This is a genomic window from Ruegeria sp. B11, assembly GCF_056539785.1.
This window is the reverse complement of the sequence record NZ_JBQFVO010000003.1, coordinates 1-454,717: the sequence shown is the minus strand read 5'-3', so window position 1 is coordinate 454,717 and position 454,717 is coordinate 1. Positions and strand designations below refer to the sequence as shown.

Sequence of the window (454,717 nt, the reverse complement as noted above, 5' to 3'; positions counted from 1 at the left end):
GGTCGGTTGATCACCAACAAGCCAGTCGCGACCGTCCAGCCCAAATTCCAGTTTTTGCATTGCTTTCGCCGCGGTTGCAGCTGCAAAGTCCTCGTCCAGAGGTGCGCCAAACACCGTAATCAACCTTGCAGCACATGAGCCAAATGCAATTTCACCTGCAGCGAGTGTCAGCCATTGCTGAACGTTCGCTTCTCCTACGGCATCACTTGGTATCCAGTCGGGTGCGTATTTGCGGGCTAAGTAAACTAATATTGCGTTTGAGTCAGAAATGACGGCGTCGCCATCTTCCAGCACGGGCACCTGTCCATTCGGGTTCATGGCAAGGAAGTCAGGCGTTTTGTGCTCACCAGCGGCGAGATCTACAAAGACAGCTTCATGGGCAATCCCTGCGAGCTTAGCAAAAACCAAAGCGCGATGCGCGTGACCTGATTTGGGGAAGTGATGAATACGAACCGGGTTTGACATTTAAGGGCTCCTGCTGGGTTGGTCATTTACCAAAACAGATACGACTTGCACAATTGCGCGATAATCGTCAATTTTGGAGAAAGTTTAGGCCCTGAGGGGGCTGAATAAGCTATGGATAAGATTGACCGCATGCGAGCCTTTGCGCTTGTCGCAAAGAACGCCTCTTTCACACTTGCCGCACAGCGTATGGGACGATCCGCGCGGCAGGTCAGCAAATACGTCGCGGATCTGGAAGAAGCGCTAGGCGTTCAGCTTCTGAACAGAACCACACGCAGTGTATCCCTGACGGATGTCGGCGCCACGTATCTGGCGATGTGTGAACCACTTCTTGACGGGTTCGACGAGTTGGAAGAAACCGTCAGGAACCAACAAACGGCTTTACGCGGTGTCATCCATATCTCGGCTCCGACGGGATTTGGATCGGTGCGGCTCGCGCCTTCTCTTGCGGTATTCGCCGCACAGCATCCGGAAGTTGAAATCGACCTTCGTCTCTCGGATCGAAGGGTGTCAATTATTGACGAAGGTCTGGATCTCGCGATCCGCATCGGACCGATGAGAGACAGTTCACTTAGAGTACGCCAGCTTGGCCCAATGCCTTTGCTAGTCTGTGCATCTCCAGACTATTTGAAGCGCACAGGTATACCGGCGCATCCACGTGCACTGGAGACGTATGAGTGCATTTTAGACGGCAACATGACGGATCCTACGATCTGGCGCTTCGATTTAGAAGGTCGGGAAATTGCGGTCCATGTTAACGGTCGGCTTCGCGCCAATGCACCAGCAGCATCAGCACGGCTGGCAGCCACGGGAATAGGGGTTGCCCGTTGTCCGGCCTACACAGTTTCAGAAGCTCTAAAGACAGGAGAATTGGTCGAGCTCTTCGCCGAGAATCGCGTTACACCCTATGTGGTCGCCGCACTTTTTCCGCAGAATCGCCGACTAACGACCCGCGTGCGCGCCCTTATTGATCATCTTACAAGCGACACGTCGCTTTGCACTGACTTAAAGGGGTGATGAAGCAAAAACGGTTAATAAAAGCCGTTACGATGTGCAGCTTCCTTTGAAGCTCCTGCTTCTCAATATAACTTAATGAGCTCCGCCTGGACTGAAACCCGCCAATTGCAGCTTAAAGCTGCGTTCAGGATCACCGCGGAGAATGACTGCAGTGGAGAACCGGTTGATTGCCATCATGATCGAACGGCCAGACAATTTGGTCGCGGCGGCTATCGTCGGATTGCAGTTTTGCTCGAACCAGTCTTCCATTTGAACGCGGTCGGATTGTACCTCGCATCCAGCCTGAACCGGATCGTTCGTCGATGGGTAACGGCACCTAGCGTCATTTTCCTGGGATTGCGCCGCGAAGCACCAACCTGAGCCGAGCGTTCAGATGCGTCAACCCGCTTTTAGTTCAGGTTGCCATTTGTGCCAAAATCCCTATCGACGGAAAGTCTTTCGTACAGCTCCAACAACCGTTTCGCCTGCGCGTTCCAGCTATACTCTTTGTTAAGTATCTCGAGGGAGTTATCCGTGAGTTTATAGGCTTCGCGGTTCTCAGCAACTTTCTTTATGGCTACGGCGATAGCAAGTGGGTCGGTTTGATCCATAGCGACGCCATGACCCAATACTCTGACAAATTCCCTTTGATCAGGGCGATCTGGAACGCAAACCGGCAGCCTAGCAAATGTGGCCTCAAACAGTTTGTTCGGCATCGAATGTAGATAGCTTAACCCGATGTTTTGTGAAGCGCTCGCTGCAAGCGTAGCATCTGATACAACGTAGGGTACTGCTTCGGCAGGAACGGGCGCCAGCAAGTGAATTCGGTCAGCAACGCCCAGTTCCTCGGCGATACCCATAATCCAAGCGTCGTTGGGTTCCTTGCGTGGCCCAAGATTTGCAATATGAAAACCAGGTAAGTGGACTAATGCTGCAGCGAGTTTGTCCACGCCACGGTTTTCTCGTTGGATCCCACCAATGTAAGCGATCAATGGAACGTCTTCTGGCAGATCTAGCAGATCACGTAGCCGGTTTCCGCCTCGGTTAGTTTCACTTCGAGCAATGTCGGGTGAGTTATAGATTAAAGTAGGCTTACTCTTTGTGAAGCGCTTAGAGTAGAGTTCAGCAATTCCCTTAGAAACTGTGATCACATGATCTGTTTGCTTCAGGCAATCGTCTTCCAGTTTCTTCGTTAGTTCCTGCACATCTGTATGGAGTCCGGCACGTTCGGCTTCATACTCATGAGCGTCATAAATAAGTTTACCATTGCCTCGCTTTGCGAGCGCGACACCTGCGGGCAAAGTTAGCAAATCGTGAGCATGAACTATGTCGAAAGTACTGTCGTCCAGCACGGGTAACAGGTTTTGCATGAATACCAGCCCCCGAATTGCGCCGAGGCTCTCCCAACTTGCGGCAAGTTCTTTTTTTTCGCGGTCAAGTTGGGCGATAAGTTCATATTGCCTTGCAACACCGGGCGCGCCGATGCCTATTTTGCTTAAGCTTCTTATAACCTTGTGATGCAGTTTGCGCCGCATTCGAGCGGTACCACGCGCAGATTTATAATAGTATTTGTTTAACGGAGATTGTGCGCAGCAAAACTGAAGGCGTTCTAGCTGACGCTTCTTCTCAAGATAGTCGTCAAACCGTTTTGTTACTTCTGCTCCCGAGTACTCTAAAAATGGAAGTTTGTTGACAATTTCTCTGTCCAGAGTGGAGCGTTCGAAACAGCGGAAACGCTTAATCTTGATGTTCGAGATCGTTTCGTTTTTCTCTCGGTTTCCAAGCTGGTTGCAAAAGACATGAACATTATGCCCTGCATCAGCAAGAACGCGAGCTTGTTTAAAAACACGCGCATCTTGCGTTACTTCGCTGTAATTCAAGATTGCGATGCGCTTCCGATTGACAATATTCATCGCTGTTTTTGCTCGCTTTAATGTGGTGAGGTCAATTGCTGAATTTTGGATTTGTTTGTCTGATTGGCCAATCTTTTTACTGTCGTCAAACTATCTGAAGTTATGATTTGGATCTAGAGATCACCCTAATATGGTCAGAAAAACTTCTCTTCGCCTAATCCGAATAGACCCATTGGTGTGCACACCGCAGCCTAGCAGAATCGGTAACATCCCAGCCATGTTACTTCTCATTTCCGATGGGCGAATGCATAAGATGGAATATCTTGGGAAGAGAAAAATATAATCCCCATCCCAATCAAACGGGGTCAAACTGCGGATCATAGACGGTTCCGAACGCTTCGTCAGGGCTTGGCATTTCCTTTTCGTAAGTCTCTACTAGCACAGTTTTATTAACAAAATGCTTGATCGAAAGGTTCTCTGATATGGAATTTTTGCCCCAAGTCCCACACCCCATGGTAAGCGTGAATGGTAGTGCATTATTCATTCCGCCGCCATTTCCGAATGTGTGAGCCTGGTTCACGAGAACACGCGCAACGTCAACTTTCTCAGCGAGCGCCACCGAGCGTTCTTTTCTAGCGGTATGAATGCCTACGGAATGTCCGGCACCCTCGTAGTCAAGAATATCGTTGCAAATATCGATGGCGCCGTCAAAGTCTTTCGCTTTGTACACCGAAAGTACAAGTGCAAGCTTTTCTCCGGAAAGAGGAGCTTCTTTTCCGATTTGAGACTGAGGAACCAATATGAAGCGCTTCGAATTCGGGAGCTTCATTTCAAACAGTTTCTGAAGGGTAGAGATGTCTTTCCCTACAGCTTGACGGTTTACGGCACCATTTGTAAACAACTTTTCCTCAATCCTGCCTACTTCTGTAGGAGTCGCGAGGTAACCCCCAGCAGTCTCTAACTCTGAAATCATTGTTTCGTAAACACTTTCGAGCAAAATGACCGAGTTTTCCGAACTGCAGGATGTGGCGTTGTCGAAAGTCTTTGACGCCACAATTTTCGCGGCCGCGTCTTTAATATCCGCGGTCTCATCGACAATTACAGGAACATTGCCTTTGCCGACGCCTATACAGGGTGTGCCACTGCTGTAACCTCTCCGAACGTTTGTCTGGTCACCAGTGACCAGGAGAAGGTCGACATTTCGTGCAAGGTAGTCAGCCTTGTCGAATGATATAGGTGCATGTAGCACTTGGAACAATTCAGTCGGGGCGCCGATAGCTCGCAATGCGTCATCGAAATATGATTTCAGTTTTTGAGCAGTGCGCAAACCGGCAGGGGAAGGGCTGATTATGATTGAGTTTCCACCCTTGACCGCCATGAGTGCCTGATTTGCCGGAGTTGCTGCAGGGTTAGTCGAGGGTGTTAGGCTACCGATGACGCCAACAGGCTTTGCCCATTCCGTTATGCCGCGCTCTGGATCTTCAAAGATCTTTCCAACTGTTGGAGTCGCGAGTAAGTCGCAAAGTGTTCCAAATGTTTTCCGACGGTTCTTTAGTATTTTATCCTCAATGTTTCCAAGGCCAGTATCGGCAACTGCCATTTCCGCCAGGGTGCGCGCATGGTCCTGTCGATAGATCGCCCAAGCTAGTGCTCGCACAACGTTGTCGATCTGGTTCTGACTATATTTTGCAATTTCCTGCTGCGCGTCATGAGCTGCGGCCAGCTGTTTATCTATCTCTGAAAATGCCAAACGATTTGTCCTGAGTTTGTCGGGTTACTTCTTATTGAGAGGAGTTCAACATTGACACTATATCGTCAAATTTACGAGGCTGTTAGAGCTATCCTAATCTTAAGCACCGCTATCCATAATTTATTTCGAGTCACGAAGGCCTGCGTATATTTCGAGATTTCTCTGATGAGAGATTGCAAAGTTCCCCGATACCACTGTGTTATCAGGGAGATGCGAAATGACGATGCTGCCGATCTTGATATTGCAATTGCGTCCAATCCGCCGATTGTTCGATATCGTCGATCCAGCCCAGATTTCAGTTCCGCTACCGATCTTCGTGCCACCGGCGACCTGGCACCTAGTTCCTATCAAGCAGTCTTCGTCAATTTCGACATTATGTGCGATCTGAGTAAGGTTTCCGATGCGAACACCATTGCCAATCATTGTGGGCGACAGGCCTCCACTATCAACACAGGTGTTTGACCCAATAGAGACATCGTTCCCGATTACGACACCACCGAGGTGTGGAAACGGCTTAAGGGCACCATTTGGCTGACGTACATGTCCGAAGCCAGGCGCCCCGATGACGCAACCAGAACAAATCTCAACGTTGTCGCCTATGCTTACGCCTGGGTAGACAGTCACATTCGGATGAATAATCACATCTGCACCAATTGCTGCTTCTTTTGAGACAGATGCAGTATGAGCAATCCAGGTATTCTCGGACGTTTGGGCAAACATAGTTTCGTCGTGGAGGCCCTTTGAGAAAGCTATTTCATCGCTGTAGAGCCCAACCAGGATCATTCTAAAGGTGTCACGTGGATTATCCACCAAAATTAGTGTTTTATCGCTCTGAGCTGCTATGTCTTTTGCTTTAGCTTCGGGTAAAATCAAAATACTTGCCGGAACAGAGATTACGTCGGCGGATACCTCGCGCGACCATGTAAGATTTATTGATTCACTTTTTCCAATCGGAGCAGGGCCTATAAAGTCGCGATGGTCTCCAACGATCCTATGGGCTACCCGCATTTTTGTAAGAAACGAGCAAAGAGCTTCGGAGTTTATTGATTGGAACAGCACGGATCAAACCTTTAGAGTAATTAATTCAAACGCTTCTGAGTATTTGACACCCTGCTGGATGCCACGAACTGCAGCAAGCCCCCGAATAAATTCAGATTCAAAATAGTTGCGGTTCTTCAGAATCTGAGACTCATACGACTGTAGTGCTCTTTGCTTCGCCGCTAGATGCTCTTCAGTAACCCGGACAAAAACCCGGCTCTCAAAGCGGAAGTTGTTCCAAGGTAGCTCGTAGCCCAGCATAGTGGTCGTTTTGAATGCGCGCAGTGACTCATTGTGAACAACTTGATGATCCTGATGAACGTCACCACCGGAAGGCGTAAAAATTATGTTTGGTTTGATTTTGCTTCTTAGTTGCACCAGATCTTCGAGAACATCTTGGCGCGAATAATTCAAGCGCCTTACTTGATAATCAAATACGTGCAGCCGCTCTTTGGGAATATCATAAGTTTCCATAGCAGCAAAAAACTCACGTTTTAGGTGGTCCTTGTCGAGGCCACTAGGCAGGGATTGCGCGGCCGTGGAAAACACTGCGACATCAACGGTTTCGCACTCCTCCATGCATCGAGCAAGCGTTGCTCCACACCCAAGCTCTACGTCGTCAGTATGTGGGGCGAGAAACAATACTCTCGCACCGCTGAAAAGACTCATGTTGCCCTCCGGTACAACGCTCTGGTTTCGATCAAAAAAGTGTTATCGGCGTTCTGGCTAGAAATCATAGGGCATTAAATATGTCTAGCAGAAAACCTCTGACTTTGTTGGAGAGATGCCAGCAACCATTTCCGATCAATAAGGTTGGGTCGTTGAGAGTCGCGCGCATACAGTTCATCAAGGGCTACGAACCTGAATTTGCGCGAACAGTTGACAGCGCTCTTCAGGTTGCCTTCGGCAATTGGTGAGTCAGTTGAATGTTGTGGCAAGGCTTGTTTCAAATGCCGCTTAGCCTTGCGCTGGAAAAGCCCATTGGCCTGCCAACCAAAGGTCGCTTAGGCGAGAAATCAGAACGGCAACAATTCGTGACAGGTCCACAATTGCCAGATAGATGACAAGTAACGAGCCAAATCATTGCGATGGTTTTACTAGGTTGCATGCCACGCTGAGATTAACGTAAATGCGATTGCATCTGAATTTCTAGGCAGGAAACCATCTAATCTGGTTTGGACGAAGATGCGATTTTTAAGGGCTTGTCAATGAAAAGAACTATCGCTGTCGGTCACCGTCTCCCTTTCGTCAAGATTCCCCTCTTCGGTGATCGCGACCGCTTCGGTTTGATTTCGGACCGTAAAGATCCAATGTGGGACGAATGGGAGAAAGCGTGCGCGGATTTTTATCGGGCCAACCAGCGATCAGGGTTCGGAAAGTCTATCAACGACGCGGGTTACCGTGTTCTAAGTACATTTGATTTCACCGGAAAAACTGTGATCGAGATCGGGCCCGGTTATGCGCCACATTTGCCGTTCTTTAAGACGAAACCTTCGCATTACATTCTGATTGATATACGCGAAGAGTTTCTACTGAGCGCCGCTGAACAATTGAGCAAGATGGGAATTTCCTACGAAACTCATCTGATCGATCCACAAAATCCGCATAAGCTACCTCTAGAGGCTGGTGTGGCAGATGTTCTGCTGACATTCTATTCTCTCGAGCACCTCTATCCATTGCAGAGTTTCGTTGAGGAATACCGACGTGTTTTGCGGCCCGACGGCCATGTTGTTGGTGCGATTCCAGCTGAAGGCGGGCTTGCCTGGGGCCTTGGAAGATACTTTACCTCGCGTCGTTGGTTGAAACGCAATACTACGATCGATCCCGACAAGCTGATCTGCTGGGAACACCCAAACTTCGCTGACCATATTCTTGATGTTCTTGGCGGGTCGTTCCACTTCAAAAAATTGACATATTGGCCGCTTGGTATTCCATTGATCGATACAAATTTGATAGTTTCCTTCGTCGCAAAAACTCGACATGACGAATGATTGCAAGACAGCATCCGCTATGAGTAGGTCGGTTCTCGTCATCACGGGGAACGGATCGCCGGCCCGAGCAGCTGCAAATATCTATGCAAAAGCTTTCTCTGAGGCAGGCTACACTATTCATTTCATTGAGAATACGATAGGTCCAAGGCGCATCGCGAGTTTCTTCTGGAAACGGTTCAGACGTTATGGATTACGCGATGTATCAAGCATGTTCTGGCTACGTCTAACTGGTCCGGGGCCTGCGTCGGTCGAAAAAACCTATACACTGCATAAGACCGTTAGTGACCTGGATCACATCGACACCGATTATCTGGAGAGTATCGCTCCGTCTGTGGTCATTACCAATGCCTGCGCCCTTCTGAGTGGTGCTTTGATTGATCGTCTTCATTCGTTTGGATGTGAGATTATCAATGTACACAATGGCATAAATCCCCGTTACCGAGGAACCGGAAACATCTGGGCTGCATACGAGCGCAACTTCAAGATGACCGGCGTGACGCTTCATCATATTGATGCGGGTATAGATACAGGCGAGACCATTGCTACCCGCTATATTGATTTCATCGCACAGGAGACGTGTTTCAGGCAGATTGATGTTGTCGCCTTTGAGGAAGGCGCAAGAATGGCTGTCGAGTATGTTTTGGAGGGATCCGTAACCGGAACGAAAGGAGTTGCTGCACGCAGCCGCGCTTACACCTTTCCACGGCAGGGCCAGTATATCGCTGCGAAGGCACGATATAGTGCGGCACTGAGCGCCGATGCAGTTTGTCAGACATCTGAAATCTGGCAGAAATCGTTTAAGGATTTGGCATCCGAAGAAGACAAGGATGTTTATCAGCGTCAGCACTGGGGGGACTCTGGTACTATCGCTTCGCGGGATCAGCTTGTACGACAGATCGTTGATGAATGCGGACCAGGCCCCAAAATCCTGGACATCGGTTGTGGTGACGGGCGGTATCGTAGCTTTTGGACCGGTAGCGATTATTGGGGCTGCGATTTTTCATTGGAAACAATGAGCTTAGGTGGCAAGCTGGTGCCTTCATCTACCCACTTACAGTGCCCAGTCCGACCAGGTGCAGAAGTCCTTAGCGATGGTGACGGAAATCATTTTGTAGAGGCGGCCGTCGATGCGATGCCTATCGGGGACGCTCAGATGTCTACTGTACTTTGCGTGGGTTTGTTCCAACATCTTGATAACACGGGCGAGGCGGCGGATGAAATTTTGAGGGTGCTGGCGCCGGGTGGCCAGTTAATTGTCAACACATTGAGACAACCATCGTGGTTTGAGCTCTTTCCGCTGCGACTGCTTGGCTTGATGAAGAGGGATCTTGGTGCCCTTGTGTCGGCGATTAGCCGACAAGACTACTTTTGCAATATCGAAATTGCTGGCACAAAACTCGCACGCCGCTATTCAGTCGCCGAGTTGTCTTTGCTTTTCGCTCCGCAAGCTGTGGTGAAAGCCGTCCATTATGGTGGACTCGGGAGAACTCGCTTTTTGTCGCGTGAAATCACGATTGTATTTGAGAAAAAGCACCGCTAGGCATATTTTATGTTAAATGAGGCACTAGGACAGGCGGTGCGGCTTTCAAAAGCCATATTGGGCTATGCGCAATTACTTGGCGGGCCAGAGAAAAGCTAGAATTCAAGTCTATCGGCTTAGGCGTATGTTGCCAATAATAGGCATAGGCGGGGCTTTCGGTACAGCCCCAACGTTGTTTGAAAAACAGAAGTGGTGCATCACTAGGTGCTGAGGAACCAAAGCCGAATGTTTGCGCTTCAGCTTCAATGGCCAGAGAAATCGCATGATCCAGTATGAGTGATGCTAAATCACGCTGGTCAAAGTCTGCCCGCATTGCTCCCCAGCAATAATCCCATCGCTGGCTGTCATGTAGCAAGAACACCCCGCCGACCACTCGCGAATTTTCTCGCGCCAATAACAGTGTACTATGACTCTCAATCTCAAGAAGACGCTGATACAGCGAAAGAGGCTGGCAAATCATCCGGTGCTTATTCCGGTATAACTGTAACATCAGATCGTACCATTCGTTCAGATCATTCGGATCTCGACTGGTACCGATCTCTAACTCGGCTAGTTCTCTCCGAGCTTTGTTCACCTTCGTACGATGACGTTTTTTGTAGCTTTGCCGCTGTTTTTCAATCGTGGAAGACAGCGGCACTTCGCTGACAATTGAAAAGATGGTTTCCGCTAGCTCATGCTGATTGACTACATCTCCATCCAACCGATCTAGCGTCTTGTATTCAGCATAACAGCGCGGGCCTTGGGTTTTGGCCAAAGAAATCAAGTGTTTCACTGCGGCCTGTTGTGAACCTTCCCCTGTGAGCGGTGGATAGAAATTGAAAGGTGCACTTGTAATTTTATGACCGGAAAAAAACGAATGGCTTGCAAAGGCCGGAACCCCGGTGATACCGGTTTCGCTCATTACCGATTGATGGAGCGGTTTGATTTTGTAAACGTGCTCCAGCACCGACACAAATTCGCGGGCATTCATATAGGAGCCGGCTTGTGCTTCTGTGAAGAATTCAACCAGACTCATTGGGTGTCTTCCGTTTTATGCCGTTTGCCGTGAATCTGCCAAATTCTGTGATAGAGATCCCGGAAGTTGAACCCATCAAATACCAGAATGTACAGAAGCAATAAGATATTTGGCACTAGCACGATCAATCTCAGCATCAAGCCGTGCACCAAACCCTCGACGAGGGGGATTCCGTATGTGCTCAAGGCGAGAGCAATAGCAAACTCATAAGTTCCGATTCCACCAGGAGTCACCGTTACAAATAGACCCAGTGCTCCGGCTATGAAAACCAACAGTACCGCCAATGCGCCGATCTGAGCAGTTGTTCCTTCAGTGTTCAAATGCACGAGGTAAACATAGAAAATAAGGTAGGAATTGGCCCAGACGATGACAGATAAAACGCCCGCCTTCGTAAGAACAGGGGTAGAGTTTGTCAAAGCGTACAGGAACTGAATGGTCATCCGTTTCAATCCGTCAAAGGGCAAATTTTGAACGGCGCGAACCAATGCGTTTGGCGCAAATATCAGTAGTGAAAACACAAGCACAAGGATCACGGCCAGCGCGGAAAGCAAGGTGGTGCTCCCGATCAGTGCCTCGTCTCGGGCGGCTCCTTGAGCAAAGATCAGTATAGCCAGCATTCCAAGAAGGACAAAAACGTCGAGAGCGCGCTCATAAAATAGGATAGAGAATCCCTTGGATAGCTCAAGAGAGGCACGCTCAAGCAGATACACGGGCTTGACGAGGTCGGATAATCTGCTTGGAAAGACAATTAGAAGTGAGGCAACAAGCGCTATGGATTTGCTCCCGGTGGCAAGGCTTACGCGCCCTTCGCTAAGCACTTGCATTCGCCACGCAGCGCTTATAAGCGACACCCCGCTGACGAGGACCGCTAAGATAAAACCTCTGATCGGAACAATGGTGTAGTCTTCCTGCCAGAGTGTCCGAGCTGCCCAGATGATCAACAAACCAAGCAGCAATAGTGCGATGCTAATGCGAAGGACTGGCCGGTTTTTGGGTGCTTTCGTTGCGAATCTATTGTGAGGCATCGCGCTTTGTCAGACGAGCGTAAATCATGAAGCCTGCGTGCTTATCGAGAAACTTGTGTAAACCAAGAGGTATCGGGAAAGGTAGCGCCCGAGCCGGAAAGAAGTGATAGAAGATCTGGTCAATTTCAAAATATGGAGACAGCAAATCGACAAATTGCTGTTTCGAATAGGATTTTCCTATGGGGTTCTCGGCGCCGTCATAAAGCCGGACAATTTCGTCAACATCAGAGTTGTTCATTATGTCTTCGCGCCCACGTCCTTTGAGACCACCGCCCAGCTTACTGACGATCCAACCGCCATATCGCAAAATCGGCCACATCCGGATAAACAGATTTCGGTAGTAGACCGAGATCATCGCGGTGCCGCCAGGTTCAAGGACACGAGCGATCTCTCGCACGCAAGATTCTGTATCGGGCGTGTGATGGATTACTCCCTGACAATTCACATGGGTAAAACTCGCGTCGGGGTATGTAAGCTTTTCCGCGTTTTGCTGGCTCGCCTCGACTGTCAAACCATAAATTTCAGCGCGTTTTTTTACCAATTGTACCGCCTGTTCGGTCAAATCCGCCGAACTGACGTGTTTGGCACCCCTATTTTGCAGTTCTACAGACCACATGCCGGGACCACAGCCTAGGTCCAGAACGTGCTCATTCGTCTGCGGGCTTGGGAATAAATGATCGGGCAAAGCACCGGCAAAGCAATCATCAATCACGACCTGACGATGGTGATCAAAAAAAGCCTTCGTCGCAGGCTCATGTTCGGATTCACCGGTGAACAAGGGATTTGCTTCCCAAAAATCGCGGACGTCATCGATGGTTTTATTCTGACTCATTTCCATGATGCCTCCAATTGAACCATTGAATATTGGTTTTGGTTCCGGACTTACTTGATATCAAGGCGCATATGCCACGTCTCTTCCACCTGGCGCAACCATGCTTCAAGGCTAAGTAGCATCCAAATTCGGTGGCTGGGCAACTCGTCCAGCGGGCGAAATTTCCGCTTCAGACTTCTTTGGTAATCATGAACCACAGCCTCAAGGTACTCTGGCCTGAATAGCCGTTGCAGAGGGCTGTCTTTTGCAGTTAGGCGCTTGGTCATCCAAGATTGCATCGGCCCTCGCAGCCAATTGCGCAATGGTGTTGGGAATCCACGCTTGGGCAATTGGTATAGCTCACTGGGTAAAAGGTCGCGGGCACCACCTTTGATGATTGCCTTCAATTCTCCGCCTGTCAATTTGACGTCGGATGGAATCGAAAGCGAAAGAGCAATCATCTTATTGTCGAGCATTGGAGTTCGAGACTCGAGCGCATGCGCCATCGAAATCTTATCTTCCACCACCAATAAACCCGGCAGGTATATCTTGAAATAGGTGTAAATTAGCTGTTCGTACAAACTTTGTGCTTTGGCGTTGACCTCCTTCAACTTGGACGCCGGGTCATGGGGCTCCAAGGCGTTCCAGGCATTGGGCTGCAAAACGCGAGCCTGATGTTTGCGTGAAAACAAAACCGGAAGCAAATAGCGCCCTTCTCCTCCGCGCAGCATCGAAAGCGTAAAGTAGCCAATGTGTGGGAGCTCGGACATACGGATCGAGCGCAGCGCAAACCAAGTCTTCCTTAAGCTGCGGCGGAAACCGGATAGCACCGCGGCAAACTTGAAGACAGGGTAGCCGGAAAAGAGTTCGTCACCTCCATGTCCGGTAAGGATCACCTTGCATTTTTGCGCAGCAGCTTGTGCAACCAAATACTGCGGAAGTGCACCCATACCCATTTGGGGAGCGTCAAGTGCATAAGCCAGATTATCCATCTCTGCCATCGCACAATCTGGAGTGATATCCACACCTTGATGCGGGGCGTTAATACTGGCAGCAACAAGCGCGGCCCCTGACATCTCATCGTACCATCCACCCTCGGGGAAACGCCCGGTAAAAGTCAGTGGTGGGGTCGGCAATAGCGCGGCTGCGGAACTGGCTACTGCCGAACTGTCAAACCCTGCACTGAGATAACTGGCAACCCCCACGTCGCTCATCAGGTGTCGCTGTACACTTCCCTTTAAGGTATTTTGAAAGCCCATGGTAGCTTGCACGAAGTCAATTTCGTTGTTTGGAGTAACGCAGAGCTCCCAATAGTGTGTCTGCGTTACGTGATCTTCAGAGACTTCGAGGAAACAGCCAGGCTCAAGAAGCTTGACATCCTGAAAAAGCGTCGTTGAACCGAACTGGTTCTGGTAGGTCAGGTATTGAGAAAGTCCTGTTGGATCAATTGGCCATTCTCGGGCATCGATAGCGCCAAAGAGGGCCTTGATTTCAGATGCGAACAGAAACTCGCCCAACCGGGTGCTGGAATAGTATACCGGTTTGATACCCATCCGGTCACGAGCAAGGATGAGACGTTTTCGGGCAGGCTCCCAGATGGCGATCGCGAACATTCCGTTTAACTTAGAGAAGGCATCCGTTCCATACTGTTTGAATAGGGGCAGAATAACTTCGCTATCGCAATCGGAGTGAAACACATGACCAAGCGCTTGCAATTCGCGACGTAATTCAGGGTAGTTGTAAATCTCTCCATTGACGACACTGCTCAAGGTGCCATCGGTGCTGTGCATTGGTTGGCTTCCCGCATCGGTCAGATCGACTATCGCAAGGCGCGTATGTCCGAGAGTAATATCGTTATCCGACCACTTTGCCTGTCCATCGGGTCCACGATGCCGCAGGCGTGTCATCATTCCATCAACCCGAGTTTCACGGTTCTCGGGTGTCCCACGAGCAAAATCTAGAATACCACAAATCCCGCACATATCCTGTTACTTATCTTCCAGGTCTTTGAGACGAGCGCTGATCCGGGATAGCAGGACATAGTTCTCTTCAAAATTCTTCCGATTTTGTTGAGAAATGAAATAAAACACCATGAAGATAAAAAGTATCACCGATGAAATGAATACTAAGAACAAGGTAAGGTACCCGTTGATCAACGTTTCGCGGAGCGATTCGTAGAAGGAAAATGCCTCAACTCCCATTCCGCCCCAGATGTAGATAGTTAGAAAGTTTTTGAGAAGGATCACCAAGCCAACAAAGATGACGCTTGAAAGGAGCACCGTGGGTACAAGCAAAATCAGTCCCGGTCGCAGCAGCCAGTTATAGACCAAGTGTGACGCCATCGTGCTGGACATCGAAACAAAAGGTAACGATGCAATAAAGCCTTTTTTAGCGGCTTTTCCACGATCCCGATCGCGCCATTTCAGCAAGGCGGGAACCTCGACAATCTTCAGGTTGCCTAATCGCGCTTTTTGTAGGATCTCTAGGTGTAAGTCTTTGCCATCATTAATTAACTCCATAGCATTGATGGCCTCGCGCGTATAGCCGCGTACGACGCAGGTCACGGTTGCAAATTGCCCATTGAGGCTGGCCGACAGAATTTTGTTTCCCCATTTTGACATCAATGCGCGCGAAGTTGGCACGTTCTCGACACCACCACCGGGCGCATACGCCGAGGCCAAAGAGATATCTGCAGTGCCATTCTGCAATGGCTCAAGTAATGCAGGAATGTGTGACGGGGCGTAAGAAAGGTCGGCATCAAGACAGATCACAACCTTCCCTAAAGATTCATCAAAACCGGTCCGAATAGCTTTTCCGCGCCCCATGTTGCGTTTGTGATGTGTGACCCGAACTCGAGCGTGCTCTTGTGCATAGCTATCAACAAGATCACCCATGCCATCAGTTGACCCGTCGTCGACGACCAGAATCTCGTAGTCGAGATCTGGCATATTCTTCTTAAGCCAGTCCCGAAGTTCTGTTAGATTTCGAAGGATGATCTCGCTCTCGTTAAATGCGGGGACAAGAAGTGACAACTCAGGAGTAGCAAAGTCCTGCGGCATATCTGCGTATGTCATATGGGGTCTTTCAGCAAGTCGGAATTAGGATGCATTTAGGCTGGCCACGTCGAGAACGAAAAAGGTATCATTCTCGAATACTGGTGTATAGCGCGGACCATCCACGGCGTGTTCTTTTAGGTATACAAAATAATCGATTTCATAGTCACGGACCATGTTGGTCATCCAGTCTAGGTCCTGCGCGTAGTATATCCTGCGTGCAATACTACAGACATTTCGAAAGTTCCGTCGGATACTTGATGGATCCTCCTGCAACATTTTGCGACTATCGATACCGATCCTTTTAGCACGCGCCAACCCTTCGTCGAAATTGTTCAAATTCCCTGAGTAGAGCCATCCATTCTTGAGGAATTCTTGAATGCTACCCCAAGAGCTGCGCTGCGAGAAATCACGCCAACCATATGAAATACAGGGATCGGTCATGAATAGATCGGTTGGGTCAGAGTTGCTCTGCGCCCATAGTTGTACTTCTTTGTATTCCGATGCCGTGGTGCGACGATTTTCTGTTAGTGTGTAGCGTTCAGTGATCCATAGAAAAGACAGAATCATGCTGATTAGCAGAATGCTGAGCGCGGTCAGCCGCGCCAGCCAATTCGGTAAATGCCACAGCTTAATTGAGGTAGCTGATTGAATGAGGATTAATGCAACCCCAACTAAGGATAAAGCAAAGAGCCATGGCGTACCGAAATATCTAGCAAACGACAATTGATATCCAGCATGAAAGTGAAGGGCCAGCAGTAAGGCTGGGGGTAAGGCAAACAGGACAACCGCCGTTTCGTAGGACCACAACTTAGGTCGGTGCACAATGGCACCGATGACCGGACTGGCATAGAGAAGCGCAAGCACGATTGAATATGGATATTTCTGAAACAGCGCTGTCGCGAGAAAAGCAATGCCAATCAAAACAAACCCATAATTGCCGCCCAGCAAATCGCGAAACAGACGATGAACTATGATCGGTAGTAAAAGCAGCGCACCAAATGCACTTAGTCGCTGAGGTGATATCTTTAGTAGTGTTACACTCCACTTATGTTCGGCTGCCAGCAAGCCAAACAAACTAACGATACAAATTACGGAAATCATCACCAGGATCTGCTTGCGGCGCAGATCACCCAGTTCGGGCGTGCGCCTCAATGCCTCGACACCCACCAAAACAAGCCCCATGAAGGGCAGAAGCACCCTGTCCGGGTTTGGTAGAATCATGCCTAAATCGGACAGATACCAATGAAAGTTGAAGAGGCGACTAAACTCGATATACTCAATTTTAGGTATTTCTGGCCCCGTCAGTGATTGTGACGCGACGAATTCAAAAAACCAGATCGCAGAAAATGTGACGGATACAACAGCCGCGATCCACGGTGTCGGCCGTTTCAACTCGGACTTGTCAATCAGGAAAGCAAAAAACAGAACCGGAAGGGTCAGCGCTGTCATGGACGGATGGATGGTAAAGCCGGCCATCAGAAGGACCGCCATCAACACATATCTATGGGTCAAAAGCGCGCAAAGCGCCGCTAGTCGCAGCATGTCGGCAAAAACGTAGAATTGTCCGACCAAGAATGGTGTGCCAAATCTTGCAAGATCAATCTGGCGGGCGCTACTTGCTAAAAAAAGGATGGCAAGCAGAACAAAACTGTACGGAAGCGTTTGCGGTAAAAGTGTTCTCAGGATCAAAACAGCGCCAGCGATCAATACCACGACTTCGCAAGCGATCATCATGTACATAGCGACGATAGGCTGAATGCCTAGATAGCTAGCGACAAAGGGATAAATCCAAACAAGCAGTGAATTGCCGATAAAGGCGGCACCACCAGGGTAGTCCTTAGGGAAGTTCTCAGGGTAAAGTACCGAATTCGCGAAATCCACGGCCGAGAACCCACCCCAAGCTACAACGAGGTCTAGTTCAAGGAAATAGGTGTGCCCAAGGTAAGCGAATACCGCCAGAGCGGTCATACACAGCCATATAACCGCGAACTCATGACGTTGCATTAGGATGTGCCAAATTTCATAGAGACCCGCAAAGGGTTGCCAGCGCAGGTTTTTTCATGGAGGTCTTTCACGGTGTCGGAACTGCGATCAGCAAGGGTGTGCTTCCGTTCTATATCTGCTAACTGGGTGCTGTTCTAGTCCTTTTTGTGAGACCCCTCATGTCTAATAATGTGGTTGTCCAGTTCGTCTTGCAAAGTGCTGAGCGCTATTGTGCCGAGGCGACGAAGGATGCCCTGATTGACCTTCCAATACCGACTACTTCAAAGCCATTCGATTGGCCGCTTGTCCGCATTTGCCTGCCGGACTGGGCCGCGGATATTGGTGTCGGCCAGCCCTCGCACCTGATGGTGCCAGCCTTTTGTGTAACAGGTGAAGGTGCGGACTGGGAGTGCTGCGATTGGTGGCGCGCTTGTTTTTCATTTCTGACTTGCGAAGCTGAACGCCATTACGAACAGAGAATGGGCCCCTGTCATTCCTATGCCTATCGGCTACCTAAGACACTTACATCACTCTGGGACCATGCTTGGGTAAACCGTATTCTACTTTTTCTGCGGCGCTGGGCTGCCCGGAAGGCAGGGCGAAACGAAGCTGATATGTTTGGTGCGTTACGTGGGGCGGAAATTTTGCTCACGCATGATGTTGATGCATTACAAAAAACCTTGCCAATAAGGATCAAAGCGCTGGCCTTTGACGGGTTCAACGCCCTCAAACTTGCACGGCAAGGTGCGCTTCGTGACGCTGTAAAGCGATTGGTCAAAGGGACTGGTTTTTTCTTGCGTCCGGCCGATTATAATTACTTGGCGCATATTGCTGCCCTTGAGCAAAGTTTCGGACAGGTCAGCACATTCAACTTCCACGGTGGAAAATCGCGACGGATACGCGGGCCAAAACGCTATCTGATGGATCCCGGCTATGATGTGACATCTCCGTCAATTGCACATGAGTTGCGCAAATTGGCCGCGAACGGCTTTACGATCGGAGTCCATCCATCCTTCGACGTGTTTGCCGATGCAGGACAATTGCGCGCCGAAATGGATCGCATACGCTCAGCAACAGGTTTGTCGGTCGTAGAAATCCGCCAGCATTGGCTGCGCTTCAGTTGGGCAGACACCTGGCGGGCGCAAGAAAAGGCGGGGCTATTGCGTGATACCACATTAGGTTTCAATGATCGCCCAGGATTTCGCAATGGTGCAGCAATGTGCATACCGGCGTGGATAGCACCAGAAAAGCGCGCCTCAGATCACTTGCGTAGTATACCCATGATCCTTATGGATTCACATTTGTTCGATTATCATGTTTCAGACGAGCAAACGCGACGTGCCACAATCGATCGGTGGTTGGACGAGGTGAAAGCCGTGCACGGGATCGCCACGGTGGTCTGGCATCAGAGAGTGTTTCACCCTAAGGACTACGGCTGGGGGGACGACTACACCTATCTCCTGTCTCGCCTGCCTGGCTCCAAGGAAGATCTTTAATGATAGACAAGGTCCATTGCCCATATCTTCAACAGGTGCACAGGGCATTGCCACGACTTCTGGCACTCTTTGACACAGACTCGCTTTCGCCAACGCTTGGTATGGGTGATCGAACTTATTGGGCGTGGAAACTCAAGGACTTTCCCAATGCCACACAACAAGGTGCGGTTAACGGGCTCGCGCGGCTTGTCTGCGCGGATCTCCTGCCGGATGGGATTAGCGCGAGATCGGTGATCGAACGGATCATACAGATCATCCACGGAGCGAATGAAGCTACCGATCGTAACGGATCACTATCTGAAGCGCTTCCAAATGAAGGGTCATTTTGCGTCACCGCTCTTGTTGCTGCGGACGTCCTGACTGCGCTGGATCTGCTCGGCGACCGACTGACGGCACAAGAGCAGCAAGCGGTCGAGGCCGTCGTGGCGCCGTGGATTGCATTTCTGCATCGCCAAGACGAGTTTCACGGGATCATATCAAACCATCTCGCCGTTGCGGTCCTTGCGCTGGTAATGTGGGAAGACCGCACAGGCGAAGACCAAAGCGTACGTGCGAAGGAGTTTATGAACCGAATTCTGCAGCATCGTTCGACCGAAGGCTGGTTCCGTGAGTATAATGGGGCTGATCCGGGCTATCAAAGTTGGCTTATGAGTGCGCTTGCCGAGGTGCATAAGCGGCGCCCTGATTGGGCACTTGGTGATGCGTTGGAACAAGGATGTACTTTTTTGATGCATTTTGCACATCCCGACGGGTCATACGGCGGAGTTTATGGCAGTCGTATGACCCGGTTCTGCTTTCCTGCCGGATTTGAGGCGCTTGCCCACGAAATGCCGTCAGCACACAGCATGGCGATTTTTGTTCGCAACTCGATCTCTCGTCATGCACTGGTTACGCTGGATACTATGGATGCCCATAATTTGGTTCCGCTATTCAATGATTACGTCTGGGCAGCTGTTGAGCGGCGCGCCAACAGCTGCCGCCCAACCCCCTTGGGCCTTCCCGCCACGCAAGCCGGCCTTCGGGTTCATTTTGAAGATGCTGGATTGTTGATCGACGTAGGGGAGACACACTACACCGTCATCGCCACAAAGAAAGGTGGCGCCTTGCTTCATTTCCAAAACGGCATAGCTGTCCGCGAAGACGAGGGCACAGTTTGTACCAAACGTGGGTCTGCGCCTTTGACTTCGCAATTCCTGGATCAGAATTCCGAACTTCAAGTTCTGGATACTACGGTGCAGATTTCATCAGATCTGCGGCCAGCACGTGCACAGTTACCAACTCCTTTCCGCTTTATCATTCTTCGAATACTGTCACTTACCTTTTTCCGCACTGTCGCATTGGGAAATACGATCAAAAAAGCGCTCGCTGCCTTCCTTGTCACCAAAGTGCCTAAGGCGAAGGGTAGAGTTACACGGTTGATAACCCTTGGTCACGATCTGAACCTGCAAGATACGGTTCAAGCACCTGCCGGTTACAAGCAAACCAAAGCCTCTAAATTCAGGGCGATACACATGGCCAGCCAAGGATATTGGCAAAGATCGGACGATACCCGATGATACCGCGTTTCAAGGCGGATTTTGGTGCCGCGGAGCTTCGTGCTGCATTCAGCCCATTACTTGGGCGTGAAAAGGAAATCGCAAAGTTCGAATTAGATTTTGCTGGGCTCTTTGACCAGCGGTATGCCATTGCAATGCCTTATGGGCGCACTGGCCTGATCATGCTGCTGAAAGCGTTTGGTTTTGAAGGAGACGAAGTGCTGTGCCCATCTTACACCTGCCTTGTCGTTCCCGAAGCGATCGAAAAAAGTGGCAACCAAACTGTATTCGTCGATTGCTCGGCTGCTGACTACAACGTGGATTTTGATCTGCTGGAAGAAGCAGTCGGCCCACGTACAAGCGCCTTTGTCGCAACCTCGATTTTTGGACATCCCATAAATGCTAAGAAACTAGCGTCATTTCGTGCGCGTCATCCGCAGATCAAAGTAATCCAGGACTGCGCCCACAGCTTTGCAGCCGAGTGGGACGGGGAATCGGTGGTAGCAATGGGTGATGCGGCCTTCTTCGGACTCAACATATCCAAGACGATGTCCTCGATCTTTGGTGGCATGGTTACAACAAACGACGTGGCGCTTGCCGAACGCCTGCGAGTGCTTTGTGGCGAGCAGATACGCGCCCCGGGAGTAAAGAAAAACCTTGCACGCAGAGCTTATGTGCTGGCGGCTTGGACCGCATTCACCCGTCCGGTATATGGTGCAGTAAACTGGCTTGAGCGTATTGGCGCCTTAAGTAAGTTCACAACCTACTATTCTGAAGAAACCGTTATGATGCCTTCAGACTATCTCGACGGGATGACAGCTATAGAAGCGCGGGTCGGGCAACTGCAATGCGGCAAGTACAAAGACATTGTCGCGCATCGGCGTGCGGTCGCGAAGATATATTTTGACGCATTGTCTGCGACTGAAGCAGAGGATTTTATCCTGCCACCCAACCTTGCTGGCGCCAGTTACTCGCATTTTGCCGTTCGGACCAAATTCGCACCCGTCCTCATTGAGGACTTGCGTAAGAATGGTGTCCAATTGGGGCATCTCATCGAATATCATTGCCCTGATCACCAAGCATTTAATGCAAGGCGCTGCATCGGCCCACGTCATGCTGCAGAATGGCCAGGAACCATGATTAATTTGCCATTGCAGCGTGATCTCAAGCCAGCTGAGGCGTTAGAAATCGCAGAATTGATCACGGGTAGTTTGCTGAGATTACGTGCGGAAGCCCCGAGAACCTGCGTGTTAAAGTAAGTTCGATCCAGAAGTTCTTGAAGATTCAATAAAGCAACCAGCATGGGACGATTGACGCTGAGCGTCTTGCTCGCTTTGCGCAGTTTGTACGAGAGGTGACCGCAGAGCGCATTCGAGACAAGATTGCTGCTTCCAAACGCAATGAGTTGTGGATGGGTTGAGATGCAGCCTGCGGATACCTCGCAGATGGAAGATCGCTGCTAAAGATGGATGAAAAAGAGGCAGAAAGGCACTTCTGATGATGGCATTCCATCCGTGATTTGTGCAGTCAGGGCTGATAGAAGGCGAACTTTATTGGAACAGCGCTGAGAAGTTCGCGGGTTTCTGAGTAGAAGCTGCTTCGCATCCCAAGGGTTCAGCCCCGACAGGCAAATCAAATCATCGAATGTTTCCGGCGCAACTGCGGGCGCGGTTGTCCACGATCAATTGGGACAACGAAGGTTTACAACACACTCACTATGCTGAATGACAAAGTACGCTGGCAGATCGTCTTCGGGGCGTTTCAATGGCTCACATAGCGGATAAGAAGGCGTGGTAAGGGCTCTCTGCCAAACTTGGAACGTTCACAGCACCGAAGTATAACCAGACCTTCATTTAGAAATGGCGATGCTGTGTTGTAGCAGGTTGGAATGGCATAAATTGCTATCGAATCGTTCTCGGTCGATCAAAATCGAGCAACGCGGACGCCAGCGCTAAAGCCGCTGACAGCGATACCTTAAAACCAGACTTATTGAAAATCAGCAGCACTTTAGCGCAGAATCTGCGACTAACTTGCTAGCAGTAACCGCAAGTGTAACCCCCCAGCCCGCATTGGACATAAACTACCGCCAGTTAATTCCCCTGATTACGAGCTTCCAGCCGTTCAAGGTTTACAACCGTCGAAAGCATAAGACGATCATGGCTCCAATCCTGAGTTTGACGAACCGAGGCCGAACCAATTGCAAGCACAACAACAAGGGAAAGCGTCGACCCAAGGAAAATGGCCGACAACTGGGTCGTCGTCACTGGTGCATCGGTCAGGGCGATCACACGCTGTCGCAGAACGCGCTTTGCTTTCGGCCCGTTAACCAAGGCCACATGAAGAATGCGAGGGCTTTTTAGCTTAACCGATCGTGTGCAGTATTCCAGTAAACAGGCGGTATAGTCGGTCGCGTCAATCCCTTTACGCGAGACGACAGACTGATCGCAGGCCAATTCGCGAAGCCGGTCAAACTGATGCTTGATAGCCAGATAGGCCGGGTTCCAAAACAGCAACGGGCGCAAAAGCTCGAAACCCAGTTCCCATTCCACGTCCAATGCGCGGATGTGCTGAAACTCGTGCGCCAGAGCAAAGCGCAGATCGCGTGGCGAGTTCAGTAGATGGCTGGGCAAAACAACGTGGCGGCGACGAAGGCCGCGTACTGCAAAGGGTACGGTCACGCGATCCGAAAGACGAATGTCCACTTTGGCCGATTGTCGCCATAGAAAGCTGGAGCTTACAGCGTTGCGAATTGCAAGCGCGTTGAGGGCAACCCGAATTGCCAGAACAGCCGCCACCAAAACCAGTGTAATCAACGCACAAGTCACAAAAACAGAGCCGCCTGACATGACATGATCAACCCAGCGTTCGCGCGTGTTCAGAAGGGTTTCGAACTGCGCAGCCGGCATTGCGATTTCGCCGCGCAAATAGGCTGCCACTGCGATATCCCCCAGCGCAACAACCCGTCCGGGCCATACCTGAGCAACAAAACCCGAAACACCCATCGCCAGAACCGGGCTGAGCATAACGCCGATGCAGAGTATCTTGAGCGAACGAAGCTGAGCAACAAAGCCGTACCGCATGGGCGTCAGCGCAAGGCCTCCGCGCACGGCCAGCCAGATCAGCGCCGACAATCCAAGCACTATGTTGAACTCGAGAAACGCATCGAGAACCGGTTTAACCGCTGTCATTTTGCAGTCTCCTCTCTACCAGTGCTCGAATCTCCTCTAGATCATCTTCTGTCAGCCCCTCATCATCGACCAGCCTTGCCACCAGAGTTGCGGGCGTGTCGTCAAACAGGGTCCGGGACAAATTCTGCAACGACCGCGACTGATACCTGTCCTTCTCCAGAAGGGGTCTGTAGATCAGCGACTTGCCGTTCTTCTCGCTTTCGACAAAGCCCTTTTCATCAAGAATACGCAAAATTGTGGCTCCGGAAGTGTAGGCCAGATTGCGATCAGGTGGCAGGCGATCAAGGACTTCACGGACCGAGCCCTGACCAAGCGCCCAGAGTTCGTTCATGAACTCAAGTTCCACGTCGGTCAGAAGATTTGTTGTCTTTTTCTTTCGCATCGATCTCGGTGTCGCCATTATTTAGTATGCCTGACAGACAAGCATCCTTTCGCTGTTTCTCAAAGCTTAAACTTTCCAGAAGACGAAGACGCCCCAACCGATGGACAGGAAAAGAGGCGTCCATACAGGTTGGCCTACCAGCCCAAGCCAGGCCAGGAAGATATAGGTCGAGCCGAGCAGTGTTATGAACAACCGATCGCCCAACGTGGTTGTCAGACCAAGTACACCGCGACGTTCAAGGCCGTCGCGGAACTTGAACCCTTCCAATAGTCCAATTAGTGCGATGGCCGCGAAGATACCCACGAATACCGCCAACGTCGCCGGGGTCCAGGCCATCCAGAAATCAGGCCAAAGAGGGGCGATCCACGAGAATCCCTTTTCCTCTTGCTGGCCAACATTGCCCCATCCGGCTTGCTGGGCGAATGCCATCGAAGGCAGGAAGGGGAGGGTGAGAAGAAGTCTACGCATATCGAACCTCACACACGGCCCATCGCGAAACCGCGCGCGATGTAGTTGCGGACAAACCAGATGACAATGGCACCAGGGATAATGGTCAGTGTTCCGGCTGCTGCCAGCAGACCCAACTCATACCCCGCGCTGGAGGCGGTGCGGGTCATCACGGCGGCGATGGGCTTGGCCTCGACCGCGGTGAGGGTCTTGGCCAGCAACATCTCGACCCATGAAAACATGAAGCAGAAGAAGGCCGCGACGCCGACACCCGCTTTGATGTTGGGCAGGAAGATCGTCACGAAGAAGCGCGGGAAAGAATAGCCGTCGACATAGGCTGTCTCATCCAATTCTTTCGGGATGCCGCGCATGAAGCCTTCGAGAATCCAGACCGCCAGCGGCACGTTGAACAGCGTGTGCGCGAGCGCCACGGCCAGATAGGTGTCGAACAGGTGGATTGACGAATAGAGCTGGAAGAAGGGCAGCGCGAACACCGCCGCTGGCGCCATCCGGTTGGTCAGCAGCCAGAAGAATAACTGCTTGTCGCCCAGAAACCGATAGCGCGAGAACGCATAGGCCGCTGGCAGCGCTACACAGACCGACAGCACCGTGTTGATCGTCACGTAGATTATCGAGTTGATATAGCCCCAATACCACGTCGGATCGGTGAAGATGGTAATGTAGTTCTCCAGCGTGAAGGTCTGGGGGAACAGGGAAAAGCCCGACAGGATCTCGTTCGTGGTCTTGAAGGACATCGCCACCAGCCAATAGATCGGCAGCATCAGGAACGCGATATAGAGGATCGGGATAAGGGACCGCTTTTTCATTGCGCGTCATCCTTTGTCATCAGAGTGTAGAAGACCCAGCTGACCAGCAGCGTGATGGCGAAGTAGATCAGGCTCATCGCGGCCGCAGGGCCAAGGTCGAACTGTCCCAGCGCGATCTTCACAAGGTCGATCGACAGTAAGGTGGTTGAGTTGCCGGGACCGCCGCCCGTCAGAACGAAAGGCTCGGTATAGATGTTGAAACTGTCCATAAACCGCAGCAGAACGGCGATGGTTAGGACGGTTTTCATCTTGGGCAGCTGAATATAACGGAATACTGACCAAGGGCTCGCTCCGTCGATCTTAGCAGCCTGATAATAGGCATCCGGGATCGACACGAGGCCGGCATAGCACAGCAGCACGACCAATGAGGTCCAGTGCCAGACATCCATCACGATGACCGTGATCCAGGCCGACAAAGGTTGCTGCGTCATGTCATAGTTGATGCCCAGGACGTCATTCAGGAAGTACCCCAGCAAGCCGATCTTGGGCAGAGTAAAGATATTCCACATCGAGCCGACCACGTTCCACGGGATCAGCATCGGCAGGGCCATCAGGACCAGACAGACCGGCACCCAGAACCCTTTGCGCGGCATGGAAAGCGCCACGATGATACCAAGCGGCACCTCGATCAGCAGGATCAGAAAGGTGAACAGGAACTGCCGTCCCAGAGCTGCCTGAAACCGGTCGGAACGCAGGATCTGTTCGAACCAGCCCAGTCCTTCCCAGAAGAACTGGTTGTTACCGAAGGTCTCCTGCACCGAATAGTTGACCACCGTCATCATCGGCACCAGCGCATTAAACGCGACCAGCGCCAGCACCGGCAGGACAAAGAACCATGCTTTTTGGTTTTCCGTTCTCATTGCGTCCGCTCCTCGGTTGCGATCCAGCCGTCGCGGTAGACGCGAGATTGTTCGGGTTTGAATTGCAGGTACACATGTGAGCCAGGGTTGGGCGCATTGTGTTCTGCTACGGCTTTCACCGGCGTATCACCGACCATGGCACTGACCACATAGTGTCGCCCGATATCTGCGACCTTGGTGACATGGGCAGGGATGCCGGTTTCGCCAAAGCTTATATATTCAGGCCGGATACCCAGATCGGTGCGGCCTCCGTCACCGTGGGTCTGGCCTTCCAGCATCACTTCATGGCCTTCGAACAGGGCCCGATCGCCCTTCGCTTCGCATGGCAGCACATTCATGCCGGGTGAGCCGATGAAATGGCCGACAAATGTGTGCTGAGGGCGTTCGAACAGTTCCACAGGGGTGCCGATCTGCACGACTTCGCCTTCCTGCATCACGACTACTTCGTCCGCGAAGGTCAGCGCCTCGGTCTGGTCGTGCGTGACGTAGATCATCGTGGCTTTGACGCGCTGGTGCAGCTCTTTCAGCTTGGACCGCAGTTTCCATTTCAGATGTGGGTCGATAACAGTCAGCGGCTCATCGAACATCACCGCGTTCACGTCGTCGCGCACCAACCCACGACCCATCGAGATTTTCTGTTTGTTGTCCGGGCTCAGACCTGAGGCCCGGGTATTCAACATATCCGTAACATCCAGCATCTCTGCAATCTCATCGACGCGACGTTTGATCGTTGCAGGGTCGACTCCCCGGTTTTTCAACGGGAAGGCCAGATTTTCGCCCACAGTCATCGTGTCGTAGATCACCGGGAATTGGAACACCTGCGCAATGTTGCGTTGATCTGGGGGCAAGGCAGTAACGTTCTGACCATCGAACAGAATTTGTCCCTCGGAAGGCGTCAGCAACCCCGAGATGATGTTCAGCAGCGTTGACTTGCCGCATCCTGATGGTCCCAGCAGCGCATAGGCCCCGCCGTCGCGCCAGGTGACGTCGATTTCCTTCAGGGCGTAATCCTGTGGCCCCTTGGGATTGGGGAAATAGCTGTGTCGCAGGTTTGCAAGCTTGATCTGTGCCATGTCAGGCTATCCTTTTGCCGTCTTGGCCGAAATACCGGCAATGGGCCGGGTTCATGTAGAAGCTGTGGTCTTCACCCACCTGATAGGGATGGACACCCGAGGCCAGGGATACCCACGCCTCATCCCCATGTTGGAAGTGCGCGCTGGAATCCGAGCCCGAAAGCTCGGTCACGATGACACGCCCGGTCAGCTCCACGTCGGCGTCGGAAGAGCGGAACGGGGTCACCCGGTGCGGACGCACGGCGACCAAGTAGTCACCATCGGCTATATCGGTGACTTTCCAGCCACCACCGCCGACCAATTGCGCCTGCGCTTCAGACACAGTGATGCGCGCCACATTGATGGGCGGGTCAGAGAACACACGAGCTGCAGAGATGTTCTCGGGGTTGCGATAGATATCTGAGGTGGGGCCAAATTGGGTGACGCGCCCGTTCTCCATCAAGGCGGTGTAGCCGCCAAGCATCAACGCCTCTTCCGGTTCCGACGTAGCATAGACGACCACTGCCCCGCGCCCAGCGAACAGGTCGGGCAATTGTTCACGCAGTTCTTCACGCAGCTTGTAATCTAGGTTGGCCAGTGGTTCGTCAAGAAACACCGCGCGGCTTTCCTTTGCAATCGCGCGGGCCAGTGCTGTACGCTGCTGTTGGCCGCCTGACAACTCATGCGGACGGCGCTGCAGCATTGGGCGTAACTGCAGCAAGTCGGCGGCCTCTTCGACACGGCCTTCGATTTCGGATTTTGCCATCCCCGCCACGCGTAAGGGCGAGGCGATGTTGTCGAAAACGGTCATATGCGGGTAGTTCACGAAGAACTGGTGTACCAAACTGATCTGCCGCTTTTGCGTGTTCAGCTTGGTGACGTCCTGCCCGTCCATCAGAACTTTGCCCGAGGCGATCGGGTCCAGCCCGGCCATCATCTTGATCAGCGAGGTTTTGCCCGACCCCGTAGCGCCCAACAGCACATTGAAATGGCCAGTCTTGAGCGTCAGGTTCGTAGGCTTGATATGGATGACATTGCCAACCCGTTTGGTGGCGTCTTTAAGTTCGATCATGTCCGTGGGTTCCGGTCCTTCAGTGCGTCGCACTGGCCTTGGGGTGGGGATGCCGCACACGGCACCCCCGGTTTCGTTTGCTTACTGAGACTGCCAGCGCTGAACCAGTTCGTCATAGTTGACGGTCTGGCCCTGCGGCTTTTCGTTCTCAAGCTTGGCCTTGGGCGAGCCCGGCTTTTCCAACCAGAAGGCGGCATCCTGCGGCTCGTTCAGACGCGGGCCACAGCCACCGTAGACACCGGCGCTTTCGTCAGCGGCCTGCATCCGGGCCATAGTGATGTCCATCTCTTCTGCCAGACGGTCCATCGCCTCTTGCGGGGTGAAGGCGCCCGAGTTCACGTCACCGATCTGCTGCCACCAGATCTGGGCCAGCTTCGGATAGTCCGGCACGTTGATGCCGGTCGGTGACCATGCCACACGGTCGGGTGAGCGGTAGAACTCGACCAGACCACCCAGCTTGGGTGCGCGCTCGGTGAACGACTCGTGGTTGACCGAGCTGTCGCGGATGAAGGTTAGGCCCACATGGGATTTCTTCACGTCGACAGTCTTGGACGTCACGAATTGGGCATAGAGCCAAGCCGCCTGAGCACGATCCGCAGGCGTCGACTTCAGGAAGGTCCACGACCCCACGTCCTGATAACCAACCTTCTGGCCTTCTTCCCAATAGGGGCCGTGCGGGCTGGGCGCCATCCGCCACAGCGGCGTGCCTTCGTCATCCACGGTGTTGTTGCCTTCGGATTTCGGCTTCACCATGTCTGCGGTGAAGGCGGTGTACCAGAAGATCTGCTGAGCCACGTTGCCTTGGCTAAGCGCTGGCAACGACTGGTAGAAGTCATACGACGCCGCACCCGGAGGCGCATAAGCCCGCAGCCATTCATCCCACTTGCGGATCGCATAGACCGCAGCCGGGCCGTTCGCAGCACCACCACGCGAAACGGATGCGCCAACAGGGTTACAAGTGCCCGCTTCCATGCGGATGCCCCATTCGTCGACGGGAACGCCGTTCGGTTCACCCACGTCACCGGCGCCGGCCATCGACAGCCAGGCGTCAGTCATGCGCCAGCCGAGGTCAGGCGCGCGCTTACCATAATCCATGTGGCCATAGATCGTGGTGCCATCGACTTCTTTTACGTCATTGGTGAAAAACTCGGCGATGTCTTCGTAGGCCGACCAGTTGACCGGAACGCCTAGATCATAGCCGTATTTCTCTTTGAACGCGGCCTTGTTGGCTTCGTCATCGAACCAGTCCTTGCGGAACCAATATAGGTTCGCAAACTGCTGGTCAGGCAATTGATACAGCTTGCCATCAGGGCCGGTGGTGAACTGAATGCCCATGAAGTCATCCAGATCCAGCGTTGGCGAGGTTGTCGCCGCCCAATCACCTTCCATCATATCGGTCAGCGGATAGGCCAACTGCAGGCGCGAATGTGTCCCGATCAGGTCGCTGTCGTTGACATAGCCATCATACAGGTTCCGTCCGGTTTGCAGCTGAGTCTGAACAGCCTGAACCACTTCACCTTCGCCGAGAATCTGGTGATTGACCTTGATCCCGGTTATTTCCTCGAACGCCTTGGTCAGAACTTCGGATTCATAGGAATGCGTCGGGATACCCTCGGACAGGACATTGATTTCCATTCCCGAGTACGGTTGTGCAGCATCGATGAACCACTTCATTTCGGACAACTGTTCGCCCTTCGACAAGGTCGATGGCTGGAATTCGTCGTCGATCCAACGTTGTGCTGCGGCTTCGTCGGCCCAAGCAGGACCATGCCCCGCAATGACGGCCGCTGCCGCCACGGCGGAAAGTAGATGTCTCCGCATCTGTCTCCTCCCAAAGATTATGTGATCCGGTGCAGACCGGATGGCAAACAGCATCGGTTATATTCGGCGCTGCTGTCAAACTAAAATTTTAGTAATAAGAGTTATCAAATTTAAGTATCTGATAAATAATAATAATCCCTGATTGCGGCGTGTTGGAAGTAGAAGATACGTTCAAACAAATGGTGTCCGTAGGTGCTGAAAGCATCGCGAAACACCCAATTCTGAAGTGAGCTTAGCGCTTGCTGTTCCAATGCAAATTGGGTGGAACCCAACGCTGAACCAACCATAGCAGCGCTATACCGGATGCACCGGAAAGGCGTGGAAATGAAACTGCATCTTGGCGATGAGCCGCCCCAGATTGATCAAATACCTGTTCACAGTGTCATCAAAGTGCGTCAGTGGCTGGTGATGATCGTCGATGGCTAACGTTTTCTAAGATTGCAGAAGAAAAAGGCACCTCCAAACGCCGGGTGCGGCATCGTCGACGCCGTCATTGTCAGTCATCACAAACGCCTCGCTTAAAGGCAGGATGGCCAGACCTTCGATCTTGTTCAGAACTACCTCTCGTCGAGGCCAAGTCGGGCAGCATGTCGAGGATCTCTTGCTTGCTGACAACGGGCAGGGGACCGTCCAGCGGGGCCGAAGTTAATTCCGACAGCGGGATGCGGCAAATCTTCCTGGTCACTGTACTGTGATCGTGCTGGTAGTCGCGCTTGATCAAATAGACTTAATCGTCAACCTGCGCGTAGCTCAGCTCTTGCTCAGTCATACAAAGGTGGATAACACCTTTCGGTTTCTTGGAGTTGAGCCCGAGGAAGCCTTAGCCGTAGTGGAGGCAATTGAAATCTGACGCCTCTGGGTCGCCCTTACAGACGGCCCAAACCTGCCATTGAACGCAGCACTCTCGTTACAGTGCGGAATTTCATAAAGCTGACATAGGTCAAACGTTTGATTGAATCGTCAATGGAAAAGCTCATTGAGCAGTTGGGTAGTTTGACAGCGACAGTTAGGACTTGGTTTGAATTCTGCTCACCTGTAGCGAGGCGAGATCGGATTAGGCGGTAAGCCGCCTCGAAAAAGGCCTGAAAAGCATAATAGTAAATGATTGTGCTGCTGCCTCCGTTGAGCGAATAAGTATCATCTGGTACTATGCCCCATTGTTTTATTTTTTTTGACCGCAGCTGCGCGGGTGAAGTGAAGCTGATTTTCGAAGGTGTATGTCATTTCAAATGCACCGGGCCATCTGTGGATTTTGAGTATCAGAGACTTCTTCAGTCCTGCCGCGGCGGCGAAAGCTGACGGAGGACAATATGACTCATGACCTTGGCCGCGTTGTGCCTGTATCCCAGATCGTAACGGATGCATCCCCCCTCAATCTTGTGCTTGATCCAAGCCCGATCGGCAGTCCGCGGTTTGCAATGCTGCATTTCGACAATGTCTCGCTCTCTGGCGGCGCCCGGCTCGAGGTGAACCTTGGCTATACGACGGATGTATTCTCGTCCGGCGCGCCCAGCGATTTCTGGACACGCCCTGCCGATGCGGCGACGGCTCCGATCGAAATCAGGATCGTCGGTGGCAGCGGTTCGGCGCGCCTGTTGGAATACGGCAGCGGCGAACCGACCCAAACAGCCAATCCGCCGGGAACCTTCACCGGCAGCCTGTCGAACCCCGATCCGTTTCTACACACAAATCCCTACGATGAACCGATCTATGAGACGCGGCTGATGTGCACGCCCGGGTTCGCCTGGCAGAATGCCGACTGCGCACCGCCTGCGGGCATTTCCCCAGCCATCAAAGCGCAGGTCGAGAACGCCAGCGGCATCATTTTCTTGGTGCACGCTGGGCATGTCAGCAGTTGCTCGGGCACGTTGATCGTCGGCGATCTTTTTCTGACCTCGCGCCATTGCCTGACCGACGCCAGCGGCGAGGACGTTCGTAGCGCATCGGTGACTTTCGATTATGCGCCCAATTGCGACGGCTCGCGTCCAGGCGGCCATGCTCCGCGTTTCTTCAAGGTTATCGAAGAGGTGGCGTCCGGCACCGCACCGGGCCCTTCGACGGTCAACTCCGATTGGGTCGTCGTACGGCTCGACGCTGCACCCGGCAGCTTACCCGCGCCAATCCCCATCAGGACCAGCAACCTGATGGCCGGCGAAACGCTGTTGTCGATGCACCACCCAGGCGGCTCGGTGAAGAAAACACAGTCGGTTGTCTATGATGGCGACACCTCGACCATCAACGGGTTCGATTTCGCCGGCGGCAGTTCGGGCTCGGGTCTGTTCGACGCCGCCGGGCAACTTGTCGGCGGGCCGCTCAGCCAGGGGCCTATACCGGGTCCGTGCAATGTGAGGTTTACACCGGTCGCGGGCATTATCAATACACTCGAGAACCCGTCGCCGCCTCCGAACCCGCTCGATGTCATGCTGGTCTTCGACAAATCCGGCAGCATGAACAGCAACGCGCCGCCAGCAGGCCGCTCGAAACTGGAAGAGGCACAGGATGCGGCCAGCCTCTTTGTGCAATTGGTGCAAAACGGCGGTGGTAACCGGCTTGGACTGGTGACTTTTAACCATAGCCCTAACCTGGAACTCGGCCCCACAGCGACGGCCGCTGCCAAGAACACACTCGTCGGCAACACTCCACCGTTTGACGAGGGGCTGGTCGGAGACATCGCCGCAGGCGGCAACACCTCGATCGGTGGTGGCCTCAGCGAAGCGCTGTCGGCGATGTCCGGCACCAGCAACGATAGGACGATCCTGCTGCTGTCCGACGGTTTGCAGAACACCGATCCAATGGTCGAGGCGGTTGAGGGCAGTTTGGGAGACACCCGCCTGTGCATCATCGGGTTCGGCTCCGATGCACAGATTGACGGCTCGCTTCTGGGTCGTTTGGCCGCCGAACATGGCGGACAATTCACCCGGGCTGTCGACGGTCTGGCGCTACGCAAATTCTTCGGCGTCTGCTTCGGCGACATCTTCCAGAGCGGTGCTCTGAACGACCCCGAACACGTGTTGCGTGCCAGTCAGACCGTTTCCACGCCGCACACTTTCAAAGTCTGCGGCGAAGAGGAAATCACCGTGGCCATCGGCTGGGACGAGGTTTCGACGCCGCTGCGGCTGCACGTGAAAACACCAAAAGGCAAGTCCGTCGGTGGCAAAGGCTTCACCGAAGTGCGAGGTCGCACCTGGGCATTCATCCGCATTCCGCTGCCGTTCCGTGGCGAACGCGACGGTACCTGGAGCTTCACCGTAGACCGGGTGCCAACCGGGGGCGAATTCCCGCCGCCACCAACCGACGTCCAGTATTTCTCGCTGGTCGTGTGCGAAGGTGGGCCAAAGATGCGCTACCTTGGAAACCAGCAGCGCATTTATACCGGCGACCGGATCGATCCGCTGGTCGGTTTGCACTACCCGAACGGAACCGTGCCCCACGGGACAACTGTGCACGTGACGGCGACCTCTCCCACCCGCTCGCTTGGGGCCTTGGTCCAAGAGCGCGGCATCTCCAAACCGGTCATCACCGGTGACGCGCTCGGTGGATTCCGCGCAACGTTGCAAACCATCGAACGCGAGGAAGGCGCACTGCCGGTTGTTGCCGACAGCATGACATTCGCACTCCACGACGATGGGGCACATGACGATGGTGCCATGGCCCCGGACGGCGTCTTCAACTTGCCGCTGAAGGACTTTTCGGTTGTCGAAGGCACCTATGATTTCCGCGCGACGGCCCGCTATGGCGACGATTGCCAGTCCACCCGCGAGGTCATGTGGTCGGTCCATGTCGAGATAGGCATCGACCCCGAGAAGACCGATGTAGTGATTGAAGGTTCCGATGGCAAAGGCACGCTGGTCCTGACGCCGCGTGACAAATACGGCAATCCCCTCGGACCCGGACGTCCGGGCAGTTTCGAGGTTCACCCCATTCCGGGTGTCTCGATCGACGGGCGCGTCAAGGACAGGGGCAACGGCAGCTATGGTGTCGACATCTCTTGGGACGCAGACATCGATCGCCCCGGCATCGTGGTGCAGCAACCCGACCGGGCCCCTGGCGTCTATCAGCCGCCCGCAGGTGCGGTGCCTTGCGACGACAATGAAGACAAGGATTGCTTCGACAAGGCCGAGAAACTGCTGGATTGCATCGGCTTGCCCGACTCCGATGTACGCAAGATCCGCATCAAAAGCGTCTGCGTCGAGTTCTTGATCGACAATGACAAAGAGTGCTAGGTCTAGCGCCTAAAGGTCAATCTCCGAAGCAGAGTAACATCCGCATGATCCGGGGTGCTTGGCGAGGCAAGGTGGGCCCATTGCTGCCGTTTGACCCTGGTCACCTTCTCGCGGTGCGGACCGTCAAAGCTGTCGTTCGCTGCAATCGCGAAGCTGGAAAGTAGACGATGGTCTGGGGAACGGCTCTGAGCGGAGATGTAACTTTAACGGACGATGTTGCAGCTTAACCCAACAGACCTGCCATCTATGGATTGTGGTTTCGTCAGGACCCAAGGGCGGGTGCTGATTTGGATGGCCTTTGTGTACTTCGAAGATCTCAAGTGCAAACTATCATCCCAGCTCGAACATCTGATCAGTCGGACTTGGCGATCTCCAATGCTTGTTCCCTTAGCCAATTGATCGCTGGATTGAAGCGGCTGCGCTCGTGGCGGACAAGAAAATAAGGGAAGCCACAACTCGGCCGAAACGGAGCTGAACAAAGAGAGGTCAATTTCTGGACTTGCTTTGCCAGCCGCTTGGGGACAGCTGCAACTGCATCCGTCTGTCCTACCAAAAAAGGTAATGTGGTGAAGTAAGGCTGCTGGAACACAGCATTCGAACCATCTCCCTTTTCTCTCATGATCGTATCGGGTTTCAGACCCGAAGTGCCCGGAAAACTGAACTCGATTAACCGGTAAGCTGAAACGTCTTGCGGAGTAAGTGCCCGTTTTGATGACGCATGTTCTTCAAGCGGATGGCCTTGTCGGAACAGGATTTCGTAGGTTTCATCAAATAGCTTCTGAACAAGTAAATCGTTCCTGGCATCCAAATCCGCGTATAGCAGCAGATCAATTGCTCCTTTTTCCAAATCGGTAAAGCTTCGCGGCACCAGTGGCGAGACATCGAACCTTATTGCTGGTGCGGTAACGGCAAAGACCTCCATCATGGGTCCCAGGACAGCCGCAACGCCGTAATCTGTCGAAGCGATGCGGTAGCAATAGTTGGACTGTGCTGGATCAAAGGCGGAAGGCTGGAAGACGTCAGCTATCGCTGACAGGGCAGCATCGACCGGTTCATTCAAGCCCAGAGCATGATCCGTTAATTGGTATCCGGACTGCGTTCGGATCAGCACCGGATCTCCAATAAGGTCGCGTACCCGGGCGAGTATTCGACTGGCGGCGGGCTGGCTGATCCCCAGATGTATTGCCGTGCGTGTCACGCTGCTTGTGCGAAGCAGGAGCTGTAGGAACCGTAGAGTCCTAACATCCAGAGAAGTTAAAATGTCATTCATTTTTTGCATGCTCATCATGCTATTTGCGTCATCCCAATTATGCCCTTCGCGAGTTAACTGACAAGTGAAGCCTAACCGGGCGCCCCCCAAGATCGGGGCGCTCGATCCAAGATCGTTTGGTTGTCGAGACCATCAAACTGTATACGAAAGGGCAGCAGCAGTGATTACACGACGCATGTTCAACTCAATCGCGATTGCAACATCCTTGAGCGGAGCTTTCGCCGCCCGCGCTAGTACAGCGGAGGCATCCGGTGACCTAGAGCAATCGGCATTTGGCTCTTATGATGTTGAAACGGTGTCCTTTGACAGCTCTGGGGAAACCCTTGTTGGAAAGTTGTTGAGACCTGCTTCGGAAGGACTTCACCCGGCAGTTGTGATCATCGGCCCTGTTGCATTCGTCAAGGAACAGTCACCGGTGCAATATGCAACCCGCCTGGCATCGCGCGGGCTGGCCGTTCTGATATTCGATCCACGCTATCACGGAGAAAGCTCGGGCACACCCCGACGCTACGAGTCTGGTGAAGCCAAGGTTGAAGACTGCCAAGCCGCCCTCGGTTTTCTCGCAAACCAAGAAGGCATCGACGCAAACCGGCTTCATCTTCTCGGGATCTGTCAGGGTGTCAACTGGGCGATTGAAACAGCGGTGACAGACGGTCGCGTGGCCTCTCTCGGGGTTGTCGCGGGCCACTATCTAACTGAGGAAACCGCCAGAATGTACCTTGGCAGTGATGCCGAGGTTGAAGCACGCATAGATCGCGCGGCCAAAGCAGCCACCGAATTCGAAAAAACGGGGGAAGCAAGCTACATCCCGATCGTCGGCTCTGAGGATGCCCTTCTGACCGCAACTGCCATCGCAGACTGGTACCTACCATGGGATAACAGGGCCCCTTGGCTGACATTCAAAGGGGGTTGGGAAAACCGCATCACCGCGATGAGCGAAGCTGGCATTTGGGGCTGGCGGATCGACGAAACAGCCCCTCAACTGAACCTGCCTGTATTGATGATCCATGGCGACAGAGCGGCAAGCGGTCAGGTCATTCCCCGCCGCATTTTTGAAGAAATCGCGTCAGAAAAGAAGACGCTGTATTGGATCGACGGCGCCAACCAGCTTCAGTTTTACGAAGACCCGTTGATCATTGATGCCGCCGTCAATGCTCTGGCTCCGCACTTTCTTGCCTCCAATCGAACCCTTTGATGCAAACCGCTCGGTTCATTGACGCCGCCCCGGAACAATCATTGCCGAAAAAACGGGCGGCAACATCAAGGCACAGATACACCGGAGAAATATTTGAGATGAGAGTTCTTTCGCTATTGTTCACTTGCACCACGTCCTTACCTGTTGTCGCCGAACCGGAGCTGCCGCCCTTTACCGAAGCCGTTTTGCCGATGGGAAATGATGTCTATACCGTATCGATTGGACCGGGTGGGCCAGATGAAGAGTTCAGCTCAGACGCCACTAACGGCGGGCTCTACAAGCTCACTCCTGATGGCGCGACCGAAGAAATCAAACTCTCGGATGGGCAAGGTCTGCGCAACCCAACAGGGATGGTGCGTTCCGGCAACCAGATTGTCATTGTGGATGGCAATGAGGTCATTTCTACCGCTTCGGATGGCACGGTAAACTGGCGTCAGGCTCTCGATGACGATGGTGTTTTTCTCTACGATATCGAAGCCCTCGACGACGACACCCTTCTTGTGAGTGATTTTGGGCGCGGCGCATTCCTATCGGTCGCAGCCCAAACCGGACAAATTCAACCTCACCTCGGCGATTTGCGCATCAGTGGTCTCGCCCGCTTTGCAATCGCATAGACAGGTATTTACGCTGTGTCCTGGGGCAGCGACGACGCCTGGGACAGCGCTTTGTATTGGGTTCCGCATTCAGGCAACGGAGATACTGCTGTAGCTGTTTCAACCGGCTTTGGTAACTTGGAATCCGTTGAAGTCGTGAACGGCACAATTGTTGTCGGGGGTTACCGGGGTCACGAGAAGTACCCGAATGCGAGGCTCTTGCGCGTTGAAACTGATGGGTCCGTAGATCCGCTGAGCGTCGGGTCTCATTCGCGTGGGATTTCCGATATACTCTTCGATGGGTGGTCGATTTGGCTGACCTATTTCTATGACGCATCCTATGCGGAGTTGCCGTCTCAGGCGATACAGAACTTTGACTAAAAGACGCGCGTACTCTCGCTTCTGTGGTGTGGGGCTTCCGCCTGTACCATATGCTCCGAGAGCTATTTTACGGCCCTAGTCCCGGTTCCCAGAAGGCATATTTAGTCGCTGTCTTCAGTGAAATCCTCAGGCTTTAGTACCATGATTTCAAGGTATCTAGCGTTCGAAATTGGATCAATCCGATTGGCCTCTTCGCTAACGAATTCCACCCAAGCAGTTGTGTGATCATTAGTTTCGTGGCCCCTTAACTTCAGCACGTCTTGGACCAATTGGCACAATATCCTCGCATCTTCGAGGTCGCGGGCATGGCCAAGCAGCATGCTGCGTTTCGCTTTCTCAAATTTTTTGTTCCTAACACGGAGCGCTTCAAGCCTTGCCGACTCGGCTTCTTTCGTTCTTCGCTCATGGTCTTGTTTGCGTTCAATTAACCACTCATGCTGGCGCTCGGCATGTTCCCGGTGAATGGTCTCGGCCAATACAACCAATTCGATTGCAAGCTCGGTAAGACGCGTTTCAAGTTTGACGTCCGGCTCATCCGCCCAAGATAACCGGACATCTTGCCCACGAAAGTGGTTTGGAACGATCAGAGTTATTAGTTCTTTAGCTGGCCTGTGGCCACCGGGGTTCCGATAGTAGTTGCTCTGCCTCAAATCCGCCGTCGCGAGAAGCTAAAGTGGTACATGCCGTTGATGAATGGAAATTGAGATTTCGATGGTCTCTTCTCCCTTAATTCTCGGTTCGCCACCGCATTTTGCGACGCCCAGGAAAGCCGCAGCAAGCCCCTATCTCGCCAAAGATCTAACCACGCTGACGGCCCGTTGCAGACATTCGACGTATATCCGAAGTTCTGCGCTAAGAGCGCTCAGCAGAAATTTGAGTGGGCACGAGTTCTAAACCCGTTTGGCATTCATGCAGACAGATGGAGGTTATTTGAATAATTCTATCATTCCACCGGATCCAAGTAGGGAGCTGCCGCTGGCCGGTTTTTTCAGAGCATGCATGTGATCAAATTGCATCATACAAAAGACCAGTCAGAAATTCGTTAATATATCGTTAATCGGAACATCAAAAAGCCATCTTTTTTTTGCTGCTAACAAATACGCGGAGGTTTTCGCGCAAAAAAGTTGCGGTGGTTTCCAGACCACTCTTAAGGGGTGAACAAGATGTTACGAGTAAGCGGTTTGAACCGCAAAGCGCGCCGTCGTACAGCGGCACTTTCCAAAGCGCAGACGAGCAAATACCATCAAGGAAAATCCGCTGCATATCGCGCTTTCGCTGCTCCAGTTGCTGCCGGTGCGATAGGTTTGGGTGCATCGATTGGAGTGGCAACTCCTTCGATCGCGCAAACGGTTGTTCCTCCATCAAACGGTCCGTGCAGTGTTGCGGGTGACCTCGCCACCTGTACGGGAGATGTTTCAACGGGTGTTCAGGCAAACGGGCCAGCAATCGAAACGCTCAATATCAATAACGTGACTGCTCCGGGAATTGCACCGGGCGGTGGAACAGACGGAGTGGCTTTCAGCACACCAACAGGTAACGTAACCCTTAACATCCAGACGAATGGAACTGACGGCATTGTCACGACGGGGAACGGCGCGGATGGGATTGTTGTGGATGCGGACGGCGACGGGGATGTTTCGATCACATCGACGGGCGAAATTGCAACCGACGGACGTCGATCCTTTGGCATTCGATCCGATCTTGAGGGTGACGGTGCCATTTCGGTTAACTCGACCGGCAATATCACGACATCTGGACGCAGCAGAAGCGCCGGTATCGGCGCTACGCAACAAGGTGGTGATGGCGATGTGTCAGTGGTTTCAGCGGGTCGTATAAGCACATCGGGCAGCCGTTCAGACGGAATCTACGCCAATCAGGACGGTGGAGACGGCACGGTATCGGTCAACTCAGCGGGCGATATCAGCACAATTCGAAATCGATCAACAGGCATCACCGCTCTTCAGAGTGGCGGCGAAGGGGATGTCTCGGTGGTGTCGAATGGCAATATCTCAACGGCTGGAAACAACTCTGGCGGTATACTTGGACAGCAACGCGATGACGATGGCGATGTCGCGATCCAATCAACCGGAAACATCACAACAGAAGGAAACAACGCGAACGCCGTCTTGGCGCGTCAAAATGGCGGCGATGGGGATATCACAGTTGAATCCGAGGGCAACCTCTCGACTTCTGGAAATAACGCCCGCGGGATCTTTGCACGGCAAGACGACGGTGACGGCGATATCACGATCCGCTCGACCGGAAATATCACGACAGAAGGAAACAACGCTGACGGCATCTTTGCCCGCCAAAGGGGCGGAGACGGAGATATCAGCGTCACTTCGTCGGGCAATATTTCGTCCGCAAGGGACGGCATCCGCGCGCTTCTGACCAATGATGGCGACATTACAATTTCGAACCGGGGCGATGTCAGCGGCGCAGAAGCGGGCGACGGTATCAACGCCACGGTGAATGGCGCTGGTGATGTCGTCGTCGACAGCATCGGGGATATTACTGGCAGAGAATACGGGATTTACGGCGTAGCAAATGGAACAGGCAACGTAACGGTCAATTCTAACGGCAACATTTCTGCTGAAGAAGAACATGCGATCTTTGCTGACGCGGAGGACGGGAATGTGACCGTCAATGTGACGGGCGACGTCCAATCCCTCGATAGCGATGCAATTGATGTGGAAACCGGCAGCCCCGGAGGCGTGATTGACGTCACTGTGGTGGGCAACATCACCGGCGATGCGATCGGCATTGACGCTGATGCCGAGGATTCCGGTGATATCAACATTCAGGTCACAGGTGATATCCGCGCCGGTTCGGATGACGGCATCGAAGCCGAAGTTGATGGTGACGGCGACATCTCGATCACGATGAACGGTGATATCGAAGCAAGCGAACACGGGATCCGCAGCTTTGTTGCTGGCGACGGAAACATCTCGGTTGAAGCGTCGGGTGAAATTGCGGCGGAAAATATTGATGGCATTAACGCTGAAATAGACGGAAACGGCGATGTTACTATTTCGGCATCCGGTACCATCGATGCCGAAGTTGATGGAATCTTCGCCCATGTGACCGAGAACGGCAACATAAGCATTACAAACGCTGCATCCATAACCGCCAGAAACGACGAGGGAATAGACGCCGAAATCTTCGGAGATGGCGATGTCTTCATTAGAAACTCTGGGCGGATAACCTCTCGCGAAGACGATGCGATCGAAGTGGATGTCGAGGGAAGCGGCGATGTCAGCATTGTGAACTCTGCCCGGCTTACCGCCGATTCCGACGCGATCGATATCGAACTAAACGGTGACGGCGATGCCCGTGTGACCAACAGCGGGGCGTTGCGTTCGCTGGACAATAACGGGATCGAAGTGGACGTGGACGGAGCCGGTTCAATCACCATTGTGAACACCGGAAATATTGATGCGTTCGAATACGGTATCGAGATCGAAGATCGCGACAACAACGCCGCTGCAATAATCACAAACTCCGCCCGCATCACCGGTCGAGAAGGCTTTTCCATCGTATATGGCGGCGACGGGAACGACACGTTGAATCTCGAGCCCGGCTCGATTCTGAACGGATCGGTCGATTTCGGCAATGGCAACGATGGCATGGGGGGCACGAATCCGAATGACATTGACACGTTGAACTTTGCGCGCGGGATGAATTCGGTAGTAAATTTTGCTGATGCATCGGGTGACGATAATGACCTCGCATCCGCCCCCGAAGTCGTCAATTTTGAAGGGGCCGGCGTTGTGGCCAACAATGGCCTCACTGCGGTTTCGGTGGATACGACGGGATTCGCGGCCCAAGGTACCTTTATCAGCGATCTCACCGACGCGGTGTTCAATACGATTGACACCGCCAGCCCCTATGCGTCCGGCTCGTCCGGTGGCCAGGTTAGCAGAAACCTGGGTCCTTTCGGGTATGTTGAACAGGATAACGGCCCATATGTCTGGGGTTCAGCCTTCGGAGGAGATCGCGATGTTGAAGAAGACGGTTCAAATCTTGGATTCAGCCATCGTATGTACGGTTTCGTAGTTGGTGCCGAGACGAATGAATTCATCGATAACAGCGATTTTGGTGTTCTTGTCGGATATGACGACAGCCATGTCTCGCTGGATCAAGACGCAGGAGATACCGATATCACGTCATATTTTGGGGGCGTCTACCTCGCAAGGGACTACGGACGATACAGCCTCAACGCAGCGCTTCTTGCTGGCGTAACCGACAATGAAGCGACCCGAAACGTTGATGGCGGCGAAGCGAAAGGCGATTTTGACGGCACGTTCGTTTCGCCATCGCTCTCGATCTCGGCACCCATCAACGCCTTGCCAATTCCTGCCTTCTTCAGTGCACGCGCAAGCTATGTCTTTCTGAAACTTGATGAATATTCCGAAACAGGAACCGCGTATCCGCTGACTGTCGAAGATCGGAACGTTTCGCTGTTCAACACGCGGGCTCAATTGAACTTGCCCCGCCTCTACGAGGCCGCAAATGGATCGAGTACCTACCTGAACTGGGCCGTTGGAGTAGATGCAACTTTTGATGCAGGATCCGACGATGTGGACGCAATCGTAGCAGCGACACCCTTTTCTTTCGTAGCTTCAACAGAAGATGCAGCTGCAGGGTTTCTTGGCTTTACGCTTGAACATACCTCTGCAGATGGAAACCGATCGATAGGCTTCAGCGGCGAGTTTCAATCAACCTTTGGTGGTGGATCCAGTGTTGTCGGAGAACTCACGGCTTCCATAAGGTTCTAAACCAACGAATTGCCGTATTGTTTGGTCAAATGTTGGTTCTTAACAGCCTCTTCAAACTGACTGCCTTAACATGGGAGCGTCTGTTTAGTTTCGTCACGCACGTCCAAGCCATCTACGCCTACGAAATCACAGGGGCTTTTTTGTATTTTCGAATCTAGCCGTAGGCGTCGACCGCGAAGGTCGGATTTCGCCTCCGCTACCGGATAGGTTTGCAACCGCAGAGAATGTCAGCTTCCCGCCCATTTTAATGTTAACAACTGGACTTTAGGCTGTTCGCAAGCGGTACTAACGACGGTCAAGACTCGCCCGAGGTGCCCGGGCTCCGCTCTGTTCAGGGCGCGGACTTAGCCTGTGCCCAAAGAGTGGAGAATAAAATGTCAAATGCATCCAACCTGGAAATAAAATCACCACCTGCCAAAAAGCCCGGAGCAGCCGACGCGTCAACAAAGTCTACAGATACTGCTGTCCCTTAAGGCCGGTGCAACGATTGTGCAGATTCAAAACGTCTTTGGCTGGCAGCCGCATTCTGCGCTCGCAGCGATTTCGATGATGCGCAAGGCGGGACATACCGTTGAGCGATCAGGGTCTGAAAAAAGTACTGTCTATCGGATTGTGAAGGAGGCGTCAGCATTACGGATGCAAGCTTCAAATTTTGCGACCTTACGCACGTACTCGCTGACATCGAAAATCTGGACCGCTCTAGCTGCCTTGATCAGTGGCAGAAAATGTTCGGTCGGCCGCCGCCGAAGTAACTGTCCCCGCAGTTCATGAAGCCGGTGTTGATTTGGGAACACAGATACAAGAACTAGGCGGGTTGTCTGTAAAGACAGAACTCCGACTGTAACAAATCGCGTTGGGAAAAGCGCTGCCACCTAGTCTGAAACCAGGATCACATCTGGTGCGGGAGTGGAACGGACGCACCTATCAGATTGAAGTAATCGCGGGCGGATTCTTCTTGGACGGCAAAACGTGGCGCTCCCTGTCGGCCATCGCAAAGCACACCACCGGACCGCACTGGTCAGGCCCGCGCTTCTTCGGGGATCAGTAATGCGACGTATCCGCTGCGCCATCTACACTCGAAAAAGTTCGGAGGAGAGGCTAGTGCAGGATTTCAATTCGCTGGATACCCAGCGGGAAGCCTGCGAAGCATACATTGCGAGCCAGAAACACGAGGGCTGGGAATTGTTGCCGGATCATTATGATGATGGCGGTATCTCGGGCGGTCATCTTGACCGCCCTGCTCTGCAGCGGTTGATGCAGGCTGTAGATGATAATCACGTAGATCAGATTGTTGTTTGCAAGGTCGACCGGTTGACACGATCGCTGACTCACTTGGCAAAGCTGATCGACCATCTCGACGCAGCCGACGTATCGTTTGTGTCCGTTACCCAGTCCTTTATTATGTCCACAGCATGGGGCGCCTTACACTCAACGTGTTGCTCGGTTTCGCTCAGTTGAACGTGAAATTACCTGTGAACTTATCAGGGACAAAATAGCGGCCTCTAAACACAAGGGCCTACGGATGGGCGGGAATGTTCCGTTTGGATATCAGGCGGACAGCCTGACGCTTAGAGTCGACGAAGAGGAATAGGCAACAAATAGGGCGCTCCACGATCTCTATCTGGAGCATCAGACCATTTTTTATTTCAAAGAGCGGGCGGAGGCACTGGAGCTCCGGTGCCGGCGCCCGGAACGCCCGGGTGGGCGCGCGACGGGCGGGACTTTCTTCGTATCCATCATCATCTCAGCAACCCTATCTATGCTGGCCGCATACGACACAAGGGTCAGGTTTATGGTGGGCAGCACCCCGCTATCACTGACCCGGCGGTATAGCAGCTGGTGCAGCAGTGGTTGATAGATGGCGCGGCAAGGGAGCGTGGATTAAAGCAGAAGGCCAAGCGATCAGTGCTGGCCGGGAAGCTCTTTGATGAGACCGGAGATCGGCTGACACCTAGCCATAGCCGCAAAAACGGCAAGCGTTTGCGTTACCACATCTCTAGAAGTCTGTTGACCGATCGAATTCAGAAGCATCCGGATGCCTGGCGGCTGTCGGCAGAGCAGCTCGAAAACCTTCTGGTCGAAGTGGTCAGACAACACCTGAACCGACCGAACGCTGTGACTTCAATGGTACGGAATATGTCGGCAGCCGAAAGTGCTTCGGCAACAGAGTTTCTCAGAGATTGCCAGTCTGCCAGGAACTGCCTTGGCATGATTGCGCGGGCGGAGCTGCGACAGGGCTCTCTGAGGGTGCAACTGGATATCCAGGCGCGGGCCCAGATGATTGGTTGCAGGGTCGACCAGGTCGATGCCGGGGAACTAGCGATCGAAGCGCCATTCCGGATGCGCCGCAGAGGCTTGGAACTGAAATTGCACTTAGGCGATCAGCCTCCTGAAATCGATCAAACACTTATCCGCAACGTCGTTAAGGCGCGCCGGTGGTTGGCGATGATCAATGATGGCAGAGCTTTCTCAGAAATCGTTCAAGAAGAAGGTAGCTCCAAACGCCGGGTGCAGGATGTGGTCGATCTGGCCATGCTGGTGCCTGATGCTCTGGATGCCATCGATTCAGGCGAACAAACTGATGGCCTGACAATGGACTACCTGATCAGGTCGGGTTTCCCGGCGATCTGGTCAGATCAACACAAGCGCTTCTCTGCCCTCTGATCTGCCGCCTCTCCGAAACACACCAAACTCGTACCGTCGGAATCGCGACCTGGGACTGTGGTCGGAAATCGACTACTGTTGCGCACACGCTCGGATCTCAGTTGAAGTTGCTGGATCTTAAGCCGCTGAAAACACGCTTTAATCGGCGTGCAACTTCTCGGTATGTGATTTACGGGAAAATCATGGCTGGGGTGGTAGGATTCGAACCTACGATACACGGTACCAAAAACCGCTGCCTTACCACTTGGCTACACCCCAACGGTGAGCGGCTATCTACGACTGTTGCTTTCAGGGTTCAAGGGCTTTTTTGGACAATTTTGATGTGGATATGCAATTTAGTTTGATGGCGGTTGGATCGTCGGGATGGTCGAGTAGGGGTCAGGCGATTGTTTGAGGCGAAGCTAGATCTCTAAAACGAAAATCCAACTGGCAATCCTTGGTTTTGCGGTCGCGAGATACAATCCGCAATGCGCCACAACGCTCGTTCCTGCGACTGCGTTTCAATAGCACAAGAATTGGATTAAATTATTGATTAATAGCGATAAAAATTACCTTTATCAGTTGAATGTCTTTGGCTTCGGACCTAGCTAGATAAAGTCCGCTAACCAGCACGAAAAAGGAGCGAGCAATGAAACTGAACCCGCAAGTTGCAGAAGCATTGAATAAGCAGATCAACAATGAGCTCCACGCTTCGTACACCTACTTGGCGATGTCGGCTTATTTTGAGGCGCAGGATCTGCCTGGATTCGCCAGTTGGTTTCGGGGGCATTCTGCCGAAGAGGAAACCCATGCAATGCGTATATTCGACTTTATCGCCAAGCGGGGTGGGAGGGTAAATCTCGACGGCATCGCAAAACCGCAAACGGACTATGAATCACCCGTTGATGTACTGGAGCAGGCGCTGGCGCAGGAGCAAACCGTGACGGGCCAGATCAACGCGTTGTTTGAGCTGGCGCATGAGGTCAAAGAATACAGCACACAGAATATGCTGAACTGGTTCCTGGCCGAACAGATAGAGGAAGAAGACCTGTTCACATCGATCCTGGACAAGGCCAAGGCGGCCAGCGGGGACCGATGGAACCTGCTGTTGTTGGATCAGGAACTGGCCAAACGCGGCAGCGCTGCAGGCGCGGAGTAGCTCAGTCGGCGCTGTCGCGCACGCACGTCATTCCCGAATCTCGGCGGGGTCGACCCCCCAAAGATTGCTTTTCAGGGTCCAGCCCCGATAGCCGCCTGCCGAGATGCGGCACCAATCGGGTGAGCACTTTTCAAGCCGGGCGACGACGCCGGTTTCAAAATGCGCGTTCACCTGCGACTTGGGATCGGGCATCGCGTAAACCGGCAGCAAGTCGGCTTCGATAAGGACTGTCCGCACACCTGAAAGCAGCGCGTAATGCACCCAACCCCCGGCACCGTCGCGATCCTGAACCTTGCGCCAATTTCCATATTCGGCCGTGATCTGCAGCGGCATGCCACGCCGTTTGAACACCCAATCGATTCGGTGAGTCAGCGAAGGGCCGCGACGGACATTACCCTCGGCGGCTTTCATCGAGACATATCGCGGAAGCGGTAGATTCGTCACTGGACCGCGTTTTTCCTGCGCGGACACGGCCACTGCGCCGAGCACGAGCAGGAAAACCGATATCAACACCACAAAATGGCGGTTCACTGAAAAACTAGCACTCACTGCCTGTCTGCTCTTATGCCTGTGGATCGTATGCAAAAAAGGTTGAGACGATGCCCAAGGGGTTCTTGTGCCCCGTGTAATCCTGCGCCACGATGCCATGGCGCGCGGCAGTTTGCAAAGCGGTAGGAGGGTCAAGGTGCCAAGAGAACGTCTGAGTGTTGTCGTTACGCGACGGTTGCCCGAAGCGGTGGAAACACGGCTAAGCGAGCTTTTCGATGTAAAACTGCGTGACACCGACGATCCCATGACTCGCGAAGAGCTGGTGGCGGCAGTGAACACAGCAGATGTGCTGGTTCCGACGATAACCGATACAATTGATGGCGGTATCCTGGGGCAGGCTGGTGAGAAATTGCGACTGATCGCCAATTATGGTGCCGGTGTCGACAATATTGATGTGGCGACGGCGAGGCAGCGCGGGATCCTTGTCTCGAACACACCAGGAGTACTGACTGACGATACTGCAGATATGACTATGGCTCTGATCCTGGCGGTTACACGACGTATCCCCGAGGGGTTAGGTGTGATGCAAAAGGGCGATTGGGCCGGTTGGGCCCCGACGGCCTTGCTGGGTGGCCGGGTCGGTGGTCGCCGCTTGGGTGTTCTTGGTATGGGCCGGATAGGGCAGGCCGTTGCGCGACGTGCCAGCGCGTTTGGAATGCAGGTTCACTATCACAACCGCCGCCGGTTGCGCCCCGAGATTGAACAGGAACTGGAGGCGACCTACTGGGATAGTCTTGATCAGATGGTGGCGCGGATGGACGTCATCTCGATCAACTGCCCGTCGACCCCTTCGACCTTTCATTTGATGAATGCGCGGCGTTTGAAATTGATGAAACCCACGGCCGTGATCGTGAATACATCACGCGGTGAAGTCGTCGATGAGAACGCCCTGACACGCATGATCCGCGCCGGTGAGATCGCGGGCGCTGGTCTGGATGTTTATGAACAGGGCACGGATGTGAACCCACGCCTCCGGCAATTGCCGAATGTGGTGCTGCTGCCTCATATGGGCTCGGCTACGCTTGAGGGTCGGATCGAGATGGGTGAGAAAGTCATTATCAACATCAAGACCTTCGAAGACGGTCATCGCCCGCCAGATCAGGTTGTGCCTGCAATGCTTTAGGCTGTGGCCTGAGAAAAGGGGGACGCAATGGTGCAGGCAACCGCTTTGCCGCGAAACGAGGCCGGGATTGACACGGCGCTGGGAATTCTGAAGCAGAGGTTCGCAGACCGGCTGCAATCTGGTGCTGCGATTTGCGAGCAGCACGGGCACACGACAACGTGGATTGAGAACCAGAGTCCGGATGCGGTGGTTTTCCCGCATTCAACCGAAGAAGTGGCCGATATCGTCAGGACCTGTGCCGAGCACAAGGTGCCAGTCATCCCGTTCGGAACAGGCACCTCGCTCGAAGGTCATGTAAACGCTCCTGCTGGTGGCATATCCGTCGATCTGAGTCAGATGAACAAGATATTGGCGGTCAATGTCGGTGATCTAGATTGCGTTGTCGAACCGGGTGTCACCCGAGCCGAATTGAACACCCATCTGCGGGATCAGGGGTTGTTCTTCCCGATTGATCCGGGCGCGAATGCGTCGCTAGGTGGCATGGCCGCGACACGCGCGTCTGGCACCAATGCTGTGCGTTATGGGACAATGAAAGACAATGTGCTTAGCCTTGAGGCCGTGATGCCGGACGGGCAAGTGATCCGCACGGGGCATCGTGCGCGAAAATCTTCGGCGGGTTTTGATCTGACCCGCTTGCTAATCGGTGCCGAGGGCACGCTGGGAATAATCACCGAAATCACATTGCGATTGCAGGGTATCCCCGAGGCCATCAGTTCAGCTCGCTGTTCGTTTCCATCGGTGGATGCAGCCTGTCAGGCTGTGATGATGACTATTCAGTATGGTATCCCGGTTGCGCGGATCGAATTGCTGGACCAGATGTCGGTCAAAGCTGCAAACGCTTATTCGGGACTGGATTTGCCAGAAACGCCACTGCTGCTGCTGGAATTTCACGGTTCGGACAGCGGTGCAGCGGAACAGGCAGAGACCTTTGGCCAAATCGCGGAAGAATTTGGTGGCAGCGATATCACCACCACCACGACAACCGAAGAGCGCAACAAGCTGTGGCAGGCCCGGCACGATATGTATTGGGCCAGCCTACAACTGCGCCCAGGCGCGCGGGGCATTTCTACGGATGTATGTGTTCCGATCTCGCGTTTGGCCGAATGTGTGACCTCCGCACAGGATAAGGCCGCTGAATTGGGTTTGCTGGCCCCAATCGTGGGTCATGTTGGTGACGGTAATTTCCATACACTTCTGTTAATCGACATGGATGACGCAAAAGAGGTCGCAAGTGCAGAGGAATTCGTCGGTTGGCTAAATGATCTTGCAATTGCGATGGAGGGCACCTGTACCGGAGAACACGGAATCGGGCAGGGTAAACGCCCCTATCTGGTGAAAGAACTTGGTGCGGCGACAAATTATATGGCGGCGATCAAAGCAGCGCTGGATCCCGATAACATTATGAATCCGGGCAAGGTACTCTGACCGCAGTTGTTGGGCTCGGCCATAACAGCGCCTCAATTTTAGGTGAATGATCTAGGAAAGAGCAGTATTTGATTCCGAGGTTATTCATGGGCGCGTTGCGTTTCATTGGTTTTTTGCTGATTGCCGTCGTGGTTGTCGTAGGTCTGGATTATTATCAGCAGGATAAGAAAGTCGAAGGCAGGTTGTCCTTCAACGGATATGTCGACACGATTAATCAGCGGTTCAACTTGTATCAGGCGGAGCTAGCCGCGGAAGAAGTTGAACGAGAAAGGCAGAAGCGTTGGCGTGAGGGGGCCAAGCCGTACCTGCCGGGTTCGGGCGAAGGATGGGTGCGTCGTTCGATCGTGGATGCAGATTTTACACGCGATGCCCGAGAAGGTGTTTTGCAGGACGGAATAAGTGAAGCTGCTCGTCCAATTGCAAAAAGAGTTGCTGTGCAAGAGACTGAACAACTGGCCAGAAAACTCGATAATTCTAGTTGGGTCTACGAAAGCGGCGAGCATACGGTCTGGCTACAGGCGAAACTCAGGAAAGACGCTAAATCCAATACACTGACTGGCAACATCGTCAGGTCTGTCGAAGGGTTGGGCGCAGGATCGAGTGGCTACACTCCATTCGGCATAATTGGTGGTGCTGCGTATTTCAGGTTTGAAAACAGCCGATACAAACCCGTCACAGTGAAAGATCGAAAGTTTTGGTCAATGATCACGGCGAGCCTGACGGACCTTGAGGTCGAACCTCGGTTTGAAATCTACAAGGCTACAATCGGACTGGGCGAAGAAATTCGCTTGCAAGTCTATTCCGATGCACCAGCGCCTATGCTGCGAGCGTTTCTAGATCGATTGGATTATGACGGATTGAACGCACTGCTTCAAAAGCAAGTGCCTGGCGTCGGCAACGATACCGTTTTTGATGCTGAACGAGAAAGTGAACTGGCGACAAACATGGCCGCCTTGCGCGGCGAGTTTGTCAAGCTGCGCAGCGAGCTGGCGCGTTTGAAGCTAGAAAACATTGATGGATTGTCTCTTGTCGCAAATACTTTGGCCGCGCAATACGGTTTGCCGGCAGACACCTTCGACTTGACCGCGAACAGAATCGAATCTGCGGATGATTTGGTCCAGGTCGGATACCGCAAAGGACTGACAGATTTGCTTGAAGACGAGATGCAGCAGGCAGACAGAGATGACGAGGGTTTCTTTGGAAATTTGTTCGCCAAATTCAAAGATCAGGAAACCTCTGAAGAAGTCGCATCTGTAAACGAAAATGAAGGCTTCCTGTCCGGACTGTTGTCAGCCTTTGGTAGCTCTGACTCTGAAGCAGAAACTGCCGTGCGGGTAAACCGAGGCGGTTCCGGTACGGGCATTGATTGCGCAACCACCGGAACGTTCAAAAGGTGCAAATTGGGGGGCGGATAACACATCAGATCGACTGTTGGAAAGCGACCTGGTGCAACGCTCAGGTCGCTTTTCTTATATCACTGGTCGGATGAATGTCGCGTCGAGCCCCTCAAATGCGCCATATGGTGTCAACTGAATTCAAGGGGAGACACCCGGCTATGAAAACCCAAGTCAAAGCATTGGTCGTTGGCGGCGGCGCCGTCGGGACCTCGATTGCCTATCACCTTGCCAAAGCGGGCTGGGATGATGTGATGCTGATCGAGCGGGACGAACTGACATCCGGTTCCACCTGGCACGCAGCAGGCCTGTTGCCGTTGTTCAACATGTCGTATGCCACGACCCACATCCACAAGTACTCAGTCGATTTCTACAAGACACTAGAGGAAGAAACCGGCTTGAATGCAGGCTTCGCCGTAGTCGGAAACCTGCGTATGGCACAGACACAAGAGCGTATGGATGAATACATGCTCTATGCATCCACAGCGGAAACTTGTGATGTTGCATATGAGTGGCTGACGCCCGAGCAAATCAAGGAACGTTGGCCTCTGATCGAAACTTCGGACTTGAAGGGCGCAATCTATCACACTGAAGACGGCTACATTAACCCTGCCGACGTGACCCAGGCGATGGCCAAAGGTGCGCGTCAGCGCGGTGTCGACATCGTTCGCAAGATGCAGGCTGATGCGTTCCACTGGAACGGTACTCACTGGGAAGTCACCTGCACTAAGATGGTCGAAAAGGGCGGCAACCTCATTCCGTCAGATGAGCAGGTTGTGATCACCGCCGAACATGTCGTGACCGCGTCAGGCAACCACGCACAGCGGACCGCGAAAATGCTGGGTATCAAGATGCCCGCGATCCCGGTCGAGCATACCTTCATCGTCATGGACAAAGACCCCGAGCTGGTCAAATGGCGTGAAGCGGGCAACCCCGAGCATCCAGTTGTGCGTGATGCAGACAACGAGTCGTATGCGCGCGAAGAACGTGGCGGCTGGATTCTGGGTATCTACGAACATGGCGCTCCTGCGCAGTTCGAACACGGCGTGCCGGACAGCTTCCGCGCTGACCTATTCCCGCTGGATCTGGATCGGATCGCCGATCAGTACATGGCGATGGCCGAACGCGTGCCGTCCTGCGCTGAATCCGGCCTGAAGGACGATTTCAACGGCCCGATCTGCTATACGCCCGACGGCAACCCGCTGGTTGGTCCGGCGCCGGGCCTGCGCAACATGTGGCTGGCCGAGGGCTTTAGCTTCGGGATCACCGCCGCAGGTGGCACCGGCTATTATCTGGCGCAGATGATGGTTGATGGCGAAGCCGAGATCGACATGGCGTCGCTGGACCCCAAGCGTTACAGTAGCAACTGGATGACCACAGAATTCGCGGCGCGCAAGAACGAAGAGTGCTATGAGCACGTCTACATCTTGCACCACCCGGATGAAGAGCGTGAAGCTTGTCGTCCGTTGCGTACTGTTCCGGCCTACGACCGTCAGAAAGCGCGTGGCGCACAGTTTGGCTGGGTCAACGGCTGGGAGCGCCCGAACTATTTCGGCCCGCTGGATGCGCCTGATAACTTCGACAAAGAAAGCCGCAGCTTCCGCCGCGGTGGTTGGTGGCAGTATGCCGTCGAAGAAGCCAAAGCGATCCGAGAAGGCGTTGGCCTGATCGATGCGTCGGCCTTCACCAAGCATGTCGTCAAAGGCCCCGGTGCGACCCAGTTCCTGGATTGGTTCACCTGCAACAAGCTGCCCAAGGTCGGACGCATCAACCTGACCTACGCGTTGACCTCGCACGGCACCACCCGCACTGAATACACCATCGTCCGCAATGGCGAGAACAATTACTACATCGTCTCTGCCGGTGCCTGGACCGAGTACGACGCCGATTACCTGCGCAAGGCGGCCGAGGACAAGATGGAGGAGTTCGGCTACATCGAAATCCAGGACGCGACCACCCAGTGGGGCGTCTTCGCGATCGCTGGACCCAAGTCGCGTGACGTTCTGAAAGAGATCATCAAGGACGCCGATCCGGAAACCGCACTGTCCAACAAACGCTTCCCATGGTTGTCGGCGCGTCAGATTGAACTGGGCATGTGCCCCGTGAACGCGATCCGCGTGGCCTATACCGGTGAGCTGGGTTGGGAACTGCACCACCCGATCGAGATGCAGAACTATCTGTTCGACCTGCTGGAGAAGGCTGGTGAAAAGCACGGCATGAAACTGGTTGGTGCCCGCGCCCAAAACTGGCTGCGCCAGGAGAAATCCTATCGCGCCTTCGGCACCGAACTGGGCCGCGACGCGACCCCGCTGGAAGCTGACCTGCCGCGCTTTGTTGATCTGTCGAAAGACTTTTATGGCAAAGCCAAGCTGGAAGAGACCGGCGTGCGCGTGAAGTGCTGCACTCTGCTGATCGACGGACCGGACGATGCCGACCCCTGGGGCCGCGAGGCGCTGTACACGCCGGAAGGTGAGCGCGTGGGTCGTTTGACCTCGGGCGGGTACTCGGTGGCGTTCGAGAAATCCATCGGTATGGGCTACGTCAAGCCCGAGCTGGCGGTCGAAGGCACCAAGCTGCAGGTCAAAATTCAGGACAAGCTGTGGGATGCGGTCGTGACTTGCGACAGCCCCTACGATCCGAAGAACGAAACAATCCGCAAAGACGGCTGACGCTTCCAAGAAATAAGGCGGTACTCACGTAGCACCGCCTACTAAAAGCCCGCTCTCGGTGGGCTTTTTTCATGCGCTTAATTCATCAAAGCAGTCTAGTGCCTTGGCGGCATACATCATGGACGGCCCACCGCCCATCTGGATGGCCATTGCCAGAACGTCCGAAATTTCATCGCGGGTGGCTCCTGCCTTGGCCAACGCCTCGGAATGCAGGGTAATGCAAGGCTCACACCGTACTGCGATTGACATGCCTAACGCGATGAACTCTTTGGTTTTGTAGTCCAGCGTCCCGCCTTCCTTGACAGATTTTCCCAGCGCCCCGAAGGCACGCGCCGTATCAGGAATGGCTCCGTTAAGGTTACGCAAGCTTTTGCGCGTTTCGTTCAGTGAATCCTGCCAGCTCATTATCACGTCCTTCTTGATACATATGATAATCTGCATATGAATGGTGAAGAGCAAAGCAGACTTTGATCCTGATCAGATTCCAGTTTTTTGGGCGACAAATGCCAAGTTGTTCGCAGGCATCTTTACGATTTTGACCAGTTCGAGGGCGTTGTCCTTTAACATAGACAATATATGTGTGTCGTCTTTGTACCCGATCTCAGGGTCTTGTTGGACCAGTGCGTCGTGAAATCGCTGGTCGCCATCGCTTGTCAGGTGTCCGTCACGTTTGAAAGGGCCATAAAGCACCAAACGCCCATCCGTTTTCAGAGCGCACGCTGCTTCGGCAACGAGGGTTTCAGCCTCGGGTAAACTGATCAGGTGCAAGAGGTTGATCAGTAAAACCAAATCTTGCTGCGCCATTGATTTGTGCCAACCCTCCGCAGTTGCATCCAGATGAACGGCTGCGGCGGTGTTTGGTAAACCCTTGGTGTACGCATCGATGCTGGCGCGCCGTTCGGAGGTGACTTCGCTGGGTTGCCAATGCAACCCGGGCATCCGCTGGGCAAAGGCCGAAATGTGTTGTCCGGTTCCACTGGCCAGTTCCAGGGCCTGTCCTGATGACGGAGCGACCCGTGCCAGAAGATCGCACAGCACAACCGTGTTTCGGCTGGCGGCTGGGGCGACGAGTTTGCTGCCGTCGCCCTCGGTGGCGACGCTGGCATTTGAGGGCAGTTTGCGTTTTGTCATCGTTACAGCCTACCGGGTGTCAGCGCTTTCACAATCGCCGCATCAAGGCGCGGCGACGCGCCAGTCACAAGATCCGCCACAAGTTGCGAGGCAGCAGGAGCGGTCTGAAACCCATACCCTCCCTGTGCTGCCGACCAGATAAACGATGGATCGGTTGGATCAGGTCCGAGCACCAGCGTGCCATCGGCAACAAAACTACGTAACCCCGCCCAGTTGGCTTCTACCCGAGTTACAGTTTCAGTAACCATCGCTTCGTATCGTGCCAGTCCTTCTGCGAGAACCATGTCATCGGCGTAAGCGTCATGGGGTGTGGTTGGGTCCGCCTCGCAAGGCGAGACCAGTAGCTTGCCCGCATCAGGTTTGGCGTACCAGCTCTCGCCTGCGCCCAGCATCATTGGCCAGCTTCGCAGGTCATGTCCGCCCGGTGCGGGGATGCGCGCAATCGATCGACGGTAAGGTGTGATCCCGATGGGGGAGATTCCTGCCATCTGCGCCACCTCATCGACCCAGGCTCCGGCGGCATTTACCAGATTGCGTGCCTCAAAGGATTCTGAGGTTTCGACGGTCCAATGAACCGATTTGCGGATGCTGCTGACCCTCTGACGGGTCAGGACTGAACCGCCATTCTTACGGACGGTTCGCGCAAAGTCCTGCAGGACGCGATCTGTATCGATATCATATGCGCTATTACTTATGGCTGCATAACCGACAGTTTCAGCATTCAGGACAGGAATGTGTCCGATGGCATCTTCCGGCGAAATCTCTTGCACTCCAAGATCTTGGGCGTCTTTTTGAAACAGCGCCTGTTGATCCCTTCCGCCAATCAGCATCAGGCCGCGTGGTGTGAGGTACGCATTTGTTTCAAAGAACGCAGCACTTGCCTCGTTCATTGCCTTGACCGAGTTTGGACCGTAACCCTTTTCGAACAGGGCGGCTGAACGACCCGAAGTATGATATCCTAATCCGTCCTCGGCCTCTAACACCGTAACTGTGCCGTGCTCTGACAGGCGCGCACCTGCGCTTAGCCCGGCGACACCGCCACCGATTATCAGAAAATCAATCATGCGTTTTGTTCCGTTTCCGGCCGCCAAGTGATCGAGCCGGTGGTAAGTTGACTGGCGACATTGGCGGACCATGACACGCGTACTGCCAAACGAAAAGACACAAGCCCACCGCAATGGAAACTTGATCGTAGGCGGCCAGCCTGCTTTTAGTGCAAACAACATAAGATTCGGAGGCGGACGTGAACGCGGCAGATATTCACCCGATGGCAACGGGGCACATTCCGTCATATGTGACACAGGCAGATGGTAGCGACTTCCTCTTCACCTTCATGTTGTTTTTTACCGTCGGGATGGTCGTGCTGATCGGGGTTGCCTACTTCACGTTGCATTCGATCCCGGAAAAAATGGCGCATGAAACCAATCACCCGCAATTCCAATTGGTTGGGATTCTGGCGCTTTTGGCTTTGTTTACGCATAACGGCCTTTTCTGGGTTGCCGCCATCCTTGTGGCTGGGTTCCAGTTCCCTGATTTCGCGGCACCGCTGCGCTCGATTGCCGATGCCATCCGATCTTTGGCGCCTGGGCAGGACAAAGAACACGCTTCACCCCCTCCTGAGCTGGAAACTGAGCCCGAACAATCCAAACCCTCCGAACCGGCAGCACAGGGGCACTGAACAATGATCGAGACGATGCTGTGCGCCCTGATTACCGTGCTTCCTGACTATCTGTTTCGCCGCTTTGTGCAGGGCAAACGGATCGGACACGAGATCACGCTGTTCACCATGTGGTACGAGTTGCGCTGGGGGCTGACGACTTGCGCTATTTTGGCGCTAACCGTTATCACAACGCTGTTCTATTTTCACCCGTCCAGCAAAACAGCGGCTTCCTACTTCCGGACGGTAACGATCCTGCCGCAGCTAGGGGGGCGCGTTTCCGAAGTCTACGTGCGCAACAATGAGCAGGTGACAGCTGGACAGCCGATTTTCCGGATCGAAGACTTCACGCAAACCGCGCAGGTCGAAGCGGCGCATGCCCAGATTGCTCAGGTTCAAGCCTCGTTGAAGGTGGCGGAAACCGATCTGGCCGAGGCTGAGGCCGGGATTGCTGGCGCGCGCGCAGCTCTGGATCAGTCGCTCGAGGATCTGGAACGCAATACCACCCTACGTGACGAGGGATCCAGCGCGGTGCGCTTGGCCGAGATTGATCGGTTGGAAAATCTGGTTGCCGAGCGTGAAGCGCAGGTCAAAGCAGCCGTCTCAAAACGCGCAGCGGTTGTACAACAAATCGAAGAGCTGATCCCGGCCCAACTTGCCAGTGCCAATGCGCAGCTGGATGCGGCATTGACCGAGTTGGACAAGACTGTGGTCAACGCTGGAGTGACGGGCAGGGTTGAACAATTCGGGCTTCAGGTCGGCGACTATGTCAGCCCTTTGCTGCGCCCGGCGGGTATTCTGGTGCCATCCTCCTCCGGACATGACCGATTCCAGGCGGCGTTCAGTCAGCTTTCGGCCCAGGTGGTCAAACCGGGTATGATTGGCGAATTGGGCTGCATGACCAAGCCCTTTACCGTTATCCCGGTGGTTGTCGTCGAGGTGCAGGATGTGATCCCATCGGGGCAGATCAGGCCATCTGATGAGTTACGGGACGTGCAGAGCAACACCAATCCTGGTTCGATCCTTGTCTACCTTGAACCGCTCTACAAAAGCATGGCCGATGATGTGCCTCCAGGCAGCAACTGTCTGGCGAATATCTATACGGATAATCATGCAAAGCTGGAGGATGAGAGCCTCGGCTTCTGGGAAAAATCGTTCCTGCATGTGGTAGACACGATTGGCGTCGTTCATGCGGCAGGCCTGCGCCTGCGACTGATACTGATGCCGGTGAACACTCTGGTGCTGGGCGGACACTAATTTCACGCCCTAGAAGCTGACCATTGCGGCGATTCAATCGCTTGAAGTCCTGACTCGACGACAGCTGGGTATCGAAACGCTCGTGGTTAATATTGCCCACGGGCCGATGGTGTTGGGTCGCCAATAAGACTGGCCACCAAGTAGACCTTCGCCGCGCGTGCAGCATTTGCTTTCCTGGAATGCAGCTATGCAGACTTAGCGGCTGTCTAGCGATTTGCTCATGCTTTTGAGAACTCGTTGATAGAGTTCGGTTGGTGCATCCTCAACTGCAGGTCTTTCGACCCATTCCAAATCCAAGTTCAGTGATCCCGCAGGTACGATTTTTGTTGCGATTTCGGGCGGCGTGGTATCGTCAGTCGTTCCATTCTTCCAGTCGTGAAAGGCTGATGAGTAACGAACGACCGCTCCGCTGGTCGACAATTCGAGCAATCCGCCCTCGGCGAAGAACGTCAGCCTATCTCCCATTTCCTCACCAATAAGTTTGAGCCTGTTTCCCAATCGATGTTTGAGGATGGCTACAAACACTATCGCTGCGGAAAACGTGAATTTATCGACAAGCATAACAACCTGCTTGTTTGCACTTTTTGAGATCGCGTCGATCAAGGGCATCGTTAGAAGAAAGTCGCCACCAGTGTTTCCGCGAACATCAATTAGTAGTGTTTTGTTCGAGGATGCGCGCACGCATTCCACCGCGGCTGAGATGGCTTTAGGCAGCGCATTTTCGTTCGGATCAAAGAAGCTTGGTAACGCTATTGATAGCCCTAGCTCTTGCCAGTCCTTTATCTCTACAAATATCTCGGGTTCCCAGGCTGGATCAGCCTTGCCGTGCTCGTTTCTCGGGTAGAGCATCGATCCCGGAACTGTATGTTCATTGGCCACTTTCAGATTGGCTATCCGCCCATTTTCGTCCTGCACACGGTACTCGGTCATGCCGCCGTTTGACGAAAAACCCAAACGTGCCAAAGCGTACGGCCATGCCAGTAGAATCGGGCCGATGACCCGTTTCCTTTGGCACGTTCCCGCCAGAAATTTCTCTGCAGTGGCTTCAATCTGGCTCAAAGCTGAGCCGTTGACCGCTATCAACTCTCCTCGCGGTGCGGCTATCTCTGGCGCCGCGTCGATGAATTGAACGGAACGTCCAACGCTCACGAATCTCAGCGGTAGCACCGCGATCGCATCATTCGGGATCAGCCGTGTGTGCCCATTGCCGGGAAGTGCCAATAAACGCATCGCTGACAACAGAAAGGCTTCGACAGAGCTCTCTGAGGCATATTGCCGGGTTTCACCAATACAGTCGTCAATCACGGCCTTTTCGATCTGTCGAAAACTGGGATCGGTCGGCAGGGCAGTTTCTAAAATTTGGTTCAGGTCTTCCGTGAGCGACATGTTTCACGATGCGCATAGCCACTCGTCAATGTCCAGATTGGGCTCAGGGCGACTAAAAAGGCCCGCAAAAACATGCGGGCCTTGTTGTTAGTTTCCGGGTCAGATTCTACTGCGGAATTTCGCCTTCCAGCCCCTCAACGTAGAAATTCATGCCCGCCAGCGTACCGTCATCGGCGGTCTCGCCTTCGGCCAGCCAGTCACTGCCGTCCTGCTTTTTCAGCGGGCCAGTAAAGGGGTGGTATTCACCGGCTGCCATCGCGGCTTTCAGCGCCAGTGCTTCTTCTTTAACATCAGCCGGAACGGCGTCCGAAATCTCACCAATTGCTACCATGCCTTCCCGGATGCCATCCCATGTGTTGGCACTTTCCCATGTTCCGTCCATCACGGCCTGGGTCCGCGCGATGTAGTAGGGAGCCCAATCGTCGATGATTGAAGACACACGCGGGAAGGGTGCGTATTCGCTCATGTCGGAGGCTTGGCCAAAGGTGACAACGTTTCCTGCCTCTTGCGCGGCTGCCTGCGGTGCAGTCGAGTCAGTGTGCTGCAGGATCACGTCCGCGCCCTGTTCGATCAGAACTGTGGCGGCGTCAGCTTCTTTCGCAGGATCGAACCAAGTGTAGGCCCAGACGATCTTGAACTCGACATCCGGATTCACCTTCTTGGCGTGGATATAGGCTGAGTTGATACCACGGATCACTTCAGGGATCGGGTAGGACCCGATGTAGCCGATGATATTCGATTCCGTCATTTTACCGGCGATGTGGCCTTGGACTGCGCGACCTTCATAAAAACGGGCCGAGTAGACCGAGACGTTGTCGGCGGTCTTGTAGCCGGTTGCGTGCTCGAATTTCACATCCGGGAATTTCTTCGCGACATTGATGGTCGGATCCATGTAGCCGAACGAGGTGGTGAAGATCAGGTCCGCTCCTTCCAGCGCCATCTGGGTCATCACGCGTTCTGCATCTGGGCCCTCAGGCACCGACTCGACGAACACGGTTTCGACCTTGTCGCCAAAGTGCTCTTCCACGGCCAGACGGCCCTTGTTGTGCTCATAGGTCCAGCCGCCATCGCCCACTGGGCCGACATAGACGAAGCCGACTTTGGTCTTGTCTTGGGCCATGGCCCCCGAGGCCAGACCCAGCGCCATTGCGGCGCTTGCCAAAAGTGTAGTGAATTTCATGTGTTACTCCCCAAGTTGGTTCAGTTGGCCTCGCCTAGTGCGAGGCATGGAAGGTCCGGCCCAATGCGGCAGGTGCGCTGCTCTTGTCGGCCGAAAGGATCACAAGCACAAGGATCGTGATGATGTAGGGCGACATTGCCAGATACTCGACAGGAATGGCAACGCCCGCTGCCTGCAAATTAAGCTGCAACACAGTGATGCCGCCGAACAAATAGGCGCCCAGCAAGACACGCCATGGTTTCCAGCTGGCAAAAACCACCAGCGCCAAGGCAATCCAGCCGACACCGGCAGTCATGCCCTCGGTCCACTGCGGCACGCGGATCAGGCTGATGTAGGCGCCGCCCAAGCCAGCGCAAGCACCACCAAACAGGATCGCCATGATGCGAATCTTGATGACTTTGTAGCCCAGCGCATGCGCCGCATCGTGGTTTTCGCCAACGGCGCGCAATATCAGGCCGATGCGTGTGTATTTCAGCGTGGCCCAGACGGCGGCCGTCAGGGCAATTCCGACGTAGAGGATCGGGTCGTGCTGAAACAGGATTGGTCCAATAACAGGGATATCGCTGATCACCGGGATATGGATTTCACCCATGCTGGGCGGCTTTATTCCTACGTAGCTCTGCCCCATCAGCGCGCTGAACCCGAGGCCGAACAATGTTAGGGCCAGGCCACTAGCAACTTGATTGGCCAACGCCACCTGCGTCAGCAGTACAAACAACAGCGATAGCACCGCGCCACCGATTGCTGCCGCGATAAAGCCCAGCCAGGGCGAACCGGTCTCGACCGAGATTGCGAAGCCGCTGATTGCGCCCACGATCATCATGCCCTCGACACCGAGGTTCAGGACGCCTGCTTTTTCGACCACCAATTCTCCGATTGCGGCCAGCAAAAGTGGGGTTGCGGCCACCATTAGCGAGGCGACCAGAAGGACGGGGTTAATTTCACCAAGGTCCATATCACGCTACCTCGCTACGGGCCGCACGGATGCGGTAGTTTGTCAGAAGATCGAATGCCAGCAGGAAGAACAGAAGCATCCCCTGGAATACCTGAATGGCTGCGGCGGGCAGACCCAGCTGAGATTGGGCGATTTCACCGCCAATATAAGTCAACGCCATTAAGCCTCCGGCCAGCAGGATGCCCACCGGATGCAAACGGCCAAGGAAAGCCACGATGATCGCGGTAAAGCCGTAACCGACGTTGAAATCGATGCTGACCACGCCAGCAGGGCCCGAGACTTCGAACATCCCCGCAAGACCGGCCAGCGCGCCGGCCAGACCCAGACAGAACAAGATCAGGCGGGCAGGGTTTACACCAGCGAACTTCGCCGCACGCGGGGCCTCACCTGTCAGGCGGATGTGGAAGCCCAGCATGTGCCGGTTCAGCAAGACATATGCAAAGATAACAGCGATCAGGGCAGTGACTACGCCCCAGTGCATGCCTGAACCCGCAATCAGCTCGGCATTATACGCGCTGTCGTAGGATTGCAGATTGCGCGAACCCGGAAAGCCGAACCCTTCGGGATTCTTCAGCAGGCCTAGCGAGACCGAGGCCAGCATCTGTTCGGCCACATAGACCAACATCAGCGACACAAGGATTTCATTGGTACCGAAGCGCACTTTCAGGAAGGCTGGGATCATTGCCCATAGCCAGCCGCCAAACGCGCCTGCAATCACCATGATCGGAAAGATGTAGAATGCATCCAGCGGATAGAATGCCAGACCAGCACCCGCACCGAAAATGGCCCCCATAATGTACTGACCCTCGGCCCCGATATTCCAGATACCGGCGCGGAAGCCTAAAGACAGGCCGATGGCGATCAAAACCAGGGGCGCGCCCTTAACCAGCAATTGCGGCCGATAATAGAAGGCGAACTCGCCAAACAGGGGTTCCCAGAAAATGGTTCCAATAGCCTCGACCGGGTTTTTGCCCAGAATGGCGAACAGGATGCCACCAAAAACCATCGTCGCCAGGACTGCGACCAGAGGGGTGGCATAAGACCACGCCTTGGACGGCTGAGGCCGTTTCTCCAACACAATCATTTGCTCATACCCCCGCGTTTCTCTTTTCTTTCAAATGTTTAGACATGGGCCACCTCCATGCCATGCGCGCCGCCCATCATCAGGCCGATCTCATCGACCGTCAGACCCGTGGTTTCACGCGGGGCGCTTAGTCGCCCTTCGTTCAAGGCGGCAAAGCTGTCTGAGATTTCCATCAGTTCATCGAGGTCTTGCGAGATACAGATGACCGCAGTTCCCTTGGCCGCCAGATCCAGAATGGCCTGCCGGATCGAGGCCGCCGCCGCTGCATCCACGCCCCAAGTCGGCTGGTTCACGACCAGAACATCCGGGTTTTGCAGCACTTCGCGACCAATCACGAACTTCTGCAGGTTCCCGCCCGACAGCGACCGGGCGGCATTCTCTGGACCCGGCGTACGCACGTCAAAGGCGCTGATGATCTTTTCGGCAAAGCTCTTGGTCTCGGACCACTTCAGAAAGCCGTTGTTCTCCAGCCCCTCGCGGACCGACCCGGTGAGCAGAGCGTTTTCAGTGAGGCTCATATCAGGGGCAGCCGCGTGGCCCAGCCGTTCTTCGGGCGCGGTCAACACGCCCAGCTTACGCCGCGCGGTCGGGCCGAGTTTGCCGATGGGTTGACCGTTGAATTTGATCGCATCTGCGGTGGTCGGAATTTCGCCAGAAAGCACACCCAGCAATTCATCCTGACCGTTCCCCGCGACACCCCCGATCCCCAGAACCTCGCCCTTGCGGACGGTCATGTGGACGTTGCGAAGCGCGGTTCCGAATTCCGACGGCGACGGCACTGACAATCCGCTGACATCCAGCGCAACGTCACCGAACTCCCGGCCGGAACGTTCAGGTGTCTGCAGGGTCGAGCCCACCATCATCTCAGCCATATCGCGCGCTGAGGTTTCGGCTGGTACACATTCGCCCACATTCTTACCCAGCCGCAGAATCGTGGCGTGGTCGCATAGCGTTCGAATCTCTTCCAGCTTGTGCGAGATATACAGGATCGATGTCCCTTCCGAGCGCAATTTGTTCAGCGTTTCGAAAAGGATTTCAACCTCTTGCGGCGTCAGAACCGAGGTCGGCTCGTCCATGATCAGCAACTTTGGGTCCTGCAGCAGGCAGCGGATGATTTCGACCCGCTGACGCTCACCTGCAGACAGATCGCCAACCGTGCGGAAGGGGTCCAAGGGCAGGCCGTAGGTTTCGGATACTTCGCGGATACGCGACGCCAGATCACCCATTGGGGGCGGGTTCTCCATCCCCAGAGCGATATTCTCGGCGACGTTCAACGCATCGAACAGCGAAAAATGCTGGAACACCATCGCGATCCCGTCCGCGCGGGCGGCGCGCGGTTCAGGCGGTGCATAGGACTGCCCCCGCAGCAGCATTGAGCCGCTGTCGGGCTTCACCAGCCCATAGATCATTTTGACAAGCGTGGATTTGCCTGCGCCGTTCTCGCCCAGCAGCGCGTGAACTTCGCCTTCACCGATGTCAAAGGACACCTGATCATTGGCCACGACGCCGGGATAGGCTTTGGTCAGCCCTTGCAAGCTCAGAAGTGGAGTGGTCACGCGCTCAGGTCCTTCTTCAATTCGTTCTGTCGGGCGGGGCGTAACAGTTGCGCTGCCACGCCAACGGCGATCATCTGCGGGTGTTTGCCCAAGCCTGGATCGCCGATCGGACAGGTGATCCGGCTGATCCGCTCGGGCGGATGCCCAAGGGCTGCAAGTCGCGACCGGAATCGCGCCCATTTCGTAGCCGAGCCGATAAGCCCCGCAAAGAGGAAATTGTGCGAAAGCAGCCGGTTGCACAGTTCCAGATCCAGATTGTGCGAATAGGTCAGCACCAGATGCTCGGCATCGGTTGGCGCGTGGCGAACCAGCTCGGCGGGTTTTGCGGTCGGAACCGGGGTTACACCGGTTGGAACCACATCGGGAAACCGCTCGGGTCCGGTATCGACCCAGGTGATTGCCAGATCGGGTAGGGGGGACAAAACGTCCACCAGCGCCCGGCCTACATGGCCTGCGCCCCAGATCCACAGATTACGCGTCGGTTTGTGAACGGGTTCGACCATCCAACCTTCGATCAGTTGGGGCTCGGGCGCGACACCCTGTCCTCGCGCTGCCGCCAGCAGACGTTTGACCGATAGCGGCATCTCTCCGCCCGAGGCCGAACGCGCGATGACGGTATCGTCCAGTGCATTCAGCGTTTCATGATCAAATACTTCACTCAGCAATGAAACTGCACCGCCGCAGCATTGCCCCATGTCGGGGCCAAGAGCGTGATGCGTCAGTCGGGTGGCGGTGGTTTGGGATCGCGCAGCTTCGGCTGCCTGATACTCCAACGTGCCTCCACCGATGGTGCCACTTTGCCCGTCCTTCCAGACTAGCATCGCGGCCCCCGCTTCACGTGGAGACGACCCTTTGATGCCGGCGATGACCACCCGGACCACTGTTCCGTGGGTTTTGACCGCCTCCCTCAAAGCCTCCAAGTCAAATCCCATCAGATGCCTCCCTTCATCTTTTGGACGCCGCGCCAAACCTCTTCAGCCGTGGCTGGTGCATCAAGAGCGGGGTAGACCTCTCCACAGGCCGCGACCGCATTCGACAGGGCCAGCCATGCTGAAATACCCAGCATGAACGGCGGTTCGCCCACCGCTTTCGAACGATAGATCGTGTTCTCACGGTTTTCGGCATCCCAGAGTGCGACGTTGAATACGTCGGGTCGATCTGAGCAGGCGGGGATCTTGTAGGTCGAGGGTGCGTGTGTGCGCAGGTTGCCCGTGCCGTCCCAGACCAGTTCCTCGGTCGTTAGCCAGCCCGCGCCTTGCACATAACCTCCTTCGACCTGCCCGATATCCAACGCCGGGTTCAACGAAGCACCGGCATCATGCAGGATATCGGTGCGCAGAATGCGGTTCTCACCAGTCAGAGTGTCGACGGCCACTTCAGTGACCGACGCTCCGTAGGCGAAGTAGAAGAACGGACGGCCTCGTCCGGCGATCCGGTCCCATTCGATCTTGGGTGTCTTGTAGAAACCGGTCGCCGACAGGCTGATCCGACCCTGATAGACCAGCGCCGCAGCTTCAGCGAAGGTGTAGCGTTCTGCGCCAACCGAAACATGGCCATCAGAGAAGGTGACAGTCGACGGATCGGCCTGATGCTGCTCGGCCAGATAGTCCGCCATTCGATCGCGGATCGTATCGCAGGCCGCCTTCACTGCCATACCATTCAGGTCACTGCCCGAGGATGCTGCCGTGGCCGAAGTGTTCGGCACCTTGGCCGTGTCTGTGGCGGTAATTTTGACCATCTCCAGGGGGATGCCAAAGCGCGAAGCCGCCACCTGCGCGACCTTCTGGAACAGGCCTTGACCCATCTCGGTGCCGCCGTGGTTCAGATGGACCGAGCCATCCTGATACACATGCACCAAAGCGCCTGCCTGATTCAGGTGGGTCAGCGTGAAGGAAATCCCGAACTTGACCGGAGAGAAGGCGATGCCCTTCTTGATCACACGATTCTCGGCGTTCCATTTCGCAATGGCGGCCTTGCGCGTTTCGTAATCGCTGGATTTCAGTAGGGCCTGAGTCATCCCGTGCAATTCGAAATCGCTGACCTCCATTCCGTAGGGTGTGGTATTGCCACCAGCGGGCAGAGGGCGCACGGGGGCGTCCCCGGTTTCGACCGCGCCGCGGCTCGTCAGGTCCTCATGCGGGTCGGGATGACCCAAAGGCTGCTCGGACGGCGTGATCTCGGCAACCGCATGGGCCGGTTCGTAATAGTTTCGGCGGCGCAGTTCCACCGGGTCCAGACCCAGCTCATACGCGGCGTGGTCCATCACGCGTTCGATGCCAACCATGCCCTGCGGGCCGCCGAAGCCGCGATAGGCGGTGGCGGATTGGGTGTTGGTCTTCAGCCGGTGGCTTTCGATACGTGCATTTGGCAACAGATAGGCATTGTCAGAATGCAGCATCGCGCGGTCGGCGACGGGCAGGGACAAGTCCTGCGCCCAGCCGCAGATGGCGTAGTGGTGGAACGAGACGCCCTGAATATGGCCGTTCTCGTCAAATCCGGCCTTATAGGCGATGCGGAACGCGTGGCGTTTGCCGGTGATGGTCATATCATCGTCGCGGTCATAGCGCATCTTGCACGCCTTGCCAGTTGCGCGAGCGGCCACCGCGCAAGCAACGGCCAGCGCATTGCCCTGGCTTTCCTTGCCACCAAAACCGCCGCCCATACGGCGCGTCTCGACCCTGACGGCGTGCATCGGAACGCCCAACGCATCGGCCACCTTGTGTTGGATCTCGGTCGGGTGCTGGGTCGAGCTGTGAACCAGCATATCCGCGCCTTCATTCGGCACGGCCAAAGCGGCCTGACCTTCCAGATAGAAATGCTCCTGCCCGCCAAGCTCGAATGACCCTTCGATCACATGGGCGGATCCTGCAATAGCCGCATCAGCATTGCCTTTGGCATAGATGCGCGGGCCGTCTTCGAACCGACTGTCGGCGGCCAAAGCCTCTTCGACGGTTAGGATCGGGGTTTCCTCGGCATAGTCGATCTTGCCCAAACGGGCCGCCTTGCGGGCGGCCAGATGGCTGCTGGCGATGACCAGAAACACCGGCTGGCCGATATAGTGGACCGTTCCGTCCGACAGCAGCGGTTCATCATGGATCGAAGGCGATACGTCGTTGGCGAAGGGCAGATCATCCGCGGCCATAACCATCACGACGCCCTCGGCGGCCCTCACCGCAGACAGGTCGATTGCGGTGATCTTGCCTTTGGCAATCGGGCTGAGGCCAAAAGCCAGATGCAAACTGTCCCTAGGTGTTGGGATATCGTCCACATACCGCGCGGTTCCTGAAACGTGCAGCGGTGCTGCGTCGTGGGGGAGGGGTTTGGTCACGCTCATGCCGATACCTCCAGCACATTGGTCACTTCGCCCTGATCTTCCAGGAAGTATCTTTCGAGCATCGCTTTGGCGGATTCCAGTCGATAGGTGGCCGAGGCGCGCATGTCTGTGAGTGGTGAATAATCGTCAGCAAAGGCAGGCAGCGCGGCGTCAATCGTCTCGCGCGCCCAAGGTTTACCGACCAATGCGGCCTCGACATGAGTTGCCCGTTTCGGGATGCCGGCCATGCCGCCGAACGCGATGCGCGCCTGCGTGACGATGCCGACCGAGACGGTGATGTTGAAACACCCGCAGACGGCCGAGATGTCCTGATCGAACCGCTTGCTGAGTTTATAGACCTTCAGGCGATCCAGCTGACGGGGGAAGCTGACAGCTTCGACGAATTCACCGGGAACGCGGTCCTGTTTGCCATAGTCGATAAAGAACTCTTCCAGCGGAAGGGACCGGCGGGTGTCGCCTTTGCGCAGATGAAGGGTTGCGTCCAGAGCAATCAGCGCAGGCGGGTTGTCCCCAATGGGCGAGCCATTGGCGATGTTGCCGCCCACCGTTGCAGCATGGCGCACCTGAACACTGGCGTAGCGGCGGATCATTTCGGCGTAAGAGGGGTGAAGATCGGCCAGAGCCTCACCCATCCGATTCATGTCGACCATTGCGCCAAAGCGAATTTCATCGTCGGTGATGGTGATTTGTTTGAGATCATCGCAACGGTTGAGGAAGATTACTGGATCCAGGTCGCGCAGTTGCTTTGTCACCCACAGGCCGACATCTGTTGCTCCGGCAACCAGCGTGGCATCTGGGTTTTCAGCATAAACAGCTGCCAGTTCATCGGAAGATTCAGGCAGCATGCGCGACGCAGCAGAAGATGCGAGTGGCTTGTCTTTGACCCAGACTGGCACGGGACGGTCCTCGACCGCTTTCGCAGCGCGAATAATCGGTGCATAGCCAGTGCAGCGGCACAGGTTTCCGGCAAGCTGGGTGTCATGATCCGTGGCGCCCGTCGCATGACTGGCGACCATCGACATGACAAAACCCGGAGTGCAAAAACCGCATTGCGAGCCGTGCAGGTCAACCATTGCCTGTTGAACGGGATGTGCTTCGCCATCCGGGCCGCTTGCCCCTTCGACTGTACGAACCGCTTTGCCATGCAGTTGGGGCAAGAACAGGATGCAGGAGTTCAGAGCTTTTGCGCCGTCTTCGTCCGTCACCATGACCGTGCACGCGCCGCAATCGCCTTCGTTGCAGCCTTCTTTGGTGCCTGTCAGACCGCGATCTTCACGCAGCCAGTCCAGTAGGGTGGCCGTCGGATCGACATCCGGCAGCTCCACTGTCTCTCCGTTCAGAAGAAACGTGATGTTCATTCGAGAAACCCGTCGCGTTACCCGGTTGCGCCCGTTCGGCCCTCCTTCGATGCGACGTAGAAAGAGTGGCGGGCGGTAGCTTGCCATCAGATGTTAGAAACAGCGCACCTTATCTGGCAAGAAAAACTGCCTATATGATACACCATTGCACCCGAGCGGCCCATGATTGTAGTGTGTGTGTGAAACTTAGCAAATTGAAAATAAACACTTTTTGGGAAGGTGTGCGTTCCTGCGCCCGAAGCACCTTCTGAAAAAGCCGAATAATCACCGATGATTTTTTCGGCATTCGATGGTGCCGGTTCCCGCTTTTGCAACGTCGCTGGCTGAGATAGCTTAGCCTGTATGAGCAGTTCCCCCCGATTCATTCACCTCCGCGTTCACACTGAATATTCGTTGCTGGAAGGTGCCGTGCGGCTGAAGAAGCTGCCGGAGCTGTGCCAGAAGATGGAGATGCCCGCCGTCGCGGTCACGGATACCAATTCAATGTTCTCGGCCTTAGAGTTTTCGGTCACCGCCAGCGGGGCGGGTGTGCAACCGATCATGGGCTGTCAGGTCGATCTCAGTTACGTTCAGGCGCAGCCGGGAGAAAAGCCCAAAGCACCCGCGCCGCTGGTGCTGCTGGCACAATCCGAGGTGGGATATGAGAATCTGATGAAGCTCAGTTCCTGCCTGTATGTAGACAAAAGCGGGCAGTTGCCGCAGGTCACTTTGGACGAATTGGCGGAACGATCAGATGATTTGATCTGCTTAACCGGCGGTCCAGACGGGCCCGTAGGGTTGCTGTTACAGCAAGGTCAGCGCCCTGCTGCCGAGGCTTTGGTGGATCGTTTGTCCGCGATTTTCCCGGATCGCCTTTATGTTGAGTTGCAGCGTCACCCTGGCGAAGGAGGTCAACCTGAGGCCGAGCGCTTGACCGAGCGCGGTCATGTCGAGATGGCGTATGACAAGAACCTGCCGCTGGTGGCCACCAATGACGTCTATTTTCCGACTTCGGACATGTACGAGGCCCACGACGCGCTGATCTGTATCGCCGAGGGGGCTTATGTCGACCAGCAGGACGGTCGCCGACGTCTGACCGCGCAGCACTATTTCAAGTCGCAGCAGGAGATGGTGACGCTGTTCGCCGATCTGCCCGAAGCCGTCGAGAATACGGTTGAAATCGCGCAACGCTGCGCCTTCATGGCCTATCGCCGCGACCCGATCCTGCCGAAGTTTGCAGATGATGAGGTCGCCGAGCTGCGTCGCATCGCCAACGAGGGTCTGCAAAAACGTCTGGCCGTGATCCCGCACGCCGTGACACCTGAAGAATATCAGGAACGACTGGATTTCGAACTTGGCATCATCGAAGGGATGGGCTTCCCCGGCTATTTCCTGATCGTTGCCGACTTTATCCAGTGGGCTAAGGATCATGACATTCCGGTGGGTCCGGGGCGAGGCTCGGGTGCGGGATCACTGGTGGCTTATGCGCTGACAATTACCGACCTTGATCCGCTGCGGTATTCGCTCCTGTTTGAACGGTTTCTGAACCCCGAGCGGGTTTCTATGCCCGACTTCGATATCGACTTCTGCATGGATCGCCGCGAAGAGGTTATCCGCTACGTGCAGCAGAAATACGGGCGCGACAAAGTGGGGCAGATCATCACCTTCGGTGCCTTGCTGTCGAAGGCGGCTGTGCGCGATATTGGGCGTGTATTGCAGATGCCATACGGGCAGGTTGATCGCCTGTCCAAGATGATCCCGGTCGAAGGCGTCAAACCCGTTTCCATCGAAAAGGCGCTGAAGGATGAGCCGCGCCTGCGGGAAGAGGCACGCAATGAAGAGGTCGTGGACCGTCTGCTCACATATGGCCAGCAAGTCGAGGGGCTGCTGCGCAACGCCTCGACACACGCTGCCGGCGTGGTGATCGGAGATCGGCCGCTGGATGCACTGGTTCCAATATACCAGGACCCGCGTTCGGACATGCCTGCGACCCAATTCAACATGAAATGGGTTGAACAGGCCGGCCTTGTAAAGTTCGATTTTCTGGGTCTGAAAACACTGACCGTGATCCAGAACGCAATGGATTTGATCTTTAAGTCAGGGCGTGACCTTCACATAGCTCCAGATGGCACGGAACTCTATGAACCCGCCGAAGGGGCAATAAATCAGATCAACGCCATCCCGCTGGATGACGAGGCGACGTACAAACTCTATTCGGCGGCCAAGACGGTGGCGGTGTTCCAGGTTGAATCCTCTGGCATGATGGATGCGCTCAAGCGGATGAAGCCGGATTGTATCGAGGACATCATCGCCCTCGTCGCGCTTTATCGACCCGGCCCAATGGAGAACATCCCCAAGTTCTGCGAGGTCAAGAACAAGCTTAGCGAACGCGACACGCTGCACCCGTCCATCGACCATATCTTGGATGAGACGCAGGGCATCATCGTCTATCAGGAACAGGTGATGCAGATCGCGCAGGAAATGGCGGGTTACAGCCTTGGGGGCGCGGACTTGCTGCGCCGCGCGATGGGTAAGAAAATTCAGGAGGCGATGGATGCAGAGCGGCCCAAGTTCCTCAAAGGTGCTGCCGAAAACAATGTGGATGAGGCCAAGGCGACCGAAGTCTGGAACCTGCTGGACAAGTTCGCCAACTATGGCTTCAACAAATCCCACGCCGCCGCCTATGCGGTGGTCAGCTATCAAACCGGCTGGCTAAAGGCGAACCACCCGGTCGAGTTCATGGCAGGTGTCATGAACTGCGATATCCATCTGACCGACAAGCTCGCGATCTATTTTGAGGAAGTCCGCAAGGGGCTGCAGCTGCCCTATGTTCCGCCGTGCGTAAATCGATCCCAAGCGACCTTTGATGTGGCCGATGAGCATTTGGTCTATGCGCTGGGCGCGCTCAAGAACGTAGGCGTCGAGGCAATGAATCTTGTGGTTGAGGGGCGTGGCGAAAAGCATTTCGTAAACCTGTTCGACTTCGCCCGCCGTGTTGACCTGAAGAAGGTCGGCAAACGCCCGCTTGAGATGCTGGCGCGCGCCGGTGCCTTTGACGAGCTCGATAAAAATCGTCGCCGCGTGTTTGAAAGCCTTGATCCGTTGGTTCAGTATTCGGCGGCGATTCACGAGCAGAAGAATTCCAACCAAGTTTCCCTGTTTGGCGAGGCAGGCGATGACCTGCCCGAACCGCGTCTGTCCCCTTCGCCTGATTGGCTACCTGCCGAACGCCTGAGCGAGGAATTCAAGGCCATCGGATTCTACCTGTCCGGCCATCCGCTGGATGACTATATGCCGGCCCTGAAGCGCAAACAGGTACTGACACTGGATCAGGTGACTGAAAAGGCGCGCTCTGGCCCATTTATTGCCAAGATGGCAGGTGTCGTTGCCGGACGGCAAGAAAGGAAATCAGCGCGCGGCAATCGGTTCGCTTTTGCCCAGCTCTCTGACCCCACCGGAGCATTCGAGGTCACGTTATTCTCGGAAACACTGGAGAAATCCCGAGAGTTTCTGGAAACCGGCGCACAGGTGGTACTGACGGCCGAAGCGACCATGGAGGCCGATCAGCTGAAACTGCTGGGCCGTTCCGTTGGTCCGGTTGATACAGTTGTGGCCGATGCGGGTGCAACGGGTTTGCGTGTGTTTGTCGAGGATTCGAAGGTTTTGCCGAACATGGCCACGGTACTGGAAGGCGCAGAGGCTTCAGCTAAAAGGGTGGCCAAGGGACCTGTTTATGTTTGTCTGTTCGATCCCGGACTGCCAGGCGAGGTCGAGATGGATCTGGGCCGGGAATTTCCGATCAACCCAGAAATCAAAGGCGCGCTGAAGTCGCTCGAGGGGATATCGGAGATCGAAGAAATCTGATCCCGAACCGTAATGTTGCCACACGCGATGGACCCCGCTAGGCTGGGTGAACATCCTCAAAGGTCATTTCACAGGAGGGTACCGAAATGGCAAGTTCAGGCAATGTTTTCAGGATATTTACACTCGCTGCGGCATGTTCACTGGCATTGGCCACTGCGGTACATGCAGACGACAAAAAGAAGAAAAACACTCTTACCGGGGCCTTGGTCGGCGCGGGCGTTGGCGCGCTGGTAGGGGATGGTAAAGGGGCTGCGGTCGGTGGGGTGGCCGGTGCGATTATCGGACATAACTGGAAGTGATCATGATGTTGAAAAATCCCATCAAATCTTCCTTCTGCGCCATGCTGTTTGTTCTTCCGACGTTTGCTTTCGCGGATGAGGCTGCTGAGCAGATGGTGCAAGACGTCCTGCCTATGATGCACTATACATGCGCCTCGATCGCCGAAGAGGCCGACGGGGACGAAGCCTTTGTTGTCGAAGTCGTAGGAAAGATGACGGCCCTGTCACTCTACAACCGCCAGATTAATATCGAGGATCATGCAGCCTCTGACGAGGAAAAGGCCCAACTGCGCGAAGCCTTCATCGCCGCGCTGTCTGAAGGTTGTGCCGCAGATAAGAACGCCCTTCTGGGCGGGGTGGTCGACAATGCAGTGAAGTCGACGCTGGGGTTGTAAGCGAGCGCTTGGTCTTGCGAGCGCTAAAGCCTGCCCACTGGACAACGCACAAGGCCCCAGCCTCTGTCCATTTGGGCGTCTTTCAGGCCTGAGACGAGACGGTCGGACAAAAAGAGAAGGTTCGGAACTTTCGGGTCCAGCCAGATGTCCGGTACACCAAGCGCTTCAGGTATGACTACCAGTTTAGATTCCTGATTGCTTCTAGGAAGGTAGCAGATTCCCTTGCCGATGTTGTCCAGCGGTGAACGGATATCGCCCTCTGGCCCCAAAACATCGTAGTTGCCCATGGATCGCTTGTTGCACACGTTCAGAAAATAATACCGCTCGGACGTGGTCAGGTGGTTTTCAGTCGAATCCATCAACGTCAGCGGATGAAATACCGTGCCTCCCAGATCGAACTGTTCCAGAACGGATTTGGCCGCTTCTGAAACCAGAGGATAGCCACCGCCGCTGATAAACGGCGCAGTGTAGTATTCGGCTTTTGAGTTGTAGTACCACAGACTACCAATTTGCTCTTTGGTCAGCAGCTCACCGCGTTTCCAGCCCAAGTCAGATTCCTGAACCATTCGCTTGGACCACTCAACATCCTCGGGCGACTGCCTTTCACGCCATTGAGGGGTGTATTCCTTTCGGATTACCGCTGAGATGACGTTGATGTTGTTCACCGTCGTGGCAATCCACACGCATTGCGCGTTGCTGTCCTCACTCGCCATCAGCTTGCCCTCAGTAATGCGGCGGGCGTTCGTCTCCGAACACAACTCCGCCTGAACCTTCCTGCGCGCGTTCTGCTTCACGCTGCAGCAACATCTCGACGCGGCGGGTCAGGCGGTCGATCTCGTTCTGTTGGTTTGTGACGACCGAGTTCAGCTCTTCGACCGTGCGGGTCAGATGGGCGATCTGCTCTTCCAGATGCTGCATGGGGCTCTCCTTATAGGCGTCTCATAGCGACCCTGTGACGCCCTGGCCAGAGAAACCCCGCCTTGCTCCGATGCGGGCCATGGGATAGACCGCGCGCGGAACACTAAATCCCAAGGACGCCCCACATGGCCAAGCCCAAGAAACAGCCCCGCCCCAAGGCCGTAACGCCGAAAGGGTTCCGTGACTATTTCGGCGAGGAAGTCACGCAGCGCACCGAGATGCTGCGGACGATTGCGGGTGTGTATCATCGTTACGGGTTCGATGCCTTGGAAAGCAGCGCGGTTGAAACGGTTGAGGCGTTGGGCAAGTTCCTGCCCGACGTGGACCGCCCGAACGAGGGCGTGTTCGCATGGCAGGAGTTTGACGAAGGCGGCTCAAAAGGTTCCGGGGGCGACTGGATGGCCCTGCGCTATGACCTGACTGCGCCTTTGGCCCGTGTCTATGCGCAGCACCGCAACGATCTGCCGACGCCTTATCGCCGCTATGCGATGGGTCCGGTCTGGCGGAACGAGAAGCCGGGGCCGGGGCGGTATCGCCAGTTTTATCAGTGTGATGCGGATACGGTCGGCACGGCTTCGATGGCTGCGGATGCCGAGATTTGCGCAATGCTATCGGACACGCTGGAAACCGTCGGCATCCCGCGCGGCGATTACCTGGTGCGCGTCAACAACCGCAAGGTTCTGAATGGCGTGCTCGAAGCGATGGGTTTGGGTGAAGACGCCGCCGCCCGAGATAATGTTCTGCGCACGATCGACAAGTTCGACAAGGTGGGCGCGGCTGGTGTGCGTGAGCTTTTGACCAAAGGCCGTCTGGATGCCTCTGGCGCTTTTATCGATGGTGTTGGTCTTAGCGGTGATCAGGCCGAGCCGGTGATTGCCTTCCTGACTTCTAAAGCTGCAGATATCGCCGGAACGCTGGCCAACCTGCGCGCCGCTGTGGGTGACAGCAAGATCGGTGCGGACGGGATCGCTGAGTTGGAGCAGATTGGTGCGCTACTGGATGCAGGCGGGTATGGTTCGGACCGGATCGAGATTGATCCTTCGGTCGTGCGTGGCCTCGGCTATTACACCGGGCCGGTCTATGAGGCCGAACTGACCTTCGAAATATACGACGAGAAGGGCCGCAAGCGGCAATTCGGGTCGGTCTCGGGTGGTGGTCGCTATGATGATCTGGTCAAGCGGTTTACCGGACAGGAAGTACCTGCGACCGGCATCTCCATCGGTGTTGACCGATTGCTGGCCGCTTTGCGCGAAAAGGGGCGGATCGCGGCGCAGGCCACCGGCCCAGTGGTTGTGACCGTGATGGACCGCGATCGCATGGCGGACTACCAGGCGATGGTGGCGGAACTGCGCAATGCCGGAATCCGGGCCGAGGTCTACTTGGGCAACCCCAAGAACTTTGGCAACCAACTGAAATATGCGGACAAGCGGAACTCTCCAATTGCGGTGATCGAAGGCGGTGACGAAAAGGCAAATGGGATCGTACAGATCAAGGACCTGATCCTTGGCGCCAAGATTGCCGAAAGCGCCACGCTTGAGGAATGGAAAGAACGGCCCAGCCAGTTCGAAGTGCCCCGCGGCGATCTGGTCGCTAAGGTGCGCGAGATTCTGGACAATCAGGACTGACCCATGCCGAACCGTTCCCAAATACAGGCCCGCGCCGCCATGATGCGTGTCCGGTTCGAGGCGGCGGGCGCGCAGGTGGTTGATACGCCTCTGCTGCAGCCAGCCGGGACGCTGCTGGACCTCTATGGAGAAGACATCCGCGCCCGTGCTTACGTAACCTCGGACGCGCTGCGGGGTGAGCAGATGCTGCGCCCAGATTTCACCCTGCCGGTGGTACAGATGCACATGTCCGATGGGGCTGAACCAGCAAGATACACCTATTCCGGCGAAGTGTTCCGCCGTCAGGAACACGATCCGGATCGTGCTAATGAGTATATCCAAGTCGGCTACGAAGTATTTGATCGCGAAGACCCCGCCGGAGCCGATGCCGAGGTGTTTTCGTTATTTGCCCTGCAATTGCGCGGGCTGCCCTTGCGGGCAGCGACAGGTGATATCGGTATTCTGATCGCTGCTGTTGAGGGTCTCAAGACCACTAGCCGTCGTAAGGCTGCACTGATGCGGCATCTCTGGCGGCCTCGCCGGTTCCGCGTTTTGCTGGACCGATATGCCGGACGCAAAGCAAGTCTCGAGGGGCGCGATGCTTTGCTTGACGCGGTCGACCCATTGGCGATTGACGTGCCCATGATCGGTAAACGCCGCGCGCCGGAAATCCTCGACCGGATTGAAGCCCTGCGCGAAGACCGCGCTGCGCCGCCGATCTCGGACAATGAACTGGCCGGTTTGGAGACGCTGCTTAATGTGCGCGAAACCATGCCTTTCGCGCTGGAACAACTGCGTGACATTGCGGTTGATCTGCCACAGATCACATCTGCTTTGGATCGTTTGGAAGCTCGTATCGCAGCCCTGCAGGCGCGTGGCGTGGATGTGAATACACTGGATTTTGAGGCGTCTTATGGCAGGACCTCGATGGAGTACTACGACGGGTTTGTATTCGGCTTTTACGCCGAAGGCCGCCCTGATCTGCCACCGGTCGCGACCGGTGGGCGCTATGATGCGCTGACCAGGCAATTGGGTGGTGGAGCCGAGATTCCGGCAATTGGCGGCGTGATCCGCCCGGACCTGATGCTCGAAATCGAGGAGGCTGCACAATGAGCCTGAAACTCGGTGTGCCTTCGAAGGGCCGGTTGATGGACAAGACCTTCGCATGGTTTGAAAAGCGCGGCATTACACTGTCGCGCAGCGGATCAGACCGGGAATACGCGGGCAAGGTTGATGGGATTGGTGGCGTCTCGCTGATCCTGTTGTCTGCAGGAGAGATTCCGCGCGAGCTGGCGGCGGGACGCATTCATTTGGGCGTGACCGGCATCGATCTTGTGCATGAAAAGCTGCCGCGCTGGGAGCAGCAGGTGGAAGAGGTTGCACCTTTGGGGTTCGGCAAGGCGGACCTTATCATCGCAACCCCAGCCTGCTGGGTCGACGTGGACACTCTGGATGATTTGGATGCAGCGGCGGCAGGTTTTCGCAGGGCGCATGGCCATCGGCTGCGGATCGCTACCAAGTACCACCGTCTGGTCCGCGAATTCCTGACCGAAGCGGGAGTGGCCGATTACACGCTGGTCGACAGCCAGGGCGCAACCGAGGGGACGGTGGTGAATGAGACAGCCGAGGCGATTGCCGATATCACCTCGACCGGGGAAACACTGCGGGCGAACCACCTGAAAATCCTGTCGGATGGGTTGATCCTGCAATCGCAGGCCACGCTGTGGCGCAGCCGCGTGGCCAAATACGATGCGGCTGAAAAGACGGCTTTGAATGAGCTGCTGGACAGGTTGGCCTAAAGCACCCCAATTTCCGCTAATGCGCGGTTCAGATCGTCGGGCAGGGCATCGTCCTGCTCGCGATTTTTAGGCAAGTCGGCAGGGGTGTCCTCAGGCTTGAGATACCGCCAGCCCTGAAATGGACGCTTCAGAGCGTTCTGCGTTCTGTGTACTTCGGGGTCCAGGACGATGGCGCAGCGGCGGATGCCATCCTCACCACGGACTTCATCCAGCCGCAGGATGCGCTGGCGGCACTGGACCACACCTTTGATCACCCAATAGATCGACCCGCCATTCAGAATTTCAGCGTCGCGCTTGGGCCACATTCGGGTGACGTGGCGCGGGTATCCGTCCTCATAGAGTGGTTTGCGGCTGTCTTGCCACGCCATCAGCGTGTCGACGCTTTCTGACCCAACCGAAAGTTTGATGAGGTTTACGTACTTATCCACAGCTTTCCCACAGAGTCGTCCCAAGGGTGATCCCTATATTGTAGCCCTCATGCGCTTGTCATCAAGGTGTTGTGGTTTAGATGTGATCTGGGCTAATCTGAATGCCTCTTTCAGCACAGGGAATCACCAATGAGCCGCTTTGCCGCCCCCATCGCCGAGCAGATCTGGGATATGAAATACCGCTTTAAACAGGCGGATGGTACGCCCATCGATCAGACAGTCGAGGACAGCTGGCGGCGCATAGCTCGTGATCTGGCGCGTGTGGAAGAAGACCCGGCGCATTGGGAAGAAAAATTCTATGAGGCGCTAGAGGATTTCAAATACCTTCCTGCTGGCCGCATCACCGCCGGGGCGGGCACCGCGCGACAGGTAACCCTGTTCAACTGCTTTGTGATGGGGACGATCCCCGACAGCATGGGCGGTATCTTCGACATGCTGAAAGAGGCCGCGCTGACCATGCAGCAGGGCGGGGGGATCGGTTATGATTTCTCGACGATCCGTCCGCGTGGGGCAGATGTGAAAGGGGTTGCGGCAGATGCCTCGGGCCCGCTAAGCTTTATGGACGTCTGGGACGCCATGTGCCGCACGATCATGTCTGCAGGCTCGCGTCGTGGTGCGATGATGGCGACCATGCGCTGCGACCATCCGGATATCGAACAGTTCATCACCGCGAAATCCGACCCGGCGCGTTTGCGCATGTTCAACATGTCGGTTCTGGTCACCGATCCATTCATGGAGGCCGTCAAGGCCGATGGACCGTGGGATCTGGTATTTGACGGAAAGGTCTATCACACCGTTCAGGCGCGCGATCTTTGGAACAAGATCATGCAGGCCACCTATGATTATGCCGAGCCGGGCGTGATCTTTATCGACCGGATCAATCAGGCGAACAATCTGAATTACGTCGAGACGATCTCGGCGACCAACCCGTGCGGAGAACAACCTCTACCGCCTTATGGTGCCTGTCTGCTGGGTTCGATCAATCTGGCACGGTTGGTTGCCGAGCCGTTCGAGGATGCCGCGCATCTGGACGAGGAGGCCTTGCAAGAGCTGGTGGCCACCGCCGTTCGCATGATGGACAACGTGGTGGACGCGTCGAAATTCCCGCTGGCCGAACAAGAAGCCGAGGCGCAAGACAAGCGCCGCATCGGGCTGGGCGTGACTGGTCTGGCCGATGCGCTGTTGATGTTGGGTCTGCGCTACGGCTCGGACGAGGCGGCGCGTCAGACCGAGCGCTGGTTGCACGCAATCGCGCGCGCCGCGTATCTGGCGTCGGTCGATTTGGCGAGGGAAAAGGGCGCTTTCCCACTGTTTGACGCCGAGAAATATCTGGCCAGCGGCACCATGCAACAGATGGATGACGATGTGCGCGACGCAATCCGCGAACACGGCATCCGCAACGCGCTACTGACCTCGATCGCGCCGACGGGTACGATTTCGCTGTATGCGGGCAACGTATCTTCGGGGATCGAGCCGGTTTTTGCCTATGCCTACACGCGCAAGGTGCTGCAAAAGGACGGTTCGCGCACCGAAGAAGAGGTTGTGGACTATGCGGTGCAGATGTGGCGCGACAAGTTTAGCGACGCCGAATTGCCCGAATATTTCGTGAATGCGCAAACACTAAGCCCGTCCCATCACGTAAAAATGCAGGCGGCGGCTCAAAAGTGGATCGATAGTTCGATATCGAAGACGATCAACTGTCCCGAAGATATCAGCTTTGACGCCTTCAAAGACGTCTATATGCAGGCCTGGGATCAGGGGTGCAAAGGCTGCACGACCTATAGGCCAAACGATGTGACCGGCTCGGTTCTGAGCGTATCGGAAAGCGACGACAAAGCGCCAGGTGAAAGCGCGGATGCCCCGCATGAGGTTGACGGGGGCGAGGTCGTTTATATGTCCGAACCGCTTGATCGCCCACAATCGCTTGAAGGGTCGACTTACAAGCTGAAATGGCCGGACAGCGAGCACGCAATTTATCTGACAATCAACGATATCGTCATTGGCGGACGCCGTCGCCCCTTCGAGGTGTTCATTAACTCGAAGAATATGGAGCATTATGCTTGGACGCTGGCTTTGACCCGGATGATATCGGCCGTGTTCCGACGCGGTGGCGATGTGTCCTTTGTGGTCGAGGAACTGAAAGCTGTGTTCGACCCGCGCGGCGGGGCCTGGGTTAAAGGCAAGTACATTCCGTCCATCCTGGCCGCGATTGGCGGCGTGATCGAGCAACACATGGTCAATATCGGCTTCCTTGAGGGCGAAGGCATGGGCCTGAAATCCGACCCTCGGGCGCAGGTGGTCAACATGGACGCCCCGCGTGGCAAGGCTTGCCCATCCTGTGGTCAGTTCGACATGGTGATGATCGAAGGCTGCATGACCTGCCGCAGCTGCGGTTATTCTAAGTGTGGCTGATTTGGCGTAAAAGCTATCTGCAATCAATCAAAGTCGGCTATCTTCGCGGACTTCGGATCGAAGCGAACTTAGCGCGGTGCGCCAGACGTTCACCAACATTCGACGAAAAGTATCAATATGAGGCTGTTCTTTAGCAACATTTTCGTGATTGCTGCATTTCGGTCTCTTTTCCGCCCATTTTTTCGTTGATACACAAGCACAGTTACTTGTGGGATGAGTAAAAGTGCGGGCGGACAGATGAGAACCGGTTGTAACGGTCGGATAGCAATATTTTGGACACAGACGGAAGTTGACGGGCTTGAGGCGGCGCCTTTGGCCCACTTGCGCGTTGGTAGCTCTTGGTCCTGGAGGGGGCGAGCGGTCCAACTCGCCGCAAGTGCTGACCAAGTTGCGCTGCACGCAGGCTCCTCCGGTCTGGGATCTATATTGGCGGCCGGAGCCAGTTTCGCCAACCCCGGCGAGATCAACGAAAGTGCCAAGATCGAGTTGTCAAACGGGGCTCAGACTTTCGTTGCCGAGCTGGTGCGTGAGGTGAACGAAGCGTCTCTGGTGCTTGTGTTTGAGGATGGATACCCTGAGCCTGATCAAGATTTCTGGGTCAGTTCGGCAGCTTCGCATATTGAACCTGTTGAGATTGACAGCGGTTATGACGACAAGGTTGTCGTGTTCCCGGCGGCTCGTGCAAATGCAAGTTCAGTGCCGGTAAGTCTATCAAATACTGCCGGTTGGGCCGCTGAATAACGGATACTTCTCAGAAAGATTCCAACTCTAAGCAGAAATCCTACCCTTTGCTTGCTCTGGCGTGTTGACTCTGGCCGAAGCAGGGATATAAGCGCGACTTCATTGGTGTTGGTGGCCCCCGCGAGGGGATGCCTGTCATGGGGGAAACCTCAAGAGGACAACGCCCTTCATAGTGGCCCATCGGGGCCTCGATCTAAAGAAGGAGATCAGCCGTGACCAAACGCACGTCTGCCAAGTACAAAATCGACCGCCGGATGGGCGAAAACATCTGGGGTCGTCCGAAATCCCCGGTTAATCGTCGTGAATACGGCCCTGGCCAGCATGGCCAGCGCCGCAAGGGTAAACTGTCTGACTTCGGTCTGCAGCTGCGTGCCAAGCAGAAGCTGAAAGGCTACTACGGCGACCTGACCGAGAAGCAGTTCCGCCGCATCTATGCAGAAGCTGAGCGTGTCAAAGGCGACACCGGTGAAAACCTGATCGGTCTGCTGGAGCGTCGTCTGGACGCCGTTGTTTACCGCGCCAAGTTTGTTCCGACCGTGTTCGCCGCACGTCAGTTCGTGAACCACGGCCACGTTAAAGTGAACGGCAAGCGGGTCAACATCCCGTCCTACCGCGTCAAAGAAGGCGACGTTATCGAAGTGCGTGACAAGTCCAAGCAATTGGCGGTTGTCCTGGAAGCTGTCGGCTTGGCCGAGCGTGATGTGCCTGACTACATCGACGCCGACCACTCGAAAATGACCGCGACCTTCGTGCGTGCACCGGGCCTGAGCGATGTGCCTTACCCGGTTATGATGGAACCGAACTTGGTCGTCGAATTCTACGCGAAGAACTAATCTTCGCCGACCTGTTGAGTTTAAGGGCCGCGCTTTCAGCGCGGTCTTTTTTGTTTTGATGGGGCTCTGCCCCAGTCGCTGCGCGACTCCCCCGAGATATATTTGGCCAGATGAAGAGGCGGATCAGATAGGAAGCGGGCGACTTTCGGCAATGGCCTCCATTGCGAAATAGGAGGTGACGCTGTCCAGTTCGATCTTATCGATGAGGCGTTGATAGACTTTGTCGTAAGAGGCCATATCTTCTGTAACGACCTTGAGTTGATAGTCATAGTCGCCGCCAATGCGATGGAAATCGACCACTTCAGGAATGGTCAGGACATGACTGCGAAAGGCCTGCAACCATTGGGCAGAGTGGTGGCGCGTGCGCAGCATGACGAAAACCACCAGATTCAGCCCAAGCTTTTCACGCGCGATGCGCGCCGTAGAACCTTGCAGGACACCTGTGTCGTTCAAGGCCTTTATTCTTCGCCAGCAGGCATTTTGGGACAGGCCGACCCTATCTGCCAATTCTCGCTGGGAAAGTGTTGCGTCTTTTTGCAGTTCCTTCAGAAGACGCGTGTCAATTTGATCTAATTTTTTCTCCATATAAACTCATATGACACAAAATCCGGACATATAAAGCATAAAATTGTGAGGTTTCCACAGGATGGATCAATCATATTGGAGTTAGCAATATGGAGCCTGTGTAATGACCTTGTCCAACTTTCGCGCAGAAATTCAATCTGCTGCTCACGGAAATACTCTGCGTGATGGGCTGATCGGTGAGGGGGTACTCATCCCGGGTCTGCATGGGGACGTGCCGCTTGTGTATGCGGACTACGTTGCCTCGGGTCGCGCGTTGCGACAGGTCGAAAATTTCGTGGCCGAGCATGTGTTGCCGTTCTATGCCAACAGCCACACCGAAGCCTCCTATTGCGGTTCCTATATAACCCGTTTGCGCCGCGAGGCGCGGGCCGAGATCGCCCGCATAGTTGGCGCCAAGGAAGAGGACGCGGTGATCTTTACCGGGTCTGGCGCTACAGCGGGTCTCAACCGGCTGGTTAGTCTGCTGGGAGTGCAAGAGGCTAATCAGCCGGTCGTTTTGATCGGTCCGTATGAGCATCATTCGAACATTCTGCCGTGGCGTGAAAGCAAGGCGCGGGTGATCGAGATTCCAGAAGCCGTTGACGGCGGTCCCGATATGCGGGCGCTAAAGGCAGTGCTGATCGAACACGCAGATTCCGATCTTGTGATTGGGTCATTCTCAGCGGCGTCAAACGTCACCGGCATCATCACCGACCCTGATCCAGTGACGCGGATGCTGAAAGAGCATGGTGCGCTTGCGGTATGGGACTATGCGGGTGGTGGACCTTATTTGCCAATGGACATGGGGCCGGAAGATGCGCGGAAGGACGCGATCGTGGTCTCTCCGCATAAGTTTCCGGGTGGGCCGGGGGCGTCGGGTGTTCTGGTCGTTAACCAATGCGTTGTGAAGCGGACGTGTCCGAGTTGGCCCGGCGGTGGGACTGTCAGCTTTGTCTCGCCTTGGCGACACGACTACAGCGTCGATCTCGCGACACGAGAAGAGGCGGGTACACCAAATGTGATCGGAGACATTCGTGCGGCCTTGGCCTTCATCGTGAAAGATGCGGTTGGAACGGATGAGATCGCGCAGCGTGAAGCGCAGTGTAACCACCTGGCGTTGGATGGGTGGTCCAACAACCCACATCTGACATTGCTAGGTGCCGAGAATGCACACCGCCTGCCGATATTCTCGTTCCTCGTGTGTGATCGGAATGGGCAGCCAGTGCATCAGCAGCTGTTTACCCGGATGCTCAGCGATATCTACGGCATCCAGGCACGTGGCGGCTGTGCCTGTGCCGGGCCCTATGCGCATCGTTTGCTGGGCATTGATCGGGCAACGTCGGAAGAATTGCATGCGGCCCTGTCGGAGGGTGAGGAAATGAAGAAACCGGGTTGGGTGCGATTGAATTTCTCGTACCTCATGAGCGAAGAGACCGTTCAGTTCATCATCGACAGCGTTAACGAGCTGTCGCGCCGGACCGAGGAGTTCGTCCCATTCTACAATGCCGATCCGGCGACGGCGCGCTTCAAAGCGGCGTAAGATAATTGCCGCTTTTCTCAACCCGTTGAGAAAGGTATGAGGGGCCAAGCTAGTGGAGCCCCTCATGAACCAGATCACACCTCAACCCGGCATAATGGACATCGCGCTGTATCAGGGCGGACAGTCGCATGTTGACGGTGTTGCGGATGTCATCAAGCTGAGTTCCAACGAAAACCCGTTTGGGCCAAGTCCCAAGGCGATCGAAGCGGTGCGCGAAAGTGCCGTTTCGCTGCATCGTTATCCCAGCACCGATCATTCCAGCCTGCGCGCCGCAATTTCTGAACGGCACGGACTGGATTCCAATCGGATCATCTGCGGTGTCGGCAGTGATGAAGTGTTGCAGTTCGTGGCGCAGGCCTATGCTGGTCCGGGTGATGAGGTGATATATACCGAGCATGGATTCTCCATGTATCCGATCATCGCGCGAATGGCTGGCGCGACCCCGGTCATGGTGCCCGAGAGAGATCGCCGTGTAGACGTAGATAGCATCCTTGCCGCGGTCACTGGGCAGACACGGATTGTCTTTGTGACCAATCCGGGAAATCCTACTTCAACCATGATCTCTGACGCCGAATTGCAGAGGTTGGCGGATGCATTGCCAGCCGATTGCCTGATGGTGCTGGATGGTGCCTATGCCGAATTTGTCGATGGTTTCGATGGAGGCGCAGGGCTGGTGGACCGGTTTAGCAATGTCATCATGACCCGGACGTTTTCGAAAGTGTACGGTCTAGGTGGGATGCGCGTTGGCTGGGGCTATGCGGCGAAAGAGATTATTGATGTGCTGAACCGCGTTCGTCAGCCGTTCAACCTGTCGCTGACGGCTCTTGCGGCGGCTGAGGCCGCCGTGCGGGATGAGGAATATCTGCGGTTCTGCCTGTCTGAAAATGCACGCCTCCGGATTTGGTTGTCTGATGAACTGGCGAAGGTCGGCGTTTCATCCGATGTGTCATGCACGAATTTCATCCTCGCCCGTTTTGCTGACAGGGCCGAGGCGGAAGCCTGCGATGACTATTTGAAAACGCAGGGTTTGATCGTGCGGCGGGTCGCGGGCTACAACCTGCCAAACGCGCTGCGGATCACCGTAGGCGACGAAATCGCCTGCGGTCGCGTGGTTGCAGCGATTACTGCGTTCAAAGGGGGCGCTGTATGAGCCAGATTTACGACCGTGTTGCGCTGATCGGGTTGGGCCTGATTGCATCGTCCATGTTCTGGGCGATCAAACGGGCTGGGCTTGCGGGCGAAGTGACGGGTTATGCGCGATCCGAGGCAACCCGCGAGACGGCGCGCCAGATCGGCCTTTGTGACCGGGTTTGCGAGACCGCGGAAGAGGCGGTCGAGGGTGCTGATCTGGTGGTTCTGTGTGTTCCGGTTGGCGCAATGGGACCTGTGGCGCAGCAGATTGCACCGGTTCTGAAATCCGGTGCCACCGTTTCAGACGTGGGGTCGGTAAAGCGTCACGTGATTGACGCCGTCTCACCACACATACCTGATGGCGTTCATTTCATTCCGGCGCACCCACTGGCTGGGACCGAGCATTCCGGGCCTGATTCGGGTTTCGCCGAACTGTTCGACAACCGTTGGTGCCTGTTGGTGCCGGTCGAAGATTCCGATCCGGATGCGATCGCTCGCCTGCGGGCTTTGTGGGAGGGTCTGGGATCGAATGTCGATGAAATGGACGCCGCGCATCATGATTTGGTGCTGGCGGTCACCTCGCACGCACCTCACCTGATTGCCTATACGATGGTGGGTGTTGCGGATGATCTCCGGCGGGTTACAGACACCGAAGTCATCAAGTATTCGGCAGCTGGTTTCCGCGATTTCACCCGCATCGCGGCTTCGGACCCGACGATGTGGCGTGATGTGTTTCTGACCAACAAAGACGCAACGCTGGAGATTCTGGGCCGGTTCACGGAAGAGCTCTTTGCGCTACAGCGGGCCATCCGAACAGGTGACGGAGAGCAATTGTTCGACTACTTTACGCGCACACGGGCGATCCGCCGCGGCATCATTGATGCGGGCCAGGATACGGATGCGCCAGATTTCGGGCGGGGAAAAACATCGACATGAGAAAGATCGGTTGCAGCCATTTGATTTTCTGCGTTGCTTTGGCGGCAACGACTGCAAATGCGGCGGCGCCTGAAACTTCTATTGTGCCGTTGACGCGCCCGGAAACCACCCAAGCGATGGTGGCAATCCTCACCCCCAACATCCGGCCTGTGCTACGGCCCGCTTCGCCGCAGGTAACGGCCGCTGCAGCCCGTCCCGCTGAATTACCATTGCTCGGGCCCGAGAATTCGATCCGCCCGTTTGTGCGCCCGGAAGAATTGGAACAACGCGTCTTTCTTAAGAAACGCAAGCTGCGTAAGGGTTCAGTCTGTGGCGATATCGATATTCAGGGTAAGCCGGTTGGACGTGTGAAGGGCAAGATCAAAGCCTGCGGGATTAAGGATGCAGTGCAAATCACCTCAGTATCGGGGGTCGGGCTGAGCCGCCCAGCGACGATGGATTGCGGCACTGCACAGGCGCTGAATAATTGGGTCGACAAAACTGTAAAGCCCACGTTCAAACGCCGAGGTCCGGTGGTCGAGCTACAGGTCGCCGCGCATTACGCCTGCAGAACACGTAACAACCGTAAAGGGGCGCGGATTTCTGAGCATGGTAAAGGGCGCGCCATCGACATTTCGGGCTTCAAGATGGCCGATGGTGAGGTGGTGACGGTTCTGAATGGCTGGCGCAAAAATCCGTCCAAGAAGCAACTGACCAAGGTATGGCGCGGCGCGTGTGGGCCATTTGGCACGGTTCTCGGACCAAACTCTGATCGCTACCATCGGGATCATTTCCACCTAGACACCGCGCGCTACCGCAGCGGCACCTATTGCCGTTAACGCAGTACCAGTCTCGGGGCAGGACCAAGGGGCAACGGACCCAAGGCGACGAACCCATCTCTGAAATTCAGCTGTAAATCCAGCGCATTTGGGTTGCCACCCAGTCCAGCCATGAAGCCCAATGCACGGGTCACAGGATCGACTGCCTGATCCGGCAGCGCACCTGCGGCGTTTGCCATCGCGATCATGTCGCGCCAGTTTTCGGCTTTCATCGCAATTTCACCCGTTGGAATGCCCTGTTCGTCAACTTCCAGTTCGCCGGTGGCGAACAGACGCAGCTCACCCCATTTCATTTCTGCCAAACGCAGATCAATCGCAACGGGTTGGGGGCGACGCTGCTCAAGTGCGGTGCGGTCCCACGGTTTGTCGAAAGTGACAAACATATCCATTTCCAGCGTTTCGAACGATTGCGGCAGGGTCGATGCTGAACGCATCAGGCGTCTCAGATCATCGCCGGGGGTAAATCCGTCGATCTTCGCAGTAATCCCATAGCTTTCGGGCGCTCCAGATTGCTCCATCACAAGGCTCAGCGACTGGCCTCCGGCTTGCGGATCACCTTCGGTTGTCAGCAGCCAGCGCTTTGAGTTCAGCGCCATTTTCTCGAGCACCAGCGCGACACCGGGTTGGAGCTGCAATTCGGCTTGTAGCGCTTCGGCCTGAACGGTCGTGGTCTGGTCGAAATAGGAAAGGCGCTGCGGCGTACTGGCAAAGCGCAGCATCTGGCGGCCGGGCCAGATTGCTGGGCTTTGGAACTCGACCCAGTCCGCACTCCACGCCGTTCCGTTGACCGGATCGGCCAAAGCGGGATTATTGAGGCGTGTGATGTGCTGAAATGGATATCCTGCCGTCGACACGTCCGAGAATTCGGCCTGCCAGCCCAGTTCTTGCTGCCGGTCAAACCAACCGGTCAGGGCGTTTCGCAGACCATAACCGGCGACAAACCAGTAGGCGCTCCACGCGAGGGCGATAAATACGAAAACGCGTATCAGACGGCGCATGATGAATGGCCCTTTTTCCTGCCTCGGATTTGATGTTTATAGGGCCAAACGGGCAAGGACCAGTGCAATGACGATGTGGGTATTCGGATATGGATCGCTGCTGTGGAACCCGGGCTTTCCGGTGGCACGCAGCGAACGCGCTAAATTGCACGGATATGCGCGGTCGTTTTGCATGCGCTCTATCCACCATCGCGGCACGGAAGAAGACCCCGGTTTGGTATTGGCGCTGGACGAACAGCCAGACGCGCATTGCGCTGGATTGGCGCTTTCTGTCGAGGCGGGTCACGAAGAGCGCACTTTGGCTGAATTGCGTGAGCGTGAGCTGATCTCGTCAGCCTATCTGGAGCGGATGCTGGACGTGCAACTGGACTGCGGGCAGATCGTAAAGGCAGTGACTTACGTCATCGATGCTCACCACGTTCAGTATTGCGGCGGTCTTCCATTGGAAGAGCAGGCTCAGATCATCGCCCACGCGGTTGGCGGACGTGGGCCAAATACCGAATATCTCTACAATACTGCCTCGCACTTGACCGAGATCGGATTGCACGACCCTGATCTTGAGTGGTTGTCGCAACGGGTGCGGACAATCAGCGCATAAACTCTTGGCTTCACGGGGCGAACTTCGATAGGTTCAGCCCAGAGCAGACAATACCAGGAGCCACGCGCATGGCGCAGGCACAACAGGGCGTGAGACCACATTTCTCACAACCGATCCGTCAGATTTTGATGATGCTGATCGCAATAGGGCTGTCAGGACTTGGCGTGTTCATGGCGTTGCCATATGTGCTGCCGGTTATTCAGGCCAATCTGTATCTTAACGGGTTCATTTTGCTGGTTTTTGTCATCGGTGTCGCTGCCTGTTTTCTGCAAGTCACACAGCTGATCGGATCGGTTCGTTGGATCGAAGCCTTTGCCGGAGGGGTCGAACGTGACGATGTGGGCCCGCCGCAACTGCTTGCCCCACTGGCGTCGTTGTTGAGGGAACGCGGGGCGCGGTCTCAGATCAGCTCTAGCTCTACCCGATCGATCCTCGATTCCGTCGCCGAACGGGTCGAAGAAGAGCGCGAGATCACCCGCTACATCACCAACGTGCTGATCTACCTTGGCCTACTGGGGACATTTTTTGGTTTGGCCACCACTGTCCCCGCCATCGTTGATACGATCCGCAGCCTGAACCCGCAGGAAGGTGAAGAAGGTCTGGCCGTCTTCAACCGTCTGATGACAGGATTGGAAGCGCAGCTGCAGGGCATGGGCGTTGCTTTTGGGTCGTCATTGCTGGGTCTGGCCGGATCCTTGATCGTCGGTTTGCTGGAACTATTCGCGGGCCATGGCCAGAACCGGTTCTATCGCGAATTGGAAGAATGGTTGTCCTCAATCACCCGCGTTGGCTTTGCTGCGGGCGATGAGGGCGGCGCGGAACTGGCCGTGCTGACCCCAGTACTGGACGCCATGTCTGAACAAATGGATGCACTGCAGGACATGTTCTCGGCGCAAGAGGCTGATCGGACGGACGTATCAGCCAAGCTGGGGCAATTGGTCGATGTCATCGGGGAAATGAACCAGCGTCAGGCCCAGACCGAAGGTGTTACGGCTGCGCTTGAACGTGTGGCGCTGGGGCAGGACGCTTTGCTGGATCACATGCGCGATCACGGCGCGGGCGAGGGGATCGATGCGGAAAGCCGCATGCGCCTGCGGTCGATGGATGTTCAGTTGCTGCGTATACTCGAAGAAATCTCCGCTGGTCGTCAGGACAGCATGAACGAACTGCGCAAGGATTTTGAGCTACTGGTCAAAGCGTTGACTTTGCCACGGGGCGCCGTACGTACCCCCCCGGAAGGAGAGTAACCCATGGCGCTGTCCCGCCGCACAGGTCAACGATTTTCGGGCTCTGTCTGGCCCGGCTTCGTGGATGCGATGACGGGATTGTTGATGGTGCTGACCTTTGTGCTGACCATCTTCATGGTCGTGCAATTTGTGCTCCGCGAAACCATTTCGGGGCAAGAGGATGAACTGACGGCGCTGTCCGACGAAATCGCTGCGCTGGCCGGGGCGCTGGGGCTGGAAGAGCGGGAAAACAGCCGTCTTCAAGCGCGTCTTGGAAACTTGAATGCAACGCTTAATCAGGTCGAAGACGATCTGGAGCAGGCACAAACCCGCATAACCGACTTTGAAGCACAGGTCGCGGCTTTGCTGGCTGATCAGGCGCGTGCGCAGGGGGATATCGCCGCGCTAGAAACGCAACGCGATGAGTTGCTAAATGATCAAGATGCCTTGAATTTGGCACTTGCTCAAAGCAGACAAGAAATCGACGCACAGGCCGAAGCCGCCCGCCTTGCCGCGGCTCGACGCGAAGCACTTGAAGCTCTCGTCGCCGAACTAGAAACCAGCGAAATTGCACAGGCAGCTCAGATATCCGAGCTAGAACAGCAACTGACCGAGGAAGAGGCCGCGCGTCTGGCCGAAGCCGCCGCTGCTGAGGCGTTGCGTGATCGATTGCAGAATGCAGATGCTGAACTGACAGCGATGACCTTGGCGCTGGAAGCGCAGCGAAAGGAAGCCGAGGATACCCTGACTTTGCTAGCTGCGGCACAGGCTGCCAAGGCAGAGCTTGAGCGTCAGTTCGGTGAGATCAATGCCGAAGAACTGAGGGAACAACTGCAGGCGGCGCTGGATGCCCAAACCCAAGCACAAGCAAATGAAGCTGAACAAAGGTCGCTGGCCGAGGAGCGCGCGGCGCTGCTGGCGCTCGCCCGAGAGGCGCTTGCATCGGAACAGGAAATCTCGACCGAAGCGCAACGTCAGACCGCGCTGCTTAATCAGCAGATGGCAGCCCTGCGCAGCCAGTTGGGATCGCTGCAGGCTTTGTTAGACGATTACGAAGAACGTAATACCGCCGCCGAGATCCAGATACAGACGCTGGGCCAGGATCTGAATGCCGCTCTAGCGCGCGCAGCCTCGGAAGAACGCCGTCGCCGACTGCTGGAAGAGGCTGAACGTATTCGGCTGGAAGCCGAGGCCGAGAAACTGGCGGGCCAAAATCAGGAACTAGCCGCACAGGCCGAGGATTTGCAGCGCTATCGCTCGGAATTCTTCGGGCGGCTGCGCGATGTGCTGGGTGATCAGGATGGCGTGCGCATCGAAGGTGACCGTTTCGTGTTCTCGTCTGAGGTGTTGTTTGCCACCGGGTCCGCAAACCTGTCTGCGGAAGGTCGTCAGGAGGTTGCCAAAGTTGCCAATATCCTGCGAGGCGTTGCCGCAGAAATACCCGAAGGGTTGAACTGGGTCATCCGTGTCGATGGTCACACCGACAATGTGCCACTTGCAGGCAGCGGACGATATCGCGACAACTGGGAGCTCAGCCAGGGCCGTGCCCTTTCTGTGGTGCGCTACATGGTTGACGCGCTCGGCATTCCACCTGATCGTTTGGCCGCAAACGGGTTCGGAGAATTCCAACCCGTTAATCCCGCCGACACACCCGAGGCGCGCGCGCAAAACCGTCGGATCGAGTTGAAGCTGACAGAGCGGTAAGGCTGGTTCGAACCACCTTGGATCACCTGCCAAACAAGAAAAACGCCCACCGAAAAGGCGGGCGTTTTTCGTTATAGAGGCTGTAGGTTAGTCCGCTGTCAAGAGCGGGGGCTTGTCGCCCGGAATGCGGGGCTGATCGGGGCCCAGGATTTCCAGATTCAGCTCGCCCTTCTTCATCGAGACACGGACCACGCCGCCTTTGGCCAGTTTGCCGAATAGCAGTTCCTCGGCCAGAGGTTTCTTGATGTGTTCCTGAATAACACGACCCAGAGGTCGCGCACCCATCTTGTCATCATAGCCCTTGTCGGCCAGCCATTCGGCGGCACGCGGTGTCAGATCGATGGTCACGCCACGATCCAGCAACTGTGCTTCCAGCTGCAGGACAAACTTCTCAACGACCTGCAAAATGACCTCTTTCGGTAGTGGTGCAAATGAGATCACAGCGTCCAGGCGGTTGCGGAACTCCGGCGTGAACATACGTTCGATCGCTGCGGTATCCTCACCTTCGCGCCGGTCGCGGCCAAAGCCGATGGCGGCTTTCGCCTGCTCCTGCGCACCTGCGTTCGATGTCATGATCAGGACCACGTTGCGGAAATTCACCGTCCGGCCATTGTGGTCGGTCAATTCGCCGTGATCCATCACCTGCAACAGGATATTGAATACGTCCGGGTGCGCTTTTTCGATCTCATCAAGCAACAAGACGCAATGTGGGTGCTGGTCGACACCGTCGGTCAGCAAACCACCCTGATCAAACCCGACATAACCCGGAGGCGCACCGATCAGACGGCTGACCGCGTGCTTCTCCATGTATTCCGACATGTCGAAACGCAGCAGTTCAACACCAAGCGTGTCAGCCAACTGTTTCGCCACCTCTGTTTTGCCAACACCGGTGGGGCCAGCGAACAGATAGTTGCCGATGGGTTTTTCGGGCTCACGCAGACCGGCGCGCGCCAGTTTGATCGCACTGGACAGCGCTTCGATCGCTTCATCCTGACCAAACACCACGCGTTTCAGCGAGGTTTCGAGATCTTTCAGAACCTCGGCATCATCCTTGGTGACGTTCTTGGGTGGGATACGCGCAATCTTGGCAACCACCGCCTCGATCTCTTTGACGCCGATGGTCTTGCGACGTTTGCTTTCGGCCAGCAGGTGCTGCGCTGCCCCGGCCTCATCGATCACGTCGATGGCCTTGTCGGGCAGTTTGCGGTCGTTGATATAGCGCGCCGACAATTCGACAGCTGTCTTGATCGCGTCGGCAGTATATTTGATCGAGTGATGCTCTTCGAAATATGGTTTCAGACCGCGCAGAATTTTGACACTGTCCTCGACCGACGGCTCGTTCACGTCGATTTTCTGGAATCGGCGGCTCAGCGCGCGGTCTTTTTCGAAATGCTGACGGAACTCTTTATACGTGGTCGAGCCCATGGTGCGCAGTTTGCCACCCTGAAGCGCTGGCTTCAGCAGGTTCGACGCATCCATCGCTCCGCCCGAGGTTGCACCCGCTCCGATCACAGTGTGAATCTCGTCGATGAAGAGAACTGCATCAGGGTGCTCTTCCAATTCGGTCACAACCGCTTTCAGACGCTCTTCGAAATCGCCGCGATAGCGAGTTCCCGCAAGCAGGGCACCCATATCGAGCGAGTAGATGGTGGTTTCCGACAACACGTCCGGGGCCTCGCCCGCAACGATCTTATGCGCCAGACCTTCGGCGATGGCGGTTTTGCCGACACCGGGGTCACCTACCAGCAACGGGTTGTTCTTGCGCCGGCGACACAGCACCTGAATACAGCGTTCAACCTCGTCCGAGCGTCCGATCAGCGGATCTACATCACCGGCGCGTGATTTGGCGTTCAGATCAACGCAATATTTGCCAAGCGCACTTTCTTTTTGCTCGGCGTCACCAGATGTCGTCTGAGCCTCTTCTTCGGCTTCATCAGCACCCGTTACAGGACGATTCTCTCCATAGGCCGGGTCTTTGGCCACACCATGTGCGATGAAGTTTACCGCGTCATAACGGGTCATGTCCTGCTCTTGCAGGAAATAGGCTGCGTTGCTTTCACGTTCGGCGAAGATGGCCACCAGTACATTGGCCCCGGTCACCTCTGTGCGGCCAGAGCTTTGAACGTGGATCGCGGCGCGCTGAATGACACGCTGGAAGGCTGCCGTGGGCACGGCTTCGGACCCGTCGATATCAGTGACGAGGTTTGACAGATCTTCGTCGATGAATTCGACCAAGGTGCTGCGTAACTCGTCCAGATCGACGCTGCACGCTTTCATGACGCGCACCGCATCGGGTTCTTCCAACAGCGCCAGCAGCAGATGCTCTAGCGTTGCGAATTCATGTCGCCGCTCATTCGCCGCCGCAAGGGCCGCGTGGATGGCTTGTTCAAGTGTGCTCGAGAATGAAGGCACGCGGGTGCTCCTCTGTATTGGGCCGGAAGGGGGCGGGCTGCAGGCCGGATCCCCATCCCAACCATGTCCTCATACTATTAGAGTTTGGTTGATCCCGCCCCGGCTTCAAGGGTTTTCTTTCACTTGACAGTCACATTTGTTGTGACCGTGGCCGTGATTGGGGCTTGAAACGGGTTAAAAGCTGTCTTTTTGGGCTCGAATTTCGGCGAATACGGACACGGGATCAGAGTTTTCCATGCCCAGATGGGCCTGAATCGCCGGATCAGTGGCCCTTAGAAACGGATTTGTCGCCTTTTCCAGGCCTAAAAGCGAAGGCACAGTAGGTTCTCCAGCAGCGCGGGCGCGATTAATATCGGCCACGCGGTCAAGCAAGGCTGGGTTGTCGGGATCGATGGTCAGGGCGAACTTGGCGTTTGCCTGTGTGTATTCGTGGCCTGAGCACACGATTGTTTCATCGGGCAGGGCCGCCAACTTGCTGAGAGAGGCCCACATTTGCGCAGGCGTGCCCTCGAACAATCGTCCACATCCCAGCGCCATCAGGCTGTCAGCGGTGAATACAACGCCAGTTTGGGGCATGTAGAATGCAATGTGCCCAATTGTATGACCGGACACATCAAGAACCTCGACCGGCTCACCGCCGATATAAAATGTGTCACCTTCAACCACCGCCTGATCGAGTTTTGGCAACCGATGCTCATCTGCTTTTGCGCCGATCACACGCGCGGGCTGTTTCGCCAGAATGTCGCCCAGCCCGTCCACATGATCCCAATGATGATGGGTCAGCAACACATGGCTTAGCTGCCAGCCGCGCGAATCCAGTTCAGCCAGAATCGGAGCTGCCTCTGGCGCATCGATCAAGGCAGTCTCACCGCTGGCCGGATCATGGGCGAGAAAGGCGTAATTATCGCTGAGGCAAGGAATGGTAACGATCTCAAGAGGCATGGCCTTTTGCCCTTTCATTGCTAGACTGCGCCCAGCTAAGCCGATTGACCGGGTGTCCGCAATGCATCTTGATGTGCAGGATCTGAGGAATTTCTACTATCGCAGCACCCTGGGTCGCGCGGCCCAGGCAGCGATCCGTGGTCGGTTGGTGGATCTTTGGCCCGAAGCCAAGGGGCAAACTGTGGTCGGATTTGGTTTTGCCGTACCTTTATTGCGGCCTTACCTCAAAGATGCGCGCCGTGTGATTGGTCTTATGCCTGGTCCGCAGGGTGTAATGCCATGGCCTGCGGGGATGCCCAATGTTTCCGTTCTGACCGAAGAGACGATGTGGCCAATCGAAACAGGCCATGTGGATAAACTGGTGGTGATGCATGGTTTGGAAACTTCAAACCGACCCAGCCAATTGCTGGAAGAATGCTGGCGCGTTCTGGGGCCCGGAGGGCGTGTGCTATTTGTCGTACCGAACCGGGCCGGGCTTTGGTCGCGCTCAGACCGGACGCCGTTTGGCTTTGGGCAGCCCTATTCAACAACCCAATTGGAAAACCAATTACGCGCGCACCACTTCGTCCCTGAAAACCATTGCTCGGCGCTTTACCTACCGCCTTCGTTCCGTAGGTTCTGGCTAAAATCGGGCAGCCTGATCGAGAAGACTGGGCAACGCATCCCAACCGTCATGGCCGGAGGTGTGCTTATGGTTGAGGCCAGTAAACTCATTCGCCCGCCTAGCGGAAGCGTTACCAAAGACACAGCGAAGCGCCCGATCAAAGCGTTGGATGGTTTGTTAAAGCCTGCGTGACAGTCCGGCGCATTTTGAACGGAAAAAATGCGGGAAAAAGGTCACAGGAATCGCAAAAACCTGCATATTCGTAACATTTTTCAACTGCCCCAATCGGTCCAAAGGGTCGCAGTTGGGTTAAGTGTATGAAAAATAATAATTTGTGGATAAAACTGTTACCGCTATAGCGTATTGCTTGGTTGGAACACCTCTGCTACATCCCCGGTGATTTTGATCCCCGCCCTAAATGGACGGGGTTTCCTCACGCCCCAAGGTAGCGGCCGCTACTCAAAATCGGGGCCTCAAATATCGGAAGGGTGGACGTGTCCGAACCAGCTTCGATTTCCACTGGCATCGCCGAGCGCTATGCCACCGCGATCTTCGAGATCGCTAAAGAGAATAACGACCTTGCAGGTCTGGAAACCGGAATCAACGATCTGGCAGCAGCATTGGGTGACAGCGCTGAATTGCGCGACCTGATCGCATCGCCTTTGGTTTCGCGCGCCGAACAGGAAAGCGCAATCACCGCTGTTGCGGACAAGATGGGCCTGCATGCCATCCTGCGCAATACGCTGGGTTTGATGGCGCAGAAACGTCGTCTGTTCGTTGTACCGCAACTGGTGCAGGTTCTGCGCGACATGCTGGCTGACGAGCGTGGCGAGGTGACCGCCGATGTCGCCTCGGCCAAGGCGCTCACCAAGACCCAAATGGATAAACTGTCCAAGACGCTGTCCGAGCGTGTGGGCAAGACCGTGACAATCAATGCGACCGTGGATGAAAGCCTCATCGGCGGTCTTGTCGTTAAAGTGGGCTCGAAAATGATCGATAGCTCGATCCGTTCGAAGCTGAACTCCCTACAGAATGCAATGAAAGAGGTCGGATAAATGGGAATCCAAGCTGCAGAGATTTCTGCAATCCTGAAGGACCAGATCAAGAATTTTGGTCAGGAAGCCGAAGTGGCCGAGATCGGCCGCGTGCTGAGCGTCGGTGACGGGATTGCCCGTGTATACGGCCTGGACAACGTGCAAGCGGGCGAAATGGTCGAATTCCCCGGTGGCATCATGGGCATGGCCCTGAACCTGGAAAGCGACAACGTCGGTGTTGTTATCTTCGGTTCCGACCGTGACATCAAAGAAGGTGACACTGTTAAGCGCACCAACTCGATCGTGGACGTTCCGATCGGTGACGAGCTGCTGGGCCGCGTTGTTGACGGTCTGGGCAACCCGCTGGACGGCAAAGGCCCGATCAACGCGACCAAGCGTGGCGTTGCAGACGTTAAAGCGCCGGGCATCATTCCGCGTAAATCGGTTCACGAGCCGATGGCAACCGGCCTGAAATCGGTTGACGCAATGATCCCAATCGGCCGTGGCCAGCGTGAGCTGATCATTGGTGACCGTCAGACCGGTAAAACCGCCGTTGCTCTGGACGCGATCCTGAACCAGAAAGTTTACAACGACGCAGCAGGCGACGATGAGTCGAAGAAGCTGTACTGCGTGTACGTTGCGATCGGTCAAAAGCGTTCGACCGTTGCTCAGCTGGTGAAGAAACTGGAAGAGTCCGGTGCGATCGACTACTCGATCGTTGTGGCGGCAACCGCGTCCGACCCGGCACCGATGCAGTTCCTTGCACCTTACGCCGCAACCGCGATGGCCGAATACTTCCGCGACAACGGCCGCCACGCGCTGATCATCTATGATGACCTGTCGAAGCAGGCTGTGTCCTATCGTCAGATGTCGCTGCTGCTGCGCCGTCCGCCCGGACGTGAAGCCTATCCTGGCGACGTTTTCTACCTCCACTCGCGTCTGTTGGAACGTTCGGCAAAGCTGAACGAAGACTTCGGTGCGGGCTCGCTGACTGCTCTGCCGGTTATCGAAACTCAAGGTGGTGACGTTTCGGCGTTTATTCCGACCAACGTGATCTCGATCACCGACGGCCAGATCTTCCTAGAAACCGAACTGTTCTACCAAGGCATCCGCCCCGCCGTGAACACCGGTCTGTCGGTTTCGCGTGTGGGCTCCTCGGCTCAGACCAACTCGATGAAGTCGGTCGCCGGTCCGGTTAAACTGGAACTGGCTCAGTACCGCGAAATGGCTGCCTTTGCGCAGTTTGGTTCTGACCTCGACGCCGCGACCCAGCAGCTGCTGAACCGTGGTGCGCGTCTGACCGAGCTGATGAAACAGCCACAGTACTCGCCGCTGACCAACGCTGAAATCGTCTGCGTAATCTTCGCCGGCACCAATGGTTACCTCGACAAGATCGACGTGTCCGATGTTGGCCGTTACGAAGCTGGCCTGCTGGCGCACCTGCGCGGCAAGCACGCGGACCTGCTTCAGTGGATCACGGACGAAGATCCCAAGATCAAGGGTGACGCTTCCGACAAGATCAAGGCTGCGCTGGACGAATACGCCGCAACCTTCGCTTAAGGGAGAGGCGGGCATATGCCAAATCTTAAGGACCTTAAAAACAGGATCGAGTCGGTTAAATCGACCCGCAAGATCACCAAGGCCATGCAGATGGTCGCGGCCGCAAAACTGCGTCGCGCCCAGGAATCTGCCGAAGCCTCGCGTCCCTATGCCGAGCGGTTCAATGCCGTGATGGCGGGGCTGGCGGCTTCGGTCGGGGGCAGCGACAGCGCCCCCAAGCTGCTCCGTGGCACGGGCAGTGATGATGTCCATCTGCTGGTTGTCATGACAGCTGAACGCGGCCTGTGTGGCGGCTTCAACTCGAACATCGCCAAGCTCGCTCGCCAAAAGGCGGACGAGTTGCGCGCCAAAGGCAAGACGGTCAAGGTTTTGACCGTCGGCAAAAAAGGCCGCGACGCGCTCAAGCGTGATTTTAGCGATCTGTTCGTTGGACATATCGACCTGAGCGAGGTCAAGCGTCTGGGGTATTCCAACGCGCAAGACATCGCCAAGGACGTCCTGTCTCGTTTCGACGGGGGTGAGTTCGACGTTGCCACGATCTTCTACTCGAAGTTCGTCAACGTTGTGACCCAGATCCCGACGGCACAGCAGGTCATCCCCGCCTCGTTCGAAGACGAAGCGACGGGTGACGACAGCGGTGCGGTATTCGACTACGAGCCCAGCGAAGAGGCCATCCTGGCCGACCTGCTGCCCAAGGGGGTTGCCACCGCGATCTTCTCGGCTCTGCTCGAAAACGGAGCGTCTGAACAGGGTGCACGGATGTCCGCAATGGACAACGCGACACGCAACGCGGGTGAGATGATCGACAAGCTGACGATCCAGTTCAACCGCTCGCGTCAGGCCGTGATCACCAACGAGCTGATTGAAATTATTTCCGGCGCCGAAGCGCTGTAGAGACCTACCGGAGACGAAACATGGCGAATGCAAAAGGCAAAGTCACACAGATCATCGGGGCCGTCGTCGACGTGCACTTCGAAGATCAGCTGCCTGAAATTCTGAACGCGCTGGAAACCACCAACAACGGCAAGCGCCTGGTGTTGGAAGTTGCTCAGCACCTGGGTGAAAACACCGTCCGCACCATCGCGATGGACGCGACCGAAGGTCTGGTCCGCGGCGAAGCCGTGACCGACACTGGCGCACCGATCTCGGTTCCGGTTGGTAACGCCACTCTGGGCCGCATCCTGAACGTGGTTGGCGAGCCGATCGACGAAAAAGGCCCGGTTGAAGCAACCGAAGCCCGTGCGATCCACCAGCCTGCACCGACTTTTGACGAACAGTCGACCGAGTCGGAAGTTCTGGTCACTGGCATCAAGGTTGTTGACCTACTGGCCCCATACGCCAAAGGCGGTAAGATCGGCCTGTTCGGCGGCGCCGGCGTTGGTAAAACCGTTCTGATCATGGAACTGATCAACAACATCGCAAAAGTGCACTCGGGCTTCTCGGTGTTCGCGGGTGTTGGTGAAAGGACTCGTGAAGGGAACGACCTGTATCACGAGATGATCGAATCGAACGTTATTAAACCGGACAACCTGTCGGAATCGCAGGTGGCCCTGGTTTACGGTCAGATGAACGAACCTCCGGGTGCGCGTGCGCGTGTTGCTCTGACCGGTCTGACCCTGGCCGAGCAGTTCCGCGACCAGTCCGGTACTGACGTTCTGTTCTTCGTCGACAACATCTTCCGCTTCACGCAGGCGGGTTCCGAGGTTTCGGCTCTGCTGGGTCGTATTCCTTCGGCGGTGGGCTACCAGCCGACCCTGGCCACCGACATGGGTGCCCTGCAGGAACGCATCACCTCGACCAAGTCGGGCTCGATCACGTCCGTGCAGGCGATCTACGTGCCTGCGGACGACCTTACCGACCCTGCGCCGGCAACCTCGTTTGCGCACTTGGACGCGACCACCGTTCTTAACCGTGCGATCTCGGAAAAGGGTATCTACCCGGCGGTTGACCCGCTCGACTCGACCTCGCGTCTGCTCGACCCGGCCATCGTTGGTGAAGAGCACTACAAGGTTGCGACCGACGTTCAGCAAATCCTTCAGCGCTACAAGTCGCTGCAGGACATCATCGCCATCCTTGGCATGGACGAACTGTCGGAAGAGGACAAACTGACAGTGGCACGTGCCCGTAAGATCGAACGCTTCCTGTCGCAGCCGTTCGACGTGGCCGAAGTCTTCACCGGTTCGCCGGGCGTTCAGGTTCCTCTGGATGTGACCATCGCGTCGTTCAAAGCGGTTGTCGCTGGCGAATACGATCACCTGCCCGAAGCGGCCTTCCTGATGGTTGGCGGCATCGAAGAAGTGATCGCTAAAGCGGAGAAGATGGCCGCAGAAGCCGCCTAAGGAGTATCCCTGATGGCAAACACGATGCAATTCGACCTCGTCAGCCCTGAGCGGAGCCTTGCTTCGCTTAGCGCGACGGCGGTCCAGATTCCCGGCGCGGACGGGGACATGACGGCAATGCCCGATCATGCCCCCACAATTACAACTCTGCGCCCGGGCATCCTGAAGGTCGAAGCACCCGAAGGCTCCAGCGAATACCTGGTCACCGGTGGGTTTGCTCAGATCAATGGTGATGGCCTGTCGGTTCTGGCCGAAAAGGCCATTCCGGTTGCTGAAGTAACACGCTCGCATCTGGACGATCTGATCGCTGACGCCCGCGCTTCGCACGAGGCGGCCAAGGCCGGTGACGATCAGACCATCGTCGACGATGCTGCAAAGTTGCTGGCTGACATGGAAGCTCTAGGAACGCATATGAGCCTGTAAGGGTTCATGACATTCTGATCACTTGGAACGGCCCCGTATCCGCGGGGCCGTTTTTTTGTCGTGATTTTGCCATTCGCTGAAGTTAAGCTGCAGGAATTGAACAATAAAAGACGATAGATGAAAAAGTTTCAAACCCATCCCATCGGCATTGATCAGGGCGAGGAGGTCTTGTTTTCCGATTTCGCCGATGGTGGCGTGATGTGGACTGGTGAGGGCCCGCGTGAGCGTCGTGTAAGCGTCCGTTTTTCAGAAGTGTTCCGCTCTGTGCCAATCGTCCAGATAGGCGTGGTGCTTTGGGATGTGGATACGTCTTCCGCTTTACGGGCTGAAGTTCAGGCCGAAGATATAACGCTGGAAGGATTCAATGCGGTGTTTCGCACCTGGTCCGATACGCGTATCGCCAGAATTCGGGTGAATTGGACCGCAATTGGAGATGTTTCGCATGAAGACGATTGGGACATCTCGTGAAGCAGGCCTGTTCGTGACATAAGATTGCGCACCTTCGCGCGTCGTCCCATAAAGAAGACTGGCCACCCCAAATAGCGGCTAACGCAACCAGAGGATCTTACAGGTGTTTGCACGAGATCACATCGAATACGAAGCCTTCGACCTTCCGGATCGTATGGACTTGTCTGATGAAGAAATGCTGGCCGAAGCGCGAGCGTTCTACGACAAGATGAAACGCCGCCATACCGTGCGTGACTATTCGGACCGGCCCGTCGAGCGCACGGTCATCGAAGAGTGCATTCGCGCAGCCGGAACAGCGCCCTCAGGAGCCAATCATCAGCCCTGGCACTTTGTGGCAATCTCGAACCCTGAGATGAAGCGCCGTATTCGGGAAGAAGCGGAAGCTGAAGAGCGCAGGTTTTATGAAGGCGGTGCCGGGGATGAATGGCTGAAGGCGCTTGAACCAATCGGGACTAACGATCAGAAGCCGCATCTGGAAGACGCACCGTGGCTGATAGTGATTTTCGCCCAACGTTGGGGTCAATTCGATGATGGAGATCGGTTCAAAAACTACTACGTGCCTGAAAGCACGGGCATTGCCACGGGCTTTTTGTTGACGGCGCTGCACCATGCAGGGCTGGTATCGCTGACCCACACACCCAACCCGATGAAATTCCTGAATAAACTGCTAAACCGCCCTGATCATGAAAAACCTATTATGATCGTAGCTGTAGGCCACCCGCAAGACGACGCGAAGGTGCCAAAAGTTGCAAAGATGAAAAAACCGTTGGAAGAAATCATGACGGTCGCCGAATAGGTAGGCCGTCATGAATTCAGACATTATCTATGGTAGCCAGCAGTTTTTTCGATCAATCCATATGATAAAGTGACTCGTAGATCGGCGTCAGTGTCTTGTCTTCGAACAAAGATGACACGCTGGTGCCATTCCAAATGTTCAGGATCGCCTGCGTAAAGATCGGCGCGGTGGGCACGATGCGGATATTGGCGGCCTTGTTGATCTCAGCCGTAGGCTGGATCGTGTCCGATAGGACCAGAGATTTCATCACCGAATTGGTCACACGTTCAACCGCCGGTCCACTCATGACACCGTGGGTGATGTAAGAGTGTACTTCCTTGGCGCCGTTATCCATCAGCACCTGGGCAGCTTTGCACAGAGTGCCAGCGGTATCGCAAATGTCATCGACAATCAGGCAGATTTTGTCTTTCACGTCACCAATGACAGTCATCTCGGCCACTTCGCCTGCCTTTTCGCGGCGTTTGTCAACGATCGAAAGGGGCGCATTGATGCGTTTGGCCAATTCACGGGCACGTGCAACACCGCCGACATCCGGCGAGACCACCATCAGGTCGTCCATCTGATCCTTGAATTGTTTCTTCACATCCAGGGCAAAGATCGGAGAGGCATAAAGGTTGTCCACCGGCATGTCGAAAAAGCCCTGAATCTGGGCTGCGTGCAGATCCATGGTTAGAATCCGTTCGATACCCGCACCAGTCAGCATGTTTGCCACCAGCTTGGCGCTGATTGGTGTGCGCGCCTTGGTGCGGCGGTCCTGACGGGCGTACCCGAAATACGGAATGACAGCGGTGATCCTGGCTGCGGATGAACGGCGCAGGGCATCTGCGATGATCAGCAGCTCCATCAGATTGTCATTGGCGGGGTTCGAGGTTGGTTGAACGATAAACATATCCTCACCGCGCACATTCTCGAAAACCTCGACAAAAATCTCTCCGTCGTTGAACCGTTCGACCCGAGCATCGACCAGCCCCTGGTCAACGCCGCGATGCAGGCTCATGCGACGTGCAATGGTTTCGGCAAGCGGAAGATTGGCGTTCCCAGCGATAAGCTTGGGTTCGTGAAGTGTCGGCATCGGCTGATTTTCCCCGGGCAGCAGTGGCAATGTGACAGATTCGTGATGTTGACACCGCTTAGCATGGGTCTACCGTCCCGCAAAGATAACGCAGCGGAGAAAGTGAACATGGCCCAGATTGACTACTTTTTTGCGACACTCTCGCCCTATTCCTATCTGGCGGGAATGCGCCTTGAAGAGATCGCGGCAAAACACGGTGCGACGATCAACTATAAACCATTGGATATTGTTGCCCTGTTCGGCCGGACAGGTGGAACGCCACCAAAAGACCGACATATATCTCGCATCGAATACCGCGCGCAAGAATTGGTGCGCCAAGCGCGCAATCTGGATATGCCGTTGAACCTGCAGCCTGCGCACTGGCCGACGAACATGGCTCCGTCCTCTTACGCTGTGATCGCAGCAGTACAGGATGGATCAGGTGATGTGGGTAAACTTTGCCATTCCTTCTTGCGTGCCTGCTGGGCAGAAGAAAAGGACATCTCTGATGATGGCGTGATCCGGGATTGCTTGGAACAGGCAGGATTTAATCCAAATCTAGCTGATAGTGGCCTGTTGGTAGGTGCGGAAACCTACGCCGCAAATCTGGAAGAAGCCGTGGACCGGGGTGTTTTTGGGGCACCATTTTACATCACACCGGACGATCAGAGGTTCTGGGGACAGGACCGTCTTGATGATCTGGACAAACATCTGGCTGAGATGAAATAGCCGGGGCAGGGAGGCACGGCTACAAGAGGTTCAGAAACCGATCGATCTGCTCGGTTCCGATGGACCAGTCACAGACAAGGCGGCAGGCCAGCATCTCGTCTTCGTCCTCACCGTCCAACGTATCGCCCCACAGGTGATAGACGGCGCCGGCCTCGTGCAGGCGCTTGTGTTGGCTGCGGGGAAAGCTTGCGAAAATCATGTTTGCCTGGGGTTCATGCAGGAATTCTGCCCCGACTGCCCGCAGACCATCCGCAAGACGCGCACAATTATCGTTGGCTTTACGTGCCGACTTCAACCACAGGTCGTCCTGCAGATAGGCGGCCATCTGGGCTGACAAATAACGGTGTTTGGAGAACAGATGTGCGCCGCGCTTGCGACGTAACTCGAACTCCCAAGCCTTGCTTTCGTCAAAGAATATGACTGCTTCGACACCCATCAGACCGTTTTTGGTGCCGCCAAAGCTGACGGCGTCAATACCGGCTTTCGATGTCATTTCTGCCGGTGAGCAATTCAAAGAGACAAGAGCATTAGTGAAGCGCGCGCCGTCCATATGCACCGGCAGCCCATATTTCTTGGCAACGCCACACAAGGCATGAAGTTCGGCAAGCGAGTAAACCGAGCCACGCTCGGTCACCTGAGTGATCGAGACAGGCCCGCGCTGCGGACCATGCACGCCGCGGGTTTCTTCCCCCTCAATGGACTTGGTCAACGCTTCGGGGGTCATCTTGTCGCCACCCGGCACCAGAGTCAGTTTCGCGCCGGTGTAGAATTCGGGGGCATTGCACTCATCTTCGTGGATATGAGCGACGGGTGAACAGAACACGGTTTCCCACGGCTTGCTCAGCGTTGCCAACGCCAGTGAATTCGCTGCCGTTCCCGTAGCGACCAGATAAACTGCCGCACCCGGTGCTTCGAAAATGCCGCGGATTTGGTCGCGCACTTCGTTCATCAAGGTGTCGGCGCCATAAGCCATCTGATAGCCCTGATTGGCTTCGGCCAATGCGGCCAGAACTTCGGGATGAACAGGCCCGGAATTATCAGAGGCAAAATGCATTAATTCGGCTCCTCGATGATGTAGTCTTCCCACTCTTCCATGGGCGTTTCGAATTCAGATACGGTTCGCCGCTGCACGGAGACTCCGGCGGTGTGAACGCTTTCAGGCGTACCTGATAGCAAAGGGTGCCAGTCGTAAAGCGGTTTGCCTTCCCAGAGCAGTCGATAGGCGCAAGTCTGGGGCAGCCAATAGGCATGGTTGTCGATGTTATCGGGTGTCATGACGATGCATTCGGGCACGAATTGGTGGCGGATATCATATTGGGTGCACCGGCAAGTTTCGTCATCCAGCAGGCGACAGGCAACACAGGTCAATGCGACCTCGCCCGTATCTTCGTCTTCCAGCTTGTTAAGACAGCATTTGCCGCAACCATCACACAGGGCCTCCCACTCACGCTGGTTCATCTTGCGCAGCGGCTTGCGTTCCCAGAATCGGGGCGCGAGGCCAGCTCGATCGATTGGATCCGTAGTCATGTACTGGCCAGTATCTCTCTCGCGCGCGCGCAATCGGCATCCATCTGCGAGATCAACCCGTCAAGGCCGTCGAATGTCATTTCGGGCCGCAGATAGTCGACCAGACCAACGGACAGCGTGGCACCGTAAAGATCACCTGAGAAATTGAACAGAAATGTCTCGATGTTAGGAACCTCGCCTTGGAACATGGGCCGGGTCCCGACCGATGCCGCCCCGTGATAGCTGCCCTGATGCGGGCCATCCAGGACGTCGACCAAAACTGCATAAACGCCGAATCTCGGAGGGTGTAGTCCTTCGATCGACATATTGGCTGTCGGGTACCCCAACTCTCGTCCGCGTTGCTCGCCTCCGACGACCTCACCCTCGATCCGGTGCCAGTGCCCCAGCATTGTTGCCGCATCGCGCGGGCGCCCCTCTGACAGAGCTGTCCGGATCGCAGTCGACGAAACCACATTCTCGGTGCGCTCCAACAGGGGCGCGATTGTCACACCGAACCCCATCTCTTCGCCAAAGCGAACCAGGTCCTGAGGGTTACCGCTGCGCCCTTTGCCAAAACAAAAATCGGCACCCACGACAACATGAGAAAGCCCCAGACCATCGCATATGACATTTCTCGCAAAAGCTTCGGGCGTCATACCCGCGAGCGTTGAATTAAAAGGCAGTTCATAAAGCTTCTGCACGCCGAGTTTTTCTAGCCGGTGCGCGCGTGCATTGCCGCGCATCAGACGAAAGGGCGGTGCCTCTGGGGAAAAATACTCTCGCGGATGCGGCTCAAATGTCATGACCCCCAGCGGCGCGTTCAATTCAGCATTGCGCGCCAACTCGATGACGGATTGATGGCCAAGATGAACACCGTCAAAGTTCCCGATGGCGACACTTGCGCCTCGGTCTTCTGGTTCAACAAACTGGAAGTCCCGGATGATATGCATGCGGCTTGCCTAGCGGGACTGCCCGTCAGGTTCAAGCCGCAGTTCGGTTAAGGTGGATTATCAGTCGAACTTGCGGCTCGGAGCCAGCACCATGGCCTCACCCACCAACACTTTCTTTCCGTCAACTGCGCAGTGGCAATCCAGTTTCACCCGACGTTTGGCAAAATCGATATCGATCACCTTGACCTCGGCATAAACCATGTCGCCCGGACGCACCGGCGCCAGAAATTTAAGCGATTGTCCCATGTACACGGTTCCATGTCCGGGCAGCTGCTCTCCGATCACGGCAGAGATCAGGCCGGCGGTCAGCATGCCATGCGCAATGCGCCCTTCGAAAATCGTATCGCGGGCATAGTCATCATCCAGATGAACCGGATTCCGGTCGGTCGATACTTGAGCGAACATCTCGATATCTTCATCGGTCACGACTTTGCGCAAGTGCCGTGACATGCCCATTTCGATGTCTTCGATGCAAATCGTTCCGCGCGGAAGGTTGTCCAACATGCTGCCCTCATTCGAGATCGAAAGAGCAACAAAAGACCATCATCTGCCGCTCGTCGGCAACTTTATTACTTCGCAGTTGCAGAAAATCAAGTCTTTTTTGCTATCTCAGGCGACCAATCGAATAGGTTGGATTGATCTGTTCCTTCTCGTTATGAGCTTTCAACGCGTCTTCGTCTGGATGATGTGATGTTTTGGTTTCTGCGGCTGCCAAACCGCCGGTGATGAAGAGGGTATCAATGCCTTCCCCCATGCCTCCAGCGATATCTGTTTGCGGCCCGTCCCCTATGGCAAGTATTTCAGAATCCGACACATCAACCCCAATCGCCTGCAACCTGCGCCGGGCCAGATCGTAGATCGGCGGGTGTGGCTTACCGAAATATAGGCTTTCACCACCCATCTCGGTATAAAGTCGGGCCAAAGCACCTGCGCACCATTCGCGCGTTTCGCCTCGGTCCACCACGATGTCCGGATTTGCGCAGAGCAGTTTCATCCCTTTCTGCTTGGCATAAAGAAAGTCGGGCCGGTTCACATCTGGGTCCGCCATCGGGTCGAACGGGCCGCAACACACGATGCCTTCGGCCGCGTCCAGCGGAACGCGTTCAATGTGGATCGGATGATCCAGCAGTTTCAGGGGTTCAAAAAAACCGGCATCCCGCTGCCATTCCCCCATGAAGTAGACTTTTTCGCCAATCGCCCCGCGAAACATCGCTGAACGCGCCGAATCACCGCTGGTTGCAATCGTGTCATAGGAATCTGCCGGCACATTGAAATGTAAAAGCTGCTCGGCAACCCCGGCCCGAGGCTTGGGGGAATTGGTTACAAGAACCACCGTGCCACCACGTTGACGATAAGCTTGCAGCGCCGCTACCGCCTCTGGGTAGGCTGTGATCCCGTTGTGGACGCATCCCCACAAATCAACGAATAACGCTTTGTAGCGGTCAGAGATTTCAGCGAGTGAAGAAACGATCTGGGTCATGGCGCGCCTCGTGCAGCAGGGAATGCGAGATGTCAAAGCCTATGGCAGAGCGCGGGGGGATTGGCCAGAGGTGCAGCCCAAGGCGGAGCGGCCGAAATCAACCCCCCTTGTTCATCTGGCCAAAAATATCTCGGAGCGCGAGGCAGAGCCTCGCAAAAAAAAAGCGCCCGGTTTCGGGCGCCTTTGACAATCTAAATTCAAACCTTGAGGTTCGGAATGATCTGCTTTTTCCGGCTCATCACGCCGGGCAACACAACCGCGTCACCGTCCACGGTTGCGCCAAAGCTCTTCTCAGCGACACCTTTGACCAGATCATTTGGAACCAGCAGCGTTGCCTCTTCGTTCAGAATGTCGACCACGAACAGCAACACCTGATCAACGCCGTCTTCCTTGGCCACATCAGCCATCGAGCTTACGATGCTGTCCTTCCGATCCAGCACGACACCGGGGGCTGTGGTTTCCAGAACCGAGACCCGGAACTTGGTGCCGTCTACTTCGTATTCTTTGCTGTCCATGCGGATCAGTTCGGCGTCCGAGAATGACGATACATCCGATTTTGCTGCAAACATGTCGGCGGCGTAGGCCGAGATATCCAGACCAAGTTCAGCCGCCAGTTTCTCAGCCACGGCGCGGTCGTGTGCGGTGGTTGTGGGTGAGCGGAATTCCAGTGTGTCCGACAGGATGCAGGTCAGCGCGGCACCTTTGATCGCGTCGGGCATCTTGGCGGCGTCGTCACCCATTAGATCGACCATGATGGTTGCCGTGCAGGCCAGCGGGCGCACAGTGATGTCGATGGGGCCTTTGGTTTCAAGCCCGCCAACCAGTTTGTGGTGGTCGATTATGGCGCGGATATCTGCGCTGTTGATGCTGGCGGGCAGCTCGGCCGGATTGTTGGTGTCGACGATGACAACCGGTGCATCCTCGGCCACGTCCTCGATGATTTGCGGCTTGGGCAGGTCCCAACGCTCAAGCATAAAGGCGGCTTCGGTGTTGGGTTCGCCTAGCAAAACGGGCTGTGCCTGTTCACCTTTTACTTCGTTCAGATACCATGACCACAGGATCGGAGAGCCGGTGGAATCGGTGTCGGGAGATTTGTGGCCAAAAACTAGCGTTGTCATGTCTCGTGTCCTGAAGAATATGGATTTGCGCGCCTTATAGGGTGGTCAAACACGGTTGTCACCCGGAAGCAAACTTGCTGCGACCCTTGGTCTGAAAACCTAGAATTCAGCGCGTTCCAGTGTATATCCGGCTTGATGTAGCTGGTTCAGTAAGCCGTAGTCGTTGCTCAGATGTCCGGCCCCGACAGCGATCACCGCGGTCTGATCCTTCAGGTCCAGAATCTTCTCCATCCAGCTTGCATTGCGCTGCACCAGAAGCTGATCTTCGAAGCCTTTCCATTCGGCTTCAAACTCTTCTGGCGTCATCCCCGAGGCCTCAAGCCCTTGAAGCTTGGCAAGCTCAATGATCGCGGCGTGCTGCTCTTCGATATAGGCGTTGGCCATTGTGATCATCTGGTCGTCCCCAGCCTGCAGCGCCCCGGACAGACGGGTCAGAGAGGCCACTTGTTCTTCCAGCGGATGGCTGTCGAACATCGCGATCAAATCCTCGATCCGCTCTAGCGAGTACTGGGGTATCCCGTGTTGTTCGGCCAGTTCCGTCAGGCGCGTGTCCATGCCGCGATCAAAATCAGGGGTATTCATCAGGCAAGGCGGAATACCCAGCATCATACTGAGAAACCAGGGGCGCATCTTGGCCGCCATCCAGCCAGGAATGCCACGCTCGGCCAGAGTCGCGGACAGCGCTGTCCAATCTTCTTCCGACATCAGGTCAATCAAAGTGGGGCCAGACGTAATCAGGACCGGGCTGAAATCATCGGCCAGATCTTTTTCGAATGCGTCCATTTCGTCCTGTGTGACCTCGAAGAAAAACGCGTCGGCCTGACTCAGAACTGGCTCCAAGCGCTCGACCACGGGTGCCATGCGGGGGTCGCTGGTGTGGAGGGTGCCGATCAGGTGCAAGACGGTCCCGTCTTTTGTCGCGATCCAGTGGTTGCCCTCCGGAAACGGAATGTCACTGATTGTCTTCTCGAGATCAGCTTGACTTTCGGCCGACAGGTCAAGCCTAAGATCTCTCCCTTCGCAGGCCGCATGGGCGGTAATCGGAAGCAAAAGGCCGAGACAAAAGCTGAGCAAGCGCATATGGAACCTTCCGGAAATGGCGAATATGACTAAGACGTACTCCTGCCTTCTTGTCAGTTGCAATGTAGTTTGTCTTCAAACCGTGGCTGGCAATCCGCGCGAAACTACATAGCATAGCGTTATGAAGCTCGAGCAGGACCTTTACCCACCCATCAAAGCCTTGTTGGAACGTCAGGGTTATACCGTGAAAGGTGAAGTTGGCGCCGCCGACATTGTTGCTCTGCGAGACGGGCAGGAGCCGGTGATCGTTGAACTCAAGCTTCGCTTCAGCCTCGCGCTGTTTCACCAGGCCATCACTCGTCTGAAAATAACCGATCAGGTCTACATTGGGGTCTGTAAACCAAAAGGCCGAGCAGCGCGACGGGCGTTGAGGGATAATCTGGCGTTGTGCCGTCGCCTGGGGTTGGGTCTGATCACCGTGCGCTCTGATGGAACGGTCGAGGTTCAATGCGATCCCGGCCCATATGCGCCGCGCAAGGATAAGGTCAGGGCCAAACGGTTGCTGCGCGAGTTTGAACGGTTGCAAGGTGATCCCAATTCGGGTGGTGCAACCCGCCATGGGATCGTAACGGCCTATCGGCAAGATGCACTAAAATGCGCGGCCCATCTGGCAGAGAACGGAGCGGGCAAGGGGGCCGATGTCGCAAAGGCCACTGGCGTAAGTGCGGCGACACGTTTGATGTACGACAATCACTACGGCTGGTTCGAAAAAGTGGAAAAGGGCGTCTACGCGTTGTCTGAGGCTGGGCAAGAAGGTCTGAAACACTGGGCGTACAGCTGGGATCAGCCAGACTAGCTGCCTTGTTCTTGCCTGCTTATCGCGCCGGGCAAAAAAATCTTTCACATATTGTTGACTCGCTTCCTGCAACTCCCTAGCTATGCGTCGTTATCACTCATGAGACCCGAGTGCTAACGCCTCGTCAGTCGGCGAGGGGAGGATAACAAACTTTGAGCCCAAGGAGCTGCAAAGATGGCATTGAAACCGCTTCATGACCGTGTGCTGGTTCGTCGCGTAGAAAGCGAAGAGAAAACCGCAGGCGGACTGATCATTCCCGACAGCGCAAAAGAAAAGCCCAGCGAAGGCGAAGTCGTTGCAACCGGCGAAGGCGCGCGCAAGGACAGCGGCGAACTGATCGCGATGGCTGTAAAAGCTGGCGACAAGATCCTGTTCGGCAAATGGTCGGGCACCGAGGTTCAGGTCAACGGCGAAGAGCTGCTGATGATGAAAGAAAGCGACATCATGGGGATCATCGAGTAAGCGCACCTGCTTTCTCTGATCTTCATTTCAACAGATATTCTCAAGGAGAGACAACATGTCTGCAAAGGACGTCAAGTTTGACACCGATGCCCGTAACCGCATGCTGGCCGGTGTAAATGTTCTGGCCGATGCTGTTAAAGTGACCCTGGGCCCGAAAGGCCGCAACGTGGTTCTGGACAAATCCTTTGGCGCGCCGCGCATCACCAAAGACGGTGTTTCGGTTGCCAAGGAAATCGAACTGGAAGACAAGTTCGAAAACATGGGCGCGCAGATGGTGAAAGAAGTCGCCAGCCGCACCAATGACGAAGCCGGCGACGGCACCACCACCGCAACCGTTCTAGCCCAAGCCATCGTTCGCGAAGGTCTGAAGCAGGTTGCTGCTGGCCTGAACCCGATGGACCTGAAGCGCGGCATCGACCTGGCAACTGCCAAGGTTGTCGAAGGCATCAAAGACGCTTCGCGTGAAGTCAAAGACTCGGCAGAAGTTGCTCAGGTTGGCACCATCTCGGCCAACGGCGAAGCCGAAATCGGCCAGCAGATCGCAGACGCGATGCAGAAAGTTGGCAACGAAGGCGTTATCACCGTCGAAGAAAACAAAGGTCTGGAAACCGAGACCGATGTTGTCGAAGGTATGCAGTTCGACCGTGGCTACCTGTCGCCTTACTTCGTCACCAACGCAGACAAGATGATCGCAGAACTCGACGACTGCATGATCCTGCTGCACGAAAAGAAACTGTCCTCGCTGCAGCCGATGGTTCCGCTGCTCGAGCAGGTGATCCAGTCGCAAAAGCCGCTGCTGATCATTGCTGAGGATGTTGAAGGCGAAGCGCTGGCAACTCTGGTGGTCAACAAACTGCGCGGCGGCCTGAAAATTGCTGCTGTCAAAGCACCGGGCTTCGGCGATCGCCGCAAGGCCATGCTGCAGGACATCGCGATCCTGACCGGTGGTCAGGTCATCAGCGAAGATCTTGGCATGAAGCTCGAGTCCGTCACCATGGACATGCTGGGCACCGCCAAGAAAATCGAAATCACCAAAGACGAAACCACCATCGTCGACGGTGCTGGCGAGAAAGCCGAGATCGAGGCACGTGTTGCTCAGATCCGCACTCAGATCGAAGAAACTTCGTCGGACTACGACCGTGAGAAGCTGCAAGAGCGCGTTGCCAAACTGGCAGGCGGTGTTGCTGTTATCCGCGTCGGCGGCATGACCGAAGTTGAAGTGAAAGAGCGTAAGGACCGTGTCGACGATGCTCTGAACGCGACCCGCGCTGCCGTTCAGGAAGGCGTTGTTGTCGGCGGTGGTGTTGCTCTGGTTCAGGCCGGTAAAGCACTGGAAACTCTGGAAGGTGCAAACGCTGACCAGAACGCAGGTATCAACATCGTTCGTAAGGCAATCGAAGCGCCTTTGCGCCAGATCGCCGAGAACGCTGGTGTCGACGGTGCGGTTGTTGCTGGCAAAGTTCGCGAAAGCGACGACGCAGCATTCGGCTTCAACGCCCAGACCGAAGAATATGGCGACATGTTCTCGTTCGGTGTGATCGACCCGGCCAAAGTTGTCCGTACCGCTCTGGAAGATGCGGCATCGGTTGCTGGCCTGCTGGTCACCACCGAAGCAATGGTTGCCGACAAGCCCGCCAAAGAAGGCGCGGCACCTGCCGGCGGCATGCCCGACATGGGCGGCATGGGCGGCATGATGTAAGCTGCTTTAGCCTTAGTGCTTAATAGCGGGGTCGCCTTTGGGCGGCCCCGGTTTTGTTTGGAATGTCTGTTGTGCATTCGTATCATTGGCGCTGGTAGGCTCTGGTCCGAGGAGGGTCGGGATTGGCTCGGCAATCGGGAATGTGAGTGTGCAAATCCCTTTGAAACGGCTATGCGGTTGATATGCGACTGTTTCTTCTGACCGCTTTAACCATGTGCGCCTTCGCCGCGAATTCGATCCTGAACCGCCTTGCTATCGACAGCGGCGCAAGTGATCCGGCGAGATTTGCCATCATCCGAGTTTTGGCTGGTGCCTTGGTTTTAACTGTATTGGTGGCGCTTCGGGGCAGCTCGATCCCTGTTTTTAATCGTCGACGTGTTGTTGGGGCCGGGTCACTGTCGCTTTATATGATCGGGTTTTCAGTAGCGTATCTGACGCTTGATGCAGGGCTCGGTGCGCTGATCCTGTTTGGGGTTGTGCAAATTACCATGTTTGCGATTGGTGCTATGACCGGTTCTGCACCCACTTTGAGACAGATATTGGGTGCCAGTATTGCGCTTGGTGGGCTGGCTTTTGTTCTTTGGCCTGCTGGGACGGTTCAGGTCGACCCGACAGGAGCCGGCTTAATGACGGCTGCCGGGGTCGGGTGGGCCATATATTCCATCGCGGGCCGGTCCGAACCAGATGCATTGTCGGGAACTGCAGCAAATTTCATCATGGCGTTGCCCGTCACGGGATTTGCCCTGTTCCTGCTGGGAAGCAATTGGCAAGTGTCTCCGCTTGGCTATGGGCTGGCTGCGCTTTCCGGAGGCGTCACGTCCGGTCTCGGCTATGCGCTATGGTACCGTGTCGTGCCACAGCTTTCACCGGCGGTGGCCGCGATCGTGCAACTCAGCGTTCCAGTTATCGCAATTGCTGCCGGGGTCATCCTGTTAGCCGAGATGGCAAGTCTAAGGCTTCTACTCGGCGCCGGATTTGTACTCGGCGGCATCGCACTGGCGGTGCTGCGCCGGAACCGTGGCTAGGGGTTCCCTCGGCCTGGGTTAGGCCTTATCTGGCGTGTATGAAATTTCTTGCTGTTCTCCTCTTGTGCCTTATGCCTGCGGTGGCCAATGCGAAATGCGTGGTCCTTCTGCACGGCCTCGCGCGCACAGAGGCCTCGTTTACCGTCATGGAGCAGCTTTTTCATGCGCATGGTTACACTGTGGTTCGTCCCGGTTACCCTTCGACAGACCTACCAATACCAGACCTCGCCAACCAGACTTTACCAGCTGCGTTCGCCGCCTGCGGGGAGGATACGGTTAACGTTGTAGCGCATTCGATGGGGGGCATTCTGCTGCGCTATTGGTTGCAGGACAATGACCCCGAGAATCTGGGACGCGTTGTCATGCTCGGACCTCCTAATCAGGGCAGCCAACTGGTGGACGAGCTTGGCGCCTGGGAGGTTTTCGGCTTTCTGAATGGCCCTGCAGGGCTTGCGTTGGGAACCGGACCAGAGGGTATTCCACGCCGCCTGCCGCCCGTGGACTTCGATTTGGGGGTGATTGCAGGCGAGAACTCATTGAACCCAGTGTTCTCGTCTCTGATCGATGGTCCAGATGACGGCAAGGTATCGATCGAAACCACAAAGGTTGAGGGTATGGCTGATCACATCGTTTTGCCGGTGACGCATACGTTCATGATGAACAACCCACGGGTCATGGCGCAGACCCTGCATTTCATCGAATTCGGACAGTTCGATCCACAAATCACCTGGCTTGACGGGGTGATGGATATCATCGACCAGATCTGCCTTGGGGAAGATTGCTCGGAACCGGACTCGGAGCCCACTCAATGAACTCATTGGAACTGACATTGACCGGCGCGAATGTTCTGTTGCCCGGCGAAGGGGTGTCGCGTGCTGAACTGACGATCGCCGAAGGTACCATTCAATCCGATATGGCAGGGCGGCAGATTGATTTGTCAGGATACCTCATCCTGCCTGGCATCATTGATTTGCATGGCGACGGTTTTGAACGTCACATCGCGCCCCGGCGCGGTGCCATGAAGCAGATGGCAGAGGGCATTTTATCGGTTGAAGCGGAACTAGCCGCGAATGGAATAACCACAGCTGTTCTGGCGCAGTTCCACAGTTGGGAAGGCGGCGTGCGCGGGCCCGAGTTTGCTGGTCAGGTTTTTGACGCCATCGCTGCGGTTCGGGATGATGTTGTAACCCAACTGATCCCTCAACTGCGCTTCGAAACCCATATGCTGGACGACTATGACGGGCTGCCCGAACGCATCGCGGATTGGCAGGTGCCTTATGTGGTTCTGAATGATCATCTACCTCATGACCGGCTGGCTGAGGGGCGAAAACCACCCCGCTTGACAGGGCAGGCACTGAAGGCGGGACGGAATCCCGAAGTGCATTTTGAGATGCTGAAGGCAATGCACAACCGCAGCGCCGAGGTGCCAGCAGCACTGGACAGCCTTTGCACTGTCCTTGCGAACCGAGGAATTCGGCTCGGCAGCCATGATGATACAACGCCGCAGGATCGTGCTGAGTGGCGCGAGCGCGGGGTGATGATCTCGGAATTTCCGGAAACGCTGGAAGCCGCCGAATGTGCCCGGGCGGGCGGAGATCACATCATCCTCGGCTCACCCAATGTTGTGCGGGGCGGCTCACATAAGGGAAATGCCAGCGCGGTGGATCTGATCTCGATGGGTTTGTGTGATGCATTGGCATCGGATTACCACTACCCCAGCCCGCGCCGCGCTGCGCTGATGTTGGTAAAATCTGGCCTGTTGGATATTGCGGGCGCCTGGGCGCTTGTCTCGTCCGGTCCCGCGCGGGTTTTAGGCCTGAAGGATCGCGGAACGCTACAGCCCGAATATCGTGCTGATCTGGTGATACTCGATGCGACAACCCACAAAGTGGCTGCCACACTGTCAGGCGGGTGTGTCAGCTATATGTCCGGTAGTATCGCAACACGTTTCTTGAGCTGATCCCGGCTTCATCTGGCTAAAAATACCTCCGCCGGAGGCATCGCGCGTAAGCGCGATTACCTCATCGCGAAATCCGGTTGAAATGCCCCATCTTGCGGCCGGCCTTGACCTCGGCCTTGCCATAGAGATGCAGTGCTACGTCCCGTTCGCGTGAAAGCTCGGGTACGCGGTCCATGTCATGCCCGATCAAATTCTCCATCACGACGTCCGAGTGGCGCTGACCGTCGCCCAAAGGCCAACCGGCCACGGCGCGAATATGTTGTTCAAACTGATCCACGGCGCAGCCGTTCTGGGTCCAGTGACCCGAGTTATGAACGCGCGGCGCGATTTCATTCACGATCAATCCTTGTGGCGTCACAAACAATTCGACACCCATGACGCCGACATAATCTAGCGCGTTGAGAATGTTGGCGGCCAGCAATACCGCATCTGTCCGCTGCGCCGGAGACAGGCGTGCCGGTATTGTGGTCGTGTGCAATATGCCATCGCGATGGACATTCTCGCCCGGATCGAAACAGGCAACTTGCCCGTCCAGACCGCGTGCTGCGATGACCGAAACCTCGTGGCTGAAGTCCACAAACCCTTCCAGTATGGACGGCGCGCCCGCCATATCGGCCAGTGCCGCCCCGGCATCTTCGGGTGCGCGCAGCCGGGCCTGACCTTTGCCGTCATAGCCGAAGCGTCGGGTTTTCAGGATAGCGGGGGTGCCAATGTCATCAATTGCGGCGCGCAGGCTGTCCAAATCGGAGATGTCTGCAAAGGGCGCGGTTTGCAGGCCTAAGCCTTGTAGAAATGTCTTTTCGGTCAAGCGGTCCTGACTGACCCGCAACGCCTCTCGACCCGGGTGAATGGGGCGGTGTGCCTCAAGCAGATCCAGCGCCTGGGTGGGGATGTTTTCAAACTCGTAGGTGATCACGTCGACCGACTCAGCAAAGGCCTTCAATGCGTCGGCGTCATCATAGGCTGCGGTCGTGACCTGATTTGCAACTTGACCGGCCGGAGGATTTGCGCTCGGCTCGAATATGTGGGACTTGAACCCCAACCGTGCAGCCGCGATCGAGAGCATCCTGCCCAGCTGACCGCCCCCCAATATCCCGATTGTCGCACCGGGCGTAAGCATATCTGACATCGTCATGTCTCCAATCTCTTGCCAATCGCACTCAGTGCAGCACGCAAGGCATCATGCGCGCCCTCAGATTGCAAAATATCCGTCATCTGAAGGCTCAGTGTGCCCTCGGTCGCAAGCGCGTCACGCTCGGCTGCCAGTTGGCCCGCATGCTCTTTTTGCATTGATGTCAGAAACCCTGACACAAGCTGCGTAGTGTAGAATTCGGCCCGGTCTTTGTCGCCGGTCTGATCAGCCAACCAGTCGGTGCCTGTTGCCATAAGATCCAGGATACCTGGCACCATGGCGCAGATGGCGAAGTGGGCGTTCAACGCGGCCTCATTGGCAACCTTCACCACAGGGTTTTCAGGCTCAAACAAATCAGCCAAGAGGCGATCGTTGCCGTAAGCGGCCAGCGGGCAACCCCCTGTCTGAAGGAACCCCAGCGGAATCGTTTGCACAAAATCCGATGCCGGCGCGCACAGGCCGGATAGCTGCTCCTCAGAGACGGCGGCCATCACCGAAACAATCTTCTGATCTGCGCGAAAGCTTAGCGGGGCCAGAACGTCCTCGGCCACATGGGGGCGCAGGCAGAGAAACACTATCTCGGACGCATCAATCACGTCTTGCGGAGTGCCAACTTGGACCCCAAGTTCGGCCTGCAGGGCCGAGGATACCTGGGCATTGCGTTCTGTGACGTAAAGATCATGACCTTTTGCAGCCATCAGCCGCGCGATTGGCGCAGCGATGTGGCCTGTGCCGATGAAACCGATACGGCTCATTGCTGAGGTTCTTCCGGGATCGAAGCAGAGAGGGCCTCGCGCCAGGCGTCCAGCCGTTCCGCAAGCGCGGCATCCTGCAGCGCCAGAATGCCCGCGGCCATCAGACCCGCATTGGCCCCGCCGGCCGAACCGATAGCCATGGTCGCAACCGGAAAACCTTTGGGCATCTGCACAATGGAATAGAGCGAATCTACGCCCGACAACGCGCGGGTTTGCACCGGAACGCCAATCACGGGCACACGTGTTTTCGACGCCATCATTCCGGGCAAATGCGCCGCGCCACCCGCGCCCGCGATAATGACCTGCAAGCCGCGCGACACGGCGGTTTTACCATAATCCCAGAGGCGATCCGGCGTGCGGTGGGCCGAGACGATCCGCGCCTCATAAGCGATGCCCAATTCATCCAGAATATCGGCGGCCTCTTTCATCGTGGGCCAGTCCGACTGACTGCCCATGATGATCCCTACTTTCACATCGCTCATCCGCTTACGTCCCTGCCATCGGAAAGAGCGCGCACTATAGCCAAATCCGCATATGTGGCAATGCGGTACGCGCGTCTCAGGCGATGATATCGGGGGTCAATCTGTCTTCGATCAGACGGATGATGTCTTTCAGGCGCAGTTTCTGCTTTTTTAGCCGCTTGATCGTCAATTGGTCCGAGGTCCCCTTGGCCTGCAAGGCCTCGATCGCTTCGTCCAAATCACGGTGCTGGCGTCGAAAGACCTCTAATTCCACCCGTAGGACTTCATCGGTTTTCATCGAAAGATCGGTGGGTGCGTTCATGGACGACTCAGTGTTTCAAGTGGTGCTTCTAACACAAGATAGTGTGTCAGGGTTTATCCGGCCAGACCTTGTGGACATCCCTGTATCTTCCCATATTCTATATCACGCGGTTGCCGACATCGGGACCGCAGAATACGTCGCTTTGACAATGAAGGACGAAAATACGTGTCGAAACTTACCTTAGGCTCATACCCGCATCTTTTGGGGTTCGAGCAGTTGGAACGCCTTCTGGAACGGTCTGCAAAGGCCGGAAATGAAGGATACCCGCCCTATAATATCGAGCAGACCTCGGATTTTTCCTATCGCATCACCTTGGCGGTGGCCGGTTTCGCGGAAGAGGACCTGTCGATTACAATCGAGGATCGCCAGTTGGTGATCCGGGGCCGTCAGCGCGACGACAGCGAGGGGCGCATATTCCTGCACCGTGGCATCGCGGCGCGTCAATTCCAGCGCATGTTTGTGCTGGCTGACGGGGTCGAGGTGGGCGAGGCGATCATGGAAAACGGTCTGCTGCATGTGGACCTGACCCGCGCCGTGCCTGAAACCGTGGTTCAGACAATCAACATCAAGAAGGGGTAAGAGCAATGAATACACCGATTGAGATCAACGCCGAAGGCAATCGGATTGTCTATGTAAAGGCCGTTGATGTGGCAGACCTTCCGCAGGATCTGCGAGAGCAGGCAGGCGATCTGGATCAGCTGTATGCTGTCCACGATTCCGATGGGCAGCAATTGGCACTGGTTGCCGACCGCAAGCTGGCCTTTGTACTGGCACGCGAACATGACCTGTCCCCGGTGGCCGTTCACTAGGCCACCAAACATTCCGCCGAATTGACGTGACATTTTCTGCCTCAGCGGTGATCGTGCCGCTGAATGAAACGCAGGAGTGCGCGATGAGCTGGTATGATTTCGATTGGGTGGATGCGTTCAGCGATCAGGCCTTTGGTGGCAACGGCTGCGCAGTTGTGCATGAGGGTGCAAGGCTGTCGGACGCGGTTTGCATGGCATATGTGCGCGAGACTTCTCTTGTTGAATGCACTTTTACCGGGCCATCCGATATCGCTGATATCCGGGTCCGGTACTTCCTGGCCAGCCGGGAAATCCCATTTGCCGGGCACCCGACCATAGCAACCGTTGCAGCGATGCGATCACGGGGGTTGTTTCAGGGTGATGCTCTGACGCTTGAGACCGGAGCAGGGATTGTATCGATCAAACTGAAAGGTGATGACATCGAAATGACGCAGGTCGCCCCGCAATTCGGCGATCATGTGCCCGCAGATCTGGTTGCCGCCGCCATCAGCCTGCCGGAAGAGGTGGTAATTTCTCCACCGCAGTTCGTTTCAACCGGTCTGCCCTTTTGCATTACGGTCCTGCGCGATCACGAGGCGCTGCGCGCTGCCAAGCTGGATGTTGCTTTGCTCAGTCATATTACCGAAAAGGCCGGTTTCTCGGGGTCGGACATGGCTGAACCGTTTCTTGTAGCACTGAAAGGCGCAACGACTACGGGCGACACATTCTCGCGCCTGATGATGGCGCCCCCCAGCCCGCCCGAGGACCCGTTCACCGGATCGGCCACCGGTGCGATGGCGGCCTATCTCTGGAAACACGGACTGATGGACAAAGAGACATTCATCGCCGAACAGGGCCATGACATGGGCCGCCCCGGTCAGGCGACCGTGACACGCGTTGGACCTTCGGATGCGATGACGGGGATCAAAGTTGCCGGGCGCGGCCATGTCCTGATGCGCGGGCAGGTGAATTTGCCCGACTGAACCAGACCCGCACCTGCGAAAAAGGCCCTCAGAAATCTGAGGGCCTTTGATGTATTTTTTCGTCTTAAGTGATCAGGATGCTGCAATCAGCCCCATGCTTTCCAGCTTAAGCAGAACCTGATGTGCGCAGTTGTCAACCTCGACATTCTCGGTCTCGACGCGCAGCTCTGGGTCTTCAGGGGCGTCGTAAGGGTCGGAAATCCCCGTGAACTCTTTGATCTTGCCCTCACGTGCCAGTTTGTACAGACCCTTGCGGTCTCGGCGCTCGCATTCTTCAATGCTGGTCGCGACATGCACCTCGCAAAATGCACCGAATTGTTCGATTTCTTCACGCACAGCACGACGGGTAGTTGCGTAAGGCGCGATAGGAGCACAGATGGCAATACCGCCGTTCTTGGTTATCTCAGACGCGACATAACCGATGCGGCGGATGTTCAGATCGCGATGTTCCTTCGAAAAGCCCAGTTCAGAAGACAGGTTCTTACGCACGATATCCCCGTCCAGCAAGGTAACCGGACGATCCCCGGTCTCCATCAGCTTGACCATCAAGGCGTTGGCAATGGTGGATTTGCCCGAGCCTGAAAAACCGGTGAAAAATACGGTGAATCCCTGTTGCGAGCGCGGCGGGAAGCGGTTGCGCAGTTCCTGAACAACTTCGGGGAACGAAAACCAATCCGGAATCTCCAGCCCTTCGCGCAGACGGCGGCGCAGTTCAGTTCCCGAGATGTTGAGGATCGTGACGTTGTCCTTGTCCAGGATCTCGTCATTCGGCTCGTATTGCGCGCGTTCCTGCACGTAGACCATATGTTTGAAATCGACCATCTCGACGCCGATTTCGTCCTGATATTTTCGGAACAAGTCTTGCGCATCATAGGGGCCGTAGAAATCCTCACCGGCAGAGTTTTTGCCCGGACCTGCGTGGTCACGACCGACGATGAAATGGGTGCAGCCGTGGTTTGCGCGGATCAACCCGTGCCAGACTGCCTCGCGCGGGCCAGCCATGCGCATCGCAAGGTTCAACAGCGACATCGACGTAGTCGAGGCCGGATATTTATCCAACACGGCTTCGTAGCAACGCACGCGGGTGAAATGATCCACATCGCCCGGTTTGGTCATGCCAACCACGGGATGGATCAGCAAGTTGGCCTGTGCTTCTTTTGCGGCACGGAAGGTCAATTCCTGATGCGCGCGATGCAAAGGATTGCGGGTCTGGAATGCCACGATACGGCGCCAGCCCACTTTGCGGAAATAGGCGCGCAACTCGTTCGGCGTGTCGCGGCGGGCTTTGAAATCGTAATGCACGGGCTGCTGGATGCCAGTGACCGGGCCGCCCAGATAAACTTTGCCCGCTACATTGTGCAGGTAATTCACAGCCGGGTGCGCATCATCATCAGCACCAAAGACCTTTTCCGCCTCACGCGCCTTGTCTGGTGTCCAGCGGTCGGTCACGGTCATGGTGCCGAGGATCACGCCTTCCTGATCGCGCAGGGCAATGTCCTGCCCCAGCTCGATCGATGCGGCAAAATCCTCGTCAACATCCAAGGTGATCGGCATTGGCCAAAGTGTTCCATCGGCGAGGCGCATGTTTTCGACCACGTTGTCATAGTCCGCTTCGCTCAGGAAACCTTTGAGCGGATTGAACCCGCCGTTCATAAGCAGTTCCAGATCGCAAATCTGCCGGGGCTTAAGATCCCAGCTGGTCAGATCAGCGGCTTCTATCTTCAGTTTCTGCGCAGACTCGTAGGAAACATACAGTTCAGAGATAGGGGCCAGATTGCTTAACATCGTCATCGGAAAACTCTTATCGCAGTTCTGTTTGCATTTGTTTCAAGGGTGTTTGCAGGGCATGTGCCTCGGCCTGAGGGTGAAGTCCATAGACTTGCAAAAACTAAGGATGAAATGCGTGGTTTTTTCTCGAAATGGAACGGTTTTCTGTTTTTTGTTTCATGTTATTGAAAAAATCCCGCCGCTCAGGCTCATTAGGCGCATTCTCAGGCAATCTGTTCCAGCGGTGAGGTTTGCGACTCAAGGTCGGCTGCGTGCCTGACGGGCAGGGCAGGGACGGGTTCAGAGACACCGCGCAGGCTGAATTCCCGCAGATCGCGGGGATCACATTGTAACCCAGCCGCGTCCAAAACCTTGTCCGATACAAGGAGCTCAACCCCCAGTGCTTTGGTTTCAGCCTCCAAACGGCTGGCAACATTTACAGCGTCTCCGATGATCGTGCGTGGCGCGTGTTTAGCCGCTCCGATTTCGCCCAGCACAAGATCACCAAGATGTAGACCCATACCAATGCGCACAGGTTGGCTGCCTTCTGCTTGGAGCTGCTGGTTGAAACGCTCCAATGCGTGTCCGATCCCAGCCGCCGCCCTCAGACCGGCACTTGCCGAACTTGCGGCGTTGGCTGTTTCGAACATCGCCAGCAACCCATCGCCCATGTATTTGTCGACAACCCCGCCTTGTGCCGTGATTGCTGGGACAATTGCGTCAAAGAAACGATTCAACAGAAAAACGATATCATACGGCAATTGCCCCGTTGTGCGGGCGGTGAACCCGCGCATGTCCAGAAACAGAACCGCCAGCTGCCGTTCTTGCCCCTGGCTCGCATGCGCACGATCACGCGCGCCGTCGGGGCGGAAAACACGAAATACAGTGAGCGGGTCGGACGGCCGCATCTGGCAGGCCAGGCGGGTCCCCTCTGGCGCGCTGATCGCTTTCAGGCTGCGGGCTTCAACTTCGGTTGGTGGGTGCAACTGATCGGCGCCATCTTCAACCACAACGCGACAGGTCGTGCAGCGCCCCTTGCCGCCACACAGCGCGGTATGTGGGATGCCGTTTGCGCGCGACATCTCCAAAAGGGTCATGCCTTTCTCCGAAACAACTTCTGGACCGTTGACATAGCGCACCCGCACCGAATGCCGCCGCCGCCAAAGCTTGCGCCCGAGATAGACCAAGCCTGTTAGTGCAAGCGCGGCCCAGAATACCCACTGCGCATAGTCTGTGACGGAAAACAAAGACTGAAACTCTTCTTGCGAAGGCCAGTTATAGTATTCGACATACTGTTCTCGTAGATCGGGGTCGGCAAAATCGGCCCAGATACGCCGCCCCTCGGTCAGAAGGCCTGCGAAGGCGAAGCCCGGTACAAAGACGGCGAGACCGATCAGATATGGAACCATCGCGCGCCACCATGTGGTCAACCGTAACCACATGTGTAGCCCAATACATCCGTGGACCCACACCAGCAGAAGTAATAGGCTTTGGAACCAGATCGCGGTGCTGGGCCACATCAGAATGATGATGTAACCCATTTCATCATTCACCCCAAAAATCTCATGCGCGTATCGGGTCTGAACCAAATGTGAGATAAGCTGCAGCGGGATCAACAGGCCAAGAATAACCTGAAGCGCGACGCTGAAAGGCATTCTGAGCGTCCGGCGCTGCGCGAGTGAGATAAGCGCCAGTCCCATGTGCATCAGCAATGCGCCATATATCACGACGCTGCCGATCTCATTACGGCTGACAGCTTTACGTCCGCCCTGCATCCCGTGCAGCAAATCAGTGTGAAACAGACCAAGGCCGATATTGATGAAATGAAAGAACGCAAAGACAAACAGCACGAGGCCGCTTGCGATTCTGAGCCGGCTCATCCATCCGCCGCGCCAAAGAACGTTTTCCAAAAGCTCACCTGTTCTTCGCGTTACTATGGTTGATCCTGATACGGTGCCGGGTGCCGGTCAAGATAGGCGCGGTCACCTTTCGGGGAACCAGTCGCAGGGGGCACCTGCGGTTTGTATCATCTGGTGTTCTGCGTTGAACAACACCAAATGGCTCAGTTTAGGACGCGAGCGCGAACTGTATAGCAGTCCATCCGCGCCGTATGTGCGGGCCTTGTCCGAAAATCGCCATGTTGGAGAGGGTATGCCGGTTGCCCGCATGTCTTGCCAGACGATCGAGGCAGAAGGTTGCCCCCGCAAATCCAATACTTGCGCCTTGGATATTTTCAAGCGATGGATCGTCCGTGGAGGGTCGCACTGCGAGACATAGCGCCGAATGGCGATCCCGGCCCCTTCAGCGCTAAGCGACGCATAAAGCGCGAATTGGCCAGAATGATGAAACCGTCCTTCTGGGGCACGGGCCGATGAAAGCGGGTCACCCGATTGGGTGCGGAGCAGAATTCTCCAGACGAGGCCGGAGAATTCTGTAATCATCTTAGTCGTTCTCCGCCAAGAATCGTTCTGCATCCAGCGCGGCCATGCAGCCCATACCGGCGCTTGTCACAGCCTGACGGTATACGTGGTCGGTCAGGTCTCCGGCAGCAAAAACTCCCGGAACCGAAGTTTGCGTCGTGCCCGGCTTGGTCACGACGTAGCCACCCATGTGGGTTTCCAGCGTATCTTTGACCAGCTCATTTGCCGGAGCGTGGCCGATAGCGACAAATACGCCTTTGCACGGAATCTCCGTGATTTCGCCGGTCTTTACATTCTTGACCTTGACGCCTTCCACACCCAGTGGGGCATCGGTTCCGATCACCTCATCCAGTTCGTGAAACCAAAGCGGCTCGATCTTTTCGTTCTTGAACAGCCGATCCTGAAGGATCTTTTCAGCTCGCAACTCATCGCGGCGGTGGATCAGAGTGACTTTGCTTGCGAAGTTGGTCAGGAACAGCGCTTCTTCTACGGCAGTATTTCCGCCGCCGATCACAACGATTTCCTGACCGCGATAGAAGAAGCCGTCACAGGTGGCACAGGCTGATACGCCAAACCCTTTAAATTTCTCTTCCGAGGGAATGCCTAACCACTTGGCTCGTGCGCCCGTTGCCAGAATCACCGCGTCAGCGGTGTAGACGGTGCCACTGTCGCCTTTGGCTGTGAAGGGACGCTCGCTTAGATCGAGATCGCTGATGATATCGCCGATCACTTCGCATCCCATTGCCTTGGCGTGGTCCTGCATCCGAACCATCAGGTCTGGACCCTGAACCTCGGTGTCACCCGGCCAGTTTTCCACCTCGGTTGTGGTGGTCAGCTGCCCACCGGGTTCGATACCCTGCACCAGGATCGGTTCCAACATGGCCCGGCTTGCATAAACGCCCGCGGTGTATCCTGCAGGTCCCGACCCGATGATCAGAACCTTGGTGTGTCGTGTTTCGGCCATGGTATCCTCACTCAAACTGCCTCGGCGGACATGTTGTCCGGTGCGGATCGATATAGCGACCGCAGGGCAGGGCTTAAAGCCCCTTCATATTGCAGGTCCGTGATGTGCCTAATGATTGGCTTTGCGGCCAATTATGTATCTGAAATAACGAAAATTGCGTGGCTGTGAAATATTATTGCGCCTCCCGGGGCTGCTGATATAACAACTGAAAAACTCAGGAGCATTCGATGGTCACGACCCGGTTGGATGAAATCGACCGCAAAATTCTTGCGGAACTGCAGGCCGATGGCCGTATGACCAATGTTGAGCTTGCCAAGCGCGTAGGAATATCCGCTCCTCCTTGCCTGCGACGGGTGCGGACGCTGGAAGATTCGGGGTACATTCGCGGCTATCATGCCGAGGTGAACGCCCGCGAGCTTGGGTTTGAAGTGCAGGTCTTTGCCATGGTCGGACTTGAAAGTCAGGCCGAATCCGAACTCAGCGCCTTTGAAGACCGGTGTCGGGAATGGCCATTGGTTCGCGAATGCCACATGCTGAATGGCGAGGTTGATTTCATCCTGAAATGCGTCGCACCGGATCTCAGCAGTTTTCAGCAATTTCTGACAGGCGAGTTGCTGACCACGCCAAACGTGGCCAGCGTCAAGACTTCGCTTGTTATCCGAGGCGCAAAAGACGAGCCAGGCGTACCATTTGACGTACTGGAAGACCGGATGAACCGGACGGCCTGAACCTACCTCTTGTTTGATCCACAGGACAGGGTGGCAGCATCGCTGCCAGTGCAAGGGTTAAAACCCAACTCAGTAAAATCTGCATGATGCCCCACGCTTGCAGTAATAGTTAACCAGTTCACGCTGTCATAGCGTCAATTTCACCATCTCCGGCTCTTGGCAAGAGCAACGGCCCAAAATCATTCAACGATTCGATATGTGAGAATAGATTCAAATAGATCGAACGCAAAGAGTGACTGATCATTCGAACTGCGTTGATGCCCGGATGATAGGTCTCGAATTGCAGGCCATCGACCCGAATCACGGAATGTCGGGCGACACAGATATGAAACAGCTCGACCGGAGTCGGTGGCAGCGTTTCAATGATACCCATTCCATCCTGAAACTCACTGACGGGTGTCAGCATGGGCTGCCCGCCGTTCAAATGACGCATATGCGTAGGCGTACCCAGCAGACGTGCGGCGGGGCCCGTGATAACGCCCGACATCGGTTTTTGCATCCCGAACGTGTCGGCCATGATCCGCGTCAGTGGCCGGGTTCGCCCGCGCGTATCCTCGCGTCCGGGTATCAGCGTGACAGACCCTTTCCAAAGCACGGTTTCCGATGATCCGTCCTGAGTGAGGACATCATCACCCGGCAGCAGATCTTCGATCGCCATCTGGCCTTGCGGCGTCTCGACCAACGATCCGCGCGTGAACGCACAAAATGCATCTTCAAACATCGGCAAAGCTGGCGCGATATGGCGTGTCTGTGAAATATCCCCGTTTTTCAGCAGACTGCACACTTCATAGCGTCGAAGCTGTGCTTTTTGTTTTGTCGCGGGACGAGGCGCATCGCGCAATAGCGCTGACGTCTCGACCGCGTTTCTGGCAGCGCGGGCCAGAGAATTTGGAATAGTCATGGTATTCCGTCCCCTCTAAATTCCGTCCGACGGCTTGAACCCCCGTGCAATATCGCCGGACGACCTTGTTCTTTGTCTGTAATCAGATGGGTAAACACAGGCCGGTCGCCGCGAATGCACAGCGCCGCATCAGAAAACACCAGTGTTTTGGTCAAGTTCTTGACCCCCCAGACAAACTCGTAAACCGCAGGCTGCAATTGCCTGCACACACACGCTCCGAACCCTGGTCGCAGTCCTGATTGCGACCCCACACACCGGACCGGAGCTTCATCCGGTATGCGTTTGCCCTCTGAGACCGGCAGCTGGTCTCTTGGGGTTGCTGTGTCAGCGTCGCGCCGCCAGACGGCGTGCAACTCTGACTGAGTGACTTGAAACCCGCTTCCAGGGCATTTCTGGTTCTTGATCCCTGACAGCCGCAAAAACGGCGCTGAGAAAGCGTGATTTCGATTTCATATCCATTGTCCTGCTTCGATAGGGCGGTCGCCCTGTTCCCGTTTATGAAGCCAATGTGACGCTGATTTGCGGCGCCTATAAGGCTGATCCGGGTTGAATTGAGGACAAATTGAAGGTTTCAGGTACCTCTTAGTTGCTTCCGCCCATGCCATGACGACCCCACTTGGGGTAACCGTCTGTGCATTGGCGAAAATTTGAGACGATTCTGACTCTGATAAACACAAGAAATGTGGCAGAAACTGGGCAAAGCTGCCTTAATCTGGGCCAGATTTACAACCTGATAGCGGAAATCAATCTGCCGTAGTCGGCCTCTTTGGCATGGGTCGATCGCCGGTATGAATAAAACCTGTCGGGGTCGGAATAAGTGCAGTGACGGACCCACTCGGCCTGGCCGATACCAGCTTCGCGCAGACGATGCAGGCCAAAGGCGGGCAGGTCGAAATGCATCCGGTCACCTTTGCCATTTGCAAAAAAACGCGCGTTCTCTGGCGTGTCAGCAAGGAAGTCGTCCAGAAACTCTGAGCCGACCTCGTAAGCGCGTTGTGAAATCGTGGGGCCGATTACGGCAACTGTGTTATCCCGGCTGGCTCCCAGCGCTTCCATCGCGTCCAGTGTTGATTCCAGCACACCATCCAACGCGCCGCGCCAACCGGCATGTGCGGCCCCGATCACATTTGCGTCAGGATCCGCGAACAGCACTGGCTGACAATCAGCGGTTAAGATTGTAAGCGCCAAACCCGGCGTTGATGTGACAACCGCGTCAGCTTTGGGTTTGTCACCAGTCATCGGACCATCGACTGCAATCACGGTCGGCGAATGCACTTGATGCACACCGATCATCGCCTCAGGTGCCACTTCCATCGCGTCGGCGACGCGCCGACGGTTCAAAGCTACGGCCTCAGTCAAATCTGTCGACCCGGTTCCGCAGTTGAGTCCTTCGAAGATACCAGAAGATGCGCCACCGCGGCGGCTGAAGAACCCGTGTCGTACGGGGGACAGCATGTCTGAGGTAATGATTTCCAGTGTCATGGTTCCAGTCCCGGTGGCGGCGTGGCGTTTGGCGGATAAAGGCCCAGTACTTTGAACAGGTTTCCCATTTCGTCGGGGTGCGTCAACCGTCGATGTGCAGAGACGAGCGCCTCAAGCTGTGACCCGCTGAGAGGGGCGGCAAGCGATTGCGCGCGCGCAGTGATCCCGAGCCGTTCAAGAAACACCCCCTGCGGGGTCAGTTTTGTATATGCGCAGCCCGAAGCATGAGACGCCTTCGCCAAGACCTCAAAGTCGACATGTGTGGTCAGATCCGCCTGACCGGGCTGATCCAGGGGATCGACACGTTCATGCGCTTGCAACGCCTGCAAAGTGTCGCCAAGCGAGCGCCAGTCACCATAATCGATGATCAGCGCGGCTCCGCCGTTACGAGCGATCTGCCCGGCAACAGAGTACATAATGGAACTGGCAGCAGCGCACAGTTCTACCAGATCTCCGTCCTGCGTATCCTCGACACGTCCGCTGAGCGCAGCTTGTGCCGATTGCGCACCAAGACCGAACGCAAGCGATGCACCATTTTTGCCAACTAACCTCTCGCGCCAACCTTCGCCTTCGCGCAGGAACTGGCGGATGGGCAGGGCATCAAAGAACTCGTTTGCCACCAGAAACAAAGGAAGGTCTTCAAGATCAGAAATTGCCTCGATCCACTGAAGTTCATACCCTTGCAGTGCCTTGGCTTGTACGTCGCGCAAAACAGGTGAAGCTTCGAGTAACGCGATCTCGGCCGCTTTGTGAAAGCCAGGAACACTTTGAGTGGCGCGCAGGATGTCTGCCATCAGGGTGCCACGACCAGGGCCAAGCTCGGCCAGAACAAACTTTTCGGGTTTGCCTTGTACCAGCCAGCATTGCGCCAGACACAGTCCTATTAGCTCTCCGAACATCTGACTGATTTCAGGCGCTGTAATGAAATCGCCCTGAGCGCCCAGCGGATCGCGGGTTGTGTAGTATCCATGTTCCGGATGCATCAGACACTCGGTCATGTAGTCAGCGATGGTCATAGGGCCATCATTCTGGATGCGCAGGAGCAGACGATCCTTCAGGTTCATGATCTGCGTCGTGCCCGAAATGCCAACCAAAGGCCAAGTGCAATCATTGGTAGCGACAAGAGTTGCCCCATCGTCAATCCATATCCGCCAACATGCCACGCCAACCCTAGCGGATTCCCGGGCGATACAAATTGCGCATCGGGTTGACGGAAGAATTCGACAAAAAACCGCGATGCGCCGTAGCCAGCCAGAAATACGCCCATAACCAGACCTGGTTTTTGAAACGCGCCGCGCCGGTAGGCCAGCCATATCAGAATCGCCCCGAGGACCAGACCCTCGAGTGCTGCCTCATACAGTTGCGAAGGGTGGCGGGCGCACATCCCTGCAACAACGCCGGGACAATCTTGGGCCGTGGTTCCGGGAAAGATCACCGCCCATGGCAATTCACTGGGTCGACCCCAAAGCTCGGCATTAGTGAAATTCGCCAATCGTCCCAGCAACAACCCGGGCGGCACTGTGTAGGCAACCAGATCACCCAGCGAAAGAATCGGTGTAGCGTGGCGCCTGCCGAACAGATACGTGGCGATCACCACGCCCAACAGGCCGCCATGGAAGGCCATGCCACCCTGCCAAACCATCAGAATTTCCAGTGGATACGCAAAATAATATGCGGGTTGATAGAAAAGGACGAACCCCAATCGACCACCAAGAATTACACCCAGTATGATCCAGGTGACCAAATCCTCAAGCTGATCGGGTTGCATCGGTGGTGTGTCATCAGCCCAAAGCACAGGCCGCCTAAGCGCCATCAGCGCCATGCGCCAAGCAATCAGGATGCCGACGATATAGGCCAGCGCATACCACCTGAGCGCAAACTCCATCCCGAACAGAGAGATCGAGAAAATTTCGGGTGACAGATCGGGGAAATTCAAAACAGCCTGCATGTGCGTCTCATTGCCCGGGGTTTGCGTGGCAAGTCAACCTTGAGCCCGGGCCAATCTTTACCCATATAGAGAGCAATCGCGAAATCGGAGAAAGCCCATGCAAACCCGTAACAAGATTCTGGACGATATGTCTCAACTGATGACCAATGCCATGGGTGTGGCGCAGGGGGCACGAGAAGAGGCCGAGAATGCGATGAAATCCATGATGGACCGCTGGCTGGCCGACCGGGATTTCGTAACCCGTGAAGAATTTGATGCTGTGCGTGCCATGGCGCAGAAAGCGCGCGAAGAGAACGGTGCACTTGAACAGCGAATTGCCGCGCTCGAGGCGAAGCTGGACAAGTAACGTCCGCAGGAATTTAAGATTTTGGGTAAAAGCATCCGCCGCGCAATCCGAACTTGGATTGTGCGGTGTTGTGCATTTTGCCGCTCTGCAGAAATTTATCAAGACAAAGCTGCATCCAACGCCAATATTTTGATCGGCGTTGCCAACTGTCCACAACTTATTGCTGTTATCCCCAATAAATAGGGTTGCCAGAGCAGTGCTCACATCGCACCATATTTAGTACAGGCAGACTGGGGAAGCCCGGCTTGTAGAGCAGGCAACTAGCGCTGGGGCGCTGCCAGCCCCAAAATGCTAGAGATTAGTGAGGTGGCATTATGGCCCTTTCCGAGCAGTATCTCGAAGAAGACCTTCATCCGATCGACATTGTTGAACATCTTGCAGAACATCACGACTGGGATTTTGACCGGATCGGGGATGATCAGATTGCCATGGCTGTCGAAGGACAGTGGCGCACATATTCGATAACTTTGGCCTGGTCGAATTACGATGAAACGCTCCGCATGGTGTGTTCCTTTGAGATGGAGCCTCCGGCCGAGCGCGAAACCGAGCTTTATGAGCTACTGAACAAGATGAATGATCAGTGTTGGGCCGGGGCGTTTACCTACTGGGCCAATCAGAAATTGATGGTCTATCGCTATGGCTTGGTGCTGGCCGGTGGTCAGACGGCCAGCCCGGAACAGATCGATACCATGATCACCGCAGCGGTACTGAGCGCCGAGCGCTATTACCCCGCGATCCAACTGGTGACCTGGGGAAACCGAGACCCCGAAGAGGCGATGCAAGTCGCCATTGCAGAGGCCTACGGCCGCGCGTAAAGCTTTGCCCCGAACCATAGGGGAGGGGCAATCATGGATATCTCGCGAGTTGCGGAACAGGGGCTTGTGCTTCTGGGATGCGGCAAGATGGGCTCAGCGATGCTTGCAGGCTGGTTGGAACATGGCCTTCCTGCCGCATCGGTCTGGGTGATCGATCCATTTCCCTCGGATTGGCTGAAGGCGCAGGGCGTCAACATCAACACTCCTCTCCCCGAGGCACCCGCAGTTGTACTCGTAGCGGTCAAACCACAGATGATGGGCGAAGCCCTGCCAGCCATTCAAGCGCTGGGTAATGGTGACAGTCTTTTCATATCGGTCGCAGCGGGTACATCGCTGGCCACTTTCGAGAACGTCATTGGGGCAGATACGCCGATCATCCGTGCGATGCCAAATACGCCTGCGGCGGTTCGGCAGGGGATCACTGCGCTGATTGGGAATGCCAACACCTCGGACGCGGATATCCTACTGGCTGAAGACCTGCTTTCGGCCATTGGTGAGACGGTTCGATTGGATGATGAGACGCAGATGGATGCCGTCACCGGGGTCAGCGGTTCGGGCCCGGCCTATGTATTCCACCTGATCGAAACACTGGCGCAAGCTGGCGAAGCGCATGGTCTGCCACCGGAACTGGCGTTGAAGTTGGCCAAATCAACCGTCGCCGGGGCAGGAGCGTTGGCGATGGCCGCTGACGAACACCCCTCGCAATTGCGAGTTAACGTCACCTCTCCCAACGGCACCACTCAGGCCGCACTGGAGGTGTTGATGCATGAAGAAGAGGGTTTCCCAGACCTGCTACATCGTGCCGTCAAAGCTGCAACCGACCGATCTAAGGAGTTGTCTCGTGAGTGAGATTTCATTCGACGAATTTCTCAAAGTCGACATTCGTGTAGGTGAGGTGATACGCGCCGAGCCGTACCCGGAGGCCCGCAAGCCCGCGATCAAGCTGTGGGTCGATTTTGGCGATGAGATCGGTGAGCGCAAAACTTCAGCCCAGATCACCGCGCACTACGATCCGGCGACGCTGGTGGGCAAGCAGGTGATGGCCGTGGTCAACTTTCCCCCGCGCCAAATCGGTAAATTCATGTCCGAGGTTTTGGTGTTGGGTCTTCCCGACGAAAACGGTGAGATCGTGTTGATAGGCCCCGATGGCGCTGTGCCCATCGGTGGAAGGATGCATTGATGAAACTGCTGATTGCCCGACCGATGACTTCGGATGTGCAAGTGCGCGCCCGTGCCGAATTCGATGTGGAAATCCGCAGTGAAACCACGCCTCTGACGCATGAAGAAATGTTGCGGGCGCTGACTGAATTTGACGTCGTGGTCCCAACGTTGGGCGATCAGTTCGTGGCAGAGATCTTTGCTCAGGTGCCAGAGCCTCGCTGTAAACTGCTGGCAAATTTCGGAGTTGGTTACAATCATATCGACGTGGATGCCGCACATGCTGCCGGAGTCGCGGTTACCAACACGCCGGGTGCCGTCACCGATGCCACCGCCGATATTGCCATGACTCTGTTGCTGACGACGGCCCGCCGTGCAGGCGAGGGAGAACGGTTGGTCAGGTCAGGCCAGTGGCAGGGGTGGCATCCGACACAGATGCTGGGCCACCACGTGACCGGCAAAAAGGTGGGCATCGTTGGAATGGGCCGCATAGGACAGGCTATTGCTCGGAGGTGTCATTTCGGATTTGAAATGGCCGTCGCCTATCAATCACGCAGTCCAAAACAGCTGGACTTCCAAGCAGAGTACATCCCTGAACTCAATGCATTGGCTGCGGCAGTGGATTTTCTTGTCATAGCCGTCCCCGGAGGAGTTAAAACACGACACTTGGTCAACGCGCAGATTTTGGCTTCGATGAAGCCCTCTGGCATTGTGATAAACATTGCGCGCGGTGAAGTTGTGGACGAAGCCGCCTTAATCCAAGCGCTTCATGCGGGTCGGATTGCTGGCGCTGGGCTGGATGTCTACGAGTTGGAGCCCAAGGTGCCGCAGGCCCTGTGTGACATGGAAAATGTGACTCTGCTGCCCCACCTCGGCACCGCGACCGAAGAGGTGCGCACCGATATGGGTCAAATGGCATTGGACAACGTCGCGGCGTTCGTGGCCGGGCGAGCGCTGCCCAACCCGGTTTAGGAACCCACCGCCTCGCGCCAGTGTTTGCGGCAGAGCGAGACATAAGTCTCGTTCCCGCCAATCTGGACCTGCGCACCTTCAGTGATGGCGTTTCCGTTTTCATCCTGACGAATCACCATCGTCGCCTTGCGCCCGCATTCGCAGATGGTGCGTACTTCGCGCATCTCATCGGCCAGAGCCAACAATGCTGCCGACCCGGGGAATAGTTTACCCTGAAAATCCACCCGCAACCCGTAGGTCAACACTGGGACCTTCAGATCATCTACGGCGCGCGCAAGTTGCCAGACCTGCTCTTCCGAAAGAAACTGGGCTTCATCAATGAATACGCAGGCGATGCCTCCTTGTGTCAGGCGGTTTTCGATCATGGCAAACACATTGTCGTCGGGACGAAACCTGTCCGCTCGTTCCGAGATTCCGATTCTTGATGCGATCCGCCCCTCACCGGCGCGTCCGTCAATGGCGGCTGTCATCAGGTAGGTATCCATGCCGCGTTCGCGATAGTTATGCGAGGCCTGTAGCAACACGGTCGATTTGCCCGCGTTCATAGTCGAATAGTTGAAATAGAGCTTTGCCATGCCGTGGGTCTAATTCGCATGTGCTGCCTGGGCAAGACGTCTCATGGGGGTAAATCGACGCCACCATCGCTACAGCTGAGGTTGAGCAAATGCTCTTGGGGATGGATTACCTCGCCTTCGCGACAGCGGCGTCTTCGGCCTACAAGTGGCCTATACAATGCAAGGCTAAAATCCTGCCCCGCATACACTCTTTACCGGCTCGAACAGCCGCCACTCACTCACAAAATCCCTGCATATCTGAGGGATAGTCAATTATTGCCATTTCAATTATGAATCGAATATGGGAAATTTCCCTACCCTTTCCCCCAGCATGGACAGGCAGAGGGGGCAGGGCGCAGGTAACAAGGGTAGCAAAATGGCAGATATCGGGGCCTATCTGAAAAAGCATACCGAAGCATTGGTTAAGGATGTCGGAATCGAAGCAGCGTGCGAGATCACCGGGAAATCCAAAGCCACGCTTGGCAGGTACTATTCAGACAACGCAGAACATTCTGACCGGTTCATGCCGGTGGATGCTGTTGCCCGGTTGGAAAACGCGGCTGCCTATCCGCACGTGACTGCGGCATTGGCGGATTTGAAGAATATCACGCTTTCTTACGATGGACGAAACTCGGACAGCCCACGTACGGGCGGGGTAAATTCCGATGTCATTGCGCTGAGCCAACGTTTTGCCATGCTGATGACGGAATACCAGTCGGCGATAGAAGATGGCATCATCACGGTGAACGAGGCGAAGCGGCTGCTGAAAGAAACCAGTATGCTGCAACAGGTTCTGATCGAAATGAAGCTGCATCTGGAAGAGGAAAGCGTCAGTTAAGGTGTCATGTCCCTGTACTGAATTGTTGTGAATGCGCAAAATAAAGGCGGCCCATGTGCCGCCTTTTTGTTTGTCTGCCGGGCAGATTAATATTCAGCGTTCATCATTGTTGGCGTTCTTGCCGCGCCCGGGGCTTGCCCCCTCTGGTCCGTTGCCGCCACCGTTATTGCCTTTGGCACCGCCTTTGCCTGGCTTGTCACCACCGTCGTGGCCACCTTTACCACCGCCTTTGCCGGGCTTGTCACCACCGCCGTGACCGCCTTTACCACCGCCTTTGCCGGGCTTTTCACCACCGCCGTGACCGCCTTTGCCGCCGCCTTTGCCGGGTTTGTCACCTCCGCCGTGGCCACCTTTGCCACCGCCCTTACCGCCGCCATCGCCAGGACTGCTTCCACCATCACCCGGATCACCGTTGCCGCCGGAACTCCCGTCGCTGTTGCCTGAGCTACCGCCGCCGTTGCCCGAGCTTCCGTTTTCACTCGAGCCAACGGAATTGGAGGATGGATCTCTGCTGCGCTCTTCACCGGCATTGGTGTTGGAAATCGACGCAGTGGGCAGATCGCTCAACAACTGAGTCAGACCGGGGCATTGCGCCGAAGTGTTCTGCAGGATCGAAGCAAAATCAGAACGATTTTGCAGATGTGATACAAACCCTCGCGTTACCTGCGAACAGCTGCAGAGCGTGTCAAAATCGCCTTCATTGGCGGCAACACGCGCGGTGTTGACTGTACAGGTTTGCGGTTCTGCGATTGCCGCGCCGGTCGCCATGACCCCAATGAAAGGTGCGGCGACCAAGGCGGCCAGTCCAACGCGAGTATTATTTCCCATAACAGCGGGCTCCCATAACTACATCACTCGGATGCACAGGGCATCCGGGTTTCGATGTGTCGGTCAGAGATGAAGGAGCGGTTGAGCCCGTCTGAATAATTCTTGAGAAAGCGGTTTGGTCTTGCAGCGATTCCAGCAGCGCAGATAAGGCGCGCGCTTATTGATACCGTTTGACGATCACAGAACCCACCGAATACCCGGCCCCGAACGAGCAAATCAGGCCCACATCGCCCGCATCCAGATCATCGGAATGCTTTGAGAAGGCGATAATCGACCCGGCGGATGAGGTATTGGCGTAGTCTTGCAGAATGTTGGGTTGCTCACCCGGTTCTGGCTCACGCCCCAGAACCTTCTTACCGATGAAGTCGTTCATCGTCTTGTTGGCCTGATGCAGCCAGAGGCGTTTTAGATCATCACTACTGATGCCCTCTGCCTCCATGTGGTCGCTGATATGTTTGCTGACCATGGGCAGGACCTCTTTGAACACCTTGCGACCATTCTGCATGAACTGCATGTCGCGGCGATCCACCAGACCATCGGGGCGCGAACGGCGGAGGAAGCCGTTGTTGTTGCGGATATTGTTGGAAAACGCAGTTGCGCACCGGGTCGATACTATCTCGAAATGTGGGCCTTGGGCGTCTTCGATCCGCTCGATCAGAGTAGCGGTCGCGACATCGCCAAATATGAAATGGCAATCCCGGTCGCGCCACTCAAGATGACCCGAGCAGATCTCGGGGTTGACGACCAGCGCCGCTCGGACCGAGCCCGAGCGCACCATATCCGCCGCCGCCTGAATGCCGAATGTGGCCGAGGAACAGGCCACGTTCATGTCAAACCCGAATCCGCTGATCCCCAATGCCTGCTGAATCTCGATGGCAATTGCAGGATAGGCACGTTCATGGTTCGAAGCGGCGCAGATCACCAAATCGACATCCTCGGCGCTGCGCCCCGCTTGTGCTAGCGCCTTAAGGCACGCATCCACCGCCATCTCGGTCATGATCCCAGGCTCGTCGTCGCTACGCTGGCGCAGCGCGGGATGCATGATCTCGGGGTTCAAAACACCGGTCTTGTCCATCACATACCGGTTTTCGATCCCTGATGCCTTCAGGATGAACTCTTCCGAGGAATGCTGCATCGGTTCCATGTCGCCCGCTGCAATCGCATCCGCGTTTTCGACGTTCATCCGGTCGGCATAGGCATTGAACGCTTCCACCAGTTCGGCGTTGGTTATGATGTTTTCTGGTGTATAGACACCGGTCCCGGTGATGGCAGGAGTGTACATGGCTGGCCCTGAGTTCATGATCTGCACAAAATGCAGTCCCTATTCGTATTGATCAAGATGTGTTGACCCAAGGGAATGCATCGCCCCTCGCTTCATAACTTGAATAGTTCAAAATTCGAAGTATATTTCGCCGCGACTCGCACGGAAAAGAATCATGTCAGACGATATCAGCATGCGGTTAGGACGCCTCAGCCCTGAGATTCAGGCGATGATGGGGGTCTACGCGCTTTATTGGAAACTGGAAGAGAGCTTTGACAGCATCGAAACAGACCTGAGCCATCAGGAATGCCACATGCTAATCAAGCTCGATGTGCCCAAACGTATGGGAGTGCTGGCCGCAGATATGTTGACAGTGCCGTCAACGATTACGGCGACCGCCGATGCACTTGAACTGGCGGGGCACCTGACCCGACAGCGTGATCCTGAAGACCGTCGCGCCTGGCTTTTGGTGCTGACCGAACAGGGCGAAGAGGCCCGCAATATGCTGGTGGCCGTGGCGGGTGAGCTTTTCCACAGCGCATCGGGTCTGAACACCGAAGAAACCGCCGAGTTCGCACGGCTGGCTCACAAAATCCGTGACAACATTCTGAAAACCGGAATTCCCGAGGGATTGACGAAATGAAACTTCTGACCTCTGTTTGCCTCGCACTGTCCTTGTTGACTGCGCCTGCCGTGGCGCAAGAGCCTGCCAAGCCTGTGAAACTGATGCAGGTAAGCGAAACCTCTCCCGGCTTTTCGCGCCAATTCTTTGGTCGGATCGCCGCTCGTCAGACCGTTGATCTGGCGTTTCAGGTCGCAGGGCAGATCGTTGAGATGCCTGTGACCGAAGGCTTTGTAATCCCAAAGGGTGAGTTGATTGCCCGCCTCGATCAGGAACCGTTCGAACTGCAGCGCGACCGGACGCGCTTGCAAAAAGATCAGGCGGATCGAACACTCGCCCGCCTGTCGCGTCTGCGTGGAACCGCAGCCAGCCAGGTTGCCGTCGATGATGCCGAAACAGCTGCGCAACTGGCTGCGATTGCGGTTCGAGATGCAGAATATGAGTTGGAACATGCGACGCTGACCGCTCCGTTCGACGCGCTGGTTTCAAGCCGTGCAGTTGAGGCGTTTACAACTGTTTCTGCGGGTACTCCGATCGTGCGGATTCACGATATGTCTGAACTGCGTATTGAGGTGGATGTGCCCGAAATCCTATTTCAGCGGTCCGGACAGCAGGACGACATCACGATTACTGCCAAGTTCCCTGTCAGCGATGAGATCTTTCCGCTGGAAATAAGGGAATTCGATGCTGAATCATCAAGCGTGGGCCAGACCTTTCGCATCCAGTTCGGTTTGACACCGCCCGAGGGATTGCAGATTCTTCCCGGTTCCTCCGTGACCGTCACGGTGCAGGTGCAGGATGAACGCACCGGTATCATCATCCCGCCAACGGCTGTAGTTGCTGATGCCAGCGGCGCGCTGGGCGTTCTGGTCTTCTCGCCGGCTGGCGCCGACGAAGGCACCGTCCGCCGGGTTCCCGTAACTGTTGAACCTACGCAGAGCGGCGATGTCCGCGTGCTCACCGGCCTGATGGATGGAGACGAAATCGTCGTCGCCGGTGGGGGTGCATTGTCCGATGGTCAAACTGTCCGCCGCTTTGTCGGCTTCTCGAACTGAGGGCGGTTTCATGAGCATCGCACGCGCTTCGATCGACCGGCCTCTCTATACGTGGCTGTTCATCCTGATCGCCCTGTTCGGCGGCATTTGGGGTTTCACGTCGCTAGGTCGCCTTGAAGACCCGGCCTTCACCATCAAACAGGCGGTGATCGCCACGCAATATCCCGGTGCCACTGCCGAACAGGTGGCGCTGGAGGTGTCAGAACCGTTGGAATCTGCCATTCAGCAGATGGGCGAGGTGGATGTCATCACCTCGGTCAACCAGCCGGGACAGTCGCTGATCGAGGTTGAGATTAAATCCACCTATGACGGCAGTGAGTTGCCCGACATCTGGACCCGTCTGCGCGCCAAGGTGCGCGATGCAGCACGCGGTCTGCCTTCGGGCGTGGGTGCGCCTTATGTGAATGACGGGTTCGGGGATGTGTTTGGCCTGTTCTATGCCGTTACGGCAGACGGGTTTTCTGACGCCGAGAAGCACGAACTGGCGACCTTCCTTCGCCGCGAATTGCTGACGGTAAGCGGTGTTGCAGATGTCGAGGTTCAGGGCTTGCCGGATGAGGCGATCTTTATTGAGCCGGACCTGTCGATCTCGGTCAATCAGAACGTCCCGCTGCAGGCGATCAACGAAGCTATCGCAAACGCGGACTCGGTCAACGCCTCGGGTTCGCTGCGATCCAGTAGTGACCGCACCACGATCTTGACGGCCGAGGGCTCGGACAGCGTATCGGCGATCGCCGGCCTGTCAGTTGGATCGCAGGGGCAGGTGATCAATCTGTTTGATATGTCTGATGTCTATCGCGGGCGGCAGAATGATCCCGATATCATGATCCGATTCAACGGCGCTGAAGCTTTCACGCTGGGCATCGCTGGGCTTGCCACTGAAAACATCGTCGAAGTCGGGCAGCGTGCAGATGCCAAACTGGCCGAACTGGATTCCGAAATCCCCTTTGGTGTCGAAATCCTGCCCATCTATCAGCAGCATGTTGTTGTCGATGAGGCCTCGAACGCCTTCCTGCTGAACCTCGCCATGTCAGTCAGCATCGTGGTCGCGGTTCTGGGCATTTTCATGGGCTGGCGCGCGGCCATCGTCGTGGGTTCCACACTGTTGCTGACCGTTGTGGGTACTTTGCTCTTCATGTCGATGTTCTCGATCGAGATGGAACGGATCTCGCTGGGCGCTCTGATCATCGCCATGGGGATGCTGGTCGACAACGCCATCGTGGTGGCCGAAGGAATGCAGATTTCGATGTTGCGGGGAAAATCCTCGCGCGATGCTGCGGAAGAGGTTGCGTCAAAAACGCAGATCCCACTTCTGGGCGCGACGGTGATCGGGATCATGGCTTTCGCCGGGATCGGGCTCAGTCCTGACGCGACCGGGGAATTCCTGTTCTCGTTATTTGCCGTGATCGGCATTTCACTACTGCTGAGCTGGGTTCTGGCCATCACGGTGACACCTTTGCTTGGGCACTATTTCTTCAAGCAGGGCAAAGTGGGTGAGGTGGATGCCTATGGCGGCATCCTGTTCCGCGTCTACGGTGCAATCTTGAACTGGGCGCTTCGGTTCCGATGGCTGGTAGTGGCCGGGTTGATCGGGGTCACAGTCGTCTGTTTTGCGGGCTTTGGACTGATGAAACAGCAATTCTTCCCAAACTCGAACACGCCGTTGTTCTTCGTGCACTACAAGCTGCCACAAGGCACGCCGATCGCCCGCACGGCGGAAGATATGGCCGTATTCGAGGACTGGCTGGCCGAACGTGATGACGTCGTCTCGGTTGCCACATTCGTCGGGCAGGGTGCCACGCGGTTCATGTTGACCTACGCTGCCGAGAAGCCAAACCCAAGCTATGGACATATGATCATCCGCACCGAGGCTTTGGACGATATTCCTGCCTTGCAAGCCGATCTTGAGGAGTTCGGTTCGGCCCAGTTCCCCGAAGGCGAATTCCGCACCAAACGCTTGATTTTTGGTCCCGGTGGCGGCGATCCAATCCAGGCTCGGTTCTCGGGTAGTGATCCGGTTGTTCTGCGTCAACTGGCCGAAGAAGCGGTACAGCGCATGTCAGCCGCATCTCCGAATGCGCTGCATGTGCATCACGACTGGCGTGAGCAGGAATTGGCCGTGCAGCCGATCTATGCCACCGAGCGCGCCCAAACAGCAGGCGTATCGCGCGAAGACATTGCGGCTACGTTGCAGTTTTCGACCGATGGCATCACGGGCGGCGTTTTGCGCGAGCGCGACCGCCAGATACCGATCATCTTGCGCCGCCCGGCGGATGGAGACTATTCGATCGTCGATCAGGTAGTTTACTCCGATCAGTCGGAACGTTTCGTTCCAATCGAGCAGATGGTGGACGGCTTCGACTACAAGGCGCTCAATACGCTGGTTCATCGCCGTGACCGGGTGTTGACCATCACTGTTGGCGCGGACATCCCCCCTGACATGACCGCCGCGCAGGTCCACTCCGAAGTACGCAGTGCCATTGAAGCGATGGAACTGCCGATCGGCTATCGTATGGAATGGGGGGGCGAGTTCGAGGATTCAGGCGACGCTCAGGCCAGCCTTGGGCGGCAGTTGCCGCTGAGCTTGCTGATTATGGTGTTGATTTCCGTATTGCTGTTCAATGCAATCCGGCAACCGGTCATTATCTGGCTATTGGTCCCGATGTCCGTAAATGGCGTGGTTATCGGTCTGCTTGGAACAGGTCTGCCCTTCACCTTCACAGCGCTATTGGGGCTGTTAAGTCTCTCAGGCATGCTGATCAAGAACGGCATCGTACTGGTCGAAGAAATCGATCTGGTCCGCGCTACTGGTAAAGCCCTGCGTCCTGCGATTGTTGAGGCCTCTGTCTCGCGTCTGCGCCCGGTAATGTTGGCGGCGATCACGACGATTCTGGGGATGGCACCGCTTCTGACGGATGCGTTCTTTGTGTCCATGGCAGTCACAATCATGGGCGGTCTGGCCTTTGCCACGATCCTGACCATGGTTGCCGCACCTGTCTTCTACATGTTGTTTTTCAACCGTGAAGAAAAGCGACGTCTGGCTGCTGGTTGATCATCCGCCCGAATCCTCCTTTGGATCAAAATGGTAATAAAAACAGGATAGCTTGTTGCCATCGGGGTCGCGCAGATAGGCCACATAGAATCCGGGCTCGTAATGGGGGCGGACACCAGGTTTGCCTTCATCTGCACCGCCGTTTTTCAAACCCGTGGCATGGAAACGCCGGACCTGATCGGCACTTCTGGCGGGAAAGGCGATCATCGTGCCATTGCCGGTACTGGCGGGGGCTCCGTCAAAAGGTTTGCAGATCCAAAACCCGGTGCCGCTGTCGGGGTCGGAACCCCATCCGGCCCAGCCATCAATCCAACCGGGCAGGCGCGGCTGGCCAAGAACCGCGAAGATCGCATCATAAAAGCGGATGGCACGAGGCAGGTCGTTGCTTCCGTATGTGGTGTAGAGGTCCATGAGCACTCCTTCCCCGCCCATCATGTGGGCGATGGGCAAGGAGGGGAAGAAAAAAGACCCCGGCCGAGGCCGGGGTCCATTCATTCATATCGTTGCCGGGGCTTAGCCCTGCAGCGATTTCACCTCAACATCGCCTTCGGCCTGCGCCTTGATCGCCAGCGCGGCGGCATAGCTTGCTGCGGCTGTGGTGTAATAGGGGATCTTGTCATACAGCGCGATCGACCGGATTGATCGGCTGTCTTCCACCGCCTGTGCGCCTTCGGTCGAGTTCATGACCAGCTGCACGCCGCCGTCCTTCATCAGGTCGGTCACATCCGGGCGGCCTTCGTACACTTTGTTGACCACGCCGCACGGCACACTTTCTTCAGTCAGCCAGGCTTGTGTGCCGCGGGTCGCAACAAGCTCAAAGCCTTGCTCAACCAGAACACGCGCTGCTTCGAGCATATCCGGCCCTTTGTCCGCATCCTTGATCGAGATAAACGCACGACCTGCGCTGGGCAGCACCATACCGGCCCCCATTTGTGCTTTCAGGAAAGCGCGCGGGAAGTCGCGATCCCAGCCCATGACTTCTCCGGTCGAACGCATTTCAGGGCCCAGGATGGTGTCAACGCCGGGGAAGCGGGCGAAAGGCAAAACGGCTTCTTTCACCGAGAACCACGGCATGTCGGGATCGGCCAGCGTCATCTGGTCGGCGATTTTGGTGTCATCGACCGTTTTGTAAGGGGGGCGTTTCGGGAAGTTCGCCAGTTTCTCACCGGCCATTACACGCGCAGCGATAGAGGCAATGGCGCTGTCAGTGGCTTTAGCCACAAAAGGCACGGTGCGGCTGGCACGAGGGTTGACCTCAATCAGGTAAATCTCGTCATCCTTGATGGCGAACTGCACGTTCATCAGGCCGACGACATTCAGCGCCTTGGCCAGCTTGAACGCCTGATCCTTAATCTCTTCGATGATCTCTTTCGACAGCGAATAAGGCGGCAGCGAACAGGCCGAGTCGCCCGAGTGCACGCCGGCCTCTTCGATGTGCTGCATGATGCCTGCAACATGCACGTCGTTACCGTCGCACAGCGCGTCCACGTCCAGTTCGACCGCACCGGCCAGATAGCTGTCCAGAAGAACCGGGCTGTCGCCGGATACCACTACGGCCTCATTGATGTAGCGGCGTAGCTGATCCATATCTCGCACGATTTCCATCGCGCGGCCGCCCAGAACATAGGAGGGGCGGATGACCAGCGGGAAGCCGATATCTTCGGCAATCTCCAGCGCCTTTTCGTCGGTCGAGGCGATGCCGTTCTTGGGCTGCTTCAGGCCCAGTTCATTGACCAGCGCCTGGAAACGCTCACGATCTTCAGCGAGGTCGATCGCGTCGGGCGTGGTACCGAGGATCGGGATACCTTCAGCCTCCAACGCATTGGCCAGTTTCAGCGGGGTCTGCCCGCCAAACTGAACGATCACTCCATGCAGCGTACCGGCTTCCTGTTCCTTCGTCAGGATTTCCATGACGTGTTCGAAGGTCAGCGGCTCGAAATACAAACGGTCCGAGGTGTCATAGTCCGTTGAGACCGTCTCGGGGTTGCAGTTGACCATGATGGTCTCATATCCGGCTTCGGTCAGCGCGAAACAGGCGTGGCAGCAGCAGTAATCGAACTCGATGCCCTGGCCGATCCGGTTCGGACCACCACCAAGGATGACGACCTTTTTGCGGTCGCTTGGACGTGCCTCGCATTCGACCTCACCCATCATCGGGGCTTCGTAGGTCGAATACATATAGGGGGTCTGCGCCTCGAACTCAGCCGCACAGGTGTCGATGCGTTTGAAGACGGCGTTCACACCCAGATTGCGGCGGGCGCGGCGAACATTGTCTTCGTCGCGGCCGGTCAGGTTGCCCAGACGCGCGTCGGTGAAGCCCATCATTTTCAGCCTGCGGATACCGTCTTCGGTTACCGGCAAGCCGTCTTTACGCACGGTGCGCTCGGCCTCGATGATCTCGCGAATGCGAGCCAGGAACCATGGGTCGAACTTGGTGACACCGAAAATCTCATCGTCGGTCAGACCGTGACGCATAGACTGCGCGATTGTGCGCAGACGATCGGGGGTCTGCTGGCTGATTGCTTTGATCACGGCGGCCTTGTCGTCGGCTTCTTCCCATACTCCGACGTTCAGACCGGGGATTTCGATCTCATCAAAGCCTGTCAGACCCGACTCCATCGAGGCCAGAGCCTTTTGCATCGATTCGTGAATGGTGCGGCCGATGGACATGGCCTCACCCACCGACTTCATGGCGGTGGTCAGATAGGGTTCCGAACCGGGGAATTTCTCAAAGGCAAATTTCGGGATTTTGGTGACAACATAGTCGATGGTCGGCTCGAACGAGGCCGGGGTGACCTTGGTGATGTCATTGTCCAGCTCGTCCAGCGTGTACCCAACGGCCAGTTTTGCGGCGATCTTGGCAATCGGGAAACCGGTCGCCTTCGAGGCCAGCGCAGAAGAGCGCGATACACGCGGATTCATCTCGATCACTACCATGCGGCCATCTACCGGGTTGATCGCCCATTGCACGTTCGAGCCGCCGGTTTCGACGCCGATTTCGCGCAGCACGGCAATCGAGTGATTGCGCATGATCTGGTATTCTTTGTCGGTCAGCGTCAGGGCAGGGGCCACGGTGATCGAGTCACCGGTATGCACGCCCATCGGGTCGACGTTTTCGATGGAACACACGATGATGGCGTTGTCAGCGGTGTCGCGCACCACCTCCATCTCGTATTCTTTCCACCCCAGAAGACTTTCATCGATCAGGATCTGACCGACGGGGGACGCATCCATACCCGAGCGGCAAATATGGATATAATCCTCGCGGTTATATGCGACACCGCCGCCGGTGCCGCCCAGCGTAAAGGCGGGGCGGATGATGGCGGGCAAACCAACTGTTTCGAGGGTTTCAAGCGCCAGTGCCACACCGGCGTCGAGATCTTTCTTGCCGTTCTCATCCTTGGGGGCCGTCACGATCTCGGCCTTGGGGTTTTCGATGCCCAACCTATCCATCGCCTCGCGGAACAGGGCGCGGTCTTCGGCCATTTCGATCGCGTCTCGCTTGGCGCCGATCATCTCGACGTTGAACTTATCCAGCACGCCCATCTCTTCCAGCGCCAGCGAGGTGTTCAGGCCGGTCTGTCCGCCCATAGTGGGCAGTAGGGCATCGGGGCGTTCTTTTTCGATGATCTTGGCGACAACCTCGGGCGTGATCGGCTCGATATAGGTCGCATCGGCTAGTCCCGGGTCGGTCATGATCGTTGCCGGGTTCGAGTTCACCAGAATGACCCGATAGCCTTCCTCGCGCAGCGCCTTACACGCCTGAGCGCCGGAATAGTCGAACTCGCAGGCCTGACCGATAACAATGGGGCCTGCCCCGATGATCATGATCGACTGGATGTCGGTTCTTCTCGGCATGGCTTGGCCCCTTCAATTGTCCGCGAGTCAGGGCACCGCCCCAGCGCCCAAATTGTCCTGCGTTATAGGGACCGCGCGAAAAGGTGCAAGAGGTATCGGAAACGGGTTTGAAATTGCCGCTTTCCCCTCTTTCCCTTGGCGCGCTATTCTCTATACCGCGCAGCACGGCAAATGAGGATGCAATTGCGTATTCGTTTCGATCAAGGACCAGCTGGGCGCGGAACCCGGTTTGAGCGTCCGTCCCGGATTATCCGCGCGGATAACGCGGCGGAGGTGCCCCAGGCTCTGGCGGCGCTGGATCAGGCGCGCGCGGATGGGGCCTGGCTGGCAGGATACGCAAGTTATGAACTGGGCTACGTGCTGGAACCCCGTCTGGCAGACCGGCTGCCAGAAGGACGACGCCTGCCACTACTGTGTTTCGGTGTGTTTGACGCACCGGATCGCGTTGGACTGCCAAAGGCGTCGGGCAGTGTCACTGCGTTTCAGCCCCGCTGGGACGAGGCGCGATATACGCAGGCCTTTCGTACAGTGCATGAGGCGATTGGTGCGGGTGACATTTATCAGGCAAATCTGACCTTCCCAATTGATCTCGATGTAACCGGAGACAGCGTCGCGCTTTATGCGGCGCTTGCGGCTGGTCAACCCGTCGGCCACGGCGCCTTGGTTGAGCAGGAGGGGCTGCCTGATCTGCTGAGCCGCTCGCCCGAACTGTTTTTCCGAACCGACGCCGAGGGCCGGATCGAAACGCGCCCGATGAAGGGAACTCAACCGCGCAGCGAGGACCCGGTCGAAGACGAGCGTCGACGCGCTTTTCTGTCTTCGGATGAAAAGAACCGGGCCGAAAATCTGATGATCGTTGATCTGCTGCGCAACGATATTAGCCGGGTCGCGCTGGCCGGATCGGTGAAAGTACCCGAGCTGTTCAAGGTTGAGACCTATGCGACTGTTCATCAGATGGTCTCGCTTGTGCAGGCGCAGTTACACCTTGGCGTAGGCCTTTCGGATATTCTGACCGCCCTGTTCCCGTGCGGATCAATCACCGGAGCGCCAAAGATTCGAGCGATTGAGATCCTGTCCGAACTGGAACCTTGGCCTCGCGATGTTTATTGCGGAACCATCGGTTGGGCGGCCCCGGACGGTCGGTCGGAATTCAACGTGGCCATCCGGACCCTCATGGTTGACGGCGGCAAGGCGACCCTTAACGTAGGCGGCGGGCTGGTCTGGGACAGCACCGCGCCATCGGAATATGAGGAGGCGCTATGGAAAGCCCGCTTCGCCCACCAACTGAGCCTGATTTCCGTCTGATCGAAACTTTGGCCTACCGGCCGGGGCAGGGGTTCGTCAGGCTTGATCGTCATTTGGCCCGCATGGCGCGCACAGCACAGAAGTTCGGCATTGATTTTGACCGAACCGCCGCTTGGACGATTTTGGATGCGAGTTTGTGTGAGATTGCATTGCGCTGCCGTTTGACCTTGGACGCGGATGGCAAATTTGAACTGACGTCCGGAGAATTGGCTGCCAATCCGTCCGTCTGGCGTGTGGATTTGGCCAAACAGAGACTATCATCATCGGATATCTGGCTGGGTTACAAAACGACCCGACGAGCCGTCTATGACATGGCGCGGGCGGGCTTGCCGCTAAGAGTTGATGAGCTTTTGTTTTTGAACGAACGGGATGAGCTTTGCGAGGGCACTATCACGAACCTGTTCCTGACCATGCCCGATGGCAGACGACTGACGCCCTCACTGCGATGCGGATTGCTTCCCGGGGTTTTGCGCGAGGAATTGTTGGATAATAAAGAAGTTACCGAATCCGTTCTGACCTTGACCGATCTAAAAAACGCGCAATCTATCCACTGTGGAAATTCCCTTCGGGGGCTGATCCGTGCGGAGCTTGTGGCACCTTGAGCAAAAATACCGAATGGGTGGAGACCCCTGTTACCAACTCACGCCTCAGGATTGAGTTTGTGCTCTTCTTTGTGGCGGTTCCCATAGCCATCGCGACAATGTTCCCGCCAAACTGGATGTTCCCCTCGCTTTTTGCGTTTACCGGACTGGGCATACTACTGCTGCAAGATACGCCCGGTTTTTCCTGGGCGGAGCTTCGGTATGGCTGGCGAAACTGGTCGTGGACCGAAGTCTTTGTATTTACCCTGTTCATGGCTGCCTTCTGTTCCGCCCTGGTGCTGTGGGCGCGACCGGATGCAGCCTTTGTTTTGCTGCTGCATCGGCCAGAGATGTTGATATTCATCTGTATCGGCTACCCGGTGTTGTCCGCTCTGCCACAAGAGCTGCTTTTCCGCTCTCTCTTTTTCCGACGCTATCACGCGATCCTACCTGAAGGGCGGGCCGCATACCTTTTGAACGCTGGCCTGTTTTCGCTTGCGCACCTCATGTACTGGAGCTGGGTCGTAGCCATCATGACTTTCGTCGGAGGCCTCCTGTTCACCTGGGCCTACCGCAAGCGCGGATCATTCTTTTATGCAGTTCTTCTGCACGCAATTGCCGGTAATATTATCTTTGCGGCAGGGCTGGGCGTCTATTTCTACTCGGGCAACGTGCAAAGGCCGTTTTGACGGCGCGACCCGCCTTGACTTTCCAAGCCTGACGGGGTGTATCGGCGCGACGAATTCTGCGCCCGAAGGGATATGATCCATGCACGCCTATCGCAGCCACACCTGCGCCGCTCTGACCGCCGCCAATGTCGGTGAAACCGTCCGCCTGTCCGGTTGGGTGCATCGTGTCCGAGATCACGGCGGCGTACTGTTCATCGACCTGCGCGACCATTTCGGTGTGACCCAGGTTTTGTGCGACGGCGATAGTGCGGCATTTGCTGAACTGGAAAAGGTACGGTCCGAGTGGTGCATCCGCATCGACGGCACTGTCAAAGCCCGCGACGCTGATCTCATTAACCCGAAATTGCCGACAGGCGAGATCGAGGTTTATGTGCGTGAGCTGGAGGTTCTTGGTGCTGCCGACGAATTGCCGTTGATGGTGTTCGGCGATCAGGAATACCCCGAGGAAACACGTCTGCGCTATCGCTACCTCGACCTAAGACGCGAGGCGATGCAGCAAAACATGACCCTTCGCTCGGACGTTGTCGCATCTATGCGCCGCCGGATGTGGGATCAGGGATTCCGTGAATATCAGACACCGATCATTACCGCATCGTCGCCCGAAGGCGCACGCGACTTTCTGGTCCCCTCGCGACTACATCCGGGCAAGTTCTACGCCCTACCGCAGGCCCCGCAGCAATTCAAACAGCTGATCATGGTGTCGGGCTTCGACAAGTATTTCCAGATTGCACCCTGCTTCCGCGATGAAGACCCGCGTGCAGACCGATCGCCCACCGATTTCTATCAACTCGATCTAGAGATGTCGTTTGTCGAGCAGCAGGATGTGTTCGACACCATCCAGCCCGTGCTGACCGGTGTGTTCGAAGAGTTCGGGGGCGGGCGCAAGGTCGATCAGGAGTGGCCGCAGATTTCCTACAAGGACTCAGCCCTATGGTACGGCACCGACAAGCCTGACCTGCGGAACCCCATTAAGATGCAAGTGGTCTCTGACCACTTCCGCGGTTCTGGCTTCGCGATTTTCGCGAAGCTGTTGGAGCAGGAAGGCACCGAAATCCGCGCTATCCCAGCGCCGAGCGGTGGCAGCCGCAAATTCTGTGACCGTATGAACGCATTTGCCCAGAAAGAAGGTCTGCCCGGTATGGGTTACATTTTCTGGCGTGATCAGGGCGAGGGTATGGAGGCCGCAGGTCCACTGGCCAAGAACATCGGCCCCGAACGAACCGAGGCGATCCGTCAGCAATTGGGTCTGGGCGTCGGTGATGCCGCGTTCTTCCTGGGTGGTAAGCCAAAAGCCTTTGAGAAGGTGGCCGGTAAGGCCCGTGACGTGATCGGAGATGAACTGAACCTCACCGAGAAAGACCGCTTTGCCTTTGCCTGGATCGTCGATTTCCCGATCTACGAGCAGGACGAAGAAACCGGTGCGATTGATTTTGAACACAACCCCTTCTCGATGCCGCAGGGCGGGATGGAAGCTTTGCAGGGCAACCCTCTGGACGTACGCGGGTACCAATATGATCTGGCCTGTAACGGCTACGAATTGGTTTCGGGTGCCATCCGGAACCACAAACCCGAGATCATGCTGAAAGCCTTTGAACTGGCGGGCTATGGTGAGGACGAAGTGAAGTCCCGCTTTGGCGCACTGTTCAATGCCTTCCACTACGGCGCCCCGCCGCACGGCGGCTGTGCCGCAGGGATCGACCGGATCGTGATGCTGCTGGCGGATGAGGCCAACATCCGCGAGGTCATGATGTTCCCGATGAACCAGCGCGCCGAAGACCTGATGATGGATGCGCCATCCGATCCGACCTCGGATCAGTTGATGGAACTGGGTCTCAGGATCATCCCGCAAGACTAAATCTAGCCGCCCGCCCTGAGCGGGCGGTTTACGTTTGGGGCAGTGCAATACAATCGGTGTATTCGCCGCGCCACGCAAATCGGAGTTGCGTGGTGGTCTCAAAACAAGCTCAACTCAATCCAGTGGATTTGCGGCATCCCGACGATTGCGGATGCTCCTGGCCGTCTGTCGTGTCAGGCGGTAGACCCAGATGCAAAGGATCGATGCGGTAATAAAGTACGCGGTCAGCATCTCAGATCGCCTCTTGCCGCTCGAGCCGATCCTGAACCAGACCCGCAATCCGTGCAGCCTGGGCGGTGACCGGTGTCCCCTGCGCACGAGATTGGGCAAGGTCCCGGGCTGCTTCGGCAAGCACAGTATCTTCGGCGTCTCGCGCAACGCTTTGCAGGAATTGTACCGCATAATCCAACGTGCGCTGATCAGTGGGGCCGGTAAGCACGTCGGCGATATGGGCCATGTCGTCCCGATAGGCCAGCGGATCGGGCTGAACGATATTATCCCTGACGGAATCCAGACCTCCTGGGCGGCGATCTTCGGGCAGAAGTTCAAGTATGGAGGTCTGGAAATAAGCGACCGAGGTCAGGGGTTTGGCCAGAAACCCATCTGCACCTGCGCGTCTGGCGATAACCTGCATGCTGTCATCGCCAGACAGCCCGAGAATGACACCGATGCGGGGTACAGCGTGGGTCATTTCGGCTATCAGGTCAGCGCCGGACCCGTCAGGAAGACCCATATCGACGATCAGGACCGAGGGACGATAGATTTGCAGATGGCGCCGCGCTGATTTCAGACAATCCGCACGACGGATACGCGCACCGCTATGCAAGCACATCAATCGTATTGCATCGCATGCATAGCGGCTGTCTTCGACCACAAGGATTGTTTGGCCCAGCAGCGGTCGCATCTTGGTGGCCAGCGCTGGAGAGGCGAAAGGTCCCGAATCGTCCATGGCAGAACTCCTGTTTAGCAGATGCCTCACGCTAGGAACTTCTGGCTAATACAGGGTTAACGACGATTTGGCGCACTTGTCCTTTGGGTATACTGCCCCCATAACCGCTGCAACGCAGAAGGAAGGAGAGTCCCATGATTGGTCGCCTGAACCACGTAGCCATTGCTGTTCCCGACCTGGAGGCCGCATCGTCCCAGTATCGCAATGCGCTTGGCGCCAAAGTCGGCGCTCCACAGGATGAGCCGGATCATGGGGTCACCGTGGTCTTTATTGAACTACCCAACACCAAGATCGAATTGCTGTATCCGCTGGGTGAGAACAGCCCGATCAACGGGTTTCTGGAAAAGAACCCATCAGGCGGCATCCACCATGTCTGCTATGAGGTCGAGGATATCATCGCAGCCCGCGATCATCTGAAAGAGACCGGTGCGCGCGTTCTGGGATCGGGTGAACCCAAGATCGGAGCGCATGGCAAACCGGTGTTGTTCCTGCACCCGAAGGATTTCAACGGATGCCTCGTTGAGCTGGAGCAGGTCTGAAGTCGATGACCATTACCGCCGCTCTGGTTCTTTTCGCTGTAATTTGGTTTCTGACCTTGCTGATTGTTCTGCCTGTGCGCATCAAAACGCAGGGGGATCTTGGGGATATTGTTCCGGGCACTCATGCGGGTGCGCCGGAAGTCCATCACATGAAGAAGAAGCTGTGGATTACCACCGGGATATCGGTGGTGCTGTGGGCGATCATTGCAGGCATCATTATCTCCGGCGTAATCAGCGTGCGCGATTTCGATTGGCTGAACCAACTGGAGCCGCGCGAGTAGCTCAGGTTCGGCTACCCGACAGACCGTGATAAATGTGCGTGAAGGTCGCCGCTCCTAGGATCGGGATCAACAGGTTGACCAATGGCACAGAGAGCGGGACCGCCATAAGAATACCGGCGACCCAAATGGTTGTCGCGTGCTTTGCGCGCAGCTTTCGCGCCCCCTCGCGCCCCAGTCGGCGCATCGCAGCCAGGGTGAAATATTCTCTCCCCAGAAGAAACCCGTTCATACCCCAAAAGATAAACAACGCGAATGGCGTGAAGAGTGCATAGAGGATCAATGCCAACAGGTTGGCAACGATCAGTACTCCCAGAAAACTGAGCGTATCCCGTAGCGCATCGCCAAAGGGGATGCGCTGAGCCGGCGGCAGACCGGGGTAATGCTTATCCTCAACCGCCTGTGCGACCTCATCCAGAAACATCGAGGTGATGGCTGACGCAACGGGGACCATCAGAAACACCGACAGCACCATCATCAGCAGGAATGATGACACGCTGAGCAGGTCGTTCAGCCATGTCACCTCACCCAGTATTGGCAAGGTGGCCTGATCGCCGACCAGCGCGTTGATCAGCCACAAAAAGCCGGCATAGGCAGCCACCAACAACGCGAATGTCAGGCCAACACCCAACAGAAGTACCTTGCGGAATCTTGGGTCGCCGATCTGTCCCAGCGCCTGTAGAAACGACTGGATGATGATCATTCGGAAACCCATTGGGTTAGTGCCTCCACATTGGGGCGCGGTCGTTCGGGAGGGGTCGTACCTTCGGTTGCGATATGGATAAAGCCTGCAATCTTCTCGTTTTCGGCCAAGCCAAGCCCCTGTTCGCAAAACTCGCGATCATGCGATTGCCAGCCGGACAACCAATTGGCCCCCCAACCTGCGGCCAGCGCTGCGTTCAGCAGAGCCAGACATACCGCACCCGCTGAATAGGTCTGTTCAATTGCCGGTATCTTGTCGGAAGGTTTCTGCACCTCAATAACAGCAACCGCCAAATGGCCCATTTCGAATTGGCTGCGCGCCTTGGCGATATCTTCGGGCGATTTTCCCAAGGCGAGACCACAAGTTTCTGTAAGATCTGCAAGGCGTTGCATGGCCCCATGCTCGACAACAACAAAACGCCAGGGTTCCAGCTTTCCATGGTCCGGGCTGCGCGCTGCAGCAGTCAGCAGCGGCCTCAGCTCTTCCCGGGTCGGGGCCGGGGCTACCAGTGTTTTGGCCGGACGAGACCGGCGCGCGTGCAGAAAATCCAGCGCAGCTTGGTTCTTCAGGGTCATATGTTAACTTCCTTCACATGGCAGTCTGTATGTCGGAGGCATGCCGTTCTCTTTCAAGGGCAAACTGCTCATCAAAAGGCGACAAATTCAATCTGAATTGCTGCTTGTGATCAGACGCAAGATCCAAAAGGAACCATTAGTCTTTGGTGCTCTCGGACTCACGTATCTGATAAACGCCCTCGGGCAAATCCAGCGCAGCGGCCAGATCGCGTACCTGCTCTGGTGACAGGGTAATCTTCTGAATCTGATCGGTCCGCGGGTCCAACTGCTCAAGTGTGACGCATTCAGCGAAGTTGTTGATGACGACATCCTCTTGCAAAGGCTTTGCGCCTTCGTCCACCAGCGTAATCACCGTCGAGTCGAATTCGTGTTCAATTGAAAACATATGTGCAGAGTGCAGGGCATAAGATCGCAATGCAACCCGCTGCAAGCTGTAATCGGCTGTGGCCCGGCCTTAAATGCCGCGCTATGCTTGTCTGCCGACAGAGTGACCGAAAGGAATGTGAATGCGCCGTCTTGCCCTGTTGCTGGTGATGCTGTTGGCGGCTTGCGATATGTCGCCTGTTATCGCGATCCCGGCCGATCAATGGCAGCCATCGTCATCAGAACAAAATGACAGGGCGCGCGTATTCGAGCAGGTCAGCCGGGCTGTCGGAACGACCGCAAGCCGGGAATGCCGCCGCCAATCGAGGACTGCCAATTGTGATTTTGTGATTTTGGTTGATCTCTCGTCAAAGGCCCCAGCGAATGCGTTTCAGACCTTGGACAAGGATGGGCGGCCGCTAGTCGTTTTTACACAGCCGATGATCGATGCAACGCAGAACGCGGACGAGATGGCCTTTGTCATGAGCCATGAGGCAGCCCACCATATTTTGGGTCACATCGCCCGGCAGGCGCAGAACGCCAAAGAGAGCGCGCGGATATTCGGTGAACTCGCGCGCAATCAGGGCGCGGACGATGCAGGGATTGAGCGCGCACAGGCGCTGGGTGCTGAGGTCGGGGTGCAGAACTACACGCGTGAGTTCGAATTGGAAGCGGATCGTCTGGGGACACAGATCACTTACGCGGCGGGGTATAATCCGCTGGTCGGGATGGCTTTCTTCCAACGCATTCCTGATCCGGGTGATCGTTTCCTTGCCACGCACCCTCCCAATGCCCAGCGGGTCGAAGTTGTGTTGCAAACGGCGCGGGAACTGGGATTACGATAATGGTCAACTTAACCCGATTGGGTGTCGTTCTCAGTGATCGCGGGTCGAAATATGCTGTGACGGGCGCGGGGGTCACCAGTCGTGCTGATGTCGATGCGGTACTGGCGGAACTGAAATCCGACAAGGCATATGCGAAGGCAGCTCACAACACTTGGGCGGCCATCTTGCCAAACGGTGCGCTCAAGGCTGATGACGGAGAGTCTGGCGCGGCAATGGTCATTTTGCGGATGATGGAGCGGGCCGAGCTGACGGATCACGTAATCATCGTGACACGCTGGTACGGTGGCAAGAAGCTGGGCGGGGACCGCTTTCGCCGCGTGCAGGACGCCACGCGGGCCTATCTGGACCAGCTGGCAACCGGGCATTGACCTGAGTCAAGGGCACTGTGCGGGGCATGCGTTACTCTTTCCATAGAGTGAATGGAAAAGGAAACCGCATGTCTGATCGTGAAACGCTGCGACGTCACGCCGACCTTGTAGATCGGATGGCCACGACGCTGGGCGTAGATTTGCAAGAAGTTGCCATCGAAGGGGCCTTACAGTTCGACGAAATCTCGGACGCGGTATTGCGGTGTACGGAATGCCCGAATCCGGGCCATTGCAAGGCCTTTCTGGCCAAGAACCTGACAGCGCCCGACACACCTGAATACTGCCGCAATCACGAGCTGCTGAACAGGCTCAAGCCGTAACGCCAAAGGGGGGTACCGTGCCACGACTTGGACGGATCATGACCCATCTTCGCCTTGTATTGCGAATGGCACAGGCGACGGGAGCCGACCTTGCCACCGCACATCGCGACGGGCACCTGAGCCACCAGGAATGGGCAGATATGGTTCAGCTCTGCCGCGGGTGCGAATGGGCGCGGGCATGCCCAGACTGGTTGAACGAGAACGAAACGGCGGAAAGCGCGCCCTGCACCTGCCCAAACCGGCACAGGTTCGCCACCTTGAGGGTCAGCAAACAAAGGTGATCAAATGGACCGAACATCACTGGGCGAGATCGAAAAACACTTTTGGCTGACACGCTCGGTCGCGCGATCCTTAGGGATTTCTCTGACCGAAGCAATGGCCGAAGGGAAACTGACACCTGCCGACTACGCTCAGATGGTGACCCGATGCCGGGGCGCAATATGCGACGAACGTTGTCAGATATGGCTTGCCGCACAACAAGGAATGGCTGAGAAAGCACCTGATTTTTGTGCCAATGCTCAGGTTTTGAACGACTTGACCTGACCTTCAGAGCTTATTGTGCGTTCCGTCGCATAACGGCGGGTTGGCGCAGTGCTTACAGCCACAAAAAAACACCTTTTTGCTGGCCTCAGCCGTATATTTTACGGGTTCGAACGACGTATCTTTGTGCGAACCGTCGCAAAATGGTTGCCGCTTGGACTTGCCACAGGCGCACCAGAAATAGGTTTTTCCTTCGGTCACTTCGACCGGATAGGGCGATTTCTGGGCGATGATCGGGGCGTCTGACATGTGGCTACTCCGTCTTTGGCTGATGTCGAAGTCAAAGTTTAGGGCTCTTTGTCAAAAAAGGTAGACTGCGAATGAAAACCCGCCTTCCAGCGTGGTTTCGCCTTTATTCACGAATGCGTTATCGATTCGGTTGCCATATGAAATTCTTGGTCCTATTCTGATACCGGCCCCGAAAAACTGGGCAATATCAGAAAAGTAATAGAGGATTGATGGACATGAAACTGAAATTTGCTGCTATCTGCGCCACGGCCGTTGTATTGACTGCGTGCTCGCAGCAAGAGGAACCGACCCCGGTTTACATCCAGCCCGACTATGACAAGTTTGGTACACCCAGTTGCTCGGCAGGCTATGAACTGGCCACAACCGAAGCAGGCCAGACCGTATGTAACCCGGTCACCCAATAAGTATTAAGCAGGCGGTTCTAATCGCAGGGCCGCCTGCGCACCTCTAAAAAGAACACCGCCCTCGAGGCGGTTTTTTCTTGCCTTTCTGCTGTGGGTCGCGGACGTCTTCTTGCAGGACGACTGATCGGAAACCCCATGCGCAAATTCTTTGACCACCTAAAGGATCGTACCCGCTGGAGCTGGCAGGGCCTGGCTGCAACCTGGCGGCAAGAGTATTCGTTTCGTGGGTGGGTTTGGGCCAACCTGATTTCGGCTTTATTGGCGCTTGCACTCCCTCTAGGTACGGCAGAACGGGCGCTGATCCTTGCTTTGGGCATTCTGGTCTTGGTGACCGAGTTATTTAATACGGCCATCGAGCGTGCCGTCGATCACACCTCGACCGAGCACCACGCGTTGGCGGGGCAAGCCAAGGATGCAGCAAGTGCAGCGGTGGCGTTGTCTGCAGTCGCTGCCGGAGTGGCGTGGATCGTGATTTTGATCGGCTTGTTCTAGGGACAGACGCCTTTCGTTACGCCAAGGGGTGCAAACGCCCCCACAAGTCGTATTCTCCGGCCTCATCCACCTCGACCGTGACGATATCCCCGGGTTTCAGGCCTTCGAAGCCTTCGTCGATAAACAAGTTGCCATCGATTTCTGGAGCATCGGCCTTAGTGCGGCAGGTCGCGGCCTCTTCATCCACCTCGTCTACGATGACATCGAGTTTTTGGCCAACCTTTGCTGCCAGCTTGGCCTCAGAAATGGCCTGAGCTTTCTCCATGAAACGCTCCCATCGCTCTTGCTTGACCTCGACCGGGACGTGATCCGGCAGGTCGTTCGAGCGGGCGCCATCGACATTTTCGTACTGGAAACAGCCGACACGATCCAACTGCGCTTCGTCCATCCAGTCCAGGAGCGTCTGGAACTCTGCCTCGGTTTCGCCGGGGTAGCCGACGATGAACGTGGACCGCAAAGTGATATCCGGACAAATAGCGCGCCAGTTGGCAATCTCGTCCAGAGTTTTTGCCCCGGCGGCAGGGCGGGCCATACGTTTCAGAACATCGGGATGCGCATGTTGGAATGGAATGTCGAGATACGGCAGCACATTGCTACCCGCATCTGCCATCAGCGGGATCAAATCGCGCACATGGGGGTAGGGATAGACGTAATGAAGCCTGACCCACGCATCGAATTGGCCGAGTTCCCGTGCCAGATCGGTGATATGGCTGCGCACCTCCCGATCTTTCCATGGGTTCACGTCATACTTACGATCCAGCCCATAGGCCGAGGTATCCTGTGAGATCACAAGCAGTTCGCGCACACCGCTGTCGACAAGTTTCTCAGCCTCGCGCAGCACTGCATGGGCCGGGCGGCTTGCGAGTTTACCGCGCATGTCGGGGATGATGCAAAACTTGCACTTATGATTACAGCCCTCGGAAATCTTGAGATAGCTATAGTGGCGCGGGGTAAGTTTGACGCCCGAAGCAGGCAGCAGATCGACATAAGGGTTTGGATCGGGTGGTACGGCTGCATGTACTGCGTCCAGCACCCGTTCGTACTGATGCGGTCCTGTAACCGCCAGAATGCGCGGATGGTGTTCCCGGATATAGTCAGGCTCAGCCCCCAAACAGCCGGTCACAATGACCTTGCCGTTTTCAACCAATGCCTCGCCAATTGCGTCCAGCGACTCGGCCTTGGCGCTGTCCAGAAACCCGCAGGTATTCACAATAACGGCATCAGCACCCGTGTAGTCCGGCGAAATGCCGTACCCCTCGGCCCGCAACCGGGTCAGGATGCGTTCGCTGTCAACCAGCGCTTTTGGACAACCCAGCGACACCATTCCAAGGGTCGGTTGGCCACGGCGGGGCGTCTCGGCGATCCGGGCCTCTGGGGCTAGATCGGGGCGGAGGTTCGGTGGGTTCGTGCTCATGGCCGGGCATATAGAGGGGAAAGCTTCCCCTTGCAAATCCCGCCCGCTCGGGGCTGACTTGAAACAGAGCAGAAAGGCCGGAAAGGCAGACCCATGAAGTGGCTCATTCGTTTTCTATTTCTCATAGTTGCAGCCTTCGGGCTGGTCATTGGTGCCTTGCTGCTGATGCCAGGCGAAAAACTGGCGACAATACTTGCTGAACAAGTAAAGGCGCAAACAGGCCGCGATCTCGCGTTGACCGGTGACGTCAAACTGTCATTTTGGCCGGTATTGGGGATGGAAACCGGCCCTGTGACATTTGGCAATGCGCCTTGGGCCGGGCCGGAACCGATGCTAAGCGCCCAAAGCCTCGCGGTTGGGGTCGATGCCTCGGCGTTGTTGTCTGGGAATATCCGGATCAAACGGGTGTTGGCCGATAGCCCGGTTCTACGCCTTGAACGCGCCGATGGGCGCGGCAACTGGGAGCTGCATCAGCCAGGTAACTCCTCGCAAACGGGCGCTACGGCGCAAGCCGTTGAAAGCCGACCCATCACGCTCGAGCGGTTGGAACTTACCAATGCGCGCCTAATCTATCTTGAGAATGGCGCGGTTAGTATGGATTTTGCCGATGTCGATCTTTCGGCCCGCTGGCCTGACGTGACGGCCCCAATGGAAATGCAAGCCAGTATGTCCGTCCCCGGAGGCAGCGTCGCAGTGGACCTTACCATCCCCGACTTGCCCGCATTTTCCAGCGGCGCTGTCACGCCGTTGCAGCTGAGCCTAACCGCGCCTGGCGGAGATATTCAGTTCTCGGGCCGGGTGAATCTGGCCGGCGAAATGGATGGCAAGACGACGGTCACGGCCAAGGACACCCGAAGGATGCTGGCCGCGTTTGGTCACGGAGGAGTCACCGTGCCCGAGGGACTAGGACAGGTCGCGAGCGTATCCGGGCAGATGACCTATACCCGGGACGGGCGGATTTCATTGCGCAACATGATCGCGGTTCTGGATCAAAACCGGCTTGAGGGCGAAGCTGATATCCAGATTTCAAATCCGCCCCAGATGACTGCGCGTCTGAACGCAGGCGATCTCGACTTATCGAAGGTAAGCGGAGGCAACGCTTCTGACGGCACCTCAGATACGGAAGGGTGGTCAAAAGCCCCAATTGATGCGTCGTTTCTGGCGCTGGCAAATGGCAAGATCCGCTTGCAAGCGACCTCGATTGCGGTTCCGGGTATGACCTTTGGGAAAAGTGATCTGACACTCAGCCTTGATCGGTCGCGGGTTGTATTGCAGATGCACCCGGCCTCGCTGTTCTCGGGGCAATTGAATGGCCAGGTGGTCGCCAATAATCGCAACGGTCTGTCGGTTGGTGGAAATCTGAAAGCCGCCAATATCGATATCAACGAGGCGCTCGAAACGCTGGGGGATATCAAACGGCTTTCGGGCACCGGTTCAGGCAATCTTGAATTTCTGGGCGTTGGACAGAGCGAAGATCAGATCATGCGATCGCTCAGCGGCAAAGGAGATATCGAGGTCGGGCGGGGCGTTATCTCGGGGCTGGATCTTGACCGCCTTATGGGGCGAGGAAAGGGATCGGGTGGTACGACCGTATTCAACAGCCTTACGGCCAGCTTTACGATGAAGAATGGCGACTTGACCAACAAGGACCTGTTGATGCAGCTGGATAATTTCCGGGCGGACGGTACGGGCCGCATTGGCTTAGGAGCTCGCGATATCGATTATCTGTTTACACCAGTCGCCCTGCGCGCCAACTCAGGGCAGGGGATATCGGTACCCGTCCGAATTAAAGGTCCGTGGAGCGACCCGTCGATCAAGCCGGACCTTACCAAAGTCATTGAGGCGGCAGCCGAAGGCAAAGTTAAAGAACTGGAAGACGACGCAAAGAAGAAGGTTTTGGAAAAGGTTGGTAAGGAATTGGATACCACGGTGACGGATTCCGATCACATCGAAGACGCGCTGAAGAACAAGCTTGAGGATGAGGCCAAGAAAGGCCTGCTCAAGTTGTTTGGCGGGGATTGATCTAAGCGCGATAACAAAGGGCGCCGAAACGGGAGCCCTTCATTGTGTCATTTAGATTGTCTGATCGTATTCGCCCACGCCGGGTTCAGTTCGAATGACGGCGTCGATATCTGCGAAGATCGCGCGCATTTCATCCTCGCTTTCGCTGCTTTCGCAGACGACGACCAGATTGGGTGTATTGGATGACGCGCGAACGAGGCCCCAACTGCCATTATCCAAAATGACGCGGGCTCCATTGACGGTCACTACCTCTTTGATAGCCCGCCCTGCGAAGTGTTCGCCGGCGTCGGCTTTGGCAACCAATTTGCCGACCAGGCGCTGCAGGATATCGTATTTCTCCGTATCCGCTGCGTACGGAGACATGGTGGGCGTCGACCATGTCCTTGGCAGTGCTTTCCGAAGGTCTGACATGCTTTTGTCCGGGTTGCGGTCCATCAGTTTGCAGATTTCCACCGCCACGCGCATTCCGCAGTCGTATCCGCGCCCGACCGGTTCCGCCAAGAAATAGTGTCCCGATTTCTCAAACCCAGCCAGCGCACCGATTTCCTTGACGCGGCGCTTCATATGGCTATGGCCGGTTTTCCAGTAGTCGGCTTTGACCCCAAGCGCTTGCAACTCGGGATCGCTGGCGAACAGCCCAGTGGATTTCACATCGGCTACAAAGGTCGAACCTGGATGCAGCTTGGCCAGATCACGGGCCATGATGACGCCGACCTTATCGGCAAATATCTCTTCGCCTTCGTCATCCACAACACCGCAACGATCGCCATCCCCATCAAACCCTAGCGCCAGGTCCGCGCCGCTGGATTTGACTGTGTCGGCCATGTCATGCAGCATTTCCATGGCTTCCGGGTTCGGGTTGTAATTGGGGAATGTGTAATCCAGCCGTGTGTGGCTGGGCACAACCTCAACCCCGATCCTTTCGAAAATCTCGGGCGCGAAGGCGGCGGCGGTGCCGTTTCCGGTGGCGCAGACCACTTTCAGCGGACGTGACATTCTGAAGTCACCGACCAGATCGTCGATATAGGCTTCTTTCACACCGTCGACGAATTCATATGACCCGCCCGGGCGCGCGACGCCTTCCCCATTCAAGACGATGTCGCGCAGTTCCGACATTTCGTCAGGGCCGTGGGTCAGTGGGCGGTCAAAGCCCATTTTGACGCCGGTCCAACCGTTCGGGTTATGGCTTGCCGTGACCATCGCAACCGCCGGTACGTCCAGATGGAACTGCGCGAAATACGCCATCGGGCTGAGCGCTGGGCCGATATCTTTCACCTGAATACCCGCCTGCATAAGTCCAACGATCAGAGCGTTTTTGATCGACAGGGAATAATCGCGATAGTCATTTCCCACTGCAATCACGGGTTCGATCCCGCGTTTGAGCATCTGTGTGCCCAGACCCAAACCCAGGGCCGTCATGCCTGGCAGATTGATCTCATCGGGGTATTTCCAACGCGCGTCATATTCGCGAAAGCCCGTGGGCTTGATCATCGGATCGCGTAGAAAGCTCCAGGTGTTTGGGGTCACCTCAGGCAAAGGCTTGGTCATCACAAATCTCAATCGTTAAATCTGAATTGGGTTTTCTTTGGCCAGCGCATCAAATCGCATCAATGTGTCAACCAGATGGCCCATTTGATCCAGAGGGATCATGTTCGGCCCATCTGAGGGGGCGGTGTCGGGATCCTGATGGGTTTCTATGAAAACGGCTCCGACGCCCAGAGATACAGCGGCTCGCGCCATCACCGGCGCAAACTCACGCTGTCCACCCGAGGAACCACCTTGGCCGCCGGGCTGTTGCACCGAGTGTGTCGCATCCATGACGACCGGATATCCGGTTTGCGCCATCTGCGGCAGCGATCGCAGGTCCGCGACCAGCGTATTGTAGCCAAACGAAGTTCCACGCTCGGTCAGCAGGATGTTCTGATTGCCGGTGCTTTCGATCTTAGTGACGATATTCGGCATTTCCCACGGGGCAAGAAACTGCCCTTTTTTTACGTTGACCGCTTTGCCGGTATTGCCCGCCGCCAGCAGCATGTCCGTCTGACGACACAGAAACGCAGGGATTTGCAGAATATCGACGGCCTCAGCCGCAATCGCGCATTGCGCTTCGGTATGGACATCGGTCAGTACCGGTATGCCCATGGTTTTGCGGATATCTTCCAGCACCTGCAGCCCGGACTCAATGCCCATGCCGCGCTTGCCGGACAGCGAGGTCCGGTTGGCTTTGTCATACGAGGCCTTGAACACATATTGCGCACCTACGGCGTCGCATGCCTCTTTCATGGTGCCGGCGATCATTTGGGCGTGATCGGCGGTTTCAAGCTGGCAAGGGCCGGCAATGATGGTCAGCGGAAGGTCGTTGCCAACCGTCAGGTCGGCTATTTTTACATGTTTCATGAGTCTTACGAGGATACCTGTTCACGAAGGACCGACGCGGTAAGCGAGATCATCAGGTAGATACCAGCAAATAACAGGAATGCCAAAATCGTATTTTCGAACTTGCGCGGATAGCTGGGTTCCTGGCTGGCGACCGGGTTCACCGAGACGGTCAGATACCGCACTTTCCGATTGGCCTCGGTCCGCGTGGCTTCCATTTGCTGCATTGCCGTTTGCAGCATCATGTCACGCGCCGCCAGATCGGCCTGAGCCATCTGGATTCGCACGCTCAAACGCGCCAGCGAATTTTCGCCCGCCGACACGTCCAGCATTTCGGCATTCAACTCATCAAGGACCGCTTGCAGCCGCGCGATATCCGCCCGTGTACCATCCACCTTGGCCTGGTTGGGGCGCGTATTATCGAGAAGCGCGGCCAATTGTAGTTCTTTGTCCTGCAGCTCGAATTCGAACTGATCGATCCTTCCTCGCAGGCTGGCGATCACACTTTGCGGGTCCAGTATCGCACCTTGTAGCTGCAGTTCGATCAGGTCTTCCTGAGCCTGTCTGCGTGCCTCTTGCGCAGCCTCAAAACTCGCCAAGGCATCGCGCATCTGGTCTTCGCGTTTCAATTCAGTCAGACCATTGATGGTCTCTTCCGCGTAAGAGATAAGCCGTCTGGACAAATCGACCGCTATCTCGGGGCTCGGCGCTGCGACCTCCATTCGGATGACGCCGTCACTAGGATCATATCCGATTGTGATCATACGTTTATAAAGCTTGTAGGTTTCTTCAAGCGTCGCATCAGCCGGCAATCGTTGGATCGGGTCTATCCAATCCTGCCGAAAAAACTCAGTAAATCCGACATCACGTTCAAGCCGTTCCAATGCATCCTTGGATTCCAGAAATTCCTGAGTGGACACGGAATCCTGCGCCGTCGCAAACTGCGTGCCCGCCAGAAATCCACCGAATGAGGCACCGCCGCCATCCGCTTGCAGGATCGAAAACACCGAGTCGCTGGCATACATCGGTGTCGCCACGCGATAGAAATAGTAGCCCACGATGAATGTTGGAATGAATACGAACACCGTCAATCGTGCGAATAACCCGGCAAGCTTGCGGCGGCGGCGGCGGGCGATGTCTTTCTGGATCTGCCCGATTTCATATTCACGACGTTCGGCCGGGCTGAGTTCGGGTCCTGGCAGGTTCTTCTGCGAGTCCCTGGTCGTTTGCGGCAGGTGAATCTTTATATTGTCTTGCGCGGCGTCATCACCAGTTGGCTTACCTTGGTCAGGAGCTGCCAGATCAAGCAGGTTTGTGCGCTGAAACGGATCAATTCCTTTCTTTCGTAACAGCCGGACCGCATCGTAGTCTGACGTCGCCGCCAGCCCGTTCTTGTGCGCCAAACGCCGCGCGACGCGCAATTGCCGCCCTGTCAGACCTTCGCGTTTGATCGCATCCAACTCGTTGCCCGGTTGCTGAGTGTCGTCAGCCGAGTTTGTGCCTTGGGTCGCCTTTCGGATGCGCGAAATGGCGTCCGAGCGTGCCTCGGCAGTGCCAGAACCGCGTGCCGTGCGGTCGGGATTGTATTTCCTAGCCTTGGGTTTGGTAGTCATAGAGCTGCTTTGCCTCTTCCAAGGTTTCAAACATGTAAAGCTGGCCGTCTACCAATACCGCAGCCTGCCGCGCGAATTTTTCAAGAAGCGAAGGGTTGTGCGATACGATCACCAAGGTTGTCGTGCGCAGCTTCTCTTTCAGAATGTCGCCCGCCTTCTTGTTGAACTCGACATCGGTTGTCGAGGGCATCCCCTCGTCAATCAGATACATATCGAAATCTAGGGCCAGCATCAGTGCAAATGTAAACCGGGCCCGCATTCCGGACGAATAGGTTCCGAGCGGCTGGTCGAAATACTCACCCAAGTTGCACAGCCATTTGCAGTAGGCTTCGACATAGTCGGGATCCATGCCGTAGATCTTCGCGATATAGCGTGCGTTCTCCAGCGCGGACAGGCGCTTGGCCACACCTCCTGCAAAGCCCATGGGGAAGGATACGCGGCAGTCGCGCCGAATCACGCCTTCGTCGGGCTTTTCCAGCCCTGCCATCATGTTGATCAACGTGGTCTTGCCGGTTCCGTTCGGGGCCAGCACGCCAAGAGATGTTCCAAGCTCAACCCGGAACGAGACCCGATCCAGAATCACCTTGCGGCGGGTTCCGGTCCAGAAAGACTTGCTGACATTTTCGAATTCCAGCATGTGCGGCCTGCAGATCGCTCGGGGTTTTGACGGTTTGAGGATCGGTGTGCTACCGATCCATGTTGGCCACATTATGTCGAAATATGAAACAAATGATCAATGCGCATCCGCGTTCATGACATTGATGTGTTGCAAGGACGGTTTCATTGGCTCGAGGGTAGATGATGCCTATCTTCATCGATGAACATTGCAAAAGCCTGTTGAGCCGATGAATTCGCTGATTGAGGACATCCAAGCCTGCCGTTTGTGCGCGGATAGGTTCGCGCAGACCACGACTGCGCACCAGCCGCGCCCGGTGGTCTGGTTTCGCCCCGGTGCGCGCATTTTGATCGCAGGTCAGGCACCGGGCGCGCGCGTCCATGCTTCAGGGAAGCCTTTCACCGACCCTTCGGGTGACCGGCTACGGGATTGGCTGGGACTGGATGAGAACGCATTTTATGACCGTTCGCGCGTATCCATCGTGCCGATGGCGTTTTGCTTCCCCGGATACAATGAGCGCAAGGCCGACCTGCCTCCGCCGCCGATATGCGGGCGCACCTGGCATGACAAGGTGATGGCTGCGTTGGGAGAAGTACCGTTGACGATCCTCGTCGGGGGTCATGCCCATAAATATCATCTTGGCGTAAAAACACCGGTTACCGAGACTGTTAGTCTTTGGCGAGACCATGCACCGCGCGTCTTTGCCTTGCCTCACCCGTCCTGGCGCAATACGGCTTGGCTGAAGAAAAACCCCTGGTTCGAGGCCGAGCTGTTGCCGGTGCTACAGAAACGGGTGAATGAGGTTCTGAATGACTGAAGCCACAGCTTTGGATGCTGCACATAACTCCATGCAGGCGGCCCCGGAAGACGACAACGCTCGACTACGCTTTTTCGAAAGACTGGCCGATAGCGAGCTGTTCCTGATGCTGACCGAGGAAGCGAAGGATGAAGGTATTTCGCCCGAGCTGTTCGATGTGGCGGATGGTCGTTTTGTTCTGGTGTTTGATCTTGAGGAACGACTGGCGGCATTTGCGGGTCGACCGGTCCCCTATGTCGCTCTGTCAGGTCGTGTTCTTTCAGGGATGTTGTCGGGGCAGGGGGTCGGGCTGGGTCTGAACCTTGATGTTGCACCGTCGTCGATGTTGATCCCCGCTGAAGCGCTCGGTTGGTTGTCTGACACGCTGCAGCATGGTCCAAAGGAGGTGAAGCAGCGACTTGCCGAATTCTATCCGCCCTCCGGTTTGCCAGATGTTCTGTTGACCGCGCTTGATGCAAAGTTGGCGACGGCTGCAGGTCTGGCTGCAGCGGCGTTTCTGGTTGGAACAAGGACCGAGGATGGGGGGCAGGGTCATTTGTTGGGTTTTGTTTCGGCGGTCGAAGGCGCGCAGCCAGCGCTTGCACGCGCCGTATCCGAGGCATTGACCTTTTCGGGGATCGAGGCCGGAGCGCTGGATGTTGGCTTTTTTGAAGTGCAGGATCCGGCTACTTCTGCCTTGGCAAAGGTTGGGCTGCGGTTCGATTTGCCCCAGCCTCAAGCGCCCCAAATGGAAAGGGCCGCGCCGGGCAGTGATCCCGAGCGGCCCCCAATATTGAAGTAGCGCAGGACGTTAATCCGCCGCTTCCAGTTTATCCTGCGTGCGGGTCTCAAAATCGCTGGCGTCATGGCGTTCGTGCAACTGCGTATGCGGCTCTCCAAACGCACGATTGACCATCCGGCCGCGCTGAACGGCGGGGCGAGCATCGATGGCTTTGGCCCACCGCATCACGTTTTCATAGCTTTCGACATCCAGGAATTCTGCCGCATCGTATAGACGGCCCAGAACAAGCTGCCCGTACCACGGCCAGATCGCCATGTCGGCGATCGTATAGTCCTGACCTGCAATATAAGGCTTATCGGCAAGTTCCAGTTCCAGCACATGCAACTGGCGTTTGGCCTCCATCGCGAAACGGTCGATCGGATATTGCCATTTCTCAGGCGCATAAGCGTAGAAGTGGCCAAAGCCACCGCCCAGATATGGCGCGCTGCCCATTTGCCAGAACAACCAGTTCATCACTTCTGTCCGTTCGGCACCGCTGGCGGGCAGAAACTCACCGAATTTCTCGGCGAGATGCAGCAAGATGGAGGCGCTCTCGAAAACGCGCACAGGTGTTTCACCTGAATGATCCCACAGCGCCGGTATCTTCGAGTTAGGATTGGCCCCGACAAAGCCCGAGCTGAACTGATCACCTTCACCGATGTTGATCAGCCACGCATTGTATTCGGCCCCGGAATGGCCCAATGCTAAAAGCTCCTCCAGCATGACCGTAACCTTGACGCCGTTCGGGGTGGCGAGCGAATACAGTTGAAGCGGGTGCTTTCCGACCGGAAGATCCTTTTCGTGGGTCGCACCAGCTATGGGCCGGTTTATATTGGCAAAGCGTCCTCCGCTTTCGCTGTCCCAAGTCCAGACCTTTGGGGGTGTGTAAGTGGATTGTTCGCTCATCTTTTGCCTTTCTGCATCATTTGGCCAAAACGCGCCGCCTTCACAGCTAATATTGCAAAACTCAAAGTCCAACCCCGGATGTGGCGAGATATTTGTAACATTGCACCTCGTTCACCTCACAAAACCCCTCTGGTTTTCACAGCGGCGCGAGGGGGTCTTCGCGCCGGGCCAAAATTACCTATTGTTTGACCAGACCCGCAGTTCGGGTGACCAGAAACCGTAAGGACATGAGGACCAATCACATGAAACGCTTTGCGCTGACCCTTGCCGCGACGATGGCTTTTGCCGTGCCCGCGTTCGCCGGAGAACAATATGTTGATGGCACCGGATTTGCCGTATCGGGATACGACGTTGTTGCTTACCGCAGCCTGGATCAGGTGCCCGTAGGCCAGTCGCAACCCGAGGCCGTTCGCGGTCGGGCCGACATCACCGCAGACTATAATGGTGTAACCTGGGCGTTTGCGACCGAAGAAAACCGTGACAAGTTTTTGGAGAACCCGGCCTTTTACGCTCCGCAATATGATGGCCACTGCGCCTATGGTGTATCGAAAGGCGGCAAGGTTCCGGGCAACCCAAATCTGTGGCGTATTGTCGATGACAAGCTCTATCTGAACATCACTGATGTTGTTGTTGGTTTCTGGGAAGAGGATGTTCCGGCCAACATCGACCTGGCGGAAGGCAACTGGCCCGGAATCGAAGGGGATGCCGCTTCGACCAGCGTGATCCCAAAATTCACATCAGAAGGCCCAATTTCCAACTGATTCCGATTAATGAAAGAAAGCCCGGCCACTAAGGCCGGGCTTTTTTCGTTGGCGGGTTCTCTCACCCCGCCAACTCGAACATATCCCGCATGTGTTGATCCGCTTCGAACCGTATTGTTACACTCTTGGCACCGGGAAATTTTCTCTCGCGTATCGGGTCAGGAATGACAATCTCACCGGAGCCCGAGCCTTTGGACCGAAAGGTCAGAATCTCTGTTTCTGACTTGCGGTAGCCGGAAAGGACCGAGGTTGGCAATGCAACGCGGTTAGACCCTTCGCAGACTGACGATGCGACGAAGTAGGTAAGATCGCGCCCGAAGCATCCGATTGCATCAGGAACATGGTCCGAAGATTCGCGGGCGCTTTTGGCGGCGTCCGGTTCACCCAGTTCCGATAAATCCTTCAGCGCGCGTTCAGGTTTTAACAGATCGTGACAAGCTTTGATTTCATCTGCGGCCAGTTCGATTACGCGTTTCTTCAAACGAGGACGACGCGGTGTAGAAGAATCTAAACCGTTTTTGCGTGTCATCCCTTCTTTACGCAAAAAATCATAGGCTGATTTAGCATCCGAAAAACCGGAATAATCACCGTCGGTATGATCAGGATGATCGTGGAACGCGATTTTGCGCCAGGCTTCACGAATCTCGTTTGCGTTTGCATTTGGGGGCAGACCAAGAATCTGCAACGCTTCGGCCCGAGCCTGTACCTTGCTCACTGGCTTCATACTCAAAACACTCATAAAAACTACAACGGGGTCAGATTGCCATTGATCACATTTTTGTCAAATTTTTTCGGGAATTAGACTGAGGTAGGGCAACAGTTGACGGGTGCATATCGAGATTGTCGCCTGCGCAGCGGTTGTCGCAAATGAGCATGGCAGACGACTGCCATGCCCGGCGATACAGGGCGAACGCAAAAACTGTGGGATCAGGCGACGTTCTGCAATTCGGTCTGGGGTGTAATGCCCAGGGCAAAGCAGACATCCCGAGTAAGCTCAGGTCGGTTGAGCGTATAGAAATGCAGTTTGTCCACGCCGCCTTCTATCAGGTCCGAGCAGAGTTCGGTGCATAGCGCCGTCGCCAGAAGATCTTCGCGATCGTCCCGGATTGCTTTGTCAAATGCGTTCTCGATCCAGTCGGGAATGTGGGCGCCACAGCGTTTTGCAAAGTTACGCGCACCCTTCCAGTTCTCGATGGGAAGAATGCCCGGTACGATAGGCTTGTCGATCCCCGCTTTTTCGCAGGCATCGCGAAACCGGAAGAAGGTTTCAGCCTCGAAGAAGAATTGGGTCAACGCCTCGTCCGCGCCCGCATCCAGCTTGGCCTTTAACCAATCCACATCAGCGCGGGCATTGCTTGCTTCGGGATGTTTGTCCGGATAGGCGCCGACACGGATGCTGAACATCTCGGTCTCGGCCAGTGCAGAAATCAGTTCTACTGAGTTGGTGAAACCATCAGGGTGGGGGGCGAACTGGTCTTGACCTTTAGGGGGGTCGCCACGCAGGGCAACGATATCCTGAACGCCTGCGCGCGCGAATGTGTCTGCAATCTCAAGCGTCTCCTGACGCGAGGCATCGACACAGGTCAGATGCGCAGCAACAGGCAGCCCCGAGGATTTGTGCAAGGTTGCAACTGCATCACGCGTCAACTCACGTGTTGTACCACCAGCACCATAGGTCACCGATACAAACCGTGGGTTCAGCGGCGCCAAGGTCTGAACCGTATCCCAAAGGCGAAACGAGGCCTCCAGAGTCTGCGGCGGGAAGAACTCGAATGAAATCTCAGGCTTGGTCATGTTGGCCTCGTAGCTGTCATTTATACCCTTGTGCCATTATGTGTAGTGTGAGACAAACTCATATTGTTCAACAACAACATGAGTTGCGTGAGTAATGCATATCGAGTTTCGCCACTTACGGACGATCAAAGCCATCCACGAATGCGGTGGGCTTGCGCGTGCAGCTGATCAGCTAAACATCACGCAATCCGCACTAAGTCACCAGATCAAGGGGTTGGAAGATCAGGCCGGGGTTGAGCTGTTTTTACGTCGATCCAAGCCGATGAAGTTGTCGGCAGCTGGTTTGCGGCTGCTGCGGCTCGCTGAACAAATTCTGCCGCAGGTCGAGGCGATGCAGGATGAGTTTTCATCGCTGCGCGACGGTCGAACCGGTCGGATGCACATTGCGATCGAATGTCACGCTTGTTTCGAGTGGCTGTTTCCGGTGCTTGAAGCTTTCCGTAAATCCTGGTCAGACGTTGATGTGGATATCCGCCCGGGCCTTGCATTCGACGCATTGCCCGCCTTGCAGAAGGAAGAGGTTGATCTGGTGGTGTCCTCAGACCCCGAAGATCTGCCGGGTGTCGAATTTGTCGAACTCTTTGACTACCAGGCCGTATTTGTCGCGGCGTCTTCGCATCCATTGGCTGAAAAGCCCTTTATCGAAGCTGAAGATTTCAGAGGTCAGACACTGATAACCTATCCAGTCGAACGGACGCGTCTGGACGTGTTCAGCCAGTTACTCATCCCAGCGCGGGTCGAGCCGGCCACGATCCGGCAGGTTGAACTGACCGCCGTGATCCTGTTGCTGGTGGCGTCCAACCGGGGTATCTCGGTGCTGCCTGATTGGGTAGTGCGTGAAGTGAAGTACAGTTCCGACTACGTCACGCGCCCGCTTACCAAAGATGGGATTACCCGCAGGTTATATGCTGCGGTCCGCAGCGAAGACCTTGAAAAACCCTTTGTGCAAGAGTTGGTGAAACTGGCGCGCGCCGAGGCGCGTAAGCTTCAGACACAATAGCGCCGGACGCAGATCAGCCATGCGCATCATTCCTCTTGGCAAGGGCGCGTTGCCCCAGTATACGCGCGGCTTGACCGGACAGGAGCCTATGGAAAATGGTTGGCAGTGCAAATCTCAACATCATGATCAAGGCCGCGCGCAAGGCGGGGCGTTCTCTGGTCAAGGATTTTCGTGAAGTCGAGAACCTGCAGGTGTCGATGAAAGGTGCGGGCGACTTTGTGTCGAAGGCTGATATCGCGGCCGAAGCCATCCTGAAAGAGGAATTGCTGGGTGCCCGTCCGACCTATGGTTGGCTGGCCGAAGAGGGCGGCGCGATTGACGGTGAAGACCCGACTCGTCGCTGGATCGTCGACCCACTGGATGGGACCACCAACTTCCTGCACGGGCTGCCGCACTGGGCCGTTTCAATCGCGTTGGAACATAAGGGCAAGATCGTTTCGGGTGTGATCTATGACCCTGCCAAGGATGAGATGTTCTTTGCCGAAAAAGGCGAAGGTGCGTGGATGAACGACATGCGCATCCGTGTGTCGGGCCGCCATCGCATGATCGAGTCGATCTTCGCGACAGGTCTGCCATTCGGTGGCCGTTCGGACCTGCCTGCGACCTTGCAGGACCTGGCCCGTCTGATGCCTGCCTGTGCAGGTGTTCGTCGCTGGGGTGCTGCCGCGCTGGACATGGCCTATGTGGCCGCCGGTCGTTACGAAGGCTTTTGGGAGCGTCGCCTAAACGCCTGGGATCTGGCCGCAGGCATCATCATCGTGAAAGAGGCGGGCGGCTTTGTTCAGGCGCTGAACCCCGAAGGCAGCGTGCTTGAGGATGGCGAAGTGATCTGCGCCAATGAGCCGATCTTTGACAATTTCGCAAAGGTAATTCGGGGCTGATATTCAACCCCGGTCATTTGATCATGGTACGCGCGTCCGCTCCGGGCGCGCGTTTTGCTTTAGAAGTCGACCTCGATCGCGATCCCTTGCTGGACCGCCAGATCAACTGCCGCGCTGGCCACCGCAAGATCTTGCAGCCCCACGCCAGTACCGTCGAACACGGTCACCTCAGCCTCGGACACACGCCCGGAATGGGTACCGTTGATGACCTCTCCGATCTGCCGGATATCGCCTTCGGCTTTCATTCCGGCAGCCACGGCATGCTGGCTTTCACCCAATGTCACGGCCTGCGCGACCTCGTCGGTAAAGACGCTTGCGCGCGCGATCAGTTCTGTGGCGACCTCTTGTTTGCCGACGGTATCGGTGCCCATACATGCGATGTGTGTGCCGTCGGAGACGTGCTCGGACATCAGTGTTGGCGCGAAGGAGGAGGTGATGGTGACAATCACGTCCGCCTGCACCATGCCGGGCAGATCCACAGCCTCAAAAGGCAGCCCCGCTTCAGCCGCGACCTTTTCGAGATTTGGCAGCATTTCTGGATGCAAGTTCCAGCCTATGACTTTCTCAAAGTCCCGCTGTTCCAATGCCGCGCGCAATTGGAATGTCGCCTGATGCCCGGCGCCAACCATTCCGATCACCTTGGCATCCTTGCGTGCCAAATGGTTGATCGAAACCGACGAGGCTGCAGCCGTGCGCAGCGCGGTCAGCAGGTTGCCCCCAACGATGGCCCGAACGCGACCCGTATCTGGATCAAACAAAAACACGGTGGATTGGTGATTGATCAGCCCGTGCGTTTCCAGATTGTTTGGCCAGTACCCGCCTGCTTTCAGGCCAAGGTTCATGCCCGCGCGATCAAACCCGCCTTTGAACCCATAGAGCGCATCCGCATGACCTATGGCCTCGCGCACGACCGGGAAGTTGTAGGCATCCCCAGCCGCCATCGCGGCAAACACCTGCTCAACCGCAGTATAGCTTTCCTGTCGGCCTAACAGAGCGCCGATTTCCTTTTCAGGAACGATGATCATCGCGTTTGTCTTTCTTTTTGATGGCATTAGAAAGGGCGGTGCTAAACGTCCGCCCCTGCATTCATCTGTAATTCAATAGGCCTTGCCACGGGCAGAGACCGGCCAAAGGGCTTCAACCTTGCCGCCGCGCACACCGACGTACCAGTCATGAACGTTGCAGGTCGGGTCACAGTGGCCGGGCACCAGCCGCAGCTTGTCGTTGACCTTCAGCACCCCATCCGGATCGCCAATCACCCCGTGTTCGTCCGAGCACTTCAGGTATTCCACTTCGTCCCGCCCAAAGATGAAGGGCAGGCCGCTATCGACGGATTGCACCTTCAGACCCGCATCGCAGATTGCCTTGTCCGCTTTGGCGTGGCTCATCACGCTGGTCAGAATGAACAAGGCGTTTTCCCATTCACCCTGATCGATCCGTTGACCGTCCTTGTCCAGAATCCGACCGTAATCAGCATCCATGAAGGCATAAGAGCCGCACTGCAGCTCGTTATAAACGCCCGAGTTGCTTTCGAAATAATAAGACCCCGTACCGCCGCCTGAAACCAGCTCGCAGTCGATCCCTTCAGCCTTCAATCCGTCGACGGCATCCTTGACCATGGCGATTGCGGTATCCAGTTTTTCTTTGCGTGCCTCATACGTATCCAGATGCTGCATCGCGCCTTGATAGGCCTGCATGCCGGTAAATTTCAGGTTAGGGGCGGCCTCAACAGCCTTGGCGATTTCGATCACAGCGGGGGTCGTGGTGACACCACAGCGGCCCGCGCCGCAGTCGATCTCGACAAAAACCTCCAATTCAGTGCCATGCTTAGCGGCAGCAGCAGACAGGTCAGCGACGTTGTCCACATCGTCGACGCAAACGATTGTGCGTGCGCCAAGCTTCGGCAGGCGCGCCAGACGGTCAATCTTGACCGGGTCCCTCACTTGATTCGAGACCAGAATGTCTTTGATGCCTCCGCGCGCAAACACCTCGGCCTCGGAAACCTTTTGGCAGCAGACGCCGACTGCGCCGCCCAATTGTTCCTGCAGCTTCGCGACGTCTACGGATTTGTGCATCTTGCCATGCACCCGGTGCCGCATCCCATGTGCCTTGGCATAGTCGCCCATCTTCTTGATGTTACGCTCGAGCGCGTCCAGATCAAGGATCAGGCAAGGCGTCTGGATTTCGGATTCATCCATGCCGATCGCGGCAGGGATGTCATAGCCAACTTCGAATTGATCACTGTTCATCGGTTTGTTCATCCTGTTTCTCCTTACCCTTTCAGCCAGGGCAGCTTGTCCAGATCCACGTTGCCTCCGGTGATGATGACGCCGACGCGTTTGCCCCGGAAGGTGTCGGGGTTCTTGAGAATGGTGGCCAGCGGAACGGCCGAAGACGGCTCCATCACCACGCGCAAGTATTTCCAAGTGAGTTTCATTGCGTCGATGATCTCTTGCTCGGACGCGGTGAAGATGTCGGTCACATTGTTCGACACAAAGTGCCATGTGTTTTCCTTGAGCGGGACCAACAGCCCGTCCGCCACCGTTTTGGGGGCATCGTCCGCAATGATATGACCCGCTTTGAAGGAACGGTACGCATCGTCCGCCTGCTCAGGCTCAGCCGCATAGATCGCGGTTCCTGGTGCCAGGTTCGAAACCGTCAGACAGGTGCCTGAGACCATCCCGCCACCGCCGATTGGCGCGATCACTGCATCCAGGCCATCGGTCTGCTCAAGCAATTCAGCCGAACATGTGGCCTGACCAGTGATAACACGAGGGTCGTTGTACGGGTGCACGAACTCTCCGCCTGTTCGGGCCTGCACCTCGGTAAAGGTCGCTTCGCGGGACGACGTGGACGGTTCACATTCAGTGATCGTACCACCAAAGCGTCGTACCGCGTCTTTCTTGGCCTGCGGCGCGGTGCGCGGCATCACCACATTGCATGGAATGCCCCGGCGACCCGCCGCATATGACAGTGACAGGGCGTGGTTCCCGCTTGAGTGGGTGCAAACGCCCTTGGCCGCCATCTCATCGCTAAGGCCGAAGACTGCATTACTGGCACCGCGCACTTTGAATGCACCTGCTTCCTGAAAGTTCTCGCATTTGAAGAACAGCTGTGCGCCGGTCAATTCATTCAGATAGTCCGAGGTCATTACCGGTGTGCGTCGGATGTGCGGCCTGATCCTTTCATGCGCAGCTTGTACGTCGTCATACGTCAGGTCGGCGACGGGGATTTGATCCAACATGACTATCCTCCCTAAGCTGCGGCTTTTGCGTGGCTGGTTGAGCTGGCGCGATAGAATTCCTGCGCCGCAGCAACCCCGCTGCCAAGCTTCACCGGGTAGTTCAGATCGGCCATGGCCATCTCGACCGTGGCCAGCCCCGACAGGACCATAACATCGGTCAGGCTGCCCAAGTGGCCAATACGGAATGCTTTGCCATTCAACTCACCCAGACCAATGCCGAAGGATACCCCATAGGTGTTGAAGGCATGGTCAGTCAGTTCGTTGCTGTCGAAACCTTCGGGCACAAATATGGCGCTGACGGTATCCGAGTAGAGGTCAGGAGATTGTGCGACCAACCTCAGGCCCCAGGCCGCAGTCGCGTGGCGCACACCTTCGGCAAGGCGAGTGTGGCGGGCATACACATTGTCCAACCCTTCCTCGAACAGCATCTTCAGGCTTTCGCGCATGCCGTAGATCAGCTGCAGCGGCGGAGTATAGGGAAAGCCGCCAGACGCATTTGCCGACATCATATCACGGAAATCAAAGAAGGTGCGGGGCAGTTGGGCGGTATCCATTGCAGCCAGAGCCTTGGGGCTGACGCACAGGATCGCCATGCCGGTGGCCAGCATGAACCCCTTCTGCGACCCCGAGACCGCAATATCCACGCCCCACCGGTCAAACTCGAACGGCATTGAGGCCAGAGAGCTCACGCAATCCACAAACATCATGGCCGGGTGATGTGCCGCATCCATCGCATCGCGCACAGCGCTGATATCGGAACGCACACCTGTCGCGGTTTCGTTATGCGTCACCAATACGGCCTTGATTTCATGCGCTTTATCCGCGGACAGGATCGCCTCGAACCTGTCGGCTGGCGCGCCTGTTCCCCATGGGCATTCAACGATCTGAACGTCCAACCCGTGTCTTTCGCACAGATCGATCCAGCGATGGCTGAAGACGCCGTAGCGGGCGACAAGAACCTTGTCACCGGGGCTGAGCGTATTTGTAATCGCTGCCTCCCAACCGCCCGTTCCGCTGGCTGGAAAAGTGATTATCTGGCCTTCGGTGGTGCCGAAAACCTGTTTTGTGTTTTCCAGTACCGGGGCGAAGGTTTCAACGAAATCCGGGGCGCGATGGTCTTGCGTCTGAACCTGCATGGCAAGGCGCAAACGATCAGGAATGTTGGTTGGGCCTGGGATAAAGACCGGGTTTTGATGCGACATAACTCAATCCTCTGCTTTGGGCCCAAGTGTCGCTTGAACGGTTGCGTGTTGCAATTTTCTTGAAAAATATTTTCATTTTATCTGTTAAATTGATAAGGTGCTGAAACGGATAGGAATTCAGTTTATCAAAATGATCTCTGAGAATTCCGGGCCAAAAAAATTGGTTCGAGTTTTCGGGGGGAATCCGAAGGTCAGGTGAGAAATGGAAACGCAAAAGCGGCCGCGCGGCAGACCCAAATCGCTGTTTAAAGAAAGTTCGGCCGGGACCATGCAATCATTGGATCGGGCGCTGGGCGTACTGACCACTGTTGCCCGGCTAGAGCGCGTCGCGCTGAGCGATCTTGCCCGCGAGGTTGATGTTCCGACAGCCACCACGCATCGCATTCTGGTGACACTGCAAAAACACAGGTTCGTATCTTTTGATGAGGAACGGCAGGAATGGTTGGTCGGAATCGAAGCCTATCGGACCGGTGCGTCTTTTCTGCGGCGCAAGAGCGTTCTGGAAATCGGCAGGCCGATCCTGCGGCGTCTGATGCAAGACAGCGGTGAGACCGCAAATCTGGCCGTACCCGATGGAGCAGAGGTGGTCTTCGTCGGGCAGGTCGAAACTCAGAACCCCATCCGGGCCTTCTTTCCACCCGGTGCGCGGACGCCCATGTATGCGTCCGGTACAGGAAAGGCTATTCTCGCTGCGTTGAGCGAAGAGAGTTTAGGCAAAGTTCTGGGCCGGGTTGATCCGGTTGCTTTCACTGAAAATACGAAGTTGCCCGCTTCGGGCCTGTATGCAGATCTGGCTGAAACTCGTACCCGAGGTTGGTCTTACGATCACGAAGAACGGTATGAAGGTATGTCTTGCATTGGTGCGGCCATCTTCAATGACAGGGCTGAGCCTTGCGCCGGTATCTCGGTATCCGGACCCACCGTAAGGTTCAGCCGAGAACACGCGCCCGAGTTGGGCGATCTGGTCATGCGCGCGGCGCAAGAGATCACCCACCTGAGCGGCGGTAGGCTACCCAAGAGCTGACGCTTGATTATTTGCGCGGCACTCTGGGGATGCGCGATTGCGAGAGTTTGTACTTGTGTTCCGGATGCGGTGGATGGCCGTGGGTGCGGTTCCAGAACCCAGTCCCTCCGCGCCTGAGCCATAGGGGGATGCACAGGATCAGCCCAACAAAGAACCCTCCGGTATGCGCCCAATAGGCAACGCCACCTTCATCGGGATTGCTGGCCAGGCTGCCAAGGAATTGCAGGCCCAGCCAGACACCCAGCATGATAAAGGCCGGGATGGTAAAGATCCGGATATAGACGATCAGAATCAACAAGATATCCACGCGCGCTTTTGGGAAAAGCAGAAGATAGCCGCCCATGACACCGGCGATCGCTCCGGAAGCGCCAATTGTTGGCACCACCGAATCCGGTGCCGAAATGACGTGAATCAGCCCCGCTCCGATTCCTGCCAGCAGATAGAACACGAGAAACAGCACATGCCCCATTTCGTCTTCGAGGTTGTCGCCGAATATCCACAGAAACAGCATGTTTCCCGCCAGATGCATCCAGCCCCCATGCAGGAACATTGACGTCACGAGTGTCTCGAACCCATAGCCGTCAGTTATCCGGGCAGGAATGACCGCGTAGTCAATATAAAGCTGATTGATCAGCCGCGCATTCTCCATGACACCCACATAGCTGAGGAAGATCAGTATGTTCGCAGCCATAAGGGCATAAACAACAAACGGAGTACGCCCCGAAGGGTTATGGTCTCGGATCGGAAACATGGCGCGACGCTGGGCTTTTCGCCGCCCAGCGTCAAGGTCCGGTTATGCCGCACCTCCCAGAAGGGCGGCGTTGCCTCCGGCGGCGGTGGTGTCGACACAGACATGGCGTTCCCCCAGCACCCGCGCACGGTCGGGCTGCCCGGGGATCAGCGGGATGATCGGGCCATCGCGCCGGGCCAAATGCTGCTCGATATGGCGGGCAGAGTCGTCGTCGCCCCACCACAGAACGCCCGAGAAACCGGTCAGGTTTTCAAGCCGGTGCAGATCCAGCATGCCCGTCATACGGATCGCTGTGCCGCCCAACGCTTTGACCGCATCCGCCTGAGCCTTGGCGGCCTCGTCCCCCGGACCCATGCACAAAAGCGGGGAGCGGGAATATTCGGTCAGGCGGTTCGATTCACCGGTGGGGCCAGGCAGCGATTGGGTGCTGGGCGTTGCAGGTTGCCCTTCGGGCGCACCTGGTTCAGCCGAACTGTCCCAGCGTCCCGAAGCATTCTGCCGATCAGGCGCGCAGAACCGTGCCATATAGTTCGGACCGCCCGCCTTGGGGCCGGTGCCGGACAGACCTTCGCCACCGAAGGGTTGCGAGCCGACGATTGCGCCGATCTGGTTGCGGTTGACGTAGATATTACCGGCATGGATCGCCTCGGTCACATGCTGCACCCGGTCGTCGATCCGCGTGTGCAGGCCGAAAGTCAGGCCGTACCCCGTGGCATTGATATCCGCAATGACCTTGTCGATATCTTGCGCCTTGAACCGGGCGACGTGCAGAACCGGACCGAACACCTCGCGCTCTAGCGCCGAGATGCCGGGTATCTCGATCAGAGTAGGTGCGATAAATGTACCCTCAGGAGGCGTTGTCATCTCCTTCAGTACCCGTCCTTCTGAGCGGGCCTGGGCCACGTGGTCCGCGATGATTTGCCGGGCTTGCGCGTCAATGACCGGGCCGCAATCAGTTGATATCAGCCAAGGATCGCCCACATGCAAAGCGTCCATCGCCCCTTGCAACATGGTCAGAACGTCCTCGGCAATATCCTCTTGCAGATAAAGACAACGCAGTGCCGAGCACCGCTGGCCTGCCGATTGGAACGCGCTTTCGATAATCGATTGGACCGCTTGTTCCGGCAAAGCGGTGCTGTCTACGATCATGGCGTTCAGACCGCCGGTCTCGGCGATCAATGACGTACCTGGCCGCATGTGCTGCGCCATTGCTGATCGGATTTTCAGCGCGGTCGCGGTGGAACCGGTAAAGGCCACACCAGAGACGCGTTCGTCCGAAGTTAGCGCCGCACCCACCTTCGGCCCGCCCGGAAGAAGTTGCAGCGCATCGCGTGGAACGCCTGCTTCATGCATCAGTTGAATGGCACGATGGGCGATCAATGGCGTTTGCGGGGCAGGGGCTGCCAGCACAGCGTTGCCGGTGGCCAACGCAGCCGATATCTGCCCGGTGAAGATCGCCAGAGGGAAGTTCCATGGGCTGATGCAGGTGAATATTCCGGCGGGTTTGGCGGCAGGAATATTGGCGGCGTAGTAGCGCAGGAAATCAACCGCTTCGCGCAGCTCGGCTACCGCATCGGGCACGGATTTTCCGGCTTCGCGGGCGAGCAGGGCAAACAGCTCTCCAAAATGCGCTTCGTAGAGATCGGCTGCTTTATTTAGAATGTCAGCGCGCTTCTCGGCTGAGGCCTGCCATGGGCAAGCGCTGGCCAACGCCAGTTCCACGTCTTCGGGGCTGGCCGCAGCAACCGAACCGGGACGATCCAATGGTTGCGCGGGATTGATCACGGGAGTGTCTGCCAAAGGCAGTGCATCATCCGTCAGCAAAGGTCGGGCGTACCAATGATGGGCGCGGAAGGCGTCGCGTGCGATGTCAATCTGGTCCAGCGTCGGCGTATGGCGCAGATCAAAACCTTTCGAGTTTGGGCGTTCTGGTGCGAACAACTCAGGCCCGGTTGGCAGCGGTTTGCCAGGTGTTTGAACGGCCACGAACGGATCTGCGGCAACGGTTTCTGGGGCGACTTCCTCATCAACGATCTGATTGACGAACGAGGAATTTGCCCCGTTTTCCAGAAGGCGACGCACCAGATAGGCCAACAGATCCCGATGTGCGCCGACCGGAGCATAGATACGGCAGCGCGAGGTCCGCTTGTTGCGCACGATCTGATGCAGGGTCTCACCCATCCCGTGCAGGCGCTGGAATTCGAATGGCTGGCCGTCCGCCATATGTAGGATAGCGCTGACCGTATGGGCGTTATGCGTGGCAAATTGCGGATAGATACGGTCGGTCATTCCCAGCACCTTGCGGGCGTTGGCGATATAGGACACATCCGTCGCCGCCTTATCGGTGAAGACCGGAAAACCATCGACGCCCTCGACTTGCGCGCGCTTGATCTCGGTATCCCAATAAGCGCCCTTGACCAGCCGTACCATCAGCTTGCGGTCGTGCCGCTGGGCCATCTCATAGAGCGTATCCAGCACCAACCCGGCGCGTGGGCCGTAGGCTTGCACGACGATGCCGAACCCGTCCCAACCGGCCAGTGCAGGCTCTGCCATAACTTCTTCGATCACCTGCAGCGAGAGCGACAGGCGATCTGCCTCTTCCGCGTCAACGTTCAGCCCCATGCCCGCTGCCTTGGCCAGCAAAGCCAGCGCGCGCAGCCGGGGCACCAGTTCGTCCATCACCCGTTGTTCCTGTGCCAGCTCATAACGGGGGTGCAGGGCCGACAGCTTGACCGAGATGCCCGGATTTTCGCGAATGTCTTTATGGGTGCAGGCCTCGGCAATAGCGGCGATCGCGCGCGAGTAAGACAGGTGATAGCGGGCAGCATCGGCCTCGGTCCGTGCCGCCTCGCCCAGCATGTCGTACGAGTAGGTATAGCCCTTATCTTCCATTCCTTTGGCGCGCTTCATGGCGGATTGAATGGTTTCGCCCAAAACGAACTGACGCCCCATTTCTTTCATCGCACGACCAACGGCGGTGCGGATCACTGGTTCACCCAGCCGCTTGATGGCCCCGCGCAGCGCGCCGACGGGCGAGGATTTGTCTTCGTCCAGAACCCGGCCTGTTAGCATCAACGCCCATGTCGACGCGTTCACCAGTGACGAGGATGATTGTCCGAGATGTTTTCCCCAGTCTGACGGGGCGATCTTGTCTTCGATCAGTGCGTCAATGGTATCCGCATCTGGCACACGCAACAGCGCTTCGGCCAAACACATAAGCGCAACGCCTTCATCAGTGGATAGGCCGTATTCAGCCAGAAACACTTCCATCATGCCAGGCGACGTGCTTGAGCGGATGTCGCGCACCAGCTGTGCTGCAGCCTCACAAATGGCCGTTCGGTCGGCCTCTGACAGCTTGGCCTGAGAGATCAGCGCGTCCAGTACAGTGGACTGGTCGGCATAAGTTTGAGTGTCGATTTTGGTGCGTAGGCTGTGTGACATGTGTACTCCGGGGCTTTTGCCTAATATAACCGCCTACAGTCAGGAGAAAGGACCGAATTATCTCGAATTCTGGTCGAATTGACTGAAATATAGGAGCCTGATCATGCAAAACGACTTGTCCAGCCTTGATCGCTTTGACCGTGCGATCCTTACGGCATTAGCTGAAGATGGCCGCATCTCAGTGACGGACCTTGCGCGCAGGATCGGCTTGTCAAAATCGCCGACACAGGCGCGGCTCAAGCGGCTTGAGGCTGACGGGATCATCACAGGCTATCGCGCCATGTTGGACCCGATCCGTCTGGGCCTTGACCATGTGGCCTTTGTCGAGGTGCGTCTCACAGATACTCGTGAAAAAGCACTGGCCGAGTTCAATGCAGCGGTGCGCAGAGTTGCTGAGATTGAACAGGCTCATATGATCGCGTCCAACTTTGACTATCTGCTTAAAATCCGGACCCGATCGATGACAGAATACCGCACGGTGCTAGCCGAGAAAATCTCATCCCTGCCGCATGTTGCCAACACCTCCACCTTCGTTGCGATGGAGGCGGTGAAAGAAACCGGGTTGCTGGCTCCGCTATAAAGCAGTTGACCTAAACGCCTGATGGATCAGGTTAGAGAGGATGAAAAACGTACTTATCGTTGCCATACTCGCTGGTTCTGCCGCTCAGGCTTCTGCAGATTGCCCGGTTGCGCCGGATCATATTTCTGGCGTCGACGCCCTGATTGCGCAAGCCCAAACCGCGTCGTCTGAGCGCGAGGCGCGGGGCATTTCGGGACGGATGTGGCAACTCTGGACCGATGCGCCGGACGCCCGATCTCAAACCCTGTTGGATCGCGGGATGTCTCTGCGCGAGTCTTGGGATTTGACCGGTGCGCTGGCCGAGTTTGACGCTCTGGTCGCTTATTGCCCGGATTATGCCGAGGGGTACAATCAGCGGGCATTCGTCAACTATTTGCAGCAGGATTACGGTGCGGCCCTGATCGATCTGGATCGGGCCATTGAGCTGTCCCCGAACCATGTAGCGGCGCTTAGCGGGCGTGCATTATCGCTGTTGGGTCTCAAGCGGCTGGACGAAGCGCGAACGGCGCTGAACCATGCACTCGAACTGAACCCGTGGCTTTCAGAACGTGCCTTGCTTGCGCCGGGCGGGCTGCTTGATCCACCGGGTGATGATATTTGAATTGAGACGAAAAAGCGCCCCGGAACCGAAGTTCAGGGGCGCTTTTGATGCAAGGGCTTGATTAGCCGACCAGCCCGTTGTCGGTGCGTTTGATCGCAATCACCGACGAACGCGGCGTACCGCCATCGGGCCAATTGCTGCCCGGATGCTGGATGCCAACAAACATGGTGCGCAGGTCGGTCGACCAGGCCAGACCGGTGACTTCACAGCCATTCGGGCCGGTCATGAAGCGCACAATCTCCCCGGTCACGGGATCGCCAACCAGCATCTGGTTATTGCCGTTTCCTGCGAATTCTTCCTCGTTGTCATCATTCCCGTCTGTCTGAATCCAGACCAGACCGGTCGAATCGATGGCCATGCCGTCGGGTGAGTTGAACAGGTTGCCTTCGTTCACATTTGCCGATCCGCCACGGTTATCCGAATGAACAGTTGGGTTTCCGGCCATGACATAGAGATCCCAATCAAAGCCAGTGGCCGCGTGATCTTCATCCGCTGGACGCCAGCGCACGATCTGGCCGTATTTGTTGGCCTCGCGCGGGTTAGGGCCGTTGACTGCAGTGTCATCGCCCCCAGCATTTGGCTTAACTCCACGGTTCTTGTTGTTGGTCAGGCAGCAATATGCTTCGACCGCAACAGGGCTTGAGGCCACCCATTCCGGGCGGTCCATTGTGGTGCCGCCCGCAGCCGATGCGGCCATACGGGTAAAGATCAGAATTTCGGCCGCGTCCATGCCGGTTGTTTCCGGCGTCAGCGGCAGCCATTCGCCACTCATGTCGTCATTGAACTTGGCGACATATAGCGTGCCGTCATTCAACAAGCCCTGAGTGTCGACACCGGGCGCATAGGCCGCGTTCGAGACGAACCTGTAAAGATACTCGCCACGTTCATCGTCGCCCATATAGACCACGACACGACCGTCCGCAGCCAGCGCGACCTCAGCATTTTCATGCTTGAAGCGACCAAGGCCGGTGTGCTTGACCGGAGTGCTGTCGGGTTTGGTCGGGTCGATTTCAACGATCCAGCCTGCGCGGTGCGGCTCATTGGGGTTTTTCGAGGTGTCGAAGCGGGGGTCAAACAGTTCGTAGCCATTCCAGCTTTCGGCTTTGATGCCATAGCGTTTCATGCCGTCCGCGACCTTCTGATCGTAGCTGGCATTCTCGTCAGAGGAACCAAAGTAGCCGTTGAAATTTTCTTCGCAGGTCAGGTAGGTGCCCCACGGTGTCTTGCCGGAACCACAGTTGTTCATGGTGCCCAGCGACGCGGTTCCTGTCGGATCGGCCTCGGTCTTCAGTAGGTCATGACCAGCGGCGGGGCCGACGATCTTCATTGGAGTGTTGTGGTGGATCCGGCGGTTGAAGGGGCTGTCCTTAACGACCGCCCAGCCCGCAGGGCCTTCCTTGATCTCCATTACGGTCACGCCCTGGATGTTCTGCAACTTCAGAACATCATCGGCACTGGTCGGAACACCTTTCTGCGCGGCAGGCAGGTTGATCTTGCGGTTCGGGTACTCGTGGTTGATCGCAATCAGCTCGTGACCCCGGAACGAGAATGTCTCCATCCCATCCGTATTCTCGCCAAAAACCTTGTCCGAGTTTTCAACCTTACCGCCATCGGTCAAATCGTATCCATCGGCCTCGGAAAACAGCGGATCGCCCCAGCGCATTAGCATCTTCCATTCATAACCTTCCGGAACGTGGACTGTCCCATCGGTCTGGGCGGGAATCGGCGTGAAGGCAAAGCGTTGTGCATCGACCGCCTGTGCTGAAGTTGAGCCCAACAAACCAGCGCCCATCGCCGCAGCGCCCGACCCAAATGCCACAACTCCTGACAGGAAACCCCGTCGCGAGATAGCGCTTTCAACCACGCGGTCGAAGTCGTGTTCATCTGGGCGGGGGAAGTGCAACTCATCCCAATCGTCGGCGGAAAGGGTGGTGAGATCGACGTCTGTCATGGATAGCTCCTGGCTGTCTGAACTAAGAATCGCACCGTGGGTTTAGAGCGATCACATGACAGGAAATTGACAGTCTTAGCAAAGCTTCTTTTGATCTGCGCCGCGTGCAGATTGACGCCGATCTACCTGCGGCGCTGATCAATGTTTAGGCGAATCTATCGCCAAACGACCAGAAGCCTAAGCCGCCTTTGCCTTGCTGCGGCAATAACATGAGGCATGGATAGGCACCGTGGCCCGTGCAGCAGCATTGTCCAGTTGCAGCTTGATATGACGGGCCTCGGTCGTTTCACCGCGTCGGATCAGGCATTCATGCAGGCCATGAAGGCTCCAGATATTGCCGGGATGCTGGCAGGCACGGGCGAGCGTGTCGTCCAGACCCAGATCGGCCCGATAGACGGCCTCGGCCTCATCGAATTGACCGTCTTCCATCAACAAGGCACCCAGAGCGTGCCTTGTTGGCTGCATCCATCCCCATGGCTCGTCATAAACCAGATTGTCATCCAACTCGACCGAGCGGCGCAGATGATCAAGTCCGCCTTCACGGTCACCGGATTTGAACGCGATCTCTCCATCCATCATCGCCTCGCCGATCATCAAAACATCCTCGGCGGTGTTGTTGAATACCAGTCGACTTTCCGGGACGGCTTTTCTGGCCTGAACGGCCACTTTGCGTGCATGCGCTGCATCGTCCATACGACCCAAATTGGCCAGAGCCACAGAGCGCGCCTGATGAATTGCGGCGGTGGTATAGCTGTATAACTCCGCGTCGCCGGGCATGGGTTCATCCAGAATTTCCTGCCACATGCCGAAGCGAACCATGACATGGACCTTCTTGCCATAGAAGGATTCGAACAAATCCGGGAAGTAACGGATCACATTGTCCGGCAATAATCGCATCAATTCCTCGGACGCAGCCAGGGCCAATTCGGGTTGCCCAAGGAACATGGCCCCATAGGCTTCAAAATGTACGTTGTGGACGCGATAGACGGTATAGAAGTTCTCACCCCCGGCCATGGCTTCATATTTCTTGTCGACCGCTGCAGCTCGGTGATTGCGCCAGACCACATTCTGATAGTCGCCGCACAACACGTCGATATGCGTCGCCATGTGAACTAGATGCCCGCTGTCGGGCACCAGATCGACCAGCCGATCCCCGTGTCGCAGCGCCTTTTCCGGAGTGGGCGACATCTCCATCAAGTGGATATACATATGCAGCAGGCCGGGATGATCCCAGGCACCGGGAAGCGTTTCAAAGGCCCTTTCCAGAACGGCTTGTGCCTCGGTGGTGGATGCCCCTTCGGCGGGCACGCCCTTCTTGAGATCCCATAGCTGCCAGGGCGTTCGGTTCATCAAGGATTCGGCAAACACAGATGAGACATCCAGGTCGTTCGGATGATCGGAATAAACCGCGCGCATCGAATCGGCGAAGGCGTCATTCCACGGTGCATAGTCCTCTATTTCGGGGTCCGACGGGAAATGGTGTGAGATCGCTTCGATCAAGGCCGCCTCAATCGGGGTCGAAGATGTGCGCAGAGCCATCGCCGTTTCGACTGCCTGTCGCGCCCGGTCAAGGGTGGCAACCTTTTCATCAGGCTCAAAGAACTCCCATGGTTTATTGTAATTTGGACCAATCGCATAGGCGACGCCCCAATGGGCCATACCGCATTTCGGGTCATGAGTTATGGCCTGTTCGAAACAGGCGGCAGCGGCCTCATGGTTATACCCGAACAGCCAGATGAGACCCTGATCGAACAGCTTCTGAGCTTCGCTTGATGAAGTGGTAACAGCACGGCGATACGTGCCGAGGTCAAAATCGGTCATCCTTCAATCCCCCGCTTACTCTCCGCCGAGCACCGGTAATCAGCGCCGAACAGCGGATCATCGAATTATAGCACAATTTCGTGAAAGGCATCGCGGAGCGCGGAAAAGGCTCTTCGAGCTATCCAGCCCTCCTTGTCGGACAAGATTACTCATCGGAAAGCAGCCAGCTGTCGCGGTTGTTCGCAAGTGTCGGTGCCGGCAAAATGGACGTATCAATTCTCACCGCGAGGTGCATTTGATTGAAACATCCTCTTGACGACAAATTTTGTATGAAATAGGTGGTGACCTCGCTGAGCGGGCGTTGTGTAGTGGTAAGACCTTAGCCTTCCAAGCTAATGACGCGGGTTCGATTCCCGCCGCCCGCTCCAGCTGATCCCCCACACAGGTTGCGTCATTTAGCCCTTATCGGGCTGCAAAACTTTGTCTTCAGCTTGACCCCAAACATCTCTGACGCCAAGAAGCTGAGATTGATGCCTGATCAGGGCGACCGACCAAAATACAAGGGCCAGACATGGCAAGAACCAACGCCGCCAGTCCAGCGAACAATTCGGCTCCGCGAGCGCAGGAGCAGCGTGCACGGTCTAAGAAAATCGGCGTGCTGCGGTCATTGTGGCCGTTTATGAAGCCCTATCGACTGCTGATGATCGGTGCGACACTGGCGTTGATCCTGACGGCCAGCATGACGCTGACATTGCCCTTGGCTGTGCGGCGTGTGGTCGACAATTTCCGCATCGAAGATGGTGATTTGCTTGAATGGTACTTTCTGGCCGCCCTCGGTATTGCCGGTATTCTCGCCGTGGGTACGGGTATTCGCTATGCTTTGGTGACCCGGTTGGGTGAACGTGTGGTGGCCGATATCCGAAAGGCGGTTTTTGACCGCGTGATCGGGATGAGCCCCGAGTTTTACGAGCGCATCATGACCGGAGAAGTTCTGAGCCGTATCACCACCGACACAACGCTGATCCAATCGGTGCTGGGATCGTCTGTGTCCATCGCGCTCCGCAATCTTTTGATGTTCGTCGGCGGACTGGTGCTGATGCTGCTGACATCGGCTAAGCTGACTGGGATGGTGTTGCTGCTGATTCCGCTGGTGGTTGTGCCAATATTGGTACTGGGCCGCAGGTTACGGGTGATCAGCCGGGAAAATCAGGACTGGATTGCGGCGTCCTCTGGAAATGCCGGCGAGGCGTTGGGTGCGGTGCAAACCGTGCAGGCTTTTACTCATGAGGACGCCAGCAGGACGCAGTTCGGAGAGATGACAGAAACTTCGTACGAAGTTTCTCTGCGTCGGATCCAGACCCGTGCGATTCTGACCGTCATTGTGATCTTTCTCGTCTTCTCGGGCATCGTTGGCGTGCTGTGGATGGGTGCGAATGATGTGCGTAACGGGGTTATGACCGAGGGCGTGCTGATCCAGTTTGTGATCTATTCGATCATCATGGCGGGTTCAGTCGCCGCGTTGTCCGAAATCTGGAGCGAGTTGCAGCGCGCTGCAGGTGCGACCGAGCGTTTGGTCGAGCTTCTGAACGCTGAAGATACAGTCAACGATCCGTCGCAGGCCAAGGCATTGCCTGTGCCCGTACGCGGAGAGATACGTTTCGACGATGTGACATTCCACTATCCCGCGCGCCCGGACGTTGTCGCGCTGGATCATTTGTCACTGCAGATTAAACCTGGGGAGACAGTGGCCTTTGTTGGCCCGTCTGGTGCGGGCAAGACAACAGTCATCCAGATGATTCAGCGGTTCTATGATCCCGATGCGGGACAGGTCAGTCTTGATGGGCTCGACCTGCGCGAGTTGAACCGTGACGACTTCCGTCAGCACATCGCGCTGGTCCCGCAAGACCCCGTGATCTTTGCCGCTTCGGCGCGCGAGAATATCCGCTTTGGCCGTCTGGACGCCTCAGATGCCGAAGTCGAGTCCGCCGCCCGAGCCGCCGCCGCGCATGAGTTCATCTCGGCTTTGCCCGAAGGGTATGACAGCTTTGTGGGCGAACGGGGCGTAATGCTGTCGGGTGGTCAGAAGCAACGTATCGCCATCGCACGTGCCATCCTGCGCGACGCACCGGTGCTGCTGCTGGACGAGGCGACCTCGGCTTTGGACGCAGAAAGCGAACGTGCGGTGCAGGGTGCGGTTGATAACATGAGGGCAGGGCGCACCACTCTGATCGTGGCGCACCGTCTGGCGACCGTTAAGAAGGCAGACCGGATTGTCGTGCTGGAAGCCGGGCGCATTGTGGCGCAGGGTACCCATAACGATCTGGTGGCGCAGGACGGTTTGTATGCCCGCCTCGCACGCTTGCAGTTCACCGACGGGGTGGCTGCAGAATAAAGTGACGCTCCGGCACATCTCGTTTCGCCGTAGCGTCATTCTACATATTCCCGGACCTGATCGCTAAGCCCTTGCTTGCGCATGGTGTGTTTTGCTTCCATCTTGGAGGTGACAAACAAGCCTGTGCGCGACACGGGAGACAGATCAGGGGAGGAGCCACATGGCCTTTGTGGGATTGGAAGACAAGGCGCGCATCGAGCAGGAGATGGCGTGGGAAGATCGGGACGTACCCGTCACCTTCCATCAACTGTTGTCGCGGACGGCGGGCAAGTTCCCGAACCATAAAGCGATCAGCTTTCAGTTGTTGTCCGGCCCGACCGACAAGGCCGAGACGCTGACATGGTCCGAGCTGCTGGGCAAAGTCAATCAGGCCGCCAACCTATTCCGTTCCCTTGGCATCGGAGAAAACGATGTGGTGGCCTATGTGCTGCCCAACTGCAACGAGACGCTGGTCACCATGATGGGCGGTGCGGTGGCCGGGATCGTGAACCCGATCAACCCATTGCTGGAGCCGGAGCAGATCGCGGCGATCCTGCGTGAGACCAAGGCCAAGGTCGTGGTCACGCTGAAGTCCTTCCCCAAAACCGATGTAGCCCAAAAGGTTGAAGAGGCAGTACGACACGCTCCGGGCGTCAACACGATCCTTGAGATCGACCTGAACCGCTATCTGACGCCGCCAAAATCCTGGCTTGTACCATTCCTGCGTCCAAAGATGGGCGACAAGGAAAAGTTGGCCCATGCGGACTACAAGAACTTCATTGATGAGCTGAACAAGCAGCCTAAGACGCTGAACTTTGAGGACAGCCAGGAAGATCGCGTGGCGTGCTATTTCCACACGGGCGGCACCACGGGCATGCCGAAAGTGGCGCAGCACAAATACTCGGGCCTTATCTACAATGGCTGGTTGGGCAATACACTGCTGTTTGACGAGAACGACGTCATCATGTGCCCACTGCCGATGTTCCATGTCTTTGCGGTGCATGTCATCGTGATGGCGGCGGTGTCGTCTGGTGCACATGTGGTATTCCCGACGCCTGCCGGGTATCGCGGTGATGGCGTATTCGACAATTTCTGGAAACTGATCGAACGCTGGAAGGTTTCGTTCATCATCACAGTGCCGACAGCGATTTCAGCCAAAATGCAGCGACCTGTGGATGCGGATATATCCAGCGTTAAAACAGCATTTTCGGGATCAGCTCCGTTGCCGGTCGAACTGTTCCGTCGGTTTGAAGAAGCGACCGGCGTTACTATCGTCGAGGGCTACGGCCTGACCGAGGCCACTTGTCTGGTGTCATGCAACCCCGTGGATGGGGAAAAGAAGATCGGCTCGATCGGTATCCCGTTCCCTTATACGGATGTCAAAATCCTGCAGGACGGGCCGGATGGACCAACCGAGTGCGGCGTAGATCAGATCGGTGAAATTTGCATCTCGAACCCCGGCGTATACGCGGGAAATACTTATACCGAAACCGACAAGAATACGAACCTCTATCATTTCAACAAATACCTGCGCACGGGCGATCTGGGACGGTTTGATGAGGACGGCTATCTGTGGATCACCGGTCGCGCGAAGGACCTGATCATTCGCGGCGGACACAATATCGATCCCGCAGAAATCGAAGAGGCCTTGCTGGGCCATGATGCCGTCGCCTTTGCAGGGGCCATCGGTCAGCCCGATGCGCATTCGGGTGAGGTGCCTTGCGCCTTTGTTGAACTGGTCGAGGGGGCCTCGGTCACTGAACAGGAGCTGATGGACTATTGCAAGGTCCACGTCCACGAACGCGCGGCACAGCCCAAGCATTTGACCATTCTGGACGAGTTGCCGAAGACCGCCGTTGGCAAGGTGTTCAAACCCGAACTGCGCAAGCAAGCCATCACGCGCATCTACAATGGTGCTTTGGACGCGGCAGGCATACCAGCGCGAGTCGTTTCGGTAATTGACGATAAAAAGCGGGGTCTAGTGGCGCAGCTTGACGCGAATGGATCTTCCGAAGACGATGTCTCAAAAGTGCTGGGTTCGTTTACCCGGCCATGGGAGTGGTCTGAATAATTCGGAGGAACAATGGACTATGAACGTCTGATCGACGAGGAGACCTGGGGTTTCATCCGGCGCACAGCCGAGAGCTATCCGGATGATACAGTAGAGATGTCCATTGCTGACCAACGCCGGGTCTATGACGCGATGTGTCAGGACTTCCGCCAGCCGCGCCCACCTGGCATCGAGGTGCGCGACAGGTCCGCCGATGGCGTACCTGTTCGCATCTATAGTGCCGGTGACCCCACCCGGACCGTCATCTATATACATGGTGGTGGGTTCGTCGTCGGGGGCTTGGATAGCCACGATGATGTCTGTGCGGAACTCTGCGCCCAGACGGGCTATCGGATCGTTTCGGTCGACTATCGGTTGTGCCCTGAGCATGTGCACCCAGCGCAGTTTCAGGATAGCTGGACCGCCACGAACTGGGTGGTTCAGGAATACGGCGAGCCGATTGTGCTGGCCGGTGACAGCGCGGGTGGCAATCTGGCAGCAGCCGTTTCGCACCATGGTCGGGGGCGGTTGGAAAATGTGCTGGGGCAGGTCCTCATATATCCCGGCTTAGGCGGAGATATGTCGCAGGGGTCGTATATCGAACATGCCAATGCCCCGCTGCTGACATTGGACGATATCCGGTTTTATGAGACTGTTCGGTATCAAGGGACCACGCCCCAGAACGATCCTACCTATGCACCGTTGCATGACGTCGATTTCTCGGGGCTACCGCCGACGGTGGTGGTGACCGCCGATTGCGATCCGCTGCGCGATGACGGGCAAGCTTATTGCGACCGGATCACGGCCGCAGGTGGGCAGGCCCATTGCATCAACGAGGCCGGTTTGGTCCACGGATATCTGCGCGCCCGAACATCGGTCAGGCGCGCCGCGGACAGCTTTGAGCGGATTTCCGTGGCGATTGAGGCTTTGGGGCAGGGGATTTGGTCCTACGACTGAACCGCGTCAGGTCAGGAACGGCTTGGCTTTCATCGTATCCGCCACCGGTGCGCCCATGCGCTGAAGTATGGTTGGGGCTAGCTGTAGCTGGTCGATCACGGTATCGGGATCAGGGCCTTTGGCCTCTCCAAAGTAGTAAAGCGCTGTTTCCTGCTGCAAAGGGCTGCGCCCTCCGTGATGGCCACGTTCGTCTTGGCCATGATCAGCCGTCACGATGACGTCATAGCCCAACTGCTGCCAGCGCGGGATGAACGGGGCCAGCATTTCGTCCATGACAAAACAGGCATGATCCATCTCTGTGCAATCGTGGAAGAAACGATGCCCCATGCTGTCCAGTGTGCAAGTGTGCAGGATGCCATAATCCAGTCCGAAGCGCAGACACATGTTGGTGAGCGAGGCAAACAGATCGACATCGCTTGGCGTCATCTGGTTGGCGTTGCCATATCCCGTCATTGAATGAAAGCGACCATGGTTGATTGTCAGGTTGTCGGGCTCGTCATATTCAACATCGCGGACGTAGTCGAACGGGTGGCGATTGAAGAATTGAGACCAATAGCTGTGGGTGACCGCGCCGGTTACACCGCCTGCCTCACGCACCTGACTGAACACATCCTTATGGCTTAGTCGGAAGACGTTGCCGTTGCCTGTACAGCCATGCTCTTGCGGTGTGACCCCGGTGTGGATAGACGCATAGCAACTGGCAGAGGTCGAAGGCAGTACAGAGCGGAGTTTCCAAACCCGGGCAGCACCGCTGTCGACCCATCCTTCAAGATTGCCAAACAGTCGACGAAAGTTGCGCCAGGGGACGCCGTCGAGGATGATCAAAAGCAGTTTGCGGTCCATGTTCCGGCCCTTGTTTCTGAGTATTCGTTCCGGCGAACCTATGAGATTCGTCCGGCTATGGCTGCGCATTTGCGCCCCAAATAGCAAAATCCCGACGTCTGCTTGTGTTCACAGCGCCGGGAATTTGAATGGTCTTCGGTGTTTCTATGAGAAGGGCGCGGATCAGTTCCCCGCGCTCTCCATTTTGCGGTGAGCGACAACCTCTTCCAGCCAGCCAAGATGCATCTCAGGCACCGAGCTAAGCAGCAAGTCTGTATAGTCGTCGAATGGAGGGCTTAGCACCTGGCTCTTGGGACCGTAGCGAACCACCCGACCCTGGTACATCACCGCGATACTATCGCTGATCGCACGGACTGTCGCCAGATCGTGGGTGATGAACAGGTATGCCACATCCTCGATCTTTTGCAGATCCAGCAGCAGCTTGAGGATACCGTCCGCGACCAGCGGGTCGAGCGCCGAGGTGACCTCATCACAGATGATCATCTTTGGCTTGGCCGCCAGTGATCGCGCGATACAGACACGCTGTTTTTGACCACCCGACAGTTCCGCCGGATAACGATCGATGAACTTCTCGCCCAGTTCGATCTCATCCAGCAACTCGACGATCCGCTTGCGTTTCTCGGCGCCGCGCATGTTGAAGTAGAACTCGAGTGGGCGGCCGATAATCGTACCGACGGTCTGACGCGGGTTCATTGCCACGTCGGCCATCTGGTAGATCATTTGCAGCTCACGCAGGTCTTCACGCGTGCGGCCTTTCAGATCAGAGCTGAGCTTGCGGCCCGCAAAGGTAATCTCACCATCACGGGGTGGAAGAAGCCCGGTGATGACCCGTGCCAGCGTAGACTTACCCGACCCGGATTCACCCACAACCGCCAGTGTCTGGCCCGGATGAAGCTCGACGTTGACATTATGCAGCACGTCGAAATTCAAGCCTTTGTAGCGCGCGGTGATACCATCGACGCTCAGCACGGGTTCAGGAGTTGGTTTTTTCTCTTCGTGCTCGATTGAGCGGACCGAAACCAGCGCCTGTGTGTACTTTTCTTGCGGGCGGTTGATGATCTGGTCGGTATTTCCGTATTCGACCGTATCGCCCATCCGCAGCACCATGATGTCATCACTGACCTGGGCCACAACTGCCAGATCATGGGTGATATACAAGGCGGCAACGCCCGAGTCGCGAATGGCGTCTTTGATGGCCATCAGCACATCGATTTGGGTAGTCACGTCCAGTGCCGTGGTAGGTTCGTCAAAAACCACCAGATCAGGCTCGGGGCAAAGCGCCAGCGCCGTCATGCAGCGCTGCAGCTGTCCGCCCGAAACCTGATGCGGGTAACGATCACCGATATTGTCAGGGTCGGGCAGACCCAGCTTGGCAAAAAGCTCACGCGCGCGGGCTTCAGCCTCTTTGCGCGAAAACTTCTTCTGCTCAACTGCGGCCTCGACCACTTGATCCATGATCTTCTTTGCGGGGTTGAACGATGCGGCGGCGGATTGGGAAACATATGTTACCTCACCACCGCGCAGTTTGCGGATGTCCCCATGAGATGTCTTGAGGATATCACGCCCGTTCACCCAAACCTCGCCCCCGGTGATTTTCACACCGCCACGGCCATAGGCCATTGAGGCCAGACCGATGGTAGATTTGCCAGCCCCGGATTCGCCGATCAGACCCAGCACCTTGCCTGGCGCGAGGTCAAAGCTGACCCCGTGCACGATCTCGATGTCATGGGGCTTTTCACCCGGCGGATAGACGGTCGCGCCGATTTTGAGGTCGCGGACCTTGAGAAGGATATCACTCATCCCCGGCCTCCTTTCAGCGATGTGGTACGATTCAGGACCCAGTCAGCCACCAGGTTGACCGAGATTGCCAGCGTCGCAATGGCCACAGCGGGATAAAGCGCTGCGCCGATACCATAGACGATGCCATCCTTGTTTTCTTTCACGATACCGCCCCAGTCAGCCAGCGGTGGCTGGACGCCCAGTCCCAGGAACGACAGGGTCGAGATGAACAGAACCATGAAGATGAACCGCAGTCCGAATTCGGCCACAAGTGGCGACAGCGCATTGGGCAGGATTTCCCGGAAGATGATCCAGGCGCGCCCTTCGCCGCGCAGCTTGGCGGCTTCAACATAGTCCATAACGTTGATGTCCACCGCTACAGATCGCGATAGGCGATACGGGCGGGTGGCATCCAGTAAGCCCATAACAAGGATTAGGATCGGGACGGTCACCGGAACGATGGCCAGAATGACCAGTGCCAGGATCAGAGTCGGGATTGACATGATCAGATCCACCGTACGGCTGAGCGCCTGATCAGCCCATCCGCCCAGTACAGCAGCCAGCAAGCCCAGCGACGTACCGGTCAGAAAGCTGAGCAGCGTCGCCGCTGCCGCGATGAAGATTGTCGTGCGCCCGCCATAGATCATGCGGGTCAGCAGATCGCGACCGATATTGTCAGTGCCTAGCAGATGTTCGGGGCTGCTCGGCTCCCAGACGTCGCCGACGACTTCTGCCATTCCATAGGGTGCAATCAACGGGGCGGCGATCGCCACAAAGAAATAGGCGAAGGTGAAGATAAGGCCAATCAGAGCCGAAAGAGGAATGTTCTTTATCATTTCGGATGCCTCAGTCTTGGGTTGGCAAGGATCGACACGATATCTGCAACCATGTTCAGACCGATATAAACGGCCGCAAACACCACGCCGCAGGCCAGAACAACCGGCACATCACGTTTGGTCACGGCATCCACAAGGTATTGCCCCATACCTGGATAGACGAACACAACCTCGACCACGACAACACCCACGACCAGATAGGCCAGGTTCAGCATGACGACGTTCACGATCGGTGAAATCGCGTTGGGAAAGGCATGGCGGGCAATAACCTGAAATGTGCTGAGGCCTTTCAATTCAGCGGTTTCGATATAGGCCGATTGCATGAGGTTCAGAATGGCCGCGCGCGTCATGCGCATCATCTGTGCCAGCACGACCAGCGTCAGAACAAAGGCAGGTAGCGCGATTGCATTCAACTTTTGTCCAAACGACATAGAATCATTGATCATCGCAAGCGACGAGAACCATCCCAATTTCACTGAGATATAGTAGATCACCACATAACCGATCAGAAACTCGGGGATCGAAACCGTCGTCAGGGTGATGGCTGAAATCAGTTTGTCGGGCCAGCGATTGCGGAACCGCACGGCAAGCAGCCCCAGAAAGATTGCAAGCGGTACGGAAACTATTGCTGCCACGCAAGCCAGGAACAGAGTGTTCCCAAGGCGTTTTCCAATACTCTCGGAGATATCAAGTTTGTTGGTCAGGGATTGACCCAGGTCACCCTGAAGTATGCCTCCCAACCACTCGAAATAGCGTGTAAGGGCAGGGCGGTTCAGGCCCATTTCTTCGCGTAGGTTTGCCAAGGCCTCTGGAGTTGCGGACTGCCCCAGGACGGCTTGCGCGGCGTCTCCAGGTAGGGCTTCGGTTAGGCCGAAAATCAGGGCCGAAGCGCCGAGCAGCAAAAGGAGTCCCAGCGCCAGGCGCTGGGAAACCAATTTGATGATGGGATGCATTATCCGTAGCCCGTTTTAGACGAACCACATTTTGCGGGATATGTTGCCGTTCATCATCTCTTGCGTCGGGTCAGATTCCCATCCATCCAGCTGGTTGCTGACGCCTTCGACAAAGTCGTTGAACATCGGGCAGATCAGGCCGCCTTCGTTGCGTACCATTTGACCCATCTGGCTATAGATGGCTTTGCGTTTCTCAGGGTCGAGTTCCGCTTTTGCTGCAAACAATAAGTCGTCAAACGCCTGAACCTTAAACCTCGTGTCATTCCAGTCTGCGGTCGACAGATATGCAGTCGAGTACATCTGGTCCTGAACCGGGCGGCCGCCCCAATAAGACGCACAGAAGGGTTGAACGTTCCAAACCTCGGACCAGTAGCCATCATTGGGCTCACGCTTGATTTCAAGCGGAATTCCAGCCTGTGCAGCAGTCTGCTGGAAAAGGGCAGCAGCATCTACAGCACCTGGGAACGCACCATCGGCAACGCGCAAAATAATCGGAGAGCCATCATGTCCAGATTTCTTATAGTGCTCTGCAGCCTTTTCAACGCTGAACTCGCGCTGTTCGATGGTTTCATCAAACAATGGATAGGCTGAATTGATTGGCATATCATTCCCGATCGAGCCATAGCCGCGCAGAACTTTGTCAACCAATTCCGCGCGGTTGATGGCGTACTTCAGTGCGGTGCGCAGTTCATTGTTATCAAACGGAGCCGTGTCGCAATGCATGATGAAGACATAGTGACCGCGACCAGCGGTTGAATGCACCGTCAGGTTAGGCGCACGGCCCAACAGGTCGGCAACTTTGGGTTCAACGCGGTTGACGGCGTGGACCTGTCCGGACTGCAGTGCAGCGGTCCGTGCCGTCGCATCGTTGATCACAACAACTTCTACGCTGTCAAAATTGCCGAAATCGCTGTTCCAGTGGTTTTCGTTCTTGGTGAACAAGTGGCGGACGCCGGGTTCGTCCACTTCTAGTTTGTACGGGCCGGTGCCGATACCTGCCGCAGGATTATCCATGCCGCCATCGGGCTGAATGATGAGGTGATAGTCGGCCATCAGATACGGCAGGTCGGCGTTCGGCTCGGTCAGTGTGACCTGGAAATTGTCTCCATCGGCCTTCATCGACTCGATGCCTTTCATGATGCCCAAGGCACCTGATTTGGAATCCTCGTTCGAGTGGCGCTGCATAGTTTTCAGCACGTCTTCGCTTGTCATGGTCTTGCCGTTGTGGAACTCGACCCCTTGACGCAGCTTGAACGTCCAAACTTTGGCGTCTGCACTTCCTTCGACGCTTTCAGCCAGGCGCGGTTCGATGGTTCCGTCGGGCGCCACTTCGACCAGTTGGTCGCCGAACTGCTTGCCGTTCTGGAACGGGACTGAGCTTGCGTAGGTTGCCGGATCAAGTGAGTTGGTCGATTCACCACCCTGCAAACCGAATTTCAGATCGCCGCCCTTTTTCGGACCAGCGGCACGTGCGGCATCGGCAAACATAGTGCTTGCCATTGCGGCCGAGACACCCAGTGCCGCTGCTTTACCCATGAATTCACGGCGGGTCAGCTTTCCAGCTGTGACCTGCTTTGACATGTGAGTGAGTTGTTCGTTCATCCAGATTTCTCCCAGTTGATAGGATGTTCAGCCCGTTGGTGGGCTTTTTATTGACGCATGAGTCAACTTAGGTGCAATTCAGGGCAGCGGGCAAGTGCAAATCTCTTGAAATAATGGGGAGGTTCCGCCTTTGATCGCGCCAGATGATCTTGTTATGAGCCTTTGGAAATCCAAAACCCCTTATTCCTAACTACTTACTCTGACCTGAACAAATTATCCGATAGTTGCCTGGTCAGTTTTGCATGAACTTTCGTTCCACAGATCAAACGCCAGTCCGGCCTCTAAGTGATTCTATCGGGTGGGTTTTTCGGATGGGTGGGGTCAGGGTCCCGGATCAGTTTTTTATTGCAACAATTAGATCCATTACGTTTGTTCCTGTGGGTCCCGTGACCAACAGCGCCCCCGCCTTGTCGAGGAAACTGCCGCTATCTGCATTGTCCAGATACGCTTGCGCCTTATCAGACCAAGTGTCGCCGGTAACGATGGCGCCTGCTGCATCTGTTGGCCCGTCGGTGCCATCTGTTCCTCCGACGATGACGGTCAAATCAGATTGCCCTGCGATTTCCCGCGCGAGTGCCAGAGCAAGGGCCTGATTGCGCCCACCGCGCCCTGGCGCATCAGGTAGGACCACGGTTGGTTCGCCGCCAAATACCATGGCGCCCTTGGGCATATTCCGCAGCCGATCTCCTAATTTAGCTGCAACCGAGAGATAGTCATCGTGCATCGCTTCTTCGTTGTCGAGGACCTTGATGCCTGAGTTCTCGGCCGCAAATGCTGCGGCGTCACGCGCGTGTGCATTTGATGCGATTATAGCGGTGTGGGCAGAAAACTCCGGTTTTTCGGGCAATGATCCGATACCGGATCCAATAACGCCCAGATCATCACCCGGGACGTCGGAGATCGCCAGAACGATCACGCTTTTCCCCGAGAATGCCGACAACAAACCGCCACCCTTGATCCGGGACAGCTTGCGCCGTTCCGTGTTCATTGCACCGATGTCGAGACCTTCACTCAGCAGTCTTTGGTTGAGGGCCTCAAGATCATCCAATGTCGTACCGGCCACGAGGTCCTCGGCAAGCGAAGAAGCCCCTCCCGAAACTAGCAGAAGCAGCTTGCTGTCGGGTTTCATCGCCTCAACCGTTTCGCGCAAAGCCTGCCCACCCTTCAGACTGCGGGCATCAGGAACCGGGTGTGCAGCTTCAATCACCACAATATGCTTAGGCAGGTCGTGGCCATGGCCATCCTTGGTAACCACCAGAGTGGGCACTGGGCCAAACCGTTCGACGGCGGCACGGGCCATGGCGCCTGCGGCTTTTCCAACGGCCAATATCTGATCTGGGGCTTCGATCGCCTGAGTGGCCTCCAGCGTTGCGCGATATCCATCAACCGCCGCCACACCTGCGCGCCAAATGTCCTGTGCCTGTTGCGAACTCTGCATCAGCTTTCCATCCAAATTGTGACTGGTCCGTCATTGACCAACTCTACCGCCATGTCAGCTCCGAACGCACCTGTCTCAACCGGAATGCCCCGCGATGAAAGGTTGTGTACAAACGCCTCGTAGAGGTGTTCGCCCTCAGCCGCCGGGGCGGCCCCGGAAAACCCAGGCCTGTTTCCACGCGATGTGTCAGCTGCCAAGGTGAACTGGCTGACCACCAGGGCCGAGCCCTCAATGTCCAATATCGACCGGTTCATCTTTCCCGCGTCGTCCTTGAAGATACGGAGCTTTGCGATCTTTTCAGCCAATTGATCAGCTTGTGTCTCTCCATCCCCCTGCATCGCACAAACCAGAATCATCAATCCGGGGCCCGATCGCCCGATGACTGTTCCATCGACTTTGACCGAGGCACTGGAAATTCTTTGAAGTAAGGCGCGCATCTGCAGGTCCTGTATTCTATTGCTATTCGTGCCAATCGATCACTTCATCCAGCGCGGCACGTTCCGTTCTGAACGCGTTCGCCGGGTGATCCATATCCGCATATCCGAACGAAATCGCGCACAGAATCAAGCGATCTTCTGATATCCCGAAGTAACGGTGAAGAAATGCGCCATGGGCCGCTACCGCTGCCTGCGGGATACAAGCCAGACCCAGGGCCTGCGCCGCCAGTGAAAATGCGGTCACGAAGCCACCACAATCCATCGCGCCGTAAGGGCCCAGTTCAGCCGGGCTGGACAGTATGGCGCAATGTGGGGCGCCGAACAGAGCATAGTTTTCCATCATCTGTTGCGCCGAGGCCCTGCGATCACCTTTTTCGATACCAACCGCTTTGTAGAGGGCCCAGCCACAGGCGCGACGGCGCTCTTGATAAACACCGGAATAGCCGGTTGGAAAGGGTAGGTCCGGAGCAGGCGCAACGTGCGAGGCTTCGTGTTGCAACGCGTCCCGAAACTGGTCTGTCTCGGCCCCGCTGGTGATCACGATCTGCCAGGGTTGCGCGTTGCACCAGCTTGGAACACGCGCAGCACTGGCGACGATCTCTTCAATCTGTTCGCGCGGCACCAGGTCCGTGCGAAAGGCACGGCAAGAAAAACGATCGGCCAAGAGCGCGTTCAGAGCGTCAAGGTGCAATTCAACATCTCCTTTCAGGCATGCCGAGGAGTAGGTTCCATGAGCGTGCTCTGCTTATCAGCTTTATTGCTGTCCAGTTGCCACCAGATACCCGACGCCGGCCGCAACGAGAAGGCCCAGAACCACGGCGATCGTTATCTTGATTGCGGACCAGGGACGCTCACCCTGAACGCGGCCAGTCCGGCCATTGACCACAAAACGATAGGTCTGGCCGCGGTATTTGTAGGCCGCCATCCAAACCGGCAAGAGGATGTGTTTGAATGTGACATCTCGCACTTCGGTGTCGACAGCGTGAATGCGCTGACGATCGCCTCCGATATCAAACCGCACGTCACGCTCGATCACCCGTGCCATATGTGCGCGGGCCTCTTGATAACCTTCTCGCAGTTCGACCGTGTAAGCCTCGGCGCGGAAACCGGCCAGATATTCCGGCTGATACGGTTCAAGCGCAGGCAAGTCCCATGGTTCCAGCGCGTCCGTATAGGATTTGGGCAGCGATTGAGACGCCAAAACCAGAACATCGTCAAAGAACCGTGCGACCCGTCCGGATTTTGGAGTCCAGCGTACTTTGGGAACCTGTTGCTGCACGCGCTTTCCATCGCGCATCACAGTGCGAGTTTCGTAATACACCACACCGCGTTCCCCACGATAACTCGACTTGGTATCAGCGTCGAAGGTCCAATACGGGACATAAATGCCCTGCATCTTGCGTCCCTTTCGGGCGTATTCCTTCAACCCGTTGGGTGCAAACCACAGTCGGCCCAGCCAATCCCCCATTGCCTTGTGGGCCGAGCGTTCATCCAGTGCAAAGGGCAACACTCCGCGGGGTTTGATATGGCGGCTAACGCCTGTATCGGTCACTACCGGAGTGGCACAGAACGGGCACTCCGCAGCATGGGTGTTCGGATCAAACTCAACCTGAGCCGCGCAGTTCGGACAGGTCAGAACACGGGTTTCTTCAATCTCGCTGTCAGGCAAGCGATCCGCGATGGCGGCGTCGAAATCCAGCTCTCGCAGACTTGCACCACCCCATGGGCCAGCACCGATCGTTCTGGTGTTGCCACAATGATCGCAAGTCAGCGTTCCGTCACCGGGATTGAACCGATAATCCGCCCCGCATTGGTCGCAGGGGAAACGGTGTTCGTCTTTCGCCATGACAGAACCTCGAAATCAGGTTACCAAATGTCAGATCACGCGCCCGGAGGCGGCGGAGGCAGGATCGTGAACAGCTGTGCCAGTTCCTGCACGTCGCCTGCCTTCTTCCAACCGTCCTGTCCGGCGGTCCAAACGTGGGTCTCGCGCGTTATCTCACCATCGGTCGCCATTCGGCCCATCTTGGCCTTGGAAAACGGCCCGCTGGTCTGACCATCCACTGCGATATGCCATACATGCTCGACGGGCGGAGGGGGCGGGGGTGCCGCAGGCGCCGAGGCCTGCGGGGCAGCGGGGGCGGAACCGCCCCAAGGGCCGCTTGGTTGACCCGCTGCCATGTTCGACATCTGCTGTGCCATCGCCATACCCATTCCCATGCCAAGACCGGCGCCCATGCCGCCGCCCTGACCGGGATTGTTGGCCGCTGCGGTCATCGCTTCAGCTGCGGAATACTGCGTGAACTTGCCCAGATCGCCCGCCAACCCCATCGATGTGCGCTTGTCCAGCGCGGCCTCGACCGCTGGTGGCAGCGAGATGTTCTCGATGTAGAACTCGGGCATGCTCAAACCATACCCGTCCAGCACCGGCGACACCTCGGCGGCAATCAGTTTGCCCAGATCGGCAGTGTTCGCCGCCATATCGAGAACTGGAATGCCCGAGCCTGCGATGACGCGGCTGAATTCCTGCACGATGATGTTTCTGATCTGAAAGCTGATCTCGTCCATGGTGAATTCACCATCGGTGCCTACGATCTCTACTAGGAATTTCGCCGGGTCCTTGACCCGCACTGTATAGGTGCCGAAGGCCCGGATGCGTGTTGGTCCAAACTCGGGATCGCGCAGCATGATCGGGTTCTTGGTGCCCCATTTCAGGTCATTGAACCGGGTCGTGTTAACGAAGTAAATTTCAGACTTGAACGGAGACTGAAAGCCGTGATCCCAATGCTGCAGCGTCGTCATGATCGGCATGTTGTTTGTCTCAAGCATGTAGAGACCTGGGGTGAAGACATCCGCCAACTGCCCCTCATGCACAAAGACCGCCGCTTGACCTTCGCGCACGGTCAGCTTGGCGCCGTATTTGATCTCGTGTCCTTCACGCTCGAACCGCCAGACCATGGTGTCGCGCGTATCGTCGACCCAGTGGATGACATCTATGAATTCACCGGTCAGAAAATCAAAAATTCCCATTGGATTTCTCCTGTCTTCGGGGTCAGAGCGACTGCCCCATCAATTCGCGTGCAATGATACGGACCACTGGCCGCGCTTCGTCAGCTGTCATGCCAGGCTTGAGGCGCGGGTCGTATAGAATGGTTAGTAGTTTTTCATCATGGCTTGTGAGCAGGGCGAACTCGTCGTCATCGTTGAAGATTGATGGCCGGGCAGACGGGCTGTCATTCGGCAGCCCCAATCCCTGAGCGATCTCTTCGTGGACGCAACTCAGGCGCACCAGATCGGGATGTTCCGCCCGGATCAAGGCAACAGCCCGGGTATATGTCTGTGGCGCGCTGTTCGACGCCGAAGCGAATACAAAGCAATAGAAAGAGCGTGGCAGTTTGTCGAAGAGGTCAAGTTGTGCCTGCCCTATGCCCGGGATCAGTTGTCGCAGCCGGGCTTGCACATAAGCGGTATCATCTTCACCCGCCACGAATACGTGGAAATTTGCATTCCGGGTGGTGGTTGAGACCGGGTGTCCAGTGAGCCGCGACAAGCGGTTGGCGTAGGCGTCAATTCGGGCGGTCTCTTGCTGGCGGACTTCAGGTGCAACCGATGGACCAAACTCGGGCTTTATGCGAACCGGCGAAGACCAGCGACTAAGCTGTCGGCTGGTGCGACTGCTGCCGCTGGCAACGGCTTGCCCCGGATATTCATTATAAAACGCTATGGTCTCAAAGTTCCGAGCCAGATCATCGGCATCATAGGGCGTATCAGGGCCACCGCCATCGGTTCTCAGCAACCCGCGCGTCAGCAAGTTGTTTTGTACGCTTTCATAGTATCGCGCGAGATCAAGGCTCGCTGGTGAGGGCGCTTGATATGCATTGCTCAGGCCTTGCGGCTGGGCAGGTTGAGGTTCAGGAGCGATCGTCGTCGTCAATGTCTCATCGCAGCCAGCAAATGCCAGCAGCGACAAGCCCAATACTGCAATCTTAGCGCGATGAAATGGCCGCACGCCCGCTGTTTCCATTATCCGGGAACAGCCGTTCCGGCATTGTCGCCGATCCCGTCCTGTCGCGCCTTGGCCGAGGCGAGCGTATCGCGCAATTCGGCCTCCATCTTCTTCAGTTCTTCCTCGGCTGCGGCGCGTTTGGCCTTGCCTTCGTCTGCAATGGCGAGGCTTTCGTTGATGGTACCGATCAGGTCTGCATTGGCTTGTTTGACGGCTTCGATATCGAAGACGCCACGCTCCATCTCTTCGCGGATCATTTTGTTGGATTCGCGCAAGTTGGCGGCGTTCGAGGTCAGCAATTCATTGGTCAGATCATTGGCATCACGTACGGCAGCGGCGGCCTCGGCACTGCGCTGTATGGTGACAGCTTGTGCCAGCTGGGTTTCCCAGAGCGGTACTGTGTTGACGAGGGTCGAGTTGATCTTGGTCACCAGCGACTTGTCATTTTCCTGCACCAGACGGATGGAGGGCAGCGATTGCATCGTCACCTGACGGGTAAGCTTCAGGTCGTGGACCCGGCGTTCCAGATCATCGCGCGCGGCACGCAAGTCGCGCAATTCCTGCGCTTTCATCACCTGTTGGTCTTCGGGCGCGGCCTGAACCTCGGCCTCTTTTTCAGGAATGTCGTGGCTGTCCAGCTCGGTCAGCTTCTCCTCTCCCGCTGCGATGTACAGTGCAAGTTCGTCGTAGAACTCCAGCGTTTTTTCGTACAGCAGATCCAAAGACTTGATATCTTTCAGCAGTGTATGCTCATGCCCCAGAAGATCATCAGTGATCCGGTCGATCTGGCTTTGAACGTCTTCATACTGCGCTGTGAACTTGGCAAAGGGTGCAGCGCGGCCCAGCAGTTTTTCCCACCAACTGCGTTCGCGACGCACATCCAGTTCGCTGACTGAAAACCCCCGGATCGTTGTTACGATGTTGCGAAGGCTGTCGCCCGCCGGGCCCACATCCTTATTGCGTACATCGGCCAGCATGGCCTGACTGATCTCTTGCAATTCCGCCTGTGCGGATGATCCGAACGAGACGATCGAGTTTGTGTCGCCCATATCGATCTCACCCATCCGCTTACGGATTTCGGCGCCCACCGGTTCGTCGGCCTCTTCCAGCGGGACAATCTCGGCCTGCGGCTCGGGGAGGGCGACGGCGGTGACTTCCTGCACCAGCGTTTCAGCCTCGACTGCCTTGTTCTTGATCTCATCGGACATGGGGTAATCCTCGCTTACATAAAAGCCGGTCAGTCCAACCGGACGCCTTCGCGCTGCAACCGGTCGCGCAGCACATCAATTTCAACCGTCAGATCACTGCGGTCATCCAATAGCATCTTTCGCGTCCGCGCCGCGAAATTCTGTTCAAGATCGTCCAGCAGGGCCGAGTAATCCGCCAGCGCCTGCGCATCGCGGGTACGGGCATAGACGTCCGAAAACTTCACCGTCGCATCGCGTGCTCCTTGCAAATAAACCGTCAGGTATTTCCGGGCACCGGCCAGATCGCGCGGGTCTTCCTCGACCGTGCGAAACAGGTCGCGGGCTGTATCCTGAAAGCGCTCGACCCGTGCTTCGATCCGGCGGTCACCAGCGCGTTTGATTGCATCGGTCATTTGGGCCAGATGGGTTTCGGCGTCCTCGACCACGCGTGCGACACGGTCCTGCTGGAAGGTGTCGACACCCTCCATTCCTTTGTCCTTCATTGGGTCGAGGCCGAAGGAAACCGAATGTAGAACCGTTGCAGCGGCGCCAAACAGGATGGGGGCCAGCAGGCTTACCTGTGATGCTGTTTCGGCGTCCAGAAATTCGGTCCGGTATGAGGCTAGCGCCGCCCCCAAACCGGTCAGAACGCTGGAAAATATCTTGCGGGGAAACGCAGGTCTGCGTGCGGTGCGGCGGGCGTTGTAAGCGGATTCGGCCCTTAAACCTTCGCGCAGCAGAAACGCGGCAGCGGTCAGTAGCCCTGCCGCAACCAGGCCGATGGTCATTCCGATCGCGCCATCGTTCAGAGACAGAAACACCAGTGGTATCGCCGGGACAAACAGGATGTTCGCGCGTGCACCTGCCGGTTCGACACGGGCACCATCGAATTGGCCACGCGATGGCTGATCCTGCGAGGAAACATCGCCTTCTGGGCTGAATTTGCCGCCGTACCGTTTGGCCATTTCGCTACAGGCCCCCCAACAGACCGGTGCAGACGCCGAACAACAGCACCAACAGGGCCGCATAGGCCAATTTTTGTAATCCGGTCCCGGACATAGCGCCCCCCAACTGTGACCATCAGGGAAAATTTAGGCGATACGAGGGCTTGGCGCTAGGGGGAAGGTTGAATAACCCGCGTCACTTGCGAGGTTTCTTGCCGATTGCTGGTCTTTTGCGCTGCGGTCGAGCAGGGCGTTTGGCCGGGGGTATTCCGCTATCCTCAGCATCCAGCCCCAGTTGGTCGCGCATGACACGGCGGCGGATTTCTTCAACCTCGCCGGGTTTCAGGTTGCCCAGTTGGAATGGGCCGTAAGAAACCCGCAAAAGCCTGTTCACCACATAACCGATATCTTCGATAGCGCGGCGGATTTCGCGATTCTTGCCTTCGCGCAGGCCGATGGTCAGCCAAGCGTTCGCGCCCTGTTGACGGTCCAGTGTCGCGGTCATGGGCTGAAACCGTTCACCATCGATTACCAGGCCTTTGCGCAGCGGTTCGAAATCCTCGTCTTTGGGGCGTCCATTTACCCTCACCCGGTATTTGCGCAGCCATCCAGTTGAGGGCAGTTCCAGCTTGCGCTTGATGCCGCCATCATTAGTCAGCAGTAGCAATCCTTCCGAGTTCAGATCGAGTCGCCCGACGCTCATGACCCGGGGCATATCCTCGGGCAGGTCGTCAAAAATCGTCTTGCGGCCTTTTTCGTCACGCGCCGTCGTCACCAGTCCAGGTGGCTTGTGATAGAGCCACAGGCGTGATGGCTCGGGCTCGGATACTGGTTTACCATCGACGGTAATCCTGTCCTTGGCGGTTACGTTCAGCGCAGGGCTGTTGATCGCCTTGCCATTCACGGTCACACGTCCGGCTTCGATCATGCGTTCAGCTTCGCGGCGCGAGGCGACACCGGCGCGGGCCAGCACTTTGGCGATCCGGTCGCCGGGAGGAGGGGTATTGGTCATCCTCCGGCCATAACCCATCCCAGCGGCTTGCGAAAGACGGGTTTCTGAGGCAGTCAGAGGCATGAAGTTCAGATCCCACATGAAACAGGCGCTGGAACAGGCACAGGCGGCAGCAGACCGAGGTGAAGTGCCTGTCGGCGCGGTGATCGTCGCGCCCGACGGGCAGGTGGTGGCCGCAGATGGGAACCGCACCCGCGAGTTGAATGACCCCACTGCCCATGCTGAGATTCTGGCTCTGCGCGCCGCATGTGCCGCGGCCGGGTCCGAGCGTTTACCCGATCATGACCTTTACGTAACCCTTGAGCCTTGTGCCATGTGCGCCGCAGCGCTGGCCGCAGCACGCATCCGGCGCATCTACTACGGCGCTTCCGATCCGAAATCTGGCGGTGTCGCGCATGGCGCGCGCGTGTTTTCACACCCACAGACCCACCATCGACCCGAGGTCTATGACGGCATTGCCGCCGAAGAGGCTGCCGCGCTGCTGAAACGCTTCTTCGCGGCGCAGCGCGGTTAAGTTTTTACGACCATTTCACGTGGGATATCAGCCAGGGGCTTGCCCCCATCTGACGTCACCACAAAGCTTTCGGTAATCGCCAGTCCCCAGTCTGGGGTCCAGAGGCCGGGCATTAGGTGAAAGGTCATATTCTCTTGCAATTCCGTCGTGTCACCGGGTCGCAGGCTCATGGTGCGCTCGCCCCAGTCGGGCGGATAGCTGAGCCCGATGGGATAGCCGGTGCGGTTGGCTTTGACATACCCCGCGCGGGCGAAACTGTCATAGACACAAGCCGCGACCTCCTCGCAGGTGATGCCAGGGCGTGCGGCGGTCATTGTGTCGTCGATAGCGGTTAGAACGGCGGCTTCGGCCCGGCGGATATCATCCGGGGGATCACCCAGAAACAGGCTGCGACTAGCGGGGCAGTGATAGCGTCGATAGCAGCCGGAGATTTCGAAATAGGTCGCCTCATCCCGCGCCAGTGGTCGGTCGTTCCAAGTAATGTGCGAGGCAGAAGCCTCACGACCGGAGGGTGCAATCGGCACGATAGCAGGGTAATCTCCGGCTAGGCCGGGCAGTCCGGCGATGCCTGCCGCCTGCACTTCGGCGACAAGTTGGTTTTTGGGCAATCCTTCGCGATATGCGTCACGCAGAACTCCGTGCATATGTGCAGTCAGCTGACCCGCCTTGCGTATCATTGCGATCTCGGCATCGCTTTTGACAGCACGCTGCCAGTTCACAAGCCCTGTGGCATCAATCAATGCACCGAAGGCCTGTTCGAGGATGCGGTGGCTGGTGGCTGAGTAATAATAGTTATCCATCTCCACGCCGATACCAGAGGTCCAGCCGCGATCCCGCAATGCCAACACAAGGGCGTCGACCGGGTGGTGGTCCGGGTGTTGCACATGCTCTTCAGGCCAATCCAGCAGGTCCATCTGGTCCAACCAGGTGGTCTGCGCAGCCCCCGCTTGGTCCTGCGTTCTGCCCCACCAAAGAGGCGATCCGCTGGCGGGCAGGATGACCATCTGCGGTACGTAAAAGCTCCAACCGTCATAACCGGTGAGCCACGCCATGTTCGATGGGTCCGTGATCAACAAGGTCTCGATACCCTGTTGATCCATCGCAGAACGGGTCTTGTGAATGCGGTCAGCGTATTCCTGCGCGCTGAAATCCGACGCGGGCATTAGAGAGAAATCGCCTGCATGACCTCGGGCTCGATTACATCGACACCGGGTAACCCGTCAGCCAATTCCTGAGCCGATTGCGCGAGAATCGGAAAGGTCTTGTAATGGCACGGGATCACTGTCTTGAAATTGAAATACCGCTTGGCAGCATAGGCAGTGCCCTTCATGTCCATGGTAAAGTGGCCGCCTGCCGAAAGGATGCCGATATCGGGTTTGTAATAATCACCCATCCACTCCATGTCGGCCATAATGTCGGTATCGCCAGAGAAATAGAGCATACGGTCCTCGGACGCGATCATATAGCCGACCTCGGTTCCACCCGTGCGAAGACCATCAGGCGTCGAGAAGGTCGAGCTGTGCGAGGCAGGCACCATCGTTAATTTGACACCGTTTAAGTCAACAGTGCCACCTTTGTTGAATCCGACCGTTTCAATACCTTCAGCCTCGGCCCAGTAGCCCATCAGGTCGTATTGCCCGACCACGGGCACGTTTAGATGTTTGGCCAGCGGCAGCACATCGACGACATGATCGAAATGAGTATGAGTCAGCAGGATATGCGTCGCGCCCGCAACGGCTGCGTCATGCTGATCTTCGCGCAAAGACGGGTTGCCCGTCAGCCAGGGATCGATCAATAGAACTTGTCCTGCTGTTTCGATGCGAAAGCTGCCATGTCCCAGCCAAATGATATCCATAGAGAATCCTCCCATTTTCTGCTTGGAGTTAGCCTAGCATCGGCTATGTAAAAATCTATGGATTGGACGCAGTATGTTGATGGATATTGTGAGCGGCTCTCGCCCGCGTATTGGGCCGAGCCGATAAACGCGATTACCAATGCGGCCTTTCTTATTGCTGCATTTGTGATGTGGCAAAGGGCGCGCGGGCAGGGCGCACCGTTGGCGATGGCTTTGGTTGTCATATTGGCGATGATCGGAATTGGCAGCTATCTGTTCCATACCCATGCGCAGGTTTGGGCGGCGATCTTGGATGTGACGCCAATTCTGCTGTACATCCTCGTCTACATCTACGCGGTGAATCGCGATGTCTGGCGGCTGAGCAACAGATACGCGCTGGGTTTGACCGCGATGTTCTTTCCGTACGTGGCGCTGACGATCCCGCTATTCCAGTTGGTGCCTGGCCTTGGTGGCTCGGCGGCATACGCCCCAGTTCCTCTATTGATTCTGATTTATGCGGTCCTGTTGCGCCGGAAAGCCCCGGACACTGCGCGTGGGCTGACAATAGGAGCAACTGTCCTGATCACCTCGATCACCTTTCGATCACTGGACACTCCAATTTGCGGGTATCTGCCAACGGGGACGCATTTTATATGGCACATTCTGAATGCAGTTATGTTGGGCTGGATGATTGAGGTTTATCTGCGGGCGATCCGAAATCCACCTGCCGGAGCTGCGGTGGCTGCAGGATCAGGACATTGATCAGAACCACCTAAGCATCATCCTGATTGGTTAGTCCCTGAACGCAGCAGCCAAAGCCTCCGGCAGATCAAATTCAGCCAATACGCGCGCGCGGCCTTCGGCTGACATCTTGAAAGCCGTTTTTTCAACAATACGCTGGATTTTTTCGGCGGAGTGCTTGGCGGCAAAAGGTTCAAAGTACCATTTCAGAAAAACGAAACAGATCACGTCCTCAAGCGCCTGTACTTCGGCATTGCGCTTGATCCCCTGTTTGCGCAGCATTTGCCCGACGGCTTCTATATCGTCCGCACTATATTCAGCCTGTTCCATGAATCCTTGCACAACGTCAGCGTGATATACGCCTTGCGCCTTCCTCCAGGCCAGATACCCTGCACGTCCTTCGGGGTATTCAGTGCGCTTTAGCTTCCAGCGTTCGACATGCTGACCACGTGCGGCGATCTGTAAAGCATCCGACGCATCGGGAAATAGCCGATCCAGCTCTGCGCTCATGCGTTGGCCATAAAGCAGCTCGACCGGCTGGCCGTCCTCCATATTAGGGTCTTGCGCATTTGCTGCGTCAATTGCGTCCAGAACGGTTTGCTTGCGTGTGCTCATTCTCTGCTCCGTTAGCTCGCCTGCACTGCACCTGACGGGTGGTTCGGCGTTTGGTCCAAGACCATGCTAACGAGTTGTTGGAATGGGTGCAGCAGTCAATTGCAAAAAGCGCCGGATCGGGAGGGGGCGTACCGATCCGGCGCGCAGGTCAGGGTTATTTGCCTGCCTGGGTGTGGTCCCTCGTCACGGGCTCCGAAACAGGCGCGGGGAAGCTAAGGTTTCGGGTCAGATTGTTCATATCGATACCCAAAGCCAGGGCGGGCGAGGTCAGAACCAGAGCGGACAATATGAAGGCGGGAAGAAGGGTTTTCATGAGGTGTCTCCGATTTCTCGTTGCGTCACGATATTGAGGTGAACTGTTCGGTTCATTTTTTCAATGGCAAAACTGAACTAACCGGTTTACTTATTTGCATATCAGTCATTCAAATATGCATGGCAGCTGGCGATATTGGGTTTGAATCCCCGTCTGCCGCCTGTCGCTCTTGCGAGTGTTGCGGCAGGCAGGTAAACGCCCCCTAACGTAGATGAGGGTTTCCGATGTCGATTGACCAAAGCACCGCCGCCAAGGTGGCCAAACTGGCCCGGATCAAGGTCGAGGATGATGCGCTGCCTGCGCTGGCGTCCGAGTTCAACAATATCCTCGGGTTTATCGAGCAACTAAACGAAGTGGATGTCGAAGGCGTCGAGCCGATGGTCTCGGTTGAGCCGATGCGCCTGAAGCGTCGTCAGGACGTGGTCACCGATGGAAACCAGCAGGACAAAGTCCTATCCAACGCCCCCGATGCGCGCGAAGGGTTCTTCGCTGTTCCAAAAGTTGTGGAGTAAGTCATGAGCGAACTGAACAAATTGGGCCTGGCCGAGGCCCGCGACGCGCTGCGTGCCAAAGATGTCACATCCGTTGAACTGACCGAGGCTTGCCTCAAGGCCATTGACGAAGCCGACGCGCTGAACGCGTTTGTCCACAAGACGCCCGAGATCGCGTTGGAGCGCGCCAAGGCGGCGGATGAGCGGATCAAAGGCGGCGACGCGCCTTCGATGTGCGGCCTGCCGATCGGGATCAAGGACCTGTTTTGCACTAAGGGCGTGCCCTCGCAAGCGGCCTCGAAAATTCTCGAGGGGTTCAAGCCCGAATACGAATCCACCGTGTCGCAACAATTGGCGGATGCTGGTGCTGTGATGCTGGGCAAGCTGAACATGGACGAGTTCGCGATGGGCTCGTCTAATGAAACATCCGTTTACGGCAATGCGGTCAGCCCGTGGCGGCGCGGCAATGACGATGCACAGCTGACACCCGGCGGCTCGTCCGGTGGCTCAGCCTCGGCTGTCTCGGCTGACCTGTGTCTGGCCGCGACCGGTACCGATACCGGCGGTTCGATCCGCCAGCCTGCTGCTTTTGTCGGTATCACCGGCATCAAGCCAACCTATGGTCGTTGCTCGCGCTGGGGCATTGTGGCCTTCGCCTCTTCTCTGGATCAGGCCGGTCCGATGACCAAGAACGTCCGTGACGCAGCGATCATGCTGGAAACCATGTGCGGTCATGACCCCAAGGATTCCACCAGCGCCGAGCTGGCCGTGCCAAATTTCGAGGCGATGCTGACCGGCGATATCAAAGGCAAGAAAATCGGTATCCCGAAGGAATACCGCATGGACGGCATGCCTGCCGAGATTGAAAAGCTTTGGGCCGATGGCACCGCTATGCTGAAAGACGCGGGCGCCGAAATCGTCGATATCTCGCTGCCGCATACTAAATACGCGCTGCCTGCCTATTACGTGATTGCTCCTGCCGAGGCGTCGTCGAACCTCGCCCGCTATGACGGTGTCCGGTATGGCCGCCGAGCGCAGTTGGCTCAGGGCGATGGCATCACCGAGATGTACGAAAAAACCCGCGCCGAAGGCTTCGGCCATGAGGTCCAGCGCCGGGTGATGATCGGCACCTACGTTCTGTCTGCAGGCTTCTATGACGCCTACTACAACCGCGCCCGCAAGGTCCGTACCCTGATCAAGAAGGACTTCGAAGATGTCTTTGCTGCAGGCGTTGATGCGATCCTGACCCCGGCAACGCCGTCGGCCTCGTTCGGTCTGGGCGAGATGACCGAGGCTGATCCTGTTCAGATGTACCTGAACGATGTGTTCACCGTGACAGTGAACCTCGCTGGCCTGCCCGGTATTTCGGTGCCTGCTGGTCTGGACAAACAGGGCCTTCCGTTGGGTCTGCAGCTGATCGGCCGTCCGTGGGAGGAAGGCGATCTGCTCAACACCGCCTACGCGCTAGAGAGTGCGGCTGGGTTTGTGGCCAAGCCCGGAAAATGGTGGTAATCCTCAATCCTGACACGGCAATAAAGAACCGGAGCAGCCAAATGCGCAAATTGCTTCTGATCCCGGCCCTTGGGCTGATCGCGGCATGTGATACCGTTACCCCTGTTTCGGGTACCGGTTTCAATACGCCGGAATATCAGGCGCAGCGCGAGGCCGAACTGGCCGGGCAGGGTCTTGCCGGTAATCCGCTTGCACCACCCGAGGCGGTTTCCGAACAGCCGCTCTCGGCGCAGGGGGCTGTTGGTGCCGTACCAACAGGCGACGCCTCTGACATCGCCAACCAGACGGCCATTGCCTTGGCGAATACGTCGGGTCAAGAGACGCGCGTCGCGCCTCTGACTGCAACAAACAACCCAAGTATCTCTGATGAGCAGGATTTTGAGGCTGTCTCAAACCGTCGCAGTATCGATGCCGACGCTGCTCGTATCGAACAGAATCGGCAGTCTTACGAGGTCGTCGCCCCTACTGCCGTGCCCGAGCGCGGCTCTGACGGGCAACTCAATATCGTGCAATACGCCCTGAGCACTTCGAACCCCATCGGTACCCAGTTGTACAGCCGAGCCGGATTTAACCTGCAGGCCAAGGCACAGCGCAACTGCGCTCAGTTCGCATCTCCTGATCAGGCGCAGATTGAGTTTCTGTCGAATGGAGGCCCCCAGCGTGACCGCAAAGGGCTGGATCCGGACGGCGACGGTTACGCCTGCGGCTGGGACCCCAGCCCGTTCCGCAGTGCCGTCAACAACTAAGCTCTCCCCCATCTGGCACCCATCGCCCAATTTCGGCCCCCGCCGGGATGGGCTGTCACCCAAGCTGATCGTGCTGCACTACACTGCAATGGAGAGCGCTGCTGCCGCGCTTGAACGTCTCTGCGATCCGGGTCCCGAGGTCTCCGCCCACTACCTGATCGGTCGCGACGGTGCGCTCTGGCAGCTTGTCCGAGAGGAAGATCGCGCTTGGCACGCCGGGGCAGGGGAGTGGCAAGGGCAAGCCGACATAAACTCCCGCTCGATCGGGATCGAGCTGGACAATGGCGGAGATCACCCGTTTGCCGAACCCCAAATGCGTGTATTGGAACAGCTTTTGCCCGAACTCATGCAGCGTTGGACCATCGCGCCAGAGGGTGTGATCGGGCATTCCGACATGGCACCGGGCCGCAAGTCCGACCCCGGCCCTCGGTTCGACTGGCAAAGGCTGGAACACCAGCGCCTTGCCGCTCGGCGTGGTACTGCCCTCGAACCGAACGTCAACTTCCGCGAGCTGGCGCAGAACCGGGGCTACACAGCGACAAGCGAGGAGAAGACGCTCCTAAATTCCACACGCCTGCGCTATCGCCCGTGGGCCTCAGGCCCCTTGCACCCCGATGATCTCATAGCCCTCTGTCCGCTCCCAAAATCGACCTGATCCGCCCTTCATCTGGCCAAAAATATCTCGGGGATGAATTGGCCGTAGGCCAAGAAGGGGCTGGCCCCTTCACCACCCCAACCCCTCTTGACGCCATCACGCACAGAGCCTACCCAACCCACGCGCGGAGGGCCGGATGGCCGCTGGGGTCGTTAGGCCCGAGAGGAAAGTCCGGACTCCACAAGGCAACGGTGCCGGGTAACGCCCGGGCGGGGAAACCCGACGGAAAGCGCCACAGAAATCAGACCGCCACACACGTGTGGCAAGGGTGAAACGGTGGGGTAAGAGCCCACCGCGCCGCTGGCAACAGTGGCGGCACGGCAAGCCCCACCGGGAGCAATGCCGAATAGGGTCCCCGCGCGGGCCGGTCGGTGCAAACCGATACCGCCGCTAGGCACGCCTTGGCCGAGAGGGACCGGGTTGGCAGCTCGAGCCGCGCAGCAATGCACGGCCTAGAGGAATGGTCATCGAAGGGGGCAACCCTGGAACAGGATCCGGCTTACAGGCCCTCCGCGCATATCCTGTTACCCGCCCGGAGGTGTGTAGGTGCCGCCAAGTGCTGCAGCTTTTTCGGCGACGGCAACAAATTCCTGCGCCGACCATGCGCGAACGGTCTCGATCCTCGAAACCGCACCCGTGCCCGCGACGGCCATGCCAATTGCCACAGCATCACTGCCTTCAGGCAGTTCGCTGATAACGACGACATCATTGCCTCCGGTGGTTATATAAAACGAGATCAGTCTGCCGCCTGCTTTCTCAAGCAAGGCCTTGACGGGACCGGTGCGATCTTCCGGCTTTGCCAACATTCCTTTGACCCCATCTTGCGAATAAGACGCATAGGTAATGAAAACAGGCATATTTCTCTCCCTTGGTTGCAGTTTATTCGGAGCGCTAAAAGCGGCCGACTCCTTGGCCGTATCGCGTGCAGGATTGCGCGCAAACCGGAAAAGACCCGGCCAAATAGACAGCCGGGCGTTGCTATAGTTGTGAGCGGTGTTGTCTGCCGGAATTTACATCCGGCCCGGTATTACCTAAGTCCGCAAAACGGGCTTCGAAGGTTCCGGCGACACTATCACAGAATCGTGAGCGTTCCAAATCGACTGCTCTTGAAGCCATGTCAGGAATTGTTCCCCCAACGCGGCGAATCCGGTTGACTTGGGCGCATGAGCGGTTAAAAGCGCACGCTCATAAGGATTCAACCGAAAGGCCCCTGCCTTTTCGGACGCAGGAGATAACCATGGCGAAGCCGACGACAATCAAGATCCGTCTGAACTCGACCGCGGGCACGGGCCACTTCTACGTGACCAAGAAGAACGCGCGCACCATGACCGAGAAAATGACCATTCGTAAATACGATCCGGTCGCTCGGAAGCATGTCGAGTACAAAGAAGGCAAGATCAAGTAATCTGCCCTCTGACATACTTTTTGAAGAAGGACTCTGCCATGCAGGGTCCTTTTTTGTGTTGTTTTGGGGTATCTCTTGGTCGGCCTAAACCAAGCAGGGGCGTTGCAGGGGCGCATCAGAGGTTTGGGTGTTCTGAATCTCAGCGGCTTGCTTTTTCTAATCCCCTGCCGCTACGCTTCAGCAACCCTTTCCAAAATGTTGACCGCCATGAAAAAAATCTTGTTGCCCGCTCTTGCTGTTCTGACATTGTCAGCCTGCGAAGACCCCTTTAACCGCGAAGGTGTTGGTTTCACCGGGATTGATGGTGAACCGCGCACAGTGTCGGATGTAAAAGGCGCCGTAGCCTTTTTGCCGCCAGAAACCAACATCCCGGCGGAACTGGCCAAGCTACCAACGGTCCAGGTTACATCGGACAAAGCCGAGCTTGAAAAGATCGCGGGTGTCGCTATCGATAATGGCGGTCGCTCAGATGCGAATTCAGTTCAACTCACTGGCAGTGATACCAATCTGTACCTGAGCAATGTCAGTGTAAACGGTCAGTTGTTCGGCGTCCTGCGTACGGAAAACAACTCCACCAAAGTTGATACATCGGTGGGCTCGGCCTTTGGCGCTCAAACGGAACGCTTTACCGGATGCTTGCCCGCAGGTGATGTATACCGCAAGGGTTCGTCTGAGCGCAGTTCGGGTTTTGCAGTGCCACTGAATTGCCGTTAATTTAGCTTACAAAATCTAAGTAAAAGCCCCCGCCATTGGCGGGGGCTTTCTAGTTTCAGTGTTTCTGCAAGTCTTACGAGGCGCTGAACAAGGGCCCAAACCCAGCAGCGGTCATTCAATCCATGTGACACACCGGGCGATGATCACGCGAGTTCAGAGGCCCCCGCCATCCGTAGGCATCCAAGCAAGCGCTGTGCGTGTTCTCTATTTCACCCCACCGCCAAAGAATAATCAGTGGTGAAACTCAGACCCGATCAGCAGAACTGTTTAACCTCAACTGATAGGAAGCAACGTTCAATGCTCTACCAATGCCTGCCCATTCTCGTCAAAGAAATGAAGTTTGTCGGTGGGAAAATGCAGGCCGATCTTTGCCCCAGGCTTTAGAGCGGTGTCCCCATTCAGGCGCACGGTAACCTTCTCTTCGGCGCCGCAATCCACGATCAGGAAGGTATCTGCCCCCAGATACTCAATCACCTCGATGATGCCATCACATTGCCCATCGCCCGATGACACAACATCGATGTGTTCGGGGCGAATGCCGAGTTTGCTTGCTACACCCGAGCGCGCGAAGTCGCCGCCTCTGCCATGTTCCAGAGTGTAGCCATCGTTCTGAGTCGTGCACGGCAATATGTTCATTTTGGGGCTGCCAATGAACTGTGCGACAAACAGATTGGCAGGGCGTTCGTAAAGTTCGCGGGGTGTGCCGACTTGCGCGATCTTGCCGTACTCAAGCACGACGATGCGGTCGGCCAATGTCATCGCTTCAACCTGATCGTGCGTCACGTAGATCATTGTGCGCTTTAGGTTCTGATGAAGTTTCGCGATTTCGTAACGCATTTCGACACGAAGCGCTGCATCAAGATTCGAGAGCGGTTCATCGAACAGAAACGCCGTCGGGTCGCGCACGATAGAACGACCAATTGCAACGCGCTGCCGCTGTCCACCGGACAGGTCCTTGGGGCGACGTTCCAGAAAAGGTCCCAGCTTGAGAACCTCGGCGGCTTTATTGACCTGCTCTGCTATCTCGGCCTTCGGAACACCCGCGACCTTAAGTGAGAACCCCATATTTTCGGCGACCGTCAGGTGGGGATAAAGCGCATAGGACTGGAACACCATCGTCAGACCCCGCTTGGAGGGTGGGTGATCCGTGACATCATTGCCGTTGATTAGTAGCGATCCGCGCGAGATATCTTCAAGCCCACCGATCATGCGAAGCAGGGTGGATTTTCCACAGCCCGACGGACCGACGAAGACGATGAATTCACCTTCATCAATCATTAGGTCAACGCCTTTGATGACCTGGGCCGAGCCAAACCACTTTTCGACGGATTTTAGTTCGATGCTGCCCATTAGTTCCTCCCTGCCCAATGCAGCCAAACCGCGGCTGTCCAGGTGAATGAATTCCCTCCGGCAGGGCTGCCGGTCAGAGGATCGTAGTATTCAGCGAAGCCGTTTGTTGCGATCAGCTGCGACGTTTTCTGGCGCAGTGCCTCGGCTTCTTCGAGGTGCCCCATATCCGCTAATCCAAACCCGATCAGCATATTCATGAACCCCCAAGTGGGACCCCTCCAGTACCTGCGTTGGTCGAAGTTGGGCATCGCGGGGTCATAGCTGGGAACTGGAAAGGGTACTTTTGCAAGCGTCGCCTGCAGGCGCTCCAGCATGTGCTGTGAATCAAGTCCCCCAAACCAGCAAAGATACGACGCGTTAGAGATGCTTCCGGCCCAATCACCAGTCAGCGCATCACGCGAGTCGAACGAGCTCAGCGTTTCGTTCCACAAAGATCGCGCGCCCGCTTCGAGCCTTTGAATGTCGCTACTTAGTCCATCCGCAGCAATTCCAAGCCTTTCGCTGATCTCCTGCAGATCGCGTGCGGCGCGCAGAGTGATAAATGTCATCGTCGGATCTGCGACTCGGAAGGGATTCAGGCTCAGCAACTTCTGTTGATCCCAGTCGGCCTGGCAGCCGATCTGAACCAATTTGATATAGCGGTCATAGTCGTATTTGGTCGGTCGGTCTGCACTGTTGACGTGGCTTGTATCACGGCGCTGGTAGTCTCCGACACCTGTAGGATCTACGCCCTCCATTGCTTTGTCCCAGTCCGGTGCATTGTCGCGACCAGCTTCCCACGGATGCGTGGTGCAGACCGCGCCGTGTTCGTCGAGTCGCCATCTCATGATCCAGCGATGCCACGCCAGCAGAGATGGGAAGAGCGCGCGAACGCGGTCCGCGCCTGCATTGCCATCTTTTTCCCAGATCTTCCGCGCCACAGTTGCAGCCACCGGGGGCTGAATGATGCCAGAGGACGGGATCGGCCCGTGGCCACCCCAGACATCCGGGCCGGGGTAATATCCGTCATCCTGTTTGTGAAACAGGATATGCGGCACCATTCCATCATCCCATTGGCCCGAGAACAGTGTTTCTAGTTCCACCCAGGCTCGATCAATGTCGAACTCGGCAAAACCAAGCGCCGCAATCGCGCTGTCCCAATTCCATTGATAGGGGTAAAGCCCTTCGGTCGGGATGGTGTAGCCGCCGCGATCATTGGCAACCAGAATGTTGCGCGCCTCGCGGTCGGGGTTTGTATGTTGGTTCATCTCAGTCATCCTTTGACGGACCCCGCAGTCAGGCCCTTAGTCATGAAACGTTCAAGTCCCAGGAACAGCGCCATGATCGGAACGGTGGCGATCACCGCACCGGCCATCAGATGCTGTCGGGGAATTTCCGAGGAGTTCAGCATCGTGACGCCTCGGGTCAGGGTAAATTTCGAAGGGTCGTCCAGCAGCATGAAGGCCAGCAGGAACTCGTTCCAAGCGATCATGAAGACGTAGAGCGAGACCGACGCCAGCGCAGGCAGGCTAAGCGGCAGCGTAATCTTCCAAATCACTGCCAGCCGCGAAAGCCCATCCATGAGACCGGCCTCTTCCACTTCCGTCGGCAAACCACGGAAATATCCTTGCAGCATGTACAGCGCGACTGGGATCGTCGTGACCGGGTAGATCATGACGATGCCAAGGATCGAGTTGCGCAAGCCAGTCAGCGAGAACGCGATATAGATCGGCAATGCCAGGACGATCATCGGCACCATGTAGATCAGCAGGATCGAGCGTGAGAACGCCTTTTGCCCCGAGAAACGGAACCGAGCTACCGCATAGGCTCCGGGGACGCTGAACAGCAGGGTGATAAAGACCGTCAGGACCGAGACGTAGAGCGAGGTCCAAAGATAGGTGCCGAAGTTGAAATCGCGAAACAGCTCGGTATAGCTGCGAAACAGAGCGGTGCCTTGTGATAGATCTACCGAGAAATCCAGCGGGTTCTGCAACAGGGCCTGTTGCGACTTCAGGCTGGTCATCACCATCACATAGAACGGAATGATCACGATCGCCGTGAAGAAGATATAGCCAAAGCCCGTGCAGAACCGGATCACGGCATCTTCGTACTCGTGGCGGGTGAGCTCGCCGAACGGTGTCTCTTTCAGGATTGCGGCAACGGATTGGTGCATCACGACCGCCATCGCCACGACGGTGACCAGTATTGCCTGCAGGGATGTGTCAGAGCCGATCAGGACAGGCCCGACTCCGGTCAGGCAAGACAGGCCTAACAAGGCGGATACACCCAGTCGGGCCGGTGCGCGTTGCGCCGGGAAGCGGACATACACCAGACCGGCAATAGCCCCCCATATCAAGCAGAGCAAGACCTGTGGCCGGAACGCAGCCCCGGTCGAGAATGACATGGTGATGGCGACAGTAGTGGCGATCACCACCAGCCAGAGCGCGCCTAGAATCGGGGCGGTTATATACCCTTTGCGCATCACAAACCCTCCTCACGGCTGATGAAGCGGAAGAAGACGAAGCTGAAGGCAATCAGGCACATCAGGATCACAACGGCCACCGCTGCGCCTGCGCCGATGTTCGAAACCGCAAAGGCCTGTTCATAGACATTTACGGTCAGAGTACGGGTGCCGGCATTGCCGCCGGTCAGCAGGAAGATGTCGTCGAACTTGTTGAACGTCCAAATGAAACGCAGCAGGAACAGTACCGACAGGATGCCCAGCAGTTGCGGGATGCTCAGCAGCCAGAACTTCTGGAATGGTGAGGCTCCATCCATATCCGCTGCTTCATACATGCTAGAGTCGATGGATTGCATCCTCGCCAGAATGAACAGGAAGGACAGCGGGAAATAGCGCCAGATCTCGAACACTGTGACCATGATCAGCGCCAAAGGGCGTTCCCCGAAGAAGTTGATCGGTTCACTGCTTAGTCCCATCTGCACCAACAATGCGTTGGCAGAACCTGAGAACGGGTCGAACAAGGTGACCCATGTGAAGGCCACAGCGATGACTGGCGCCACATAGGGGAACAGATAGAGGCCGCGTATGAACCCTTGCCCTTTGAAGCTTTTGTTCAGCAACAAGGCTGCAAACAGGCCCATCACCAAAGCTCCAATGGTGCCGACCACGGTGTAGAACAACGTGACCCACAGCACGCCCCAGAACTCGTCTCCATCAAAGACACGGGCGTAGTTTTCCAGACTGAATTCAAGGTTGGTCAGGACGCTGGGTCCGCTCCCGGTCACGCCGGGCTCTGATCCTTCGAGCAGCTCTTCGAAAGCGTCCGGATCTCCGTCCAAGGTGACCGGAATACGGATGCGTTCGCGTTGACCGCCTTCCAGTGTGCCGAAATCGCAGAACAGGTTTTGCCCGTCCAGAACACAGGGACTTGCAACTTCGCGCGCCGTAACGCCGTCCGGTAGAACATCTGTCAGGGTGACGCCGACAACGGCGATGTCCTGACTTGAGTTGCGGACGCGGTATTCAATCCGCAGATCCTCGCCAGATCCGCGCAAGCTTTCACGCACCACAGGTGCAGGCGGACGAAGGTCAGACAGGGTGAAGGGCTTGAAACTGATCCAAAAGATCGCCAGCAAGGGCAGGATCACCACAAGCGATACACTGATCACTGTCGGAGCCAGCAGCGTCCAGGCCAGACGCGCCTCGCGTTTGGCTAGCGCCCCGGTTCCGGTCGGTGGGGTGGCCGAAGACATGGGATACCTCGAAGGGTTGGGTGCAGCGGCGTAATCGCCGCTGCATGTGTCACTAGGTTACTGAACCTTCGCGAGCTCGTCGTTCATTGCGGCCACTGCAGCGGCGGCATCGATTTCATCGTCGATATATTGGCGCACGACCCGGTTAATTGCCTGGCTGTTGATCATTTTGGACGCCAAAGCCAGCTGGCCTTCAGCAACGCCCCAGCGCTGCGCCACGTCCAGACCGCCGACGATCTCATCGATCATCGCCTGATCATACAGCTCGCCCAACGGGGCTTTGCGGTCCACGCCAACAGGCAGCTCTGCCCATGCTTCCGAGAACGCGGTCGGGTTGTCAGCATTACCGCGACGGACCGGGAACTTGCCCTCGGGTGCGATGGCCAGTGTTTGAGTATAGCCGTCGTCCATGGCGAATTTCACGAACTCCATTGCCGCGTCGGTGTCAGCGTCGTTGGTGATGCCAAAGTAACGAACGTCACCCCAAGCCGCGCCATCCGGGTTCGATGGGCCCGAGAAGTTAGTGACGATACCGGTCTTCGAGGCCAGATCGCGCGAGGTCGGATCATCGTTGATCGTCGGCGGGGCGCTGTCGCGCAGACCGGCCAGTTCGTCAAGGATGAAGGGCGACCAGATGATCATCGCTGCTTTGCCATCAAAATAAAGCTCGCGCGATTGTTTCCAGAATAGCTCACCCGGGGGCGAGGCTTTCGAGATCGCCTTGTAGAAATCCAATACCTCAATGGTCTTGGCTTCATCCAGCGGTTGGAAGCCGTCCGCGCCAACAGGGGTCACGCCATTGGCGAGGAACACATGCTCCAAAACCTGACTCATGAAGTTTTCATCAACTTTGGTTGCAGCAACGAAACCGTACATCTCGGGCGGGTTGTGCAACTGCTCCAGCGCAGCGACGACGTTGGCGAATGAGTTCGGGGCCTCAAGGCCAGCTTCATCAAACAGGTCTTTGCGGTAGACAACCATTTGAGTCCATCCATCGACCGGTACCGACGCGGTTTCGTCGTTGAACGCCGCCATACCAAGCGCGCCGGGGGCGAAGGTGTCGGCGCCCAGTTCTTCGATCACTTCGGTGGCGGCTTCGGTGTCCAAAATGCCCGCTTCAGCCCATGGCAGGGCATATTGCAGCGGATGATAGACCACATCTGGCAGGTCTCCGGCGGCAAATGCTGCTGTGGCGCGTGTACCCAGATCACTTTCGGTGACCGGGATAACCTCGACCGTGGTGCCGGTTTCAGCCTTGAACTGGTCAGCCATTTCCTGTTGCTTGGCCAGCCGCTCGGGCTGTTCTTCGGTGGTCCAGAAGCGGATCGTATCCGCCTGAGCGGACATCGCCGCCAATACTAGCGCAAGCGATGTTCCAAGCATCATTCGCGATGCTACAGGTGCAAGTTTCATAGTCGGTTTCCTCCCCGGTTATGATCTTTTGAAAGTTGAATTTTTCGGGCCAGTTCCTCGGCTGTAACGCTTGGTGGCCCGTCGGAATTGCGTTCGATCAGAACGGCCTCACTAATCTCACGCAGATCTGTCGGTGCTTCACCGCGAGTCTGGCTGATCAGCATCGTCGCAAGGCGTTCTCCGGCCCGCTTAGAATCGACGCTGAACGTGGTTAGACCAGGGCTGACATATTGGCATTCAGGGATGCCGTCATATCCCAGAATTGATACATCTTGCCCGACCTCGAGGCCCAGTTCTGCACAGACCGAGTAACACCCCAGCGCAGCCAGATCCGTTGCAAACACTATTGCAGTAGGTGGGTGATTCAGCGTCAAAAGCGCGCGTGCCTCAACCGCACCCTCCTCACGCGTACGAGCACCTTCCCGGATCAACTCGTGATCGGCAAGCAAGCCCGCGATCTTGAGACCTTCGAGATAACCGTCACGGCGCAGATGGCTGTAGTTGAATTTCGGATCGCTACCGACATAGCCGATGCGCGTATGGCCAAAATCAACGAGCCGACCGACCGCATCACGGGTTGCAGATTCACCCGAAATGTCGAACCAGGATGTCTCATCCTGCCAGTCCGCTTGCCCATACCCCGTGCGGCCATACATGATGAAGGGAACCTTCAACTCTTGCAGGTATTTCACCCTCGCATCGTCGACCTCGGTCCGGGGCAGAATGAATCCATCGGCTTTGCGCTCTTCGACAAGCCGCCCCAATACATCAAGCATATCTTTTTCGGACTTCGCCGTAGAAATCGTCATCGTCCAGTCGGATGCGCTCGCCGCTTCGCATGCTCCGGCCAGAAAATCCTGAAGAAATGGGTTATGCCGGTCTGGTTCTTCGCTGTTGATGACCATGGCAATAGCGCGCACCCGCCCGGTTCGTATCGCCTGCGCATGGCTGAGTGGGCGATAGCCCATCTTTCGCGCCGTGGTTTCAACGCGCTTTCTCGTGGATTCCGAGATGTCGGTATATCCATTCAGGGCGCGGGACACCGTGCTCTTAGAAAGCCCAAGATGATCGGCCAATTGATCCAGTTTTACCCTGCCGGGGCCAGAATGACTCCGGGGGCGAGACTGCGGTTGCTGGAGACTTGGATTCGTCATCATTCTTCTATTTGTTTTCTCCGAAACCGGTTTCGGCAATCAAAATTATGAAATTCTTTGATTGGATCGACCAGGTACACGAACGTTCCAATGGCGAAAGGCGCTGATGAACGCATATGCAAACTTGCAAACGCGGCTTTCAGAGTGGTGCAAATTAGGGTTGCGCCAACATGGTTGACTGCCGACTGCTACAGTAACTGCAGGCTGATCATTGTTCGCGGAGCTTTGATGGGAATCGGTGAATTGAGCATGAGGACTATGCGTAAATACGGGCGACTATCCGGCTATGAGGGCGTGTAAAATTTGTGGAGGAAAAAGAATCTGGTCGGAACATCATGCGAATTCACCAAGGCTTGGTATTGGCTTTTGAAGAGCAACATAAAAAAAGCCCCGCTTAGCGAAGTGCCAAGCGGGGCTTTCTGTATTCTGTTTGAAGCGGTTTTATTCTCTGTTGCCCAGTAGTTGCAGCAGGAACATGAACATGTTGATGAAGTCCAGATACAGGTTCAATGCACCCATGATCGCCGCTTTGCCAAGCCATTCCTGATCGCCAGCATGAGCCATCTGCAGATAGGTGGTTTTGATCTTCTGCGTGTCATAGGCGGTCAGGCCGGCAAAGATCAGCACACCCAGGATCGACACTGCGAACATGATCGCTGGTGATTGCAGGAAGATGTTGATCACCATCGCAACGATCAGGCCAATCACACCCATCATCAGGAAGGTGCCCATGCCGGACAGGTCTTTCTTGGTCACATAACCGTACAGCGAAAGACCTGCAAACGCGATCGAAGTCACCAGGAACACTTGCGCGATCGAAATGCCTGTAAAGGCTACGAAGATCCAGCTCAGCGACAGGCCCATGACTGCTGCAAATGCATAGAAAAACAGCTGTGCGCCAGATGCAGACAGCCGGTTGATCGCAGCGCCAAAGCCAAACACCATCGCCAAAGGTGCAAACATCACGATCCAGCCCAGGATATTGGGGCTCAGCGTGACCGGATCACGGAAGATCGACAGCAGCTGCGGGCTCGAGCCCACGGCCCATGCCACGGCAAATGTGATCAGCATGCCTACGGACATCGTGCCGTAGACTTTGTTCATATGGGCGCGCAGGCCCTCGTCTATCTCGGCAGCGCGCGCGCCGGACGCCGTCCGGATCGTGTCGAATTGTGCCATATAGGGGTCTCCCTTCAATATTCTGTTCGCAGCCCACGGATGCGAGCCGGTTTCCCGGTAAATATCGGAGAGTGTGGCCCTCGTTTCAAGGGTTTTAAGCCTGAAACTCAGCAAAACTGTCGGCAATTTTTGCAACTGTCGCCAAAAAACCGGCGGCTTGGTCGCCAAATCCCTCAAGCCGCCGGTATTTTCGAATTAATACAGATGTTTGTGCCAGCTGTCGGGCGCGTCCCAGAACGGGCGCTCTGCTTCGTTACGCGCGTCTTTGCGTGAAACGCCGATGTCATTCAGTGCATCATCATCAAGCTGGGCGAGGGCGCGCCGCTGACGAGCGAGGTTAAACAGGTCAAGTATCCGAGCACCAATCGCCTTACGCTTGATGCGACGATGAGTTGAGATGGCTATATGGGTCATGATCATTGCCCTTTCCTGATTGTTTGATGAAACCTAGCGCTTCAATCAATTTCCTTGATCTATATGGAGTAGTCTGACATATTTTGGAAATGAATGTTTATGACGAGTCTCATAAGGAATCTTGAACATGCGAAATTTGGACATCACTACATTGCGGTCTTTCGTAGCTGTTGCTGACCATGGAGGCGTGACGCGTGCCGCTGGATTTCTTCACCTCACACAATCTGCAGTCTCAATGCAGCTCAAGCGGCTGGAAGAGCTTTTGGGGCTGGAATTACTGGATCGATCCGGTCGAACCATCGCGCTAACGGCGTCCGGAGAGCAGTTGCTGGCTTATGCGCGGCGGATGATTGCGTTGAATGATGAGGTAATCGGGCGGCTGACGGATCAGGCGTTTGAGGGCGAGGTCGTGCTAGGCGTACCGCATGACGTCGTTCATCCGTTCATCCCGCGCGTGTTGAAGCGTTTCAATGCCAGCTTTCCTCGGGTCAGCGTAAACTTGGTCACTTCCAACACGCGGCACTTGAAAGAAGAGTTCGCCCGCGGAAGCTTCGATCTGATTGTGACTACGGAATCGGGTGCGGGCGAAGGTGCCGAAACCCTGCACCATATGCCTTTGCGTTGGGTTGGCGCGCTGAACGGATCTGCCTGGCGCCAAAAGCCTTTGCGGCTGGGGTTTTGCCGGAATTGCATTTTTCGCCCAGTCGCGACAGCGGCGCTGGATGATGCGGGAATCGAATGGGATATGAGCATCGACAGCGATTCCGACCGCACCGTTGAAGCCACCGTCAGCGCTGATCTGGCTGTGGGAGTTTTGCTGGAAGGCACCCAGCCCAGCCATCAGGAACTGATTGACCATGCCGGGGTTCTGCCGGATTTGCCTGTGCAGTTCATCAACCTCTATGGTGCCGAGCGGGTACGTGAGGAATACGTATCAGAGCTTGCGAACCTACTGCGCCAAAATTTCAATCATCCAACGGCGCAGCCGCTTAAAGTGGCGAGTTGATGCGGATCACCACCTTGCCAGTGGATTTGCGATCGCGCAGCAGTTCCAAACCTTTTGCTGCATCCTGCAAGGGCAGGACGTGGCTGATATGAGGCTTTATCCGGCCCTCAGAATGCCAGCGGAACAAGGTGCTGAAGCTGTCGCGCACGATCTCGGGTCTGAAATTCAGATAGCCGCCGATATATACGCCGATCACGGTCAGGTTCTTGACCAATAGATGGTTGGCCGGGATCTGAGGCACCTCACCTCCCGCAAATCCGATCGGTAACAAGCGGCCTTCCGGGTTGGTCGCGCGGAAGGCGGCCTTGAAGACATCTCCACCAATCGCATCGTAGACCACGTCAGCACCACCCAGAGCGAGAACGCGGTCGCGCAGATCTTCGCTTGCGTCAAGCAGATGGTCTGCACCAGCTTTTTGTGCCACGGCCAATTTGTCCTGCCCGCGGGCTTGGGCGATGACTGTCGCACCCATCAGTTTTCCGATTTCAACTGCGGTCAATCCCACGCCACCGGCAGCACCGGTGACCAGTAGGGTCTCGCCCGGTTGCAGTCGCGCCCGGTGCGCAAGAGCAATATGGCTGGTGCCATAGGCAATTTGGATCGCGGCCGCGTCTTCGAAACTCATGGAATCTGGAAGGGGAATTGCCCGGTCCGCATCAAAAACGCCTGATTCGGCCAGGCCGCCTTGACCTGAATAGACTGCAACACGATCGCCCAACTTCAAATGCGTAGCATTGTTTCCAATTTCGGTGACAATCCCTGCAATCTCCATGCCCAGCGTAAACGGTGCTTCGGGGGTGTCTTGATACGTTCCTTTCTGCATCAGAAGGTCTGCAAAGTTCAGGCCGCAGGCGCGGATTGCGATACGAACTTGGTTCTCTTGCGGCGGTGCTTCGCGTGTTTCGCATAGCTGAGCGGGTGCCCCTTTGGTCTCGATACGAAATGCCTGCATCATTGGTCTCCGCTCTTTTGTCGCCATAGGCCGTTTGGCTTGACCGTTTGTCAATTCCATTCGCAATCTTCACAGCGTTAAACTGAATAGGGTGGATCAACTGTTTCCCATTTAGAAACTATCAATCTCTATGTTGGCCGTACAACCACAAACCACTGTTCGATTTCTCTGATTCAACCAGCTTGAAAAAATAACGGATTGCGGCAATATTGTACTATGGTGCTGTTCGGGGGGCACGATCCGAATTAGGGAGTTCTTAAGCAGCGACCCGCTAACTAAGCGGCGATGGCTGCTGTCGCGGTTTCCCGGACAGGTGTTTGTGTAAAGGAGACTACCAATGACCCATCACGTCGATGTCCATGTGGGCAAACGCGTCCGGCATCGCCGCTGGCTGATTGGCATGACTCAGCAGCAGTTGGCGCAGCAAGTTGGTATCAAGTTTCAACAAATCCAAAAATACGAAACAGGGGCCAACCGGATAAGCGCATCGCGTTTGTGGGACATTGCCGAAGCGTTGGATGTTCCCGTCAGCTTTTTCTTCGAGGGTCTTGAAGAGGCTCAGAAGTCGGATGCAGACAAGAAATCGGTTCCTGCGGATTTGATGGGTGACAAAGAAGCGCTTGATCTTGTTCGCTCGTATTATGCGATCCCGGAAAACCAGCGTCGCCGCCTGTTTGAACTGGCACGCGTGCTGAGCGACGTCGCCTGATACAAGCGCTTGACTTCGCGGGGTGTGGGGCGCACGGGTAAGCAATGCAAAACACCCTACGAAGCGATCTAGAGATTGCCGAAGAAATGGCCGACGCTGCGCGGGCGGCCATTCTTCCGTTTTTCCGCCAATCTAACCTGAAGACAGACAACAAACTCGATGCCGGTTTTGATCCGGTGACAGCCGCTGATCGCGAAGCAGAAAAAGCAATGCGTAGGGTGCTGGCTGATCACCGGCCTGAGGACGGTATCCTGGGGGAAGAGTTCGGTCATTCCGAGGGAACTACCGGACGAGTTTGGGTGCTGGACCCAATTGATGGCACGCGCGGTTTCATAAGTGGTACGCCCACATGGGGTGTTCTGATCGCCCTAAGCGATGAGACTGGACCGAAGCTTGGTGTGATCGATCAGCCCTATATCGGCGAACGTTTTATCGGAGATAAAGAGCACGCATTTGTCAAAGGCCCTTTGGGACGCACAGAACTTGGGACGCGTGACACTCGATCTCTGGACCAGGCGATCATCTTCACCACTTTCCCGGAGGTTGGCAGCGCGGTCGAGGCCGCCGCATTCAAGGCGGTTTCTCAGAAAACGAAGCTGACACGCTATGGGATGGATTGTTATGCCTACGCGTTGCTCGCTGCAGGTCAAACCGATCTAGTGGTCGAGGCCGGATTGAATTCCTACGATATCCAGGCCCCAATCGCGGTGATCGAGGCCGCGGGTGGTATTGTGACGGATTGGCAGGGCAATCCGGCTCATAATGGTGGGCGTGCGCTCGCTGCAGCCAATACTGAGATTCATGCGGCAGCGCTAGAAATTCTGAAGCAATACTAAACGGGTTGCCGACCCTTCTTTGCGACTTTAAACTGATCACGGCTGGTTCTTACGCCCGTTTTCCACCAGCCCATCACTCCATGCATGAGACGGGCAGTATGCGGGAGTGCGAAAATGACAGAATTTCTGATCCGTAACGCCGATATGATCCTGACGATGGATGATGATCGGCAAGAGCTTGCAGGCGCTGATCTGCTGGTTCGGGATGGTAAGATTGCCCAGATTGGCCAGCGCCTTACGAGCGATGGCGAAATACATGATGCAAATGGGTGTGTTGTGACCCCCGGTCTGGTGAACACCCATCACCATCTCTACCAAACGCTCACCCGCGCGGTTCCCGGCGGGCAGGACGCATTGTTGTTTGGTTGGTTGCGAACGCTCTATCCCATCTGGTCCCGCTTTGGTCCTGACGAGATGTTTATATCTGCCCAGATCGGATTGGCCGAGATGGCACTGTCCGGCTGCTCGCTTAGCTCTGACCACCTTTACCTATATCCAAATGGCGCGCGGCTTGAACACACGATCCATGCAGCGTCAGAGCTGGGGCTGCGTTTTCATCCCACGCGTGGGGCAATGAGCATTGGAGAAAGTGACGGTGGACTGCCTCCTGATGCTTTGGTCGAATCCGAGCGGGCTATTCTGGAGGATATGATCCGCGTAGTAGATGCCTATCACGACCCATCTGAGGGTTCGATGTGTCGCGTTGGTTTGGCGCCGTGTTCACCGTTCTCGGTTAGTCGGGACTTGATGCGCGATGCCGCGCTGTTGGCGCGCGACAAAGGTGTGATGCTGCACACCCATCTGGCGGAGAACGATGAGGATATAGCCTATTCTCAAGATCAGTTCGGCTGTAGACCCGGCCAATACGCCGAAGAATTGGGCTGGACCGGTTCGGATGTCTGGCACGCTCATTGTGTCAAGCTGGATGGCGCCGAGATTGACCTGTTTGCACGTAGCCGAACCGGCGTTGCGCACTGTCCATGTTCCAATTGTCGTCTTGGTTCAGGTATCGCGCCAGTCCGAAAAATGCGTGATCAAGGCGTGCCAGTCGGGTTGGGTGTGGATGGATCAGCCAGCAACGACAGCGGCAATCTGATGGCCGAGGCGCGCCAGTCTATGCTGCTGCAACGAGTCGCAAACGGCGCTGACGCCATGTCGGCCCGTGAGGCGCTTGAGATCGCCACCCGAGGCGGGGCGGATGTGTTGAATCGGCCCGATTGCGGCCGGCTTATGCCCGGTAAACGAGCTGATATTGCCATTTGGGACGTGCAAGGAATTGAAAGTGCAGGCAGTTGGGACCCCGCTGCGCTCCTTCTGGCCGGACCAACGCGTGTCAAACACCTCTTTGTCGAGGGACGCCAGATTGTTCGTAACAGTCAGATCGCCACGATCGACCTGCCAAGGGTCATAGAAACCCAGAATCGTCTGGCACGCGCGCTGGCAGAATAGCGAATCCGCTCTTCATCTGGCTAAAAATACCTCCGCCGGAGGCATGGGCCATAGGCCCATTCCTATCAACCAGAAACAGCTCGTCCGGCGATCCAGGTATCGGTTACGGCACGGTCATCACCCATCATGATGGTCGGGAACACCGCTTCCCAAAGATCATCAGCATGAGCTTCGCGCTGGGCGATAGCAGGCGTCGATGCGAGGTTCAGCACCGCCAGATCGGCTTCCATGCCCACGGCGATGTTGCCAATACGGTCATCCATCCGCAGGGTACGGGCCGATCCCACCGTTCCAAGCCAAAGCAATTGCGAGGGGTGCAAGGGATGGCCTCGCAATTGACCAATCTCATAGGCCGCAGCCATTGTGCGCAGCATTGAAAAATTTGAGCCGCCTCCGGTGTCGGTGGCCAAGCCCACGCGGTGCCCTGAGTGAATTAGACCATTCATGTCAAACAGGCCAGAGCCGATAAACGTGTTTGATGTGGGGCAGTGGATCAGAGCTGCATCTACCTCGCGCAGACGATCCCGCTCTCGGTTTTCCAGATGGATCGCGTGCCCATAAAGGCCATTTCCGCTCAGCAAACCAAACTGCTCGTACGTATCCAGATAGTCGCGCGTGTCGGGGAACAGGGATCGGACCCATTCGATCTCATCGGTCTGTTCGCTCAGATGGGTTTGCATCAGGCAGTCGGGATGCTCGGCCCAAAGCGCGCCCATCGCCTCCAGCTGTTCTGGTGTCGATGTCGGCGAAAATCGTGGAGTGATGGCGTAAGATATGCGATCAACCCCATGCCACTTTCCAAGCAGAGCTTTGGACTGGTCGTACCCGGTTTGTGCAGTATCTCGCAGCCCCTCAGGCGCATTGCGATCCATGCAGGTTTTACCCGCGACGACCCGCTGCCCACGCGCCTGCGCGGCGGTAAAGAAGGCATCAACACTCTCTGGATGAATGGTGCAAAAGCTGCACATGGTTGTGGTGCCATGGGCTGCGGTCAGGTCTAGATATCTGTTTGCAATTTCAGCGGCATAGGCGGGGTCGTCAAACTTCATCTCTTCAGGGAACGTGTAGCTGTTCAGCCAATCAATCAGCCGCTTTCCCCAGCTCGCGATCATTGCCGTCTGCGGATAGTGGACATGAGAATCCACAAATCCCGCCATGATCAGCTGATCGCCATAATCCTTAATGTTGGCTTCGGGATGCGCGTCAGACAGGTCGGACGCCTGGCCCAGTGCCGCGATGCGGCCATCTTCGATCAGGACGGCTTGGTGAATTTTGGTCGCATCGGTGGGCTCACCTTCGAACGGTGATCCGTTGAAGCTAAGCACACGTCCCTTCAGAAGCGTCTTTTGCGCCATTTGTTCTGTTCTCCGCCTGTTTTGGACCGCCAACCAGCATAGGGGCGCGAAAGATGCGGGTAAATTGGACCATTGTCATTGTTTTCCGGTAGCTGCTTCTTCTATCTAGGGGCAATCGACAAGAAAGAGGGGCAGCGCATGACGACAGGCAACGACGAAGCCAGACCCGATCAGCCCCGCGATGAGGACGCCTATGCGCTGGACCCGCGAACCGTTGCGGCCATCCTTTATGCGGTTGATGTCGAAGATCGTGCCAAGCTGATTGAGCTGATGGAGCCGCTACACGCGGCCGATATCGCTGACCTTCTGGAACAGATCAATCCTTACGACCGTGCGCGCCTGATCCGGTTGTATGACAAGGAGTTCGACGGGGATATCCTGTCGGAGCTCGACGAGTCAGTTCGGGAAGAAGTGATCAATGTCCTGAAACCGGACGTTCTGGCCGAAGCCGTTCGGGATATGGAAAGTGATGACGTTGTTGACCTTCTGGAAGACCTTGAAGAGCCGCAGCAAGAAACCATCCTGGGCGCGCTTGAAGACTCCGAACGCGTCGCGGCAGAGCAAGCCCTATCTTATCCAGAAAACTCTGCTGGCCGCCTTATGCAGCGCGAGGTGGTCATGGCGCCCGATCACTGGACCGTGGGGCAGGCCATCGATTTCATGCGTGCCAACGACGATTTGCCGGAACAGTTTTATCACGTCATACTTGTTGACCCGCGATTGAAACCGGTTGCTCAGGTCACGCTGGGCAAGTTGATGGCAACCCGGCGCGAGGTGCCGCTGCAGGACATTGCCGAAGATGAATTCTACACCATCCCCGTCGAACAGGATGAAGAGGACGTGGCCTATGCGTTCAATCAGTATCACCTGATTTCGGCTCCCGTCGTGGATGGCGACGGTCGTTTGGTCGGTGTCATCACCATCGACGATGCGATGGTGGTCCTGGACGAAGAATACGAAGAGGATATGCTGCGTCTTGCGGGCGTCTCGGACGAAAGCTCTCTGTCCGATAGTGTAGCGGCAACCAGTAGGCGCCGCTTGCCTTGGCTTGGTGTCAATCTGGTTACGGCGATTTGCGGATCGCTGGTGATTTCTCAGTTTGAGGCCGCGATTGATCAACTGGTGGCGCTCGCGATCCTGATGCCGATCGTCGCCTCGATGGGGGGCAATGCCGGGACCCAATCACTTACCGTTGCAGTGCGGGCGTTGGCAACACGCGACCTGACCGGCTCGAACGTAGGGCGCGTAATCCGGCGAGAACTGCTGGTGGGAATGCTCAACGGGCTGTGTTTCGCTATCGTGTTGGGAACCGTCGGGATGATGTGGTTCGACTCCCCGCTGCTGGGTGTCGTGATCGGATCTGCGCTGGTCGTGAACATGATCATCGCGGGCTTTGCTGGTACGGTAGTACCGGTAGTGCTGGACCGTCTGGGTGTTGACCCGGCGCTGGCGTCAGGAACCTTTGTGACCACGACAACGGATGTCATGGGGTTCTTCATCTTTCTGGGGCTTGCCAGCTTGGTACTACTGTGAACGAGACAACCGATCTGACCGAAATCAAGGCCGCAGCGCGCAAGGCGGCATTCGCGCGACGCAAGGTAGCGTTTGATATGCGCATCCCGGGCGCGGCCGGGCGCTTGTCCGAGGTTCTGGCGGGTCATCGCGGTGTTCCCATGTCTGGCTATATGCCGATCCGCACCGAAATCGACCCGCTGCCTGCAATGGCCGAGGCTTCTGCATATGGCCCAGTGGGCGTGCCTGTCATTCAGGCCGCAGGGCAGGCGTTGCGCTTCTCTCGATGGACGCCTGAGGGCATACTGAAAGATGGACCTTTCGGGGCAAAAGTGCCCGAGGTCGATGATTATTTCGACCCGGAGATCCTGATCGTGCCACTGGTTGCCTTTGATGCGAAGGGTGGCCGCTTGGGGTATGGCGGCGGCTTCTATGATCGCACGCTTGAAGGGTTGCGCGCCAAGCGCCCGACGCTGGCCATAGGATTTGCCTTTGATGCGCAGGAAGCCGAGCATCTGCCGCTGGAGCCAACTGATCAACCACTCGATATGGTGATTACTGAAAGCCGGGTGCTAACTTTCTAATTTATCCCTCGCTATGCGCGATCGCGATTTCCTTTACATTGGCAGGCTTCAGGCTGAGTGATTGTTTGCTTCTGCCTTGTTATTGCCACTTCCAGCCCCTAGGACCGCAATCATGAGGATTTTGTTTCTTGGTGACGTAATGGGGCGCTCGGGTCGCGCCGCCATCCAGCAGCATCTGCCACGCCTGCGTGACGAATGGCGGCTGGATTTTGTCGTTGTCAACGGCGAGAACTCCTCGAACGGAATGGGGCTGAGCGGGGACCACGCCAAGCTGCTTTTGGACGCGGGGGCCGATTGTATCACCTTGGGCGATCATGCTTTCGACCAGAAAGACATGCTGCAGTTTATTGAGAAAGAACCTCGCATCGTGCGTCCGTTGAATTATGCCAAAGGGGCACCGGGGCGGGGGCATCGACTGTTCACCGCGCCGGGCGGTCGCAAGGTTCTGGTGGTGCAGGTGTTAGGGCAGGTCTTCATGAAACGCCCCTTTGACGATCCCTTTTCGGCCATTGAACCGATCCTGAAATCGCACCCACGCGGCGGCCAGGCGCAGGCGATCATCGTCGACATGCATTGCGAGGCAACGTCCGAGAAGATGGCGATGGGCCATTATTGCGACAAACGCGCGAGTCTTGTGGTTGGGACGCATACGCACGTTCCAACGGCAGATGCGCAGGTATTGCCGGGCGGTACAGGATATCTGACCGATGCCGGAATGTGCGGCGACTATGACTCGGTCATCGGAATGGACAAACAGGAACCGATGCGCAGGTTCATAACCGGGATGCCCAAGGCGCGGTTTACGCCTGCGACCGGTGAGGCGACCTTGAGCGGAGTTTTTGTCGAAACCGATGACCGCGATGGAAGCGCAAAATCCGTGCAGATGATTCGTGTTGGCGGGCGGTTGCAGCAGTCTACACCCTGAAAAGCACGTCAGACTTGCCCCGCCGCACGCAATACGTGAAACTACCTACTAGGCGCGTATGCCAGATCAGGGTTCGGACAGAATACCAAGAATGCAATTCCTTCAACTGACAGAGATGGGCAGCGCAATTCTGGCGCTGATGATCGTAGCGGGCATGTTCATCATGTTTCTGCGCGAGGTCTATCCGACCGAAGTTGTCGCAATCGGCGGGGCGGCCCTGATGCTGGCAACCGGTATCCTGCCCTATCAAAGTGCGCTTGCAGTCCTTTCGAATCCCGCGCCGTGGACCATCGGCGCGATGTTCATCATCATGGGTGCCTTGGTGCGCACCGGAGCGCTTGATGCCTTCACCTCGCTCGCGCAGAAGCAGGCGCAGGTGAACCCTCGGTTTGCTATCGGGTTATTAATGGCGTTTGTCGTCGTCGCTTCGGCGGTGGTGTCGAACACACCGGTTGTCGTTGTAATGATCCCGGTCTTTATCCAGATCGCCCGCACGCTGAACGTTTCGGCGTCCAAATTGTTGATCCCGCTCAGCTATGCGGCGATCCTTGGGGGTACGCTGACGCTGATTGGCACCTCGACTAACCTGTTGGTCGATGGTGTGGCCCGCGCCCAGGGTATGACGGCGTTTTCAATCTTCGAGGTTACCCCGCTGGGCATCACGCTGGTGATCTACGGTATGGTGTACCTGCGCTTCATTGCGCCACGACTGCTACCCGAGCGTGACAGCATGGCTGAGATGCTCAGCGACCGGTCCAAGATGAAGTTCTTTACTGAGGCGGTTATCCCACCCGACAGCAATCTGATCGACCGCGAAGTGACCGGCGTTCAGCTGTTCAAGCGCCCCGGTGTGCGCCTGATCGACGTCATCCGAGGCGATGACTCGCTGCGGCGGAACCTCAAGGGGGTGACGCTGAAAGTGGGCGACAGGGTAGTTTTGCGCACCGAGATGACCGAATTGCTGAGTCTTCAAAGCAACAAGGAACTCAAGCGCGTGGATCAGGTCTCAGCCGTTGAGACCAAGACAGTTGAGGTTCTGATCACGCCGGGCTGCCGTATGGTCGGTCGAACGCTTGGTGCGATGCGGTTACGTCGCCGATATGGTGTCTACGTCCTGGCGGTTCATCGCAGGAACCAGAATATCGGGCGTCAGTTGGATGCTTTGACCGTGCGTGTCGGGGATACGCTGCTGTTAGAGGGCTCGCCTGCGGATATCCAGAAGCTGGCCGCCGATATGGATATGGTCGATGTTACGCAACCTTCGGCACGAGCGTTTCGCCGCAGCCATGCGCCCATAGCCATCGGTGCGCTGGTCGGGATCGTCGCCCTGGCGGGGTTGGGCGTGGCACCGATTTTGCTGTTGTCGATCATCGCCGTTGCTGTGGTTTTGCTGACCCGATGTATCGACGCGGATGAGGCGTTCTCATTTGTCGAAGGCCGATTGCTGGCCCTGATCTTCTCCATGCTCGCAATTGGGGCTGCGCTCGATAAATCGGGCGCGGTTACACTGATTGTCGAAGCGGTCGCACCGGCGCTGGGGATGCTGCCACCTTTCTTGATCATATGGGCCGTATATCTGTTGACTTCGGTGCTAACCGAATTGGTTTCGAACAACGCCGTGGCGGTGGTGGTCACACCGATCGCGATCTCTCTGGCTCAGGCCGTAGGAATTGATCCGCGCCCGCTGGTGGTCGCGGTGATGGTGGCGGCATCGGCATCCTTTGCGACGCCGATTGGCTATCAGACCAACATGATGGTGTATGGCCCGGGTGGGTACAGATTCACCGATTTTCTGAAAGTTGGTGTGCCGCTGAACCTGACTGTGGGTCTGCTGGCGTCACTTCTTATTCCGTTCATCTGGCCGCTCTGACACTGGCACGGATTCGCCGACCTGGTGTTTCGGGCCTTGTAAATGTCGATATCGTCACAATCTTTTTGCCTAAGATGAATGTGAAAGGATGGGATCATGCCTTTTCCAAAACTCGGGCAGGCCATTGTGGCCGGAGCAATCGTATTGGCCTTGCTGGGCAGCCAAAGCTCGGCAGGAACAGTCACTGGCACGGCAACCTACCGTGAACGGATCGCCCTGCCACCGGATGCGACGCTATTTGTCGAATTGCAGGATATCTCTCGGGCCGATGCGGCAGCGGTCACGCTGGCGGCGCAACGCTATGCGTTGAACGGAGTGCCCTCGGAATTTGAGCTGACTTTTGATGACGCGCTGATCCGCGAGGGTATGACCTATGCAGTACGCGGATCGATCTATCGCGGGGGTGAGCTGTTGTTTACGACGGATACGGTCCATCCCGTGCTGACCAACGGCGAAGGCAATTCGGCAGATCTTGTGCTGGTGCAGGCCGGTGCTCAGAGCCCCGCGACCCTGGAAGGGACCGAGTGGACAGCCATCGGTATCGGTGGAACCGTGCTCGATACAAAACGGCCGCCCCAGCTTTCCTTCGCCCAAGGTGGTGCGTTCGGTGGCACGGGCGGTTGCAACCGGTTTTCCGGGCAAGCCGAGATCACCGGCAACAGCCTTGAGTTTCCAGACAATATGGCCGCGACTTTAATGGCTTGCCCGCCAGAACTGGACGAGGTCGAGGATCAGTTCTTTGCCGCCCTGCAAAACGTGACGAGCTATGCCGTTGCCGGCGACAGCATGGTTTTGCTCGATGCTGCAGGTGAGCCTATACTGAAATTCGTGCGCACCCAGTAATCAGGCCACTGCGCGGGACCTTCCTGCGTTGCGACCCGAGAAGATGCAACCGCCCAGGAATGTGCCCTCTAGCGCGTTGTACCCGTGATAGCCGCCGCCGCCAAAGCCCGCGACCTCTCCGGCTGCAAACAAGCCAGGGACGATTTGTCCATTGGCGCCGATCATCTGACTGTCCAGATTGGTCTGCAGCCCGCCCAATGTCTTGCGGGTCAGTACGTGCAGCTTGACCGCGATTAGCGGGCCGTTTGATGGATCGAGGAACTTGTGCGGTTTGGCCGTCCGGATCAGCTTGTCGCCCCGATAATTGCGTGCGGCAAGGATGGCCATCATCTGGGCGTCTTTGGAAAACGGATTGTCGACCTGAGAATCCCGTGCCTCGATCTGGGTGCGCAAATGCGTCTCGTCTATCAGACCTCCGCCTAATTGGTTCATGCCGCTGACCAATTCAGTCAGCGTGTTGGCGACGACGAAATCCTCGCCCTTTTCCTTGAATGCCTCGACCGGGCCAGTCGCCTTGGTGCCAGACAGGATGCGCTGACGGATCACCTCTTTCCAGCTGCCCGAAGTGAAATCCGGGTTCTGCTCGGACCCCGATAGCGCAAATTCCTTTTTGATGATCTTCTGGGTCAGAACGAACCAGCTATATTCATATCCGGTTTTCAGGATCTCTTTCAGCGTTCCCAGCGTATCGAACCCCGGCAAGCAAGGGGGGTGCAGGCGATTGCCGCGCGCATCGAACCACATCGAACTTGGGCCGGGTAGAATACGTATACCGTGCGCGGGCCAGATCGGATCCCAATTGCGCACACCTTCAGTGTAATGCCACATTCTGTCGCCGTTGATGACATGTCCGCCAGCTTTCTCGCTGATCGGGATCATGCGGCCATCGACATGAAACGGAACGCCTGCCACCATATCTTTGGGCGGTTCACCCAGCCGGTCGCGGGGCCAGTTCTGTCTCACCATCTCAAAATTCCCACCGATCCCACCAGAGGTGACAATAACCGACGGGGCATAGACTTCGAATTCGCCTACTTCGTCCCGGTTGGTCTTGCCACCTCTTTGAATGCCGTCATCGGCCAGGACTTCCCCTGACACGCCTTTGGCAGAACCATTTTGCATAATGATGTGGCTGACTTGGTGACGGAACTTCAATTGGATCAACCCGGCGTCGACATGCGCGCGGACGCGGCGAATAAAATGCTCAAGTACACCTGGGCCGGTTCCCCAAGTGATGTGAAAGCGCGGGACCGAGTTGCCATGGCCGTCCGCATAAGACCCTCCGCGTTCGGCCCAGCCCACGACGGGAAACCAGCGCAGCCCCATGTCATGCAGCCAGGGACGCATTTCACCTGCGGCGAACTCTACATAGGCTTCAGCCCATTTGCGGGGCCAGTTGTCTTCGTCGCGGTCAAACTGCGCGCTGCCCATCCAGTCGCGCAGCGCCAGATCGTGGCTGTCGCGGATGCCCATGCGACGTTGCTCGGGGGTGTCGACCATGAACAGGCCGCCGAGGCTCCAAAACGCCTGTCCACCCAGAAAATGCTCGGGCTCCTGATCCAGCACGATCACCCGCTTGCCCCGGTCGCCCAATTCGGCCGCCGCCGAGAGGCCCGCAAGGCCGCCTCCGATCACGATCGCATCTGCGGTGTTATTGGTCATCGGATGTCCTTTCAGCGGCTGCGGAACCAAAGGATGAAGGGGGTTACGACCACATACATCGTGATACCATAAACGGCGGCAGGAACGGCAAGTGGGCTGAAGCCGGTCGTGGTGCCGGTGATCAAAGCTGCCAGCGTAATTCCCATCGCCGAATTCTGAATGCCAGTCTCGACCGAGATCGTTTTCGCCTCACTCCATGTCAGATTGGCGATGCGCGCCAGCCCCAGACCGATCAGCAAAAGCGCAACGTTCAACGCGATCAGAGCTGCCCCAATCGAGCTGAGGTTTTGGATGAAGAACTGCCAGTTTCCGGCCAGTGCCGCCGCGACGATTAGCACGAACAGTATCGATGCGAGCGTCGAAAGCGGGCCGTCGACCCGAATGGCGAACCCCCTTGCAAAGTGACGTATGGCGACGCCAATGGCGACTGGAAGGGTCGTGATCAGGAACAGCGCGGTGGCTAATGCGCTGATCGAAACTTTGGGTGCGGCCTCGCCCATGAAATGATCTATGGACCATGCGGCCAGAATGGGGACGGTCGCGATGGACAGCAGGCTGATCACCGCTGTCAGGCTGACCGACAGCGCCACATCACCTTTGGCAAATTTTGCGAGGATGTTGCTGGTGACCCCACCGGGGCAAAAGCTTAAAAGCATGACACCCACGGCGATTTCAGCGGGCAGTCCGAACAGAGTGACCGTCGCGAAGGCAGCCAATGGTATCAGCACAACTTGACTGATGGCGCCAATGGCGAAGGGGTACCCCCGCGCCAAAACTCGGCGGAAATCGGCGGCTTCTAGCCCGATCCCCAGTGACAACATGATAATGGCCAGCGAAATGGGCAGGCCAACGTTGATAAGCAGGTCCAAGAACAACTCCTCCCAAAGTCATTCGGGCCAGCCTATGCGAGGGGTCGTAGATCAGGCAACAACGCCGTTGGGTCACCCGTAGCGTTGAGCAAACCGGCGCAGGATTTCACCCGGCTCCGTAACGTCTGCGGCATGGCACATATCGATCAAGCTTTGCGCATCCTCTGGCGGAAAATAGCCGTGGTCCTTGTAGATGTTGATCCGCTGTTCAAAATCTTTGGCGTCCGCTTCGGGGTGGAATTGGGTGGCATAGACATTCTGCCCCCAGCGGATCATCTGAAACGGGCAGGGGTCAGACGCTACCAGATGAACGCAGCCATCCGGCAGTAGCTGTACGGCTTCCTTATGTCCCACAAACGCTTCGAATTTCGGCTTTAGGCCTGCGGTCAAGGGGTCTTGAGCGCCATCTTCTGTCAGACGGCAGTCGGACGGTCCGACCGGTTCGCCAAATTGCCGTTTGCTGACATCTCCGCCCAAATGTACGGCGAGAATACCCAAGCCATAGCAGCAGCCCATGAACGGGTGATCTTTCGCAGTGATCTGGGGCATCAGTCTCATGATCGCGCCTTCGATCTTTGCATCCAGCGCGGATTTGGTGGTCGGATCGTCGCTAACGCAGCCGGGACCCCCACCCACGATGACACCAGCGTAATCGACGACATCCAACCCTTCGGGCAGGTCTTCGCAATCCAGCCGGATGCGATGAGTTTGCGCAGGGCTCAGCCCGGTTTTGTCCAGTATCGAGGCATATTCGGCATCCGATGCATCGGTTTCCGGGCGCAGTTGCAGGATCAGAAAGCGTTTCATAAACAGCCTTTAGCCATCAAAGCGGCCAGAACACAAGGATCGCGGGGATCGAGACCGCGATGATCAGGATTTCCAGCGGCAGCCCCATGCGCCAGTAATCACCAAAACGGTATCCTCCGGGACCAAGCACCAGCGTATTGTTCTTGTGCCCAATGGGCGTCAGAAACGCGGCAGACGCCGCAACGGCCACCGTCATCAGAAACGGATCGGGCGACACCTCAAGCGTGCGCGCCATCTGAATGCCAACCGGGGCGGCGACAATGGCGGTGGCTGTGTTGTTCAACACATCGGACAGGGTCATCGTCACGACCATCAGTACGGTCAGGATTGCCCAGGCGGGCAGGCCGTTGGTCAGCTGAATCAAGGCGTTGGCGATCAACTCGGTTCCGCCCGAGGTTTCAAGCGCGCTGCCCAATGGGATCATTGACCCCAGCAATACAACCACCGGCCATTCGATGTGGTTGTAGATATCCGCAATCGGCATGATCTTGGTCAGCACATAGGCGACGACCACGAACCCCAGTGCGATCGGCAGATAGATCAGCCCGATACTGGCCGCCAACACGGCTGCGGCAAACAGGCCGATGGCAAGCCAGGCTTTATCATTCGCGGTTACATTCAAGCCGCGCTCGGCCAGGGGCAGGCAGCCGAGCCACTCGGTGACATCGGGTGCTCGGTCGCGCGGGCACAGCAGCAATAAGATGTCGCCGGGCTCGACCTCGGTTTTGCGAACCTGACTGGTGATCCGGCGCCCTTGGCGTGAAATGCCCATCAGGACTGTACTCTGTCGCCAGGCCAGTCCTAACGCCTGCGCAGTTCGCCCAGTGATGCGCGCGCTTTCGGGGACAACGACTTCAACCACTTCCAGCCCTTCGCCTTCGGCAGTCAAAACCTCCTGCCGACGGGCGTCCGAGAAATCCAGATTGAGCGCGGCGCGGAACTCATCCAGCGCTTCGGGGCGTGCTTCCAGAACAAGCGCATCGCCTTCATGCAGGGTTGCGTGGGTTGATCGACCATAGCGTCGCTTTCCGTCCCGGATCAGGCCGATGATAGCGACGTCAGATTTCTCGGCGGCCTCATAAAGCTCACTGACCCGTTTCCCGATATGGGGCGATTCAGGCGGGATCGTCAGTTCGGCGATGTATTCGGCCAAAACTTCCGAGGTTTCTTCCTGCGCGCCGCGATTGGGAATGAGGCGCCAGCCGATCAGCGCGACGAACGCCAGCCCCGCAATTGCAGCCAATCCGCCCACCGGTGCGAAATCGAACATGTGAAACGGTTCGCCCAGTGTTTCAGCCCTGATCGAGGCGATGATGATATTTGGCGGCGTACCAATCAGCGTGGCCATCCCTCCCAGGATCGTCGCAAAGCTGAGCGGCATCAGGCTAAGGCCGACCGGGCGCCCCGCTTTGCGCGCGGTCTGGATATCGACCGGCATCAGCAGCGCCAGCGCCGCGACGTTGTTCATGAAGGCTGACAGGATCGCCCCGATGCCGCCCATTAGCGCGATATGCGCGCCCAATCCGCGCGATGCGTCGACCAGCGTGCGCGTGATCATGAACACTGCACCCGAGCGCACCAGACCGGCAGAAACCACCAGCACCAACGCCACGATGATCGTGGCCGGGTGCCCGAACCCGGCAAAGGCATTGTCAACGGGCACCACACCCAGCGTGACCGCGATCATCAAGGCGGTAAATGCTACAAGGTCATAGCGGAAACGCCCCCAGAGCAGCATTCCGAAAACGGCGATGAAAAGGGAAAAAAGGATGATCTGATCTGTCGTCATAAGAACAAATAAACACAAAATTCATTGTTTGGGCAGAGGTTGTTCAGGTCTAGTGTTGTTTCTTGTAATGCATAGTCTGATAACAAATAAAATGATGAAATTACGCGATGTTAGAACAATACCCACCTAGACTTTTCCATTATACTTCATTGGAAACGCTCGCCCTGATTTTGGCGACGAAAAAGCTGAAATTTACGCTTCTTAGTGAACTTAATGATCCTTTGGAGGGTAAAATACCAGATTTCCAACAAGCGGAACGTATGATCTATTCCTCGTCCTGGACCGCGAACTCATCAGATACGCTTCCGATGTGGAAGATGTACTCCGATCTTCGTGGTGTCAGAATTAGCCTCCCGCCAGACATGTTCGATACGGAAACCCCAATTCGACAAGGAGAGTGGCCACCAGCCATCATCAATTACGCCGAACTGAAAAATCCACCTCGACCGAGGCTTTGTGGCGCTTGGAACGGAAATCGGCTTGCCGGAGAATTGAAACAAATCATGGGGCCTGACGAAGTTCAGTACGTTGACGCCGATGAAGTCGGCAACATTCCGAACGTTCTCACAAAGTACAGGGATTCAGAAGGTGAAAAGCCTTTAGCTAGACTCAGCCATGTTGGATTGCACAAAACTACAGATTGGGAATTCGAGGCTGAATGGCGGTTCCGCCTGCCGTACAGTATCACCTTCGGCACGATCAATGGTCTACCACTAAAAGAAGCCTTTAATCTTCAGACTTTTGAAGACACCGTAGTTTTTGCAGAGCTTAAGAGTGATGTATTCGATACCCTTAGCGTTACGTTGGGTCCTGCGGCAGGTCATGGTGAGGAGCTATTGCTACAAGCTTTACTCGATAAGTATGCGCCGACCGCCACGTGGGAACAAAGCAGAATCCAACTTCGGTGATGGTATTGGTACTGTGATAGGGTGGTTATAGCTCTCACTTGATCCTGCCCCTCGCAAACGTCTATATGAGCGCCAAACACGCAATCACGATGACGAGGACGCATCATGGCAGGCCACTCCAAATGGGCCAATATCCAACACCGCAAGGGACGTCAGGACGCCGCGCGGTCCAAACTGTTTTCCAAGCTGTCGAAAGAGATCACCGTTGCCGCCAAGATGGGCGACCCCGATCCCGACAAGAACCCGCGCCTGCGTCTGGCGGTGAAAGAGGCCAAGTCGAATTCGGTGCCCAAGGACGTGATCGACCGTGCGATCAAGAAGTCCGTAGCAGGCGAGGGCGATGAATACGAAGAAATCCGGTATGAGGGCTATGGTCCCAACGGTGTGGCCGTGATTGTTGAAACGATGACCGATAATCGCAACCGTACCGCCTCGACTGTTCGTTCGACCTTTTCGAAGAATGGTGGAAACTTGGGCGAAACCGGCTCGGTCGGGTTCATGTTCGACCGCAAGGGCGAAGTTGTGTATCAGGCAGACGCAGGCGATGCGGATACGATTTTCGAAGCCGCGATCGAGGCCGGGGCAGAGGATGTCGAAAGCTCGGATGACGGTCACATCATCTGGTGTGCAGATACGGATCTGAACGATGTGTCGAACGCGCTAGAAGAGGCGCTGGGCGAATCCGAATCCACCAAGCTGGTCTGGAAGCCGACAACGACGACCGAGTTGGGTCTGGAAGACATGCAAAAGCTGATGAAGTTGGTGGATGCATTGGAAGACGACGACGACGTTCAGCGCGTGACCACTAACTTCGAAGCGACCGACGAGGTTATGGCGCAGCTCTGATGTACCGGACAAACGCCAGATGAAACAAACCCGGCCCAGCGGCCGGGTTTTTCTGTTGCAGTTGCGCGTCTTACACAAGCCTTGGTCCTGAAGCCTCTTGCGATTAAACTCAGATCATTGAGGCTGAAGGACCTGAAAGGCAACCGTAGGCACATCATGCAGAGCATCGCAAATGGCGAGTAAATCGACTGATCCGGCCCGACGAAATGTCCCGGTTCTGGCTAGCCAAAGTATCCTTTCCCAAGTGGCGTGGACTTTGGGCAGCCCGTCTATCGTATTGCCATTCCTTGCGGTCTCGCTGGAGTTACCGATGTTCCTTGCCGGTGCATTGGTGTCGATCCGCATGGTTGGCAGCATGATCTCGGACGTGTTTTTCGCCCGCTCCATTGCTGCGCAGGCGCGGAAGAAACGCGGGATTGCCCTGACCGAGATCGGAATTGGTGGTTGCCTTCTGATGGCCCTTTTGATCGCGGCCACCGGCAGTGTTTCATTGACGGCCATTGCCTTTGTGATCGCCTTTTTCATGATTGGGCTTATTGAAGAAAGCCAATCCCTGATGCTGTCTGATTTGTTGGGCGATCATCTGAAATCGAAATCCCGGATGGTTATCCGTTATCTCCAATTGGGCGCGGGAGGTCTTTGTGCCATCGGCTTGGTGTTGCTGATACACGAGATCACGAAAGAGTATCCGCCATTCTCGCGGCATTCCGCGGTGATTGCGGCCTCGGTCGTGTTTTTCTTGTTTTCAGCATTATGCATTCTCGGCATGGCCGAGATCGCCCACGATGAGTCCGGTAATGGAAAACCTAAAGGTGCAGGACGTCAATCGCTGCAGAACATCATCTCCGGAATCGTAAGTATGTTCGAACAGCCATGGTTCCGGCGCTATATGGCTCTGCGGCTTCCTTTGGTTGTCGTGTCGCTGTCGGTTCCGTTTTTTGCGCTCATCGCTGCCGAGGCACATCACAACTCGGCCAAGGGTTTGACGGCCATGATCATCTCATCCGCGTCCGGCTATCTGGTCTCGGCGCCCTTGTGGCAACTGGTGAACATGAAATCACACCGTACCGTGATGGTCGCGGGCAACTTGTTGGTCGCAGTGACAGGGATCGTTTTGTTGGCGTTCCACTATGCCGGTATCGATCACGAAGTTCACTTGCACGCGATTGCCCTGTTTGTCGTCTCGGTGGCGACAACCGGAATTTCCAGTGCGCGCCAGCTGTATTTTTTAGATGTTGCGCCCAAGGAACAACGTATTCAGGGCGCAGCAGCCATCAAATCCATCTGCAGACTCGCTGCCGTTGCACTGTCTGCAATTTTGGCTGCGGTTGCACATATGCACGAGGTTGCCGCTGCCATCGTGTTTATCGTGCTGGCCAGCATCTGGGCGGCATTTAGCTGTTACCGCATCGCGAAACCGCAAAAGGCTTCAGAGTCGCAGGCCTAATCTGCCGCCGGTGCGATCAGTTGCTGCGTTGCCGCGCGACGTACCGCTTGGGTCAAGGGTGCAAGGGCAGGGGCAAGGACACGCCCGATCTGCCAGGTCAGTTCGATATCGAGCGGCGCATCGGGGATTACTTCACAAATCTGCCCGTTTGCGATCGCTCTTCTTACAAGGCTTTCGGGGTTCATACCCCATCCTAAACCGGCGATTGCCGCGTCAACAAAGGCATTTGTGGACGGCAGAAAGTGAGACGGTGGCGAAAGACGGCTGCCTGTCTGGGCATATATCCAGGATTTCTGCAGATTATCTTTACGGTTGAAGGTCAAGCAGGGGGCCTGTGCCAGGGATTTGGCGGAAACCCCATCAGAAAACCACCGCTGCATGAAGCCGGGGCTCGCGGTCGGCAAATAGCGCAAAGTGCCCAACGCAATGGCATCGCATCCGGTAATGTTCTGACCACCCACCGTTATCGCCGCACTTACGTCGCCACGCCGCAGCCAGTCAGCCGAATGGTCCTGATCGTCAATTACAAGGTCGAACAGTATGTCTTCGGCGCGCGCCATCGCGTCGATAAACCATGTGGCCAGACTGTCAGCCGGTAGCGCGACGCGAACCCGTACCGGACCTTCACGCTGATCCAAAGTCAGCTCTCGCGCCAGCTTTGCCTCCAACAGGCCGATATCTTCGGCATGACGGGCGATCCGCAGACCCGCCGGAGTGCCGGTGCATGGGGTGCCGCGATGAATGAGGGCCGCACCAACACGATCCTCCAACGCCTTGATCCTCTGCGAAATAGCCGACGGGGTGACGGATAGCTCTGCGGCTGCGGCCTCAAAGCTGCCGTGTCGCAAGATCGCCGCCAATGCTGATAGCTGATGAGGGTCGAGGAGCATTAGAGTTACTTAATCTGGGTAATCATCATTAATTTGATAGATTCACACTGGCCATGTAGTCAACGAGCATCGACAGGAGGCTGCATGTTCCCATCAATGATTGCCGGGTTTGCCCTGAGTTTTAGCCTTATATTGGCGATAGGCGCTCAGAACGCCTTTGTTCTGCGCCAAGGCCTGCGGCGCGAGCACGTCTTTGCACTGTGCCTGACCTGCGCAGTGTCTGACGCGATACTGATCGGTGCGGGTGTTGCAGGGTTCGGCACCCTGGCTCAGGCCGCGCCATGGTTTGAAACGGTGATGCGCTATGGTGGGGCGGTGTTTCTGATTTGGTACGCCCTACGAAGTTTTGGGTCTGCCTGGCAAGGTGGGGCGGTGATGGATACCGCAACAGGGCAGCGCACCAGCCTGCGTGCGGCCATGCTGACCGTGCTGGCCTTCACTTGGCTCAACCCCCATGTATATCTGGATACGGTCGTATTGATCGGGTCGATATCGGCCCAATATTCAGATCGCATGGGGTTTGCGATAGGGGCGATGACTTCGAGTTTCGTTTTCTTCTTTTCGCTCGGCTACGGTGCTAGAGTGCTTTCACCGATTTTTGCCCGCCCGCGCGCATGGCAGATTCTTGATTTTATCATCGGAATCGTGATGCTTATGATCGCGTTGAAACTTGTTATCATGTGAAGGGTTGTCCCGGATCAGAATTCGGTGTTCAACCGTTTGTATGACCTCACCTAATGATCAGCACCGCCCGCTTGTTGGCATGTTTTGGATGCTTGCGGCCGGGCTGTCCTTTGTGGGCATGAATGCGCTGGTGAAGGTTCTGGGAACCAGCATGAACCCCATTCAAGCGGCATTCTTGCGCTATGTCCTGGGTCTGGTGTTTCTTTTGCCCGCAATCCGGGCGATCCTCGGAACTCCATTGACCCCGCGCAATCTAACGCTGTTTGGACTACGCGGAATGGTCCACGCCATCGCCGTCATGCTTTGGTTTTTTGCGATGACGCGCATCCCCCTCGCCGAGGTGACCGCGATGAATTACATGACACCTATCTACGTCACGGTGGGTGCGGCACTATTCTTGGGTGAAAAGCTAGCTTTTCGTCGTATCGCCGCGATTGGTGTTGCTGTGATTGGAGTAGTGATCATCCTGCGCCCGGGCTTTCGCGAGATATTGCCCGGTCACATAGCGATGCTGGGGGCTGCACTAGCGCTTGGTGGTTCCTATCTGCTGGCCAAAGTCATGGTCCGTGATATCCGTCCCTCAGCCGTTGTTGCCCATCTTTCGATATGGGTCACCATCGCGCTTATCCCTTTCGCCGTCGCGGTTTGGGAGCCGCCCAGCCTGCGCGATCTTGGTATACTTTTCATCGTCGCCAGCTTTGCGACTGCGGGGCACTATTTCATGACGCTTGCATTGCAGGCTGCCCCGGTGGCCGTGACCCAGCCGGTGACGTTCCTGCAGCTGATCTGGGCCACTTTGCTCGGCGCTTTGGCCTTCCATGAACGCATCGACATCTGGGTAATTGCAGGAGGCACTCTGATCCTGGCTGCCGTCAGCTTCATCACCTGGCGTGAAGCCTTGCTGAGCCGTGGCGGCACACCGCCGCAAGGTTCTGAGACCCCACCGGCGAAACCAAGAACCGTTATTGATTGACGAGTCAATAAAAACCGCTTAGCCTTCCTTGCACTCAGGTATGGCGAAGAGGCGAAGATGCCAAAACTCGGAATGGAGCCGATCCGGCGGGACGCGATCGTCAAGGCGACGATCGCCGAGCTTGGCGCGCAAAAATCCCTTGATGTCACCGTTAGCCAGATCGCCAAACGCGCAGGTATGTCCAGTGCATTGGCGCATCATTACTTTGGGGGCAAAGAACAGATATTCCTAGCCGCGATGCGGCGTATCCTGACGGATTTTGGATCTGAAGCGCGCGCACAACTCAGCACGGCAGATCCGGAAGAGCGCGCACAGGCCATCATTCGCGCCTGTTTCGCGCCATCGTGTTTCACACCGGATGTTATCGCAGCTTGGATGACTTTTTATGTTTTGGCGCAAACCAACGATGATGCGCTGAGGCTCTGGCAAATCTATCAGGCGCGCATCCGCTCGAACCTGATCCATGCGTTGCGTCCACATATGAGTGACCCGAGCGAGGCTGCCGAAGGTATGATCGCGCTGATCGATGGGTTGTACATCCACTCTGCACTGAATTCCCCACAAGAGCCGCAGCGGGCAGTCACCCATGCGCTGCGGGTACTGAGAGTTTTCCTAGAGGCCGAAAAATGACAAAGCCGAATATTCTGATCCTGATGGTGGATCAGCTCAACGGGACCCTCTTCCCCGACGGTCCTGCAGAATGGTTGCATGCGCCGAACCTGAAGAAGCTGGCGGCAAGATCAACGCGTTTCGCAAATGCATACACTGCCTCGCCGCTCTGTGCTCCGGGACGTGCGAGCTTTATGTCGGGTCAACTGCCATCGCGCACTGGCGTCTATGACAACGCCGCCGAGTTTAGAAGCGATATCCCGACCTATGCCCACCACCTTCGTCGTGCAGGATATTACACCTGCTTGTCCGGCAAGATGCACTTTGTCGGCCCAGACCAGTTGCACGGGTTCGAAGATCGTCTGACCACTGATATCTACCCGGCAGATTTCGGTTGGACGCCGGACTATCGTAAACCCGGTGAGCGCATCGACTGGTGGTATCACAATATGGGCTCGGTCACTGGGGCAGGCATTGCCGAGATTTCCAACCAGATGGAATATGATGACGAGGTCGCTTATAACGCCAAGGCCAAGCTATATGACCTTGCACGCGGCAAGGATGATCGCCCCTGGTGTGTGACCGTCAGCTTCACGCACCCACACGATCCTTACGTGGCGCGACGCAAGTACTGGGATCTGTATGAAGATTGTGAGCATCTTGAGCCACAGATCGCGGATCTGGGATATGACAATCAGGACCCGCATTCCAAACGTATTTTCGATGCCAATGATTGGCGCAGCTTCGACATAACGACCGAGGATATTCGCAAATCCCGTCGCGCCTATTTCGCCAATATCTCATATCTGGATGACAAGATAGGTGAGATACTGGAGGTTCTGGAAACGACGCGTCAAGAGGCGATCATACTGTTCGTGTCCGACCACGGCGACATGCTGGGTGAGCGCGGGTTGTGGTTCAAGATGACTTTCTTCGAAGGCTCTTCCCGCGTGCCGCTCATGATTTCGGCCCCCGATCTTCCAGTTGGTCGCATCGATACACCAGTTTCGACGATCGATGTGACACCGACGCTTGGTACGCTGGCGGGCGTCGATATGGCTGAAATCTCGCCTTGGACGGATGGTGAAGACCTTGTTCCCTTGGCAAAGGGCACAGACCGAACCGCGCCGGTTGCAATGGAATATGCCGCCGAGGCCTCATACGCTCCTTTAGTCTCTCTGCGCTATGGCAAATGGAAATACAATCGCTGTACATTGGACCCCGATCAACTGTTCGATCTCGAGGCTGATCCGCATGAGATGGAAAATCTCGCTGGCCTGCCCGAACATGCAGGCACCTTGCAAACACTGCGTGCTAAATCCGAGGCGCGATGGGATATGGATCGCTTTGACGCCGATGTGAGGGCCAGCCAAGCCCGGCGCTGGGTGGTTTATGAGGCATTACGGCAGGGTGGCTATTATCCTTGGGACTATCAGCCTCTTCAGAAAGCGTCTGAACGGTACATGCGCAATCATATGGACCTGAACGATGTCGAGGATAGCCAGCGTTATCCGCGTGGCGAGTAATCCTTTACATTTTTGAAATTGCACCCGTCGGAAGTGCGGAGATTTTTCGTCGAAAAATCTTGCCCCGAAGGTGAACGGAGACACGAATATGGAAGCAGATTTTGTCATTGTTGGCGCCGGTTCTGCTGGTTGCGCGATGGCTTACCGTCTGAGTGAGGCCGGAGCCTCGGTTCTGGTGATCGAGCATGGCGGCACTGACGCTGGACCCTTCATCCAAATGCCTGCCGCCCTAAGCTATCCGATGAATATGTCGCGATATGACTGGGGCTACAAATCCGAGCCCGAACCGCATCTGAACAATCGTCAACTTGCTTGCCCCAGAGGCAAGGTGATCGGAGGGTCTTCTTCGATCAATGGCATGGTCTATGTGCGCGGTCACGCGCGAGATTTTGACACCTGGGCCGAGATGGGCGCAGATGGATGGTCTTACGCAGATGTGCTGCCGTACTACAAACGCATGGAAACCTGGCATGATGGTGGCCATGGGGGTGATCACACCTGGAGAGGCACGGATGGACCTCTGCACGTGTCGCGAGGGCCTCGTGAAAATCCGCTGTTTAAGGCGTTCGTCGATGCAGGTCAGCAGGCTGGATATGAGGTCACTGGCGACTATAACGGTGAGAAACAAGAAGGTTTTGGGCCGATGGAGCAGACCGTCTGGAAAGGACGGCGCTGGTCGGCGGCGAATGCGTACCTTAGGCCAGCGCTCAAGCGGCAAAACTGCGAAATCATCCGGGGTCTTGCGGCGCGCGTGATTATTGAATCTGGGCGCGCATCCGGGGTCGAATTGATACGGGGTGGCAAACGGGAAGTGATCACAGCGCGGCGCGAGGTTGTATTGGCGGCTTCGTCTATCAATTCGCCTAAGTTGCTGATGCTTTCGGGGGTTGGACCCGCGGCGCACCTGGCTGAGCACGGTATCAAAGTGGTCGCCGACCGCCCTGGCGTCGGCGCCAATCTGCAGGACCACCTAGAGCTTTATATTCAGCAGGCCTCGATCCAGCCGATCACGCTTTACAAGCATTGGAACCTGATCAGCAAAGGAATGATCGGAGCGCAATGGCTGTTTACCAAAACAGGCCTTGGCGCATCGAACCAGTTTGAAAGCGCCGCCTTTGTGCGTTCGAAACCGGGTGTGGAATATCCTGACATACAATATCATTTTCTGCCGATGGCGGTTCGCTATGATGGGCAGGCGGCAGCCGAAGGGCACGGATTCCAGGCGCATGTGGGGCCAATGCGGTCGCCCTCGCGCGGCGCTGTGACTCTGCGATCCGCCAAAGCCGAAGACGCGCCGGTGATCCGGTTCAACTACATGAGCCATGACGCGGATTGGGAAGACTTCAGAACCTGCATTCGCTTGACCCGAGAGATCTTTGGACAGCAGGCGTTCAAACCCTTTGCCGGTAAAGAGATCCAACCGGGGGCGGAGGTTCAGTCGGACGAAGAGCTAGATGCCTTTATCGCCGAGCATGCCGAAAGCGCCTATCACCCTTGCGGGACTTGCCGCATGGGACGTGCGGATGACAAGGATTCCGTTGTCGACCCGCAGGGGCGTGTGATTGGGGTGGATGGATTGCGCGTCGCCGATAGCTCGATTTTCCCGCAAATCACCAATGGCAATCTGAACGCGCCGTCGATCATGGTGGGTGAAAAGATGTCGGACCATTTGCTGCAGAAAGACCCTCTGCCCAAAGCGAACGACCAACCCTGGATAAGTCCGAGATGGGCAACGGCACAGCGCTGACACATCCAAAACCCACGGCGTGCATTTATCCTGAAAGCTGGATGATTGCGCTCGGAATTTGATCGGCGTCAAAGCGGAGTGCGACAGTCATGTTTAGCCTTGGGATGTAACGCTGAAACAAGGAGCCAACTGGATGTCTCATACCCCGCATGAACTGGCTGAAGAGTTCCCCGACAAGCTCGAAGTGATGAGTCAGCTCAAGCAAACGGATGCGCATTTTGCCCGACTTGCGGATGAGTATCATGAGGTCAACCGCACCGTGCATCGGGCTGAAACCAACGTCGAACCGATGGAGGAATTGGCCGAGGTTGATTTGCGGAAGAAACGCGCGGCGCTCAAAGACGAGATCTGGGCGATCTTGTCAAAAAGCTGAGGATTAGGCGGGGGCTCTGCCCCCGGACTCGCAGGATATATATGGCCAGGCGAAGATCAGGTGACCTCATAAGGCAGGGTGCCGCGGCTATGGGCGTCGATGGTCAGGCGGCGCTCTAACGGTGGGACTGATCTTTGGTGGCAGGTTTGGCGCTCGCATATGCGACATGATATGCCGATGGGCTCGTAAGCGCTCGCGTTGTTTATGTCGAGATTATCGGCGTAGACCAATGCTTCGGCATGACGAACCTCACATCCCAAGGCGATGGCGTAGCGGCGGACAGGAGCACCGAACGAGCCCCCGGATTTTGAAACATCACGTGCCAATGAGATATAGCGGACGCCATCCGGTGTCTCGGCTAGCTGTTGCAGGAAATGACCCGGGGTCTCGAATGCCCGGTGGACATTCCAGAGTGGGCAGGCGCCGCCGAAGCGGGCGAATTGAAGCCGCGTGGCTGAATGTCGTTTAGTGATTGTGCCCGCCTGATCCACGCGGACGAAGAAGAAGGGAATTCCTTTTGCACCGGGGCGCTGTAGCGTGGACAGGCGGTGCGCCACCTGTTCAATCGACGCCCCGAACCGGTTGCTGAGCAGCTCCAAATCGTGCCGATAGTCCTGCGCTGCGGATAGGAAAGCGCCGTAAGGCATCAGCGAAGCCCCGGCAAAATAGTTGGCGAGGCCAATTTTGGCGATGGCGCGGGCCTCATCGCTTTGGAAACGGGCGAAATCTAGCGTTGCTTCAAGCAGCTTATCCTGACTGATCAACGCCACCTGCAGCAATAGTTGGAAGACCTGCGTTTGTGGTGCGGCGCGCGAGGAAAGGCGCAGGGTTTTGTCACCAGCATTGTAGCTGCGTAAGGTTTCTGTGTCGGCGAAAGTGACGTGAATGCCGCGTTCTGACAGGCTGTTCAGGGCGACTTGCCGAATATCGCTGGTTTCATCGGCACGGCTGGCGAAGCGTTCGGCGGCGCGGTCAACGGCGTCAATATAATTGTCGCAGTAGTGAAAGAAATCGCGCACCTCTTCCCAAGGGCTGGCCTGAATACGGGCATCCTCGCGGCCCAATGCCTCGTCGAGCGAGGCGAGGCGTTCATGGGTCTGGCGATAGGCGCGGTGTAACTCGATGAACGCGCGTGCAAGCGCGGGCGCATTTGAAGCGGTGAGCCTGAGATCAGCCAGAGGGGGCGCCGTTTCGGCGAACACCGGATCGGCCAGTGCTTCGCGCATGTCCGAAACCAATCGTTCGCTATCCCCTGTGCTGAGTTCGGTCACATCCATACCAAACTCTTGCGCCAGTGCCAGAACAACGGTTGTCGAGATCGGCCGGTTGTTATTCTCCATCTGGTTCAAATAGGGCAGTGAAACGCCCAGTTTTGCGGCGAAATCCTTCTGCGTGAGGGTCAGGCGTGTGCGCATTTCGCGCAGCTTGGCGCCAGCGTATAGTTTCTGAGTGGCCATGGCGGTTCTTTGCAGCTTTACTGAATCTGCAGGCTAACTTTGCAAACCCTTTCGCGCAAGCCGTCTACAGACCCAATTGCCGTTCGCGCCAGATAACAACGCTGATCGCGCAGATTGCCAGGGCGGCGGTTGCCAGCATCAGCCAAAGCAGAGGCATCGCGCCTGTCTCATGCGTCAGCAATGCGCCTGCCAATGCGCTGAGTGCCGCGCCGCCGCCCAACATGATTGCACCGCTCAGGCCAGATGCTGTGGCCGCCAGATGCGGGCGGACCGAAAGCGATCCGGCAGTCGCATTCGGGATCGCCATGCCGTTACCCAACCCGACGAAGGTCATCAGGCCAAAGAAGCTGAGCGCCGTTCCCAAATCCACTAGGAACAACAAAGCTGATAGGGCCACGCCAATTGCATTCAGCCAGCATCCCCAACGCACCATTCGGTTGACGCCGAAGCGAACCGAGAATCGACCGCTGATGAAGTTACCGAAGAAATAGCCAATCGCAGGCGCGCCAAAGTAGATGCCGACCTCGGCGGCTGTCATGCCGAAAACTTCGGTCCCGATATAGGGTGCGCCCCCGAGATAGGCAAAGAACGCGCCTGAAGAGAAAGCTGAGGACAGGGAATAGCCCCAGAAGCGGGGCGATTTCAGCAATTCAGGATATTCGCGAAATTGCTGCATCAGTGTTTTGCCGCTTGCGGCGGCGGTTTCGCCAAAATCTTGGTAGGTCAGCACCAGCGCTAGCGCCGCAAGGGCAAAGGGTAGCCAGAAATTGGCTTTCCAGCCAAAAGTTTCTTCGAGAAGCCCGCCGACAGCAGGGCCGATCATCGGGACGACTGCCATCCCCATGGTGACATATCCGAGCATCGAAGCAGCCTGGTCCTGTTCGTACATGTCCCGCACAGCCGCACGACTTAAGACAATACCAACGACAATGACGGCCTGAAACATTCTGAAGGCCAGAAAGGTCTCGACATTTGGGGCGTATATACACCCCAGCGTTGCAAGCAGAAAAAGGGCGAGTCCCCACAGCAGTACAGGCCGACGTCCGGCCTTATCGGCAATGGGTCCTATTAAGATTTGCAGTGCCGCGTTGACCAGAAGATAAAGCGCGATCGAAAGCTGCATCACCTTGTAATCAGTCTGAAAATACGTCGCCATAAAGGGAAGGCTGGGCAGATACAGATTCATGCTCAGTGCCGACAATCCTGACAACAAAACGAGTGTTGCAAGCGTGGGGGGCGTGCGGCTGACAGAGGGTGAACTGAACTGCATGGTTTACCTTTAGACCCTGATCGCAGGAAATGCCATCGGCAGTTTGGCTTGTTGTGTTAATTAACAAATTTGCAGTTATCTCAAATAGTGTTGCCAAATATTTGCAAATTTGCCGAAAACTTCTTTGGCCGCCGATCCCAACTCGTTATGGTCGCGCAAATTCTCTTGGGAGACTACCGACATGAAAGACATCCTTTCCGAGCTCGAAGGCCGTCGCAACAACGCGCGATTGGGTGGCGGGCAAAAACGCATCGACTCGCAACACGCCCGCGGAAAGCTGACGGCACGCGAACGGATCGAGTTGCTGGTAGACGAAGGCAGCTTTGAAGAGTTTGACATGTTTGTCAGCCATCGCTGCACTGATTTCGGGATGGAGAAACAAAAGCCTGCTGGTGATGGGGTGGTCACAGGCTGGGGTACGATCAATGGTCGAATGGTCTACGTCTTCAGCCAGGACTTCACCGTATTCGGTGGCTCTCTGTCAGAAACCCATGCGCAGAAGATTTGCAAGATCATGGACATGGCAGTTCAAAACGGAGCGCCGGTGATCGGGATCAACGACTCGGGCGGCGCGCGGATTCAGGAGGGCGTCGCTTCATTGGCCGGATATGCTGAGGTGTTCCAGCGTAATATCATGGCCTCAGGCGTTGTTCCGCAGATCAGCGTGATTATGGGGCCGTGCGCAGGTGGTGCGGTTTACAGTCCTGCAATGACCGACTTCATCTTCATGGTCAAAGACACCTCGTACATGTTCGTGACCGGCCCAGACGTTGTAAAGACCGTCACCAATGAGGTCGTGACGGCGGAGGAACTGGGAGGGGCTTCAACCCACACCAAAAAGTCGTCGGTCGCTGATGGCGCGTTTGAAAACGATGTGGAGGCGCTGGCCGAGGTGCGCCGTCTTGTCGACTTCCTTCCGCTCAACAATCGCGAGAAACCGCCGGTTCGTCCGTTTTTTGACAGCCCTGACCGGGTCGAGACATCGCTGGATACGCTGATCCCGGACAATCCGAACACGCCGTACGACATGAAGGAACTGATCACCAAAGTGGCGGATGAGGGTGATTTTTACGAGATTCAGGAAGACTACGCTAAGAACATCATCACCGGTTTTATCCGGCTTGAGGGGCAGACCGTGGGCGTCGTGGCCAACCAACCCATGGTATTGGCAGGATGTTTGGACATCGATAGTTCCCGAAAAGCGGCCCGGTTCGTGCGGTTCTGTGATTGCTTTGAAATCCCGATCCTGACGCTGGTAGATGTGCCGGGCTTTCTGCCGGGGACGTCGCAGGAATATGGCGGCGTGATCAAACATGGTGCGAAGCTGTTGTTTGCCTATGGTGAGGCAACGGTTCCGAAGGTTACGGTGATCACGCGTAAAGCTTATGGTGGTGCGTATGATGTGATGGCGTCGAAACACCTGCGCGGCGATTTCAACTATGCCTGGCCCACGGCTGAGATCGCGGTGATGGGTGCAAAGGGCGCGACCGAAATCATCCACCGCGCCGATCTCGGCGATTCCGATAAGATCGCGCAACACACTCAGGACTATGAGGACCGGTTCGCAAATCCCTTCGTTGCGGCCGAGCGCGGCTTTATCGACGAGGTGATCATGCCACAATCGACCCGCCGCCGTGTATCACGTGCATTTGCGAGCCTGCGCGGCAAGCAACTGAAGAACCCTTGGAAAAAGCACGACAATATCCCGCTGTAAATGCCCGCCGAGGAGGCCCGAGCCGTAAATGCCCCGATTGACCGGACATAAGACCGTGCAGGTTGCAACCACTCTGCACGCTCCCCCGGAGGAAGGAGGCCGCCGCTGGCGGATCCGGGGATGCGCCGGGGTTATTACGTTGCTGGTCGGAGTAGGTTCGGCGCTGGCCTCAAACCTGCTGCCCGTGCCATCGGGTCAACCGGTCGAGCTTAGCGATGTGCTTCTGGACACCAATCCGGGTGAGCTTTGGGTGCGGTTTAGGTTCATTGCACCCAAGATCGGATCGACTGCAGGTCGTATCACATATGATGTCGCCGTAGTCGACATGGAGCATTTGTGTGAAACACTGGCGGTGCCTTACGTGGCCCAGCACGAATTGCAGCCTGCCCGGATTGTGATTTCGTTTTCGGACAGACCGGTAGCGTTCGGCACCTCCGAACCTGACGCAACGCAGTTCTTCGAAGCCTACCGGCTGGATCAATCCCGGTGTATCTGGGAGGGGCTCTGACCATGAACCAACAATGTCACAGTCTCAGAGTGTCCCGATACAGTGATGCAGCTCTGGAGGTTCGCATGATCACTTCAATCCCGCAGGCATGTCCGATGGCCTGCCATATCTGGAACTTGTCCGTTGAGGTTTCGCAATGCTGAAACATCGCGGTTTCCCCGGACGTTTGCCCGGAACAGACTTCCAGTTCACCATTCGGCGGGCCAATCCCAAGGGCGTTACGCCGCTGACCCAGCGAGAACGCTTTCGCGATCGCAAACCCGCCGATAAGCGCGCAGATGTCGCGTTTATCGAGGCGTTATGGGCGCATTTTGGTGATCAGCCCTTTGAGCGAGGCAATCTGGACGCGGGCCGTCTAAGTTGGCTGTTCGGGCGTGAGGTTGTCGCCGCCGAAGACCCGTTTGATCCTGCAAGCTACGATGCTCTGCTGGTGATCAATCTGGACGCCGCGCGCCAATCTTTCCCTGACGTGTTCGACGGAGTGCGCTGATTGTGACCGGTGCTGCCGCACATAACACTCAGATGATCAGTGACACTGGAACCCTGCCCGCTAATGGGCAGGGTAGGCTGTTTTCATCAGAAGTTGAGTTGCGCGGCCAACTGGACACGATTGCCGTCGAATGTGTCGCCGGAAATTGTGTCGTTCCGCTCGCCATAGATGTATTCGGCGCTGAGCGTCAGGTTGTCTGTCGCCTTGTAAAAGGCATTGACGTGGATCGTCTCAAGCTCGGTGAACGACAAAGTACCGGTCGATGTAGGCAGGTCGTAGTCTTCCTTGCCATAGGCGATGCCGACGTTCCATTTGGAACTCAGGTCCTGACGGAATTCGATGGTGTAGCCATCAACATCGTTGGCCTGACCCCCGACGACTGCGTCGCCCAAGCCGATCAGGTAGGGGCCAAGTGCCTCGCCGTTGACATAGTTGACCTGGAACAACCCACCTTCCCACGGTCGGATCGAGCCCGACAAAGAGAAACCGGTCTGATCGACCTCGACGTCGCCGGATTGCGCCTTGCCGTAGAGCGCCGAGGCACGAGCGATGTATTTGCCATCGTTGTATTCGACCGAACCAGTCAGCACAGGATCATCCGAATCCGAGCCGCCGACGTTTTCTTCAACGGAAACGGCGAAGGTGGTATTCGATCCGATATTGTTGGTGTAGCGCACCTGCGGTACGCGCGCGAAAGCGATCCCGACCGGCCCGTTAAATTCCACCGAGGTCGGGTAGGTGTCCAGAGGTTGGAAATTGGTCCAGTATTGTCCGATCAGCCATTGTTCCCCAATTCGGATATTGGCATGACGAATTCGGAATTCGGCGGTTCCGTCCGAGCCGAAGGCATCGACTTCGATCTGGCCCTGAATGTCACCGATTCCCGAAGGCGTGCTGGTGCGCAGCCCGATACGAGACTGACGGACTGTGGCGCCAAACGTACCATCTGTCTCGGCCGAGGGTTCACCAATCACGTTTACGAATGCGGTGTCGCCCTGATCGTATTCGAAGTCATAGAAGAAGTCGGCTTTGACATAACCGTAGACGTCCAGAGTGGTGTTGCCGATCTGCAGATCCCCAGTGCCAGACCCGGGATTGGAGGATTCCAGCGCTTCGACCCGGGCGCGCAGTGCATCCAGTTCAGCCTGAGTTTGTGCATCTTGCGCCAAGGCTTGCATACCGGTCACGGAAAGCGCGCTGGCAGCAAGCAGGCTAGCAGTTTTACCCTTTGTTATCATATGGATAGTTCCTTGTGTGCGAGTGTGCAGGGGCACCGTTCCACGCAACTGAATTCTTGGGAAATCACCAAGTTGAGAGAAGATGCTCTCAATTTTTCAAGCAAAAGTGTCGGTAGACATGTGACGTTTCACGCTGCGGTGAAACCGGAATCTAAGTTACTGTCACCGGAAGGATTTTTGCGTGAGTTTGTAGTGATGTTGCGTGAGGTGCCTCGCGCACTGCCTCGCTACAAGTCTTCGATTTGTAACAGGAACGTGACGGATTTCAGACGTAGTCGTCGCTGTCCGGGCGATTACGACGTCGGCGCAAATCTGCGTGGTGCCGCGCTGGATGGGCAGGTTTCAGCCGGAATCTCAGATGGAAACAATAACTGGTTGGCGGCCAGAATTGTGCTGTGCACAGTGATTGGGCCGTGCGGCTCTACTTTGCCTGCGTCGCACAAGCACCTACTATTCCGTACCCCTTCCTTCCGCGGGCAGGCTTGTGTTCCCCACAGAGTTCTGTCCGCGGTTTTCTTTTTGTCAGGATTGGACAAAAAGCGGCAAAAACCTGCGCAATTCGCAAGTTTGAGGTCCGTGTTATTGCATAACAAGGCGCGAAATCGGCATCTGCTCTCAAAGACTGCAAAAAATCTAGAAGGGCAGAAACCATGCGAATCAAACGAATTTCCCTTGCGTTGGCAACCTGCGCGGGTTTGGCGGCCTGCGGTGGCTCGACCGGCGAACAGGCGATCCTTGGCGGCGGTGCGGGGGCTCTGGGGGCGGCGGTCCTCAGTGCAGATCCGCTGCTTGGGGCGGCAGTTGGGGCTGCGGGCAACGTGCTTTACTGCAAGACCCAGAACAACTGTAACTAAAGCTGAATTTAACGGGGCTGGAAAAGTCCCGTCCGTCATTGCGTATCACGCCGTCGTGGGGTCAACGCCCCGCGGCGGCGTTTTGCGTTTCCAGAACATCAAGCCAAAGGACGTTCCATGTTCAACAAGATCCTGATCGCAAACCGGGGCGAGATTGCCTGCCGGGTCATCAAGACCGCCCGCAAGATGGGCATTGGCACGGTTGCCATCTATTCAGATGCTGACAAGAACGCCCTGCATGTTTCAATGGCGGATGAGGCCGTGCATATCGGCCCGCCGCCCGCCAACCAGTCATACATCGTCATCGACAAGGTGATGGATGCCATCCGTAAAAGCGGCGCGCAGGCGGTCCACCCCGGTTATGGCTTTCTGTCCGAGAACTCCAAATTCGCCGAGGCGCTGGATGCCGAAGGCGTCGCCTTTGTCGGCCCCCCGGTCGGTGCGATCGAAAGCATGGGGGACAAGATCACCTCGAAGAAGATCGCGCAGGAGGCCGGGGTTTCGACGGTGCCCGGTTACATGGGCCTGATCGAAGACGCCGATGAGGCGGTGAAGATTTCGAACGACATTGGCTATCCGGTGATGATCAAGGCCAGCGCAGGCGGCGGTGGCAAGGGCATGCGGATTGCGTGGAATGACGAAGAGGCGCGGGAAGGTTTCCAGTCATCCAAGAACGAGGCCGCGAACTCCTTCGGCGACGACCGGATTTTCATCGAGAAATTCGTGACTCAGCCGCGCCATATCGAGATTCAGGTGCTCTGTGACAGTCACGGCAATGGCATCTTTCTCGGGGAACGCGAATGCTCGATCCAGCGCCGGAACCAGAAAGTTGTGGAAGAGGCGCCATCGCCCTTTCTTGACCCCGAAACCCGTAAGGCGATGGGCGAACAGGCCGTCGCGCTTGCCAAAGCGGTGGACTATGCCAGTGCCGGTACGGTGGAATTCATCGTGGATGGCGAAAAGAACTTCTACTTCCTCGAAATGAACACCCGCCTGCAGGTGGAACACCCGGTGACCGAACTGATCACTGGTGTCGATCTTGTCGAACAGATGATCCGTGTGGCCGCTGGTGAAAAACTGTCGATCACGCAGGATGACGTCACCCTGACAGGCTGGGCGATTGAAAACCGTCTTTATGCAGAGGACCCGTATCGTGGCTTCTTGCCCTCGATTGGCCGCCTTACCCGTTATCGCCCGCCGCAGGAGGTCGCAGCCGGCCCGCTGCTTGTGAATGACAAATGGCAAGGTGATGCGCCTAAAGGGGATAGCGCTGTGCGTAACGATACCGGCGTCTATGAGGGCGGCGAGATCAGCATGTATTACGACCCGATGATCGCCAAGCTGTGTACTTGGGCACCGACCCGCGAACAGGCGATTGAAGCCATGCGCGTGGCGCTGGACAGTTTCGAAGTCGAAGGCATCGGTCACAACTTGCCATTCCTGTCAGCGGTCATGGATCACCCGAAATTTGTAAGTGGTGACATGACGACCGCTTTCATCGCCGAGGAGTATCCGGACGGGTTCGAAGGCGTCGACCTTCCCGAAGAGGATTTGCGCCGTATCGCAGCCTCGTGCGCTGCCATGCACCGGGTTGCCGAAATCCGTCGCACCCGCGTATCGGGCCGGATGGACAACCATGAACGGAAAGTCGGCAAACGTTGGAATGTCGCTCTGCAAGGGCAGGATTTCAGCGTCAAGGTTAAGGCTGACAAACAGGGCGCGACTGTCAAATTCAAAGACGGGTCAGCTCTGCGTGTGTCCTCTGACTGGACGCCGGGTGACCAACTTGCGGTGTTGGACGTGGATGGCAGCCCGTTGGTCTTGAAGGTTGGAAAGATATCGGGCGGGTTCCGTATCCGAAACCGAGGGGCTGACCTCAAGGTACATGTGCGCACCCCGCGTCAGGCCGAACTGGCCCGCCTGATGCCCGAGAAGCTGCCGCCTGATACATCGAAAATGCTGCTCTGCCCAATGCCGGGCTTGATCGTGAAGATTGATGTGGAAGTAGGTCAGGAGGTGCAGGAAGGTCAGGCACTTTGTACCGTTGAGGCGATGAAGATGGAGAACATCCTGCGCGCCGAGAAAAAGGGCGTTGTCTCCAAGATCAACGCGGGCCCCGGCGACAGTCTGGCCGTTGACGATGTGATCATCGAGTTCGAGTGATGATGCGCGCACCTGCGACATATCTTTCAAGGTTCCCAGCGGCTTCCGCCGGGATCTTGAGGCATGTCGCAGGTGCTCAGCCGCCCTCACGTCGTTCGCGGATTTCGCGCTCGCGCAAAGGCGTCTTGTCAATGGATCGGCCAATCTCACGCACGCTCCATGGGCTGGGTTTGCGCAGTTTGACGACACCATCCTTGTCGACAAACACCATCTGGAATCCACGTGGTCGCAGTTTTGATCGGATCGATGATCGCGCCGCCGGATCAGTATCGGTCAAGACAATCACGTCGCGATCCCGCATTGCGTCCTCGCCTTCGAGTAACATGTCAATCTGTTGCTGGAATCTTGGGTCTGCCGGGGTATCGGCAAAAACGACGATCGGGCGATGCGTCCAGAGAAAATCGCTTAGATCGCTGTCAGCTACTGGACGAACAAAGCTGTCATTCGCAGGGGCAGTCGCGTCGGCGGCCAAGGCGGCCAACGGGAATAGTGCCGAGAAAACAAAGGCAAGCGTGCGTGTCATGAGGCCTCCTGTTGTGATGAATATAGCCTCTGCTGGGGCGAATGCGACTGACGAAATGCGTGTGATCACCAAAAATTTGCTTCGTGGACGCCGCACCCACCCATGCGTATTTATCAATTTGCCTACAAAATGCGCCGTTCCCGCGGCCTTCGTGTGGGGAGAGTAGGCCGATGGAAGTGATCCTGCATTGCGGTGCACATCGATGTGCAAGCACCAGTTTCCAGAACTATCTGAGCCGGAACGTGCAGGTCCTTGCAGATCAAGGTCTGGCGTATTGGGGGCCGGAGCGAACACGCTCCAATGGCCTCAACAGCTTGAATAAACTGACGCCTGAGGTCTGTGATGGATTACGCCGCGAGTTGGACGTATGTCAGCAAGACGGCGCGACGCAGCTATTGGTCAGCCAAGAGAATTTCGTGGGCTCAATGGAGCGCAATATTGCCTTTGCCTCGCTCTATCCAGGTATGCAGGAACGTGGGCAGCTTTTGGCAAGGGCATTTGATGGAAGAGTCACTAAAATTGCTTTGAATATCCGCGCGTTGGATATGTATTGGTCTTCCGTGGCCGCCTATAAGTTCAAACGTGGCAGCGCCCCAATAGAGCCCACAAAGTGGACCCGCATCGCGCAAAGCAAGCGGAGCTGGCGAGACGTCATCACCGATATTAGCCACGCCTTCCCGGGCGTCCCATTGCTCGTTTTGCCGTTTGAGGAATTTGCGGGTCATCAACAGGCGCAGCTTCAGGCGCTGACGGGTCGCACCGCGCCCGAATTCAGCGATGGCCTTGCGTTGAATGCTGCGCCCAAACCCACGCCCCATGGTCTGACCGCTGAACAGGCGATGCAGCTTTGGGCTGATTATGCCGATGATCTGGAATGGCTTGCCTCGGGCGCCGATGGGAGGGCTGAACTGATCTGCCGGACAGATAGCAATGCACGCGGGGTCGCCCCCGCCGAAACCAGAATTGAACAGAGGAAATCGACATGACCGACACCAACGACTGGCAGGTGCTGGCTGAAAAAGAGCTGCGCGGCCGACCTTTGGGCGATCTGACCAAAGAGACGCTGGAAGGCATCGACGTCAAACCGCTTTATACTCAGGAAGACACGGCTGATCTGCCGCATATGGGCTCGCTTCCGGGCTTCGGTCCGTTTACGCGCGGCGTAAAAGCGACGATGTATGCGGGGCGCCCTTGGACGATCCGTCAATATGCAGGCTTCTCGACGGCTGAAGAATCGAATGCATTTTACCGCCGCAATCTGGCAGCCGGCCAGCAAGGTGTCTCGGTCGCCTTCGATCTGGCGACTCACCGGGGGTATGACAGTGACCATCCCCGTGTGGTGGGCGATGTCGGCAAGGCCGGTGTGGCCATCGACAGCGTTGAGGATATGAAAATCCTGTTCGACGGTATCCCGCTGGACAAGGTTTCGGTCTCAATGACGATGAACGGGGCGGTGATCCCGGTTCTGGCCAGCTTCATCGTTGCAGGTGAAGAGCAGGGGCATGACAAGGCCGTGCTCTCGGGCACCATTCAGAACGACATTCTGAAAGAGTTTATGGTGCGTAACACCTATATCTACCCGCCCGAGCCTTCGATGAAGATCATCTCGGACATCATCGATTACACTTCGAATGAGATGCCCAAGTTCAACTCGATCTCGATCTCCGGCTATCACATGCAAGAGGCCGGGGCGAACCTGGTGCAGGAACTGGCTTATACGCTGGCCGACGGGCGCGAATATGTGCGCGCAGCGACGGAATCAGGCATGGACGTGGACAAGTTCGCGGGTCGTCTGTCGTTCTTCTTTGCCATCGGCATGAATTTCTTCATGGAGATCGCCAAACTACGCGCTGCGCGCACCCTTTGGCATCGGGTAATGACCGAGTTCGGGGCGAAATCCGAACGGTCGAAAATGCTGCGAACTCATTGCCAGACCTCGGGCGTGTCGCTGCAGGAACAGGACCCCTATAACAACGTGGTCCGCACTGCCTATGAGGCCATGAGCGCGGTTCTGGGCGGCACACAGTCACTGCATACCAACGCACTGGACGAGGCGATCGCGCTGCCAACCGATTTCTCGGCACGTATCGCGCGAAACACGCAACTGGTGTTGCAAGAGGAAACCGGCGTGACCGATGTGGTCGATCCGCTGGCGGGCTCTTACTACGTCGAAAGCCTGACCAACGAGTTGGTCGAAAAAGCCTGGGCTCTTATGGAAGAGGTCGAGGAAATGGGCGGTATGACCAAGGCCGTTGCCAGTGGCATGCCCAAGCTGCGGATCGAGGAAAGCGCTGCGCGCCGTCAGGCCATGATCGACCGGGGCGAAGAGGTCATCGTTGGTGTCAACAAGTATCGCAAAGAGCAAGAAGACCCGATCGATATTCTGGACGTCGATAACGTGGCCGTGCGCGAAGCTCAGGTCGCGCGGCTGGAGCGTATCCGTGCAACGCGCGACGAGGCGGCTTGCCAACAGGCACTGGACGCCCTGACAACAACCGCCCGCGAGGGAGGTAACCTGCTGGCCGCCGCCGTCGAGGCCGCTCGAGCCCGCGCATCCGTAGGAGAGATCAGCATGGCAATGGAGAAAGAGTTCGGTCGTCACCGCGCCGAAGTGAAGACCCTGGCCGGTGTTTATGGGGCGGCCTATGAGGGTGACGAAGGTTTTGCCGCGATTCAGAATTCCATAGAAGAATTCGCCGAGGCCGAGGGGCGTCGCCCGCGTCTGCTGGTGGTCAAGATGGGGCAGGACGGCCACGATCGAGGGGCCAAGGTGATTGCCACTGCCTTTGCCGATATCGGGTTTGATGTGGATGTCGGCCCTCTGTTCCAGACGCCTGCAGAAGCCGCACAGGACGCGGTGGACAATGATGTGCATGTGATTGGGATCTCTTCGCAGGCTGCGGGGCATAAGACATTGGCGCCTCAGTTGGTTGAGGAACTGAAAAAGGCGGGGGCTGAGGACATCATAGTCATCTGCGGTGGGGTCATTCCGCAACAGGATTACCAGTTCCTTTACGATCACGGTGTGAAGGCGATCTTTGGTCCGGGAACGAACATCCCTGAAGCGGCACAAGACATCTTGCGTTTGATCGGCGAAGCCAAAACCTGACGCCGGCGCCAAGATTTTTCGTACGAAAAATCTTGTGATTTCGCCCCTTTGCGGAAAACATGCGACCAGACCCAAATGGTCTGGTCGTTTGTCATCAGGAGGCGTCTTCATGTTACTGGATCATCTGGCTGTTGCGGGCGAAACGCTTGAAGAAGCTTCTGACCATATCGAACAGGCGCTGGGCGTACGGCTTCAGGACGGCGGCAAGCATGAAAAATTCGGGACGTATAATCGACTTTTGGGCTTGCGGGATGGGCTCTATCTGGAGGCGATTGCGATCGACCCCGAAGCCTCCAAACCGCAAAGGACGCGCTGGTTCGATCTGGACCGGTTCACCGGATCACCCCGCCTGACCAACTGGATTTGCCGGGTTCCGGATATCGAAGCGTCACTGACCGTTTTCCCTGACGGCGTCGGACAACCTATCGATCTGAACCGAGGCGCGCTGCGCTGGCGTATGGCAGTCCCCCCAAGTGGACGTCTGCCATTTGACAACCTCTTTCCGGCGCTTATCGAGTGGCAGGGTGATCTGCATCCGGCGCAAATGCTTCAGGACAGTGGCTGCCGGTTACGCCGCCTTATAGTGTGCCATCCGGATGCAATCGACTTAGCCAAAGGTTTGGGGGCGTTGGAGAATGTCGCGTTTGACAGCGGCCCGGCTGCATTGCGCGCTGAATTCGAAACACCGCACGGGTTGCGCGTGCTGGAATGAACATCCGGCAGGCCAGAACCCAAGATGCACCTGCGATTAGGGCGATCGCAAACGCGATCATCAGAGATACGCTTATCACGTTCACCAACGATGAACGCAGCGTAGAAAGCGTGGCCGCAGAGATCGAAACCAAAGGCCCTGCTTTTCTCATCGCCGAGCGCAGTGGTGCCGTCGAGGGGTTTGCGACCTATGGCGCCTTCCGCTCGGGACCGGGATATGCGCAGTGCCGCGAACATTCGATACAGTTGGCACCCGAAGCCAGAGGCCAGCATGTTGGCCGTTCGTTGATGGAGGCTCTTGAAGCCATCGCGCGGGAGGATAACGTGCATGTCTTGGTGGCGGGCATTTCATCGGCCAACCCCGCAGCCATCGCCTTCCATAAGGCAATTGGCTTCAAGCAGGTGGGACGCATGCCTGAAGTGGGGTTCAAATGGGGGCAGCGGCTGGATCTTGTCCTGATGCAGAAAATACTCGGCCCGCAGTCATCTGTCGCACCTGACAGTCGTGACAAGGCACGCTAGGGTGCGCCCATGTCGATCTGGTCCAGAATAGCCGACGCGCTGAACGCGCTTGCCCAGGGCGAAAGCCTGACTGCGGTGTTTGAGAAACTGCGCACGCCGCCAGAACGTTCGGTGGCCTTTGCGATTGCTGTCGTGGCGCTTGGCGCCAAGATGGCCAAGGCCGACGGTCAGGTGACGCGGGATGAGGTGACGGCTTTCCGTGAAGTGTTTCAGATCGCGCCCGAAGATGAAGACGGGGCGGCCAAGGTCTTTGACATGGCACGGACAGACGTTGCTGGATATCAGGACTATGCCCGCCGGATTGCCCGCATGTTCGCCGAAGATAGCACCACCCTGTGCGATTTGATGGAAGGGCTGTTTCACATTGCTATGGCGGACGGGTTCTACCATCCGAACGAAAACGAGTTTTTGGAAGAAGTCAGCCGCATTTTCGGCCAGACCGACGCTCAGTTCATGGCCCTGCGCGCGCGTTTCGTACCGGATGCGCCGAAAGACCCCTATACGGTTCTGGGCGTTCCCCGCGACGCTCCTCTGACCGAAATTCGCAAGGTTTGGCGGCAACTGGTGCGAGAAACTCACCCCGATGCGATGCTGGCACGCGGCGTTCCGGAAGAGGCGGTGCGGCTGGCCGAGAAAAAGATGATCGACATCAACCGCGCCTGGGATGAAATCAACGGCGCTCGGGTCTGATCCGTGCGGTTGGCGACCTACAATATCGAATGGTTCGCCAACCTGTTTGATCGCAATGACAGCCTGATTGTCGATGGCAGCTGGTCAGGGCGTCACGATGTGACCAAGGCCCGGCAGGTTGAGGCGATCGCAAAGGTGCTGACGGCGATCGATGCCGATGCGATGCTGATCGTCGAAGCCCCCAACACAGGCAAGTCTCAGAATACCGTCCGTGCCTTGCAGCGATTTGCCGAGGCGTTCGGTCTGCGTACAAGCCATGCAATCATGGGATTTCCCAATGATACACATCAGGAATTGGCCCTGCTTTATGATCCCGAAATTCTTACAGCCAAACACGACGCAAGGGAGGCCGAGAACGCGCCGCGTTTCGATGCCGAGTTCCGGATCGACCTGGATGTGGATGCGACCGAGGATCTTGTGCGGTTTTCAAAGCCTCCGATGGAATTGGCGATCCAAACAACCTCAGGGCAGGAGTTTCGACTGATCGGGGCGCATCTGAAGTCCAAAGCGCCCCATGGCGCTGCATCGCGGGATGAGATGATACGAATTTCGATTGCCAATCGCCGTAAGCAGTTGGCGCAGGCGGTATGGCTGGGTCGACGGGTCCGACATCATTTGACGGAGCAAGAGCCGGTGATTTTGCTGGGCGATCTCAATGACGGACCCGGACTGGATGAGTTCGAACACCTCTTCGGTCGATCGTCGGTCGAGATATTGTTGCAGGCGGGGCTCTATGATCCTCATGCAGCAAGGGCATTGGAACTGCGCCCCGGTTCCGTCCCAGCAACTGCACGATTTGCGCGGCCGAATGAGGGACGGTATCTTGAGGCGTTGTTGGACTACATCATGATTAGCGAGGATTTGCGCGCCCACCACCCGAACTGGCGCATCTGGCATCCGTTTCGCGATGCCGCCTGCTGGGGCAACCCCGAGCTGAGGGATGCCTTGCTAACCGCATCCGACCACTTCCCGGTGACGTTGGATATCGACCTCTGACCTTTCAACACTCGGCACGCTCGCTTATATTCAAGCTATGCTACGTCTCATGCTGATCAGCGCTATTTGTACCGCCTTGGCCCTGCCTGCCCAAGCACAGGACGATTCGGGTAAGTCGCTGATGGAGCGGGGTGCCGAGTTGTTTCTGGAAGGCTTGCGGCAAGAGATGGAGCCCACGATCGAAGACCTGCGTGGATTTGCGGACCAATTTGGTCCGGCTTTGCAGTCTTTCATGCGGGAAATGGGTCCGGCGCTGGCTGAGTTGGCTGCTCAGGTGCAGGATTGGAGCGCGTATGAATCGCCCGAGATGTTACCAAACGGCGACATTATCATCCGCAAGAAGCCCAAAGATCAGCCCGAAGAAGTTGTGCCGGAAGAAGAGACTTCTAACGGTTATACCGATATCTGATTATCCGCGAATGATCACTTTGGGTTCTGATTTCAGCGCGCCGGCCAACGAGTTAAAACGGGCCTCGGCGACTTCGTTGAACAATGCGCCTGCCGATTTGGGCAGACGCAGTTCGAGCTTTTGTTTTTTGGGATAGTAACGCATCTTGCCCATGGCTGCGTCGTGCTGCATCCAAAGCATCGCTCCGAACCGTAGTGCTTTGCCCAGGATTTCGGCTTGTTCCTGGCCGCGTTCGTCGAGCAGTTCGTAAAGCTCGGTAAAGCGGCTCCCTTCGCGTTTGTTGCGATATCGGTGTTGCAAAGCGAGCCCGATAAAGATCCGCTCGGAATGTTTGATCCCGCTCATGTTGGCGCGGGTGACATATTCGAAACAAGCCTCGGCCCGGTAATCTGGATGCGCACGCCAACTGACGTCATGCAGCAGACAAGCTGCCTTGATCAGGCGCAGCATCGGTTCCGGCGCCGAACGGAACAAGGGCATGACAAAATCGAACAGGTGTTTGCCGAAACCGGGCAAGCGCGCGTCTTTCGCTTCGGCAAACCGGCAGGCTTCGATCAAAGGATCCCGGTCGCGCAGGCGTTGCGGCATCTGTTCATACAGCAATCCTTCGCGGATGCCGTAGCTTGAAATCGCGATGTCCTTTGGTTTGAACGTGCGGATCAGGCGTGAAAGCACATCCATTGCATAGGGGATCAATGCCATACGCGAGCCCGACACACCGGCCAATGCGCGCAATTCATCAGGATCATTCTGTTCGATGAACTTGATGGTCTCGCGTACCTGACTTTGTGTCATGCGGTATTCGTGCAGCACGTTCAGCGGATAGCCTCGGCGCAGCATGTCCAGACGTGCGAAGGCGCGCCAGCTGCCGCCGACCAGAAACAGCCGATCACGTTGAGGGCCCATCCGGTCGCGCATCTCTTCCAGCGTCTTCTTGATATGCTCCTTACGCGCCCGGCGACCGCCTTTGATATCGCGCAGCTTGAGCGGCCCCAGGGGCGAAGTCATGCGACGTCCGACCTTGCCGCCTCCGATCTCAGCGAGTTCGACGGACGAGCCACCGATGTCGCAAATCAGCCCATAAGCTCCGGGCCAACCCAGCAGCACGCCCTGAGCTGAGAGCCGTGCTTCTTCCTCGCCATCGACAACGTTGATGATCAGGCCGGTTTCGGCTTTTGCCTGCGCGCAGAAATCCGGTCCATCGCTGGCCTCGCGCACCGCAGCGGTGGCGACCGCGTGCAGGGCGGGCAGGCCGAGGTCTCTGGCAAGATGCTGAAACCTGTGCAAGGCAGCCAGCGCCCGTTTGCGACCTTCAGGGTTCAGTCGGCCGGTCTCTGACAGGCCGGCGCCCAGTTCGCACATCACCTTTTCATTGTAGAAATAGGCCGGTGAGCGCGCCGCGCCGTCAAAGATCACCATCCGGACCGAGTTCGATCCGATATCGACAACCCCGACCCGGGAAAGTGCACGGGCGCCCGGATCTTCGAACAGCGGCCTTCCGAACAGCCCGTGATCCGGGAAATCAGTCTCGGCAATCTTGGTCATGGTGTCCCCAGGTCTTTTGCGCGACAGGATGCGAGATCACCCTTGTTCGGTCAATTGCAGGCATCCGATTGTTCGGCTTCTGTGTTCAATAGACGCACCGCCAGCGCACGCGTGATGTCGCGTTTTTCGGTTAGCGCAATTTCGTCCAGCTGCTCGACCACGCGGGCGGCGGTTTCAAAGCTTCGATTCATATGCTTGACCAGATATGCTATGACATCCGGCGCCGGATTGAGCTGCCGGTCGGTGAATAGCTTCGCCAGCACTGCGCCCAGCAACGCATCGTCCGGCCCTTCAAGCGACACATGATGCGCACCTTCGGCCCGGCTTTGCAGATCAGCCAGCGGCAGATGCCACAGCTTCGGCGTCGTGCGCCCGGTCATCAGCAAGGCGTGGCCCTCAGCCAGAACCAGATTGTGCAAATGGAACAGAGTTTTCTGCTGCTCGGCGTCCGCAGCGATTACCGGCACATCCTCGACCGCCACCGGACCGCGCGCCAGGTCCGGCACGTCGTCATATCGAAGCGCGGCGGCTTGTACGATTCGACCGCCGGTCTCGCCGGCCCAGACATGCGCCAGATGGGTCTTGCCCGATCCTGCGGGGCCGCTCAGCACCAGTTTGTTGCCAGGCCATGAGGTGGCAGAGATCATCGCAACAGCCAGCGCATTAGCAGGCGAGACGAAAAAGTCTTCGCGGCCCAAGGCAGTCTTGGACGGCAGATCAAAGCTGAGCTGCATGGCCATTTATTCGTCTTCCTGATTGAGCCCTTCAAGCCCGGTATATAGGCGGCTGTGCAGATATTGCTCGGTCGCAAACCGTGCCAGCACGCCCAAGGCAGCCGCTACAGGTACTGCGATCAGCATTCCGACAAAGCCGAACAGCGCGCCGAAGACCGACAAGGCCAGCAGCAGCCAGACCGGGTGCAGGCCCACTGAACTACCGACGAGGTTGGGCGTCAGGAAGTTGCCCTCGGTCACCTGTCCGATAGCAAATATACCGGCGACCAAACCGATATGTGCCCAGTCCCCCCAGAACTGAAACAGGGCCAGGCCTATGGCTAGGGTGCCTCCGATCAGGGCGCCCAAATAGGGGATGAAGGTTACCAGTCCTGCAATGAAGCCGACGATCAGGCCGAATTGCAGACCGACCAGCATCAATGCGACAGCATAGTAGGTGCCGAGGATCAGGCAGACGGTACCCATTCCACGCACGAATGAGGCAAGAACGGCGTCGATTTCACCAGCAAGTCGTTTGATCGTGGGGGCGTGATCACGGGGCAAGAGCTCTCCGATCCGGGTGATCATGCGATCCCAATCCATCAGCAGATAAACCGCGACAACCGGTACGATAACCAACAGGACGACGACATTTATCGCTGAACCCAATGAGGCCAGAACGGTTTGCAGCACATCGCCGGTTTTTGATTTCAGCGTCTCGCCAAATGACACCAGCATCTGGTGGGTATTTGATTCGCGATCGAGCAAAGCCGGGAATTGTTTCTCAATAAAGGCGCGCAGTTCTTTAAAAAGGCTTGGCAAAACATCAATCAGATCCAGTAGCTGTGTGATCAACGCGGGCACAACCATAAGAATCATCAAAACAAAACCAAACACGCCGACAACGGTAATGATCCCGGTCGCAGCCATGCGCGAAAGGCCGAGTGTTTCCAGGCGGTCCGCAACGGGATCAAGGAAATATGCAATCGCACCACCGATCACAAAGGGCAGCAAGACATCGCCCAACAGGTACAAAAGCAGCACGAAAACAGCGGCGGCAATGCCCCAGTATCTAAGCTGATCCTTCACCGGCAAGGCCATGGCGCAATCCCTCGTTTGCACAGCATTGCCGTGTTCTTGGCCCATGACGCCCGGCGATGCAAGCGGTTCATGGCGCGCGATTTTTATACCCTAGTCTGTCAGAGTACCCAGTTCCGGTGTCTCACCTGTGGCCATTTCATCAGGCCAGTTGGTGCGCCAGATTTCCGCCGACCAGTGTCCGCAATGTACCTTCGGGCGATCAAAGCCGGACAGGGCAGGCAGCAGTGGCGCAACCACCACATCGTGGCGCGGAACGGCGAAATAAGGGAAGGAATAGCGTTCACGCCCGGATCGATTAACCACGCGATGCGGGGTCGATTTCAACCGCCCGCCCGACCACAGTTCCAGCATGTCGCCGATATTGACCACGAAGCCGCCGGGCGGGCAGTCCGGTGTGATCCAGCCGCCGGTGCGGGTCTGCACCTCAAGTCCTCCGACCGGATCGGGAGCGATTATTGTCAGCGCGTCGGTGTCCTTATGCGGATGAATTCCATAGCCAAGCTCATCCGGGGATTGTGGCGGATAGTGTAGCAGGGTCATGTTGGTCATCGGGTCGCGGAAGGCGTCGCGTAGTGTGTTGGGCGGGATTTTTAACCCCACTTCCAATGCACCCAGCAAAAGATCTGTCACGCCATCAAGCTGTAGCCAGTAATCCAGTATTACCGCGCGGGCCTGGGGCACTTCTCGGGGCCAGATATTCGGGCCGTAAAGTGCGCATTCAACCCGGATCGGCGCATCTTCGGCTGCTTCGAAATGCAGCTTGTACCCTTCGTACTTATCCGCCGCGCCCGAGCCGTCATTGGGCGTGAAGAACCCCATCGGAATGTACCCACGATAGTTTTCGCGGGTGATGGCCTGATCCCATTTTCGGGCCTCGTCGATATCAAAGATCGCACTGACACACTCGCGCACCTGCTCGATGTGCTCAGGCGTGATGCCTGTCCCTGTGATCGACAGAAACCCGATGCTGGTGCAGGCATCCATGATCTGCGCGACCGTTGCTTGATACAGCGGACCAGAAGGATCAGTCAGCGGGCTGATATCTATGGTCGGAATATGCTCCATCAGTTAATTCTCACGCCTTGTCGTTCCAGTTCCTGATGCACAGGAACAAGGTTCATGCTGTCGAGATCTTGATTGCTTTTCAAGGATAACGCCGCAGCGATCCCTGCGCCCTGACCCATCACCGCGCAGCAGGACATGTTGCGCGTCGCGGCGTGAGCGACCCGATCCGCGCCATGGGACCGGCCCGCAACCAACAGGCCCTTGATCCCTTTGGGCAGCATCGAGCGATACGGAATCTGCATATATCGCCCCGTGGTCGGCAAGATCAGAATGCCGTAGCCATCGATGAATTCAGGGTAGATACCGATGGAATCCTCGAACCGGCCCTGATGACGCGCGTCATTTTCGGTCATGTTGTAGACAGCATCGATCTTGCGCGTATCCCGAATGCCGATGGTCATTCCGAAATTGCGTAGACGTGCGTTTTCGCAACCCGGCATGAAACGGCGAAGGGCATCAATGGCCAGCATCGCCTGTCGGCGGCCTTCGATTTCACCAAAGGTCAGGCTTTCGGGGTCGGTTCCATCGATCTGGTCCATATGAATCAGGTTCATATAGGTCAGTTCTCCGGTATCGTGCATCGCCCCCCAGGTCCCCGCGATCGTGTTCAAATGAGCCGGTATCAGGCCCTCATCAATCGCCTGCTGGAAGGGTTTCTTGACGAAGGGCGAGAACATGTCGTCCTCTTTGCCCGAGGTTTCGATATTCCATTCGCCTCCGCCACCCCAGTCTTTATAGGTCTGCGGGTCGGCTTTGACACCTTCAATAAAGGCCCGTTTGTCGACACCGGCCAGATGGAACATCACTGAGGCCGCCATCATGTCCTCGCGTGGCGTCTTGTGCGTCGGGGCGCCCGCGCGATGCGCTACATCTGCATCCCCTGTGGCGTCGATGACAACCTTGGCCAAGATCGCCTCACGCCCCGCTTTGGATTCGGTAATCACCCCAGTGATGCGATCCCCCTCCATGATCGGGGCGACGAATTGCCGGTGCAACATCGGATGGACGCCAGCCTCTTCAACCAGCTTGTCGGCCACCAGCTTGAAGCCCTCGCTGTCCAGTTCGTAGCTGAGCGATTGGCTTTCAGGCACTGCTGCACCCATCTCTTTGGCGCGGGTTTCGAACTCCATGCCGATGCCTCCGGCCTCGACAGTTTGTTCGTGGCGATACCAGGCAAAGCCTTCGACACCGACTGCCGTAATATTCCCACCCATGCAACCGAACCTATCCATCAAGGAAACTTCGGCCCCAGCGCGTGCGGCAGCCAGCGCTGCTGACAATCCAGCGGGGCCCGAGCCCACAACCAATACGTCTGTCTGATGAACAACGGGGATCTGGCGGGCGGGTTCGGTGATTGTTTGCATTGCTGCCTCGCGGTTTAACGTTTGCGCCAACATTGAAAACCCCAACGCTCGGGTCAATCAAAAAACCGACTGCGCATGGGTCGCAAAACACCGATGTGCGATTGCCCCCGGCTAGGCTTTGGAATAATCACCTTGCAGCGAAATTCTCACCCGTAAGGTTACGTTATGCGCCTCAGCCGTTACTTTCTGCCCGTTCTCAAGGAAAACCCCTCGGAGGCTCAGATCGTCAGCCACCGGCTGATGCTGCGTGCCGGGATGATCAAACAGGCCGCCGCCGGGATTTATTCCTGGTTGCCATTGGGCTTCAAAGTTCTGCGCAAGCTGGAGAACATTGTGCATGAAGAGCAGGCGCGGGCTGGACACATCGCGATCCAGATGCCGATTCTGCAATCAGCCGACCTGTGGCGCGAATCCGGTCGTTATGACGATTATGGCCAGGAAATGCTGCGCATGCAGGACCGCCACGGTCGCGATATGCTGTACACGCCAACCGCCGAGGAACTGGTGACCGACATCTTCCGCGGCCACGTGAGCAGCTACAAAGACCTGCCGCTGACGCTCTATCAGATTCAGTGGAAGTTCCGTGATGAAATCCGCCCACGTTTCGGCGTGATGCGGGGGCGCGAGTTCTACATGAAGGACGGATACAATTTCGATCTGACCAAAGAAGACGCGCTGCACGCGTATAACCGCCACTTGGTCAGCTATCTGCGTACTTATGAGCGGATGGGTCTGCAAGCCATCCCGATGCGCGCTGATTCTGGACCTATCGGCGGTGACTACACGCATGAGTTCCTCGTACTGGCCGATACTGGCGAATCCGAGGTCTTTTATGACAGCGCGGTCACCGATCTGACCTTCGGCGATCGTGAGATCGACTATGATAGCCGCGAACAGTGTCAGGCGATCCTCGAAGAGTTCACCTCTAAATACGCCCGCACGGACGAAACCCACGACGAAGCCCTGTTTGACCAAATCCCCGAAAACCGCCGCCGCGTGGCGCGTGGTATCGAAGTGGGGCAGATCTTTTATTTTGGCACCCAGTATTCCGAAGCTCTTGGAGCGACTGTGCAAGGCCCCGATGGCAAGCCGGTTCCGGTGCATATGGGCAGCCACGGCATCGGCGTTAGCCGCCTGATCGGTGCGATCATCGAAGCCAGCCATGACGACAAGGGCATCATTTGGCCCGAAGGCGTGACTCCATTCCATTGCGGCATTGTGAACTTGAAGCAAGGTGATGAAGAGGCGGACGCGGCGTGCGATAAACTCTACAGCGCGTTGACTGCGCTGGGGCTTGAGCCGCTTTATGATGATCGGAATGAACGGGCAGGGGGCAAGTTTGCCACCATGGACCTGATCGGTCTGCCGTGGCGCATCACTGTGGGTCCGCGTGGTCTGAAGAACGGTGTGGTCGAACTCACCAGCCGCCGTACCGGCGAAAGTGAGGAACTCAGCCCCGAAGCGGCCGTCACCAAGATCGCAGAAATCTATGAGGGCATCGCCTGAACAAGGCGGTGCAACCTTCGGCGGTTTAGCTCAGGAAGCTGAGGTCGGACGTGCGGTCAGGAAATCGCCGTCCGCTTCGCTGCCGCGTGCGACCACGATCGGGCGACCAAAGCGGCGTACAAGTTCCGCCAGTTCGAAGCCCAGAAACCGCAATCCACAGACGCGTTCGTCAGTGGAGCGATCCGTGATGCACAGCCGCCCCTGCCGGAAAGCAAGGCGATAGCCTTTGTCCCGCAGTATGTCGGCCAAACCGGCCCAGCTTGCTGCGCTTGTGAAAACTGGCCTGATCGCTGCCCGCAACAATGCGGCGCTTTCGCAATCCAGTTCTGTTGCTGCTGAACGGGCAGTAATCGGGCCCGTACCTTCCATATGTTCTTGAATACCCATGAGCGTGCCTCCGCCCTTAAACTCTTAAAATGTGTCCCCCACACAAATAGGGTGACAAAGTTTCTCACACTAATCAATTTGTGAAACAATATTTCGCACCTGAATGTTGCGATTGTGACTCAGTCGGGTGCTGATATCTCACATTGACTTCATAACTGAAACAATAAGCCCTTGTCTGTGAAGGGGTTCACAACCATTGGTATAATTTGCGGCCAGTGATTTCTCGCGCTGCCGGTGATGATTTGGCGCTTGGGGCAAATGATTCGTTTCAAACTGTTCTTTTCGCCCCTTTATCGGGCGCAGTAACGCCGAGCCGGTGTCCGCACGATAACTGGCTTGACCATCCGGCGAAATGTCGAAAGGGTCGCGAAAAATCTGAACCCGAGGCAGGAATGGCCAAATCTCCCCCGCCCTTTGCCCCTTTCGAATGGAAAATCGCCTGGCGATACCTCCGTGCCCGTAGGGCCGAAGGGGGCGTTAGCGTGATGACCTGGATCTCGCTGATCGGGATTACGCTCGCTGTGTTCGCTCTGATCGCGACGCTGGCTGTTCGGTCCGGATTCCGGTCAGAATTCGTGGGCACTATTCTTGGGGCCAACGCACATGTCACAGTGTATTCCGCCGGAGAAATCGATGCGCAGGGGCGGCTAGACCGCACCATCACGGAATTCGATGGAATGGCCGAGCGGATCGCGCAGGTGCCGGGGATCGAACGGGCAGCACCGCTTGTCAAAGGGCAGGTGCTGATCACCAATGCGGACCGCAGTTCAGGCGTGCAGGTCTTTGGCATTCGTCCCGACGATCTGGCTGAGTTGCCCGGTATTGCAGAAAGCGAAGAGGCCTATGGTGACCTGTCCCGGTTCCCGGACGGCATCGCCATCGGCTCGGGCGTGGCGCGGGCCATCGGGGCAACGGTGGGCGATCGGGTCAAACTGACCTCGCCCAACGGTGTCAAAACCGCATTTGGCACATCTCCCCGCGTGAACTCTTATGAGGTGGTCTATGTCTTTTCTGCCGGGCGCTATGACATCGACCGCACGCGCGTCTACATGCCGTTTGCCGAGGCGCAAAGCTTCTTCAATCGTGAAGGCGTGGCGGACGAGATCGAAGTGATGGTCGAGCGCCCCGAAGAGCTGACCCCGATCCTGATTCCGATCCTTGAGGCCGCAGGTGAGCGCAGCCAGATATGGACTTGGCAGGATGCCTCTGGAGGATTCCTGCGGGCGCTGGAGGTCGAAGACAATGTGATGTTCATCATCCTGTCGATCCTCGTGCTGATTGCAGCAATGAACATCGTCTCGGGGTTGATCATGCTGGTGAAGAACAAAGGGCGCGACATCGGTATCTTACGCACCATCGGGCTCAGCGAAGGATCAGTGCTGCGGGTGTTCTTCATTTGCGGTGCCTTTACGGGAATCATCGGAACAGCGATGGGCGTCGTACTGGGCTGCCTCTTCGCTATCTATATCGATCCGATTTTTTCCTTCGTGAACTACGTCATGGGTGGCGGCGTCTGGGACCCGTCCATTCGCGGCATCTACGCATTGCCCGCCGAATTGCACCTGTCTGACGTCATGAAAGCGGTGGGTCTGTCACTTGGCCTGTCTTTCCTTGTCACCTATTTCCCGGCTCGTCGCGCAGCGCGGCTGAACCCGGTTGAGGCCCTGCGCTATGAATGATGTGACTTTAAGGCTCAGCGGTCTGACCAAGACCTATCTGCAAGGCACCCCGGGAGAGGTGCAGGTTCTGCGCGGTGCCGATCTGGAGCTGCGCGCGGGTGAGGCTGTGGCATTGGTTGCGCCATCCGGGGCGGGCAAGTCGACCCTACTGCATATCGCGGGTTTGCTGGATATCCCGGATACCGGCGAAGTCGAAGTCGCAGGGCAGGGCGCGACGGGCAAAGGGGATCGCACGCGCACAGCGATCCGTCGGCGCGATGTTGGCTTCGTCTATCAGTTCCACCATCTGTTGCCTGAGTTTACGGCGCTGGAGAACATCGTGTTGCCGCAACTGGCAAACGGTGCTTCCGAGAAAGCAGCGCAAGCCCGTGCGATGCAGTTACTTGATCGCGTTGGCGTCGCTCCGCGCGCAGATCACCGGCCAGCAGCCTTGTCGGGCGGAGAACAACAGCGCGTGGCCTTCTGCCGGGCACTGGCAAATCAGCCACGTGTGCTGCTGGCGGATGAGCCGACCGGCAATCTGGACCCCGATACCTCGGATCAGGTGTTCGCGGCCCTCATGGCGCTGGTGCGGGATGAAGGGCTTTCGGCGCTGATCGCGACGCATAACCTTGATCTGGCGGCGCGGATGGACCGGATGTTGCGGCTGGAGGGCGGCGTGCTCAGGCCAGCTGAGTGATGGCGACCCCGATTGCCATTACTGCAATGCCTCCTGCCCGCATGAATGTCAGCGGCGTAACCTGAGCGCCGAACAGACCGAAATGGTCAATCGCAGCTGTGCTGATCAACTGGCCGAGCAAGACGAAAAACACCGCATTGCCCACGCCAAAATGTGGGGCCACATGGGTGATTGAAAGCACATAGAAGGCGATTAATACGCCGCCCAGAAGCAGATGCTTGGGGGCTTGTGCGACTTTGGCGAAGGCATCGGATCCACCGAGCACCAAAAGCGCCAGTGCTGAAGCGACAAAGGCGATCGCAAACAGAATGACGGCGGCCGCATTTGGTGAGCCGATCAACTTGCCTAATGCGGCGTTCAGCGCGGCGAGGATGGGAACGCCGATCCCGGCGGCCAGCATGATGGCTGCGTATTGTGTCATTGCCTTTTGTCCCTGCGCCTATTTCGTTGATCTGGATCATTGCGTCAGCGCGACCTCCCGGCAAGTCTCGAATTGCAAGGCAGGAGGGAGAAAAGTGATGATCCGATCAATACTTGGCGCGGGCGCGCTGACTGTACTTACCATGATACCACAGGCCTCTTCAGCTCAGGACGTGGAGACCGGGGCCGAGCTGTATCAGCACTATTGCGCTACCTGTCATGGACTGGATGCAACAGGGCATGGGCCAATGGCCGGGGTGCTGGTGATCCAGCCGACAAACCTGAGAACGCTGGCCGATGCAAATGGTGTATTTCCGACAGCGCGCGTCGTAGCGCGGATTGACGGGCGCGAACCGTTGGTTAGCCATGGTAGCCCGATGCCGGTTTATGGCCCCTATTTCGAAGGTAACGACACCGCGATCAAAACGCCGGAAGGGCAGCCAATCCTGACCAGCAAGCCAATCGTGGATCTAGTGGCTTACCTGAAGACCCTGCAAGTAAACTAACAAGCTCAGCGACAGATACCATTAATCTCTGCGCCCGCCCAGGGTATCAGGACGGAGCTTTCGCGCCTGCTACCGGGCAATTTCGAGACTTCGAATTGGGCGCTTAGCATATCGTGCAGACGCTTGGTTCGAGGTGCGTCGGGGTCGAGCGCCCGGCAGCAAACATATTCCTCGACGATGGCGCCCTGCTGTTCGTAGCCATAGGCCAGAAAATCGGGCGAAGTATCAAGGTCGAACAGGTAAGGATCGTCCTTCCGGCCATGCTCTGCCGCAGCGCGGAACGGGTGATAACCAGTTGTCTTGCGATTTTGCCACTGCCAGACATGGGTTAATTCATGCGCAAGCAACATTGCCCCGATCAGGTTCACCTGATCGGGGTACTGGCTCATGTAGTCGTCCAGATACCAGTCCTTCGTGAAGTATACATGATTGAACAGCGCAACGCCCGCGGGTTTGCCGGTCACGGTTTCCTCTTTGACAGGTGGTAAGATCCGTTCACGGCAGGCAACCCGAGGGCGGGCTTTGCGGGTAAATGTAACCGCTGCGACGGGGGCACCCTCTACCAATCGCACACGATCCAGATTCAATGTGTCTCCGTGGATTTTACTGACAAACGCGCGCTCGTGATCGGTTAGAGGTCGACCACAGGCTACACATAGAAACAGCAATGAAATCAACAGGGGGCGGATCATGGCATTAAGCCTAATGCGGCAGCTCGGCGCTGCAAGTCGTTTTCAAAGGCTCATCGCCAGAACCCGGCTGATTTCCGTCAGCGATCGCCCGGATTGTCCCATCCATGTATTGAACGCGGCCTGCACCGCGGCCATTGCTTTTTTGGAGGTTGCAGGTTTGTCGATAACGCCCTCAGCGATCAGACGAGCTGTTACATCTTGGGACAGAATAAAGCTGTCCCGTCCGGCAAACCGCATAGCATACTGCGCCGAAGCACCGCCAAGCCGCGATCCGCGCTTGGCGAGCATCTGTAGCAAGCCGACATAATCCTGTGATGGCCACCCGCCCAGAATTTGCCCGACGCCACCTTCCGCGCGGAGTTCCAGCAGAAACGCGGCATTGTCGCGCACTGTGGCAATCTTAGTTCCGTTGCGGACAATGCGGGTGTCCTGCAGCAGTGCGTCGAATTTCTCGTCATCCATGAATGCGCAGCGTCCAATGTCGAAGCCGTCAAATGCCGTTTCGAATCCGTCCCACTTCGATTCGATCACTTTCCAGTTAAACCCTGCCTGGAACACGGTTTTCGTAATAATTGATAACCAGCGATCATCTGACATCGCCACCAATTCGGCGATCGGTTTAGGCTTGCTTAGCTTGCTTTCCAGTTCGGCGGGGCCGCCGTGGCGATCAGCCGATATCTGGTAGATCTTTTCAAAGTGACGCATCTCCCAGACCCTCCCTTATCCAGATGCTGCCTTATTAAGAAGATTTGACAAGGCAAATCAGATCTTGAGATGAAGCGCGTGTTTTATATTGACTAGTCAATCAATATCTTTGACGGTTCCGAACTGACGGTGTTAAGTGTGTGTATTGCCGAGTGGAGCAGCAGGGATGGGTCGTGTTTTCACGCTTGATGAAGAGCGTCGGACCCGGAACAACTGTTCCCTTTCCTTTTTCGGCTAAACTTGTGCATGTTGCGAAATGTGCTGTGACCACAAATGATCCTGGGCGGGCTCGATATCGCCATGGGGCAAACGTAAAAAACAGGGAGTTGTTGTTATGAAAAAGCTAAGCGTAAGCTTTTTGGCTATCGCAGTGGCCGGGGCGGCCCATGCCGCAGATATGGGCGCGGTCGATGAACCGATCAAGCTGGCGATCAACGAATGGACCGGTCAACATGTGACCACCCATGTGGCAGGTGAGATGCTGAAGGCCGCCGGTTATAACGTAGAATACGTGACCGCCGGGATGATGAATCAGTTCCAGGCGTTGGCCGATGGGGACATTGACGCGACATTGGAAATTTGGTCGTCCAACGTGTCCGACGAATATGCCAAGAAGATTGACGAAGGCACCGTTGTTGAAATCGGCGATCTAGGGCTTGATGCCAAGGAAGGCATTGCCTACCCGGCACATGTAGCGGAGCTGTGCCCGGGCCTGCCTGCGTGGGAAGCGCTGAAAGAGTGTGCGCAAGTTTTTGCTACGGCTGAAACTCTGCCCGGTGGCCGTCTGGTCGATTACCCAGCGGATTGGGGTACGCCCGGCGCGGATCGTATGACCGGTCTTGAATTGCCGTTCAAAGCGGTCCCCGCGGGTTCCGAGGGCGCTTTGATCGCCGAATTGCGCGCCTCGACCGAGCGCAAGTCGCCGTTGCTGATCACCTTCTGGCAGCCACATTGGGCGATGTCGGCATATGACGTACAGTTTGTCGAACTGCCTGCAGGCGAAGAGGCGTGCTTTAACGATCCGTCTTGGGGCCCGAACCCCAACGCAGTGAATGATTGCGATTTCTCGCCGTCACGTATCTTCAAGGCCGGTTGGAGCGGCATGGCAGACAAGTGGCCCGCTGCCTATGAAATCCTGACTAACTATCAGCTTTCGGTCGAAGACCAGCAGCCAATGATGGGGGCGATCGACGTAGATGGTGGCGCGGTCGAAGAAGTCGTCGCGGCTTGGATGGCCGAGAATGAAGACAAATGGCGCCCCGTCGTTGACGCGGCAACGCAGTGAGTCCGCTTAAGTGACTGAAGCGAATACGCCAGCCATCGCCTGCCAGAATCTCTGGCAGGTGTTTGGCCAAGGTGCCGACAAAGCTCTGACCGACGCGCTGTCTCGGTCAGGGAGTGACGCTGACAAAGCCGCCGCCGATTTGCGCGAACTGGGGTTTATCCCTGCTGTTCAGGATGCCAATTTCGAGGTCAAAGAAGGCGAGCTTTTTGTCATCATGGGTCTGTCCGGCTCGGGCAAATCGACGCTGATTCGTTGCATTTCGCAACTTCTGCCCGGTACGGGCGGCGAGATCCGTGTGGATGGCGAGAATGTCATCGGTGCATCGAAGAAAACCCTGACTGAACTAAGGCGCAAGAAGCTGGGCATGGTTTTCCAGCATTTTGGCCTGTTCCCTCATATGACCGTGGCCGAAAACGTGGCTTATCCGCTGCGTGTGCAAGGCGTCGGTAAAAAGGAACGTTTGGCGCGTGCGCAGGAAGTAATCTCGCTGGTCGGCCTGGAAGGCCGCGAAGATAGCTTTCCTCGGCAGCTTTCGGGTGGTCAACGCCAACGCGTAGGGATCGCGCGCAGCCTTGCGGTGAATCCCGATATCTGGTTTCTGGACGAGCCGTTCTCGGCCCTTGATCCTTTGATCCGTCGCCAACTGCAAGATGAATTCCTACGCATCCAGGCGACGTTGAAGAAATCCATCGTCTTTATCACTCACGACATTCAAGAGGCGCTGAAACTGGCCGACCGCATCGCCATCATGCGCGATGGCAAGATCGTTCAGATCGGCACGCCGACGGATATCGTGCTGCGTCCGGTGGACGACTACGTGCGCGAATTTTCTAAGGACGTGGCCAAAGGCCAGCATGCCAAGGTTGCTTCGGTCATGCGTGATGATGCTGATCGTGGGCCGGATGATCCGGGCTTGACCACATCCATGACGCTCGACGCGGCGCTCGCACATTGCATGGAGCTGTATGAACCCGTTCCTGTCCGCGATGCAGACGGCAATATTGTCGGTACGGTTCATCCGTCCGATCTCGCCGCAGCCCTGCAGGTGGATGAAGCATGACCGCTGTGACGGATATCCCCGCGCGGCAGGCCCGCCTGACGGCTGGGGCGCAGGCCGCGCTGATTACCCTTGTCGTTGGCGCGGTTTGCCTTGCGCTGGAAGGCGTCGCCCCAAGGCTGGTCACATGGCCCAAAGAATGGGAACTGCCTGCAACGCAATGGGTTGGGGCGTTTCTCGACTGGTTTCTGAATGGCATTAAACCGGCGATGCGGTTGTTTTCGGACCTGATGACGTATCCGATGAATGCTGCAAACTACGTGCTCGGCAGCACGCCCTGGCCGATCTTGATTGGGGTCGTCACTGCGCTGGGTTGGTATCTGGGCGGTTTGCCGATGGCGGCGCTGGGGTTCTTTGGCCTCAGCTTCGTTCTGGCTTCAGGCTATTGGGCCGAGAGCATGAATACACTGGCCCTTGTCGCCGTATCTGTCCCCGTGGCGCTGATTATGGGCGGGGCTATCGGTATTCTTGCCAATGAAGTGCCACGTGTGAAGGCCTTTGTTCAGGCAGTACTGGACATCATGCAAACGGTGCCGACCTTTGCCTATCTGACGCCGCTGCTGCTTCTGTTTGGCTTCGGTCCGGTGGTCGGCCTGATCGCTTCGGCCATCTACGCCGCGCCACCTATGGCTCGCAACGTTATGCTGGGGCTGGAACGGGTAGAGCCCGAAATCAAAGAAGCTGCGATCATGTCCGGCGGGACGCGCTGGCAGCAGCTCTTTCAGGTCGAAATTCCTGCTGCCACGACTCAGATCATGGTTGGTGTGAACCAATGCCTGATGGCCGCCCTGTCGATGGTGATCATCGCTGCGGTCATCGGCGGCTTCAACGACATCGGCTGGGAAGTCCTTTTGACCATGCGCAAGGCACAGTTCGGTGAATCCCTCATGGCCGGTTTGGTCATCGTTGTCTTCGCAGTGATCATCGACCGGATGAGCGGTACTTTGGCAACCGAGCGCAAGCGATATGACAGCCGCGTTGTCTGGGCGATGCTGGGCTTTGCAGTGCTATTTACCGCTGCCTTCTGGTCCCGGTTGCCGAACCCGTCTGACCTTACAATTCTGGACCCGATGGCCGAGGCGATTGACACCGGCCTGACCTCATTTACGCAGGCTAACGGGCCTTGGCTGGACGCACTCAAGAACAACTCTCTCTTCTATGTGTTGTTGCCCTTGCGGATCGGTCTGGACCAGGCTGTACTACCGTTCACCTGGGGGTTCCAGTGGACCCCGAGCATGAGCTGGGGTCTGTTCGCCGCCGGTGCGGCTATCGCTCTGCTGATGGCATGGCGCGGGCATCTGACCGGTGGACTGATCGTTCTTATCCTGATCGGCATGCTGGAAACCGGCATATCAAACCTGCCTTGGCCGTTTGTCCTGACCGGCGCGGCTGCGCTGGGTTGGGTCGCGGGTGGCTGGCGTCTTGCAGCGCTGTCGGTTGGGCTGCTGTGTACCATCCTCGTTTCAGGCCTGTGGGAGCGGGCACTCCTGTCGCTCTACCTCAGCGGTGCCGCAGTGTTTTCCTGCGCAGTAGTCGGAGGGCTGATCGGTCTTGCCAGCGCAGTTTGGGGGCCGGTCTGGAAAGTGGTTCGCCCGATCTGTGATATGCTGCAGACGATCCCACTGTTTGTGTTCCTGATCCCAGTTCTGATGGTGTTTCAGATCGGTGAGTTCTCGGCCTTCCTGGCGATCTGCGCCTACGCCATCGTCCCGATGATCCGCTACACGCGACACGGGCTGGTCAACACACCCGAGGAAATGATGGAAGCCGCAATCTCCAGCGGCGCGACCGAGTGGCAGATCATGCGCGACGTCCGCGCGCCCTATGCCGCACCGACCATCCTACTGGGGCTGAACCAGACCATCCTCTATGCCTTCGCCATGCTGGTGATTGCGGCACTGATCGGGACAACCGGTCTGGGCCAGTCGATTTATCTGGCGCTGGGACAGGCGGATGTGGGGCTTGGCATCTCGGCCGGTGCTGCCATGGCAATTTTAGCACTGATCGCTGATCGTATGGTGCAGGGTTTTGCCGAGGAACGCCGAAAGGCACTGGGCCTGTAAGACAGGGCAGGGGCGGGTAACCGCCCCTTTGCCCTCACTTGATTTCGGACAAAGACCAGCGCGCTGTCACGGCCTAAACCGGGCGCAACACGTTCGGAGATTACGATGACCGGTTGGGGCCTCTTCCTCGCAGCACTTGCCACATTCCTTCTTAGCCACATGATTCCAGCACGCCCCGCAGTGCGCGGCTGGCTGATCGGTACGATGGGAAAGCGCGCATATTTCGCCAGCTATTCAATGATTTCGCTAGCAGTTTTGGCCTGGTTGATCATCGCCGCCGCAAATGCACCCTATGTCGAAGTGATCCCGCCGCTTCCAATCTTTCGCTGGGTGCCTTTGCTGGTCATGCCTATAGTCTGCTGGTTGGCCATTGCGGGCCTGTCGATCCGGAACCCGTTCTCATTCGGAGGGCTGGGGCACCGTCCGTTCGATCCCGAAAACCCTGGAATCCTGCGCACGACGCGTCATCCGATACTTGCGGCGTTGATGCTATGGGCTTTGGCACATCTGTTGGCCAATGGAAGCCTGTCGCATGTCATCTTGTTCGCCTTGTTTGCTGGCTTTGCGGTGATGGGCATGGCGCTCATTGATCACCGCACCGCGCGCAATTTGGGGACGCAGTGGGTACGCCTTTCCCGCAATACCGCGCGCCTGTCACTCAGCGCGCCCCGCCCTTGGCCCAGCCTTTGGGTCTGGTTGACTGCTTTGGCTTCTTACGCGGTTCTCCTCCACCTGCACGCATCGGTGATCGGGCTTTCTCCGTTGCCTTAATGGATGAAGGTGGTCGGACAAGCCGACGCGTGCTATCTGAAAAGTCACCAATTGAACTTTGAGGTCCAAAAAATGCATCTGGCCTATGTTACGACAACCGATCGCGGCGCAACCGATCGCCTGCTTAGCGAATTTGCGGATGGTCTTGTGCAGGCCGGAACACCGATTGCCGGGGTTGTGCAGACCAACACCGAATGTGCCGACGGATATAAATGCGATATGGATCTGAAAGTCATGCCGACCGGGGAAACCATTCGCATCTCACAATCTCTTGGCAAGAACGCTCGGGGTTGCCGTCTGGATCCGGCTGAATTGGAACGGGCCGTCGGCCTCGTGACGCGGTCGCTTGAGGATGGCCCTCAATTGCTGATCATCAACAAGTTCGGAAAGCACGAGGCGGACGGGCGGGGCTTTCGCCCTATTGTCGCCGACGCACTCGAGCGTGAAATTCCCGTCTTGGTGGGCGTCAATCAGTTGAATATTGAAAAGTTTCAGGAATTCGCCGGCGGCATAGCCGAGGCGCTTGGCCCCGATGTCAGCAGCCTGACTGAGTGGTTTGACAAAATATCCCAAACTGACGTTCAACCCGCCGCGGCATCTGGCGGCTGAAGCCCAGGCATCCATCTGCTGAGCTGCGCGCATTGTTTCACGCGCCCAACTGCCGCAAAAATGGTGGACTTGAGCCCACACATCGGGTCTAGCTTCGGTCAAAGTTGCAATCCGGCGGCCAGATATCCTGGGCGAGTGCCGACGAAATGGGCTTATCCATGATCGAAGATCAGTGCGTCTCAGATGAGCGATCTCTGGAAGCCGCTTGCGGGGTCGATGACCCGGCAGCGAAGCAATCCCGTCTCGATGGGTTGATGTCGACAGATCGCTTCTGGTTAAGCATAGTCACGGCTTACTTTCTGCTTCATGTCGTATTGCGAGTTGCAACCGGCGGCGCGCTTGGTCTGGATGAGGCTGAGATACTTCTTGATGCGCGCCGCTTGGAATGGGGCTACGGCCCGCAACTGCCACTTTATGCCTGGCTGCAATGGGGCATCTTTCAGATCACCGGTCCCGGCATATTAGGGCTGTCACTGCTGAAGAACGGGATGCTGCTGGCGACGGTTGTCACGCTGTACCTGACCATACGAACCCGTCATGCGCCACTGTGGGCAGGGCTGTCGGTCCTGTCACTTCTGATGCTCTATCAGTTTAGTTGGGAGGCGCAACGCGCGCTGACGCATACCGTTCTGGCCAATCTCTGCTCGGTTCTGACCTTCGCGGTGATTTGGGGGCTAATTCGCAAACCGACGACTTGGGGATTCGTCTTGCTGGGCGTAGTCGTGGCAATGGGAAGTTTGTCAAAATACAACTATGCGATCGCGCTGCTGGCCATGTTGCTGGCGGCTTTCAGTGCATCTGAGACGCGCAAGCCTCTCTGGTCGCCTCGACTGCTGCTTTCGTTGGGTGTCGCCGCATTGCTTGTCACACCACCGGTGCTATGGGTTCTGAACAATCCCGAACACGCATTTGCAAGCGCGCGCAAGTTGGACATGAGCAGCGATGGCCCAACCACATTGATCGCGCTGCAAGGCTTGGTTGAGTTGGCCTTGGCGTCGGCTGGGTTTGTATCGCTCTTGCTGATCGTACTGGGCGTCCTTTGGTCGATCTATCTCAGGCAAGGGGTGGCCGCCAAAGGCGATGATCTGTGGCGATTGATGACGCGTACTCTAGTCTGGGCGTTGTTACTTATGGCGGCTGTAGTGCTTGTGAGCGGAAGCACCAACGTAAAGGATCGCTGGCTGCAACCGATTTTGATTTATGCCGGCCCCGTACTGTGTTTGTGGCTACTACCCAGAACAGGTCGTAAAGGCGTAAACCGATTTGCTCAGGTCAGCGCCGTTCTAGCGGTGTTTATCGGACTGGCGATGCTGCATCACAATCTGGCAGGGGATGCCAAACGCGCGGCCCCTTTCGCTACTTTGACCTCTGAGATAATCGCGCAAACAACGCCCGAAAGTGCAATTGTTGCTGACAATTGGATTTCCGGAAACATGGCCTATTTTGCGCCCGATCAGCCTGTTTACAGCGAACGGGACCCGCGCGCGCCAAATGCTGCTCTTCGGGTTTGGGAATCGGCTCGAAATGTCCCGAAGGACGTCGACCCAGCACAGGTGAAAACCTTGGTAGCGCCATACCGCTTTGACAACAACGAAGAGATGACGCTGTCATTTGGACCTGTGTCGCAATAGCGCGGGGACCATGGAAGTTGACATCGAACGTTGCTATCACCCAGATATCGGCCTGAACGAATGGCTCAATTTTTTCGGTGAGTAAGTGGTGGGCGACCCTGGAATCGAACCAGGCGTGCGTCTCCGCGAGGGAGTTACAGTCCCCTGCCACACCTTGCGGCCTGTCGCCCACTGTCAGGCGTTGCACCTGACGTGGAGGCGTGATTACTAGCGCGTCTAAAGGGCGTCAACAGGAAAATACCGCTTTGACGCAGGAAACCGAATTCCCGGCCCGGAGGCCCGTATCATGAAGAAACCAAAGTGGGTCGTTGAGAAGGAACAGGCGCGCAAAGCGGCTGCGGCAGAAACCGTCTGGCTGTTCGGTCTACACGCCGTACGCGACGCGCTGATGAACCCGAAACGGCAGAAGCTGCGCCTGATTGTGACGCGCAATGCCCGCGACAAACTGCTGGAAGCTATTGAATTTGCGGAGATTGTACCCGAGATCGTTGATCCGCGAAAATTCACCGCACCGATTGATCCGGGATCGGTTCATCAGGGCGCGGCACTTGAGGTCAAGCCGCTGGAATGGGGTGGGCTTGCCGAGAATTGTATCGGGCAGGAAAACCCACGTGTGCTTCTGCTGGACCGGGTGACAGACCCACATAACGTCGGGGCGATTCTACGCTCGGCAGAAGTGCTGGGCGCCAGCGCCGTCATTGGCACCCGCCACCATTCAGCGCCCGAGACCGGCGCTTTGGCAAAAACTGCCAGCGGCGCGTTGGAACGACAGCCCTATCTACGCGTGCGCAATTTGGCCGATACGATCATCGAGCTGCAGAACATGGGGTATTTAGTCCTGGGTCTGGATGGTGAGGCCGAACAGACGATAGAAGCCACGCTGGGCGACAAGCGTGATCGCCCGGTGGCGCTGGTGCTCGGGGCCGAGGGGCCCGGGTTGCGGCAGAAAACCAAAGAAACCGTCGATCAATTGGTAAAAATTGACGCGGCGGGGGGATTTGGTTCTCTAAACGTCTCAAATGCCGCGGCTATCGCACTATATGCATCCAAACCCAGATGACAGGAGGCCCCCATATCCACTCCACATAAAATTGCCACCTGCTGCTATTGCGGTACCCGTGCCGCATTGGTTCTTCGGGGAAAGCAACAGCACGAGCTGAGTTGCGCAAGCTGCGGCGCACCCCTGCATAATCTCAAGATGGTGCCAAAAGCCAAACTGGCAGATCGGCCGATCAAAAGTTACCAGCCGGCACAGAAGCACAAAAAATACAAAAAGAAGAAAAAGCGGGGTCTGTTCTCAAAGGTGTTGGACGAAGCCTGGGACGTGATCGAAGACGTTTTCGATTAACAACCGCACGCCCGTTCACATCGGCGTCATGGGGGTTTCAGATACGGTTTGAAATATGCATCTTGAAGCCCTCTAACCGCAATCCAGTGAATCACCTATGTTGTCTCGACGTTCCTTCTTGATCAGTCTCTTTTGTACCCCGTTTGCCTCTGTCGTCGGTGCGCAGGAAATGCCCATGTTCTACGTGGACGATGGGATGGCGGTCTCAGGCTATGATGCGGTTTCTTATTTCAAGGCTGGAGCACCAGAGTTGGGTCAGCCCGACATAGCGCTGATGTGGAAGGGTGCGATTTGGCGGTTTGCGTCAGAGGAAAATCGCGATCGATTTGAACGCAATCCGCGCGCCTATGCCCCGCAGTTTGGTGGTTACTGCGCCTATGCGATGGCGAAAGGCCTGCTAAGCAGTACCGATCCCAAGGCATGGCAGATTGTGGATGGGCGGTTATATCTGACCCACTCGGAAGCGATCGAACGTATCTGGGAACGCGATGTCACCAATTACATCCGCGAGGCCGAGGGGCATTGGCCTGCGGTTCTTTACCAATAAAACCTATTGCTCTTGGCTTAAGATCGGCGCGCGGCTTATGTAACGAGCCGTTCTGACCATGATCGCCGAAGGAAATGCGCACGGTCCCATTCGGCGGCATTCCGCCTTTTGTGATGTGTCATCACAAAAATGCGCGCGACCTCTTTTTTTTAGAAAACTCATGCTTAAATGTCACAGTGACCGCGGAATGGAACTGCCGCGGGTCATTTCACTGTCCCTCGTTCCAACAACTGGCGCTCAGGAGTTTCCTGGGCGCTTTTTTCTTTGCATGCGCTTGCTTATGGTGTGCTCATGAATGACTACTCCGACGATGTTCTGACCCAAATCCTTAGGCGCACCAAAGTGGTTGCGGTGGTTGGGGTTTCAATGAACCCGGTGCGGCCCAGCTATTACGTGGCGCGTTATCTGTCGCTCAAGGGATATCGGGTGATTCCGGTCAATCCGGGCCATGCAGGCAAGATGCTGTTTGGCCAGACGGTGCAGGCTTCGCTGTCCGATATTCCCGAGCCCGTCGATATGGTTGACATCTTTCGCCGCTCCGAGGCCGTGCCACCCATTGTCGACGAGGCGCTGGATGCGTTTCCCGACTTGCGCACCATCTGGATGCAGATCGGAGTTGAACATGCCGAGGCCGCTGCTAAAGCGCAGGCCCGCGATATCGACGTAGTCATGAACCGCTGCCCCAAGATCGAATATCAGCGCTTGTTTGGCGAACTGCGTATGGGTGGGTTTGCGACTGGAGTGATTTCGTCCAAGCTGTGACGGCCCTGACGTTTGTGTCTACGTCCCGGCCTGAATTGAACAGAAATGGTGCATTTGTTGAGGGGGAGGTCCAATTGACCTATACCCATTCAGCAAACCAATAAGACAGGACCATGCGGAATGATTGCTTATGTGACTGTTGGTGTTGACGATATCACGCGTGCCGAGCGGTTTTATTCGGCGTTCCTGCCCGCCCTTGGTTTTGCGTTGGAGCGGTATCACGGAGACTTGAGCTATGCGCTGCCAGTGCCGCCGGGGCAATCCCCGGTTCAGCCCGAGTTCTATGTAAAATCACCCTTTGATGGAGGCGCGGCTTCGGCTGGCAACGGGTCCATGGTGGCGTTTGAGGCGCGCACCCAACAGCAGGTTCGCGACCTTCACGCCGCTGCGCTTGCCGCAGGCGGGTCTGACGAAGGCCAGCCGGGCTTTCGCGCCTCGTATGGTCCGAATTTCTATGTCGGCTATCTGCGCGATCCTCAGGGCAACAAAATCGCGCTGTTTTCCAGCAATCCAAACGAGCCGGGGCGCGACGGGTAACGCTTTCGTCGGGTCGCTATGGCGCTTCGATCACTGCCCGCAGAAGCTCAGTCTCACGGGCTGGATGTTTGTTCCTGTCGCCGCTTTTCCAGAACCACTTCGCGTGGAACCCACTCGTAACGGGTGTCCTCAACCAGGGGCGACCAGAATAGCACTCCGCCATAGCGCCAGGGATCCAAGACAACGCCTTCGTACATGCTCTCTCCCTTGCGGCTGATAATGGCAGTGCTGTGGTCGATGCGGAACGGGTTATCCGCGTTGGCGATGGCGCGGTGCATTTCCAGAGTGCGGAACTGCTCCTGATCCAGTCGCCGCTCAATATCTTCAGCCCAGTGCCAGCACAGACCACGCGGACGCAGACCCTTGTTGACCTTGGCGTTGTGGATAAGCGGAGGGTCGGTGATCTCGTATTCCTGCGCCAGTTGCGCAGTATAGGCATAGGCGATGCGGGCGGCGCGGGTGGCCTCTTCCGGGTCGATATCGGGGCCGAGGCTTTGGATTTCAGCCGCCAGCCGCTGGACCTCATCTCCGGAAGACGGGGGAGGGGTGGCACAGGCGGCGAGGGTGGCAAGCGCTGCCGCGAACACCAAAGCTCTGATCATCTGCGCGTCCTTTGCCTCAATGCACCCGAAGCCGCAGTATAGCGGGCCGGGTCATCGCACGAAACCCGCTTAGTCTTTTGGTCGGGATGCCTTCTCCGTGATGCCGCTGGTGCCCTGTCGACGGGCCAGTTCGCCCAGCACATCATCCAGCGCAACATCGCGCGCGGCCAGCATCACTAGCAGGTGATAAAGCACATCAGCCGCCTCGGAGGTCAGTTTTCCCCTGTCCCCTTTGGCGGCTTCGATGATTGCTTCAATGGCTTCTTCGCCGAATTTCTCGGCACATTTCTCGGGACCTTTGGCCAACAGCTTGGCGGTCCAGCTGCTGTCTGGTTCTGCCCCTTTACGGGCCTCAATCGTAGCCGCCAGATCGTGCAGAATGCTCATGTCAGCCTCATCGGAATGCCAGCGGCGGCCATATGCACTTTGGCCTCGTGGATGGTGTATTCGCCGAAATGGAAGATCGAGGCGGCAAGTACCGCGCTGGCGCCACCTTTGGTCACACCTTCGACCAGATGATCCAGATTGCCCACGCCCCCGCTGGCGATGACCGGCACATCTACCGCGTCGGAAATCGCGCGGGTCAGGGGCAGGTTGAACCCGGCCTTGGTGCCATCGCGATCCATCGAGGTAAGCAGGATTTCCCCCGCGCCCTTGGCGACAACGGTTTTGGCAAATTCAACCGCGTCGATGCCTGTTGGCTTGCGCCCGCCATGGGTGAAAATCTCCCACTTGCCGGGGCTGACGGTCTTGGCGTCAATGGCGCAGACAATGCATTGGCTGCCGAACTGATCCGCTGCTTCGGCGATGACGTCCGGATTCGCGACGGCGGCCGAGTTAAAGCTGACCTTATCAGCCCCCGCCAGCAACAGGGCCCGCACGTCATCTTTGGTGCGCACGCCACCACCTACAGTCAGAGGCACAAAGCACTGCTCTGCCGTGCGTTGGACCACATCGAACATCGTGCCGCGGTTCTCATGCGTCGCATGGATGTCCAGAAAGCAGATCTCATCCGCTCCGGCGGCGTCGTATGCCTTGGCCGATTCCACGGGGTCACCAGCATCGCGCAGGCCAACGAAATTCACACCTTTGACCACACGGCCATCGGCGACATCCAAACAGGGAATGATGCGGGTTTTCAGCATGGGCTTTCCTTTGCTCGGGGCACCTGTACCGGCAAAGCCCCGCCGATGCCAGACTTGTGATTGTGATCTGTCGCGAAGCCATGGAAATTAGGGGTGAAATTTATGAAAAGGATTACGCAAATGCGACAACTTCTTTTGGCTTCAATTCTCACATTCGGAGGCGCCCTGTCCGCCATGGCTGACGACATCATCAAAGTGGAAACCAACAAATCTGTGGCCGAGGCGCTGGACGCGCTGGAAGCCGCCGTGGGCAATGCGGGCGCTACCGTGTTTGCCCGCGTGGATCACGCGGCGGGGGCGGAAAAGGTCGGAACGCCGATCCCGGCCAATCAGGTGCTGATTTTCGGCAACCCGGCTCTGGGCACTCCCGCCATGCAGATCGACCCGCGCGCGGGGCTGTTCTTGCCGCTGAAGGTGCAGGCCTACGAAGACGCAAACGGACAGGTCTGGCTGGCTTATGAAGATCCGAAAGAGACGATGGACGAGCTCGACGAAGTCGAGAAATCCCCCGTCATCGAAAAGATGCGCGGCGCTTTGGCGAAACTGACCGCCGCCGCTGCTCAATAACTCAGTTCAGGGCGCGAATGGCCTCTTTTAGGTCAATCGCGCCATCATATAGCGCGCGGCCAGAGATCGCGCCGTTCAACTCGACGCCACAATCGCGCAGGGCGATCAGGTCGTCCAGTGAGCTGACGCCTCCCGAGGCAATCACCGGAATCGAAACCGCCTGCGCGAGCGCCGCCGTGGCTTCGATATTCGGACCCTGCATCGCACCGTCGCGGTTGATGTCTGTATAGATGATCGCTGCCACGCCCGCGTCCTCGAAACTGTGCGCCAGATCGGTGACCTGTACGTCGGTCTCTTCGGCCCAGCCCTTGGTGGCAACCATGCCGTTTCGGGCATCTATACCGACGGCTACCTTGCCCGGGAAGGCTTTGGCAGCTTCGCGCACCAGATCAGGGTTTTCGACTGCAACGGTGCCCAGAATCACCCGCGCCAGACCTTTCTCGATCCAGGTTTCGATCGTGGCCATATCGCGGATGCCGCCGCCTAGCTGCGCGGGCACGTCACAGGCTTTCAGAATTGCCTCAACGGGTGCCGCATTAACAGGTTCCCCGGCAAAAGCACCGTTCAGATCAACCAGATGCAGCCACTCGCAACCAGCCTCGACAAAGGCGCGGGCCTGCGCAGCAGGGTCTTCGTTAAAGACCGTCGCCTTATCCATTTCACCACGCAGCAGGCGCACGGCGTTGCCGTCTTTCAGATCGATGGCGGGGTAGAGGATCATTTCGGGCGGCCCTATATCACTGTTACACGCGCGGGATATCGCACAGGCAGGGCAGGGGCGCAACGCGACGCTAAGTCATTCTTGCCCGGTGCCGAACGGCAGGTCAGACTGACCGGAAAGACAGGGAGATAACCATGAAGACATATTCTCTTGCAGCGGTCTTCGCTGCGATGGCCACCACCGCCTTTGCTGCCGATCCAGTAGACGGGCTGTGGAAGACCGCTCCGGGCGATACGGGCGGCTATTTGCATGTGTCGATTTCGGAATGTGGCAGCGCCATCTGCGGAACTATCGACAGCGCATTTGATGCTCAAGGCAACCAACAGCTGGAGTACGAAAACCTTGGCAAGCAGATCATCTGGGACATGATCCCCGAGGGCAACGGCAGCTATGACGACGGCAAAATCTGGGCCCCGGATCGCGACAAAACCTATAGCTCGAAAATGACGCTGGACAGCCAGAACAAACTGACCGTTAAGGGATGTGCCGTTGGGGGTCTGGTCTGCCGAGGTCAGGTCTGGACACGGGTTCAGTAAATCTCAGGGCTTCCAGGTCAGGAAATTGCCGATCATCCGCAGGCCAACGTCTTGGCTTTTCTCAGGGTGAAACTGCATCCCAACCATAGTGTCGCGGCCAATCACGGCCGTGACCTCTTGCCCGTAGTCCACATAGGCCAGCCGTTGCGCCGGATCCATCACCCGGAAGTGGTAGGAGTGCACAAAATAGGCGTGATCGCCTGATTTTATCCCGTCAAAGACCGGATGGTCGCTTTCCAGAATCAGATCGTTCCAGCCCATATGTGGCACCTTGAGCGCGCTGTCCGAGGGCTCGATCTTCACAACATCACCTGCGACCCAGCCCAGACCGTCGGTCTCAGCATATTCATGGCCCTTGGTCGCCATCAGCTGCATTCCGACGCAGATGCCCAGAAACGGGCGGCCTTTCTGCTCGACGGCTTCTACCATAGCGTCATAGATGCCTTTGTGGCCGCGCAACTCGGCGGCGCATGCCGGGAAAGCGCCATCACCGGGCAGAACCAATCGATCAGCCCGCGCGACAACATCTGCATCCGATGTCACGACGACCTCGCCCGCATCCAGTTCGCGGGCCATCCGTTGAAACGCCTTCTCCGCCGAGTGCAGGTTACCGCTCTCGTAGTCAATGATGGCTGTCAGCATCTACAGCGCGCCCTTAGTCGAGGGAATCGCATCCGCCTTGCGTGGGTCGGTTTCGACCGCATCGCGCAAAGCACGGGCAACGGCCTTGAAGGCGGCCTCGGCAATGTGGTGGCTGTTGAAACCATGCAACTGATCGATATGCAGGGTGATCCCGCCATGGGTGCTGAGCGCCTGAAAGAACTCGCGCACCAGCTCGGTGTCGAATGTGCCAATCTTTTGCGTCGGTAGATCCACGTTCCAGATCAAGAACGGACGGCTCGAGAGATCCAGCGCACAACGCACCTGTGCGTCATCCATCGGCAGGTGGCATTCTCCGTACCGACGAATACCTTTTTTATCCCCTAGCGCCTGCGTCAGTGCCTGACCCAGCGCAATCCCGGTGTCTTCGACCGTGTGGTGGTCGTCGATGTGGTAATCACCCTTGGCACGGATCGTCATGTTGATCAGCGAATGCCGCGCCAATTGATCCAGCATGTGGTCAAAGAACCCGACGCCGGTCTCGTTGTCATACTGGCCGGTGCCGTCCAGATTGACCTCGACCGAAATCTCGGTTTCGGCGGTCTGACGGCTGATCTTAGCGCTGCGCATGGGCGAATTCCTTTTGCTACAGGCGCGCTTATAGACCCGGATGGGCGACCTATCCAGACCGCTTTAAGCCTTCGTCGCAAACTGTTGCAGGGGATTGCACCCGGACGCGGCCCGTGCCAGCCTGCGGGCAACACGAACCAACAAGGCCCGGCCCATGTCCACCTGCGTTTTCATCCAGATCCGTTGTAAACCCGGCACCACTTACAAAGTCGCCGAAGAGATCGCGCTGCGTGAAATCCATTCCGAATTGTATTCCACAAGCGGCGAATACGACCTGCTGCTGAAGCTCTACATCCCCGAAACCGAGGATGTGGGCCATTTCATCAACGAAAACCTGCTGGTGATTCCCAATATCGAACGCTCGCTGACCACGATGACGTTCAAGGCGTTCTAACCCAGTTCAAACGTCGTGATGCCATATATCCGGTCAAGGTCGATGTCCGGCGCGTGACTGGAATACATACGCCCCGTTTCAAATACCTTGGTCAGCCCCAACTGTTTGGCCAATTCCATGGCTTGTGCGTTTGGATTAGGCTTGTCGATGAATACCTCGGCCTTTGCCTGATCGGCGGGTAGCGTCGTCAGAAGGGAAACCAAAAGCGCCTGCGCGATTTGTGGATTGTTGGCAAACAGAGGCCCGACCTTGTACCCGCTCAGGCAGCGCCGCAACGTTGCATAGCCTTTGATCCGCCCATTTTCCTCAAACACCCGCGAAACGTGGCTGGGTGCCTCCAACCAGCCGCGCAAGAACGTGTCGCGCGCGGCGGGGAACAGGCCTCGGTCATACGACTTTAGATCATCGGTTAGTGCGTTGATTGGACGAACCCGAGTGTCCTCCACGCGACCCAGGGCATCCAGGATGCCGCCGACGGTGCCCGCGAATCGATAATTGTCATACGCCAGTTCAAAACCGAATTTCCGATAGTTGTCCTGCTGTTCGACCACACCATCCATGCCCATGTTACGATCCTGGCAATGTGCCTTGACCGCTTCGGCGACCTGCAATCCGTATCCCGAGCCGCGAAACTCGGGACGCACGATGTAGAAGCCAAGAAATGCGTAGGCATCATCGTAGTTCACGGCGGATGCGGACGCGATCATCTGGCCGTCCAGGAAACCGCCCTTGAATCCTTCGGGGTCCGAACTGCGAAAACAGACCGCGTCGTGCAGCCCGGGGTTCCAGCCTTCCTGTCCCGCCCAATCTACAGCGGTTTGAAGTTCGTCTGCTGTTAAGGCGCGAATGACGTAATCGGGCATATCCGCATCTCCGTCGTGATTTCATGTGCAGCAAAGATGCCGCAGCAATCGCGAAAGAACCAGCATGTTCGGAGAGTTTGGTATCTGGAGCGGGCGAGGCGATTCGAACGCCCGACCCTAACCTTGGCAAGGTTATGCTCTACCCCTGAGCTACGCCCGCATCAGATACTTATATGGTCCGTAGACCTCTCAATGGAGCGGGCGAGGCGATTCGAACGCCCGACCCTAACCTTGGCAAGGTTATGCTCTACCCCTGAGCTACGCCCGCGCCGTTGAGTGAGGAGGGATGTATAAATTCCCACACGAGGCTGCAAGCGGAAAAACACAAAAAACAGCAAAAAATCTTTCGACGGAAATTCGGGGCTGCGGTGTTCAAGAGATATAGCAATGAACGAAATAAGGGATTGGGCAGAGGAAATGAAAGATATTGCAGACATTAAAATGGCGGCATTGGCGGCGCTGATTGTTCTTACCACCGTGATCTACAGTCAGAGCGATGAAACACTGGCAGAGGCGCAGCCTAGCCTCCCGCATGCTCCTTTGATCGAGACGCAGGTTTTGACGGGCTAAATCGCGCGCTCAAACAGCCAATGCGAGATTCGCGATCGCGGCAATCAGAATTGCAGTGAAGGTCAGACCCATTCCGATCTGGCGCAGGATGATGATCTGTGGGGTCTTGCCAAAACCATAAGCGTGCAGAAGCCTGCCCGCCAAAAGTAACATCCCCAGCAGGTTCACAAGCCAGCCGCCAGCATCTTGCAGTTCGACCATGGCGATAAGCAGCAAAGCAAAGGGAGCGTATTCGGCGCAGTTCGCATGCGTTCGCATTGCCTTGATCATGGCCTTGTCGCCATGATCCCCGACCGATATTTTGCCCACCCGGCGTTGCCGAATGACATTCACGCTGAGTGCGACGTACAGAAATGCGATCAACGCGGCGTAGATCGGGGTGATGGTCAGCATGCGGCCTCCTGATGTTGAAAGGGCCGCCCGGTTCCCCGAACGGCCCTTATTAGCTTAGAAGGCTAAACCGGTTATTCCAGTTCGACCAGCAGATCCTTGGCGTCGATTTGACCTCCGGGCTGGACGTGAACGGCCTTGACCACCGCGTCGCGCTCGGCGTGGATACCTGTTTCCATCTTCATCGCTTCGATGGTCAGCAGTAGATCGCCTTCTTTGACTTCTTGACCTGTGACAGCGGCAACAGTTGCAACGACACCCGGCATTGGCGCGCCGATATGGTTGGGGTTACCAACTTCGGCCTTTGGCCGCTGAGCGGTTGATGCTTTCACCAAACGGTTCGGCACGCGGATCACGCGGGGCTGACCGTTGAGTTCGAAGAACACGCGAACCTCGCCATTCTCGTCCGTCTCGCCGATGGCCTGACAGCGAATCTCCAGCGTCTTGCCGGGATCGATCTCGGCGGTGATCTCCTCGCCCGGCTCCATGCCGTAAAAGAAGGTGCGCGTGGGGAGGGTGCGGACCGGGCCATAGGTGCGGTGACGGCCCATATAGTCGAGGAACACCTTGGGATACATCAGATATCCGTTCAGGTCCTCGTCATCGATCTCTTTGCCCTCAAGCTGTTTGGACAAATCGGCGCGGGTGGCCTCGAGATCGACCGCTTCGACATGCTTGCCGGGGCGTTCGGTGTTGGGGGCCTCGTCCTTCAGGACCTTCTGGATGATGGTATCGGGGAACCCGCCCGGAGGCTGACCCAGATTGCCGCGCATCATGTCCACCACCGAGTCGGGGAAGGCGACATCAGTGTTCGGGTCTTCGACCTGCGCGCGGGTCATGTTCTGGCTGACCATCATCAGCGCCATGTCACCGACCACCTTGGACGACGGCGTCACCTTGACGATATCGCCGAACATCTGGTTCACGTCCGCATACATCTGAGCAACCTCGTGCCAGCGTTCTTCGAGTCCAAGCGAACGCGCCTGTGCCTTGAGGTTGGTAAACTGACCACCAGGCATTTCGTGCAGATATACCTCGGAGGCCGGGGCCTGCAGGCTGGACTCGAAGGCCGCGTATTGGCCACGCACTGCCTCGAAATAGTCGCTGATCTCACGGATGGCCTTGATGTCCAGCCCGGTGTCTCGCTCGGTATGGCGCAACGCCTCGACCACGGTGCCGAGCGTTGCCTGAGAGGTGTTGCCGCTGAAACTGTCCATCGCGCAATCCACCGCGTCCACACCGGCCTCGGAGGCGGCCAGAATGGTGGCGCTTGCAATGCCTGCGGTGTCATGGGTGTGGAAGTGGATCGGCAGCCCGACCTCTTCCTTCAGCGCCCGGATCAGGATCTTGGCGGAGGCCGGTTTCAGCAGTCCGGCCATATCCTTCAGGCCCAGCACATGTGCGCCAGCGTCACGCAGTTCCTTGGCCATTCCGACATAGTATTTGAGGTCATACTTAGCACGGTCCGGGTCTAGAATATCGCCGGTATAGCAAACGGTGCCTTCACAGATCTTGTTGTTTTCGATCACCGCGTCCATGGCGACGCGCATGTTCTCGACCCAGTTCAGCGAGTCGAACACGCGGAACACGTCGACACCCTTGGCCGCCTGACGCACAAACTCCTGCACCACGTTATCGGGATAGTTGGTATAGCCAACCCCGTTCGCCCCGCGCAGCAGCATCTGGGTCATCAGGTTTGGCATCGCCTCACGCAGATCACGCAGGCGCTGCCAAGGGCATTCCTGCAGGAAGCGATAGGCGACATCGAAGGTTGCACCGCCCCAGCATTCGACGCTGAATAGCTGCGGCAAGTTCGCAGCATAGCTAGGTGCTACTTTGATCATATCGATCGAGCGCATCCGGGTTGCCAGCAGCGACTGGTGCCCGTCGCGCATGGTGGTGTCGGTGATCAGCAGCTGACGCTGCGCCTTCATCCAGTCAGCCACCGCCTGCGGGCCTTTTTGCTCCAGCAGGTTGCGGGTGCCCATCTGCGGTTCGGCCTTGGGCGCGGGGGGCCTGGCCTCTTTCAGGTCGGGGCGCGGCATCGGGCGATCCTTGGTTTCGGGATGCCCGTTCACAGTGATGTCGGCGATATAGTTCAGAACCTTGGTGCCCCGGTCGCGGCGTTTCTTGAACTGGAACAGGTCCGGTGTCTCATCGATGAATTTGGTGGTGTATTCATTCGACAGGAAAGTCGGGTGCTTTAGCAGGTTTTCGACAAATGCGATGTTGGTGGAAACACCGCGCACACGGAATTCCCGCAGCGCACGGTCCATCCGCGCAATCGCCTTTTCTGGCGTTGGGGCCCAAGCGGTCACCTTGGTCAGCAGCGAATCGTAATACCGCGTGATCACCCCGCCTGCATAAGCGGTGCCGCCATCCAGACGAATGCCCATGCCGGTGGCCGAGCGATAGGCGGTGATGCGGCCATAGTCGGGGATGAAGTTGTTTAGTGGGTCCTCGGTGGTCACGCGGGTCTGCAGCGCGTGGCCGTTCAGGCGAATGTCGGACTGCGTGGCCTTGCCGGTGGCCTCGATCAGGGTCTTGCCCTCGGCGATCAGGATCTGAGCCTGCACGATGTCGATGCCGGTGACTTCCTCGGTGACGGTGTGTTCCACCTGCACGCGCGGGTTCACTTCGATGAAGTAGAACTTGCCGGTGTTCATATCCATCAGGAACTCGACGGTGCCCGCGCATTCATAGTTCACATGGGCGCAGATACGGCGGCCCAGCTCGCAGATTTCGGCGCGCTGTTCTTCGGTCAGGTACGGGGCAGGCGCGCGTTCCACGACCTTCTGGTTGCGGCGCTGGACCGAACAATCGCGTTCATAGAGGTGGTATATCTCACCGTGCTTATCGCCGAGAATCTGCACCTCAACATGGCGGGCACGGGTAATCATCTTTTCCAGATAGCCCTCACCGTTGCCAAAGGCGGCCTCGGCTTCGCGGCGGCCTTCCAGCACTTTCTCTTCCAGCTCATCCTCGGACAGGATCGGGCGCATCCCGCGTCCGCCACCGCCCCAAGACGCTTTCAGCATCAGCGGATAGCCGATCCCGGCTGCCTCGGCCTTGATGGCTGCCATGTCGTCACCCAACACCTCGGTCGCCGGGATAACCGGAACGTCGGCGGCAATCGCCACTTTCCGAGCGCTGGCCTTGTCGCCTAGCGCGCGCATGGTCTCGGCCTTGGGTCCGATGAAGGTGATGCCGTTCTGAACGCAGGCATCCACGAAATCCGGGTTTTCGGACAGCAAACCGTAACCGGGGTGGATCGCATCTGCGCCGCTTTCTTTGGCCACCCGGATGATCTCGTCAATCGACAGATACGCCGCAACCGGTCCCAGATCTGCGCCAATGCGATAGGCCTCATCCGCCTTGAACCGGTGCAGGCCCAACTTGTCCTCCTCGGCGAAGACCGCGACGGTGCGCTTGCCCATCTCGTTGGCTGCCCGCATCACACGGATGGCAATCTCGCCGCGATTGGCAATCAGGATTTTCTTGAAGTCTGTCATTTCAGGTCCCGGTCTTAATGGCTGTGGCCTTGTGCATAGGCGGACAATACGGCCACGTACATATGTAGTTCTGGGTAGAACCGGCATGTTAACGCTCGCAAACGCCGCCCTTTTGCGCAAACTTATTGCACATGCTGCATTGCGGCATCAATCCCCCGTGGGAAAGAGCAAATAATGCCCGTTTCTCCGAATATCCTCGCTGCGCCCTTTGAAGGGATGATTCTATTTGATTTGAGCGAACAAGCCGTGAACAAACCCTTTCCCTCCGCGCCCATCCGGCGTAGTTTACCGGCATGAGCAGTTTTGACGAAATGGACGCCTTCGAAGGCGCATCGCTGTCGGCGCGGGCGATGCCTGCGACCTCGGCTGAGTACCTCAACGATCTCAACCCGGCGCAGCGCGAAGCGGTTGAGCGGCTGGATGGTCCGGTGCTGATGTTGGCTGGTGCGGGCACGGGCAAAACAAAAGCTCTGACCGCTCGGATCACCCATCTGCTCAGGACACATAGGGTGCGCGAGAATGAGATTCTGGCGGTGACCTTCACCAATAAGGCCGCGCGAGAGATGAAAGAGCGGGTAGGGCGGATGCTGGGCCGACCCGCTGAGGGGATGCCGTGGCTTGGCACCTTCCACGCAATCTGCGTCAAGCTGCTGCGTCGCCATGCGGAACTGGTCGATCTGAAATCGAACTTCACAATTTTGGACACTGACGATCAGAAACGGCTGCTGAAACAGCTTACTCAAGCCGCCAACATTGACGACAAGCGCTGGCCCGCTCGGATGCTGGCCGGGATCATCGATGACTGGAAAAACCGAGCGCTGACGCCCGACAAGGTGCCTGCTGCGGATGCGGGGGCCTATAATCACAAGGGCATCGAGCTTTATGCCCAATACCAGACCCGCCTACGCGAGCTGAATGCGGTGGATTTCGGCGACCTGTTGCTGCACATGGTCACGATTTTCCAAACCCACCCGGACGTGCTGGAGCAATACCAGCGCTGGTTCCGTTACATCCTTGTGGACGAGTATCAGGATACCAACGTAGCCCAATATCTCTGGCTTCGTCTGCTTGCAGGGGGCCACAAGAACATCTGTTGCGTCGGAGACGACGATCAGTCGATCTATGGCTGGCGCGGGGCAGAGGTGGGAAACATTCTGCGGTTCGAGAAGGATTTTCCCGGTGCCTTCGTTGTGCGGCTGGAGCAGAACTACCGCTCAACCCCGCATATTCTGGCCGCAGCGTCGAACGTCATTCGTGGCAATGAGAAGCGTTTGGGTAAGGAGCTGTGGACGGCCGCAGAAATTGGCGAGAAGGTTCGTTTGATCGGCCATTGGGACGGCGAGGAAGAAGCGCGCTGGATCGGCGAGCAAATCGACGACCTAGTTAATGGTAGTTCTCCTCTTGCCAAAAGGCGGGAAAACTCTCGATCAGAGCAAATGATGAGAGAGGTTGAGCGCCTCGGTGAACTTGGTGCGTTAAAAGGGCTCAATAGCAGAGAACAAGTTTTAAATCAGCTTAAGAGCCACGAGAGCTTTTTGGCAGACGATCACCGGAAAAGTCTCATCTGGGAATTGACGATGAGGCAGCAAGAAGGTCGTTCACTGGAGGCGGCTTTCCCGAGATTCTATCTGGATGAGATCGCGATTCTGGTTCGCGCCTCGCACCAGATGCGCGCGTTTGAGGATCGGTTTTTGACCATTGGTCTGCCTTACAAGGTGATTGGCGGCCCTCGATTCTATGAGCGGATGGAGATTCGCGATGCCATGGCCTATTTCCGGCTGGTGGTCAGCCCCGAGGATGATCTGGCCTTCGAGCGGATCGTGAACACACCCAAACGCGGCCTCGGCGACAAGGCGCAGCAGACGATTCAGGTGGTGGCGCGCGAGAACGGAGTGTCTCTGGTCGAAGGCGCGCGGATTGCGGTCGATAACGGCCTGATCAAGGGCAAGGGCGGCAAGGCGCTGCGTGAATTGATCGACGGTCTGGCGCGGTGGAATGCAATGACACGTGGGCCTCGGATTGAGGTGGACGATGATACGGTGATTGATGACGGTGTTTCACCGATCCGATACGGCGCGCCCGAGCATACGCATATCGAGCTGGCGCAGATCGTCTTGGACGAATCCGGCTATACCGCGCATTGGCAGAACGAAAAGACGCCCGAGGCGCCGGGGCGGCTGGAAAACCTAAAAGAACTGGTCAATCAGCTGGACAATTTCGAAAACCTGCAAGGGTTTCTGGAGCATGTCAGTCTGGTGATGGATAACGAGCAGGACAGCGACGGGGCCAAAGTCTCGATCATGACGCTGCACGCGGCCAAGGGGCTGGAGTTTCCCGCGGTTTTCCTTCCGGGGTGGGAGGATGGATTGTTCCCCTCTCAGCGTTCGATGGACGAATCCGGTCTCAAAGGCCTCGAAGAAGAACGAAGGCTGGCCTATGTCGGTATTACCCGTGCAGAAGAAGTCTGTACGATTTCCTTTGCAGCCAACCGACGGGTGTTCGGACAATGGCAGAATTCGATGCCGTCCCGGTTCATTGATGAGTTGCCCGAAGATCATGTGGAAGTGCTGACACCTCCGGGGCTCTATGGGGGTGGTCAGCAGGCAGCCGGGATCGAAACCCGCGCAGCCGAGGCGAATGTCTATAACTCTCCGGGCTGGAAGCGGATGCAGGCGCGGCAGGGGCAATATGGCATGTCACAGCCAAAAGAAAGCCGGAATACTGTGATTGATGCGACCGCCGTGGCCAGCTTTACGCTGGGCGAGCGAGTGTTTCACCAGAAATTCGGCTATGGCGCAGTGATCGGCATCGAAGGTGATAAAGTCGAGGTCGATTTCGACAAGGCAGGGGTTAAGAAAGTGGTCTCGCGCTTTCTGACCAACAAGGATGACGTGCCGTTCTGAAGCTTACAACCCTTCGACCAGCACAAGATTCGCCGTCGCCGTTTTTTGCCTGATCTTGGCCAATTCGACATAGTCCGGATCGTCCTTCCACGCGTTTGCGGCAGCCATATCCGGAAACTCCATCAGGACGATCCCATCTTCTTCCCAACTGCCTTCGATCACTTCAACGGGTTTTGAGGATACGGTTAGAAGCCTTCCGCCATGCCGGTCAAAGATCGGCATGAATCCTTCGAGGTATTTCTGGTACCCATCCGGGTCATGAATGGAAATCTGGGCGATGAAATAAGCGGCCATGGGAGACTCCTGACAAATCGTTCACGACCCCAGCCTACATCTTGTGTGCAAAAAACGAAAAACGGCGGTTCCCAGGGAGGAGGAGGGGAACCGCCGTTCTTTTCTACATCAGGGCAGGGAGGAGGAAGCCCCGATGTATCCGTACCCGGGTTTGATCCCGGTATGAGGAAGACGCGGCGACGTCAGGGAGGAGGAAGACGTCGCCGCGCGCTTTCAACATCGAGGCAGGGAGGAGGAGAGCCCCGATGTATCAGGTTCCGGCGGTCAGGGCCGGTATTAGGTGCGGCAACGTCAGGGAGGAGGAGAGACGCTGCCGCTGAAATACAGGTCCGAAAGGGAGGAGGACGGACCTGATCTCGGTGTTCTTGTTGCGCTTACCGCGCGATCTGCTCTTCGGTGGCCTGTTGGGCCAGCCGGCGGATCATCGAGCGGTGCAAGCCCAGATCAGCCAATTCCCGATCTGACAGTCCCGACAATTCGTTGACTGTCTGACGGTACAGGCGATAACGAGCAACCCGGGTTTTTAGGGTCTCAACCAGCGTTGAGATTCCATATGCCGGTGTGCCTTTCAGGGCTGTTTGTGTGCTTGCGACTGCCATCTTCATGATCCGTTCATTCTTACTGTTGCCGGTATCGTCCGGCGTTTGCTTGAGACTGAAGATAGGCAAATGCTGCGATTGCACAATAGTTCGCGTCGTCAATGCTGCTATGCAGCAAATGCATGGATTGGCAGGATAATCCGGTACGCCCCAATAATTGCCTTTAAAATACTGGTTTTCACGTGTGGTTGACGTTTCGTGTGTCCAGACCCTGTGATGGTGACCGCTTATCTATTGAGCGGAATTGGTGTTTGTTTGGGCATGTTGTGTCAACTCAAGAGGGGGCAAATCTTCTCACCGCAGGTCCGACGCCTGGGGTGGTGGTGCTATGGGAAAGCATGGGTCGACTATGGGAATGGCCTGTAAAGGGACCGTGATTCGTCCTCTTCGGCTGCCATGAATGGGTGTCTGCGCCAAATAATCCATAATTCTGAAAATTATTGGGAATTCATGGGAGAAATAATTTAGGCGTCAATTCTTACATATTTAGTGTTAGTAGGCACCAGGGGCACAATTTGTGGCATATCTGATCCGAGTTTCGATTGTATTAGTCTTGATCTGAAGCCTGCACCAGGCCTCTCCACGCAAATTTCCTATTGATTTCCATGAATTCCCATGGCATCCCTTGTGTACCCGATGAGGGCGAGGACAGTTGAGGGGCACCAAACGACCCCGAACCAAAAATACAAAAACAGGTTTCATACAGGCATCTCGCTTTCATCACTTAACAGATCCGGCGCGCGGGCGAGCAGACATCCCCCCAGGTGGCGCGCGCAGCTGGACATCCCGCAAAGCGGGTCAATGCGGCGGGTTGATCAGTGGCAGCAGATCAACCCGCCGTTTTACTTCCGGGGGGAACGTGAATTTTGAGGTGGGGCGCAAGCGAAAGGGACAGTCGTCTTGGCGCGCAGGTTTAGAGGCGAAAGCCAGCATAAGGTGGACACGAAGGGCAGGGTTTCGATCCCGGCCTCGTTTCGTCGCGTGCTTGAAGCCTCGGATCCCAACTGGCAGCCTGGCGACAATCCTGAACTCGTGATTGTCTATGGCGACCACCGCCGCAAATACCTTGAATGTTACACCATGGAAGCGATCGACGAGGTGGATGCCAAGATCGATGCGCTGCCACGTGGCTCGATGCAGCGTCGGATGCTTCAGCGGATGTTCCACGGTCAGTCCTTCCCGACCAATGTGGACGAAACGGGTCGTTTGGTGCTGCCCGCAAAGCTGCGCAACAAGATCGACCTTGAGAACGAGGCGTTCTTTATCGCTGCCGGTGATACATTCCAGATCTGGAAGCCCGAGACATACGAGGCCGAGGAACTGGCCACGACCGAGGAATGGCTTGACGATCTGCCGGATGATTTCGATCCGATGCAGTATCTCGATGGCATCGGGGATGGGTGACGGCATGGCCGGCGCTCAGACCTCATCGGACAAACCTCATATCCCCGTTCTTCTGCGCCCGTTGTTGGCCGCCGTGGCGCCGGTGTCCGGTGCCTGGCTGGACGGCACATTCGGCGCAGGCGGCTATACTCGTGCGTTGCTGGAGGCCGGGGCCGAGAAAGTCATTGGCGTCGATCGCGACCCGCTGGCATTTGAAATGGCCGCTAACTGGGCTGGGGAATACGGTGATCGGTTGGTGATGCAGCAGGGCGTGTTCTCTCGCATGGATGAATATGCACAGGATTTGGACGGCGTGGTGCTGGATCTTGGTGTCTCATCCATGCAGTTGGATCGGGCTGAACGCGGTTTTTCCTTCATGAAAGATGGCCCGCTCGACATGCGGATGAGCCAGGACGGTGAAAGCGCAGCTGATCTGGTGAATACGGCAACCGAGACGCAATTGGCCGACATCCTGTTCCATTTCGGTGAGGAACGCGCCAGTCGTCGTATAGCAAAGGCCATCGTCAAGGCGCGGGCCGAAGAACCGATCACAACAACTCTGCGGCTGGTCGAGATTATCGAATCCTGCCTGCCGCGCCCTAAACCGGGCCAATCGCACCCGGCGACGCGCAGCTTTCAGGGGCTACGGATCGCGGTGAACGCAGAATACCAAGAACTGTTTCAGGGGCTTATGGCCGCCGAGCGCGCTTTGAAGCCGGGGGGGCAACTGGCCGTTGTGACTTTCCATTCCATAGAAGACCGGATGGTGAAGCGGTTCTTCCAATCGCGCGCGGGCAAAACCGGACGCGCCAACCGTTATGCGCCTGAGATGGAGCAGGAGAAGCCGCAATTCACACTCAAGACCCGCAAGGCCGTTGGGCCGGATGAGCGGGAACTTGAAGAAAACCCACGTGCACGCTCTGCAAAATTGCGTGTCGCGATAAGAACGGATGCCCCGGCAGGGAAAATTGAGGCCCGGGCCATCGGCATGCCGCAATTGGGGGGAAGGGCAAGATGAAGAGTATTCTGTATGTGTTGACTGCACTGTCCGTGTTCGGGTTGGCGCTTTGGGCTTATCAAGAGAACTACCGCACGCAGCAGGTGCTGAAGGAAACGCAGTCGCTGCAAGGCCAGATCGGTATGGCGCAGGCGCGACTCGCCGTGCTGAATGCCGAATGGGCCTATCTAAACCGGCCTGATCGTTTGCGTGAGCTGGCGGACTTGAATTTCGAACGTCTCAGCTTGCTGCCTCTGCGGGCTGAGCAGTTTGGTCGCGCCGATCAGATTTCCTATGGCGAGGACCCGGATCTGCCCATCGTCGACCCGCTTGAAATACAGGACGTCACTGACATTCAGGCACTGATCGAGGTGCAGGTTCCATGACCCGTACACCACTTCGCCCTCTGGCCCGTATCCTCGACGCCCGTGCAAAGGGTGAAAACCCCAAGGCGATTGAACGAGAGAACATCCGCAAACGCCACGAAGACATGAAAGACCGCGCCCGCGCACGCGCCGAGGGCCGCCTGTTGGTGTTGGGTCTTTTCTTCTTTTGCGCCTTTTCGGTCGTAGGCTTTCGTATGGGCGTTCTGGCGACATCCGAGGCGCAAGAACCATTGGCAAGTGCGCCGGGGGCCTCCATCGCCATGCAACGCGCCAATATCGTGGATCGCGAAGGCCGTATTCTGGCGACCAATCTGGACACCTATTCTGTCTATGCGCAGCCACCGCTGATGATTGACCCGATCGCCGCAGCCGAGCAACTGGTCGCTATTTTCCCTGATCTGGAAAAAGAGCGTTTGGTCAAAGACTTCACCGGTAAGCGAAAATTCCTGTGGATCAAGAAGCGCATCTCGCCCGAGCAGAAGCAGGCGGTGCATGACATCGGAGATCCCGGCATCCTGTTCGGCCCGCGCGAAATGCGGCTATATCCCAATGGCAGACTCGCGGCGCATATTCTGGGCGGCTCGGGCTTTGGCCGCGAAGGTGTCAGCGCAGCTGAGGTGATCGGCGTAGCTGGCGTCGAAAAACAGTTCGACGGCTATCTGCGCGACCCGGCCAACGGCAACAAGCCGCTGCAACTGTCGCTGGATCTGACCGTTCAAGCGGCGGTAGAACAGGTGCTATATGGCGGCATGAAGATCATGAACGCCAAAGGAGCCTCGGCGGTTCTGATGAACGCCCATACGGGCGAGGTCGTCTCGGCCGCGTCGTTGCCGTCTTTTGACCCCAATGACCGTCCGCGCCCGCCGACCTCGGGCTTCGATCCCTCGGACAGCCCGCTGTTCAATCGCTACGTACAGGGTGTCTATGAGCTGGGTTCGGTGTTCAAAATCTTCACCGCCGCACAGGCGGTGCAGCTAGGTCTGGTGAACTCCAACACCATCATTGACACTTCCGGCCCGATGAAAATCGGGCGCTTCCCGATTGGCGAGTTTAACGGCAAGAATTATGGTGAGATCAGTGTCTCGGATGTAATCAAGTACAGCTCGAACCGAGGCACCGGGCGGCTGGCCTTGCAAATCGGGGCCGACCGGCAACAGGATTTTCTGAACGCGCTAGGCATGTTCGACCCAACGCCATTCGAGATTGTCGAGGCCAAGGGCGGGCAACCGCTCAAGCCCAAGAAATGGGGTGAGTTGAGCACCGTGACGATTTCTTATGGCCACGGCCTTTCGACCAGCCCCATGCATCTAGCCGCTGGTTACGCAGCGATTGCCAATGGCGGGTACTATGTCAGCCCCACGATCCTGCGCCGCAATGGCCCGCAATACGGCCCTCGCGTGATGTCCGAAAACACCGCCAAGCAGGCGCAAAATATGCTACGCAAAGTGGTCACGGATGGCACCGCCAGCTTTGGTGATGTCAAAGGGTACGACGTGGCGGGAAAAACCGGTACTGCCGATAAACCCAAGCCGCGTGGCGGGTACTATGAGGACAAGGTGATTGCCACCTTCGCCACCATCTTCCCCGCTTATGATCCGAAATATGTGCTAATCGTCACGCTGGATGAACCGTCCATCGTGGCCTATGGCGAAAAGCGCCGCACGGCGGGTTGGACTGCCGTTCCCGTTGCTGCCGAACTGATTGGACGGGTGGCGCCGCTATTGGGTCTCAGACCCCGGCTTGAGCCTGAGGCGCGCGCTGCTATAACGCTGACCTCAAATTAGGCGTCCAGCGAAAGGTGGGTCATGGGCAATCGGTCAAAGAAACTCAGCGAACTGGCCCTGACCGCACGGGGAGGGGCCAATCCCGAAATCACCGGTCTGGCTGTTGACAGCCGCGAGGTCAAAGACGGTTTCCTCTTTGCAGCCCTTCCCGGCACCCGAGTCCATGGTGGAGACTTCATCCAATACGCCTTGCGCATGGGGGCCGCCGCGATCCTGACGGACGCGAAAGGGGCCGAGATCGCCACCGACGAACTGGCCGCATCCGATGCTGCGCTGATCGTCACGGAAGACCCCCGTCAGGCACTGGCAGGGGCCGCCGCCCTATGGTTTGGCGCGCAACCGCAGACTATCGTGGCGGTCACCGGCACCAATGGAAAAACCTCGGTCGCCAGTTTCGTCCGCCAGATCTGGACCGAGCTTGGACTTGCCGCCGTCAACCTAGGCACCACCGGGGTCGAGGGCGCATGGACTGCGCCGCTGGCCCATACAACACCCGAGCCGGTCACTCTGCACCGCTGTCTCGCCGAAGCTGCCGAAAATGGCGTGACCCATGCGGCGATGGAGGCCTCCTCGCACGGGCTTGAACAGCGTCGCTTGGACGGGGTGCATCTGACCGCTGCCGGTTTCTCGAATTTCACGCAGGATCATCTGGACTATCACGACACGTTCGAGGCCTATTTCGCAGCCAAGGCGGGTCTGTTTGATCGTGTGCTGCCCGAAGACGGGGTCGCTGTGGTCAACCTTGGTGATCCCAAGGGTGCTGAGATGCGCAAGATCGCCGAGGCACGCGGCCAGAATATCATCACCGTGGGCCCTGAGGGTTCTGATCTTTGTCTTCTGAATCAACGCTTTGACGCGACCGGGCAGGATTTGCGCTTTTCATGGAAAGGCAAGGCCTATCAAACCCGCCTGAATCTGATCGGCGGCTTTCAGGCCGAGAACGTTTTGCTGGCTTGCGGATTGGTCATCGCGGCGGGCGAGGACCCCGACCGCGTGTTCGAAACCTTGCCGCACCTGATCACCGTGCGCGGACGGATGCAGCTGGCTGCCACCCGCGACAACGGCGCGGCGGTGTTTGTCGATTACGCGCATACGCCGGATGCCGTGGCCACTGCACTGAAGGCGATGCGCCCGCATGTCATGGGACGTCTGATCGCCATTGTTGGTGCAGGCGGTGACCGAGACGCCACTAAACGCCCATTGATGGGGCGGGCCGCTGCTGAAAACGCCGATCTGGTCTTTGTTACCGATGACAACCCACGCAGCGAAGACCCGGCCACCATCCGCGGTGCTGTCATGTTGGGCGCACCCGAAGCCACGGAAGTCGGCGACCGGGCCGAGGCCATCCTGCGCGGCATCGACGCGCTGCAACCGGGCGACGCTCTGCTGATTGCGGGCAAGGGACACGAAACCGGCCAGATCGTCGGAGATCAGGTCCTGCCCTTTGACGATGTGGAACAGGCCAGTATCAGCGTTGCCGCGCTGGACGGGAGGGTCGCATGACGCTCTGGACTGCAGCCGAGGCCGCAGAGGCCACCAACGGGCGCGCCCCCACCGATTGGCAGGTGAACGGCGTCTCCATCGACACGCGCACCCTGCAGCCGGGTGACCTGTTCGTTGCGTTGAAGGCTGCCCGCGACGGCCATGATTTCGTCGCCCAAGCGCTTGAAAAAGGCGCAGGCGCAGCGCTTGTGTCGCATATTCCCGAAGGCGTGCCCGAAGATGCACCGCTGTTGATCGTCGACGATGTGCAGACGGGTCTAGAGGCGTTGGGGCAGGCGGCTCGCGCCCGGACAGGTGCGCGCGTGGTGGGGGTGACTGGCAGCGTGGGTAAAACCTCGACTAAGGAAATGCTGGCCAGCATTCTGGAGACGCAAGGCAAAACTCATGCCAGTGTCGCCAGCTACAATAACCATTGGGGCGTGCCTTTGACGCTGGCGCGAATGCCGCGCGACACCGAGTTCGCGGTGATCGAGATCGGCATGAATCATCCGGGCGAAATCGCTCCGCTGGCGCGTCAGGCGCAACCGCATGTGGGGCTGGTGACCACAGTAGCCGCCGTCCACCTCGAAGCCTTCGACTCGGTTGCGGGTATTGCTTTTGAAAAGGCTGCGATCTTCGACGGGCTGGCCGAGGGCGGCACCGCTATCGTCAACGCCGATATCGAACACGCGGGCATCTTGCGCGACTGCGCCGCTGCGCATGGTGCAAGGATCGTCGAATTTGGCCACAAGGCGCGGGACTATGCCCTGACCAACGTGCTCCAAGGCCCTGACTCGGTGCGGGGACACGGTATTGTCGGCGGAGCAGACATCACATTCGATGTCCAATCCGCGGGAACTCACTTTGCTATGAATGCGCTGGGCGCTCTGGCGGCCTGTGTCGCGCTGGGGGTCGATCTGGATCAGGCGATTGCCGGTCTGCGCGGCTGGTCTCCGGTCAAAGGGCGCGGTGTGCGCGAAGTGATCGCGCTGCCAGATGGCGGGCAGATTGAACTGCTCGATGACAGCTACAACGCCAATCCAACCTCGATGGAGGCCGCTCTCGACGTGCTGTTTGCGTCGGAGGGCAAACGCAAGATCGCGTTTCTGGGCGACATGAAAGAGCTTGGTGCGCAAGAGCAGGCGATGCACGCCGCCATGGCCGAGGTGCCTGCGATGGCGCATGTTGATCAGGTTCATTGCATCGGTCCGTTGATGCAAGCGCTGCATCAGGCTCTGCCCGAAGGCAAGCGCGGGCTGTGGACGGAAACCAGCGATGAGATGGCCGCCCATCTGCCGGAACTGATCCGCAGCGGCGACGTAGTGATGGCCAAGGGCTCTCTCAGCATGGCTCTGGCACAGATCGTTGACGGTCTGCGGCAAATGGGGCATGGCAGCGCGCCAGAGAGCCGCCGTATTGTGAGAAAGGTTTTGTAATGCTCTATTGGTTAACCGCCCTGTCGGACGGAGGGGATTTCTGGAACCTCTTCCGCTATATCACCTTCCGGGCAGGGGGCGCCTTTCTGTCTGCGCTGATCTTTGGGTTTTTGTTCGGAAAACCCTTGATCAACGTATTGCGCAAACGGCAAGGCAAAGGTCAACCAATCCGCGATGACGGCCCCGAGGCGCATCTGTCCAAGGCTGGAACCCCTACCATGGGCGGTCTGCTGATCGTGGGCGCTCTGGTCACGTCGACCCTGATCTGGGCGCGCTGGGACAATCCATATGTCTGGATGGTACTGTTCGTGACGCTGGCCTATGCGGCCATCGGCTTTGCGGACGATTATGCCAAGGTCTCAAAGCAGAACACTAAGGGCGTTTCCAGTAAGATGCGGTTGGCGCTGGGAATCATCATTGCCGTGCTGGCGTCACTCTGGGCGACGCTGCACCATCCCAGCGATTTGCAGAACCAGCTGGCTCTGCCGGTGTTCAAGGATACGCTGATCAATCTTGGCCTTTTCTATATCCCCTTTGCGGTGATCGTCATTGTGGGTGCGGCCAACGCGGTGAACCTGACAGATGGTCTGGACGGGCTGGCGATCATGCCCGCGATGATCGCGGCCTCGACCCTTGGTGTGATTGCCTATGCGGTTGGGCGGGTCGACTTCACCGAGTATCTTGATGTTCACTATGTGCCTGGCACCGGTGAAATCTTCATCTTCACTTCAGCGCTGTTTGGTGCGGGGCTGGGATTCCTGTGGTACAACGCCCCTCCAGCGGCGGTTTTCATGGGTGATACCGGATCACTGGCTCTGGGCGGTGCGCTGGGCGCGATCGCCGTGGCTACCAAACACGAGTTGGTATTGGCAGTCGTGGGCGGGCTGTTCGTGGTTGAAGCTTTAAGTGTGATCATCCAGGTCCTTTATTTCAAACGGACCGGAAAGCGGGTGTTCCTGATGGCGCCGATCCATCACCATTATGAGAAAAAGGGCTGGGCTGAACCCACCATCGTGATCCGGTTCTGGATCATTTCACTGATCTTAGCGATGATCGGGCTGGCGACGCTGAAAGTCAGATGAGCCCGCGTTGCGTCGTGCTTTCTGGATGCTCCGGTGGTGGCAAATCAACACTGCTGGAGGAGATGGCCCGACGCGGATATTCAACAGTTTCCGAGCCGGGTCGTCGTGTCATTGCCGAGGAAAGACAAGGTGGTGGTCGCGCTCTGCCTTGGGTCAACTCCGAGGTATTCTGCCGCCGGATCATTGAACTTGCGATATCAGACTTCAACAATGCCAAAGATGATCTTGTGCTATTTGATCGTTCGGCATTGGACGCGCTGATTTGGTTTGATCGAACCGTTACACCGTTGGAGACCAAAGTGCGTGAACAGATACTGCACTTGGGCTACGACCCATGCGTGTTTCTCTTTCCTCCTTGGCCTGAGATATTCGAACAGGATGATGACCGGCGGCACAACTTGGCCGCAGCTATTGCGGAATACGATGCTTTGTGCGACCGGTTACCAGACTATGGGTTCGTAATAGAAAACGTTCCAAAAGGGCCGGTCTCTTGGCGGTCGGACTGGCTGGAAGAGCGGCTCGGATAGAAGGTGTATGGCAATGATCCCGGTCAAAGGGTTTTCAGGGCAGAAAGTAGCGGTTCTGGGGCTAGGTCGGTCGGGTCTGACCACCGCACGAGCGCTGCGCGCTGGCAGGGCTGAGCCGATCTGCTGGGATGACAACCCCGCCGCGCGTGAAGCGGCAGAGGTCGAGGGATTCTCGTGTGTCGATCTGCGCCGCCACGGGGCGTTTGACGATATTGCCGCACTAATTGTCTCGCCCGGCATCCCTCATCTCTACCCCGCGCCGAACCCGGTTGTGGCCGCTGCGTTGGAAGCCGGAGTTCCGGTCGACAATGATATAGGTCTGTTCTTTCGCTCTTTCGCAGGCCCTGAATGGAACAACTACGACATCCCACCGCGCGTCATCGCGGTGACGGGATCGAATGGCAAATCAACCACCGCTGCGTTGATCCAACATATCCTGACCGAGGCCGGGCGCGACTCGCAACTGGCGGGTAACATTGGGCGCGGCGTGCTGGACATCGACCCAGGTGGCGATGGATCGGTCGTGGTACTGGAGCTATCGAGCTACCAGACCGAACTGGCCCGCGCACTGACGCCGGATGTGGCGGTTTTCACCAATCTTTCACCTGATCACTTGGATCGACATGGTGGAATGGGTGGTTACTTTGCCGCCAAACGTCGCCTGTTCGCCGAAGGAGGTCCAGACCGCGCCGTGATCGGGATAGATGAGGCCGAGGGCGCGTTTCTAGCCGGGCAACTGGCCGAGGGGCCGTCGGATGACCGGGTGATCCGCGTCTCGGTGGCGCGCAAGCTGACCGGGTCGGGTTGGCAGGTCTTTGCCCGCAAGGGTTTCCTGTCGGAATACCGCAAGGGCCGTCAGGCCGGATCGATCGACCTGCGTGAGATCAAGGGCCTGCCCGGTGCGCATAATCACCAGAACGCCTGCGCCGCCTATGCCGCCTGCCGTTCGCTGGGCCTTGCTCCGCGCGTGATCGAAGACGCGCTGCACAGCTTCCCGGGTCTGCCGCACCGCAGTCAGATCATCGCCGAGGCGGACGGCGTGACCTATGTGAATGACTCGAAAGCCACCAACGTAGATAGCGCCCTCAAAGCCTTGAGCGCGTTCAAGAAGATACGTTGGATCTGTGGCGGGCTTGAGAAAGAAGGCGGGCTTGAGGCGCTGAACGGGGCAGGGGACCACGTAATCAAGGCCTACGTCATCGGGCGTGAGGCGGCGAGCTTTGCAATGCAGTTGCAGGCCGATGCGCAAGTCTGCACCACTATGGAAGCGGCGGTTATGCAGGCCATGGCCGATGCGCAGCCCGGTGAAACCGTTCTATTGGCACCTGCTGCGGCCAGTTTCGACCAGTATGACAACTTCGAACAACGTGGCGATGACTTCGTGGATCAGGTTAAAAAACGCCTCTGAAAGCAATGCGTTTGCAATAGATCGCCGGTTCGGCGAAGCTGTGGGCCTATCTGCTTGACGCACTGCCTGCATTGGTTTTTGCCTTCAGGAAATTCAACACGAGGTCATGAATATGCCAAACCGTAAACTTCTTCTGGTCGTTCCAGCGCTGCTGGCTGCTGCGGCTTGCACCAATACCGGGGCCAACTATCAGCCCGTGATCGATGGCCCTGTAGGCCCGAACTACAATTCGGACCTGTATCAGTGCCAGCAACTTGCAGCCTCGCAGGCCAGCGTTGACGGATCGACCGCAGGTAATGCCGCAATCGGCGCTGCAGGTGCTGCAGCCGTCACCGGCATCGTTCAGGACAGCAGCGACAACCTGGGTCGCGCCGCCGTTGCCGGTGCGTTGGTTGGTGCAGGTGCTGACGTGATCAACAAGAACCAGAACAAGGAAGTCATTGTGCGCAACTGTATGCGCGGACGGGGTTACAACGTCGTAGGCTAACGGCTTGCGATGGCACTTCCGGCGGCGTGGCCCGAGGACCACGCCCATTGGAAGTTGTAACCGCCAAGCCAGCCGGTGACATCCACCGCTTCACCAATGACATAGAGGCCGGGGACATCCCTGGCCTCCATCGTTTTAGACGACAGCCCGTCAGTGTCGATCCCGCCCAGAGTGACCTCGGCGGTGCGATAGCCCTCGGTGCCCGACGGCGTAAGCCGCCAGTTGGACAATGCGGCGATCAGTTCCGACAGCGCCGTGTCGGACTGATCCGCAAGATTGCCCTTCATCGGGATATGGTGTGCGAGGTATTCCACCAGACGCGTGGGCAGGTGGCGTGCCAATTCGGTGGTCAGCGCCTTGCGCCCAACAGCCTGCCGCTGATCGCGAAGCAGATCGTATAAAGGCAAATCGGGGATCAGGTTGACCCATATTGCCTCACCCTCGCGCCAGTACGAAGACAATTGCAGCACCGAAGGACCGCTCAACCCGCGATGGGTGAACAACAAAGCCTCGTCGAAACTGGTGCGCTCGTTTGATAGTCGAGCGGGCAGGGAGACGCCGGACAAATCCTTGAACCGACCGTCCGAGAAGGTGAACGGCACCAGCGCCGCTCGTGTCTCGGTTATCTGCAGCCCGAATTGCTGCGCGATGTCATAGGCCAACCCCGTCGCGCCCATTTTGGGGATCGATTTGCCACCCGTGGCCAGAACCAGATTACGACAGGTCAGAGGGATGTGCTTGCCATCGCGTTCGACATCCAAAGCGAAACCGCTTTCGGTTTTGCGCAAGTTGCGCAGCGACGTCTGCACCCAGAGCTCGGCCTCGGCCTTGACCATTTCATTCAGCAGCATCTGGACGATCTGTTTCGAAGACCCGTCGCAGAATAATTGCCCAAGCGTTTTTTCATGCCATGCAATGCCATGGCGATCGACCAGTTCGATGAAGTCCCACTGTGTATATCGCGCCAGCGCTGATTTGCTGAAATGCGGATTCTGAGACAGGAAATTGCCCGGTCCCGCATACATATTGGTGAAATTGCATCGTCCACCACCCGAGATGCGGATCTTTTCTCCGGGAGCTTTTGCATGGTCGATCACCAGCGCCTGGCCACCGCAATGGGCTGCGCACATCATGCCGGCCGCGCCAGCACCGAGGATGATCGTCTCGAAATCCATATGCTGCGCATGGCGTGGATTGTGAGCGATGGCAAGAGCGCAGACCAAAAACGGTGTGGGTTTGGCCACGGAATTTCTCAGCAGCACTTGGGTTTGTGCCATATGGTATGTGGATTTTTACTCGTAGTGCATTCTGACATGCTAGGCTCTGTGCTAATGCTTGCCGGTTAGATCTATTTAAAGGGATAGAAATATGCGCTTTCCAAACTTCATTACAGACTTTCCAAGACTAGACGTGCCATTTCCCGAAGACGTCGTGCAGACGGCAGTCATTCGATCTGATGCTGGTTTGGTCGCCTTTTTTACTTTTCTTAAAGAAATGGAACTCCCACTACATTCACATGGTGCCCAATGGGGTACGGTGGTGGAAGGAGAAATTGAACTCACCATTGGCGGAGAGACGAAAGTTTATCTACCCGGCGACAGTTATTCGATACCAGCCGGAGTGGAGCATGGCGGGCGCATCAAGGCGGGTTCCCGAGTGATCGATGTGTTTGAAGAGCCTGACAGATACCCCATCAAAGACTGACGATTTACTTTTTAAACAATGACGTTGGGCGCGGTTGATATTCCGATGAACTTAAGCCGTGTCTCAACTGGCCTTCGATCAGAACAGGCAACTTGCGCTGCTTGAATGCATGCGCGTTTGTCGACGTCGGCTCATTGTTCCGGAATTCCAGTTCTGCCTGTCATTCTGCTAGCCCAAATGTAAAAATCCCTGTAGACTCTCAATCAGATCCCGAAAACGGGACGTTAACGAGGCAGATAGTGGCGGTATCTCATGACTGAGATGGTGTATGGCGCGGTCCAGGACCAGCGCGGAGAACCGATTCTTCCGAAGTGGTGGCGAACGATTGATCGCTGGACGATGTCCTGCGTCCTGATCCTGTTTGTCATCGGGCTTTTGCTGGGGCTAGCCTCGTCGCCGCCACTAGCGGGGCGTAACGGGTTCGATCCTTTCCACTATGTAGAACGTCAGGCGATCTTTGGCGGGCTGGCGCTGGTCGCGATGCTGCTGACCTCAATGATGTCGCCGACACTGGTGCGGCGGCTGGCGATTCTGGGCTTTCTGGCCTCGTTCGTGGCGCTGGCCTTCTTGCCGGTCTTCGGTACAGACTTTGGCAAAGGCGCGGTGCGCTGGTATTCGCTGGGTTTTGCCTCGTTGCAGCCATCCGAGTTCCTCAAGCCCGGTTTTGTCGTGGTGGCCGCATGGCTGCTGGCCGCATCACAGGAAATCAACGGCCCGCCGGGGCGGTTGTGGTCCTTTGCACTGTGTATGTCCATCGTGGCAATGCTGGTGATGCAGCCCGATTTCGGGCAGGCCTGCCTGATCCTTTTTGGTTGGGGTGTGATGTATTTTGTCGCCGGAGCCCCGATGCTATTGCTGGTCGGCATGGCCGGGGCGGTCGTTCTGGGCGGCATGTTTGCCTATTCCAATTCCGAGCACTTTGCCCGTCGTATCGATGGTTTCCTTAATCAGGAACTCGATCCGACCACCCAGCTTGGGTATGCCACCAATGCTATCCGCGAAGGCGGCCTGTTCGGCGTCGGCGTGGGTGAGGGGCAGGTCAAGTGGTCTCTGCCTGATGCGCATACGGATTTCATCATCGCGGTCGCGGCCGAAGAATACGGGCTGATTCTGGTGCTGATTATCATCGCGCTGTACTCGCTGATCGTTGTGCGTTCGCTGCTGCGGCTGATGCGCGAACGCGACATGTTCGTCCGTCTGGCTGGCACTGGTCTGGCCTGCATGTTCGGCGTGCAGGCTATGATCAACATGGGCGTCGCCGTGCGTCTTCTGCCCGCCAAGGGCATGACGCTGCCGTTTGTCAGTTATGGCGGATCGTCCCTGATTGCTGGCGGCATCGCGGTTGGCATGTTGCTGGCCTTCACCCGAACCCGCCCGCAGGGCGAGCTGGGCGACATTCTGCGCGGACGAGGCTGATGGGCAAACCTTATCTACTAATCGCAGCAGGTGGCACCGGCGGCCACATGTTCCCCGCGCAGGCGTTGGCCGAGGCGATGCTACAGAAAGGCTGGCGTGTGCGCCTGTCCACCGACCCGCGCGGAGCGCGCTATACCGGCGCGTTCCCCGCAGACGTCGAGATTGTCGAGGCATCCTCAGCCACCTTCGCCCGAGGCGGATTAGCGGCCAAGATGTTGGTTGGACCCAAGATTGCTGCTGGAGTCACTAGCATGGCTGCGCAGATGATGCGTGACAAGCCGGATGTGTTGGTGGGCTTTGGCGGCTATCCGTCGATACCGGCGCTGGGCGCGGCCATCCTGCTGAAGCTGCCGCGTATGATCCATGAACAAAATGGCGTTCTGGGCCGGGTAAACCAACTGTTTGCCACGCGTGTGGCTCAAGTGGCCTGTGGTGTCTGGCCCACCGATCTGCCTGAAGGGTCCAAGGGCATACACACTGGTAACCCGGTTCGCGCCTCCGTTCTTGAACGCGCTGCTGCCCCCTATATCCCGCCTGGGGAGTACCCGATGTCCGTCCTGGTGATGGGCGGCTCACAGGGCGCACGTATCCTCAGTGACGTGGTGCCGGGGGCCATCGCTGCGCTGCCTGAATATCTGCGCGGGTACATCCGCGTCTCGCATCAGGCCCGCGATGAGGATGGTGAACGGGTCAAGGCCTTTTACGCCGATCACGGCATACGCGCCGATGTACAGCCTTTCTTTGACGACGTACCTCGCCGTATGTCCGACGCGCAGCTGGTTGTCAGCCGGTCAGGTGCCTCCAGTATCGCCGACATTTCCGTGATTGGCCGCCCGTCGATTTTGATCCCGCTTGCCACGGCTGCCGGAGATCATCAAACAGCCAACGCGCGTGGGTTGGTTCAGGCAGGTGGGGCGATCATGATCCCCGAAAACGCCCTTGACGTTCCCGCGCTGACACAGCAAATGACCACGGTTCTCACCAACCCCGAAGCCGCACAGCAAATGGCCCATGCCGCGCTATCGGTCGGGGCACCGGACGCCACCGAGCGTCTGGTCGCCCTTGTCGAGCAACTGGCGCAGAAGGAGACCTCATGAATCCAGCAACCAAACTGCCGCAGGACGTTGGACCGATCCACTTCGTGGGCATCGGTGGGATCGGGATGTCGGGTATCGCAGAGGTGCTTTTGAACCTTGGCTACCGTGTACAAGGTTCGGACTTGAAAACCTCGAAGATTACTGACCGGCTGGCTGGGCTGGGTGCTGAGATTTTCGAAGGCCAGCGTGCCGAGAACTTGCAGAACGCCGCCGTGGTCGTGGTCTCAACTGCGATCAAACCGGGGAACCCGGAACTGGACGAGGCACGCGCGCAGGGCCTGCCCGTCGTCCGTCGCGCCGACATGCTGGCGGAACTCATGCGCCTGCGCTCGAACATTGCCATCGCCGGAACTCACGGTAAGACCACAACAACCACTATGATGGCGGAACTGATGGTCGCCGGCGATTTCGATCCCACCGTCATCAATGGCGGCATCATCCACGCCTATGGCAGCAACGCGCGCATGGGGCAGGGTGAATGGATGGTGGTTGAAGCGGATGAGAGCGACGGCTCATTCAATCGCCTACCTGCAACCATAGCCATCGTCACCAATATCGACCCTGAACACATGGAGCATTGGGGCGATTTCGATAAGCTGCGGGACGGGTTTTACGAGTTCGTCTCGAACCTGCCTTTCTACGGTCTGGCGGTCTGCTGCACCGATCATGCCGAGGTGCAGGCTCTGGTCGGCCGCATCTCGGACCGTCGTGTGCGCACCTATGGATTCAACGCACAGGCCGATGTGCGGGCCGAAAACCTGACCTATAAGGGTGGCGTCGCCCATTTCGACATCCACCTACGCCATGAAGACAAGGTGATCGAAGGTTGCACCTTGCCAATGCCCGGCGACCACAATGTCTCTAACGCGCTGAGCGCCGTGGCCGTGGCCCGTCATCTGGGCATGAAGGCCAGTGAAATCCGCGACGCGCTGGCCAATTTCGGCGGCGTCAACCGCCGTTTCACGAAGGTTGGAGAAATTGACGGCGTCACCATCATCGACGATTACGGCCACCATCCGGTCGAAATCGCCGCCGTTCTCAAGGCCGCACGTCAGGCCACCGAGGGCCGCGTCATCGCAGTCCACCAGCCGCACCGCTACTCCCGCCTGTCCGACCTGTTCGACGATTTCTGCACCTGCTTCAACGACGCCGACGTGGTCGCTATTGCGGAGGTCTTTGCTGCAGGCGAAGATCCGATCGAAGGTGCCAGCCGTGACGATCTTGTGCAGGGCCTGATCCGCCACGGCCACCGCCACGCGCGCGCGATCTTGAACGAAGAAGACCTCGCCCGCCTTGTCCGTGAACAGGCCCGCCCGGGAGATATGGTTGTCTGCCTCGGCGCAGGTACGATCAGTACCTGGGCCAACGGTTTGCCTGACCGGTTAATCGCCAAAGCGAGCTAACCTCGTGGCGTTGTCGCTCATACTCGCCTGCGTCTGGGTCTTCGCTTCCACCATTGTGGCGATGCTGCCGATGCACCTGCAATTCCCACCGGGTGTTGTACTGTTTGCCAGCGCGCCTGCTCTGATTCTTTGGCTGAGTTTAGACTATGGCTGGTTCGTCGGAGTCCTGGCTGCTGGCGGTTTTGTTTCGATGTACCGCAACCCGATCCGCTACTACTGGCGCAAGTGGACGGGTAAAGAGGTGTCGGAATGAACTGGTCGATTGCGCTTGCCGGTCTGTGGGGTGTTGTCGCCAACGTGTTGGCGATGTTGCCCAGCAAGGACAACCATTGGCGGCGCGCCTATTTCCTGATCGCCGTTGGCGTCCCCATCCTAGGCTATGTCACCTATGAAAATGGTCCATGGATTGGGCTGCTGGTTCTGGCGGCAGGTATGTCAGTACTGCGCTGGCCGGTGATTTACCTCACCCGTTGGACAAAGGCGAAAATGCAGGGCATGAAGGCGGCGAACAAGTAACTGGCCATTTTCAGGAGGCCCCTATGGTCGACATCGCCACTTTCGCCTATTTGCCGCTGATTACCTTGATCCTCGGGACGCTTGCGGGTTTTGTCGCCGCGCGCTGGATCGGCCTCAAGGCACTGCTGTGGCTGATCGGGCTGACCTCGGCCCTTGGTCTGGTACTGATCATAATGCTGGCCAGTGTCGGCACCGGGGAAGAGGAACAGGCGTTCGGCCCCTTCGTCTGGCTGACCGGTGCGGTCCTGCCCTTCCTGTTTGCGGTGATCATGGGTGGAGTAGGCGGGCGCAGCCTTGCATCCCGGGAAGGCGCATGAGCGAACTGCCCGACGTCCGTGGCCGCTTGTCCGCGGCGCGCTCTCTTTCCGAACTCACCTGGCTGCGCGTCGGCGGACCAGCGGATTATCTGTTTCAACCCGCCGATACCGAAGACCTTCAGTCGTTTCTGCGTGATCTGCCTGCGGATGTTCCCATCTTTCCTATGGGTGTCGGATCCAATCTGATCGTACGTGATGGTGGTCTGCGGGCGGTGGTGATCCGATTGGGGCGCGGGTTCAATGGTATCTCGGTCGACGGCAACACCGTCAGCGCGGGTGCCGCCGCGCTGGATGCGCATGTGGCGCGTAAAGCAGCGGATGGAGGTGTGGACCTGACTTTCCTGCGCACGATACCAGGCTCGATCGGCGGGGCCGTGCGCATGAACGCGGGCTGCTACGGCAGCTATACGGCGGATGTGCTGCAAAAGGCTACCGTGGTCACCCGCGCCGGAGAGATCGTGGACCTGACCCCGCAAGACCTCAGCTTCCGCTATCGCCAGTCCGACCTGCCCGAAGGCGCGGTGCTGATCTCGGCGACGTTTCAAGGCCCCTCGGGCGATCCAGCTGAGCTGCACGCTCGCATGGAGGCGCAGCTAAAAAAGCGCGACGAAACTCAACCCACCAAGGACCGCAGCGCCGGGTCGACCTTCCGTAATCCAGCCGGGTTCTCGTCGACTGGGCGCGCGGACGATGTGCATGACCTCAAGGCGTGGAAAGTGATCGATGACGCGGGTATGCGCGGGGCCACAAAAGGTGGCGCGCAGATGAGTCCCAAACACTCGAATTTCATGATCAATACAGGCGACGCCACCGCCGCAGACCTCGAAGGTCTGGGCGAAGAGGTGCGAAAAAAGGTTTACGAAACAAGCGGCATCACGCTAGAGTGGGAAATCATGCGGGTCGGTGATCCGCTGGAAGAATAAAGCCCCGACCGTCAGACCATAACAGGCAAATTAGGACGACGGATCAAAGGCATAAACGCAGTACGGACCACCACATAAGGTCCGGGGACATTGAGGCGCACATTGGGTATGTCGAGCAGGACAAACCTCAAAGTGGCGGTATTGATGGGTGGCCCCTCGGCGGAACGCGAGGTGTCTCTCAGCTCTGGGCGCGAATGCGCAGCCGCTCTTGTGGGTGAAGGCTTTGAAGTGGTCGAACTGGACGCAGGTCCGGACCTTGCTGCTCGCCTTACCGATATCCAACCCGATGTGGTGTTCAACGCCCTGCATGGACGCTGGGGCGAGGATGGCTGTGTGCAGGGGCTACTGGAATGGATGCGCATTCCTTACACGCATTCCGGCGTGCTGGCTTCGGCCCTTGCGATGGACAAGCAACGCAGCAAAGAGGTCTACGCCGCCGAAGGATTACCCATCGTACCCAGCCTGATCGTTCCCAAGGTCGAGGTGGTCGAGGTCCATGTGATGGAGCCGCCCTATGTTGCCAAGCCCAACAACGAAGGCTCCAGCGTCGGCATCTATATCGTGCATGAAAATGCCAACGGCCCGCCGCAACTGGACGAGGCGATGCCTGATCAGGTGATGGTCGAGAAATACGTCGCGGGCCGGGAACTGACCGTGACCGTGATGGGCGATCGCGCCCTGACGGTGACCGAGATCATGACCGATGGCGGTTGGTACGATTATGATGCCAAGTACAAGCCCGGCGGCTCGTGGCATGTGCTGCCCGCCGAGATCCCGCAGGATATCTTTGACCGCTGCATGGACTATGCGGTTAAGGCGCATATTGCGCTGGGGTGTCGCGGCGTGTCCCGCACCGATTACCGCTGGGATGACAGCAAGGGTGCCGACGGGCTGTTCCTGCTGGAAACCAACACCCAGCCCGGCATGACGCCGACTTCGCTGGTGCCCGAACAGGCCGAGCATCTTGGCATCAGTTTCGGCCAGCTCTGCGCCTGGATGGTGGAGGATGCCTCATGCGACCGCTGACCGCCACCCGCGCGCCGGTGATCCACCGGACCAAACCGTTGGCGGGGCCGGATGCCGATTTCACCGCCGCGCCAAGGCCCGAGCCCAAAACCGAACCTAAGCTGCATTTGCGCGGGGCGCGTCTTTTTGGCCGTGCGCGCAACGCGGACCCCGCGCCCTCGCGCCTCAGCTACCGCTTTCAGCGCTGGATGCTCACCCCCGGCATCCGGCGCGGGCTAAAAATTGGCCTGCCGGTTCTGGCCGTCTTTGGTTTGGTGGGTGGCTTCTTTGCCGCCGAAGAACGTCGTGAGGCGGTCAGTACCTATATCGCCGACATCAAGACCTCGATCCAGGAGCGCCCCGAATTCATGGTCAATTTGATGGCCATCGACGGGGCAGGAACCGCACTGTCTGAGGATATCCGCGAGATCGTGCCGCTCGATTTCCCGCTCAGCTCGTGGGATCTGGATGTGGAGTTGATCCGCGACACCATCACCGGGCTTGACCCGGTGAAATCGGCAACCGTACGCATTCGCCCTGGCGGGATTCTTCAGGTTGATGTGGTCGAACGCCAGCCGGTCATCGTCTGGCGCACCCGAGACGGGATCGAGCTATTGGATGAAACCGGAGCTCATGTTGACCGTGTTTCAGCACGCGCCGATCACGCAGCCCTGCCACTGATCGCAGGGAAGGGCGCGAACAAACATGTCCCCGAGGCGCTGCAAATCCTGACCACAGCCCGCAGCTTGGGCGAACGCGTGCGCGGTTTGGTGCGCGTTGGCGAACGGCGCTGGGATCTGGTGCTGGATCGAAACCAGCGCATCATGTTGCCGACCGAACGTCCGGCGCGCGCGCTGGAACGCGTGTTGGCGGTGAACGAGGTTCAGGACCTTCTGGAACGTGACGTGGCCGTGGTCGACATGCGACTGGGGCAGCGACCGACCATCCGAATGAACAAAACGGCCAGCGAAGACTGGTGGAACACAAAAGTAGATGTGAGTAGCGGGCAGTAACGACCATGATGACCGATCTTTATCAGTCCCAAAGGGCTATGCGGCAGATGCGCCGACAGGCAATGCAACGCGGTGTAGTTGCTATCCTGGATGTCGGCAGCTCCAAAATCGCTTGCCTTGTATTGCGCTTCGACGGGACGGGGCGGTTGTCCGAGGATAACTCGATCGGCTCGATGGCCGGACAAACCGGTTTCCGGGTCATTGGCGCTGCGACCACCCGTTCGCGCGGGGTGCAGTTCGGCGAGGTTACCGCGATGCAGGAAACCGAGCGCGCCATCCGCACCGCGCTGCAGGCGGCGCAGAAGATGGCCGATATCCGCGTCGATCACGTGATTGCATCCTTCTCAGGGGCGAACCCGCGTTCCTACGGGCTGGATGCGCAGGTTGATCTGGAAGGCCAATTGGTTACCGAAGCCGAGGTCGGTCGTGTCCTGAACGCCTGCGACGTGCCCGATTACGGCGAAGGGCGCGAGGTACTGCATGCGCAACCGGTGAATTTCGCGCTCGACAACCGCTCGGGACTAATCGATCCGCGTGGACAGTTGGGGCAGAGCCTTGCAGTGGATATGCACATGCTAACCGTCGATGCGGTGGCGATCCAGAACATCGTCCGCTGCATCAAGCGCTGCGATCTGGAGCTGGCAGGGATTGCGAACTCAGCCTATGTCTCGGGCATTTCCGCATTGGTCGAGGACGAACAGGAGTTGGGCGCGGCCTGTATTGATTTGGGCGGCGGCACCACCAGCATCTCGATCTTCATGAAGAAACACATGATCTATGCCGATTGCGTGCGCATGGGCGGGGATCACGTGACCAGCGACATTTCGATGGGCCTCGGCGTGCCCGCAGCGGTGGCCGAACGGATCAAGACCTTTAACGGTGGCGTTCACGCGACCGGAGCCGATGATCGCGACCTGATCGACATCGGTGGCGATACTGGCGATTGGGAGCATGACCGCCGTACCGTCAGCCGTGCCGAGTTGATCGGCATCATGCGCCCCCGCGTCGAGGAGATTCTCGAAGAGGTGCGTACTCGTCTGGACGCTGCCGGTTTCGACCACCTGCCAAGCCAGCAGATCGTTCTGACTGGTGGTGGCAGCCAGATCATGGGGCTAGACGGGCTTGCCAGCCGGATTCTGGGTCAGCGTGTTCGTTTGGGCCGCCCGCTGCGCGTTCATGGCCTGCCGCAATCTGCGACCGGGCCCGGTTTTTCTTCGGCAGTGGGGCTTAGCCTGTTTGCGGCGCATCCTCAGGACGAATGGTGGGATTTTGAGATCCCGGTCGACACCTATGCCGCGCGCCCGTTCAAGCGCGCCGTGCGCTGGTTCCGTGACAATTGGTAATGCCCTGCGTGGTGCAGCCGTTGGCGCGGCCCTTGGGCCCGCTGCGGCCCCGGCTCAAACCCTGATTACGCCAGAGGCGTTTCTGAGCGCCGTCGTTGGCAAAACGATCACCTTCCATGAAATCCGAAGCGGTATGTTGGTCGGGACCGAGGAATTCCTCAGCCCGACTCTCTCGGTCTGGCGGATGGAGGGGCGGGGCTGTGTCTATGGCCAGATCACCACGCCAAATGGCCAGATCTGTTTTCTGTACGATGATGCGCCCGATGGCCTGCCAGTCTGCTGGTGGCCCTACCTGTACAATGACCGGCTGATGGTGCGGCTGGCGCGCTTCGTCGGCAGCGAAACGCAAGAGGTCCGTAGCATCTCTGAAGATGGCCTGAATTGCCCAAGTGCCCCGGTAGGCTAAAGAAATCAGTTGCGGCAACTGCCAAATTGCCGCAAAATAAGGTTCAAGGCCCGGCAGAGGCCCAGCGGCAGGACATTGAGCAGTTTTCCGCGACCAAACGAGTGACTAAAAGTTTTCGCATCCCCTCAAGGCGGGTGGGGTCTTTCCGTGTGTAGTGGCGCATGAGCCTTTCGCCGCAACATGTCGCGGTAACAGCGAAATGCCGCTGTTTGCTGCCTTATTTCCTCCATATTTTGTGGATTCGTGCGATTTTTCTGGTGACGTTTCCGAAATGACACAGTAAAATCGACTGTGGATAGGTCAGAAAAACCGCATTTTGCGGCAACATAAAAAACAGGCGGACAGAGCATGACATTAAATCTTTCGATGCCCGGGCACGACGAACTCAAGCCTCGGATTACCGTATTTGGCGTTGGCGGCGCTGGGGGCAATGCTGTCGACAACATGATTGAAAAACAGCTGGACGGCGTTGAATTTGTCGTCGCCAACACAGACGCACAGGCGCTGCAGCAAAGCCGTTCGTCGGCGCGGGTGCAGCTGGGCGTCAAAGTCACCGAAGGGTTAGGTGCAGGTGCGCGTCCGACCGTGGGTGCTGCAGCAGCTGAAGAAAGCATCGAGCAGATCGTGGATCATCTGGCGGGTGCGCATATGTGCTTTATCACCGCCGGTATGGGCGGTGGCACGGGCACCGGCGCAGCCCCGATCATCGCGCAGGCAGCGCGGGAGTTGGGTGTTCTGACCGTTGGGGTTGTCACCAAACCCTTCCAGTTCGAAGGCGCCAAGCGTATGCGTCAGGCCGAAGACGGCGTTGATGCGCTGCAGAAAGTCGTTGATACGCTGATCATCATTCCGAACCAGAACCTGTTCCGTCTGGCCAACGAAAAGACCACGTTTACCGAGGCGTTCTCGATGGCCGACGATGTCCTGTATCAGGGCGTCAAAGGCGTAACCGACCTGATGGTGCGTCCGGGTCTGATCAACCTCGACTTCGCCGACGTTCGAGCCGTGATGGACGAGATGGGCAAGGCGATGATGGGCACAGGCGAAGCGACCGGTGAAGATCGCGCCATTCAGGCAGCCGAGAAGGCCATTGCCAACCCGCTGTTGGACGAAATCAGCCTCAAGGGTGCCAAGGGTGTGCTAATCAACATCACCGGTGCGCACGACCTGACCCTGTTCGAACTGGACGAGGCCGCCAACCGCATCCGCGAGGAAGTGGACCCCGAGGCCAATATCATTGTTGGTTCGACCCTGGACACCGAGATGGAAGGCGGAATGCGCGTTTCAGTCGTTGCCACCGGTATCGATGCCAGCGAGAAAACCGAAGATGTACCGGTCGCCCGCCGTTCGATGTCGGCTCCGCTGACACGCACGGTTTCGGCAGAAGACTCCACGCCTGAACAAATCGCTGCAGATGAGGCCCTGGCTGAGGACAACATTGCGCCCACGCTCTTCGAGTCCATCGAAGATGTCGAGTTCAACGATGGCTGGCAAGACGAACAACCCGCTGCCGAGCAGGAAGATGACGGGCTGCCTCCGCCCGCCTATCAGCCTCAGGTTGCACAGTTCGAACCGCAACCCGAAGTCGAAGAGACAGTCGACTCCTACGACGCACCGCGTGCCCAGACCCCCGGCACACCGTCTCCGGAAGCGATGCAGCGGTTGCAGGCCGCAGTTCAGAAAGTACCTTCGAACCGGCTGCGTCCGACGCCTGAGGTACCTCGCGAACCGGCCTCTGAGCCGCAGCAAACGACCGAGGATCGCCCGCGTTTTGGCTTCAACCGATTGATTGACCGGATGACCGGCCATGCGGCCGATACGCCCGCTCAACCGGTACGCCAACAGCCTGCGATGCGGTCGGTTGACGCGACGGCACCTGTTCAGGATGAAGCCGATCCTGATCAGGAGCGCATCGAAATTCCCGCCTTCCTACGGCGTCAGGCCAACTGATCGCGGTAACAAAATCATCCCGAAGGGCCGCCATCGCGCGGCCCTTTTTTGTGGAAACACAAAGTGTTGAGCTGGTGTAAGCAGGGATTTGCCGATGTGTCACATTCATGTTTCATTCGGTTGCAAAAGGTGAGTTGAGCCTTAACGCCCCCTTCCTTAGTTGAGGGTGCAACACAGCCCCTGATAGGCTGGACACAACTCACCGAGGCTCACATTGCAACATACGCTCAAATCTTCAGTCACGTTTGTGGGCACTGGGCTGCATAGCGGCAAGCCTGCGACGATGGTTCTGAAGCCTGCAGCGGCAGGTCATGGAATCTGGTTCAAACGGACTGATATCGAGCTGGGCAATGCGTTGATCCCCGCTATCTATGATGTTGTTGAGCGGACGCCTCTTTGCACACGATTGGTTAACGATGCGAATGTGTCGGTATCGACTGTGGAACACATCATGGCGGCACTTGCCGGATGTGGTGTGCATAATGCACTGATTGAAATCGACGGTCCCGAAGTCCCGATCATGGATGGCTCGTCCGTGGCCTTTGTTCAGGGCATCATGGCCAAAGGCGTTCGTCGTCAGGCCAGTCCGGTACTGGCTTATGAGGTGCTTAAACCCATCTCAGTTGAACGCGAAGGCGCAAAGGCATCGATCGCGCCTGCGGAAGGTCTGGAGATCGAGTTCCACATTGATTTCGAAGATGACGCCATTGGCAGCCAGACAAAGGTTTTGGACATGCGCAATGGTTCGTTTGCGCGTGAACTCTGCGACAGTCGCACGTTTTGCCGCCGCACAGATGTCGAAGCGATGCGTGAAAACGGATTGGCCTTGGGCGGCACATTGGACAATGCGGTAGTCGTACAGGGCCACGAAGTCCTGACCCCGGGTGGCTTCCGTCACACGGATGAAGCGGTGCGCCACAAAATGCTGGACGCTCTGGGTGATCTCTATCTTGCAGGCGGTCCGATTCTGGGGCGCTTTGTCGGCGAGAAGTCGGGGCATTCGATGACCAACACATTGCTGCGCAAACTGTTCGAAACACCGGGCGCTGTGCGTCCGATCCTTTGTACCCCTGAACAAGCCGCGCGTCTGCCCGGCCAGGGCCTTGTGCGGAGCGAAATCCCGCAGGTTGCGTGATCTGATCAACTCTGACGACATTTGCGCCATGAGGGTGGATAAGGCGTTTTGCACTGGAATTTTATGTGCTAGACCGAGGCCCGATCAGGGGTAATTCCCGCTAAGTAGACGACAAGGATGGGCGGAATGGTTGGCAGCAAAGCGGCAGTCAGAATCGCAGGTGCGCTTCTTCTGGCAGCAACTTTGACGGCATGTGGCAATGCCGGAGGTCTGTTTGGTAACCGTGGGGCAGACCGCAGCCAAAACCTCGAAGGTTTCACACCTGAACAGATTTACACCCGCGGTGAATATGAGCTGTCGCAGAATCGCTCGGACGACGCGGCTTGGTATTTCTCTGAAGTAGAGCGGCTTTATCCTTATTCCGATTGGGCGAAACGTGCGCTGATCATGCAGGCGTTCTCATTCCATTCGGACCAGAACTATGAAGAAAGCCGCGCCGCCGCGCAGCGATATATCGATTTCTATCCCACTGACGAAGACGCCGCCTATGCCCAGTATCTTCTGGCGCTCAGCTACTATGATCAGATCGACGAAGTGGGTCGTGATCAGGGGCTGACCTTTCAGGCACTGCAGGCGCTGCGCACGGTGATCGAAGTCTACCCAGACAGTGAGTATGCCACATCTGCCGTACTGAAATTCGACCTTGCCTTTGACCATCTGGCTGGCAAAGAGATGGAGATCGGGCGCTATTATCTGCGTCAGGATCACTTCACTGCGGCGATCAACCGATTCCGCGTGGTGGTCGAGGATTTTCAGACCACATCTCATACCGCCGAGGCGCTCTATCGCCTGATCGAGGCGTATCTGGCGCTGGGACTGGTGGACGAGGCGCAGACCGCGGGTGCGATTCTGGGTTACAACTATCAGTCCTCGGAATGGTACGACGCGGGGTACACGTTGCTGACGTCGCGTGGTCTCGATCTAAAGAGCCGAGGTAACAATTGGCTCAGCACGATCTATCGCCAGACCGTCAAGGGTGAGTGGTTGTAACGGCCATGGCTAAAGGCTTGGGACGCTAAAGACCCGATGCTGCGCGCCCTTGATATCCGCGACATGCTGATCATCGACCGGCTGGACCTGACGTTTCAGCCGGGCTTGAATGCTTTGACCGGTGAAACCGGCGCGGGCAAGTCGATCTTGCTGGATTCGCTGGGCTTTGTGCTGGGCTGGCGAGGGCGCGCCGAGCTGGTTCGTCAGGGGGCCGCACAGGGCGAAGTTGTGGCCGAGTTTGAACTGCCTGACGATCACCCTGCCCATTCGATTCTGGCCGAGGCGGGTCTGCCCGGTGGCGAGGAGCTGATCCTGCGCCGCGTCAACACGGCCGAGGGACGTAAGACTGCATGGGTCAATGACCGCCGTTGTTCGGGCGAAGTGTTACGGGCGCTGTCGGAAACTCTGATCGAACTACACGGCCAACATGATGACCGAGGCCTGCTGAACCCACGCGGGCATCGCGCAACGCTGGATGCCTATGCCGGGGCAGGGGATCAGTTGGCCGCCGTGCGTGCCGCATGGGGCCAGATGTCCATCGCCCGCAAAGCTCTGGCGCAGACTGAGGCAGCGCTGGAGGCTATGCGTGCCGAAGAAGAGTTCCTGCGTCATTCCGTTGTCGAGTTGGATCAGCTTGACCCGCAACCGGGCGAGGATGCCGATCTCGACGCCCGCCGCCGCATGATGCAAGGGGCCGAACGGATTCGCGACGACGTGGCCCGTGCCTTTGCCTTGCTAGGCGGCGACGGGGCCGAGGGCGCGATGGCCGATGCCGTGCGCTGGCTGGAAGGCGTGTCGGACAATGCGGGTGGCCAGTTGGAAGGCCCCATTGCAGCGCTGGGTCGCGCCCTGATCGAACTGGGCGAGGCGCAGGATGGGGTCAACGCCTGTCTGCAAGCGCTCGATTTTAACCCAGCGGAACTGGAACAGGCCGAGGAACGCCTCTTTGCCATTCGCGCGCTGGCACGCAAACACGATGTGGCCCCCGATGATCTGGGCACCTTCGCCGATACCTTGCGCGACCGCCTGAACCGGCTGGATGCGGGTGACGCCGACCTCAGCAACAAACGCGCTGCTGTGGACGCGGCACAGGCTGCGTATGACAACGCGGCCACCGCGCTTGGCGAAACGCGCCGTAAGGCCGCCAGTGCGTTGGACACCGCAGTAATGGCTGAACTCGCGCCCCTGAAAATGGAACGCGCCGTGTTCCGGACCGAGATCACCGCGACCGACCCGGGCCCCGAAGGAATCGACGCGGTGGCCTTCACCGTCGCCACCAACCCGGGGGCGCCGTCAGGGCCGCTCAACAAAATCGCCTCGGGCGGCGAACTCAGCCGCTTTCTGCTGGCGCTTAAGGTCTGCCTAACGGGCGAAGACAGTGCCCGCACGATGATCTTTGACGAGATTGACCGTGGTGTCGGCGGTGCTACGGCGGACGCGGTGGGCCGCCGTCTGGCCGCACTCGCGCAGGGCGGGCAGGTGCTGGTCGTCACCCACTCGCCGCAAGTGGCCGCACGGGCGGCGCATCACTGGCGGGTGCAGAAACAGGTCACCGGCGATCAGACCCTGTCCACCGTGATCCCGCTGGCCGACCCCGACCGCGTCGACGAAATCGCCCGGATGGTCGCAGGCGACACCATTACGGATGAGGCACGTGCCGCTGCCCGTGCCCTGTTGGATGCATGACGCGCATTCTGTGAGCATCTTGTCGTGAACCGACTTTTATAAGGCGCGCGCGTGGCTTACTAAGGGTCAGGCGACCACCCCAACGAGGGCCAATGACCCAATCGACCCGCACCGTGCTGCGCAATCAGCTCAATCAAGCCCTCTCGGCGCTGCGGGATGCATGGCGGGTAATGCTTCATCGTGGCCCCAGCCAGATTCAGTTCTGGTTTATCGCTCTGGTCATCGGGATCGCTGCAGGCTTCATGGCTCTGGGATTCCGGATGGCGATCTCGTCGTTGCAGGCTTATCTCTACAACACCGAAGATATCCTATTCCTGCACAGCCATGCTGAGAAGCTGCATTGGCTCTGGATTTTCCTTACACCTGTGGTCGGCGGGTTGGTCGTCGGGATCATCCTGAACAGGTACACCGATGATGGCCGTGTGCGTTCGGTAGCTGATGTGATCGAGGGTGCGGCCATCACTGATGGACGGGTCGAAAAGAAGGCTGGTATCGCATCTTTTTTCGCTTCGCTGATCACGCTCAGCTCAGGCGGATCCACGGGGCGGGAAGGACCTGTTGTGCATATGGCCGGGGTCATCTCGACTTGGGTCAGCGACCGTATCCACGCCGACGGCATCACCGGGCGCGACCTATTGGGTTGCGCTGTGGCTGCTGCAGTTTCGGCCAGTTTCAACGCCCCCATCGCCGGTGCTTTGTTTGCGCTTGAGGTTGTGCTGCGCCACTTCGCCGTTCATGCCTTTGCGCCCATTGTCATCGCCTCGGTCGCGGGGACCGTGATCAACCGGCTGGCTTATGGTGACGTGACCGAATTCACGCTGGATACGCCCGGGTCGTTGCAATTCTATGTCGAGCTGCCCGCCTTCCTGATCCTAGGCCTGATTTGCGGGCTGGTCTCGCTGCTGTTGATGCGATCGATCTTCTTCGCCGAGGATATCGGCACGCATATCCAAAACCGCTTGTCTCTGCCGCGCTGGCTGCGCCCCGGTGTTTCGGGCGCGATGCTCGGCCTGTTGGCGGTCTGGTTTCCGCACATCATCGGCGTGGGATACGAAACCACGATCCGTGCCTTGACCGGGGACCTCGTGCTGACGACCGCGATCCTGTTCGCGGTCATCAAGACCGTCGCAGTGGCGATTACCATGGGCGGTCGCATGGGTGGTGGTGTGTTTTCCCCTTCATTGATGATCGGAGCGTTGACCGGGTTGGCCTTCGGCCTGATCGCCACCGGATTGCTGCCAGATGTGTCAGGCACCCATACGCTCTATGCCTTTGCCGGGATGGGCGCGGTGGCGGCGGCGGTGCTGGGCGCGCCGATCTCAACCACGCTCATCGTGTTTGAATTGACCGGAGACTGGCAGATCGGCCTCGCCGTGATGGTTTCGGTCTCGATGTCCACTGCGCTGGCCTCGCGCCTTGTAGACCGGTCCTTCTTCCTGACCCAGCTGGAACGGCGCAATGTGCACCTGGCCGCCGGGCCGCAGGCGTACCTGCTGGCAATGTTGCGGGCAGGCGCGGTGATGCGCCCGCTGGGGGACGCGCGTTCGATCTCCAAGGAAGACGCGCAGGCATTGATCGAACAAGGCCTATGCGTCAAGGCCAGCGCCACGCTTGAGGCCGCGATGCCATATTTCGACCGCGATGACATCCCTTGCATCCCGGTGGTGATCATCGACAAGGACGGCTGTGAAAACCCCGTTGGCGCGCTCTATCACATCGACGCGCTGAAAGCTTACAACCGCGCGCTGGCCGCCACAGCGGCCGAGGAACATTCATGATCAGCGTCCGTAAACGCTGGCTGCGTCGCCCAGATAATTGTCCCAGGCAAACCAATACGAGATATGTCCCGCGACGCGCGGCAACTCTGCGCCATCCGGGCCAATTAGTGCCTCTTCGGTGACGCGCCACTTGTTGCCCGTTTCGTCCAGCAGCCCGCCATCGGTGGTCGCGCGGAACTGGCGCGATCCACGCTCGTAGGCGCGCACGCTGCGCTTGTCCGGGTCGCCCATCAGCATCAGTGCCCGCCCGCCAATCGCATCGTTGATCACCGGCTTGCCCTTGAACGCGTCCAACGGCCAGGCCCGCGCCGCGCCGAACTGGCGCACGGCGAACACGTAGTCCTTCTGGCGATGCCGACTTTGATCGACCAAGGCCGGGAACATCAGATCGGGTGAGGCAAAGTAATCGCGATACACAACGCCCGAGCCATAGTTGCGCCGATGACCGGTGCTGAGCGACAGCACCTTCGTATCTGAATGCGACGCCTTCCAGCTGTCCCAGCGGGTGATCACCACAGGACGCTGCTTCAGCTCGATTCCACTGTTGACCAGCGGTCCGACCACGGGCTTACCTGTGTACTGGTTCCATAACGAATGCGTCTCACGGTCGAACATCAATTTGTTCGACCGATACAGGAACCCGGACGAGCCAAATACAAACGGCTTCCGCCGCCCCTCGACCTGCGTTTCAAACAAAATCCCCGATCCGCACAGCGTACAATAGGCCAGTGCTACCGGAACGCCTCCGATCACCTCGTTGAACATCTCGTGCCAGCCCATGATGCGCAGCGGATAAGCGCGTACATCGCCGTTGATCGAGACGCCAAAGACCAGATCGTCGTCTTTCATGTAGTCCGCCCGCGCCGCCGGGATCAGCTTGGGATTGTCCAGCGAAGGGATACCGTCCTTGAGCACACCACCCCAACTGATCTCTTCCAGCCGAATCTTCATCTTGTCGCGTTGCAAATATTCGGGTTTCAGGAAAACGTCGAAGTTCTGATCGATGCCCAAAAGAACTTCGCGTTTGAACGGTATCAAAGATGGATGAGGTACAATCTGAGCGTTCCGTTCTTGCCATAGCATCCATTCGAACCAGTCTGTGCCGTGGCGCGCGCCGCTCAACGCTTCCATGACTTTGGCAATGTCTCGCTCTCGCCGTCTACCATAGCGCATCGCCGTCAGAAGCGCGGGCACAACGTCCGGTTTGCCGCGCTCGGTCAGGAACGCCATCCCGGCTTCGAAATCGGTCCGACTGCCATACAAAGTTGAACGTACGGCATCGTAGACAGGGTCAACCTGTGCCCAAAGAGCGCGAGGGGCTACAGCGCTTGCCCCCAACAGGCCGACAAAGCTGCGACGTGGAATCGACATGGCATCCTCCGATCGGGTTCATATTCGATCTTGCCTGCAAAGCAGATCACATACACGCAACACTCGCGTGAGTGGCTCGAAATTCTGAAGCTGCATGCCGGGCATCTCGACATTGGTCCATCCTGAGCACAAGATGCTGCTGCGATTGATGTCATCGAACGTGACAGTGGCAATGAAAAAGGAAATACCCATGCAAGACCATGGTTATAAGGCGGGGCGACTAAACCTGCCTTTTGTCGGCATCTCAACCTTCGCCAAATCTCCATATGTTGAGAATTGGGATGAGATCGAGGCGGATATCGCCGTTCTCGGCGCGCCCTTCGATTTCGGGACCCAATGGCGACCGGGGGCGCGGTTTGGACCTCGGGCCGTGCGCGAAGCCTCGACCCTGTTCAGTTTCGGCCATGCCGGGGCTTATGATCACGAAGATGACGCAACCTATCTGGATGGCTCGGTGCGGATCGTTGATCTGGGGGATGCGGATATTATCCACACCAAAACCGAGGAAAGCCATGCGAATATCGAACTGGGCGTGGGCAAAATCCTGAAAGCAGGCGCGCTGCCGGTGACCATCGGCGGCGATCATTCGATCAACATCCCCTGTATCAATGCCTTCGCCGAGGATTGCGCGCAGAACGGCCCGATCCATGTGGTGCAGATCGACGCGCATCTGGATTTTGTCGATGAACGCCACGGGGTGACTGCCGGGCACGGAAACCCGATGCGGCGGGCGATTGAGAAAGACTATGTCTCAGGCATGACGCAGCTGGGCATCCGCAATGTCTCATCCACCGCGAAGGAAGGCTATGACGACGCCCGTGCGCGCGGGTCGGACATCCTGTCTGTGCGGCAGGTGCGCAAACTGGGGGCCGAGGCAGTGCTGGCGCGTATCCCGCAGGGGGCACGGTATTACGTAACGATAGATATCGACGCTTTTTGCCCTTCAATCGCGGCGGGCACAGGTACGCCCAGCCATGGCGGGTTTCTCTACTACGATGTACTGGAAATTCTACAGGGTCTGGCCAAACGCGGGGATGTTGTGGGCATCGATCTGGTCGAAGTCGCGCCTGCTTACGACCCGACGGAAAGTACCCAAATTCTGGCGGCGCAGCTATTGCTGAACTTTCTGGGCTTCATCTTTCACGAACGCGCCCAGCGGTAGAAGGTGGGGCTTGTCGCCCCACCCGTTTTTTCATGCATCGATGATGTTGTGGCCGGGACCATAGGGGAAGCCGGTGATGTTCTCGGCCCCGTCTTCACCAACCACAAGGATATCGTGTTCACGATAGCCGCCCGCGCCGGGCTGGCCTTCAGGGATCCACAGCATCGGCTCGATCGAGACGACCATGCCGGGTTCCAGCACCGTGTCGATATCTTCGCGCAGCTCCAGACCGGCCTCGCGCCCGTAATAGTGGCTGAGGATGCCGAAGGAATGGCCATACCCGAACGAGCGGTATTGCAGCAGGCCCTCATCCGCGAAGAAGCGGTTGATCTCAGCCGTGATGCCCGAACAGGTCGCGCCGGGTTTGATCAGGCTCAGGCCCAGCTCATGCGCGGCAACGTTGGCCTTCCACAGGCGCAGGCTGTCTGCGTCGGGCTCGCCCAGGAACAGGGTGCGTTCCAGCGCGGTGTAATAGCCCGAGATCATCGGGAAAGTGTTCAGCGACAGGATATCGCCCTTTTGCAGCGCGCGTTTAGTCACCGGGTTATGTGCGCCGTCGGTGTTAAGCGCCGACTGGAACCAGACCCATGTGTCGCGGTATTCGGCATCCGGGTAGGCGCGGGCGATTTCCTCTTCCATCGCGTCGCGTCCGGCCATGGCGATCTCAATCTCGGTGGCGCCTTCACGGATAGTTGCGTGAATGGCGGCCCCACCCACGTCAGCGGTGCGCGCGCCGCCTTTGATCAGCTCGATCTCTTCTGCGGATTTCACCATGCGAGCAAACATTGTGTCAGGCGCGATGTCGATCAGTTCCGGTCCGCCCAGCATGTCCAGCGCCGTGTTGCGCGCCGCCAATGTCATGTGGTCGCCTTCGATCCCGATCCGTTTGGCCCCGCCGATCAGGCTGGCCACTGCGCGCCAGTAATTGTCGCGCTTCCAGTCGGTGTAGATGACGTTGTCCTCAACCGAGCGCCGCCACGGTTGGCCCGCGTCGATGTTTGCCGAGACAGTGGTGCAAGCGTCCTGTGTTACCACGCAGCCGTAGGGGCGGCCGAAAGAGCAGTACAGAAAGCCGGAATAATAGGCGATGTTCTGCATCGAGGTCAGCAGGACGGCGGGGACGTCATGCTTGGCCATGATTGCGCGCAGGGCGCCAAGGCGGCGGTCGTATTCGCCCTTGCTGAACGGCAGGGGCGCTTTGTCGCCATTGTGGCAGGTGAAGAATTCGGGGCGTTTTGTTGTGTCTGTCATGACTTGGTCTCTCATCATTGCCGGGCGGCAAACCCGGCCACTTGTCCCGGCGTTCAGGACAGGCGGTCTCGGGGTCCGAGAGCCGATCATCCCAGTGCGTCCGCGACGCCATCGCGGCTGGGATGAACAGGTGAATCGTTAGATCAGACCTAGGCCTGCGTCAAGCGGGGGAAAGGCCTCGCAGGCGCTCGGACCGACGGCGCAGCAGCTCGACCGTGGTCAGCAGCGCAATCGAGATCACCACGAGGATCGTGGCCACCGCCAGAATGGTCGGGCTGATCTGTTCGCGCAGGCCGGTGAACATCTGCCATGGCAGCGTTTTTTGGCTAGCCGAGCCGACAAACAGTACCACGACCACCTCGTCGAACGAGGTGATGAAGGCAAACAAGCCGCCTGAGATCACACCCGGCAGGATCAAGGGCATCTGAATCTTGAAGAATGTCCGCACCGGACCCGCGCCCATATTCGCAGCCGCCCGCGTCAGCGAGCGGTCAAAGCCCACTAGCGTTGCGGTCACGGTGATGATGACGAATGGAATACCCAGAACGGCGTGAGCGAGGATCACTTTCACATAGCCCACAAAGTTCTTGTTCATGCCCAGTGTTCCCTCCATGAAGCGGCCGATATCGCTGTAGAAGAAGAACATGCCTGTGGCTGAAATGATCAGCGGCACGATCATTGGCGAGATTAGGATGCCCATTATGGCGCGGCGGCCTGGAACGTGGCTCTGGCTGAGGCCAATGGCCGCCAGCGTGCCCAGCGAGACCGAGATGATCGTCGCAATCGGCGCAATGATGAGCGAGTTCTTGAAGCTGCGCTGCCATTCATTGTTGGTGAAGAAATCGCGGTAGTGCTTTAGCGAGTACCCTTCCGGGTCCAGACGCAGCATTTCTGGCGTGAAGGTAAAGAAGTCCTGCGCGTTGAACGAGAGCGGCAAAACCACGAGGATCGGGGTGATCAGGAACACGAAGATCGCGCCGCAGATCACCCGGAACAAGTAGTGATAGAACACTTGCTTCGCGGTCAGATAGGGCAACAGTTTTTGGCGATATCGACCTTCGTACAGCCAAAAGATAAACCAGACGAAGAACCATCCACCCAACAGGCCCAGAACGCCGCCCATTGGGCCAGAGAACAGAAAACCGACGATGCCAAAGCCAAGGATATTGATCCATCGTGCCAGTTTTTCGTTCTTGAGTATCGTGATGTAGACCCAGGCCACAGCGGCGATCAAGGCTGCACCGCCAATGATGCCGAGGAAGACCGAGCCATTGCCCGCGCCGACAAAGATACCGGCGAAGGCGCCTGCCAGCGCAACGCTTGGCAAAACCATGGACAAAGGTTTGCGGGATATCGGAGTAAGTGCGGCCATGTCGATTATCCCAGCTTCACGTTATCAATGCCGACAATCTTGTCGTAGCACCAGTAGAGCAGCAGTACGACGCCCAGAAGGATCGTTCCCAATGCCGCGGCCAGCCCCCAGTTCAGCGAGGACGAGATGTGATAGGCAATCCGGTTCGAAATAAAGACACCCTTGGTGCCGCCAACGATTTCAGGCGTGATGTAGTAGCCGATCGCCAGAATGAACACGAGGATTGAGCCCGCGCCAATGCCAGGAATGGATTGCGGGAAGTAGATGCGCCAGAATGTCGTCCAGTTGGTCGCGCCCATGGATTTTGCGGCGCGGGTGTACGAGGGCGGTATGGTCTGCATCACCGAATACATGGGCAGGATCATGAACGGCAGCAGGATATGCGTCATAGCTATGATCGTGCCGATCTGGTTGTTGATGATCACCAGCCTGGCGTCGTCGGCCACCAGTCCCAGCCAGACCAATGTTTCATTGATCACGCCCTGTTGCTGCAACATCACCTTCCACGCCGAGGTTCGCACCAACAATGACGTCCAGAAGGGCAACAACACGAGGATCATCAGCAGGTTCGACACCCGCATCGGAAGCGTCGCCAGCAAATAACTGACCGGATAGGCCAGCAGGATACAGGACGCGGTGATCACCAGCGACATGAACAAAGTGCGCCCGAACAGCTTGATCAGGATCTGCTTGTCCTCGGGCTGCGCCTGCGCGCCCTCGGGCGTGCGGCGCATGTCCACAGCGTTCAGGAAATAGCCATTGGTGACAGCGGGCGAATGCGTCTTGATAACCGCCCATGTCTGCGGTTCACCCCAGCCGTCGTGAATCTCGATGACCTGGTCTTTGAACGGCCCATCGGTTTCGGGGTCCAGCTTACCCATTTTCCGACCCGAGCGGCGGAACATCGAAGACATGCCTGTCTCTTCGTAGTTCAGACGCGAACCCAGCCGGGTGTGTGTCTTGTTATCGACGGCCACGACCATGTCGCGGACAAAGGCGTCATAAACGGCCTCGTCGGGCAACTCGCCGCTGGTTTCATCCCAGCTTTGCAATGCTTCGACCGTCAGGGGCAGTGTCTCTTGTACGATGCTGTTTTCCACAGATCGGAACAGCATCGCCGCAATAGGCACGATGAACGAGAACATAACGAACAGCAGCAGTGGGGCGACCAGCATCAGGGCCCGCAGCTTTTGCCGTCGCAGAGACCGGGCCAGCGATTGCTTGAGTGGCGTGCCGTCCGCGGCCAGCATGGGACCAGTATTTTGGGTGGCGTCAGTCATCGGTACCCCTTGGGTATTTTTGGGGTCGGGGGCGATAGCCGCCCCCGACAATCTCAGGAAATCAGACGCTTATTGCGCCAGCCAAGCCTGGAATTTGGCGTCGATATCGTCGCGGTAATCCGCCCAGAACTCGTAGTTATACAGGAACGTGTTCTTGGCGTTTTCCGGATCGGTCGGCATGTGTGGTGCCATGTCGATGCCCAGATCGGCGTGCTGACCCACCAGCGGTGCAGAGGAGGCACGAGCCGGGCCGTACGAGATGTACTTGGCCTGATCTGCCAGACGCTGCGTGTCAGTTGCGAACATGATGTAGTCCAGCGCGCGCTGTTGACGCTCTTCGCTCAGGCCAGCCGGAATGATCCAGCCATCAAGATCGAATACCTGAGCATCCCACAGCATCGCTACCGGCTGCTTTTGCTCTTCGATCACGCTGAACAGGCGACCGTTATAGGTCGAACCCATGACAACTTCACCATCAGCCAGCAATTGTGGCGTGTCGGCACCGGCAGACCACCAGACGACACTGTCCTTGATGGTATCCAGTTTGGCCAGTGCCTGGTCTTGACCTTCAGCAGTGGCCAGAACGTCGTAGACGTCGTCTTTTGCAACGCCGTCACACAGCAACGCCCATTCCATGTTGTTGATCGGGCGCTTTTCCAGCGAGCGCTTGCCGGGATAGGCTTCAAGATCGAATACTGCGCAGATGTCGGTTGGTGGAGTATCACCGACCAGATCGGTGCGATAACCGAAGGTGGTTGAATAGACGATCTGCGGGATAAAGCAGTCGCTGACCAGAAGGTCACCGAAATCTTCGGAGGCAGGCGTGCCATCGGGGGCAGGGGCCAGTTGAGTGTCGAAATCGATCTCAAGTGCCAGACCTTCGTCGCAGAGGCGGATCGCGTCCGCCGCAACCACATCAACCACGTCCCATGTGATGTTGCCCGCTTCGTTCATCGCGCGGAGTTTGGCGACGGCCTCGTTCGAGCTGTCATCGTTCAGGATGGTGACGCCGGTCTTCTCCGAATAGGGCTCGTGATAAGCCTTGAGCTGTGATTTGGAATAGGCGCCGCCCCACGAGACGATGGTCATCTCTTCGGCGGAAACGCCGCCAGCCGCTGTCGCAATAGCAGCTGCTGTCAGCAGTGTTTTGGTAGTTTTCATGTGTTACTCCCAGTACTTCCCGTTTGTTGTTTGGTCAGCTGACGCACGGGTTTTCGCCAGCTGGTCCCTCGGTAAGCCACGTTTGTATCGCGCGGCTTGGTCTATGCGTCGAGCGCACGACAATCCTTTGCAAGCCAGCCGATCTCGATTTCCTGTCCGGGATTCAGACGGATGGCGTCGGGGGCATTCCGTGTTTTGACGATGAACTCGTCATTGCCCGCCACCGACATGCGGAAGCGGAACACGTCGCCCATATAGATGAATTCCTTGACCGTTGCTTTCAGCGTATGTGCATCGGCATGCAGTCGGTCTTTATTGAATTCTACGCGCTCGGGCCGGATCGAGACCTTGGTACGTTCGCCCGGATTGTGCACGTTGATCGGCACCGCATCGATTTCCGAGCCGTCATCCAATTGCACAAGGCAGGTATCTCCATCGATGGATTTAACAACACCTTCCAGGGTATTGTTTTCACCGATGAATTGCGCCACGAAACTGTTGTCGGGTTCTTCATACAGCTGATCCGGCGGGGCCAGTTGCTGAATGCGGCCATCGTCAAACACCGCAACACGGTCGGACATGGTCAATGCCTCGGTCTGGTCGTGGGTCACGTAGACGGTGGTAATGCCCAGTTCATGCGCCAGACGGGTGATTTCGAACTGCATATGCTCGCGTAGTTGTTTGTCCAACGCACCCAGCGGTTCGTCCATCAACACCAATTCGGGCTCGAAAACCAGCGCACGTGCCAGTGCGATCCGTTGCTGCTGACCACCCGACAACTGCGCGGGGCGACGATTGCCGAAGGCACCCATCTGCACCATGTCCAGCGCGCGTTTGACTTTCTCCTCGCGCTCGGACTTGCCCAGCTTGCGGACTTCCAGCGGGAATGAAAGATTCTCGGCCACAGTCATATGCGGGAACAGAGCATAATTCTGGAACACCATCCCGATGCCACGTTTGTGCGGAGGGATATTGTTGATGGGTTTTCCATCCAGAAGAATCTCGCCATGTGTGGCGGTTTCGAATCCGGCAAGCATCATCAGGCAGGTCGTCTTACCTGATCCGGACGGCCCGAGCATGGTCAGGAATTCGCCCTTTGGCATTGCCAGGTTGAGATCTTTGACGACGAGGTTCTCGCCATCATAAGACTTTTGAACGCGTTGAAATTCAACAAACGCGGCGTCGCTATTTGTGTCGGTCACAAGACCCCCTGTTGCGTCAAATGATTACCCGGTTGGTCCGGGCCTCATTGATCTTCTCGTGCATTGATGACGAGGCTAACAAATGGTCGCAAGCCCGTAAAGCAATTGGAGTCGCGTAAACGCCGCATTTGCCTAATTTTGCGACACGTTCAGTTGTTTCATATGCCAGGCCAAACTCTGGTTGCTTGACAGGACAGGCTTACCGATCTGCGCTTCGATCCTTGGGATAGCCGTCAGTGTCCGAAGGTTCGTACAACTAAGGAATACGGCGTCGACTGTTGAATCTCTTCCCAGTCGCACGGCGGCATCGACCACGGAATCGGTTGAGATCCGCACAACTTTGGCTTCTTCGGATTCGCCGAAAGTGCCAAACACATCCATCGAGATGCCTTGTTCTGCAAACGCGCGTCGCAACGGAGTGTTTACTTCTTCAATGTAGGGCGACAGCAGTGCAAATTTTGAGACGCCCAAATGTCTCGCGCAGGCAGAGGCTGCCCGCAACGGGTTGGTGACGGTCGATGTATTACAGGTCTGCATGACCATCTGCTCAACCCGATCCGAGCCGATAACCGAACTGGCTGACGTACATCCATAGCCAACAACTCGATAGGGCCGCGCCTTTGGCAGCAAATCAGCCGCTGCAGGCAAGTCGGTTTCCATTTGCGCCAGAGTGTCGGTGTTGACCTCAGCCCCGCTGGGAATGCGGCTGACATAAAGCGGGCTTTTGTCATCGGTAAAAAGGCTGCGAAACTCAGGTTCGATTGTCTCGTCAGTCTGTAAAACGATCAGCCCCATTGGTACAGCCGAGGGATCGTCAGGATCCAGTGTGTACGGCAACGTGCTCATATCTCGGCAATCTCCGGTCCTATCCGGGGGCTGAGGAATTCGGGCGCGCCTTCGGTGATCAGAATGTTTTCTTCGTGCACGAGAATTTTGCCATCGACCGCAATACCCGGTTCAAGCGTCAAAACCATTCCCGGTTGCAGTTCAGTATGATCATCGGGAATAAGCGAAGGCCATTCGGTCAACGACATTCCTAACCCGTGGCCCAGTCTCCCGGCATCGGTACCCGCGCTGCCATCGGTAAGTATTGTGTTCATCTTATGAAAAAGCTGAGAAGCCGTCACGCCTGGGCGGGCTTGATCAAACGCTGCATCCGAAGCCTCGACCAATCTGGCATGTGCATCGCGTACCGCCTTGCTCGCTGGGCCGACGGACCAATTGCGATCATAGTCGCAAAAATAGCCATCGTGGACGAGGCCGGTGTCGAGCATCAGCACATCGCCTATACGAAGCGGGGTCTGTGTCGCGGGTGAGATTACATCCGAGTACCCGCCTTGCTCGGCCCCTCCGGCCAGATAGGGCACCCAGTCGGCACCCTCTTCAAGGCAGAGTCTCTGAAAGTTTCGAAATATCTGATCCAGCGGTGTCCCTGCTGAGGCAATCTCGGGCACTCGTGCAAAGGCGTGGGCACCAATCTGACAGGCAGTTCGAATCTTTGCGATCTCGGCGTCAGATTTCACCATCCGCAGCGCCCGTAGGATGCCATGGTCACCCGTAATTTGGCGCGCTCCAATTGCGGATTCGAGATGCCTTAGATCGGCCAGTGGCATCCTTACATGGGTCTCATGCCCGTCGGGGCAGCCGATTGAGGCGTTTTCAGGCGTCAACTCTCTCAGTGTATCGGCCAGCAGGGATACCCCATCATCTTCAAGGTCGGGTGCACTCCAGGTTCGAATGTCGTCGATCCATGTCTGCGCCATCAATGCAGCACCGATGGATGGGATTACTGCAACCGGCTTGCCAGAAATCGGAACGATCAGAAACCAAGGCCGCGTTGGGCTTTCCCAGAAACGGGTCAGATAACCTGTGAAATAGCGAAGCTGGGGCTCAGTCGTAAGCAACAGGGCCGATAGACCGGTTTCTTGCATCCGATGCTGGGCGCGCGCAACGCGGGTCGCGAATTCCTCTGGTGCGAAACCTCTCATGCAGGTTGCTCGCTCAAGATGCAGAGCACTTTGGAATTCGGTCCAATACCCAGTTCACTACGGATCGCGTCGTTCAGAACGGCCGCAATGCCAGCACCGCCCGAAGCGCTGGTTTCCAACCCGGCCTTCGCCATAGCCGGAAGCTGTGCTTCGACAGTGTCATCCTCGATTGTCACAAACAGATCGGCATCTCGGGCCAAGCCGTTCAAGGCGATCAGCGAGGGCTCTTTGCAATCCAGTCGCCCCATGATGCTGTCGGGCCCGTCAGCAAACACACAATGCCCCGCTTCGATACTGGCCTGCAGCGCCGGGGCAGACGTTGGCTCGATAACGATGATCTGCGGAGCATCTCCCCAAACGACCCGCGCATAGGCAGCGACGGCTCCGGCCATGCCGCCAACACCGGCTTGCAGAAGAACGTGCGTTGGTGCCTCAGTACATTGCTCGGCGGCTTCGACCGCCATTTGCAGATACCCTTCCATCAGCAAGTACGGTAGTTCAGTATACCCCTCCCAGGAACTGTCCGAGAGCAAAGTCCAGCCATTGTCCTGCGCCGCCTGACTGGCTGCTTCCATGCTGGCGGCGTAATCCGCACCCGCCCGGACCACTTGTGCGTTTTGAGCGCGCAGGCGATCTGCAAAGCTTTCTGGAACTGTTTCTGCGATGTAGACAACCGCATCAGCTCCGAAAGTGCGCGCGCCCGCGGCCATGCTCATCCCGTGATTGCCCGCGCTTGCTGTAACATAGGTGCGCCCTTTGAGCGTGTTACCATCTGGCGTGACCGAGATGTCATTCGCTTCGCAGGCGATCACATAAGCCGCACCCAGCGCTTTGAACGATCCCAGGCCCATACGGCTTCGCTCATCTTTAACCCAGAGATTCGCGACGGGTGCCAGCGCCGATGCATTCACAAGGGGCGTTTCGACAAAGTCAGGACAGAAGGATCGATGCCGGCCCAACCCATCTGTCTTTACGGAGGGATAAGGGGCCTGATCCGAAAGCTTAGAACCACCTCGAAACGGGTTACTGACTAGTTTCATCGCTCGCTCCCTGATCTTGTGTTGCGCCGACGTGAACGAATTGGCCGAAGGCTGTCAAGCTCGGCCTTGATTCAGCAGGATTGTGTTCGTGTTCTGCATGCATCCCTGGTTCTGATGAATGAGTATCTTTTCAATCGTTTTGGTTGGTTGTAAGTGTCTGCACACGACATCGGCGCGGCGAGACAAAACTTCGACGATGATGTGCGGGCGTGATGGAATGGTAGACATATCGGACTTAAAATCCGAAGGCCTTAGTGCCGTGTGGGTTCGAGTCCCACCGCCCGCACCAGTACCATCTCAGACAGGGAAACCCAGTTGGGTGATCAATTTCCAGATATCCCTGTTGGCATTCGAGAGCTGAGTGACAACATCCTCGATTTCTTTCATTGCTTTGTCGTCGACTGTGTCTTCACGACCAAGTTTGATGTCAGTCTTGCGATCAGCAATGCGCATCAGGATGGTCTTTGGATTTCCGCTTTCCTGATCGAAAGAATAAATGCAGTGATTGTACTTGTTTCGAATAGAGGACAGGCGCGACAACCGCTGGGTGTGTTCGAGAATCGGATCGCGGATTTCAGGGGGGCGACCCTCCATCTTGGCGAGACGTTCGACCAGATCGATACGGGCACGTGTGGTGTTAAGCGTCAGGAATATGATGACCGCAACATCTTTGTTGGCCCCGGTCAGACCTGCGATCAGGTGGATCAGCAGGCTTTCCGTGTTCGTCCACATATAGTTGAGCCGACCCACCAACAGAATGAGCCGGTCGAACCGGGTTTCGAATGCCTCATCCAACGGGCGCGTTGCGCGCTTCGTTCGGCGCGACCTCAAAGTAGAAATGCGCAGCTTCAGTCCGGTTGCTCACATCGATCTTGCCCGAGACATTGTGCATATGCAGTTTGACGGTGTGTTCGGTGATGCCCAGATTCGACGCAATGGTCTTGTTGCTCTTGCCTTGCGATACCAGCCTCAGGACTTGTTTTTCGCGGCGCGTCAGCTTTGAGTATCGCAACAGTTTGTCAGGCGACCGGGTTCTGGTTGCAGGCTGTTTTTCGATAGGTGTGCCTGGCGCACTTTGTGTTGCGGTCATGCTGTCGGCAAGAAAGCAGGGCAGGTGCAGCTCTTCGTGCATCAGAAGGCGCAATATTGCGCGCCAAACATCCGGCGCCACGTTCATGGGCAAATACCCGACACTGCCGAAACGGGTGCGATCCCAGCGTTCGAACAGAACCCGGGCCGGACTTTTCTTGCGATAGGCGAAGGCCAGACATCCCGTCTCGGCGAGCCGGGAGTAATCAGCGGGCCGCGCCAACAGATCTTCGAGCATCATCTGATCCACGACAATGATGCGCTCGGAGGGAACAGAGTTCCCACTCTCGGCAAGCAGGTCGTCAAGGCTTTCATATCTTGACGCACGAACGCCGAATTCGCTTTGAACACTTCTCAGGGTTTGGTTCGAGTAGAACAATTCCTTGCCGATAAAAATGATCGACAGCTCTTCGGGATATTCAATCTGATCACGGGCGTCTTCTTGCAATGAAATATTCATTGACTTTCCCCCCACTAATACAAACGCCGCCCTCTGAATCTTTAAATCGGGTACAGAGCTGGGTGGCGCGAAACATTAACTTTGAACTCAAATAGTACCTTATCATAGCTGAAAGTACGTGTTTCAGCAACCAAAGGCGGGTTCTGCAATACCGCTTACTAGAACCTTTGATCAGGTTCTTCGCATCTGGTTATAGCGTAACTCCATGAAATATCAGGGTTAATAATCCTATATGTTTGCGCATGATTGTTTCCGGGTAAAATCTGGCGCGAAATAAGGCGAATTTCAAAAAAATATATATTAAACAGTGATTTGCAGAAAATAATGCTTTCGGCCAGCTATGCATACCCCTTTATCGCTGCGACCATTCCTAGGCTTCTATTTGTGAAGTGAACTTGAACCTGACGTGTCTGCGGTCCGCGTATTTCAGCGAATTTCTCGTGGTCATGGAATCGGCTTAGCCGAGAAAGGGGGGCAAACCAAACAGAAGACTTTCACTGCCGCGCGAGTGTCCAGTTTGACACCTTGTGCGCGAACTCTGTTTTCAACCGCGCCTGTAGCCGCTTTGTAGATGAATGGCGGCCCGGTGCTTCAGTAAAAGTGGAAAATTTTATGAGACGCCAACCCAACCAAACAACAACCGTGACCACAATTGATGACGTCCAAATCGATAATCTGGACGCCGATTTCGAAACAGATATAGCGGTAGACGAAGCCTATATCGAAGCTGACATCAACGCTCAGAAGCAAAAGCAAGACCAGGACGTTGAAAACTCTGCGAACAACTCTGATTCACAAGGACAAGATCAGTCACAGCGTTCTAAAAATGATAACGACAATGACAACGCGCAAGATCAGGATCAAAATCAGAAGCAGCAGCAGCAAAACACCAATGGTGGCGAAGACAATAATGATAATGACAACTCTAACAATAATGCGGTCAACATTGACTTCGGTGGCGGCGAATGGATTCCCCGCGATGACGATCAGGTAGACTTGGATCTGGGCGACAACGCCAGCGTTGGTGATGTAATCACCGCCGGTCGCGACCTGAATTATGATCCCGGTGATGATCTGAACCTTGATATTTCGCTGGATGGTCCTGGCAACGATATGTCGTCGATCAACAATCAGCTGGCAAGCTTGGAAGACAACGATCAGTTGGATAATGCCGAAGTTGGTAACTACGGAGAATTCAAGCAAAACGGTGATGCCAATGGTGGCGAAGCCAACGCTGCGGAAGGTATTAGTTCCAATGCAAATGGTGCAGCTTCCGGAAAAGGCGGAACCAGTTATGGCGGTGAAGCTGTAGGCGGCAAGACCATTGGTAGCGACGCTTACGGTGAAGGCGGAGACACTGGTGATGCTGATGCCCATGCCAAAGGTGGTAGCGGTGGCGATTCAGGTAATGCCGACAATGCAAGCACCGGCAAAGCCAAATCCAATTCGAACGCTGATGGTGAGAGCATTGGCGGGTACGGTGGTGACAGCACCAGCGACTCGAATGCTGACAACAACACCGACAGCGATAACACGACTGATGGCGAAGGCGGAGATGGCGGTTATGCCGATTCCGAAGGTGTAGGCAAAGGCTATGGTAAGGCGTACAGCGAGTCCGATGCTGATGCTGACGGTGGTGATGCTGACTCAGAGTCCAGCGCCAAAGGCAAGGGTGTAGCGGATAACGACGCAGATGCATCTGGTGCAGATGGTGGCGACGGCGACTCGAATGCGGATGGCAACGCTGATAACGACAGCGATAACAACACCGACGCCAACGACAATGACGGCGGTGACAACACAGCTGACGGAACAGGAACTGGTACTACCGATAGCGACGCTTCAGGCGACGGCGGCGATGGCTCGGGTGGATTCTCGCGCCTAGTCGAAGAAGCAATCGCGCGCCTCCAGCAGGAAATCTCTGAAAGCGGCCGTGGTGATGCAGATGCCGACACCGGTAATTCCAGAGCTGATTCTGGCAGTGGTTCATCCACCGGTGGAGACGGAGACGGCGGAGACAACAACGGAAGTTCAGCAGCTGATGCCGATGTTCAAGGTTTAGGTGATCAAGACGCTGAAGGCCCAAGTGTCGATCAGACATCTGGTGATGTTGACGGTTCGGCTGCCAACGCAAGTGATGCGGACGCTGATGGTGGCGATGGTGGTTCGAACGCTGCCAACGGTTCCGGTGATGGCACGGGTACAGGTACTTCAACGGCTGATGGTGATGGTGGTGCAGGTGGAACTGGTTCTGCTGCATCGGATTCAAACGCCAGTGCTGCTGGATCTGGCGCTTCCGAGGCCACAGGTGGTCTGGGTGGTGCATCAGATGTATTCTCAGAGACCGACACGGATGGTTCTGCTGATAGCCTCGCTGAGGCGATTGCCGGATACGGCGGTGCATCTGCATCGGACAATGACTCGGATTCGTCCGCAACTGGCAATGCCACTGGTACCGCATACAGCGGCGATGGCGGTGCAGGTGCTGCTGGTACTGCAGCAGGTGGAACTAGCGGCGCGTCAATGGTTGACGTCATGTCTGGTGACACAATGGGCGGCAACACGACAGGCGGAAGCGCAGCCGGTGCCTATTCGGGTGACGGCGGTGCCGGAGGCCATGGCGGTGATTGGGGTTCGAATAACGGTGGCGATGGCATCGTGACCGGTGAATCCTACGCCTCGGCCGCTGCCGTAGTCGATACGAACGCCTTCAACCAATCGATCGTACAGGGTGCCAATGTGCTAGGTAACTCAGTCGATACGACCATGGTTGGTGGTTCGATGACCTCGTCCTACGCAAGCGACGACACTGACGTCTAAGACAAAAAATCGGGGGCCGCATTATCGGCCCCCGATCAATGAAATCGCCGGGGCCGCGCAATGTGGCCTCGGCCCAGCAAATCCCGAACCGGAAATTTTAGCTGGCAAGGGGGTAAGGGATCATCGAAATGTTATTCGATAGTGTTACCGAAAAGATTGCACACTTTATTGGATCTTTTGATCTTACGATTGAAAAAGCCCGGTTGAGGGATCAGTACGAAGAGTTCACCGCCATGCGGCGCAAGGCTGAACTGGACGAACTGGAAGAACCTGCAAAGATCCGGATCAAGGCAGATCTGGAACTGGACCCGGGCAAATATGGTCCGCTTTCCTATCGGTTTGACACCCCCCCCGCCACTCCTGAACTTCCACCCCCAACCGACGGCCCTGAATTTGAAACGGTCGTTGTACTTGAACCACCACTCTCAGACGGTCCGCCGTTACCCGAAGCGACAACCGGCCTAGGTGCAACGTTTGTGATCGAGCAGCAGCTGGAGATTGTGACAGAGCTTATCGGGTCTGCTGTGACCTACACGTTCCAGACGATTTTCCTGCGCGACAATGACGTTGTCGGCGAGGGAGATTTCCGCGATGTCGATCAGCTGATCGCATTGGCCGAGGCGGCTGCGCAGGTCGCAGCATCGATGCACGCGTTTGCCGTGCCCTCGTTCTCGATCTCGGACTACTTGTCGATTGAGTATGTAGAATCTTTGGCCGAAGCGATGTTGGCGCCGATCAATGTCGAAGTTGAAGGTGCAGTTGTTTATCAGTTCCACGGCGAAGAAGCGATGGGCGTGATCGTCAATGGTGAGTATGTGGACGAAGCCCCGGAATGGGACGATCTTCTGCCCGCGCATCATAGACCGGACGAGGAAGAAGAAGACGACACGCCCGATATGATGCCCGCCGAATGGGATCAGGATGAGGAAGACGAATTTGCCGACGGTCACACGGTGATTGCAGGCGGCAACCTTGCGATCAACGAGATGAACGCAACCGTAGCCTGGATCGATGCGCCTTATATCGCGGTCGGTGGAAAAGCGATCGAACTGGCAATGGTAAGCCAGGTCGCCGTTGTATCTGACACAGACAAGGGCACGAATGGCGGCTCGGGCACCAATGTGGTGCACTCGTCGACGATCGAAGTCGAAGGCAAGTCAGCCCCTTGGCTTAAGACAGGTTCAAGTGAAGACGATGCCCCGGCATATGTGCATGTTGATTGGATTACGACCGACCTGATCGTTGCTAATTTTGTCAAGCAGGACATCGACGCAACGGATATCGATCATATTGATACCGAGATTAACGCGACGACCACGCTGTACGCATTGGGCGACAACGAGTTGATCGATGTCACCAATATTCTTCAACTTGGCAGTTATTATGACCTGATCATGATCGAAGGTGACATGATATCGGTCGATGCGTTTATCCAGACACACGTCTTGATGGATGACGACGTGGTGATGGGCGGATTGCCAGGACCCATTGATGGATCGGACGAGAACCTGGTCATGAACCAGGTCTCTCTCATGAAAGAAGGCGAAGACACGCATCAGGCGATGAACGTTTCCATGGCCAGCGCAATGACCTTGGGCGAGGACGATATGGCGGCGCTGGAAGAGGCGCTGATGAACGATCCGATGTTCGCGGGCATGGAGCAGATGCGAGTGCTCAAGATCGACGGATCGTTGGTGCAGGTCAACGTAGCCGAGCAATCGACGATGCTTGCCGATCAGGATGACGTATATCTGAATGGTCCCCACGCGAACCAGACCGAGGTTCTGGCAGGCAGCAATGCGATGCTGAATGCCGCCAATGTAACCAAGGCCGGAGTAGACTCGGTTGTCATGGCCGAGGACGGGGCATTTTCTGACCTGTTGCTGCATCAGGCAAGCCTGCTCGACATACCCACGAATGAGGACATTGCAGAGATGACCAACGAGGCGATAGCCGCCTTGATGGAAGAGGCGGGAATGCCCGGTTACGAGAACGGCATTGGCCCGAATGGTAACGATCTCACGCCAAGCGAAATGGCGAATTCCTCTGATGGCCTGCAGACCATGCTGGCCTGATATTTCCTGATTAACGAGTGACCGGAAGGTTAGTTTATGTCGATCGTTTTTTCGTCGCGCCGCACCCGTTTTGCAAGTCCGTTGGACCGGCACGGAGGCGGAGGCCCATTGACCCTTGAACCCCGAGATCGGGTAGCAAAACCAAATGAAAGTAAACTTGCAAAAACAGCGTCCCGTCTGCGTTTGACAAGCGAAATGCAGTTGGCGGATTCTGAACCCGAACCGGATACCTTGGATGCAAGTGACACCTCGGTTGCAAAACCCGTGAAACGTTCGCGGCAACAATCAGAAGCGCCTCAGGCGACGACACAACCGGATGATCCGGGGCAGACCCAGGCAGAGCAGTTGGATCAAACATCACAACCGCGCGCTGGTTCTCCCCTTCGGCGCGCGTCGTCGCGGCCCGCGCAAGATAAGGATCCTGCGGGTGGCGACACTGGGGTGGCCGATACCAAAGCCCCCGATTGTGAAACCGCCGACCAATCGACTGCACGCATGACCCCCTCTGCGCCGTCGGATGGTGAAGACCGCATGGGCACCACGATCGAGGCCAAGGCCAACCAACCCTTGCTGCGCCTGGGGACGGGTGGTGGCGATGGCAAGGGGCCACCCCAAACATTCCACAAACGCACGCCGCCTGAAGATTTCCAGAAGACGCTGCGTACCTCACTACGCGCCATCTGGCGCAATCTGGCTTTTGTGCTGGTGCTGACCTGCGCGACCAACGTCCTGATCCTAGCGATCCCGATTTATCTGTTTCAGATCAGCGACCGGGTTCTGACCAGTCGCTCGCTGGATACGCTGATCATGCTGACGGCAATCGTTGCCGGAGCCGTAATATTTCAATCAGCCTTTGATGCCGTTCGGCGGTTCATGCTGATGCGCACAGCGGTCGAGGTGGCTGCCCGTCTTGGTGCCCCGGTTCTCAGCGCCGCCGCCCATGCATCATTGCATGGGAATGGGCGCGAATACCAGACTTTGGGTGATTTGCAGCAGGTGCGGGGCTTTCTGGTCTCGGGCACGCTGATCTCATTTCTGGATGTACCATTTGCACCGCTGTTCATCCTGATGATCTTTCTGGTGCATCCGCAACTTGGGATGATTGTGGTGACGACCGCTGTGATCCTGATGATTATCGCGCTGATCAACCAGAAAATGACTGCCAAGCCCTTCGCCAAGGCCAACCAGGCGCAATCCCTGGCGAACCAGCATCTGGATTCAATGTCGCGCAACAGTCAGATCATCAACGCTTTGGCGATGATCCCCGAGGCAGTGCGCATCTGGGGGCGTGACACCGCACAATCGCTGACATGGCAGGTCAAGGCGCAGGATCGCAACGTGATTTTCGCGGCCATTTCGCGTGCCGTCCGTCTTTTGACGCAGATCGGCATTCTGGGCTGGGGCGCCTTTCTGGCCCTTCAAGGTGAAATTACCGGCGGTATGGTCATCGCCGCCTCGATCATCGCTGGGCGGGCATTTGCGCCGATCGAAGGCTCGATTGAGGGTTGGAATACCTTCCTGCTGACGCGCGGCGCTTTTGGGCGGATCAAGGCTCTGCTGTCGAACTCGGCCCTGCAATATGAAAAACTGCGCCTACCACGGCCTGAGGGGCGGTTGGATGTCGAACGCCTGCTATATGTCCCAGGCGGCACCAAGCGGGTGGTTCTGAACGGGATTACCTTTGCGCTGAACCCGGGTGAAACTCTGGCGATCATCGGGAATTCAGGCGCGGGGAAAACGACGCTTGGCAAAACGCTGGTGGGGTCGATCCTGCCGACCTCGGGCAGTGTGCGGCTGGACCTGATGGATATCCGCAACTGGGATCCCCGTCAGTTTGGCGAAAATATTGGCTATCTGCCGCAAGACGTACAGCTATTCCCCGGCAGCATCAAAGACAATATTGGCCGGATGCGTGCCGATGCCACGGATGAGCAGATCCACGATGCCGCCGTTTTGGCCGACGTGCACAACATGATCGCAACGCTGCCGCAGGGGTATGAGACTGTTGTGGCCGCCGACGGCTCACCTCTCTCAGGTGGCCAGAAGCAGCGTATTGCTTTGGCGCGTGCCTTCTTCGGCAACCCGCGTTTGGTTGTTCTGGATGAACCGAACTCGAACCTCGACGTGGCGGGTGACAAGGCGCTTGCGCGTGCGATTGAGCAAGCAAAGGAAAGCAAGATCACCGTTGTGGTGATTACGCAAAAGCCGACTCTGTTGAATGTTGTCGACAAGATCATGCTGCTGACCGATGGGCGCGTGGCGCTGTTCGGGCAGCGCGAACAGGTGCTGGAACAGCTCAACGGGCCGCGCCAGCAACCGCCCGAAATACAGGGCAAGGGGGATTAAGCGATGAACGACGTGGCACGCACCGATGAAGGCGGTCTTTGGTACTCTGAGGTTCCGCGCTCGATCACCAAATTCATCGTGATTGGCTTTATCATGCTTATTGTCTGTTTTGGCGGCTTTGGCGTCTGGTCCTTCCGTGCACCTCTGGCCGCTGCAGTCATCGCGCAAGGCAGCTTTGTCGCGACCGGTCGCAACAAGATCGTGCAGCATTTGGAAGGCGGTATCATCGAGAACATACTGGTCTCGGAAGGAGAATCTGTTCAAGCCGGACAGATCATGATGACTTTGGATCAGACCTCGGCCGAGGCGAGTGAACGCGAATTGTTCATTCGCAAACTTCGCCTTCAGGCCATGACCGAACGGTTGCTGGCTGAGCATAGCGAACAGGAAACCCTCGTGTTTTCGCCCGGATTGATCGAAGCATCGGACGACGTCGAGGTCATGACGATCCTCGACAATCAGAAACTCAGCTTTGATGTATCGCGAAAGACGCTGCTGAACGATATTGCTTTGCTGCAGCGCAACATGGAGGCGTTGAAAATTCGTGCGTCAGGATTTGAAGCACAATTGGTCAGCATGGAAAGGCGATCAGAGATTCTCGAGGAAGAATACGAGACCAAATATTCGTTGTTTGAAAAAGGATTAGTGCGCAAAGGTGATCTGAATACGATCCGCCGGGTGCAGGCCGAAGCCGAAGGTCAACTGGCGCGTTTGCGCGCAGAAACGGCTGAGGTAAACCAGATGCTGCTGAAGTATGAAGAGCAGATTCTGCGCACCCGCTCAGCCTACCGCGAGGCTGCGCTGGACGAGTTGGGCGTTATTGAAGCCGATCTTGAAAGTGTGCGTGAAAAAGCCCGTCAGGCCCGTAGCGTTCTGGCCCGTGCCGTTGTGCGTGCACCGGTGACAGGCACAGTGGTGCGACTTCATCACCACACGCCGGGCGGGGTGATCGAAACTGGCGAACAGATTGCTGAGATTCTGCCCGCCGATGCACCGCTAATCATCGAGGCGCAGATCCCGCGTACCGAGATCGACAGCGTGGTCACCGGGCAGATCGCGACGGTGCGCCTAGTCGCGCTCAATCAACGGACAACCCCAGTGCTTGAGGGCGAGGTCTATTACGTCTCGGCTGACTCGCTTGTCGAGGATTCTGCCGGTATGCCGCAAGAGGTCTATCTGGCGCGCATTTCTCTGACCACGGAAGAGATGGGGCGCGTGCGGGGCTTCGTGCCGACACCCGGAATGCCCGCCGAGATCATGATCCAGACCGAGGAACGCACCTTTGCGGCCTATATCGCCAAGCCAGTGGTTGACAGTATGTCGCGTGCTTTCCGCGAACATTAAGCGTCTGAACGTCTACACCTTCAATTTTCTGCATGTTAGCCTTTCACGGATTCATTTCCTGGAGGGGTGCAAATGCCATTGACGGTCAAAGACATGATGCAAGCTGCGAACGCGGTGGTTGAACGTATCGATGCCAGCCGGGCGAAAGAACTGATCGGGCAGGGTGCCTTGTTGTTGGATATTCGCGATGCGCCTGAACTGGAAAGGACAGGGCGCGCGGTCGGTGCGCATCATATCCCGCGCGGTATGCTGGAGTTTCGGGCCGACCCCGAGTTGCCTTCCCATGATGCAGAACTGCGCAGGGATCGGGTGATCATCCTGCATTGTGCGTCTGGCGGAAGGGCAGCGCTGGCTGGAAAACTGCTTAAGGAAATGGGATATTTACACGTCTACAATCTGGGTGGCTTTGCGGATTGGGTGAATGGCGGCGGCGAGGCGACCGGGCCCATGGATCGCGGGATGTAGCTACATATCTGACCCAAATCAAAGTCACACATATTCCGTTGCTGTAATGTAAAGGCCAGAAGCTTAAACACAGGATACTGGCCATGATACGCCTAGCAGCCACGCTTTATTCTTTGATCGCCACAGCCATCGCGGGTTCTGCCGTGATTGCGGTCCTAGCGGTTGGAATGGTGACCTGGATGGCCATCGTTTCCGCCGCAGCAGCAGGGGCGGTTGTTGCCGCGCCGGTGTCGTGGCTGGTGGCAAAACGCCTGTATCAAGGCGCTTGATTAAGCGTTCAAGAAGGTCCTGACTGCAGCTTCGAATTCGCGGGGTTTCTCGGCGTGCAGCCAGTGCCCCGCACCGGGAATTTTGGCGAAGCGAGCTGCAGGAAACAGGGTGCGAATCTGCTCTCGGTATTCGGGCTGCACATAATCTGATGCTGCGCCGGACAGGAACAGAGCGGGGCCGTCCCAATGGGTCGAAATCTCGGGGAAGCCCATGATCTTTGGCATTTCGCTGGCCAGTACATCTAGGTTCAGCCGCCAGCGGCCTCCCTCAACATCCAAAGACTGCGTAAAAAAGCTCTGCAGCGCCTTTTCGACGCCCAGATCGGCCAGCTGTGCTTCGGCATCTGAACGACGCTGAACGCGGGACATATCGACCGCCCGCATTGCCTCGATGAATTGAATCTGGCTGTGGCTGTATGCCACTGGTGCGATGTCTGCGACGACCAGCTTGCGCACCAGATCGTCATATTCCAGCGCCAGCACCATCGAAGCTTTTCCACCCATGGAATGCCCGACGATATCGGCGATGCCGCCAACGCTGTCGATGACCTTGGCCAGATCATGCGCCAAATCTGTGTAGCCATGCTGAGCATCCCAAAAGCTGTAGGCGTGATTGCGCATATCGACGGCGATCACCTGTCTTTCGTTCGACAGTCGCCGCGCAATGACTCCCCAGTTGCGCGCTGAACCATAGAGGCCATGCGCTATCAGCAGGGGCGGATGATCGGTCGGGTCGCCATGGATGATCGTATTCAGCATGCTTCTGTGATACGCGTCACCGCGCGGAACAACCAGCCCCATTGTCGCCGGTGTGACGCGCGGCTAAATTGTCCCGTCAGGAGGCGCCAATGACGCAGGAAATCGATATCCAGACCCGGATCGCAGAGACCATTCGGTTGCTGCGTAAAAAGCTTGGCGTGAAAGACAAGACCCTGATTGCCTCGGTCCGGCGCGCAAAGCGGCGTTTGCCGCGCAAGGTCTATAAACAGGCCTTGGTTCTGGCAGAGGCCGAGCAGATGGCCGAGCATCCCAAACTGCGGATGGTTTTGGATATGCCCCGGCTCGAAAAAGCGTCGGACGAGGTGCAAGGCCACCTGAACGCGATCAATCTGGCAGATCGACGTTGGGGATGGTTCCTGAGCTTTCTTGGTTCGCTTGCGTTGGGCCTGATCGTGTTGGCGGCGTTGGCTGTGTTCGTACTACGATGGCGCGGGTATATCTGACCGCTGCACGCCTCAAAGAAAAACGGCGCCGATCAGGGCGCCGTTTTCTGTTCTAAGATCCGTATTGGATCAGAGATTCGGATAAAGCGGGTAGCGCGCGCAAAGTTCGGCGACTTCGGCTTTAACTTTGGCTTCGACCGCACCGTTTCCGTCTTCGCCATTTGCGGCCAGACCGTCGACCACTTCGATGATCCAGTCTGCGATCTGGCGGAACTCGGCCTCACCAAAACCGCGGGTGGTTCCAGCGGGCGAGCCCAGACGGATACCGCTGGTGATCGTCGGCTTTTCGGGGTCGAACGGCACACCGTTCTTGTTGCAGGTGATATGTGCCCGGCCCAAAGCTTTCTCGGTTGCGTTGCCTTTAACGCCTTTGGGGCGCAGGTCGACAAGAACCACATGGGTATCGGTGCCGTGGGTCACAGTGTCCAGGCCACCCTTGATCAGCTGATCTGAAAGGGCCTGCGCATTCACAACGACCTGCTTGATATAGTCCTTGAACTCAGGACGCAGTGCCTCGCCAAAGGCAACGGCCTTGCCAGCAATCACATGCATCAGCGGGCCACCCTGAATGCCTGGGAAGATCGCCGAGTTTACCTTTTTGGCAATCGCTTCATCATTGGTCAGGATCATGCCGCCGCGCGGGCCGCGCAGGGTTTTATGCGTGGTGGTGGTGGCCACATGCGCATGCGGGAAGGGCGAAGGGTGCGCGCCTGCGGCAACCAGACCGGCGATATGGGCCATGTCCACATGCAGATAGGCGCCGACCATATCGGCGATTTCACGCATGCGGGCAAAATCGATGACGCGCGGGATGGCCGAGCCTCCGGCGATGATCAGCTTGGGGTTATGTTCCTTTGCCAGCGCTTCAATCTGATCATAGTCGATCAGGTTGTCCTGCTTGCGCACGCCATAATGTACCGCGTTGAACCACTTGCCCGACTGGTTCGGCGCCGCACCATGGGTCAGGTGACCACCTGCATCCAGCGACATTCCTAGAATGGTGTCACCGGGCTTGATCAGCGCCTGAAATACACCTTGGTTCGCCTGCGATCCCGAATTCGGTTGGACGTTGGCAAACTCACACCCAAACAAATGCTTGGCACGGTCGATAGCCAGGTTCTCGGCAATGTCGACGAACTGACAACCGCCATAGTACCGGCGGCCCGGATAACCTTCGGCATATTTGTTGGTCATGACCGAGCCCTGCGCCTCCATCACGGCGACAGAGACGATGTTCTCCGAGGCGATCAGTTCGATCTCGTCGCGCTGGCGGCCCAATTCAGATGTGATCGAGCCGAACAGCTCGGGGTCACGATCCGCGAGGGACTGGGTGAAAAATCCGTTGTCACGAAGATTGGCGTTCATGTGCGCTCCGCATGGCTGGGGTGTATCTGGCGGATTTCCTATCGGAAACGACGTGTGTCAGAAAGGTTGTAAAGCGACGAAATGGCCCTCTATGGCGTCAACTCTGGCCTATTGCGGAAAGGTATGTTTGTTTCGGAACCAAATGTGCAGCACTGGAAACTATAAAACATGACAAAGAGAATCGCCTTTCTGGCCAGCGATGCCAAGGTTGCGCAGACCGCCCGGGATGCGCTTGTGGCGCGCTACGGAAATGCAGCGCCGAGAGACGCAGATGTTGTGGTGGCGCTGGGTGGTGATGGCTTCATGCTTCAGACGCTGCAGGGCGTCCAGCATTTGGACAAGCCGGTTTATGGAATGAATCGCGGTACCATCGGGTTTCTGATGAACGAATATGCCGAAGTTGATCTGATGGCCCGGCTAGCAGAGGCAGAGGAAGAAGTCATCAATCCATTGGCGATGACTGCAATGGACCAGGCGGGCCAAAAGCACCAAGCACTTGCAATCAACGAGATTTCGCTGCTTCGTGCGGGGCCGCAGGCAGCGCGGTTGCGGATCAGCGTTGATGGGCGGGTACGCATGGCCGAACTCGTGTGTGATGGTGCATTGCTTGCCACGCCGGCGGGTTCAACCGCATATAACTATTCCGCTCACGGACCCATTGTACCCATTGGCGCGGACGTTCTGGCATTGACGCCAATCGCCGCGTTTCGCCCCCGGCGGTGGCGTGGCGCCTTGCTGCCGAAAGTTGCGAAAGTCAGATTCGATGTGATCGAGGCTGACAAACGCCCGGTTATCGTTGCGGCCGATTCCATATCGTTTCCGGATATCGATTGGGTCGAGATCAGGTCTGAGATTGCGATCCAGCATCGTATTCTATTTGACCCTGGCCACGGCCTGGAAGAACGATTGATCTCCGAACAATTTACTTAAATCTCAGCGTGTTGATCATTTTTCCACCGCTTGTGTGAACCAGTTCACATGCAACGCGATAAGGGTTTGTTAACTTCAAGTTGCCCGGAGAACACGCCGAGGTGGAAGTGAGTGGCCATCTAAAGGTGTTTTCGAATGATTGCGCAGTTTTCGCGCTGGCGAGGGTGGGTGGTGCTACGCTCGTCATCTTAATCCGGGCATATTTTAGTATGCGGACCCCGGGACAAAATCCCGGGGTCTATTTCATTTGTGAGGCCTGAGTGACTATGTCTCAGGTTTGCGCGCTCATTCGATCCCACAGAATCGGAGCCATCTGCCCCACACGCGCTTCGATCGCGACCGCTGCATCCACCGCCATATCCTCACGCCAGCGTCGAGCAGCAATCTGAACATTGATCGGTTGCGGCCCATTCGGCAATTCGGCCAAGCGTGCGGGAACGCTGGCGGCGGGCAGCCCGAGGAAATTCATCGCATAAGAATAGACCGCGCATCCTAACACCTCATGAACGCCTTCCGCACCTTCGGTATCGCGATCAGGTCTGAAGAACGGTTGCGGCAGGAATGGAGACAGGACCAAAGGATATTTCTGCATGAATAGCGACCATTGGCGCGCAAAATGGCTGCGTTGCGCCAACGCCTGAATCAGTTCGTCGCCTACGATCGGAGGAAACTCCTGAAAATAAACCTCGAAAATATCACGGATGGTTTGAGACCCGGCTGCCTCGATATCGTTTTTCATCAACGTCAGCACTTCACCCATCAGCGCGCGATAGCCGATGCGCCCGCATTCGAACACATCCGGCGGATCAATGTCTTCAACTATATATCCGGCATCTACCAGCGCCTCCCGAGCGGTACTTAGCGCTTTGTCCACTTCGGGGTGCAAAGCGTATTCGAACGTATTTTTGGTGAACGCAACTTTGATTGGGATATCCGGCCCCGCGCCGCGCCAAGGCATTGGCACATGGAAGGGGTCGCGGGCGTCCGGGGCGATCAGGCTGGGCATCGAAAGGTGCAGGTCCTTTGCGCTTCTTGTGATCAAGCCCTGTACCGACATCGATTGTGCCAGCATCCCGCGTTCTGCATTCTGGCTGGGGTTCCAGGCCGGTACGCGGCCCAGCCCCGGTTTCACTGTAACCGCACCATTGGCTGCAGCAGGGAACCGCAAGCTACCTCCGATATCGTTGCCATGCGCCAGTGCGCCGATGCCCGCCATGACTGCAGCCCCCGCGCCCCCGGACGACCCACCCGGCGAGATATGGCGCCCCCAAGGATTGTGCGTGCGCCCATGAAGTGGATTATCCGTGTCAGCGCGGAACGAGAATTCGGGCGTATTGGTCCGCCCGATGACAATGGCCCCCGCCTTATGCAAGTTTGAAACCACCGGTGCGTCATCAGGGGCAATGACATCCTTCAAGGCAACCACACCATTTGTGGTGGCATGGTTCTTCTGGTCGACATTCACTTTGATGGTCACGGGTACCCCGTGCAGCGGTCCAACCGAGGCACCATTGCGGCGCGCCTGATCAAGCGCAGATGCACGCTCTAACGCTTCTGTGCCCAGATCGTCCACGACAGCATTCAGCGAGGGATTTACCTGATGCATCCGCTCCAATGCATCACTGATCACCTCTTCTGCGCTCAACTCGCCAGCTTGGGTCAGCGCAGCCAATTCTGTTGCATCAAAACGCCAGATATCGCCCTGTGTCATGCTCGTCCTCCCCACCTCAAACTGAGGTGAGGAGGACCCAATGACAAGCCCCGCAATCGCAAAACGGATCCAACCTTCATCTGGCCAAAAATATCTCGGAGCGCGAGGCAGAGCCTCGCACACGCGCGACAGCGCAAATCGGTTGCGCCGTAAGGCGCTCCGCTTGATCGTACCGTGAAATTACTGCGCGTAGCCGATAGTTTGCAGGGCCACCGTGATCTCGTCCAGAATTGCTGGGTCATCGATTGTGGCAGGCATTTTATACGCCTTGCCATCCGCGATCGACACCATCGTACCACGTAGGATCTTGCCCGAGCGTGTCTTGGGCAGACGATCCACCACCACGGCTTTCTTGAACGCAGCGACTGGGCCGATTTTGTCACGAACCATCTGGACCACATCGGTTACCACCTCCGCGTGATTCCGGTCGGAACCGGCATTCAGGCACAGGAAACCGACAGGCATCTGACCCTTCAGTTGATCAGAAACCCCAATCACGGCGCATTCTGCCACATCGGGGTGGGCGGCCAACACCTCTTCCATCCCGCCCGTCGAAAGTCGGTGCCCGGCGACGTTGATCACGTCATCGGTACGGGCCATGATATAGAGATACCCATCTTCGTCGATCATGCCCGCATCACCGGTTTCGTAATAGCCGGGAAAATGCTCAAGATAGGATTTTCTGAAGCGCGCCTCGGCATTCCACAGGTTTGGCAATGTGCCTGGCGGAAGCGGGAGCTTGACTGCGATCGCGCCCAACTCGCCCGGTTTCATAGGATGGCCGCCCTCGTCCAGAATCTGAACGTCATAGCCCGGCATAGGTTTGGCAGGTGATCCCAGCTTGACCGGAAGCTCTTCGATTCCGAGCGGGTTGCCAGCGATGGTCCAGCCAGTTTCGGTTTGCCACCAATGATCGATGACCGGAACTTTCAGCGCATCTTGCGCCCAGATGATCGTATCTGGATCAGCCCTCTCTCCTGCAAGATACAGAGCCTTAAGGCAGGATAGATCGTAATTCGCCATCAATTCTGCGCTTGGGTCTTCGCGTTTTACGGCACGAATGGCGGTTGGGGCAGTGAAGAAGCTTTTGACCTTGTGTTCGGATATCACGCGCCAGAAAGTTCCGGCGTCAGGTGTTCCGACGGGCTTGCCCTCAAAAACAATCGTCGTGTTGCCGTGGATCAGCGGGGCATAACAGATATAGGAATGGCCAACGACCCAGCCGACATCCGAAGCCGCCCAGAACACATCTCCCGGATCGACATTGTAGATGTTTTTCATCGTCCAGTTCAGCGCGACCAGATGGCCGGCAGTCGGGCGCACGACGCCTTTGGGCGCACCAGTGGTGCCGGATGTATAGAGGATATAGGCTGGATCATTGCCGCTGACTGGTACACATTCTGCGGGCTCCGTACCGTATTGGAAACCGTGCCAGTTGACGTCGCGCCCCTCGATTAGTTGTGCGACTTCCTGCTCGCGCTGGAATATCACGCAAAATTCGGGTTTGTGGGCGGCCAGATCGATCGCGCCATCCAGCAGAGGTTTGTAGTGCACAACGCGTCCCGGCTCCATCCCGCATGAGGCAGCGATGATCGCCTTGGGTTTCGCATCGTCGATACGTACGGCCAGTTCGTTGCTGGCAAAGCCGCCGAATACCACTGAATGCACTGCTCCAAGCCGGGCGCAAGCCAGCATTGCCTCCAGCGCTTCGGGGATCATAGGCATGTAGATGATGACGCGGTCACCTTTCTCGATACCTTTTGCACGGAGCGCGCCAGCAAGATTAGCAACCCGATTGCGCAACTCGACGTATGAGATTTCGCGTTTGGTATGAGTAATGGGGCTGTCATAGATGATCGCGGTTTGCTCACCACGACCATTTTCCACATGGCGATCAACTGCGTTCCAGCACGTATTTACCTTGGCATCACTGAACCATTCGTAAAGAGGCGCATTGTCGTCAAACAGAGCTTTGCTGGGCGCTTGAACCCAATCGATCCCCTTGGCGGCATCCATCCAGAATGCTTCGGGGTCGTTCTTCCAGCTCTCGTAGACGTCCTGATATGCCATGATGGCCTCCTCCCAAATTCCTTGAGCTATGTGTTAGGCATCGTGGATGTTTCGAGCAAGCGATGCGCATAACGGCGCGTCAGTTTATCGCAAAATCTTTGCAGAACCTTGCAGTTTGGCTTGCAAATTTTTGCAAATCTTCTGATCTGAGCAGACTTCTGAGTGTCATATGTAAGGATTTGCAAATCTGCAAATTTATTACTGCAAATGTGCTGGCGCTAACAGAATCAAACCGGGCACCTAATCTGGTGCCCGGTCATGTTTCGTAATGATATAGGCGCTGGGCTTATCCGTAGTGCGCGACTGGCGTACCTGCGATGGCCGCCATGTTCAGCAGTCCTCTGGCCGTAATCGAAGGCGTTACGATATGCGCCTTGTTTCCCATTCCCATGAGGATTGGACCTACCTCAAGCCCGTCCGCTTTCATCTTCAGGATATTGCGCACACCGCTTGCCGCATCCGCATGGGCGAAGATCAGGACATTTGCAGAGCCTTCCAAACGCGAGTTCGGGAAGATACGTGCACGCAATTCAGGATCCAAAGCCAGATCAAGGTTCATCTCGCCTTCATAGCTGAAGTCGCGTGGCTCGGAATCGAGAATCTCAAGCGCAGCCCGCAGCCGCTTGCCTGATCCCTCGGCCTGATTGCCGAATTGCGATTGCGAACAAAATGCGATCTTGGGTTCCAACCCGAACCGCCGCACGTGACGAGCAGCTCCAATGGTGGATTCGGCAAGTTCTTCTGGTGTCGGCAATTGTCTTACATGCGTGTCTGCAATGAACAGAGGGCCATCTTCCAGAATCATCAGCGAAAGCGCGCCATGCGGGCGCAAATCGCCATCATCCAAAACCTGTTCGACATAGTTAAGATGCCAGCGATACTCACCAAAAGTGCCACAGATCATGCTGTCCGCCTCACCGCGATGCACCATGATTGCTGCAATGGCGGTGTTGTTGGTGCGCATGATGGCCTTGGCCAGATCCGGAGTGACCCCCCGACGCTGCATTATTTGATGGTACGAATTCCAATAATCGTAGTAACGGGGATCGTCCTGAGGGTTCACGATTTGAAAATCCTGCCCCGGTCGTACTGTCAGGCCTAGCCTTTCGCACCGTGCGCTGATCACGTCCGGTCGCCCGATCAGGATCGGGGTTTCCGTGGTTTCTTCCAATATCGCTTGCGCAGCCCTCAAAACACGCTCGTCCTCGCCTTCTGCGAAGACAATTCTACGCGATGCGACGGCTGCGGCTTCGAACACTGGCCGCATCAACAGTGCAGATTTGAACACGGTCTGGTTCAGGCGTTCTTTATAGGCTTCGAGGTCATCAATGGGTCGTTTTGCGACCCCGCTCTTCATAGCCGCCTGTGCAACCGATGACGAAACGACCCCCACTAGGCGCGGGTCAAAGGGTTTTGGGATCAGGTAATCTGGACCAAAAGTCAGCTGCTCACCCTTATAGGCCGCCGCGGCTTCAGCGCTCGTCGTCGCGCGGGCCATGTCGGCGATGCCGTCGACGCAGGCGATCTGCATCTCGTCGTTGATTTCAGTCGCGCCCACGTCCAGGGCACCTCGGAAGATAAACGGGAAGCACAACACGTTGTTCACTTGGTTCGGAAAGTCGCTGCGACCGGTCGCAATGATCGCGTCAGGGGCAACTTCGCGCGCCGCCTGTGGCAGGATTTCCGGAGTTGGGTTGGCCAGCGCAAAGATGATCGGGGTCTTGGCCATCTTCTCGACCATCTCAGGCTTGAGCACATTTGGTCCGCTCAAACCCAGAAACAGATCGGCACCTCCGATCACATCATCCAGAGTGCGCAGATCGGTTTTCTGTGCAAACTGGTCTTTGTGCGGGTTCATATCCTCGGCGCGGCCTTCATAGACCAGCCCGTGAATGTCGCACAGCCAGATATTCTCGCGTTTAACGCCGAGCTTCACCAACATGCTGAGGCAGGCGATCCCGGCAGCACCGCCGCCGGTCGAAACTACTTTGATATCCTCGAAGCTCTTTCCTGCCACATACAGGGCGTTTTTAGCTGCGGCACCAACAACGATTGCCGTGCCGTGCTGATCGTCATGAAACACCGGGATGTTCATCCGTTCCCGGCACAGTTTTTCGACAATAAAACAATCCGGTGCCTTGATATCTTCAAGGTTGATCGCGCCAAATGTGGGCTCCAGAGCACAGACGATATCTGCCAGCTTTTCTGGGTCAGGCTGATCCACCTCGATATCAAAGCAATCGATGCCTGCGAACTTTTTGAACAGGACGGCCTTGCCTTCCATTACCGGTTTCGAGGCCAATGCGCCGATATTCCCAAGGCCCAGAACTGCGGTGCCGTTTGACACAACCGCAACAAGATTGCCGCGGGCGGTGTATTTCTCAGCATTGGCGGCGTTGTCCTTTATCTCAAGACTGGCTTCGGCGACGCCTGGCGAATATGCCCGCGCAAGGTCACGACCATTTGCCATTGGTTTGGTTGTCTTGATCTCAAGCTTTCCGGGCTTTGGATGCGCATGATAGTCAAGCGCGGCCTGCCTCAGGTTCGGTGTGTCAGACATCGGTAATACAACTCCGTTCCAATATTCGTTTGATGGTTAAACTATTTCTCAGCGCTTGGCTATGTCGCCTCGGACCGCAGTCAGAGACAGGCCTCACGGATACGTTAACGAAACGTTGGTTGAGAGTTGCTGCATCGTTTTTATGTACAGCCAATTCCGGGGAACCTGACGGACACCAGAAGCGGCGGACCTTATCATGCGTCATGAAGACAAAGCTTGTGCTAATGCGCAATTTGCCAACCCTTCAATCAGGATTGGTGTCAATCGGAATGTCTTCTTTGTTGTGCTTGTTTCGGCGGTTTCATTTCTTTTTGTGGTTATGATTTGGCCCGAAGCGGCTGCGGCTTTCATCCAGGAAGGCGGGTTGATTGAGACGATATCGGCCACTGCGTTACTGGTTTCCGGGCTGGTCGCGTTGGCGCGTTACCGAGGCGTCTCGCGGCTTTACATCGCGGTGGTCTGCCTGCTGTTGGCCGAGCGCGAATTGGAGGCGGAGGTGTACACAGAAGGCAGCGCGCCTTTCGTGGTGCTAAACTGGGTTGATTTATTGCTTGATGTGACTGCAGTAAGGATCGTTTTGGCTGCGATCGTCATTGGTGGTTTGCTCTGGCATGGGATACCGAACGGAATTAAGGCACTGAAGATCCGCGCGCCTTTTTTGATGATTTTTTTCCTGGCTGGAAGTGTTGCGGTGCTGGCTCAGCTTCTTGAGGAAATCAGCGGATTGTTCGAAGAATACCTTTCGGTTGCGATGGCTGCACGTTTGTTCGTGATGGAAGAAACGCTGGAGATGTACTTTTCGATTGGCATTTTGGCTGCTGTTCTGATCGGATGGCCAAAACCAAAATCCGAAGAGAAACAGAATGACCAGCAATACCGGCGACTCCCTCACGCGCGCTGAAATCCGACTGCCGACGCAGGAACTGCGCAACGATATCCCGTTTTATACCAAGGTACTGGGGATGCGGATGGATATGATCTATCCGGCAGATGACCCTCGGGTTGCCGTGTTCTCTGGTCACGGTCTGCGCTTGCGGATCGAGAAAGATGCAGCTGAAGCGGCGGGAACGTTGCGCATTCTGACATCCGATCCAGATGGTTTTGCAGAAGGTCAACGAAGTCTTGTAGCCCCAAACGGCACCCGGATCGAGATTGACGAGTTGAACCCGCCGCTGGTCATGCCGGATACGGTCCACTCTTTTGTTGTCCGTAGGCTCAAGGATCAGGCGCCGTGGATCATTGGACGGGCAGGGATGCATTATCGCGATCTCGTGCCGGACCGGCTGGGCGGATCGATTATCGCCAGCCATATACGTATCCCAGATGGCGGTCCTGTGCCCGATATGGTGCATTTCCACAAAGTCGGATTTCAGCTGATCTTCTGCATCCACGGCTGGGTCGATGTGGTCTACGAAGATCAGGGCGACAAGATGCGCCTGACGGCAGGCGATTGCTTTATTCAGCCGCCTGAAATCCGCCACCGCGTGCTGGAAGCGTCAGACAACGTTCAGGTGATCGAGATTGGTGTCCCAGCCGAGCATGTCACGGAGATTGATCATGAGATGGAACTGCCCACCCCGCATTTCCGTCCGGATCGGGAATGGGATGGGCAGCGGTTCGTTTACAATCAAGCCAATGATGCCGACTGGGTGCCATTCCGCTTGCCCGGTTACATCTGCCGTGACACGACGATTGCCGAGAATACCAAAGGCGTGGCGGGCGTTCAGGTCGTGCGCCGGGGCGAGGGTAACCCTCAATGGGCGAGCCACGACACCGACATACACTTTACCTTCGTGATGACCGGCGAGGTGATTCTTGAGGGTGAAGGGCGCGAGCCCTATCGGTTGGAACAAGGCGATGCCTTCGTCATCCCGCCGGGAATGCGAACACGGCTGTCAGACCCCTCGCAGGATGTGGAACTGCTTGAGGTGACTTTACCGGGGACCTTCAATACGACGTTGGGTTAAGTCCAAGAAGAAGTGGATAATGGCGTCAAGGGGGCTTCAATTCCCCCGTCGCTTTCCAGTAGGGTATGATATTCTGACCAGATGATCAAAAATTGGGATTCGCCATGTCTTTGAAAGATGCAGCTTTGGCCGTTCGGGAAAATGCCCACGCGCCTTATTCGAATTTCAAGGTCGGAGCGGCGATCCGGTCCAGTTCAGGTGTGATCTATTTTGGCTGCAATGTCGAAAATATTGCTTACCCCGAAGGTACGTGCGCCGAGGCCGGGGCAATCGCGGCAATGGTCGCCGCTGGTGAAAAAGAACTGACCGAGGTCTACGTGGTCGCCAGCAGCCCGCAGCCGGTGCCCCCATGTGGTGGATGCCGTCAGAAACTGGCCGAATTCGGCAACGGGGATGTGGTCGTTACAATGGCAACGGTTGATGGTCTGGAAACCAAAACCACGATTGCCGATCTATTGCCCGGTGCGTTCGACGCGTCGCATATGGAGGATGTCTGACTTCATGGATGCGCGCTCGATCATCGCCAAACTTCGCCGTCAGGAGGTGCCAACTGGTGACGAACTAATGTGGTTCGCGCAAGGCCTGGCCGATGGTGGCGTCAGTGACGCGCAGGCCGGGGCCTTTGCGATGGCTGTCTGTATGGGCGGTCTGGGGGCCAATGGGCGGGCTGATCTGACTGTTGCCATGCGCGACAGCGGCGAGGTGCTGACGTGGGATTTGGACGGGCCGGTGGTCGATAAGCATTCGACCGGTGGGGTCGGCGATTGCGTCAGCCTGCTGCTTGCCCCGGCTTTGGCGGAATGCGGGGCGTATGTGCCGATGATCTCGGGGCGTGGTCTGGGCCATACCGGGGGCACTCTGGACAAGCTCGAGGCCATACCGGGAGTGACCACTCAGATCGGTCAGGCGCGACTGACGCAGGTGCTGAAAGACACAGGGGCAGCCATCGTGGGGGCAACGGGCCAGATCGCCCCTGCGGACAAGCGGCTGTATGCGGTGCGCGATGTGACGGCGACGGTGGAGAGCCTTGACCTGATTACGGCATCAATACTGTCCAAGAAGCTGGCGGCGAGCCCGGATGCGTTGGTTCTGGACGTTAAGGTGGGCAGCGGCGCGTTCATGAAGACGCTGGATGAGGCACGCAATTTGGCACAGGCCTTGACCGAAACGGCTAATGCCGCTGGTTGCCGTACATCCGCAGTGATCACCGACATGAGTCAGCCCCTCGCTTCCGCACTTGGCAATGCGCTGGAAGTGGCCGAGGTGATGAAAGCTTTGACCAGCGGGCAGGGATCGCCTTTGGCCGAAATCTCGGCCGAGTTGGGGGGCGTTCTCATGGCGGATGCCGGTATGTGCGCTACGGCAGAGGAAGGAAACGCCAGTATAGCCCAAGTGATCCGCGATGGTCGTGCAGCCGAACGGTTCGGACGCATGATGGCTGCCGTGGGTGGACCGGTGCATTTCGTTGACACATGGGATCGGTTTTTGCCGGAGGCCAATGTGATCCGGGAAGTTCACGCTCCGCATGGCGGATATGTCTCGTCCATTGATGGCGAGGCGCTGGGCCTCGCAGTCGTGGCCCTAGGCGGTGGGCGCCAGATCGAGAGCGATGAGATTGATCCGGCGGTTGGCCTGTCGGGCCTTCTGAGGGTCGGAGATAAGGTGACCAAAGGCGCTCCGTTGGCGGTTGTTCATGCGGGGCGAGAAGATGCAGCGCAACGGGCTGCCGCGGTGGTGCTAGATGCCATCACGCTGAGTGACGAACCGGTAGCACAGCCGCCTCAAATCCATGAAAGGATCAGCGCATGAGCCGCGCTTTCCTTGTGGTAATGGACTCGGTTGGTATCGGCGGCGCGCCGGATGCCGATCAGTTTTACAACGGCACCAAACCCGATACAGGCGCGAATACAGTGGCCCACATAGCACAAGCTTGTGCCGAGGGGCGTGCGGAAGAAGGGCGGAGCGGACCGTTGCAACTGCCCAACCTGGATGCCATGGGGCTGGGGGCGGCGACCCGTCTGGCCTCGGGCGCACCGACGCCGGGCCTTGAGGCCGCGCCGACGGGCTTGTGGGGTTGCGCACGTGAATATTCTCCGGGAAAGGATACGCCCTCAGGGCATTGGGAACTGGCGGGTCTACCTGTGCCCTGGGACTGGCGTTATTTCCCAGATCGCCAACCAGCGTTTCCCGAAACGCTAAGCAAGGCTGCCGCCGAGGTAGCGGGGACCGACGGAATATTAGGCGACTGCCATGCCTCGGGGACGACGATCATCTCAGAACTGGGGGCCGAGCATATACGTACCGGCTGGCCGATCTGCTACACGTCTGCCGATAGCGTATTCCAGATTGCCGCCCATGAAGACAGCTTTGGGCTCGACCGCCTGCTGGATATGTGCCGCACCCTTGCGCCGCGATTGCACGAGATGAAAGTGGGCCGCGTTATCGCCCGGCCGTTTGTCGGAACGCCCGAAAAGGGGTTCACCCGGACAACCAACCGCAAGGATTTTGCCATCGTTCCACCTGAACCCGTTCTTACGAATTGGGCACAGGATGCCGGTCGCCGTGTGCATGCGGTGGGCAAGATTGGCGATATATTTTCAATGCAGGGGATCGACACGCTGCGAAAGGGTTCGGACGCAGAGTTGATGCACCACCTTTCGGACCTCGTTGATGAGGCGGAAGAGGGCAGTCTGACATTTGCAAACTTTGTCGAGTTCGACAGTCTGTATGGCCATCGGCGCGATATCAGCGGCTATGCCCGTGCGCTGGAATGGTTCGATCGTGAAATTGGCGCGATCCTACAAAAACTGCGCCCCGGTGATCTGATGCTATTGACCGCAGACCACGGCAACGACCCCAGTTGGAGCGGCACTGACCACACCCGTGAACAAGTGCCCGTGCTGATCGCAGGGCAGGGCATGGGCGAGATCGGTCCCGTGAACTTTGCCGATATCGCCGCCAGTATCGCGCACCACCTGAACATACCGGTGCAAGGGCCGGGAAGGACTTTTATATGACAGTCGCTGACCTGCCTAAGATCGAATTACATTTGCACCATGAAGGCGCCGCTCCGCCTAGCTTCATACGCCAACTGGCCCATGAGAAACGAGTGGACCTGAGCGGGATATTCAAACCCGACGGCTCTTATGATTTCCGCGACTTTGCCCATTTCCTTAGCGTTTATGAGGCTGCGTGCGAGGTGCTGAAAACACCTGAAGATTTCCGCCGCCTGACGCTGGCCATTCTGGAAGAGAGCGCCGCGAATGGTGTGGTGTATTCCGAAACATTCCTTAGCCCGGATTTCTGCGGCGGTGGCGATTTGCATGCATGGAAGGATTACCTGACTGCGATTCAGGACGCCGCAGACGAGGCCGAGCGCAAATTCGGGATCACCCTGCGTGGTGTCATCACTTGCGTGCGCCATTTTGGACCCGAGCAAGCCAAGGCCAGCGCCCATTGTGCGGCTGAAACCGCAGGTGACTGGATTACCGGATTTGGTATGGGCGGCAACGAATCCGTCGGAACGCAGGGCGATTTCAAATGGGCCTTTGACTGCGCGCGCGAGGCTGGGTTGCGATTGACGACCCATGCCGGTGAATTTGGCGGTCCAGAGAGTGTTCGGGATGCCGTCCGTGATTTGGGGGTCGAGCGCATAGGCCATGGCGTCCGCGCCATCGAAGACCCGGATCTTGTGTACGAGTTAGTTGACCGGGGCATAACGCTTGAGGTCTGCCCGGGTTCAAACGTGGTACTGGGCCTGTTTCCTGATTTTGCCGCACATCCCATCGCGAAATTGCGTGATGCAGGCGTCAACGTCACGGTATCCACTGACGATCCGCCGTTTTTTCATACCACGATGCGGCGCGAGTATGAGATGCTGAATGCAGCGTTCGGCTGGCAAGCCGAAGATTTTGCTGCCCTGAATGAAACAGCCCTGAACGCGGCCTTTTGCGATGAAGAGACCCGCGCGCGGGTCAAGAAAAGACTGGAGACATCATGAGCGATCACCTGACCGTCGTCGACCACCCACTGGTGCAGCACAAATTGACGCTCATGCGGGACAAAGGCACCTCAACCGCTGTGTTCCGGCAGTTGCTGCGCGAAATCACGCTTTTGCTGGCTTATGAGGTCACCCGCGAGATGCCGCTGACCACCCGCCATATCGAAACCCCGATGGAAGAAATGGACGCTCCCATTCTGGCGGGCAAGAAATTGGCGCTGGTATCGATCCTGCGGGCCGGAAATGGGATGCTGGACGGCGTGCTGGAGCTTATTCCCTCTGCCCGAGTGGGGTTCGTGGGGCTTTATCGGGATGAAGAGACGCTGAAGCCGGTCCAATACTATTTCAAAGCTCCCGAGGGTTTGACGGACCGTTTGGTCATTGCTGTTGATCCGATGCTGGCAACCGGCAACAGCTCGGCTGCGGCCATTGATTTGCTGAAAGAGCAGGGGGCGAAAGATATCCGCTTTCTATGCCTGCTGGCTGCCCCCGAGGGCGTCGCGCGCATGAAAGAGGCGCACCCAGATGTCAAAATCGTCACGGCCGCGCTGGATCGTGAGCTGAACTCAAAGGGTTACATTATGCCTGGACTAGGTGACGCTGGCGACCGGATGTTCGGGACCAAATAGGTGCTATTGCCCGCAAATATTCTGTAGCCGGACCCAATCGCGGTCGGGCAGTACCTGTTCCAAAGTACGACCCGCCATCGGATCGGCTTCTATCAATCCAAGCACGGACTCGCCTGTGATATCAAGCGCATAGGCGTATGGGGTCGAGGGCAGTGCGGTCTGTGCAAAAACCGCGAGCAGCACGTCATCGCTTAGCTGCGGCTGTGGACCGGATAGAACCTGCTCAGTGTAGGTGTCCACGATCTCGGGCGTCAATTCGCCGGTGGTCAGCAACCGAAATGCGGCACTCGGGCCTGTACGGTCCAACAGATCGTCCAGCGGTTCCTGCTGAGTTGCCCGCGCGCGCGCGGCTATGATGTATCCGGCGGCAACGGCTGGGTCTTCGTGATCTTCGACCAGTGCCCGGTTTAGCAGTACGGTTCCACCCGGCAGGCTCAGGCTGTCAGGCAGACCTGCTGGAAGGATCACGATTTGGCGGACACCGGTGCGGCGCGCCAGCTGATCCAGCGACGCTTGCGCATCAGGCGAAGAGCAAGCCTTGCCTGACACCCTTTCGATCCGCTGCAGGATTGCATCGCCGATTTCTTGTTGCTTGACCTCTGGCACTACCGAAACAACATGGCGTTGCAGTGCTCTGGGTAGCCAAAACAAAAGCACTGCCAAGACCGCCAGAACAACCCCTGCAACGCTGAGCCAACGCAGCCGTCCGGGATGTGGTCTGGCACGGTCGATGGCGCGCTGCAGCCGGTCAATTGCTTCGATCATTGTGGTTTCAGATTCTGCAAGCTCCAGTGTTTCGCCGGGATCGCCGTCGGGATTGAATATTGCAGGGTAGGTTCCGGGGTTTTGTCGCTCTAGCGCCGCCAGCGACCAATGGGTCAGCGCGCTGTCATTGAAGTCAGAAATCGTCAGAGTGGCTTCACCAATCGATACGACTACTTCGCGCCGTTGCTCATCGGGCGAGGGACGCCACAGACCGGTGGCTTCGATCCGCTGGTACTGTTTGAGTGCGGTCATCGGGTAATGCTGCTCGAATATTATTTTGCGCCAAGCTTAGCATGGCGAAAACCAGCGGCGCAAACCTGTTGCGCAGTGTTTGTGAAATGTGCTGAGTGTGCCGGGTAAGTTTCGGCCAGAACGGGCTGATTAAGGGCAGAGGCGCGGATGCAGTCACAACAACAAACCCATTCAATCATGGCGTCGTTGCTGATGGTTGCGGCCATGTCCATTATCGGCGTGATCGACAATTTCGTGATCCGCGTGGCCGAGAGCGTGGGGCTTTGGCAGTTTCACCTAAGTCGCGCCTTACTGATGCTGCCGCTGATCGCGGTGTTGTCGATATTGGGTTTGGGCACCTTGAGGCCCCGGCGGATTGGTGTCGTCGCGGTGCGCAGCGTGTTGATCACGCTGGCGATGCTCTTCTATTTCAGCGCGCTGGCATTGATGCCCATCGCTCAGGCGCTTGCCGGGTTATTCACATCGCCGATATTCGTGCTGTTGATTTCGGCCCTTTTGTTGAAACAGCGCATAGGTCCCTGGCGGATCGTGGCTGTTTTATTGGGGTTTTCGGGAATTCTGTGCGTATTGCAACCGGACCCGACATCGTTTGATGTAAAGACGCTGCTGCCAGTCGCTGGTGGCTTCTTTTACGCACTCAGCGCTGTTGTAACGCGCACCCACTGTTCCGACGAAAGCACTGTTGCGCTGCTTGCGGCGATGGTTGTCACGCTGGGGCTTGCAGGGGCGATCGGACTGATCTGGCTTGCCCTGTTTCCGGTTGGCGTGCCAGTCGGGCCGGATGGCTTCGCGATGCGCGGTTGGGTTTGGCCGATGCAAGACGCGTTGCCTTGGGTTGTGGTTCAGGCCGTGGGCTCAACAATTGCCGTTTTCATGCTGATCAAAGCCTATCAACTGGGCGAGCCATCATATGTCGCAGTCTTTGAATACTCGGTCATGATATTTGGCCCGCTCTTTGCCTGGGTGGCGTTTGGGCAGTCCGTCGGGCAGATGCAAATCATCGGCATTGGCATGATCGCCTCTGCCGGAGTGCTGCTTGGGTGGCGGGAGCGGCGGTTATCCTCGCTACAGCAGGCGGCGCAGTAAGAACGGAATAGAATCGGCTTGTATCCCTCTTAGCATCGTTTCGAGATGCAGATCAAAGCCCGTTCGGAATACTGATTTGTTTATTCAAAACCAGTAAATTGCGGCGAAACTGACCTAATTTGGCCTCAAATGTGGCAAAACTAAGTCCAATTGAGGCACAACTCTAAGACCTTCTGAGTTGTTTGAAGGTGCCAACAGGGGGACGGCACGTGTTAGAGTTAGTGAGTGTTTCGGGGTATTCGAAACGTGAAGTGAAAGGCCGACAGGCCTTTGTGGGACAGGCCGCATCAGCGCGTCGTGGGGGATTGCTGCACGGAACCAAAGTGTCCACAACAGGGGGCTGGAAACGGGTCGAAAGACTGGTTGCAGGCGATCTGGTGCGGACACGGGACCATGGGTTCAAAGAATTGAGGCGCGTTTGCGTTGACCGGATCGTGGTGGCGGGAGACGAGCGCAGGCCCGAGCATTTGCCGGTTCTTGTGCCATCCCGAGCAGCATACAATGGGCGTCCTGTTTGGCTGATGCCGGAACAAGGTATGGCGTTGGATCAAGGCAAGCTTGGTGTTGGAATCGAGGGGGTTTCGATCATTCCAGCTCGAACGCTCAGCGGGGTGGGGCGTATTGAGTCCAGCACACCTGCGCAGTCCTTCGATGTCACGTCATTATTCTTTGACGAGGATGAGCTGGTTTTTATCGAGGGCGGATTTCAGGCTTATTGCCCGTCCGGTCGCATGAATACCGGGTCAAGTCGAAACCCGGAGTTTTATGAAGTCGCGGATGCTGAACACGCCGATCTTCTGATCGAGGCCGTGACCGGCAAAGGGAACCTTTCGGCTTTAACCAACCCGTTGGCTGCGTTACCTGCACCCATTCCGCAAGAGCCAATTTTCCCGATCCGACCGGCATTGGGCGTACGTCGACCCGGGCGACCGGGGCGGCCCAATATGCCTGCGCTGTTCCTGCGGCCTGAATGGCAGCTGCAATAGTAGGTGTTTGAGTATGAAGCAGGCGCATGGGCTCATGCGCCTGCTGTCTTTGTTCAGGCGGCCTGTGCTTCGGGGTTGAAGCGGCCATAGAAGCTCTGACCTTTTTCCGCCATCTCGCGCAGCAGCGGCGGGCAGGTAAAGCGCTCACCATAGGCTTCGGTAAGTTGATCGCAGCGTTCGGCGGCGTAGGGCGTACCAATGATGTCCAACCAGCTGAGCGGGCCACCGGACCACGGCGCAAAGCCCCAGCCAAGTATCGCACCCACGTCGCCCTCGCGGATATCTTCCAGAACACCTTCTTCCAGCGCACGGACGGCTTCCAGAACCTGCGCGAACATCAGACGCTCCTGCACTTCGATCAGGTCGGGCTGGTTTGCGGCATGTGGGTATTTGTCCTGCAGGCCCTTCCAATACTCGACGCGTTTGCCCTTGTCGTCATAGTCGAAGAATCCTGCATTGGCCTTGCGACCCAGACGACCTTGTTCTTCCATCCAAAAGATCAGATCATCGCCCGGATTTTCCGGGTAAGCGTTGCCCATAGCTGCCTTAGTAGCGCGGGCGATCTTGGCCCCCAGGTCAATCGAGGTTTCGTCGTTCAGCTGAATGGGTCCTACGGGGAAGCCCAACTGACGCGCCGCATTGTCGATCAGAACAGGGCTGACGCCTTCGGTGATCATCCGCAGACCTTCGTTGATGTACGGAATAATGCAGCGGTTGGCGTAGAAGAAGCGCGCGTCATTGACCACGATCGGTGTCTTGCGGATTTGGCGCACATAGTCCAGCGCCTTGGCGACAGCACGATCGCCGGTTTCCTTGCCTTTGATGATTTCGACCAGGAACATCTTCTCGACCGGTGAGAAGAAGTGGATGCCAATGAATTGCTCGGGCCGTATGCTGGCCCTGGCCAGATCTGTGATCGGTAGGGTCGAGGTGTTCGACGCAAAGATGCAATCCTCGGGGATGATCGCCTCGACTTTCTTGGTCATTTCAGCCTTGACGCCGGGGTCTTCGAACACGGCTTCGATGATCAGGTCGCAGCCTTTCAGGTGCTCCAGATCGGGCGTGGCGGTGATACGGGCCAACAGGGCTTCTTTCTTCTCAGCCGTCGCTTTGCCGCGCTTGATCCCTTTATCCATGTAGCTTTCGCTATAGGCTTTGCCCTTGTCGGCAGCCGCCTGATCGCGGTCGATCAGAACGACCTCCATCCCGGCCTGTGCCGAGACTAGCGCGATACCAGCCCCCATCATGCCGGCACCCAGAACGCCGATCTTCTTGACCCGCTGATCGGGTACATCCTTGGGTCGCACTGCGCCTTTCTCCAGCGCCTCCTTGTTCAGAAACAGCGACCGGATCATCGCTGACGAAGACGGGTTCATGAGCACGTTGGTGAACCAGCGCGCCTCAATCTTCAAGGCGGTGTCAAAGTCAACCAATGCGCCTTCATAGATCGAACTCAGCAGAGCCTTGGCCGCCGGGAAGGCACCTTGGGTCTTGCCGTTCACCATGGCGCTTGCGCCCACGAAGGTCATGAAACCGGCGGGGTGGTAGGGTGCGCCGCCGGGCATCTTGTAGCCCTTGGCATCCCACGGCTTTACCAGATCGGCATCCTTGGCGTTCAGTACCCATTCCTTGGCTGCCGCAACCGGATCATCCGCCACCGCGTCGATCAATTGCGCGCCTTTGGCCTTCTTTGGGTCCATCATCTTGCCTTCAAGCAAGACGGGTGCCGCCGCCATTGCGCCGACCATACGGCTGTAGCGCATGGTGCCGCCTCCACCGGGGAAGATACCCAGCAGAATCTCAGGCAGGCCGATCTTGGATTTCGGATTGCTGGTCATCACACGGTGATGACAGGCCAATGCGATCTCGGTCCCGATCCCTGCGCAGGTGCCGTTGATGGCACAGGCGACCGGCTTGCCGCCTTTTTTGGACTTGGGGTCCATGCCTGCCAGTTCCAGCCGACGCAGGATGTTATGGCCACTCATGACGAAATCGAACAGTGCCTGCGCGGGTTCGTCGCCGGCCTCCTGTCGGATCGTGGCGAGCGTGCTCAAGTCCATGCCGCCTGCAAACGACCCTTCTTTGCCACTGGTGATAACGATGCCCTTGATCTCATCATCCGCCAGCGCCTGATCGATCAGATCACCGACCAGAGTGAAGGCCTCGCGCGACAGGACGTTCATGGATTTGCCGGGAACGTCCCAGGTGATGAAGGCGACGCCATCGGCGTCTTTGCTGAGAGTGAAATCAGTCATTGTCATCTCCAATCTGGTCAGCCGTCAGCGGGCTGCCATCCTTGCGAGTGAAAGAGAATCCGTTCTCATCATCTTTCACCATCATGTCTATATCGCTGTAATAGCCGGTCTCGGTCGGGGTCCGGGTGCCCACCACCAGAAAGGTTGCGGGCGTGTCGGTTTTGTTCACAAGGTGATGGCCATTGGCCTCACCTGCAGGCCAAGCGGCGCAGTCACCAGGCAGCATCTCATGCTCGCCATCATCATCGATCAGCATGCATTTGCCGCTGAGCATGATGGCAAACTCGTCCTGCTCCATGTGGTAATGGCGCAGCGAGGATAGCCCTGAGGGTTCCAAACGTACGATGTTGACCCCGTATTGGGTCAGCCCGCCTGCATCTCCGACGCGCTGGACAAAACGACCCGCGGTGGCCTCGGCTAACTTGCCGGGATAAGATGAACCGCCTTTGAACGGTATCTGAGAAAGATCCAGTTTGGGCATCAGACGCGCTCGATAATTGTTGCCGCGCCCATACCGGATGCGATGCAGAGTGTGGCCAGACCGGTTTCCTTGTCCTGACGCTCAAGCTCATCCAGCAGCGTACCGATAATCATCGCGCCGGTTGCACCCAGCGGGTGACCCATCGCGATCGAGCCGCCGTTCACGTTCACCAGCGCCGGATCGACGTCGAACGCCTGCTGGAAGCGCAGCACGACCGAGGCGAAGGCTTCGTTCACTTCGAAAAGGTCAAGATCGCCGATTTTCATTCCGTTGTCGGCCAGAATTTTCTCAGTCACCGGAACCGGACCGGTCAGCATTATGGTCGGATCGGTGCCGATCTTGGCAGTTGCTTTGATGCGCGCGCGCGGCTTCAGGCCGTATTTCTCGCCGAACTCCTTATTACCGATCAGCACAGCGGCCGCACCGTCCACGATGCCCGAGCTGTTGCCCGCGTGGTGTATGTGGTTGATCCGCTCAAGATGCGGGTATTTGATCATCGCCACCTTGTCGAAGCCCGGCATCTGCTCACCCATCATTGCGAAAGACGGGTTCAGCGCGCCAAGCGACTGCATGTCTGTGCCGGGACGCATGTACTCGTCGCGGTCCAGAATGGTCAGACCGTTCTGATCTTTGATGGTGATCACCGACTTTTCAAACCGGTTGTCTTCCCAAGCCGCTGCTGCGCGTTTTTGGGATTCAACGGCCAGAGCATCGGCATCATCGCGGCTGAACCCATATTCGGTTGCGATGATGTCGGCCGAGATACCTTGCGGCACAAAATAGGTTTCCATCGCCAACGACGGGTCAACGGCAATCGCCGCACCATCGCTGCCCATGGCCACCCGGCCCATCATCTCGACACCGCCTGCGATATAGGCTTCACCCGCGCCGCCTTTGACCTGGTTTGCCGCCAAGTTCACAGCTTCCATGCCCGAGGCGCAGAAACGGTTGATCGCCAGACCGGGGATCGATTCATCTAGATCCGAAGCCAGAACTGCCGAGCGCGCCAGACAGCCACCTTGCTCCATCACCTGCGTGACGTTGCCCCAGATCACATCCTCGACGGCGTGACCTTCCAGATTATTGCGCTCTTTCATTGCGTTCAGGGTCAGGGCGGACAGGCGCACCGAGGTTACCTCGTGCAGGCTGCCATCCTTGCGGCCCTTGCCGCGCGGCGTGCGCAGGGCATCATAGATATAAGCTTCGGTCATGGGGTCTTCTCCTTAAGCTCGATCCGACGGGTTGCCGGGCATCAGGTCGTAGGGGTGTTTCCAACCGGGCTGTTCGCTAAGGCGCGTCAGCCAGGCATCGATGTTGGGCCAGTCGGCGCGATCAAAGCCAAATGGTTCGGGATAGTATAGGTAGCCGCAGCAGCTGATATCAGCATTGGTCACGCCGTCACCAACGATCCAGTCGCGGCCTTCAAGATGGGCGTTCAGTGTCTGATAAGCAGCCTTGAGGCGACCCTGATTGAACGCGATCACATCCGGGTTGCGGTGCTTTTCGGGCAGGAAGTTAATCAGGAAACGGGTCAGCCCAGCCATTGAGCTAAGCTTGTGATTGTCCCACAGAACCCATCTGAAAATCTCGTAGTTCTCATCCCGATCCTTGCCGCCGAATTTGCCGGACTTCTCGGTGACATAGGCCTGAATTGCCCCAGACTGACTGGTGCGAAAATCGCCATCGACCAGTACGGGTGCTTCGCCCATTTCGTTCACTTCGGCCCGGAATTCAGTGGTGCGCGTTGCGCCGTTGAAAAAGTCGACAAAGACTGCTTCCCACTCCAGACCTGACATCTCAAGCGCCAGAGCGGCTTTGTAGCTGTTGCCGCTTTCACCGAAGCAATGCAGTTTGATGGTCATTTGAGCGCCCCTCCCAAGGCGTATTGCGCGTTCAGCGCTTTCTTGCGTCCAGCTCGGAGTTAAAGATGCGCAATCTGTGCGTCAGGTTCTCGTGATCAATCACGCTATTGAAATTCTCGAACAGGAACGACAAAGCCTCACCTTCATCCAATCCCGCCTCTCGCGCGAAACCGCGGAGTTTGCGATAGCCATCCTCGGTCATGGCGACGGGAAAGCGGCGGGTCAGGCGAAAGCGTTTTGGCATCTTGTCTCCTCCAAGGGTGGGTTCGGGCTACGACGCCCGAGCCCACACTGAGATCAGAAGTTCGCTGCGTCCAGCGCCATTACCGTGTCCGCTCCGGTTTGGATGCGCGCCAAATGCATGGCTGTCGCGGGCAAGCGACGGGCCATGTAGAAGCGACCGGTATTGATCTTGGTCTCGTAGAACTCTTTGTCCGAGGCGCCACCATCCAGCGCTTCGCGAGCGGCTTTCGCCATCTGAGCCCACATCAGGCCCAGGCAAACATGACCAAACATGTGCATGAAGTCATACGAACCGGACAGCGCGTTGTTAGGGTTCTTCATGCCTTCCTGCATGAAATACATGCCAGCGGCCTGCAGGTCCTTGGACGCGGCCTTCAGCGGTTCGATGAACGCTTTGTCATAAGCTTCATCCTTGCCGGCATTTTCCTTGCAGAAGGTTTTAACCATCTCAAAGAACGCCATGACATGCTTGCCGCCATCCTGCGCCAGCTTCCGGCCAACAAGATCCAACGCCTGAACGCCGTTTGCCCCTTCGTAGATCATCGCGATGCGGGCGTCGCGGGTGTATTGCGACATGCCCCATTCTTCGATGTAGCCATGGCCGCCATAGACCTGCTGCGCCTGAACGGTCATGTCGTAACCTTCATCCGTCAGGAAGCCCTTGATGACCGGTGTCAGCAGCGAGATCAGCCCGTCCGCATCCTTGTCACCCGAGCGGTGCGCCTTGTCGATCATGGTCGCGCCCCACAGGATGAACGCACGTGCGCCCTCGGTGAAGCTTTTCTGATCCATCAGGTTGCGGCGGATGTCCGGGTGCACGATCAGCGGATCGGCCGGGCCATCCGGGTTCTTCACACCTGTTACGTCGCGGCCCTGCAGGCGGTCTTTGGCGTATTCGACGGCGTTTTGATACGCTGCCTCGGCCTGGGACAGGCCTTGCATGCCCACACCCAGACGCGCTTCGTTCATCATCGTGAACATGGCGCGCATGCCTTTGTGCTCGTCGCCCAGCAGCCAGCCGGTGGCCTCGTCATAGTTCATGACGCAGGTCGAATTGCCGTGGATGCCCATCTTTTCCTCGATCTTGCCGACCGAAACACCATTCCGCTCGCCCGGAGTACCGTCTTCGTTCACGATAAACTTCGGGACAATAAACAGCGACACACCTTTGATGCCCTCGGGTCCGCCTGGAATTTTGGCCAGCACCAGGTGAATGATGTTGTCGGCCATGTCGTGATCGCCCGCAGAGATAAAGATTTTCTGACCGGAAATCTTGTAGCTGCCATCGTCCTGCGGCTCGGCTTTGGTACGCATAAGCCCCAGATCGGTGCCGCAATGCGGTTCGGTCAGGTTCATGGTGCCGGTCCATTCGCAGCTGACCATATTGGGCAGGTACGTGTTCTTCTGCTCGTCGGTTCCGTGCGCCAGAATGGCTGAGGCTGCGCCGTGGGTCAGGCCCTGATACATCACAAACGCCTGGTTCGCGCCCGAGAACATTTCGCCTACCGCAGTACCAATCACATAAGGCATGTTCTGGCCGCCATACTCTTCCGGCATGTCGAGGCCAGTCCAGCCGCCTTCTTTCATCTGCTCGAAGGCATCTTTGAAACCTGTTGGGGTGTACACAATCCCGTTTTCCAACCGGCACCCTTCGATGTCCCCAACCACGTTCAGCGGGTGCAACACATTGGTGGCAACTTTGCCCGCTTCTTCCAGAACCGCGCCGGTAAACTCGGCCTCCAGTTCATCATAGCCGGGGATATCCGACTGCGAGACTTTCAGAACATCGTGCAGGATGAACTGCGTATCTTTGGTTGGCGCGTTATAGACGGGCATGTGAAGCTCCCTTAATTCATATGTCCGAAAGGCCGGGCTTATTCGGCGGCCTTCTTTTCCTGTTTCATCGAGGCGATAACCTTTTCGCCCCAGCGCAACTGCTCTTTTAGTTCGTCAATGGCCTGCGTCAGCTCTTCGCGGCGCGATTCCATGTCAGCAAGGCGCTCGCACGCGATTTCATAAGTGCGGGACATCTGGGTCAGCTGCTGGTCACCCACGTGGTACAGGTCCAGAAGCTGGCGGATCTCTTCGAGGCTGAAGCCAAAGCGCTTGCCGCGCAGGATCAGTTTCAGGCGTGCACGATCCCGTTTGGTGAACAAGCGCTTTTGGCCCTCGCGGATCGGAAACAAAAGCTCTTTGGCCTCGTAGAACCGCAATGTGCGGGGCGTGACATCATAGGTCTCGCACATTTCGCGGATGGTCAGCAGATCTTCGGTCATGGTTCAAACTCTCATCACTGGCGTCATGCAATCTGAGTTGCGCAGTCGATGAGCGTTTTACAACACACAAGTGACGTTTACGTAATGCGGACGCTGCGTCACAAAATAGTTGACGTAACATCCAGTCGCGTAAGCAGGGGTTTCGGCAATTTTCTTGCCGTAGGGGAAGGGGCTATTTCAGCAGGCCGACGGTCTGATCGCGCAATTGCTGAAGCGCATCCATTGCTTCATCCAACTGCGCGCGCTGCTGGCGCAGCTCTTCCATTTGACGATCGGCCATCTCGATAAAGGTCGCCATCTGCGCCTGATTGCCCTGATCTTCGTAGATCAGCAGCCACTGACGAATCTCTTCCAAAGGAAATCCAAACTTTCGACCACGCATGATCAGTTTCATCCGGGCGCATTCACGAGGCCCGTAAAACCGCGACCTGCCTTCACGGTCAGGCTGCAGCAATTCGATGTATTCGTAATAGCGCAGGGTGCGTGGGGTCACGTCGAACTCGGCGCACATTTCTTTGAATGACAAACGGGTGTCGGACATTCCGGGTCTCCTTGGCAGCAACCTAGGGCGTCGTTGCGGCAAGCGCAACAGGTGGGCTTGCCCTTGGTGTAAACGCAGGCCCATAAAGGGGCAGGTACAAGGACAGGACCCAACCCCATGGTCGATAAGACAGTTTTAGCGCGCCAGTTCATCGAGGCGATTCCGCACGCCAAGGCCTTGGGGCTTGATCTGACCCACATCGGAGAGGGCGAGGCTGAAATCTCGATGCCCTATAACGAGCAACTGATCGGCGATCCTCGGACTGGCGTGATCCATGGCGGGGCTGTGTCGGCCATGCTGGATACCTGTTGCGGTGCCGCAGTGATGAGCCACCCCTCAGCCCCGGGAGGAACCGCCACCATCGATCTGCGTATTGATTACATGCGGGCCGCAACGCCGGGTCAAAGTATCCGGACCCGCGCGACCTGCTATCACATCACGCGCAACGTGGCTTTTGTGCGGGCGACGGCGACGGATGATGACAGCGACCGTCCCGTTGCCACCGCTTCAGGTGCCTTCACCGTGGAGGGTCGCTAAGATGGCAAGACCTCGCCCAGAACCTATGCAGGTGGTCAAGCAACGCCGTGATGCCGCATTGACCGCGCTGGTCGAAGGTGTGCCGTATATTCGGTTCCTTAATATAACATTCGACCGGCGGGGGGACGAACTGACAGGCGTTCTGAATTTCGATGAGAAGTTGATCGGTAATCCTTTTCTACCCGCTATCCACGGTGGGGTGACAGCGGCGTTTCTGGAAGTCACTGCCGTAATCACGCTGAGTTGGGAACATATGTTTCCCAGGATTGAAAGCGGTGAGATCGGTGCGGAGGACATCCTGACTGACGTGAATATCCGCTTTCCCAAAACCATCGACTTCACGGTCGACTACCTGCGGTCTGGCCTGCCGCGAGACGCCTATGCGCGCGCTTTCATCAATCGCTCGGGTCGACGTTATGCCTCTGTCCGGGTCGAAGCCTGGCAAGACAATCACGCCAAACTCTTTGCGCAAGGTACGGGGCACTTCTTGATGCCGCAATCTCCGACACCGAAAGACTAAAGATGGAGGACGCCTCAGCGCCCATTACCCATAGGCGCGTCCTGAAAATCGCGTTGCCGATCGTGCTGTCGAACGCGACCGTACCGATCCTCGGGGCAGTGGATACCGGCGTTGTCGGTCAGATGGGGCAGGCCGCCCCCATCGGGGCTGTGGGTATGGGTGCGGTGATCCTGTCGGCGATCTACTGGATATTCGGCTTTCTGCGGATGGGCACCACCGGGCTGGCGGCACAGGCGCGCGGTGCAGGTGACACTGCAGAAACCGGAGCGTTGCTCATGCGAGGCTTGCTGCTGGGCGGAACAGCAGGATTGGTTTTCATTGCCGCGCAGGTTTGGGTATTCCTTGGAGCTTTTGCACTGTCGCCCGCCAGCGCCGAAGTCGAGTCTCTGACGCGCGCCTATCTGGAGATTCGCATCTGGGGCGCTCCGGCCACGATTGCCCTTTATGCGGTGACAGGCTGGCTGATCGCAGTCGAACGCACGCGAGGTGTATTCATCCTGCAGATATGGATGAATGGGCTGAATATAGCGCTGGATCTATGGTTTGTGCTTGGCCTGGGCTGGGGTGTCGAGGGCGTTGCCATCGCGACACTGATTGCCGAGTGGACGGGTCTTGCCCTGGGTTTGTGGCTTTGTGGGGATGCGTTTGGCGGCAAGCAATGGCGGGATTGGCCGCGTATTTTTGATTCCGCACGGCTGCGCCGGATGATGCAGGTGAATGGCGATATCATGGTGCGCTCGGTTCTGTTGACCGGAGCATTCACCACGTTTTTGTTTGTCGGTTCCGATCTGGGCGACGTGAATTTGGCGGCCAATCAGGTGTTATTGCAGTTTCTCGAAATCACCGCATTCGCTTTGGACGGATTTGCTTTCTCGGCTGAAGCTCTTGTCGGAGGAGCCGTCGGTGCTCGCGACCGCCGGAAGGTCCGGCGCGCGTCGGTCATGGCTTCGCAATGGGGCGTTGGCGGGGCCATCGGGCTTGGGCTGGTGTTTTACCTGGCAGGGCCTGCGCTGATCGATCTGATGTCGACATCGCCTGAAGTTCGTATGACGGCACGCGAGTATCTGCTCTGGGCTGCTCTGGCACCGATCATCGGAGTGGCAAGCTGGATGTTCGACGGTATCTATATCGGCGCCACCTGGACCCGCGATATGCGCAACGCGATGATCCAGTCAGTCGCGCTGTACGTGGTTGCGTTGTTCGTGCTGGTGCCAACGATGGGCAATCATGGGCTTTGGGCCGCGCTGATGGTGTTGAACATCGCACGGGGCCTTACGCTTGGTTGGCGCTATCCGCGACTTGAGGCACAGATCGCCTAAAGCAAGTCCAGCAGGTTCTCGGGTGGGCGTCCGATAGTGGCTTTGTCGCCCGCGATGGCCAGCGGACGCTCGATCAGGATCGGGTGTTCGGCCATGGCCTGAACAAGCTCCTCATCGGGCGAGGTCTTGGCCAGGCCAAGCTCTTTGAACGTTTTCTCTCCGGTGCGCATCATGCTGATCGCCGGGATATTCAGTTTGGCCAGAACCGTCCGGATTTCATCGGCCGAGGGCGCGTCTTCGAGGTATTTGCGCACCTCAGGATCTGCGCCGTTTTCCTGCAGCAACGCCAACCCCGCGCGGGACTTGGAACAGCGCGGATTGTGCCAGTATTCGATCATAGCCAGTCCTCTCGTTTGCTGCCCACCGCGTGCGCGACCGAATCGAAGCCGTCGCGCTCCAGCAGCGTGTCCAACCCCTGTGCGATGTCAGCGGCCAGGGAAATCCCGCCATAGACCATCGCCGTGTAGAACTGCACTGCGGACGCTCCGGCGCAGATCTTGGCATAGGCCTGTTCTGCCGTACTGATGCCGCCGACCCCGATCAGCGGGATATCTGCGCCTGTCAACTGGCTGAGCTGCGCCAGCACCCGCGTCGATTTCTCGAATAACGGCGCGCCGGACAGGCCTCCGGCCTGATCCTTGTGCGCACTGCGCAGGCCATCGCGCGACAGTGTGGTGTTGGTGGCGATCACCGCGTCCACGCCGGTTTCACGGGCGACAGCGGCGATATCCTGCAATTCGTGCTCAGTTAGATCCGGGGCGATCTTCAGGAAGATCGGGATCGGGCGGGGCAGGGCGTTTCGGGTTTCGATCACACCGCTCAGCAACGCAGTTAGCGCCGCTTTGCCCTGCAAATCTCGCAGCTTTTCGGTATTGGGCGAGGACACGTTGACGGTGGCAAAGTCCAAATGCGCAGCGCAATGGGCAAGCACTTTTGCGAAGTCTCCGGGCCGATCATCACTGTCTTTGTTGGCCCCAAGGTTCAAACCGATCACCGCGTCCTTTGGACGCTGCGCCAGACGCGCGGCCATGACCTCCATTCCCTCGTTGTTGAAGCCAAAGCGGTTGATGGCGGCGCGATCTTCGGTCAGGCGGAACAAGCGCGGTTTACGATTGCCGGTCTGCGGACGGGGTGTCACCGCCCCGACTTCGATAAACCCGAACCCGGCGCGTGAAAGCGGCAACAGTGCTTCGCCATTTTTGTCAAACCCTGCGGCCAGTCCGACGGGGTTGGGCAAATCCAGACCCGCGACTCGGGTCTTCAGCCGGTCCGATGTGACCGGCCCAGGCGTCGGTGCAAGCCCCGAGGTCAGGGCCTTGATCGAAAGCCCATGCGCGGTTTCCGGGTCAAGACGGTGCAGCGCAGCGAGCCCAAGTTTTTCGGTCAGTTTCATCCGAAGGAATCTCCACCCTCTGTCGGCGCGCAACGTATCAGGCGCGAGGTTTCAACGGCGGCCTGCCGGTGTATCACCGCGGCGCGATAGGCAGGGTCGGTCACCATCTCAAGAAATGCGTGGGCGGTGGGGTAGCGGGCGATGAACACAGCATCCCAAGCCTCATTTTGTGGACCGATCAGCATAGTCTGAAATGCGCCGCGCCAAAGGATCGACGCTCCTATGCGGGCGACGATAGGCGCGGTTTCAGACCCGTATTTGCCATAGGCCTGTGCGCCGGTCAGATGTGCGCCGGCCAGTGCGTGATCGGACGGATACTGAGCTGTTTCGCGAAACTTCACCAGATTGAGCATCTCGATAGGATGGTCTCGATCGAGGGCCTTAAACGCCTCGAACTGTTCGCGTTCGGGATCGATGAAGCGTGTCATTCCATCTCCTGCGGGAACTGGTGCGCCTGACCGTCAAAGGGCAGATCGCGTGACCAGACCACATCCGACATTTGAATCTGGCGGTAGAGATGGGGGAACAATGCGCCACCACGCGAAACCTCCCATTTCAGATCATCGCCCATTGCTTGGCTATCACAGGCCAAGAGGGTTAGGCCCTCGACCCCGGCAAAATGCTTGGCAGCGGTTTCAGCGGCCTGTTCTGCGGTTGAGAAATGAACATATCCATCCGAAACATCAATCGGTGCACCATCCGAAGCCCCTTGTGCTTGCAGGTTTGCCCATTCATCGGCGCGGAAGATCTTGTAAATCAGCATGAAGTCCTGATGCCCCGCACGACGGGTAGAATCAAGCCGGATTTCCCCCTTTGACTCTTCGCCACGCAACGCGCACCATCGCGCAAAACAATCATAGGGAGTTTCACGATGTTCACCCGTTTTCTGGCTTCGGCTGCGGTATTGGCACTCAGCGCCGGTATGGCGGCTGCCGAATACAAGCTTACGATTCTGCATACAAACGATTTCCACTCGCGCTTTGAACCGATCAACAAGTACGACAGCGCCTGTGGCGACGAAGACAATGCCGAAGGCAAGTGCTTTGGTGGATCGGCGCGCCTTGTGACGGCAGTCGAAGAGGCCCGCGGACGGGCCGATAACTCGATCCTCGTTGATGGGGGCGACCAGTTCCAGGGCTCGCTGTTCTATACCTACTACAAGGGTAAGGTTGCGGCTGAGTTCATGAACAAGCTGGGCTATGACGCCATGACTGTGGGCAACCATGAATTCGACGATGGCCCTGAGGTGCTGCGCGGCTTCATCGACTCGGTCGATTTCCCGGTGCTGATGTCCAACGCCGATTATGCGGATGAGGAACTGCTGACCGACAAGATCAAGAAATCGGCTGTGATCGAAGTGGGCGGCGAAAAGATCGGTCTGATCGGACTGACGCCGGAAGACACGCACGATATCGCGTCACCCGGTCCAAACATCACCTTCTCTGATCCAGTTCCTGCCGTTCAGGCTGAGGTCGACAAGCTGACCGGCGAAGGTGTGAACAAGATCATCGTTCTCAGCCACTCAGGCTATGTCGTCGATCAGCGCGTGGCGCAGGAGACCACGGGCGTTGACGTGATCGTGGGTGGGCATTCGAACACATATCTTTCGAACACATCCGACAAGGCCGCCGGACCGTACCCTACCGTCGTAAACGGGGTGCAGATCGTTCAGGCCTATGCCTATGGCAAGTTTCTGGGTGAATTGAATGTGACGTTCGATGATGACGGAAATGTTGTATCCGCTGAGGGTGAACCGCTGATCATGGACAATGCGGTGACCGAGGATCAGGCCGCGCTGGACCGCATCGCCGAGCTGGCCGTACCGCTCGATGAAATTCGCAACAAGGTCGTCGCGGAAGCGTCAGCTTCGATTGAAGGCGACCGGTCCGTTTGTCGCGTGCAGGAATGTGAAATGGGCAATCTTGTTGCGGATGCCATGCTGGCGCGGGTTGCCGATCAGGGCGCCCAGATTGCGATTGCGAACTCGGGTGGGCTGCGCGCCTCGATCGATCCGGGTGAGGTGACCATGGGTGAGGTGCTGACAGTTCTGCCGTTCCAGAACACGCTCTCGACCTTCGAGATCAGCGGTCAGGGCGTGATTGATGCTCTTGAAAACGGGGTGAGCCAAGTTGAAGAGGTCAAAGGCCGCTTCCCTCAGGTGGCAGGAATGACATTTACCTGGGATCCATCGGTTGCCCCGAATGAGGGCCGGATTGTTGAGGTCATGGTCGCCAAGGATGGCGGTTTCGAAGCTATTGATCCAGCTGCGACATATCTGGTGGTGACAAACAACTATGTCCGCAATGGCGGCGATGGTTATTCTGTGTTCTCGGGTGATGACAAAAACGCCTATGATTTCGGGCCTGATCTAGCGGATGTTACGGCGGAATATCTAGCCGAGAACGCCCCGTATCAGCCTTATCTGGACGGGCGCATCAAACAGAAGTGATGTGACCGGAGAAGCAAAAAAGGCCGTCTCTCGGGGCGGCCTTTTTTTTGGTCAATCGAACCTGTATTCGGGCCACAACGCCTGATCCAGCCCATCTAACATCGGCTGAATTTGATCCGCAACCTCTTGCCAGCCACCAATTGACCCGGTTGAGATTTTCTTGCGCACCTGATCGGTGCTGGCGGTGCGGACTTTCCTGGTATTTTTCTCAGGGGTCATCATCCGCTCATCCCAGTCGATACCGCAGAAGGCGGCGACTTGCTGGATACAGGTTTTGGGGTCGACTACCAGGTCCTCATATCGAACCGTTAGAATACGATCACCGAACAGCTTTTCCCAATGAGAAAGATAGCACCGGTACAGGTTGGCCGAGTGGGCAATCGATTCAAGATTGGATGCATAGCGCATACCCGGTGAGTGAAAACGCCTGATCCATTTTGATAGCCCCACATCCCTTGGATCGCGCAACATGTTGATCACGCGGGCATTCGGGAACGCTGACAATATGAAGCCGAGCCTTTGATAGTTGTGTGGCATCTTGTCAACGAATGCGGTCGAGCTTTCGGGTAAGGGTGGCATCAGCCTGCGAAACTCTGCTGCACATTCAGCAGCTGCGTCTGCGTCAAATGGTTTGCCGCTCTCTCTGACCTTTTGGGATAATTCACCTACAATCGTCAGCTCTCCACAGCCGGCGATATCCGGCGCCGAACTAAGCATCATTTCCATCAGTGTTGTGCCTGATCGTGGCTGTCCGACCACGAATATCGGCTTGGGCCCATCGCTTACGCCTGCAGTCGCAGGGGGTACATTCAGGGGAAAAAACGTGCTGATTTCTTCGAACCGTTTCTCTTCTTGCGTACTGTCATAGGGATTCACGTTGTGTTGAATGGCATTGGCCCGCGCAAAGTGGGGGAGCGCCGAGAACAGCCCATCACGTTTGGAGATCAAGTGCGCCTTTGCGAATTCAAGCACCGAGTTGGCGTGATCACTTCCTGAAATTGCGGTGTCGACAGCAAGCGCAAGGCTCTCGGCATGGTCATTGTCCACCATTAGAGACATTTGGTAGAGTGCCGCCGCGCAAAACTTGTTTCTCTCGAGTACAGCGCGCAAAATGGTTTTTGAGCCCTCTTTGTCGCCCGTTTGATACAAGTCTACGGCTTTCGACAATGCGATTTTTTCATTTTCAGGTGCGATCCCAAAAGCGCGGGCAATGTCCTGAGAGCTGTGATCGGAGAACCCGACCTCTCCGTAGGCGCGGGCCCGCAACCAAAGCAAATCTGCATTGTCAGGGTCTTTTTCCAGTTTTTTCGTCGTATGGTCGATGATCAGGCGCCAATTCTGTCCCTTGAGCTGAATTTCATCAATGACGCGGACCAGTTCTTTGTTATTCGGGAAGCGTTCAAGTTTCTGCTCGGCATAGGACAGCGCACGCGGAATTTGACCTGTCTGCATTAACGCGTTGGCGAGGTTTTCGACAAATTGAGCATCGTCCGGTTTCATTCGCGATGCTTCAGCGAAGTGTGGAATGGATTGCTTGTACCGCTTCATCTCGGTCAGGACAAAGCCTGCGATTGCTTGGTAATCGGCATCCTTGGGGTGTTTCTTGATGCCAAGCTGCGCTTTTTTCAAGGCCTGCGGCAACTTCCCTGTCTCCAGATCGGCCAATGCTTTGCTCTTGAGGGAATTTGCGGTCTGCTGTGCCATTTGTGCGCACGTCCCATGCCAATAAGAAACCAGTATCGATGGTTCATTACCCAAGCGAAGATGGTTTGCAATGGCTGTTCCGTATTATGGTCTGGTACCTTCAACAGCGGCTTGGGTTTTCTTCCGGCACCATGCGGGATAGACCGTTGATATGGTTTTGAAAGTCTCCAGCCTGCAGCAATTCTACAACCACACGTTTGATACGATTATCGACGTGCGTAGCCCGGCTGAGTTCGCCGAAGACCATATGCCGGGCGCTATCAATCTGCCGGTTCTGAACAATGAAGAACGGGCACGGGTCGGTACCATCTACGTCCAGCAAAGCCCGTTTCTGGCCCGCAAGCTGGGTGCTGCGCTGGTGTTTCGCAACGCGGCAGGCCATATCGAGGATCACCTGAGCCATCATGAGGGCGACTGGAAACCGCTGGTCTATTGCTGGCGTGGCGGGCAGCGATCAGGATCATTTACCTGGATGTTGCAACAAATCGGCTGGCGCGCCGAGGTGGTTGAAGGCGGCTATCGCAGCTATCGCCGACTGGTAAAGCAGTTCCTCTATGATGAAGTGTTGCCATATCGATTAGTCGCGCTGGATGGTTATACCGGGACGGCCAAGACAGACCTGTTGGGCCATCTAAAGGCGCAAGGCGCGCAAGTGCTGGACCTTGAAGGGTTGGCCAATCACCGAGGCTCATTGTTGGGCGAAATGCCGGGTGGGCAACCCAGTCAGAAAGCCTTCGAATCCGCGCTCGCCGCTTCCTTGGGCGAGCTGGATGCAGCGCGTCCGGTGGTTGTTGAAGCAGAATCATCCAAGATCGGAAACCTGATCCTCCCGCCCAGCCTGTGGTCGGCCTTGTGTGCTGCACCTCGCATCCAGATCACAGCACCGATTGCTGCGCGCACCGCGTATCTGGTGTCTGCCTACGATGACATTCTGTCGGATAGCGAACGGCTACGTGATCGATTGTCTCCACTGCGCATTCATCGCGGTCATGAGGTTGTGGATGGTTGGCTTGAATTGATCAATGCCGGCGACAAGCGTGGACTGACACAGGCATTGATGGAACAGCATTACGACCCGGCCTATGCCAAATCGCGTAAGGCGCAGCGTGCCGAAGTGATCGCGCAGATTGAGGCACCGTCACTTGATGATACCGGGCTGTCGGCGACGGTGGCTCGGATTAAGAATGTTCTGGATCAGCTTTGAACACGCAGGCCCGATGTAGCGTCGATGTGACCAATCAGGGCGGCAGGGTAACCGGCGGCGCGTAGTTCCGAGCATACTTGCTCGGCTTTGTTGGCATCGACGGCCGCCAAGAGACCTCCCGCAGTCTGAGGATCGAATAATAAATCCGCCTTGCCGCCGGTCGGAAGGCCTGGGGCGATGGCACGGTTGTCGGTGTAGATTGTAGATCGAATGCCCTGATCACTGAGCTCTGCCGCACCTTCCAGAGCTGGAATCGCGTCCAAAGACAGGGTTGCCCCGCAGCCAGACGCTTCGCATACCCCTTGCAGGTGACCCGCCAGACCAAAACCGGTGACATCCGTCATCGCATGGGCATTTTTCAGGATGCGGGACGCCTCACCCTGCGGCTGTATCATTTGCGCGAAAGCTGCCGCGACCCAGGCGCCTTCCGCCTTGCCCGCCATTTCGGCCGCCATCAAAACACCGCTGCCCAACGGCTTTGTCAGGATCAAAGCGTCATTAGGTTTTGCGCCACCCAGCGTGATCGGTTCAGCATCACAGAGCCCGGTCAGAGTGAACCCGATGGTCATTTCGTCACCCATTGAACTATGGCCGCCGACGATCTCAGCCCCGGCTTGGTGCATGACGTCGCTGGCAATATGCATGATCTCAGCCATTGTGCGCTGCTGCAACTCAGCTGACATGCGCGGCAGGATGATCGTTGCTGTCGCAGCCTGCGGACGAGCGCCCATTGCCCAGATATCACCAAGCGCGTGGACAGCGGCGATACGCGTCATCAAGGCGGGATCGTTGGTGAAGCTGCGTAAGTGATCCGATGTCATAACCTGTCGCGTGCCACCGGTTAGCAGCACCGCCGCATCGTCACCGGGCAGGGGTGTAATGTCGGGCCTGTCGAGCTGCGGCAACTCCTGCAATGCGGCCTGCAAAGCGCCTCGACCCACCTTTGCACCACACCCGCCGCACATTGGTTTTTCTCCCAACGCCTCTTGCAGCCCTGCTGCGTGATGACGGGGCAATGCGGTGGTGGGCATTTGGGGCAGTTCACGGAACCGGTACATGAACTTCTGATCGATATGGTTTTTCCATTGCCACATGAGCGGCCCGCTGAATGATGTTCCCAATCGCTCGGCCAGTGCGGATTTTCCACCCAGAGAGATGAGTTTCAGGTAATCCTTCTGCGGCACGTAACGCCGCATATTCCCAGACCCTAGCGCGGCGCGCAAATTGTCATACAATATTGGTGCCTCGCGCACTGCGTAGACCCCTGCCTTGGGGCGCGGGTTCTCGGACAGATGGGCGCAATCTCCCGCGGCGAAAATCGCCGGATCGCTGGATTGCAGGGACGCGTTCACTTTGATGAAACCGTCATGCAGCGCGAGGCCGGTATTGGATATCCACTCATAGGGCCGCGCGCCTGCAGCACCGGTGATGAAATCGGCCGGTATCTGGCGACCGTCCGTTAGCTCGATTTCGCCCGCAGAAATCTTCTGGATTGATGCGTTTTCAAGAACTTCGATCCCCAGGTGCGCCATCGCCTGCCGGATGGTAGCGGATGCCTTCGGGACAGTCGCTGTCAGGGCTGTTGCACTGTCGATCAACGTAACCTGCGCTTCACGTCCTTTGGAACGCAGTGCATGGGCCATCGCCATGACTAGCTCTACTCCCGCAACGCCACCACCGATCACGGCGACCGAGGCGCGGCCCGTCCCTGAAAGATAGCTTTGCCACTGCGCGGCGAAGAGGCCGAGCGGCTTGGCCGGAACGGCATGCTCGGCGAATCCCGGCAATGCTGGCATATCCGAGGTGATCCCGACATTGACCGAGGCCACATCAAACGCCACCGGCGGGCGTCCGGGCACATGGATTTGGCGTGTGTCCGGGTCGATACCTTCAACTGCGCCCAGTATCACCCGCGCACCGGCAAAGCGGGCCAGACGCACCAAATCAATATCAAGCTCCCACCGCTGATAGTGACCCGCGACAAATCCTGGCAACATGCCCGAATAGGGTGCGGTAGGACCGGGGTTTATCACCGTAACCCGCGCGCCGGACAGCGGTTTCATGCCCCATTTCCGCAGTAGCAGCGCGTGCGTGTGTCCTCCGCCTATCAGAACCAGATCGCGGGTTAGGGGCAGCAGAGGTGTGTGCATGGGTCTCAGTTCGTACTGTGGTCCGGGACGTCCTCGACCTGTTCGACCGCGTGGGTGGCCCAAAGCTCATCCTCGCCTGCGTCTGGCAGATCGCTGGGCTTTTCATGGCGATGAATGTGCCATTTGGCAATGAAAAGGGCCGTGATCGGAGCCGTCAGGAACAGAAAGAGCGTGATCAACAACTCGTGCATCGACAGTTTGCCCTCAAGCAAAACCGAATGCGCGATCGAGGCTAGCAGGACGCCGCCCACGCCCAGCGTAGTTGCCTTGGTGGGTGCGTGTAGGCGGGACATGGGGTCTTTCAGCTTGATCATGCCGAATGATCCGACAAAGCCGAAAATGCCCGATACGATCAGGAAGAATGCGATGAGCAGTTCGAAGATAAAGGTCATGCCACGCTCATTCGATGATATTGCCACGCAGCATAAAGCGCGCATAAGCCACGGTTGAGACAAAGCCGAGCATGGCGATGATCATGGCGGATTCAAAGAAGATTTCGGTCTCGATACTCAAGCCGTAAAGGATAAGCAGAGCGATGGTGTTGATCACCATTGTATCTAGGGCCAGAACACGGGTACTGACACCGTCGGCTGTAATGATACGCCACAAGCACATCATGATCGCAGCGCCGAAGCAGGCAAAAGCAAAGTAGATCGCATAGGTGATCATTCGAAAATCTCCTTCAGGCGGCGCTCATAGCGTTGTTTGATCTGGTCGCGCACCTCTTCGGGGTTCGGTGCATCCAGACAATGAACCAGCAGGTAGTGCCCTTGTGCGGACAAATCGCAACTGACGGTGCCAGGGGTCATGGTGATGGTTCCGGCCAGAACTGTGATGGCCTCGGGCGTGCGCAGTTCCAGCGGGACGCTGACAAAGCTTGGCTGGCGGTCTGCATCGCGCTTGAACAGGATGATCCGGGCCACCGCGATATTGGCCATCACGATATCCCATAAGACAACCAACATGTATTCCGCCACCATCGGCCAATTGCGCAGTTTCGGGCGATCCGGCCAATAGGGCTGAGTGATAAACGGAATGATGATGCCCAGTAGCAGGCCAAAGACCACCGAGTTCAAAGACCCGGTGTTTGCCAGAAACACCCACACCAGTGTAAGTAGTGCGGTCAGATGGGGATGCGGAAATATACGGTGCAGAAGCTTCATCATTCTTCCCCTCCCAGCACGGCCGAAATGTAATCTTCCGGCGCGAACAGTTGCACGGCCGTGTTGCTGGCATATTGCAGCGCCGGACCTGCAAACAGTGTCAGCAGCACAAGTCCCAGAACCGCCCCGAACACCGAAGTAAAGGCGAGGCCCGGATAGGGCTCGGGCGCGGTTGGTAGGCTGTCTTCGTCGGTTGGCTCAGGCGTCACATTATGTAGGGCGTCGTGACTTTTCCAGAAGATCAGCGTTCCCGCGCGGGCCAGACCCACGATTGTGACGAACGACCCGATCAAGATCACGGCCCAGACCGCATTTGCATCGGGCGCGCCACGTGAGGCGTCCAGTACCAGCAGCTTGCCCACAAAACCCGATAGTGGCGGCATGCCAGCCATCGCGATGGCGCCGACAAAGAACAGGGCTGAGATCAGACCGGATTGCGGCATCGGCGTCGAAGGGGCTATGGCTCCGCCACGGCGCTCCATTACCATGTCCGCGACAAGGAACAGCAGGGCCGTCGCCAGCGTCGAATGGAAGATATAGTAGAGTGCTGCCGCCGTCGCGGCCTCGCTAAACAACGAGATCGCAATCAGCAATGTGCCCATCGACGCGATGGCGCAAAAGGCCACCATTCGCGCGATATGTTGCGAGCCCAGAATGCCAATAGCGCCAACGGCCAATGTCAGCAGCGCTGCAGGTTGTAGCCAACTACCGACTAGCCCTTCGGTTGCGGCTACATCGGGCCCAAAGACCAGCGTATAGACCCGCAGGATCGAATAAGCACCGACTTTGGTCATGATCGCGAACAGCGCTGCAACGGGCAGCGGCGCATTTGCGTAGCTTGCAGGAAGCCAGAAATGCAGTGGCAAGACTGCAGCCTTGATACAGAAAACCAGTAATAGCAAGACTGCTCCAACCCGCAGCAAGGCGGTGTCTTCGGGTGGGATATCGGCCACGCGAACGGCCAGATCAGCCATGTTGAGCGTGCCGGTCACAGCATAGATCGTGCCCAAGGCAAACAGGAACAAGGTCGAGCCGAGCAGGTTATAGGCGACGTACTGAACACCGGCCTTCAACCGCACTGCGCCACCTGCATGCGTCATGAGGCCGTAAGAGGCAATCAGCAGGACCTCGAAAAACACAAAGAGGTTGAAGGCATCGCCGGTCAGAAAAGCACCGCAGACACCCATTAGCTGAAAATGGAGTAGAGCATGGAAGTGTTTGCCTCTCTCATCCCAGCCAGAGCCGATGGCATAAAGGACAACCGGCAGGGCCAGCAGGGCCGTCAACAACACCATCATGGCCGAAAGTTTGTCCAACACCATCACGATGCCGAACGGTGCGGGCCAGTTGCCGAGCTCATAGACCTGAACCTCGCCACCCGATGCCTGGGCGGTAATGGTCAAGGCGATACCCAGCAATCCCACGACGCCGGCGACCGAGAAGATGCGTTGAAGGTCCAAATGATATCGCAACACCATAATGATAAACGGGGCCAGGATCGCGGGCAGGACGATCGGCGCGACGATCCAATGGTTCATGCGTCTTCTCCCGGCGCGTCCACGCTATCGCTTGCGCTCATATCGATATGGTCATCCTTCGAGGACAGATAGGCAGACAGCGAGATCATCACGATCACCGCCGTCATCCCGAATGAGATCACGATGGCCGTCAACACCAGCGCCTGCGGTAGCGGGTCGGTATAGGGGACATCTTCATATTTGTTCAGAACGGCAGGTGCGTTCAGCGCCAGCCGCCCGGTGGCGAATAGGAACACGTTCACCGCATAGGTGATCAGGGACAGGCCCAGAATGACTGGGAATGTACGACGACGCAGGATCAGGAATATCCCGGCTGCGGTCATGACGCCGACTGCAGAGGCTACGAGCGCTTCCATCAGGCCTGCTCCTTCTCGTTATCTTCATCCTGAGGGCTATCCCGCAGCGGGTTGATATCCATCGGAAATTCTTGTGCCATTCCCGGCTGCCACGCGAAGCGCGACAGGCTGTCGAGCGCCAGCATCACAGCGCCCAGTACCGCAAGGAAGACGCCGGTATCGAATAGAATCGCGGTGGCCCATTCGAATTCTTCCAGCGGGGGCCAGTGGATATATCCGAAATCGCTGGTCAGGAACGGGCGTTCATTGAACCATGCACCCAGACCAGTGGCAGCGGCGATCAGAACGCCCCAACCGATGGTGCCGTGATAGTAGAACCGCTGCCGTTCAATCGCCCAGGTATAGCCGCTGGCCATGTACTGCATCAGGAAGGCGATCGCGACGATGAGGCCTGCGATGAAGCCGCCGCCGGGCTGGTTGTGGCCTCGGAAGAAGATATAGGCCCCGACCATCAATGCTATGGGCATCATCACGCGGGTGACGACCACCATCATTAATGGGTGAGAGTCACCCGACTGCGGCCAATGTGGTTTGCGGTTCAGCAGGTAACTGCGCACATTTGTGCTCAGCACTGCTTCGGTCAGGGCGTAGATGATCAGGGCTGCGATGCCCAGCACGATGATCTCGCCAAAGGTATCAAAACCCCGGAAGTCGACGAGGATCACGTTCACGACGTTGGTGCCACCGCCACCTTTGTACGAATTGGCCAGATGGAATTCCGAGATCGTTGGGAAAGCAAAATCCCGCATCATCAGCGCATAGATCAAAGCGCCTGAGCCGATCCCGGCAACCACCGAAATTGCCGCATCACGCCAACGCCGTGCCGCGCTGCTGTCCCAGGGTGTGTCGGTAGGCAGAAAGTTCAGCGACAACAACAGCAGGATCATCGTCACCACTTCGACCGAAATCTGTGTCAGCGCCAGATCGGGGGCAGAAAGGTAGTTGAATGCCATCGAAACGATCAGGCCAACCACCCCGATCAACACCAGTGACAGCAGACGGTTGCGGTGGAACCACATGATCGCCAGCGTCGCACACACCAGACAGATCCAGCCGATGATCGGGATGACCTGAGCCTCAAGCGGTACGCGTGTTTCAACGCCAATGGTGCCGGTGGTGTAGGCGTAGTAGCCAAGCCCAACGACAAAAGCCACGAAGATGATCGCATATCGGCTGAGCACACCATTATGCAGCTCGTCCGTAATCCAGCGGCTGAGACGGGTCAGCGCGTCGATGATTGCCTCGAAGATCGCCTTTGCCTCGGGCCGGGGCAGGGCGTTCCATATCTGGTCGCCGCGTTTGTGCAACGACAGCAGGAACAGGCCTCCCAGCGTCGCGACCACCGACATGTAAAGCGCAGGTGTAAAGCCGTGCCACAGTTTCAGCGAGTAATAAGGCAGCTTCTCGCCCCCGATCACGGCGCTGGAGACAACCGCGACAAGCGGGCCAACGATGGCAGCAGAATAGAGGCCGATTAGGACGACCAGCACCACAAGGAACGCCGGCGCCAACCAAAGACCGACAGGCGGGTCATGCGGATGCGCGGGGTAATCGTCCCGCTCGGGCCCAAGGAAGACATGGCTGACAAAGCGAAAGGAGTAGGCCGCTGAAAATAGCGCAGCCATAAGCGCCAAGCCGGGTACCAAGTAAGGCGAGTTAAGCCAAGTCGTGTGGACTGTCTCTTCCAGCATCATCTCTTTCGAGAGGAAACCATTCAGCGGTGGCAGACCGGCCATCGACAGGGCAGCGATGGTGCCGATAGTAAACGTGATCGGCATCAGATGCCGCAAACCACCCAGCCGTTTGACATCGCGTGTGCCGGTCTCGTGGTCCACGATCCCGGCGGTCATGAACAAGGCCGCCTTGAACGTCGCGTGGTTGATGATGTGGAAGACGGCTGCAACAGCGGCGATCGTCGTGCCAAAGCCCAGTAGCATCGTCACGAGACCCAGATGGGACACCGTCGAAAACGCCAACAGCGCCTTTAGATCATCCTTGAACAGCGCAATCACGGCACCCAGCAGCATGGTGATCAAACCGGTAGTGGCGACGATGTAGAACCACGCATCCGTACCCGCCAGAACCGGCCACATCCGGGCCATCAGGAACAGGCCTGCCTTCACCATTGTGGCCGAGTGCAGATAGGCCGACACTGGCGTCGGAGCCGCCATCGCGTGCGGCAGCCAGAAATGGAACGGGAATTGCGCCGATTTGGTGAAACAGCCAAGCAAGATCAGGATCAGCGCAGGAAGGTAGTACGGCGAGGACTGGATCAGCTCTTTGTTCTGCAGAATGACACTCAGGTCATAAGATCCCACGATATTGCCGAGGATAAGCATCCCTGCGATCATCGCCAGCCCGCCCGAACCGGTCACGGCCAAAGCCATACGCGCGCCTTGACGACCCTCGGGCAAGTGCTTCCAGTAACCAATCAGCAAGAATGAACTGAGCGACGTAAGTTCCCAGAATATTAGCAGAAGCAGGATATTGTCGGACAGAACAATTCCCACCATCGCGCCCTGAAACAGCAGCAGATAGGTATAGAACTGCCCCATCGGATCCTCGCGCGACAAGTAGAATCGTGCGTAGAGGATGATCAGAAGACCGATGCCCAGGATCAGCAGGGCGAACAAAAAACCCAGGCCGTCCAGCATGAAGTTCGCGTTTAGTCCAAGCCCGGGTATCCAGTCGAACCGCGCGGTCACAACATCACCGCGCATGACGCTGGGAATGTGGATCAGCAATCCCATCAACGCGAGGAAGGTGGTCAACCCAGCCGCTGATGCTGCTGCGTTTCGTCCTGCCCGGATCAGGAGGGCCGGAAAGACAGCTCCGAGGAAGGGAAGGGCCGCGATAAGGAATAGGGACAAGTGCGATACTCCGGTCTGTGCGGTCAATATGACTGAATTACTAGGGATAATTTATTGACTGTCCGGAAATTGCAAGGTTCCGAAAGGTCCTAAAGCGCACATATTGGACGTGATCTACCTGTGTAACTATGACGCGAACTTGATCTTAGGGTTGGATTTCCTGAAAGCGTCGCGAATTGCCATATGATAATACCGATCTGACAATGCAGGAGAGTGCCGCATGGCAGAAGGGAAACGCCGAACCCGCAGATGGGTCCTATTGGGCGGAGGGGCCGCCATTGCAGCGGGTTTCGCAATCCGCGAATACCGGCTGATCCCGCAGGCCTATGCTGGTGGTCAGATTGCGGCGGCCACAGCCCATCAACAGGCTCTCGACGGCGCGATCCATCTTATCGATATCCGAACCCCACGCGAATGGCGGGCGACCGGGGTCGCCGAAGCAGCCCATCCGCTCGACATGCGCCGTGAGGATTTCGTGCAGGCCTTGGACCATCTGCTCGGTGGGGACCGATCTGCACCTGTCGCACTGATCTGTGCACGCGGGGTGCGCTCGGCCCGATTAAGCAATCGACTGACCGAGGCTGGATTTACCAATATCATCGACGTGCCCGAGGGCATGCTGGGTTCGGCGGCTGGGCCCGGTTGGGTGCGGGCTGGGTTGCCTGTCAACGATTATGAAGAGGAAACGGGATGAGTGTCAGACACTGGTTGGCCGCGTGCTTTGTTTTTGCCGGGCAACCCGGCCTTGCGGCTTGTGGCGATACCGAGGGGATGTGCGAAACCGCATCAGGCGGATATCACATCGAACTGCCGAAAGCGGAGAACCCTCCGCTGGTTGTGTTCCTGCACGGCTATGGCGGCAGCGCCACCGGTACGCTCAAGAACCGATCCATGGTCGAGCCACTGCTGGCGCGCGGCTACGCGGTGATGGCACCGGAAGGGTCCGAGAGAAACGGCCGAAAAAGCTGGAACTTCTTTCCCGGTTGGGAAGGTCGGGATGAACCCGCGTTTCTTCGTGAAGTAGTGCAGGACGCTGCCGACCGGTTTGATATCGACCCGGATCGCGTGGTGCTGGGCGGCTTCTCGGCTGGCGCGTTCATGGTTTATTACCTCGCCTGCGCTGCGCCGGATTCATTTTCTGCTTATGTCCCGGTTTCAGGCGGGTTCTGGCGGCCACATCCCGAAAGCTGTGATGGTCTGGTACGCATGTTCCACACCCATGGTTGGACGGACAATGTGGTGCCGCTGGAGGGCCGCCTTTTGGGCGGAGGCCGTTTCCACCAGGGCGATATCTTTGCCGGATTGGAAATCTGGCGGGTCGCCAATGAGTGTGCCGATACCAAGCCCAGCGGGTTTTCTACCACGGGCCAGTTTATGCGTCGCAACTGGATGGGATGTGCCGAAGGTAGCGCCTTGGAATTTGCTCTGTTCCCGGGCGGCCATGCGGTGCCAAACGGCTGGGCTGATATGATGGTAGACTGGTACGAAGGCTTGCCCGGCGGGTGATCATTCCGCCGGTGTGATCACGCCCTTGCCTTCGATCAATCGCTTCAACTCATCGCGATAGCGCCGGGCCGAGCGTGTAATTGCAGGCTCGCTGACATCTTCGCGCATACCAACCATACGGCGCGCGGTACCTGCCGATACGCCGCTGAGCGCAGACAATGGGATCGCCAGTGCTAGGCTGATCGCAATCGGGGCCAGCCAGACCGAGACCAGACCGGCGAGGATGCCAACGCTAAGCGCGACGCCGATGATAGTCTCAAGGCTGTGGCACAGGATCAGCGTGCGCAGCCCGTAGCTGCCACCATCGCGCGCTTGCGGGGACCAGCCCTTTTGAATGCCCAACGCGGTGCGGAACACTGCAATCATCTGCTGCACCATAAGTATAGGGGCATAGAGGATCGACAGGATGACTTCGGACAGAAATGAAGTGAAGAATTTCCGCGTTCCGCCGAAATCGGAATAGCGCACACCGCTGAGGGGCAGAGCAGCGACGCCCAAAACCTTGGGTGCCAATAGCATCGCATACATCACCAGAATGATCAGCACATGGCGTGTTTCGGACATTTCTGGCCATTGCGGGAACAGCGGATTGTCCGGGCTGAAGTAATGCAGAACCGAGGCGTCCTTGCCCTGACCGATCAAGGCCCACATCACCAAAAGTGCGAACCATAGCGGCGACATCAGATATCCGACCGCTCCGTGGAACATATGGAACCGCGAGACTGCGCGGAAGCCGGTCGAACCCAGCAGTTTCAGGTGCTGCAGGTTGCCCTGACACCAGCGGCGATCGCGCATTGCGTGGTCAATGAGGGTGGGGGGCGTTTCCTCATATGATCCGCGTATGCGCGGCAGAAAGCGCACGGCCCATCCTGCGCGGCGCAGCAATCCGGCCTCGACGAAATCGTGGCTCATGATCAGCTTGTCTTGTCCGTTTAGCGACCGCAACTTGGGCAGACCTGCGCTAGAAGCAAATGCACAGGTGCGAATGATGGCGTTGTGGCCCCAATAATTGCCTTCTTGCCCGCACCAGCGCGCGAGGCCTTCGGCAAAGGCGATACCATAGACGCCGTTGGCAAACTGCTGCATCCGGGCAAAGACCGATTGCGCGCCAATCAGCTGCGGATAGCTTTGGATCAGGCCTGCGCCGGGATCGCGGGCCAACGCATCGGTCAGGCGCGAGATCGCGCGACCCGTCATCAGGCTGTCGGCATCCAGCACCAACATCGCATCCCAGTCCGCGCCCCAGCGGCTGACCCAATCGGCAATATTACCGACCTTGCGATCCGTATTCTGGGGGCGGCGGCGGTAATAGAGTTCAAGCCCCGGTGCCAGCGTGGTCCGCAACGCCTCTACGCTGGCCTGTTCCTGCGCGGCGATCTCGGGGTCGCGCGTGTCGGATAAAATGAACATGGCATAGTGGTGCTGACCACCGCGTTTCTGCAGGTCTTCCAACATCGTGCGGGCGTTGCCGAGCACGTTCCACGGCACCTCGTTATAGACAGGCGTCAAAAGCGCCACGCGCAACGGTTGCGAGCGTCCTTCACGCTTTGGCTGCTCTTGCCGGGACAGCGAGACCATGCCCAGCAGCACGGTGCAGACCGTGAAAGAAATCCAGAAGAAATTGAACGAGATTAGCGTCAGCAGGATACCTTCGACCAGATTAATCCCTTCGGCGCTGAACCAGTCGGACATGACCCAGAGCAGACCCAAAGTCGCCGCCATGGCAGGTGAGAAGACCAGCGCGCGCCAGAACCCGACGGAGGGAATTCGACCCCCGGCAGGTACCTGCGCATCGCGGAATCCCTGCGCAAAGTTCTGCGCTGGCATCGCCAGAGGGGCCTCGGGCGGCATGATATGAAGATCGCGGTTCATATGGTCCAACGGTAAAGCCAGACTTCAGAGGCTGGTTGTTTGTCTTTCAGCAACTGCGCGCGCAGTTCCACGTGGTTGCGTTCGCCTGGTTCGAATGAGAACGCCAGCCGCAACCCGCCCGTGTCTGGGTTACGCTGCAGAACGCCTTCTGAAGTTTCGGCATGGGGCGAGTCGACAAACACCGTGATGGCCTCGGGATCGTCAAGCAGCTCACTGGCTTCGAAATCAATCACAGCCAAACGGCCCTCGCCGAACGTGTTGTCGCCCATCGCGGTGTTGATCACGCGGGCCATAGGGGTGTGCTGCGGTTCCTCGCCCCAGATCAGGCGATAGGACAGATCAATCTGGCTGCCTGCGGCGTAGGGTTCCATCGGGCGCCAATAGGCGACGATGTTGTCATAAATCTCCTGATCCGCTGGGATTTCGACAAGCGTGACGGTGCCTTTACCCCAGTCTTCGCTGGGTTCGACCCACAAGCTTGGGCGTTTGTGATAATTGGCTTCAAGATCCGCATAGTCCGAGAACTTGCGCTTGCGTTGCATCAGACCAAAGCCGCGGGGGTTTGTGTCGACAAAAGACGAGATCTGCAGGCGAGTCGGGTTCGCAAGCGGGCGCCACAGAACCTCTCCTGCGCCGTTGCGGATCATCAACCCGTCACTGTCGTGCACTGCGGGGCGAAAATCATCGAAACGGCTGTGATTGGTCTGATCGAACAGGAACATAGATGTGCCGGGCGCGATGCCGACATGGGGCAGTTCGGTACGTGGGAACAGGGTGGCTTCAATATCCATCACGCAATCTGAACCGGCGGTAACGTGGAAGCGGTAGGCCCCTGTAACGCTGGGGCTGTCCATGAGCGCATGAACGACCATGTTACGTTGATCCGGTTCTGGACGCTCCAACCAGAAACGAATGAATTCGGGAAACTCCTCGCCATCTGGATCGCCGGTCTTCAAGGCGAGCCCTCTGGCCGAAAGGCCATAGACTTCGTGCAAACCGATGGCGCGGAAATAGCTGGCCCCTTGCCAAACGCAGAACTCGTCTGTCTCGCCAGGGCGGTGCATCTCAGTACGCAGGCGTAGACCTGAAAAGCCCAGCGTGTCGTCAATGGGCAGCTCTGGTACGTCTTCAGACTTATCGAACATGGCCAGATCAAAGGCGACCGGCTTGGTCATACCGTCCTCGACGGTCGACACTTTCACTGTGCGTGGAAAATACAGGCCCGGCGTGAAAAAATCGACGTTGAAGGGCGTCTCGGTCTCGTACCACAGCGCGCGATCCAGCCGGAACCGGATTGAACGGTATTGCTGATACGTCAGGTCCTGCCACTCCTGCGGAACCATCTCACGCTCGGCATAATCACGGCTGGCCAGGTCGCGGGCCATTGCGATGACGTCGTCTCGGCTGAACGGGGTCTCTCCACCTGTGGCATATGCCGCTGGGGCGAAGGCCAGAGCGGTTGATGAGGCGAGAAAAGCGCGACGTGTAAAGTTCATTTCTTTGATTTCCAAGGTTGTGACTTGAACCAGGCGGCCAGATAAGCCACGCCGATGATCATGGCAAAGCCAATCATGTTGGCGATGAACACACTGGCAACATCCCGCCCACTCAGGTCCAGTCCGACGCCGATAAGTCGTGCTGCTGCCATAGAAAATACGAACACCGCGAGCGATTGCTGACCCACTTTGGTGATGATGGTCAGCAGGAACTGCCAGACTTTTGCGGCTGCCCCATGACCGGTCGCTATCAGGCGACGGCCATGCTCACCGGCGATAACCCAACCCAGATAGGCAAGCGACAGAAAATGCAGATATCGGAATAGACCAAAGTCGGTCTTGTCGCGAAATTCTTTGGTCACTGGCCAGACCTTGCGAATCTCATCAGCCAGATCAGGGGCTGCTGCATTGATCCAAGTGAATACCTTCCACGAGCCGAACGGCATCGAGAAGATCAAAAACAATGCTGCCGCCCAGATCAGAGTTTTCGACACCGGCGGCGCTGGAATCCAACCTCGCATGAACGCAAAGCCGGTGAAGAACAGCAATTGCCACCCGAATGGGTTGAAGAACCACTGGCGCTCTGACCAGGGCTCGGCCGGCAGGTCAAGGTAGTCGAATTGTGCAACGAGCCAGATCGTGACCGAGGCCATGGCGACCGCCCAGAATCCGATACGATATAGCCCCATAAACAGGGGCATCATCGCCAGTACTACCAGATACATCGGTAGAATATCGAAGTAGTTCGGCACATAGGTCAGGGTGAACAGTCCGACGATCTGTGACGCCGGATCGTTGAAGAAATGCTGTAGATTGAGAGAGGAGATATAGTTTTTCTCGAACAGCCCACTCTGGTTCAGGGCCGCCATTGTCATCGCGACAAAGAAGAACAGGCAGATATGCGCCCAGTAGACCTGCCAGATGCGAAAGCTCACGCGTGCGGTGCCCATCCACCAGCCTTTGCGCATGAACGCCCCCCCAAAAGCAATTGCCGAAGCCATGCCTGAACAGAATACGAAGATCTCGGTTGCGTCCGAAAAGCCAAAGCGGGCAGGTATCCATTTGGCCCACGGATCGTTCGGAATATGGGCAATCAGGATGATGAACATCGCGATGCCGCGATAGAAATCCAACCGCGGATCGCGCGTAGCGGCGGGGGCGGCGACCTGAGACGCCACCGGAGCAAAATCAGAAGCGGGCGATGCGGTCGCCATACGGTTTCTGTCCTTCTTGGTCTTTTATTGTTGTTATTCGGCGGGGACGCTTTGTGCGTCGCCGCTGTCGCGTGCGGCCTCGATCAATTCTCGGCGGGCGAGGGCGTAATTGTCCTCTCCCCCGGCACGTTTGGCGCGGCGGTCGTCCAGGATGCGCTCGACAGCATCCAGACGGCCAGCGCGCAGGCCGGAATCAATGGTGATGCGCTCGAATACATCACGTTGGGCGTGGCTGCCACCCGCCAGTTGCATCCCACCCCGGGCATTTGAAAGAAAATCAAAGGCTTGGCCGTAAAGGCCCTCTCCAAAGGCCTCAAGCCCCTTGGCGGCGGCAATGCCCGGGTCGGACATGCGGATCGGCGTGTCACCCTGATTGCGCTGGGCGTCATTTTGAATACGCTGCAGCATATTTGCTGTAGCCTCCGAACGATTGTCCCCGGTCAATGCCAGCAAGTAGTGAAGATCGGCGAAGATCAAGCATCCGTCTTCGGTTCGGGCTGCGCTGAGATCGGCCAGTTCTTCCCAACGGTTGCCAACATCAACGCCCTCAAGCTCTAGCCGGGACAGCAGCGAGGTTGCATTCGAGATATCGCGATAGTCGTCGGTTTTGTCCTGGCGGATGTGATGATCGTAAAGCGCCATCACTTGATCGACTTGCCCCAAATCCAGATGCATCAGCGCCTTGTGCCACCAGACATGATAGCGGAAATTGTTGCAATGCGCCCAAGCGTCCTCGCGTCCCGCGAGCCAGTCCAGTCCCAGCTGCGCGTTGCCCGTCATCTCGTGCACGTGCGCTACAGCGTGCAATCCCCAGGCGTCGTCCGAAACCATCCACAAGGCCTGACGACCGGCGATCTCGGCTTTCTCGTAGGCGCCGGTTTCCTCCAGCGCGAACGAGTGGCATCCCAGCAAGTATCCACGTCCGGCGTGGTCGGGTTCATACGCAGGCATCACCCGTTCGATCGACCGACGCATCCCCGCCGCATCGCCCAGAACGAAGCGCGTCGCATGGCTGAGCTTCATGGCCAGAGTATCCGTTGGGTGCGCCCGCAGAATCTCTTCAAATTTCTGAACGGCCTGTGATGGAAGGTCGGCCATATACAAACCCAGCGCCTCGACATATAGCCTTTCCCGGGCTGAAACGGGCTGACGCTCCATCGCTGCATTCGCGGCACTCAGCGCTTCGGCAGCGACCGCGATCATCTCACGCCGGCCCAGCAGAACCATGAACAGCCCCTTGACCGCATGGCCCAGCGTAAAGTCCGGCTCAAGCTCCAGAACCTTGCCCAGATGTTGCGGTGTTATAGCGGCATGCGCCATGAACCCAAGGAGAACACCATCCCATGCCTCGACGCTTGCGGGCTGGTTCAGGGTGTTCATCTGTCCAAAGACGTCTTGTTTCATACTCGGGTCCAATCTGATTGCGACGTTCTACACTGTTCGATGTAACAGAGTGTGCAGCCGGGTCGTAACAGTATCGACCCTGCTCTCGAATTGGTGAAATCCCGTGTGTGAGAAACGCGAAAAAAACCGCCGATTCAAGGGCATGTTTCAGCAACTTGCCGCCTAAACGGGCAGAGTGTTTCAATCTTCGAAGGGGTTTTCCGCGTTCAGAACAGCCTGTGTGTCAGCCCCACAGACCGGTGGTGCGCTGCGATATGTTACAGGCGTGCGTGACAGGTTCAGGGGATTCCCGATCAGTTGCACCTCGCCAGGCTCAGCTTGCATCGAGATCTGCATCTGGCGGGCAGCGACCTGATCCGAGGCAAAAACCTGATCGAGCGTCCGCACCGGGCCAACAGGGACTTTCAGGTCTTCAAGCCCCGCGATAACGCTGCCTGTATCCAGCGCCTGAACTGCCGGGCGCAGGATCGCATTCAACGCATCCCTATTTTCAAGACGGGCCGGGTTGGTGGCAAATCGGGGATCTTCGGCTAGCTCTGGCTTTTCGATGAAGCCGCAAAATCTTTTGAACTGACTGTCATTTCCAACGGCCAGAATCACGTGCCCATCCGCCGTCTGATAGACCTCGTAAGGCACAATATTGGGATGCCCGTTGCCGCGCCGCTGAGGCACTTCGCCCGAGGTCAGATAATTCACGCCCTCATTTATCAGCCAAGCGATCTGTGCATCCACCAGCGCCAGATCGATCTGCTGACCCTCGCCAGTCATGTCGCGATGACGCAGCGCAGCCAGAATACCAACGCAGGCATACATACCACACATCACGTCAGCAATTCCGACGCCTACTTTCATCGGCGCGCCTTCGGCGTCTCCGGTCAGAGACATGATCCCGCCATATCCTTGCGCCATTAGATCATATCCGGGCTTCGATGAGTTTGGGCCTGTCTGCCCGTAGCCTGAGATTGAACAATAGACGAGGTCGGGAAACTCATTGGACAAGGTTGCGTAGTCGAGCCCGTATTTCGCCAGTCCACCGGGCTTGAAATTCTCGATCAGTATATCAGCGTGCGAGGCTAGGCGTCGGACTTCTGCCTGTCCTTCGGGTGTTGCGATATCCAATGCGACCGATTTCTTGTTGCGGTTGGAGGACATGAAATATGCGCTCAGGTCCGAGCGGTTACCATCCGCATCCTCGGCGTAAGGAGGGCCCCATTGTCGCGTATCATCACCACCGGTCGCCGGGTTTTCGATTTTGATGACGGTAGCGCCAAGATCGCCCAACAACTGCGTACAAGTGGGTCCTGCCAGAATGCGAGACAGGTCCAGTACCTTGACGCCTTTCAGCGGTCCTTCAGATGCGGCCATCATATCCTCCACGGTCAATTTCCGCAGCAATGACAGTGAACTTGTCTGCTTTCAACGCCTGATCCAATGCAGCCCGCAAATCATCGCGGCTACGAACTGTGCGACCATAACCGCCGAGTGCGCGGCCTAAAGCGGCAAAGTCATGGCGGTCAAAATCCACTCCGCGATTGCCCATCTGACGCTGGCGTTGTTTCAGCTCGATCAGCGCAAGGCTGGCATCGACAAAGACCAGAAAGATTGTGTTGCCACCCAATTCGGCGGCAGTCGACAGCTCTCCTGCAACCATCAGAAACCCGGCATCGCCTGAAAAGCTGATCACGGGGCGATCCGGTTCGGCCAATTTCAGACCGATCGCCATCGGAACGGCACACCCCATGGTGCAGAGCGCCGAGGACTGGATCAACCCTCGTGCCTCCGAACACTCCCACATCTGACTGAGCAGAATGCGATGCGCGCCGCTGTCGGCCGTGGCGAGGGTCTCAGGTGGCAGAACGGCACGAGTTTCTGCGATGATCGCCGCCGGTCCCCAGTCTTCATCTGTCGGAAAAGCATTCGCCAGCGCAGCCTTGACCTGTTCAGGCTCACCATTCGGCCAAGTCTTGCCGGCAGGGTTGCCCTTGGCAATGGCCTCAAGCGTTGCGCCGGTGTCGGCGACCAGATTTAGCCCAGCCTGATGCATGTAATGATCGTTCACCACGGCTGATATGTCGATCACGCGCTTGGTTTCTGGGTCCCAGATCTCGCGCCAGCCGGGGCGCATCTCGATAGGGTCATATCCCAAACACAGTACTAGATCAGCCTGTTCCACCAGCGGGACTAGGTGCTTATCGGCCAGCGGAGACAAACCCGCCCCGCCCAGGCAGAGTGGATGATCCTCGGGCACCACCCCCTTGGCCTTGTAGGTGGTGACAAAGGGAATGTTGAAATGCTCTAAAAATGCTCGCACCACACAGCGCGAGTCGTCGTAAAGAACATCAAGACCGATGATCGCCAAAGGTCGCTCAGCCTCGGCCACCCATCGGCGGGCCTTTTCCAGACATTCCGCGCCAGGCGCGACAGGAGCAACTTTTGCCAGTCGACGACGTTTAACCCCTGATACGCGCGTATCGGCCACCGAGATAGGCACATCGATGTGTACCGGGCCGGGGCGCGCTTGGTTGGCAAGCGATACCGCCTTGTCGGCGATGATATCGGCCCCGTCGGCCGTCAGCATAAAGCTGCCTTTGGTGATCGAGCGATAGACTTGCGCGTGATCCATCACTTGATGGGTGTAGGTCAACGCCTCATCCGCGTCGACGCATCCGGTCAGCACGATCATCGGCACCCGATCCTGCAGGGCGTTGGCGACCACATTGATCCCGTTCATCGCTCCGGGCCCGAGTGTGGCCACGAGGATTGCAGGTGCACCATCGCGATGGTGGACCGCTTCGGCCATGAAACCTGCAGAGTTTTCGTGTTTTGCAAGGTGGAAAGCAATGCCCGCGCTTTCCAGCGCATCCACCAATGTCAGAACCTCGCCGCCGGGCATTCCGAACGCATGGCGGCATCCGGCCTCGAAAAGGCGTTGTGCCAACAAATCCGCAGCGCGGGGAGACAGGTCCTGCATTAATCAAGCTCCGACAAAGTTATCTGCCAGCAGATTGCGGAGGACGCGTCCGGACGCAAGCAGGTTCACGTCAGTGTGACTATTTGACGGCGTTTTCCGCCACGGCCTGAAACTTTGCGTCCAATTCTATGGCAATCTCGCGCAGAGCGTCTCCGCCCTCGTCTGCGTAAGGGGCAAAGACGAAGCTGGGTGTCTTGTAAGAAAGGGTTGCAGTGCCGTCCTCGTTCTCGGTCACGTAGAAACGGATGGGCGCTTCGATCATCGCGTTGGTCGAGGTTTCAAGAACCCGAACTGCGTAATCGTTGTTGAATGCGCCAATCACCCGGTTGCCCGGAATGGTGATACCGCGCGAGGCCGCCGCTTTGGTCGGCCCGGCCTGTGTCACAACGATCAGGCCGTTTTCCTTTACCGCGGCCTTTGTGTCATCTACGAGGGTCTCATAGCTTTTTCCGCTGGAGTAAACCGCCCATCCAGTAAGAGGTTCGATGCCGTCGGCCCAAGCAGGCATCGCCAGCAGGCAGATCGCAGCCCAAAGCGCCCTCATGTTCTTTCCCTTCCTGTTGACTGGGGAATTGATGACAGAAAAGCGCTGAAACGGGGCTCACAATCCTGTGCGCGCGTCAGGCCGCACGTTTCTTCAGCAAATAGATATCCATGATCCAGCCGTGATCAGAACGGGCCTGCGCGCGGGTATCCAGAATGTCTTGCGCCACATCCGCCAATGGGCCTTTGATCAGAATCTCTTCTTTCATGCCCACATATGCCCCCCACCAGATGTCATAATCGGTCATCTTCAGGCTCTGGAACGAGCATTCGCCATCCAGCATTACGGCCACTTTCGACGCCGTTTCAGGCCATCCATCATCGCGGATGCGACGGCCTGTGGTCACGACATAGGGCGCGCCCAGATCATTGATCGGGATCGCATGGGCTGCAGTCAACGCCTGCAACGCTGTGATTCCCGGCATAACCTGGACTTGTGGTTGCGGGTCCAGCCGCGCTGCAATTCTTAGCGAACTGTCATACAGCGACGGATCACCCCAGATCAGCAACGCCACCTTCTGCGCGTCCGGGTAGGCTGAAATCGCCTCGTGCCAGCGCAGGGCAATTGCGTCGTGCCATTCGTCGACGCCTCGGAGATAGCCGTCATCTGCCCGGCGTTTGGGAACGTCGAAATAGGCGATCCGTGCAGGTTTGTCGGTGACCTGCGTGATGATGTCTTCGCGCACACCGGCCAGATCAGCTTTGTTCTCTCCTTTTCGCGGGATCAGGATCAGGTCCGCTGATCTGATCGCCTTCGCCCCCTGAAAGGTCAGGTGGTCGGGATTACCCGTGCCGATTCCGATCAGAATCAGTTCAAACATCTTCGAACTCTGCCAGCGGGCCATACAGGATCAGGGCCGGGGCGGTTCCAACCTCGGATCGCAGCTTGTCGGACAGGTCTCCGATTGTGGAGCGCTCCAAGGATTGCTCGGGAGTTGAAACAGATTCGGCCATCAAAGCAGGCGTGTCCAACGGCAAGCTATGCGCGCTCAGGGCTTCGACCAGCAAGGGAAAAGTGCGCTTGCCCATAAATACGACCGTCGTCGCGCTAGCATCAGCCAGGGCGGGAAGGTTCAGATCGGTCGGCAATTTGCCACTTACGTCATGCCCGGTGACGAATTGAACGCGACGTGCAGTCAGGCGTCGGGTCAGAGGAATACCAGCTGCAGCTGCCGCCGCGACGGCAGAGGGGATGCCGGGAATGATCTCGTACTTGATGCCGGCTGCCTGCAACGCGACCAGTTCTTCTTCCAGTCGACCGAACAATCCTCCGTCACCGGATTTCAGGCGTACCACCTGCTGACCGGTCTGCGCATACTCCACCAACAATCGGCTGACGTGATCCTGCTTGGGCGAAGGGCGACCGGCGCGTTTGCCAACACCAACCAGATCAGCATCGTCACGCGCATGGGTCAGGATCGGGCCGCTGCTGAGATCATCAAACAGCACCGCATCGGCTTTCTGCATCCGGTCTACGGCCTTGAGCGTTAGTAGCTCCGGATCACCCGGACCGGAGCCAATGAAAGAGACAAAACCGGTCATGCCGAGGCCTCTGCAATAAGATGGAAAAATGTGCCGGTGACATTGCCACGTCGCGATCCTGTCTGAGGGCCTTCGGCCCCCTCGGCATCGAAGACTCGCGCAAGAGGAGCGTCAGGTTGTTCGATGATCGAGGAATAGTGGAACTCATGTCCGCGCAAGGCGGTACCCTTGGCAAAGCCCGGCATCGACGCCAAAAGCTCAGCCCTACGATAGCCAAGGTTGAATTTGCGCTTTTGGTATGAGGTTTGCAGACCCAACAACCCTGCCATCTGATGTGGCGCGCCTTCCTTGTCGACCAGAACTTCCCCCAATGCCATGTACCCCCCGCATTCACCATGCACAGGTCGCGTTTCCGCGTGTTTGCGCAGCCCGGTCAAGAATGTATCTGCTGCCGCCAATGTTCCTGCGTGCAGCTCGGGATAGCCCCCCGGTAGCCAGACCAGTTCAGCGTCTGCAGCTGGCGCTTCGTTTGCCAGTGGCGAAAAGGGCAGTATTTCTGCACCGGCGCTGCGCCACCCTTCCAGCAGATGCGGGTAGGTAAATGAAAACGCTGCATCACGGGCCAGTGCGATCCGCTGCGCCGGGGGTCGCGGCAGCGCGGCTGACGATGGCCTAGCAGGGCCTGAGGAGGCCGCCCGTTTGATCGCAACCAAATCGACATGTTCACGCAGGAATGCGGCATATCCGGCGATTGCCGTTTCCAGATCCGGATGCTCAACCGCCTGGATCAGGCCTAGATGTCTTTCGGGCAGGGTCAGATCACCTCGGCGCGGAAGAACGCCCAGAACCGGCAATCCAGCCCGTTCCATGCCCAGCCGCGTCAGCCGCTCATGTCTTGGGCTGGCACAGCGGTTCAGGATCACGCCGGCAAAAGGTAGATCGGGGTTATACATCCGAAAGCCAAGCGCGGTCGCCGCCGCCGATTGCGCTTGTCCTCCGACATCCAGGACCAGAACGACCGGCCATCCCATGCGCAGCGCCGTTTCAGCGCTCGACCCATGCCCCAGCTCTCCGGGTTTGGCGACGCCATCAAACAAACCCATTGAGCCTTCGGCCACCACAATATCCGCGCCCGTGGCCTGCTCAGAGATCGCGCTTAGCAGCGGCTCCCCCATCGCCCAGCTATCCAGATTGAACGAGGCACGGCCCGCTGCAGCGCGGTGAAACGCCGGATCTATATAGTCCGGCCCGCTTTTGAACGGTTGTACGGTCAAGCCGTCCTCGGCCAAAGCCCGGAGCAATCCCAGCATGACAGTGGTCTTGCCTGTACCCGATGACGGAGCGGAAATCAGTATTCCGGGGGGGTTAGTCATCACCATGGCTCCAGCTCGACCACGGACTGTCGGCGCTTTGAGGGCGATAGCGGCGGTCATATGTCTTGGAATACAGACAGCTTTCGTCAAACCCTTCACCTGCAAGCGCCGGACCAACCATGATCAGTGCGGTGCGCGAGATGCTGTTGTCCAGTGACTCCTTCAACGTGGCAAGCGTTGCGCGGATGATCTTCTCATCCGGCCAACTAGCGCGGTAGACCACGGCGACCGGGCAGTCTGTCCCATAGGCAGGTGTCAGGTCGGCGATGACGTTATCCAGATTTCCGATCGAAAGGTGGATAGCCAAAGTCGCACCTGTTTTAGCGAAGTTTTTCAGTGTCTCGCCTTCCGGCATCGAAGACGCACGCCCGGGCGTGCGGGTCAAGACCACTGATTGCGCCAGACCGGGCAGTGTCAGCTCGGTCCCGAGCGCTGCAGCCGCAGCCGCAAACGAGGGTACACCGGGCGTGACGCTGACCGGGACACCCATCTCTTTCAGACGTCTGATTTGCTCACCCATCGCCGACCAGACCGAGAGGTCCCCGGAATGCAGCCGCGCCACGTCCTGTCCAGCTTTATGCGCTGCTTCGATTTCGGCCATGATCTGATCCAGATCCATGGGTGCGGTGTTTACGATCTTCGCGCCTTTGGGGCAGTGGCCCAGAATCTCCTCGGGTACCAATGAACCCGCATAAAGGCACACCGGGCAGGAGGCGATGATATCGCGCCCGCGCAGGGTCAGCAGGTCGGCGGCGCCCGGTCCGGCGCCGATGAAATGAACGGTCATGTCTGTCCTCCGATGGCGACGGCGCAGGTTGCAAGCCGGTCGTCCGAGATTTGTCTGGGTGAAATCAGCCGCGCGCCATGTCCGGCGGCGGCAAGAGCGGATGCTTCGGCCACGCTGCCGGTGCCATATGTGGCGCGACTGCGGGTTGAGCAAGTAAGTGTGCGTTGTTCGGCAAGATCATTTGCCGGAATGAAATGTACCGGCAGCTCAGTTGCTTCTGCAAGCGCGGCAAGTGCGGTGTGTCCGTCCTTGTCCGCAACGGTCGCAAGGGCATCGACAGTTTTTCCTGTCGAGGCAAGCTCGAAAGCGGCACGAAGACTGGCCAGCGTAGCAGAGGATGAGAAACCTAACCCCGCGACGATCATAACGTGAGGCTCCACTGCACCACTGGGTAGGCAGATTTCCAGCCTCGCCGTGGACCAAGCGCAGCTGCCTGCGCCAGTTCGATGCGCAGCAGGTCTCCGCCGAGCTTGTCGTGCCATTCAGCTAGTAACGCTTCGCTTTCCAATGTCACCGCGTTGGCGATCAGCCGCGTGCCGGCCTGAAGATTAGCGTGTAGCCAGTTCAGCAGATCCGCACTCAGACCGCCACCGATGAACACCACATCGGGTCGGTCAAGATCAGCCAACGACTCTGGTGCAGAACCGTGCACAACGCACAACCGATCCTGCCCTAACGTATTGGCATTGCGGCGAATGCGTTCGGCCCGATCAGCACGCGGCTCGATAGTCGTTGCAGTTAGCGTCGGATCACACATCAGCCACTCGATGCTGATCGAACCGGTGCCACCACCGATATCCCACAGATGCTCACCCCGATGAGGGGCAAGCGCCGACAGGGTTAGCGCGCGAATGGGGCGCTTGGTGATCTGGCCGTCGGTTTCAAAGATGTCATCGGGCTTTCCCGAGGCTTTGGGAAAGGCACGCCCAGTACCCGCGACATCAAGACCGACACAAACCGGATGTTCGAAGGTTCCAAGCAACGCCTCGGTCAGCGACACGCTGCGCGCGCGTTCACGGGGGCCACCGAGCGCTTCCATGACGTGCAGAGTGCAATCGGCAAAATCGGTTTCGCCCAGATAGGTCGCAAGCTCGGCTACGGCTTTGCCGTCGCGCAGCAAGAGAATCGCGCGCAGGCCGGGTGCCAAGTGAGGGCGAAGGCGCGTCAGAGGCGCGGCATGTAGCCCGAAGGTCAACGTGTTTTCAAGCGGCCAACCAAGCCGCGCAGCAGCAAGCGAAAAGGTCGACTGGCCGGGTAGGGCAATCCATTCGTTCGTTTCGAAATTACGCGCGATAACGGACCCGGCCCCGAACCAGAACGGATCACCCGAGGCCAGCACAACGGTTTGCCGACCGCGCAATGCGGTCAGAATTGGCAGGCCATCGGCAAATGGGACCGGCCATTCAATCCGTTCCGCCGCGCTGTCTGGGATCAACGACAGGTGGCGTGTCGGACCCATGACAATCTCAGCGCGGTCCAGCACTTGACGGCTTGCAGGGGACAGGCCATCCAGTCCATCTTCGCCCAAACCCAGAACGGTCAACCACGGAGTTTCAGACATGCCCAACCTCCTTATTCTTGGTGGCACGACCGAGGCGAATGCTCTGGCAAAATCGGTTGCCGATCAAGGCATTCCCGCTACATATTCCTACGCCGGACGTGTCGATAACCCGTGCTCGCAACCCGTGCCGATGCGCGTGGGCGGGTTTGGTGGTGCAGCGGGACTGGCGCGGTACATTCACGAGCACGGCGTCACCCATGTTGTCGATGCGACTCATCCCTTTGCGGCGCAGATGAGCCGAAATGCGGTGGAAGCCTGTGCGGGGGGCGCAACGCCCTTGGCCGCTTTGACGCGACCTGCTTGGGTCGCGCAAGACGGGGACAACTGGCAGCACGTACCGGATATTGAAGGTGCGGTTGAAGCTCTGGCCGGTCCAGCCCGCCGCGTCTTCCTGGCAGTTGGCCGCATGCATCTTCATGACTTCGCAGCCCAACCTCAGCATCACTATCTTTTGCGGCTTGTAGACGATCCGGACGCATTGCCGCTTCCGAAAAGCGATGTGATCGTTTCGCGGGGCCCGTTTACTGTTGAAGAGGACCGGGCCTTGATGGAACGTCACCATACGCAATTGATTGTATCCAAGAATGCGGGTGGCACCGGCGCGCGGGCCAAACTGGATGCCGCAAGGGCGCTGGGCTTGCCGGTTCTGATGATAGACCGTCCGACCCTGCCGAAACGGACCGAGTTGGCAAATGTCACGCAGGTCTTGGACTGGCTGGCGCATACTTAATCCTTGGCCAGCGTGAATCTCGGGGTGTAGACGATCGGGGCGCTGTTGCGCTCGACTATGCGTGTCAGGGACGAGCCGACGATGACGACGGTCTGCATGTCCGCCATATCTGCCGTGGCTTCTTCCAGAGTTGAAATCCGCAAAGCCTCATCCTCGCGGGATACAGCGCGTGCGAACAGGATCAGGCGTTCCGGCTCACATTCTTCCCGCAGGATTTCCAGCGTTTTTTCAAACCCTTCCGGTCGAGACTTCGAGCGAGGGTTATAGAACGCCATGGCGAAATCGCCCTGCGCGGCAAGTCGGAGGCGCTTTTCGATCAGTGGCCATGGCTTCAGGTTGTCGCTCAGGTTGATGGCGCAGAAATCATGCCCTAAAGGTGCCCCAGCGCGGGCCGAAGCCGCCAGCATCGCAGTGATCCCCGGCAATACTTCGATCTGTATGTCGCGCCAGTCTTTCGGCCCGTTTTCAAGCGCTTCAAACACCGCAGCGGCCATTGCAAACACGCCGGGATCCCCTGACGAGACTACAACGACGCGTTTACCGTCGGCCGCCATTTGCAAAGCGTGCTGAGAGCGGTCGATCTCGACCCGGTTATCGCTGGCGTGCAGGGTCAACCCCTCTCGCTCGGCCACCCGAGCAACATAAGGGATGTAGCCAACCACGTCCGTCGCTTCTGCCAGAGCGGCAGTGACTTCGGGAGTGACCAGTGCTTCGTTTCCAGGCCCAAGGCCAGCGATCTTGACCCAACCGCTCATGGTCGGCGTCCCTGTCCATGAACCAGAATGATTGAGAAATAGGGCGTGATCCCTTCGCAATTATCAGACAGTTTGCAGACCCGTTGGTTCGGCATCTGAGCGTATTCGACGATCCACGCGCGGTCATACAGCCCGGCCTGTTTCAGCGCGCGCTTTACCTTGTCGAAGTTCCGCCCGATCTTCATGACAACCAGCGCGTCGGTCTGGGTCATGCGTTCAGTCAGCGTATCCTCGGGCAAGGTTCCAACAAGAACCGTGAGGACATCGTCGCCCCAAGTTATCGGGTCACCGGTTGCGGTCCAAGCGCCGGACATGCCAGTTATGGCAGGTACGACTTCGACTTCAGATATGTCTCGTAATCGATTGTAAAGGTGCATAAATGATCCATAGAAGAACGGATCGCCTTCGCACAGGACCACTACATCCTCACCATTTTCGGTAAGCGATTTCAGATGTGCGGCACAGTCTTCGTAAAACACCGAAAGGAGTTCATTATACCTTGGATCCGTCACCGGGATTTCGGTTGTTACCGGGTACTCCATTGGAAACTCGATGGCGTCGCCGGGGATCATTCCATTGACGATCTTGCGGGCCTGACCCGTGCGCCCAGGTTTGCGAAAAAAAGCCACGTGGCGTGCATTGCGCAGCAGGCGGTCCGCACGGACACTCATCAGGTCCGGATCGCCGGGGCCGAGGCCCACGCCGTATATTTTACCCCCGCTCATTCCGCGCGGCTCGCGATGGCGTTGATTGCGGCTACGGTGATCGCACTGCCTCCCAAACGGCCTTTGACGATGCAGGAGGGTACGGGCTGCGCCTCCCACAAGGCATCCTTGGACTCGACCGCTCCGACGAAGCCCACCGGGCAGCCGATAATGGCAGCGGGGCGTGGGTAGTCGGGATCTTCCAACATGTTCAGCAGGTGGAAAAGCGCGGTAGGGGCGTTACCGATCGCGACCAGTGCTCCTTCCAGATGCGGACGCCACAGCTCTAGCGCGGCGGCAGAGCGCGTGTTGCTCATTTCAGCAGCCAGAGGGCGAACACGCTCGTCATGCAGGGTGCAGATCACTTCGTTGTCAGCGGGCAGGCGAAAGCGGGTGACGCCTTCGCTGACCATGCGGGCATCACACAGGATCGGCGCGCCATTTTCCAGCGCGGAACGCGCTGCCGAGACAAAACCGTCCGAGAAATGGACGAACTCTTCCAGCCCGACCATCCCTGCGGCGTGGATCATCCGAACGGCGACCTGTTCTTCATCGGCATCGAACCGGGCCAGATCAGCCTCGGATCGGATGGTGGCAAAGCTCTGCTTGTAGATCGCCGCGCCGTCGGTTTCGTATTCATAGGGCATCAGGTGAAGTCCATGGTCATGAGTGTTTCTTCGGTCAGGCCGCGTTGGCAGGGCTCATCCCCCGCGCGGCCTTGTTTGACAAGGTCAAATCGTCCGGAATTACCAACCAAAGTGACATCGGCCGGACCCATTCGGGCGCATCCCTTGGCGCAGCCCGACACATGCAGGCTGCCTGCAACGCGCGCGGCCAGGGCGCGCGCCACACCGCGGGTTTCGACCTGCGCCTGCGGGCAGTATGGCGCGCCGGGGCAGGCGTCGGTTGTTCTCAGCGGGTCGGTGCCATCTGTGACAAAGTCAAGGGCGGGTATCGCCGTCCCGCCTTCCAACAGGAACAGCCGCCATGGTGTGACCCGCAGGGCAGTGGCGTTGCTGTTTTCGATCAGCAAATGGAGTTGCCGCGCCGGTAGCTGCCCAAAGGCAGCGCCATAGAGTGTCCCCTGCACGCAGGCTCCCGGCTGAAGAGGCACGCCAATGGGGCCGGGCGCGCTGCCTTGCCACTCGCTGGGCAAACCATATGTGGCAACGGTCCGCGCCATGCGGCGGGTCTCGGTTGTGTGGGTTTGCGCAAACCACTGCGCCAACGCGATCATTAGGTCGATGGCTTGGGCTTCGCTTACCGCTCGCCCGGTTTCAGCCCCGTCCGCGCGCAAGATCAGGCCGCCTGAACCGAGTTCAAGCCGGATATCAGCCGAGTCATCGGCCAATAAACGCTCGGAACCTGTGTCGATGGCAAAGCCGAACTTGGCAGGTAAATCCGGAAGCTCGGCCAGACGCTGGATCAATTCCTGTGTCAGCCGAGCGGTCAGATCACCGGCTTCATAGAGTGGCGAGACCAGAATGTTGCGGCGAATTTCGATTCCGGGTTCGGCGTCCAGCAGGTTCAGCGAGGAAAGCGCGGCCAACAAGGATTGATGGTCGGTTTCCTTTACTCCACGCAGCTGAAGGTTGGCGCGGTTGGTAAGGTCGATCGTGCCATTGCCGAACCGTTCCGCCAATTCGCACAGCCCTATCGCCTGTTGGGCATCCAGGCGCGCCAGCCGAGGGCGCACACGCACGACCAGCCCATCACCGGACATCATCGGGCGATGGGCACCGGGGCACCAGCCCTGCACGATGGGCGCACTCATCCCAACCCCTCCAGGTCGGCGCGGATCGAGTTCCGGCGGGTATGCCATAGCCCTGCCTCCAGCAGTGCCCGGAACCGATCCTGCATGGCCTGATGTGCTTGCGGGTTTGCCTGTTGCAGGAAGGCGTCGACCTCTTCATTGCCCAGCGTGGCGTCGTGGTACAGATCGAACAGATGCGGTGCGACTGTGCCGGACAGATGCGCGAAAGATGCCATATGATCCAGCGTCGCCGCGATTTCAGCGGCACCACGAAACCCGTGCCGCTGCATTCCGGCAATCCATCCCGGGTTGGCGGCGCGGGCATAGACGACGCGGCTGATTTCCTCGGGCAGGGTGCGGGCGCGCGGGTTGTCCGGGTTGGTATTGTCCAGATGATAAAGCTGCGCAGTACCGCCGGTGATTTTCTTGGCGGCGGCAAATCCGGCCTCGTGCGTTGCATAATCATTGGCCAGCAGCAAGTCCGTCTCGGTCAGGTCCTGTAGGTGCACAAAGCTGTCGGCGTTGGCGACGCGTTGCGAGATACCGTCCTTATCCTGCGCGATGTGTTCACCTTCCAAAGCGAAGGAACTGGCGTCCAGCCAAGCCTCACCCGCCTGCACGCGTGCCTCATCCGTATAGGTTTCGGACAGATGAGTCATGTTCAGACCATAGCTGCCGGGGGCTGGCCCATAGACCCGCGCCGCAGGCTCCTGACCGGCGTAAGGATTCCAATCGGGTGCTTCATCTCGTTTGGTCAATGCGCGGACAGCCTGACCGTACAGCGCGGAAAGCGTCGGGAACACGTCCCGGAAAAGACCTGAGACGCGCAATGTTACGTCCAGTCGCGGGCGGCTGAGATCGGTGATCGGCAACACTTCGATGCCCGAGACCCGCTCAGACCCTTTATCCCAAACCGGCTTCACCCCCAGCAGGTGCAGCGCCAGGGCGAATTCCTCGCCCGCTGTGCGCATAGTGGCCGAACCCCATAGATCGACGATCAAGCCCTTGGGGTAGTCGCCTTCTTCTTGCAGGTGCCGCCGAACCAGTTCCTCAGCGAGCTTGACGCCTTGTGTATAGGCCGCGCGCGTGGGAACCGAGCGCGGGTCGGTCGTGAAAAGATTCCGCCCGGTCGGCAATACATCCGTACGTCCGCGATAGGGGGATCCGGACGGCCCGGCCTCGATCCGTTTGCCCGCTAAAGCGTCAATCAGGGCAGAGCGTTCAGCTTGGGCTGAGGGGGCAGCGTCGAAATTACCCGTCACATCGGGGACGCGCCCAAAGATATGCAGCCCATCTCCGAATTGGCTTTCCTTGATGTCGCAGACAAATCGGTCAATGCGCGTGATCGCCTCGGCGGTACAGGTGGCCTGATCGAGGCCAAGATCGCTTTCCAGCCCGATCGCCTGCGCCTCGTCCCGGATATCTTCCTGCAGGCGATCGCGGCGTTTGGGGTCTAGCCCGTCCGCGTTCGAGAACTCGTCCAACAGCGATTCCAGCCGCACCATGCGATCTGGTGTGCCGCTTTCCTTCATCGGGGGTGGGATATGGCCCAACGTAACCGCCCCGATCCGACGCTTGGCCTGCGCGGCCTCGCCGGGGTCGTTGACTATGAAGGGGTAGATCACCGGCAGATCGCCGATTAACGCCTCGGGCCAACATTCGTTGCACAAGGCGACTGATTTTCCCGGCAACCATTCCAGCGTGCCATGTGCGCCGATATGGATCAGCGCATCCGCGACCAATCCTTTGCGCAGCCACAAGTAAAAGGCGACGTAGGCGTGGCGCGGTGTGCGCGACAGATCGTGATAGTCGTCATCGCGCAGTTCGGGTGTGCCGCGCTCGGGCTGCAGCGCGATCAGAGCCTTTCCGCGACGCAGCGCAGTGAAGTGGAACGCGCCATTTGTGAAAGCAGGGTCGTCTTCGGGAGTGCCCCAAACCTTATTGAGATCGGCGCGGAGTGTTTCCGGCAGCGCCGCCAGCGCCGCCTGATAATCCTCTAGCGGCCATGAAATCCGGGCATCAAGAAGAGTTTCAGCAATCGGCTCGGCAGGCGCGGTGTCATACCCTTCGCCTTGCAGATCGAGCAACATTGCCTCAGCCGAGGCCAGCGCATCCAGACCCACTGCATGTGCCATCTGCCAGTCTTTGCCGGGATAGGTCGATAGTACCAGCGCCGGAACCTGCTCCGCTTTGGGTTTGTCGTGAAGGTTCAGCCAGCCGGAGATGCGGTTGATGATGGCTTCGATCCGTTCGGGTTCAGCCCGATGAGCGAAGCGAGAATACTCGAGATGCGGGTCGCGTTTGCCCGGCTCTTTGAAGGATACGATGCCCGCGTTGATCCGCCCGTCCACTTCCGGAAGGACCACATGCATGGCAAGATCAGCTGGTGAAAGGCCACGTTCCGCTTCGGCCCACGCTTTGCGGCGTGACGTGGCCAGCGCGACCTGAAAGACCGGCACCTCTGCCACATCGAGAGGTGAGGTGCCTGATGCGCCCTTGCCTGAGAATGAGGTGGCGTTGACGATCGCCGAAGGCTTCAGCGCCACAATGGTCTCGCGCAGCCAATCGGCGGCATTTGGTGCTTTGAGCGACGGGGCAAACAGGCCGACGGCCTCAAAACCTCGCGCGCGCAAGCTGCGGATCAGCGCTGCGATTGGGGCTGTGTCCGCCGAGGTCAGATAAGCACGATAGAAGGTTACGATGATACGTTTCGCATCACCGGGCAGAGCGTTTTCTGCAGGGATCACGCCGCGATCTGGGCACCAGGCACCGCATTCAGGGATGGTCTTCGCGCCCATGACCGGACCTGCATACAACCCCGCAGCCAGTGCCATCTGCGCCAGAGCGGCCTGCGCTGCGACCTCACCGCCGGTGTCGCACAGATGCGCCAGCCGCCGCAGGGTCGAGACAGGCAGGGTAGAGTAATCATCCAGCCGCGTATCCTCGCGACCGTCTGCGGGCAGCACGGCCAGTGCAATCCCTTTGGCCTGCGCCAGCGCCAGAACCTGCTGCAAGCCGTAGGCCCAATAGGGCACTCCACCGATCAGACGGATCAGGATGCCCTTTGCGCCCTCCAGTGTCTGCTCGACATATGTGTCGACTGAGAGGGGATGCTTCAGCGCCGTCAGATTGGCCAGCCGCATCGTTGGCATGCGTCCTTCAGGCCCACTTCCACGATGCCATCCCGCCGCGAAAGCGCCAAGGTCACTGTCGGAAAAGGACAGCACCACAAGGTCCGCCGGGCTCTGACCCAGATCGGTCGGGGTCTCGGTTTCTTCGAGCCCATGGCTTTCGCGGAAGACGACGTGCATAAGTCTTACTCGGCAGCCTCGGTTACACCCACAAGGATATCGCGGATCTCGGCCTCTTTGATATCGTCATGCTCGGCAATGACCACAATGCGCGAGCGACGGTCTTCGCCGGACTCCCACGGGCGGTCATATTGGTGACGCACGCGCGCACCGACGGCCTGAACCAGTAGGCGCATGGGCTTGCCCTGAACGGCGGCATAGCCTTTGACGCGCAGGATATTCAACTCGTTGGCCAATCGTTCAATCTTGGCGACCAGATCAATCGGATCGATTTGCTCGGGCAGTTCAACGATGATGCTTTCGAAATCGTCATGCTCGTGATCGTGATGGCCGTCGTGATGGCTGGGACGCGCGTCCATGTCATCCTCGGCCGCGGCTTCTAGACCCAGCACGACGCGGACGTCCACGGCACCCTCGGCCACTTCGACCACGGGCATGGGGCGGGGCGCTTCGGCGGCGATGATCTCTTTCGCTTTCGCAACGCCTTCCGGGCCAGCCAGATCGGGCTTGGTCAGCAGAATGATGTCGGCGCAGGAAATCTGATCCTCGAACACCTCGGACAAGGGAGTTTCATGATCAATCGAGTCATCTGCCATGCGTTGCGCATCCACCGCCTCGACATTCGGAGCGAACCGACCAGCGGCCACGGCCTCGGCATCGGCCAGAGCAATCACGCCATCGACGGTGATTTTCGAGCGGATATCGGGCCAGTCGAACGCCTTTAGCAGCGGTTTTGGCAGGGCAAGACCGGAGGTTTCGATCAGGATGTGATCGGGGCGCGGCTCTAGTGCCATCAGGGCTTCGATGGTCGGGATGAAGTCATCGGCGACGGTGCAGCAGATGCAGCCATTGGCCAGTTCCATGATGTTTTCCGCGGGGCAATCAGGAATGGCGCAGGATTTCAGGATATCGCCATCGACGCCGACATCACCGAATTCATTGACGACCACCGCCAGACGCTTGCCCTGCGGGTTCTGCATCAGGTGACGTACCAGAGTGGTTTTGCCCGAGCCCAAAAAGCCGGTGATCACAGTGACGGGGAGTTTCTCAAGGTTGCTCATTTCAGGGCTCCAATCGGGGGAATGCGGGCCGCACAGTTTTTGCGGAAATGTTCGGGACGTTCGCGCCATTTGACCAATCCGTCCTCGGTGGCGAGGTATTTGGCTGCGCCTTCGACGATGGTTTCAACATGGTCGATCTCGTTCAGATGCTCATACACGAAAGTCCAGCGATCCGGTCCTCCGCGTAGCACGATCGAGCAGCCTTCATCGCAATTCGACAGGCATTCCACAGCTTTCAAGGTAATGCCTTCGGGCAGGCCCGCCTGTTCAAGCGCCTTGTGCAGCAACGTGCCGGGGCGCTGGGCGTCATCCTCGACAGGCAGCCCGCGACGGCAGGTAGTGCAAACCAGCAGTTCGACCGGTGCGGTCTCGGTCATGTCTCTCATCCCCCCAAATCCTCTTCGTGGGGGACGGGGTTTCATGCGGGCCGATCACAGCCCCACACCGGAACACCCCGTCCGGTTTCATCTTCGGGCGTTGGCAGGTCTCCCGGCTTGCGGATGTCAGAGGAGGCCTCTGTCGGATGTCCCGCCTTCCCGGCCATACTGCCAGTGGCTTTGGGCACCCTCTCCGGTCACGGTCGCGGGGGCGGCTGCGTTTGACGGCAAAAACCGCTGACGCATTCCCTTTTCATCTGCTCTCGCAGACACCAACGAAAGGGACATGCGGCAGGGCAGGGTTGCTTGTCAAGCGAGTCGCGCCGATCCGTGAAAAAGCGGATAAAAAGCGACCTGTCGGGGTCGCTGGGCGGCATGATACTTCTGCAACGACGTGCTGGCATGGCAGCAAGATGCGAACAGGAGGATACCGCGCATGAAAGTAGGGTTTATCGGGCTGGGGAATGTAGGGGGCAAGCTATCTGGATCGCTGCTACGAAACGGTATCGATCTGACGGTTCATGACCTGAACCCGGATCTGGTGACCGAATTCGTCGCCAAGGGTGCCAAAGCCGCCAAAAGCCCGGCGCAACTGATGCGCGATTGCGATGCTGTTATAACCTGTTTGCCTTCTCCTGCGGCCTCGGATGCGGTGATGCAGGAAATGTTGCCAGAGGTCGGCCCTGGCAAAATCTGGATGGAAATGTCGACCACTGACGAAGCCGAAGTCAAACGCCTTGGCGCAATGGTCATCGAACGAGGCGGCGCAGCGGTGGATTGCCCGGTTTCGGGCGGATGTCACCGGGCAGCGACGGGTAATATCTCGATCTTCGCAGGCTGTGATCGTGAGACTTTTGAACGTATCCTGCCATTCCTGACCACCATGGGGCGGCGCATTCTGCACACGGGCGATCTGGGCTCGGCCTCTGTTCTGAAGGTGTTGACCAATTATCTGGCTACCGCCAACCTGATCACCTGCGCCGAGGCATTGGTGACAGCCAAGGCCGCCGGCATGGACCTTGGAACCACCTATGAGGCGATTAAGATATCGTCAGGCACATCCTTCGTGCACGAGACCGAAAGTCAGGTCATCCTGAACGGCTCGCGCGATATTTCCTTCACCATGGACCTGGTGAAAAAAGATATCGGTCTGTTTCAGGAGGTCGCCGACCGTGCCGGAGTTCCTCTTGAGATAAACCCATTGATGATCAAGATTTTCGAAGATGGCATCGCGCGATATGGTGAACGTGAATTGTCCCCGAACATCATCAGGCGGCTAGAGGACGCGACCGGACTGGAGATCCAGGCGCCAGGGTTCCCAACCGAGATGCTGGACGACGAGCCAGAAGAACCGGGTTATGAGGTGATCCCACAGAATCGGTAGATAGATTAATCGGCAAGCATTGCGGCTGTCTGGCGACCTGGTTGGACAAAATTCTGGTGCTATTCTAAATAGGTCGACAGGAGTCCGACACCGGCACAGGCAAGAGAACAACTTATGACGAATGAGACCTTTCTCATCGTAACAACGATGAAAAACGAAGGGCCTTTCATGATCGATTGGGTGGCCTACAACCACGCAATCGGTTTTGATGACATTCTGATTTATACCAATGATTGCGCTGATGGTACCGATGCCATGGGTGACCGGTTGCAAGTGCTTGGCTGGGCTCACCACCAACGAAACAGACTGGGTCCGCGCGCTGCGCCTCAGGTTCGTGCATTTTCGCTTGCGCGGAATCACCCAAGCTATCTGTCTTCGGATTGGATTCTCAGTTTGGATGTGGACGAGTATATCAATATCCGTTTGCCCAATAGTGATATAAGAAGCCTCGTTGAGGCCAGCGGCGTGGCGGACGCGATCTCGATCTGCTGGCGCATGTTCGGAAACGCAGGTCAGAACGATTTCGTTGATCGACCTGTACCTGAGACTTTCTTTCTGGCCGCCACGGAAGACGGCTATCCGCATCACCGGACCAAAGGGTTCAAAACGCTGTTCCGCAACAATGGGAAATTCAGCCGTTTTCGCGCCCATCGTCCCAGGATCAATCCAGAAGATGCACCGAACCCTGACGCACCATACGAAGGGGTGTTGTGGCGGGATTCGGGCGGGAACCTCTACCCAGCAGACCAAGTGAAATGGAAAGCATGGCGTGGTTTCAGCCATGAATTCGCGCGCATTCATCATTATGCTGTGCGCAGCACTGATAGCTTTTTGGTCAAGCGCGACCGTGGGCGCACCAATCATGTGGGGCAGGATCAAGGGCTCAAATACTGGCTCATGATGAACCACAATGATGTTGAGGATCGCTCAATTCTGGAACACATGCCGGCTATGCACGACATCAAATCTGAGATGATGGCAGATCCGCAATTGGCAGACCTCCATCACCAAGCATGTGAGTGGCACAGGTCGAAAGCCGAAGAATTGAGAGCCAGACCGGACTGGGTTGATCTGGTTGAAGCGTTGCAAAATTCCTCTACCGGAGAAGACGTCTATGGGTGAAGCTGTATCTGCTGAGGATCGCCGCAAGAAGCAAGCTGAGCAGCGCGAGCGGAAGGATTCCCTGCGGCGCGAAATGCTCAAGGCCATGCCGCATGGACGGCTGAGCGTTGAAATTGGCGTTTGGAAGGGCGAGTTTTCGCGGATTCTGCTGGAAGAGCTGCAGCCCTCGAAATTGTGCCTCATCGATCCCTGGCAAGTACAGCAAGATCCGGATGGCGGTGCTTCGCTTGCCGGAGCGCGCACGCAAAAGGATATGGATCGGATCTACGATGCAGTAACGGGTAAATACAGTACCGAGATCGCCAAGGGGCAAGTTTCGATCATTCGCGACTATTCGCAACCGGCGCTGCGTTTGTTTGAAGATCAAAGCATCGGGTTTGCCTATTTGGACGGCGACCATTCCTACGAGGGAGTAAAGACGGATCTGAGTGCTTTGCTGCCCAAGATGATCGAAGGCGGCGTAATCATGCTTGACGATTATCACAGGCGCGGTTGGTGGAAAGATGACGTGATGCGTGCATTCCACGAATTCCTCGGGGCAAATTCTGCGGGGCTGCGGCTCAAGGCCATCATGGGGGCGCAGGTGGCCGTCGAGAAACTTTGAGCCGAGATCATTTTTCTGATTATAGATTCGTGCGACGTAACCCAGGCTGGCTAGTGTCTTCCAGCGTCAACAGTGTTAAGCAACAAGTTCAGCGATGACGGATAGGGTTGTTGTCTAAGTCCGATCATCTTTGAATAGCGGCACTTTCCCAGGCAGACAGGAACTTCCTGCGCTTCAGCGTATCGAGGAACGTCAACAACGCAGGGTCCAGCGCTATCGCTGCGCTTTCGGTCGTGGAGTCCTGCGTGTCCAGAAGTGGCAGTGCTGCCAGTGATTCCGGATTCAGCGTGGTCAGGTGCCGGACAAAGGTTTCCGCTTCCTCCGGCAAGCGGCTTTTGCCAGTTACCATGGCGGTTCGCATCATCGTCGTCTGAAAATCGGAAGGCAGAATGATCTGAAGGGCATCCTTTCCTTCTGTTCGTACCGCCGCATAACTGCCAAGCACGTTGTAGGCCACCGCGATTGTACCATCCGCCAGGTCGTTAATCATGTCGCCCGAACAACAATACAGCCGCACATCCAGGCCGCCCAAAACCTCCATCAAGCGCCAATAGGTTTCCGAGGCGCGGGCGTCCTGCGTGGCGAACAAATAGCCCAATCCCGACTGGCGCACGTCATAAGTGCCGACTTTGCCCCGAAAATCATCCGGGCGGGCACGCAGCGCTTCGATCAGTTCCTGCCGCGTTTGCGGCATTGGTTGTCCTTCGAACGCGGTGCGGTTGACAACGATGGTTGCGGGTTCCGAAGTGAAGGCGAACAGGCTTTGATGCCATTGCGCCCAAGGGGGGTGCGGAAGATCGTTAAGCGCCAGCGCATATCCGTCATTCGCGAGCTTCAGTTGCAGGTCCATCGCGCTGGAAACGACAACGTCGAACGCTTCTGGCGTGGCTCGGACGCGTCGGTCGATATCGGCCGTGCCGGTCACCAGATATTCGACCGATATCGCTGGATTCTGGGCGACGAAATCCTCGATCAGCGGCGCAAACAGGGCGGTATCGGTGCTGGAAATGACCCGCAGTCGGGGGCCGTCGGCACTTTCGTTGAATATTTGTCGGTCTTCCCAATCCTGAGCCCCTGCGCCGCTGGCGAATAGGCACAGGATCAGAGTGACAAGATAACGCATGCGCCGCCCTCCGCTTTGTTTGACAGTACCAGCGTGCCGCCATGGGCGACCGCGACGTCCTGGGCAATGGTTAGCCCGAGGCCCGATCCGATGGTTCCCGCCGCGTTCTGACCACGTTCGAAACGTCTTGTGAGCGTTTCGATTTCATCTGGCGGAAAGCCTGGCCCCTGGTCACTGACCGTGATCCGGGCTGTGGGTGACCCTGCGACATCGATGACTACGGTACTGTCCGCTGGCGCATATTTAAGCGCATTGTCTACCATGTTCCGCACCGCATTTTGGATGAGGATGGGGTCGCCCGAATACATGACCTGCGGATCGCCGCTCAAAGCAAGCGAAAGGTCTTTCATTTCAGCGATGGGCGTCAAGCGCTGGACAAGTTCACGGATCAGAGTCACCAGATCGATATCCTCGCGCTCCAGATGGTCGGCGCGGAATGTGATCATGGCGTGATCCAGTAGTTGCCCCGCAGCCCTAGAGCTTTCGTCGATGGCGCGCATCATTGATCTTAACGCCTCGCGGTTGTCTTCTCTCTCGACCCGTTGCAGCGTCGCCTCGGCATAAGACCTGACCGTTGCCAGCGGGGTGCGGACCCTATGGGCGGCCTCGGCGATAAAGTCCTCGGATTGGCTGAGAGACTGGTCCAGGCGTCCCATAAGCGAATTCAGCGATGACACCAAAGGCGCCATTTCACGCGGTACTGGTTTTTTGAATGGGCTGAGATCTTGCGGTCCCCGACGGGTGACGGATGTCGTTAATCTGTCGAGCTGACCAATGGTGGCCGAACTCACCCAGAAGGACAATACAGCCGCAAGCACAAAGAACCCCAATCCCAAAAGGCCGGCATTGCGTGAGATTTGATCCAGCGTCTCCGACAGCGCATCTTGGGTCTGTCCCAAGGCCACTTCGATTTCTGTCTGATTTCCCAGCCCGACCAGTGTGCGGCTGGCACTGACCTGACGAACGTTTTCACCACGCACCTCACCGAAGCGAAAGGTCCACTTTCCATCAGCGGGTCCTTGAGTTGGGGTCAGGTCTTCGTAGCCGGACAGGAACTCGCCATCCTGAAAGATCGCATAAAACACCCGGTCGTCCGACGGCGTGCTCAGCATTGAAAAGGCAGCATAGGGGATATCGACTTCAAGCTCGCCTCCGCGCAGCGCCGCGGCGTCGAGGATCGAGGTGACTGAGGCACCCAGAATGTTGTCCTGACCTTGCTGGGCAACCTGAACTGCATAGTCGCGGACAGCAAAGAACAGCACAAGGGCCAGAATCGCGGCACCGCCGATTAGCGTTAGCGCAAGACGGTTTCGTAGTGATCCGGAAACGTTTGGATTAGTTGCCATGATCCAGCCTGTAGCCCAAACCGCGCAACGTTGTGATCCTGAGGTCCGATTTTTCCAGATGCTTTCGCAGTCGGCCGACATAGACCTCGATGGCATTGTCCGAAACATTGTCGTCGTAGGAGAACAACCGGTCCGCCAGCTTCTGCTTAGAAAACACCTGACCGGGGGCGTTGATCAGCAGTTCCAACAAGCGCAGTTCGCGGTTGCGAAGCGAGACGATGTCGTCGCCCACCGTCAAATGACCCGCAACCGGATCAAAGACGACGCCGCCAATTTCAATCGTCGTTTTGGTCTTGCCGGATTTGCGTCTAAGCACTGCGCGGCAGCGCGCCTCAAGTTCGGCATGGTCGAAGGGCTTGGTGACATAATCGTCCGCCCCAAGATCGAGTGAGCCGATTCGATCCGACACTTGACTGCGGGCGGTCAGAACGATGACAGGTGTGTCCAGATGGCTGGCGCGATGCCGTTTGAGGAAATCGCGCCCGTCCCCGTCGGGAAGCATGATGTCCAGCAGGATCAGGTCATACTCATCGATTTCAACAAAGGCCACAGCATCTTCTATTTTCTCTGCGTGATCAACCACATGCCCGTCCAGTCGCATGCGCGAACTTATGGCATTGGCGAGGTCCAGATTGTCTTCGACCAAGAGGAATTTCATCGGGATCCAATAGTAATTTCACCCATGACAGGTTGATGTCAGGTTGATGTGTTTAGGTTTCGAATAATCTGAGCCGCACTGCGGCCGGTTGTCAAACGGGAGGAATTCATGACGACAATCAAACTGGGCCGTCGCGCCCTTATCGCGGCTGTGACCGCTATTGGTCTGGCTGGACCGACTTTCGCTGAAGAGGTCGTAGATAGCATCCACTTTCTGATCCCCGGTGGCGCAGGAGGCGGCTGGGACGGCACGGCCCGTGGCACCGGTGAGGCGCTGACGAATGCGGGTCTCGTGGGAACTGCATCCTACGAAAACATGTCGGGCGGCGGTGGTGGTAAAGCCATTGGATATCTGATCGAAAACGCCGACAGCAACCACGGCACGCTTATGGTCAACTCGACCCCGATCGTGATCCGCTCTCTGACCGGAGTGTTCCCGCACAATTTCCGCGACCTGACACTGGTCTCGGGCACGATCGGCGATTACGCCGCGATTGTTGTGGGCAAAGACAGCCCCATCAATTCAATGGCGGACCTGCTAGCCGCGTATGACGCCGATCCAAGTACAACGGCCATCGGCGGCGGTTCTGTGCCGGGTGGGATGGACCATCTGGTCGCGGCGATGGTTATGGAAGCGGCAGGCAAGGACGCTTTGGGCGTGAAGTACATCCCCTATGATGCAGGTGGCAAAGCGATGGCCGCGCTTCTGTCCGGTGAGATTGCCGCGCTGTCGACCGGTTTCTCGGAGGCTGTCGATCTGGCGAATGCGGGTGAGGTGAAGATCATTGGCGTCACCGCGGAAGAGCGCGTGGATGCAGCCCCTGATGCGCAGACCATGAAAGAGCAGGGCATCGACACAACTTTCGTGAACTGGCGTGGGTTCTTTGCTGCTCCTGGTCTGCCCGAGGACAAGCTGGTCGCTTATCAAGAAGCCATCGCCAAGATGTATGACACACCTGAATGGGAAGAGGTCCGCGCCCGTAACGGTTGGGTGAACATCCACAACTCGGGTGCTGATTTCCAATCGTTCCTGGAACAGCAGGAAAAGCAGATCGGCGATCTGATGAAAAAGTTGGGTTTCCTGTAAGGATACCTCGGGCAGAGCGGGCAACCGCTCTGCCTCAACCAACAATAAATCAAAGGAGGGGGAAACATGGCGCTGGATCGCTGGATCGCGCTCGTTTTGCTGGGCATATGCCTGACATATGGCTACACCGCCTGGTTCACGATGGATGGCAGTCTGCCCCCCTTCATGCAGCGCAACCCCATTTGGCCGAGCACCTTTCCCAAGGTGCTGTCGATTTTGGGGATAATTGCCACAACGATTATTCTGCTGGGATTTGAAAAGGCTGAGCCCAAAGAGGCTGATATCGATTATCGGAGGCTGGGCGAATATCACTTGGGCCAGGCGCTGCTGTTGCTGGCTTTGATGGTTGCCTATGCGCTGTGCCTACGTCCGGTTGGATTTCTGATCTCGACATCCGGGTTCCTGATCCTCGGTTCTTTCATTCTGGGCGAACGCAAATGGCACGTCATGCTGCCGGTTGCCGTAATCGCTACAGGTTCAGTCTGGTACCTCGTGCAAGAGGTTCTTGGCATCTACATGCGACCCTTGCCGGGCGTTTTCGGAGGCTGACATGCTTGAAGGATTGTTGATCGGCCTACAAACGGCATTCTCCATCCAAAACTTGTTGATGGTCATAGCGGGCTGTCTGATTGGTACATTCATCGGCATGCTGCCCGGTCTTGGGCCGATGTCGATCATCGCCATTATGATTCCGGTCGCCATTTCGATGGGCGATCCGTCCGCCGCATTGATCCTGCTTGCCGGTGTCTATTACGGTGCGATCTTTGGTGGCTCGACATCTTCCATTCTTCTGAACGCGCCGGGGGTCGCGGGAACCGTGGCCTCAAGCTTCGACGGCTATCCGATGGCTCGTCAGGGCAAAGCCGGGAAGGCGCTCACAGTTGCCGCTATCGCCAGTTTCGCCGGGGGTACGATAGGCGCGCTGCTGCTGATGGTCTTTGCGCCTGCATTATCCTCGGTCGCACTGCTGTTCCACTCGGCTGAGTACTTTGCCTTGATGGTAGTGGGTCTGTCCGCCATCGCCGCTTTTGCGGGAACCGGGCAGGTGGCCAAGGCAATTGTCATGACCATCCTCGGGCTGATCATGGCCACCGTCGGCGAGGGCGCGCTGTTCAACTTGCCGCGTTTCACGATGGGGATCATGGATCTGCAGTCCGGCTTTGGTTTCATCACGCTTGCAATGGCGATGTTTGCCCTGCCCGAAGCGCTGTTTCTGGTTCTCAAACCCAAGGACCTGCAAGGCGACGAAGGCGAAATCAAGGACCTGCGCATCACAGGATCCGAGGCAAAGGCCATCGCTCCGGTGGTTGGTCGCCAATCTGTGCAGGGTTTCTTTATCGGTGTGCTTCCGGGGGCGGGGGCAACGATTGCCAGTTTCCTTGGCTATGCGGTTGAACGCAATATTGCCCCGAAAGAAGAGCAGGAAGAGTTCGGCAAAGGCTCGATCAAAGGTCTGGCAGCACCCGAGACAGCTAACAATGCTGCCTGTACCGGTTCCTTTGTTCCGTTGCTGACGCTCGGCATTCCAGGTTCCGGAACTACGGCCATTTTGTTGGGCGCACTGATCGCGCTGAATGTGACACCGGGTCCGCGCCTGATGATCGACGAGCCACAGGTATTCTGGGCTGTCATCATGTCGATGTTCATTGGCAATCTGGTGCTGCTGATCCTGAATCTGCCGTTGATCCCCTATATCGCCAAGGTGCTTGCAGTACCGCGCAACTATCTGATTCCGTTCATTTTGTTCTTCACCCTCATGGGGGCCTATATCGGGCAGAACAATGCCACGGAACTGCTGATATTGGTCGGCTTCGGCGTCTGCGCCACAGCACTGAAATTTGCCGATTACCCTCTGGCACCGCTGCTGATCGGTTTCATCCTTGGCGGCATGATGGAGGATAACTTCGCCCGTTCCATGCAGCTGTATGACGGCATCGCCTTTATCTGGGAACGTCCGATGACGCTGGGCCTGTTGGTAATTGCCCTCCTTCTGGTGCTGTTGCCTAGTTACCGCGCACGTCGCGCCAAGGCGCGAGCGGCAGGCGTGGCCGATGGCGACTGAGCCACTTTCAGGCATCCGGGTTCTTGACCTGACTAATGTCCTGGCCGGGCCGTATTGTTGCTACCAACTGGCCCTTATGGGGGCCGAAGTGATCAAGGTCGAACGCCCCGGCAGCGGAGATCTGGCCCGTGTGCTGGGGGCGGATCCTGATCGGAACAAGGCCGGCATGGGCATCAGCTTTCTGGCGCAGAATGCAGACAAGAAATCCGTGACTTTGGATATGAAGGCTGATCGGGGAAAGGCTCTGCTCAAGCGGCTGGTCAAGACTGCCGATGTGCTGGTCGAGAACTTCCGGCCCGGCGTGATGGACCGGCTTGGGCTGGGGTATCAGGTTCTGCGCGCCGAGAACCCCAGACTGATTTATTGTGCCATCAGCGGGTTTGGTCAGGATGGACCACGCCGGGATGACCCGGCCTATGACCAGATCGTGCAGGGGATCAGCGGTGTCATGTCAATCACAGGTGCGTCGGATACCGCGCCTTACCGGGTCGGCTATCCTCTGGCAGATACCGTCGGCGGGATGACGGCGGCCTTTGCCATAAGCGCGGCCTTGAATGCCAACCCGCGCGGGGCATTCCTTGATGTCGCAATGAACGAGGCGGTGGTTTCGACCATGGGGTGGGTGGTGTCCAACTATCTGGTCGGTGGCGTGACTCCTGCGCCGCATGGGAACGAAAACACAACCTCGGCCCCGTCCGGAACTTTTGCCACATCCGACAACCCTATTAATATCGCCGCCAATCGCGACGAACAATGGCATGCGCTCGCCCAACATCTGGGCCGCGCCGACCTTTTGACGCATCCGGACTACCTAACCCGCGAGGATCGCAAGACCAACCGGCATGAATTGCGTCAAGAGCTGGAACGCACGCTTTCTACCCGTCCATCCAGTGATTGGGTCCAAGAGTTGAATGCGTTGGGTGTACCGGCCGGGCCGGTTATGACGGTGCCGCAGGCTTTGTCCGACGATCAACTCTCAGGTCGCGGGCTGATTGGAACTCTGTCGGCGCACGGAGAGAGGTTACGCCTTGCGGGCAGCCCAGTGGTCATTGATGGCGCACGCCGCATGCCACGATCCGCGCCACCGGATCTTGGGGCCGACAACCTCTCGATTTGGGCCGAGCTTGGACTGTCGGACGCAGAGATCGAAACGTTGCGACATGAGAGGGTGATATGAGCGATGTTGCCGATTGGTGGCGCACCGCCATCATCGATATGGAGCCCGGGCGCATTGAACTGCGTGGCCAGCCGATTCAAGACCTGATCGGCAATCTGGGTTTCGCTGAAATGATCTGGTTTATGGTGCGGGGTGACAGACCGACACCTGCGCAGGCTCGATTGTTCGAGGCCGCTTTGGTCGCCGCCGTGGATCACGGCCCGCAAGCCCCTTCGATCGCGGCTGCGCGAATGGCGGTGACCTGCGGGCTGTCTCTTAACAACGCGATGGCGAGTGCTGTTAATATGCTGGGTGACATCCATGGTGGTGCCGGCGAGCAGGCGATGGAGCTTTATCACTTTGTAGACGCCCATGCCGAAGGCCCAGAACAGGCATTGGACGACTGGATCGCCGAGCGCGGGAAGATACTGCCGGGTTTCGGGCATCGGTTCCATACACCGACGGACCCGCGCGCACCCCGGCTGATGGCCCTGGTTGCTGATGCAGTCGAACAGGACGCCTGCGAGGGTCGGTTCATGAAAGTCGGGCAAGCCGTGGAAACCGACCTGATGCGCCGGAAAGGCAAGCCGGTGCCGATGAATATCGATGGTGTCACGGCAGTGATCTATGCAGAGCTAGGCTTTGCCCCTCCATTGGCACGGGGTTTGTTTTGCCTTTCGCGGTCGGTCGGTATTCTGGCCCATGCCTGGGAGCAGACCCAGCAAGGCGGACGTAACAAAGGTCCTACACCGCCCCACTATCGCTGGACTTATCTAGGCGATTGAAGTTGAGGTATGCCGCCTGTCGTTCCTCATGGCTTCGGATTCCTCTTATCCAGATTCTGAAACATAGCGACATAGTTTGTGGCTAGAGCCTTCGCCTTACGGCCGACACCGTCCAGAACTGCGTAGGACAGGAGCCGGGGAATTTGGGTGAAGTGCCTTCGCAGCTGGCGCAGGTAGGACTGGCGTAGCGTGTTGTCGTTTTCCAGGAAAATGCGCACAAGGCGGACAACGTAATCGCCCTAAGTCAAGGATCTAGAGTGAATTGGAGGCGAGTACCGGAATCGAACCGGTGTACACGGATTTGCAATCCGCTGCGTCACCACTCCGCCAACTCGCCTTTTTAAGCAATATCAATAACTTGCCGTGGTGTGAGGGGCGTTCTATCAGCTTTCAGGATGAACGTCCATAGCCTTGAGGGCGATTATTTCTGTCTTGTTTGGAAATTTGACAATACCCCAATGGTACGTTTTTGCCGCGCCCGGAAATGCAATCTGGCCCGTTGCTGCAGGCAGGCGGATGTGGCAAAAGCCAGATAACAGTCTGATAAGGAATGAGCGATCACATGACAGATTTCGCAGCCCGGCGCCTTACGATGGTTGATACTCAGGTCAGGCCCTCGGATGTGACCAAGTTCCCTATCATTGATGCGATGCTGAGCGTTGCGCGCGAAAATTTCGTGCCGGATGCGCAACGTGAGGCAGCCTATGTTGGTGATCTGGTCGAGTTGGGTGATGGACGTTGTCTGCTTGAGCCCAGGACGCTGGCTAAGATGTTGGACGCAGTCAACATTTCCAATGTTGAAGTGGTGCTGGATATCGCTCCGGGGCTGGGTTACTCAACCGCAATTGCCGCGCGAATGGCAGAGTTGGTTGTGGCCGTGGAATCCGACCCGGCATTGGCAGCTGAAGCTCAGACGCTTCTGATGGAAGCTGACGTAGACAACGCTATTGTTCATGAAGGACCGCTTGAACAAGGCGCGGTTGAGCATGGACCCTACGATGTGATCATGATTCAGGGTGGGGTCGAGCAGCTTTCAGACACTTTGCTGGATCAACTCAAGGATGGGGGCCGGATCATTTGCCTGTTCATGGAGGGTGATCTTGGCACGGTTCGTATGGGTCTCAAGTCCTCAGGCCGTGTCTCGTGGCGATTTGCATTCAATGCTAGCGCACCGATTTTGCCCGCATTTTGCGCTGAGTGTGCATTTTCGCTATAGTTGGCAATAGAAGTATTTTGATGCCTTGATTACTTGAAAACACCGGCGCAAACTGCGCTGGTGGTTGCGTAATTTCGATTTGAGAGGACTTAGTTATGCGCGGGACGACGACAGGAAAGCTGGTCAAAGGCCTGACTTTGGCTGCTGGTGTTGCATTAAGTGTGATGCCCGGAAGGTCGGTTTGGGCAGATAATCTGACCGATGCATTCATCGGCGCGTATAACACCAGCGGCCTGCTTGAGCAGAACCGTGCCTTGTTACGCGCAGCGGATGAAGATGTCGCCATTGCGCTCTCAGCGCTGCGTCCGATCATCAACTGGACCGTGCGGGTGAGCCGGGATTACACGCGCACCAATACGAGCAGCTTGATCACGACGCGCGAGCCTTCGAGCTTTTTTTCCGGTCTCACGCTGAGCCAGTTGATCTATGACGGTGGCGCTTCCATCCTTGGCAAGCAATCGGCGCAGGAAACTGTGCTATCCACCCGTCAGTCTCTTATTGATATTGAACAACAAATCCTGATCAGAGCCGCGAACGCCTATCTAGGTGTTCTGCTGCAGGAAGAAACGGTTGCGATCCGCCAGAACAACGTGGAAGTGTCGGCGGAAGAACTGCGCGCATCACAGGATCGCTTTGAAGTAGGTGAGGTTACACGTACCGACGTTGCCCTGTCCGAGGCACAATTGGCCAGCTCTCAGGCTGATTTGGCGGTCGCACGTGGTAACCTGAGCATTGCTCAGGCTGAATACGTAAACGCCGTTGGCAAGACACCTGGGCGGACGGCTGGTCAGCCAAGGCTGCCCAACCTGCCGCGTTCAGAGGCGGATGCGGTGAATTTGGCTCAGCGGAACCACCCTGCGATTCTTTCCGCACAGCATCAGGTGCGTGCGCTGGACCTGATCGTGCAGCAGCAGCGTGCAAATCTGGGTCCGAATGTCAGCCTGAATGCGGATGCGGGCATTACCGAGAGCTACGACAATGACGATTACATCAACGATGCGACGATCTCACTGAACTTCAATCAGCCGATCTATTCCGGTGGCGGTCTGGCGGCAGCGGTGCGTCGTGCGATGGCAACTCGTGATGCGTCGCGTGCCAACCTTCTGAACGTTCAGAAAGACATCACACAAGGTGTTGCCGATCGCTATGCTGCGTTTCAGGCGGCAACTGCAAGCCTGCGGGCGTCAACAGAACGGGTTCGTGCTTCGCAGGTGGCGTTTGACGGTATTCGTGAAGAAGCAACGTTGGGTGCACGGACGACCTTGGACGTCCTGAATGCCCAGCAGGATTTGCTGGACGCGCAATTGGCCGAGGTAGCATCCCGGACCGAGCGGTCGCGGGCTGCATATGAACTGCTGCAAGCCCAGGGGCTGTTGACGGCAGAGCGTTTGGGTCTTGCAGTGCAGATCTATGATCCGACCCTGTATTACAACCTCGTGAAAAAGGCGCCGTCGCAGGTCAGTAAGCAAAGCCGCGATCTGGATCGAGTGCTCAAGGCATTGCGCCGCGACTAAAGGGCATCGCTACCTGTTGTGGCGCTGGCTCAGATTGGCTACAATCGGGCCTAGGTTAGAGCGGTAGAAAATAATGTCAGATCGTGTTGTAAGCGCCAATATTCAGGACGTTCTTTCGTCGGTTAAGCGAATGGTCGACGAGGACGCGCATGACGAATCAGAATTCATATTTGTTCCGACGGCCCCGGCTGCCAAGCCGGGCCGGTTGGTTTTAACGGATGCGCTGCGCGTCAGCAATGAACCGCTGATCGCCAAGAAGGCCGCGCCCTTGAAACTGATGCCCCAGCATAGCGCGGGTGACAGTACCCCAAAGCAGGCCGCAAATGCGCCAAGCAACCCTGCCGAACCGATGCGGCTGCAACCCAGCGATATTGTGCGCGCTGGTGATGTCGACGCCAAGGCAGACGCACCAAAGCGCGACCTAGCGGGAAGCCTCAGCGCCAAGATTGAAGCTTTGGAAGCTGCTATCGCGCGCACCGAGGATCAGTGGGAGCCCGATGGCGAGAGCGATGACGACTACTCTGGCACCAAGACGCAGGCTGTTGAATGGCCGGCAGACAGAGCTTTTGCTCAGTCTCAGGCGGCTGAACCAAAATCCGAAGCCACATTTATTCGCGACCCGGAGGTGGTGGAAGATATGGCACAGAAGCCGACCGATGCGACAATCGGAGAAGAGGAATTGCGCGAACTCGTCGCCCAGATCGTCCGGGAAGAGCTGCAGGGCGCGCTGGGCGAACGGATCACGAAAAACCTGCGCAAGATGGTTCGGCGTGAGATCACGCGGGCGATCGCCGCAGCGGATGTTGACTGAGGTCTAAATGGTGCGTGGCGTCTGCGCCATCGCGAGAAGCAGATCCAGATCCATATGCTGTTCCAGATGGTCAGCAAGGTCGTCCAGCACTTGTTCGACGCCGTCTTCGTAAGCTGTTTCCGATGTCACGCCCAGCTCTGCCAGATAGCTGGCGCGAAACGTGTCCGAGGTGAAAATCCCATGCAGATAGCTGCCGCGTATGCGCCCATTGGCGCTGGCGGCACCTTCCGGGCGACCTTCGATCTGCAGCCAGGCCCGAGCGCAATCCGGGCCATCAGTACGGCCCATGTGGATCTCATATCCGCTGACGGGTTCATGACCGGGCAGGGCGGTTGCTGAGCGCAGGATAACCTGCTTTTCTCCGGCCATTGTGGTGCTGACATCCAGCAATCCCAACCCTTCGACCTGACCGGGGCGTCCATCGACGCCATCGGGGTCCGAGATGGTTTTGCCCAGCATCTGATAACCCCCGCACAGGCCCAGAACATGACCCCCGCGGCGGACATGGGCATAAAGGTCGATATCCCAACCCTGCGCCCGGAAATAGGCCAGATCGCCGATTGTAGACTTGCTGCCCGGCAACAGCACCAGATCGGCATCTCCGGGCAGGGGGCGGCCTGCTGGGATGATCTCGACCGTAACGCCCGGTTCGGCGGAAAGCGGGTCGAGATCGTCGAAATTGGCCATCCGCTCAAGCTGAGGCACAGCGATCTTGCATGCCCCTCCGGCATGAGAGCGGATGTCCATCATATCTTCTGCCGGCAGCTTCCATGCGTCATGGAACCAGGGCACCACGCCCATACAGGGCCAGCCGGTCCGGGATGCGATATCGTCGCGCCCTTCATCGAACAGGGAGACATCGCCCTTGAAGCGGTTAATCGCAAAGCCCCGGATCATCGCAAGGTCCCCGGCCTCCAAGACGGCTTGCGTCCCCACGATCTGAGCGATCACGCCACCCCGATGAATGTCGCCCACCAGAACCACCGGAACCTGTGCGGCACAAGCAAATCCCATATTGGCGATGTCACCCTTGCGCAGGTTAGTTTCTGCCGGACTACCCGCGCCTTCGATCAACACCAGATCAGCGTCGCTGCAAAGCCTTTCAAAGCTTTCCAGAGCCGCCCCCAGCAGCTTAGACTTGTCCTTGCGATAATCGCCCGCCTTCATTGTACCTGCGCGCTGGCCCTGAAGAATGATCTGCGCGCCGGTATCAGTTTCGGGTTTGAGCAGGATTGGGTTCATATCCGTATGCGTCGGTCGTTTGGCCGCCCGCGCCTGCAGGGCTTGCGCGCGCCCGATTTCGCCGCCGTTTTCCGTAACAGCGGCGTTGTTCGACATGTTCTGCGGCTTGAACGGAGCCACGCGCAACCCGCGTCGCGTATAGGCGCGGGCCAACCCGGCCACCAAAACCGATTTGCCGACATTGCTGCCGGTGCCTTGAATCATGATGGACCGCGCCATGGCCTGTCTCCTATGCTCGGGCGCAGATGACCTGATTTAAGGCCAAAGGAAAAGCCCCATATGAATACGCCTGCGCATCTTTTGATCGGTGCTGCTGGTTTTGCGCGCCCGGCCCGGGGCGCGACGCTATGGGCAGCTCTGTTTGGGTCCTTGTTGCCGGATTTGTCGCTATACCTGATGGCCGGCGTTTCGCTGCACATCCTGAACATCCCGGCACAGGTGGTGTTTGATCAGCTTTACTTTTCACCCGCGTGGCAAACCGTATTCGCCATCGATAACTCGTTCATTTTGTGGGGAGTGGCACTTGCACTCGGGCTGTGGCGCGGCTGGCACCTGCTGACCATTGGCGCATCCGCAGGGATACTTCATTTGGTGATGGATTTCTTATTGCACGCAGGCGATGGCCGACCACAGTTCTGGCCGATCAGTTCATGGGTCTTTCACAGTCCGATCAGCTATTGGGACAGCGCACATCATGCAGCTTGGATCGCGCCGATCTCAGTGACGATTTGCATTGCCGCCTATGTGGTGCTTTGGCAGCGCGGCCTGTCGGTTTCAGCAAAACTGTTCTTTGCGCTGTTACTGGCGGCCGAGCTTTGGGTGGCGTGGCAATGGATCATGTATTTTTGATCTGACCAATCAGCCCAAAGAAAAACGCGCCCCGATGTCAGGGCGCGTTTTTTCAATCGGATGCGGGGAACAATCAGGCAGCTTCGGCCTGCTGAGCCGCATTCCGGCGTTCGCTTTCTTCGCGGGACAGGGCGACAGACGTCCGTACGCCGCGTCCAACAAATTCCATCAGCCCGCCTACAACCCGCTCATTGGGGTCGATGCCGGCGCACGATAGTACTTCGCGCCCATCGCGCGAACGTGCCCAACGGGCAATTTGTTCCGGTCCGTTGCCATACTTCTTATCGTCGGCGATGGCATCATCCAGAGCAGCCAGTACAACGGCTGCGAAAAGTTTGCGTGCACGATTGCCTTGTTCGTTGTTAAAGGCAGTGCCGTCAACGAAATCTCTCATCTCGTCTTTCCTGTTTTTCTTGCTCTTGCAATTTTCGGCGTGACGGTCCTTATGACCTATTACATGCGATTCGGATACACCTAAAATGCATAGTTGCGTTGCGTCATTTGCATGGCTCGCTGCAGGTGCAGCACTAGGTTTCGTTGTCTTGTCAGGTGTGGTCACGCCAGATATAGGGACGAGAACTGACGCATCAACCGTTTGTGAAGGATTTAAGTCATGCCCAAGATAAATGGGAACGAAATTCGCCCCGGCAATGTGCTTGAGCATAATGACGGACTGTGGGCGGCGGTCAAAGTGGATCACGTAAAGCCCGGCAAAGGCGGAGCTTTTGCCCAGGTCGAGCTGCGCAACCTGCGCAATGGCTCAAAGCTGAACGAACGCTTCCGTTCGGCCGACAAAGTCGAACGCGTGCGCCTTGAGCAGAAGGATCAGCAGTTCCTGTACGAATCCGATGGCATGCTGGTGTTCATGGATTCCGAGACCTACGAGCAGATCGAACTGCCTTCGGAACTGCTGGGTGAGCGCCGCCCGTTTCTGCAGGACGGCATGACTATCGTTGTGGAGTTTTACGAAAGCGAGGCGCTGAACGCCACGCTGCCCCAAAAAGTGACCTGCAAGATCGTCGAGACCGAGCCGGTTGTGAAGGGTCAGACTGCGGCGAACTCGTTTAAGCCAGCGGTTCTGGACAATGGCGTCAAGGTCATGGTGCCGCCTTTTATCGGGCAGGATGAGATGATCGTAGTGAATACCGAGACCATGGAATATTCCGAACGCGCGTAAGCGGACGATAGTTCGGTGCAAAAGGGTCGCTCTGCGGCCCTTTTTTAGGTTCGAATGCGATAGCGCTCGGGATGATCGCCAAACAGCTCCAGCATCAGTTCGTACTTGATGCGATTGGCGCTGACCTGACGGTAGAACGCGATCAAGAAAGCGGTCGGGCCTTGAATGCGTCCGAGACCGCTTATCGCGGCCACGACGGTGCCGACATCGGTTTTACCCTGCAACACCAGCCAGCCGCCCAGCATCAGAATCCCAACAGTCCCTGCGCCATTGATGACACTCAGCAGGAACTTGGCCGAGAGTTTCCAGATGAACATCTTGCGGCGGGTCTCGAATATCTCGTCGAACTGTTTCTCAATCGCTCGCGATGCCGCCTCGATATCCTCGTGCGTCAAGCGGTCGGTCGCGCTGCGCAGGATTCGAACACGCTCGGCCACGAAGATGTTCACTTTTCGCTGAGAGGCCAGAACGATAATGATCTGCGGAACGATCATGGAAAGTGCGATCAAGCCCAGCCCCGGTTGGGTTGAAGAGATGTAGCCGATCACGCTGATCAATGTGCCGATTTGCACCACAGGATCGGAAAACGCACCGCCTGCGAACTTGCCCAGCTCTTCCGCCTCAGCAGATACGGCCGTTGTCATCGTGCCCGAACGAAGGTCTTGCCCCTCTTCGCTGAGATCGATTGATCGGGCAAGCAACCGTCCCCGGATCAGTCGGATGATGTCCTCGCCCAGCGTTCCAGAGCGATACCCGAGCACCCATTTCAACGTGAGGCTCAACAGGATGACGCCCATCATCCCGGTGCCCAGCAACAGCAGGCGATCCACTTCGATGCTATCAGATGTCAGGTGATTGACGATGTCGCGCTGGAACTCAAGCGGAGCAGCCGCCAGCGCAGCCACCGCCAATGACAGCAGAATAAGGATGATTTGCCGTCCGGCGCTGACACGCCATATCGCGGTATAGAGGCGAAACATGCACGTATCCCGTTAGGCCAATTGCAGTCAGTGATACCGCGCGGCCCGGCAGCGTCAAATACGCAAACGGTTTCAAAAAAATGGGCGTGCCGGTTCAGCAACAAAATCAACCTGGCAGTTTTAGCGTCGCGCCACCCGCCTGCATGTCGTCCCCCGCGCGATCCAGCCGAAGGTATGCGATCGCCTTTCCGCCAGACTGTGTAAACAACACCCCGGCGGGTTTACCACTGGAGTGAATCTCGGCCCCGACCGGAGCGGTGCCCGCGATCTCGACAACGCGCAGACCTTTGCGCAACTCAGTCTTGTGCTTCATGCGCGCGGTGACCTCTTGTCCGACATAGCAGCCCTTCTTGAAGTCCAAGCCATTCAGCGCCTCGAACCCGGACTCAAGAATATAGCTGTCTGGCGTCAGTTCGATGCTGGTTTCGGGGATACAGTGACGGACGCGGATAGCATCCCAGTCCGTACCGTCATCACCTTCCGGAGCGGTAGAATAAGCGCGCCATCCCAGATCAGGATGCCGTGGGTCGGGTAGGGCGCCCTCGGGCGCGGGGCCGGTGCCGCGTTGTACGTTCAGGTCGGTCTGGTCGATGGTCACATCTGCACGCAGCTTGTACATCGTCAGTCGTTTGGCAAGCCCGTCGGCCAGCACATCGGCCACATCCAGCAGCACCGACTCACCGTCTCGTTTGAGAAAGAAGTCAGCCAGGTACTTGCCCTGCGGGGTCAGAAGGGCGGCGTAGACCAGCCCGTCGTCCAGCCGCTGCACGTCATTTGTGATCAGCCCCTGCAGAAAGCTATCAGTATCGTTGCCGGTCAGGCGCAGAATGCGGCGATTGGACATGGGTTGATCCTCGTCAATTCGTCTGGCTTCGTGATATAGGAAATCGCGCCGCCATGACCAGAGGGTTTCAGACGTGTCCGCCCCGATCAGCATTGTGATTCCAACCCTTAACGCGGGGCATTCCCTGCCGGGAACGCTACAGGCTTTGATGGAAGGGCTTCATTCAGGCCTGATCCGAGAGTTAATCGTGACCGATGGCGGCTCAGAGGATCCAACACTTGTGATGGCGGATGAAGCCGGAGCCATGATCGTAACAGGCCCGGCGTCAAGGGGAGGGCAGTTGCAAAGGGGGTGTGCCAAAGCATCTGGCGACTGGCTGCTGATCCTGCATGCCGACACCGAGTTGCAGTCAGGCTGGAGCGCCATCGTGGCAGAGCATCTGCGTTCGCACAGGCCAGCAGCCTTCCGATTGCGGTTTCGCGTCAGCGGGATTGGTGCCCGCTGGGTCGCTGGTTGGGCCAACCTGCGTAGCAGAGTGTTTGGTTTGCCCTACGGCGATCAGGGGCTGTTGGTACGCCGCAGGGATTATGACTCTGTCGGAGGATTCCCAGATCAGCCACTGATGGAAGATGTCGCCTTGATCCGCGTGTTGCCGCGCCCGGTGCTGTTGAAAGCGGACGCGGTTACGAGTGCGGAACGCTATATCCGTCAGGGTTGGTTTCGGCGGGGCGCGCGGAACCTTTGGACTCTGGCGCGGTACTTTCTGGGGGCTGATCCGCATCTGCTGGCGCAGTCGTATCGGCGTTGAAAGCTGTGCGTAGCTCAACGATGGATTTGCCCAGACGGAACGGTGCAGCAAAGCTTACCAGACATAGGGCAATGATCTGCAGTACCAAAATATGCGCATTCGCCTGCAGATATTCCCATTCATCCTTGAGCTTGCCGACCTGTTCGATCAGATCGTCATAGCTTTGGGCCAGGATCAGATAATCACCGGCAATCGCAGGCACCTTGCGCCGCATGTTGTCAATAGCGGTTTGTGTATCATCGTCCAGAGATGTGAAGACGAGAAATTGATCGATGCTGAAGGCATCCGCTTTCGCTGCCATCTCGCGGGCCTCATCCATGTCATCACTCGACGTGCGGCCGAATAGAAAATGCAGGCCTTGAAGCGGGGCTACTTCGTTCGTGACCGCGATGAACAACGGTAAATCGGCATTGCTTGCGGTTGAGGCGGACAGAAACTCTACCTTTTCGCACAAAACAGCTGTATCCGGGTCGTAAGCGGGGTCACAGAACCTCAGCCGAAACCGCGCGGCATCACGGTCGAATGCAAGCGTGGCGGCATAAGCAACGTCGATCTGCCGGTCCAGCCGCGAACTGTCCGAGGTGTAAAGACCGGCCAACACGGCGACCAGTGCACCGATCCCACCCAATACGACCCAGACCAGATCCGCCAGTTTCCATGCCCGATGCCCTGCAGGTTTGCGGAAAAGAAATCCTGTGCCAAACAGGCCGATCATAAAGGCCAGTATCAGCAGAGGTAATTGGTTTTCAGCGATGAATGTCATACGCCGGAGTGTACGGTCTGCGCAGCGTCTGACAACAGGGCTCACGCGCAGTTGTACCTTATGAAACGTCGCTACCTGACGTCAGGACCCCGAGCTTTGGCCGAACTTGCGAAACAGCTTCGTCCGGTCAAAGGCCTGCTCTAACTCGTCCGTGCGCTGCTTGACACTGTCCCAGAGACGTTCCTGCATTTCGGCAATGGCGCATTCCAATAGCACCATTAGCGAAGTCATGGAATCCCATGCCGAAGGCACTGCGATCCTTACCGCAAAGGTGTGTTTCGCCAGCCGGTGGATGGGGGATCGCCATTGATCCGTCAGCAGGACAACCTCGGCCCCGCGCTCATGGCAAAGCTGCCCGATCAACAAAGTAGTGTTCTCATAACGCCGCACATCCAAGGCCACCAGCACATCGCCTTCGCGCACTTCGAGCAGATCGTGAGTCCACGACGCTGCATCTGACAGCAGCTTCACATCAGGACGGATCATCTGCAGGTGGAGGTAGAGATATTGCGCCAGGGTCCCGGTTATGCGTCCGCCGGTTATGAAAACACGCCGTTTGGGATCGCAAAGCATACGGCAGAAACTGTCAAACTCATCCGGGTCGACCTCATCAATCGAACGCCGCTGGTTCTCAAGCGCTTGGCGGGAGTAGCGGTTGAGAATGTGTTCTTCAGGCAAGTCATTCTGCCAGACATCCCGTTTGGCGACGGGCCCCGAGATCATCTCTTTCACTTCGCTGCGTATCGCGGACTGAAACTGCGGATAGCCATCAAAGCCGGTTTTCTGAAGCATCCGCGCAACCGTGGCGGTGGAAACCGAGGCGATACTGGCCAGCTCGGTTATGCTGCCAAGCCCTGCCATGGGGTAATCATCCAGCAGCACGTTGACCAACTGCCGCTCGGTCGGTGTCATCATTTCGCGATGCGCAAGGAGCCTTTCTGTCACTCGCACGGAATACTCCTTTCCCTTTCTACCCATGTTTATGTGGAAAATTTGACAATGCAATCTGACTTGGGGAATTTTATACAGGAAATTTATTGACAGGTTAAGAACCTCTGTGGAATTTTTTCCAAATGGAATCACGTAGCGCCACTCTCACCTCTGCTCAGCTTGATTTCGGTCCTGTCGTTCACATCGACGACGCGCCGGAAGAGCCTTCGGTTGTGGTGGTGTGCGAACACGCCTCGCATCGTATCCCGGACGGACTGGGGGATATGGGGCTAAGTGCCGAGGCACTGCGCAGCCATATCGCGTGGGACCCGGGCGCGCTGCCGGTTGCTCAGGCACTGGCCCAGCAGTTGAACGGCGTGCTGGTGCATGGTGGGGTGTCGCGGCTGGTTTATGACTGCAACCGCCCTCCCGAAGCCCCCGATGCTATGCCGGAATGCAGTGAAGACACACCGATCCCGGCGAACCTTGAACTGAGCGCCAATGCGCGTCAGCAGCGGATCGAAGGCGTATATGTGCCGTTTTGCCAAGGGCTAGAGGATGTTCTGATCCGTCATCACCGCACGCTAAAACTCATGGTGACGGTTCATAGTTTCACGCCGATATACCGCGGAAAGCCGCGCGATGTTGAGCTTGGTTTGCTGCATGGCCAGGACGCCCGCTTTGCCAAGGCGATGTTGGCCAGCGCCGCGCACGAGCTGCCCCTGGTTACTCGATTGAACGAACCCTATTCGGCGGCAGACGGGGTGGCGCACACTTTGGATCTTCACGCAGCGCCCAACGGATTGTTGAACGTCATGATCGAGATCCGGAATGATCTGATTCAGACAGCCGAGCAGCAGCGGGTCATGGCCGATTGTCTGGCCCCGTGGATCAATCGTACCATTGCTCCGTTCTGTAGCGGGGTGGGCGAATGATCAAGGCAATGTCAGCATATGTGCGTGTGGTCGATGCGGTGAACTACCGGATCGGGCGGGTCATGATGTGGGGCCTGTTCGTGATGATGGGTATCCTGCTGTGGTCCTCGATCTCGAAGACCTTCTTTCTGCCTTCGCTCTGGACGCTAGAAATGGCGCAGTTTGCGATGGTGACTTATTACATCATGGGGGGGCCGTATTCGATCCAACTGGGTTCGAACGTGCGAATGGATCTGTTTTACCATAATTGGAGCCATCGCCGGAAAGCCTGGTTCGATGCCTTCACGGTGCTGCTGCTGATCCTTTATCTGGGTGTGCTGTTCTACGGTGGGCTTGGATCCACGGCGTACAGCCTGGGCTATTGGGGTGATGCGCCTGTCGCCTATTTCACAGGCCTTCTGACCGGCAGCGAAGAGGTCGGACGGCTTGAACGATCCTCCACCGCGTGGCGGCCATACATCTGGCCGGTCAAGGCGATCATGGTCTTCGGCTTCTTCCTGATGCTGCTGCAGGCGATATCAGAATTTTTCAAAGACATTGCGCGGATCAACGGGCAAGAGATCGGGGCAGCGCGGGCATGAGCCAGGAATTTATCGCAATCTTCATGTTCGCTTCGATGATGCTGATGCTGTTCACCGGGCAGCGCGTCTTTGGTGCCATTGGTGCCGTCGCAGCCATTGCGGCACTGGCGCTCTGGGGGACAGGCGGGCAGGACATTCCGTTTTCGGCGGCGATGAAGCTGATGAAATGGTACCCGCTGCTGACCCTGCCGATGTTCATCTTCATGGGCTATGTCCTGAGCGAAAGTCGTCTGGCCGATGACCTCTATCGCATGTTCCACGTCTGGATGGGGCCGGTGAACGGTGGGCTTGCCATCGGCACCATCGGTCTGATGGTGCTGGTCTCGGCCATGAACGGGCTTAGCGTGGCAGGTATGGCCATCGGGGCGACGATTGCACTGCCTGAACTGCTGCGGCGCGGATACGACAAGACCATGGTGACGGGGGTCATTCAGGCCGGGTCGAGCTTGGGCATCCTTGTGCCGCCCTCGGTAGTTCTGGTGCTTTATGCCATGATCGCGCGGCAACCCGTCGGTCAACTTTGGCTGGCAGGCATTGTGCCGGGGCTGCTGATGGCGTCTTTGTTCATCCTCTACATCTGGATTCGTTGCCGGCTTCAACCGCATCTGGGACCAGCGATGGAAGACGCGCACGAGGTCCCAAGGTCCGAGAAACTCCGTCTGCTCTGGGCCGGGGCACTGCCATTGATGATTTTCGCTGCGATGATGCTGCCGTTCGTGAATGGTTGGACCTCATTGGTAGAAAGTTCGGCCATCGGAGCGTTGGCGGCGCTTGTGGCGTCTGTCCTCAAACGTCGGATGACGTGGAAGATTTTCGAGGACTGTACCAAGCAAACCTTGGCCATCTCGTGCATGTTCATGTGGATCATCCTTGCGGCGCTGGGCTTCGGCGCGGTGTTTGACGGGCTGGGCGCGGTCAAGGCCATCGAGAACCTGTTCACCGAGCAGTTGGGGCTGTCACCGTGGCTGATCCTGATCCTGATGCAGCTCAGCTTTATCATCATGGGCACGTTCCTGGACGACACCGCAATGCTCGTCATCGTGGCGCCGCTCTATGTGCCGCTCGTGGGGGCGCTTGGCTTCGATCTGATCTGGTACGGTGTACTTTACACCATCACCACCCAGATCGCGTATATGACGCCGCCTTTCGGCTACAACCTGTTCCTGATGCGCGCAATGGCTCCGCCAGAAATCAGCCTGCGCGACATCTACCGCTCAATCGTGCCCTTTGTCGGGGTGATGATCCTGGCGCTCGCAATAATCATGATATTCCCCGAGATCGCCTTGTGGCTGCCCGGGTATGTTTACGGAAATTAACCAGAAGGCCCGACACACGGGCACCCAAACTTAAACGGAGAGGAAATTGACATGACGACAAGACGTAAGTTTCTGAAAACTGCGGGGGTAGGGGTTGCGGCGGCACCTTTGGCAACGCCTGCACTGGCGCAAAGCACGATCACATGGCGGATGCAGACATATGCCGGTCCTGCACTGGCCGAGCATGTGATCGACCCGGCTATTAAGATGTTCAACCAGATCGCCGGTGACCGTATGCAGATCGAGCTATTCTACGCCGATCAACTGGTCCCGACCGGAGAGCTGTTCCGCGCTATGCAGAAGGGAACCATCGACGCGGTTCAATCGGATGATGACTCGATGGCCTCGCCCACCGAAGTCACTGTTTTCGGCGGCTACTTCCCGTTCGCTTCGCGCTATTCGCTGGACGTGCCGGTGCTGTTCAACCAGTGGGGCCTGAACGAGATCTGGGATGAGGAATATTCCAAGGTCGGCGTCAAACACATCAGCGCCGGCGCATGGGATCCGTGCCATTTTGCCACCAAGGACCCGATCAACTCACTGGAGGACATGAAGGGCAAGCGCATCTTTACCTTCCCGACAGCGGGCCGGTTCCTGTCGCAGTTCGGCGTGGTTCCTGTGACCCTGCCTTGGGAGGATATCGAGGTCGCCGTCCAAACCGGCGAGTTGGACGGTATTGCCTGGTCGGGCATCACCGAAGACTACACCGTGGGTTGGGCGGATGTGACTAACTACTTCCTAACCAACAATATTTCGGGGGCCTGGGCCGGCCACTTCTTTGCCAATATGGATCGCTGGAACGAGCTACCGGAAGATCTGCAAACTCTGTTCAAGGTCTGCTGTGACCAGTCGCACTACTACCGCCAGTGGTGGTATTGGGGCGGCGAGGCCAACCTGCGGGTTAACGGTACCAAGATGCAATTGACGACCATCCCGGATGAAGAGTGGGCGACGGTTGAAGAAGCTGCTGTTAAGTTCTGGGACGAAATTGCTGCGGAATCCGAGACCAAGGCAAAGGTCGTGGATATCTTCAAGCGCTACAACGCCGAAATGCTCAAGGCCGGGCGGCCCTATCGTTACGGATAAAACACTGGACCGGCCCGTTCTTTCGCGGGCCGGTCGTTACAGGGACAAAGAATTTTCGTCGAAAATTCTCGCATATCACAGAGGTATTGCATGCTGACATTTGAGCATTTGAAGGCTGAGGTTTCGTCTGGCGAGATTGATACGGTATTGGTTTGTCTGGTTGACATGCAGGGCCGTTTGATGG

430 protein-coding genes, 7 tRNA genes, 1 other RNA gene, 1 pseudogene and 1 riboswitch (1 of these 440 cut by a window edge) are annotated in these 454,717 nt (G+C 57.0%); of the genes and pseudogenes, 224 read left to right on the top strand and 215 right to left on the bottom strand.

The window, feature by feature from the left end; translation table 11 throughout:
* Positions 1 to 465: the 5' portion of a glutathione S-transferase family protein gene (locus ACR0I1_RS13945; RefSeq protein WP_480706930.1), read on the bottom strand. It extends 159 nt beyond the left edge of the window; only the first 465 of its 624 coding nucleotides appear in the window; it begins with the start codon at positions 463 to 465; its stop codon lies beyond the left edge, outside the window.
* A gap of 111 nt (positions 466 to 576) precedes the next feature.
* On the opposite strand from ACR0I1_RS13945, the gene ACR0I1_RS13940 reads away from it, so the two are divergent.
* Entirely contained in the window at positions 577 to 1,479 is a 903-nt protein-coding gene (locus ACR0I1_RS13940; RefSeq protein ID WP_480706929.1) for a LysR family transcriptional regulator, read from the top strand.
* A gap of 389 nt (positions 1,480 to 1,868) precedes the next feature.
* Here ACR0I1_RS13940 and ACR0I1_RS13935 read toward each other — a convergent pair whose 3' ends face one another.
* From ACR0I1_RS13935 to ACR0I1_RS13920, 4 genes are all read right to left on the bottom strand, one after another.
* Complete coding sequence (locus ACR0I1_RS13935) at positions 1,869 to 3,371, bottom strand: glycosyltransferase family 4 protein (RefSeq protein ID WP_480706928.1); 1,503 nt, start codon at positions 3,369 to 3,371, stop codon at positions 1,869 to 1,871.
* A 295-nt stretch (positions 3,372 to 3,666) separates the two neighbouring features.
* Complete coding sequence (gene sauS / locus ACR0I1_RS13930) at positions 3,667 to 5,061, bottom strand: acylating sulfoacetaldehyde dehydrogenase (RefSeq protein ID WP_480706927.1); 1,395 nt, start codon at positions 5,059 to 5,061, stop codon at positions 3,667 to 3,669.
* 120 nt (positions 5,062 to 5,181) lie between these two features.
* Complete coding sequence (locus ACR0I1_RS13925) at positions 5,182 to 6,120, bottom strand: hypothetical protein (RefSeq protein ID WP_480706926.1); 939 nt, start codon at positions 6,118 to 6,120, stop codon at positions 5,182 to 5,184.
* Between the two features lie 3 nt (positions 6,121 to 6,123).
* The gene (locus ACR0I1_RS13920) at positions 6,124 to 6,768 is read right to left on the bottom strand and encodes a PIG-L deacetylase family protein (RefSeq protein ID WP_170733055.1); all 645 of its coding nucleotides are present in this window, start codon (positions 6,766 to 6,768) and stop codon (positions 6,124 to 6,126) included.
* A 539-nt stretch (positions 6,769 to 7,307) separates the two neighbouring features.
* Between ACR0I1_RS13920 and ACR0I1_RS13915 the strand changes: the two genes are divergently transcribed.
* Both ACR0I1_RS13915 and ACR0I1_RS13910 read left to right on the top strand, forming a co-directional pair.
* Positions 7,308 to 8,090, top strand: a complete 783-nt coding sequence (locus tag ACR0I1_RS13915) for a class I SAM-dependent methyltransferase (protein WP_480706925.1) — start codon at positions 7,308 to 7,310, stop codon at positions 8,088 to 8,090.
* Between the two features lie 19 nt (positions 8,091 to 8,109).
* Positions 8,110 to 9,630 (top strand): formyltransferase family protein, encoded by a 1,521-nt coding sequence (locus ACR0I1_RS13910; protein ID WP_480592785.1) that lies wholly within the window; start codon positions 8,110 to 8,112, stop codon positions 9,628 to 9,630.
* Between the two features lie 7 nt (positions 9,631 to 9,637).
* On the opposite strand, the gene ACR0I1_RS13905 is transcribed toward ACR0I1_RS13910, so the two are convergent.
* From ACR0I1_RS13905 to ACR0I1_RS13880, 6 genes are read right to left on the bottom strand one after another with little or no spacing between them, the layout of a single operon-like run.
* On the bottom strand, positions 9,638 to 10,645 hold the full coding sequence (locus ACR0I1_RS13905) for a GNAT family N-acetyltransferase (protein WP_480706924.1): 1,008 nt from the start codon (positions 10,643 to 10,645) through the stop codon (positions 9,638 to 9,640).
* Positions 10,642 to 11,670, bottom strand: a complete 1,029-nt coding sequence (locus ACR0I1_RS13900) for a lysylphosphatidylglycerol synthase transmembrane domain-containing protein (protein ID WP_480706923.1) — start codon at positions 11,668 to 11,670, stop codon at positions 10,642 to 10,644. Before ACR0I1_RS13900 ends, ACR0I1_RS13905 begins: the two co-directional genes overlap by 4 nt.
* Positions 11,657 to 12,502, bottom strand: a complete 846-nt coding sequence (locus ACR0I1_RS13895) for a class I SAM-dependent methyltransferase (protein WP_170733050.1) — start codon at positions 12,500 to 12,502, stop codon at positions 11,657 to 11,659. The genes ACR0I1_RS13900 and ACR0I1_RS13895 overlap by 14 nt, the downstream gene beginning before the upstream one ends.
* A gap of 50 nt (positions 12,503 to 12,552) precedes the next feature.
* On the bottom strand, positions 12,553 to 14,463 hold the full coding sequence (gene asnB, locus ACR0I1_RS13890; protein ID WP_480706922.1) for an asparagine synthase (glutamine-hydrolyzing): 1,911 nt from the start codon (positions 14,461 to 14,463) through the stop codon (positions 12,553 to 12,555).
* A gap of 6 nt (positions 14,464 to 14,469) precedes the next feature.
* Entirely contained in the window at positions 14,470 to 15,555 is a 1,086-nt protein-coding gene (locus tag ACR0I1_RS13885; protein WP_480706921.1) for a glycosyltransferase, read from the bottom strand.
* 24 nt (positions 15,556 to 15,579) lie between these two features.
* Positions 15,580 to 17,505, bottom strand: a complete 1,926-nt coding sequence (locus ACR0I1_RS13880; RefSeq protein WP_480706920.1) for a hypothetical protein — start codon at positions 17,503 to 17,505, stop codon at positions 15,580 to 15,582.
* 194 nt (positions 17,506 to 17,699) lie between these two features.
* Here ACR0I1_RS13880 and ACR0I1_RS13875 point away from each other — a divergent pair, with 194 nt between their 5' ends.
* The 4 genes and pseudogenes from ACR0I1_RS13875 to ACR0I1_RS13860 form a co-directional block, all read left to right on the top strand.
* Positions 17,700 to 19,016 carry a polysaccharide deacetylase family protein gene (locus tag ACR0I1_RS13875; protein ID WP_480706919.1) on the top strand — a complete coding sequence of 439 codons (1,317 nt, stop codon included), beginning with the start codon at positions 17,700 to 17,702 and terminating at the stop codon, positions 19,014 to 19,016.
* A 101-nt stretch (positions 19,017 to 19,117) separates the two neighbouring features.
* Positions 19,118 to 20,572 (top strand): hypothetical protein, encoded by a 1,455-nt coding sequence (locus tag ACR0I1_RS13870; protein ID WP_170802029.1) that lies wholly within the window; start codon positions 19,118 to 19,120, stop codon positions 20,570 to 20,572.
* Complete coding sequence (locus ACR0I1_RS13865; protein ID WP_480706918.1) at positions 20,569 to 21,810, top strand: DegT/DnrJ/EryC1/StrS family aminotransferase; 1,242 nt, start codon at positions 20,569 to 20,571, stop codon at positions 21,808 to 21,810. The genes ACR0I1_RS13870 and ACR0I1_RS13865 overlap by 4 nt, the downstream gene beginning before the upstream one ends.
* 24 nt (positions 21,811 to 21,834) lie before the next feature.
* A pseudogene (locus ACR0I1_RS13860) lies at positions 21,835 to 21,968 on the top strand (recombinase family protein); the annotation flags it as partial.
* Between the two features lie 673 nt (positions 21,969 to 22,641).
* Here ACR0I1_RS13860 and ACR0I1_RS13855 read toward each other — a convergent pair.
* The 8 genes from ACR0I1_RS13855 to ACR0I1_RS13820 form a co-directional block, all read right to left on the bottom strand.
* Positions 22,642 to 23,739, bottom strand: a complete 1,098-nt coding sequence (locus ACR0I1_RS13855) for a M56 family metallopeptidase (RefSeq protein ID WP_480706917.1) — start codon at positions 23,737 to 23,739, stop codon at positions 22,642 to 22,644.
* On the bottom strand, positions 23,726 to 24,121 hold the full coding sequence (locus ACR0I1_RS13850) for a BlaI/MecI/CopY family transcriptional regulator (RefSeq protein WP_008759241.1): 396 nt from the start codon (positions 24,119 to 24,121) through the stop codon (positions 23,726 to 23,728). Before ACR0I1_RS13850 ends, ACR0I1_RS13855 begins: the two co-directional genes overlap by 14 nt.
* Before the next feature lie 66 nt (positions 24,122 to 24,187).
* The gene (locus ACR0I1_RS13845; RefSeq protein ID WP_170636976.1) at positions 24,188 to 24,589 is read right to left on the bottom strand and encodes a DUF2160 domain-containing protein; all 402 of its coding nucleotides are present in this window, start codon (positions 24,587 to 24,589) and stop codon (positions 24,188 to 24,190) included.
* Between the two features lie 8 nt (positions 24,590 to 24,597).
* A complete protein-coding gene (locus ACR0I1_RS13840; RefSeq protein ID WP_058280831.1) occupies positions 24,598 to 25,395 on the bottom strand; it encodes a carbohydrate ABC transporter permease in 798 nt (265 codons plus the stop codon).
* Positions 25,392 to 26,255 (bottom strand): carbohydrate ABC transporter permease, encoded by an 864-nt coding sequence (locus ACR0I1_RS13835; protein ID WP_170392846.1) that lies wholly within the window; start codon positions 26,253 to 26,255, stop codon positions 25,392 to 25,394. Before ACR0I1_RS13835 ends, ACR0I1_RS13840 begins: the two co-directional genes overlap by 4 nt.
* Positions 26,252 to 27,328, bottom strand: coding sequence for an ABC transporter ATP-binding protein (locus tag ACR0I1_RS13830; RefSeq protein ID WP_170401961.1), 1,077 nt, complete (start codon positions 27,326 to 27,328; stop codon positions 26,252 to 26,254). The genes ACR0I1_RS13835 and ACR0I1_RS13830 overlap by 4 nt, the downstream gene beginning before the upstream one ends.
* A 1-nt stretch (position 27,329) precedes the next feature.
* A complete protein-coding gene (locus tag ACR0I1_RS13825; RefSeq protein WP_480706916.1) occupies positions 27,330 to 28,379 on the bottom strand; it encodes an ABC transporter ATP-binding protein in 1,050 nt (349 codons plus the stop codon).
* 81 nt (positions 28,380 to 28,460) lie between these two features.
* Positions 28,461 to 30,200 (bottom strand): ABC transporter substrate-binding protein, encoded by a 1,740-nt coding sequence (locus tag ACR0I1_RS13820; protein ID WP_480706915.1) that lies wholly within the window; start codon positions 30,198 to 30,200, stop codon positions 28,461 to 28,463.
* 1,310 nt (positions 30,201 to 31,510) lie between these two features.
* On the opposite strand from ACR0I1_RS13820, the gene ACR0I1_RS13815 reads away from it, so the two are divergent.
* A complete protein-coding gene (locus ACR0I1_RS13815; RefSeq protein WP_480706914.1) occupies positions 31,511 to 34,423 on the top strand; it encodes a VWA domain-containing protein in 2,913 nt (970 codons plus the stop codon).
* A gap of 352 nt (positions 34,424 to 34,775) precedes the next feature.
* Here ACR0I1_RS13815 and ACR0I1_RS13810 read toward each other — a convergent pair whose 3' ends face one another.
* Positions 34,776 to 35,693 carry a LysR family transcriptional regulator gene (locus ACR0I1_RS13810; RefSeq protein WP_480706988.1) on the bottom strand — a complete coding sequence of 306 codons (918 nt, stop codon included), beginning with the start codon at positions 35,691 to 35,693 and terminating at the stop codon, positions 34,776 to 34,778.
* A 205-nt stretch (positions 35,694 to 35,898) separates the two neighbouring features.
* On the opposite strand from ACR0I1_RS13810, the gene ACR0I1_RS13805 reads away from it, so the two are divergent.
* From ACR0I1_RS13805 to ACR0I1_RS13795, 3 genes are all read left to right on the top strand, one after another.
* On the top strand, positions 35,899 to 36,888 hold the full coding sequence (locus ACR0I1_RS13805; protein WP_480706913.1) for an alpha/beta hydrolase: 990 nt from the start codon (positions 35,899 to 35,901) through the stop codon (positions 36,886 to 36,888).
* Positions 36,889 to 36,986: 98 nt separating this feature from the next.
* Positions 36,987 to 37,502 (top strand): hypothetical protein, encoded by a 516-nt coding sequence (locus ACR0I1_RS13800; RefSeq protein ID WP_480706912.1) that lies wholly within the window; start codon positions 36,987 to 36,989, stop codon positions 37,500 to 37,502.
* A 15-nt stretch (positions 37,503 to 37,517) separates the two neighbouring features.
* Entirely contained in the window at positions 37,518 to 37,862 is a 345-nt protein-coding gene (locus tag ACR0I1_RS13795; RefSeq protein WP_480706911.1) for a hypothetical protein, read from the top strand.
* A gap of 101 nt (positions 37,863 to 37,963) precedes the next feature.
* Here ACR0I1_RS13795 and ACR0I1_RS13790 read toward each other — a convergent pair whose 3' ends face one another.
* Positions 37,964 to 38,338: a hypothetical protein gene (locus ACR0I1_RS13790; RefSeq protein ID WP_170733036.1), complete on the bottom strand. Its 375-nt coding sequence runs from the start codon at positions 38,336 to 38,338 to the stop codon at positions 37,964 to 37,966.
* Between the two features lie 687 nt (positions 38,339 to 39,025).
* Between ACR0I1_RS13790 and ACR0I1_RS13785 the strand changes: the two genes are divergently transcribed.
* The 5 genes from ACR0I1_RS13785 to ACR0I1_RS13765 all read left to right on the top strand — a co-directional run bounded on the left by ACR0I1_RS13785 (position 39,026) and on the right by ACR0I1_RS13765 (position 45,304).
* Positions 39,026 to 42,640 (top strand): autotransporter domain-containing protein, encoded by a 3,615-nt coding sequence (locus ACR0I1_RS13785; protein ID WP_480706910.1) that lies wholly within the window; start codon positions 39,026 to 39,028, stop codon positions 42,638 to 42,640.
* Between the two features lie 411 nt (positions 42,641 to 43,051).
* Positions 43,052 to 43,411 carry a DUF3489 domain-containing protein gene (locus ACR0I1_RS13780; protein WP_480706987.1) on the top strand — a complete coding sequence of 120 codons (360 nt, stop codon included), beginning with the start codon at positions 43,052 to 43,054 and terminating at the stop codon, positions 43,409 to 43,411.
* Between the two features lie 127 nt (positions 43,412 to 43,538).
* Positions 43,539 to 43,688 carry a DUF2924 domain-containing protein gene (locus ACR0I1_RS13775; RefSeq protein ID WP_480706909.1) on the top strand — a complete coding sequence of 50 codons (150 nt, stop codon included), beginning with the start codon at positions 43,539 to 43,541 and terminating at the stop codon, positions 43,686 to 43,688.
* A complete protein-coding gene (locus tag ACR0I1_RS13770; RefSeq protein ID WP_480706908.1) occupies positions 43,688 to 44,098 on the top strand; it encodes a recombinase family protein in 411 nt (136 codons plus the stop codon). Before ACR0I1_RS13775 ends, ACR0I1_RS13770 begins: the two co-directional genes overlap by 1 nt.
* A 381-nt stretch (positions 44,099 to 44,479) precedes the next feature.
* Positions 44,480 to 45,304: a hypothetical protein gene (locus ACR0I1_RS13765; protein WP_480706907.1), complete on the top strand. Its 825-nt coding sequence runs from the start codon at positions 44,480 to 44,482 to the stop codon at positions 45,302 to 45,304.
* Positions 45,305 to 45,487: 183 nt separating this feature from the next.
* Here ACR0I1_RS13765 and ACR0I1_RS13760 read toward each other — a convergent pair.
* Positions 45,488 to 45,562, bottom strand: a tRNA-Gln gene (locus ACR0I1_RS13760).
* 370 nt (positions 45,563 to 45,932) lie between these two features.
* Here ACR0I1_RS13760 and ACR0I1_RS13755 point away from each other — a divergent pair.
* A complete protein-coding gene (locus ACR0I1_RS13755; RefSeq protein WP_170401952.1) occupies positions 45,933 to 46,442 on the top strand; it encodes a ferritin in 510 nt (169 codons plus the stop codon).
* A gap of 27 nt (positions 46,443 to 46,469) precedes the next feature.
* On the opposite strand, the gene ACR0I1_RS13750 is transcribed toward ACR0I1_RS13755, so the two are convergent.
* Positions 46,470 to 46,958 (bottom strand): SH3 domain-containing protein, encoded by a 489-nt coding sequence (locus ACR0I1_RS13750; RefSeq protein ID WP_480706986.1) that lies wholly within the window; start codon positions 46,956 to 46,958, stop codon positions 46,470 to 46,472.
* A gap of 169 nt (positions 46,959 to 47,127) precedes the next feature.
* Between ACR0I1_RS13750 and ACR0I1_RS13745 the strand changes: the two genes are divergently transcribed.
* The 4 genes from ACR0I1_RS13745 to ACR0I1_RS13730 all read left to right on the top strand — a co-directional run bounded on the left by ACR0I1_RS13745 (position 47,128) and on the right by ACR0I1_RS13730 (position 53,602).
* Positions 47,128 to 48,114: a 2-hydroxyacid dehydrogenase gene (locus tag ACR0I1_RS13745; RefSeq protein ID WP_170392503.1), complete on the top strand. Its 987-nt coding sequence runs from the start codon at positions 47,128 to 47,130 to the stop codon at positions 48,112 to 48,114.
* 27 nt (positions 48,115 to 48,141) lie between these two features.
* A complete protein-coding gene (locus tag ACR0I1_RS13740) occupies positions 48,142 to 49,539 on the top strand; it encodes an FAD-binding oxidoreductase (RefSeq protein WP_480706906.1) in 1,398 nt (465 codons plus the stop codon).
* An 86-nt stretch (positions 49,540 to 49,625) separates the two neighbouring features.
* Positions 49,626 to 50,954, top strand: a complete 1,329-nt coding sequence (locus ACR0I1_RS13735) for a hypothetical protein (protein WP_480706905.1) — start codon at positions 49,626 to 49,628, stop codon at positions 50,952 to 50,954.
* Between the two features lie 140 nt (positions 50,955 to 51,094).
* A complete protein-coding gene (locus ACR0I1_RS13730; RefSeq protein WP_480706904.1) occupies positions 51,095 to 53,602 on the top strand; it encodes a GcvT family protein in 2,508 nt (835 codons plus the stop codon).
* A gap of 69 nt (positions 53,603 to 53,671) precedes the next feature.
* On the opposite strand, the gene ACR0I1_RS13725 is transcribed toward ACR0I1_RS13730, so the two are convergent.
* The 3 genes from ACR0I1_RS13725 to ACR0I1_RS13715 all read right to left on the bottom strand — a co-directional run bounded on the left by ACR0I1_RS13725 (position 53,672) and on the right by ACR0I1_RS13715 (position 55,797).
* Positions 53,672 to 54,007, bottom strand: coding sequence for a carboxymuconolactone decarboxylase family protein (locus tag ACR0I1_RS13725; protein ID WP_170392499.1), 336 nt, complete (start codon positions 54,005 to 54,007; stop codon positions 53,672 to 53,674).
* Positions 54,008 to 54,079: 72 nt separating this feature from the next.
* Positions 54,080 to 54,733 (bottom strand): DUF938 domain-containing protein, encoded by a 654-nt coding sequence (locus tag ACR0I1_RS13720; protein WP_170465111.1) that lies wholly within the window; start codon positions 54,731 to 54,733, stop codon positions 54,080 to 54,082.
* Between the two features lie 2 nt (positions 54,734 to 54,735).
* Positions 54,736 to 55,797 (bottom strand): NAD(P)/FAD-dependent oxidoreductase, encoded by a 1,062-nt coding sequence (locus tag ACR0I1_RS13715; RefSeq protein ID WP_480706903.1) that lies wholly within the window; start codon positions 55,795 to 55,797, stop codon positions 54,736 to 54,738.
* Positions 55,798 to 56,000: 203 nt separating this feature from the next.
* Here ACR0I1_RS13715 and ACR0I1_RS13710 point away from each other — a divergent pair, with 203 nt between their 5' ends.
* A complete protein-coding gene (locus tag ACR0I1_RS13710) occupies positions 56,001 to 56,411 on the top strand; it encodes a hypothetical protein (protein ID WP_170422388.1) in 411 nt (136 codons plus the stop codon).
* 3 nt (positions 56,412 to 56,414) lie between these two features.
* The gene (locus tag ACR0I1_RS13705) at positions 56,415 to 57,647 is read left to right on the top strand and encodes an HlyD family secretion protein (protein WP_170392496.1); all 1,233 of its coding nucleotides are present in this window, start codon (positions 56,415 to 56,417) and stop codon (positions 57,645 to 57,647) included.
* A 195-nt stretch (positions 57,648 to 57,842) separates the two neighbouring features.
* Here the strand turns inward: ACR0I1_RS13705 and ACR0I1_RS13700 are convergent, their stop codons facing one another.
* The 8 genes from ACR0I1_RS13700 to xdhA form a co-directional block, all read right to left on the bottom strand.
* On the bottom strand, positions 57,843 to 59,033 hold the full coding sequence (locus ACR0I1_RS13700) for a S41 family peptidase (protein ID WP_480706902.1): 1,191 nt from the start codon (positions 59,031 to 59,033) through the stop codon (positions 57,843 to 57,845).
* Positions 59,034 to 59,139: 106 nt separating this feature from the next.
* Positions 59,140 to 60,213, bottom strand: a complete 1,074-nt coding sequence (locus ACR0I1_RS13695; protein WP_170392494.1) for a BMP family ABC transporter substrate-binding protein — start codon at positions 60,211 to 60,213, stop codon at positions 59,140 to 59,142.
* 34 nt (positions 60,214 to 60,247) lie between these two features.
* Positions 60,248 to 61,168, bottom strand: a complete 921-nt coding sequence (locus tag ACR0I1_RS13690; protein WP_170392493.1) for an ABC transporter permease — start codon at positions 61,166 to 61,168, stop codon at positions 60,248 to 60,250.
* Between the two features lies 1 nt (position 61,169).
* Complete coding sequence (locus tag ACR0I1_RS13685) at positions 61,170 to 62,252, bottom strand: ABC transporter permease (protein WP_170392492.1); 1,083 nt, start codon at positions 62,250 to 62,252, stop codon at positions 61,170 to 61,172.
* Between the two features lie 38 nt (positions 62,253 to 62,290).
* A complete protein-coding gene (locus ACR0I1_RS13680) occupies positions 62,291 to 63,808 on the bottom strand; it encodes an ABC transporter ATP-binding protein (RefSeq protein WP_170512676.1) in 1,518 nt (505 codons plus the stop codon).
* Entirely contained in the window at positions 63,805 to 64,740 is a 936-nt protein-coding gene (xdhC, locus tag ACR0I1_RS13675; protein WP_480706901.1) for a xanthine dehydrogenase accessory protein XdhC, read from the bottom strand. Before xdhC ends, ACR0I1_RS13680 begins: the two co-directional genes overlap by 4 nt.
* Positions 64,740 to 67,142 carry a xanthine dehydrogenase molybdopterin binding subunit gene (gene xdhB, locus ACR0I1_RS13670; protein ID WP_480706900.1) on the bottom strand — a complete coding sequence of 801 codons (2,403 nt, stop codon included), beginning with the start codon at positions 67,140 to 67,142 and terminating at the stop codon, positions 64,740 to 64,742. Before xdhB ends, xdhC begins: the two co-directional genes overlap by 1 nt.
* Entirely contained in the window at positions 67,139 to 68,500 is a 1,362-nt protein-coding gene (gene xdhA, locus ACR0I1_RS13665; RefSeq protein ID WP_170636094.1) for a xanthine dehydrogenase small subunit, read from the bottom strand. Before xdhA ends, xdhB begins: the two co-directional genes overlap by 4 nt.
* A gap of 342 nt (positions 68,501 to 68,842) precedes the next feature.
* On the opposite strand from xdhA, the gene dnaE reads away from it, so the two are divergent.
* The 3 genes from dnaE to ACR0I1_RS13650 all read left to right on the top strand — a co-directional run bounded on the left by dnaE (position 68,843) and on the right by ACR0I1_RS13650 (position 73,016).
* Positions 68,843 to 72,343, top strand: a complete 3,501-nt coding sequence (gene dnaE / locus ACR0I1_RS13660) for a DNA polymerase III subunit alpha (protein ID WP_480706899.1) — start codon at positions 68,843 to 68,845, stop codon at positions 72,341 to 72,343.
* Between the two features lie 86 nt (positions 72,344 to 72,429).
* Positions 72,430 to 72,642 (top strand): YMGG-like glycine zipper-containing protein, encoded by a 213-nt coding sequence (locus tag ACR0I1_RS13655; RefSeq protein ID WP_170392486.1) that lies wholly within the window; start codon positions 72,430 to 72,432, stop codon positions 72,640 to 72,642.
* Positions 72,643 to 72,683: 41 nt separating this feature from the next.
* Positions 72,684 to 73,016, top strand: coding sequence for a hypothetical protein (locus tag ACR0I1_RS13650; RefSeq protein WP_480459582.1), 333 nt, complete (start codon positions 72,684 to 72,686; stop codon positions 73,014 to 73,016).
* 23 nt (positions 73,017 to 73,039) lie between these two features.
* On the opposite strand, the gene ACR0I1_RS13645 is transcribed toward ACR0I1_RS13650, so the two are convergent.
* Positions 73,040 to 73,729 (bottom strand): imm11 family protein, encoded by a 690-nt coding sequence (locus tag ACR0I1_RS13645; RefSeq protein ID WP_480706898.1) that lies wholly within the window; start codon positions 73,727 to 73,729, stop codon positions 73,040 to 73,042.
* A 10-nt stretch (positions 73,730 to 73,739) separates the two neighbouring features.
* Positions 73,740 to 73,934, bottom strand: a complete 195-nt coding sequence (locus ACR0I1_RS13640; protein ID WP_170392484.1) for a SlyX family protein — start codon at positions 73,932 to 73,934, stop codon at positions 73,740 to 73,742.
* A gap of 125 nt (positions 73,935 to 74,059) precedes the next feature.
* Here ACR0I1_RS13640 and hisS point away from each other — a divergent pair, with 125 nt between their 5' ends.
* The 3 genes from hisS to hisG are packed head-to-tail and all read left to right on the top strand — an operon-like array spanning position 74,060 to position 77,337.
* Positions 74,060 to 75,559 (top strand): histidine--tRNA ligase, encoded by a 1,500-nt coding sequence (gene hisS / locus ACR0I1_RS13635; RefSeq protein WP_480706897.1) that lies wholly within the window; start codon positions 74,060 to 74,062, stop codon positions 75,557 to 75,559.
* A 3-nt stretch (positions 75,560 to 75,562) separates the two neighbouring features.
* Positions 75,563 to 76,651, top strand: a complete 1,089-nt coding sequence (locus tag ACR0I1_RS13630) for an ATP phosphoribosyltransferase regulatory subunit (RefSeq protein WP_480706896.1) — start codon at positions 75,563 to 75,565, stop codon at positions 76,649 to 76,651.
* Positions 76,648 to 77,337, top strand: coding sequence for an ATP phosphoribosyltransferase (hisG, locus tag ACR0I1_RS13625; RefSeq protein WP_170401909.1), 690 nt, complete (start codon positions 76,648 to 76,650; stop codon positions 77,335 to 77,337). The genes ACR0I1_RS13630 and hisG overlap by 4 nt, the downstream gene beginning before the upstream one ends.
* On the opposite strand, the gene ACR0I1_RS13620 is transcribed toward hisG, so the two are convergent.
* Positions 77,334 to 77,765, bottom strand: coding sequence for a DUF1489 family protein (locus ACR0I1_RS13620; protein WP_170392480.1), 432 nt, complete (start codon positions 77,763 to 77,765; stop codon positions 77,334 to 77,336). The two genes, hisG and ACR0I1_RS13620, sit on opposite strands and share 4 nt — an antisense overlap.
* A gap of 129 nt (positions 77,766 to 77,894) precedes the next feature.
* Between ACR0I1_RS13620 and ACR0I1_RS13615 the strand changes: the two genes are divergently transcribed.
* The 3 genes from ACR0I1_RS13615 (at position 77,895) to rpsD (ending at position 81,751) form a co-directional block, all read left to right on the top strand.
* Positions 77,895 to 80,177 (top strand): adenosylcobalamin-dependent ribonucleoside-diphosphate reductase, encoded by a 2,283-nt coding sequence (locus ACR0I1_RS13615; protein WP_480706895.1) that lies wholly within the window; start codon positions 77,895 to 77,897, stop codon positions 80,175 to 80,177.
* Between the two features lie 426 nt (positions 80,178 to 80,603).
* On the top strand, positions 80,604 to 80,918 hold the full coding sequence (locus ACR0I1_RS13610; protein ID WP_170392467.1) for a hypothetical protein: 315 nt from the start codon (positions 80,604 to 80,606) through the stop codon (positions 80,916 to 80,918).
* Between the two features lie 212 nt (positions 80,919 to 81,130).
* Positions 81,131 to 81,751, top strand: a complete 621-nt coding sequence (gene rpsD, locus ACR0I1_RS13605) for a 30S ribosomal protein S4 (RefSeq protein ID WP_170392466.1) — start codon at positions 81,131 to 81,133, stop codon at positions 81,749 to 81,751.
* 123 nt (positions 81,752 to 81,874) lie between these two features.
* On the opposite strand, the gene ACR0I1_RS13600 is transcribed toward rpsD, so the two are convergent.
* Positions 81,875 to 82,336 (bottom strand): Lrp/AsnC family transcriptional regulator, encoded by a 462-nt coding sequence (locus ACR0I1_RS13600; RefSeq protein WP_170401903.1) that lies wholly within the window; start codon positions 82,334 to 82,336, stop codon positions 81,875 to 81,877.
* A 103-nt stretch (positions 82,337 to 82,439) separates the two neighbouring features.
* Between ACR0I1_RS13600 and ACR0I1_RS13595 the strand changes: the two genes are divergently transcribed.
* From ACR0I1_RS13595 to ACR0I1_RS13580, 4 genes are all read left to right on the top strand, one after another.
* Positions 82,440 to 83,855 carry an aminotransferase class V-fold PLP-dependent enzyme gene (locus ACR0I1_RS13595; RefSeq protein WP_480614993.1) on the top strand — a complete coding sequence of 472 codons (1,416 nt, stop codon included), beginning with the start codon at positions 82,440 to 82,442 and terminating at the stop codon, positions 83,853 to 83,855.
* A 64-nt stretch (positions 83,856 to 83,919) separates the two neighbouring features.
* Positions 83,920 to 85,005, top strand: coding sequence for a histidinol-phosphate transaminase (gene hisC / locus ACR0I1_RS13590; protein WP_480706894.1), 1,086 nt, complete (start codon positions 83,920 to 83,922; stop codon positions 85,003 to 85,005).
* On the top strand, positions 85,002 to 85,922 hold the full coding sequence (locus tag ACR0I1_RS13585; RefSeq protein WP_170420534.1) for a prephenate/arogenate dehydrogenase family protein: 921 nt from the start codon (positions 85,002 to 85,004) through the stop codon (positions 85,920 to 85,922). Before hisC ends, ACR0I1_RS13585 begins: the two co-directional genes overlap by 4 nt.
* The gene (locus ACR0I1_RS13580) at positions 85,919 to 86,740 is read left to right on the top strand and encodes an extensin-like domain-containing protein (protein WP_480706893.1); all 822 of its coding nucleotides are present in this window, start codon (positions 85,919 to 85,921) and stop codon (positions 86,738 to 86,740) included. Before ACR0I1_RS13585 ends, ACR0I1_RS13580 begins: the two co-directional genes overlap by 4 nt.
* Here the strand turns inward: ACR0I1_RS13580 and ACR0I1_RS13575 are convergent.
* On the bottom strand, positions 86,737 to 87,738 hold the full coding sequence (locus ACR0I1_RS13575) for a DUF2125 domain-containing protein (protein WP_170636083.1): 1,002 nt from the start codon (positions 87,736 to 87,738) through the stop codon (positions 86,737 to 86,739). The two genes, ACR0I1_RS13580 and ACR0I1_RS13575, sit on opposite strands and share 4 nt — an antisense overlap.
* 67 nt (positions 87,739 to 87,805) lie before the next feature.
* Here ACR0I1_RS13575 and ACR0I1_RS13570 point away from each other — a divergent pair, with 67 nt between their 5' ends.
* From ACR0I1_RS13570 to ACR0I1_RS13560, 3 genes are all read left to right on the top strand, one after another.
* Positions 87,806 to 88,336, top strand: a complete 531-nt coding sequence (locus tag ACR0I1_RS13570; RefSeq protein ID WP_480706892.1) for a gamma-glutamylcyclotransferase — start codon at positions 87,806 to 87,808, stop codon at positions 88,334 to 88,336.
* Positions 88,337 to 88,404: 68 nt separating this feature from the next.
* On the top strand, positions 88,405 to 89,583 hold the full coding sequence (locus tag ACR0I1_RS13565) for a biopolymer transporter ExbB (RefSeq protein WP_480706891.1): 1,179 nt from the start codon (positions 88,405 to 88,407) through the stop codon (positions 89,581 to 89,583).
* A gap of 3 nt (positions 89,584 to 89,586) precedes the next feature.
* Positions 89,587 to 91,266 (top strand): peptidoglycan -binding protein, encoded by a 1,680-nt coding sequence (locus ACR0I1_RS13560; protein WP_480706890.1) that lies wholly within the window; start codon positions 89,587 to 89,589, stop codon positions 91,264 to 91,266.
* 87 nt (positions 91,267 to 91,353) lie between these two features.
* Here the strand turns inward: ACR0I1_RS13560 and clpA are convergent, their stop codons facing one another.
* Positions 91,354 to 93,678 (bottom strand): ATP-dependent Clp protease ATP-binding subunit ClpA, encoded by a 2,325-nt coding sequence (clpA, locus tag ACR0I1_RS13555; RefSeq protein WP_170401887.1) that lies wholly within the window; start codon positions 93,676 to 93,678, stop codon positions 91,354 to 91,356.
* Positions 93,679 to 93,852: 174 nt separating this feature from the next.
* Complete coding sequence (gloB, locus tag ACR0I1_RS13550; RefSeq protein WP_170512527.1) at positions 93,853 to 94,620, bottom strand: hydroxyacylglutathione hydrolase; 768 nt, start codon at positions 94,618 to 94,620, stop codon at positions 93,853 to 93,855.
* A gap of 61 nt (positions 94,621 to 94,681) precedes the next feature.
* Between gloB and ACR0I1_RS13545 the strand changes: the two genes are divergently transcribed.
* From ACR0I1_RS13545 to ACR0I1_RS13510, 8 genes are all read left to right on the top strand, one after another.
* A complete protein-coding gene (locus ACR0I1_RS13545) occupies positions 94,682 to 95,416 on the top strand; it encodes a methyltransferase domain-containing protein (RefSeq protein ID WP_170401881.1) in 735 nt (244 codons plus the stop codon).
* A gap of 302 nt (positions 95,417 to 95,718) precedes the next feature.
* Entirely contained in the window at positions 95,719 to 96,279 is a 561-nt protein-coding gene (locus ACR0I1_RS13540) for a F0F1 ATP synthase subunit delta (RefSeq protein ID WP_170392445.1), read from the top strand.
* Entirely contained in the window at positions 96,280 to 97,818 is a 1,539-nt protein-coding gene (atpA, locus tag ACR0I1_RS13535) for a F0F1 ATP synthase subunit alpha (protein ID WP_170392443.1), read from the top strand.
* A 15-nt stretch (positions 97,819 to 97,833) separates the two neighbouring features.
* Complete coding sequence (locus tag ACR0I1_RS13530) at positions 97,834 to 98,712, top strand: F0F1 ATP synthase subunit gamma (protein WP_170392441.1); 879 nt, start codon at positions 97,834 to 97,836, stop codon at positions 98,710 to 98,712.
* 20 nt (positions 98,713 to 98,732) lie between these two features.
* Positions 98,733 to 100,157 (top strand): F0F1 ATP synthase subunit beta, encoded by a 1,425-nt coding sequence (atpD, locus tag ACR0I1_RS13525; protein ID WP_039537698.1) that lies wholly within the window; start codon positions 98,733 to 98,735, stop codon positions 100,155 to 100,157.
* Positions 100,158 to 100,169: 12 nt separating this feature from the next.
* The gene (locus tag ACR0I1_RS13520) at positions 100,170 to 100,580 is read left to right on the top strand and encodes a F0F1 ATP synthase subunit epsilon (protein WP_170392439.1); all 411 of its coding nucleotides are present in this window, start codon (positions 100,170 to 100,172) and stop codon (positions 100,578 to 100,580) included.
* 117 nt (positions 100,581 to 100,697) lie between these two features.
* Complete coding sequence (locus ACR0I1_RS13515) at positions 100,698 to 101,048, top strand: H-type lectin domain-containing protein (RefSeq protein ID WP_170420549.1); 351 nt, start codon at positions 100,698 to 100,700, stop codon at positions 101,046 to 101,048.
* Between the two features lie 103 nt (positions 101,049 to 101,151).
* Positions 101,152 to 101,844, top strand: a complete 693-nt coding sequence (locus ACR0I1_RS13510) for a nitroreductase family protein (protein ID WP_480706889.1) — start codon at positions 101,152 to 101,154, stop codon at positions 101,842 to 101,844.
* A gap of 52 nt (positions 101,845 to 101,896) precedes the next feature.
* Here the strand turns inward: ACR0I1_RS13510 and ACR0I1_RS13505 are convergent, their stop codons facing one another.
* Positions 101,897 to 102,916, bottom strand: coding sequence for a ribose-phosphate pyrophosphokinase (locus ACR0I1_RS13505; RefSeq protein ID WP_170392433.1), 1,020 nt, complete (start codon positions 102,914 to 102,916; stop codon positions 101,897 to 101,899).
* A 108-nt stretch (positions 102,917 to 103,024) separates the two neighbouring features.
* On the opposite strand from ACR0I1_RS13505, the gene ACR0I1_RS13500 reads away from it, so the two are divergent.
* Positions 103,025 to 103,624, top strand: coding sequence for a 2-hydroxychromene-2-carboxylate isomerase (locus ACR0I1_RS13500; protein ID WP_170564150.1), 600 nt, complete (start codon positions 103,025 to 103,027; stop codon positions 103,622 to 103,624).
* Between the two features lie 19 nt (positions 103,625 to 103,643).
* On the opposite strand, the gene ACR0I1_RS13495 is transcribed toward ACR0I1_RS13500, so the two are convergent.
* From ACR0I1_RS13495 to ACR0I1_RS13465, 7 genes are all read right to left on the bottom strand, one after another.
* On the bottom strand, positions 103,644 to 104,678 hold the full coding sequence (locus ACR0I1_RS13495; RefSeq protein ID WP_480706888.1) for a threonine aldolase family protein: 1,035 nt from the start codon (positions 104,676 to 104,678) through the stop codon (positions 103,644 to 103,646).
* Positions 104,678 to 105,151: a YcgN family cysteine cluster protein gene (locus ACR0I1_RS13490; RefSeq protein WP_170512517.1), complete on the bottom strand. Its 474-nt coding sequence runs from the start codon at positions 105,149 to 105,151 to the stop codon at positions 104,678 to 104,680. Before ACR0I1_RS13490 ends, ACR0I1_RS13495 begins: the two co-directional genes overlap by 1 nt.
* Entirely contained in the window at positions 105,148 to 106,080 is a 933-nt protein-coding gene (locus tag ACR0I1_RS13485; protein ID WP_170392424.1) for a bifunctional riboflavin kinase/FAD synthetase, read from the bottom strand. Before ACR0I1_RS13485 ends, ACR0I1_RS13490 begins: the two co-directional genes overlap by 4 nt.
* A 60-nt stretch (positions 106,081 to 106,140) precedes the next feature.
* Positions 106,141 to 106,584, bottom strand: a complete 444-nt coding sequence (locus ACR0I1_RS13480) for a MaoC family dehydratase (RefSeq protein ID WP_074736482.1) — start codon at positions 106,582 to 106,584, stop codon at positions 106,141 to 106,143.
* 100 nt (positions 106,585 to 106,684) lie between these two features.
* A complete protein-coding gene (locus ACR0I1_RS13475; protein ID WP_170392423.1) occupies positions 106,685 to 107,560 on the bottom strand; it encodes a TIGR01459 family HAD-type hydrolase in 876 nt (291 codons plus the stop codon).
* A 197-nt stretch (positions 107,561 to 107,757) separates the two neighbouring features.
* The gene (locus tag ACR0I1_RS13470) at positions 107,758 to 108,678 is read right to left on the bottom strand and encodes a manganese-dependent inorganic pyrophosphatase (protein WP_480706886.1); all 921 of its coding nucleotides are present in this window, start codon (positions 108,676 to 108,678) and stop codon (positions 107,758 to 107,760) included.
* A 99-nt stretch (positions 108,679 to 108,777) separates the two neighbouring features.
* A complete protein-coding gene (locus tag ACR0I1_RS13465; protein ID WP_223116850.1) occupies positions 108,778 to 109,758 on the bottom strand; it encodes a TraB/GumN family protein in 981 nt (326 codons plus the stop codon).
* Between the two features lie 121 nt (positions 109,759 to 109,879).
* Between ACR0I1_RS13465 and ACR0I1_RS13460 the strand changes: the two genes are divergently transcribed.
* The 6 genes from ACR0I1_RS13460 to ACR0I1_RS13435 all read left to right on the top strand — a co-directional run bounded on the left by ACR0I1_RS13460 (position 109,880) and on the right by ACR0I1_RS13435 (position 115,700).
* Positions 109,880 to 110,554: a DUF2161 domain-containing phosphodiesterase gene (locus ACR0I1_RS13460; RefSeq protein ID WP_223116849.1), complete on the top strand. Its 675-nt coding sequence runs from the start codon at positions 109,880 to 109,882 to the stop codon at positions 110,552 to 110,554.
* Positions 110,555 to 110,728: 174 nt separating this feature from the next.
* The gene (gene groES / locus ACR0I1_RS13455; protein WP_010441779.1) at positions 110,729 to 111,016 is read left to right on the top strand and encodes a co-chaperone GroES; all 288 of its coding nucleotides are present in this window, start codon (positions 110,729 to 110,731) and stop codon (positions 111,014 to 111,016) included.
* Positions 111,017 to 111,071: 55 nt separating this feature from the next.
* Positions 111,072 to 112,715 carry a chaperonin GroEL gene (gene groL / locus ACR0I1_RS13450; RefSeq protein ID WP_170392413.1) on the top strand — a complete coding sequence of 548 codons (1,644 nt, stop codon included), beginning with the start codon at positions 111,072 to 111,074 and terminating at the stop codon, positions 112,713 to 112,715.
* A 182-nt stretch (positions 112,716 to 112,897) separates the two neighbouring features.
* Positions 112,898 to 113,740, top strand: coding sequence for a DMT family transporter (locus ACR0I1_RS13445; RefSeq protein WP_480706884.1), 843 nt, complete (start codon positions 112,898 to 112,900; stop codon positions 113,738 to 113,740).
* Between the two features lie 38 nt (positions 113,741 to 113,778).
* Positions 113,779 to 114,552, top strand: coding sequence for an alpha/beta fold hydrolase (locus tag ACR0I1_RS13440; protein WP_170512508.1), 774 nt, complete (start codon positions 113,779 to 113,781; stop codon positions 114,550 to 114,552).
* On the top strand, positions 114,549 to 115,700 hold the full coding sequence (locus tag ACR0I1_RS13435) for an alpha-D-ribose 1-methylphosphonate 5-triphosphate diphosphatase (RefSeq protein WP_480706882.1): 1,152 nt from the start codon (positions 114,549 to 114,551) through the stop codon (positions 115,698 to 115,700). The genes ACR0I1_RS13440 and ACR0I1_RS13435 overlap by 4 nt, the downstream gene beginning before the upstream one ends.
* 61 nt (positions 115,701 to 115,761) lie before the next feature.
* On the opposite strand, the gene ACR0I1_RS13430 is transcribed toward ACR0I1_RS13435, so the two are convergent.
* The 4 genes from ACR0I1_RS13430 to ACR0I1_RS13415 all read right to left on the bottom strand — a co-directional run bounded on the left by ACR0I1_RS13430 (position 115,762) and on the right by ACR0I1_RS13415 (position 118,370).
* Positions 115,762 to 116,829 carry a 5-(carboxyamino)imidazole ribonucleotide synthase gene (locus tag ACR0I1_RS13430; RefSeq protein WP_170636068.1) on the bottom strand — a complete coding sequence of 356 codons (1,068 nt, stop codon included), beginning with the start codon at positions 116,827 to 116,829 and terminating at the stop codon, positions 115,762 to 115,764.
* Between the two features lie 2 nt (positions 116,830 to 116,831).
* A complete protein-coding gene (locus tag ACR0I1_RS13425) occupies positions 116,832 to 117,587 on the bottom strand; it encodes an NAD(P)-binding domain-containing protein (RefSeq protein WP_480706880.1) in 756 nt (251 codons plus the stop codon).
* Positions 117,584 to 118,069, bottom strand: coding sequence for a 5-(carboxyamino)imidazole ribonucleotide mutase (gene purE, locus ACR0I1_RS13420; RefSeq protein ID WP_170392399.1), 486 nt, complete (start codon positions 118,067 to 118,069; stop codon positions 117,584 to 117,586). The genes ACR0I1_RS13425 and purE overlap by 4 nt, the downstream gene beginning before the upstream one ends.
* 76 nt (positions 118,070 to 118,145) lie before the next feature.
* Entirely contained in the window at positions 118,146 to 118,370 is a 225-nt protein-coding gene (locus ACR0I1_RS13415; protein ID WP_010441787.1) for a YdcH family protein, read from the bottom strand.
* A gap of 165 nt (positions 118,371 to 118,535) precedes the next feature.
* On the opposite strand from ACR0I1_RS13415, the gene ACR0I1_RS13410 reads away from it, so the two are divergent.
* From ACR0I1_RS13410 to ACR0I1_RS13400, 3 genes are all read left to right on the top strand, one after another.
* Positions 118,536 to 118,949, top strand: coding sequence for an Hsp20 family protein (locus tag ACR0I1_RS13410; protein WP_010441788.1), 414 nt, complete (start codon positions 118,536 to 118,538; stop codon positions 118,947 to 118,949).
* Between the two features lie 5 nt (positions 118,950 to 118,954).
* Positions 118,955 to 119,179: a DUF1150 family protein gene (locus ACR0I1_RS13405; protein WP_170392397.1), complete on the top strand. Its 225-nt coding sequence runs from the start codon at positions 118,955 to 118,957 to the stop codon at positions 119,177 to 119,179.
* An 83-nt stretch (positions 119,180 to 119,262) separates the two neighbouring features.
* Positions 119,263 to 120,141 carry a PhzF family phenazine biosynthesis protein gene (locus tag ACR0I1_RS13400; RefSeq protein ID WP_480706878.1) on the top strand — a complete coding sequence of 293 codons (879 nt, stop codon included), beginning with the start codon at positions 119,263 to 119,265 and terminating at the stop codon, positions 120,139 to 120,141.
* 72 nt (positions 120,142 to 120,213) lie between these two features.
* Here ACR0I1_RS13400 and ACR0I1_RS13395 read toward each other — a convergent pair whose 3' ends face one another.
* From ACR0I1_RS13395 to trxB, 4 genes are all read right to left on the bottom strand, one after another.
* Positions 120,214 to 121,932, bottom strand: coding sequence for a bifunctional sulfate adenylyltransferase/adenylylsulfate kinase (locus tag ACR0I1_RS13395; RefSeq protein WP_170801983.1), 1,719 nt, complete (start codon positions 121,930 to 121,932; stop codon positions 120,214 to 120,216).
* Positions 121,933 to 122,132: 200 nt separating this feature from the next.
* A complete protein-coding gene (locus tag ACR0I1_RS13390) occupies positions 122,133 to 123,788 on the bottom strand; it encodes an adenylate/guanylate cyclase domain-containing protein (protein WP_480706876.1) in 1,656 nt (551 codons plus the stop codon).
* A 102-nt stretch (positions 123,789 to 123,890) separates the two neighbouring features.
* Positions 123,891 to 124,349, bottom strand: coding sequence for an RES family NAD+ phosphorylase (locus ACR0I1_RS13385; protein ID WP_170594577.1), 459 nt, complete (start codon positions 124,347 to 124,349; stop codon positions 123,891 to 123,893).
* A 1-nt stretch (position 124,350) separates the two neighbouring features.
* Entirely contained in the window at positions 124,351 to 125,292 is a 942-nt protein-coding gene (trxB, locus tag ACR0I1_RS13380) for a thioredoxin-disulfide reductase (RefSeq protein ID WP_170401816.1), read from the bottom strand.
* A gap of 227 nt (positions 125,293 to 125,519) precedes the next feature.
* On the opposite strand from trxB, the gene ACR0I1_RS13375 reads away from it, so the two are divergent.
* On the top strand, positions 125,520 to 126,020 hold the full coding sequence (locus ACR0I1_RS13375; RefSeq protein ID WP_170392385.1) for an Lrp/AsnC family transcriptional regulator: 501 nt from the start codon (positions 125,520 to 125,522) through the stop codon (positions 126,018 to 126,020).
* A 118-nt stretch (positions 126,021 to 126,138) separates the two neighbouring features.
* Here ACR0I1_RS13375 and ACR0I1_RS13370 read toward each other — a convergent pair whose 3' ends face one another.
* The 4 genes from ACR0I1_RS13370 to lgt form a co-directional block, all read right to left on the bottom strand.
* The gene (locus tag ACR0I1_RS13370) at positions 126,139 to 126,921 is read right to left on the bottom strand and encodes a Hint domain-containing protein (protein WP_170392383.1); all 783 of its coding nucleotides are present in this window, start codon (positions 126,919 to 126,921) and stop codon (positions 126,139 to 126,141) included.
* A 723-nt stretch (positions 126,922 to 127,644) separates the two neighbouring features.
* Positions 127,645 to 128,403, bottom strand: a complete 759-nt coding sequence (gene pgeF / locus ACR0I1_RS13365) for a peptidoglycan editing factor PgeF (RefSeq protein ID WP_480614963.1) — start codon at positions 128,401 to 128,403, stop codon at positions 127,645 to 127,647.
* Positions 128,400 to 129,467 (bottom strand): class I SAM-dependent methyltransferase, encoded by a 1,068-nt coding sequence (locus ACR0I1_RS13360; protein WP_480706873.1) that lies wholly within the window; start codon positions 129,465 to 129,467, stop codon positions 128,400 to 128,402. The genes pgeF and ACR0I1_RS13360 overlap by 4 nt, the downstream gene beginning before the upstream one ends.
* Positions 129,464 to 130,351, bottom strand: coding sequence for a prolipoprotein diacylglyceryl transferase (lgt, locus tag ACR0I1_RS13355; RefSeq protein ID WP_170401806.1), 888 nt, complete (start codon positions 130,349 to 130,351; stop codon positions 129,464 to 129,466). The genes ACR0I1_RS13360 and lgt overlap by 4 nt, the downstream gene beginning before the upstream one ends.
* A gap of 97 nt (positions 130,352 to 130,448) precedes the next feature.
* Between lgt and ACR0I1_RS13350 the strand changes: the two genes are divergently transcribed.
* The 5 genes from ACR0I1_RS13350 (at position 130,449) to ACR0I1_RS13330 (ending at position 133,642) form a co-directional block, all read left to right on the top strand.
* Entirely contained in the window at positions 130,449 to 130,697 is a 249-nt protein-coding gene (locus ACR0I1_RS13350) for an accessory factor UbiK family protein (RefSeq protein ID WP_170512483.1), read from the top strand.
* 314 nt (positions 130,698 to 131,011) lie between these two features.
* On the top strand, positions 131,012 to 131,512 hold the full coding sequence (locus ACR0I1_RS13345) for a type III secretion system chaperone family protein (protein WP_010441802.1): 501 nt from the start codon (positions 131,012 to 131,014) through the stop codon (positions 131,510 to 131,512).
* Between the two features lie 33 nt (positions 131,513 to 131,545).
* Positions 131,546 to 132,361: a pyrroline-5-carboxylate reductase gene (proC, locus tag ACR0I1_RS13340; protein ID WP_480706871.1), complete on the top strand. Its 816-nt coding sequence runs from the start codon at positions 131,546 to 131,548 to the stop codon at positions 132,359 to 132,361.
* Entirely contained in the window at positions 132,354 to 132,692 is a 339-nt protein-coding gene (locus tag ACR0I1_RS13335; protein ID WP_170392371.1) for a tRNA-binding protein, read from the top strand. The genes proC and ACR0I1_RS13335 overlap by 8 nt, the downstream gene beginning before the upstream one ends.
* Positions 132,692 to 133,642: a 2-hydroxyacid dehydrogenase gene (locus ACR0I1_RS13330; RefSeq protein ID WP_480706869.1), complete on the top strand. Its 951-nt coding sequence runs from the start codon at positions 132,692 to 132,694 to the stop codon at positions 133,640 to 133,642. The genes ACR0I1_RS13335 and ACR0I1_RS13330 overlap by 1 nt, the downstream gene beginning before the upstream one ends.
* Here ACR0I1_RS13330 and ACR0I1_RS13325 read toward each other — a convergent pair.
* Positions 133,639 to 134,217 carry a thymidine kinase gene (locus tag ACR0I1_RS13325; protein ID WP_480706867.1) on the bottom strand — a complete coding sequence of 193 codons (579 nt, stop codon included), beginning with the start codon at positions 134,215 to 134,217 and terminating at the stop codon, positions 133,639 to 133,641. The two genes, ACR0I1_RS13330 and ACR0I1_RS13325, sit on opposite strands and share 4 nt — an antisense overlap.
* A gap of 355 nt (positions 134,218 to 134,572) precedes the next feature.
* Here ACR0I1_RS13325 and ACR0I1_RS13320 point away from each other — a divergent pair, with 355 nt between their 5' ends.
* A complete protein-coding gene (locus ACR0I1_RS13320; protein WP_170392365.1) occupies positions 134,573 to 135,034 on the top strand; it encodes a hypothetical protein in 462 nt (153 codons plus the stop codon).
* A 93-nt stretch (positions 135,035 to 135,127) separates the two neighbouring features.
* On the opposite strand, the gene ACR0I1_RS13315 is transcribed toward ACR0I1_RS13320, so the two are convergent.
* Together ACR0I1_RS13315 and ACR0I1_RS13310 are read right to left on the bottom strand one after the other, a co-directional pair.
* Positions 135,128 to 135,862 (bottom strand): hypothetical protein, encoded by a 735-nt coding sequence (locus ACR0I1_RS13315; protein WP_480706865.1) that lies wholly within the window; start codon positions 135,860 to 135,862, stop codon positions 135,128 to 135,130.
* A 157-nt stretch (positions 135,863 to 136,019) separates the two neighbouring features.
* The gene (locus ACR0I1_RS13310; RefSeq protein WP_170594595.1) at positions 136,020 to 137,144 is read right to left on the bottom strand and encodes a beta-ketoacyl-ACP synthase III; all 1,125 of its coding nucleotides are present in this window, start codon (positions 137,142 to 137,144) and stop codon (positions 136,020 to 136,022) included.
* Positions 137,145 to 137,298: 154 nt separating this feature from the next.
* Between ACR0I1_RS13310 and ACR0I1_RS13305 the strand changes: the two genes are divergently transcribed.
* From ACR0I1_RS13305 to ACR0I1_RS13295, 3 genes are read left to right on the top strand one after another with little or no spacing between them, the layout of a single operon-like run.
* Positions 137,299 to 137,766 carry a MarR family winged helix-turn-helix transcriptional regulator gene (locus ACR0I1_RS13305; RefSeq protein ID WP_170420601.1) on the top strand — a complete coding sequence of 156 codons (468 nt, stop codon included), beginning with the start codon at positions 137,299 to 137,301 and terminating at the stop codon, positions 137,764 to 137,766.
* Positions 137,763 to 138,800 (top strand): efflux RND transporter periplasmic adaptor subunit, encoded by a 1,038-nt coding sequence (locus ACR0I1_RS13300; RefSeq protein ID WP_480706863.1) that lies wholly within the window; start codon positions 137,763 to 137,765, stop codon positions 138,798 to 138,800. The genes ACR0I1_RS13305 and ACR0I1_RS13300 overlap by 4 nt, the downstream gene beginning before the upstream one ends.
* A 10-nt stretch (positions 138,801 to 138,810) precedes the next feature.
* Entirely contained in the window at positions 138,811 to 141,852 is a 3,042-nt protein-coding gene (locus tag ACR0I1_RS13295; RefSeq protein ID WP_480706861.1) for an efflux RND transporter permease subunit, read from the top strand.
* On the opposite strand, the gene ACR0I1_RS13290 is transcribed toward ACR0I1_RS13295, so the two are convergent.
* Together ACR0I1_RS13290 and carB are read right to left on the bottom strand one after the other, a co-directional pair.
* Positions 141,853 to 142,263 (bottom strand): VOC family protein, encoded by a 411-nt coding sequence (locus tag ACR0I1_RS13290; RefSeq protein ID WP_170609480.1) that lies wholly within the window; start codon positions 142,261 to 142,263, stop codon positions 141,853 to 141,855.
* Positions 142,264 to 142,365: 102 nt separating this feature from the next.
* Complete coding sequence (carB, locus tag ACR0I1_RS13285; RefSeq protein ID WP_480706859.1) at positions 142,366 to 145,710, bottom strand: carbamoyl-phosphate synthase large subunit; 3,345 nt, start codon at positions 145,708 to 145,710, stop codon at positions 142,366 to 142,368.
* A gap of 177 nt (positions 145,711 to 145,887) precedes the next feature.
* On the opposite strand from carB, the gene ACR0I1_RS13280 reads away from it, so the two are divergent.
* The 4 genes from ACR0I1_RS13280 to aspS all read left to right on the top strand — a co-directional run bounded on the left by ACR0I1_RS13280 (position 145,888) and on the right by aspS (position 150,140).
* Entirely contained in the window at positions 145,888 to 147,015 is a 1,128-nt protein-coding gene (locus ACR0I1_RS13280) for an aminodeoxychorismate synthase component I (RefSeq protein ID WP_480706985.1), read from the top strand.
* Complete coding sequence (locus tag ACR0I1_RS13275) at positions 146,970 to 147,617, top strand: aminotransferase class IV family protein (protein WP_480706857.1); 648 nt, start codon at positions 146,970 to 146,972, stop codon at positions 147,615 to 147,617. Before ACR0I1_RS13280 ends, ACR0I1_RS13275 begins: the two co-directional genes overlap by 46 nt.
* Positions 147,614 to 148,285 (top strand): CPBP family intramembrane glutamic endopeptidase, encoded by a 672-nt coding sequence (locus ACR0I1_RS13270; protein ID WP_480706855.1) that lies wholly within the window; start codon positions 147,614 to 147,616, stop codon positions 148,283 to 148,285. The genes ACR0I1_RS13275 and ACR0I1_RS13270 overlap by 4 nt, the downstream gene beginning before the upstream one ends.
* A 79-nt stretch (positions 148,286 to 148,364) precedes the next feature.
* Positions 148,365 to 150,140 carry an aspartate--tRNA ligase gene (gene aspS, locus ACR0I1_RS13265; protein WP_170392347.1) on the top strand — a complete coding sequence of 592 codons (1,776 nt, stop codon included), beginning with the start codon at positions 148,365 to 148,367 and terminating at the stop codon, positions 150,138 to 150,140.
* Between the two features lie 232 nt (positions 150,141 to 150,372).
* On the opposite strand, the gene ACR0I1_RS13260 is transcribed toward aspS, so the two are convergent.
* A complete protein-coding gene (locus ACR0I1_RS13260) occupies positions 150,373 to 151,089 on the bottom strand; it encodes a response regulator (protein ID WP_170401760.1) in 717 nt (238 codons plus the stop codon).
* A 134-nt stretch (positions 151,090 to 151,223) separates the two neighbouring features.
* On the opposite strand from ACR0I1_RS13260, the gene mce reads away from it, so the two are divergent.
* On the top strand, positions 151,224 to 151,628 hold the full coding sequence (mce, locus tag ACR0I1_RS13255) for a methylmalonyl-CoA epimerase (RefSeq protein WP_170401757.1): 405 nt from the start codon (positions 151,224 to 151,226) through the stop codon (positions 151,626 to 151,628).
* A 5-nt stretch (positions 151,629 to 151,633) separates the two neighbouring features.
* Positions 151,634 to 151,909: a DUF1467 family protein gene (locus ACR0I1_RS13250; protein ID WP_170392343.1), complete on the top strand. Its 276-nt coding sequence runs from the start codon at positions 151,634 to 151,636 to the stop codon at positions 151,907 to 151,909.
* Between the two features lies 1 nt (position 151,910).
* Here ACR0I1_RS13250 and ACR0I1_RS13245 read toward each other — a convergent pair whose 3' ends face one another.
* From ACR0I1_RS13245 to ACR0I1_RS13235, 3 genes are all read right to left on the bottom strand, one after another.
* Positions 151,911 to 152,609 (bottom strand): EI24 domain-containing protein, encoded by a 699-nt coding sequence (locus ACR0I1_RS13245; RefSeq protein ID WP_170401754.1) that lies wholly within the window; start codon positions 152,607 to 152,609, stop codon positions 151,911 to 151,913.
* Complete coding sequence (locus ACR0I1_RS13240) at positions 152,606 to 153,184, bottom strand: nitroreductase family protein (protein ID WP_170661835.1); 579 nt, start codon at positions 153,182 to 153,184, stop codon at positions 152,606 to 152,608. Before ACR0I1_RS13240 ends, ACR0I1_RS13245 begins: the two co-directional genes overlap by 4 nt.
* Before the next feature lie 136 nt (positions 153,185 to 153,320).
* The gene (locus ACR0I1_RS13235) at positions 153,321 to 153,569 is read right to left on the bottom strand and encodes a hypothetical protein (protein WP_170392337.1); all 249 of its coding nucleotides are present in this window, start codon (positions 153,567 to 153,569) and stop codon (positions 153,321 to 153,323) included.
* Positions 153,570 to 153,690: 121 nt separating this feature from the next.
* On the opposite strand from ACR0I1_RS13235, the gene ACR0I1_RS13230 reads away from it, so the two are divergent.
* From ACR0I1_RS13230 to ACR0I1_RS13210, 5 genes are all read left to right on the top strand, one after another.
* Positions 153,691 to 154,392, top strand: coding sequence for a M48 family metallopeptidase (locus ACR0I1_RS13230; RefSeq protein WP_480706851.1), 702 nt, complete (start codon positions 153,691 to 153,693; stop codon positions 154,390 to 154,392).
* Positions 154,392 to 154,760, top strand: a complete 369-nt coding sequence (locus tag ACR0I1_RS13225) for a YigZ family protein (protein ID WP_480706849.1) — start codon at positions 154,392 to 154,394, stop codon at positions 154,758 to 154,760. Before ACR0I1_RS13230 ends, ACR0I1_RS13225 begins: the two co-directional genes overlap by 1 nt.
* Before the next feature lie 68 nt (positions 154,761 to 154,828).
* Positions 154,829 to 155,080 (top strand): DUF6455 family protein, encoded by a 252-nt coding sequence (locus ACR0I1_RS13220; RefSeq protein ID WP_170420623.1) that lies wholly within the window; start codon positions 154,829 to 154,831, stop codon positions 155,078 to 155,080.
* Between the two features lie 17 nt (positions 155,081 to 155,097).
* Positions 155,098 to 155,361 carry a DUF6455 family protein gene (locus ACR0I1_RS13215; protein ID WP_480706847.1) on the top strand — a complete coding sequence of 88 codons (264 nt, stop codon included), beginning with the start codon at positions 155,098 to 155,100 and terminating at the stop codon, positions 155,359 to 155,361.
* A 4-nt stretch (positions 155,362 to 155,365) separates the two neighbouring features.
* Positions 155,366 to 155,623 (top strand): DUF6455 family protein, encoded by a 258-nt coding sequence (locus ACR0I1_RS13210; protein WP_170512454.1) that lies wholly within the window; start codon positions 155,366 to 155,368, stop codon positions 155,621 to 155,623.
* A gap of 3 nt (positions 155,624 to 155,626) precedes the next feature.
* Here ACR0I1_RS13210 and ACR0I1_RS13205 read toward each other — a convergent pair whose 3' ends face one another.
* Positions 155,627 to 155,869, bottom strand: a complete 243-nt coding sequence (locus ACR0I1_RS13205; RefSeq protein WP_010441831.1) for a CDGSH iron-sulfur domain-containing protein — start codon at positions 155,867 to 155,869, stop codon at positions 155,627 to 155,629.
* A 215-nt stretch (positions 155,870 to 156,084) separates the two neighbouring features.
* Here ACR0I1_RS13205 and ACR0I1_RS13200 point away from each other — a divergent pair, with 215 nt between their 5' ends.
* Positions 156,085 to 156,273: a hypothetical protein gene (locus ACR0I1_RS13200; RefSeq protein WP_255611743.1), complete on the top strand. Its 189-nt coding sequence runs from the start codon at positions 156,085 to 156,087 to the stop codon at positions 156,271 to 156,273.
* Between the two features lie 135 nt (positions 156,274 to 156,408).
* Positions 156,409 to 156,765, top strand: a complete 357-nt coding sequence (locus ACR0I1_RS13195; protein WP_480706845.1) for a diacylglycerol kinase — start codon at positions 156,409 to 156,411, stop codon at positions 156,763 to 156,765.
* Positions 156,766 to 156,781: 16 nt separating this feature from the next.
* On the opposite strand, the gene rimO is transcribed toward ACR0I1_RS13195, so the two are convergent.
* Positions 156,782 to 158,179 carry a 30S ribosomal protein S12 methylthiotransferase RimO gene (rimO, locus tag ACR0I1_RS13190; RefSeq protein ID WP_480706843.1) on the bottom strand — a complete coding sequence of 466 codons (1,398 nt, stop codon included), beginning with the start codon at positions 158,177 to 158,179 and terminating at the stop codon, positions 156,782 to 156,784.
* A gap of 93 nt (positions 158,180 to 158,272) precedes the next feature.
* Between rimO and ACR0I1_RS13185 the strand changes: the two genes are divergently transcribed.
* Positions 158,273 to 160,201, top strand: a complete 1,929-nt coding sequence (locus ACR0I1_RS13185; RefSeq protein WP_480706841.1) for an AsmA family protein — start codon at positions 158,273 to 158,275, stop codon at positions 160,199 to 160,201.
* Between the two features lie 51 nt (positions 160,202 to 160,252).
* Here the strand turns inward: ACR0I1_RS13185 and ACR0I1_RS13180 are convergent, their stop codons facing one another.
* Genes ACR0I1_RS13180 through ACR0I1_RS13165 form a run of 4 tightly spaced genes read right to left on the bottom strand, consistent with a single transcriptional unit; the run spans position 160,253 to position 164,827 of the window.
* Complete coding sequence (locus ACR0I1_RS13180; protein ID WP_170609471.1) at positions 160,253 to 161,749, bottom strand: phosphomannomutase/phosphoglucomutase; 1,497 nt, start codon at positions 161,747 to 161,749, stop codon at positions 160,253 to 160,255.
* A 15-nt stretch (positions 161,750 to 161,764) separates the two neighbouring features.
* Entirely contained in the window at positions 161,765 to 162,598 is an 834-nt protein-coding gene (kdsA, locus tag ACR0I1_RS13175; protein WP_170512445.1) for a 3-deoxy-8-phosphooctulonate synthase, read from the bottom strand.
* Positions 162,599 to 162,603: 5 nt separating this feature from the next.
* Positions 162,604 to 164,190 (bottom strand): KpsE/RkpR family capsule polysaccharide export protein, encoded by a 1,587-nt coding sequence (locus ACR0I1_RS13170; RefSeq protein WP_480586811.1) that lies wholly within the window; start codon positions 164,188 to 164,190, stop codon positions 162,604 to 162,606.
* Complete coding sequence (locus ACR0I1_RS13165; RefSeq protein ID WP_170392311.1) at positions 164,168 to 164,827, bottom strand: ABC transporter ATP-binding protein; 660 nt, start codon at positions 164,825 to 164,827, stop codon at positions 164,168 to 164,170. Before ACR0I1_RS13165 ends, ACR0I1_RS13170 begins: the two co-directional genes overlap by 23 nt.
* A gap of 208 nt (positions 164,828 to 165,035) precedes the next feature.
* Here ACR0I1_RS13165 and ACR0I1_RS13160 point away from each other — a divergent pair, with 208 nt between their 5' ends.
* Together ACR0I1_RS13160 and ACR0I1_RS13155 are read left to right on the top strand one after the other, a co-directional pair.
* Positions 165,036 to 165,623: a uracil-DNA glycosylase family protein gene (locus ACR0I1_RS13160; protein WP_170636042.1), complete on the top strand. Its 588-nt coding sequence runs from the start codon at positions 165,036 to 165,038 to the stop codon at positions 165,621 to 165,623.
* Positions 165,616 to 166,404 (top strand): SseB family protein, encoded by a 789-nt coding sequence (locus ACR0I1_RS13155; RefSeq protein WP_480706839.1) that lies wholly within the window; start codon positions 165,616 to 165,618, stop codon positions 166,402 to 166,404. Before ACR0I1_RS13160 ends, ACR0I1_RS13155 begins: the two co-directional genes overlap by 8 nt.
* Before the next feature lie 9 nt (positions 166,405 to 166,413).
* On the opposite strand, the gene yghU is transcribed toward ACR0I1_RS13155, so the two are convergent.
* The gene (gene yghU, locus ACR0I1_RS13150; protein WP_170625217.1) at positions 166,414 to 167,289 is read right to left on the bottom strand and encodes a glutathione-dependent disulfide-bond oxidoreductase; all 876 of its coding nucleotides are present in this window, start codon (positions 167,287 to 167,289) and stop codon (positions 166,414 to 166,416) included.
* A gap of 242 nt (positions 167,290 to 167,531) precedes the next feature.
* Here yghU and ACR0I1_RS13145 point away from each other — a divergent pair, with 242 nt between their 5' ends.
* Entirely contained in the window at positions 167,532 to 168,050 is a 519-nt protein-coding gene (locus ACR0I1_RS13145) for a YHS domain-containing (seleno)protein (protein WP_170392303.1), read from the top strand.
* Positions 168,051 to 168,111: 61 nt separating this feature from the next.
* On the opposite strand, the gene ACR0I1_RS13140 is transcribed toward ACR0I1_RS13145, so the two are convergent.
* Positions 168,112 to 168,774, bottom strand: a complete 663-nt coding sequence (locus ACR0I1_RS13140) for a J domain-containing protein (RefSeq protein WP_480586801.1) — start codon at positions 168,772 to 168,774, stop codon at positions 168,112 to 168,114.
* 203 nt (positions 168,775 to 168,977) lie between these two features.
* Positions 168,978 to 169,844: a methylenetetrahydrofolate reductase [NAD(P)H] gene (gene metF / locus ACR0I1_RS13135; protein WP_480586798.1), complete on the bottom strand. Its 867-nt coding sequence runs from the start codon at positions 169,842 to 169,844 to the stop codon at positions 168,978 to 168,980.
* Positions 169,845 to 169,938: 94 nt separating this feature from the next.
* Here metF and ACR0I1_RS13130 point away from each other — a divergent pair, with 94 nt between their 5' ends.
* Positions 169,939 to 170,844, top strand: coding sequence for a LysR family transcriptional regulator (locus ACR0I1_RS13130; RefSeq protein WP_170512437.1), 906 nt, complete (start codon positions 169,939 to 169,941; stop codon positions 170,842 to 170,844).
* A gap of 95 nt (positions 170,845 to 170,939) precedes the next feature.
* Positions 170,940 to 171,725, top strand: a complete 786-nt coding sequence (locus ACR0I1_RS13125) for an inositol monophosphatase family protein (protein ID WP_170392295.1) — start codon at positions 170,940 to 170,942, stop codon at positions 171,723 to 171,725.
* 59 nt (positions 171,726 to 171,784) lie between these two features.
* Here the strand turns inward: ACR0I1_RS13125 and bhcD are convergent, their stop codons facing one another.
* The 4 genes from bhcD to bhcA all read right to left on the bottom strand — a co-directional run bounded on the left by bhcD (position 171,785) and on the right by bhcA (position 176,171).
* Positions 171,785 to 172,750, bottom strand: coding sequence for an iminosuccinate reductase BhcD (gene bhcD, locus ACR0I1_RS13120; protein ID WP_480706837.1), 966 nt, complete (start codon positions 172,748 to 172,750; stop codon positions 171,785 to 171,787).
* A 72-nt stretch (positions 172,751 to 172,822) separates the two neighbouring features.
* On the bottom strand, positions 172,823 to 173,986 hold the full coding sequence (gene bhcC, locus ACR0I1_RS13115; RefSeq protein WP_480706835.1) for a 3-hydroxy-D-aspartate aldolase BhcC: 1,164 nt from the start codon (positions 173,984 to 173,986) through the stop codon (positions 172,823 to 172,825).
* An 11-nt stretch (positions 173,987 to 173,997) separates the two neighbouring features.
* Positions 173,998 to 174,969, bottom strand: coding sequence for a beta-hydroxyaspartate dehydratase BhcB (gene bhcB, locus ACR0I1_RS13110; RefSeq protein WP_480706833.1), 972 nt, complete (start codon positions 174,967 to 174,969; stop codon positions 173,998 to 174,000).
* Between the two features lie 11 nt (positions 174,970 to 174,980).
* Complete coding sequence (gene bhcA / locus ACR0I1_RS13105) at positions 174,981 to 176,171, bottom strand: L-aspartate--glyoxylate aminotransferase BhcA (RefSeq protein WP_480706831.1); 1,191 nt, start codon at positions 176,169 to 176,171, stop codon at positions 174,981 to 174,983.
* A 202-nt stretch (positions 176,172 to 176,373) separates the two neighbouring features.
* Between bhcA and ACR0I1_RS13100 the strand changes: the two genes are divergently transcribed.
* Entirely contained in the window at positions 176,374 to 177,195 is an 822-nt protein-coding gene (locus ACR0I1_RS13100; RefSeq protein WP_480706829.1) for an IclR family transcriptional regulator, read from the top strand.
* Between the two features lie 7 nt (positions 177,196 to 177,202).
* On the opposite strand, the gene ACR0I1_RS13095 is transcribed toward ACR0I1_RS13100, so the two are convergent.
* Positions 177,203 to 177,946, bottom strand: a complete 744-nt coding sequence (locus ACR0I1_RS13095; RefSeq protein ID WP_170732976.1) for a rhomboid family intramembrane serine protease — start codon at positions 177,944 to 177,946, stop codon at positions 177,203 to 177,205.
* 42 nt (positions 177,947 to 177,988) lie between these two features.
* Positions 177,989 to 181,387, bottom strand: coding sequence for a bifunctional proline dehydrogenase/L-glutamate gamma-semialdehyde dehydrogenase PutA (gene putA / locus ACR0I1_RS13090; protein ID WP_480706827.1), 3,399 nt, complete (start codon positions 181,385 to 181,387; stop codon positions 177,989 to 177,991).
* Positions 181,388 to 181,490: 103 nt separating this feature from the next.
* Between putA and ACR0I1_RS13085 the strand changes: the two genes are divergently transcribed.
* Together ACR0I1_RS13085 and ACR0I1_RS13080 are read left to right on the top strand one after the other, a co-directional pair.
* Positions 181,491 to 181,967 carry a winged helix-turn-helix transcriptional regulator gene (locus ACR0I1_RS13085; protein ID WP_170401672.1) on the top strand — a complete coding sequence of 159 codons (477 nt, stop codon included), beginning with the start codon at positions 181,491 to 181,493 and terminating at the stop codon, positions 181,965 to 181,967.
* Positions 181,968 to 182,007: 40 nt separating this feature from the next.
* Complete coding sequence (locus ACR0I1_RS13080; protein ID WP_480706825.1) at positions 182,008 to 182,568, top strand: tetratricopeptide repeat protein; 561 nt, start codon at positions 182,008 to 182,010, stop codon at positions 182,566 to 182,568.
* 61 nt (positions 182,569 to 182,629) lie between these two features.
* On the opposite strand, the gene ACR0I1_RS13075 is transcribed toward ACR0I1_RS13080, so the two are convergent.
* Together ACR0I1_RS13075 and ACR0I1_RS13070 are read right to left on the bottom strand one after the other, a co-directional pair.
* Complete coding sequence (locus ACR0I1_RS13075; RefSeq protein WP_480706823.1) at positions 182,630 to 184,519, bottom strand: PhoX family protein; 1,890 nt, start codon at positions 184,517 to 184,519, stop codon at positions 182,630 to 182,632.
* 177 nt (positions 184,520 to 184,696) lie between these two features.
* On the bottom strand, positions 184,697 to 186,340 hold the full coding sequence (locus ACR0I1_RS13070) for a hypothetical protein (RefSeq protein ID WP_480706821.1): 1,644 nt from the start codon (positions 186,338 to 186,340) through the stop codon (positions 184,697 to 184,699).
* A 294-nt stretch (positions 186,341 to 186,634) separates the two neighbouring features.
* Here ACR0I1_RS13070 and ACR0I1_RS13065 point away from each other — a divergent pair.
* The 4 genes from ACR0I1_RS13065 to ACR0I1_RS13050 all read left to right on the top strand — a co-directional run bounded on the left by ACR0I1_RS13065 (position 186,635) and on the right by ACR0I1_RS13050 (position 191,658).
* Positions 186,635 to 186,708: transfer RNA gene (locus ACR0I1_RS13065), tRNA-Gly, on the top strand.
* A gap of 143 nt (positions 186,709 to 186,851) precedes the next feature.
* Positions 186,852 to 188,672, top strand: a complete 1,821-nt coding sequence (locus ACR0I1_RS13060; RefSeq protein WP_480706819.1) for an ABC transporter transmembrane domain-containing protein — start codon at positions 186,852 to 186,854, stop codon at positions 188,670 to 188,672.
* A 160-nt stretch (positions 188,673 to 188,832) separates the two neighbouring features.
* Positions 188,833 to 190,722, top strand: a complete 1,890-nt coding sequence (locus tag ACR0I1_RS13055; RefSeq protein WP_480706817.1) for an acyl-CoA synthetase — start codon at positions 188,833 to 188,835, stop codon at positions 190,720 to 190,722.
* A 12-nt stretch (positions 190,723 to 190,734) separates the two neighbouring features.
* Positions 190,735 to 191,658, top strand: coding sequence for an alpha/beta hydrolase (locus ACR0I1_RS13050; RefSeq protein WP_480706815.1), 924 nt, complete (start codon positions 190,735 to 190,737; stop codon positions 191,656 to 191,658).
* A 6-nt stretch (positions 191,659 to 191,664) separates the two neighbouring features.
* On the opposite strand, the gene ACR0I1_RS13045 is transcribed toward ACR0I1_RS13050, so the two are convergent.
* The 14 genes from ACR0I1_RS13045 to ACR0I1_RS12980 all read right to left on the bottom strand — a co-directional run bounded on the left by ACR0I1_RS13045 (position 191,665) and on the right by ACR0I1_RS12980 (position 206,695).
* Complete coding sequence (locus ACR0I1_RS13045; RefSeq protein ID WP_480706813.1) at positions 191,665 to 192,501, bottom strand: alkaline phosphatase family protein; 837 nt, start codon at positions 192,499 to 192,501, stop codon at positions 191,665 to 191,667.
* 162 nt (positions 192,502 to 192,663) lie between these two features.
* Positions 192,664 to 194,301, bottom strand: a complete 1,638-nt coding sequence (locus tag ACR0I1_RS13040) for an ABC transporter ATP-binding protein (RefSeq protein ID WP_480706811.1) — start codon at positions 194,299 to 194,301, stop codon at positions 192,664 to 192,666.
* Positions 194,298 to 195,113, bottom strand: a complete 816-nt coding sequence (locus tag ACR0I1_RS13035) for an ABC transporter permease (protein ID WP_170402849.1) — start codon at positions 195,111 to 195,113, stop codon at positions 194,298 to 194,300. Before ACR0I1_RS13035 ends, ACR0I1_RS13040 begins: the two co-directional genes overlap by 4 nt.
* A complete protein-coding gene (locus ACR0I1_RS13030) occupies positions 195,113 to 196,069 on the bottom strand; it encodes an ABC transporter permease (RefSeq protein ID WP_170392259.1) in 957 nt (318 codons plus the stop codon). Before ACR0I1_RS13030 ends, ACR0I1_RS13035 begins: the two co-directional genes overlap by 1 nt.
* A 15-nt stretch (positions 196,070 to 196,084) precedes the next feature.
* The gene (locus ACR0I1_RS13025) at positions 196,085 to 197,671 is read right to left on the bottom strand and encodes an ABC transporter substrate-binding protein (RefSeq protein WP_170392257.1); all 1,587 of its coding nucleotides are present in this window, start codon (positions 197,669 to 197,671) and stop codon (positions 196,085 to 196,087) included.
* 334 nt (positions 197,672 to 198,005) lie between these two features.
* On the bottom strand, positions 198,006 to 199,109 hold the full coding sequence (locus ACR0I1_RS13020) for a glycerate kinase type-2 family protein (protein ID WP_480706809.1): 1,104 nt from the start codon (positions 199,107 to 199,109) through the stop codon (positions 198,006 to 198,008).
* The gene (gene dtd / locus ACR0I1_RS13015; RefSeq protein WP_170512407.1) at positions 199,109 to 199,546 is read right to left on the bottom strand and encodes a D-aminoacyl-tRNA deacylase; all 438 of its coding nucleotides are present in this window, start codon (positions 199,544 to 199,546) and stop codon (positions 199,109 to 199,111) included. The genes ACR0I1_RS13020 and dtd overlap by 1 nt, the downstream gene beginning before the upstream one ends.
* Positions 199,547 to 199,568: 22 nt before the next feature.
* The gene (locus ACR0I1_RS13010) at positions 199,569 to 200,237 is read right to left on the bottom strand and encodes a nitroreductase (RefSeq protein WP_480706807.1); all 669 of its coding nucleotides are present in this window, start codon (positions 200,235 to 200,237) and stop codon (positions 199,569 to 199,571) included.
* Between the two features lie 63 nt (positions 200,238 to 200,300).
* The gene (locus tag ACR0I1_RS13005) at positions 200,301 to 201,392 is read right to left on the bottom strand and encodes a TFIIB-type zinc finger domain-containing protein (RefSeq protein ID WP_170392249.1); all 1,092 of its coding nucleotides are present in this window, start codon (positions 201,390 to 201,392) and stop codon (positions 200,301 to 200,303) included.
* A gap of 35 nt (positions 201,393 to 201,427) precedes the next feature.
* A complete protein-coding gene (locus ACR0I1_RS13000) occupies positions 201,428 to 202,576 on the bottom strand; it encodes an SPFH domain-containing protein (RefSeq protein ID WP_170563990.1) in 1,149 nt (382 codons plus the stop codon).
* A gap of 22 nt (positions 202,577 to 202,598) precedes the next feature.
* Positions 202,599 to 203,570: a DUF2927 domain-containing protein gene (locus ACR0I1_RS12995; RefSeq protein ID WP_480567273.1), complete on the bottom strand. Its 972-nt coding sequence runs from the start codon at positions 203,568 to 203,570 to the stop codon at positions 202,599 to 202,601.
* On the bottom strand, positions 203,570 to 204,760 hold the full coding sequence (locus ACR0I1_RS12990; protein WP_170392243.1) for a toxic anion resistance protein: 1,191 nt from the start codon (positions 204,758 to 204,760) through the stop codon (positions 203,570 to 203,572). The genes ACR0I1_RS12995 and ACR0I1_RS12990 overlap by 1 nt, the downstream gene beginning before the upstream one ends.
* A gap of 29 nt (positions 204,761 to 204,789) precedes the next feature.
* On the bottom strand, positions 204,790 to 205,704 hold the full coding sequence (locus ACR0I1_RS12985) for a 5-bromo-4-chloroindolyl phosphate hydrolysis family protein (protein WP_170801942.1): 915 nt from the start codon (positions 205,702 to 205,704) through the stop codon (positions 204,790 to 204,792).
* 175 nt (positions 205,705 to 205,879) lie between these two features.
* Positions 205,880 to 206,695: a pseudouridine synthase gene (locus ACR0I1_RS12980; RefSeq protein ID WP_480706803.1), complete on the bottom strand. Its 816-nt coding sequence runs from the start codon at positions 206,693 to 206,695 to the stop codon at positions 205,880 to 205,882.
* 61 nt (positions 206,696 to 206,756) lie between these two features.
* Here ACR0I1_RS12980 and ACR0I1_RS12975 point away from each other — a divergent pair, with 61 nt between their 5' ends.
* Complete coding sequence (locus ACR0I1_RS12975) at positions 206,757 to 207,209, top strand: nucleoside deaminase (RefSeq protein WP_480706801.1); 453 nt, start codon at positions 206,757 to 206,759, stop codon at positions 207,207 to 207,209.
* On the opposite strand, the gene ACR0I1_RS12970 is transcribed toward ACR0I1_RS12975, so the two are convergent.
* Positions 207,206 to 208,372, bottom strand: a complete 1,167-nt coding sequence (locus tag ACR0I1_RS12970; protein WP_480706799.1) for a M24 family metallopeptidase — start codon at positions 208,370 to 208,372, stop codon at positions 207,206 to 207,208. The two genes, ACR0I1_RS12975 and ACR0I1_RS12970, sit on opposite strands and share 4 nt — an antisense overlap.
* On the bottom strand, positions 208,372 to 209,064 hold the full coding sequence (locus tag ACR0I1_RS12965) for a metal-dependent hydrolase (protein ID WP_480706797.1): 693 nt from the start codon (positions 209,062 to 209,064) through the stop codon (positions 208,372 to 208,374). The genes ACR0I1_RS12970 and ACR0I1_RS12965 overlap by 1 nt, the downstream gene beginning before the upstream one ends.
* A 57-nt stretch (positions 209,065 to 209,121) precedes the next feature.
* Here ACR0I1_RS12965 and ACR0I1_RS12960 point away from each other — a divergent pair, with 57 nt between their 5' ends.
* On the top strand, positions 209,122 to 209,805 hold the full coding sequence (locus ACR0I1_RS12960; protein ID WP_170563970.1) for a ceramidase domain-containing protein: 684 nt from the start codon (positions 209,122 to 209,124) through the stop codon (positions 209,803 to 209,805).
* Positions 209,806 to 209,835: 30 nt separating this feature from the next.
* Here ACR0I1_RS12960 and ACR0I1_RS12955 read toward each other — a convergent pair whose 3' ends face one another.
* Positions 209,836 to 210,399, bottom strand: a complete 564-nt coding sequence (locus ACR0I1_RS12955) for a DUF4202 domain-containing protein (protein WP_170401613.1) — start codon at positions 210,397 to 210,399, stop codon at positions 209,836 to 209,838.
* A gap of 154 nt (positions 210,400 to 210,553) precedes the next feature.
* Entirely contained in the window at positions 210,554 to 210,712 is a 159-nt protein-coding gene (locus ACR0I1_RS12950; RefSeq protein ID WP_170401611.1) for a hypothetical protein, read from the bottom strand.
* A 224-nt stretch (positions 210,713 to 210,936) separates the two neighbouring features.
* Between ACR0I1_RS12950 and gatC the strand changes: the two genes are divergently transcribed.
* The 5 genes from gatC to rnpB all read left to right on the top strand — a co-directional run bounded on the left by gatC (position 210,937) and on the right by rnpB (position 214,634).
* A complete protein-coding gene (gatC, locus tag ACR0I1_RS12945) occupies positions 210,937 to 211,224 on the top strand; it encodes an Asp-tRNA(Asn)/Glu-tRNA(Gln) amidotransferase subunit GatC (protein ID WP_170392224.1) in 288 nt (95 codons plus the stop codon).
* Positions 211,225 to 211,227: 3 nt separating this feature from the next.
* A complete protein-coding gene (gene gatA / locus ACR0I1_RS12940) occupies positions 211,228 to 212,715 on the top strand; it encodes an Asp-tRNA(Asn)/Glu-tRNA(Gln) amidotransferase subunit GatA (RefSeq protein ID WP_170563967.1) in 1,488 nt (495 codons plus the stop codon).
* A gap of 41 nt (positions 212,716 to 212,756) precedes the next feature.
* Complete coding sequence (locus ACR0I1_RS12935) at positions 212,757 to 213,461, top strand: hypothetical protein (RefSeq protein ID WP_480706794.1); 705 nt, start codon at positions 212,757 to 212,759, stop codon at positions 213,459 to 213,461.
* Positions 213,445 to 214,116 carry an N-acetylmuramoyl-L-alanine amidase gene (locus ACR0I1_RS12930; RefSeq protein WP_480706792.1) on the top strand — a complete coding sequence of 224 codons (672 nt, stop codon included), beginning with the start codon at positions 213,445 to 213,447 and terminating at the stop codon, positions 214,114 to 214,116. Before ACR0I1_RS12935 ends, ACR0I1_RS12930 begins: the two co-directional genes overlap by 17 nt.
* 124 nt (positions 214,117 to 214,240) lie before the next feature.
* Positions 214,241 to 214,634, top strand: an RNA gene (rnpB, locus tag ACR0I1_RS12925) — RNase P RNA component class A.
* 6 nt (positions 214,635 to 214,640) lie between these two features.
* Here the strand turns inward: rnpB and ACR0I1_RS12920 are convergent.
* Positions 214,641 to 214,973 (bottom strand): GYD domain-containing protein, encoded by a 333-nt coding sequence (locus ACR0I1_RS12920; RefSeq protein WP_170392216.1) that lies wholly within the window; start codon positions 214,971 to 214,973, stop codon positions 214,641 to 214,643.
* Positions 214,974 to 215,353: 380 nt separating this feature from the next.
* Between ACR0I1_RS12920 and rpmG the strand changes: the two genes are divergently transcribed.
* Together rpmG and ACR0I1_RS12910 are read left to right on the top strand one after the other, a co-directional pair.
* Positions 215,354 to 215,521, top strand: coding sequence for a 50S ribosomal protein L33 (gene rpmG, locus ACR0I1_RS12915; protein WP_010441901.1), 168 nt, complete (start codon positions 215,354 to 215,356; stop codon positions 215,519 to 215,521).
* Positions 215,522 to 215,728: 207 nt separating this feature from the next.
* Positions 215,729 to 216,235: a membrane lipoprotein lipid attachment site-containing protein gene (locus ACR0I1_RS12910; protein ID WP_170392214.1), complete on the top strand. Its 507-nt coding sequence runs from the start codon at positions 215,729 to 215,731 to the stop codon at positions 216,233 to 216,235.
* 294 nt (positions 216,236 to 216,529) lie between these two features.
* On the opposite strand, the gene ACR0I1_RS12905 is transcribed toward ACR0I1_RS12910, so the two are convergent.
* The 8 genes from ACR0I1_RS12905 to ACR0I1_RS12870 form a co-directional block, all read right to left on the bottom strand.
* Entirely contained in the window at positions 216,530 to 217,585 is a 1,056-nt protein-coding gene (locus ACR0I1_RS12905; RefSeq protein ID WP_480706790.1) for an ABC transporter ATP-binding protein, read from the bottom strand.
* Positions 217,585 to 218,832 carry an MGH1-like glycoside hydrolase domain-containing protein gene (locus ACR0I1_RS12900; RefSeq protein ID WP_480706788.1) on the bottom strand — a complete coding sequence of 416 codons (1,248 nt, stop codon included), beginning with the start codon at positions 218,830 to 218,832 and terminating at the stop codon, positions 217,585 to 217,587. Before ACR0I1_RS12900 ends, ACR0I1_RS12905 begins: the two co-directional genes overlap by 1 nt.
* A 5-nt stretch (positions 218,833 to 218,837) precedes the next feature.
* Positions 218,838 to 220,046, bottom strand: a complete 1,209-nt coding sequence (locus tag ACR0I1_RS12895) for a carbohydrate ABC transporter permease (protein ID WP_480706786.1) — start codon at positions 220,044 to 220,046, stop codon at positions 218,838 to 218,840.
* Positions 220,046 to 221,278 (bottom strand): carbohydrate ABC transporter permease, encoded by a 1,233-nt coding sequence (locus ACR0I1_RS12890; protein WP_170512378.1) that lies wholly within the window; start codon positions 221,276 to 221,278, stop codon positions 220,046 to 220,048. The genes ACR0I1_RS12895 and ACR0I1_RS12890 overlap by 1 nt, the downstream gene beginning before the upstream one ends.
* Positions 221,279 to 221,335: 57 nt before the next feature.
* Positions 221,336 to 222,691: an extracellular solute-binding protein gene (locus ACR0I1_RS12885; RefSeq protein WP_170625244.1), complete on the bottom strand. Its 1,356-nt coding sequence runs from the start codon at positions 222,689 to 222,691 to the stop codon at positions 221,336 to 221,338.
* Positions 222,688 to 223,845: a LacI family DNA-binding transcriptional regulator gene (locus ACR0I1_RS12880; protein ID WP_480706984.1), complete on the bottom strand. Its 1,158-nt coding sequence runs from the start codon at positions 223,843 to 223,845 to the stop codon at positions 222,688 to 222,690. Before ACR0I1_RS12880 ends, ACR0I1_RS12885 begins: the two co-directional genes overlap by 4 nt.
* Positions 223,846 to 224,286: 441 nt before the next feature.
* Positions 224,287 to 225,024 (bottom strand): Bax inhibitor-1/YccA family protein, encoded by a 738-nt coding sequence (locus ACR0I1_RS12875; protein WP_010441904.1) that lies wholly within the window; start codon positions 225,022 to 225,024, stop codon positions 224,287 to 224,289.
* A gap of 195 nt (positions 225,025 to 225,219) precedes the next feature.
* A complete protein-coding gene (locus tag ACR0I1_RS12870; protein WP_170512406.1) occupies positions 225,220 to 225,438 on the bottom strand; it encodes a YjiS-like domain-containing protein in 219 nt (72 codons plus the stop codon).
* Between the two features lie 127 nt (positions 225,439 to 225,565).
* On the opposite strand from ACR0I1_RS12870, the gene ACR0I1_RS12865 reads away from it, so the two are divergent.
* Complete coding sequence (locus tag ACR0I1_RS12865; protein ID WP_170392200.1) at positions 225,566 to 226,444, top strand: LysR family transcriptional regulator; 879 nt, start codon at positions 225,566 to 225,568, stop codon at positions 226,442 to 226,444.
* Here the strand turns inward: ACR0I1_RS12865 and ACR0I1_RS12860 are convergent.
* A complete protein-coding gene (locus ACR0I1_RS12860; protein ID WP_480706783.1) occupies positions 226,428 to 227,396 on the bottom strand; it encodes an NADPH:quinone oxidoreductase family protein in 969 nt (322 codons plus the stop codon). The genes ACR0I1_RS12865 and ACR0I1_RS12860 overlap by 17 nt on opposite strands.
* A gap of 337 nt (positions 227,397 to 227,733) precedes the next feature.
* Here ACR0I1_RS12860 and ACR0I1_RS12855 point away from each other — a divergent pair, with 337 nt between their 5' ends.
* The 3 genes from ACR0I1_RS12855 (at position 227,734) to ACR0I1_RS12845 (ending at position 230,390) form a co-directional block, all read left to right on the top strand.
* On the top strand, positions 227,734 to 228,105 hold the full coding sequence (locus tag ACR0I1_RS12855; protein ID WP_170343628.1) for a helix-turn-helix domain-containing protein: 372 nt from the start codon (positions 227,734 to 227,736) through the stop codon (positions 228,103 to 228,105).
* 44 nt (positions 228,106 to 228,149) lie between these two features.
* Positions 228,150 to 228,941, top strand: a complete 792-nt coding sequence (gene hisN / locus ACR0I1_RS12850; protein WP_170392196.1) for a histidinol-phosphatase — start codon at positions 228,150 to 228,152, stop codon at positions 228,939 to 228,941.
* Positions 228,942 to 229,055: 114 nt separating this feature from the next.
* Positions 229,056 to 230,390 carry an 8-oxoguanine deaminase gene (locus tag ACR0I1_RS12845; protein WP_480706781.1) on the top strand — a complete coding sequence of 445 codons (1,335 nt, stop codon included), beginning with the start codon at positions 229,056 to 229,058 and terminating at the stop codon, positions 230,388 to 230,390.
* Positions 230,391 to 230,455: 65 nt separating this feature from the next.
* On the opposite strand, the gene guaD is transcribed toward ACR0I1_RS12845, so the two are convergent.
* Positions 230,456 to 231,745: a guanine deaminase gene (gene guaD / locus ACR0I1_RS12840; protein WP_170636016.1), complete on the bottom strand. Its 1,290-nt coding sequence runs from the start codon at positions 231,743 to 231,745 to the stop codon at positions 230,456 to 230,458.
* A 138-nt stretch (positions 231,746 to 231,883) separates the two neighbouring features.
* Between guaD and mgtE the strand changes: the two genes are divergently transcribed.
* The 5 genes from mgtE to ACR0I1_RS12815 all read left to right on the top strand — a co-directional run bounded on the left by mgtE (position 231,884) and on the right by ACR0I1_RS12815 (position 237,479).
* Positions 231,884 to 233,278: a magnesium transporter gene (mgtE, locus tag ACR0I1_RS12835; RefSeq protein WP_480706779.1), complete on the top strand. Its 1,395-nt coding sequence runs from the start codon at positions 231,884 to 231,886 to the stop codon at positions 233,276 to 233,278.
* A complete protein-coding gene (locus tag ACR0I1_RS12830; RefSeq protein ID WP_480706777.1) occupies positions 233,275 to 233,841 on the top strand; it encodes a 5-formyltetrahydrofolate cyclo-ligase in 567 nt (188 codons plus the stop codon). Before mgtE ends, ACR0I1_RS12830 begins: the two co-directional genes overlap by 4 nt.
* Before the next feature lie 112 nt (positions 233,842 to 233,953).
* A complete protein-coding gene (locus ACR0I1_RS12825) occupies positions 233,954 to 234,766 on the top strand; it encodes a TIGR00282 family metallophosphoesterase (RefSeq protein WP_170512362.1) in 813 nt (270 codons plus the stop codon).
* 91 nt (positions 234,767 to 234,857) lie between these two features.
* Positions 234,858 to 236,636 (top strand): SLC13 family permease, encoded by a 1,779-nt coding sequence (locus ACR0I1_RS12820; RefSeq protein WP_480706775.1) that lies wholly within the window; start codon positions 234,858 to 234,860, stop codon positions 236,634 to 236,636.
* Between the two features lie 96 nt (positions 236,637 to 236,732).
* Positions 236,733 to 237,479, top strand: coding sequence for a YbaY family lipoprotein (locus ACR0I1_RS12815; protein ID WP_170625249.1), 747 nt, complete (start codon positions 236,733 to 236,735; stop codon positions 237,477 to 237,479).
* Here the strand turns inward: ACR0I1_RS12815 and ACR0I1_RS12810 are convergent, their stop codons facing one another.
* The 4 genes from ACR0I1_RS12810 to ACR0I1_RS12795 all read right to left on the bottom strand — a co-directional run bounded on the left by ACR0I1_RS12810 (position 237,480) and on the right by ACR0I1_RS12795 (position 242,606).
* Positions 237,480 to 239,141 carry an FAD-binding dehydrogenase gene (locus ACR0I1_RS12810; RefSeq protein ID WP_480706772.1) on the bottom strand — a complete coding sequence of 554 codons (1,662 nt, stop codon included), beginning with the start codon at positions 239,139 to 239,141 and terminating at the stop codon, positions 237,480 to 237,482.
* Positions 239,142 to 239,152: 11 nt separating this feature from the next.
* The gene (locus ACR0I1_RS12805; protein WP_480706771.1) at positions 239,153 to 240,010 is read right to left on the bottom strand and encodes a bile acid:sodium symporter family protein; all 858 of its coding nucleotides are present in this window, start codon (positions 240,008 to 240,010) and stop codon (positions 239,153 to 239,155) included.
* Positions 240,011 to 240,082: 72 nt separating this feature from the next.
* Positions 240,083 to 240,817 carry a glutamine amidotransferase gene (locus ACR0I1_RS12800; RefSeq protein WP_170594678.1) on the bottom strand — a complete coding sequence of 245 codons (735 nt, stop codon included), beginning with the start codon at positions 240,815 to 240,817 and terminating at the stop codon, positions 240,083 to 240,085.
* Positions 240,818 to 240,833: 16 nt separating this feature from the next.
* Positions 240,834 to 242,606, bottom strand: coding sequence for an SLC13 family permease (locus tag ACR0I1_RS12795; RefSeq protein ID WP_170732952.1), 1,773 nt, complete (start codon positions 242,604 to 242,606; stop codon positions 240,834 to 240,836).
* 107 nt (positions 242,607 to 242,713) lie between these two features.
* On the opposite strand from ACR0I1_RS12795, the gene ACR0I1_RS12790 reads away from it, so the two are divergent.
* The 3 genes from ACR0I1_RS12790 (at position 242,714) to ACR0I1_RS12780 (ending at position 245,807) form a co-directional block, all read left to right on the top strand.
* Positions 242,714 to 243,514, top strand: a complete 801-nt coding sequence (locus ACR0I1_RS12790) for a hypothetical protein (RefSeq protein WP_480706769.1) — start codon at positions 242,714 to 242,716, stop codon at positions 243,512 to 243,514.
* 105 nt (positions 243,515 to 243,619) lie between these two features.
* Positions 243,620 to 244,360 carry a YebC/PmpR family DNA-binding transcriptional regulator gene (locus ACR0I1_RS12785; protein WP_170392173.1) on the top strand — a complete coding sequence of 247 codons (741 nt, stop codon included), beginning with the start codon at positions 243,620 to 243,622 and terminating at the stop codon, positions 244,358 to 244,360.
* Positions 244,361 to 244,532: 172 nt separating this feature from the next.
* Positions 244,533 to 245,807, top strand: coding sequence for an MFS transporter (locus ACR0I1_RS12780; protein ID WP_480706768.1), 1,275 nt, complete (start codon positions 244,533 to 244,535; stop codon positions 245,805 to 245,807).
* On the opposite strand, the gene ACR0I1_RS12775 is transcribed toward ACR0I1_RS12780, so the two are convergent.
* The gene (locus ACR0I1_RS12775) at positions 245,804 to 246,697 is read right to left on the bottom strand and encodes a LysR family transcriptional regulator ArgP (RefSeq protein WP_480706766.1); all 894 of its coding nucleotides are present in this window, start codon (positions 246,695 to 246,697) and stop codon (positions 245,804 to 245,806) included. The two genes, ACR0I1_RS12780 and ACR0I1_RS12775, sit on opposite strands and share 4 nt — an antisense overlap.
* An 84-nt stretch (positions 246,698 to 246,781) precedes the next feature.
* Between ACR0I1_RS12775 and ACR0I1_RS12770 the strand changes: the two genes are divergently transcribed.
* From ACR0I1_RS12770 to ACR0I1_RS12745, 6 genes are all read left to right on the top strand, one after another.
* On the top strand, positions 246,782 to 247,381 hold the full coding sequence (locus ACR0I1_RS12770; protein WP_170420740.1) for a LysE/ArgO family amino acid transporter: 600 nt from the start codon (positions 246,782 to 246,784) through the stop codon (positions 247,379 to 247,381).
* A gap of 40 nt (positions 247,382 to 247,421) precedes the next feature.
* Positions 247,422 to 248,354, top strand: a complete 933-nt coding sequence (locus ACR0I1_RS12765; protein WP_480706763.1) for a DMT family transporter — start codon at positions 247,422 to 247,424, stop codon at positions 248,352 to 248,354.
* A 57-nt stretch (positions 248,355 to 248,411) separates the two neighbouring features.
* The gene (betI, locus tag ACR0I1_RS12760; RefSeq protein WP_170392164.1) at positions 248,412 to 248,984 is read left to right on the top strand and encodes a choline-binding transcriptional repressor BetI; all 573 of its coding nucleotides are present in this window, start codon (positions 248,412 to 248,414) and stop codon (positions 248,982 to 248,984) included.
* Positions 248,981 to 250,489, top strand: a complete 1,509-nt coding sequence (gene betC / locus ACR0I1_RS12755) for a choline-sulfatase (protein WP_480706761.1) — start codon at positions 248,981 to 248,983, stop codon at positions 250,487 to 250,489. Before betI ends, betC begins: the two co-directional genes overlap by 4 nt.
* A gap of 88 nt (positions 250,490 to 250,577) precedes the next feature.
* Entirely contained in the window at positions 250,578 to 252,236 is a 1,659-nt protein-coding gene (betA, locus tag ACR0I1_RS12750) for a choline dehydrogenase (protein ID WP_480706759.1), read from the top strand.
* Positions 252,237 to 252,369: 133 nt separating this feature from the next.
* Entirely contained in the window at positions 252,370 to 252,609 is a 240-nt protein-coding gene (locus ACR0I1_RS12745) for an HP1242/YdcH family protein (protein ID WP_170392158.1), read from the top strand.
* Positions 252,610 to 252,665: 56 nt separating this feature from the next.
* Here the strand turns inward: ACR0I1_RS12745 and ACR0I1_RS12740 are convergent, their stop codons facing one another.
* Positions 252,666 to 254,066, bottom strand: coding sequence for a helix-turn-helix transcriptional regulator (locus tag ACR0I1_RS12740; RefSeq protein WP_170392156.1), 1,401 nt, complete (start codon positions 254,064 to 254,066; stop codon positions 252,666 to 252,668).
* Between the two features lie 64 nt (positions 254,067 to 254,130).
* Entirely contained in the window at positions 254,131 to 255,336 is a 1,206-nt protein-coding gene (locus tag ACR0I1_RS12735) for a multidrug effflux MFS transporter (protein WP_480706756.1), read from the bottom strand.
* 181 nt (positions 255,337 to 255,517) lie between these two features.
* On the opposite strand from ACR0I1_RS12735, the gene ACR0I1_RS12730 reads away from it, so the two are divergent.
* From ACR0I1_RS12730 to ACR0I1_RS12720, 3 genes are all read left to right on the top strand, one after another.
* Positions 255,518 to 257,050 carry an acyl-CoA carboxylase subunit beta gene (locus ACR0I1_RS12730; protein ID WP_170392153.1) on the top strand — a complete coding sequence of 511 codons (1,533 nt, stop codon included), beginning with the start codon at positions 255,518 to 255,520 and terminating at the stop codon, positions 257,048 to 257,050.
* 28 nt (positions 257,051 to 257,078) lie between these two features.
* Positions 257,079 to 257,558 carry a DUF6497 family protein gene (locus ACR0I1_RS12725; RefSeq protein WP_480562390.1) on the top strand — a complete coding sequence of 160 codons (480 nt, stop codon included), beginning with the start codon at positions 257,079 to 257,081 and terminating at the stop codon, positions 257,556 to 257,558.
* Positions 257,559 to 257,694: 136 nt separating this feature from the next.
* Positions 257,695 to 258,048, top strand: a complete 354-nt coding sequence (locus tag ACR0I1_RS12720; protein WP_170392151.1) for a hypothetical protein — start codon at positions 257,695 to 257,697, stop codon at positions 258,046 to 258,048.
* A gap of 86 nt (positions 258,049 to 258,134) precedes the next feature.
* Here the strand turns inward: ACR0I1_RS12720 and ACR0I1_RS12715 are convergent, their stop codons facing one another.
* Positions 258,135 to 259,286 carry a DcaP family trimeric outer membrane transporter gene (locus tag ACR0I1_RS12715; protein WP_170563885.1) on the bottom strand — a complete coding sequence of 384 codons (1,152 nt, stop codon included), beginning with the start codon at positions 259,284 to 259,286 and terminating at the stop codon, positions 258,135 to 258,137.
* 650 nt (positions 259,287 to 259,936) lie between these two features.
* On the opposite strand from ACR0I1_RS12715, the gene ACR0I1_RS12710 reads away from it, so the two are divergent.
* Positions 259,937 to 260,140, top strand: a complete 204-nt coding sequence (locus ACR0I1_RS12710; protein ID WP_170392147.1) for a hypothetical protein — start codon at positions 259,937 to 259,939, stop codon at positions 260,138 to 260,140.
* A 117-nt stretch (positions 260,141 to 260,257) separates the two neighbouring features.
* On the top strand, positions 260,258 to 262,303 hold the full coding sequence (locus ACR0I1_RS12705) for an acetyl-CoA carboxylase biotin carboxylase subunit (RefSeq protein WP_223116801.1): 2,046 nt from the start codon (positions 260,258 to 260,260) through the stop codon (positions 262,301 to 262,303).
* 76 nt (positions 262,304 to 262,379) lie between these two features.
* On the opposite strand, the gene ACR0I1_RS12700 is transcribed toward ACR0I1_RS12705, so the two are convergent.
* Positions 262,380 to 262,826 carry a DUF4174 domain-containing protein gene (locus ACR0I1_RS12700; protein ID WP_170512329.1) on the bottom strand — a complete coding sequence of 149 codons (447 nt, stop codon included), beginning with the start codon at positions 262,824 to 262,826 and terminating at the stop codon, positions 262,380 to 262,382.
* A gap of 170 nt (positions 262,827 to 262,996) precedes the next feature.
* Between ACR0I1_RS12700 and ACR0I1_RS12695 the strand changes: the two genes are divergently transcribed.
* The 7 genes from ACR0I1_RS12695 (at position 262,997) to ACR0I1_RS12665 (ending at position 269,263) form a co-directional block, all read left to right on the top strand.
* The gene (locus tag ACR0I1_RS12695) at positions 262,997 to 263,812 is read left to right on the top strand and encodes a hypothetical protein (RefSeq protein ID WP_170594698.1); all 816 of its coding nucleotides are present in this window, start codon (positions 262,997 to 262,999) and stop codon (positions 263,810 to 263,812) included.
* Positions 263,809 to 265,935, top strand: a complete 2,127-nt coding sequence (gene scpA, locus ACR0I1_RS12690) for a methylmalonyl-CoA mutase (RefSeq protein ID WP_170512325.1) — start codon at positions 263,809 to 263,811, stop codon at positions 265,933 to 265,935. The genes ACR0I1_RS12695 and scpA overlap by 4 nt, the downstream gene beginning before the upstream one ends.
* A 109-nt stretch (positions 265,936 to 266,044) precedes the next feature.
* Positions 266,045 to 266,647, top strand: coding sequence for a VOC family protein (locus ACR0I1_RS12685; protein WP_223116798.1), 603 nt, complete (start codon positions 266,045 to 266,047; stop codon positions 266,645 to 266,647).
* Entirely contained in the window at positions 266,644 to 267,168 is a 525-nt protein-coding gene (locus ACR0I1_RS12680; RefSeq protein WP_223116797.1) for a GNAT family N-acetyltransferase, read from the top strand. The genes ACR0I1_RS12685 and ACR0I1_RS12680 overlap by 4 nt, the downstream gene beginning before the upstream one ends.
* A 9-nt stretch (positions 267,169 to 267,177) precedes the next feature.
* A complete protein-coding gene (locus tag ACR0I1_RS12675; RefSeq protein WP_170392133.1) occupies positions 267,178 to 267,858 on the top strand; it encodes a molecular chaperone DjiA in 681 nt (226 codons plus the stop codon).
* A 3-nt stretch (positions 267,859 to 267,861) separates the two neighbouring features.
* Positions 267,862 to 268,854: an endonuclease/exonuclease/phosphatase family protein gene (locus ACR0I1_RS12670; RefSeq protein ID WP_170594704.1), complete on the top strand. Its 993-nt coding sequence runs from the start codon at positions 267,862 to 267,864 to the stop codon at positions 268,852 to 268,854.
* 37 nt (positions 268,855 to 268,891) lie between these two features.
* Positions 268,892 to 269,263: a hypothetical protein gene (locus tag ACR0I1_RS12665; RefSeq protein ID WP_170512319.1), complete on the top strand. Its 372-nt coding sequence runs from the start codon at positions 268,892 to 268,894 to the stop codon at positions 269,261 to 269,263.
* Here ACR0I1_RS12665 and ACR0I1_RS12660 read toward each other — a convergent pair whose 3' ends face one another.
* From ACR0I1_RS12660 to ACR0I1_RS12640, 5 genes are all read right to left on the bottom strand, one after another.
* Positions 269,264 to 270,808 carry a Ppx/GppA family phosphatase gene (locus tag ACR0I1_RS12660; RefSeq protein ID WP_170401504.1) on the bottom strand — a complete coding sequence of 515 codons (1,545 nt, stop codon included), beginning with the start codon at positions 270,806 to 270,808 and terminating at the stop codon, positions 269,264 to 269,266.
* 50 nt (positions 270,809 to 270,858) lie between these two features.
* Positions 270,859 to 271,548 carry an HdaA/DnaA family protein gene (locus tag ACR0I1_RS12655; RefSeq protein ID WP_480706751.1) on the bottom strand — a complete coding sequence of 230 codons (690 nt, stop codon included), beginning with the start codon at positions 271,546 to 271,548 and terminating at the stop codon, positions 270,859 to 270,861.
* Positions 271,549 to 272,622, bottom strand: a complete 1,074-nt coding sequence (locus ACR0I1_RS12650; protein WP_480706983.1) for an AI-2E family transporter — start codon at positions 272,620 to 272,622, stop codon at positions 271,549 to 271,551.
* Positions 272,623 to 272,712: 90 nt separating this feature from the next.
* Complete coding sequence (locus ACR0I1_RS12645) at positions 272,713 to 273,687, bottom strand: isopenicillin N synthase family dioxygenase (RefSeq protein ID WP_480706749.1); 975 nt, start codon at positions 273,685 to 273,687, stop codon at positions 272,713 to 272,715.
* Positions 273,687 to 275,084 carry an FAD-dependent oxidoreductase gene (locus ACR0I1_RS12640; RefSeq protein WP_480706748.1) on the bottom strand — a complete coding sequence of 466 codons (1,398 nt, stop codon included), beginning with the start codon at positions 275,082 to 275,084 and terminating at the stop codon, positions 273,687 to 273,689. The genes ACR0I1_RS12645 and ACR0I1_RS12640 overlap by 1 nt, the downstream gene beginning before the upstream one ends.
* Before the next feature lie 132 nt (positions 275,085 to 275,216).
* Between ACR0I1_RS12640 and proS the strand changes: the two genes are divergently transcribed.
* Positions 275,217 to 276,557: a proline--tRNA ligase gene (gene proS, locus ACR0I1_RS12635; RefSeq protein ID WP_170818770.1), complete on the top strand. Its 1,341-nt coding sequence runs from the start codon at positions 275,217 to 275,219 to the stop codon at positions 276,555 to 276,557.
* A 30-nt stretch (positions 276,558 to 276,587) separates the two neighbouring features.
* On the opposite strand, the gene ACR0I1_RS12630 is transcribed toward proS, so the two are convergent.
* Positions 276,588 to 276,944, bottom strand: coding sequence for a hypothetical protein (locus tag ACR0I1_RS12630; protein WP_170512346.1), 357 nt, complete (start codon positions 276,942 to 276,944; stop codon positions 276,588 to 276,590).
* Positions 276,945 to 277,336: 392 nt separating this feature from the next.
* Here ACR0I1_RS12630 and ACR0I1_RS12625 point away from each other — a divergent pair, with 392 nt between their 5' ends.
* Positions 277,337 to 278,623: a lipoprotein-releasing ABC transporter permease subunit gene (locus ACR0I1_RS12625; protein WP_170563853.1), complete on the top strand. Its 1,287-nt coding sequence runs from the start codon at positions 277,337 to 277,339 to the stop codon at positions 278,621 to 278,623.
* The gene (locus ACR0I1_RS12620; protein WP_170563850.1) at positions 278,616 to 279,302 is read left to right on the top strand and encodes an ABC transporter ATP-binding protein; all 687 of its coding nucleotides are present in this window, start codon (positions 278,616 to 278,618) and stop codon (positions 279,300 to 279,302) included. Before ACR0I1_RS12625 ends, ACR0I1_RS12620 begins: the two co-directional genes overlap by 8 nt.
* Here the strand turns inward: ACR0I1_RS12620 and ACR0I1_RS12615 are convergent.
* Positions 279,286 to 279,723: a DMT family transporter gene (locus ACR0I1_RS12615; protein WP_170609410.1), complete on the bottom strand. Its 438-nt coding sequence runs from the start codon at positions 279,721 to 279,723 to the stop codon at positions 279,286 to 279,288. The genes ACR0I1_RS12620 and ACR0I1_RS12615 overlap by 17 nt on opposite strands.
* A 97-nt stretch (positions 279,724 to 279,820) precedes the next feature.
* Between ACR0I1_RS12615 and ACR0I1_RS12610 the strand changes: the two genes are divergently transcribed.
* Complete coding sequence (locus tag ACR0I1_RS12610; RefSeq protein WP_170392112.1) at positions 279,821 to 280,228, top strand: c-type cytochrome; 408 nt, start codon at positions 279,821 to 279,823, stop codon at positions 280,226 to 280,228.
* Positions 280,229 to 280,233: 5 nt separating this feature from the next.
* On the opposite strand, the gene ACR0I1_RS12605 is transcribed toward ACR0I1_RS12610, so the two are convergent.
* Both ACR0I1_RS12605 and ACR0I1_RS12600 read right to left on the bottom strand, forming a co-directional pair.
* Positions 280,234 to 280,920, bottom strand: a complete 687-nt coding sequence (locus tag ACR0I1_RS12605) for a hypothetical protein (protein WP_480706744.1) — start codon at positions 280,918 to 280,920, stop codon at positions 280,234 to 280,236.
* A gap of 42 nt (positions 280,921 to 280,962) precedes the next feature.
* Positions 280,963 to 281,625 carry a DNA-3-methyladenine glycosylase I gene (locus ACR0I1_RS12600; RefSeq protein ID WP_170512305.1) on the bottom strand — a complete coding sequence of 221 codons (663 nt, stop codon included), beginning with the start codon at positions 281,623 to 281,625 and terminating at the stop codon, positions 280,963 to 280,965.
* Positions 281,626 to 281,959: 334 nt separating this feature from the next.
* Here ACR0I1_RS12600 and ACR0I1_RS12595 point away from each other — a divergent pair, with 334 nt between their 5' ends.
* From ACR0I1_RS12595 to ACR0I1_RS12570, 6 genes are all read left to right on the top strand, one after another.
* Entirely contained in the window at positions 281,960 to 282,910 is a 951-nt protein-coding gene (locus ACR0I1_RS12595) for an ABC transporter substrate-binding protein (RefSeq protein WP_170392106.1), read from the top strand.
* A gap of 10 nt (positions 282,911 to 282,920) precedes the next feature.
* Complete coding sequence (locus ACR0I1_RS12590; protein WP_170512340.1) at positions 282,921 to 283,970, top strand: betaine/proline/choline family ABC transporter ATP-binding protein; 1,050 nt, start codon at positions 282,921 to 282,923, stop codon at positions 283,968 to 283,970.
* Positions 283,967 to 286,030 (top strand): ABC transporter permease, encoded by a 2,064-nt coding sequence (locus tag ACR0I1_RS12585; RefSeq protein ID WP_480706742.1) that lies wholly within the window; start codon positions 283,967 to 283,969, stop codon positions 286,028 to 286,030. The genes ACR0I1_RS12590 and ACR0I1_RS12585 overlap by 4 nt, the downstream gene beginning before the upstream one ends.
* Before the next feature lie 105 nt (positions 286,031 to 286,135).
* Positions 286,136 to 286,801: an NnrU family protein gene (locus ACR0I1_RS12580; RefSeq protein WP_480706741.1), complete on the top strand. Its 666-nt coding sequence runs from the start codon at positions 286,136 to 286,138 to the stop codon at positions 286,799 to 286,801.
* A 72-nt stretch (positions 286,802 to 286,873) separates the two neighbouring features.
* Positions 286,874 to 287,410, top strand: coding sequence for a DUF2478 domain-containing protein (locus ACR0I1_RS12575; RefSeq protein WP_480706739.1), 537 nt, complete (start codon positions 286,874 to 286,876; stop codon positions 287,408 to 287,410).
* Between the two features lie 158 nt (positions 287,411 to 287,568).
* Positions 287,569 to 289,041: an ArnT family glycosyltransferase gene (locus tag ACR0I1_RS12570; RefSeq protein ID WP_480706738.1), complete on the top strand. Its 1,473-nt coding sequence runs from the start codon at positions 287,569 to 287,571 to the stop codon at positions 289,039 to 289,041.
* A gap of 86 nt (positions 289,042 to 289,127) precedes the next feature.
* On the opposite strand, the gene ACR0I1_RS12565 is transcribed toward ACR0I1_RS12570, so the two are convergent.
* Positions 289,128 to 289,211 (bottom strand) — tRNA-Tyr (locus tag ACR0I1_RS12565).
* A gap of 116 nt (positions 289,212 to 289,327) precedes the next feature.
* On the opposite strand from ACR0I1_RS12565, the gene rlmB reads away from it, so the two are divergent.
* The 5 genes from rlmB to ACR0I1_RS12540 all read left to right on the top strand — a co-directional run bounded on the left by rlmB (position 289,328) and on the right by ACR0I1_RS12540 (position 292,235).
* Complete coding sequence (gene rlmB / locus ACR0I1_RS12560; protein WP_170625271.1) at positions 289,328 to 290,101, top strand: 23S rRNA (guanosine(2251)-2'-O)-methyltransferase RlmB; 774 nt, start codon at positions 289,328 to 289,330, stop codon at positions 290,099 to 290,101.
* A gap of 12 nt (positions 290,102 to 290,113) precedes the next feature.
* Positions 290,114 to 290,389 (top strand): hypothetical protein, encoded by a 276-nt coding sequence (locus ACR0I1_RS12555; protein WP_255612144.1) that lies wholly within the window; start codon positions 290,114 to 290,116, stop codon positions 290,387 to 290,389.
* A gap of 175 nt (positions 290,390 to 290,564) precedes the next feature.
* On the top strand, positions 290,565 to 290,936 hold the full coding sequence (locus ACR0I1_RS12550) for a YHS domain-containing (seleno)protein (RefSeq protein WP_170735482.1): 372 nt from the start codon (positions 290,565 to 290,567) through the stop codon (positions 290,934 to 290,936).
* Positions 290,937 to 291,227: 291 nt separating this feature from the next.
* A complete protein-coding gene (locus tag ACR0I1_RS12545) occupies positions 291,228 to 291,698 on the top strand; it encodes a CoA-binding protein (RefSeq protein ID WP_170392089.1) in 471 nt (156 codons plus the stop codon).
* A 120-nt stretch (positions 291,699 to 291,818) separates the two neighbouring features.
* Positions 291,819 to 292,235 (top strand): VOC family protein, encoded by a 417-nt coding sequence (locus ACR0I1_RS12540; protein ID WP_480706735.1) that lies wholly within the window; start codon positions 291,819 to 291,821, stop codon positions 292,233 to 292,235.
* Between the two features lie 53 nt (positions 292,236 to 292,288).
* On the opposite strand, the gene ACR0I1_RS12535 is transcribed toward ACR0I1_RS12540, so the two are convergent.
* The 3 genes from ACR0I1_RS12535 to hisF all read right to left on the bottom strand — a co-directional run bounded on the left by ACR0I1_RS12535 (position 292,289) and on the right by hisF (position 293,982).
* Positions 292,289 to 292,837: a hypothetical protein gene (locus ACR0I1_RS12535; protein ID WP_480586685.1), complete on the bottom strand. Its 549-nt coding sequence runs from the start codon at positions 292,835 to 292,837 to the stop codon at positions 292,289 to 292,291.
* A gap of 69 nt (positions 292,838 to 292,906) precedes the next feature.
* Complete coding sequence (locus ACR0I1_RS12530; protein ID WP_170401439.1) at positions 292,907 to 293,224, bottom strand: phosphoribosyl-ATP diphosphatase; 318 nt, start codon at positions 293,222 to 293,224, stop codon at positions 292,907 to 292,909.
* On the bottom strand, positions 293,221 to 293,982 hold the full coding sequence (gene hisF / locus ACR0I1_RS12525) for an imidazole glycerol phosphate synthase subunit HisF (RefSeq protein ID WP_480706733.1): 762 nt from the start codon (positions 293,980 to 293,982) through the stop codon (positions 293,221 to 293,223). Before hisF ends, ACR0I1_RS12530 begins: the two co-directional genes overlap by 4 nt.
* A 120-nt stretch (positions 293,983 to 294,102) precedes the next feature.
* Here hisF and ACR0I1_RS12520 point away from each other — a divergent pair, with 120 nt between their 5' ends.
* Positions 294,103 to 294,549, top strand: a complete 447-nt coding sequence (locus ACR0I1_RS12520) for a DUF302 domain-containing protein (protein WP_480439179.1) — start codon at positions 294,103 to 294,105, stop codon at positions 294,547 to 294,549.
* A gap of 1 nt (position 294,550) precedes the next feature.
* On the opposite strand, the gene hisA is transcribed toward ACR0I1_RS12520, so the two are convergent.
* Complete coding sequence (hisA, locus tag ACR0I1_RS12515) at positions 294,551 to 295,270, bottom strand: 1-(5-phosphoribosyl)-5-[(5-phosphoribosylamino)methylideneamino]imidazole-4-carboxamide isomerase (RefSeq protein WP_170401433.1); 720 nt, start codon at positions 295,268 to 295,270, stop codon at positions 294,551 to 294,553.
* Between the two features lie 134 nt (positions 295,271 to 295,404).
* On the opposite strand from hisA, the gene ACR0I1_RS12510 reads away from it, so the two are divergent.
* Entirely contained in the window at positions 295,405 to 295,806 is a 402-nt protein-coding gene (locus ACR0I1_RS12510; protein ID WP_170563813.1) for a DUF2147 domain-containing protein, read from the top strand.
* Positions 295,807 to 295,809: 3 nt separating this feature from the next.
* Here ACR0I1_RS12510 and hisH read toward each other — a convergent pair whose 3' ends face one another.
* Positions 295,810 to 296,448, bottom strand: a complete 639-nt coding sequence (hisH, locus tag ACR0I1_RS12505; protein ID WP_170401427.1) for an imidazole glycerol phosphate synthase subunit HisH — start codon at positions 296,446 to 296,448, stop codon at positions 295,810 to 295,812.
* The gene (hisB, locus tag ACR0I1_RS12500; RefSeq protein ID WP_480706730.1) at positions 296,449 to 297,036 is read right to left on the bottom strand and encodes an imidazoleglycerol-phosphate dehydratase HisB; all 588 of its coding nucleotides are present in this window, start codon (positions 297,034 to 297,036) and stop codon (positions 296,449 to 296,451) included. It lies immediately after the preceding gene.
* A 154-nt stretch (positions 297,037 to 297,190) separates the two neighbouring features.
* On the opposite strand from hisB, the gene ACR0I1_RS12495 reads away from it, so the two are divergent.
* Positions 297,191 to 297,430 carry an Lrp/AsnC family transcriptional regulator gene (locus ACR0I1_RS12495; protein ID WP_170325761.1) on the top strand — a complete coding sequence of 80 codons (240 nt, stop codon included), beginning with the start codon at positions 297,191 to 297,193 and terminating at the stop codon, positions 297,428 to 297,430.
* Here ACR0I1_RS12495 and ACR0I1_RS12490 read toward each other — a convergent pair.
* From ACR0I1_RS12490 to ACR0I1_RS12480, 3 genes are all read right to left on the bottom strand, one after another.
* Positions 297,427 to 298,293 carry a GNAT family N-acetyltransferase gene (locus ACR0I1_RS12490; RefSeq protein WP_170512318.1) on the bottom strand — a complete coding sequence of 289 codons (867 nt, stop codon included), beginning with the start codon at positions 298,291 to 298,293 and terminating at the stop codon, positions 297,427 to 297,429. The two genes, ACR0I1_RS12495 and ACR0I1_RS12490, sit on opposite strands and share 4 nt — an antisense overlap.
* Before the next feature lie 85 nt (positions 298,294 to 298,378).
* A tRNA-Gly gene (locus ACR0I1_RS12485) sits at positions 298,379 to 298,453 on the bottom strand.
* A 33-nt stretch (positions 298,454 to 298,486) separates the two neighbouring features.
* Positions 298,487 to 298,561: transfer RNA gene (locus ACR0I1_RS12480), tRNA-Gly, on the bottom strand.
* Between the two features lie 149 nt (positions 298,562 to 298,710).
* On the opposite strand from ACR0I1_RS12480, the gene ACR0I1_RS12475 reads away from it, so the two are divergent.
* Positions 298,711 to 298,863 (top strand): hypothetical protein, encoded by a 153-nt coding sequence (locus tag ACR0I1_RS12475; protein WP_170609401.1) that lies wholly within the window; start codon positions 298,711 to 298,713, stop codon positions 298,861 to 298,863.
* A 9-nt stretch (positions 298,864 to 298,872) separates the two neighbouring features.
* On the opposite strand, the gene ACR0I1_RS12470 is transcribed toward ACR0I1_RS12475, so the two are convergent.
* The gene (locus tag ACR0I1_RS12470; protein WP_480706728.1) at positions 298,873 to 299,256 is read right to left on the bottom strand and encodes an MAPEG family protein; all 384 of its coding nucleotides are present in this window, start codon (positions 299,254 to 299,256) and stop codon (positions 298,873 to 298,875) included.
* 71 nt (positions 299,257 to 299,327) lie between these two features.
* Positions 299,328 to 302,765 carry a pyruvate carboxylase gene (locus ACR0I1_RS12465; protein ID WP_480706726.1) on the bottom strand — a complete coding sequence of 1,146 codons (3,438 nt, stop codon included), beginning with the start codon at positions 302,763 to 302,765 and terminating at the stop codon, positions 299,328 to 299,330.
* A gap of 293 nt (positions 302,766 to 303,058) precedes the next feature.
* Here ACR0I1_RS12465 and ACR0I1_RS12460 point away from each other — a divergent pair, with 293 nt between their 5' ends.
* Positions 303,059 to 305,668 carry an ATP-dependent helicase gene (locus tag ACR0I1_RS12460; RefSeq protein WP_480706724.1) on the top strand — a complete coding sequence of 870 codons (2,610 nt, stop codon included), beginning with the start codon at positions 303,059 to 303,061 and terminating at the stop codon, positions 305,666 to 305,668.
* 3 nt (positions 305,669 to 305,671) lie between these two features.
* Here ACR0I1_RS12460 and ACR0I1_RS12455 read toward each other — a convergent pair whose 3' ends face one another.
* Together ACR0I1_RS12455 and ACR0I1_RS12450 are read right to left on the bottom strand one after the other, a co-directional pair.
* A complete protein-coding gene (locus tag ACR0I1_RS12455; RefSeq protein ID WP_170401405.1) occupies positions 305,672 to 305,962 on the bottom strand; it encodes a DUF1330 domain-containing protein in 291 nt (96 codons plus the stop codon).
* Positions 305,963 to 306,336: 374 nt separating this feature from the next.
* Complete coding sequence (locus ACR0I1_RS12450) at positions 306,337 to 306,561, bottom strand: DUF1127 domain-containing protein (protein WP_480706722.1); 225 nt, start codon at positions 306,559 to 306,561, stop codon at positions 306,337 to 306,339.
* Between the two features lie 900 nt (positions 306,562 to 307,461).
* Between ACR0I1_RS12450 and mraZ the strand changes: the two genes are divergently transcribed.
* From mraZ to ACR0I1_RS12400, 10 genes are all read left to right on the top strand, one after another.
* On the top strand, positions 307,462 to 307,965 hold the full coding sequence (gene mraZ, locus ACR0I1_RS12445; protein WP_170392059.1) for a division/cell wall cluster transcriptional repressor MraZ: 504 nt from the start codon (positions 307,462 to 307,464) through the stop codon (positions 307,963 to 307,965).
* Between the two features lie 4 nt (positions 307,966 to 307,969).
* Positions 307,970 to 308,962 (top strand): 16S rRNA (cytosine(1402)-N(4))-methyltransferase RsmH, encoded by a 993-nt coding sequence (rsmH, locus tag ACR0I1_RS12440; RefSeq protein ID WP_480706982.1) that lies wholly within the window; start codon positions 307,970 to 307,972, stop codon positions 308,960 to 308,962.
* Positions 308,959 to 309,327 carry a cell division protein FtsL gene (gene ftsL / locus ACR0I1_RS12435; protein WP_170392057.1) on the top strand — a complete coding sequence of 123 codons (369 nt, stop codon included), beginning with the start codon at positions 308,959 to 308,961 and terminating at the stop codon, positions 309,325 to 309,327. The genes rsmH and ftsL overlap by 4 nt, the downstream gene beginning before the upstream one ends.
* Positions 309,324 to 311,111, top strand: coding sequence for a peptidoglycan D,D-transpeptidase FtsI family protein (locus ACR0I1_RS12430; protein ID WP_170392055.1), 1,788 nt, complete (start codon positions 309,324 to 309,326; stop codon positions 311,109 to 311,111). The genes ftsL and ACR0I1_RS12430 overlap by 4 nt, the downstream gene beginning before the upstream one ends.
* A 21-nt stretch (positions 311,112 to 311,132) precedes the next feature.
* On the top strand, positions 311,133 to 312,614 hold the full coding sequence (locus ACR0I1_RS12425; RefSeq protein WP_480591851.1) for a UDP-N-acetylmuramoyl-L-alanyl-D-glutamate--2,6-diaminopimelate ligase: 1,482 nt from the start codon (positions 311,133 to 311,135) through the stop codon (positions 312,612 to 312,614).
* The gene (locus tag ACR0I1_RS12420; protein ID WP_480706719.1) at positions 312,611 to 314,029 is read left to right on the top strand and encodes a UDP-N-acetylmuramoyl-tripeptide--D-alanyl-D-alanine ligase; all 1,419 of its coding nucleotides are present in this window, start codon (positions 312,611 to 312,613) and stop codon (positions 314,027 to 314,029) included. The genes ACR0I1_RS12425 and ACR0I1_RS12420 overlap by 4 nt, the downstream gene beginning before the upstream one ends.
* Positions 314,029 to 315,111: a phospho-N-acetylmuramoyl-pentapeptide-transferase gene (gene mraY, locus ACR0I1_RS12415; RefSeq protein ID WP_480706717.1), complete on the top strand. Its 1,083-nt coding sequence runs from the start codon at positions 314,029 to 314,031 to the stop codon at positions 315,109 to 315,111. Before ACR0I1_RS12420 ends, mraY begins: the two co-directional genes overlap by 1 nt.
* A complete protein-coding gene (locus ACR0I1_RS12410; protein ID WP_480706715.1) occupies positions 315,108 to 315,638 on the top strand; it encodes an AAA family ATPase in 531 nt (176 codons plus the stop codon). The genes mraY and ACR0I1_RS12410 overlap by 4 nt, the downstream gene beginning before the upstream one ends.
* 13 nt (positions 315,639 to 315,651) lie before the next feature.
* Positions 315,652 to 317,046, top strand: a complete 1,395-nt coding sequence (gene murD, locus ACR0I1_RS12405; RefSeq protein ID WP_480706981.1) for a UDP-N-acetylmuramoyl-L-alanine--D-glutamate ligase — start codon at positions 315,652 to 315,654, stop codon at positions 317,044 to 317,046.
* Positions 317,047 to 317,158: 112 nt separating this feature from the next.
* Positions 317,159 to 317,533: a glycine zipper family protein gene (locus ACR0I1_RS12400; protein WP_255611713.1), complete on the top strand. Its 375-nt coding sequence runs from the start codon at positions 317,159 to 317,161 to the stop codon at positions 317,531 to 317,533.
* Here the strand turns inward: ACR0I1_RS12400 and ACR0I1_RS12395 are convergent.
* Entirely contained in the window at positions 317,530 to 318,708 is a 1,179-nt protein-coding gene (locus ACR0I1_RS12395) for a BaiN/RdsA family NAD(P)/FAD-dependent oxidoreductase (protein WP_170401383.1), read from the bottom strand. The two genes, ACR0I1_RS12400 and ACR0I1_RS12395, sit on opposite strands and share 4 nt — an antisense overlap.
* A 193-nt stretch (positions 318,709 to 318,901) precedes the next feature.
* Here ACR0I1_RS12395 and ACR0I1_RS12390 point away from each other — a divergent pair, with 193 nt between their 5' ends.
* The 17 genes from ACR0I1_RS12390 (at position 318,902) to ACR0I1_RS12310 (ending at position 336,215) form a co-directional block, all read left to right on the top strand.
* On the top strand, positions 318,902 to 319,237 hold the full coding sequence (locus tag ACR0I1_RS12390) for a cupin domain-containing protein (RefSeq protein WP_170392042.1): 336 nt from the start codon (positions 318,902 to 318,904) through the stop codon (positions 319,235 to 319,237).
* A 252-nt stretch (positions 319,238 to 319,489) separates the two neighbouring features.
* Positions 319,490 to 320,653, top strand: a complete 1,164-nt coding sequence (gene ftsW, locus ACR0I1_RS12385; RefSeq protein ID WP_480706712.1) for a putative lipid II flippase FtsW — start codon at positions 319,490 to 319,492, stop codon at positions 320,651 to 320,653.
* Positions 320,653 to 321,750 (top strand): UDP-N-acetylglucosamine--N-acetylmuramyl-(pentapeptide) pyrophosphoryl-undecaprenol N-acetylglucosamine transferase, encoded by a 1,098-nt coding sequence (locus ACR0I1_RS12380; protein ID WP_170420828.1) that lies wholly within the window; start codon positions 320,653 to 320,655, stop codon positions 321,748 to 321,750. The genes ftsW and ACR0I1_RS12380 overlap by 1 nt, the downstream gene beginning before the upstream one ends.
* Positions 321,747 to 323,153 carry a UDP-N-acetylmuramate--L-alanine ligase gene (gene murC, locus ACR0I1_RS12375; RefSeq protein ID WP_480706710.1) on the top strand — a complete coding sequence of 469 codons (1,407 nt, stop codon included), beginning with the start codon at positions 321,747 to 321,749 and terminating at the stop codon, positions 323,151 to 323,153. The genes ACR0I1_RS12380 and murC overlap by 4 nt, the downstream gene beginning before the upstream one ends.
* A 4-nt stretch (positions 323,154 to 323,157) precedes the next feature.
* Positions 323,158 to 323,406 (top strand): DUF2484 family protein, encoded by a 249-nt coding sequence (locus ACR0I1_RS12370; RefSeq protein WP_170401374.1) that lies wholly within the window; start codon positions 323,158 to 323,160, stop codon positions 323,404 to 323,406.
* Entirely contained in the window at positions 323,403 to 323,669 is a 267-nt protein-coding gene (locus ACR0I1_RS12365) for a DUF2484 family protein (protein WP_170392032.1), read from the top strand. The genes ACR0I1_RS12370 and ACR0I1_RS12365 overlap by 4 nt, the downstream gene beginning before the upstream one ends.
* 23 nt (positions 323,670 to 323,692) lie before the next feature.
* Positions 323,693 to 323,986: a hypothetical protein gene (locus tag ACR0I1_RS12360; RefSeq protein ID WP_170392030.1), complete on the top strand. Its 294-nt coding sequence runs from the start codon at positions 323,693 to 323,695 to the stop codon at positions 323,984 to 323,986.
* A complete protein-coding gene (gene murB, locus ACR0I1_RS12355) occupies positions 323,983 to 324,909 on the top strand; it encodes a UDP-N-acetylmuramate dehydrogenase (protein WP_480567197.1) in 927 nt (308 codons plus the stop codon). Before ACR0I1_RS12360 ends, murB begins: the two co-directional genes overlap by 4 nt.
* A gap of 108 nt (positions 324,910 to 325,017) precedes the next feature.
* Positions 325,018 to 325,935, top strand: a complete 918-nt coding sequence (locus ACR0I1_RS12350; protein WP_480567196.1) for a D-alanine--D-alanine ligase — start codon at positions 325,018 to 325,020, stop codon at positions 325,933 to 325,935.
* Positions 325,923 to 326,927: a cell division protein FtsQ/DivIB gene (locus ACR0I1_RS12345; RefSeq protein WP_170512290.1), complete on the top strand. Its 1,005-nt coding sequence runs from the start codon at positions 325,923 to 325,925 to the stop codon at positions 326,925 to 326,927. Before ACR0I1_RS12350 ends, ACR0I1_RS12345 begins: the two co-directional genes overlap by 13 nt.
* A gap of 8 nt (positions 326,928 to 326,935) precedes the next feature.
* Positions 326,936 to 328,270 (top strand): cell division protein FtsA, encoded by a 1,335-nt coding sequence (gene ftsA / locus ACR0I1_RS12340; RefSeq protein ID WP_170392023.1) that lies wholly within the window; start codon positions 326,936 to 326,938, stop codon positions 328,268 to 328,270.
* On the top strand, positions 328,257 to 328,676 hold the full coding sequence (locus ACR0I1_RS12335) for a hypothetical protein (protein WP_170401361.1): 420 nt from the start codon (positions 328,257 to 328,259) through the stop codon (positions 328,674 to 328,676). The genes ftsA and ACR0I1_RS12335 overlap by 14 nt, the downstream gene beginning before the upstream one ends.
* A gap of 348 nt (positions 328,677 to 329,024) precedes the next feature.
* Positions 329,025 to 330,626 (top strand): cell division protein FtsZ, encoded by a 1,602-nt coding sequence (gene ftsZ / locus ACR0I1_RS12330; RefSeq protein WP_480706706.1) that lies wholly within the window; start codon positions 329,025 to 329,027, stop codon positions 330,624 to 330,626.
* 214 nt (positions 330,627 to 330,840) lie between these two features.
* Positions 330,841 to 331,761 (top strand): UDP-3-O-acyl-N-acetylglucosamine deacetylase, encoded by a 921-nt coding sequence (lpxC, locus tag ACR0I1_RS12325; protein ID WP_480706704.1) that lies wholly within the window; start codon positions 330,841 to 330,843, stop codon positions 331,759 to 331,761.
* Between the two features lie 126 nt (positions 331,762 to 331,887).
* Complete coding sequence (locus tag ACR0I1_RS12320) at positions 331,888 to 332,751, top strand: outer membrane protein assembly factor BamD (protein WP_170392015.1); 864 nt, start codon at positions 331,888 to 331,890, stop codon at positions 332,749 to 332,751.
* A 36-nt stretch (positions 332,752 to 332,787) separates the two neighbouring features.
* Positions 332,788 to 334,437 carry a DNA repair protein RecN gene (gene recN / locus ACR0I1_RS12315; protein WP_480706702.1) on the top strand — a complete coding sequence of 550 codons (1,650 nt, stop codon included), beginning with the start codon at positions 332,788 to 332,790 and terminating at the stop codon, positions 334,435 to 334,437.
* Positions 334,438 to 334,529: 92 nt separating this feature from the next.
* Positions 334,530 to 336,215: a chloride channel protein gene (locus ACR0I1_RS12310; protein WP_170392011.1), complete on the top strand. Its 1,686-nt coding sequence runs from the start codon at positions 334,530 to 334,532 to the stop codon at positions 336,213 to 336,215.
* Here the strand turns inward: ACR0I1_RS12310 and ACR0I1_RS12305 are convergent, their stop codons facing one another.
* Positions 336,216 to 337,586: a DUF3179 domain-containing protein gene (locus ACR0I1_RS12305; protein WP_480706700.1), complete on the bottom strand. Its 1,371-nt coding sequence runs from the start codon at positions 337,584 to 337,586 to the stop codon at positions 336,216 to 336,218.
* A 190-nt stretch (positions 337,587 to 337,776) separates the two neighbouring features.
* On the opposite strand from ACR0I1_RS12305, the gene speB reads away from it, so the two are divergent.
* A complete protein-coding gene (gene speB, locus ACR0I1_RS12300; RefSeq protein WP_170512280.1) occupies positions 337,777 to 338,748 on the top strand; it encodes an agmatinase in 972 nt (323 codons plus the stop codon).
* A 30-nt stretch (positions 338,749 to 338,778) separates the two neighbouring features.
* Here speB and ACR0I1_RS12295 read toward each other — a convergent pair whose 3' ends face one another.
* The 8 genes from ACR0I1_RS12295 to ACR0I1_RS12260 form a co-directional block, all read right to left on the bottom strand.
* Entirely contained in the window at positions 338,779 to 339,999 is a 1,221-nt protein-coding gene (locus ACR0I1_RS12295; RefSeq protein WP_480706698.1) for an aminopeptidase P family protein, read from the bottom strand.
* A gap of 160 nt (positions 340,000 to 340,159) precedes the next feature.
* Complete coding sequence (locus ACR0I1_RS12290; protein ID WP_170392003.1) at positions 340,160 to 341,371, bottom strand: ABC transporter permease; 1,212 nt, start codon at positions 341,369 to 341,371, stop codon at positions 340,160 to 340,162.
* Positions 341,372 to 341,376: 5 nt separating this feature from the next.
* On the bottom strand, positions 341,377 to 342,651 hold the full coding sequence (locus tag ACR0I1_RS12285; protein WP_170392001.1) for an ABC transporter permease: 1,275 nt from the start codon (positions 342,649 to 342,651) through the stop codon (positions 341,377 to 341,379).
* Positions 342,652 to 342,720: 69 nt separating this feature from the next.
* Positions 342,721 to 343,812: an extracellular solute-binding protein gene (locus tag ACR0I1_RS12280; RefSeq protein ID WP_170391999.1), complete on the bottom strand. Its 1,092-nt coding sequence runs from the start codon at positions 343,810 to 343,812 to the stop codon at positions 342,721 to 342,723.
* A gap of 101 nt (positions 343,813 to 343,913) precedes the next feature.
* Complete coding sequence (locus ACR0I1_RS12275; RefSeq protein WP_170401347.1) at positions 343,914 to 345,014, bottom strand: ABC transporter ATP-binding protein; 1,101 nt, start codon at positions 345,012 to 345,014, stop codon at positions 343,914 to 343,916.
* A gap of 132 nt (positions 345,015 to 345,146) precedes the next feature.
* Positions 345,147 to 345,860, bottom strand: a complete 714-nt coding sequence (locus ACR0I1_RS12270) for a maleate cis-trans isomerase family protein (RefSeq protein ID WP_480706695.1) — start codon at positions 345,858 to 345,860, stop codon at positions 345,147 to 345,149.
* Positions 345,857 to 347,002 carry a M24 family metallopeptidase gene (locus tag ACR0I1_RS12265; protein ID WP_480706693.1) on the bottom strand — a complete coding sequence of 382 codons (1,146 nt, stop codon included), beginning with the start codon at positions 347,000 to 347,002 and terminating at the stop codon, positions 345,857 to 345,859. Before ACR0I1_RS12265 ends, ACR0I1_RS12270 begins: the two co-directional genes overlap by 4 nt.
* Entirely contained in the window at positions 346,999 to 348,042 is a 1,044-nt protein-coding gene (locus ACR0I1_RS12260; RefSeq protein WP_480706691.1) for a pyridoxal-phosphate dependent enzyme, read from the bottom strand. Before ACR0I1_RS12260 ends, ACR0I1_RS12265 begins: the two co-directional genes overlap by 4 nt.
* Positions 348,043 to 348,245: 203 nt before the next feature.
* On the opposite strand from ACR0I1_RS12260, the gene ACR0I1_RS12255 reads away from it, so the two are divergent.
* A tRNA-Leu gene (locus ACR0I1_RS12255) sits at positions 348,246 to 348,331 on the top strand.
* A gap of 8 nt (positions 348,332 to 348,339) precedes the next feature.
* Here ACR0I1_RS12255 and ACR0I1_RS12250 read toward each other — a convergent pair.
* Both ACR0I1_RS12250 and ACR0I1_RS12245 read right to left on the bottom strand, forming a co-directional pair.
* Positions 348,340 to 348,837, bottom strand: coding sequence for a hypothetical protein (locus ACR0I1_RS12250; RefSeq protein ID WP_170391988.1), 498 nt, complete (start codon positions 348,835 to 348,837; stop codon positions 348,340 to 348,342).
* Positions 348,830 to 349,591: a helix-turn-helix transcriptional regulator gene (locus ACR0I1_RS12245; protein WP_170401338.1), complete on the bottom strand. Its 762-nt coding sequence runs from the start codon at positions 349,589 to 349,591 to the stop codon at positions 348,830 to 348,832. Before ACR0I1_RS12245 ends, ACR0I1_RS12250 begins: the two co-directional genes overlap by 8 nt.
* A 612-nt stretch (positions 349,592 to 350,203) precedes the next feature.
* Between ACR0I1_RS12245 and ACR0I1_RS12240 the strand changes: the two genes are divergently transcribed.
* The 6 genes from ACR0I1_RS12240 (at position 350,204) to ACR0I1_RS12215 (ending at position 358,910) form a co-directional block, all read left to right on the top strand.
* A complete protein-coding gene (locus ACR0I1_RS12240; protein WP_170401336.1) occupies positions 350,204 to 352,411 on the top strand; it encodes an MSCRAMM family adhesin in 2,208 nt (735 codons plus the stop codon).
* Between the two features lie 128 nt (positions 352,412 to 352,539).
* Positions 352,540 to 354,486 carry a type I secretion protein gene (locus tag ACR0I1_RS12235; RefSeq protein ID WP_480706688.1) on the top strand — a complete coding sequence of 649 codons (1,947 nt, stop codon included), beginning with the start codon at positions 352,540 to 352,542 and terminating at the stop codon, positions 354,484 to 354,486.
* Positions 354,487 to 354,522: 36 nt separating this feature from the next.
* Positions 354,523 to 356,832 (top strand): type I secretion system permease/ATPase, encoded by a 2,310-nt coding sequence (locus ACR0I1_RS12230; RefSeq protein ID WP_480706686.1) that lies wholly within the window; start codon positions 354,523 to 354,525, stop codon positions 356,830 to 356,832.
* A gap of 3 nt (positions 356,833 to 356,835) precedes the next feature.
* A complete protein-coding gene (locus ACR0I1_RS12225) occupies positions 356,836 to 358,176 on the top strand; it encodes an HlyD family type I secretion periplasmic adaptor subunit (protein ID WP_170391969.1) in 1,341 nt (446 codons plus the stop codon).
* Between the two features lie 72 nt (positions 358,177 to 358,248).
* A complete protein-coding gene (locus ACR0I1_RS12220) occupies positions 358,249 to 358,641 on the top strand; it encodes a rhodanese-like domain-containing protein (RefSeq protein WP_170391967.1) in 393 nt (130 codons plus the stop codon).
* Positions 358,642 to 358,724: 83 nt separating this feature from the next.
* Positions 358,725 to 358,910, top strand: a complete 186-nt coding sequence (locus tag ACR0I1_RS12215) for a hypothetical protein (RefSeq protein WP_170391965.1) — start codon at positions 358,725 to 358,727, stop codon at positions 358,908 to 358,910.
* Here ACR0I1_RS12215 and ACR0I1_RS12210 read toward each other — a convergent pair whose 3' ends face one another.
* The gene (locus ACR0I1_RS12210; RefSeq protein ID WP_480706684.1) at positions 358,911 to 359,669 is read right to left on the bottom strand and encodes an alpha/beta fold hydrolase; all 759 of its coding nucleotides are present in this window, start codon (positions 359,667 to 359,669) and stop codon (positions 358,911 to 358,913) included.
* An 89-nt stretch (positions 359,670 to 359,758) separates the two neighbouring features.
* Between ACR0I1_RS12210 and ACR0I1_RS12205 the strand changes: the two genes are divergently transcribed.
* Positions 359,759 to 360,133, top strand: a complete 375-nt coding sequence (locus tag ACR0I1_RS12205; RefSeq protein ID WP_170391953.1) for a hypothetical protein — start codon at positions 359,759 to 359,761, stop codon at positions 360,131 to 360,133.
* A 69-nt stretch (positions 360,134 to 360,202) separates the two neighbouring features.
* On the opposite strand, the gene glyA is transcribed toward ACR0I1_RS12205, so the two are convergent.
* The gene (glyA, locus tag ACR0I1_RS12200; RefSeq protein ID WP_480706682.1) at positions 360,203 to 361,498 is read right to left on the bottom strand and encodes a serine hydroxymethyltransferase; all 1,296 of its coding nucleotides are present in this window, start codon (positions 361,496 to 361,498) and stop codon (positions 360,203 to 360,205) included.
* Between the two features lie 168 nt (positions 361,499 to 361,666).
* Between glyA and ACR0I1_RS12195 the strand changes: the two genes are divergently transcribed.
* On the top strand, positions 361,667 to 362,428 hold the full coding sequence (locus ACR0I1_RS12195) for an NAD kinase (protein ID WP_170391948.1): 762 nt from the start codon (positions 361,667 to 361,669) through the stop codon (positions 362,426 to 362,428).
* A 271-nt stretch (positions 362,429 to 362,699) separates the two neighbouring features.
* On the opposite strand, the gene ACR0I1_RS12190 is transcribed toward ACR0I1_RS12195, so the two are convergent.
* The 3 genes from ACR0I1_RS12190 to ACR0I1_RS12180 all read right to left on the bottom strand — a co-directional run bounded on the left by ACR0I1_RS12190 (position 362,700) and on the right by ACR0I1_RS12180 (position 368,769).
* Entirely contained in the window at positions 362,700 to 364,139 is a 1,440-nt protein-coding gene (locus ACR0I1_RS12190) for an amidase family protein (RefSeq protein ID WP_480706680.1), read from the bottom strand.
* Between the two features lie 180 nt (positions 364,140 to 364,319).
* Positions 364,320 to 366,209: a propionate-CoA ligase PrpE gene (gene prpE / locus ACR0I1_RS12185; RefSeq protein ID WP_480706678.1), complete on the bottom strand. Its 1,890-nt coding sequence runs from the start codon at positions 366,207 to 366,209 to the stop codon at positions 364,320 to 364,322.
* 286 nt (positions 366,210 to 366,495) lie between these two features.
* Complete coding sequence (locus tag ACR0I1_RS12180) at positions 366,496 to 368,769, bottom strand: NADP-dependent malic enzyme (protein ID WP_480706676.1); 2,274 nt, start codon at positions 368,767 to 368,769, stop codon at positions 366,496 to 366,498.
* A 196-nt stretch (positions 368,770 to 368,965) separates the two neighbouring features.
* Between ACR0I1_RS12180 and ACR0I1_RS12175 the strand changes: the two genes are divergently transcribed.
* The 7 genes from ACR0I1_RS12175 to upp all read left to right on the top strand — a co-directional run bounded on the left by ACR0I1_RS12175 (position 368,966) and on the right by upp (position 375,365).
* A complete protein-coding gene (locus tag ACR0I1_RS12175) occupies positions 368,966 to 369,670 on the top strand; it encodes a hypothetical protein (protein ID WP_480706674.1) in 705 nt (234 codons plus the stop codon).
* Positions 369,633 to 370,736, top strand: a complete 1,104-nt coding sequence (locus ACR0I1_RS12170) for a cupin domain-containing protein (protein ID WP_480706672.1) — start codon at positions 369,633 to 369,635, stop codon at positions 370,734 to 370,736. Before ACR0I1_RS12175 ends, ACR0I1_RS12170 begins: the two co-directional genes overlap by 38 nt.
* 104 nt (positions 370,737 to 370,840) lie before the next feature.
* Positions 370,841 to 371,233, top strand: a complete 393-nt coding sequence (locus tag ACR0I1_RS12165) for a cytidine deaminase (RefSeq protein WP_170391936.1) — start codon at positions 370,841 to 370,843, stop codon at positions 371,231 to 371,233.
* A gap of 4 nt (positions 371,234 to 371,237) precedes the next feature.
* Positions 371,238 to 372,545: a thymidine phosphorylase gene (locus ACR0I1_RS12160; RefSeq protein ID WP_170392910.1), complete on the top strand. Its 1,308-nt coding sequence runs from the start codon at positions 371,238 to 371,240 to the stop codon at positions 372,543 to 372,545.
* Positions 372,542 to 373,753: a phosphopentomutase gene (locus ACR0I1_RS12155; protein WP_480706670.1), complete on the top strand. Its 1,212-nt coding sequence runs from the start codon at positions 372,542 to 372,544 to the stop codon at positions 373,751 to 373,753. The genes ACR0I1_RS12160 and ACR0I1_RS12155 overlap by 4 nt, the downstream gene beginning before the upstream one ends.
* Positions 373,750 to 374,736 carry an adenosine deaminase gene (locus ACR0I1_RS12150; RefSeq protein WP_170401310.1) on the top strand — a complete coding sequence of 329 codons (987 nt, stop codon included), beginning with the start codon at positions 373,750 to 373,752 and terminating at the stop codon, positions 374,734 to 374,736. The genes ACR0I1_RS12155 and ACR0I1_RS12150 overlap by 4 nt, the downstream gene beginning before the upstream one ends.
* Complete coding sequence (gene upp / locus ACR0I1_RS12145) at positions 374,733 to 375,365, top strand: uracil phosphoribosyltransferase (protein ID WP_170391930.1); 633 nt, start codon at positions 374,733 to 374,735, stop codon at positions 375,363 to 375,365. The genes ACR0I1_RS12150 and upp overlap by 4 nt, the downstream gene beginning before the upstream one ends.
* A 3-nt stretch (positions 375,366 to 375,368) precedes the next feature.
* On the opposite strand, the gene ACR0I1_RS12140 is transcribed toward upp, so the two are convergent.
* Positions 375,369 to 376,382 (bottom strand): hypothetical protein, encoded by a 1,014-nt coding sequence (locus ACR0I1_RS12140; protein ID WP_170401308.1) that lies wholly within the window; start codon positions 376,380 to 376,382, stop codon positions 375,369 to 375,371.
* A gap of 147 nt (positions 376,383 to 376,529) precedes the next feature.
* On the opposite strand from ACR0I1_RS12140, the gene ACR0I1_RS12135 reads away from it, so the two are divergent.
* A complete protein-coding gene (locus tag ACR0I1_RS12135; RefSeq protein WP_480706668.1) occupies positions 376,530 to 377,468 on the top strand; it encodes a DMT family transporter in 939 nt (312 codons plus the stop codon).
* A gap of 209 nt (positions 377,469 to 377,677) precedes the next feature.
* The gene (locus ACR0I1_RS12130) at positions 377,678 to 378,454 is read left to right on the top strand and encodes a Hint domain-containing protein (RefSeq protein WP_480706667.1); all 777 of its coding nucleotides are present in this window, start codon (positions 377,678 to 377,680) and stop codon (positions 378,452 to 378,454) included.
* Between the two features lie 53 nt (positions 378,455 to 378,507).
* Here the strand turns inward: ACR0I1_RS12130 and ACR0I1_RS12125 are convergent, their stop codons facing one another.
* The 8 genes from ACR0I1_RS12125 to ACR0I1_RS12090 all read right to left on the bottom strand — a co-directional run bounded on the left by ACR0I1_RS12125 (position 378,508) and on the right by ACR0I1_RS12090 (position 386,112).
* On the bottom strand, positions 378,508 to 380,709 hold the full coding sequence (locus tag ACR0I1_RS12125) for a 3-hydroxyacyl-CoA dehydrogenase NAD-binding domain-containing protein (RefSeq protein ID WP_480706665.1): 2,202 nt from the start codon (positions 380,707 to 380,709) through the stop codon (positions 378,508 to 378,510).
* Positions 380,702 to 381,190, bottom strand: coding sequence for a cupin domain-containing protein (locus ACR0I1_RS12120; RefSeq protein ID WP_170420894.1), 489 nt, complete (start codon positions 381,188 to 381,190; stop codon positions 380,702 to 380,704). The genes ACR0I1_RS12125 and ACR0I1_RS12120 overlap by 8 nt, the downstream gene beginning before the upstream one ends.
* Entirely contained in the window at positions 381,190 to 382,401 is a 1,212-nt protein-coding gene (locus ACR0I1_RS12115; protein WP_170420896.1) for an acetyl-CoA C-acetyltransferase, read from the bottom strand. Before ACR0I1_RS12115 ends, ACR0I1_RS12120 begins: the two co-directional genes overlap by 1 nt.
* Positions 382,402 to 382,413: 12 nt before the next feature.
* Positions 382,414 to 383,052 (bottom strand): glutathione S-transferase family protein, encoded by a 639-nt coding sequence (locus ACR0I1_RS12110; RefSeq protein ID WP_480706663.1) that lies wholly within the window; start codon positions 383,050 to 383,052, stop codon positions 382,414 to 382,416.
* Between the two features lie 31 nt (positions 383,053 to 383,083).
* Complete coding sequence (locus ACR0I1_RS12105; protein WP_170391916.1) at positions 383,084 to 383,296, bottom strand: hypothetical protein; 213 nt, start codon at positions 383,294 to 383,296, stop codon at positions 383,084 to 383,086.
* Between the two features lie 53 nt (positions 383,297 to 383,349).
* The gene (locus tag ACR0I1_RS12100; RefSeq protein WP_480706661.1) at positions 383,350 to 385,131 is read right to left on the bottom strand and encodes an acyl-CoA dehydrogenase C-terminal domain-containing protein; all 1,782 of its coding nucleotides are present in this window, start codon (positions 385,129 to 385,131) and stop codon (positions 383,350 to 383,352) included.
* Between the two features lie 38 nt (positions 385,132 to 385,169).
* The gene (locus ACR0I1_RS12095; RefSeq protein WP_039536426.1) at positions 385,170 to 385,571 is read right to left on the bottom strand and encodes a MerR family transcriptional regulator; all 402 of its coding nucleotides are present in this window, start codon (positions 385,569 to 385,571) and stop codon (positions 385,170 to 385,172) included.
* 172 nt (positions 385,572 to 385,743) lie between these two features.
* Positions 385,744 to 386,112, bottom strand: coding sequence for a MerR family transcriptional regulator (locus ACR0I1_RS12090; RefSeq protein WP_170391912.1), 369 nt, complete (start codon positions 386,110 to 386,112; stop codon positions 385,744 to 385,746).
* 117 nt (positions 386,113 to 386,229) lie between these two features.
* Here ACR0I1_RS12090 and ACR0I1_RS12085 point away from each other — a divergent pair, with 117 nt between their 5' ends.
* The 3 genes from ACR0I1_RS12085 to ACR0I1_RS12075 are packed head-to-tail and all read left to right on the top strand — an operon-like array spanning position 386,230 to position 388,488.
* On the top strand, positions 386,230 to 386,649 hold the full coding sequence (locus tag ACR0I1_RS12085; protein ID WP_010438901.1) for a PaaI family thioesterase: 420 nt from the start codon (positions 386,230 to 386,232) through the stop codon (positions 386,647 to 386,649).
* A gap of 1 nt (position 386,650) precedes the next feature.
* Complete coding sequence (locus tag ACR0I1_RS12080; protein ID WP_170635955.1) at positions 386,651 to 387,169, top strand: PaaI family thioesterase; 519 nt, start codon at positions 386,651 to 386,653, stop codon at positions 387,167 to 387,169.
* A 2-nt stretch (positions 387,170 to 387,171) separates the two neighbouring features.
* Positions 387,172 to 388,488, top strand: a complete 1,317-nt coding sequence (locus tag ACR0I1_RS12075; protein WP_480706658.1) for an MATE family efflux transporter — start codon at positions 387,172 to 387,174, stop codon at positions 388,486 to 388,488.
* On the opposite strand, the gene arsC is transcribed toward ACR0I1_RS12075, so the two are convergent.
* The 4 genes from arsC to ACR0I1_RS12055 are packed head-to-tail and all read right to left on the bottom strand — an operon-like array spanning position 388,485 to position 390,644.
* Positions 388,485 to 388,826, bottom strand: a complete 342-nt coding sequence (gene arsC / locus ACR0I1_RS12070; protein WP_480706656.1) for an arsenate reductase (glutaredoxin) — start codon at positions 388,824 to 388,826, stop codon at positions 388,485 to 388,487. The two genes, ACR0I1_RS12075 and arsC, sit on opposite strands and share 4 nt — an antisense overlap.
* A complete protein-coding gene (locus ACR0I1_RS12065) occupies positions 388,823 to 389,881 on the bottom strand; it encodes a quinone-dependent dihydroorotate dehydrogenase (RefSeq protein ID WP_480706654.1) in 1,059 nt (352 codons plus the stop codon). The genes arsC and ACR0I1_RS12065 overlap by 4 nt, the downstream gene beginning before the upstream one ends.
* Positions 389,878 to 390,309: a DUF1330 domain-containing protein gene (locus tag ACR0I1_RS12060; protein ID WP_170420906.1), complete on the bottom strand. Its 432-nt coding sequence runs from the start codon at positions 390,307 to 390,309 to the stop codon at positions 389,878 to 389,880. Before ACR0I1_RS12060 ends, ACR0I1_RS12065 begins: the two co-directional genes overlap by 4 nt.
* On the bottom strand, positions 390,306 to 390,644 hold the full coding sequence (locus ACR0I1_RS12055; RefSeq protein ID WP_170563662.1) for a DUF952 domain-containing protein: 339 nt from the start codon (positions 390,642 to 390,644) through the stop codon (positions 390,306 to 390,308). Before ACR0I1_RS12055 ends, ACR0I1_RS12060 begins: the two co-directional genes overlap by 4 nt.
* A 108-nt stretch (positions 390,645 to 390,752) precedes the next feature.
* Here ACR0I1_RS12055 and ACR0I1_RS12050 point away from each other — a divergent pair, with 108 nt between their 5' ends.
* Complete coding sequence (locus ACR0I1_RS12050; RefSeq protein WP_170594839.1) at positions 390,753 to 392,330, top strand: bifunctional metallophosphatase/5'-nucleotidase; 1,578 nt, start codon at positions 390,753 to 390,755, stop codon at positions 392,328 to 392,330.
* Between the two features lie 51 nt (positions 392,331 to 392,381).
* Here the strand turns inward: ACR0I1_RS12050 and ACR0I1_RS12045 are convergent, their stop codons facing one another.
* The gene (locus ACR0I1_RS12045) at positions 392,382 to 394,034 is read right to left on the bottom strand and encodes a tetratricopeptide repeat-containing sulfotransferase family protein (RefSeq protein WP_480706652.1); all 1,653 of its coding nucleotides are present in this window, start codon (positions 394,032 to 394,034) and stop codon (positions 392,382 to 392,384) included.
* A gap of 151 nt (positions 394,035 to 394,185) precedes the next feature.
* Here ACR0I1_RS12045 and mnmH point away from each other — a divergent pair, with 151 nt between their 5' ends.
* Positions 394,186 to 395,238, top strand: coding sequence for a tRNA 2-selenouridine(34) synthase MnmH (mnmH, locus tag ACR0I1_RS12040; protein ID WP_480706650.1), 1,053 nt, complete (start codon positions 394,186 to 394,188; stop codon positions 395,236 to 395,238).
* On the opposite strand, the gene selD is transcribed toward mnmH, so the two are convergent.
* The 7 genes from selD to ACR0I1_RS12005 are packed head-to-tail and all read right to left on the bottom strand — an operon-like array spanning position 395,229 to position 403,315.
* Entirely contained in the window at positions 395,229 to 397,388 is a 2,160-nt protein-coding gene (gene selD / locus ACR0I1_RS12035; RefSeq protein ID WP_480706648.1) for a selenide, water dikinase SelD, read from the bottom strand. The two genes, mnmH and selD, sit on opposite strands and share 10 nt — an antisense overlap.
* A gap of 5 nt (positions 397,389 to 397,393) precedes the next feature.
* On the bottom strand, positions 397,394 to 397,780 hold the full coding sequence (locus tag ACR0I1_RS12030; protein WP_170401276.1) for a Na+/H+ antiporter subunit G: 387 nt from the start codon (positions 397,778 to 397,780) through the stop codon (positions 397,394 to 397,396).
* 7 nt (positions 397,781 to 397,787) lie between these two features.
* A complete protein-coding gene (locus ACR0I1_RS12025) occupies positions 397,788 to 398,057 on the bottom strand; it encodes a K+/H+ antiporter subunit F (protein WP_170563653.1) in 270 nt (89 codons plus the stop codon).
* Positions 398,054 to 398,551, bottom strand: a complete 498-nt coding sequence (locus ACR0I1_RS12020) for a Na+/H+ antiporter subunit E (RefSeq protein ID WP_170392908.1) — start codon at positions 398,549 to 398,551, stop codon at positions 398,054 to 398,056. The genes ACR0I1_RS12025 and ACR0I1_RS12020 overlap by 4 nt, the downstream gene beginning before the upstream one ends.
* Positions 398,551 to 400,089: a monovalent cation/H+ antiporter subunit D gene (locus ACR0I1_RS12015; RefSeq protein WP_480706646.1), complete on the bottom strand. Its 1,539-nt coding sequence runs from the start codon at positions 400,087 to 400,089 to the stop codon at positions 398,551 to 398,553. The genes ACR0I1_RS12020 and ACR0I1_RS12015 overlap by 1 nt, the downstream gene beginning before the upstream one ends.
* Positions 400,086 to 400,445, bottom strand: a complete 360-nt coding sequence (locus tag ACR0I1_RS12010) for a Na+/H+ antiporter subunit C (protein WP_170391885.1) — start codon at positions 400,443 to 400,445, stop codon at positions 400,086 to 400,088. The genes ACR0I1_RS12015 and ACR0I1_RS12010 overlap by 4 nt, the downstream gene beginning before the upstream one ends.
* Positions 400,445 to 403,315 carry a monovalent cation/H+ antiporter subunit A gene (locus ACR0I1_RS12005; protein WP_480706644.1) on the bottom strand — a complete coding sequence of 957 codons (2,871 nt, stop codon included), beginning with the start codon at positions 403,313 to 403,315 and terminating at the stop codon, positions 400,445 to 400,447. Before ACR0I1_RS12005 ends, ACR0I1_RS12010 begins: the two co-directional genes overlap by 1 nt.
* Positions 403,316 to 403,535: 220 nt before the next feature.
* Between ACR0I1_RS12005 and ACR0I1_RS12000 the strand changes: the two genes are divergently transcribed.
* On the top strand, positions 403,536 to 404,009 hold the full coding sequence (locus ACR0I1_RS12000; protein ID WP_170401273.1) for a rhodanese-like domain-containing protein: 474 nt from the start codon (positions 403,536 to 403,538) through the stop codon (positions 404,007 to 404,009).
* Positions 404,006 to 404,821: a PHB depolymerase family esterase gene (locus ACR0I1_RS11995; protein ID WP_170563643.1), complete on the top strand. Its 816-nt coding sequence runs from the start codon at positions 404,006 to 404,008 to the stop codon at positions 404,819 to 404,821. The genes ACR0I1_RS12000 and ACR0I1_RS11995 overlap by 4 nt, the downstream gene beginning before the upstream one ends.
* Here the strand turns inward: ACR0I1_RS11995 and mdoH are convergent, their stop codons facing one another.
* From mdoH to cbiE, 13 genes are all read right to left on the bottom strand, one after another.
* Positions 404,822 to 406,693, bottom strand: coding sequence for a glucans biosynthesis glucosyltransferase MdoH (gene mdoH, locus ACR0I1_RS11990; RefSeq protein WP_480706642.1), 1,872 nt, complete (start codon positions 406,691 to 406,693; stop codon positions 404,822 to 404,824). It abuts the gene before it with no gap.
* Positions 406,690 to 408,189 (bottom strand): glucan biosynthesis protein G, encoded by a 1,500-nt coding sequence (locus ACR0I1_RS11985; RefSeq protein WP_170401267.1) that lies wholly within the window; start codon positions 408,187 to 408,189, stop codon positions 406,690 to 406,692. The genes mdoH and ACR0I1_RS11985 overlap by 4 nt, the downstream gene beginning before the upstream one ends.
* Positions 408,186 to 409,403 carry an OpgC family protein gene (locus ACR0I1_RS11980; protein ID WP_170594865.1) on the bottom strand — a complete coding sequence of 406 codons (1,218 nt, stop codon included), beginning with the start codon at positions 409,401 to 409,403 and terminating at the stop codon, positions 408,186 to 408,188. Before ACR0I1_RS11980 ends, ACR0I1_RS11985 begins: the two co-directional genes overlap by 4 nt.
* A gap of 33 nt (positions 409,404 to 409,436) precedes the next feature.
* Positions 409,437 to 410,807: a tetratricopeptide repeat protein gene (locus ACR0I1_RS11975; protein ID WP_170648105.1), complete on the bottom strand. Its 1,371-nt coding sequence runs from the start codon at positions 410,805 to 410,807 to the stop codon at positions 409,437 to 409,439.
* Positions 410,808 to 410,987: 180 nt separating this feature from the next.
* The gene (locus tag ACR0I1_RS11970) at positions 410,988 to 412,172 is read right to left on the bottom strand and encodes a CoA transferase (RefSeq protein WP_170648107.1); all 1,185 of its coding nucleotides are present in this window, start codon (positions 412,170 to 412,172) and stop codon (positions 410,988 to 410,990) included.
* Positions 412,159 to 413,778 (bottom strand): thiamine pyrophosphate-binding protein, encoded by a 1,620-nt coding sequence (locus tag ACR0I1_RS11965; protein ID WP_480706639.1) that lies wholly within the window; start codon positions 413,776 to 413,778, stop codon positions 412,159 to 412,161. The genes ACR0I1_RS11970 and ACR0I1_RS11965 overlap by 14 nt, the downstream gene beginning before the upstream one ends.
* Before the next feature lie 79 nt (positions 413,779 to 413,857).
* Positions 413,858 to 414,322: a DUF302 domain-containing protein gene (locus tag ACR0I1_RS11960; RefSeq protein WP_170401258.1), complete on the bottom strand. Its 465-nt coding sequence runs from the start codon at positions 414,320 to 414,322 to the stop codon at positions 413,858 to 413,860.
* Positions 414,323 to 414,398: 76 nt separating this feature from the next.
* Entirely contained in the window at positions 414,399 to 415,142 is a 744-nt protein-coding gene (gene cobF / locus ACR0I1_RS11955) for a precorrin-6A synthase (deacetylating) (RefSeq protein ID WP_170512199.1), read from the bottom strand.
* Positions 415,135 to 415,863, bottom strand: coding sequence for a uroporphyrinogen-III C-methyltransferase (gene cobA / locus ACR0I1_RS11950; RefSeq protein WP_480706636.1), 729 nt, complete (start codon positions 415,861 to 415,863; stop codon positions 415,135 to 415,137). The genes cobF and cobA overlap by 8 nt, the downstream gene beginning before the upstream one ends.
* A complete protein-coding gene (locus ACR0I1_RS11945; protein ID WP_480706980.1) occupies positions 415,860 to 417,182 on the bottom strand; it encodes a cobyrinic acid a,c-diamide synthase CobB in 1,323 nt (440 codons plus the stop codon). The genes cobA and ACR0I1_RS11945 overlap by 4 nt, the downstream gene beginning before the upstream one ends.
* Positions 417,169 to 417,963, bottom strand: a complete 795-nt coding sequence (cobM, locus tag ACR0I1_RS11940; RefSeq protein WP_480562342.1) for a precorrin-4 C(11)-methyltransferase — start codon at positions 417,961 to 417,963, stop codon at positions 417,169 to 417,171. Before cobM ends, ACR0I1_RS11945 begins: the two co-directional genes overlap by 14 nt.
* A complete protein-coding gene (locus ACR0I1_RS11935; RefSeq protein WP_170391855.1) occupies positions 417,960 to 418,328 on the bottom strand; it encodes a cobalamin biosynthesis protein in 369 nt (122 codons plus the stop codon). Before ACR0I1_RS11935 ends, cobM begins: the two co-directional genes overlap by 4 nt.
* The gene (cbiE, locus tag ACR0I1_RS11930; protein ID WP_480706634.1) at positions 418,325 to 419,524 is read right to left on the bottom strand and encodes a precorrin-6y C5,15-methyltransferase (decarboxylating) subunit CbiE; all 1,200 of its coding nucleotides are present in this window, start codon (positions 419,522 to 419,524) and stop codon (positions 418,325 to 418,327) included. The genes ACR0I1_RS11935 and cbiE overlap by 4 nt, the downstream gene beginning before the upstream one ends.
* On the opposite strand from cbiE, the gene ACR0I1_RS11925 reads away from it, so the two are divergent.
* Positions 419,523 to 420,254 carry a cobalt-precorrin-6A reductase gene (locus tag ACR0I1_RS11925; RefSeq protein ID WP_480706632.1) on the top strand — a complete coding sequence of 244 codons (732 nt, stop codon included), beginning with the start codon at positions 419,523 to 419,525 and terminating at the stop codon, positions 420,252 to 420,254. The genes cbiE and ACR0I1_RS11925 overlap by 2 nt on opposite strands.
* Here ACR0I1_RS11925 and cobJ read toward each other — a convergent pair.
* The 7 genes from cobJ to ACR0I1_RS11890 are packed head-to-tail and all read right to left on the bottom strand — an operon-like array spanning position 420,251 to position 428,215.
* Positions 420,251 to 421,009 carry a precorrin-3B C(17)-methyltransferase gene (gene cobJ / locus ACR0I1_RS11920; RefSeq protein WP_170732866.1) on the bottom strand — a complete coding sequence of 253 codons (759 nt, stop codon included), beginning with the start codon at positions 421,007 to 421,009 and terminating at the stop codon, positions 420,251 to 420,253. The genes ACR0I1_RS11925 and cobJ overlap by 4 nt on opposite strands.
* A complete protein-coding gene (locus tag ACR0I1_RS11915; protein ID WP_170401239.1) occupies positions 421,006 to 421,734 on the bottom strand; it encodes a precorrin-2 C(20)-methyltransferase in 729 nt (242 codons plus the stop codon). The genes cobJ and ACR0I1_RS11915 overlap by 4 nt, the downstream gene beginning before the upstream one ends.
* Positions 421,731 to 422,360, bottom strand: a complete 630-nt coding sequence (locus ACR0I1_RS11910) for a precorrin-8X methylmutase (protein WP_480706630.1) — start codon at positions 422,358 to 422,360, stop codon at positions 421,731 to 421,733. Before ACR0I1_RS11910 ends, ACR0I1_RS11915 begins: the two co-directional genes overlap by 4 nt.
* A complete protein-coding gene (gene cobG / locus ACR0I1_RS11905) occupies positions 422,360 to 423,487 on the bottom strand; it encodes a precorrin-3B synthase (RefSeq protein WP_480591747.1) in 1,128 nt (375 codons plus the stop codon). Before cobG ends, ACR0I1_RS11910 begins: the two co-directional genes overlap by 1 nt.
* Positions 423,484 to 426,777 carry a cobaltochelatase subunit CobN gene (cobN, locus tag ACR0I1_RS11900; protein ID WP_480706628.1) on the bottom strand — a complete coding sequence of 1,098 codons (3,294 nt, stop codon included), beginning with the start codon at positions 426,775 to 426,777 and terminating at the stop codon, positions 423,484 to 423,486. The genes cobG and cobN overlap by 4 nt, the downstream gene beginning before the upstream one ends.
* A 5-nt stretch (positions 426,778 to 426,782) precedes the next feature.
* A complete protein-coding gene (gene cobW, locus ACR0I1_RS11895; RefSeq protein ID WP_480706626.1) occupies positions 426,783 to 427,838 on the bottom strand; it encodes a cobalamin biosynthesis protein CobW in 1,056 nt (351 codons plus the stop codon).
* Positions 427,835 to 428,215, bottom strand: coding sequence for a DUF1636 family protein (locus ACR0I1_RS11890; RefSeq protein ID WP_170391837.1), 381 nt, complete (start codon positions 428,213 to 428,215; stop codon positions 427,835 to 427,837). Before ACR0I1_RS11890 ends, cobW begins: the two co-directional genes overlap by 4 nt.
* 85 nt (positions 428,216 to 428,300) lie before the next feature.
* A riboswitch (cobalamin riboswitch) is annotated at positions 428,301 to 428,507 on the bottom strand.
* A 105-nt stretch (positions 428,508 to 428,612) separates the two neighbouring features.
* Between ACR0I1_RS11890 and ACR0I1_RS11885 the strand changes: the two genes are divergently transcribed.
* The 3 genes from ACR0I1_RS11885 (at position 428,613) to ACR0I1_RS11875 (ending at position 431,325) form a co-directional block, all read left to right on the top strand.
* Entirely contained in the window at positions 428,613 to 429,599 is a 987-nt protein-coding gene (locus ACR0I1_RS11885; RefSeq protein WP_480439222.1) for an NAD(P)-dependent oxidoreductase, read from the top strand.
* 114 nt (positions 429,600 to 429,713) lie between these two features.
* Complete coding sequence (locus tag ACR0I1_RS11880) at positions 429,714 to 430,721, top strand: glycosyltransferase family 2 protein (protein ID WP_480706624.1); 1,008 nt, start codon at positions 429,714 to 429,716, stop codon at positions 430,719 to 430,721.
* Positions 430,714 to 431,325, top strand: a complete 612-nt coding sequence (locus ACR0I1_RS11875) for a class I SAM-dependent methyltransferase (protein WP_480706622.1) — start codon at positions 430,714 to 430,716, stop codon at positions 431,323 to 431,325. Before ACR0I1_RS11880 ends, ACR0I1_RS11875 begins: the two co-directional genes overlap by 8 nt.
* 124 nt (positions 431,326 to 431,449) lie before the next feature.
* Here ACR0I1_RS11875 and ACR0I1_RS11870 read toward each other — a convergent pair whose 3' ends face one another.
* The 3 genes from ACR0I1_RS11870 to ACR0I1_RS11860 are packed head-to-tail and all read right to left on the bottom strand — an operon-like array spanning position 431,450 to position 434,452.
* The gene (locus ACR0I1_RS11870) at positions 431,450 to 432,448 is read right to left on the bottom strand and encodes an ABC transporter substrate-binding protein (protein WP_170391831.1); all 999 of its coding nucleotides are present in this window, start codon (positions 432,446 to 432,448) and stop codon (positions 431,450 to 431,452) included.
* The gene (locus tag ACR0I1_RS11865) at positions 432,427 to 433,794 is read right to left on the bottom strand and encodes a sensor histidine kinase (RefSeq protein WP_170420953.1); all 1,368 of its coding nucleotides are present in this window, start codon (positions 433,792 to 433,794) and stop codon (positions 432,427 to 432,429) included. The genes ACR0I1_RS11870 and ACR0I1_RS11865 overlap by 22 nt, the downstream gene beginning before the upstream one ends.
* Positions 433,784 to 434,452 carry a response regulator transcription factor gene (locus tag ACR0I1_RS11860; RefSeq protein ID WP_170420955.1) on the bottom strand — a complete coding sequence of 223 codons (669 nt, stop codon included), beginning with the start codon at positions 434,450 to 434,452 and terminating at the stop codon, positions 433,784 to 433,786. The genes ACR0I1_RS11865 and ACR0I1_RS11860 overlap by 11 nt, the downstream gene beginning before the upstream one ends.
* A gap of 108 nt (positions 434,453 to 434,560) precedes the next feature.
* On the opposite strand from ACR0I1_RS11860, the gene ACR0I1_RS11855 reads away from it, so the two are divergent.
* The 5 genes from ACR0I1_RS11855 (at position 434,561) to ACR0I1_RS11835 (ending at position 439,541) form a co-directional block, all read left to right on the top strand.
* A complete protein-coding gene (locus tag ACR0I1_RS11855; protein ID WP_170391824.1) occupies positions 434,561 to 435,538 on the top strand; it encodes a tripartite tricarboxylate transporter substrate-binding protein in 978 nt (325 codons plus the stop codon).
* Between the two features lie 66 nt (positions 435,539 to 435,604).
* Entirely contained in the window at positions 435,605 to 436,087 is a 483-nt protein-coding gene (locus ACR0I1_RS11850; protein ID WP_170401217.1) for a tripartite tricarboxylate transporter TctB family protein, read from the top strand.
* Position 436,088: 1 nt separating this feature from the next.
* Entirely contained in the window at positions 436,089 to 437,600 is a 1,512-nt protein-coding gene (locus tag ACR0I1_RS11845; protein ID WP_170391820.1) for a tripartite tricarboxylate transporter permease, read from the top strand.
* A complete protein-coding gene (locus tag ACR0I1_RS11840; protein WP_170401215.1) occupies positions 437,590 to 438,777 on the top strand; it encodes a CoA transferase in 1,188 nt (395 codons plus the stop codon). The genes ACR0I1_RS11845 and ACR0I1_RS11840 overlap by 11 nt, the downstream gene beginning before the upstream one ends.
* The gene (locus tag ACR0I1_RS11835; RefSeq protein WP_480706619.1) at positions 438,774 to 439,541 is read left to right on the top strand and encodes a citryl-CoA lyase; all 768 of its coding nucleotides are present in this window, start codon (positions 438,774 to 438,776) and stop codon (positions 439,539 to 439,541) included. The genes ACR0I1_RS11840 and ACR0I1_RS11835 overlap by 4 nt, the downstream gene beginning before the upstream one ends.
* 263 nt (positions 439,542 to 439,804) lie before the next feature.
* Here the strand turns inward: ACR0I1_RS11835 and ACR0I1_RS11830 are convergent.
* Positions 439,805 to 439,878: transfer RNA gene (locus ACR0I1_RS11830), tRNA-Cys, on the bottom strand.
* Between the two features lie 225 nt (positions 439,879 to 440,103).
* Here ACR0I1_RS11830 and ACR0I1_RS11825 point away from each other — a divergent pair.
* The 3 genes from ACR0I1_RS11825 (at position 440,104) to ACR0I1_RS11815 (ending at position 443,082) form a co-directional block, all read left to right on the top strand.
* A complete protein-coding gene (locus ACR0I1_RS11825; RefSeq protein ID WP_480706617.1) occupies positions 440,104 to 440,757 on the top strand; it encodes a protein-L-isoaspartate O-methyltransferase family protein in 654 nt (217 codons plus the stop codon).
* 95 nt (positions 440,758 to 440,852) lie between these two features.
* Positions 440,853 to 442,271 carry a TolC family outer membrane protein gene (locus tag ACR0I1_RS11820; protein ID WP_170391809.1) on the top strand — a complete coding sequence of 473 codons (1,419 nt, stop codon included), beginning with the start codon at positions 440,853 to 440,855 and terminating at the stop codon, positions 442,269 to 442,271.
* Between the two features lie 73 nt (positions 442,272 to 442,344).
* Positions 442,345 to 443,082, top strand: a complete 738-nt coding sequence (locus ACR0I1_RS11815) for a hypothetical protein (protein ID WP_170563579.1) — start codon at positions 442,345 to 442,347, stop codon at positions 443,080 to 443,082.
* A 3-nt stretch (positions 443,083 to 443,085) separates the two neighbouring features.
* Here the strand turns inward: ACR0I1_RS11815 and ACR0I1_RS11810 are convergent, their stop codons facing one another.
* Complete coding sequence (locus ACR0I1_RS11810; RefSeq protein ID WP_170391804.1) at positions 443,086 to 444,543, bottom strand: cobyric acid synthase; 1,458 nt, start codon at positions 444,541 to 444,543, stop codon at positions 443,086 to 443,088.
* Between the two features lie 60 nt (positions 444,544 to 444,603).
* Between ACR0I1_RS11810 and ACR0I1_RS11805 the strand changes: the two genes are divergently transcribed.
* Positions 444,604 to 445,173, top strand: a complete 570-nt coding sequence (locus tag ACR0I1_RS11805) for a cobalamin biosynthesis protein CobQ (protein ID WP_480706615.1) — start codon at positions 444,604 to 444,606, stop codon at positions 445,171 to 445,173.
* Between the two features lie 73 nt (positions 445,174 to 445,246).
* Here ACR0I1_RS11805 and ACR0I1_RS11800 read toward each other — a convergent pair whose 3' ends face one another.
* A complete protein-coding gene (locus tag ACR0I1_RS11800) occupies positions 445,247 to 445,567 on the bottom strand; it encodes a DUF6280 family protein (protein WP_008757056.1) in 321 nt (106 codons plus the stop codon).
* A gap of 219 nt (positions 445,568 to 445,786) precedes the next feature.
* Between ACR0I1_RS11800 and efp the strand changes: the two genes are divergently transcribed.
* Positions 445,787 to 446,350, top strand: coding sequence for an elongation factor P (gene efp / locus ACR0I1_RS11795; protein ID WP_170391801.1), 564 nt, complete (start codon positions 445,787 to 445,789; stop codon positions 446,348 to 446,350).
* A gap of 44 nt (positions 446,351 to 446,394) precedes the next feature.
* On the opposite strand, the gene ACR0I1_RS11790 is transcribed toward efp, so the two are convergent.
* Together ACR0I1_RS11790 and ygfZ are read right to left on the bottom strand one after the other, a co-directional pair.
* Positions 446,395 to 447,330, bottom strand: coding sequence for an ABC transporter transmembrane domain-containing protein (locus ACR0I1_RS11790; RefSeq protein WP_170420966.1), 936 nt, complete (start codon positions 447,328 to 447,330; stop codon positions 446,395 to 446,397).
* Positions 447,331 to 447,436: 106 nt separating this feature from the next.
* Entirely contained in the window at positions 447,437 to 448,174 is a 738-nt protein-coding gene (ygfZ, locus tag ACR0I1_RS11785; RefSeq protein WP_480706613.1) for a CAF17-like 4Fe-4S cluster assembly/insertion protein YgfZ, read from the bottom strand.
* 73 nt (positions 448,175 to 448,247) lie between these two features.
* Between ygfZ and ACR0I1_RS11780 the strand changes: the two genes are divergently transcribed.
* Positions 448,248 to 448,922 carry a TIGR04283 family arsenosugar biosynthesis glycosyltransferase gene (locus ACR0I1_RS11780; RefSeq protein WP_480706611.1) on the top strand — a complete coding sequence of 225 codons (675 nt, stop codon included), beginning with the start codon at positions 448,248 to 448,250 and terminating at the stop codon, positions 448,920 to 448,922.
* Between the two features lie 844 nt (positions 448,923 to 449,766).
* On the opposite strand, the gene ACR0I1_RS11775 is transcribed toward ACR0I1_RS11780, so the two are convergent.
* Positions 449,767 to 450,630: a MurR/RpiR family transcriptional regulator gene (locus tag ACR0I1_RS11775; protein WP_255611699.1), complete on the bottom strand. Its 864-nt coding sequence runs from the start codon at positions 450,628 to 450,630 to the stop codon at positions 449,767 to 449,769.
* A gap of 128 nt (positions 450,631 to 450,758) precedes the next feature.
* On the opposite strand from ACR0I1_RS11775, the gene ACR0I1_RS11770 reads away from it, so the two are divergent.
* Genes ACR0I1_RS11770 through ACR0I1_RS11755 form a run of 4 tightly spaced genes read left to right on the top strand, consistent with a single transcriptional unit; the run spans position 450,759 to position 454,533 of the window.
* Positions 450,759 to 451,550: an N-formylglutamate amidohydrolase gene (locus ACR0I1_RS11770; protein WP_170594904.1), complete on the top strand. Its 792-nt coding sequence runs from the start codon at positions 450,759 to 450,761 to the stop codon at positions 451,548 to 451,550.
* Positions 451,547 to 452,131, top strand: coding sequence for a TRAP transporter small permease subunit (locus tag ACR0I1_RS11765; protein WP_480706608.1), 585 nt, complete (start codon positions 451,547 to 451,549; stop codon positions 452,129 to 452,131). Before ACR0I1_RS11770 ends, ACR0I1_RS11765 begins: the two co-directional genes overlap by 4 nt.
* Entirely contained in the window at positions 452,128 to 453,447 is a 1,320-nt protein-coding gene (locus tag ACR0I1_RS11760) for a TRAP transporter large permease (RefSeq protein WP_170391787.1), read from the top strand. Before ACR0I1_RS11765 ends, ACR0I1_RS11760 begins: the two co-directional genes overlap by 4 nt.
* A gap of 51 nt (positions 453,448 to 453,498) precedes the next feature.
* A complete protein-coding gene (locus tag ACR0I1_RS11755) occupies positions 453,499 to 454,533 on the top strand; it encodes a TRAP transporter substrate-binding protein (RefSeq protein ID WP_170391784.1) in 1,035 nt (344 codons plus the stop codon).
* The last annotated feature ends 184 nt before the right edge of the window (positions 454,534 to 454,717 follow it).

Bases quoted from the DNA above. Each gene is read 5' to 3' on its own strand.
- ACR0I1_RS13940 (WP_480706929.1), top strand. From the start codon at position 577: ATGGATAAGATTGACCGCATGCGAGCCTTTGCGCTTGTCGCAAAGAAC.
- ACR0I1_RS13935 (WP_480706928.1), bottom strand. From the start codon at position 3,371: ATGAATATTGTCAATCGGAAGCGCATCGCAATCTTGAATTACAGCGAA.
- ACR0I1_RS13920 (WP_170733055.1), bottom strand. From the start codon at position 6,768: ATGAGTCTTTTCAGCGGTGCGAGAGTATTGTTTCTCGCCCCACATACT.
- ACR0I1_RS13915 (WP_480706925.1), top strand. From the start codon at position 7,308: ATGAAAAGAACTATCGCTGTCGGTCACCGTCTCCCTTTCGTCAAGATT.
- ACR0I1_RS13910 (WP_480592785.1), top strand. From the start codon at position 8,110: ATGAGTAGGTCGGTTCTCGTCATCACGGGGAACGGATCGCCGGCCCGA.
- ACR0I1_RS13905 (WP_480706924.1), bottom strand. From the start codon at position 10,645: ATGAGTCTGGTTGAATTCTTCACAGAAGCACAAGCCGGCTCCTATATG.
- ACR0I1_RS13900 (WP_480706923.1), bottom strand. From the start codon at position 11,670: ATGCCTCACAATAGATTCGCAACGAAAGCACCCAAAAACCGGCCAGTC.
- ACR0I1_RS13895 (WP_170733050.1), bottom strand. From the start codon at position 12,502: ATGAGTCAGAATAAAACCATCGATGACGTCCGCGATTTTTGGGAAGCA.
- asnB (WP_480706922.1), bottom strand. From the start codon at position 14,463: ATGTGCGGGATTTGTGGTATTCTAGATTTTGCTCGTGGGACACCCGAG.
- ACR0I1_RS13885 (WP_480706921.1), bottom strand. From the start codon at position 15,555: ATGACATACGCAGATATGCCGCAGGACTTTGCTACTCCTGAGTTGTCA.
- ACR0I1_RS13880 (WP_480706920.1), bottom strand. From the start codon at position 17,505: ATGACCGCTCTGGCGGTATTCGCTTACCTTGGGCACACCTATTTCCTT.
- ACR0I1_RS13875 (WP_480706919.1), top strand. From the start codon at position 17,700: ATGTCTAATAATGTGGTTGTCCAGTTCGTCTTGCAAAGTGCTGAGCGC.
- ACR0I1_RS13870 (WP_170802029.1), top strand. From the start codon at position 19,118: ATGGGTGATCGAACTTATTGGGCGTGGAAACTCAAGGACTTTCCCAAT.
- ACR0I1_RS13865 (WP_480706918.1), top strand. From the start codon at position 20,569: ATGATACCGCGTTTCAAGGCGGATTTTGGTGCCGCGGAGCTTCGTGCT.
- ACR0I1_RS13855 (WP_480706917.1), bottom strand. From the start codon at position 23,739: ATGACAGCGGTTAAACCGGTTCTCGATGCGTTTCTCGAGTTCAACATA.
- ACR0I1_RS13850 (WP_008759241.1), bottom strand. From the start codon at position 24,121: ATGCGAAAGAAAAAGACAACAAATCTTCTGACCGACGTGGAACTTGAG.
- ACR0I1_RS13845 (WP_170636976.1), bottom strand. From the start codon at position 24,589: ATGCGTAGACTTCTTCTCACCCTCCCCTTCCTGCCTTCGATGGCATTC.
- ACR0I1_RS13840 (WP_058280831.1), bottom strand. From the start codon at position 25,395: ATGAAAAAGCGGTCCCTTATCCCGATCCTCTATATCGCGTTCCTGATG.
- ACR0I1_RS13835 (WP_170392846.1), bottom strand. From the start codon at position 26,255: ATGAGAACGGAAAACCAAAAAGCATGGTTCTTTGTCCTGCCGGTGCTG.
- ACR0I1_RS13830 (WP_170401961.1), bottom strand. From the start codon at position 27,328: ATGGCACAGATCAAGCTTGCAAACCTGCGACACAGCTATTTCCCCAAT.
- ACR0I1_RS13825 (WP_480706916.1), bottom strand. From the start codon at position 28,379: ATGATCGAACTTAAAGACGCCACCAAACGGGTTGGCAATGTCATCCAT.
- ACR0I1_RS13820 (WP_480706915.1), bottom strand. From the start codon at position 30,200: ATGCGGAGACATCTACTTTCCGCCGTGGCGGCAGCGGCCGTCATTGCG.
- ACR0I1_RS13815 (WP_480706914.1), top strand. From the start codon at position 31,511: ATGACTCATGACCTTGGCCGCGTTGTGCCTGTATCCCAGATCGTAACG.
- ACR0I1_RS13810 (WP_480706988.1), bottom strand. From the start codon at position 35,693: ATGAATGACATTTTAACTTCTCTGGATGTTAGGACTCTACGGTTCCTA.
- ACR0I1_RS13800 (WP_480706912.1), top strand. From the start codon at position 36,987: ATGAGAGTTCTTTCGCTATTGTTCACTTGCACCACGTCCTTACCTGTT.
- ACR0I1_RS13785 (WP_480706910.1), top strand. From the start codon at position 39,026: ATGTTACGAGTAAGCGGTTTGAACCGCAAAGCGCGCCGTCGTACAGCG.
- ACR0I1_RS13770 (WP_480706908.1), top strand. From the start codon at position 43,688: ATGCGACGTATCCGCTGCGCCATCTACACTCGAAAAAGTTCGGAGGAG.
- ACR0I1_RS13755 (WP_170401952.1), top strand. From the start codon at position 45,933: ATGAAACTGAACCCGCAAGTTGCAGAAGCATTGAATAAGCAGATCAAC.
- ACR0I1_RS13740 (WP_480706906.1), top strand. From the start codon at position 48,142: ATGGTGCAGGCAACCGCTTTGCCGCGAAACGAGGCCGGGATTGACACG.
- ACR0I1_RS13735 (WP_480706905.1), top strand. From the start codon at position 49,626: ATGGGCGCGTTGCGTTTCATTGGTTTTTTGCTGATTGCCGTCGTGGTT.
- ACR0I1_RS13730 (WP_480706904.1), top strand. From the start codon at position 51,095: ATGAAAACCCAAGTCAAAGCATTGGTCGTTGGCGGCGGCGCCGTCGGG.
- ACR0I1_RS13725 (WP_170392499.1), bottom strand. From the start codon at position 54,007: ATGAGCTGGCAGGATTCACTGAACGAAACGCGCAAAAGCTTGCGTAAC.
- ACR0I1_RS13720 (WP_170465111.1), bottom strand. From the start codon at position 54,733: ATGACAAAACGCAAACTGCCCTCAAATGCCAGCGTCGCCACCGAGGGC.
- ACR0I1_RS13715 (WP_480706903.1), bottom strand. From the start codon at position 55,797: ATGATTGATTTTCTGATAATCGGTGGCGGTGTCGCCGGGCTAAGCGCA.
- ACR0I1_RS13710 (WP_170422388.1), top strand. From the start codon at position 56,001: ATGGCAACGGGGCACATTCCGTCATATGTGACACAGGCAGATGGTAGC.
- ACR0I1_RS13705 (WP_170392496.1), top strand. From the start codon at position 56,415: ATGATCGAGACGATGCTGTGCGCCCTGATTACCGTGCTTCCTGACTAT.
- ACR0I1_RS13700 (WP_480706902.1), bottom strand. From the start codon at position 59,033: ATGTCGCTCACGGAAGACCTGAACCAAATTTTAGAAACTGCCCTGCCG.
- ACR0I1_RS13695 (WP_170392494.1), bottom strand. From the start codon at position 60,213: ATGAAATTCACTACACTTTTGGCAAGCGCCGCAATGGCGCTGGGTCTG.
- ACR0I1_RS13690 (WP_170392493.1), bottom strand. From the start codon at position 61,168: ATGGACCTTGGTGAAATTAACCCCGTCCTTCTGGTCGCCTCGCTAATG.
- ACR0I1_RS13685 (WP_170392492.1), bottom strand. From the start codon at position 62,252: ATGATTGTGTTGGAGAAACGGCCTCAGCCGTCCAAGGCGTGGTCTTAT.
- xdhC (WP_480706901.1), bottom strand. From the start codon at position 64,740: ATGGGATTTGACTTGGAGGCTTTGAGGGAGGCGGTCAAAACCCACGGA.
- xdhB (WP_480706900.1), bottom strand. From the start codon at position 67,142: ATGAGCGTGACCAAACCCCTCCCCCACGACGCAGCACCGCTGCACGTT.
- xdhA (WP_170636094.1), bottom strand. From the start codon at position 68,500: ATGAACATCACGTTTCTTCTGAACGGAGAGACAGTGGAGCTGCCGGAT.
- dnaE (WP_480706899.1), top strand. From the start codon at position 68,843: ATGAGCAGTTCCCCCCGATTCATTCACCTCCGCGTTCACACTGAATAT.
- ACR0I1_RS13655 (WP_170392486.1), top strand. From the start codon at position 72,430: ATGGCAAGTTCAGGCAATGTTTTCAGGATATTTACACTCGCTGCGGCA.
- ACR0I1_RS13650 (WP_480459582.1), top strand. From the start codon at position 72,684: ATGCTGTTTGTTCTTCCGACGTTTGCTTTCGCGGATGAGGCTGCTGAG.
- ACR0I1_RS13645 (WP_480706898.1), bottom strand. From the start codon at position 73,729: ATGGCGAGTGAGGACAGCAACGCGCAATGCGTGTGGATTGCCACGACG.
- ACR0I1_RS13640 (WP_170392484.1), bottom strand. From the start codon at position 73,934: ATGCAGCATCTGGAAGAGCAGATCGCCCATCTGACCCGCACGGTCGAA.
- hisS (WP_480706897.1), top strand. From the start codon at position 74,060: ATGGCCAAGCCCAAGAAACAGCCCCGCCCCAAGGCCGTAACGCCGAAA.
- ACR0I1_RS13630 (WP_480706896.1), top strand. From the start codon at position 75,563: ATGCCGAACCGTTCCCAAATACAGGCCCGCGCCGCCATGATGCGTGTC.
- hisG (WP_170401909.1), top strand. From the start codon at position 76,648: ATGAGCCTGAAACTCGGTGTGCCTTCGAAGGGCCGGTTGATGGACAAG.
- ACR0I1_RS13615 (WP_480706895.1), top strand. From the start codon at position 77,895: ATGAGCCGCTTTGCCGCCCCCATCGCCGAGCAGATCTGGGATATGAAA.
- ACR0I1_RS13600 (WP_170401903.1), bottom strand. From the start codon at position 82,336: ATGGAGAAAAAATTAGATCAAATTGACACGCGTCTTCTGAAGGAACTG.
- ACR0I1_RS13595 (WP_480614993.1), top strand. From the start codon at position 82,440: ATGACCTTGTCCAACTTTCGCGCAGAAATTCAATCTGCTGCTCACGGA.
- hisC (WP_480706894.1), top strand. From the start codon at position 83,920: ATGAACCAGATCACACCTCAACCCGGCATAATGGACATCGCGCTGTAT.
- ACR0I1_RS13585 (WP_170420534.1), top strand. From the start codon at position 85,002: ATGAGCCAGATTTACGACCGTGTTGCGCTGATCGGGTTGGGCCTGATT.
- ACR0I1_RS13580 (WP_480706893.1), top strand. From the start codon at position 85,919: ATGAGAAAGATCGGTTGCAGCCATTTGATTTTCTGCGTTGCTTTGGCG.
- ACR0I1_RS13575 (WP_170636083.1), bottom strand. From the start codon at position 87,738: ATGCGCCGTCTGATACGCGTTTTCGTATTTATCGCCCTCGCGTGGAGC.
- ACR0I1_RS13570 (WP_480706892.1), top strand. From the start codon at position 87,806: ATGACGATGTGGGTATTCGGATATGGATCGCTGCTGTGGAACCCGGGC.
- ACR0I1_RS13565 (WP_480706891.1), top strand. From the start codon at position 88,405: ATGGCGCAGGCACAACAGGGCGTGAGACCACATTTCTCACAACCGATC.
- ACR0I1_RS13560 (WP_480706890.1), top strand. From the start codon at position 89,587: ATGGCGCTGTCCCGCCGCACAGGTCAACGATTTTCGGGCTCTGTCTGG.
- gloB (WP_170512527.1), bottom strand. From the start codon at position 94,620: ATGCCTCTTGAGATCGTTACCATTCCTTGCCTCAGCGATAATTACGCC.
- ACR0I1_RS13545 (WP_170401881.1), top strand. From the start codon at position 94,682: ATGCATCTTGATGTGCAGGATCTGAGGAATTTCTACTATCGCAGCACC.
- atpA (WP_170392443.1), top strand. From the start codon at position 96,280: ATGGGAATCCAAGCTGCAGAGATTTCTGCAATCCTGAAGGACCAGATC.
- ACR0I1_RS13530 (WP_170392441.1), top strand. From the start codon at position 97,834: ATGCCAAATCTTAAGGACCTTAAAAACAGGATCGAGTCGGTTAAATCG.
- atpD (WP_039537698.1), top strand. From the start codon at position 98,733: ATGGCGAATGCAAAAGGCAAAGTCACACAGATCATCGGGGCCGTCGTC.
- ACR0I1_RS13520 (WP_170392439.1), top strand. From the start codon at position 100,170: ATGGCAAACACGATGCAATTCGACCTCGTCAGCCCTGAGCGGAGCCTT.
- ACR0I1_RS13515 (WP_170420549.1), top strand. From the start codon at position 100,698: ATGAAAAAGTTTCAAACCCATCCCATCGGCATTGATCAGGGCGAGGAG.
- ACR0I1_RS13505 (WP_170392433.1), bottom strand. From the start codon at position 102,916: ATGCCGACACTTCACGAACCCAAGCTTATCGCTGGGAACGCCAATCTT.
- ACR0I1_RS13500 (WP_170564150.1), top strand. From the start codon at position 103,025: ATGGCCCAGATTGACTACTTTTTTGCGACACTCTCGCCCTATTCCTAT.
- ACR0I1_RS13495 (WP_480706888.1), bottom strand. From the start codon at position 104,678: ATGCATTTTGCCTCTGATAATTCCGGGCCTGTTCATCCCGAAGTTCTG.
- ACR0I1_RS13490 (WP_170512517.1), bottom strand. From the start codon at position 105,151: ATGACTACGGATCCAATCGATCGAGCTGGCCTCGCGCCCCGATTCTGG.
- ACR0I1_RS13485 (WP_170392424.1), bottom strand. From the start codon at position 106,080: ATGCATATCATCCGGGACTTCCAGTTTGTTGAACCAGAAGACCGAGGC.
- ACR0I1_RS13480 (WP_074736482.1), bottom strand. From the start codon at position 106,584: ATGTTGGACAACCTTCCGCGCGGAACGATTTGCATCGAAGACATCGAA.
- ACR0I1_RS13475 (WP_170392423.1), bottom strand. From the start codon at position 107,560: ATGACCCAGATCGTTTCTTCACTCGCTGAAATCTCTGACCGCTACAAA.
- ACR0I1_RS13470 (WP_480706886.1), bottom strand. From the start codon at position 108,678: ATGACAACGCTAGTTTTTGGCCACAAATCTCCCGACACCGATTCCACC.
- ACR0I1_RS13465 (WP_223116850.1), bottom strand. From the start codon at position 109,758: ATGCGCTTGCTCAGCTTTTGTCTCGGCCTTTTGCTTCCGATTACCGCC.
- ACR0I1_RS13460 (WP_223116849.1), top strand. From the start codon at position 109,880: ATGAAGCTCGAGCAGGACCTTTACCCACCCATCAAAGCCTTGTTGGAA.
- groES (WP_010441779.1), top strand. From the start codon at position 110,729: ATGGCATTGAAACCGCTTCATGACCGTGTGCTGGTTCGTCGCGTAGAA.
- groL (WP_170392413.1), top strand. From the start codon at position 111,072: ATGTCTGCAAAGGACGTCAAGTTTGACACCGATGCCCGTAACCGCATG.
- ACR0I1_RS13445 (WP_480706884.1), top strand. From the start codon at position 112,898: ATGCGACTGTTTCTTCTGACCGCTTTAACCATGTGCGCCTTCGCCGCG.
- ACR0I1_RS13440 (WP_170512508.1), top strand. From the start codon at position 113,779: ATGAAATTTCTTGCTGTTCTCCTCTTGTGCCTTATGCCTGCGGTGGCC.
- ACR0I1_RS13435 (WP_480706882.1), top strand. From the start codon at position 114,549: ATGAACTCATTGGAACTGACATTGACCGGCGCGAATGTTCTGTTGCCC.
- ACR0I1_RS13430 (WP_170636068.1), bottom strand. From the start codon at position 116,829: ATGTCAGATATGCTTACGCCCGGTGCGACAATCGGGATATTGGGGGGC.
- ACR0I1_RS13425 (WP_480706880.1), bottom strand. From the start codon at position 117,587: ATGAGCCGTATCGGTTTCATCGGCACAGGCCACATCGCTGCGCCAATC.
- purE (WP_170392399.1), bottom strand. From the start codon at position 118,069: ATGAGCGATGTGAAAGTAGGGATCATCATGGGCAGTCAGTCGGACTGG.
- ACR0I1_RS13415 (WP_010441787.1), bottom strand. From the start codon at position 118,370: ATGAACGCACCCACCGATCTTTCGATGAAAACCGATGAAGTCCTACGG.
- ACR0I1_RS13405 (WP_170392397.1), top strand. From the start codon at position 118,955: ATGAATACACCGATTGAGATCAACGCCGAAGGCAATCGGATTGTCTAT.
- ACR0I1_RS13400 (WP_480706878.1), top strand. From the start codon at position 119,263: ATGAGCTGGTATGATTTCGATTGGGTGGATGCGTTCAGCGATCAGGCC.
- ACR0I1_RS13395 (WP_170801983.1), bottom strand. From the start codon at position 121,932: ATGACGATGTTAAGCAATCTGGCCCCTATCTCTGAACTGTATGTTTCC.
- ACR0I1_RS13390 (WP_480706876.1), bottom strand. From the start codon at position 123,788: ATGAGCCGGCTCAGAATCGCAAGCGGCCTCGTGCTGTTTGTCTTTGCG.
- ACR0I1_RS13385 (WP_170594577.1), bottom strand. From the start codon at position 124,349: ATGATTACAGAATTCTCCGGCCTCGTCTGGAGAATTCTGCTCCGCACC.
- trxB (WP_170401816.1), bottom strand. From the start codon at position 125,292: ATGGCCGAAACACGACACACCAAGGTTCTGATCATCGGGTCGGGACCT.
- ACR0I1_RS13375 (WP_170392385.1), top strand. From the start codon at position 125,520: ATGGTCACGACCCGGTTGGATGAAATCGACCGCAAAATTCTTGCGGAA.
- ACR0I1_RS13370 (WP_170392383.1), bottom strand. From the start codon at position 126,921: ATGACTATTCCAAATTCTCTGGCCCGCGCTGCCAGAAACGCGGTCGAG.
- pgeF (WP_480614963.1), bottom strand. From the start codon at position 128,403: ATGACACTGGAAATCATTACCTCAGACATGCTGTCCCCCGTACGACAC.
- ACR0I1_RS13360 (WP_480706873.1), bottom strand. From the start codon at position 129,467: ATGAACCTGAAGGATCGTCTGCTCCTGCGCATCCAGAATGATGGCCCT.
- lgt (WP_170401806.1), bottom strand. From the start codon at position 130,351: ATGCAGGCTGTTTTGAATTTCCCCGATCTGTCACCCGAAATTTTCTCG.
- ACR0I1_RS13350 (WP_170512483.1), top strand. From the start codon at position 130,449: ATGCAAACCCGTAACAAGATTCTGGACGATATGTCTCAACTGATGACC.
- ACR0I1_RS13345 (WP_010441802.1), top strand. From the start codon at position 131,012: ATGGCCCTTTCCGAGCAGTATCTCGAAGAAGACCTTCATCCGATCGAC.
- proC (WP_480706871.1), top strand. From the start codon at position 131,546: ATGGATATCTCGCGAGTTGCGGAACAGGGGCTTGTGCTTCTGGGATGC.
- ACR0I1_RS13330 (WP_480706869.1), top strand. From the start codon at position 132,692: ATGAAACTGCTGATTGCCCGACCGATGACTTCGGATGTGCAAGTGCGC.
- ACR0I1_RS13325 (WP_480706867.1), bottom strand. From the start codon at position 134,217: ATGGCAAAGCTCTATTTCAACTATTCGACTATGAACGCGGGCAAATCG.
- ACR0I1_RS13320 (WP_170392365.1), top strand. From the start codon at position 134,573: ATGGCAGATATCGGGGCCTATCTGAAAAAGCATACCGAAGCATTGGTT.
- ACR0I1_RS13315 (WP_480706865.1), bottom strand. From the start codon at position 135,862: ATGGGAAATAATACTCGCGTTGGACTGGCCGCCTTGGTCGCCGCACCT.
- ACR0I1_RS13310 (WP_170594595.1), bottom strand. From the start codon at position 137,144: ATGTACACTCCTGCCATCACCGGGACCGGTGTCTATACACCAGAAAAC.
- ACR0I1_RS13305 (WP_170420601.1), top strand. From the start codon at position 137,299: ATGTCAGACGATATCAGCATGCGGTTAGGACGCCTCAGCCCTGAGATT.
- ACR0I1_RS13300 (WP_480706863.1), top strand. From the start codon at position 137,763: ATGAAACTTCTGACCTCTGTTTGCCTCGCACTGTCCTTGTTGACTGCG.
- ACR0I1_RS13295 (WP_480706861.1), top strand. From the start codon at position 138,811: ATGAGCATCGCACGCGCTTCGATCGACCGGCCTCTCTATACGTGGCTG.
- ACR0I1_RS13290 (WP_170609480.1), bottom strand. From the start codon at position 142,263: ATGGACCTCTACACCACATACGGAAGCAACGACCTGCCTCGTGCCATC.
- carB (WP_480706859.1), bottom strand. From the start codon at position 145,710: ATGCCGAGAAGAACCGACATCCAGTCGATCATGATCATCGGGGCAGGC.
- ACR0I1_RS13280 (WP_480706985.1), top strand. From the start codon at position 145,888: ATGCAATTGCGTATTCGTTTCGATCAAGGACCAGCTGGGCGCGGAACC.
- ACR0I1_RS13275 (WP_480706857.1), top strand. From the start codon at position 146,970: ATGGAAAGCCCGCTTCGCCCACCAACTGAGCCTGATTTCCGTCTGATC.
- aspS (WP_170392347.1), top strand. From the start codon at position 148,365: ATGCACGCCTATCGCAGCCACACCTGCGCCGCTCTGACCGCCGCCAAT.
- ACR0I1_RS13260 (WP_170401760.1), bottom strand. From the start codon at position 151,089: ATGGACGATTCGGGACCTTTCGCCTCTCCAGCGCTGGCCACCAAGATG.
- mce (WP_170401757.1), top strand. From the start codon at position 151,224: ATGATTGGTCGCCTGAACCACGTAGCCATTGCTGTTCCCGACCTGGAG.
- ACR0I1_RS13250 (WP_170392343.1), top strand. From the start codon at position 151,634: ATGACCATTACCGCCGCTCTGGTTCTTTTCGCTGTAATTTGGTTTCTG.
- ACR0I1_RS13245 (WP_170401754.1), bottom strand. From the start codon at position 152,609: ATGATCATCATCCAGTCGTTTCTACAGGCGCTGGGACAGATCGGCGAC.
- ACR0I1_RS13240 (WP_170661835.1), bottom strand. From the start codon at position 153,184: ATGACCCTGAAGAACCAAGCTGCGCTGGATTTTCTGCACGCGCGCCGG.
- ACR0I1_RS13235 (WP_170392337.1), bottom strand. From the start codon at position 153,569: ATGTTTTCAATTGAACACGAATTCGACTCGACGGTGATTACGCTGGTG.
- ACR0I1_RS13230 (WP_480706851.1), top strand. From the start codon at position 153,691: ATGCGCCGTCTTGCCCTGTTGCTGGTGATGCTGTTGGCGGCTTGCGAT.
- ACR0I1_RS13225 (WP_480706849.1), top strand. From the start codon at position 154,392: ATGGTCAACTTAACCCGATTGGGTGTCGTTCTCAGTGATCGCGGGTCG.
- ACR0I1_RS13220 (WP_170420623.1), top strand. From the start codon at position 154,829: ATGTCTGATCGTGAAACGCTGCGACGTCACGCCGACCTTGTAGATCGG.
- ACR0I1_RS13210 (WP_170512454.1), top strand. From the start codon at position 155,366: ATGGACCGAACATCACTGGGCGAGATCGAAAAACACTTTTGGCTGACA.
- ACR0I1_RS13205 (WP_010441831.1), bottom strand. From the start codon at position 155,869: ATGTCAGACGCCCCGATCATCGCCCAGAAATCGCCCTATCCGGTCGAA.
- ACR0I1_RS13200 (WP_255611743.1), top strand. From the start codon at position 156,085: ATGAAACTGAAATTTGCTGCTATCTGCGCCACGGCCGTTGTATTGACT.
- ACR0I1_RS13195 (WP_480706845.1), top strand. From the start codon at position 156,409: ATGCGCAAATTCTTTGACCACCTAAAGGATCGTACCCGCTGGAGCTGG.
- rimO (WP_480706843.1), bottom strand. From the start codon at position 158,179: ATGAGCACGAACCCACCGAACCTCCGCCCCGATCTAGCCCCAGAGGCC.
- ACR0I1_RS13185 (WP_480706841.1), top strand. From the start codon at position 158,273: ATGAAGTGGCTCATTCGTTTTCTATTTCTCATAGTTGCAGCCTTCGGG.
- ACR0I1_RS13180 (WP_170609471.1), bottom strand. From the start codon at position 161,749: ATGACCAAGCCTTTGCCTGAGGTGACCCCAAACACCTGGAGCTTTCTA.
- kdsA (WP_170512445.1), bottom strand. From the start codon at position 162,598: ATGAAACATGTAAAAATAGCCGACCTGACGGTTGGCAACGACCTTCCG.
- ACR0I1_RS13170 (WP_480586811.1), bottom strand. From the start codon at position 164,190: ATGACTACCAAACCCAAGGCTAGGAAATACAATCCCGACCGCACGGCA.
- ACR0I1_RS13165 (WP_170392311.1), bottom strand. From the start codon at position 164,827: ATGCTGGAATTCGAAAATGTCAGCAAGTCTTTCTGGACCGGAACCCGC.
- ACR0I1_RS13160 (WP_170636042.1), top strand. From the start codon at position 165,036: ATGAATTCGCTGATTGAGGACATCCAAGCCTGCCGTTTGTGCGCGGAT.
- ACR0I1_RS13155 (WP_480706839.1), top strand. From the start codon at position 165,616: ATGACTGAAGCCACAGCTTTGGATGCTGCACATAACTCCATGCAGGCG.
- yghU (WP_170625217.1), bottom strand. From the start codon at position 167,289: ATGAGCGAACAATCCACTTACACACCCCCAAAGGTCTGGACTTGGGAC.
- ACR0I1_RS13145 (WP_170392303.1), top strand. From the start codon at position 167,532: ATGAAACGCTTTGCGCTGACCCTTGCCGCGACGATGGCTTTTGCCGTG.
- ACR0I1_RS13140 (WP_480586801.1), bottom strand. From the start codon at position 168,774: ATGAAGCCAGTGAGCAAGGTACAGGCTCGGGCCGAAGCGTTGCAGATT.
- metF (WP_480586798.1), bottom strand. From the start codon at position 169,844: ATGACCAAGCCTGAGATTTCATTCGAGTTCTTCCCGCCGCAGACTCTG.
- ACR0I1_RS13130 (WP_170512437.1), top strand. From the start codon at position 169,939: ATGCATATCGAGTTTCGCCACTTACGGACGATCAAAGCCATCCACGAA.
- ACR0I1_RS13125 (WP_170392295.1), top strand. From the start codon at position 170,940: ATGGTTGGCAGTGCAAATCTCAACATCATGATCAAGGCCGCGCGCAAG.
- bhcD (WP_480706837.1), bottom strand. From the start codon at position 172,750: ATGATCATCGTTCCTGAAAAGGAAATCGGCGCTCTGTTAGGCCGACAG.
- bhcC (WP_480706835.1), bottom strand. From the start codon at position 173,986: ATGAACAAACCGATGAACAGTGATCAATTCGAAGTTGGCTATGACATC.
- bhcB (WP_480706833.1), bottom strand. From the start codon at position 174,969: ATGTTGGATCAAATCCCCGTCGCCGACCTGACGTATGACGACGTACAA.
- bhcA (WP_480706831.1), bottom strand. From the start codon at position 176,171: ATGTCGCATCAAAACCCGGTCTTTATCCCAGGCCCAACCAACATTCCT.
- ACR0I1_RS13100 (WP_480706829.1), top strand. From the start codon at position 176,374: ATGGAAACGCAAAAGCGGCCGCGCGGCAGACCCAAATCGCTGTTTAAA.
- ACR0I1_RS13095 (WP_170732976.1), bottom strand. From the start codon at position 177,946: ATGTTTCCGATCCGAGACCATAACCCTTCGGGGCGTACTCCGTTTGTT.
- putA (WP_480706827.1), bottom strand. From the start codon at position 181,387: ATGTCACACAGCCTACGCACCAAAATCGACACTCAAACTTATGCCGAC.
- ACR0I1_RS13085 (WP_170401672.1), top strand. From the start codon at position 181,491: ATGCAAAACGACTTGTCCAGCCTTGATCGCTTTGACCGTGCGATCCTT.
- ACR0I1_RS13080 (WP_480706825.1), top strand. From the start codon at position 182,008: ATGAAAAACGTACTTATCGTTGCCATACTCGCTGGTTCTGCCGCTCAG.
- ACR0I1_RS13075 (WP_480706823.1), bottom strand. From the start codon at position 184,519: ATGACAGACGTCGATCTCACCACCCTTTCCGCCGACGATTGGGATGAG.
- ACR0I1_RS13070 (WP_480706821.1), bottom strand. From the start codon at position 186,340: ATGACCGATTTTGACCTCGGCACGTATCGCCGTGCTGTTACCACTTCA.
- ACR0I1_RS13060 (WP_480706819.1), top strand. From the start codon at position 186,852: ATGGCAAGAACCAACGCCGCCAGTCCAGCGAACAATTCGGCTCCGCGA.
- ACR0I1_RS13055 (WP_480706817.1), top strand. From the start codon at position 188,833: ATGGCCTTTGTGGGATTGGAAGACAAGGCGCGCATCGAGCAGGAGATG.
- ACR0I1_RS13050 (WP_480706815.1), top strand. From the start codon at position 190,735: ATGGACTATGAACGTCTGATCGACGAGGAGACCTGGGGTTTCATCCGG.
- ACR0I1_RS13045 (WP_480706813.1), bottom strand. From the start codon at position 192,501: ATGGACCGCAAACTGCTTTTGATCATCCTCGACGGCGTCCCCTGGCGC.
- ACR0I1_RS13040 (WP_480706811.1), bottom strand. From the start codon at position 194,301: ATGAGTGATATCCTTCTCAAGGTCCGCGACCTCAAAATCGGCGCGACC.
- ACR0I1_RS13030 (WP_170392259.1), bottom strand. From the start codon at position 196,069: ATGCATCCCATCATCAAATTGGTTTCCCAGCGCCTGGCGCTGGGACTC.
- ACR0I1_RS13025 (WP_170392257.1), bottom strand. From the start codon at position 197,671: ATGAACGAACAACTCACTCACATGTCAAAGCAGGTCACAGCTGGAAAG.
- ACR0I1_RS13020 (WP_480706809.1), bottom strand. From the start codon at position 199,109: ATGCAGAGTTCGCAACAGGCACAGGACATTTGGCGCGCAGGTGTGGCG.
- dtd (WP_170512407.1), bottom strand. From the start codon at position 199,546: ATGCGCGCCTTACTTCAAAGAATTTCCAGTGCCTCGGTCAAAGTCGAT.
- ACR0I1_RS13005 (WP_170392249.1), bottom strand. From the start codon at position 201,392: ATGGCGAAAGACGAACACCGTTTCCCCTGCGACCAATGCGGGGCGGAT.
- ACR0I1_RS13000 (WP_170563990.1), bottom strand. From the start codon at position 202,576: ATGGGAATTTTTGATTTTCTGACCGGTGAATTCATAGATGTCATCCAC.
- ACR0I1_RS12995 (WP_480567273.1), bottom strand. From the start codon at position 203,570: ATGGAAACAGCGGGCGTGCGGCCATTTCATCGCGCTAAGATTGCAGTA.
- ACR0I1_RS12990 (WP_170392243.1), bottom strand. From the start codon at position 204,760: ATGTCCGATGAGATCAAGAACAAGGCAGTCGAGGCTGAAACGCTGGTG.
- ACR0I1_RS12985 (WP_170801942.1), bottom strand. From the start codon at position 205,704: ATGGCCAAACGGTACGGCGGCAAATTCAGCCCAGAAGGCGATGTTTCC.
- ACR0I1_RS12980 (WP_480706803.1), bottom strand. From the start codon at position 206,695: ATGACCAATACCCCTCCTCCCGGCGACCGGATCGCCAAAGTGCTGGCC.
- ACR0I1_RS12975 (WP_480706801.1), top strand. From the start codon at position 206,757: ATGAAGTTCAGATCCCACATGAAACAGGCGCTGGAACAGGCACAGGCG.
- ACR0I1_RS12970 (WP_480706799.1), bottom strand. From the start codon at position 208,372: ATGCCCGCGTCGGATTTCAGCGCGCAGGAATACGCTGACCGCATTCAC.
- ACR0I1_RS12965 (WP_480706797.1), bottom strand. From the start codon at position 209,064: ATGGATATCATTTGGCTGGGACATGGCAGCTTTCGCATCGAAACAGCA.
- ACR0I1_RS12960 (WP_170563970.1), top strand. From the start codon at position 209,122: ATGGATTGGACGCAGTATGTTGATGGATATTGTGAGCGGCTCTCGCCC.
- ACR0I1_RS12955 (WP_170401613.1), bottom strand. From the start codon at position 210,399: ATGAGCACACGCAAGCAAACCGTTCTGGACGCAATTGACGCAGCAAAT.
- ACR0I1_RS12950 (WP_170401611.1), bottom strand. From the start codon at position 210,712: ATGAAAACCCTTCTTCCCGCCTTCATATTGTCCGCTCTGGTTCTGACC.
- gatC (WP_170392224.1), top strand. From the start codon at position 210,937: ATGTCGATTGACCAAAGCACCGCCGCCAAGGTGGCCAAACTGGCCCGG.
- gatA (WP_170563967.1), top strand. From the start codon at position 211,228: ATGAGCGAACTGAACAAATTGGGCCTGGCCGAGGCCCGCGACGCGCTG.
- ACR0I1_RS12935 (WP_480706794.1), top strand. From the start codon at position 212,757: ATGCGCAAATTGCTTCTGATCCCGGCCCTTGGGCTGATCGCGGCATGT.
- ACR0I1_RS12920 (WP_170392216.1), bottom strand. From the start codon at position 214,973: ATGCCTGTTTTCATTACCTATGCGTCTTATTCGCAAGATGGGGTCAAA.
- rpmG (WP_010441901.1), top strand. From the start codon at position 215,354: ATGGCGAAGCCGACGACAATCAAGATCCGTCTGAACTCGACCGCGGGC.
- ACR0I1_RS12910 (WP_170392214.1), top strand. From the start codon at position 215,729: ATGAAAAAAATCTTGTTGCCCGCTCTTGCTGTTCTGACATTGTCAGCC.
- ACR0I1_RS12905 (WP_480706790.1), bottom strand. From the start codon at position 217,585: ATGGGCAGCATCGAACTAAAATCCGTCGAAAAGTGGTTTGGCTCGGCC.
- ACR0I1_RS12900 (WP_480706788.1), bottom strand. From the start codon at position 218,832: ATGAACCAACATACAAACCCCGACCGCGAGGCGCGCAACATTCTGGTT.
- ACR0I1_RS12895 (WP_480706786.1), bottom strand. From the start codon at position 220,046: ATGCGCAAAGGGTATATAACCGCCCCGATTCTAGGCGCGCTCTGGCTG.
- ACR0I1_RS12890 (WP_170512378.1), bottom strand. From the start codon at position 221,278: ATGTCTTCGGCCACCCCACCGACCGGAACCGGGGCGCTAGCCAAACGC.
- ACR0I1_RS12885 (WP_170625244.1), bottom strand. From the start codon at position 222,691: ATGAAACTTGCACCTGTAGCATCGCGAATGATGCTTGGAACATCGCTT.
- ACR0I1_RS12880 (WP_480706984.1), bottom strand. From the start codon at position 223,845: ATGACGAATCCAAGTCTCCAGCAACCGCAGTCTCGCCCCCGGAGTCAT.
- ACR0I1_RS12875 (WP_010441904.1), bottom strand. From the start codon at position 225,024: ATGGCACAATTCGACACGATCCGGACGGCGTCCGGCGCGCGCGCTGCC.
- ACR0I1_RS12870 (WP_170512406.1), bottom strand. From the start codon at position 225,438: ATGACCCATATAGCCATCTCAACTCATCGTCGCATCAAGCGTAAGGCG.
- ACR0I1_RS12865 (WP_170392200.1), top strand. From the start codon at position 225,566: ATGCGAAATTTGGACATCACTACATTGCGGTCTTTCGTAGCTGTTGCT.
- ACR0I1_RS12860 (WP_480706783.1), bottom strand. From the start codon at position 227,396: ATGCAGGCATTTCGTATCGAGACCAAAGGGGCACCCGCTCAGCTATGC.
- ACR0I1_RS12855 (WP_170343628.1), top strand. From the start codon at position 227,734: ATGACCCATCACGTCGATGTCCATGTGGGCAAACGCGTCCGGCATCGC.
- hisN (WP_170392196.1), top strand. From the start codon at position 228,150: ATGCAAAACACCCTACGAAGCGATCTAGAGATTGCCGAAGAAATGGCC.
- ACR0I1_RS12845 (WP_480706781.1), top strand. From the start codon at position 229,056: ATGACAGAATTTCTGATCCGTAACGCCGATATGATCCTGACGATGGAT.
- guaD (WP_170636016.1), bottom strand. From the start codon at position 231,745: ATGGCGCAAAAGACGCTTCTGAAGGGACGTGTGCTTAGCTTCAACGGA.
- mgtE (WP_480706779.1), top strand. From the start codon at position 231,884: ATGACGACAGGCAACGACGAAGCCAGACCCGATCAGCCCCGCGATGAG.
- ACR0I1_RS12825 (WP_170512362.1), top strand. From the start codon at position 233,954: ATGAGGATTTTGTTTCTTGGTGACGTAATGGGGCGCTCGGGTCGCGCC.
- ACR0I1_RS12820 (WP_480706775.1), top strand. From the start codon at position 234,858: ATGCAATTCCTTCAACTGACAGAGATGGGCAGCGCAATTCTGGCGCTG.
- ACR0I1_RS12815 (WP_170625249.1), top strand. From the start codon at position 236,733: ATGCCTTTTCCAAAACTCGGGCAGGCCATTGTGGCCGGAGCAATCGTA.
- ACR0I1_RS12810 (WP_480706772.1), bottom strand. From the start codon at position 239,141: ATGACCAATAACACCGCAGATGCGATCGTGATCGGAGGCGGCCTTGCG.
- ACR0I1_RS12800 (WP_170594678.1), bottom strand. From the start codon at position 240,817: ATGAAACGCTTTCTGATCCTGCAACTGCGCCCGGAAACCGATGCATCG.
- ACR0I1_RS12795 (WP_170732952.1), bottom strand. From the start codon at position 242,606: ATGACGACAGATCAGATCATCCTTTTTTCCCTTTTCATCGCCGTTTTC.
- ACR0I1_RS12790 (WP_480706769.1), top strand. From the start codon at position 242,714: ATGTTAGAACAATACCCACCTAGACTTTTCCATTATACTTCATTGGAA.
- ACR0I1_RS12785 (WP_170392173.1), top strand. From the start codon at position 243,620: ATGGCAGGCCACTCCAAATGGGCCAATATCCAACACCGCAAGGGACGT.
- ACR0I1_RS12780 (WP_480706768.1), top strand. From the start codon at position 244,533: ATGGCGAGTAAATCGACTGATCCGGCCCGACGAAATGTCCCGGTTCTG.
- ACR0I1_RS12775 (WP_480706766.1), bottom strand. From the start codon at position 246,697: ATGCTCCTCGACCCTCATCAGCTATCAGCATTGGCGGCGATCTTGCGA.
- ACR0I1_RS12770 (WP_170420740.1), top strand. From the start codon at position 246,782: ATGTTCCCATCAATGATTGCCGGGTTTGCCCTGAGTTTTAGCCTTATA.
- ACR0I1_RS12765 (WP_480706763.1), top strand. From the start codon at position 247,422: ATGACCTCACCTAATGATCAGCACCGCCCGCTTGTTGGCATGTTTTGG.
- betI (WP_170392164.1), top strand. From the start codon at position 248,412: ATGCCAAAACTCGGAATGGAGCCGATCCGGCGGGACGCGATCGTCAAG.
- betC (WP_480706761.1), top strand. From the start codon at position 248,981: ATGACAAAGCCGAATATTCTGATCCTGATGGTGGATCAGCTCAACGGG.
- betA (WP_480706759.1), top strand. From the start codon at position 250,578: ATGGAAGCAGATTTTGTCATTGTTGGCGCCGGTTCTGCTGGTTGCGCG.
- ACR0I1_RS12745 (WP_170392158.1), top strand. From the start codon at position 252,370: ATGTCTCATACCCCGCATGAACTGGCTGAAGAGTTCCCCGACAAGCTC.
- ACR0I1_RS12740 (WP_170392156.1), bottom strand. From the start codon at position 254,066: ATGGCCACTCAGAAACTATACGCTGGCGCCAAGCTGCGCGAAATGCGC.
- ACR0I1_RS12735 (WP_480706756.1), bottom strand. From the start codon at position 255,336: ATGCAGTTCAGTTCACCCTCTGTCAGCCGCACGCCCCCCACGCTTGCA.
- ACR0I1_RS12730 (WP_170392153.1), top strand. From the start codon at position 255,518: ATGAAAGACATCCTTTCCGAGCTCGAAGGCCGTCGCAACAACGCGCGA.
- ACR0I1_RS12725 (WP_480562390.1), top strand. From the start codon at position 257,079: ATGCCCCGATTGACCGGACATAAGACCGTGCAGGTTGCAACCACTCTG.
- ACR0I1_RS12720 (WP_170392151.1), top strand. From the start codon at position 257,695: ATGCTGAAACATCGCGGTTTCCCCGGACGTTTGCCCGGAACAGACTTC.
- ACR0I1_RS12715 (WP_170563885.1), bottom strand. From the start codon at position 259,286: ATGATAACAAAGGGTAAAACTGCTAGCCTGCTTGCTGCCAGCGCGCTT.
- ACR0I1_RS12710 (WP_170392147.1), top strand. From the start codon at position 259,937: ATGCGAATCAAACGAATTTCCCTTGCGTTGGCAACCTGCGCGGGTTTG.
- ACR0I1_RS12705 (WP_223116801.1), top strand. From the start codon at position 260,258: ATGTTCAACAAGATCCTGATCGCAAACCGGGGCGAGATTGCCTGCCGG.
- ACR0I1_RS12700 (WP_170512329.1), bottom strand. From the start codon at position 262,826: ATGACACGCACGCTTGCCTTTGTTTTCTCGGCACTATTCCCGTTGGCC.
- ACR0I1_RS12695 (WP_170594698.1), top strand. From the start codon at position 262,997: ATGGAAGTGATCCTGCATTGCGGTGCACATCGATGTGCAAGCACCAGT.
- scpA (WP_170512325.1), top strand. From the start codon at position 263,809: ATGACCGACACCAACGACTGGCAGGTGCTGGCTGAAAAAGAGCTGCGC.
- ACR0I1_RS12685 (WP_223116798.1), top strand. From the start codon at position 266,045: ATGTTACTGGATCATCTGGCTGTTGCGGGCGAAACGCTTGAAGAAGCT.
- ACR0I1_RS12680 (WP_223116797.1), top strand. From the start codon at position 266,644: ATGAACATCCGGCAGGCCAGAACCCAAGATGCACCTGCGATTAGGGCG.
- ACR0I1_RS12675 (WP_170392133.1), top strand. From the start codon at position 267,178: ATGTCGATCTGGTCCAGAATAGCCGACGCGCTGAACGCGCTTGCCCAG.
- ACR0I1_RS12665 (WP_170512319.1), top strand. From the start codon at position 268,892: ATGCTACGTCTCATGCTGATCAGCGCTATTTGTACCGCCTTGGCCCTG.
- ACR0I1_RS12660 (WP_170401504.1), bottom strand. From the start codon at position 270,808: ATGACCAAGATTGCCGAGACTGATTTCCCGGATCACGGGCTGTTCGGA.
- ACR0I1_RS12655 (WP_480706751.1), bottom strand. From the start codon at position 271,548: ATGGCCATGCAGCTCAGCTTTGATCTGCCGTCCAAGACTGCCTTGGGC.
- ACR0I1_RS12650 (WP_480706983.1), bottom strand. From the start codon at position 272,622: ATGGCCTTGCCGGTGAAGGATCAGCTTAGATACTGGGGCATTGCCGCC.
- ACR0I1_RS12645 (WP_480706749.1), bottom strand. From the start codon at position 273,687: ATGGAGCATATTCCGACCATAGATATCAGCCCGCTGACTGATCCTTCT.
- ACR0I1_RS12640 (WP_480706748.1), bottom strand. From the start codon at position 275,084: ATGTTGGCGCAAACGTTAAACCGCGAGGCAGCAATGCAAACAATCACC.
- proS (WP_170818770.1), top strand. From the start codon at position 275,217: ATGCGCCTCAGCCGTTACTTTCTGCCCGTTCTCAAGGAAAACCCCTCG.
- ACR0I1_RS12630 (WP_170512346.1), bottom strand. From the start codon at position 276,944: ATGGGTATTCAAGAACATATGGAAGGTACGGGCCCGATTACTGCCCGT.
- ACR0I1_RS12625 (WP_170563853.1), top strand. From the start codon at position 277,337: ATGGCCAAATCTCCCCCGCCCTTTGCCCCTTTCGAATGGAAAATCGCC.
- ACR0I1_RS12620 (WP_170563850.1), top strand. From the start codon at position 278,616: ATGAATGATGTGACTTTAAGGCTCAGCGGTCTGACCAAGACCTATCTG.
- ACR0I1_RS12615 (WP_170609410.1), bottom strand. From the start codon at position 279,723: ATGACACAATACGCAGCCATCATGCTGGCCGCCGGGATCGGCGTTCCC.
- ACR0I1_RS12610 (WP_170392112.1), top strand. From the start codon at position 279,821: ATGATCCGATCAATACTTGGCGCGGGCGCGCTGACTGTACTTACCATG.
- ACR0I1_RS12605 (WP_480706744.1), bottom strand. From the start codon at position 280,920: ATGATCCGCCCCCTGTTGATTTCATTGCTGTTTCTATGTGTAGCCTGT.
- ACR0I1_RS12600 (WP_170512305.1), bottom strand. From the start codon at position 281,625: ATGCGTCACTTTGAAAAGATCTACCAGATATCGGCTGATCGCCACGGC.
- ACR0I1_RS12595 (WP_170392106.1), top strand. From the start codon at position 281,960: ATGAAAAAGCTAAGCGTAAGCTTTTTGGCTATCGCAGTGGCCGGGGCG.
- ACR0I1_RS12585 (WP_480706742.1), top strand. From the start codon at position 283,967: ATGACCGCTGTGACGGATATCCCCGCGCGGCAGGCCCGCCTGACGGCT.
- ACR0I1_RS12580 (WP_480706741.1), top strand. From the start codon at position 286,136: ATGACCGGTTGGGGCCTCTTCCTCGCAGCACTTGCCACATTCCTTCTT.
- ACR0I1_RS12575 (WP_480706739.1), top strand. From the start codon at position 286,874: ATGCATCTGGCCTATGTTACGACAACCGATCGCGGCGCAACCGATCGC.
- ACR0I1_RS12570 (WP_480706738.1), top strand. From the start codon at position 287,569: ATGATCGAAGATCAGTGCGTCTCAGATGAGCGATCTCTGGAAGCCGCT.
- rlmB (WP_170625271.1), top strand. From the start codon at position 289,328: ATGAAGAAACCAAAGTGGGTCGTTGAGAAGGAACAGGCGCGCAAAGCG.
- ACR0I1_RS12550 (WP_170735482.1), top strand. From the start codon at position 290,565: ATGTTCTACGTGGACGATGGGATGGCGGTCTCAGGCTATGATGCGGTT.
- ACR0I1_RS12545 (WP_170392089.1), top strand. From the start codon at position 291,228: ATGAATGACTACTCCGACGATGTTCTGACCCAAATCCTTAGGCGCACC.
- ACR0I1_RS12540 (WP_480706735.1), top strand. From the start codon at position 291,819: ATGATTGCTTATGTGACTGTTGGTGTTGACGATATCACGCGTGCCGAG.
- ACR0I1_RS12535 (WP_480586685.1), bottom strand. From the start codon at position 292,837: ATGATCAGAGCTTTGGTGTTCGCGGCAGCGCTTGCCACCCTCGCCGCC.
- ACR0I1_RS12530 (WP_170401439.1), bottom strand. From the start codon at position 293,224: ATGAGCATTCTGCACGATCTGGCGGCTACGATTGAGGCCCGTAAAGGG.
- hisF (WP_480706733.1), bottom strand. From the start codon at position 293,982: ATGCTGAAAACCCGCATCATTCCCTGTTTGGATGTCGCCGATGGCCGT.
- ACR0I1_RS12520 (WP_480439179.1), top strand. From the start codon at position 294,103: ATGCGACAACTTCTTTTGGCTTCAATTCTCACATTCGGAGGCGCCCTG.
- hisA (WP_170401433.1), bottom strand. From the start codon at position 295,270: ATGATCCTCTACCCCGCCATCGATCTGAAAGACGGCAACGCCGTGCGC.
- ACR0I1_RS12510 (WP_170563813.1), top strand. From the start codon at position 295,405: ATGAAGACATATTCTCTTGCAGCGGTCTTCGCTGCGATGGCCACCACC.
- hisH (WP_170401427.1), bottom strand. From the start codon at position 296,448: ATGCTGACAGCCATCATTGACTACGAGAGCGGTAACCTGCACTCGGCG.
- hisB (WP_480706730.1), bottom strand. From the start codon at position 297,036: ATGCGCAGCGCTAAGATCAGCCGTCAGACCGCCGAAACCGAGATTTCG.
- ACR0I1_RS12495 (WP_170325761.1), top strand. From the start codon at position 297,191: ATGTCCACCTGCGTTTTCATCCAGATCCGTTGTAAACCCGGCACCACT.
- ACR0I1_RS12490 (WP_170512318.1), bottom strand. From the start codon at position 298,293: ATGCCCGATTACGTCATTCGCGCCTTAACAGCAGACGAACTTCAAACC.
- ACR0I1_RS12475 (WP_170609401.1), top strand. From the start codon at position 298,711: ATGAAAGATATTGCAGACATTAAAATGGCGGCATTGGCGGCGCTGATT.
- ACR0I1_RS12470 (WP_480706728.1), bottom strand. From the start codon at position 299,256: ATGCTGACCATCACCCCGATCTACGCCGCGTTGATCGCATTTCTGTAC.
- ACR0I1_RS12465 (WP_480706726.1), bottom strand. From the start codon at position 302,765: ATGACAGACTTCAAGAAAATCCTGATTGCCAATCGCGGCGAGATTGCC.
- ACR0I1_RS12460 (WP_480706724.1), top strand. From the start codon at position 303,059: ATGAGCAGTTTTGACGAAATGGACGCCTTCGAAGGCGCATCGCTGTCG.
- ACR0I1_RS12455 (WP_170401405.1), bottom strand. From the start codon at position 305,962: ATGGCCGCTTATTTCATCGCCCAGATTTCCATTCATGACCCGGATGGG.
- ACR0I1_RS12450 (WP_480706722.1), bottom strand. From the start codon at position 306,561: ATGGCAGTCGCAAGCACACAAACAGCCCTGAAAGGCACACCGGCATAT.
- rsmH (WP_480706982.1), top strand. From the start codon at position 307,970: ATGGCCGGCGCTCAGACCTCATCGGACAAACCTCATATCCCCGTTCTT.
- ftsL (WP_170392057.1), top strand. From the start codon at position 308,959: ATGAAGAGTATTCTGTATGTGTTGACTGCACTGTCCGTGTTCGGGTTG.
- ACR0I1_RS12430 (WP_170392055.1), top strand. From the start codon at position 309,324: ATGACCCGTACACCACTTCGCCCTCTGGCCCGTATCCTCGACGCCCGT.
- ACR0I1_RS12425 (WP_480591851.1), top strand. From the start codon at position 311,133: ATGGGCAATCGGTCAAAGAAACTCAGCGAACTGGCCCTGACCGCACGG.
- ACR0I1_RS12420 (WP_480706719.1), top strand. From the start codon at position 312,611: ATGACGCTCTGGACTGCAGCCGAGGCCGCAGAGGCCACCAACGGGCGC.
- mraY (WP_480706717.1), top strand. From the start codon at position 314,029: ATGCTCTATTGGTTAACCGCCCTGTCGGACGGAGGGGATTTCTGGAAC.
- ACR0I1_RS12410 (WP_480706715.1), top strand. From the start codon at position 315,108: ATGAGCCCGCGTTGCGTCGTGCTTTCTGGATGCTCCGGTGGTGGCAAA.
- murD (WP_480706981.1), top strand. From the start codon at position 315,652: ATGATCCCGGTCAAAGGGTTTTCAGGGCAGAAAGTAGCGGTTCTGGGG.
- ACR0I1_RS12400 (WP_255611713.1), top strand. From the start codon at position 317,159: ATGCCAAACCGTAAACTTCTTCTGGTCGTTCCAGCGCTGCTGGCTGCT.
- ACR0I1_RS12395 (WP_170401383.1), bottom strand. From the start codon at position 318,708: ATGGATTTCGAGACGATCATCCTCGGTGCTGGCGCGGCCGGCATGATG.
- ACR0I1_RS12390 (WP_170392042.1), top strand. From the start codon at position 318,902: ATGCGCTTTCCAAACTTCATTACAGACTTTCCAAGACTAGACGTGCCA.
- ftsW (WP_480706712.1), top strand. From the start codon at position 319,490: ATGACTGAGATGGTGTATGGCGCGGTCCAGGACCAGCGCGGAGAACCG.
- ACR0I1_RS12380 (WP_170420828.1), top strand. From the start codon at position 320,653: ATGGGCAAACCTTATCTACTAATCGCAGCAGGTGGCACCGGCGGCCAC.
- murC (WP_480706710.1), top strand. From the start codon at position 321,747: ATGAATCCAGCAACCAAACTGCCGCAGGACGTTGGACCGATCCACTTC.
- ACR0I1_RS12365 (WP_170392032.1), top strand. From the start codon at position 323,403: ATGAACTGGTCGATTGCGCTTGCCGGTCTGTGGGGTGTTGTCGCCAAC.
- ACR0I1_RS12360 (WP_170392030.1), top strand. From the start codon at position 323,693: ATGGTCGACATCGCCACTTTCGCCTATTTGCCGCTGATTACCTTGATC.
- murB (WP_480567197.1), top strand. From the start codon at position 323,983: ATGAGCGAACTGCCCGACGTCCGTGGCCGCTTGTCCGCGGCGCGCTCT.
- ACR0I1_RS12350 (WP_480567196.1), top strand. From the start codon at position 325,018: ATGTCGAGCAGGACAAACCTCAAAGTGGCGGTATTGATGGGTGGCCCC.
- ACR0I1_RS12345 (WP_170512290.1), top strand. From the start codon at position 325,923: ATGCGACCGCTGACCGCCACCCGCGCGCCGGTGATCCACCGGACCAAA.
- ftsA (WP_170392023.1), top strand. From the start codon at position 326,936: ATGACCGATCTTTATCAGTCCCAAAGGGCTATGCGGCAGATGCGCCGA.
- ftsZ (WP_480706706.1), top strand. From the start codon at position 329,025: ATGACATTAAATCTTTCGATGCCCGGGCACGACGAACTCAAGCCTCGG.
- ACR0I1_RS12320 (WP_170392015.1), top strand. From the start codon at position 331,888: ATGGTTGGCAGCAAAGCGGCAGTCAGAATCGCAGGTGCGCTTCTTCTG.
- recN (WP_480706702.1), top strand. From the start codon at position 332,788: ATGCTGCGCGCCCTTGATATCCGCGACATGCTGATCATCGACCGGCTG.
- ACR0I1_RS12310 (WP_170392011.1), top strand. From the start codon at position 334,530: ATGACCCAATCGACCCGCACCGTGCTGCGCAATCAGCTCAATCAAGCC.
- ACR0I1_RS12305 (WP_480706700.1), bottom strand. From the start codon at position 337,586: ATGTCGATTCCACGTCGCAGCTTTGTCGGCCTGTTGGGGGCAAGCGCT.
- speB (WP_170512280.1), top strand. From the start codon at position 337,777: ATGCAAGACCATGGTTATAAGGCGGGGCGACTAAACCTGCCTTTTGTC.
- ACR0I1_RS12295 (WP_480706698.1), bottom strand. From the start codon at position 339,999: ATGACAGACACAACAAAACGCCCCGAATTCTTCACCTGCCACAATGGC.
- ACR0I1_RS12290 (WP_170392003.1), bottom strand. From the start codon at position 341,371: ATGGCCGCACTTACTCCGATATCCCGCAAACCTTTGTCCATGGTTTTG.
- ACR0I1_RS12285 (WP_170392001.1), bottom strand. From the start codon at position 342,651: ATGACTGACGCCACCCAAAATACTGGTCCCATGCTGGCCGCGGACGGC.
- ACR0I1_RS12280 (WP_170391999.1), bottom strand. From the start codon at position 343,812: ATGAAAACTACCAAAACACTGCTGACAGCAGCTGCTATTGCGACAGCG.
- ACR0I1_RS12270 (WP_480706695.1), bottom strand. From the start codon at position 345,860: ATGAGCACGTTGCCGTACACACTGGATCCTGACGATCCCTCGGCTGTA.
- ACR0I1_RS12265 (WP_480706693.1), bottom strand. From the start codon at position 347,002: ATGAGAGGTTTCGCACCAGAGGAATTCGCGACCCGCGTTGCGCGCGCC.
- ACR0I1_RS12260 (WP_480706691.1), bottom strand. From the start codon at position 348,042: ATGAAACTAGTCAGTAACCCGTTTCGAGGTGGTTCTAAGCTTTCGGAT.
- ACR0I1_RS12245 (WP_170401338.1), bottom strand. From the start codon at position 349,591: ATGAATATTTCATTGCAAGAAGACGCCCGTGATCAGATTGAATATCCC.
- ACR0I1_RS12240 (WP_170401336.1), top strand. From the start codon at position 350,204: ATGAGACGCCAACCCAACCAAACAACAACCGTGACCACAATTGATGAC.
- ACR0I1_RS12235 (WP_480706688.1), top strand. From the start codon at position 352,540: ATGTTATTCGATAGTGTTACCGAAAAGATTGCACACTTTATTGGATCT.
- ACR0I1_RS12230 (WP_480706686.1), top strand. From the start codon at position 354,523: ATGTCGATCGTTTTTTCGTCGCGCCGCACCCGTTTTGCAAGTCCGTTG.
- ACR0I1_RS12225 (WP_170391969.1), top strand. From the start codon at position 356,836: ATGAACGACGTGGCACGCACCGATGAAGGCGGTCTTTGGTACTCTGAG.
- ACR0I1_RS12220 (WP_170391967.1), top strand. From the start codon at position 358,249: ATGCCATTGACGGTCAAAGACATGATGCAAGCTGCGAACGCGGTGGTT.
- ACR0I1_RS12215 (WP_170391965.1), top strand. From the start codon at position 358,725: ATGATACGCCTAGCAGCCACGCTTTATTCTTTGATCGCCACAGCCATC.
- ACR0I1_RS12210 (WP_480706684.1), bottom strand. From the start codon at position 359,669: ATGCTGAATACGATCATCCATGGCGACCCGACCGATCATCCGCCCCTG.
- ACR0I1_RS12205 (WP_170391953.1), top strand. From the start codon at position 359,759: ATGACGCAGGAAATCGATATCCAGACCCGGATCGCAGAGACCATTCGG.
- glyA (WP_480706682.1), bottom strand. From the start codon at position 361,498: ATGAACGCCAATCTTCGTGACAACGGATTTTTCACCCAGTCCCTCGCG.
- ACR0I1_RS12195 (WP_170391948.1), top strand. From the start codon at position 361,667: ATGACAAAGAGAATCGCCTTTCTGGCCAGCGATGCCAAGGTTGCGCAG.
- ACR0I1_RS12190 (WP_480706680.1), bottom strand. From the start codon at position 364,139: ATGACACAGGGCGATATCTGGCGTTTTGATGCAACAGAATTGGCTGCG.
- prpE (WP_480706678.1), bottom strand. From the start codon at position 366,209: ATGGCATATCAGGACGTCTACGAGAGCTGGAAGAACGACCCCGAAGCA.
- ACR0I1_RS12180 (WP_480706676.1), bottom strand. From the start codon at position 368,769: ATGTCTGACACACCGAACCTGAGGCAGGCCGCGCTTGACTATCATGCG.
- ACR0I1_RS12175 (WP_480706674.1), top strand. From the start codon at position 368,966: ATGCGTCATGAAGACAAAGCTTGTGCTAATGCGCAATTTGCCAACCCT.
- ACR0I1_RS12170 (WP_480706672.1), top strand. From the start codon at position 369,633: ATGACCAGCAATACCGGCGACTCCCTCACGCGCGCTGAAATCCGACTG.
- ACR0I1_RS12165 (WP_170391936.1), top strand. From the start codon at position 370,841: ATGTCTTTGAAAGATGCAGCTTTGGCCGTTCGGGAAAATGCCCACGCG.
- ACR0I1_RS12160 (WP_170392910.1), top strand. From the start codon at position 371,238: ATGGATGCGCGCTCGATCATCGCCAAACTTCGCCGTCAGGAGGTGCCA.
- ACR0I1_RS12155 (WP_480706670.1), top strand. From the start codon at position 372,542: ATGAGCCGCGCTTTCCTTGTGGTAATGGACTCGGTTGGTATCGGCGGC.
- ACR0I1_RS12150 (WP_170401310.1), top strand. From the start codon at position 373,750: ATGACAGTCGCTGACCTGCCTAAGATCGAATTACATTTGCACCATGAA.
- upp (WP_170391930.1), top strand. From the start codon at position 374,733: ATGAGCGATCACCTGACCGTCGTCGACCACCCACTGGTGCAGCACAAA.
- ACR0I1_RS12140 (WP_170401308.1), bottom strand. From the start codon at position 376,382: ATGACCGCACTCAAACAGTACCAGCGGATCGAAGCCACCGGTCTGTGG.
- ACR0I1_RS12135 (WP_480706668.1), top strand. From the start codon at position 376,530: ATGCAGTCACAACAACAAACCCATTCAATCATGGCGTCGTTGCTGATG.
- ACR0I1_RS12125 (WP_480706665.1), bottom strand. From the start codon at position 380,709: ATGACTGATTTCACTCTCAGCAAAGACGCCGATGGCGTCGCCTTCATC.
- ACR0I1_RS12120 (WP_170420894.1), bottom strand. From the start codon at position 381,190: ATGCCCAAACTGGATCTTTCTCAGATACCGTTCAAAGGCGGTTCATCT.
- ACR0I1_RS12115 (WP_170420896.1), bottom strand. From the start codon at position 382,401: ATGACCGAAGCTTATATCTATGATGCCCTGCGCACGCCGCGCGGCAAG.
- ACR0I1_RS12110 (WP_480706663.1), bottom strand. From the start codon at position 383,052: ATGACCATCAAACTGCATTGCTTCGGTGAAAGCGGCAACAGCTACAAA.
- ACR0I1_RS12105 (WP_170391916.1), bottom strand. From the start codon at position 383,296: ATGCCAAAACGCTTTCGCCTGACCCGCCGCTTTCCCGTCGCCATGACC.
- ACR0I1_RS12100 (WP_480706661.1), bottom strand. From the start codon at position 385,131: ATGCCCGTCTATAACGCGCCAACCAAAGATACGCAGTTCATCCTGCAC.
- ACR0I1_RS12095 (WP_039536426.1), bottom strand. From the start codon at position 385,571: ATGACCGAAGATCTGCTGACCATCCGCGAAATGTGCGAGACCTATGAT.
- ACR0I1_RS12090 (WP_170391912.1), bottom strand. From the start codon at position 386,112: ATGTCCGACACCCGTTTGTCATTCAAAGAAATGTGCGCCGAGTTCGAC.
- ACR0I1_RS12085 (WP_010438901.1), top strand. From the start codon at position 386,230: ATGGTCGATAAGACAGTTTTAGCGCGCCAGTTCATCGAGGCGATTCCG.
- ACR0I1_RS12080 (WP_170635955.1), top strand. From the start codon at position 386,651: ATGGCAAGACCTCGCCCAGAACCTATGCAGGTGGTCAAGCAACGCCGT.
- ACR0I1_RS12075 (WP_480706658.1), top strand. From the start codon at position 387,172: ATGGAGGACGCCTCAGCGCCCATTACCCATAGGCGCGTCCTGAAAATC.
- arsC (WP_480706656.1), bottom strand. From the start codon at position 388,826: ATGATCGAATACTGGCACAATCCGCGCTGTTCCAAGTCCCGCGCGGGG.
- ACR0I1_RS12065 (WP_480706654.1), bottom strand. From the start codon at position 389,881: ATGAAACTGACCGAAAAACTTGGGCTCGCTGCGCTGCACCGTCTTGAC.
- ACR0I1_RS12060 (WP_170420906.1), bottom strand. From the start codon at position 390,309: ATGACACGCTTCATCGATCCCGAACGCGAACAGTTCGAGGCGTTTAAG.
- ACR0I1_RS12055 (WP_170563662.1), bottom strand. From the start codon at position 390,644: ATGCTGATTTACAAGATCTTCCGCGCCGATGAATGGGCAAACCTGCAA.
- ACR0I1_RS12050 (WP_170594839.1), top strand. From the start codon at position 390,753: ATGTTCACCCGTTTTCTGGCTTCGGCTGCGGTATTGGCACTCAGCGCC.
- ACR0I1_RS12045 (WP_480706652.1), bottom strand. From the start codon at position 394,034: ATGGCACAGCAGACCGCAAATTCCCTCAAGAGCAAAGCATTGGCCGAT.
- mnmH (WP_480706650.1), top strand. From the start codon at position 394,186: ATGGTTTTGAAAGTCTCCAGCCTGCAGCAATTCTACAACCACACGTTT.
- selD (WP_480706648.1), bottom strand. From the start codon at position 397,388: ATGCACACACCTCTGCTGCCCCTAACCCGCGATCTGGTTCTGATAGGC.
- ACR0I1_RS12030 (WP_170401276.1), bottom strand. From the start codon at position 397,780: ATGACCTTTATCTTCGAACTGCTCATCGCATTCTTCCTGATCGTATCG.
- ACR0I1_RS12025 (WP_170563653.1), bottom strand. From the start codon at position 398,057: ATGATCACCTATGCGATCTACTTTGCTTTTGCCTGCTTCGGCGCTGCG.
- ACR0I1_RS12020 (WP_170392908.1), bottom strand. From the start codon at position 398,551: ATGAAGCTTCTGCACCGTATATTTCCGCATCCCCATCTGACCGCACTA.
- ACR0I1_RS12015 (WP_480706646.1), bottom strand. From the start codon at position 400,089: ATGAACCATTGGATCGTCGCGCCGATCGTCCTGCCCGCGATCCTGGCC.
- ACR0I1_RS12010 (WP_170391885.1), bottom strand. From the start codon at position 400,445: ATGGAAGCGCTCGTAGCCTCTGCAGTCGGCGTCATGACCGCAGCCGGG.
- ACR0I1_RS12000 (WP_170401273.1), top strand. From the start codon at position 403,536: ATGGCAGAAGGGAAACGCCGAACCCGCAGATGGGTCCTATTGGGCGGA.
- ACR0I1_RS11995 (WP_170563643.1), top strand. From the start codon at position 404,006: ATGAGTGTCAGACACTGGTTGGCCGCGTGCTTTGTTTTTGCCGGGCAA.
- mdoH (WP_480706642.1), bottom strand. From the start codon at position 406,693: ATGAACCGCGATCTTCATATCATGCCGCCCGAGGCCCCTCTGGCGATG.
- ACR0I1_RS11985 (WP_170401267.1), bottom strand. From the start codon at position 408,189: ATGAACTTTACACGTCGCGCTTTTCTCGCCTCATCAACCGCTCTGGCC.
- ACR0I1_RS11980 (WP_170594865.1), bottom strand. From the start codon at position 409,403: ATGGCGACCGCATCGCCCGCTTCTGATTTTGCTCCGGTGGCGTCTCAG.
- ACR0I1_RS11975 (WP_170648105.1), bottom strand. From the start codon at position 410,807: ATGAAACAAGACGTCTTTGGACAGATGAACACCCTGAACCAGCCCGCA.
- ACR0I1_RS11970 (WP_170648107.1), bottom strand. From the start codon at position 412,172: ATGGCCGCATCTGAAGGACCGCTGAAAGGCGTCAAGGTACTGGACCTG.
- ACR0I1_RS11965 (WP_480706639.1), bottom strand. From the start codon at position 413,778: ATGCAGGACCTGTCTCCCCGCGCTGCGGATTTGTTGGCACAACGCCTT.
- ACR0I1_RS11960 (WP_170401258.1), bottom strand. From the start codon at position 414,322: ATGAGGGCGCTTTGGGCTGCGATCTGCCTGCTGGCGATGCCTGCTTGG.
- cobF (WP_170512199.1), bottom strand. From the start codon at position 415,142: ATGTTTGAACTGATTCTGATCGGAATCGGCACGGGTAATCCCGACCAC.
- cobA (WP_480706636.1), bottom strand. From the start codon at position 415,863: ATGACCGGTTTTGTCTCTTTCATTGGCTCCGGTCCGGGTGATCCGGAG.
- ACR0I1_RS11945 (WP_480706980.1), bottom strand. From the start codon at position 417,182: ATGGTGATGACTAACCCCCCCGGAATACTGATTTCCGCTCCGTCATCG.
- cobM (WP_480562342.1), bottom strand. From the start codon at position 417,963: ATGACCGTTCATTTCATCGGCGCCGGACCGGGCGCCGCCGACCTGCTG.
- ACR0I1_RS11935 (WP_170391855.1), bottom strand. From the start codon at position 418,328: ATGATCGTCGCGGGGTTAGGTTTCTCATCCTCTGCTACGCTGGCCAGT.
- ACR0I1_RS11925 (WP_480706632.1), top strand. From the start codon at position 419,523: ATGCCCAACCTCCTTATTCTTGGTGGCACGACCGAGGCGAATGCTCTG.
- cbiE (WP_480706634.1), bottom strand. From the start codon at position 419,524: ATGTCTGAAACTCCGTGGTTGACCGTTCTGGGTTTGGGCGAAGATGGA.
- cobJ (WP_170732866.1), bottom strand. From the start codon at position 421,009: ATGAGCGGTTGGGTCAAGATCGCTGGCCTTGGGCCTGGAAACGAAGCA.
- ACR0I1_RS11915 (WP_170401239.1), bottom strand. From the start codon at position 421,734: ATGAGCGGGGGTAAAATATACGGCGTGGGCCTCGGCCCCGGCGATCCG.
- ACR0I1_RS11910 (WP_480706630.1), bottom strand. From the start codon at position 422,360: ATGCCCTATGAATACGAAACCGACGGCGCGGCGATCTACAAGCAGAGC.
- cobG (WP_480591747.1), bottom strand. From the start codon at position 423,487: ATGAGTGCGCCCATCGTGCAGGGCTGGTGCCCCGGTGCCCATCGCCCG.
- cobN (WP_480706628.1), bottom strand. From the start codon at position 426,777: ATGCACGTCGTCTTCCGCGAAAGCCATGGGCTCGAAGAAACCGAGACC.
- cobW (WP_480706626.1), bottom strand. From the start codon at position 427,838: ATGAGCAACCTTGAGAAACTCCCCGTCACTGTGATCACCGGCTTTTTG.
- ACR0I1_RS11890 (WP_170391837.1), bottom strand. From the start codon at position 428,215: ATGACCGAGACCGCACCGGTCGAACTGCTGGTTTGCACTACCTGCCGT.
- ACR0I1_RS11880 (WP_480706624.1), top strand. From the start codon at position 429,714: ATGACGAATGAGACCTTTCTCATCGTAACAACGATGAAAAACGAAGGG.
- ACR0I1_RS11875 (WP_480706622.1), top strand. From the start codon at position 430,714: ATGGGTGAAGCTGTATCTGCTGAGGATCGCCGCAAGAAGCAAGCTGAG.
- ACR0I1_RS11870 (WP_170391831.1), bottom strand. From the start codon at position 432,448: ATGCGTTATCTTGTCACTCTGATCCTGTGCCTATTCGCCAGCGGCGCA.
- ACR0I1_RS11865 (WP_170420953.1), bottom strand. From the start codon at position 433,794: ATGGCAACTAATCCAAACGTTTCCGGATCACTACGAAACCGTCTTGCG.
- ACR0I1_RS11860 (WP_170420955.1), bottom strand. From the start codon at position 434,452: ATGAAATTCCTCTTGGTCGAAGACAATCTGGACCTCGCCAATGCCATA.
- ACR0I1_RS11855 (WP_170391824.1), top strand. From the start codon at position 434,561: ATGACGACAATCAAACTGGGCCGTCGCGCCCTTATCGCGGCTGTGACC.
- ACR0I1_RS11850 (WP_170401217.1), top strand. From the start codon at position 435,605: ATGGCGCTGGATCGCTGGATCGCGCTCGTTTTGCTGGGCATATGCCTG.
- ACR0I1_RS11845 (WP_170391820.1), top strand. From the start codon at position 436,089: ATGCTTGAAGGATTGTTGATCGGCCTACAAACGGCATTCTCCATCCAA.
- ACR0I1_RS11840 (WP_170401215.1), top strand. From the start codon at position 437,590: ATGGCGACTGAGCCACTTTCAGGCATCCGGGTTCTTGACCTGACTAAT.
- ACR0I1_RS11835 (WP_480706619.1), top strand. From the start codon at position 438,774: ATGAGCGATGTTGCCGATTGGTGGCGCACCGCCATCATCGATATGGAG.
- ACR0I1_RS11825 (WP_480706617.1), top strand. From the start codon at position 440,104: ATGACAGATTTCGCAGCCCGGCGCCTTACGATGGTTGATACTCAGGTC.
- ACR0I1_RS11820 (WP_170391809.1), top strand. From the start codon at position 440,853: ATGCGCGGGACGACGACAGGAAAGCTGGTCAAAGGCCTGACTTTGGCT.
- ACR0I1_RS11815 (WP_170563579.1), top strand. From the start codon at position 442,345: ATGTCAGATCGTGTTGTAAGCGCCAATATTCAGGACGTTCTTTCGTCG.
- ACR0I1_RS11810 (WP_170391804.1), bottom strand. From the start codon at position 444,543: ATGGCGCGGTCCATCATGATTCAAGGCACCGGCAGCAATGTCGGCAAA.
- ACR0I1_RS11805 (WP_480706615.1), top strand. From the start codon at position 444,604: ATGAATACGCCTGCGCATCTTTTGATCGGTGCTGCTGGTTTTGCGCGC.
- ACR0I1_RS11800 (WP_008757056.1), bottom strand. From the start codon at position 445,567: ATGAGAGATTTCGTTGACGGCACTGCCTTTAACAACGAACAAGGCAAT.
- efp (WP_170391801.1), top strand. From the start codon at position 445,787: ATGCCCAAGATAAATGGGAACGAAATTCGCCCCGGCAATGTGCTTGAG.
- ACR0I1_RS11790 (WP_170420966.1), bottom strand. From the start codon at position 447,330: ATGTTTCGCCTCTATACCGCGATATGGCGTGTCAGCGCCGGACGGCAA.
- ygfZ (WP_480706613.1), bottom strand. From the start codon at position 448,174: ATGTCCAATCGCCGCATTCTGCGCCTGACCGGCAACGATACTGATAGC.
- ACR0I1_RS11770 (WP_170594904.1), top strand. From the start codon at position 450,759: ATGGAATCACGTAGCGCCACTCTCACCTCTGCTCAGCTTGATTTCGGT.
- ACR0I1_RS11765 (WP_480706608.1), top strand. From the start codon at position 451,547: ATGATCAAGGCAATGTCAGCATATGTGCGTGTGGTCGATGCGGTGAAC.
- ACR0I1_RS11760 (WP_170391787.1), top strand. From the start codon at position 452,128: ATGAGCCAGGAATTTATCGCAATCTTCATGTTCGCTTCGATGATGCTG.
- ACR0I1_RS11755 (WP_170391784.1), top strand. From the start codon at position 453,499: ATGACGACAAGACGTAAGTTTCTGAAAACTGCGGGGGTAGGGGTTGCG.